Here is a 458,246-nt window from a genome sequence, read left to right on the forward strand (position 1 = left end):
TGCGGGGGCGCCGGCCGGCCACCTCCGCCGAGCTGGCCGAGCTGATCCTCGACGAGGCCGAGGTCGCCGTCGTCCCCGGTGAGGCCTTCGGCACCCCTGGTTACCTGCGCTTCTCCTACGCTCTCGGCGACGCCGACCTGGTGGAGGGCGTCACCCGCATCGCCGGCCTGGTCGACGGGGCCGCCTGACGGAAGGCCGCGGAGGGGGCGTACGAAAAAATCCGCCCACGCACCGCGAGGCGCGTGGGCGGACATCTCTCAGCGTTTCTTCTTGCGCTCCCGGTCGGAGGCGATGTCCTCGGCGTAGGTGGCGCCGCCGTCCGACTCCCTGGTGCCCGGTCGCGCCCCGCCCTCGGGCGGCCCGGCCAGCGACTGCTCACCGGCCGCGAGGTGCGGGAACTTGAGGTCGAAGGCCGGCCGCTCGGAGCGGATCCGCGGCATCGTGTCGAAGTTGCGCAGCGGCGGCGGCGTGCTGGTGGCCCATTCGAGGGAGTTGCCGTGGCCCCACGGGTCCGGGGCGGTGACCACCGTGCCCACCCGGTACGACCGCCAGACGTTGTAGATGAACGGCAGCGTCGCGGCGCCGAGGATGAACGAACCGATCGACGACAACGTGTTCAGCCCGGTGAACCCGTCGGTCGGCAGGTAGTCGGCGTACCGCCGCGGCATTCCCCGCGTGCCCAGCCAGTGCTGCACCAGGAACGTGGTGTGGAAGCCGATGAAGGTGAGCCAGAAATGCAGCTTCCCGAGGCGTTCGTCGAGCATCCGGCCGAACATCTTCGGGAACCAGAAATAGATGCCGGAGAACACCGCGAACACGATTGTCCCGAACAGCACGTAGTGGAAGTGGGCCACCACGAAATACGAGTCGGAGACGTGGAAGTCCATCGGCGGTGAGGCCAGCAGGATGCCGGTCAGGCCGCCGAACAGGAACGTGACCAGGAAGCCGACGGCCCACAGCATCGGGGTCTCGAAGCTGACCTGACCGCGCCACATGGTGCCGATCCAGGTGAAGAACTTCATGCCGGTCGGCACGCCGATCATGAAGGTGAGGAAGCTGAAGAACGGCAGCAGCACCTGGCCGGTGGCGTACATGTGGTGCGCCCAGACGCTCATCGACAGGGCGGCGATCCCGATGGTGGCCGCGACCAGGCCCTTGTAGCCGAACAGCGGCTTGCGGCTGAACACCGGGACGACCTCGGTGATGATGCCGAAGAAGGGCAGCGCGATGACGTACACCTCGGGATGGCCGAAGAACCAGAACAGGTGCTGCCAGAGCATCGGCCCGCCGGTGTCCACGTCGAAGACGTGCGCGCCGATCACCCGGTCCGCGGCCAGGGCGAACAGCGCCGCCGCCAGGAACGGGAAGATCAGGATCACCAGCAGGCTGGTGACCAGCATGTTCCAGGTCAGGATCGGCATCCGGAACATGGTCATGCCCGGTGCCCGCAGGGTCAGGATCGTGGTGATCAAGTTGACCGCGCCGAGGATCGAGCCGAGACCACCGATGGCCAGGCCGACCACCCAGGCGTTGCCGCCGATGCCCGGCGAGTGCAGCGAGTCGCTCAGCGGGGTGTAGGCGAACCAGCCGAAGTCGGCGGCGCCGCCCGGCATCACGAAGCCGCTCATCGCGATCAGCGTGCCGAACAGGTACAGCCAGTAGGCGAACGCGTTCAGCCGGGGGAACGCCACGTCCGGCGCGCCGATCTGGATCGGCACCACGTAGTTGGCGAACGCGAACACGATCGGGGTGGCGAAGAACAGCAGCATGGCCGTGCCGTGCATGGTGAACAGCTGGTTGAACTGCTCCGGCGACAGGATCTGCATCCCCGGCCGGGCCAGCTCGGCGCGCATCAGCAGGGCCATGACGCCGCCGACCACGTAGAAGATCAGCGACGTGACCATGTAGTTGATGCCGATCTGCTTGGCATCGGTGGTGCGCAGGATCCGGGCCAGCGCGGATCCTCTCACCTGCCGGCGGACCGGATGGGGCCGGACAGGGGTCGGCCTCGCGGCGACGGTGGTCATCCAGCCTCCTCGGCTGCACATACGGAGAACTATTGCTCACCCTCTGTTATAGGCTTCTAAGGCATCAATTCGCGCCAGATCAGCTATTCCTCTTTTGTCCGGCTGGGGGACCAGCTAGGGGGAGCCGTGCTGGAGGAGTCAGACCGCCGCGTCCTCGCGGACATCGAGCATCATCTGTCCGCCGGTGACCCGGCCTTCGCCCGGCGGATGCGCTCCGGTGACCCGCCCGCCTGCGCCTTCCCGACGGTGTCGGTGCTCTGCGTCGGCACCTTCCTGTCGACGCCGTTCCTGGGCCTGTTCCTCGGCCCGCGCGGCGTGCTGATCGCGATCAACGTGACCGCCGTGGTGATCCTGCTGATCCTGCTCTGCCGCACCTACCACCGAGGCCGCTTCTGACCCACGGTCCGCCCGGCTCACCGCCGGTCCGATTTCCGGTACGGCCACCCACGCCGCCGGTTACTCGGTGTCGGCCTGCCACAGGTCGGGGCCGAACATCTCGTACTGGATGTCGCGGGGCTGGACGCCGCGATCGAGCAGGCCGGCGCGGATGTTCTTGAGGAACGGGAGTGGGCCGCACAGGTAGTAGACCGCGTTCTCCGGCAGCGTGACGTCCGCGAGATCCATCATGCCGGCGTTCGTGGCGGTGGTGGCCAGGGTGCCGGTGCGGCCGTCCGCGTACCAGACGTGCAGCTCGGACTTGGGCAGGTGGGCCAGGTCGTCGACGATCTGGCGGCGGAGCGGGAAGCTGCTCTCGCTCGCGTCGGCGTGCAGCAGCATGACCGGCAGGTGGGAGCCGGCGGTCACCAGGTGGGAGATCATGCCGGCCATCGGGGTGACGCCGATGCCCGCCGAGGCGAAGACCACCGGGCGGCCGCTGTCGTCCAGGACGACGTCGCCGTAGGGCAGGCTCATGGTCAGCTCGTCGCCCGGGCCGACCCGATCGTGCAGGAAGTTCGACACCTCGCCGTCCGGCTTGCCGCCGCCGTGTACCCGTTTGACCGAGAAGTATCGGTGCTCGCCGTCGTCGGCACGGGTCAGGCTGTACTGCCGGGGCTGGCGGACGCCGTCCGGCATCGGGGCCTGGACGGTGACGTACTGGCCGGGCAGCGACGTCTTGACGATCCGGTCGTCGATCCGGCGCATCACGAAGGTGACCACGTCGTCGGTCTCCCGGACCTTCTCGGCGACCCGCCACGGCCGCCACACCCGCTCCGGGGCGACGCCGCGCGCCGAGTACAGGCCGCGCTCCTGGTTGATCAGCGCGTAGGCCATCAGCCAGTAGACCTCGTCCCAGGCCGCCGCCACCTCGGGCGTGACGGCGTCGCCCAGCACGTCGGCGATCGCCCAGAACAGGTTCTCGTGCACGATCCGGTACTGCTCGGGGCGGATGCCCAGCGACGCGTGCTTGTGCGCGACCCGGGTGAGCAGCCGCTCGGGCAGCCGTTCCGGGTGGTTGACCAGGGCGGACGCGAACACCGCCACCGAGCCGGCGAGCGATTTCGGCTGGCTGCCCTCGGCCTGGTTACCGCGGTTGAAGACGCCGTCCCTCAGCTCGGGATGGGCCGCGAACATGTGTGCGTAGAACCGGTTCGCGATCTCGTGGATGTTCTCGCCGACCACCGGAAGGGTGGCCTCGACGACGGGCCGAGCAGTCTTCGACAACATGCCCCGACCATAGCCAGCCGCCTCGGGCCACCGCCGCTGATCAGCGCAGACGTGCCTGCACCCGGCGGTAGCCGACCTGCCACAGGGCGAGCAGCAGCAGCCCGGCGACCAGCACCCAGACCGGCAGGTGCGCGCCGGTCAGGCCGAGCAGGATCGCGCCCGCGGCCGCCGGCAACGCCCAGCCGAGCGTCCACCGCAGTGCCGCGCCGGAGATCCCGAGCGGGCCGGCGACCAGAAAGTACAGCGCCGCGCCGCCGCACAGCACCCAGCGCATCGCCGGATCCGCGTGCTCCGCCTCGCCGGCCAGCCCGCCCAGCCCGGCCGCGATCGCCACGATCGCCGCGGTGGTCAGATAGTGCACCGGCATGGTCGCCCGCAGCGCCCGCGTCCAGGCACCGGAGACCGGCGCGGCGGCCGAGCCGTACTGCAGCGTCAGCCACCACAGCGCCACCAGAAGACCGAAACCGGTCAACACCAGAAACCAGATTTCGTACGACCAGAGCGTCACGTCCGCGGCCTCGTTCACCAGCTGCGCCACGGCCTCGCCGAGCACGATGATGACGAACAGCCCGAGCCGCTCACCCAGGTGCGGCCGGTCGGCGGTCACCGCATGCGGCTCGGGCAACGCCGGCGGCGCGGTGGCCCGCCCCGGCCTGCGCCGGGCCAGCACGGTGGCCCACCGGCGCTGGTGCTGCTCGTGCTCGTGGCGCTCCTCGGCGATCAGCCGGTCCGGGTGCCGGGCGGCCAGCAGCGTGTAACCCAGGTCGAAGGCGATGCCGGCCGCCCACAGCCAGTACCGGACCGGCGCCCCGAAGCCGAGCGACGCCACCCAGGGGATCAGCCCGACCGCCTGGTGCACGCCCGGCCACTCGGTCATCACCTCGGCCGACTTCTTCCACGACGCGATGGCGAGCATCCGGCAGGCGACGTACGCGATGATGAACCGCTGCGGCCGGTCGCCGTCGACCAGCGGGGTGACCGAGGCGGCCATCACGGCGATCCCGAACATCGCGCCGAGCATGGTGATCAGCCGGATCCGGCTGGCGGCGACGTTCGCGTACAGGGTGAAGCCGGTCCAGACACTCCACATCGCGTAGTAGAGGATCCCGAAGATCAGCAGCCGCTCGGCGTCCGGCTCGTGCAGGAGGTGGGCGAGCTGGGCCACCGCTGCCACGATGACGAGATCGAAGAAGAGTTCCAGCCAGGTGGCATGCCGCTCCTCGGCGGCCGGTTCCGACATGCCCGGCAACTTAGCGGGTTTCGACGGTGATCTCTTCCCCGGGTTGTCGACCCGGCCGGAGCCGGGCGTCGCGTCGGATCGGCGGGCCCGCCTGGTCGCGGAGGAAACGCATCAGGCTCAGAGACCTTCCATGTGCTTCCGGGTGAGAAAACTCCGGGCGTGGTGGATCAGCGGCCGATCCTCGGTGCCGTGGAAGACCTCCACGATCGACGCGACGACGAGCGTCGACTCGCCCACCGGCAGCAGGTGCAGGGGCGTGCCGCGCAGCGCCGCCACCGCGTCGAACAGGATCGGCTCGCCGGTCGGCAGCACGCTCCAGCCCTGCTCCGCGGTGAACCGGTCACCGCCGCTGTGCGAGAACTCCCGGGCCAGCCCGGCGTGCCCGGCCCCGAGCAGATGCACCACGAAACTCTCCGCGGCCAGCAGGAGCCGAGCGGTGCGGGTGCCCATGACCGAGAACGACAGCGCCGGCGGATCGACCGACACCGACGCGACGCTGGACGCGGTCAGGCCGACGGGACCGTCCGGGCCCAGCGCGCTGATCACGGCGACCCCGGTCGGGTAGCGGCGGAAGGCACTCTTCATCCGCTCGCCGACACCCGATTCCCGCACAGTTTCCAGATCCACGAAGCGACGCTAAAACTTGAAGCCAGCTTCATGTCAAAGCGTCGTTGATCACTCCGGCCGGCCCGATCGCGGGGTGTCGGCGGGCGGCGCGGCGCGGGAGGTGGTGTGGGGCCGTGCGTTGCTTGATCACTCCGGCCGGCCGGCCGGATCGTGGCGTGTCGGCGGGTAGCGCGGCGCCGGGAGGTGGTGTGGGGCCGCGGGTCGGGCAGTATGTGGGCATGGAGACGGGTGGACCGGGGTTCGCGCGGGATCGGGACGCGGCCGGGCGGGCGAAGAACTCCCGGCCGCGGGACGGGCTCGGACGGCCGCTGCCGCACGGCCTGACCGGGGTGCCGACCACGCCGGAGGACCTGGTCCTGCCGCCGGACGAGGCACTGCGGGAGGCGCAGCGGCTGCTCGACGCCGGTCGGCCGTTCCACGCTCACGAGGTGCTCGAGGGCGCGTGGAAGGCGTGCGACGACGAGAACCGCGAACTGTGGAAGGGGCTGGCCCAGCTCGCGGTCGGCATCACCCACCTGCGAAGGGGGAACGAGGTGGGCGCGGTCCGCTTGCTGACCCGGGCCGCGGACCGCGTCGCGGCGTACGCGGAACATCCCCCGCACGGGATCGCCGTCGCCGCGCTGACCACCTGGGCCCGCGACCTCGTCGCGCGGATCGGCACCGCCCCGATCCCCGCCGACCTGCTCGCCCCACGCCTGCTCGGCTAGCCCGTGTTTCGGAGTCCGACGCCCGGCGGGGAAGGTCAGTGCGGGCTGACGCGCACCTCCGGCGCCGGCAGGCCCTCGAACCACGCGGCCTCACGCAGCGTGTCCAGCAGCCGCTGCCGCCCGGCCGCGTCCTGCCGGTCGATGAACAGGATCCCGTCCAGGTGGTCGGTCTCGTGCTGCACGCACCGGGCCAGCAGGCCCTCGCCCACCACCTGGACCGGGTCGCCGTGCCTGGTCAGGCCGGTGGCCACCACGTTCATCCGGCGCTTGGTGTCGAGGTAGATGCCGGGGATGGAGAGGCAGCCCTCCGGGCCGTCCTGCTCCTGCTCGTCGGGGAACTCGAGCACCGGGTTGACCAGGTGGTCGAGCTTGCGATCGTTGCCCGGCAGGTCGGGGTTGATCGCGAAGACCCGCAGGCTCACCCCGATCTGCGGCGCGGCCAGCCCGGCGCCACGGGACTCGGCCAGCGTGTGGTGGAGATCCTGGACCAGCCGGTGCAGCTCGGCGTCGAACGTGGTCACCGCCTCCGCGGGCCGCCGCAGCACCGGATCGCCGATCTTGATGATGGGAACCGCCGTCACCCGAACCTCCCCGAGAGAGCCATGAGCGGAAGCAACGCTACCCGGCGGGTGTGACGAGATGGCACCACGAGCGCATCCACCGGCCATCGGGTGTGCGCCGAGTCGAACCCGGGTACCGCGCAACCGTGGACCTAGACGAGTCGCGTGTGGATCAGACCAGCGGTGTTCGTACCAAAAAGACCCCGGACCAGGGGGAGAGCACCTGGACCGTCATCGTCGCGGTGGCCGCGAACGCGGCCATCGCGATCGCGAAGATCGTGGCCGGCCTGCTCACCGGTAGCGCGTCGATGTGGGCCGAGGCCGCCCACTCGATCGCCGACACCGGCAACGAGATCCTGCTGCTGGTCGGCCTGAAACGCTCGCTGCGCGAGCCGGACGGCCGGCACCCCTTCGGGTACGGGCAGGAACGCTACTTCTGGACCTTCCTGGCGGCCCTCGGCATCTTCCTGATCGGCGGCGTCCTGTCGATCGGGGAGGGCGTGCGCAGCATGCTGATGCCGGAGCCGGTGGAGAGCCTCTGGGTCGGCGTCGGCGTGCTGGTGGTGGCCGCCGGGTTCGAGAGCTACTCCTGGTACACCGCGCACAAGCAGCTGCGCAAGGAGGCGCGGGAGCGGGACCGGTCGATGCGGCACCACCTGCGGCACGCCTCCGACCCGAGCGCCACCACCGTCTTCCTGGAGGACACCGCCGCGCTGATCGGCCTCGCCATCGCGCTCGTCGCGCTGGTCCTGCACGCCACCACCGGCTGGGCCGGCTGGGACGCGGTCGGCAGCATGTCGATCGGCGTGCTGCTGATCGTGGTGGCCTACCTGCTGGCCCGCCGTTCGAAGGGCCTGCTGCTCGACGAGTCGGCGCCGGACGACGTGCTGGACCCGATCCGGGAACGGGTCGAGGCCGAGCACTGGATCGCCGGCATCCAGGACCTGCACGCCGTCTGGGTCGGACCCTCCCAGTTGCTGATCAACATGTGGGTCACGCCCGTCGACGGGGAGCGGCTGGTCGAGCGGGTCGCCGGGCTGCGCCGGGAACTGCTGGAGAACGACACGATCGCCCAGGTCACCGTGACGTTGATACCGGCCCGGTGAATTGCCCTTGGCCGGACCGGGCGGATCGGCCAGGATCATGATCATGACAAGTGAGCAGCGCGTGGTGGGCTACGGCGGCATGTGGGCACGGCCCGAGGAGGACCCGCGGCAGGCCGGCAACCCGGTCGGCGAGCTGGCGACGATCCGCGAGTACCTGACCAACTATCGGCGGACGCTGGGCCTCAAATGCGAGGGGCTGACCCCGGAGCAGCTGGCCACCCGGTCGGTGCCGCCGTCCACGATGAGCCTGCTCGGCCTGGTCCGGCACCTGGCCAAGGTCGAGCACGTGTGGTTCCAGCTGGCGTTGCGGGGCGTCGACGAGCCGCGGCTGTTCTGGTCGGCGGACGTGCGGGACGTGGACTTCGACGGGGCGGTGGCCGACCCGGCGGTGGTCGCCGAGGCGTTCGCGGCCTGGGAGTCGCAGATCGCCGCGGCGGACGAGTGGCTTGACCGGGCCACCGACCTGGGCGCCGAGGTGACGCTCTCGTGGAACGGCGAGAAGTCAACGGTGCGCGACATCCTGATCCACATGATCGAGGAGTATGCCCGCCACTGCGGGCACGCCGACCTGCTGCGGGAGTGCATCGACGGGCGGACCGGGCAGTAGCTTCCGCCGCCGGGTCCGGATCGGCATGCGATCGCCGATTTCCGGTACGGGTGGCCGTACCGGAAATCGGCGATCAGCGGGTGAGGCGGGTCTCGCGCGGGCCCACGGTCCCGGACGCTCAGGAGGCGTAGGTCTCGAATTCCGCCACCTTCGGCGTGCCGGCGGCGGCGGTGATCCGGAAGGTGAGCTTGGTGACCGCGGTGGCCGGGAAGGTGATCACGCCGGCGCCGGTGCCCGACGTGAGGACCGCGCCGGTGCTGCCGTTGAGGACCTGGTAGGCGCCGATCACGCCGCCGGTGACCTCGCGGATGTTGATCCGGGAGACGGTGGTGGCCGCACCCCACTTGATCGAGATGTCACCGGTGGTGCCGCTCGGCGACCAGTAGGTGGCCAGGCTGCCGTCCTTGACGTTGCCGTAGCTCGTGCCGCCGCCCTTGCTGGACCCGTCGGCGCCGGCGGCCAGGCTGAGGTTGGTGCCGCTGGGCTGCTGCGTCGGGGTGGTGCTGACGCTCGGGCTCGGCGTGGGGCTGCTGCTGCTCGGCGTGGCGGCCGGGCTGCTCGTGGTGGCCGAGCAGGCGCCGTTGGAGGTACGCAGGCCGGTGTTCGCGCCGGCGGTCTGCTGCACGATCGACGGGACGCAGGACGTGCCGTCCAGGGCGAACGAGTACGGGATGCTGACGCTGGTGTTCGACACCGGGTTCGGGCCGGCCGGGTTCTCGTCCTCCGCGGCCTCCCAGGTCACGTTGTCGAAGATGTTGCCGGAGACCTGCCAGTAGCCGGGCAGATCGGTGTAGAACGTGCCGAGCGGGTTCCGCGAGTCCGTGAAGTAGTTGTTGTCGACCCGGGCCTTGCCGCCGGCGCGCGCGTTGATCCCCGACTCGTTGAGGCTGTGGTAGTAGTTGTTGTAGATGTGCGCGGTGGCGCCACGCAGCAGCGGGGTGCGCGAGTCGATGTTCTCGTACCAGTTGTGGTGGAAGGTGACCGGCCCGTTGGCCAGGTCGCTGTCGCTGGAGCCGACCAGCCCGCCGCGGCCGGAGTCGCGCAGGATGCTGTAGGACAACGTGACGTACCTGGTGTTGTCCTTCATGTCGAACAGGCCGTCGTAACCGGCCGACTCGCCGCCCGAGGCGATCAGCGTGGCGTGGTCCACCCAGACGTTGTGCACGTCGGTCTCCATGCCGATCGCGTCGCCGCCGTTGGAGGTGGGCGAGCCGGACTTCTTGACGTTCCGCACCGTCACGTTCTGGATGATGATGTTGCTGGCGTTCCTGAGGTGTATGCCCAGCTGGTCGAAGACGGCGCTGCCCACGCCGACGATCGTGACGTTGCTGACGTCCTTGAGCTCGATCTTGTCGGCCGCGGTGTTGCAGCTGGCGCCGGAGACCTTCGTGGTGTTGCCGTGGTTGATCGTGCCGCTCACCTCGATGGTGATCGGGGTGCTGCTGCTGGCCCGGCTGCACAGGGCCTGATGGATCTGGGTGCCGGTGGTCGCCCGGACGGTGGTCCCGCCGGCGCCGCCGGTGGTGCCGCCGTTGACGCTGGCGAAGCCGGTGGCGCTGCCGGTCACTGCCGCGGAGGCTTGGGGATTCGGCAGGAAGAGGGCTATCGCGCCGGCGGTGATCGCGGTGCCGGCCGCGGCCGCCAGTCGAAGTCTGGTCATCGGTTCGCGCTCCTGGGGATGAGGCATTGGGATGCGGGAAAGCGCTTTCCTCACCGAGTATGGAGCGACGTCGATTAACGCACAAGAAACTTCGGCGTTTGCATTTTGTTGCATCGGTGGAGGCGGCCGGCCAGCCGCCGTCCGGCGCGACCGCCGCCGCGGTGGGCCGGCCGTTACCGCCGCGCGGCCGCGGTTCCCGGCCGGATCAGGCTTCGCGACGCATCTCGCCGGGACCGCGGCCGGCGCCCTCCCCGACCCGGGATTCAGCCCGGAACCGCCTCGCGGCCGGGAGTGCAGCGGACACCCGGCGCTCAGCCACGGTTCGGGCGGGTGCGCCGGTGGTGTCCCCAGCCGTACCGGAACGGGTTGGCGATGATGACGAGCGGACCGGGAGTTAGCATCGGCGCATGTCCCGGACGAGGCGGGTGGCGCTGGCGCTCGGGTCGGGCGGCGCTCGTGGCTACGCGCACGTCGGCGCGGCGCAGGTGCTGGCCGAGCGGGGATTCGAGGTCGCCGCGGTGGCCGGATCGTCGATGGGTGCGCTGGTCGGCGGGGTGCTGGCGGCCGGGCGGCTGACCGAGTTCGCCGACTGGGCGTCCGGGCTGAAACAGCGCGACGTGGTGCGGCTGATCGACCCGAAGTGGGCGTCGCCCGGCGCGATGGCCGCGGATCGGCTGGTCAACCGGCTCAACGACTTCCTCACCGACGTGCAGATCGAGGACCTGCCGATTCCCTACACGGCGGTGGCGACCGACATCGCGGCGCGGCGTGAGGTGTGGTTCCAGAAGGGGCCACTGCGATCGGCGGTGCGGGCGTCGATCGCGATCCCCGGGGTGATCACCCCGGTGGTAATCAATGGCCGGCTGCTGGCCGACGGCGGCATGCTCAACCCGGTGCCGATCGAGCCGACCGCGGCGGCCGGCGCGGACCTGACCATCGCGGTGTCGTTGCAGGCCCCGCGCCCGCCGTCGGAGCCGGCGGCACCGGTGCGGGCGACTGCCGAGGCGCCTTGGCTGGAGGATTGGGCGGTCCGGTTGCGGCAGGTGTTCCGGCGCTCGCCGACCGAGCCGGCCGCGGCCGAGCCGCTCGCCGACGCGTTGCCCGCGGACCTGCGGATCGCCGACGTGCTGTCGCTGTCGCTGGACGCCATGCAGGACCTCATCGCCCGGTACCGGATGGCCGGGCTGCCACCGGACATCCAGATCGCCATCCCGGTCAGCGCCTGCCGGGTGATGGACTTCCATCGCGCGGCCGAGATGATCGAAGTCGGTCGAGAGCTGACCGGCCGCGCGCTCGACGATTGGGCCGCCGGATCGCGGGTAGGGCTCTCGCGTGGCTGAGATTACCTCCGAAGTCCTGATCGAGCGGCTGACCGCGTGGGGCGTCGACACCGTGTTCGGGCTGCCCGGCGACGGCATCAACGGGATCATGGAAGGGCTGCGCCGGCACGCCGGCAAGGTGCGGTTCGTGCTGGTGCACCACGAGGAGACCGCGGCGTTCATGGCGACCGCCTACGCCAAGGCCACCGGGCGGATCGGGGTCTGCCTGGCCACCTCCGGTCCGGGCGGCATCCACCTGGTCAACGGGCTGTACGACGCGAAGCTCGACCACGCGCCGGTCCTGGCGATCACCGGGTTGCAGGAGAGCAGCGTGCTGGGCACCGCGTACCAGCAGGAGGTGGCGCTCGACCGGCTGTTCGAGGACGTGACCGAGTACAACCAGGTGGTGATGAACCCGGCGCAGCTGCCGGCGCTCGTCGACATCGCGATCCGGACCGCGTACGCCCGCCACGGCGTCGCCCACCTGACCATCCCGAACGACGTGCAGATCGCGCCGGCCCACCAGGACCCGTACCAGACGGTCGCCCCGGTCCGGCCGCCGGCGACCACCCCGGTCTACCTGTCCCCGACGGTCCGCCCGCACGACGACGACCTGCGCCGCGCCGCCGACCTGCTGAACGCCGGGCGGAAGGTGGCGATCCTGGCCGGGATCGGCGCCCGCGGCGCCGGGCACCTGGTCGAGGAGGCCGCCCAGCGGCTCGGCGCGCCGATCGTGAAGTCGCTGCTCGGCAAGATGGTCGTCCCGGACGACTCGCCGTACGTCATCGGCGGCCTCGGCCTGCTCGGCACCAAGCCCAGCGAGGAGCTGATGGAGGAGGCCGACACGCTGCTGATGCTGGGGACGAACTTCCCGTACACCAAGTTCCTCCCGGAGCCCGGCAAGGCCAAGGTCGTGCAGGTGGAGCTGGATCCGGCCCGGGCCGGTACCCGGATCCCCACCGACCTGCCGCTGGTCGGCGACGTGGGCGCCACCCTGGCGGCGCTGCTGCCGATGCTGGACCGCAAGGACGGCGACCACCTGCGCGACTACCGGGAACGGTTCGCCGACTGGCAGCACGCGATGGCCGCCCTGGAAGCGCCGGACCGGGATCCGATCGCGCCGCAGTACCTCGCCCACCAGCTGGACGTGCTGGCGGCCGACGACGCGGTGCTGTGCTGCGACTCCGGGACCGTCGCGACCTGGGCGGCCCGGCACTGGCAGATCCGCGGGCGGCGGGAGTTCTACCTGTCCGGGACGCTGGCCACGATGGCGCCGGGCCTGCCCTACGCGCTCGCCGTGCAGCACGCCTTCCCCGGCCGGCAGGTGATCGCCTACGTCGGCGACGGCGGGTTCGCCATGCTGATGGCCGAGTTCCACACCGCGGTGCGCTACCGGCTGCCGGTCAAGGTGGTCATCAACAACAACAACTCGCTCGGCCAGATCCTCTGGGAGCAGATGGTGCTGGGCTATCCCGAGCACGGGGTCCGCTTCGGCGAGCCGTTGCCGGACTACGCCGGGTGGGCTTCCGGGTGCGGAGGATTCGGGGTACGCGTGGACAAGCCCGGTGACGTGCCCGGTGCGTTGCGGGAGGCGCTGGCGTACGACGGCCCGGCGCTGCTCGACGTCGCCGTCAACCCGGACGAGCCGCCGCTGCCCGGGAAGGTCACGTACGAGCAGGCGAAGAAGTTCGCCACCGCGTTCCTCAAGGGTCAGCCGAACCGGGCGTCGATCGCCACCACCCTGTTCAAGGACAAGATCCAGCAGCTGAGGGGCTGAACGGGCCGCGCAGCGCCGCCCACTGCAGCAGCATGATCGTCTTGGCGTCGGCGATCTCCCCGCTCGCGATCCGGTCCAGGGCGGTCGCGAACGGCATCTCGACGGCGGCGATGTCCTCGCCGTCGTCGGCGAGGCCGCCGCCCGCCCCGACCCGGGACGCCGCGCTGTACGGCGCGGCGAAACAGTGCACCCGCTCGGTCACCGAGCCGGGGCTGGTCCACACCGCGAAGACCGGCTCCAGCTCGCCGATCACCACGCCCAGCTCCTCGCTCGCCTCGCGCCGGACGGCCGCCGCCGGATCGTCGCCGTCGAGGAGGCCGGCCGCCGTCTCGACGAACATGCCGTCCGGGTGCCCGTTCACGTACACCGGGTACCGGAACTGGCGGGTGAGCAGCACCGTCCGCCGGTGCGGGTGGTAGAGCAGCACCGTCGCCCCGTCCCCGCGGTCGTAGGTCTCCCGCTGCTCCCGGCTCCAGCTCCCGTCCCGCCGCCGGTAGTCGTACGTGGTCCGGCGCAGCACGTGCCACGCGGCCGCGAGCAGCTCCACCTCGCGGACCACCACATCCGGGTTGCCGGTGAGGTCCCGGCCGGCCCGGTCCAGCCCCACCCGGCCGCGCGCGTCCGGCACGTCGATGCCCTCGATCGCCCTAGTCATGAGCGCACCGTACACTTGGAAACGCGCAACACTCGACAATAATGAGGAGAAACACGGATGCTGGCCGCCGAGCGTCGCGACGTGCTGCTGTCCCGGCTGCGGACCGCCGGCAAGGTGGTGGCCAAGGAGATCGCCGCCGAGCTGGGCGTCGCCGAGGACATGATCCGCCGGGACCTGCGCGAGCTCGCCGCCGCCGGTCTCTGCCAGCGGGTCTACGGCGGTGCGCTGCCGGTCTCCCCGGCGGTGGCCGACTACGCGACCCGGGCCACCGTCGCCACCTCCAGCAAGGAGCGGGTCGCCGCCGCGGCCGCCGCCCTGATCCGGCCCGGCGCCACCGTCCTGCTCGACGGCGGCACCACCGCCCTCGCCGTCACCGCCGCCCTGCCCGCCGACCTGGCCGCCACCATCGTCACGCACAGCCCCACGGTCGCCGCCGCGCTGGTCGGCCACCCGGCCGTCGACGTCTACGTGCTGGGCGGGCGGCTCTTCAAGCACTCGGCGGTCACCTGCGGCGCGGCGACCGCCGAGGCGGCCCGGGGCATCTCCGCCGACCTGTTCCTGATGGGCGTGACAGGGGTGCACGAGGAGGCCGGGCTGACCACCGGCGACCCGGACGAGGCCGCCATGAAACGCACCCTAGCCGGCCGGGCGGCGGACACCTACGTGCTGGCGAGCAGCGAGAAGGTCGGCACCGCGTCGCCGTTCACCGTGCTGCCACCGGCCGAGGTGACCGGGATCGTCACCGACGCCGACCCGGAGCATCCGGCGCTGCGCTCCCTGCGCGCGGGGGGTGTCAGCGTGGTCCCGGCGTTTCCGGGCGGCTCGGAGGGGAACAGAAGTGGATAGCACCCCCCCGATCAACAGGAGGCACCGGCCATGGCCCGCAAGGAACATGACGTGAACCGCAGCGCCCGCTCGGGTCGATTCGTCAAGCAGACCACCGCCGAGCGAGAACCCAAGACGACGGCCACCGAGCACGTCGGCGCCGGCGCCGGCGACCGCGAGGTGCACCGCAGCACCAGCACCGGCCGGTTCGTCACCAAGACCACCGCCGAGCTGCACCCGGCCACCACCGAGACGCAGCACGTCTGAGCGGCACGGGTCACCCGCGACCGAGCGCGGGCCGGCTGCCGGGCCGGCCCGCGCTGTGACGCGTACCCACCGCCGTTTCGTCCTCCGCCGGCCCGGGCACTGAAGCGGTGAACCCTGGTGAAGGAGTGAAGAAGCGATGGCCGCACGCAAGACGCAACGGACAACCAGCCCGAGCTACACCGTTCCGGGGATGAAGCCCGATGTCGCCGGTGACGTCATCGCGGTGCTGCAGGACCGGCTCAACGCCCTGAACGACCTGGCGCTGACCCTCAAGCATGTGCACTGGAACGTCGTCGGCCCGCACTTCATCGCGGTGCACCAGATGCTCGACCCGCAGGTCGACGCGGTCCGCGAGATGGTCGACGCCCTCGCCGAGCGGATCGCCACGCTGGGCGGTTCCCCGATCGGCACGCCGGGCGCGCTGGTCGCGCAGCGCTCCTGGGACGACTACGCGATCGGCCGGGCGGACACCAACGCGCACCTGGCCGCGCTCGACGTGGTCTACGGCGGAGTGATCGAGTCGCACCGGGCCGCCATCGAGAAGACCGACGAGCCCGACCCGGTCACCCAGGACCTGCTGATCGCGCAGGCCGGCCGGCTGGAGCAGTTCCACTGGTTCGTCCGCGCCCACCTGGAGTCGGCGGACGGCACGCTGGTCACCGCCGGCGTCAAGGACGAGAAGACCGCCGCTCGACGCGGCAAGCGCTGATCCCGCGAACGTGACAGGCCGCCGGTGCTTCCGGCGGCCTGTTTCCGGTACGCCGTTCAGAGGATCGGCTTGCCACCGGTCACCGGAACGACCGCCCCGGAGATGTAACTGCCCTCGTCGGAGGCGAGCAGCACGTAGACCGGCGCCACCTCCTTCGGCTCGCCGGCGCGTCCCAGCGGCGTGTTCTTGCCGAACTCCGCCACCTGCTCGGGTGGCATCGTCGACGGGATCAGCGGTGTCCAGATCGGCCCCGGCGCGACCGCGTTCACCCGGATCCCGCGCTCGCCCAGCATCTGCGCCAGCCCGGCGGTGAAGTTGGCGATAGCGCCCTTCGTGGTGGCGTACGGCAGCAGCGTCGGCTTGGGCATGTCGTAGTTCACCGAACTGGTGTTGATGATCGAGGCACCCGCCCCCAAGTGCGGCAGCGCGGCCTTGACCAGCCGGAACATCGCGGTGATGTTGGTGTCGAAGGTGTGCTGCCACTCCTCGTCGGTGACCTCCTCGACGGTCTCGTGGGTCATCTGGAACGCCGCGTTGTTCACCAGCACGTCGATCCCGCCGAGGTCCCGCACCGCCTGCTCGACGATCTTCGCGCTCAGCGCCGGGTCGGTCAGGTCCCCGGGCGCCAGCGCCACCTTGCGCCCGGCCGCCTCGACCAGCGCCGCGGTCTCCCGCGCGTCGTCCTGCTCCTCCGGCAGGTAGGAGATCAGCACGTCGGCGCCCTCGCGCGCGAACGCGAGCGCGACGGCCCGCCCGATCCCGCTGTCCCCACCGGTGATCACCGCCCGCTTGCCGGTCAGCCGCCCCGATCCGCGATAGCTCTCCTCGCCGTGATCCGGCTTGCGGTCCATCCGGGTGGTGTGCCCGGGCGGCTTCTGCTGCCGTTCGTCAGCCTGCCGGTCTTCCTTGGTCGTGGTCATGCCCGCGGCATTCCCCACCATTCCGCCCCGAAACACCGGGCACGGTCCCGGCCGGAAACACCGGGCACGGGCGCCGGGATGCCGGGCGCGGCATCGCCGGGAACCTCAGGGCACCGCCACACCCGGCCGGAGCGCCAGCGGGCCGCCGCCGCGGCCGGTGATCCCACCGAGCCTTCCGGGACGACTCCGGAGTACCGGCTCATCTCCCCGTGCTGCCGGTCGGCCCGGGGTCAGCGGGCCGCCAGCGGAGCGTCGGCCGTGATGACGACGGGATCCTCGATGAGGTGCGGGCGCAGGCGGTCGGCGGGAGTCAGCCACGGCTCGTGCGGGGCGCCGTCCGGGTTGGCGGTCCACCTGCGGGCGGCGCGGCGGACGCCGATCGGGTAGATGGTGAGGGTGCCGTCCGGGGTGATGTGCATGCGGAGGAACGACTTCGAGTCGATGATGCCCTGGGCGGAGAACAGCTCGTTGAGGTTGACGTCGAAGCGGGCGGCGATCAGCAGGTAGACGGCGGTGAGTTCGGTGGCGGCCAGGCCGGAGGCGACGCCGTAGACGCCGAGGGCGGCGATCAGCGACCACGGCCAGGGCCAGTCGTGCAATGGCAGCTCCCACCAGAGCCAGGTGCCGAGCGCGGCCAGGCCGAGCTGGGCGCCGCCGTGCAGCAGGCCGAGCGCGCGCCGGCGGAAGCGGCCCAGCGCCGACTCGCTGAGGTGGGCGAAGGCGTAGCAGCCGGACATCATCAGGGCGACCAGGATGACCAGTGGCACCAGCGAGAACTTCTGCAGCGGGCTACCGAAGCCGCTCGTGATGACGCCGCTGGTGGCGAGCATCAGCGCGGTGTGCGCGGCGCCGACCATGGCGATGAAGCTCGGGTTGTCCTTGGGCAGGCGGGCGACGATGCCGGCCGCGTACGCCTGGGAGAGGCGCTTGCCGGGGAACCGGGAGCGCAGCCGGTACTTCTCCCGCTCGGCCGGCGACGGCAGGCCGGCCGGCGGCACCTCGATCGTCTCCGGCAGCTGGTGGGTGGGGTAGAGGTACGCGCCACCGCCGCCGCAGGTGATCAGTTCCCGGTTCTCGTTGCCGTACCGGGCGTAGTGGTGCCAGTCGCCGGAGAGCATCAGCCGGATCCGGGCGCCGGTCGGCTCGATCACCGCGCGGACGAAGTAGTCGAGGGAGGCGTAGACCTGCGGTACGTCGTCGCCCTGCACCCAGGTCGGGCTGGCCGACGCGATGATCACCTTGGTCCGCGGGCCGAACCGGGTGGCGACCCGGCTGAAGTACGCCAGCTGCGGGTCGTCGATGTAGGTGGAGTCCTGGTCGTCCAGCGCCAGCAGCCACCAGTCGCCGGGCAGCTCGACGGCGAAGTAGGAGCGGTGCTGCGGCAGCCGCCAGCCGCCGATACCGGTCCGGCGGGTGCCGGTGAACAGGCGCAGGAACGCGGTGAGCCCGTCGTACCAGTCGTGGTTGCCGGGCAGCGCGTACATGGCCGGGCCCTGGCCGCCGGGCGGGGTGCCGGGCAGCGCCGCGTGGTACGGCCCGACCAGCTGGTTCTCGTAACGCTCCACGCTCGGCGTCGGGTAGACCTGGTCGCCGCCCAGCACCAGCGCCTGCCCGCGCGGCAGTTCCCGCTCGCCGACCGTCAGCGTCTCCTGGGCCAGCAGGTAGGCGACCGAGTAGGTGGCGTCGAACCCGTCGCCGAGGTCGGCCACGAAGTCGATCCAGCAGTCGCCGTCCGGACTCGCCTCCCGGTGCACGTCGTCCGGAAAGGACGCCTGCAGCTCCCGCTTGTCCAGGTAACCGCCCTGGATCGAGGAGAGGGCGACGCGCAGCCCGGTGCCGGCCAGCTGCACCGGGGACAGCCAGGCGACCGGCCGGGCCGGCGTGAAGCCCAGCTCCTCCGGCGTGACGTCGCGCGGCCGGCGCGCGGGATTGGGCATGGCCTGCTCGGGCCCGTGGGTCATGGTGGCGGTCCTCCCCTTCGGTGCTGGGAAAGGACTACCAGAACGTGAAGGGCTCCCATTAATCGATGCGTGACGATACGGTGTGGCGATGCGACTCGCTGCATCGATTGCCGTGATTGCCATGTTGGTGACGCCGGCGCCCGCCTCGGCATCGTCGGGAGCCCGGCCGACGTATGACTACGCGAGCGCCGTCCGGGAGCAGGTCTGGGTGCAGACCGCTGTGGACAGTGACGCGGACGGGCGGCCGGACCGGGTGGCGGTGCGGATCATCCGCCCGGCGACCAGCACCAAGGTCCCGGTGATCTTCCAGGCCAGCCCGTACTACGCCGGCCTGAACGACGTACCGAACCATGACGACGTCGACCGGAGCGGTGCCGCGAGTCTCGCCTCGTCCGCGCCCCCGGACATCGTCTTCTCCGGCTATCTGGACAACTACTTCGTGCCGCGCGGCTATGCCGTGGTCTTCGCGGACAGCCTCGGCACCGGCGGCTCGGACGGCTGCCCCACCTCCGGCGGGCGCAACGAGACACTCGGCATGAAGGCCGTCGTCGACTGGCTGAACGGGCGGGCCCGGGCCGTCGACGCGGCCGGCAAGCCGGTGCGGGCCGGCTGGACCACCGGGCGCACCGGGATGATCGGGGTCTCCTACAACGGGACGCTGCCCAACGCGGTGGCGGCCACCGGCGTCCAGGGGCTGGAGACGATCGTGCCGATCGCCGGCATCTCCAGCTGGTACGACTACTACCGCGCCAACGGCGGAGTCGTCGCGCCCGGCGGCTTCCAGGGCTGAGCTGCGCTTATAGAAATATGTCACTCGCCCCCAGAGGGCCTGTCTACCAGGCGAACTGTAGGGCGAGATTCCATCTTATCCGATCGAAGGATCGTCACTCTGCGTTACCTTCGGCCGCCTTCCGTTCGATGTAGCGGACCAGTGCATTTATTTTCGCTGCTGTAGTCGATACTGCGTTGATCTCATCCAAGGCGATTTCTTCCGCAGTACGTGAATCGATTACTGGTTCGTCAGGAACCTCAATCTGCTCAGTCCCGATAAGTTCGCCATCCTTGTACGTAAAAACATTAGTGATAGCCATGCCGCTCTCCTAGGCAATCTTCAGTGAAATCATGGGCGGCGAGCCTGCCAGCCCTGTATATGCGGTGTTGGGCCACGGATTCGGTAAGGCCGTCAGGTAGGCCGAGTTTGAAACCATGAACATGTTGTTGTTCGGGCCAGCACCCGCATCCGTGCTGTATACAGGCCGTACGCCAGTGGTAGAAAGCAGAGGAAACCCGGTGCTGGTGCTATTAGTGATGGAAGCGATGTAGTAAAGCCCTGGCAAAACAGTTACATCGATAACCGCCTGGTATAGACCAGCAGCGCCAAGCGTCACCGTGGCTTCAGCCAGAAGTGCACCCGGTACACCGTTGGATAAGGCGTTATACAAACCCATCCGAAGGTTGCCCGTTGCTGACGCACTAAGATTTACACTGATCGCATTGAAGGTGGTTGTCACTGGAACTACCAGTGTGGTCGCTAGCAAAAGATTGGTTGTACGGGCGGCAGAGGAGTACGCCCCGTACTGAACCCGCGAATCGACCCACTTCCCGGAAATCCAGGCAGCGTTTCCGTTCTGGCTGAAACCACCAGAACCGCTACCGCTCGGAGCAGCAATCCACATCGTGTTGTAATCCGTGGAATCAACCTTGGAAAGAATCTGCCCAGGGCTACCGCCAATCGGCACGCCCGGCCCGGCAGCGCCAGTACTTCCCGCATCGCCCTTCGGCCCTTGCGGAATGGTGAATTTGAGGACTGCGGCTGAACTTGACCCGGTATTTGTCACCGACGCATTCGATCCGGGCGCACCCGTAGTCACTGTGCCTACAGCGATCGTCGCGGCTGCGCCCGGATCGCCTTTCGGTCCTGGCACCACAGAATCGGCCCCAGGCGGTCCCTGCGGGCCTGGAACGGTCGAATCCTTACCGGGAGGTCCGGGAATCGTAGATGCGGGTCCAGGCGGTCCCTGCGGGCCTGGAACAGTCGATGCCGGGCCTGTGTCACCCCGTTCACCTTTCAAGGACGCGAGCCACTGAGCCTCAGTACCGACAAACCCGTTAGCTAGAGCGACTTCATACGCTGACTCTCCATCTGAGCCAGCAGGTCCAGGCACTGTTGAATCAGCCCCTGGATTTCCCGGCTGACCCGGCGCACCTCGCAGAGAGCTAAGAAAATCTGCTTCGGTTCCATGGTTGCCTCCATCGAGCCATATCGCATAGGCACTCTTCCCGGCCGAGCCCGGATCACCACGCGGGATCATGAAGTTGATTACGGCATCACGATTCGTTCCAGTGTTCTCTACAACCGCTTGACTACCAGGATCAACAGTCCACACAGAACCGATGGCCAGCGTTGCGCTAGCCCCGTCAGCACCGGGCGGGCCAGCAATGCCCTGATCGCCTTTCGGACCGGGAATTCCCTGAGGACCGGGCGGGCCGCCAGCGGGACCAGGTTCACCGGGCGGGCCGGGGGGACCAGCCGGGCCAGGCTTTCCCATCGGGCCGGTCAGATTACCCTCGATAAATGTTGTCGGGGTGAGCGTCGCTGCCTCTACGAACGTCACACCGGGGTCTAGTTCGTATACTTCGATGAAATCCATTAGAACCGCCCCGTTCCACCGATAGGCCGAATCTGCACGGGACCTTCCAACAGGCGTTTCACGTCACCAGACGCATAAACCCCGTCTATCACGTAGTACATGGATTTGTGCGGGGCGTACGTGCCGGTGACCGCGCTGGGGATGACTACGTGCCACAGTCCATCCTGGTAGTTCATGGAATATTTGTGGTTGTAGCTGTACTCAGCCGAGCGGATCTGGAAGGTCACAGAGGCCAGCTCGGTCGTGTCGTAATAATATTTCTGATCCTGCTGGTACTCACCAGGCTTGACCGCCATGCGAAACGTTGTACCCACGTCTATGACGATGGGATATCTTTCTCGGGTCTTCATGGGTGCTACTCCTACTCATCATCATATTGGGTGCTACCTATTTCGGTGGCTTTGATCCTCAATGGTTCATCGGTGAACATGAACTCTGCACTAGCCCGGAACCCCTCTGCCGTGAATGACATGGTGATCCGGGTGACCGGGGGAGCGTAGGTATCAGGGAACGGCAGAGGCATGGGAAGTTTCCAATCCCCGGTGACAATCCCGATGTCGTTCGTTTCCAGGTCCGCTCTAGCGGTCATATCAGTGGAACCGGCGTCCAGGCGTAGCACTTTGGATTTCGCTGCGCTGGTGGCCTCCACAGTGGGGTAGTAGTACGTCCCCAGGTCTTCGTCAAAGTTTGCGGGCGTGGGCAGGTCGAACGGATCGAACACCGCAATTTTCGTAGCGTTGATGAACCAGACCCCGTGTCCGCTGGCTTTCTGGTACTCGCGCACTAAATCAAGAATTGTGGAGCAGGCAGGCGGTTTCGGTTTCACCGGTGTTTTAGGGTTCGGTTTCTTCGTGCCGGGTTTGGTCGGAAGAGCTATCGGTGGGTCCAGGGTCAGCGCTACCCAGACGTTGTTGAGTTTTGGGAGAGAGGAATGCTGGACCACCCCCACGCAGAAGAAATACGTGTGTCCTTTTACTACTTTGAACCGCAAGGGGCTATCGACGATGGATCTCTGTATCACGAGGTTGTCGTTATCGGACGCGTCAATGATTTGCATCCACAGCATTTCGTCAGAGCTGTACAGGCTGGACCGCAGATCTACTTCGGCCTGACCACCGTAGGTGCATGTCCACTTCCACCAGACACTCTGTTCGTATTTCAACGCCCATGGATCTCCGTAGTCCCCGGTATCCTTAGTGGCGTACGTGATATCAGAGTTAGCAGTTACCCCGCCCGTGGTGGGGATGATCCATGCATTAGCGCGTTTGTCGTTACCAGGCGGTGCACCTTCAGTCCCGATTGTGTCGCCAGCTTTGGGGCCGTGAACGGATATCTGGTATTGCTGCCCACCCTGGACATACTGCGGATCGTTACGGAAGCCTATGGAGAAGTAGTAATCCTTGTCAGCGTCCACGTCGTAGGTCAGAGAACCTGGATTATTCTCCACTCTGGCCCGTTCGACTAGTTGGCCCAGCTCGATTCGTTGCCACATCACCAGAGAGAACGCTGTACCGGCCAGAGTTTCCGGGGTCAGGGCGAACGACGCAGTAACCTGGCCTGATTCCTTGGGTGTGTACTTCCACCAGGCCGTACGATATTGGCGATTGTAGTAGTAATCCGGGGTCGGGTCGTCCTCAGGCGTAAAGCTCTGCCCGAATCCCTCGTTCATGACAATGTCGTTGTACGTGCCGGACGCTCCGATGTTGACAGTCTTAGCGTTAGCGCGTAGATCGTTGGTCGGCATGTCGGTGTACTTCACATTGAACCGGAAATTCTGGAAATATCCGAGGTCACCAGCACCCAGCCGGTTATCTGTGCTAGACGAGCCTATTTCGATGTAATAGGTTTCGTTGGCTTCCAGGGTCACGCGTAACGCTGCATAGGTGGACAGTGATTCTCCCTCATCAGGATTGTCCGGATAGAACGGAGTACCGGAGGCATAGAACACCCAGGGCAGGCCGTTGTTTCCACCACCCCATTCATCACGGTAGTAGGTGGTGTTCGTCGGGTGTGCAGGGTCTTCCCACTTCTGGAACGCCTGCGTACCGATCCCGGTGCGCTTCCAGATCGTCATCACACAGCCCTGGTGCTGTGCCTGTAGAAAGAAATCAACGGCCTTGCCCTCACCGGTGATATTAAACAGGACATGCCATGCACCATTACGCTGAGCGGTAGGGCGGTAATAATCACCACCAGGTTCGTTGTAGACATACCAAGGAAGCCAGGAATCGTTAGGGGCCAGCTTCGGTAAGTCATAGACGAACCGGTTATTCCACGTTGCTGTCCATCCGTCACCGGAAGAAAGTTCACCGAGCGGTATCGTCTGGCCGGGGTAATAGTGCTCGACGTTGACGTTAGCTACCATCTGCCAACACCTCCACTTCAGATTCCGATTCGGTCATGACCAGATTCGTGATAGTCACGAATCTGGACAGCCGCTTGTATGCGGACTCTTTAGGCAGGTCCGGGTAACACACAACTTTGGAAGCGGCCAGGGCATATTTACCGACCATGGTGCAACTGAAGTCGTATCGCCATGTCTTAGGGCTTATCCCTTGTGTGCGGGTGACTTTGACTGTGTCCACGATGAAATATGACCCAGAGACGATATGGCTGGTCCCTGATCTATCCACGTACCGGCACCGGATTTTGTCTCCCACATTCCAGGGTGCGTACACCGAACTGTTCGTAGTAGTGGAATATCTGGTGACGCTGGACGTGGCTGTCTCCGAGCCGAACAGGAATACGTCGTTCTCATCAGGATCGACATTCGCGGTGTAGGTGAAGTTAGCCGTGGGGATTTCTTTCCATTCACCCGTGGAGATCTGACGCTCTACCCGTAGCTTGGTGAAATCATATTGTTCGATCATGTCGGGATCACCCCGCCTAGCCGCTTATACGAAGCCAATCCCTCTGCGACCTTCTGCCCGTACAGGTACGGGTTAGTGGCTGTGTCCGGGACGTTGATCGTGTTGTTGTGAACCACTGTGGTGCTGCTACCCGATACGGTTCCTGTGGCGTCCAGGGTGGCCTGTGCGCTGGGCATCGTGAACGACGTGGAGGACAAACCCTTAGCGAGCGGCGAGACGATATCTTTAGCGGTGAGCGTCCGGAAGCCTAGGGCGAAACCACGGATCGCGTTTACACCGGATTTGAACAGGCGACGTGATGGGCTGTGGATCTGAAGTATTTTCTCCAGCCAGTCAGGCAGCAGGTGAGCCAGGTCGCCTACTTTATCCTTTATCCAGTTCATGCCGGACTGAATACCGCTCCCGATGCCCTCTACGATGGACACGCCGATTTCCTGCATCTTAGCCGGCAAATCCATCAATTTTTGCCACAGTCCAGCGATATCGTCGAAAACGCCACCGATAAAATCACCGACGAATCCGAATACAGCAACGGCTGCGTCCCGGATGGACTCCCAGGCAGCGGTCACAATATTTCTAAAAGTTTCGGACTTCTTGTAGGCGATGACGAATATAGCGACCAGGGCGACGATGGCCAGGACGACCAGCCCGATCGGATTCGCGTACATGGCTGCGTTGAGTGCCCATTGTGCAGCCGTCATGACCCCCGTGGCCACTGCTCCACCGATCATTGCTGCCTTTTGAACGACCGACGCAGCCGCTGTCCGGAGGAACGCCAGAGAACTAGCATTCATGGCCAGTTCTAGGAGATCGAAGACACCGACGATACCCATGAGCGATGGGCCTAATGCCTCCATGCCGGAACCGAGAGATCCGAGCGGGCCGGGTATTTGTGCCAGGGCTCCACCTAGGTCACCGATACCACCGGCGAACTGTGCGGATTTAGAAGCACCGTTACCCATCTTTTCGCCCAGTTCATCGAACGAATGGCCCGCGTTATCCACCTTGGAAACCAGACCGCCTGTGCTGGACGAAATCTTATCGACGGAACTAGAGATGCGGCTGGATGACTGATCGAACGACGTTCCCATCCGCTCTGCGGCAGAGGATGTTTCCGCCATCGATTGAACAGCGGGGCGAGCGTTAGCGACGATCGCGATAGATATCTGATTACCCGCCATGGCTTCACTTCCTCTTCTTCGCTAGCTCTTGCGCTTTTTCGATAAATGCCTTCCGCTCCCACATGGACAGGTACCGGTATTCGCTAGGGGCAACGTTCGTCAGTAGACAGAACGAAGCCATTTCTAGAGCTTCGTCGTTACGTTCTATTCTTTTGGGTCGGCTTCATCCTCGGGCTGGAAATATCCCACCAGTTCGTACATGGGTATCTTTTCCACGACGGACCATGGTGTTGATTCCTTGCGGTTAACCAGAGCCCAATACACGCCCATGGCACGCTCGGCACCGGATAACTTCTCAAAGGGTTGACCGAACTTCTTTTGAATCCCCATGTACTCGAATCCGTTGAGATCGTTCATCGCAACAGATAGTGGTGCGTCGTACGTGGGTTCTACTTTGGGTCGTACACTCATATTCATAATCCTTGCTTCTCGATGAGCGCTGATAGTTCACGCTCTAACGTGGGTATTACCATGGGTCGTACAGCCGAATCCGCACGCTGCATGAATCGGACGGCACTGATATTTCTTTTCGGATCACCGTAGTTCTGAACCCCCGCATACGGGATGCGAGCCGATCCAGCTTTGACGTTGACCCTGTTTTTAGATTTAGAAACTTTGACAGTCTGAATCAGACGGCCGGACGAACGAGGGGAGTAGCGGGTAGCCTGCGTCTTCGCTTCATCACCAATAACAGCGAAAGCTGCCTTGAGATCATCCACGGATACGCCTAGGTTCTCCAGAGCCTTAATGGCTTTGGACAGTCCCTCTACCTGCAATCCCCCTGCCATTACGGCCTCGTCACTACAGGCTTAGCGGTACATTTCCAGGAAACCTCTGAGGTGGGACGGACTGACGGATCTGCATCCGCCTCGCCACCATAAAGATCTAGGTCCCCCTCACCCATGGAAATGATGACGTTCCCGCTCATGTACGCCTGAGTCGTGTCTAGAGCACCGTCGTCATCGGCCTGACCGATTCGGTAGGCCACTGTGGAACCAGCGTGGTCGTAGACACGTGACCAGGTGGAGTTGGTGGATAGATCCTGTAGGTAGGCGACGTCCAGGTAGTAGTCATACTTTCCACCGGCCCGAGCCTCAGCCAATGTGACCGCACCCGAATCGGCATCGGCTTTACGGATCTTCGCGCTAGTGACTTCAAAAGATACGTCCACACCGCCGAGAGTGAGGACCAGCAATCGTGAATATACGGGAGCCATTTCTAGCCCTCCCTCTGGTTAGATACGTGGATTAATATTTCAACCCAGGTTGCCGCACCCGCATTTACTTGATACGGAGCTTCCACCGTGAACCCGTGAGTCCAAGTAGAACGCAGCCTGGAAAATCTAGAAACAAAGTCGATGATCTGATTCATCGCAGCGTCGGTATCGTCGCCCGTGCACTGAAAGATCAGATCAAAGTGATAGCGGTTCACGGTGAATGTCTGGCCAGGCTCTACCCACGGACCTGTACGAGCAGGAACGATCACCAGGGCCGGAAGCACCAGCGGATCTTTATCCATCGGTCCGAAGTGGGTAGGAATCCCGAGCGGTTCCAGGTCCGTCCGTAGATCGTCGCGTGCAGCATCTATATCCATATGAACTCCTACGCGAACGGGCTAAGCCAGGGCTTGAGCATCGGACGGATAGGCTCCATAGGATCGCGGGATAGTCTTCCGGCCACCTCTGAACCCCCGAACTGGACGAACCCACCGGGGGACTTCTGCCGGGTGAAAAGTTCCTGAGCCAGAGCTAACGTAGCTTCGTTGAGAACCGACTCAGGAACATAAGCTTCACCGACATATTCTTCAATCATCGCGCGGGCAGTATCCAGCTTGGAAGCAACCGTGCCGTTGTCCCGGATATACGCTTCGGCGTCGTCTAGATTAGGCATGGCTGCCTCCCCTCATGAATCTTGATTTACGCGGTGATAGAGATGATTGAACCGGCGAACGGGATCGCGGTTGCCTGTTCGTAGTAGACGCTCATCTCAGTGGTGAGATTTGTGATGTCGTCCTGGGTGAGGCGGGTAGGAGTCGCATCCCCGAAGGTGATGAGTGCCTGTGAGTTCGCCAGCAGGCAGGTACCAGCGGCCAGGGTGGTGTCTACCTTGACCGGCAGACCCAGAACCTCAGCGGAGAGAGCACCAGCGTTGAGGCTTCCGGCTGAGAGCTGGGCAGAGCCACCGGTAGGAGTGAGCAGACGGGCTGAGCCGTCCCGTACACCCGCCATGGCCTGGAACACATCCAGGGACACGAGCAGGAACTCAGCGGGGCGACCGATCCCGCTGGACGCCATCTGAGAGACACCGTTGATGATCGCGGCTTCCCAATTAGCGATGGTGTTTCCACCACGAGCGACAGTCGTGGGAGTCAGAGCGGCCAGAGCTGCACGGGTCGCAGCGTTACTGCGGAACGTGGCCTGGTTGACCAACTCCTGGTAGGCCATGTCCACGACGTTCACCGGTAGACGACGGATCGCCTGGAAGGAGAAGGACGTGTAACCGCCGTAGGTCTTGATCGGCGCGGTGGAAGCGTCGAAGCTCAACTTACCGAAGGCCAGTACGTCACCCTGGTTGACCTGCTCCTGAATCTGGAGTGTGGACGCTGCGCCGGACAGATACTCCACACTCATGCCCTGAGCCGGCAAAGCCTGACGGGTGAAGACTTCCTGAGTCACCCGGTTGCGCTGGACGAACTCCAGGGTGGACGTGACCCATGCGGGCGGGACGACACCGGCCGGGGCGACGTTGCCCGTGGTGGTTCCGTTGTAGGCACGTGTCTCCAGGTTCTTCCACTGGTTCGCTAGCTCGATCGCTTCGTCTTCACCGTTCGCGATGGCTTTGATCCATTCACCAGCGGACCGGTACTGCGCACCTAGGACGGTGGGGCCTGAAGAGCCGGGGACGGAGAAAGTAGCCATCCGTCGTTGTAGGTCTTCGTTCATTTCTCGGAGCTGGGATACCTCTGTCTCAAGAGTTGCCAGCTTTTCATCGTTAGGCATGATATTTCCTTTCGTTGCTGGCTGCCCAGCTTTACGCATTTCGAGAATCTTCGAGTTCTCATATGCGGGGATTCCTGTCAGGGATACTTCGAACAATCGCGCAGCGGTTCGCGTGATCATTCCGTCTGGTTCTATTTGGGTCCCACCGGTTTTTGGAAGAAAGCCGACTGATAGAGCGTGATACGCTCCACTGCGGACCAATTCCAAAGCTTCATCACCCGCCTGAGTCTTCGCGACCCGAGCGGTAATACGAACGGCGTCGTCCTCATCGCGCCAATCCACGGTTCCAATCGTCCGGGCGTGTTCGTCGCGCAAGACAACGTGCTGCGATCCCTCAAATGCTCCAGGGGCGACCCGTTCGATAACGCCAGGGCCTAGCTCGGTGGGATCGTTGTACTTGAGTGCGATTCCTTCAAGGGTCCTGCCCTTAGTGGAATCTTGTTCGTCGGGATTTTCGTCGGCCACACGTAGCTGTAGGTCAGCCGTGTACCGAATCATTTCTTCAGACATTGCTGCCTCCATCTACTGATGTTTCTTGATTTATAGGCGGTAGCCCTTCCCGGTCCCGGATCTCGTCTACGAGTAGCCAGGGTTGGTTTCCGGAAGCCTGTGAATAGAAAGTGGCCCGAGCGGCTTCGTCCATCCGAAGTAATTCGTCGGTGCGGAACCGGGCGAACGTGCCGGTAGGTAGAAGTTCCCCCCACGCACCCTCAATGGGGTCTAGGTAGGAACGGAGCGTGTAATCCCGTAGAGCCTGGTGACGTTGCTGGACGTTCGCGTACGTCTGCGAGTCCCCGGACGGGGCGTCCAGGATCGCGGCCGGGATTCCGAATAGCTGAGCTATCTGGACGGTCTTAAGCTTTGTAGCCTCTGTGTAGAGAGCTTTCTGAGGATCAATCTCGATGACTTCGTATCGCAGACCCTTGCCGAGCACAGCGGTACGGTTTTCTCTCCGGGCTTTCATCCACTCGTCTGACCAGCGACGTGCCTGGTCCGGTGAAATATCCTGATCGGTGGAGAGCAGCCCCTCGGGGATTTGATTCTCGTCCCACCACATCCCGACGAACTCTTCTAGCTTGAGCGCTCCCCAGATCACGAGCGGGGCCGTCTGGATTGGTCCACGTCCACGCAGGCCAGGCAGGCGAGTCAGCTTCTCGTGAGTAATGTGGAGCCTCGGAACTTCGACCCAGCCGGCAAAAGTATTACGTCGATATTGAACGATCCCGTTGTCATCCATATAGACCTGGACATCCAGAGGGGCCAGAACGGCGACATTCGATGGAACTTCTAGAATATTTGTGCGCGGGTGGTACCAGAAGAACTCACCGTGCAGCGCCATCGACATAACCGTGTCGTAGACGAACGCCCGGCGTGAACAGTCCAGGTTAGGTTTGCGCACTAACGCAGGCTGTGTTTTCAACGGCTGACCATTGCGGACAGCGTCGATGGTGAGCGAGGAAACTAGGGTGGCTACGGTATTCACCGAGCGGTAGACCGCTGGGACCTGTAGCGCTTCCTCAATAGAAACACCCCGGTACGGGGCGGCCAATTGCCGTGGAGTTACCGGAGCGGCCATATCTGGTTGTGGTGGTGTGATAGCCCGTGTTTCTATATTTTGTGCAGGTGGTAGTTGGGGACCGTAGAATATGTCTCGGAAGAATCCCATAGTGACCACCAAAAAGTGATGAATGCATTCACTAAGGGACTATCGGCAGGAAGTTATTAATATCCACCCCACGGTGACGAGAAGTAGAGCGGTATTTCTACTTTCTGCTCGTCCTTCACCATGTTCGCGATATAGGCAGCCTCTACAGTCGCCTTCACCATGTCTACGTGACCGTTCTTCGCAGTGGCGAGACGATAGCCTCCACGCGGGAGAACTTTCATCACGGCTTTGGATACCTGTAGCTGTAGCTGACCATTACCGTCGTGGGTGGCCTTACCCTTGTCCACTGCGTTGAGCAGCCAGACAGCCGCGTTCGCGTAGGTCCCCAGAGATATTTGACGGGTCTCTATCCCCACGTTCTTCAGACGCTCGGTAACGTCTCGCCCGTCTATCGAATCCAACCCGATCACAATGTCCGGATAGAACGATCGCAGCATGGCCAGGTCTTCAGCCACCTCAGCATTTGTCGGCTCCAGGATGATCCGCAGGGTGTAGGTGTGGATCATGTTATTTGTGTCGTGACCGGCTAGGACGATCGTCGCGTAAGTATTTCCAGGGGTGAACTCGGCGACCGCCACCGTGGGACTGACGGGCAATTCCGGCCACTTACGTTTAGCCAGACGCCACCGCGACATATCCATCCAGCCGGATCTAGACTTCGCGGTCCAGTTCAATGTGTAGCGCCGGTAATCTTCCGGCATGGTCGTCTTCAGGTCTTCCAGGATTCGTTCCACCGGCACACGTCCACACGCAACGGCCGGGTTACAGGACAACACCGCCTCAGGACTGTCCCACCGCAGATCTTCCGGTGCCTGCCACATAAAGAACCCGAACCGCGACTCTGGATCGTGTTCTTCAGTCAGGGCCTTCCCCTGCGTGATCAGATTTTCCAGTAGCTCGGATTTGTCGTCGCCCGCCGTGGACAACCCGATCAACATGGATTTGTTCTGCGCACGCTGCCCGTAGACCACCGCATCCCACACATCTTGTTTCATGAGATGTAGCTCGTCGCAGATGCCGCCCGTGATCGGCTCACCCTGAAGTGCGTCTGAGTTGGACGGATAGATTCTGTACGCCGAGCCGCTCTTCGTCGTCATCATGCCCATGCCCGGTGTCCGGCCGAACTCTTTACGCAACAACGTGCTAGCCAGGATGGCGTCACGGAATCTTTTGTAAACAATCTTCGCCTGATTCTCGTTACGTCCAGCCGTCCCGATCACGTTCGCCTGCGGGACATGCATGAACAGGAAATAGAACGACAGGCACGCGGCTATCAGGCTCTTACCCTGTTGGCGAGGAATACAGAGGACAACTTGGCGATAGCGAAGCTCACCCGCGAATCGGTGACCAGGTGGATATGTTTCTAGAATCCTGTCGATCAGCCAGGCTTGCCACTCGTCCAGTTTCATGAACTTGCCCGTCTGCGGATCTTTCCAGACCGCCTCAAAAACCTTGCGGAGCTTCGGGCCAGCGCTGGTGAAATCCTCGGAAAGCGGGGAAGTGTGAAACTGTGGAAGTAGCAGCGTCATCACTCATCACCAGCCGCCGCGATAATATCAGCGAGTGACGGTTCTTTATCCAGAGATTCACCGAGAATCGCTTTCCGCAGCTTCGTATTATTGATCCCGAACTCACGGATCAGAGCAGCGCTAGGCGTACGGTCAACCAGGATGGCGGTAGTGAGAACGATGAGGTAGAGCGGCTGGTTCACCGGCTTCATGCACTCTGGATAGTCCTCACAGAATTTTCTGACACCGTCTGCGAGGGTTACCGGCAAACCCCCCTTAGCGCTCTGGTGCTGTCTCTGAGCCATTTGTATCGTCTCGCCTTCATTCAGGTACCCCTGCCCGTCAATTCGCCATGTCAACACTCCATTCGCCTCTGATTCGCTTTCACGGATTCGGGGGTGTTGCAGCGTCGTGGCTGAAAAAACCGTGGGTTTATTCTGGATTTGTTTCGGATTCCGCAGGTGGATTAGGGATATTGTTTTGTGCCCGGTCCAGTAATCTATTCAGTTTGTATTCCTGATCGCTCACTCTGGTCGCCAGGTTTCCGTACGCTTGGCGCAGTAGTTCTACTTCGTTGCGGAACTCGGTGAAGTCGTTATCATCCATGGCTTTGTTCTTTCATCTGTAGGTACAGCTCGGAGCGGTAGGGTTTGCGTGGAGGTAGCCCGTTACTTTTACTGGAGTTGCAAACCCGGCAGGCAGGCAAGTAGTTCTGTTCGTTGCAGAGTTCTTCACATGTGCCGGTTGACCAGGGGATTACATGATCTCCTGTGTCTGCTACTCGTCCACATTCATAGGCGCACAGTGTGATCCCATCCAGATATAGCGAATTGAGTCGCGTCCACGCTGAACAGTGATGTGATGTAGCCATTACCGGTGCACCCGCGTTCCGTCTATCGAGTAGTGGCACACCACGCACCAGGCTTTCCGTCCATCGCGGAACTGCACGAACTTATGCTCACCAGGGCAGGCAAGTTTTATCAGTGCGTGTAGTTTTCTCTGGGCGTGAAGGGCACGACTGTAAGCCTCCGCAATTTCATGATCTATGTCCTCTGTGGGTGTCACAGGCTCGGGACCGGTAGGGCGTTTCGGGGCTGCTCGTCTTCCTAGTGCGTGGCGTACGCTCATGACTAATTCTCCAGGGTCTCAGCGTTCTCTACGTCCATTCCCATCAGTTGCCGTGCCCGTCGCTCTGCACGTGTCTCAGGGCGTGTTTCCTCATGCGGCATTTCAGGGTCGGCAGCTTCGTTGGGCATGGACGGGGGAGTGTACGAATCCGCCTGCGGTAGTTCCTCCGGTGATTCCAGAGTTACCGGGGTTTCATCCTTTTTGGTGCGCTTAGCCATGGTGGCCTCCATCGGTTGTGTAATCCTTCATGAACTCCGCATATTCCGGAGTGTCGATCATCTGGTGAAACTGCGCGCCTAACAGATCGTGGAGCGTGCAGAATAATTTCCACATAGCCTCAGCGGAGTAGACCACCGGGCCACGCGAGCCATTGGAGAGCAAAGTGTCCACCATGAACATCTTTAGCGTGGTAACACCGTCGCTGGCCATCGCTGTCCCCGATCCTTCATGAAGCTCGATATCCACTACTATCGGGGCGTTTGACGCTAGATCATATTTCATGATTTTCCTATCGCTCGGAGAATGTGTTTACAGCATTTTGTGTACGCAAAGCCCAGACACGTACAGTGGACGGTGACCTCATACGAGACGTCCATGTTTGTTGATGAAGTAACCCTGACCGTCCTTATCGAACGCGTAGGTCTTATCTGGTTCCGTGGATGGAACTGGATTTTTACCACGATTCCCGCCTCTCCCGTGACCCTTGCCGAGTGACGTACGCGGACCGCCGAAATGCTTCCAGCGAGTGCCACGGATGATCTGTCCGATCGTGTCGCTGTGGAGTCCGTATTGAATGGCTAGTTCCTGATAGGTGACTCCACCTAGGGCGTAGCGTTCACGCATTTGTACGACAACCTCAGCGGTCAATACGCTGTTATGGCGTTCCTCGCCACGAGATATCTCATGTAGACGGGCGCGATCCTCGCCGTTCTCCTTGGCGGTACCCCACTTGAGATTTTCCGGCCACCTGTTGTTGGTTTTATCACCGTCGATGTGGCGGCATTCCCAGCGACCAGGCCCATCCGGGCGAGGACCGGCGAACGCGGTCAGGACCAGGGTGTGTACCTGCTGAGCGCGTGTTTTTCCACGAGGCCCGGCGCTGACACATGGGTACCCGTGGCTACTTAGCCAAGTATTTAGAATTACCGGTTCCTCTAGGCGTTCCTGGCTCCGGGCGTTGATGATCCAGCTACGAACGCGGCCCAGATTGGACACCTCGTACCAGGTCTGCCCGAACAGGGGTAACCAAATCTCTTCCATGCCAGACCCACCCAATGCGATGAATAAATATCGTCATTAGGGAATATCGGATCTGGAAGCTACTGAACCGCGCGTTTAGGGCCGTTATGCGGAACTTTCTTAGAAATATTTCCGAGAATCCATGGTTTATCTCCAGTTCGGATCGATGATGAATGTCGTACGGACAATGTTCGGGTACTGAACGTCTGACCAGGGGTACAGCTTCAGGAATTCGCCCAGCTCTACGTACTCGGGTTATTCGGGTAGAGCACTAAGCCCTTGGCGCGTTCCCCGTAAAGATATAGATAATGATCCGGTTCATGAATCATGAATTACCTCCATTGACGAAATTGTGAAGCCAAGCGGTGAAATCCGCGTGATCCGGTTTAGGTTCAGGATCAACCACCGCTGACGTATTTGTAGATTTCCGGTAATCCGCCCGACGCTGACGTTCCTCACCAGCCCGAGCCTTCCGAGCCGACCGGAACGCCTCAGCTACGTCTTTGAACTGGTCCAGGTCTACCACGGCCTCCGCTACCGGCTCAGCGGGAAACCGATCCAGGTCCAGACGAAAAGTTATCGATTGCGGACCAGACCCTTTGTTGTATTCCCGGCCATGATCCAGGGTGAAGATTCCAAACTTCTCCACCTTGGCGATGTGCTGACGAACAGAATTATCAGACTTCCACCCAAACGCCTTAGCCATCACTCTGAGTGACAAAGTCACCGTATCGGTATTGGAAGCCTTGGCGTAATTCATGATCGTGTAGGCAAAGGTTTTACTTCCGCGTGGCATGGAAGTAGTAGATGTGTAGTCGGCTAGGGACTGCACTTGGTACCCAATGGAGATATCTACTTCTCTTGCGCATATGCTATTGCGCATATTTCCGTGTAGACCCTCTAGATGGTTGGTGTCCGCGTAGGCCCGACCACGCATGATGGTTCGGTGGAAGTTCCGATCCTCAAAGTCACCATTCTCATGACCGGCCCACGCCAGGATGGTGAACGAACCTTCGTCGTCGATGTTCCCGGCCAGCTCCAGCGACCGTCCCCGGATCGCTAGGTCCCGTAGACAATCCCACCGGCTGTTGTAGTCGCCCGTGTCACCGTTCGCGTAATCCTGGACTTTTGCATACCAGGCCCTGGACCACGGTGATTTTAGAATTTTCCGAATTCGCTTCTCAGCGGTAGTCAGCTTGGCTTGCGCCTGATCGTACTTAGCCGCTCGCGCCCTGTTTGCGTACTGTCGGCCCTTACGGATGCGGGACGCACGTTTTTCTTCCGGTGTCTGTTCCGGATAAAACGAAATCTTCATAAAGTTATCTCAATTCTGTCGATTACCTGGGCCACCTCTGCCAGGCGGCGGGTCCAAGCTCGGACTAAACCTGGACCCGCCTATCACCGACAGATGAGTGACATATCTACTGTATCGGCTCGGGAATTAGACTCCAAATACTTCTAATTCCCGAGCGCGAGCGGTGTTTCTGGTAATTCTGGCGTTAACTAGAGTGACTGGCGGGAATTCTAGAAACTGGTTCTTGACCATTCCGGCCCGGCCCCGAACCATGGTGCCCATGACCAACACCCACGAAGCTACCGTGACCGTTCCCAGCGACATCACGCCTGCCGAGCTGCAAGGGCTAGTGGACCTTGCCGTATCTCTGCGAGACCTGCCCTATCCGGACCGGCATGACAGTTGGAAGATTGAGGAACTACTCACCAACTACGCCAAAAATGTTCTTTAAAGAAAAGCCCCGGCTACCAGATTGCGTGTGAGAGCCTGTAGTGGTCTCTCTGGTAGCCGGGGACCCTAATCCTACGTTAGGCCGTCAGAATTGATCTGAGAGGCCCAGACGCCTAATTGCGTTCATGCTCCGTGACTCCTTCAACTGCCTGCCGTACACGTTCAGCATGTGCGCCGACTTCCACCCGAACGCCACCTGCAGATCGGTGGTGCTCAAACCCTTGCTGTCCATGGCCCGGTGAGCCGCAGTGTGCCTCAGGATTTTCGCGGAAATCGGATCGATACCCGCCCGGTCACACGTGGATTTCAAAATATATGCCAGGGTGTTGTGGCCCATCGGTGCCTTACCGAGCCACAGCCACTCCGTACCGGCCCACGACATACGGTCACGGACTTTCATAAATCTTTCCAACGCAGCCCCGGTCCGGTCACCGAACACCAGCCGACGTGTACCGGTCTTGCCTGACACCGTGACCAGAGAAGCCGACCAATCAATGTCATCCATCCGCAGGTTGCAGATCTCTGAGCGTCGAGGTCCCCCTACCTCACTCATCAGCCTCAGGATCGCGTGATTACGACGTTGCCGATAACTGGTGCCCTGGGTAGCCCTGAACAATTTTCCTAGCTCCTCGTTGCTTAGGACACGCGGGGGAGTATCACCAGCGCCAGGCATGGGGATCAGCTTCATCGGGTTGCGTTCTAAATATTCTTCACGGACCGCCCATGCGAAGAACGGGGACAGACAGCACCAGTCACGGGCGACGGTCGTGTCCTTCACACTGGCCCGGCGTAGATCTAGAAATTCCTCCACGTCGGCGCGGGTGATGTCCTCTAGAGCTTCGCTACAGGTGGTCCGGAATAGTTTCCACACACGTTCGTAGAGATCGATCGTTTCCTCAGACCGACCCTTGAGCCGCATGTACCGTGCGTAACTTGCTCGGACGCGACGTTCGTCCATCCGTTCCTCCTACCACGCCAAGCACACCTCAGCCCCGGCACTGACTCTGCGTTTTGCCTGGTCAGCACGGCTCTCGCGAGCACGTCCAGGTCCGCTGGTACGACTACTACCGCGCCAACGGCGGCGTCGTCGCCCCCGGCGGCTTCCAGGGCGAGGATCTGGACGTGCTGGCCCGTGCGGTGCTGACCCGGAAGAACCCGGAGGTCTGCGCGCCGGTGATGGACGCCATCGAGAAGGCGCAGGACCGGGAGACCGGGGACTACAGCCGGTTCTGGGCGGAACGCGACTACCTGCGCGACGTCGGCCGGGTGCGGGCCAGCGTGTTCCTGGTGCACGGGCTGCACGACCTCAACGTGCGTACCGGGCAGGCCGGGCAGTGGTGGGACGCGCTGAGCAGACGGCACGTGCCCCGCAAGATCTGGCTGCACCAGGCGGCGCACACCGACCCGTTCAACGTCCGGCGGGACGTCTGGCTGGCGACGCTGCAACGCTGGTTCGACTTCTGGCTCTACCGGATCGACACCGGGATCATGCGGGAGCCGATGGCCGACGTGGAGACCGCGCCGAACCACTGGCAGACGTCCCGGACCTGGCCGCTGCCGGCCGCTACCACGTTGCGGCTGCCGGGGGCGGGGCGGCAGACGTTCGTCGACGATCCGGCGCGGACCGCCGACGACATCGTCGCCGACGGGGGCGGGCTGGCGTACCGGTTCCCGCCGTTGACCAGGGACACCCGGCTGACCGGGACGCCGGAGATCACCGTACGGGCGTCGCTGGCCGGTGACTCGCCGTACCTGACGGCGTTGCTGGTGGACTACGGCGCCGCGGACCGGTACGCCGGGCTGCGCACGCTGCCCGAGCAGGACTGCGTGGGTCCCGGCGTGGAGGGCGACCCGGGCTGCTTCAACCGGCGCGAGTACGTGACCGCGACGACCCCGTACGAGATCGTCACCCGCGGCTGGCTCGACGTACGGAACCGCTTCTCACGGTCGGTGACCACCCCGATCGTGGCCGGCCGCGAGTACACCTTCCGGTGGAACCTGCAGACGACCGACCACGTGTTCGCGGCGGGCCACCGGATCGGCGTGGTGCTGATCTCCACGGATCGGGACCACACGCTGCGCTACCCGGCCGGCACCGTGGTCACCGTCCGGCCCGGCCATTCGAAGCTGGAGGTGCGCCTGACCGGTAAGGGGTGAGGCCGGCGATCCGGTCCGTCTTCCACCTGCCGCCGCCCGGCCGGGCGGCGGCGGATAACCTCAGGCACAGCCGTGGGGGAGGACTGGCTTGGGGATCGAGGACGACCTGTTCCTGCTGCGGGCCTACGAGCCGGTGGCCCGGTTCACCGAGGGGGAGTGGTTCTTTCCGATCTCCGTCGAGCGGTATGTGAGCCGGGCCGGACTCTGGCGGACCGTGCCGGGGACCGGACCGGTGCGGGTGGCCGGGCCCGGCGAGCTGACCCTGGACACGCTGGCCGCGGCCGGCGGCGGCGCGTTGTCCGGGATCGGCGGCACCGAGAAACACCTGGCGCACATCCCGCTGCGCGAGCGTCCGCCGCACCTGCCCCGGGCCAGCCGCCTCGCCTCGGTCGGCCCGACCGCCCGGCTGGTCGACGCGCTCAACCGGTTCTCGCTGCTGTTCCGCGGCAGCCTGCCGGGTGGCAGCGCCGCACACTCCTTCCTGCTGCAGCGCGACCACCTGGAGCCGCACCGGCCCACCTACTACGGCCGGGTGCTGCGCGACGACCCGTGGATCGTCTGCCAGTACTGGTACTTCTACAGCTTCAACAACTGGCGCTCGGCGTTCGGCGGGGTCAACGAGCACGAGGGTGACTGGGAGCAGGTCACCGTCTATCTGGACGGGACCGGGGTGACCGACCGGGACGGGCTGCCGCCGGCCCGCTGGGTGGTCTTCTCCGCGCACGACGAGGTCGGCGACGACCTGCGGCGCCGCTGGGACGACCCGGATCTGACCCTGGCCGAGGACCGGCACCCGGTGGTCTTCGTCGGGGCCGGCTCGCACTCCGGGGCGTACCTGCCCGGCGACTACCTGATCACGGTGCGGCCGCCGAAGCTGCGCGGCCTGGTCACCGCGCTGCGCTGGTCGGCGCGGCTGCTGGCGCCCTGGTCCGCCGAGGACCGGCGGACGCTGGGGATCCCGTACGTCGACTACGCCCGTGGCGACGGCCGGGCGATCGGGCCGGGCCAGGGCGAGGGCTGGCACCCGGTGCTGATCGACGACGACACGCCATGGGTGCGCGACTACCGCGGGCTGTGGGGCCGGGACACCCGGGACCGGCTCGGCGGGGAACGCGGGCCGGCCGGTCCCCGCTACGCGCGGGACGGACGGGTCCGGCCGTCCTGGGCGGACCCGGTGGGCTGGGCCGGGCTGGCCAAGGTGGCACCGAACCCGGCCGCCGAACGCCGGCTGGTCGAGATCCGCGCGAAGCGGAACGAGGACCGGCTCGCGGCCCTGGACCGTGAGATCGGCGCCCTGCGCGACGACCTCGCGGAGGCGGCGGCCGGCCTGCCCGCCGCCGCGCCCGAGGTGCGTGCCCTCGCCGCCGCCGAGCAGCGGCTGCTCGGCCTGCGGCTGGAACGCACCCGGCTGGCCGACGAGCAGCAGCGGGCCACCACCGCCGGGCCGATCACCCCGGACCCGCACGCGCACCTGATGCACCGGCGGCTGCCGATGGAGTCGGCGACCGGCTTCCTCGGCCGGGCCCGGTCCTGGTGGGCGGTGCTCAGCACGCCGCTGATCCTGTGGGCGATTGGCGCGCTGGTGTCGCCGCTGCCGATCGCCGGCAAGCAGACAGCGCTGATCCTCCTCCTGCTGCTGCTCGTGGTGGAGGGCCTGGTCCGGGAGAAACTGCTCGCCGTGCTGCTGCGTCTGGTGCTGGCCGGGGCGCTGATCGCCATGCTCGCGCTGCTCTGGTTCGACGGGCGGTACGTGGTCAACTTCGCGTTCTTCTTCGCGGCCGTGCTGGTCCTCCTGATCAACATCAGGGAGGCGTGGCGCCGCTGAGACCGCTGACCGGCACACGTCCGCCGGGTCGCGCCATCCGCACAGGGCCGCGCGAGACCGTCGGAGCCGGCGAGCTTGCCGCCTCTCGAGGATCTCTTGGGCACCGTCTCGATCAGCGATTGCCACAAGAGGATGTCAGCTGGGCAGCGGGCCGCGGTCGACGAAACTGAACGTGTAGATCGGGTCGCCGTCGCCGACCTCCTGGACATAGAAGCTTTTACCATCCCACAGCAGGTAACCGCTGGAGTCGTTGTAGATGTAGTACGCCGGCCGGCCCTGGTCGTCCTTCTTCTCGGCGGGAATCAGCTCGAACTGTGTTCCCGGCCCGGTGAAACATTCGGACTGGGTCAGTTTCGCCGACTCCTCGGTGAGCCGGACACCGAGACACACCGGACGGCCGGGTGTCGACGCGGCCAGTGACTGGACCAGGAAGTCGACGCCGGCCGGGATCAGCGCGAACTCCGACTTCCGCCCGGTGCCGTCGCCGGCCTCGATCTCGGTGTAGTGCGACTCCATCGCCAGGTCCTGGTCGAGCTGCACGGAGTGAATCAGGGTCTTGCGTTTGCCGTTCCGGATGGCCTGCAGTTTCTCGAGCGGTGACAGCGACCGTGCCGACGGTCTCGGCGCCGGCCGGCTCGATGCGGCACTGCCCGAGGCGGGTTCACCGGAGGCGGTGCCGGCCAAGCCGGGCTTGGCGGCGACGGCACTGCTGGGGGACGTCGCGCCGGTGGTCGCCGGGCTGTCATCGCGCAGACCACGGATCGTCAGCCCGGCACCGGTCGCGGCGAGCACGGCGACCGCGGTGGCGATCACGGCGGCCTTACGCCCACGCTTCGCTGGGACCGGAACCGGCGCGTTCTCCGTCGCCGCGGCCGTGGCGGTGGCCGCCGCCGGACGTGACGCCTCGCCCGCCAACAGCAGATCCAGCAGCTCGCGGGCGGTCGGTCGAGCCTCCGGGTCCTTTGCCAGCGTCCATGCCACCGCGCCGCGCAGCGACTCCGGCACCCCGGTCAGATCCGGCTCACTGGTGAGGATGCGCATCGCCGTCCCGGCGGCCGAATCGGCGGCGAACGGGCTCCGGCCGGTCGCCGCGAACACCACCACGGCGCCCCAGGCGAAGATGTCAGCGGCCGGGGTGGCCGGCCGCCCATTGACCGGATCGAACCTTTCCGGCGCCATGTACGACACCGTGCCGACCATCTGATCGGTGCGGGTGTGCTGGCTGGTGGCTTCGAACGCCCGCGCGATCCCGAAGTCGATCACCTTGATGCCACCGCGAGCGAACAGTACGTTGCCCGGTTTCAGATCCCGATGGATCACCTCGGCCCCATGGATCGCGGTCAGCGCCGTGGCGATCCCGACGGCGACACCCTGCAGCGCCGCTCCGGACAGCGGCCCCCGCTCCCGCACCTCCACCGCCAGGCTCGGCCCGTCGACGTATTCCACCACCAGGTACGGCGGCTCATGATCGGGATCGGCGTCCAGCACTTCGGCGGTCGAGAACGACGGCACCTGCTTGGCCCGGTTCACCTCACTGCGGAACCGTCCCCGGAACTCGGTCTCGTGCGCAAACTCCGGCCGCACCATCTTGATCGCGACAAGCCGTCCACCGTCACTGTCCCGGCCCAGGTAGACAGTGCCCATGCCGCCTTCACCGAGCCGTCCGACCAGCTCGTAACGGCCGAGCCCGGCCGGGTCCCCGGGGCGCAGCGGCGTGCTCATTCGGATCTGTCCCCTTCCGCTTTCGCGCCCCGGGAGTCTACCCACGTGGATCGTCACGCTCCGGTGCCCGGTCCGGCCGCTCGAGGGGCAGCCGACGCCCTCCCATCGCCGGTTGAGGACGTCGCGCAGCTGCCGGGTGCCAGGTGACTACCGGTAGGACGGTTCGCCGGCGGCGCCACATGATCGCGTGTCGGCGGCTCGCAGAACGACGACCTGCCATCGGACAACGGACCCGCGCCGATAGCGTTGCGGACCTGACCTGACCTGAGCTCTGCTCGCCGCGGCCGAGATGGCGGACTCGATGTTCACCACGCCGCCGCACAGCACGATCGCGGCGCAGGTCATGGCCGATGAGCGCCGCCGCTTCGGAGCCAGCGCGCTGGACGAGGCTGGCCACACTGCACGCGGAACCCCTTCCGTACCGGCGCGTGCTGACGCCACAGGAGGGAGCAACCTGGCGCGCATCGCTGCGGCGGCGATGGGACGGGCAGGACGGCCGGTGGCATCCGATGCCGAGCTGACCCGTGACCGTTTCCCGCACCCGGGATTCAGCCCGGCGCGGCGTCGCGGCCCGCGAGCGAAGCGGACCGGGCGCCGAGCCACGGGACGGGGCTGCTGCGCCTGGTTCGTCGCCAGAGCGTAGGAAAGGGGGGTTTCTCAGAGGAGATCCACCATGACCGGCTCGCTGGTGCGGTAGCCGAACAGCCGGCGGCGGCGGACCCGCGCGGTCACCGTGATCCCGGTCCGCACCGTGCCACCGGCCGGGCTGCGCACCACCATGACGAACCGGTACGCCCCGGCCGCCGGCGTGTGCCGCCCCCGCCGGATCACCCAGGCCGGGTCGGCGCGCAGCGGACGCAACGCCTCGACCAGCAACTCCGTCCCCTGCCGCACCCGGGTCCGCTCCACCGACCCGAGCGACGCCTCCACCCCGAGCAGGCTCAGCTGCGGCCCGAACCGGAACCGGTCGGTGAGCTGGGCGGTGTCGGTGACCCGGTCCGGCGCCATCGACCAGGCGATCGCCTCGCCGGCGTCGCAGGTCAGCTCGACGCCCAGGGTGACCGACTCGAACGGCGCGTCGTCGTCCGCGATCACGGTCAGCGCGAGATGGGTGAGCCGGTAGGCGAACCCGTCCGCCCCGCCGGTCAGCGGGACCGCGAGCGGGCCGCCCAGGAACAGCCGCCCGGCCAGCTCACCCGGCGCGGGATCGCCCGGGCCACGCACGTCCAGGGGCTCGGGTACCAGGGTGATCGGTTGCTGGTCGAGGGGCGGCAGGGACAGCTCCGGCATGGTGACCTCCACTTTCACTGGCGGACGGCGCGTTTCTCACTGGCGGGCGGCGCGTTCGAACAGGTTGGCGGCCCGCAGCGGATCACCGTGCAGCCGGTGCATCTCGGCGGCCCGGGCCAGGTCCCCGGCAATCTCCAGGTCCAGCGCGTCGTCGCGCCAGGTGCGCCGCGGCGCACCGGAGTCCCGGGTGATCCGGCCCCAGCCGCGGCGCAGCGGCCGCAGCACGGCAGCGCCCTCCGCGCGGCGCGGGGCGGGACGGGCCGGTTTCTTCGGGGTGAGGCTGTCCAGCGTGGCGGTGACCGAGCCGGGCAGCTGCAGGTCGAACTCCGGCGGCTCGCCCACCCACAGCTCCCAGCTGGGCCGCCGCCGGGCCAGGTCGAAGCGGAGCACCGCGTCCGGCAGCACCACCACGGCGTGCCGGTCGTCGACCTCGAACAGCTCGGTGCGCGCCGCCGGTGGCAGCCGCGGGCTCATCCGGTGCCCGAGCGGCAGGTAGAGCAGGCCGGGCCCGGCGCAGACCAGCGGTGCGCCGACCGGCAGCCGGTCCAGCACACCGCCGGCCGCGGTCAGCAGGTGCCGGTCCCGGCCCGGCACCACGGTGGCCACCTCGGCCAGCGGGTGCCCGTCCAGCAGCAGCGGCAGGAACTCCAGATCCTGGTCGTCGAGCAGGATCGCGTCGACCCGCTGCGGGCCGGCCGTGCGGGTGGGCAGCACGTGCACCTCGGGCGCCTCGATGGCGGTGTGGTCGCCGGACAGCGGCGGGGAGACCAGCCGCGGGGCGTCGCGCAGCCGGGCCAGGCTGTCGCTGGGCGCGAACCCGGTGCCCGCCGGGGTGAGCCGCCAGCAGCCGAAGCTGGCGTCGGCGAGGACGTGCGCGTCGTCCTCGACCAGCGCGGCGAGGCGTTCGTCGGGGATCGGGGCGGCCAGGTCGTACTGGATGAGAACCTCGGCGTCGGCGCCGCCGGACCGGCATACCACGGTGAGCGGGCGGCGCATCAGCCCGGACAGGTAGGACGGTGGCAGGTGCCCGTGCGGCGCGCTCACCCGCACCTCGATCATGGCGGTCACCCCGGGAACCGCGTCGTCCGCCGGGAACAGCGGTCGCAGCGTCACCGGCCGGTGCCGCAGCTCCAATTCAAGATCAAGACCTCGGCGTACGGCGGACGCCACCTCCGCCCCGGGCATCAGCACCACTGCCTGCCGCAGCGGATGCCGGGTGGCCGGCTGCAGCCCGGCCAGGCGTACCACGGTCAGCGGCGGCACCGGCGTGAGCCCGGCCCGAGCCGGCCCGGTCCCCGGGCCGGAGTGGGCGGGCGGCGGGCCGAACCCGCGATCCCTGACGAACCGGTCACCGGTGTCCACCTGGGGCTGGCCGCCGGCCGCCAGCACCAGCTCCCGGCAGACCGCCAGGTCGACCGGTGCGGAGATCCAGAACGAGCGGCTCTCCCGGTGCGCCAGCACGGTGATCGTCTCGCGCGGGGTCAGGGCGAGCAACTCGCCGAGGAAGGCGAGCGCGCCGGCTGCCGTACCGAACCGGCCGGCGCTGCGCGGCTCCCGCGAGATCCCGGTCATCACTACCTCGTCTCCTGCTCGTAGGGCGGCAGCCCGGTGCCCAGGTGCTGCTGTGACCAGGCCGCCCAGCGGTCGGCGGCCCGGCGGCGACGCCCGCGCACCGACGCCGCGAAGATCAGCGCGGCCTGGTCGTAGCGGTGCGCGGCGGTGGCCAGGGCCACCGACCAGTCCTCGATGCGCTGGTCGGCGCGGGTCTCCCGGTTGGCGAGCGCGGCGGCGGCGGTGGCCAGCAGCGGGATCGCGGCCCGCAGGTCGCCGTCCTCGGCGACCCGGCAGCGGGCCAGCACCAGGTTGGCGGCGAGCGGGTCGGCGCCCCGCTCCCGGGCCATCTTGGCCAGCATGACCCGGGCCTGTTCCGGGTCGTTCAGCCGGTGCACGAGCAGCCAGGCGCCGTCCTCGTGCCGGCCGCCGGCCGCGTGCGCGGCGGCCGCCTCCCGCAACATGTCCAGCCGGGTGTAGAGGGCGGCCGCCTGGCGATAGGCGCCGGCCTCGTAGTAGCAGCGGGCCGCCTCGGCCGGCGCCTTCGCCGCCTCGTAGCACTGGGCGGCGTTCTCCAGCAGATCGCGCCTACTCACGCCGGCGGTCGTCCCGCTCGCGGACCGGCTCGGTCTCCCGCGGCGCCTGCTGCCGGTCGGCCGGCAGGGTCTCCGCGACGGCCGGCGCCTCCCGGGTGACCAGCGGGTTCGGGTCGACCACCCGGCCCACGTCGGCGGCGATCCGATCGTGCCGGGTGTCGTGGTCGGCGGCCCGCGGGCCACCCTCGGTCTCGTCCACGCTGAAGATCTCCACCTCACCGGTCTCGGTGCGATAGCGGAATCGGACCCGTACCCGCATGCCGTCCCCCTCAGGCGCCGATCTCGAACTGGATGTCGACGACGCCGTTCTCCTCGGTCATCACCAGGTTGGTGGCACCGCGTACCCGGGCGTACGCCATGATCGCGTCCCGGTACGCCTCGGCCAGCACGGCGTGGAACGCGGCCCGCCCGGCCGCGCCCACCTCGGTGATCAGCGCGGCGGCCTTGCGCCGCAGCTCCGCCGAGACCACCGCCCGGTCGTGGGCGAGCTTGGCGTCGGCCTCCTGCCCGGCGGCCGCCTCCAGGTCACCGCCGTGCTCGCGCTCGGCCGCCGCGTACGCCCGCAGCCGTTCCGTCTCCTCGGCCCGGTCCAGGTTCTCGGCGAGGTTCCGCCGGGCCTCCCGGCGGGCGTCGGCCGGGGTCAGCCGGCCCCACCCGTCGTCGTAGTAGACGCCCTCGCCGCTCGCCGACACCTCGGTGTCGATGGACCCGGACACCCGGGTCGCCGCCCGGCCGGTGGCCGCGATCCGGTCCCGCACCTGCGCGACGATCTCCAGCTCGCGCCGGTCCAGGTGGTACGCCACGTACCCGCCGTCCAGCTCCAGCCGGTACGTCTCCCCGTCCCGCCGCCACGCCGGGCTGCGTTCCAGCACCCGCTCCAGCGCGATCAGCGTCGGCCGGCCCAGCGACGCGCCGAGGTTCTCCGCGATCCGGGCCTCGCCGAGCACCTCCGCGCTGCGCTGGACCACCCGCTCCAGCTGCCGCTCCCACTCCTGCGCCAGGTGCCGGGTGGCGCTGACCTGGATCCGCCGTGGATTACACATTCCAGACGTCCTCTCCGGTGACCTGCTCGCGCAGCCGTTCCATGACCTCCCGCTGGGTACGCCCGATCTCGGCCAGCTCCATCGCGGCGTGCGGGTAGTGCGTCTGGGTCTCGTGCCGCAGCGCCCCCAGCCGGCGCATCACCTCGCGGTGCTCCTCGACCGACCGGACCTGCTCCAGTTGCAGCCGCAGGTGCCGCAGGTCGTACGTGATCTCCGGCAGGTCCCGCACATCGGCCGCGGTCCGGTCCAGCGGGATGCCCTGCGACTCGATGATCCGGCGGATCGACACCTCGTCCTGCGGGCTGCCCCACATGTGCACGATCGGCGCCAGGTCCTCCACGCTCGCCCGGGCCCGGCCGCCGAGCAGCGCGGAGGCGGCGATCGCCTTCTGCGACTTGACCGCCCGCCGGTCGGAGAAGTCGATGCCCTCCTCGCGGAACGCGTACAGCAGCTTGGTCAGCGGCTCCCGGACCGGGTCCAGGTCGATGCCGAGGATGGCCCGTTGCAGGGTGCGCAGCTGCTCCAGCGGGAACCGGCCGGTCGCCGCGGACGCGGCCGCCTGCTCACCGCGCCAGCCGAGCGCGAGCATGTGCTCGATGGCGTCCTCGGGCACGTAGTCGAGCCGGCAGCGGAACAGGAACCGGTCGCAGAACGCCTCCAGGACCGGGTCGTCGGGCATCTCGTTGGACGCGCCGAAGATGCTCAGCAGGTCGGTGCGGATGAAGTCGGCGCCGTTGTGGAAGACCCGCTCGTTCACGATGGTCAGCAGCGAGTTCAGGATGGCGCTGCTGCCCTGGAAGATCTCGTCGAGGAAGGCCAGCTTGGACTCCGGCAGCATGCCCGCCGTCTTCACCTGGTAGACGCCGTCCTCCTGGAACTTCTTCACGTCCACCGGGCCGAACAGCTCGGCCGGCTCGGTGAACTTGGTCAGCAGGTACTGGAAGCAGTGGGTGTCCAGCATGGCGGCGTACCGCTGCAGCAGCCCGGTCTTGGCGGTGCCGGGCGGCCCGATCAGCAGCGCGTGCTCCTGGCAGAGCGTGGCCAGCGCGACCACGTCGAGCACCTGGTCCCGGTCGGCGAACTCGTTCTTGATGTCCTCGACCCGCCGGACGAACGTCCGGGCCAGCAGCAGCAGGTCGCGGTCCAGCACGTCGGTCATGCGGGCTCCTCGGTAGACGGCGTCGCGCTCAGCACGATCATGCGGGGGCGGTGGCCGGGCCGGCGCGGCTGCGTCTGGTCCCGGTCCACGTCACGTTCCTGCGCGGCCCGCCGCTGCAGGCCGATCAGGGTGCCCAGCCGGTACGCGTCGGCCGGCACCGGCGGCTCGCCGACCAGCTCGTCGGCCCGCGCGTCCCGGAAGATCGACCGGATCTCGTCGCCGTTCATCTTCTCGGTGGCCCGGGCGATCCCGTCCAGCAGCTCGTCGCTGACCGGCACCTCGAAGTGGTCGGCGTGCACCCGGGCGATGTGCCGGCGGGCCGGCTCGTCGGGCAGGTCGATCCGGATCGGCTTGAACCGGCTGGGGCGCAGCAGCGCGTCGTCGATGATGTCGATCCGGTTGGTGGTGCCGATCACCACCACCGGCACCTCCGGGCGGAACCCGTCCATCTCGGTGAGCAGCTGCGCCACCATGGCGTTGCCGGCCCGGTTGCCGCCGTCGTCGCGGCCGCTGCGCCGGGACGCGATCGAGTCGAACTCGTCGAAGACGATCACGGCGGGGGCGTTCCGGCGGGCCTCGGCGAAGATCTCCCGGACCTTGCGCTCGCCCTCCCCGACGTACATGTCGGTGATCTCCGGGCCGGAGACGACCAGGATGGTGGCGTCGAAGGCGTTCGCTATCGCCTTGGCGAACAGCGTCTTCCCGGTGCCCGGCGGCCCGTGGAAGATGAACCCGCGGGGCACCAGGTCGTGCCGCATCCGCTCGGGCAGGTCGTCGGCGAACCGGATGATCTTCAGGGCGCGGTGCAGCTCCCGCTTGATGTCGTCGTAACCACCGATCGCGGTGAAGCTGACGTTCGGCACCTCGAAGGCACTGGAGGTGCGCGCCTTGAACGTGCGCAGCTCGGCGATCAGCACCTCGAACGTGGAGGTGGTGCCCCGGTGCTGGTGGTAGGCGTAGCGCAGGGCGTGCCGCAGCCGTACCGCGTTGAACCCGGCGATGTGCTTGTAGAGCGTCATCGGGTCGAACCCGCGGAACAGCGCCGCCTCGTCCCGGGTGACCAGGGCGGTCCCGGCCGGCACCCGGTCGCCGCTCTGGGTGCGCACCTCGCGCGGCAGGATGTCGATCGCCACCCGGACCGCGAACCGGTTGGCCAGCACCTCCGGGATCACCAGCGACGGGTCGGTGAAGGCGAGCAGCACGCAGCCACTGCGCTCGTAGAGCACGTCGGTCAGCTCCCGCGCCTCGGCGTTCAGGGTCGCGTCGCTGCCCCCGGCGAGCAGGTCGAGGTGCGGCACCACCACGACGTCGGCCGGTTTGGCGTCCCGGACCAGGGTCTGCAACCCGGCCAGCACCTGCTGCCGCCGGCTCGGTGCGATGCCCAGCACGTCGCTGGCCGGCTCGGTCGCCTCCACCGTGCGCACCCGCCGCCCGGCCCGCCCGGCGATCTCCGCGACCAGGTGCTCGACCAGCAGTTTCTCGCAGCGGATCAACACCGAGAGACCACTGTCCAGGTACGCCGCGGCCCGGGTGATCTCCAGGTCGTGGGCGATCAGCACGACCCGCCGATCGTCGAGCTCCGCCGGATGCCCGTCGTCGGCGAGCACCACGCCGGACGCCTTCGCCTCGGTGGGCTCCGCCTGCTGCGGAGCGGTAACGGTACGCCCGGCCACCTCGATCCCCGGCGGCCAGTACATCGCCCGGGCCGGGTCCGGATCCTCGATCAGCAGGTGCAGGCGGCTCACCCGGATCGTCAGGTCGGCCGGGGTGAGCGGCTCACCGACGAACGCCGGTTGCTCACGCAGCAGCTCACCGAGGGTCAGGCCGTCGTCGGCCAGCACGTGGGCGTCCTCGAAGCCGGCCCGGGCCAGCGGCACCACGACCAGTTCACGGCGGCGCGGCGTCATGTCAGGTTCCCTCCGTTCAGCGCCCGGGCCAGGGCCACGGCGCTCTGGTGGCCGTCCAGGAACGGCCGGGCGGCGAGCGGGCGGGCCGGGTCCGCGTCGATCGCGGCCAGCGGCGCCCAGTACCGGGCGGTGCTCGGGTCCGGCCGGTCGGCGCCGACCAGCCGGTCCCACTCGGCGGCGTGGCGCAACCGGGCCAGCACGTAGACGTCGATGACGAACGACCGGTGCGCGTGCCGGAACCGGTCCAGCAGTTCGCCCCGCCAGCGGCGCACCGCGGCGTCCGGGTGCGGGGCGGCCAGCACCCCGGCCAGCACCGCCGGCCCGCGCGGGCGGGACAGCAGCTCCGCCGCGGTGCCGACGGCCACGCCGTCGGTGCCGTCCGCCGGGCGGTGCAGCACCTGGGTGAGCGTGGCGGCCCGCAGCAGCGCGTCGATCAGGGCGGGTTCCAGCTGGAACGCGCTGACCGCGCCGCGACGCGGTTCGAGGACCGGCCGGAGTACGGCGTACCGGCACAACTGGTCGGTCCAGCCCCGCCCCGGCGTCTCGGCGGCCGCCTCGGCCAGCCGCAACGCCACCTTCCGATCGCCCCGGGCGCCGACCGCCGCCGCCAGCAGCAACGCGCCCAGCCCGAGCCGGCAGCCGTCGTCGCCGAGCCGCGACCGGCCCGCCCCGAGCCGGGCGCCGGTGTGCGCCGCCATGTCCCGCAGCCGCGCCAGCGTGCCGGGCTCCGGTGCGGCCAGACCCGTCGTCTCACCCATCCCGCCCAGCGGGGGCGGCCCGCTCGGCCGGCCGCACCAGACCAGCACCCGGTTCGCCGTCTCCAACGCCGTGGTCATCCGCTCACCCCGTACGGGATCAGCGCCAGCTCCCGTCCCCGGCGGGCGTAGAACCGCAGTGTCCACCCGCCGTCGTCGAGGTTGAGCAGCCCGGCCACCTGCCACGGCCGCCGGTACGTCCGCAGGTGCAGCTCCACGTCGGCGCTGGAGAGCCCGAACCGGTCGGTGGCCGGGAACAGGTGGGTGTGCCACCAGCCGAGCAGCCGGTCGCCGGGCCGCCGGGACAGCGCGTGGTTGGCCCGCAGGAAGCTCTCCGCGGTGAAGGTGAGCCGGACCGTGGAGGCGGCGGTGCGCTGCGCCGGCAGCACGTCGTCGATCAGCACCAGATGCCGCCCGGCCCGGCTGGTGTCCCGGCACAGCCGGCCGACCAGGAAGCCGCCCGACTCCACCTCGGTCGAGTGCGGCAGCTCCGCCGTCAGCTTCCGGTACGCCGCCCCGGCCAGCACCACCGCCAGGTCGTCACCGGCGTCCGGCGGCGCGCCCAGTCTCGTCCCGTCCGCCTCCGGCGCCTCCTCGTCGGGCAGCTCCTCGACCCGCGACATGGCCGGTTCCTCCGCGCCGGCCGCCGCCGCGATCAGCCGGGCGTCCGACGGCGACGGTTTCCGCGGCGCCTCCGGGATGCCGCTGATCCCGAACCCCCAGTGCGTCTCCTCCGGGGCGAGCCGGCTGAGCAGCGCCCGCAGTGGCCCGGTCATCAGCTCGCGCAGCGAGTGCAGGTGCTGGTAGAGCACCTTGCCGTCGCGGGTGATCCGGACGTGCACGTACCCGAAGGCACGTTGCAGGTTGACCACCGACGGCCGGCCGGAGGGCCGCTGATCGTCGTTGATCCGGTGGAAGGTGAGCTGGAACTCGGTGTCGTCGAGCCGCTGGCCGAGCATCCGCTCGAAGGCGGCCTGCAGCACGGCGAGCAGGTCTAGCCGGCCGACGCTGACGTAGTCGTCGGACCGGTAGATGTCCAGGCTCGGCTGCATCGGATCCCGATCAGTCCAGGGACTCGATGACATTCGGGTACTCCGGCTCGCGGACCCGCCGGGCCAGCGGCCGGCCGCCGACCGCCTCGATCGCCGCCTGGTTGCCGTGCGCCCAGGCGGCCGCCGTGGCATCGAAGAAGTTCGCCCGCACCTCGGCACCCTCCAGGGTCACGTCGCCGGTCGGCTGGAACAGGTCGTAGTTGCGGTACCCGGCGATCTCCACCAGGGTCTGGCACACCTCGCGCAGGTCCAGGCCCGGATACCAGCCCTCGGAGAGCATCCCGAGGCAGACCAGGCCCTGCGCGTTCGGCTCGGCGCGGGCCGCGTCGCTGTCATAGTTCGGGTAGACGTTCGGGTGGAAGACCGGGGACAGCCAGAACACCGTCGGCGCCTTCTCCGGGAACTCCGGGCCGAGCTGCATCAGCACCTCGTGGTGGTCGACCCGGACCGGCTCGCCGCCGGGCACCCGGGGCGGGCCGAAGCCGGGCTGCTCGAAGGCGAACTCGTACTCGGTGGGCAGGGTCGGCGAATTGGCGGCCACCACGAAACCCGGGTGGTTGCCGGCGTACCCGAGGATCTGCCGTTTCGCCCGGTACAGCGCGTCCTGCCGGTCCAGCGGGTTGACCACGCCGGCGGTGCCCTCGAACCCGATCCGGAAGCTGTCGCCGTCCCGGATCCCGGCCTCGTGCAGCGTCTGATCGGCGTCCAGCCGGTGCCGCTCGCCCTCCTCGTCGAGCCGGTCCACCACCGTCGGGCGTATCCCGGCGTCGCCCAGCGAGGTGTACTCCCGGACCACGTCACCGGCCAACCCGCCGACGGTCTGCTGGGCCGGCGCGTCGGTGACCCGGAACCGCGAGCCGTCCGGCCCCTGGAAGAACAGCTCCCGGAACAGGTAGTCCGGCTCACCCGGCGCGACCAGGATGAACGCCAGGTCGGTGGTGATCAGCCGGCGCCGGGCCGCGGCCACGTCCCCGGTGTTGATCCGGTAGGACGCCGCGGTGCCCGTCGACCACACCTCCTCCGGCCCCAGGCCCAGCGCCTCCAGCGTGCCGCGCACCCGGGCCAGGTCCTCCTCGGTACGGGCCCGGCAGATCACGTGGCACTGCCCGGGCACCGGCTTGGCCGTCGCCGGGAACGGCAGCACCGCCGCGGCCCGCGCCTTCAGTTTCGGCTCCAGCTCCGGGGCGTCCTCGCCGAACAGCCCGTACCGCTCGGCCAGCCGGACACAGAGCGCGTTCTCCCGGTACCGGCGCAGGGTGGCCACGATCAGGCTCCGGTACGGCGTCGCGATGATCCCGTTGGCCAGCTCGACGAAGATGTCCTCCCACCAGTCCTCCGGGGTGGACCCGGCCCAGTTCGGGATCCGCGCCCGCGGGAACCGGATCTGCTGGACCAGCCGCAGCGCGCTGCGCTCGTCGCTGAACACCCGGGCCAGCTCGTCGCGCAGGTCGTCCTGCTCGTCGGGGGTCAGCCGGGCCTCCGGCCCGGACATGCGGAAGCGTTCCGGCTCGCCGCTCAGCGCGCCAGGCGTACCCATGTGAAGCTCCCCTTCGGCGAACGGACGGTGACGATCTCCTCGGCCGGGACGCCGAGCTCGGCGAGCCGGGTCCGCGGTGGCCGGCCGCGCAGGTCCTGGCTGACCCGCAGCCGGACCGGGCCGCCGCAGGCCGGGCACGCGACACTGCCCGGGCCCTGACCGGCGTCCGGGATCCGCTCGGTGCCGCACCGCCGGCACCGGGTCGGTATCGCGAACGGCGCCCAGGACTGCGGCTCGGCGTCCGGCTCCCCGGTCACCGCGGTGCAGGCGGCGACCAGGTCGGCGACTGTCGACCGGGCGCTCACCGGGATCGGCTGGGCCCGGCCGAGCGGGCGGTGGTGCAGGCAGTCCGGGTCGCGGGACACCCGGACCGGGGCGGTGCCGCCGGTCAGCCCGTCGATCTCCAGGAACCGCCAGGCCGGCGGCACCCCGAAGAGGATCCGCAACGCCGCCTGGGTGAGCCAGCCGGCCACTATCGAGGTGGACACGATGGACGCCGGCCGGGCCCGCTCGCCGCGCGGGGCGTCACAGCCGATCCGGGCGTCCGGATCGGCCCGCTGCCGGGCGGTCAGCGCGCACGCGTAACAGGCGTCGGCGGCCGACAGCCGGATCCGCACCTCGCCACCCCACGGCGAGGTGCCGCCGTCGACCAGCGGCGCCTCGGCCAGCGCGCACCGGCCGAGCAGCTGCAACCGGCCCTGCCGGCTGTCCAGGCAGCCGAGCGTCACCGCGCCGGCCAGCTCGCCGAGCCCGGCGCCGCGCACCAGGTCGGCCGGGCGCTGCTCGACCTCGACGCCGGGCGCCAGCCGGGCCAGCGCCGCGGCGGCCGCCGCCACCTTGGGCCGGCCCACGTCCTCCGGGCCGAACAGCACGCAGCGGCTCAGGTTGGACGCGGCGACCACGTCCGGGTCGCAGAGGACCAGCCGGCCCACCCCGGCCAGGGCCAGGTTCTTCGCCGCCTCGTTGCCGAGCGCGCCGGCCCCGCAGATCACCACCGTCGCGGCGGCGAGGCGGTCCTGATCCCACTGCGGGACCAGGCGCTGCCGGGCGTACCGGTCCGGGGCGGTGCGGGCGGTCATCCGGCACCGAGCCGGGAGAAGGTGACCGGGCAGACCTTCAGCGCGCCGTCCGGCCGCCAGCTCTCCCAGCAGGTCAGTCCGGCCGCGGCGTCGCGGTGCACGGCCGCCGCGCAGCGCGGCGCGGCCGGCCGGCACGGGCAGATCACCACCCGCTCCTCGCGGCGCAGGGTGTGCGCGCAGAACAGGCAGCGGGCCCGGGGCATCCGGCCGCGCGGCGGCGCGAGCAGCGGGTTGCCGGCCGTCAGCGGGGTCACCGGCACGTCCGGCGCCGGGTGCCAGGCGGTCAGCAGCCCGTCGGCGAACGCCGCCGCGTCACCCTCTTTCGCCTCGCCGGCCGGCGGCTCGGCGCCCGGGCAGCCGGTGGCCGGCGCCAGGTGCGTCGGCCGGCCGCCCGCCTCGGCGAACCGCACCCGGTCACCGCGGCGGAAGGTGTGCCCGCACGCGTCGCAGAAGTTGTGGTTCCACCAGGAGGTGAGCACCGTCGTCGCCACGCCGGAGGCGGCCGTCTCGGTCGCCGGCGGCCGGAACGGCGCGCTCAGGCCGGCCACGAAGTCCGCCGGACCGGTCACCCGCACAGCATCTGCTCCGTCGGTCCGCCGCCGAGCTCGCGCAGCAGCGCCTCCAGCTCGGCCGGGCGCAGGGCGTCGCCGAGGATCCGCACACCGTCGTCGTCGCAGTCGATCCGCAGCCGGATCAGTCGCCCGTCCGGATGGTCGGCATACTCCTCGGCACTGATCAGATCGGGCAGTGACTCGACGAAGATGTTCTCGTGCACGGCAGCATCACCAACGCCCCGGAATAGACGCGCGGCAGTGGGGACACGCCCCACCGGCGAGCGTGACTGACAGTGTCTCCCACAGGCCTCGGGCTATCAATTCCCTGTCACAACCCGGACACCTGGTATTACGTCCCTCCGGGCCGAGCGCCCGTTCCACATACACGAATCGCAGACCCGCCTCGCGGCCGATCTCCCGCGCCCGGCGCAGGCTTTCCGGCGCCGTCGGATCCTGCCGCAGCATCCGGTATTCCGGCGTGAAACGCAGCAGATGCCACGGCATTGTTTGATCGATTTCGGCCAGCCGACCGGCGATCGCGCGAAGATCGGATTCCCGGTCGCTGATTCCCGGGATCAGCGGGGTGCTGATCTCCACCCACACCCCGGCCGCGCGCAGCCGCCGCACGGTGTCCAGCACCGGCCCCAGCGGCGCCCCGGTCAGGCGCCGGTGCGCCGCGTCGGTGGCCGCCTTGACGTCGATGTTCACCGCGGCCAGCACCGGCGCGACCAGATCCGCGCCGGCGGCGGTGAGGAAGCCGTTGCTCTTCCAGAGGATCGGCAGGTCGTGCGGCGCGGCCCGGTCGGCCAGCTCCAGGGTGAGCTCGACGGCCAGGCTCGGCTCCGAGTAGGACAGGCCGATCGCCGCCCGCTCCCGGTCCGCCCGGGCCACTATCGCCGCCGGCTCCGCCGCGGACCCGGTCCACGGTACGGCCGGATCCCGCCCGAACTGGGAAAGGCGGTAATTCAGGCAGTAGTTGCAGCGGAAACTGCACCCGGGACCGGCGACGGTCAGCACCTTCCGCCCCGGCCAGGCGTGGTAGAACGGCTTGCGCTCGATCGCGTCCAGATGCGCCACGGCCGGCGACCCGGCCGCCGTGCGCAGCACCCCGCCGTCGTTGCGGCGCACCGCGCACCGGCCGCTCTCGCCGGGCGCCAGCACACACTCGTGCGGGCACAGCTCGCACCGCACCCGGCCGTCCGGCAGCGCGGTGCCGAGCAGCGCCGGCTGCCAGAGCGGAAGCGGGATCACGGTCATCTCAGGCCACCGGCGCCAGCAGGACGGCGACCGCCGCGGCCAGCTCCTCGGAGCTGGGGTGCGGGCCGAGGTGGGCGTGGTACCGGCCGGCCGTGCCCCGCGGCGGCGGGTCGGCCGGCAGGTACGCGGAGAGCACCCGCAGCTGCGGCCCGGGCACCACCTGCTGGTCGCGGATCAGGTGGTGCTGGGTGAGCAGGGCGGTCACCGGCGGCCGCTGGGCGGTAGCGGTGGCCAGCGCCCGGGCCAGGTCCGGCGGGCGCAGCGTACGGGTGGTCCACAGCGCCGTGAGATCGGTGGGCTCGTCCAGGCTCACCGCGTGCTCGGGGCGGTCCAGGCAGACCAGCATCGGCGCCCGGCCGGACTCCCACAGCGTGGTCGCCACGACGTGCCCGGCGGTCCGCAGCACCGTCTCCACCGGCCCGAACGTGGCCGGCGTGGTGTCCAGGACGATCGTCACGCTGGGCAGCACCGGGTCGGCGTCGTCCTCGTGCAGCCGGTAGAGCAGCTCCTGCCGGGCGTACCGGATCGCGAACGGCTCGCGGGGCAGCGCCAGCTGGGTGGGCAGCAGGTGCGGCAGCCGGCCCCGGCGGCTGATCCCGTCCGTGGTGGGTGAGTAGACCCGCAGCCCGGCCCGCGACCGGCTGTTGCGGCGCGGGTGCCGGACCATCTCCGCGAGCAGCAGCCGCTGCCGGCGCCCCAGCTCGGGAAACGCGGACGCCCGGTGCCGCAGCCGGACCGCGAGCGTGGGGTCGGCGGCCACCGCGTTCTCGCCGAGCACCGCGAGCAGGCTGAGCAGCTGCTCGTCGACGCCGTGCGCGGCAGCGGCCAGCGCCGGGTAGGGGACCGGCGGCGCCTGGTGCGGGGCCGGCCCGGACCAGAGCGCGGCGAGCAGCGTCTCCAGCCGCTCGGCGGTGCCGCCGGCCGGCGGGACGAACGCCGGGTCGGCGGGCAGGTCGGCGAGCAGCAGCGCGGCCAGGCCGACCCGGCCCGGCGTGGACCAGTGCAGGTCACGCAGCCGGGCGAGGCCCTGCGACTCGGCGATCGGAGCCAGGGCCGGGTCGGCCACGCGGCCACCGCCGGTCAGCGTGACCAGGTCGGCGAGCAGGCTCAGCGGCGGGTTGAGGTCGTACTCGCTGAGCACCGACAGGCCCACGGCACAGGCCCGCAGGCGGACGTTCACCGGTTCCGCCTCGTCGAACTCCTGCTCGGCGGCCGGGCGCGCACCGGTCACCGCCAGTTTCCACTCCAGGACCTGGCGCGTCACGCCGCCCGCGACGACGGTCACGGTGCCGTCCGGTGCGGCGAGCGCGGCCACGGAGTACAGCGAGGAACTGCCGTCGAGCTGGACCAGGTGCTGGCCGGAGCCGGGATCCCACACCTCGCCGCCGGGGTTCTCCCCGCAGCTGATCAGCAGCGGCGTGGCGCCCACGGTGACCATGGCCAGGTCGTGGATCGGCGCGCCGTCGTTGACCGTGTGCCGGATGCCGCCGGTGCGGGCGTAGGAGATCCGGATGTCGCCGTCGATGCCGCCGCTGGCGACGACGGGCCGCCCGTCCGGCAGCACGGCCATCGCCACCGCGGAGACCGGGCCGCGGTGACCGCGGAGGTTGGCCACCAGCTCGCCGTTCTCCGCGTTGGTCACCCGGACCGCGCCGTCGGTCCCGCCGGTCGCGATCAGGTCGGCCCCGTCCGTCATGGCCTGGTAGGCGACCGTGAGGATCGGGCTGCCGTGCACCCCGGCCCGGACCCAGGTCTGCGCGAACATCGGGCCGTCGAACACCGCCAGGACGCCCCCGCGCCCCCCGACCACCAGCCGCGGCCGGTCACCGGACCCGTTCGCCAGCGTCAACGCCGTCGCCTGGGCCGGCGGCTCGTCGGCGGGATCGAAACTCCACCCGGGTGTGGGATCCGTGAGGTCGAGGGTCAGGATGCTGCCGTCCCAGTCCCCGTCCAGGGCCAGGGCGATCGCGGTGCCGCGCAACGGGGCGGCGGCGAGCATCGGCGAACTGACGACGTCCAGCTCGTGGTAGCGCGTCGGGCGGCCGCGGCGCATCGCGGCGAGCTCCCAGCCGGTCCCGTTCTGCCAGGTCGCGACGGTGACCGGATCGCCCCGCTCGTCCGGGGCCAGGGCCACCGTCTGCGGGAACAGCCGGCCCTGCGGCTCGGTCACCATGTCCCGGCCCGCGTGCACGCTCGACGCTCGGGTGGCGGCGACGGCCACGATCGGGACGCCCGCCTCGAAACCGGCCGCGCCGGTCACGACCGGTGCCGCGGCGGCCGGTGCGGGGCGGGCGGCGGCGCCGGCCAGCACCCAGGCCCGGATCTGGCCGGTCGGCGCGCCACCCACCAGCAGCACCCGCCCGTCGGCCAGGGTCGCGACGGCCAGCGCGTCCGCCGGATGCGGCCACCCCGGATCCTGGATCTTCTTGATCAGCGCGCCGGTCAGCGCGTTGTGGATCATGATGTCGTTGTCCGAGCCGGACGAGACCAGCACGGGCACCTGACCCAGCACCGTGAAGCACAGCGCGCGCACCCAGCCGACGTGCGGGCGCAGCGGAGCGATCTCCCGTCCCTCGGTGTCGACCAGCGACAGCGACCCGCTGCCGTCGCCCGAGGCGATCACCGTCCCCCGGCCGGGCAGGTCGGTGACCGCCAGCGAGGTCACCCAGGACCGGTGGTGGACCAGCACCCGGCGCTGGCGGCCGGTCTCCGGGCTCCAGGTCCGGACCGTCTGGTCGTTGCCCGCGGAGACCAGGACCTCGTGCCACTCGTCCTCGCGGTAGAACGCCAGCCCGCGCACCCCGCCGCTGTGCGCCTGCCAGCTGCGGCCGGACTCCGGGTCGATGACGAGCCCGTCCTTGACGCCGATCGCGAGCAGGCCGAAGCTGCTGCGGGCCATCGCCTGGATTCCCTCGACATGCGAGGCCAGGTCGCCGACCGCGGTCGGCCCCTGGCGTATCCCCGAGGCGACGAACTGCCATTCCAGCAGAACGCCCTCCGCGTCGGCGGAACACAACACCTCGTCGCCGGGGTCGCTGCCAGGACCGAAGACGAGCGCCCGGACCTGGGCCTTGTGCTGATCCGACAGGGTCGCCACGACGTCCCCGGTGGTCAGGTCGTGGATGCGGACCCAGCTCTCCTTGCCGCCGGAGGCGAGAATCGGCCGGCCGTCCGGCAGGGTCCCGGTGGCCAGCGCCAGTACCGAGCCCGCGTGCCGCACGAAGTCGGCGTGCACCGGTACGTTCGCCCCGTCGGAGGACGTCGTCCCCTTGGCGGCCGGGTTGCCGCTGCGGCCGACGCTGCGGGCGTGTGCGACAGTCCAGGCGCGCAGGCCGGCCCCGCCGCCACCGGTCCCGGCCGCGCTCACCCGGCGGACCCGTCGTACACCAGCAGGTCCTGCCCCAGCGAACGGCAACCGGCATCGGTCAGCACCAGCTCGCGGACCGCGACCCGAGCGGCCCCGGCCAGGGATTTCGCGTCCGGCAGCGCGGCGTACAGCTCGCGCGCGAACCGCACCGCGCACCCGTCGTCCAGCTCCAGCCGGTGCGCCACCACCTCGTCCGCGTGCCCGCGCAGCAGCTCCGCCGCCACCTCGCCGAAGCAGCAGTTCAGCACGATCCCGCGCAACCGCAGATCAAGATCTTCGCGGTACGCCGCGAGCGCCTCCGCGAGATCCGCCGCGGACACCGTCTCCGGCTTGCCGTCGCCGCCCTCGAAGACCAGCCGGCCGCCGTCCCCGTGGCAGCTCAGGTGCAGGATGTCCGGTCGCTCGACGCGCACCGCGGTCAGGTCGCCGGCGGCCGCCGCGGTCCGGTGCCGCAGCTCGAACGGCCCGCTCAGCTCCCGGATCGCCCGCAGCTCCCGGTCGGCGCGCAGCCGCCGCGTCCCGTCCGGGCTGCTGCCCACGAAGAGCACCGTCCACCGCCCGGCGCCGAGCACACCGTTGTGCGGATACACCGCGAGCGCGGCGCCGAGAATGCTGCGCCGGCCGTCCGGAATCATCCCGTCGGCGATCGCGTCGTCGACGGCGGACCAGTATTCGAACGGCGTGATACCGGCCGTGGCCGGCAGCAGCGTGCCGCTGATTCCGGCATGGCGAAGGAGTTTCGCGGTCAGCGGCCGGCCGGGCGGAAAAAGGCGGGACAATTCTTCGAGTTCGCGGTCACTGAGCCGAGTGGGCATGTTGGTTCCCCGGAGGTAATCGAGGGACACAGGCTAGCCACTGGACTACCGGCGGTGAATCCTCCGGAGGGCCTACTGATTCCGGGTATTTCGCAATGATCATCGTTAATGATCAACGGCGCCCCCGGGGTTACATTGAGGATCGTCTCGCCCTGCTCCAGCGACGAAACTCCTCTCCAGCGAAGAAGAAGGAGAACCGCATCGTGACCCCGGATCAGATGACGGTGCTGCGGCTGCTCTGCGACACCGTGGTTCCCCCGATCGACAACCCCGACGACGCCGACGGCTTCTGGGCGCGCCGCGCCACCGACCTCGGGGTCGACCAGGCGCTGCTCGTCACCCTCCCGCCGGAGCAGCTGCCGCTGATCGCCGACCTGCTCGACGACCTCGCCGCGCAGGGCTTCCTGACCGCCGCCCAGGCCGGGCGGGAGCAGATCCTGGCCGCCCTGGCCGACGCCGTCGCCCCGCTCACCGCGGCGATCCTGCTGCTGTACTACGGCCTGACCGACGCGCACGGCACCAATCCCAACTGGGCCCGCCTCGGCTATCCCGGCCCGGCCGCCCCGGTCCCGCCGGCCGAGTCACCCGCGATCACCCCGCTGCGCCCGGACGGCGACCTCGACCTGCGGGCCGACGTCGTGGTGATCGGCTCCGGCGCCGGCGGTGGCCTGATCGCCGGCCGGCTCGCCGCCACCGGCGCCCGGGTGGTGGTCCTGGAGGCCGGCCGGTACCGCACCGAGGCCGACTTCCACCAGCTCGAGCTGCTGGCGTACCGGAACTCCTACCGGCGGGGCGGACCGACCCCGACCGGCGACCTCAACGTCACCCTGATGGCCGGGGCCGGGCTCGGCGGCGGCACCGTGATCAACTGGACGAACTGCATCCGCACCACCGACCGGGTCCGCCGGCAGTGGGCCGAGCACGGTCTCACCGACCTGACCACCCCCGCCTACGACAAGCACCTCGACCTGGTCTGGCGGGAGCTGTCGGTGAACGACCGCTGCTCGGAGTTCAACGGCCCGCACGAGGCGATGCACCGCGGGGCGGAGGCGCTCGGCTGGTCGTTCGCCACCGCGTTCCGCAACTGGGACGAGAAGCGGCACGACACGCTGATCGCCGGGCACCTCGGCTTCGGTGACCCGTCCGGCGCGAAACGGTCGACGCTCAAGGTCTACCTGGAGCCGGCCGTCACCGAGCACGGCGCCCGGGTCGTCGACGGCTGCCGGGTCGACCGGATCTTCACCGAGCACGGCCGCGCGGCCGGCGTGGTCGGCCACTGGACCAGCGAGGACGGCACCGAGTCGGGCAACGTCCGGGTGATCGCGCCCACCGTCGTGCTCGCCGCCGGTTCGCTGGACTCGCCCGGCGTGCTGCTGCGCTCCGGGATCGGCGGCCCGGCGGCCGGGCGATACCTGCGGCTGCACCCGTGCACCGTCACCCTCGGCGACTACGGCACCGACATGCGGGGCTGGTCGGGTCCGCCGCAGGCGGCGCTGGTCGACGAGTTCGCGGCGGTCGAGGACGGTTACGGCTTCCTGATGGAGAGCGTGCAGTACACCACGGGGCTGGGCGCGTCGGCGCTGCCGTACACCACCGGCGCCGAGCACAAGCGGGCGATGGCCGACTACAAGAACTTCGTCTCGTTCATCGGCCTGGTCCGTGACCGAGGGCACGGCCGGGTCACCGTCGACGACTCCGGTGAGACCACCGCCTGGTACTCCGTCGACGACGAGCTGGACCGGCGCAACTCGCAGCGGGCCATCGAGGCCCAGATCCGCCTGCACCACGCCGCCGGCGCGCGGGGTGTCCGGGTGCTCGCCCGCGGCCTGGCTCCCTGGGACGCCGCGTCCGGCGAGGACCTGGCGGCCTACGTCGCCCGGGCCCGCGAGATCCCGCTGCGGGCCGGCGGCGCCGTGCTGTTCTCCGCACACCAGATGGGCAGCTGCCGGATGGGCGACGACCCGGCCACCAGCGTCGCCGACCCGCGCGGCGAGCTGCACGACACCCCGGGCGTGTGGATCGGCGACGCGTCGGCGTTCCCCACCGCCTCCGGCACCAACCCGATGATCACCATCATGGCCCTGGCCTCCCGCACCGCCGAACACATCACCAACACCTGACCCGCTCGCGGTGCGCTTCGAGTGGCCACTCGCTTCCGGGGCTGGCTTTCGAGGGCGCCGCTGGCTTCCGTGGCATCGCTTGCTTCCGTGGGCGCCGCTTGCTTCCGTGGGTGCCGCTTGCTTTCGAGGGCGCCCCAAGCTGGCTGGTGCCCACGGGCCGCGCCCGGGTCATTGCTGTCACGGCCGCTCGCGGCCATCCTCACCCGGACGGTCGAATTCATCATTTACGCAGGTCCGCTGGGGTACGGATCGCATGCTCCCGCGCGGGCCGGGCGGGCTGATCTGGCCGCTGCGCGTCCATGGCGATCAGCCCGCCCTGCACTGTCCGCGGGTGGTTCCACAAACCCGCGCCAGGCACTCGCTCGTCCGACCGCGTCAGCGGTCGAGGTCGAGGCAGGTTCGCTCGTCGGGAAGCAGTGGGCGGGCGACCACCGCGAAGATCTTGTCGTCGCTGCGCCATCGGGACCTGTCCTGGGACGTCCTTCCGAGAGGTACCGCCTCACGGGTCACCGTGCACAGGCCCTGCCGGGTGCTGGTGCCCTGGCTCAGCGGGCCCAGGGGCCAGGCGCGCACCGCCCCCGCGTCGCCGACGCCGTCGATGGCGAGCAGCGCGACCGCCGACGGCCGGTAGGCGGACGCGTCCGGCGGCGTGGCCGGCAGCGAACTGACGAACGCGTTGATCCGAGCGCGATCCCCACCGCCCGCCTCGGACGCGGTGACCCGGGTGGTCCGCGCGCCGTCCGGGGTGGCCAGCGTGATGGTCAGCTGTGCCGAGTCGGTCTGCGACTGTTCGTTGATGTCGCCGGCCCGGTCGAGGCCGGCACCGTAGGCGCGGTCCAGCAGGTCCCGGTAGTCCGCCGGGGACAGCCGGTACTCCCGGGCGGTGCGCATCGCGTCGCCGTCCCCGGCCGGGACGACGACCCGCCCGCCGCCGTAGAGCGAGAACCGCGGTACCTGCCCACGGCCCCCGGGCCGGGGGCTGCTCGGGTACTCCGCCACCCGCAGCACGAGGGTGTCCGGGTCGGCGGGGAGGTCATCCGGCGCCGCCCGGCCACCGCAGGCGGCGGTGGTGGCGACCAGGAGGACGGCGAGGGCAGCGATCCGCGCGCGGGACGCGGCAGGTCGGATGCCGGTGGGTACGTCGAGGACAGCGATCCGCACGCCGGGTGGGACGGTGGCCGGCGGCCCGGGGTTCCCCGGCGGGTATCCGTTCCGGGACACGATCACCTACGTCGCTCGGGTTCCCGCTCTACCTGCCGGTGCCGGGGTGGTGCGCGGCCCCCACGATGACGGTGAACGAGTCGGTCTCGGTCGATTCGGCGCGCTCACCTTCTCGCCGGCGATCACCGAGAACTGCACGCGAACCGGCGGTTCGGCGACCTGGCCGACCCGCGAGGCGCGTCCCGAGCCGCGTGGAACTACGGGCACACCACCGTGAGCGCCAGCCCATGGGTGTGGCCGGGCCCGGCTGGTCGTGGCGGTGGTCTCAACGCTCCTGATACCACCGTGGGTGCCAGCCAGTGGGTGTGGCTGGTCGTGGCGGTGGTCTCAACGCTTCTGACACCACCGTGGGTGCCAGCCGGTGGGTGGGGCTGGGCGCGGCTGGTCCTCACGGTGGTCTCAACGCTCCTGACACCACCGTGGGCGCCAGCCCGTGAGTGGGGCCGGCGCGGCTGGTCGTGGCGGGGGTGTCGGGGCTCCTGATACCACCGGGGGCGCCAGCCGATGGGGTGGTTCGGGCGGCTGGATACTTCGACGTATGTCGACGAGGCGATATGCTGCGGGTCCATGACGTCGAGGGCGCGGGGGTTCGCTGGTGGGCGAGGCCGACGTGCAGAGTTCGCTGGCGCAGGTCAGCAAGGCGGCCGAGCTCTACGGCGTCACCGAGGAGGACGTGCAGCGCTGGCGCGCCGGCATCGATGAGCGCCCGGCCTGGGCGCAGCGCGCGCACGTCTCCGGCATGCTCGCCCAGCGCCTGGTGATGACCGCGCTGGAGCATCGCCAGGAGTGCGACAGCACGGACTGCCGCACCTGTGCCGGGCTGCGCGAGATGCTGATGATCGCGCTGGCCGGGGTGCGTACCGTCGTCGACGACCGGCTCGACGAGCTGTACCGGCGTCCCGCCCGCTGGCCGTGGCGCCGGCGCAGCTTGTAAATCCTTTAGGAACCTTCCCGGCTGAGCTTGCATCGCATCGTGATCAAGGTATTTACTAGCGTCGCTCAAGCTTGATCCATGTTGGACGTCTACCCCGCGCAGGCCCATGCCTGTGCGGTAATTCGTCGTGCCCGCAGCGGGGTCCGCCGCGCGCGCACTCTTCGAGGGGAAGAGGGTGACACTGCCGCATGTCCATCGATAAATTCGGCTACCAGCAGCAACTGCGGCGCGAGTTGCGGATTCGCGACCTGATCGCGTACGGCCTGGTCTTCATGGTGGTGATCGCGCCGTTCGGCATCTTCGGCAGCGTGTTCCAGGCCAGCGGCGGCATGGTGGCGCTGGCCTACGTGGTCGGCGCGGCTGCCATGATCCTCACCGCCTCGTCGTACGGCGTCATGGTCCAGAAGTACCCGGTGGCCGGCTCGGTCTACGGCTACGCCGGCCGGGCCATCGCGCCCGCCGTCGGCTTCCTCACCGGCTGGGCCATCCTGCTCGACTACGTCTGCATCCCGCTACTGCTGTCACTGGTGGCCGGCGCGGCGATGAACTCGATCGTGACCAGCGTCCCGGTCTGGGCCTGGGTGATCATCTTCGTCCTGGTGAACACCGTGACGAACGTGCTCGGCATCAAGACCACCAAGCTGCTCAACTGGCTGTTCCTCGCCGCCGAGCTGGTCATCCTGGTGATCTTCCTGATCTTCGGGCTGAAGGCGATCGCGGACGGCAAGGGCCACGGCTTCAGCCTCGACCCGTTCTACAACGGCAGCACCAGCTTCACCTGGTCGCTGGTGCTCGGCGGGGTCTCCATCGGCATGCTGTCCTACCTCGGCTTCGACGCGCTCGGCCTGCTCGCCGAGGACGCCGCGGACGGCGCCCGGACCATCCGCCGCGCCATGTACCTGTCGCTGGCGGTGGTGGCCGCCCTGTTCGTGGCGCAGACCTACGTCGCCGCGCTGCTGGTGCCGGACCCGGCCGGGCTGATCGCCAACGGCGACCCGGCGGGTTCCGCCTTCTACGACGCGGCAGAGGTCGCCGGTGGCGCGTGGCTCGCCAAGCTGACGGCGCTCGCCACCGCGCTGGCCTGGGGTATCGCCAACAACATGGTCGCCCAGGTGGCCACCAGTCGCCTGCTGATGGCGATGTCCCGGGACGGGCAGCTGCCCAAGTTCCTCTCCCGGGTGTCGCTGACCCGCTCGGTGCCCACCAACGCGATCCTCACCACGGCCGTCATCTCGCTCGGCATCGGCCTGTGGATGGCCAGCCGCGACGACGGCATCACGCTGATGAGCGCCATGGTCAACTTCGGTGCCATGATCGCGTTCATCGTGTTGCACGTCTGCGTGATCTGGGAGTGGGTCAAGAACGGCCGGCAGGGCAACCCGCTGAGCAACCTGGTGGTCCCGGTGCTCGGCGCGGCGGTCCTGATCGCGGTGATCTGGAACGGCAACCTGCTGGCCCAGACCGTCGGCCTGATCTGGCTCGGCGTCGGCGCGGTGGTGCTGGTCGTGCTGCTGGCCACCGGCCGCAAGCCGACCCTGCCCGAGGTGCCCGGCGACGACGAGCCGCTCACCCCGGCCAAGGCGGTGGAGAATGTCTGAGCCGCTGCACCTGCCGGCCGACCCCGGCCAGTACGGCTACACGTTCGGCGGCCGCGAGGCGGTCGCCTCGGTCAAGCCGGGCGACACGGTCACCCTGCGCACCCTGGACTGCTTCGGCGGCAAGGTGCGCTCGGTCGACGACCTGCCCAGCCAGGTCTGCGAGTTTCCGTACCTGAACCCGGTCACCGGCCCGCTCTACGTCGAGGGCGCCCAGCCGGGGGACACCCTGGCCGTGCACGTCGTGTCGCTCACGCCGGCCTCGCCGGTCGGTATCTCGTCGACGTTCCCGCACTTCGGGGCGCTCACCTCGACCGGGTACACGCGTACCCTGCAGGCGCCGCTCGAGGAGCGGGTCTGGCTCTACGACATCGATCTCGCCGCCGGCACGGTCCGGTACCAGGCCCGCCGGAGCGACTTCACCGTCGACCTGCCGCTCGCCCCGATGCTCGGCACCGTCGGCGTCGCACCGGCCGCCAACGAGGTACGCCAGACCATCGTCCCGGACGTGCACGGCGGCAACCTGGACACCCCGCTGCTCGGTCCGGGCGCCACCCTCTACCTCGGCGTGAACGTGCCGGGCGCGCTGCTCGCGCTCGGCGACGGCCACGCCCGGCAGGGCGACGGCGAGGTGTGCGGCGTCGCGGTCGAGGTGGCCATGGACGTCACCATCCGGGTCGACGTCATCTCCGGCGTGCCGACCGGCACCCCGCGGCTGGAGACCGACAGCGAGCTGGTGTCGCTGGGCGCGGCCCGCCCGCTCGAGGACGCGTTCCGGATCAGCCAGGACGACCTGGTCCGGCACGTGGCCGAGCTGACCGGGCTGGACCTGCTCGACGCGTACCAGCTGGTCTCCCAGACGACCAGCGCCCGGGCCGGCAACGTGGTCGACCCGCAGTACGTGATGAGCGCCGGCATCGACAAGAGGTACCTTCCCGGGGTGACCGCGTACCGCGGCATCCACGAGCGACTGCGAAACGGCTGACAGACGGAGCATGTGGCGTCCCGGACTCGACCCGACCCTCGTTCGTGAGCAGTTCTACCTGCTGGCTCACGACGAAACCCGGCAGATGCGGCCTCACCTGCATCTGCCGGCCCTGTCCGCCGGCCTGGCCGGCGCGACGGTGATGGATCTCCTGATCGCACAACGGGTGACAGTCGAGTCCGGGTCGCTGCGCCCGGACTGGTACCAGCGTTCCTCCACCGGCGACCCGATCACCGACGACGTCCTGGCCCTGATCATGCAGGCCGCCCCGGGCCCGCCCCTGCCGGTCCTGATCCGCGCCGCCTCCGGCGGCCTGTACGAACGCACCACCGCCGCCCTGGTCCACAAGGGCGTGATCGTGGAGGGCCCGCCCCGCCGCTGGCGCAAGGGCCGCGAGTACGCGATCGCCCACGAGGGCATCGCGGTCCGCGCCCGCGCCCGTGTCGGTTACCGCATGGAGGGCCGGGACGGCCCGTCCCCGGAAGCCGACAGCCTGTGCACCCTGGTGTCGGCGCTGAACCTGCACGCGGTACTGGTCCGCGGCACCCGCTCCGAGGTGGAGCCGCTGCTCCAGCGCGTGATCCGGGACCTCCCGGAGAACGCGGCCGGCCACCCGATCGGCGAGGCCGCCGCGGTCGCCGCCGCCGTCCTCAAGGTCATCCAGGACATGGCCACCTCCGCCATGATGTGACCCGCCCTCCGCACGCCCGGCGAGCGTGCCGGACCCGCGACGACACCACTTGACCGCACGGTCCGCTTCGGGCGGCGACCGCCGATTTCCGGTACGCGATGAGCGCCGCTCCGGTGGCCGCGCGTGCGCCGGGCGTACCGGAATCGGGTGTTGTCAGGCTCGTTCGCCGGCTTTGCGGGCGCGGAACGCGACCATGTTCATCCGGTTGCCGCAGCGGACCGAGCAGAACCGTTTCGAGCCGTTGCGGGACAGGTCGACGAAGATGCCGGCGCAGTCGTCGGCCGCGCAGACCCGCAGCCGGTCGGTCTCGTTCATCCGGATCACGTCGATCAGGGCGAGCGCGGCCTCCACCCGGATCCGCTCGGCCAGCGGGGCGTCCGGCTCGGTGGCGTGCATGTGCCAGTCCGACCCGTCGTGCCGGGTCAGGTAGGGCAGCGCCCGCGCCTCGCGCAGCATCCGGTTGACCGCGGGGACCGCCTCGTCGCGCCCGAGCGTCCACACCTCGCGGATCTGGGCCCGGGCCTGCCGGACCTCACGTACTTCGGCCTCGTCCCGGTCGATCCGCCCGGAGAACGAGCACGTCTCCAGCAGCCGGGCCAGGTCGGCGACGGTGGCGAGTTCGTCGGCGCCGGAGCGGGAGGCGTCCGGCGCGGTGTTGGCGAGCACCGTCGCGAACTCCAGCGCCTCCTCCGTGTCAGGGGCAAACAGCAATTTGACTCCTCACTCAACCGGGCCTAGCGTCGGTACGTGGCGTCAGGGGCATAGCAAATTTAGCCCATGACTCCCTCTCGGCCGATCACGAAGGAGTCGCCGTGAAGCTCACCCCGCAATCCACCGGCCTGGTCGCCGCTGTCGTGTCGGCCGCCTCGTTCGGCACGTCCGGCGCCTTCGTCAAGCCGCTGCTGGAGGCGGGCTGGTCGCCGGCCGCCGCGGTCACCGCCCGGGCGCTCGGCGCCGGCCTCCTGCTGCTGCCGTTCGTCCTGGTCGGCCTGCACGGCCGCTGGGCGGTGGTGTGGCGGGCGCGCTGGCGGCTGCTCGGCATGGGGCTGATCGCCGTGGCGTTCACCCAGCTCGCCTACTTCGCGGCCATCCGCCGCGTGCCGGTCTCCACCGCCCTGCTGATCGAATACCTGGCGCCGCTGCTGCTGGTCCTCTGGGCCTGGGCCACCACCCGCCGCCTGCCCCGCCCGGCCGTGCTGCTCGGCTCGGTGCTCGCCATCGGCGGCCTAGTCCTGGTGATCGGCCCGGGCGCGCTGCGCGCCGTCGACGTCCTCGGCCTGGCGCTGGCCTTCGCGGCGGCGGTGGGCTGCGCCGTCTACTTCCTGGTCGCCGCCCGCCCGGCCGACGGCCTGCCGCCGGTCGCCCTGGCCGGCCTGGGTCTGCTGCTCGGCGGTGCCACGCTCGGCCTGATCGGCCTGACCGGCCTGGTCCCGATGACCGCCGACTTCGGTGACGTGACGCTGCTCGGCGCCCCGGCCCCGTGGTGGGTGCCGCTCGCCGTGGTCGTCGTCTTCGGCACCGCCATCGCCTACGCCTCGGGCATCTTCGGCTCCGGCCGCCTCGGCTCGCGGCTGGCCTCGTTCGTCGGCCTCCTGGAGGTCATCTTCGCCTCCGTCTTCGCCTGGCTGGTGCTCGGCGAGAACCTGACCGTCCTGCAGATCCTCGGCGGCGCCCTGATCCTCGCCGGCATCGCCACCATCCCCGCCGAAACGCCCCCGGTCACCATCGAGCCCACCCGCGAACCGGCGGTCCCTCCGGTCCCGGCCCGCTCCCAGCAGTAGCCGGGTCCGCTTGCCGGTCCAGGCCCGCTGTTCCACGGACAGCCGATTTCCGGTACGCCCGACGCGCCGGCCCCGCCGCGTGCGTGGGCACGGGCGGGGCGGCCCGGCGGGACGGCGTCCGTCGTACCGGAAAATGGTGTTGATCTGAAGCGGTCGGTGCGTGTCAGTAGACGTAGGGCCAGCCCGCGGCGTCCCACCCGAGCAGGTTGATCCCGAGCTTCGCCGCGCCGGACGACGTGTAGTAGTGGTAGACCAGCACGTCGGCGTCGCTGTCGGTGAACACCGCCGGATGCCCGGGGCCGTAGACACCGCCGTGCGTCGCCAGGATCTCGGTGCCGCCACCCGCCGTGGCCAGTGTGCCGGCCCGGTCCTTGTAGGGCCCGGTGATCGACGCCGACCGGGCCACCATGATGCGGTACGTGCTGGACGCGCCCCGGCAGCAGAAGTCGAAGGACATGAACAGGTAGTAGTAGCCGCCGTGCTGGAACACGAACGGCGCCTCGACCGACTTGGAGTTCACGAACCGCTCGGCGACGTTGTACATGGTGCCGTCGGCGCGCTTGCCGGTCGACGGATTGAGCTTGACCATCTTGATCCCGGACCAGAACGAGCCGAAGGTCAGCCACCACTCGCCGGAGGCGGTGACCGTCAGGTTCGGGTCGATGGCGTTCCAGTTGCTGCTCGCCGTGGACTCGATCACCTTGCCGTAATCGGTCCAGGTCCCGGCCGCACCGGTGGTGCTGGCGGCCAGGAAGATCGCCGACTTGCTGGAGCCGAAGGTCGAGGCGGCGTAGTACATCAGGTACTTACCGCCGTGGTAGGAGAGGTCCGGTGCCCAGAGGCTGGCACTGCCGCCGGTGTAGGCGTTCGCCCACGAGGTGCCGTTGGGGAACGCCTTGCCGGCGTCGGCGAACGCCGTCCGGTCCGGCGAGGTCTTCAGCGTGATGCCGTCGCCGGTGGTGGCGAGCAGGTAACCGCCGCCGGGCCGCTTGACGATGGACGGGTCGTGCGCGCCGGTCGACCCGGTCACCACGCCGGGGTTGGGATAGGTGGCGGCGGCCGCGGGCGGGGCGCCGATCGCGAGCATCGTCACGACCAGCAGCAGGGTGCGGAAGCGAGACTTCATGGGGGATTCGCCTTCCGTGGTGGGGGGTGGCGGCCCCGATCGGGGAATCGGGGCCGCCGTGGGGGGACGGGGATCAATGACCTCCCTGTGTCGCGCAGTCATCGAGTCGATTCGATTACGTTGATGTTAACGATCACATATGTGAAGTCAAGAAGCAGGTGGGCGTCATGCGCAGCGCTAACACCAAGGGTTGTTAACCGGGTACTCCGGGGCGCCGGCGGCGCGGGACCAGTGCTTTCCCCGGGGACCGGGGGCCCGCCGGCGGGTGACTCCGCCGGTCCGAGAGAGACGGGGAGGGGGCGCACCCGAGGGGAGGCTAGGTCACCGGGATGCCGTGCCGGTGCAGCAGGCCCATGAGGTTGTCCAGGAAGGCGTCCCGGTTGTTCACCAGGATCACCGGGATATCGATCGGCTTCCGGTGGTGCGGCACCAGCTGGTAATTGATCAGCTGACCCTTGCGCAGCAGCGGCTTGCACTCGGCGATCTCGGCCCAGGTGAAGGCCTGCGCCCGGTTGTTGCGCCGGTGCACGAACCCACCGGTGAAGACGTAGTACGCCTGGGCGCCCTGAATGAAGATCCGGATGCCCATCGCCAGCGAATACACCATCAGGAAGCAGAAGAACAAGCCGACCAGGCGCAGCAGCGCGTAGACCATGCCGCCGGCGTCGTGGCCCAGGCCGGCCAGGAAGAGCAGCAGCAGGCTGCCGGCCGCGACGCCCAGCCAGGTGCCGCCGGCCCGCAGCGGGCTGGGCAGCGCCCGGTCGGCCACCTGGTGACCGAGGCCGCGCGCGTAGGCGATCGAGGTGACGTCGGCGGGGGTTTCCATCACGGGGTCCCTTCGGAGTGGACGGTCGCCCCGGTGTACCGCCTCACCCGCCGCCGGGTTCACCCGTCAACGGGTCTGGCCGGCGTGCAGCATCTCGATGGTCTTGGCGACCCGCTGCTCCCGGGTGGCCGTGCGCTTGGCCTCGGTGATCCAGCGGACGAACTCCTTGCGATGGGACAAGGCCAATTTCTCGTACGCCGCCAGCGCCTCGGCGTCCCCGGCCAGCGCCGCCTGGAGATCCGGCGGGGTCTCGACGGTGCGCTCCGCGGTCTCGGCGGCGATCGTCACCGGGTAGTCCGCGCCGATCTCCACGCCGGCCTGGGCCCGCGCCGCCTTGGCCAGGCCGATCAGGTTCTCCCCGCCCATCCGGGCCAGGCGCAGCGGGAGGGTCACCCCGTTCACGGTGACCCGGACCGGGAAGGCCTTGCGCCCGTCCCCGACGGCAGCCACCTGCTCGTCGGAGAGGACGAAGGCCCCGGCCGGGCCGCGCGATTGCAGTGTCAGCGTCAGTTCCAGTGTCTCCGCCACGCTGACAGGCTAGCCCCGGTGATGATCGGTGGTGAACTGCCGCGCGATCATCGCGGCGAGACCGACGCCGACCACCGCGATGGCGACCTGCACCCCGACCACGGCCCAGTCGAAGGTCCGCCCGGACACCGTGAACATGTGGTCGCTGTGCAGGTTCCACCGGTCGGACGCCCAGGTGCCGGCAACCGCGGCCCCCATGCCGATCAGCACGGTGGCGATCAGCCCGATGTTCTGCCGGCCCGGCAACACGATGCGGGCCACCACCCCGATGATCGCCCCGAACACGATCGCCGCCAGATAGTCCTGACCGTCCACCGACACCTCCTGTGATGTGCACCCGACGATGCCCATGGTGGCGGTCGCGTCAAGTGCCGATCAGCTCCACTGGCCCGGCACGTAGTCGCCGGCCGGCTGCTGGATGATCACGTTCAGCCGGTTCCACGCGTTGATCAGGGCGATCTGCGCGACCAGGGCGGCCAACTGGTCCTCGTCGAAGTGCTTGGCCGCGTTCGCCCACACCTCGTCGGGGACGCCACCGGCCGCGTCGGCGATCCGGATACCCTGCTCGGCCAGCTCCAGCGCGGCCCGTTCCGCCTCGGTGAAGACGGTCGCCTCCCGCCAGGCCGCGACTGCCGCACATGCCTGCAGATCATCCGGGAGACCGACGCCGCCTGGCTCGACAATCCGGTGAGTGGCCAACCCAGCCAGCTCGCGTTGCTGATGACGCGTCAGCACAAGTACGCCTCCAAGCGCTCGACAGGCTGAAGGGCCAGCCGCGGTTGACCCACAACCGGACGACCAAGTGGCAACGTGAGCAGGCCCGGCTCGACACCGCCAAGGACGACCCGAACGTCTGCCCGCCGGCGATCCCAGGACAACTCACCCTGGTCCGGCCGCGGCGACACCTGACCCTTCACCATGCCCAACGCATCCATCACCGACCGGTCCGCGGCTACAACGAAGCCGTGCTGGTGATCGCCGCCCACGCAAGCCAGCATGGGCTCAGTGACTCTTGGGAAGTCGCGGTCAGCCGCATGGTCCGGCTTGCGCTGGCGATCCGCGACGCAGATGGTGACGAGTTCGCCGGCACGGACGCCGTCAGCGACCTGCCGCTGTTTCCCGCGGTCGTGCTAGAGATCCTGGATCACGCAACCTTGCTACAGCCCGGCGCGACCCTCGGCCCACATCGCAAACGCCAGCGGTCCGCAGCTCTACCGCAGGCGGTACCGCCTCGGCCGCGCAACTGCGCCTCCTGCCTCTCTTGGGATTCGAGCCGACATGCGAGTCCTGCCGAAAGTGGCGTCGGGGACACGACTCCGGCCCCCGCGCTGTTGGGCGCTGCACCCGCTGCAAGCGCAACAGGTTGCCGCTGAGCGCCGGGCTCTGCAGAGCCTGCACTGCCGACATCGCCACCCACGGGCCCGGCACGCTCGATCAGCCGTGGACCCAGCTCTGGCTCGGCGGACCGTTTACCGTGCGCACGGTCGCCCCGGCCAGCCGGGGCGTCGAGCGATCCGCGATGCCGCCTGTCAGCGCGGCACTGGTCGACCCGGCTCAAGAGGCACTGTTCGATCTGCCTCGCGACTGGACCGCCGTTGATCTCGCCCTCCTGCCGGCGCTCTCAGAACGCGCGCAGAACCTCGTCGACCAGTTCGCAGCCCTCGCCACCGACCAACGTTGGACCGACGGCCCACGATCAGAGGGCCTACGGACCCTGCGTATTCTGTTCGCCTGCCTCGGCGCCAACGCACCGATCCTCGAGACCGAGATCATGAGGCTGGTCACGACCTATCCTGGGCTCGGCGGCAAACGGGTGATCACCTTCCTCGCCGAGCGGAACCTACTTCTGCCGGACCCGGCCAATCAGATCGACTCCAACCAGCAAACGGTGGAACGAGCCCTCGACGCTATGCCGGCCGCGTTTGCCGACGACGTCCGACGCTGGGTGACGGTTCTGCGGGGCGAGGGCCGGCGCCACCACCAGCCGAAGACGTGGCACACGATCAAGAACTACATCTACTTCGTTCGGCCCGTGCTGCTCGACTGGCAACATGAAGTCGCCGGTCTGCGCGAGGTCACCCGCGATCATGTCGACCTCGCCATCAAGCAGCGCAAGGGCAACATCGCCCGCGGGATCCACGTCGGGCTACGTAGCCTGTTTCGGGCGCTGAAGCAGGAGCGGATCATCTTCCGCGACCCCACCAGGGGCATCGTCGTGTCCGCCGTGCTGATCCTGCCGAAGAACATCCCCTCCGACCGGCTCCGCGGCCTGCTCGATCAGGCCCACCGCCCCGTCACCAAGGTCGTCTTGGTCCTGGCTGCGGTCCACGGGCTGCGTCCCACCGACATCAACCGAGCGCTCTTGGAAGACCTGGACCTTTCCGCCGGCCGGCTCGTCATCCGCCGAGCGACCGGTCGCCACCTGATCCACCTCGACGAACTTACCCACGGAATCATCGCCGCGTGGCTGCGCCACCGCCGCGAACGATGGCCGGAGTCGACCAACCCACACCTGGTGGTCAGCCGCCAAACCGCGATGGACGCCCGGCGGCAGAGCACCAGTCCTTCGACGCTCCTTACTATGGTCGAGCCCTTCGGCGTGACCGTTTCCGCGCTGCGGGCCGACCGCATCCTCGACGAGGCCAGGCAGACCGCCGATCCCGTCGGCCTGATGCGGCTGTTCGGCATCTGCGACGGCACCGCGATGAAGTACATCTACGCCGCCCATCCCGAACGCCAGAGCGAGATGATCCGCTAACCCCAATTCTGACGTCCTTCAGGGGCCGATCAACGTGTGGAGTTGGGCTGTACCCCAACTAGGCAAAGAGTGACCTGCATTCACCCTGATCCTGATGCGAAATCTATGGAGGTCGCGACTTTGCCATTTCCAGTCAGCCCAAACCGTCGCAGTTGGCTAGCGCCGGCAGTATCCCCTGCCTGCTCTCGCAACTTGGCCAGGCTGGGCAACGCGCTGGTGTCACCGCGCTCGATGGCCTGCCGGTACAGCGCCTCAGCGTCGGCCCGGTCCCCTGCCTGCTCTCGCAACTTGGCCAGGCTGGGCAACGCGCTGGTGTCACCGCGCTCGATGGCCTGCCGGTACAGCGCCTCAGCGTCGGCCCGGTCCCCTGCCTGCTCTCGCAACTTGGCCAGGCTGGGCAACGCGCTGGTGTCACCGCGCTCGATGGCCTGCCGGTACAGCGCCTCAGCACCGGTTCGATTGCCTGCCCTGTTACGAAACTCAGCGAGGTCCCGCATTGCTCGGGTGTCGCCCTGGTCGACACGTTGCCGGTACACGGCCTCGGCATTCCCGGCATGGACATCAAGTCTTACGTACTGGCCCAACATCAGCGCATCGCTGATGCCTAGGGCTGCGCCCTGCCGGTATAAAGCCTCGGCGCCAGTGCGATCTCCGTACATCGCCAACCGCTGGGCAAGTATCGCAACCGCCTCGAAGTGGCCGAGGTCGGCGGCCTGCCGGTACAAGGCGTCGGCGCCAGTGCGATCCCCAAAACGATCCCGTTGTTTGGCGAGACCTAGCAACCCGCTGCTGCTACCCAGGTCTGCGGCCTGCCGGTACAGTGCCTCGGCGCGAACGTGGTTCCCGGACCTCTCTATTTCCTCGGCAAGAAACACAAGCGCGGTGGTGCTACCGAAGTCAGCAGCACGCACCACCATGGACTCTGCGCTGACGGTGTCCCCGGAGTACTCCCGTTCCAACGCCAGGTCTACAAGCGCACCGGTGTTGCCATCGTCGGCTGCCCGGAGGGCCAGAGTCTCGGCGCCCACGCGGTCGCCGGCCCTCTCCCGTCTGCGAACGATCTCCCGTAGTGCATTGGTGTCGCCATGCCGGGCGGCTTGGTTGTACAGCCAGATCGCATGCTGGTAGCGGCCCCGCTCCTCGGCCCGCCGACCGAGGTTGTGTAGCAGGTCGGGATCGGTGATGGTGGCGGCGAACGTGGCCCACAGGGTCTCCGGGGGGTACACGGCGCCGCGTTCGTCGCGGCCGAGTTGTTCGAGGTAGTCGGCGAGTCGGTAGCAGGGTTGCCCGTGGTCGCCGGCCGGGCGGCCGGGGCGGGTTCGGATGCGGGTCAGGGGCCCTCGGGCGCCCTTGCACGGCTGGGCGGTGTAGGCGAGCGCAGATTCGAGCCAGTCGTCGCCGAGGGTGTCCCAGTCGTCGTCGTCAAGGTAGCCGGGCGCGGCCTGTTCCAGCAGGGCGTGCGGCAGGGCGAGGGGGTGGCCGAGCCGGCGGGCGTCGATGGCCACCTGCAGGATCGCCCGCGCACCGGGCATCGAGTCCACCGCTGTGCGGTAGCGGCTTTCGAGCTCGGGGGCGCCGGCAAGGTACTGGGTGATCCGGCCGCCTTCGATGTGCTGCGCGGCGTAGCGCACCCGTGCATCGACGTCCGGTCCGGCAAGGCTGGCGATCTGTGCGGGGGTGAACGCGTCGGCGAGGGTGACCGCAGTGCCAGTGAGCAGTTCCCGGGCCTGCCCGAATACATCCGGGCTTGCCCCGGCAGGTCGGGTGGTCAGGATGCTCCAGTAGTCCGGCCACAGGGTCGCCAGCACCAGCACCGGCCCGCGCCCCGGATCCTGCAGCAGGCTCCGCAGGCCGGCGGCGACCTTCTCAGCCAGGCCAGGATCGGACGGCATCAGATAATCCTGAGCCTCGTTCAACCACACGATGGTGTCCGGGCCGACCTTCTGCAGACCCGCTAGCACCGACTGCGGCCGGGTCGGGTCGTACGGATGCCACAACCGCCACCGGCCCGGCTGCTTCCGGTCCAGGTACTCGGCGAGTTCCCAGCCGGCACGGGTCTTACCGGTCGACGACCCACCCACCAGGGTGATCAACTGCGACCGCCCGTCACCGAGCATCCCGTCGACGATGTCCCGCAACCGCCCGTCGTGGGCCCGCAGCACATACGCGGGCAACGCGTCGGCCGGATCGGCCACCGAAACAACTCCCGGCACCTGGATCGCCGGGTGCACCTCCAACACCAGGGGATCACAGTCATCGATCAGCAGGCCCAGCCGACGAGGTGAAAGAGCCGAGACCACGGAGAGACTGCCGCCATCGCGGTTTGCCTGCCGCTGGCGCAATGCCGTCTGGTGAAGGTTCAGCCACCACGACAGCCGACGCTGCTGATAGCCGCTGGTGCGGGGGACCTTGGGCTGGAGGTACTCGACCAGGAAACGTACGACGGCGGGATCCGTGGGCACGGCCTTGGCGCCGAACCAGTCGCTCAACCGCTGGCTGCCGATCTGCAGCGGTGGCTGCTGGGCGGCGGCCTGCCGTACGAGCGTGGCGTAGGAGACTGCGCTGGTCGCCCGTCGCAATTCCTGAAGTGCGGCGAAGAACTCTTCGCCGGCCGATGCCGGGCTCTCGGTCATCGCACGTGATCGGCCGGATCCGGGTATCCGGACCCGGACCGGACCGGACAGTTCGTCACCAGAGGTGAGCTGGACACGGTCCGACCGTAGCTGACACCGGGGTCGGCGGACACCCACCGGACGCCCGAGAACCGAAGGACATCACCCGCCCCTACCGGCCAGGGAGTCCTCATGTCCGCCGCACTCGCACTGATCCACAACGGCACCCTCACTGCAGGCATCGGCACCCTCCTGTACACGGCCACCGTCACCATCGCCGCCCTCACCGCACTGCTCGCCCCCACCCCACGACGACGCCGCGACGCCCGCACTGTCCTCACCATCCTGCTGCGAAACAGCAAGAGCAACGACACCCGGAAAAGCGACCAGTGAACAGGACTCCGAACATCCGTGCACACGACTTCGGAAGCTGACACTAATGCCTACTTCGGGAGTCATAACGAAGAGTTTGCGGCTGGTGACGCGTTTACCGGCACCCCTTAGTTCGCCCAATGGCCGACACCGTCGAACCCGCGCGCTGGTGTCGCCACAGACCGGCACACGCATGCGGGTTCCTACCCCAACGCGCACAGGAATCCGCGAACCCGCGCAGGAGCAGGTGCAGCCGGGCGTCGCTCTCGCCCTCGTGCGCCGCGTCCTTGGTGTGCATGTCGACGCAGTACCCGCAACCGTTGATCTGGCTGGCCCGGATCTCGACCAGGTGCCGGACGACGGCCGGCAACGACGAGCCGTTGATCGCCTTGCCGGCCCCGAGCAGTGCCTTCACGACGTTTCCGGCGACCGGGTTGGTGTGGGCGTTCAGCCGAGCGCTCATGGTGTCTCTCCTGTCCTGATGGCTTGGTTCACCACTAGGACACCGGGGCCCGGCGGAATGTGACAGTGATCTGGATCGCTCGCCGGGGCGTACCGCGGTACGCCCCGGCGGCCTCAGCGCACCCCGGTCGCGGCACCGGTCCGGCGGAGGACCCGCAGCAGGTAGTCCTTGCGGTCGAGCGGGTCCGGGCCGGTTCGCTCGCGGGACGGTGCCGGGCCGCGCACCGGCGCGTAGTGATCGAACGCGCTCTCCAGCACGCCCTCGCCCCGCGTCGAACCCGGCAGCCGCCGCTGCAGCTCGTGCACCCGGGCCGCCGGGATCTCGCCGGAGATGACCGCCGGCCCGGTCGACAGCGGGATCGCCCGCAGGCGCGCCAGCAGCGGGAGCACCGCCGGCACGGTGTCCGCCGGCACCTCCGCCCGGAACGCGTGGATCGGCTCCAGCACCTCGGTCCCGGCCCGCCGCAGGGCCGTCGTCAGCACCAGTGGCGTCACGTTCCGGAAATCCCCGGCGGTGCTCGACATGCTCTTGTCGAAGATCGCGTGTGAGTGCGACTGCCGCGCCGAATACCCGGAGTGCGTCATCACCACCGTGCAGTCCGGCACCGGCCAGCCCCGCAGGCCCTGCCGCAGCGTCTCGTGGACGGTCTGCTCCACCGCCGTGAAGAACGCCTGCGGCATCGACCCGGGCTCGACCTCGAGCCCGAAGCTGACCCCCGCACCGGCCGGCGCCGGCATCACCCGCAGCCCGACCGTCGCCAGGAACGGGTTCGGCTCGACCTTGTTGAACTCGACCGCCGCCCCGGTCCCGAGCACCCGCTCCACGTGGAGGGTCGTGGTCTCCCGGAAGGTCACCACGAGGCCGTACCGCTCGGCCAGGGTGGCCTCGACGACCTCCTTCTGCACCTCGCCGTAGAGCGAGACGTAGACCTCGTGTCGCTCGTCGTCCTGGCGCAGGTTGATCAGCGGGTCCTGCTCGGCGAGCTCGGTCAGCGCGGCGTGCAGGGCGCCGCGTTCCGCCGGGCCGGACGCGACCACAGCGGTCTCCAGGCTGGGCGGCGCGAACTGCGCCCGGCGAGCGGCTGGCCGGCGTACCGAAGAGGCGTCCTCGTCGCGTACCCCGAGATCGTCGCCGATCCGAGCGGACCCGAGCCCGCGCACCCGGCCGATCTGGCCCGCGGTGATCGCGCCGCGGGCGCCGGCGGTCCCGTCCGCGAACACCTCGATCCCGGTCACCCGCTCGTCCCCGACGGCGTCCCGCACGCGCAGCGTGCCGCCGAACATGCGCAGGTAGGCGAGTCTCTCGCCGGCCGGGCCGCGCTCCACCTTGAAGATCGTCCCGAGCGGCGGGCCGTCGCCGCGCGCGGGTGCGGGCGGCAGCAGCCGGGTGATCCCGCCGACCAGGTCGTCGATGCCCGCGCCGGTGATGGCCGACCCGAAGTAGACCGGATGCACCCGGTCCCGCACCCGGATCGGCGGCGGCGGCCGGTCCTCGACCAGCGCCGCGAGCACCGCATCGTCATGATCGGCCAGCCGGGTCAGGTCGAGTTCGGCGCGGACCGACGCCTCCCGGGTGCCGATCCGGTCGACCCGGCTCATCGGAATGATCGCCGGGCTGATCCGGGTACCCAGGTCGTCGAGCACACCGGCGAAACGGGCGCCGGAACGATCCACCTTGTTCACGAAGATGAGCGTCGGCATGCGCAGCCGGTGCAGCGTGCGGGCGAGCACCCGGGTCTGCGCCTGCACGCCCTCGACGGCGGAGACCACCAGCACCGCGGCATCCAGGACGGCGAGCGACCGTTCCACCTCGGCGATGAAGTCCGGGTGCCCGGGCGTGTCGATCAGGTTGACGGTGCGGCCGTCGAGGGTGAAGGAGACGACGGCGGAGGTGATGGTGATGCCGCGGCGGCGTTCCAACTCCAGGGTGTCGGTCTGCGTGCTGCCGTCGTCCACGCTGCCGATGTGGTCGATCACCCCGGCGGTGTGCAGAAGCCGCTCGGTGAGGCTGGTCTTACCGGCGTCGACGTGCGCCAGGATGCCGAGATTGAGAATGCTCAAGCGTGCTGTCCCTAACGGTGAGACGGGCTCCTTCCGGATGTGACACGCACGCGGCTCGCATCGCTCGATCTCTTCTCACTCGGGGTACCGACGGGTTCACTCCATCAGGCGGGCCGGTGACCCGGCAACCGAATTAGCCGGCCTCAAGTAGCCGGATCCGGTGCCGATGGTCGCCGCGACGGAAGTTCCCCCACCACTCCCGGATGGTTCCCCTTGACCGCTGAACCACAGATCAGCGGCTACTGGCAGCAGCCGAACCCGGCCGCTCCCGGACAGCCGCAGACATATGGCGCCGCCTATCACCCGCAGCAGACGGCCTATCCGCAGCAGTCGGGCTATCCGCAGCAGCCGGGCTACCCGCAGCAGCCGGCTTACTCGCAGCAATACGTCGCGCCGGTCCCTTACGGGGCGGCGGGATACGGGCAGGTCCCGGCTGTCTACGGCGCGCCGGCGCCCTACCTCGGCACCGTCCCGCCGGTCCAGCCCGGGATGGTGGAGCCGCCCGGCATCGGCTTGGTCGTCCTGGTCACCGCGGTCTTCGGGGCGTTCGGGGCGTTCCCCGCGGCGAAGCGGGCCAAGGAGGCCCGGGCCCTGGGCCGGTCCGGCCGCAAGTACTGGCTCGCCTTCTCCGCCACCTTCGCCGCGTCCTGGGTCGCCAGCTTCGCCATCCTCTTCATCGCCCACGCGCATGCCGCGGCCACGCCCCCGGCCCCGCGGACCGTCGTCACTGCGAGTTCGCTGGAGCAGTCGATCCTCCACGAAGGGGACTTCCGGGACACCACCGGCGCGGTGGCCAAGCCGAGTGCGGCGACCTGCGCCGCCCAGAACGTCGATCAGAACGGGGCCGGCACCTGGCGTTGCATGGTCGACTTCAAGGGCAAGAAGCGCATGTCCTTCCAGGTCACCGTCCGCGCCGACGGCGGCTGGGTCACCGGCTGATCGGCAGGACTCGCGCGACGCCCCGCCCGGACCGGATCCGGCGCGGGGCGTCGTCGTCGAGTGGGGGCGCCGCTCGTGGCGGAGCCGATGCGGAAGGCTTCGGCGGCGGTGTGGGGCGGGGTGTGGCCGGGGTGTGGGGCGCGGCGTGGATCGGGGTGTCGGGCGCGCGGTGTGGGGCGGGGTGTCAGGCGCCGCCCACCCGGAGGATCTCGCTCAGGCGCCGGCGGCGGCGCAGGGCCGCCTCCGCCGGGACCACGGCGGCGACCATGGCGGGGAAGGCGGCGGCGAGCACGGCCAAGCCGAGCCAGGGGAGGATCAGCGGCGGGGTGCCGGGCTGGGCGGTCAGCAGGCCCAGACCGAGGGGCCCCAGGGTGAGGCGGGCCAGCAGGAGACCGAGCAGGGGACCGGCGGCCGCGGCCAGCAGGGCCAGCGGGAGGAGTTCCGCGGCGGCCACCCGGCGCGCCTCGCCGGGGCGCAGGCCGAGGGTGCGCAGGCGGCTCAGGGTCTGCCAGCGGTCCGGGGCGCCGGTCGCGGCGCTCACCGCGAAGCCGAGCAGGCCCAGCGCGAGGAGGGTGCCGGCGGAGGCCCAGCCGAGGCGGAGCAGACCGGTGACCAGCGGTGCGTCCCGGCGGTCCCGTTCCAGTTCGGTGCGGATGGTGACGGTGGCGGCGGTGGCGTTGGCCCGGGCGGCCCGGGCCGCGCCGGGGCCGGTGATCCAGATCGTGTTCGGCTGGACGGTGACGCCGGCGGCGGTCATCGCGGCCGCGTCGACCAGGACGACATCGTCGGCGCCGTCGATCGGCGGCGCGGTGCCGACGGCGGTGAGCCGGATCGTGGGCGCGTCCGGCCGTGGCAGCGCGAGGGCGTCGCCGACGCGCGGGGTGTCCCCGGCGGACCGGACCAGCGCGGGCACGGCGGTGGCGCCGGTCGCGGCGGGCAGAGCGGGGAGTTGGGGGAGTGGTGTGTCGGCCAGGAGCTCGCGGAAGACGGCGGTGTCGACGATCACCAGGCGGGACGGGCGTTCCGCGTCGCCGGCGACGATCGGGGCGTTGTCGGTGACCTGGGCGATGGCCACCCGCCGTACCCCGTCCGCGGCAGCGATCCGCTGAGCCAGCCCGGGCGTGGCCGAGGCCGCGTCGTACGCCACGTCCAGCCGGGCCTCCGCGCCGGCCGTCCGCCAGGCACCGTCGGTCAGCCCGGTGCCGACCGTCGTGCCGAGCGTCAGCGCGAAGGTGGCCAGCCCCGCCGCTCCGGCCAGCGCCAGCACCGGCAGCGCGCGGTTCGACACCGCCGCCGCCCGGGCCGCGCCGAAGACCGCAAGCGGCCGGGACGACCGCAGCGCCCGCCGCAGCACCAGCCCGGTCAGCAGCGGCATCACCCGGAGCAGCAGCAACCCGCCGACCAGCACACCCAGCGCCGGCGCGGTCGCCGGCAGCAGCACGGTCCCGCCGGCCGACGGCAGCACCCCGCGCTGGTGCAGCACCACCAGCGCCACGGCCGCCGCGGCGAGCACCGCGAACTCGGCCGTCAGCCGCCGCAGCGCCACGGTCCGCCGGGCCCACCGGCGGGCGCTGCGGTTCGCCGGCACCCGCCGGTCCCGGGTCGCCCGGTACGCCGCCACGAGCCCGAACGCCGGTCCGGCCAGTACCCCGGCGAGTACCACCGGCAGCAGCCAGGCCCCGCCGACCTCGGGCACGACGAGCCGGGCGGCCAGCACACCGGCGCCCGCCGACCCGGCGGTGACCAGCACCGATTCGATCAGCAGCTCACCACCGAGGGCGAGCAGCGAGGCACCGCGCTGCCGGGCCACGGCCAGCGCCGCCGACCGGCGGGCGACCAGCAGTTCCGCGGCCAGCAGCAGGACCAGCACGGCCACCGTCGACACCGCGGTGAGCAGCACCGACGCCTGCGCGGTGGCCGCCTCGATCTGGTCCTGGACGTCGCGCAGCACCGAGTCCAGCTGTGTCTGCCAGTGCGCTGCCGTCCCGCGGTTCGCCGAGGTGCCGGAAGACGCCTTGAGCGCCACCACGGTCGCGGCGATCCGCCGGGCCGAGTCCCAGGTGAGCACGTCCGGGTCCGGGCTGAACCGGACCACCCGGGTCAGGTCGTCCCGGCCGAACGCCAGGCGCGCGTCCGGCAGCGACGCGTCGGAGAGCAGCCCGCCGAACCGGGTGGTGCCGGCGCCGTCCGTACCGGACGACGGGGTGAGCAGCCACGGGGCGAGGCGCCAGGCCGGGTCGTCCGGGTTCGTCGCCCGGTAGACGCCGCTGACCCGTACGTCCTTGGGGTTGCCCTGGTCGTCGGCGACCCGCAGCCGGTCACCGGCGTCGGCCCCGAGTGCCGCGGCGTCCGTCTCGGAGAGCCCGACCTGCACCGGCCACGGCGGACCGTTCCAGGGCACCTCGACGTCGGCCTGCCGGGGCGTCGCCGCCGGGGCCCGGCCGGAGATCCAGGTGACCGCCGGACCCGACGCGTTGTGCAGGTAGTTGAGCTGGAAGGTGCGCAGCACACTCCCGTCGGTCACCTTCAGCGTCGGGCTGGCCGTGTAGCCGACCGGTGGCCGCAGCACGTCGTGCAGCGGGCCGAGCTCGCCGAGGGCACGGTCGGCCAGGTCGGCCAGCTCGGCGGCGGCCTGCGGGTCGCGCGTCCGGCCACCGTCGACGCCGTCGTCGGCCTCCCAGCGCGCCTCCACGCGTACGTCGGACTGATCGGCGGCCGAGCGGACCGCCGCGCGCACCGCCTGGTCGGCAGTGCTGCGCAGCAGCACCGGCACCGCGCCCGCCAGCATCGAGACCACCGCGACCACCAGCGCGGACAGCAGCAGCGGCCCGGCGTCGGCCCGGGCACGCCCACGGATGCTGGCCCCGTGCAGGCCGAGCCGGATCACGAGGTCACCCGCAACTGGGCCGCACCGGCCCGGCGGGACTGGATCGTGGCCACCGTGGCGACGGCCAGCACACAGCCGCCGACCAGCAGCCCGAGGACCGAGGTCTCCGCGGCCCACGGCCAGGCCGGCGTCACCGATGGCACCGGAACCGCGCCGGTCTCCGAACGGATCAGCAGCGGCGTGACCAGCCAGGTGCCGAGCGCGCCGACCAGGGCGCCGGCCGCCAGCAGCGGCAGCAGGATCGCCGCGTGCTGCCCGAGCAGCGTGGTCCGGATCTCCCGCCGGGTCATCCCGATGCCGCGCAGCCGGGCCACCTCCACGGCGCGTTCCCGCAGGTCGTGCGTGACGTGCAGGATCACCCCGGCGAGCAGCAGCAGGGCGGCGGCCGGCACCAGCAGGCGCAGCACCGCGGGCAGGCCGGCGTTGAGCGGACCGGCGGTGAGCCGGGCGGTCTCGCCGGCCCGGGTGGTCACCACGCCCAGACGCAGCCCGGCCGCCCGATCGCGGACCGGCCGGGCGGCCCACCAGGCGTCCACCGGCGACGCCAGGTCACCGCGCACGGTCAGCACCCGGGACAGCGTGTCGAGATCCGCGAGGACCGCTGCCGCTCGCGGCGCGGAGGGCACCACCGGCACGACGCGCACGATCCTTATCGGTACGGCGGTGAACCCGACAGTCACGTCCAGCGTCGATCCCACCCGGACCCCCAGCCCCTCCGCCAGACGTTCCGAGACCACCACCGGCACCGCGGCGGGCGCCTGGAACGCGGTGGTCACCAGCGTCAACGCCGCTTCCGGCGGACCGCCGAGCCGCGCCGTCCCGCTGAACCGCAGGCTGTTCCCGGCCCCGCGCATCACCGGGTCGAGGAACTGGCCGGCCACCGGCTCCGCCGAGATCGTCGTCCAGCCCGTCACGTCGCCGGCCGGGCCGGGCAGCCCGAGCGTCACGGCCACCCGGCTGCGGATGGCCTCCAGGGAGTAGCCCGCGTCGTCGTCGACCGGCAGCGCCACCGCGACCAGCCGCATCCCGCCGACCGGCGCGCATCCGGTGATGGTGCGGCGGGTGCCGTCCAGTGGCATCGGGGCGCTGGTGCACCGTGTCCGCAGCCCCGTCGCGTCCTGCAGCAGCAGCTCCGGCGTCACGGTCAGCGGGAACGGCCCGGTCGCCGTCCCGGTCAGCGCGAACGTGCCGCCGGCCGGTACCGGCACCCCGTGCACCGGCCCGTCCGGCGCCAGCCCGCGGGTCGCCGCGGACCAGTCGACGCCGGCCGGCAGCCGCCCGCGCAGCAACTCCGCCGCGTGCGTGGTGTCCATCGCCACCAGCTGGGGCGGATCCCCGGCCGTACCCAGCCACTGCCCGATCGCCAGGGGCCGGGCCGCGACCGGACTGACCACCGGCGCTCCGGTGGCGGCCGCTATCGCCGCGCCCTGGCCGCCGACCGGCGGGGTGCTCAGGCCGATCGCCAGGTCGGTGCCGACCGCGAGGTCGGCCTGGTCGCGCTGCGAGCGTTGCCAGGTCGCGTCGAACGCCACCCCGAACGTGGCCACCGCCGCGGCCAGGCAGATCAGCAGGCCGGCCGCCGCGGCCTGCGGGCGGCGCGCCGCCTCGAACGCGGCGAGCGGCAGCGGCAGCCCGTCGGAGCGGCGGGCCAGCCGGTCCGCGACGCCCAGCGCCGGCGGCACCAGCCGCAACGCCAGCGCCGCGCCCGCGGTCAGCAGCAGCGCCGGGGCGAGGGTGTCCAGCAGGCCGGGCGTGGCCGAGCGGGCGTGCAGCTGCCACCAGCCCAGCCCGGCGAACGCGACGAGCAGCAGGTCGGCGCCGGACCGGGCGAGCGCCTCGCGGCGGCCGCCCGGCGCCTCGGTGCGGATCGCGAAGAGCACCAGCAGCACTGTCAGCCCGAGCGCCCCGGCCAGCACGGCGAGCACCTGCCCGCCGGTCACCCCAGGTCCGGTGGCCAGCCCGGCCCCGGTCATCGGCGGCAGGTGACTCAGGGCCGCGTGCAGCAGCGACGACCCGGGCACGGCGAGCGCGGCGGCCAGCAGCGCGAGCAGGCCGGCCTCGGCGGCCGCGGTCGTGGCGAGCTGCACCCGGCTGGTGCCCATCGCGGAGAGCAGCGCTGTCTCGCCGGCCCGCAGCCCGGCGGTGAGCCGGCCGGCCAGGGCGAGCGCGGTCGCGGTCAGCACGGTGCCGAGCACCGCCACCGCGAGGACCGCGGCCTGCGTCACGTCCCGCTGGTGCCGGGCCGCGCGCAGGGTGTCCGGCAGCAGCGACGCCACCCTGGTGAACCGGGCCCGCCCGGCCAGGGTGCCGGTGAGCCGCGCGTCGGCGTCCAGCACCCCGCGGGCCACGGTGCCGAGCCGGCCCGGGGTGGCGTGCGACAGGTCCGGCCGGGCGTTGATCTCCATCCGGCTCAGCGGTGACCCGCCGCCGAGCAGGTCGGCCAGGTCGACCAGGAACGGCCCGTACGCCGGAAAGGTCAGCGAGCTGCTGCCGTCGTTGTGCTCCGGGTCGAACCCGGCCCCGCCGAGCGGATCCCGGTCCCAGCCGGTGCCGGGCAGCGGCCGGGCGATCCCCACCACGGTCAGGGCGGCGGCCGGCGCCGGATCGTCGGGTGGTTTCGCGGCCAGCCGTACCCGGCTGCCGACGGTGAGCCCGAGCAGCTTCGCGGTCGGCTCCAGCAGCACCGTCTCGGCCCGCCCCGGGTTCCGGCCGGCCCGCGGCCACCGGCCGGTGACCAGCGCCGCCCGGGCCGGCAGGTCCTCGACCGCGGACAGATAGGTCCGCGCGCCGTCGGTACGCCCGGGCAGCTCGCGCATCACCGAGGAGGCCCGCACCGCCGCCGACGCCGGGAACGGGGCCAGCGCCGAGGCCAGCACGCCCCGCGTCGCGTCGACCACGGCGCGCGCGTCGCCGCCCTGGATGTCCGAGGTGTACGCGGTGACCGCCACAGTCGCCGGGTCCGCCTCGCCGGCCGCCACTCCGAGGGCCAGCGCCGCACTGCGGGTGACCAGCAGCGTGCACACCCCGAGCAGGGTGGCGCCGAGCGTCACCACCGCGAGCAGCGCGGCCAGCACCGGCCACTGGGCGCGGGCCCGCCGCCTGATCAGCCCGATCACTCGTGCAGCCGCCCGTCGCTGATCCGGATCACCCGGTCGGCCAGCGCCATCATCACCGGGTCGTGGGTGGACACCAGCGCTGTCACGCCCTCCGACTCGACCACGCCGCGCAGCAGCGCCATCACCGACCGGCCGGTCTCCGCGTCGAGCTGGCCGGTCGGCTCGTCGGCGATCAGCAGGCGCGGTGAGGCGGCCAGCGCCCGGGCGATCGCCACCCGCTGCTGCTGGCCGCCGGAGAGCTCACCGGGCCGCTGCCCGGCGTGCTCGGTCAGGCCGACCAGCTCCAGCAGCAGCCGGACGCGTTTCTCCCGGTCGGCGGCCGGGGTGCGGGTCAGCCGCAGCGGGGCGCCGACGTTCTCCGCGGCGGAGAGCACCGGGATCAGCCCGAAGGTCTGGAAGACGTACGACACCCGCTCGCGCCGCAGCCGCGACAACCCGTCCTCGTCCAGGGCGGTGACGTCGGCGCCGTCCAGCTCGACGGTGCCCGCGTCCGGACGGTCCAGGCCGCCGATCACGTTGAGCAGGGTGGTCTTGCCCGAACCGGAGCGGCCGACCAGGGCGACCATGGTGCCCGGCGCGACGTCGAAGGAGACGTCCCGGAGGGCGGGGACGGCGGTGGGCCCGGCGCCGAAGGTGCGGCTGATACCGCGTACCGAAAGAAGGGGTCTGGTCATCGGATCTCCTGATCCGGGTGGATCTGCACGTGGGTGGACTCCAGCGCGAGCCGCACCCGGCGGGTCAGCTGGAGCGCGTCGCGGTACTCGCGGGGGATCTGGACCCGCCCGGCCCGGTCCATCACCGCGTACTCCTCGGCGATCACGTGGGTGCCGCCGTCCTCGTCGGTGGCGGTACGCCGCAGCACCTCACTGCTGGTCCGCCCGTCCCGGATCGCCACGGTCCGCTCCACCTGCCCGCTGACCTCGGCGTCGTGGGTGACCACCACGACCGTCACGCCGTAGCGCCGGTTCACCTCGCGCAGCGCCCCGAACACCTCGGCCGAGGTGGCGGTGTCCAGCTCGCCGGTCGGCTCGTCGGCGAAGAGCACGTGCGGCCGGTTCGCCAGGGCCACCGCGATCGCCACCCGCTGCTGCTGCCCGCCGGACATCTGCCCGGGCCTGCGATCCGCGCAGCCGGTCACGCCGAGCGCGTCGAGCAGCTCCTCGGTGCGTTCCCGGCGCTCCCGGGCGGGTTTGCGCGCGGCGACCATCGGCAGGTCGATCACCTGCCGGGACGTCAGGTAGGGCACCAGATTGCTGGCGGTCTGCTGCCGCACGAACCCGACCGTCTCCCGCCGGTAGCGCACCCGGTCGGCGCGCGACATGGCGAGCAGGTCCCAGTCCTCGACGCGGGCCTTGCCGGCGGTCGGCGCGTCGATCCCGGCCAGAATGGACAGCAGCGTCGACTTCCCCGAACCGGAGGCGCCCACCACGGCGACCATCTCGCCCCGGTTCACCACCAGGTCGAGCCCCTGCAATGCCTGCACCTCGATCGACCCGGTCTGATAGATCCGCACCAGGCTCTCGCAGACGATCAACGCCTCGGACATCGTCCCCCCATGATCGTGGGCGTGCCTTTCTACCACGCTCTCCGCGAGCCGTCCCGCCCCGCACCCCGACCCCGGCGGTCCGCGTTCGGGCCGCTTCCCTCCTTGTCCGCCCTTTCGGTACGCCCCAAGCCCGCGTCCCGCCCCCGTCCCGCCCCGTCCCGCCCCGTCCCGCCCGGCATCGGCGCGTCCCCGGTTCCCGTCCCGTCCCGCATCGGCGCGTTCCGTTCCCGTCCCGCATCAGCCCCGTAATTTCCGTTGTGGAGTCACCGGTCCTGGTTAGCTCGCCAACCAGCCCGATGGCCGCCCTTCTCCGCCTCCCCACCCGCGCTCCAATCCCTCCCACCCCAGCTGGGTCCGTACCGTGATCGGTGTTTCCGGCTCTTCGATCAGTAGGTTTCGGCGGCCGGCCAGCGGTCACCGAAGGTGATGGCGAAGGCGTTCAGCACGGGCTTCCAGCGCATCGTCCATCGGGCGCGGCCGGTTCCTGTCGGGTCCAGGCTGCGGGTCACAAGGTACAGACACTTCAGCGCGGCTTGCTCGCTTGGGAAGTGTCCCCGAGCGCGCACGGCCCGCCGATAGCGGGCGTTCAACGACTCGATCGCATTAGTAGAACAAATCACCTTCCTGATCTCGACGTCGTAGTCGAGGAAAGGAATGAACTCGTTCCAGGCGTTACGCCACAGCCGGATCATCGCCCGATATTTGGTGCCCCATTTTTCTTCCAGGTCGTCCACGGCGGCCGCCGCCGCATCCGCGTTGACGGCGGTATAGATCGGCCGGATGTCTCGCTTGATCGCGTCCGAGTCGGCTCGGGACGTCAAGCGGAACGTATTCCTGATCAAATGAATGATGCAGGTTTGCACGATGGCCTGCGGCCAGACCGCCTCGACGCTGTCCGGCAATCCTTTCAACCCGTCGCAGACGACGAAGAACACATCGGCCACGCCACGGTTCTTCAGGTCGACCAGCACGCTGAGCCAGAACTTGGCACCCTCACCACCGGCGCCGGCCCACAGGCCCAGGACGTCCTTGCGGCCATCCACGGTGACACCGATGGCCGCGTAGATGGGCCGGTTCGCGACTTGACCGTCGCGGACCTTGATGACGATGGCGTCGATGAACACGGCCGCGTACACCCGGTCGAGGGGCCGTGATGACCATTCGGTCATCTCCGCGACGACTTTGTCGGTGATCCGCGAGACGGTCTCTTTCGACACCGACGCCCCGTAGATCTCGGCGAAATGCGCGGAGATCTCTCCGGTCGTCATCCCTTTCGCATACAACGACAGCACGATTTCGTCGACTTCGGTCAGCCGCCGCTGCCGTTTCTTGACGATCTGCGGCTCGAAGGTTCCTTCCCGATCCCGGGGAACATCAATCTGAACTTCGCCGGCGGCATCGGAGATAACCGTCTTACCGCGGCTGCCGTTGCGCACATTAGTTGATTCGCGTCCCGGCTCGGCCTGGTTCTTCTCGTGGCCGAGATGCTCGGTCATCTCCTCGTTCAGCGCGGTCTCGAGCACGTTCTTGGTGAACAGCTTCAGCAACCCGTTCGGACCGGTCAGTTCCAGCCCGCGAGCCTTGGCCTCGGCCACCATCGCCGCCGCGGCGGCCTGCTCCGGCGACAGCTGCCGCCCGTCACCCTCGGTCTTCTTCCGTGGACTCACAACGTTCGATGTCATCACTCACGGTGCCCATCCCGTCGGACCTCAGCCCGGCGTGTCGGGCCGGAAACACCGCTCCTGGCACAGTCCCCCCCAGCTCCCGTCAGCACCCGCCAGTTCCCGGCGGCTGGCCCTGATGGTGGTGTCCGCACCTGGGATGCCACCGTGGGTGCCAGCTCCGGTGTTGCGGCTGGTCGTGGTGGTGGTGTCCGGGCCCGGGATACCACCGTGGGTGCCAGCCGGGTGTTGCGGCTGGTCGTGGTGGTGGTATTCGGGCCCGGGATACCACCGTGGGTGCCAGCTCCGGTGTTGCGGCTGGTCGTGGTGGTGGTGTCCGGGTCTGGGATGCCACCGTGGGTGCCAGCCGGGTGTTGTGGCTGGTCGTGGTGGTGGTGTCGGGACGGCCGGGTGGCCGGTCAGCGGCATCTCGCCAGCGCGGTGCGGACGGCCAGAACCGTCTCGTGCGGCAGGCGGAGGACGTCGTCCGCGCCGAAGCGCAATACCGTCCAGCCGTACCGTTGCAAGGTGTGTGCCCGCGTGATGTCCCGCCGGAATTGTTCCTGTACCCGGTGGTGGTCACCTTCGTACTCGACCGCCAAGCGGGCCGCCGGCCAACCGAGGTCCACCCGCGCCACCAGTTGCCCAAGATCGTCCCGGATCTCGAATTGGGGCACCGGCCGCGGGATCCCGCCATCGTGGAGCAGGAGCCGCAGGCGGGTCTCCATCGGCGACTCGGCGCGGCCGTCGGCCAGGTTGATCACTTCTAGCAGCCGTGCTACTCCGGGCCACCAGTCGCGTTGTGCGGCCAGTTCGACCACCGCGCCCGGATCCAGCCGGCCCTGGTGAAGCATCGCATCGATCAGGATCAGGGCGGTTGCCCGGGAGGATTGCCTGCCCAGATCGAATGCGGTCCGCTCCGGCGTCGTCACCGCGATGCCCTCGAGCTCGGTGAGGTCCTCTGGGCACAGCCGGGTGTGGTGGGTCAGGATCCGCGGATGCCGGTACGTCCATTTGTCCCGCGAGGCCACCACCGACACCGGCGACTGGGGAGCGAGCAGTCCGGCGCCCCACAGATGGGCGGCGCTCGGACCGCCGATAGCCGCGTGACGAGGCAGGACCAGACCTACCGCCGCGCACCACACCTGATGATCGAGGGGGAGGGCGCGGTGAACGTAGACGTCTGGCAGCAGCCGTTGCCAGGCGCGGCCGCGCAGCATGTTTCGGCTGAGCAGCCCGTCGGTCACGGCGGATGAGCCCCGGAAAGGGGCCTTCGTCAGAGCGGCTGGTATGCGGGCAGCGGACGGCACGCCGACAGAATGGCTGATGCCCCACCCCCTCCGCTCGACCCCTGTGGACAACGGCCGGCTGGCCGTGGCGGTGGTGTCAGCGCCCGAGATACCACCGTGAGTGCCAGCCCCGGGTTGCGGCTGGTGGTGGCGGTGGTGTCGGGGCGCGGGATGCCACCGTGGGTGCCAGCCCGGCCGGCGTGGCTGGTGGTGGCGGTGGTCTCCGGGCGCGGGATGCCACCGTGAGTGCCAGCCCGGCGGACGTGGCTGGTGGTGGCGGTGGTCTCCCGGCGCGGGATACCACCGTGAGGACCAGCCCGGTGGGCGCGATTCACGGGGAGGCGGAGACCCCCTGCTGGCCGATGCGGTCTGCGTGATCCGGTGAGCTGCCGCCAGCGTTCGTTCCGGCGACCCCCGGACCAGCGACGGCTCCAGAGGGGAGCGAGCCCCCGCGGCGACCCACTATTCAGCGCGGTAGCGACCCGGGGTGGTGCCGAACAGCGCACGGAACGCCTCGATGAACGCGCTCGGACTCCGGAAGCCGCAGTCGGCCGCGACCCGGGTGACCGAGTGCCCGGCGGCGAGCAGGCGCACCGCGTGATGCAACCGCAGCTGACCCCGCCACTGCGGGAACGTCAACCCGGTCTCGGCCCGGAACAATCGGCTCAGCGTCCGTTCGGCGGCGCCCACCTCCCGGCCCAGCTCGCGCAGCGACCGCTGGTCGGCCGGATCGTCGGCGAGCAGTTCGCAGAGCCGGACCAGCCGCGGATCGGCCGGCGCCGGCAGCAACAGCGGCAACTGCCGCGCGCGACGCACCTCGTGCAGCGCCACCTGCTCCAGATGGTGACGATGATCAGTGCTCAAGGCCGCCCGGCTGTCGCGAAAAGCGACGGAGAGGCTGTCACGAGCGGCGACGGAGAGGCTGTCACGAGCGGCGACGGAGAGGCTGTCACGAGCGGCGACGGAAACGCTGCCACGACCGGCCGCGGAGTGGCCGTCGCGAGAGCCGGCGGAGAGGCCGCCACGAGTAGCGCCCGACGACCCGTCGCCCACATCGCCCGGCCGGCCGCCAAAAGCGTCATGATCATCACTAAGGGCACGGATCACCTCCCGCAGGAGCGCCGACACCACCAGCACCGTCGGCTCCTCGAACACCCCCACCTCGAAGATCAGCGATCGCATCTCGGTCGGCCCGTCCGCCTGGTGGGCGTGCGGCACGGTAGCCGGGATCCACACCCCGCGGTTCGGCGGGACCACCCAGGATCCGCGCCCCGTCGACACCCGCAGCACACCGTGCAACGGATGGATGAGCTGGTGGACGACATGGTCGTGCCAGTCGATCCGCTCCCGGTGGCCGAGTGGCCGTACCGTCGGCCCGGTCAGGATTTGGCGTTCCACCGACACAACGCGGCAGAATATCGGAAGTCCGCTCCCGCGAAAGCGGCAAACCTATTGACCATGAGCACTTCCTGGCGACGGATGCGTCTGTGGGGCACCGCGCACGCCGTCGACGACCTGTATCAGGGCCTGGTCCCGGCCACCCTGCCGTACTTCGTCCTCGACCACCGCTACAGCTATCTGGCGATCTCCGGGCTCACCCTGGCGGCCGCGCTCGGCAGCTCCATCCCGCAGCCGTTCATCGGCGTGCTGGTCGACAAGTACCGGCTCGACTGGCTGGCCGCCGCCGGGGTGGCCCTGGCCGGCCTCGGGTTCGGACTGTCCGGCCTGGTCGGCGGCTGGTACCCGGCGGTGTGGTCGTTGATCCTGCTCTCCGGGCTCGGCGTGGCGATGTTCCACCCGGCGGCCGGCCGGGCGGCCCGGATCGCGGCCGGCGACAGCGCCGGGGCGATGAGCATCTTCGCGGCCGGCGGCAGTGTCGGCTTCTTCCTGGCGCCGGTGCTGGCCACGCCGCTGCTCGTGCACTTCGGCGTGCCGTCGACGGCGCTCTTCGTGCTGCCCGCGCTGGTCGTCGCCGGCTTCCTCGGGCGCCGCCGGAGCCGCACCGGCGACACCGTTCGCCGCGACCAGGCCGGCGCTGATCAATGGCGGCCATTCGTGGCGCTCACCGGCATCGAGGTCGTGCGGTCCGCGGCGTTCTTCGCGGTCAACACCTTCATCGAGCTCTACTGGCTGCGCCACCTGCACACCGGACGCACCGCGGCCGGCGCGGCACTGGCCGTGTTCCTCGTCGGGGGAGTGGCCGGCACGCTGCTCGGGGGCCGGATAGCGGATCGGGCGGGCGCCGTGCGTACCGTGCAGTGGGGTGCCCTCGCCGGACTGCCGGCACTGGCCGGACTCGCTTTCACGAGCGGCCCGATCCTGCCGTCGATCTTTGCCGGCCTGGCCGGCGCGGCCCTCAACATCCCGTTCGCCGTGCTGGTCAAACTCGGTCAGGACTACCTGCCGTCCCGGCCGGGCACGGCCGCCGGCGTGACCCTCGGGCTGGGGGTCAGCATCGGCGGCCTGTTCGCCCCGCTGTTCGGGCTGACCGCGCAGCACCACGGCCCGGAGGGCGTGTTCGCGCTGCTCTGCCTCACGCCGATCCCGGCGTTCCTGCTCGGCCTGCTGCTGACCGATCCGGGTCGCTCAGCTCGTCAAGATGACGAGCCGCTGGGTGGCCCGGGTCATCGCGACGTACCGGTCGACAGCACCTTCGATCCCGTCCCCGAACCGGTCCGGGTCGACGACGATGACCAGGTCGAACTCGAGCCCCTTGGCGAGCGTCGGGGTCAGCGACCGGACCCGCTCCCGCTCCGCGAAGCCGGGATGCCCGATCACGCAGGCGACCCCTTCGGCGTTCGACGCGAGCCATTCCGCGAGGATCGATTCAAGATCAAAGACTGATTTGTGTACGACCGGGAGCCCGCTGCTCCGAATCGACGCCGGAACGTTGGCATCGGGCAGCGCCGCCCGGATCACCGGCTCGGCCTCGGCCATCACCTCCTCCGGCGTCCGGTAGTTGATGGTCAGCGATGCCATCGTCACCTGGTCCAGCCCGACCCGGCGCAGCCGCTCCTGCCACGTCTCGGTGAAGCCGTGCCGCGCCTGCGCCCGGTCGCCGACCACGGTGAAGCTGCGCGACGGGCAGCGCAGCAGCAGCATCTGCCACTCCGCGTCGGTCAGTTCCTGCGCCTCGTCGACCACGATGTGCGCGAACGGCCCGGCGAGCACGTCCGCCTCGGCCGAGGGCAGCGCGCTGCCCTCGGCCAGGACCTCCCGCAGGTCCTGCTGGCGCAGCATGGTCATCAGGCCCTCGCCGTCGTCGTACTCGTTCGAGGCGATCAGGTCGTCGACGACCCGGTCCATCTGCTTGCGACCGGCGGCCACCGCTGCCTTCTGCCGGCTCGCCCGCAGCGACGCCTCGGGGTCGCCGAGCCGCTGCCGGACCGCGTCCAGCAGCGGCAGGTCGGCCACGGTCCACGCCCGCGGATCGTCGCGCCGCAGCGCGCGGATCTCCTCGGTGCTCAGCCAGGGTGCGCACTTGCGCAGGTAGGCAGGCACCGACCAGAGATCGGCGACGATGTCGGCGGGGTCCAGGATCGGCCACGCCCGGTTCAGGGCCGCGCGCAGCTCCCGGCTGCGCGCCGGTGCCGTGCCCTCCCGCTCGCCGAGGATCGCCAGCAGCTCCGCCCAGATCTGGTCGCGGGCCTCGTTGTGCGGGGTGCCCGGGTCCGGCGCCTCGAACGCCGCAGCCCAGTCCCGGGCGGTGACCCGGATGTCGCCGTCCTCGGTCTCCACCGTCATCGCCTCGGCCGGCGGCTCCTCGTAGAACCGGACCGCCGCCTCCATCGCCTTCACCAGGTCGGCCGAGGACTTGAGCCGGGCCACCTCGGGATCGCTCTCCGGCCGGGCCCCGGCGCCCTCCGGGACCAGGTCGCGCAGCGTGCAGGTCAGCACGTCGTCCTCGCCGAGGTTGGGCAGCACGTCCGCGACGTAGGCCAGATACGGCTCGTGCGGGCCGACGAACAGCACCCCGCCGCGCCTCTGCCCGAGCCGGGGATCGTGGTAGAGCAGGTACGCGGTGCGGTGCAACGCCACCACGGTCTTGCCGGTGCCCGGACCGCCGTCGACGACCAGCGCGCCGCGCGACCCGGCCCGGATGATCGCGTCCTGGTCGGCCTGGATGGTGCCGAGCACGTCCCGCATCCGCGGCGACCGGCTGGTGCCCAGGCTGGCGATGAACGCCGACTGGTCGTCGAGCGCCGCGTGCTGCCGTTGCAGGCCGTCGGCGGTGAACACCTCGTCCCAGTAGTCCGTGATCCGGCCCTCGGTCCACCGGTACCGGCGCCGGCTGACCAGGCCCTTCGGGTCGGCGTGGGTGGCACCGAAGAACGGCTCGGCGGCCGGTGACCGCCAGTCGAGCAGCAGCCGCCCGCCCTCGCCGTCGGTCAGCCCGAGCCGGCCGATGTAGACCGTCTCGCCGTCCTCCTGAACCATCCGGCCGAGGCAGACGTCCAGGCTGAACCGGCGCAGCGCGCGCAGCCGGGCGGTCATCCGGCGAACCGCGTCGTCCCGGTCCACCGCCTGCCGCCCCTTGCCGGCCGGTGCTTTCCGTTCGATCTCCAGGCGCTCCGACAACTCGGCGATCGACGTGGCGAGGCTTTCCGCGATCCGTGCGAACTCTTTCTCGTCCTCGCCGATCAGGGTCGGGTCGGCTTTGGCGGCCAGGTGCTCCGGCAGTTGAAAGACGCTCACTGGCGGTGTTCCCCCATTTTCGCAGCTCACAGCGTATGACTGCACGATTGTGCGGGAGCACCCGGGTCTTGCCGCAAGACCCCTGGTCTGCTATAGCTTAGAAATGGGAAGAGGTGTGTTCTCCCTTTTCCGTTCTTTCATCAACGCCCATTGATGGCGCATTCCGTGACCTCGATCCGATGAGCCACGCGCCCAGCTCAGCCCTCAAGCGGCTGGCGCTCACGGTGGTCTCCAGCCCACCGATACCACCGTGACGGCCAGCCCCGAGCGGCCAGCTGGCGCTGGTGGTGGTGTCCGGGCTGTTGAGGCCACCGTGGTGGCCAGCCGGGTGGCGGTCATCAGCGGACGGGGACCTCCTTGAAGCCGCCGACCAGGAGGCCCTGCGGCAAGCGCTCGCGGGGCGCCGGAAGTGTCCGGCGAGCGGGGGACGGCCGCCGGGTCGGTCAGGTGCCGCGGAACGTACGACGGTCAGGTGCCGCAGAACGTGCGATAGGGGCCGAAGTCGCCGGGGGCCGGCTCCGCGTACCGGGCCAGGCCGGGACGCTCGCGGAACGGGTCGGACACCACCTCGACCAGTCGCTCGACCGGCGACAGGTCGCCGTCGGTGGCGGCCGCCAGGGCCTCCTCGACCAGATGGTTGCGCGGGATGTAGACCGGATTGACCCGATCCATCAGCGCGGCGTCCGGGGACAGCGCCGACCAGCGCGGCAACCAGGAATCAAAAGCGGACGGGTCCGGGAAGAGGGCACGCGCCGGTTCCGCTTCGCCGCCGGCCGCGCGGGACAGCGTACGGAAAAAGGTCGTGTAATCCACCCGGGCGTCCCGCAGCAGCGCCGCGAGATCGGCCAGCAGCGTGTCGTCCGGGCCGGCGTCGTCCGCGTCAGCGGACAGGCCCAGTTTCTCGCGCATGCCCGCGGTCCACGCCGCGTCGAAGAGCCCGCCGAAGCGCTCCAGCGACCGCACCGCGAGCGGAATCGCCTGCTCCTGGTCGTCGTGAAAGAGCGGCAGCAGGGCTTCCGCGAACCGCGCGAGGTTCCATTGGGCGATGGCAGGCTGATTACCGTACGCATATCGCCCACCGGTGTCGATCGAGCTGTACACGGTGGCCGGGTCGACCGCCTCCATGAACGCGCACGGCCCGTAATCGATGGTCTCGCCGGAGATGGTCATGTTGTCGGTGTTCATCACGCCGTGCACGAAACCGACGAGCATCCAGCGCGCCACAAGGGAAGCCTGCGCGGCCACCACCGAGTCGAAGAACCCCAGGTAGTCGCCCTCGTCGCCGGGGTAGTGGCGGCTGACCGCGTGGTCGGCCAGCCGGCGCAGCAGCCCGGTGTCGCCGGTCGCCCGGGCGAACTGGAAGGTGCCGACCCGCAGGTGACTCGCCGCGACCCGGGCCAGCACCGCGCCGGGCAGCGGCTGCTCACGGTGAACGGTGCGACCGGTGGCGACCACGGCGAGTGACCGGGTGGTGGGGATGCCGAGCGCGTGCATCGCCCGGCTGACGACGAACTCGCGCAGCATCGGCCCGACCGCGGCCAGCCCGTCGCCGGCTCTGGCGAACGGGGTGCGGCCGGAACCCTTCAGATGCAGGTCGCGGCCGTCGAGCTCGCCGAGCAGCAGGGCCCGGCCGTCGCCGAGGCGCGGCGAATAGCCGCCGAACTGGTGGCCGGCGTAGGCCTGCGCGACCGGCCGCGCCCCGGCCGGCGGCTCGGTGCCGGTGAGCAGGCCGGTGGTCAACTGCTCGGGGGCGAGGCCCAGCTCGGCCGCGAGCGCCTGGTCGGCGATCAGCAGGCGGGGCTCGGGACACTCCTCGGCCCGCCACGCGATGGCCAGCTCGGGCAGCTCGTCGGCGAAACGATGGGTCAGGCTCACGGCCGGAGCGGAAACGTCCACCCATCGACGGTAGCCCGCTCCCACCTGGTCTAACCTCCCGGCATGCGGGCGGTCATCCTCACACTCCGATTCGTGCTCGAACTCTGCGCGCTGGCCGCCCTGGCGTACGGTGGCTGGCGCCTGCCCGCGCCGATCGCCGTCCGGATCCTGGCGGCGGTCCTGTTGCCGCTGATCGCGGCGTTGATCTGGGGTCGTTGGGTGGCGCCGCGCGGCAGCCACCTGCTGCCCGACCCGGTGCGGCTGATCCCGGAGTGGGCGGTTTTCGGCGGGGCTACCGTGGCGCTGATCCTTACCGGTCACCCGGTGCTGGGTGGGGTGTTCGCGGTGTCGGCCGCGGTGGACCGCTGGCTGTTGCACGTGCTGAAGACGTCCACGGGCGGGGAGCCGGCCTGAGGTTTTCCACATGTCCGGGTTGTCCACAGGGCGGCCGCGGGATCTTCCCGGTCGACGGCATGCTGGATCGAGGGTCAGCCCCCTGGGCGGGCGGGGACCGGCGATGGGGCGGCTCGCGGCGGGGAGATGTCGACGGTGGGCGCTCTGAGCCGCGGGGCTGCCGGCTGCCGGGGTGACGCGCCGATGCCCGGCCGGCCGCGGGGACGCGTCGGTGCTCGACGCGGTTCGGGCGGCGGGGGAGGATAGGGACATGACGGACATGCGGGTCGGCGGTGTGGTGCCTCGGCAGGCTCGGGCCCGGGCCACGGTTCTGGGGTATGCCATGAAGGCTCTGCGGGGGTTGCCGCGGCCGGTTCGGCGGGCGGTGCTGGGTGGGGCCAGCGCGGGGGAGTTGCCCCCGGTGGCGGACTTCGTGCGGATGCTGGAGATCGCCGGGGACATGCCCGACTCCGGGCCGACTCACGCCGAGCTGGTCGGCCGGTTTCCCGAGGTGGCCGGGGTCGAGGTCGACGAACCGGAGATCGACGGGGTGCCGGCGCGGCTCTACCGGGTGCCGGGGCGAGCCGCTGAGGCGGCGCTGGTCTGGGTGCACGGGGGCGCGTTCGTCTGGGGTGGGCTCGGGATGGCCGAGGCGCACTGGACCGGGCTGATGCTGGCGGCGCGGGGAGTGCCGGTGCTGTCCCTCGACTACCGCAAGGCGCTGCGTGGGGTGCGGTTCCCGGCCGCGTCGGACGACGTGCTGGCCGGCTGGGCCTGGGCGGTGAACCATCCGGACCGGCTCGGGGTGCCGGCCGGGAAGATGCATCTGGGCGGGGCGAGCGCGGGCGGCAACCTGGCGGCCGGGGTGGCGAAACGGCTGCGGGACGGCGCGGGGCGGACGCCGGCGTCGGTGCTGCTGGCCTATCCGGCGGTGCACCCGGAGCTGACCGGCTGGGACGAGGCCGGCCTGGCCGCGATCCGGGATCAGGCGGACGCGGTGTACTTCTCGCCGGCGTGGATCCGTGATCTGAGCGTGCACTACGCGGGCGCGGCCGGGCTGACCGATCCCTATGCGTTCCCCGGGGTCGGCGACCTGGTGGGCACGCCGCCGACGCTGATCCTCAACTGTGAGCGGGACACGCTGCGGCGCTCGGGGGAGTTGTACGCGGAGCAGCTGCGGGCGGCCGGGGCGCAGGTGTCGGCGCACCTGCTGCCCGGCGCGGCGCACGGGACGCTGAACGAGCCGTTCAGCGAGGCGGGGTCGCGCACCATCGAGCTGATGAAGGAGTGGCTCGCGCCGAAGTAGCACGGGATGCGGCCGGGCGGCGGGGCGGGACCATCCGCAAGAGGGTCGTCCCCGGGGTGATGGTTGCCGATCCGAAACCTGGGTGGGGCAGCGAGACCGGTTGATCGACTAGTAACCTGACGCGCTCACAGCTTCTTTCCAGCACGAGGTGACCATGTCGCAGCCGCAGCCTTCCCCCTGGGGCGGGGCGCCCACCGATCCGGCTCAGGGCGGATATCCCGCTCCGGCCGCCTACCCGGGCCAGCCCGCCCCCGCGGGATATCCGGCGCCTGGCCAGCCCGTGCCGGCCGGCTATGCCCAGCCCACCCCGCCCGGCTACCCCCAGGCTGCCCCGAGCGGCTATGCCCAGCCGGGGCAGGCCGCTCCCGGGTACGCCGCACCGCCGGGTGCCTACCCCGCCCCGCAGGGCGCCTATCCCGCACCGCACGGCGGTTACCCGGCACCATCGGCCGGGCAGGTGCCGCAGGGCGTGCTGGCCTGCCGGTTCTGTGGCTCGGTGCCGGCCGCCCAGGCCAAGTTCCGCGGGCACCAGGGCATGCTGGTGATGATGCGGTTCCTCAGCAACGAGGGGCCGTTCTGCCGGGACTGCGGGCTCGGCGTGTTCCGGCACATGACCTCGCGCACGCTGGTGCAGGGGTGGTACGGCTACGCGTCGTTCGTCATCACGCCGTTCACCGTGCTGATGAACCTGGTCCGGCGCAACAGCGTGGCGGCCCTGCCGGCGCCGCAGCCGAACCCGTACGGCCCGAGCCAGCCGCCGATGGACCCCGGCCCCCGGCTGCTGCAGCGCCCGATGACCTGGGCCGGCCTGCTGATCCCGTTCGCCCTGGTCGCGTTGATCGCCTACGCCGCGTCCCAGAACTGAGCCGGTGGCCGCAGGGCAGAACTGAGCCGGTGGCCGCAGGGCAGAACTGAGCCGGTGGCCAGGAGAGAAGAACCGAGCCGGCGGAACGGAACAGAGGCGTGACCGAGGCGGCTCCGGAATGGAGCCGCCTCGGACCACTTCCGGCGACCGGGACGCGCGAGACGATCCGACGGGACCGTGCTCACGGCGTACCCGAATCGGTTTCACCGCTCGTGTTCTTCGATGTATTCCTTCGGGTCCTTGTTGTGGAAGTCGAGGCCCGCGCCCTGCGGATGCTCCGCGAAGAACTGGAGCCACCGGGCGCCCAGCTCCGTGCGCAGCTCGAGGCTCGCGTGCTTGCGGAAGTCGGGCAGGACCTCGTCCTCCTCCTCGGCCAGGTGCTCGCTGTTCTCGGTGCGGGCCGCCCACACCCCGGCCCACCAGCCGTCCGAGCCGGCCGGGTGCTCGGCCGCGGCCAGGATCCCGTCGCGGATCTTGTTGTGGTCGCGGATCGCGTCGTCGGTCTCCTCCGCCGCGTCCTCGCCGCCGCTGTCGGTCAGCAGGTGCGGGTAGAGGATCTTCTCCTCGGCCTCCGCGTGGATCTCCAGGTGCAGGGCGAGCGGCTCCCAGATCGCGCGGAGCTGCTCCTCGCCGTGGGCGTCGTCGAGCCGGGCGAAACCCACCCGGAACCGGTGATGATCTTCCAGGATCAGCGCGGTGATGTCGTCCATGGTCGGACCCTATGCCCATTCACCCGGTTCGAAACGCGTGATCATCTCCTTCGCCTGCGCGGTGAGGTCGGCGATCACCGAGGCGGCGCTCTTCACCGCGTCGACCAGACCGACGCCCTGACCGGCCAGCAGGGGCATCTCGTCCAGGTCGCCGGTGGTGGCGCGGATCGGCACCAGGTTGGAGAAGCGCGGGATGTCGATCTCCGGGCCGCCCAGGCTGGTCCGGCCGACCACCGGCCGGGCCACGCCGGCCGGCGGCTCCGACGGCCACTCGTCGGTGACCCGGTTGCGCAGCACTCGCATCGGGTTGAAGTCCGGGGTCTCCGGGCCGAAGACCGAGGTCCGCACGGTGTCCGTGGCACGCGCGGCGAGCAGGCGTTCCTTGTACGCCTGGTGCGCACCGGACTCGTCGGTGGCGACCAGCCGGGTGCCGATCCACGCCCCGTCCGCGCCGAGCATCAGCGCCGCGGCCAGCCCGCGCCCGTCGGCGATCCCGCCGGCGGCCAGGACCAGCGCCGGGGCGACAGCGTCCACCACGAGCGGGACCAGCGCGAACGTCGGCAGCGTCGCGAAGTTGTGCCCGCCCGCCTCGAGTCCCTGGGCGACCACCACGTCCACCCCGTCGTCGACCGCGCGTTTCGCCGCGTCGACCGAGCCGACCTGCTCGAACACCCGGGAACCGGCCGCGTGCAGCCGGTCGATCCAGTCCCTCGGCGGATGCCCCCAGTGGAACGACGCGACCGGCACGGCGGCCGCGCAGGCCGCGTCGATCTGGTCCGGCTGGGTGAACCCGGTGATGAAGTTGACGTGGAACGGGCGGTCGGTGCCGGCCCGGATCCCGGCGATCACCTGGGTGAGCGCCGGGGCCGGGAGCAGGCCGACGCCGAGCGCGCCGAGGGCGCCGGCGTTGCTGACCGCGATGGGCAGTTCCGGGGTGGACGCCACGAAGGCCATGCCGGCCTGGGCGATCGGGGTGGTCAGGCCGTAGGCCTCGGTGAACCTCGTGCGAAGCTCCATCCACCGACCATGTCAGAGGAACTCGCGGCGGTACAGGTCGATGAGTTCCCGGTAGTTGGGGCCGATGTTGGCGATGTAGACCTCGTCGAAGCCGGCCTCCTGGTAGGCCTTGAGCTGGGCGGCGTGCCCGGCGGCATCGGGTCCGCAGACGATCGACTTCTTCGTCGCCTCCGGCGTGACCAGCTCGCTGGCCTGCTCGAAGTGCCGGGGGGACGGCAGCACCTGGGACAGCTCGCCGGGAACGCCGGCGTTCGCCCACAGCCGGTGCGCGATCTCCACGCCCTCGTCCTCGGTCGGCGCCCAGCAACCCTTGAACCCGCCCTGGACCGGCTTGCCCGCCCCGCCCGCGTCGCGGAACTGCTGGACCAGGTCGCCGTCGGGCATCGTGGAGAGGTAGCCGTCGCCGATCCGGCCGGCCACGCCGAGCGCCTTCGGGCCGAACGCGGAGACGTAGACCTTGGGCGGGACCGCCGGCAGCGTATAGAGCCGGGCCTGGTCGACCCGGTAGTGCTTGCCGTGGTGGGTGACGAACTCGCCGGCCCAGAGCGCGCGCATCACCTCGACCGCCTCCTCCAGCATCTCCAGGCGCTCGTCGGCGAACGGCCAGCGCTCGCCGGTGATGTGTTCGTTGAGCGCCTCGCCGGTGCCGACGCCGAGCACGAACCGGCCGTCGTGCAGGACCGCGCTGGTGGCCGCGGCCTGGGCCACCACGGCCGGGTGGAGGCGTTGGATCGGGCAGGTGACGGCGGTGGTGACCGGGATGGTGACGACTTGGCTGAGCGCGCCGATGATCGACCAGACGAACGGGCTCTGGCCCTGGGCGTCGTTCCACGGGTGGTAGTGGTCGGAGATCCACAGACCCTGGAAGCCGGCCTCCTGGGCCAGTTTCGCCTGCTCGATCAGCTGGGCGGGGGTGTACTCCTCGCAGGACAGGAAATATCCGATTCGCATACCGGCCCGATACCCGGAACGCGGTCGGTGAATCTCGTGACGATGTCCGGGGAGGAGCTCCGACCCGGCCCGGAAGGAATCCGGCGGATCCGGGTGTGAGATCGGCGGGTGGGGGCATATCGCCGGGTAGCAGTGCGACAGGTGGCAAATCTTATGTGGTGTTTGCCAGAACCTACGGCAAGAATGACGAAATGGCAGGCATCGACTGCGCGGTGAGCCAGGTCGGCACCAGGACACTGGTCCGGCTCGATGGCGAGCTGTCCGTGGCGACCGCCCCGAAAGTCCGCACGGTTCTGCTGAAGTGCCTGGTGGAGCGGCCGGACGCGGTGATCGCCGAGCTGGCCGGCCTGCGGGTGCTGGAGCCTGTCGCGCTGACCGTCTTCGGCGTGGTGGCCCGGCAGGCCGCCCGGTGGCTGGGGACGCCGCTGTTGCTCAGCGCACCCCGGAAGGAGGTGGCCACATGGTTCTCCTCAGGGCGCTATGGACGGGTGCCGGTGCTGGCAAGCACCTCCGAAGCCATGGGCGTGGAGCCGCGTGAGCGGATGCCGGCGGTGGCCGACAGCCTGCTGCCGGTTTCCGGCGCCGCCGCCCATGCCCGGCACCTCGCCGGTGAGGCCTGCGCCCGATGGGGGCTGGACGACCTGGCCGACGCCGCCCGGATCGTGGCCGGCGAGCTGGTCACCAACGCCGTCGTGCACGCCGGCACCATGATCGACTTGCGGTTCTCGCTCGGCCGGCGACACCTCATGATCACGGTCCGGGACGGCTCCCGGGCGATGCCGCAGGTCGCCGGGGTGGCCTCCACCGATCCGCTGGCGCCGCGCGGCCTGCTGCTGGTGGAGCAGTTCGCCAAGCGCTGGGGCGCGGTCCCGGCCGAGGGTGGCAAGGTGGTCTGGGCCAGCCTCAGCGGTGTGCCGGAGCGCGGCGCACCACGGTCTGGAACAGGCTGAGCAGCCCCGCCGTCGACAGCACCCCGTGCACCACGCCGCGTGCGTTCACCACCTGGTAGGAGCGGCCGTGCGCGAGAGCCGCGGCCCGGCCCTCCAGCAGCGCCCGGATCCCGGCCGCGGCCAGGAACGGCACCCGCTCCAAGTCGACGATCACCACGGCCACGCCCGGTTGCGCTGCCGCGTTGCCGATGATCTGGGCGAGCACCTCACTGACCTCGTCGTCGATCTCACCGCGCACCGCGAGCCGGATGAAGCCCGCGCCCTCGTCGTGCTTGCTCACCGCGAACGCGCCAGTCATGTTCCCCCCGCCCGAATCAGGGTATTTCAGGGTTGTTCCACAGCTGATGATGACCCGGACCGAGTCGTCGGCGTGGACTTGTCACCCTAACCATGGCGGGGCGGATCCGCACGGGGTCGGCGTTTCGGCCGATTGTGACGGGGAACCCGAGGAGCATGCCGATCCTCAACCGTTTGGAAGAAGCCCGCGCGCTCGACGGGGTCAGCGATAAGCTGCAGTCGGTCGTGACGGCCGCGGTCCGCCCGCAGCGGCTGCGCGACGTGCTGCACGGCACCTGGCTGGGGCACCCGCTGCACCCGGTCCTGGTCCAGCTGCCGATCGGCGCGTTCCTCTCCACCGCGATCCTCGACCTGCTCCCGGGCGGCCGCAAGGCCGCGACCACCCTGGTCACCGCGGGTGTCGCGGCAGCCGTCCCGGCCATTGCCGCCGGCTGGCTGGACTGGTCGCAGCTGACCCGCGACCGGCGGCGCGTCGGCCTGGTGCACGCCGGTGCGAACGCGATCGCCGTCGGGCTCTACGCCTCGTCGCTGGTCGCCCGGCTGCGCGGCAAGACCTCGACCGGCAAGGCACTCGGCTTCGCCGGGCTGACCGTCGCCGGCGCGGGCGCCTACCTGGGCGGGCACCTGTCCTTCGCGCAGGGCGCCGCGACCAACCACGCCGCCCCCGACCTGGACCGGCTGCCGGAGGAGTGGACCGAGGTCTGCTCGCTGGCCTCGGTCCCGGAGCGCCGGACCGTGGTCCGGCTGGTCGGTGACGTGCCGGTGCTGCTCTACCGGATCGGCGACCGGGTCTCCGCGCTCGTGGAGCGCTGCGGTCACGAGACCGGGCCGCTGGGCGAGGGCGAGGTCACCGGCGAGGGCTGGAACGCCTGCGTGGTGTGCCCGTGGCACGGCAGCACGTTCCGGCTCAGCGACGGCGCCGTGATGCACGGGCCGGCCGCCAACAATCAGCCGCTGATCCCCGTCCGGGTCGATCGCGGCCGCATCGAGATCCGCCAACCCTGACACCCCCGGAGGTTGATCATGCCCGCGCGTGAGGACATGCCGTCCACGCTGAAGCGTTCCCCCAAGAAGGCGCAGGACACGTACGCCAAGACGCACGACTCCGCCGTCGAGCAGTACGGCGAGGGCGAGCGCGCGCACCGGACCGCGTTCTCCGCGGTCAAGCACTCGTTCGAGAAGGTCGGCGACCACTGGGAGCCCAAGGAGAAGAAGGGCCCGAGCGACGCCAAGGCGGCCGGCGGACGCGGCACCAAGGCGAAGACAGCGGGTGGCGTGGACGCGAACGCCAGCAAGGCGCACCTGATGGACCTCGCGAAGCGGCTCGACATCAGCGGCCGGTCCAGGATGACCAAGGACCAGCTGGTCGACGCGATCCAGAAGGCGAACAACCGGGACACCCGAAAGGCGCGTGCCTGAGCGTGGCCGGTCGCGGGCTGCGATAGCGTGGCCCGCGATGGACGAGGTCGACGGTCAGTTCGAGGCGCTCCTCACGTACGTGAAGGAGGCGCGCGGCTTCGACTTCACCGGCTACAAACGATCAAGCCTGGTCCGCCGGGTCAACCGGCGGATGTCCCAGGTCCCGGTCACCGGTTTCGCGGAGTACCTGGACTTCCTCCAGGTGCATCCGGACGAGTTCACCGCGCTGTTCAACACCATCCTGATCAACGTGACCGGCTTCTTCCGGGACCCGGAGGCGTGGGAGCGGCTGCGCACCGGCGTACTGATCCCGCTGGTCGCCGCGAAGCCGCCGGCCGACCCGATCCGGGTCTGGAGCGCCGGCTGCGCCTCCGGTCAGGAGGCCTGCACCCTCGCCATGATGCTGGCCGAGATCCTCGGGCCGGAGCAGTTCCGGGCCCGGGTCAAGATCTACGCCACCGACGTGGACGAGGAGCAGCTCGCCGAGGCCCGGTACGCCAGTTACCGCGCGCGTGACGTCACCGACGTCCCGCCCGAGCTGCTGGAACGCTACTTCGAGCCGATCGGCACCCGGTACGTGTTCCGCAAGGACCTGCGCCGCAGCGTCATCTACGGCCGCAACGACCTGGTGCAGGACGCCCCGATCTCCCGCGTCGACCTGCTGACCTGCCGCAACACGCTGATGTACTTCAACGCCGAGACCCAGGCGCGGATCCTCGGCCGGTTCCACTTCGCCCTCACCGAGGTGGGCACCCTGTTCCTCGGCAAGGCCGAGATGCTGCTCAGCCACAGCAGCCTGTTCCAGCCCATCGACCTGAAACGCCGGATCTTCCGGAAGGTCTCCCGCGGTGCGCCGGCCGGCGCACCGCCCCGCGCCGACCAGCCCCCGATCGCCCACCCGGCCGAGCCGGCCGGGCTGGACCGGGTGCGCAACGCCGCCCTGATGGCCGCACCGGCCGCGCAGATCGTGGTCACCGAGGACGGCCTGATCGCGCTCAGCAACCTGCGGGCGGAGACGCTGTTCGGCGTGTCGTCGCGCGACGTGGGCCGGCCGCTGCGCGACCTGGAGGTGTCGTACCGGCCGGTGGAGCTGCGCCGATACATCGAGCAGGCGCAGGCGGAGCGCCGCCCGGTGCGCATCACCGGTGTCGAGTACCCCTGCGGCACCGGCACCACGCTGCACCTCGACATCCAGGTGAACCCGCTGGTGGACGTGGACAGCCTGCTCGGCGTCGGCGTGGTCTTCCAGGACGTGACGGCCGCCAAGCAGCTGCGCGACGAGCTGGAGCGCGCGAACCGGGAGCTGGCGGCGGCGTACGAGGAGCTCCAGTCGACGAACGAGGAGCTGGCGACCACCAACGAGGAGCTCCAGTCGACGGTGGAGGAGCTGGAGACCACCAACGAGGAGCTCCAGTCCACCAACGAGGAGCTGGAGACGATGAACGAGGAGCTCCAGTCCACCAACGACGAGCTGCAGGGGATCAACGAGCAGCTGCGGCGCAGCACCGCCGAGCTGGACGGGGCGAACGGCTTCCTGGACGCCATCCTGGCCGGGCTGCGCGCCGGGATCGTGGTGGTCGACCAGGGACTGCGGGTCCGGGTGTGGAACCGGCAGGCCGAGGAGCTGTGGGGACTGCGGTCCACCGAGGCGGTCGGCGAGCATCTGCTCGATCTGGACATCGGGCTGCCTGTCGACCGGGTGCGCCCACTGGTCCGGCAGGCGCTCACCGGGGACGCCGAGAGCAAGCCGCTCGAGCTGGAGGCGATCAACCGGCGTGGCCGGCCGATCATCGTGCGGGTGGCGTGCAGCCCGCTGCCGGATGGCTCGGGAGGCACGAACGGTGCCATCATCGTGGTGGAAGCGGATTAGTTTGGTTCGCGTGATGGCGGGGATCCGGTCGCCATCGGAGGAAGAGGTGACCGGAGCGGCATGAGTTCGTTGAGCTGGGCCATCGAGGATCGCGACGGGTGCGTCATCGTCGCCGTCCGCGGCCGGCTCGACCTGCGCGGCGCTCCCGGCCTGCGCACCGCCCTGCTGAAATGTCTCGCCGAGCAGCCCCGCGCGTTGCTCGTCGACCTGGCCGGCATGTCGCTCGGCGACGAGACCTCGCCGGCGCTGTTCACCGCGGTGACCCGCCTGGCCACCGACTGGCCGGGCACCCCGGTGCTGCTCTGCGCGCCGCAGCCGGACGTGTCGCGGCTGCTCAGCCGTGGCCGGTTCGGCACGCTGCAGGTCCGGGCGGAGGTCGGCGAGGCGGTGCTGGAGGTGTGCGCGACCGGCGCTGTCCCGCCGGTCATCAGAGATCAACTACTGCCGGCAGCGGGCGCGGCACGGCACGCTCGGGACCTGGCCGCCGAGGCTTGCGTACGGTGGGGAGTCCCGCATCTCGTCGGCCCGGCCAGCGTGGTCGCCACCGAGCTCGTCTCGAACGCCGTCGAGCACGCCGGCACCATGATCACCCTCCAGTTCCTCCACCGGCCGCGTCACCTGCACGTCGTGGTCCGGGACGGCTCGCCGGCCATGCCGGTGCCGGCCGTGAGCGACACGAACGAGGGACGCGGCCTGCTGCTGGTGGAGAGCCTGGCCGTGCACTGGGGCGCACTGCCGGCCCGCGACGGCAAGGTGGTCTGGGCCACCCTGGCGATCTAGGCCGGAGTCGCGAGCAACTCGCGCAGGCCGGAGATGGCCAGCACCCGGGCGACGTACGGCTGCACCCCGATCAGCAGCACCCGCACACCGCGCCCCCGGGCGACCTCGTGCACCGCGTTCAGCATCCCGATCCCGGCCGCGCTCAGCAGCGGCACCCCGGTCAGGTCGACGGTCAGCCGGCGGCCCCGCCCGCAGGTGCCGGCTGCGGCCAGCAGGTCCCGGCGCACCTGGTTCGCGTTGTCCCGGTCGATCTCGCCGTGCACCGCGGCGTGCACGCCCTCCGGGCCCGCCGTGACGACCACCCGGTGGCTCGGGTCGCCGGCGCCCGACCAGGGTGGTGCGGCGTCCGACAGCATCGCCTCGCGCAGCCAGGTCAGGGTGCGGCTGAGCAGCCGGGACACGTGCATCTGCGAGATGCCCAGCTCGTCGGCGATCTCCACCTGGCTCAGGTTGCCCCAGAAGCGCAGGGCGAGCAGCCGCCGCTCCCGGGGCGGCAGCTCGCACAGCAGGGTCTCCACCGTCGCCCGGTCGTCGACCAGGTTCAGGTCGCCGTCCACGGTGCCGACCATGTCGCCCAGCTCGGCGCCGTCCGGGCTCTCGCCGATCGGCGCGTTCAGCGACTCGGTGTTGTGCGCGGCAGCCGACGTCTGCGTGCCACGCACCTCCGCCTCGTCGACGCCGAGCCGCCCGGCCAGCTCGGCGAGCGTCGGGGTGCGGGCCAGCTCGCTGGTCAGCGCGGCCCGGGCGTGCACGAACTCCAGCACCCGGTCCTGCTGCCCGCGCGGCACGTGGACGCCCCAGGTGTGGTCCCGGAAGTGCCGCTTGATCTCGCCGGTGATGGTGAGGATCGCGTACGCGGTGAACGAGCCCCGCTCCGGGTCGTACCTGTCGATGGTCTTCACCAGCCCGAGCCGCGCCACCTGTTCCAGGTCCTCGGGCGGCTCGCCCCGGCCCCGGTAACGGCGGGCCAGCCGGCCGGCGAACGGCAGGGCCTGGCGGACGAAGTCGCTGCGGAGCCGCTGCCGGGTGGGGTGGTCGGCCAGCGCGCACGCGCGCGCGTACCGGTCGGCCAGCACGTCCAGGTCTTCCAGCGGTTCCAGCCGGTCGTGGTCCGGCATCGGCACGATCCTTCGTCCAGCAGACCCCTGAACAGGTCCGAATCCCAACATCTCTGCCCAGTACAGCACCCCGGTAAACCCGCAACCGTCCCGGTTGCGTTCCGGTAGTGCGTGTCGTTTCGGCCGAAGCGACACCCCGGCACGTCCCGAAGAGTCCGGCAGCGCCGAAAGCCGGCGCCTCGTTCTGCTGGGGGGTATCGCCGCTTTGGCTCCGATGTTCGCACCGCTGCGGGAGCGCAACTACCGGCTCTGGGCCGCCGCCGACCTGGTGTCGACGGCCGGCACCTGGATGCAGGTGCTCGGGCTGAACTGGCTCATCCTGTCGGACACCGGCTCGGCCGCCACCATGGGCCTGGTCGTCATGCTGCAGGCGCTGCCGGTCCTGGTGCTCGGCACCTGGGGTGGCGCGCTCGCCGACCGGCTGCCGGCCCGCCCGCTGCTGATCGCCTCCCAGGCGGTCCGCGCGCTGCTCGCCCTGGCGCTGCTCGCCCACGGCGGCCACGCGCTGATCTTCGCGGTGGCGCTCGCCTCCGGCGTGATCAGCTCGTTCGAGGGCCCGGCGCTCGGCAAGTTCGGCTCCGCGCTGGTCAAGCCGGAGGCGCTCGGCTCCGCGCTGGCGCTCGGCTCGGTGCTCAGCTCGGCCGGCCGGATCGGCGGCATGGCCCTCGGCGGCGTCCTGGTCGGCGTCACCGGCCCGGCCGTGCTCTTCGTCATCAACGCGGTGTCCTACCTCGCGGTGATCGGCGCGCTGGCCGCGATGCGCACCGGCGAGCTGCGCGACCTGCCGGCCGCCGCGGCCGGCGAGCGCGGCGTGCTCGCCGGGCTGCGCTACATCGCCCGGCAGCCGGTGGTGCTGATCGTCCTGGCGCTCTCCTTCGTGCTCGGCTCGCTCGGCCGCAACTACCAGGTCAGCATGGCCGCCATGACGGCCGGCCCGCTGCACGCCGGCTCCGGCGGCTACGGCCTGCTCTCCACCGTCTTCGCGGTCGGCGCGGTGCTCGGCGGCCTGCTGCTGGCCGGCACCGGCCGGTCCACCCTGCGCGTCCTGCTCGGCACCGGACTGACCATCAGCGTCCTGCAGATCTGCTCCGGCCTGGCCCCGAACCTGGTGTCGTTCGCCGCCCTGATCCTGCCGATCGCGGCCGGCGCTGTCGTCTTCGACACCGTCGTCTCCACCCGCATCCAGCTGGACACCCGCGAAGACATGCGCGGCCGGGTGCTGGCGGCGGTGGGCATCGTGTCGTCGCTGTCCGGGATGTTCGGCGCCCCCGCCGTGGGGTGGCTGTGCGACACGGCCGGTGCCCGTGGTGCCCTGCTCGTCGGCGGCGTCGTGACGACGGTGGCGGCGATCGCCGGTGCCCTCGCGGTGGCCCGGGTGCAGGGTCGCAAGCTGCACGTCCCGCACCCGCACCTGCCGCACCCGCACCTGCCGAGCCTGCCGCACCTGCCGCGGCCGGAGTCGCTGGTGCCGGCCGAGCAGATGGCCTGACCCGCACTCGCCGAGGCCGGAGTCGCCCGGTCCCGGCCGAGTGGACGGCCCGATCCGCACCTGACCCCCACCCCGAGAGCCCGGCGTCCTGGTGGCGCCGGGCTCTCGCCCGCTTCTGGCCCTGGCCGGTGCCGATCCCCCGATCGTGGGGGACGACTGATCACGGTCAGATCGGGTATGCCCCGCGCCATGTCCGTGATCAACAGGCCGGCACCGCCGGTCGGCATCGAAACCGACGAGGTCACCGTGGTGGTGGCCACCCGCAACCGACCCGATCGGCTGCGCGAGACCGTGCCCCGCCACCACGCCGCGACGATCATCGTCGACAACGCGTCCGACCAGCCACTCTCCGTCCCGGGCGCGATGATGGTCCGGCTCGGCGAGAACCTCGGCGCGGCAGCCCGCAACGTCGGCGTCGAGCACGCGCGGACCCCGTTCGTGGCGTTCGCGGACGACGACTCGTACTGGGAACCTGGCTCCCTGGCCCGAGCCGCACGGATCTTCCGTGACCACCCGCGGGCCGCCCTGCTGTCCGCCAAGGTCCTGGTCGGCGCGGAGGGCCGCCTCGACCCGGTGTCGGCGTGCATGGCCGAAGCCCCGATCGGCACCCCGCCCGGCGCCCCCGGACCGTCGGTGCTGGGCTTCCTCTCCTGCGCGGTGATGGTCCGGCGAGACGCCTTCCTCGCGGCCGGCGGTTTCCAGCCCAAGCTTTTCGTGTACGGCGAGGAAGCCCTGCTCGCCATGGACCTCGCCGCCGCCGGTCACCACCTGTCCTACGTCCCGGACCTGGTCGTCCGCCACCTCCCCGAACCGGCCGGCCGCGACAACCGGGCCCGCGCCCGCCGGGAGGCCCGCAACCGCGCCCTGACCGCCCTGCTCCGCCGCCCGCCCGCGGTGATCGCCCGTACCCTCGCCGAGGTGGCCCGCACCCAGCCGGCCGCCCTCCGCGACATCGCCCGGGACCTGCCCTGGGCGCTGCGTCACCGGCGGCCGCTCCCGGCTCCGGTCGAGTCCGCCCTCCGTCACCTCGCCACCACCTGACCGCCCGCCCCGAACCACCGTCCAAGACCCGCGACACACCCCGGGCTGGTCGTGGTGGTGGTGTCCGAGCCGGGGATGGGACCGTGAGTGCCAGCCGGGTTCCGCGGCTGGTCGTGACGGTGGTGTCCGGGCCCAGGATGGGACCGCGAGCGCCAGCCGGGTTCCGCGGCTGGTCGTGACGGTGGTGTCCGAGCCGGGGATGGGACCGTGAGTGCCAGCCGGGTTCCGCGGCTGGTCCTGGCGGTGGTGTCCGAGCCGGGGATGGGACCGTGAGTGCCAGCCGGGTTCTGTGGCTGGTCGTGATGGTGGTGTCCGAGCCGGGGATGGAACCGTGAGTGCCAGCCGGGTTCCGTGGCTGGTCGTGACGGTGGTGTCCGGGCTTGGGACAGGGCGGTGGGGACCAGCCAGCCGGGAGCGGTATTGCCCCACGGGCAACCGGAACCCGGACCGTCGACCGCGCACCGCCGCCAGCAGCGGACCGTGACCAGCAGCGACCGGGTGGCGGCCGGGACGGTGACCGGTGGCGTCGGTGGGCGGCCCGTGACCAGCAGCGACGGGGGTGGCGGCCGGGACGGTGACCGGTGGCTTGGCGGGCGGGCCGTGACCGACTGCGGGCCAGGCGGCGTCCGGTCCGGCGTGGATCAGCGAATCCGGCGCGTCACTCCAGGGGCTACCAGCCCGACGGCGGTGACTGCAGGTGGACCGCCTTGGTGCAGGTCATCTCGTCGAGCAGCTCGGGGCCGTACCCGAAGCCCTGTCCGCTGAGCCCACGCGGATGCGCGGCGCCCCCCGGCGCCCCGCCGAACACCGCGTTGATCTTGACGGTGCCGACCGGGAGGGTGCGCCAGGCCTGCTGGGCGTTGCTCATCGACGGGGTCAGGACCGTGGCGGCCAGACCGTACGTCGACGCCGCCGACCGCCGCAGACCCTCCTCGAACGACGCCACCACGGCGACCGGCGCGACCGGGCCGAACGTCTCCTCGCGCATCACCGTCATCTCGTCGGTGCAGCCGGACAGCACGGTCGGCGGGTAGTGTGCGCCCGGCCCGACCGGGACGGCACCACCGCGCAGGACCGTCGCGCCGTCCTTGACCGCCTGCTGGACCTGCTCGTCCACGAGGTCACGCAGGCGGCGGTCGACCAGCGGGCCGATCCGCGACGCCCAGGTGTCCGCCTGCGCCGCCAGGGCGTCCAGGAACGGGTCGGCCACCGAGGCGTGCACATAGATCCGTTCGACGGCCACGCAGATCTGGCCGGAGTTGGCGAACGCGCCGAGCGCCGCCTGCTCGGCGGCCCACGCCGGGTCCACGCCGGCGTCGACCAGCAGCGGGTCCTTGCCGCCGTTCTCCAGCAGGGCCTTCGCGCCGGTCCGGGCGCAGGCCGCGGCGATCGAGCGGCCGGTGGCCGTGGAGCCCACGTGCGCGACCAGGTCGACGGGCGCGGCCGCCAGGTGGGCCCCGGTCGCGCCGTCGCCGTTGACCAGGTTCAGCACGCCGTCCGGGAAGTGCAGGGCGAACAGCTCGACCAGGCGGTGCCCGGTGGCCGGGGTGCGCTCGCTCGGCTTGTGCACCACGGTGTTGCCGGTGACCAGTGCCGCGCCGAGCAGGCCGCAGGCCACCGCGATCGGGTCGTTCCACGGCGTGATCACCGCGACCACCCCGCGCGGCCCGTACGCCATCAGGTCGATCGCCGCGTCGTCACCGGCCAGTGCCCGTCCCCGGTGGACCGGGCCGAGCTCGGCGTACTGCCGGAGCGTGCCGACCCCGGCCAGCACCGAGTCGCGGGCGTCGGCGACCGGCTTGCCCATCTCCGCCGAGATCAGCGCGGCCAGTTCGTCGGCGTCGGCCTCGACGGCGTTCGCCGCGGCGTGCAGGGCGGCGGCCCGCGCGGCGGGGGCGGTACGCGCCCAGCCCGGCGCGGCGGCTCGTGCGGCGCTCACCGCGGCGTCCACGTCGGCCTCGTCGGATACGGTCATCCGGGAGACCGGGGTGCCGTCGGCCGGGCTGAGCACTGTCAGGTCGCGGCCGGAGCCGCCGTGGCGCCAGGCGCCGGCGATGAGTTGCGTGACGTCCTGCATGGACGGCCGGTTGCCCGGTCTTGACCGGCACAAACGTAAAAACTTCGACCGTCGAAGTTTTTTTGGTGATCTTGGAGTAATGCGGTGATCGTCGGGTATCCGCCGCCATATGCGAGTCCTGGGAATCAACGCGATCTTCCATGATCCGGCCGCCGCGCTGATCGTGGACGGCCAGGTGGTGGCCGCCGCCGAGGAGGAGCGGTTCAGTCGCCGCAAGCACGGCAAGCGCCCGGTGCCCTTCGCCGCCTGGGAGCTGCCCGAACTGTCCGCCGCCTGGTGCCTCGCCGAGGCCGGGCTGGAACCCGGCGACCTGGACGCGGTCGCCTACTCGTTCGACCCGGGGATCAGCCGGGACGCCGCCGACCTGGGCCTGGCCGACCCATGGGATCACCTGCGGATCGACTACGCCCGGCGGGCCCCGCAGTTCCTGGCGAGCGCGCTGCCCGGCCTCGACCCGGAGCAGGTGCGGTTCGTGCCGCACCACGTGGCGCACGCGGCCTCGGCGGGACTGTCGGTGCCGGACGACAACGCCGTGCTGGTGCTGGACGGGCGCGGCGAGGTGGCCGGGCACCTGGCCGGGGCGTACCGCGACGGCGAGCTGACCGTGCTGCGCACCCAGGAGCTGCCGCACTCCCTCGGGCTGCTCTACGAGGACCTGACCCGGCACCTGGGATTCCTGCACTCCAGTGACGAATACAAGGTGATGGCGCTCGCGTCGTACGGAAAACCGAAGTTCTTGGATCTTCTGCGGGAGCTGGTCAAGCCGACCGGGGACGGCGGGTTCACGGTGGACCGGATCGACTGGAGCGCTCTGGCCAAGCCGTGCCCGCCCGGCGGGGAGCTCGGCGACGAGCACGCCGACCTGGCGTCCAGTGTGCAGAAGCGGCTCGAGGAGGTGATCCTCGACCTGGCCCGGTGGACCTTCGAGGCATCCGGCGGGCTGCCCACGCTGACCCTGGCCGGCGGCACCGCGCTGAACTGCGTGGCCAACGCGCGGGTCGCCGCCGAGGGACCGTTCCAGCGGGTCTGGGTGCAGCCGGCGGCCGGCGACTCGGGGACCGCGCTCGGGGCGGCGCTCGCGGTGCACGGGCAGAGCATCCCGTTCACCACGGCGGCGCTCGGCCGCGGCTGGAGCGACGACGAGCTGGAGGCCGAGCTGCGGCGGGCGGCGCTGCCCTACACCCGGCCGGCCTCGATCGCCGCCGAGGCCGCCGAGGTGCTGGCCCGCAACGGGATCGTGGCCTGGTACCAGGGGCGCAGCGAGTACGGGCCGCGCGCGCTCGGGCACCGCTCGCTGCTGGCCCACCCCGGCGACCCGGACACCCAGCGGCGGATGAACGACGTGAAGGGCCGCGAGCAGTTCCGGCCGATCGCGCCGATGGTCCGCGCCGAACGCTTCCACGACATCTTCGACGGGGTCTACCCGAGTGAGCACATGCTCTTCGTGCACCGCGTCAAACCCGAGTGGCGGGACCGGATCCCGGCTGTCGTGCACGTGGACGGCACCGCCCGGGTGCAGACCGTGCACCAGGAGACCGAGCCGGTGGTGGCGGCGATGCTGGCCGAGTTCGAGAAGCGGACCGGGCTGCCGGTGGTGGTGAACACCTCGCTGAACACCGCCGGGCGGCCGATGGTGGACACCCCGCGCGAGGCGATGGAGCTGTTCGGCTCGGCGCCTGTCGACCTGCTCGCCATCGGGCCGTTCGCGGTCCACCGGGCCGGAGCGTTCGGCAAGTGATCAGCGTTGTCATCCCGACCCTGGGACGGCCGAGCCTGTCCGCGCTGCTGGAGCGCATCCGCGACGACGATCTGGAGATCATCGTCGTCGACGACCGTCCCGACCGAGACGATCGGCTGGAAACCCCGGGCCGGGTCATCGCCGGCCCGGCCCGGGGCCCGGCGGCGGCCCGCAACGCCGGGTGGCGTGCCGCCCGGCACGAGTGGGTGGTGTTCCTCGACGACGACGTGCTGCCCGACCCGGACTGGCCGCGCCGGCTGAAGGCCGACCTGGCCGCGGCCGGCCCGGAGATCGGCGGCGTACAGGGCGTGCTGAGCGTCCCGCTGCCCGACGACCGCCGGCCGACCGACTGGGAACGGGTCACCGCGGGTCTCGCCGACGGCGCCTGGATCACCGCCGACATGGCGTTCCGCCGCACCGCCCTGTCCGCCGTCGGCGGCTTCGACGAGCGCCTGCCACGGGCCTTCCGGGAGGATGCCGAGCTGGCCTTCCGGGTCCGCCAGGCCGGGTGGCAGCTGCGTCGGGGTGACCGCCGGACCACCCATCCGGTACGCCCGGAGAGCCGCTGGGTCAGCCTGCGCACCCAGCGCGGCAACGCCGACGACGCGCTGCTGCGCCGCCTCTACGGCCCGCGGTGGCGCGACCTGCTGGCCATCCCGCCCGGCCGCCGCCCCCGGCACGCGGCGGTCACCGCGGCCGGCGCGCTCGCCCTGGCCACCGGGGTGACGGCGGCGATCACCAGGCGCCCGGGCTGGGCGCTGGCCGCCGCGGCCGCGACCACCGCGTGGGCGGCCGGTACCGCCGAGTTCGCCGCCACCCGGATCGCCCCCGGCCCGCGCGACCGGCACGAGGTCGCCACGATGCTGCTGACCAGCGTGGCGATCCCGCCGGTAGCCATCGCGTACTGGCTGCGCGGCTGGTGGCGCTGGCGGTCCGCCGAACCGGCCTCGGCCCCGGCCGGCACACCGGCCACCAGGGTGGTGGCCGCTTGATGTCACGGCTCTACGACGCCGTCCTGTTCGACCGGGACGGCACGCTGATCGTGGACGTGCCGTACAACGGTGACCCCGGCAGGGTCACACCGATGCCCGGCGCGCGGGCCGCCCTGGACCGGCTGCGCGCCGCCGGCCTGCGCCTGGGCGTGGTGACCAACCAGTCCGGTCTGGCTCGCGGCCATTTCACCGCCGGCGAGCTGACAGCTGTCAACCGGCGGGTCGAGGAACTGCTCGGGTCGTTCGACACCTGGCAGATCTGCCCGCACGACGACACCGCCGGCTGCGACTGCCGCAAGCCACGGCCCGGCCTGATCGAGGCGGCCGCGCGGGCGCTGGGCACCACCCCGGAGCGCTGCCTGGTGGTCGGCGACATCGGCCGGGACATGACAGCGGCGCTCGCCGCCGGGGCGGCCGGCATCCTGGTGCCGACGCCGGTCACGCTGCCGGACGAGGTGGCGGCCGGCCCCACGGTGGCCGCCGATCTGACCGCCGCCGCCGACCTGATCCTGCGGCGGGAGGCACTGGTACGGCCGGTGGCGCCCCGGACGGCGGGGACCGTGCTCGCGGTGCGGTCCGACTCCGCGGGGGACGTGCTGGTCACCGGGCCGGCGATCCGGGCACTCGCGCACCACAGCGAGCGGGTGGTGCTGCTCTGCGGGCCGCGCGGGCGGGCGGCGGCCGAGTTGCTGCCCGGTGTCGACGAGCTGATCGAGTGGCGGCTGCCGTGGATCGACCCGCAGCCCGATCCGGTCGACGCGGCCGACCTGGCGGCGCTCACCGAGCGGATCCGCGCGGCGCGGGTCGACGAGGCGGTGGTCTTCACCTCCTACCACCAGTCCGCGCTGCCGCTCGCGCTCCTGCTGCGTACCGCCGGGGTCGGGCGGATCACCGCGATCAGCGAGGACTATCCGGGGTCGCTGCTGGACGTGCGGCACCGCGTACCGGACGGGATCCCGGAACCGGAGCGGGCCCGCAGCGTGGCGGCGGCCGCCGGCTTCGGACTGCCCGACAGTGACCCGGGCGGCCTGCGGGTGCGGGACGTCCGGCGCCGAGGACCTGGTGACTACGTGGTGGTGCACCCGGGGGCCAGCGTCGAGGCGCGGTCCTGCCCGCCGGAGACCATGCGGGAGATCGTACGGACGCTGGCGGCCGGCGGGCACCGGGTGCTGGTGACGGCGGGACCGGGGGAGGAGCCGCTGGCGTCGTACGTCAAAAGCTCCGTGGCGGACCTCATCGAACCGACCTCCCTGACCGAACTGGCCCACCTGTTGGCCGGCGCGTCCTGCCTGGTCGTCGGCAATACCGGGCCGGCGCACCTGGCGGCGGCCGTCGGCACCCCGGTGGTCAGCCTCTTCGCGCCGACCGTCCCCTATGCGCAGTGGGGGCCCTACCGCGTCCCGGCGATCCGGCTCGGCCAGCCCGGTGCCGTCTGCCGCGACACCCGCGCGACGACCTGCCCGGTCGCCGGCCATCCCTGCCTGTCCACCGTCGATCCGGCCGAGGTGCTGGAGGCCGTCACCCGGCTCGGCGCGAAGGTCCGATCACCAAGAGAGGTAGCCGCGTGAACATCCTGCTCTGGCACGTCCACGGCTCCTGGACCACCTCGTTCGTCCAGGGCAAACATCGTTACCTGATCCCGGTCAACGACGCCCGCGACGAGTGGGGACGCGGCCGCGCCCGCACCTTCGACTGGCCGGACAGCGTCGAGGAACTGCCGCTCGACCAGATCCGGGACGCGGACGTGGCGATCGTCCAGCGGCCCGAGGAGATCGACCTGGTACCGCCAAGTCTTCCGGTGATCTACGTGGAGCACAACACCCCCAAGGGGGACGTCCCGGACACCCGGCATCCGCTGGCCGACCGGGACGACGTGGTGATCGCCCACGTCACCCACTTCAACGAGCTGTTCTGGGACTGCGGCTCGACCCGGACCACCGTCATCGAGCACGGCATCGTGGAGCCCAAGGCGCGCTGGACCGGCGAGCTGGAACGCCTCGCCATCGTCACGAACGAGCCGATCCGCCGCGGCCGGGTGACCGGGACCGATCTGTTCGGACGGTTCAGCCCGGTGGCGCCGCTCGACGTCTTCGGGATGGGCGTGGCCGGCCTGCGGAGCGAGCGGATCACCCCGTACGACGATCCGCCCCAGGCGGCGATGCACGAGCAGCTCGCCCAGCGCCGCGCCTACCTGCACCTGTGCCGCTGGACCTCGCTGGGCCTGAGCCTGATCGAGGCGATGCAGATGGGCATGCCGGTGATCGGCCTGGCCACCACCGAGGCGATCGCCGCGGTGCCACCGGACGCCGGCGTCCTGTCCACCCGGGTCGACACGCTGGTCGAGGCGGCCCAATGGCTGATCGACGAGCCCGAGGAGGCGCGCCGGATGGGCGAGCGCGCCCGCCGGACCGCCCTCGCCCGGTACGGCCTCGACCGTTTCCTCGCCGACTGGGATCACCTTCTGGAGGAGCACGCATGCGGATCGCGATGATCTCGGAACATGCCAGTCCGCTCGCCGCGCTCGGCGGGGTCGACGCCGGCGGCCAGAACACGCACGTCGCCGAACTGGCGGCGGCGCTCGCCGCGGAGGGCCACGAACTGCGCGTCTACACCCGGCGGGACAGCCCGGACCTGCCGACCGTGGTGCCGATGGGCGAGCGGATCGATGTGGTGCACGTGCCCGCCGGCCCGGCGTCGGTGCTGCCCAAGGACGAGCTGCTGCCGCACATGGGCGCGTTCGCCGAGTGGATGGCGGCGGACTGGCAGGACTTCGCGCCCACCGTGGCACATGCGCACTTCTGGATGAGCGGGCTGGCCGCCGTCACCGCCGCCCGGCGGTACCCGGTGCCGGTGGTGCAGACCTACCACGCGCTCGGTAGCGTCAAGAAACGCCACCAGGGCACGGCCGACACCAGCCCGCGCCACCGGGTCGGCTACGAACGGCAACTCGGCCGGGTCGTCGACCAGGTGATCGTGCAGTGCCAGGACGAGCTGCGCGAACTGGTGTTGCTCGGGGTCCCGCGGGCCCGGACGACGCTGGTCCCGTCCGGCGTGAACGTGGAACGCTTCCGCAAGGACGGTCCGGCGGCCGCCCGATCGGAGCGGCAACGGATCCTGAGCGTCGGACGGCTGGTGCCGCGCAAGGGCTTCGAGGAGCTGATCACGGCGCTGCCCGAGGTGCCCGGCGCGGAGCTGGTCATCGCCGGCGGACCGGATCCGGCCCGGCTGGCCCTCGACGACTACGCGCAGCGGTTGCTCCACCTGGCCAAACAGTGCCGGGTCGACGACCGGGTCCGGCTGCTCGGCGCGGTGCCGTCGCACGAGATGCCGGACTGGTACCGCTCCGCCGACGTGGTGGCGGCCACCCCCTGGTACGAGCCGTTCGGGCTGACCCCGCTCGAGGCGATGGCCTGCGGGGTGCCGGTGGTGGCCACCGCCGTCGGCGGGCTCACCGACACCGTCGTCGACGGGGTCACCGGCGACCTGGTGCCACCGCACGACCCGCGCGGGTTGGGCCAGGCGCTGCGGCGGCTGCTCACCGACCGGAACCGGCGGCTCAGTTACGCGGCGGCGGCGGTGGACCGGGCCGTGCACGCGTACGCCTGGCCGCAGATCGCCACCCGGATGAGCGCGGTGTACGCGAGCGTGGCCTCGATCCCGGCGGTGGTGGCGTGATGGACCCGATCGAGGCGCACCTGGCCGGGCTCGGCGCGGCGCTCGGGCCGTACCGGACGGTGGCCCCGCGACTCGCCGACTGGGGCGCCGAGCTGGCCTCGCACCTGTCCCGCGGCGGCCGGCTGCTGGTCGCCGGTAACGGCGGCAGCGCGGCCGAGGCGCAGCACCTGGCGGCCGAGCTGGTCGGGAAACTGCGCGAGGACCGGATGCCGCTGTCCGCGATAGCGCTCACCCCGGACTCGTCGGCGGTCACCGCGATCAGCAACGACTACGGGTTCGACGAGGTGTTCGCCAGGCAGGTGCGGGCGCACGGCCGGCCCGGCGACGTGCTGCTGGTGCTCTCCACCAGCGGCCGCAGCCCGAACCTGGTGGCGGCGGTACGGGCCGCCAAGGAGTGCGGGATGCGAAGCTGGGCGATGGTCGGCGCCGGCCCGAGCCCGGTCGGCGACGCCTGCGACGAGGTGCTGCACTGCCCGTCGCCGGACTCGCAGGTGGTTCAGGAGCTGCACCTGGTCTCCGTCCACCTGATGTGCGAATACCTGGACCTGGCCCTGGCGAAGCCGGACCATGCCCTCTCCACGCGCCAGGAAACGACGACGAAGGAGGCGACGACGGACGAGGAGGAGCACGTGTCGAAGCCACTGCTGGTCGTCGTCGGCGACACCCTGCTGGACCGGGACGTCGACGGCGAGGTGCACCGGATCGCGCCGGACGCCCCGGCGCCGGTCCTCGACGAGCGGGCGGTCCGGGAACGACCCGGCGGCGCCGGCCTGGCCGCCCTGCTGGCGGCCGGCTCGGCGGACTGCGACGTCGCGCTGGTCACGGCGCTGGCCGCGGACGCCGACGGGGCGGCGCTGAGCGAGATGCTCACGGCGGCCGGCGTCACGACGTACGCTCTGCCGCTGCCCGGCGCGACCCCGCAGAAGATCCGGCTCCGGGCCCGCGGCCAGGTGCTGCTGCGCCTGGACCGGGGCGGTGCCGCCCAGCCACCCGGCGACGCGCCGGACGGCCTGCTCGACGTGCTCGGCACGGCCACCGCGATCCTGGTCAGCGACTACGGCCGGGGCGTCGCGGCGCACCCGGCGGTGCGGGCCGCGCTGGAGAAGGCGTCCGCCCCGATCGTCTGGGACCCGCACCCGAACGGGCCGCCGCCGGTGCCCGGGGTCGCGCTCGTCACCCCGAACCTGGCCGAGGCCGTCAAGGTCACCGGGGACGCCGCCCACGGCACGACGCTGAGCACCGCGCAGCGGACCGGGCACCGCCTGAAGGACCGGTGGCGGGCCCGCGCGGTGGCTGTCACCTGCGGGTCCGACGGGGCGGTCCTGTGCCAGGCCGGTCCGACGCCGCTGGTCGTGCCGGCCGGCGCGGACGCGGGCGAGGCGGACACCTGCGGGGCCGGTGACCGGTTCGCGGCCGCGGCGGCGCTGTCGCTGGCCGGCGGGTCGCTGGTGTCCGAGGCGGTGCAGGACGCGGTCGCCGCGGCGACGTCCTATGTCCGCACCGGCGGGGTGACCGCGGCGCTGGCCCGGCCCGCCGCGGAGCCCGCCGTGGCGGCCCCCGGCGGGACCACCGCGGGCGAGGAGCGGATCGGCGCCGACGCGGCCGGCCGACTGGCCGCCGAGGTGCGCGAGCGCAACGGCGTGGTGGTCGCCACGGGCGGCTGCTTCGACCTGCTGCACACCGGGCACCTGGCCACCCTGCGCGCCGCCCGCCAGCTCGGCGACTGCCTGATCGTGTGCCTGAACAGCGACGACTCGGTGCGCGGGCTGAAGGGACCGGACCGGCCGCTGAACTCGCAGGCCGACCGGGCCCGGCTGCTCGCCGCGCTGGACTGCGTGGACGCCGTGGTCGTCTTCGACGAGCCGACGCCGGAGGCGGTGCTGTCCTGGCTGCGCCCGGACGTCTGGGTCAAGGGCGGCGACTACGCCGACGGCGGGCCCACGCTGCCCGAGGCGGAGCTGGTCAAACGCTGGAACGGCCAGACCGTGATCGTGCCGTACCTGGACGGCCGCTCCACCACCCAGACGATCGCCGCGGCGCGGGTCGCCGCGACCACCAACAGCGGGAGGTAACGACAGCATGGACGCAGTCATCATCACCGGGGGATCGAGCGGGCTCGGGGCCGCTGTCGCCGACAACGTGATCAAGGCGGGCGGGCGGCCGTTCGTCATCGACAGGCAGAAGCCGGCCCGCGACGACGTGCCGTGGATCGAGTGCGACCTGGCCGACACCCGGGCCGCCGAGCAGGCCACCCGCAAGGCGATCGAGATGGCCGGCGGCCGGGTCGACGGGGTGGTCACGGCGGCCGGGTTCGACGTGCCGGGCTCGCTCGGTGACGTACCGGGGGAGGTGTGGGACCGGATCGTCGCGGTGGACCTGCTGGCCACGGCGGCGGTGGTGCGGGCCGCGCTGCCGGAGCTGAGGGAGTCGCACGGCGGCGTGGTCACCATCGCGTCCACGCTGGGGATCAAGGCGGTGGCGGACGCGACGGCGTACTGCGCGGCCAAGTTCGGGGTGGTCGGCTTCACCCGGGCCCTCGCGGCCGAGCTGGCCGGGGAGGTCGGCGTCACGCTGATCATCCCGGGCGGGATGCGGACGAAGTTCTTCGACGAGCGGGAGGACCGGTACAAGCCCGGGCCGGACGCGAAGCTCAACGACCCGTGCCACGTGGCCGACGCGATCCTGTTCGCGTTGCGGCAGCCCGCCGGGTGCGCGGTGCGCGAGCTGGTCATCGCGGGGGAGACGGAGACGTCGTACCCGTGATCCTGGTCCTGCGCGCGCTCGGGGTGGGCGATCTCGCGACCGGGGTGCCGGCGCTGCGTGCCCTGCGGGCCGCGTTCCCCGGCGACGAGCTGGTGCTCGCCGCACCGACCTGGCTGACGCCGCTGATCGACCTGATCGGCGGCGTCGACCGCGTCCTGCCCACCGACGGCCTCGGTGGTCCGGCACAGGACTGGCTCGCCGGCAGCCCGCCGAAGCTGGCGGTCAACCTGCACGGCAGCGGCCCGGAATCGCATCGACTGCTGCTCGGGACCCGCCCGGCGCGCCTCTGGGCCTTCCGCAACGCCGCGGCGGGTCATCTCGACGGACCGGAGTGGTCGGACGACGAGCACGAGGTCCGCCGCTGGTGCCGGCTGCTGCGCCACTATCGGATCGACGCCGACGAGTCCGACCTGAGACTCGAAACCCGATCCGGGTACGCCCGGAGCGGCGTCACCATCGTGCACCCGGGAGCGAAGTCCCCGTCGCGCCGCTGGCCACCGGAGCGGTATGCCGAGGTGGCGCGCCGCCTGGAGGACACCGGCCACCACGTCGTGATCACCGGCAGTCCCGCCGAACGCGACCTCACCGCCAAGGTCGCCGCCGACGCCGGCCTCGGCCCGGAGGCGCTGCCCGGCACCGATCTGGCCGCGCTGGCCGGTCTGATCGCCGGCGCCCGCCTCCTGATCAGCGGCGACACCGGGGTGTCGCACCTGGCCACCGCGTTCGGGACCCCGTCGGTGACCCTCTTCGGCCCGATGTCCCCGGCCCGCTGGGGGCCGCCGCCGGACCGCCCGCGGCACCGCGTCATCTGGCACGGCACGCGCAGCGAGCGCGGCGACGACCCCGGCCCGGACGTGCACCCGGCCCTGCTCGCGGTGACGGTGGAGGAAACCCTCGCCGCCGCCGGGCAGGCGCTGGCCTCGGCGCGCTGCTGACCGGCGGCCGACCGGACCCGCGTGAACGAGTCTTTGATCGTCGCCTTTCCGGATCTTGGCCGGATTTCGATCCGGGGGCGCGGGCTGCGGCATTAGCCTTCTTGGCATGCCTGAGGATGCCGGCGCGCGGACCGGGCATGTGATCGTGTGCGGGCTCGACGACGTCGGGCTGCGGACCGTCGAGCAGCTCTACCACGCGGGCGTGCGGGTGGTCGTGGTGGAGGACGACGCCGACCCGCGGCTGGTCCGGGTGGTGCGCGGCTGGGGCGTGCCGGTCGTCGTCGGGAGTCCGCGCCTGCTGGAGACCCTCGACGAGGCGGGCCTGCCCGAGGCGGTGGCGGTGATCTGCGTGCTCGCCGACGACCTGCACACGCTCGAGGCGGCGCTGCTGATGCGCGAGCGGCGGCCCGAGGTCCGGGTGGTGGTGCAGCTGCGGAATCCGGCGGTCGGCCGGGCCCTCGGCGACCTGCAGATCAGCGTGCTGGACGTGGCCGGGCTGTCCGCGCCGTCGGTGGTCGAGGCGTGCCTGCGGACCGGGTCGCACGAGCTCGACCTGGACGGGAACAGGTTCGTCGCGGCCCAGGTCGTCATCGACTTCACCGGGACGCTGCGCTCGCACTACGGATCGCTGGCCCCGCTCGCGCTCAGCCCCGGTGACGGCGGTGAGGTGGTCATCTCGCCGGGTCGTGACCATCAGGTGCGGCCCGGCGACCAGGTGACCCTGCTCGGCACGCCGGAGGAGCTGGCCGCGGCCGGGGTGATCGGCACCGACGGTGACGCCTCGGAGGCTGGGCCGGCAGGGGTGTCGCGGTCGCTGCGGCTGGCCGGGTCGGTGCTGCGGGCGATGGACCGCCGGATCGCGTACGCCCTGATCGCCCTGCTCCTGCTGCTGAACATGTCGATCCTGGTGCTCCAGCTCGGCTACCGCGAGCCGGACGGCACCCGGATGACGCTGCTCGACGCGGTGTACTTCTCGGTCGAGTCGATCGCCACCGTCGGTTACGGCGACTTCAACTTCCGCCACCAGGAACCCTGGCTGCGGATCTTCGCGATCGGCCTGATGATCCTCGGCGCCTGCTTCGCCGCCACCTTCATCGCCCTGCTCACCAACGTGCTGGTCTCCATCAAGATCCAGGAGGCGCTCGGCAACCGCCTGCTCGACCGGCTCACCGACCACGTGGTGGTGGTCGGCATCGGCTCGGTCGGGGTACGCGTGGTGGAACGGCTGCGCGCCACCGGCACCGAGGTCGTGGTGATCGAATCCGACGAGAACAACCGCTATCTGGACGAGGTGCGCGAGAGCGGGGTCCCGGTGCTCGTCGCGGACGCCACCCTGCCTCGCACCCTGGACCGGGTGCAGCTCGCCTCGGCCCGGGCGGTCGCCGTGCTGACCAGCGACGACCTGGTCAACCTGGAGACCGGCCTGGCGGTCCGGGACCGGCTGGGCGAACGGTGGGGCCGGGTGCCGGTGGTGCTGCGGCTGTTCGACCGGACGCTGGCCACCACGGTCGAGCGCACCTTCGGTCTCGGGCTGGCACGGTCGACCGCCGCGCTGGCCGCGCCGTGGTTCGTCGGGGCGGCGCTGGGCCTCGACGTGCTGGCCACGTTCTACGTCGGGTCGCGGCTGATGCTGGTCGGGCGGCTGACCGTGGCGGCGACCGGCGGGCTGGACGGGCTGGCGATGCGTGACCTGTCGGCGCGCATCCGGGTGGTCGCGATCCGGCGCGGCGCGATCCTGGAGCACCCGCCGCGCCGGGACACCCGGTTCGCGGCGGGCGACGAGGCCTACCTGATCGGGCCCTACGAGGAGCTGTTGCAGGTGCTGCGCCGCGACGCCGCCGACCTCAGGCGTGGTGGCCCACCTGCTGGAGAACGCTGAGCCGGTCCGGCACACCCCAGTGCTCCACCATCCGGCCGTCCACGAACCGGGCCACGTCGATCACGTCGATGCTGACGGGCCGGCCGGTCGGCGGATGCCCGAACTGGCCGGTGCCGCTGTCGGTGCCCCGGGCGCGGACCCGCATCCACACCTTGTCGCCCTCCCGGGTCGCGTCCTCCACGGTGTACCGCAGGTCCGGCAGGCCGGCCCGGAGCATCCGGACGAACTGCTTGAACTGCTCCCGGGTGACGACTCGCCCCGGGCTGCCGTCCGGAGCGAACTGGTGGTCGATGATCTCGTCCGCGACCAGCCGGTCGGCGGCGTCGAGATCACCCTTGCTGAAAACCTCGTCGAAGAGCTGGGTGAACGCCTCGATGCTCATGTCGGCACCTCTCCATTTTTTGGGTAGAGCAACGCTCTACTCAACATGGTGCCTACACTCTCCCGGTGGCTGTCAAGAAGCCGTACGTGTCGGCGTACCGTCAGGAGCAGGCCCGCCGGACCCGCCGGGCGATCCTGGAGGCGGCCGCCGTCCTCTTCGTCGACCCCGGATATGCCGCCACCCCGCTGACCGCCGTCGCGGCGCGCGCCGGGGTCGCGATCCAGACGCTGTACAAGGCCTTCGGCAGCAAGCAGGCGCTGCTCTCCGCCCTGGTCGACGTCACCATCGCCGGTGACGACGAGCCGCGGGCGCTGCCCGATCGCGGGTTCGTGGCGGAGATCCGCGCGCTGTCCGGCACCCGCGCCCGGCTGGACCGGTACGCGCGGCACCTGACCGAGGTGCACGCCCGGCAGGCGCAGGTGATGCTGGCCCTGTCCGCCGCGGCCACCGCCGACCCGGAGGCGGCGGCCGTCTGGCGCAAGAACGAGGACGACCGCCGCGCCGGGATGCTGATGTTCGCCGCCGACCTGCTGGCCAGCGGTGAACTGCGCCCGGAGCACACCGTCGAGACGGTGGCCGACGTGCTGTGGCTCGCCATGGACGTGCGCAACTACGACTGGCTGGTGCGCCGGCGCGGCTGGTCACCGGCCGACTTCCGTCGCTGGTACGTGGACACGGTCGCCGCCGCGTTGCTCGGGGACAGGCCCTAGCTGTCCGGATGGGGACTCGTGCCTCGACCCACCCGGTGATCACTGAGAGTATCTAGTTTCTCACTTTCAGCTGAGACATGTATCTGCCGGCCGCCGCGCCGCCTCTTCATCTCTTACCGACCACCGGATTTGAGGTGTCCCATGACTCACCGACTCAGCTGCGTCACCCCGCCCTACATCCTCACCAAGCTCATGGAGAGCGATAACCAAGAGATCCGCGACGCCGCCATGTCCACCCTGCTCACCACGGCCCAGTTGGCCGGGGAGCGCTCGGTGCGCGGCCTGATCGCCGGCGTCCTCGCGGCGCCCGAGGACGGCCGGCGCAGCATCTACGACTGCCGGCACGGCACGTACCTGCCGCTGGCGAAACTGGTCCGCTCGGAGGGCGGCAAGGCGGTCACCGACGTCTCGGTGAACCGGGCCTACGACGGCTTCGGTGACACCCGGCAGTTCTACCAGGAGGTCTTCGAGCGGAACTCGATCGACGGCCACGGCATGCGGCTGCGCGGTTACGTGCACCGCGGCCGCCGCTACAACAACGCGTTCTGGGACGGCCAGGAGATGGTCTTCGGGGACGGCGACGGGCAGGTCTTCACCGACTTCACCGCCTCGCTCGACGTCATCGCGCACGAGTTGGCGCACGGCGTCACCGAGCACACCGCCGGCCTGGAGTACCGCAACCAGTCCGGCGCCCTCAACGAGTCGATGTCCGACGTGTTCGGCGCGATGGTCAAGCAGTGGAAGCTGCGGCAGACCGCCGACCAGGCCGACTGGCTGATCGGCGCCGAGGTCTTCACCCCGACGATCGACGCCGACGCGCTGCGGTCGATGAAGGCGCCGGGCACCGCGTTCGACAACAAGCTGTTCGGCAAGGACCCGCAGCCCGACCACATGGACCGCTACGTGAAGAAGCCGGACACCCCGGAGGGCGACAACGGCGGCGTGCACTACAACTCGGGTATCCCGAACAAGGCGTTCTATCTGGTCGCGATCGGGATCGGCGGATTCTCCTGGGAAGCGCCCGGGCACATCTGGTATGAGTCGTTGAAGGCGTCGACGCCGACCACCGACTTCCAGGGGTTCGCCGACACGACGTACCGCAAGGCCGAGGAGCTCTACGGCTCGGGCAGCGACGAGCAGCAGACGGTGAAGGGGGCATGGGCCGAGGTGGGCATCCAGGTGACCACGACTCCGACACTTGTGGGGCGCCGCTAGATGCGCGTGACCCTCACGACGCACGGCGGGCTGGCGGCCGCGATCACCTCGCGGCTGCCGGCCAAGGTCGTCGACACCACCGACCTCAAGCCGGAGGACGCGGCGGAGTTGCGCGAGCTGATCGCGGCCGCCGCCTCCGCCGCGGCGCCGGCCACGAGCCCGGCCGCCCGGGACGCGATGAGTTACACCGTGCTGGCCGAGTCGGCCGCCGGTGGCACCACGCTGACCGCCTCGGACGCCGCGATGAGCGCCGAGTTCGCCGCCCTGCTGGACTGGCTGGAGGACCACTGAAACCGATTTACGGTACGCGATAGCCGGCGATCAGGATGTCGACGGCCTCGGTGAACCGTGAGTCGAAGTCGAGCCCGGCCCGCGTGGTGATCACCTCCACGAGGTTCGGGAACTCGGCCGGATCGAGGTCGCCGGAGCGCTGATCGAGGTCGGGCTCGGAGCCCTCGTGGCCCGGCGTCCGGCCCACCTCGGCGAGCGTGTGACCGATAGTGAACGTGGCCACCACGTTCACCACGTCCATCGCCCGGCCCAGCGGCAGCCCGGCCGCGCGCATCGCCGCCAGCCAGCGCTCCGACATGCGCAGCGCGTCCGGTGAGTTCACCGGCCGGGTCGCGGCCAGCGGCAGTACCCCCGGGTGCGCCTTGAGGGCGGCTCGCATGGCGTGGGCGAAGTCGCGCACCCAGGGTTCCCAGCCCGCCGGCCCTGGCTCGCCCAGCCCGGCGAACGCTGTCTCCATCACCCGGTCGACCAGGCCGTCCAGCAGCGCGTCCTTGTTCGGCACGTGCCGGTAGAGCGACATCGCCTCCACGCCCAGCTGCGCGCCCAGCTTGCGCATCGACAGCGCGGGCAGCCCGTGCGCGTCCACGTAGTCCAGCGCGGCGTCGAGCACCCGTTCCCGGCTGAGTCCGGCCTTCATGGTTCCCCTCTTGACGAAGCTTACGGTGTAAGTCAGGCTAGCAAAGCTTACACCGTAAGCATGACGTCCGGAGGTGGATGATGTTCCCGCTCGCCCTGGCCCTGATCCTCGCCGCTGTCGCCTATCACGCGGTGATGACGCTGACCGACCTGTTCCCGTTCAACAACATCCGCGGTGCCACGCGCTCCGAGCGGCGCACCGAGGTGGCGATCAACGCGCCGGTCATGGCGCTGCCCGCGGTGCTGCTGGCGGTGGCCGCCGCGACGTCGATCCCGGTGCTCGGCTACGCCGGGGCCGTCGTGGAGTCGCTGGCCGTGCTGGGCGGCCTGCTGCTCTGGTGGTCGCCCTACCTGGCCGGGGTGACCATGCCGTGGGCCACCGCCGGTGTCGGCGCCTCCTGGTCCGAGCTGCACGCCCGCACCTACGGCCGGACCGTGATCGTGCTGCCCCGCATCGGCGACCGCCCGCGCCCCAACCTGGAGCACATGATCCTGCACGCCCTGATGCTGGCCGCGGCCGTCACCACGTTCCTGGCCAGCGCGAGCCTGTGACTCAGCGGCGGGCCGCCACCGCCTTGCGGTCCGCCCGGGGCCGGAGGGGGTGGCGGTGCTCGACCCGGTTCGGCGGGCTGGGGCGTTCCCGGAGCATCCGGGTGAGGCGGTTGCGCCCGAGCGGCGGGAGCCGGACCGGCTCGCCGGGCGGCTTCGGCGCCGACCAGTCCATCCGCCAGGCCGGGCGGAGCACCGCCACCAGATAGGCGAGCCCGCAGATCCACAGTGCCGTGTCCAGGCCGCCGGCGTTCAGCAGGGCCGCGCCGAGCAGGCCGCCGACCGGGATGCCGGCCCAGGCCCACGCGCTGATCAGGGTCTGCACCCGGCCGCGCAGGGGTGCCGGGATCAGCTCCACCTGCACCGTCTCCAGCAGCGGGTTGAACAGGCCGGAGCCGATGCCGGCCAGGGCGTACACCGCGATCACCACCTGGGGCGGCAGGCCCAGCGCGAGCACGACGATCCGGGTCGGCCCGCTGCTGAGCACCCCGATCAGGTACGTCGCCCGGCGCGGCAGCCGCGCCCCGAAACCGGCCGAGGCCAGCGCTGACGCTATCGAGGCCAGCCCGACCGTGCTCAGCGCCAGCCCGACCACGGTGGCGCCGTAGCCGCCGGCGCGTGCCCAGACCGGCAGCAGCACCGCCATCAGCGCCTGGTCGAGCAGGTTGGTCACGACGAACATCGCGGTCAGCGCGCGCAGCGGCCGGCTGCGCCGCAGGAACGCGGTTCCGGTGCGCAGCCGGTCCAGATAGGTCCGGTCGTCGCGGCCGCGATCGCGCACCGGATCCGACACGGTCAGCGTGACGATCACGGTGGCCGCGCCGAGCATCGCGGCGGCCGCCCACAGCGCGCGATCGCCGCCGAGCGTGGCGACCAGCCAGCCGGCCAGCGCGGTGCCGGCCGCGGTGGCGGTCCGTTCCACGGCGGTGGCCAGGCCGACGCCGCGGGTGGTGGACTGGCCGGCGTCGGCCGCGGCGAACGGCACCAGCATCCGCTTGGCGGCGCTGGCCGGCCCGTCGGCACAGCCGACCACCACCAGCATCAGGGTGAGCAGCCAGAGCGGCGGGGTGCCGAAGACGGCCGGGATGATCAGGACGAACGCCGAGCTCACGTCGCCGGCCATGCTGATCCGGCGCGGCCCGACCCGGTCCAGCAGGGGGCCGGCCAGCCACTGGGTGAAGGCGTACGGCAAGACCTGGCAGGCCACCACCAGCCCGGTCTGCGCGGCGCTGCCGGTCCGGTCCAGCACCAGCCAGGGCACGGCGACGGTGAGCAGCCGGTTGGCCGACAACGTGCAGGCCTGCGAGCTCAGTACACCGGTCAGTCCACGCCATCTCACCCGGCCATCACCGGCCGTGTCGTCAAGGGGTAGTGCGAGAGCGCCATCCGGCATCCTTCGGCAAAAGGCGGGGCGGTTCTCTCGCACGGTAAATGTCAGCGGGCCACGGCGGGTAGTCGACGATCGATGGGGCGATAGCCACTTAGCGTCACCTACGGGACTGCGCCACCCCCGGTGGATCGGTATTTCCCGCAGGTCAGGCCATCGAAGGTCAACTGTGCCGGGTCGCGTTTATCGGCTACTCGACTCGAAGAAATGATGTTCCCGAAGTCGCACAGTGAGTCCGTCATACGCTGCCCCGGGCCGCCGGAGGCGCCGATGACGGGGCGCCCACCGGCCGGGCCGGTGCGGCGGATCAGGCGGGTTCCGGTTCGCGCTCCGGCTCGACGGGCATCGGCTCGGCCGGCGCCGGCGGGAGCGGGTCCGGGCTGTCCGGGGACAGCTCGCCCGGGTCGTCGGGAATCGGCGCTCCGGGGTCCAGCGGCGGGTAGCGGTCCGGGTCGGACGGCAGGCGTTGGATCGGCATCTCGGCCCCCTCGCGGCGGGGCCCGCCCCGCTCCGGGGCGGGCTTCAAGATCCGCATACCCGCCCCGGTGCCGGGCAAACGACCAGCGCTTTCGCCGCGACTCACTCCCGCAGGGCGTCGGCGATCGCGGTGGCGCCGGCGTTGAACCGGATCGTGCGGTGCACGGTGCCCGGGTCGTGCAGGGCGGCCAGCACCACCGCGGCGACGTCGGCCCGGCTGACCGCGCCGGCCGTGGCGCCCTCGGCCGCGGTCTCGATCCGCCCGCTCGGCGGGTCGTCGGTGAGCCGGCTGGGTCCGAGGATCGTCCAGTTCAGGCCGGTCCGCGCGAGCTGGGTGTCGGCGGCGGCCTTCGCCTCCGCGTACGGGAAGAAGCCGCTGTCGGCGGGCACCCCGTGGTCGAGCTGCGAACCGAAGTAGGAGACCATCAGGTAGCGGCGGACGCCGGCGAGCTCCGCCGCCTCCATCGAGCGGATCGCGGCGTCCCGGTCCACCGCGTAGGTGCGCGCCGGGTTGCCGCCGCCGGCACCGGCCGACCACACGATCGCGTCGTGCCCGCCGAACAGCTCGGCCAGCTCCGCGACACCGAGCGCCTCGACGTCGGCGACCAGCGGGGTGGCACCGGAGGCCGCCACGTCCGCGCGATGCTCCGGATTGCGGAACACCGCTGTGACCTCGTGTCCGGCTTCGATCAGCAGCGGCAGGAGCAGCCGGGCCACTTTCCCGTGCCCGCCCACGACAAGAACACGCGTTTGGTCCATTCCGTCACGCTACTCGCCTGAAAGTCCGGCGGGGACCGGGGCTCGCCCGGTCTCCGCCGGTGTCACCGGTCAGGCCTTGACGATGGGCTTGAGTGCCTCGGCCACCGTGGTGACCAGCCCCGGCCGGTGGCCGTTGCGGATCAGGTTGATGGTGATCCCGTCGATCCCGGCGCCGATCACCTTCTCGTGCAGCTGCTCGGCCACCTGCTCCGCGGTACCGAGGAAGGCCCGGTTGCGCCGGTCCTCCGGGATCGACGCGGCCAGCTCCCGCACTTCCGCCTCGTCCTCGCCGATCATGCCCATGACCAGGTAGCTCGTGGCCAGGGTCGCCGGGTCGCGGCCGATCTCCGTGCACCGCTCGCGCAGCACGCCGACCTTGCGGGCCAGGTCGTCCACGTCGCAGATGATGTTCATGTGGTCGGCGAAGCGGGCCGCCAGCCGGAACGTCTTCTGCTCGCCGGAGCCGCCCAGCATGATCGGGATGCTCGGGCGCAGTCGCGGATTGTTCATCGCCCCGCGTGCCGTGTACCACTTGCCGTCGAGGCTGGCCGGCTCACCCTTGAGCATCGGCGCGATGATCGTCAGCGCCTCCTCGAGCCGCTCGAAGCGCTGCCCGAACGTGCCGAACTCGAAGCCCAGGTCGTGGTGCTCGCGCTCGAACCAGCCGGCCCCGATGCCGAGGATCGCCCGCCCCTTCGACACCACGTCGAGAGTGGTCACCGTCTTGGCCAGCAGAGCCGGATTACGGTACGTGTTGCCGGTCACCAGCGTGGACAGCTGAATCGTCGAGGTCGCCGACGCGAGCGCGCCGAGCGTGGTGTACGCCTCGAGCATGTTCTGATCCGGTGTGCCGATCCCCGGCAATTGGTAGAAATGGTCCATCACCAGCACGGTGTCGAACCCGGCGGCCTCGGCCTCCCGCGCCTGCGCGGCGACCGTGTCGAACAGGTTCTCGACCGGTACGCCGGGATAGGTGAAGTTCGGAATCTGGTACCCGAGCCGGATGCTCACGCTTGCCTCCGCCAATGTTAGAGGACTCTCACCTCAATGTAAGAGCTAACTTACACCGTCGTGGCGCCCGTCGCCGCGAGACGCGCTTTGATATTGATATATGGCACTGGGTGTCGAGGCGCTGGAGGCGACATGTCAACAGACAACGGGAGCTACCCACCGTGGGTGCAGGACCCCCCGCCCGCCGAGCCGGCTCCGGCAGCCGGACCGTGGGCGACCCTGCCGCCGCCGCCCCCGGTGCTGGTCAAGCGGGGCCCGGCGGCGGTTCCGGAGGCGCCGCCGGCCACCACCGGCCCGCCGACCCTGGACGACCTGCTCGCCGACCGGCCCGCGCCGCCGATGGGCCCGGCCAAAACCGGCTGGCGCGCCGCGGTCCGGCGCGCCTCCGGCGGACTGCTCGCGCTCGGCCCCGGGCCCGCCGAGGTGCGGCACCGGGTGGCGGTGGCGTCGGTGCAGCGCAGCCTGGACGGGCCCAAGACCGTGGTGGTCGTCAACCCCAAGGGCGGCGCCTTCAAGACCACCACCACACTGATGATCGCCCGGACGCTCGGCATCCACCGGGGCGGCTACGTGCTGGGCTGGGACAACAACGAGACGCGCGGCACGATGGGCTGGCGGGCCAACCCGGCCCGGCACACCAACACCGCCGTGGACCTGCTGCGCGACCTGGACCGGTTCGCCGACGTCCGCAGCGCCCGGGTGGGCGATCTCGACAACTACGTGCGCTCCCAGGGCGACGCGCAGTTCGACGTGCTGGCCTCCGACGAGGACGCGGAGTCCTCGGCCAGCATCGACGCCGCGGCCTTCAAGGATCTGCACCGCACCCTGAGCCGCTTCTACCGGGTGATGGTCGTCGACACCGGCAACAACATGCGGGCCAGCAACTGGGAGGCCGCCGTCGCCGAGGCCGACCAGCTGGTGATCGTCTCGACGGTGCGCGAGGACACCGCGCAGAGTGCCGCCTGGATGGCCGACGCGCTGAACACCTCCGGCCGCGGCGAGCTCGTCGCCAACGCCGTCACGGTGCTCGCCGAACCGGCGGCCGTCGCGGACAAGGCGCTGCGGGCCCGGCTGCACCGGCACTTCGGGCAGCTCACCCGGGCGGTCGTCGACGTACCGTACGATGCCGCGCTGATCGGCGGCGGACCGATCGCCTACGACGCGCTCTCCCCGGCCAGCCACGCGGCCTGGCTGGAGGCCACCGCGGCGATCGCTGAGGGGTTGTAATGTAAGAGGCAACTTACACTGGGCGGCGGGGAGGCGGCATGTCGCGCGAGCGGGCCTATCACCACGGCGACCTGCGCGCCGCCCTGATCACCGCCAGCTTCGAGCTGCTCGCCGAGGTGGGGCTGCGCCGCTTCTCGGTGGCCGCCGTGGCCCGCAAGCTGGGGGTCAGCTCGGCCGCGCCGTACCGTCACTTCCCGGACCGCGACCACCTGCTGTCGGCGGTGTCCGGCGCGGCCGCGCGCGACCTGCGGTCCGCGATCCTCGCGGCCGCCGGGGACTCCGGCCCGGATCCGGCCGACCGTCTGGCCGCTGTCGCCGGCGCCTATTTCCGGTACGTGGTGAGCACCGGCGCCGGGCTGCACGTGATCTACGCCCCGGAGCTGTACCGGGTGGGCGACGACGCTCGCCGGGAGCACACCCGAGCCCTGATGGACACCGTCCTGGAACTGGCCACGGCCACCGACGTCCCGACCTACCAGCAGGCTGTCGCCCTGGTCGAGGCGATCATCGCGGTCGGGCACGGCTACACGTCGTTGTTCGCCGAGGGCTTCTTCGCCCGCGGCTCCTCGACGGTCGACGCCATCGCCGCCCGCGCGGTCGCCGCCGCCCGCGCCCTGGTCCGCGCCGAGCACGGCGCCTGACTCGTTCCTTCCCCGGCCGTGACCCACCCCTGGTCGATCTTGCGAACGTCTATGCTCGCCACTCGTGATCATCAATCGTCGCCGGCGGCGGATCGCGCTTCTGAGCGCCGTGACACTGCTGGCCGTGGCCGCCCTGACCGCCTGCCGCGCCGGGCACACACCGGCTGCCGCCGCATCCGCCGCGGGGCCGGCCGCGCCGTCGCCCGGCGAGGTCACCCCGAGCTGGCCGCGCCCGAGCGCCGGCGCACCCCTCTTCGAATTCCAGACCTGGGTCCGGGAGGAGGTGCGGGCCGCCATGAAGGTTCAGACCGAGGGCCTGCTGACCGGGGACTTCACCAAATTCGCCATCGGGGCGCCACCGGGTGACAAGGCACTGCGCGCCGAACTGCGACGGCGGTTCCGGACGCTACGCGCACTGCACGTGACCCGCTTCGACCAGCGCGTCGACGGACAACCACGCGCGCTGCCGAAGGCGGGCACCTGGCAGGTCGTGCACGTCGTCGACCACTGTTTCGTGGAGACGGACTGCGGCACCGACGAGACCGTCTTCGACAGCGTCTGGGCGCAGGCCCCGGAGGGCCTCCGGCTGGTCGGCTTCAGGCAGAACGACGGCAGGTCGCACTGCTTCACCTGCGAATCGGTCGACTCCCGGTCGTACAACCGGCCCTGGGAGACGACCGAGCTGATCGCCCAGGTGGGCGCTCGCACGCTGGTCGCCGTACCGCCGAGATACCGCAACCGGCTCGCCGACCTGTCTCGCCGGGCGGAGAAGGCCGCCGCGGTCGCGGACCGGTACCGGATCGGCGCCGGCGAGGTGGACCGTTATCGCGTCTTCGTCGCCGACGACGCCGCCTGGCGGCGGTGGTACCACCATCGGCCTGGAGCGTGGGTCGCCGGCATGGCGGTTGCCACCGGCGAGCATCGGATCGAGGTCGAGCTGCATGCGTCCGAGCTGACCGCTGACTTCACTGACGAGTTGCTCACCCACGAGCTGGCCCACGTCGCCACGTTGCGCAACGACACTCACGACAGTCAAAAAGCCCTGTGGTTCCTCATCGAAGGCATGGCCGAGTACGTCCAGCAGCAGCGGCCCGGCGCGGGTGACTACCCGGACCGGGACGCGCTCGACCATCTGCCGCACCGGCGGACACTGCGGTCGGTCTCGGTCGATCCGCCGGCCGACGACGCCGACGACCGGGATGCCGCCGGCCGGTACGCCGTCGGCTACTACGCCGTGACCTTCCTGTTCGGCAGATACGGCAAGGAGCGGACGCTGCGCTTCTTCCAGGACGTCGTGCAGAAGGGCATCGGGCTCGACGGCCCGTCCCGGTCGGTGTTCGGCAAGCCCTGGGCGACGGTCGACAAGGAGTGCGCGGCGTACGTCAGAGGTCTTTGAATCCGATCGATCGGCGACGATACTCGGCAGGCATGGAAGACGGGCGGGCGGAGCTGGGGCGCGACCTCGCGCACGCGCTGCGGACCGGGCCGTTCTCGGCGGCGCTGCACCTGGCGATCGAGGACCGCGGGATGCGGCTCGACGAACTCCAGGAGCGACTCGCGGCGGCCGGGATCAACCTGAGCCTCACCACGCTCAGCTACTGGCGGCGCGGGCGCAGCCGGCCCGAACGCCCCGAATCGCTCAAGGCCGTCCGGCTGCTCGAACGGATCCTCGCCCTGCCCGAGGACTCCCTGATGGTCCAGCTCGGACCGCGGCGCCCGCGCGGCCGGTGGCTGACCCGGCCGCCCGGCACCATCGAGGTCGACCGGCTGTTCTCCGACGGGGTGAGCGTGGCCCGGGCGATCGGTGGCCTGGACCGCTGGATGTACCACGAACTGACCCGGCTGAGCCTGCACGACCTCTACACCGTCGGCCCGGACCGGCAGGAAGTCAGCCTGACCTGCCGGCAGGTGCTGCGGGCCAATGTCGACCGGGTCTCCCGCACCGTGGGGATCTTCTCCAGCGACGACCTGACCGCCACCACCTCGCTCACCGCCATCCGCAACTGCCGGATCGGGCGCACCCGCAACGACCCGGGATCCGGGCTGCTGGCCGCCGAGATCGTCTTCGACCGGATGCTGGCGCAGGGGGAGACGGTGGTGATCGAGCACGAGTACCGCAGCGAGTCGCGGGTGCCTACCGTCAACTACTACCGGGCGTTCACCACGCCGGTGAACGAGTATGTGCTGCAGGTGCAGTTCCACCACGACGCGGTCCCGGCGCGCTGCCACCGTTTCCAGCGGCGCGGCTTCCACGCTCCCGACCAGGGGCTCTGGGAGTCGTGGATCGGGTCGACGCACGGCGCCCACCTGGTGGCGTCGGACGTGGCGCCGGGCATCGTGGGGATGCGCTGGGAGTGGGACTGAGCGGCCCGGTCGGGCCGCTCGATCCCGCCGGGTGCAGGCGGATCAGGACGCGCTGACGGTCACGTCGTCGATCACGAAGCTGGTCTGCAGCGACCAGTCCTCCACGCCGGTGAACGTGAGGTTCACCGTCTGCCCGGCGAAGGCGGTCAGGTCAACCACCTTCTCCACATACCCGGACGTCTGGTCCAGGTTGGTCCAGGTCGCCACGGTGCTGCCGCCCGCGGTCAGGGTCAGCCTGTCGTACGCCGAGCCGTCGTACTCCGCGGTGGTGATCCGGATCCAGAAGCGCAGCGCCACGGTGCCGCAGGCCGGCAGGGTCACCTGCTGCGCGATGGTGTCGGTCTGCGCCTGGCCGCCCCCGTTGAGCCAGGCGTTGCGGGTGCCGGTCCGGGCCGGGTACTGCGACCAGGTGCCGATCACGTTGGCGGTGGCGGTCCACGGTGCGGTGCCGTTCTCGAAGCCGGGATTGCCGATCGGCTGGCCCGGCGGGCAGTCGCCGCCGGTCGTGACGGTCCAGGTGAAGGTGGTCGATCCGGTCCGGCCGGCGCTGTCGGTGACGGTCACGGTGACGTTCGACGTGCCGGCTGCGGTGGGCGTTCCGGAAATCTGTCCGCTGTCCGCACCGATCGTGAGCCCGGCGGGAAGGCCGGACGCCTTCCAGCTGTAGGGCTTGGTGCCGCCGGTGACCGTGAGTTGCAGGTCGGTCTGCTGGCCGAGCGGCGTACGCTGCGCGCCCGGATCGGCGATCGCCGGGTCGCCGGGCGTGCCGCCGCCGATGAAGCCGGTGTAGAGCAGCACGTTCGGTGACCCGCTGCCCGGACTGGTGACCTTGCCGGTGGTGCCGTTGCCGACCAGCGCGTCCCGGACCTGGGCCGGCGTCGCCGACGGGTTCGCGCCGAGATAGGCCGCGGCGGCGCCGGTCACGTGCGGTGAGGCCATCGACGTGCCGGTCATCGTCGCGCTGCCGGTGTTGCTGGAGTAGGACGCCGACACGATGCTCGTCCCCGGCGCGAAGATGTCCAGACACGATCCGTAGTTGCTGGTGCTGTTCCGGGCGTCGGCGCTGGTGCTGTTCCCGACCGTGATCGCGGCGGCGACCGCCTGCGGCGAGTAGTAGCAGGCGTCGTCGCCGGAGTTGCCTGCCGCCTGCACGAACTGCACACCCGAGCCGATCAGGCTGGACACCGCGCTGTCCATCGCCTGGCTGGTGCAGCGGCTGCCGCACCCGATGCTGTAGTTCGCGACCGCCGGCTTGCGTGCGTTGGCCCGCACCCAGTCGATCCCGGCGATCAGGTCGTCGTTGGTGCCGGTGCCCTGGCAGTCGAGGACCCGCACCGAGACGATCCGGGCTTTCTTGGCGATCCCGTAGGTGGTGCCGGCCGCGGTCCCGGCCACGTGCGTACCGTGCCCGTGGCAGTCCGCCGGGTTGCTGTCGTTGTCGACGATGTCGATGCCCTGCCCGACCCGCCCGGTGAAGTCGGTGTGGCTCGCGTTCAGCCCGGTGTCCAGCACGTAGACGGTCACTCCTTGTCCCGGGTTCGCCGGGTAGGTGAACGCCCTGTCCAGCGGCAGGTTCCGCTGGTCGATCCGGTCGTCCCCCCAGTTCGGCGGGTTGCTCTGGGTGTCCTGCACGGTGATCCGCTGCACCTGCTCGACGGCCGCGACGGCGGGATCCGCCGCGAGCTTGCCCGCCTGGCTCTCCGGCAGCGCGATCGAGAACCCGTGCTGCACCTGGTCGTAGACGTGCCGCAGCCGCCCGCCGAACCGCCTGGCCAGGGCACTCGCCTGATCGCCGACGGCCGCACGCTGCTTGAGCGTCACGATGTACCGCCCGGGCACCGCCCCCGGGCTGTCCGCGTAGAGCACCCGCCCGGCGGGTGCCGCAGCGGCCGGGCTCCCCGCGACACCCATCGTGGTCACGGTCGTGACCAAGGCCAATCCCGCTGTGGAAAGACGTCGCCACATGGGGCATCTCCTCCTTCGTAACTGCTGTGCGGCAGAACGTAGGAGCGACCAGCCCCAGCGAGACAGGTCAATGAAGAGTCGTCGAGCTTCTTCAACCTCCAAAACTGTTTATGAACCACCCAGCCCCGCCCCCAGCCCAGCCCCGGCCCGGCTCCGCCCCAGCCCCGGCCCAGCCCCCGGCCCCCGGCCCGGCCCCCCGTCCCGGCCCAGCCCCCGGCCCCGCCCAGCCCCGGCCCTGGCCCTGGCCGGCCTCGCCCCAGCCCGGGCCAGCCCCCCGGCCTGGCTCGCTCATCCCAGCGTTGCCCGGCCTGGCCGGGTTGCTGGCTTCGGGTCAAGGCGCTGGGACGGTGACTTCGACGGCTAGTACCCGGCCGGTGCGGGCGGCTGCGTTGGCGTCGATGTTTTCGAAGCCGCTCCACTCCGTGGCCAGGGCGAACAGGGTCCGCCCGTCCGGGCCGCCAAGGGCGCAGGAGAAGATCGGGCGGTCGAACTCGACGCGATCGGTGACCTCGCCACCCTCGCGCACCCTGATCAACGCGCCCCCGGGAGCGTCCGGCCCGCCGCCGAGCATCCGGATCCCCGGGGCCCCACACCACACCGCGCCCTCGGCGTCGATGCAGATCCCGTCCGGCGCGACCTGGTCGGCCCACACCCGTCTGTTTTCCAGCGAGCCGTCAGCGGCGATGTCGAACGCCGTGATCCGGCTCGTGAAGGACTCGCTAACCAACAGCGTCCCGCCGTCCGGGGTGATCACCATCCCGTTGGCGAACTGCAGGTCTCCGGCCACGATCCGGGTCGCGCCGTCCGGCGCGACATGGGCGATCACGCCCGGGTTAGGCGCGCCGCCGCCGACCAGATCGAACTCGAACCCGTTGACGTAGACGTCGCCGGTCGTGGTGGTCACGATCTCGTTCCAGCCGTGCTTGGCCACGTCGGTGAGGTGGCCATAGGTCGTCCCGTCGGCCAGCGACAGACCGGGCCCCGTGGTGAGCAGCCGGCCGTCGGGCAGCCAGTCGAACGACCACCCATAGCCGGGTGGCGCGTCGGCCACCCGCTCGGTCGTCCCATCCATGGCGATCGCCACGATCTCCGCGGACGCCCAGTGCGCCACCCACAGCCGGCCCTCGTGCCACCGGCCGGATTCGAGCATCGTGAAGCCCTCGGCCAGCAGTCGCGGTTCAGATGTCGTCATAACGCGCATCCTGCTCCGGGCGTCCGGGCAGCGCCAGTGAGGTGTCCACTGTCCATCTCGACGGTCCGGTCGGCGCCAGCGAGGTGTGAACGGTCGTGCGTGACCAGCAGGGTCGCCGTGGCCCGCTCGTGCGTCAGGCGGGTGAGCAGGTCGATGATCGCGGCACCACGGTCGTGGTCGAGGGCGCTGGTGGGCTCGTCGACGAGCAGGACGGTCGGATCGTTCATGAGGGCGCGGGCGATGTTGACCCGCTGGCGCTGGCCACCGGAGAGCTGGTGCGGACGCCGGGCGGCCTGCGCGGACAAGCCCACGGCGTCGAGCAGCTCCAGCGCGCGCCGGCGGGCCGTCGACGGCCTGTCCGCCATGACCTGAAGCTGCTCGGCGGCGGTCAGCGACGGCAACAGGTTCGGCTGCTGGAAGACGATGCCGATCCGGCGGCGCCGCAGCCGGGCCTGGTCACGGCGGCTCTGGCCGGTCACGGCGACGCCCTCGACCTCGACGGTGCCGCTGTCCGGGGTGATCAGGGTGGCGGCGACGGCGAGCAGGCTGGACTTGCCGGAGCCGGACGGCCCGACGACAGCTGTCAGGCACCCTCGGCCCACCTCCAGGGTGACGTGGTCTAGGGCGGTCAACCGGGCGTCGCCGTCGGGATAGGTCAGGGTGACGTCGGTGATCGTGAGGGTCATCGGGCACTTCCCAGCGCGGTGAGCGGGTCGACGGTGGTGATGCGGCGGATCGACAGCGCGGCGCCCAGCATGCCGAGGGCTGTCATCACCGCCGCGGGCAGCAGCAGGGTCGACGGCGTGAGCTGGAACGGGACCGTCCCGGCGACTGCCGCCCCGACGGCGGCGGCGAGCGCGGCGCCGATCAGGGTGCCGGCCAGCAGCAGGACGGCGGCCTGGCCGAGGGCGTCGCGGAGCAGTGCGGCGGTCGAGGCGCCGAGGGCTTTCAGCACCGCGATGTCGGGGCCGCGCTGGATCGTCCAGACCGTGAAGAACGCGCCGATCACCAGCGCCGCGATGGCGAACAGGAAACCGCGCATCAGCTGCAACGATCCGTTCTCGCTGCGGTAGGAGCCGATCGCGGCGTACGAAACGTCGCGCCGGACCGTGCGAGTGCCGATCGCGCGGTCGGCGGCGGCCACGTCGGCGCCGTCGGTGCGCAGGGCGAGCACGGTGGCGTCGCCGTCGAGCGTGGTCCACACGACGGGCAGGTGACTGAACGCTGCATCGCCCCGGACCGCTGCCACCCGGCGTTGCCGACCGCCGAGGGTGATCACGTCGCCGCCGGTCACGCCGAGGTCAGCGGCTGCCGGGACGGAAAGGATCACCTCATCGGGACCGACCCGGGCCAGCGTGGAGCCGGGGCGCACCCCGAACGCGGAGACCGTGACGCCGCGGGACCCGGCCGTGGCCTTCGTGGTGCTGATCCCGATCGGCTCGGCGCTGGTGACGCCGGGGACGTGGGACCAGCGATGCCATTGCTCGGCGGTGACGGTGCTGTCCGCGTACGAAAGCTGGTTGGAAAAAGTGATCCGGTCGGCCGGTAGGTCGGCGATCGCGGAGATGTTCTGCTGCCCAAGGCCGGCCGTGAGGCCGGACAGCAGGCCGACGAGCAGCGTGATCAAGACGATCACGGCACCCATCAGAGCGAAGCGGCCTTTGGCGAACCGCAGGTCGCGCCATGCGACGAACACGGTGTCTCTGCCCTCTCGTCCGGAAGCGGTGTTGCCCGTCGAGCCTCGCGGCTGGGTGTGGGTCGTCGCTTCTGCCGTTGGGCGATGGTTCTTGCTAACTTTCGATAGAGGCGAAGCGGCGATCGGAATCCCTAGGCTTGGGGGACCATGAACGTCACCGCCTTGCTCTGGTGCCTGCAGCTGATGGTCGGAGGACTGCTCGTCCTGGCCGCCAGCCGGGCCCCGCTGCCCGGCCTCGCCATCGCCTGCATGTTCGGGCTGGTCTTCATCGCGGGGCTGCTGCCGCTTGTCCGCAATTCCCGGCTGGTCGCCCGGGCGTGGCTGATCGGCGTCAGCATCATCTGGGTGTTACTGCTGGCGCTGGTGGCCGACGCGGTGTGGCTGGCCTTTCCGCTTTACTTCCTGCAGCTGCACCTGCTGGCCCGACGCACCGCGGTCGTCACCGTGGTCGGCACCGCTCTGATCGCGGCCTTCGGGTTCGCCCTGCACACCGGTGAGCTGGCGGTCGCCACCGTGATCGGGCCGCTGCTCGGCGGCGCGGTCGCGGTGGCGGTGGTGTGGGGCTATCAAGCGCTCTACCGGGAGAGCGAGCAGCGCCGGCGACTGATCGAGGAGCTCACCGCGACCCGCGCCGACCTGGCCGAGGCACAACGGGCCGCCGGGGTGCTGGCCGAGCGGGAGCGGCTGGCGCGGGAGATCCACGACACCCTCGCGCAGGGGTTGACCAGCATCCAGCTGCTGCTCAGCGCCGCCGAGCGAGCCCTGCCCGACCGAGTGGCGGTCGCCGCCGGCTACGTCGGCCAGGCCCGGCAGTCCGCCACCGACAATCTCGCCGAGGCACGCCGGTTCGTGGCCGAGCTGACCCCGCCGGCACTGGAGGCCGGGCTGATCGAGGCGCTGGACGGGCTGTGCGCCACGACAGCCGAGCGGCATCGGTTGACCGCACGTTTCCAGCACACCGGTGACCCGGTGCCGCTGCGCGCCGAGACCGAGACCGCGTTGCTGCGGATCGCGCAGTCGGCGCTGGCCAACACGGTCCGGCACGCGGGCGCCGAGACGGTGGACGTGACGTTGAGCTTCCTCGGCGATCATGTCGCGTTGGATGTGGTGGACGACGGGCGCGGCTTCGATACGGCGCGGTCGGGCGCCGGATTCGGCCTGGCCGGGATGGATGCGCGGGCCCGGGAGTTGGGTGGCGCCTTCACCATCGAGTCCACGACCGGTGGCGGGACCGCGCTGGCCGTGCAACTGCCGGTTGGAGCGTCCCCATGACGGTTCCCGGGGTGAGTGTGCCTATGACGGTTCCCGGGGTGGGTGTGCCGATCGCGATTTCCGGGCGGAGCGGGCTGATGGCGGTTCCTTGGGGAGCGGGCTGATGGCAATTCTCGGGGGTGGGGGCGATGACAACTCCCGGTGAGAGCGGGTCGGCGGCGGTTCCCGGCGGGAATGGGCCGATAGCGGGTCCCGATGGGAGCGGGGCGGGGGCGGTTCCCTCTGGGGGCGCGCCGACAGCGGTTTCCGACGGGAGTGGGCCGGCGGCGGTTTCCGGTGGGGGCGGGCCGGCGGCGGTTTCCGACGGGAGCGGGTCGGTGGCGGCTTCCGGTGGGGGCCGGCCGGTGGTCCGGGTTCTGGTGGCGGACGACCATCCCATCGTGCGGGCCGGGTTCCGTGCGGTGCTGGAGACGGAACCGGGTCTGGAGGTGGTCGCCGAGGCAGCTACGGCGGAGGAGGCGGTGAACCGGTCCGCGGCGGGTGACATCGACGTGGTGCTGATGGATCTGCGGTTCCGGGGCGGGATGACCGGGGCCGAGGCCACCGCCGCGATCACCACCCGGGCGAGGGCGCCGCGGGTGGTGATCGTGACGACCTACGGCACTGACGCGGACACGCTGCCGGCGCTCGATGCCGGTGCCACGTCGTATCTGTTGAAGGACGCCTCCGCGGACGTTCTGATCGAGGCGGTGCGCACCGCGGCGGCGGGCCGGCCGACATTGGCGCCGGCGATCGCGGACCGGCTGCTGCGGCGGGTGCGTAATCCCGCGCGGGTGCTGACCCGCCGGGAGATCGAGGTGATGGCGCTCGTTGCCGAGGGTCTGTCGAATCAGGCGATCGGTGCCCGGCTGCATCTGACCGCGGGCACGGTCAAATCGCACCTGGCACGGATCTACGCGAAACTCGACGTCGACTCCCGGACCGCCGCGATCGCCGCCGCCACCGACCTCGGACTGATCAGCCGTTAGCGGCATGGCCCCGGTCGGTTGGTGGTGGCGCGACCCGCGGTTGGTCGGTGTGGCGGCTACAACCGGCGAGCGGTGGCGCGGCCCCGGCCGGTTGGTGGTGGCGCGACCCCCGATCGGTCGGTGTGGCGCGGCTACAACCGGTTGGTGGTGGCGCGACCCCCGGCCGGTCGGTGTGGCGCGACTACAACCGGCCGGCGACGCCGAGACCGGGGCGGTCGTGATGGCTAGGGACGGGCGGTCGGCAGTGAGACTCTGCTCGGTAGTGGCGAGGCGGGGCTCGGCCGGAAGTGGGGAGGCCTGGAGAGGCGAGACCGTCAGCCGGTGGGGGCGAGGGAGCGGCCCGCCGCGAGGATCGTCTCGCTGGTGGCGCGCGGGTTCCAGCCCAGCACCCGGCGGGCCTTCTCGTTGGAGATCTGCTTCTGGTGGCCCAGCCCCTCGACGGGCGGCAGCAGCGCCGTCGGTATCCGGGACGCGGCTTCGCCGAGACCGGTGCGGAGCGTCGCCGCGATGTCCTTCAGGGGGATGGCCGGGCCGTTCGCGATCAGGAAGCGTTCGCCGTCCACGCCCGGGGTCACCATCGCTCGCACGTGCGCGTCGGCCACGTCCCGCACGTCCACGATGGGCAAAAAGATGTCCGGGATCCCCGGCATCCGGCCGGTCAGCAGCCGCTGCACGATGTGGTTGCCGCCGGAGACCTCGCTGCCCAGTGCCGGGCCCAGCACGGCCACCGGCAGCAGCGTGGTCAGCTCCATCGCGCCGCGGTCGAACTCCCACGCGGCCCGCTCGGCGAACACCTTGCTGCGCCCGTACGCGTCCATGCCCGGCCCGTCGAGCACCGACCAGTCCCGTTCCGTGAAGACGTGATCGGTGGGCGGGTGACCGAACCCGGCCGCGTGGAACGCCGAGGTCAGCACCACTCGCCGCACCCCGGCGTCCCGCGCCGCCCGGAGCACGCGCAGCGTGCCCCGCCGCGCCGGGACAATCAGATCGTCCTCGTTCTCGACGGGCCCAGGCCGCACCGGCGACGCCACGTGCAGCACGTAGTCGACGCCTTCCGCCGCCGCCGTCCACCCGGCGTCGTCCAGCAGGTCGGCCTGGACGAACTCCACCCCGTCGATCGCCGGCTTCCGCGCCCGCACCGTCGCCCGCACCCGACAGCCCCGATCGAGCAGCTCCCGGATGACATATCCGGCGATGAACCCGGCGCCGCCGGTGACAAGCACTCGCTGTTTCGTCATGCCCCCACGATCCGATCACCGGGCCGGCCGTTCCAGGCCCCGCTCAGCCAGGGGTCTCCCGGGACCCCCGTACGGTCCGGACGGGAGCCCTACCGTGGGGGCATGACCGCCTCCGAGGATCCGCGCCTGCTCGGCGCCTTCCTGCGCGCCCGCCGCGAACTCGTCACCCCCGAGGAGGCCGGCATCCCGGTCGTCGGCGTCCGCCGGGTGCCCGGCCTGCGCCGCGAGGAGGTCGCGATGCTGGCCGGCATCAGCGCCGACTACTACCTCCGCCTGGAACGCGGCCGCGACCGGCACCCGTCGGTGCAGGTCCTCGAATCGCTGGCCCGGGTGCTGCGCCTGGACGACGACGCCCGCGCCTACCTGCTCGGTCTCGCCGCCGACAAACCGCGCCGTCCCCGTCGCCCGCGCCGCGAGACGGTGCCGCCCAGCACCGGCAAGCTCGTCGCGACGCTTCCGCTGCCGGCCTTCGTCGAGGGCCGGCACATGGACGTGCTGGCCGCGAACCCGCTGGCCACCGCCCTGTCCCCGCGCCTGGTCCGGGGTGGGAACCGGCTGCGCGACGTCTTCCTCGACCCGGCCGAGCAGGCACTGTTCCCGGACTTCGAGCTGGCCGCCGGGCACCTGGTCGCCGGTTTCCGGGAGGCGGTCGGCACCGACACCGACGATCCCCGCTGCATCGAGCTGGTCGGCGAGCTGTCCCTGGCCAGCCCGTTGTTCCGCCGGCTCTGGGCGCGCCACGACGTGCGGCCCCGAGCCGGCGCGGTCGTGCGGTTCGACCATCCGCAGCTCGGCGAACTCCGGCTCAACCGGGAGAAACTCCTGATCACCGGCACCGACGGCATCCTCCTGGTGATCTACCACCCCGATCAGGGCTCCGCCGACGCCGAGAAGTTGACGCTGCTCGCGGCGTCCCTTCCGGCGCCCGGTCAGGACGAGTCGCGCAGGGACGCGAAGACGACGACGTTGTCCACGTAGTGCCCGGCGTCCCGGTCGAAGTCCCCGCCGCAGGTGACCAGGCGCAGCCCCGCATGGTCGATCGGCCCGTAGACCGCCCCGGCCGGGAAGGCACTCTTCGGATAGCGGCCGATCCGGTCCACCGCGAAGACGGCAACCGTCCCGTCCCGCCGGGTGATCCGGATCGCAGCGCCTCGCCGCAGGTGGGACAGCCGGGCGAAGGATCCGGCCGCCCCGCGATAGTCGACGTGCCCGGCCAGCACGGCGGGCCCGAGCGAGCCCGGCACCGGCGCCCTGGTGAACCAGCCGACCGTCCGGGCGTCGGTGGGCACTCGCATGGTGCCGTCCGGTTCCAGACCGAGAGCGGCCACCGGCGCGGCGACCCGCAACGCCGGGATCTCCAGCCGAGCCGGTGGCGACTCCGGCAGGAGGGGCCCGGAGATCAGCGCGGAGGCATCGCCGGCGACGATCCCGGCGGAGGCGCCGAGAGCGGGTGCGGCGGCAGAACTCGCGATGGGCGCGGTGGGGGAGCCCGCGGGGGAGGTGGTGATGAGCCGCCCGCAGACCAGAACGGCGAGGAGCCCGACGTCACGGTGATGGGAGGCGCGGCGCCGGCGATACAGCACGACCCCCACCCCGAGCACGACGAGCCCGCCGTACCCGTACCGAAAACCGGTCCGGACGCTCCCGTCACCCGCCGCGATCCCGCCCACCGGAACCGACCCGGCGGCCGCCCCCGAAACCATCCCGCACAACGCCGGATCCGTCGCCTCCTCCGGAATCCCACTCAACCCGGCCGCCGCCGCGAACGTCGACTCGCCGAGACCGTCCAGGTCGTACCTCCGGTTCTGGTTCACGTCGATGCCGTGCTCCACGATGTGCAGGTCCGGCAGGTGCTCGACGGTGCCCGGCGGCAGGTCGGCGGCCGGGATCGTCCGGTCGTAGGCGAGCGCACCCCGCGCGTCCGCCACCGGCATCCGGTCGACGGCCAGTCCGCTGGCCCGTGAGATGTCACCGCGCGTGGTCAGCGACAGGAAGATGTCGCCGTAGTCCGGCATGCCCTCCTCGGTGGTGAGGTAGCCCTCGTGGTCGCGGTCGGCGGACCGGCTCGGGCAGTGGAAGTTCATCCCGGTGGTGGAGCCGTGCAGGTGCTGGGCGTGCGCGGCGTTCGGCACCAGGTGGGTGGAGCGGATGCTGACCGCGAGGTCGCCGTTCGGCAGGGCGGTCAGCGTGGCAGTGCCGCTCGCGCCGGAGTCGTTCAGGGCGAAGAGCCGGACCTGCACCGCCGTGCCCGCGGAGGCGGCGCCCGGCGTGGCCGACGGCGGCGCGACGGCCGGGGCGGCCGACACAAGCACGGCCGGGCCGCCGACAGCAGCGCGACGGCCGCCGCAGCCGCCGCGACCGGAACCAGGATGCGCATCACTGCCTCCCCGCCCCATCCCGCCGGACCCGATCACCTCCAGCAGCCGATACCGGCCACCCACCCGATCGTCCGTCGCATCCACGGCCATCTCCGCACCCCCGACCTCCCGGTTGCCAGGCATTCGCCACCGTGGAGCGGGTGGATGGGTGGATTGTGGAAATCGTTCACCATCACATTCGAAAGATCGATGACTCGGATCGCGCTGATCACTGATCGTCGCTCCCGCCAGGGACCCTTCCGGGCCGGGCTGGCCGCTGCGCGTCCAGAACGCCCGGCCCGCAAGGGCGACGTCCGCGGGTGGTCGCGACGTGCCAACCCGACAACCCGGAGGCGGCGGCTCGCGGTCGTGCGGCCGGCCCTCGAGCTGTCGGTCAGGTGAGGTCGACCTGGGCTTGGAGAGGGGTGGTCGGGGTGGCCGAGGCGGGGGCCTTCTCGATGGTGACGCCGACGGCGGTGGCGGTGGGCAGGCCGGTGACGAGCTGGGTGGCGACCGACTGGCCCTCGCCGAGGCTGCCGGCCGAGGCGGGCACCCCGGAACGGATGGTCCACAGCTGGTAGACGCGGCCGCCGGCCGGGGGACGGGCGGCGGCCAGCTGGATCACGCCGGCGTCGCGCAGCCGGGACGTCGCCACGCGGACGGTGCCACCGCTGGTCAACGGCTGTTCGTGCCACACCACGTCCGGGGCGGTGAGCACGGAACGGACCTGCTCGGCGACGGCGGGCTGCTGCTCGTCGCGTACCGTAAGCCGTTGGCTCACATAGACGGCCGTGCCCGCGCCGACCGCCGCGACCACGGCGGCGGCCGCGGCGGTCAACCGCAAGCGGCGCGACGGCCGGGTGCGCGGCGATGACGACCGGCCCGGCGAAGCGGCCGGGAGCTGGCGGGTCTCCGCGATCCGGGCCAGCACGGTGTCCCGCATCCCGGCCGGCGGCGCCGACCACAACCCGTCGGCCAGCAGCGATGCCGTCTCCAGCAGTTCGGCGGTCTCGTCCCGGCAGGCCTCGCAGTCACGCAGGTGCCGCTCGAAGGCGGCCCGCTCCAGGTCGTCGAGCGCGTCCAGCGCGTACGCCCCGGCCAGGGCGTGGATGTCGACGTTCACGCCGCCGCCCCCGTTCCCAGGCAGTCCCGCAACCTGATCAGACCGTCCCGCATCCTGGTCTTCACGGTCGGCAGCGACACGCCGAGCAGCTTGGACACCTGCGGATACGAGTGACCCTGGTAGTACGCGAGGGTGACCGCCTGCCGCTGCAACTCGGTGAGGCCGTCCAGGCAGTGCCGCACCTGCTGGCGCTCGATCCGGCCGGTCACCTCGTCGGCGACCTCGTCATAGGGAGTGTCCAGCGCGGCGGCGCCGGCCCGCAGAGTTCGGGAGGCCGCCGCCTGCTCGGCGCGGACCCGGTCGACAGCCCGGCGGTGCGCGATCGTGAAGATCCAGGCGGTGGGCGAGCCGCGCGCCGGGTCGAACCGGGCGGCCGTGCGCCAGATCTCGACGAGCACCTCCTGCGCGACCTCCTCGGCCTGCGCCGGGTCGCCGAGGACCCGCCGGACCAGGCCGAACACGCGCGGGGCGAACAGGTCGTACAGCGGGCCGAAGGCCTTCTCGTCGCCGCCGGCGACGGCCTTGAGGAGGGCGCCGGCGTCGGGCGCGGCGGCCGGATGCGCCTGGCGGCCTTCGACGCCACTGTCTGCCATGGCTCCTCAGCGTACGGGCTGCGGGCCCATTCCGGCATGACCGGCGGCGCCGGCCGGTGGCGTACCGCGCCGGGGCGTTCGACCGCTCTGACCGTTCAGGCAGTCGATACCGGCCGGTCTGGTGATCTTGAGAAGCCGGAACGGTCGTACGGTGACAGGTCTGCCCCGCAGCCGGATGTCATTGGAGCCTGATGTTCCCCCGCGCCACCCCCGATCGGTCCCTCCTGCGCGGCGTCACCCAGCGGCGGCTCGGCCGTCGCGACGCGCTGCGGCTCGGCGGCCTCTCCGCGCTCGGCGCGGCTCTGGCCGCGTGCGGGGTGCAGGGCAAGGGCGGGGCGGCGGCCGGCGTGGACCCGGGTGCGCTGGCGAACTTCTGGCAGGGCAAGAAGCAGAACGGCAAGCTCGACTTCGCGAACTGGCCGCTGTACATGGACCCGAAGCACCCGGAGTTGGCGAAGTTCACCCAGCGGACCGGCATCCAGGTGAACTACCAGGAGGTCATCCAGGAGATGGGCCCCTGGTTCGCCAAGGTGCAGCCGCAGCTGTCGGCCAAGCAGTCGATCGGCTTCGACCTCATGGTGATCACCAACGGCATCCAGTTCGGCCAGTTCCGCTCGGCCGGGTTCCTGGCCCCGCTCGACCACGACAAGCTGCCGAACTTCACCAGGAACGCCGCCGCGAAGTACGCCACCGAGGCCTTCGACCCGGGCAACGTGTTCAGCGTGCCGTGGGCGTCCGGGATCACCGGCATCGCCTACGACCCGGCGAAGACCGGCCGCGAGATCACCAGCCTGGCCGACCTGTGGGACCCGAAGTTCAAGGGCAAGGTCGGCATGATGTCGGACGTCACCGAGCTGGGCAACTTCGGCCTGCTGGCGTCCGGGATCAAGCCGGCCGGCTCGACCGAGGACGACTGGCGCAAGGCGGCCGCCAAGCTCAAGCGGCAGAAGGACGCCGGCATCGTCCGCAAGTACTACGAGCAGGACTACGTCGACGCGCTCGGCAACGGCGAGCTGTGGATCAGCCAGGCCTGGTCCGGCGACGTCTTCCAGAAGAACCTCTCCGACGGGACGAACCTCAAGTTCGTCATCCCGGCGGAGGGCGGCACCATCTGGACCGACAACTTCGCCATCCCGATCACGGCGGCGAACCCGGTGGACGCCCTGATGCTGATCGACTTCTTCTACGAGACGGCGAACGCGGCGTCGCTGGCCGAGTACATCAACTACGTCTGCCCGGTGCCCGGCGCGCAGGCGCAGATCAAGAAGGACGCGGCGGCGCTGTCCGGATCCGACCGCACCGACATGGAGCAGGTCGCGGCCAGCCGGCTGGTCTTCCCGAGCGAGGCCGACTACGCGAAGCTGCACTACTACGTCGGCTTCAACACCGCTGAGGAGCAGCAGACCTTCTCGTCGATCTTCGAGCCGATCGTTCTCGGCTGACGCGCTACGCCGCCAGGTAGGCGGCGGCGAAGCCCGCGGTGGGAATGCCGAACAGGACGGACACCACCGCGAGCCGGGAGATCGTCGGGTGCCGGGTCAGCGCGGCGTACCCGCCGAGAAGGATCGGCACCGTCACCAGCTGCGGTACCAGTGTCGACCGGGGCACCACCACGTCGAACGCGGCGCTGAGCAGGCACACCGCCAGCGCCGCGCCCCACAGGCCCAGCCCCAGCCGGTACGCGGTACGCGCCCCGAACCGCACCGCGAACGTGGTGTCCCCGGCCCCGGTGTCGGCGGCCAGGTCGATCACCGTGGTCGGCACGTAGAGCGCCGCCGCGAACAGCACCCCGATCACCCCGATCGGCCACGGGAACTCCCACGGCGCCCGGGTGATCGCCCAGCCGGCGGCCGGTGCGACCAGGCCCACCACCAGGGCGTTGACCGTGACGTCCCAGCCCGGCCGGGTCTTCAGCCGCAGCGGCGGGACACTGTAGGCCCGGCCGAGCGCCAGCACCCCGGCGACGCCGAGCACGAACAGCGGGCCGACGAGCAGCGCCGCACCGAGCGAGGCGAGGGCCAGCACCCGGTACCAGAACCGGAGCCGTCCGTCGGACACCGCCCCGGTGACCAGGGGCGCCGTCGCCTTCCGTGGATTGGCCCGGTCGCTGGGCAGGTCGTGCAGGTCGTTCTGAGCGAGTACCGCGCCCCAGACCAGCGGTCCGAGAACGACCAGTGCGACCAGGGCCCGCCCGGTGTCCGCCGGCAGCCAGGAGTGCCCGGCCAGCACCGTCCCGAGATAGGCCGGCACCCAGGAGACCGGCCAGAACCAGGGCCGGGAGACGGCGACCAGCAGGGCCGTGGGTCGCTCCGTCAGTGCTGTCATGCCGGGCATCCTCCCCGCCGGCCGCGGTGCCGGCTCCACCGATCATCGGCGCATCACGGCGGCCGCTCCTCCCTTCGCGGAGGGAACGATCTCCCTCTGCGGAGGGATCGCTTCGGGGCGGGACGCGACGAGTGTGTGAGTCGTCCCGGCACGAAGGTCGCGCCAGGGTCATGTCATCGGGGGAGACCGTGGACGCATCGCTGGGCCGTCCCGCCCGCCGTCGCCTGTGGGCGGCGGCGTGCGGGACGTTCGTCGTGAGTGAACTGACCCTGCGCCTGTACTGGCTCGCCGGCGGCCGCTGGGGATACACCGCCTGCGATCGGACGGCACTGACCGATCCGGCCGGTGGGTGCGGCGCCGACCGGGTCGGGGTGCTGCCGTTCTGGCCGGGGTGGGGGAGCGTGATCGCCGGGGTGGCCCTGGGGGTGCTGGTCGCGGGTGCGCTCCGCGGACCCGGCCGGACCGCTGCCGCCGGGTGCTGGACCGCTGCCATGGTGCTGCTCGTCGCCGCGTTCCCGCTGCACCTGCTCTTCGAGATCCCGGCGGCCCTGGCCGGCCGGCCCTCGGACTGGCGTGATCTCGGCGCCCGGCTCGCCCTGGCCGCCGGTGGCCTGCTCTTCGCCGGCTTGGCGAGCGTGCTCGGCCCGCCGCGTGCACCGGGGCCGCCCGGCTACCGGCCGGTGCCACGGTGGACCCGGCGCTGGGCGTACGCCGCTGTCGCCCTGCCCGTCGCCGGCTGGGCCGTGCCGCACGGCCTGTGGCTGCTCGGCGTCCCGTTCGGCATCGCCGGCCCGAAGCTGGCGGAGATCCACGAAGGTCTCTCGTCGGTGGCCGGGCTGGCGATCACCGTGGTCCCGCCGGTGGCCGGCCTGCTCGTGCTCGGGCTGGTGCACCGGTGGGGCCAGGAGTTCCCGCGCTGGGTGCCGCTGCTGGGCGGCCGTCCCGTGCCCCGGCTGCTGGCCGTGGTCCCGGCCGCCGTGGTGGCGACCGCTCTGATCACCTACGGCCTGCTGAGCTGCGCCGTCCTGGCCGGCGACCTGCTGAGTGGCGCGGTCACCTGGCCGGAGGTCCGGGCCGGCTGGGCGGTGACCGGCACCCTGCTGGTCTTCACCGGCTGGGGGGTGGCGCTGGCCGTCACCACCGTCGGCTATCTCCTCGCCACCCGGCGGCATCTCCCTTCCCAGCAAGCACTCCCGCAGGCCCCCGTCACTGGTGGCCGGGAGAACGAAATACGTGGTCGCCGGGCGTCCTAACCTGAGTGCATGCCGTACGTTGCCGCCCGTGATGGCCGCCGGAATCGCAGCGCCGCACACCGGGCACCAGCCGTCCCTGACCGGATCGACGACCTGCACGGGAACAGCCTCGGCGTGCTCGAGGTCCCCCATCACATGGCCTGCGGGCATGCCAGCCGCCGGCGCTACGAGCTCGACGACCCGGCCCAGCTGAGACACGCCTACGAGCAGGTGCTCTGCGAGGCGGCCGGGTGCGGCGAGATCGAGGACCTGATCAACCCGGCGATGCTGCGCCGGGTGTGGCGGGACCTGCACCTGCCGTCGCGGGTCCGGGAGGCCTGGGAGACCAGGCATCCCAGCCTGCGCCGGACCGTCAACCGCACGAACTCGGGCCCCGGGGCGGGTGAGGCCGCCAGCCGCACCGTCGGTGCCGGGCCGGCCAACCGGGGCTTCGTGCGGCGCGGCCGGACCCAGGCTGCCCGGACCGCCACGGCCCGCACGGCGGCCGCCCGCCCCGGCGTCGCCCGTTGACCAGCGGCGCCCGGCCCGCGTTCAGCGGCTCGCACCGTCCACCGAGGTGACGGTCGCGGGCGCGGCCGTCACCTCGGCCCCGATCAGCCGCCGGTGATCGACCAGTGCCAGGCCTCCGAGGGCAGGTTGACGAAGCCGTAGTCCTTGGCATGCAGGGTCAACCACTTGTAGGCCTTCGTGGACCTGCTGATCGTCCTGCCGCCGGACGAGATGTCGATGGCCAGGCCCAGCTCGTGCAGGGAGCGGCCGGGAATCGCGGTCGGCACGCGGCAGGACGACGACGGGGCGGTCCACACGTCGGGGCAGCCGTTGATCGTACGCAACTCGATCTGTCGGTCCTTGGTGCGGAAGCCGCCGCCGGAGATCTGGACGCCGTCGGCCCGGGCGTCGTCGACCATGCGCTTGAACGCGAAGGCGATGGTGCGGTTCACCGTCACCCCGTAGACCTGAGTGGTGTCGGCGAGCTGGAAGGCCGGCCGGAACTGGTCGACGACGGTGCGGCTGAGCGTGCCGGCCTGGGTGGCCAGTGTCGCGGCGGCGGGCAGGGCGGCGATCGCCTGCCTGGTCCGGGCGGTCGCCGTGGTGTACGTGGCGACCTCGGTGTTCGCCCTGGACACCCGGGTGGTGGCGGCCGACGCGTCGACGCGGGCGGTGGTCAGCGCCGTGGCGTACCGCTGGTACTGCTGCTTGCGGGTGGCGACCGCCTTGGTCGCGGCGGTGACAGCGGCGCTGGCCCGGGTCACGGCCGACCTGCTGTGCGGCTTGCGCGCGCCGGCCGTACGCAAGGTCAGTCGCGCGGCGGTCAGGGCCTTGCGCGCCGCGGCGTGCCGCAACCGGGCGTTCTTCTCGGCGGTGGTCGCCGCCGTCAGGCGAGTCTGCGCGACGGTGGCCGCCCGGGTGGCCACGGTGACCTCGGCGGTCCACTGGCGGACCGCCTTCTGCTGGCCGGCGAGGCTGGTGCGCAGCGCGGTGAGCTGCGCGTCGTGGGTGAGGCTGCGGTACATCAGGCTGGACCAGGTCGAGGCAACCCGGGGGGCCGCGGCCTGGGCCGGCGCGGGCATACCGATCGCCGAGCCGGCGGCCGTCAGCGCGATGATCGCCGCGGCGGCGGACTTCTGGAGAGTTCGCTGTCGTGTCGTCACCCGGAGACTGTGGAAGCCGACGGGTCCGGGTTCCGGTCCCGATCGGTTCCGGATGGGTTGCCAGCCGTCAGTTCGGCGTGAACAGTCCCTGAATGCCGACCACGACGGCGATCACTCCGAAGATCGCGATCGCGAGGGCCCAGCCGGCCGGCTCGGCCGGTCCGGTCGAGCCGAGGATCCGGCGGCCGGTGAATTTCTCCCAGGTCAGCAGCAGGCCGACGGCCAGCCCGACCACCTCGAAGTGCAGGATCCGGCCGTCGAACAGGTGCACGATCAGGAAGAAGCCGGCGGCGATCAGCGCGATGATCCCGATCGGCCAGGACCAGCGGGCCGCCCGGTCGGCGAACCGCTCGAGGCCGGTGCCGACACCCGGCACCCGGCGCAGCAGCGGGATGCCGAGCAGCAGCCCGCCGAGGATGTTGGCGAAGTCGAGCAGGTAGGCCATGGCGGAGAGGGTAACGGGAGCGCTCCCAATCGGCTACACGAGATGCAGTTTCCGATCAGCGACCGAGACCCGCACGCGCTGACCCCAGGAGAGTTCCAGCGCGTCCGACTCGAGGCCGTCGGCGAACACCACCAGGCGCTCGCTCTCGCTGGTCAGCTCCAGCTCCCGGCCCGGGGCCAGGAGGCCGGCCACGTGGCGCACGCCGGTGGCCGGGGACGGCCAGGCCTCGCGGACGAACCAGCACAGCACCGCCTCACCCGGCCCCGGCAGGGGTGGCGCGCCGGCCCGCTCCCGGGCGATCGACGCGCACCACCCGGTCGCCCCGGTCCCGGTCCCGACGATCAGCCCGGACGACGACTGCCGCTCCCGGGAGCCGTCCGGCGCGGCGATCACATAGCGTGCCGACTGATGGCCTGCGTGACCGATATAGATCTCATTGAGGCCGGACAGCTCCTGCCCGTCGTCGAGCCGGGCCACCACCATGGTCCGCCCCTGCGCGCGGAATCCGCCGCGGAGCAGTCCGCCGACCGCCGCGGCGGGATGCCGGACCAGCACTCCGGCGTTGCGACCCGGCTCCGGGTCGACGCCGATCACCGGCTGGCCGTCCAGGTACTTCGCCACGTTCGCCACCAGGCCGTCCTGGCCGACGGCCACCACGATGTCCTCCGGCGCGAACAGGAAGCGGGGCAGGTCCGTGCGCTCCACGTGGCCGCGCCGCCAGTCGGCCGGCACCGCGCCACCCACCTCGACCAGCGCGGACCGCAACGCCTCGTGCCGCGCTGTCACCTCGTCCAGATCCCGCCCGCGCTGCTTGAGGAAATAACCGGCGGCGCCGCGGGTGCCGTGCCGGGCCAGCAGCTCGTCGAGCTCGCTGCGCCGCGACACGACCACCACCCGGGGGCTGAGCGAACTCATCCGATCCGGCCGATCAGCTTGGTGAGCAGGTCCGGAGTGACGGTCAGCTCCTTGATCGCCGGCAGGTGCGACGCCAGCTCGCGCAGCGCGAGCGCCTGCAGCACCTCGGCCGGCAGATCCCGGTACGCCGCGAGCCGCGCCGCCTCGGTCTCCGCCTCGGCCAGGCCGACCACCCGGGCGCCGGCCGCGCGGGCCTCGTCGCGCAGTCGCTCGGCGTCCGCCGCCGCGCTCGCCGCCAGGCGCTCCCGCTCGGCCTGGCCCTGCGCCGCGACCAGCTGCGACTCGGCGTCCAGCTCGGCGCCGCGCCGCGCGTTGGCACCGTGCTGCTCGACCAGGTGCTGCTCCTGCCGGGCCAGCTCGATCTTGCTCTGCAACTCGTTCTCGGCGATCGAGCGCTCCTGCTGCACCGCGTGCGCGCGCCGGGCATAGGTGGCCCGGTCGGCGTCCTGCTGCACCCGCTCCCGGGTCGGGGTCTGCAGCGCCCGCTCCAGCTCCGGCTCCGGACGCAGCGCCACCACCCGCGCGCTGACCACCGTCACGCCGGTCTCGGCCAGCCGCGGGTCGGTGGCCAGGGCGTCCGCGACCGTCTGCCGGACCGGGGCGATCCCGGTGGTCAGCGCCTCGGCGAGGGGGAGCCGGGCGAGCAGGTCGAGGGCCGGCTGCTGGGCCAGCTCGGCGAGCAGGGTGGCGACCTGGTCGAGCGGCTGCCCGTTCCACACACCCTTGTAGGGGTCGATCGAGAAGTCCAGCCGGGACGCGGCAGCGGCCGGATCGCTGAACCGGTACGTCACCGTGGCCTGCACCGTCACGTCGGCGAAGTCCTCGGTGCGGGCGTGGAACAGCAGCGGCAGCTCCCGGTCGTCGACCGGCACCTCGGAGAGGACCGCGGTGAGCGGCCGATACCAGAAGGCGAGCCCGGTGCCGGCGCGTCTCGCCCTGCCCTGCACGGTGTGGCTGACCCAGCTGGTCGGTGCGGAGCGCAGGTGGCGCAGGTGGAGTCGGCGTTTCACGTCGGCCATGGGAGGTCCTTCCTTTTTCGTCATGCTGACGATAATCCAGTCCGGTATTCTCGTCAACATGACGCTAAACATGGCGGCTGTCACAGTGGACCTGGTGCTGCTCACGATCCGGCAGGCCGACCTGCGGGTGCTGCTGATCCGCCGCGGCATCCCGCCGTTCGAGGGGCGGTGGGCGCTGCCCGGCGGCTTCGTCCACGACGACGAGGACCTCGACGAGGCGGCGATCCGCGAGCTGCGCGAGGAGACCGGCATCGACCCGTCGGCGGGTCACCTCGAGCAGCTCGCGACCTATGGCACCCCGGGCCGTGACCCGCGTGGCCGGGTGGTGACGGTGGCCTATCTGGCGCTCCTGCCCGACCTGCCGGCGCCGGTGGCCGGCAGCGACGCCGCGCACGCCGAGTGGCGTCCGATCGACGAGCCCGACCTGGCCTTCGACCACCACCGGATCCTGGCCGACGGCGTCGAGCGCGCCCGCGCCAAGCTGGAGTACACCCCGCTGGCCACCGCCTTCTGCCCGCCCGAGTTCACCGTGGCCGACCTGCGGCTGGTCTATGAGAAGGTCTGGCACACCACACTGGACCCGCGCAATTTCCACCGCAAGGTCACCTCGGCCGACGACTTCATCGAGCCGACCGGCCACAGCGCCACCCGCGAGCGCGGCCGTCCCGCCCAGCTGTTCCGCCGCGGGCCGGCCACCCTGTTGCATCCGCCACTGCTGCGACCGTGAACCGCGAGCCTTGATCGCCTCGTCCAAAAGTCGTAGGGGTGGCCCGGATGTCGGACCATCGGCAGATGTCGGCACCGCTCGCGGTGCGACAGGATGCGATCGACCGGGGGGAGACGAGACATGACGGTGCTGACGGAGCGCGCGACCGAGATCCGCGACGAGGTGCCGCCGCGCTGGGTCCGGCCGCCGTCGTCCCGCCGCGTCGTCGCGCGGCTGGTCCAGTTCGTCGGCGCGGCCAGCGCGGTCTTCTCCGTCCTCCCGCCGCACCACCACCGGTTCGGCCCGCTGGCCGCCATGGTGCCGACCGCCGGCCTGCTCACCGCCCGGGTCGCCTCCGGCGTGGTCGGCGTGCTCCTGGTCTATCTGGGTGCCGGGCTGCGGCGTGGCAAGCACCGCGCCTGGCAGCTGGCCCTCACGCTGTCCCTCATCGGCATGGCGTTGCACCTGGTCAAAGGCGGTCTGGTGCCGATGGTCTCGGCCGGCGCGATAGTCGCCCTGCTGGTCGCCACCCGCGACGAGTTCACCGTCGACGGCGCCCCGCGACACCGGCTGCGCGCGCTCCGCGCCTGCGCCACCTTCCTGAGCGCCGGGTTCGCCCTCGGGGTCGCCGAGATCGCCGTCCGGGTCAACCACCTCGACGGCCACCCCGGCGTGCTGAGCTGGGCCGGGCACGCCGCGCTCGGCCTGATCGGCGTCACCGGCCCGGTCCACTTCGCGTCGCCGCTCGGCGCGCTCACCGTCTCCATCACCACCGGCGCGTTCGGGTTGCTGGCCTTCGCGTCCGGCGGCCTGCTGCTGCTGCGCCCGAGCACCGGCGCCCGCTGCGACGGCGACGCCGGCCAGGCCCGGCTGCGCGAGGTGCTCGACCAGCACGGCGAGGGCGACTCGCTCGGCTACTTCGCGCTGCGCAGCGACAAACAGCTGGTCTGGGCGTCGTCCGGGAAAGCCGCCGTCGCCTACCGCGTGGTCAACGGGGTGAGCCTGGCCTCCGGCGACCCGCTCGGCCTGCCGTCCGAGTGGCCGCGGGCGATCGGTCAGTGGCTCGCCGACTGCGCCGCGCACGGCTGGACCCCGGCCGTGCTGGCCTGCGGCGCCCAGGGCGGGCGCGCCTTTCAGAAAGCCGGGCTCGACTGCATCGAGTTGGGCGACGAGGCGATCGTCGAGGTGTCCGGCTTCTCGCTGACCGGACGGGCCATGCGCGGCGTGCGGCAGGCGGTCGCCCGGATGCGGCGGGCCGGTTACACCTGCCAGGTGGTCCGCCAGCGCGATCTGCCGGCCGACACCCTCGCCGAGGCGGTGGCCTGCGCCAACGCGTTGCGCGACGGCAAGGTCGAGCGCGGCTTCTCGATGGCGTTGTCCCGGCTCGGCGACCCGGCCGACGGTGACTGCCTGCTGGTGCTGTGCCGCGACGAGGAGCAGACGCTGCGCGGCGTGCTGCACTTCGTGCCCTGGGGCCGGCGCGGGCTCTCCCTCGACCTGATGCGCGGCGACCGCACCGCGCCCAACGGGCTCACCGAGCTGATGGTCGTCTCCGCGATCGAGGCGGCGGCCGGCTTCGGCGTCGAGCGGATCTCGCTGAACTTCGCGGTGCTGCGCTCGGTCTTCGCCCGCGCCGAGGAGCTGGGCGCCGGCCCGGTCATCCGGCTCTGGTGCCGGATCCTGCGCGCCGCCTCCCGGCTGTGGCAGATCGAGTCGCTCTACCGGGCCAACGCGAAGTACCAGCCGGATTGGCAGCCCCGCTACCTGTGCTTCCCGTCCGCCCGCGACCTGCCGCGGATCGCGATCGCCGCGCTCAGCGCCGAGTCGTTCCTGCCGGCCCGCTCCGACGCCCGGTGAGGCTGACCGGCATCCCGCTGATCGCGCTGGTGGCGACCGCGGCGGTGGTCACCGTCGCGGCCACGGTGCGCGGCTGGCGGTTCCTCACCGTGCGCGTCGCCGGCCTGCTCGCCGTCGAGATCCTGGTGGTGGCCACCATCGCCCTGGTCGTCAACCGCGTCGAACTGTTCTATCCGACGTGGCAGTCGCTCGGCGGCGCGTCCCAGGTCGCCGCCGTCACGGCCACCACCGCCGGCCCGCTCGACACCCGGCTGACCGGCGCGGCGGCGGTCCCGTGGACCCCGCCGGAGACCGCGGCCTGGCACCTGGCCGCGACTCCGCTGGTGCTCGCCCCGGCCGACTACGCGCAGCTCCCGGAGCACACCTTCCCGCTGCTCGTGGTGCTCGGCGGCGACCCCGGACCCCGGCCGTCCGGCGTGCTCACCGTCTTCCTCGCGCCCACCCGGGACACCACCGCGGCATCGCTGGTCACGCTGCCCGCGGCGCTCGCCCGCGACGCCCGCGTGGCGGACGCCCTGGCGGTCGTGGCCGGCCCGGACTGGCACGCGCTGGCCGGTGCCTGGCCCGGCCACCCGCCCGTGGCGACCGGGATCGATCAGGCCGTGCGCGATCTCCCGGCGCCGCTGGCCGCCCCGCAGAGGCTGCCGTCGTGAGCATCGACGCCACCGGAACGGTGGTCACCTCGGTCCTGCTCGTCGTGGCGATCACCGTGCTGCTGGCCGCGCTCTGGCCACGCGTGCGGGTGCTGGCCCGGATCGCGCTGGTCACGGCAGTGGTCCTGAGCGTCACCGGGACGGCCCTGCTCGAACTCAACCGGCTCACCGAGACCTACCCGAGCTGGGGTGAGCTGGCCGGCTCCACGGCGCCGCCGCCACCCCGGCCGGTGCTGCCCGGTCAGGGCCGGCTGGCGACGTTCCAGGTGCCGGGGCCGGCCAGCGGGATGAACGAGCCGATGACCGTCTACCTGCCCGCCGCCTACTTCACCCCGGACGGCGCGCGGCTGCGCTTCCCGGTGATCGAGGCGCTGCACGGCTACCCGGGCACGCCCGAGTCCTGGATCCGCCGGCTGGACATCGCCGGGCACCTCGACCGGGAGATCACCGCCGGCCGGATGGCGCCCACCGTCGTGCTGCTGCCGCACCAGACCCCGCAGCGGCTGCTCGACACCGAGTGCGTCAACCTGGTCGGGGGAGCGCAGGCCGAGACGTACCTGACCCGTGACGTACCCGACTGGGCCGCCACCCACCTGCGGATCCGCACCGACGCCGCGGCCTGGGGGCTGACCGGTTACTCGGCCGGCGCGTTCTGCGCGATGAACCTCGCCCTCAAACATCCGGACCGCTACGCCGCGGCGGCCAGCCTGTCCGGTTATGCCAACCCCGGCATCAAGGTCGGCGACCACAGCGAGAAGACCACCAACAACATCGCCTGGCGCCTCGCCCACCGGCCGCAGCCGCCGATCGCCCTGTGGCTCGGCTGGGCCGCCGACGACCGCTCCGCCAACAAGGGCTCGCGCCGGGTGGCGCGGCTGGCCCGGCCGCCGCTGCGCGTGACGACAGCTGTCATCCCGCACGGCGGTCACAGTTACGCGACCTGGCGCGAGATGGAGCCGCCGGCCTTCGACTGGCTCTCCGCCCACCTCGCCCGGCCCGTGCCCCTCTGAGCGGGCGGCCACCGCGGGTCCGGACAAGACCATCCTCGCTGCCGCGATGCCGCGCTGCGGGTTCCGGATCCTTTTCCGGTACGACTCGGCGTCCCGTGGCGGTCGGCTCGCGAGGCCCGGCCCCCGCACGACCGCAGCGCGTGTCGTGCGGGTCCGCCGACCCTCACGGCCTCCCGGCGGGGCTGCCGGGGTGGTGTGAGCCGGCCGGGAGGCGCCGCACTCGGGTGGCCGGCGCGGTCTTGCTTGTCGGTATTCGTCCAGGTATCGGAGCCGCGGCGCTTGCTGGGCGGTATCGAACCGGATCGGCGTTCCCGGGTGTACGCCCTGACGAGAGAGGCCGTCAGGGGGAGAGATCAGATGAGCCAGGGGCCGCAGTACCCGTCGTGGGAAGAGCCGCAACCGGCGATGCCGGCGGCTGCGTCGTGGAATCGGCAACCATCGGCGAGGCCGGCGGCTCCGCTGTGGGACGAGCCGTCGTCGGCGGCGCCCGGGGCTCCGACGTGGGATCACCGGCCGGCGGCTCCGCTGTGGGACCCGCGGCCGGTGGTCCATCCCGAGAGCCGGCCGGGCTACTACGGGGCGCCGCAGCCGGCCGCCGGTTCCGCCATCGCGATCACCATGCGGTACGCGCCGATCGCCTTCCTGCTCGGCTTCGTGCGGCCGGTGCTCACCATCGACGACCAGCCGGTGCGGGCGGCCTGGAGACGCCGGATCGTCGTACCGGTGAGCCCCGGCCCGCACCTCCTGCGCGCCCACGTGCCGTACCTGGTTCCGCGCCGGATCGGCGGAGCCGAGCTGCCGGTCGGTGTCGCCCCCGGCCAGATGATCTCCCTGGAGTACCGCGCCCCGGTGCTCGTCTTCCTGCGCGGCACCCTCGGCAGCCCGCCGCGGAAATACCCGGGCCTGGCCGCCGCGGTCCTGCTCAGCGTCGTCCTGGCGGTGACGGCCCTGGGCACCGGGATGGCCGCCGCCCGGAGCCGGGTCCTGCCCGGCGCTGCCGGTACCCTGCCGCGGACCCCGGCGACGCCGGATCTCACCGCGCCCGCCTTCCCGGTGGATCCGACCGGCCCCGCCGTGCCCACCTTCCCCGGCGCGGGCGGGACCACGCCGGAACTGCGGCCCGACGCGCCTCGCCGCGAGGTGACCGGTGCGACGTTCGGCGCCGGGGACGAGACGGTCACCATGGCGTTCCGGGGGTGGCCGTTCGCGTTCCGTGCGCCGGACACCTGGAGCTGCCGGCCCGCCCGGACCGACCTGCCGGACGGGCAGGCCTGGCTCTGCGCCGACGAGCGGGGCGGGGGCGGCGAGCGCGCCGGCATCGTGTTGCGGGCCTGCCCCGCCACCTGCGCCGCCGCCGACAAGGCGCGGCTGGTCACGGACTGGCTCGGCAACGCCCCCGGCGTGCGCAAAGCCGGCGGCAACACCCGGTTCCGCCAGCGCACCACCAACCCGGGCGGCAAGTACGAGCTGAAGCTCAGCCACTTCTTCACCGACCCGGCGTCGGGCCGGAAGTTCCAGGTCGGCGTGGCGGCCGAGGCACCCACCGCGAAGAAGTCCGCGGCCCAGCGGGTGGTCAACGAGATCCTGTCCCAGACGACCTTCTGACCGCCGATGACGCCCAGGCCCGCGATGCCGACCAGACTCACCATGCCGACCAGGCCCGCGATGCCGACCAGACTCACCATGCCGACCAGGCCCGGGATGCCGACCAGACTCACCATGCCGACCAGGCCCGGGTTGACGACCAGACCCAGGGGCCGGCCCCGGCCGCGGCGACGGCCGGGCCGCCCGCCGCGCCCGACCCGCCGCCGGCGGTTCAGGCGGGGAGGGTGAACACGAAGCGAGCCCCGTCCCGGTACGCCGGATCCAGCTCGATCACGCCGCCATGGTGCTCGATCACCTTCTTGCACACCGCCAGCCCGATCCCGGTTCCGTCGTAGCGGTCCCGGGGATGCAACCGCTGGAAGATGACGAAGATCTTGTCGGCGTACTCGGGGTCGATCCCGATCCCGTTGTCGCTGACGGCGAACGACCAGCCGGCGCCGTCGGCGGTGGCGCTGATCTCGATGACCGGCGGCTCCTCGGGGCGGTGGAACTTGATCGCGTTGCCGAGCAGGTTCTGCCACAGCATGGTGAGCAGCGTGACGTCACCGGCCACCACCGGCAGCCGCGGCCGGACGATCCGGGCCCGCGTCTCCTCGATGCTCGCCGCGAGCGTCTCCTCCACCCGGTCCATCACCTCGTTGAGGTCGACCGGCTGCTCGTCGTCGTAGACCCGCCCGATCCGGGAGAACGTCAGCAAGTCGTTGATCAGTCGCTGCATCCGGGTGGCGCCGTCCACGGCGAAGCCGATGTACTGCTTGGCCCGGTCGTCGAGGGCCTCGGCGTAACGGCGCTCCAGCATCTGGCAGAACGACGCCACCTTGCGCAGCGGCTCCTGCAGGTCGTGCGAGGCGACGTAGGCGAACTGCTCCAGGTCGGCGTTGGACCGGCTCAGCTCGGCCTCACGCTGTTCGAGCTCGTCGCGGGCCTGCTGGGTAACGGTCAGCGCGTCGACCAGGCGGCGCCGCATGGCCTCCACGTCCCGGCCCAGCTGCGTCACCTCCGCCGGGCCGTCCGGGGTCAGCTCGTGGGTGAAGTCACCGTCGGCGACCCGCCGGGCCGCGGCGCCGAGCCGGCGCAGCGGCCGGACCACCGTGGTGCGCAGCAGTACCGTGATCACCCCGATCAGCAGCAGCAGCGCGGTGACCGCGGCGAGGAAGACGGTGTCGCGCAGCCGGCGCGCGTCGCCGAGCGCGGCCCGGCCCTCCGCCCGCGCGGTGACCAGCCGCTCGTCGAGGGTGGCGAGGCGGCCGCGGACCGGGTCGAACGCGGCGGCCGCCACGCCCCGGTCCCGGGTCCGCAGGGCGGGTTCGGCGATGCCGGCCCGCCAGCGCGCGGCCTCGTCCTCGACCGCGGCCAGCTCGGCGAGTGGTCCGGGCTCGGCGGTGAGGAAGCCCCGCAGCGTGGTGGCGGCGGCCTGCTCCGCCGCCACGCTCTCCCGGTACAGGTCGAGGAACTGCGGTGCGCCGCTGAGCAGGTAGCCGCGCAGTGCGGTGTCCTGATTGCGCAGTGCGTCGTCCAGCTGCACCACCACGGTGCGGGCCGGCGAGATCCGGTCGTTGAGCCGGTTCGACACCTGCGCGGTCCGGTTCAGCGCCCGCGCCCCGACCGCCGAGGCGCCCAGGATGAGCACCACCATCGCCACCAGGACCGCCGCGAACCACTGCTGCGTCGTCCATTGCCGGTCGCGCGCCGAATCTGTCACATCGGCACGGTAGAGGATGCCGGATCGATCGGCTCGTCCGACCGGTCACGGGCGCGTCGTCCGGCGTACCGGAAAGCGGTTTTAATGATGCCGTGGTTCCGGAACCTGGCCGAGGGTGGCGCGCTGACCTGTGGATTCTCGGCCGGTACCGGTTTCGGCGCATTGACATCGGTTAACAGCCCGTTCACAGTGGCGGCGAGAGAGCGCTTTCTCGACACCCTCCGTCCCCCGTGGCTGGAAAGGCTCGTCAATCATGCGAAAAAGTCCCCTGCTGGCCGGCGCCGTCACCGCCGCGCTGGTCACCTCCGTGCTGGTCGCCGCCACCGCGGCCAGCGCCGCCGACGGCCTGCTCTCGCAGGGCAAGCCGGTGACCGCCTCGTCCACCGAGTCGGCCGCGTTCCCGGCCGTCAACGCCGTCGACGGCAACCTCGGCACCCGCTGGTCCAGCGCCTTCAGCGACCCGCAGTGGCTGCGGATCGACCTCGGCGCCAGCGCCACGATCACCTCGGTCACCCTCGACTGGGAGGCCGCGTACGCCACGTCCTTCACCCTGCAGAGCTCGGCGACCGGCAGCTCCTGGACCACCCTCTACAGCACCACGACCGGCGCCGGCGGCCGGCAGAACCTGCCGGTCGCGGGCAGCGGCCGCTACGTCCGGCTGACCACCACGGCGCGGGCCACGCAGTGGGGCGTGTCGCTCAACGAGTTCCAGGTCTACGGCTCCGGCGGCGGCACCACGACCCCGACCATCCCGCCCGGGGCGGTCCGGGTCGCCGAGTTCCTCGCCGACTGCCCGTTCAGTCACCGGCTGCCCGACGACCCGATCGTCTTCCCGAACCTGCCCGGCGCCTCGCACCTGCACAGCTTCTTCGGCAGCGAGGTGACCAACGCGTCCACCACGGTCAACGACCTGATCAACGCGAACAGCAACTGCAACCCGTCGATCGACAAGTCGTCCTACTGGATCCCCACGCTGTACCAGGACAATGTGCCGGTCGAGCCGACCACCGGCGTCTTCTACTACCTCGGCGAGGGTGTCTCGGACGCGCTGATCGCGCAGACCCAGCCGTTCCCGGTGGGCCTGCGGGTGGTGGCCGGCAACGCGAAGGCGACCGGCCCGGCCGACAACACGATCGCCCGCTGGTCCTGCCTGCACCACGGCGAGGTCAACCCGTCGACCGATTTCGTCAACTGCCCGGCCGACTCGATGCTGGAGTCGTACCTGGACTTCCCGCACTGCTGGGACGGCAAGAACCTGGACTCGGCCGACCACAAGAGCCACATGGCGTACCCGGTCGGCAACGCCTGCCCGGCCAGCCACCCGGTGGTGGTGCCGAAGCTGCGCCAGGTCATGCGCTACCCGGTCAACGGGGACCCGGCCCGGCTGCGGCTCGCCTCCGGCCGCGGGTACACGATGCACGGCGACTTCTTCAACGCCTGGCCCGCCGACGAGATGGCGCGCCGTGTCAACGACTGCATCCGGATCATCGTGAAGTGCGGGACCGACGGCCGGCCCTGACCGCTTGAGATCGGCCCCGTTCCAGGCCGGAAGGCCCTGGGGCGGGGTCCGGCGGCGGGCTACGTTGGGCGCCATGCGAACCACCGGGCGGAGGTTCATCCCGCCACAGCACGGTGCCTGGGCGATGCTGCTCCTGCCGTACCTCATCGGGGTGCTGACCGCGGGTTTCCGCTGGCCGCACGTGCCTCTGCTGCTCGCCTGGCTGTCCGGCTACCTGCTCTCCTACTACGCCCTGCAAGCGGTGAAGACCCGGCGCCCCGGCAGATGCAGAGACCAATTGCTCGCGTACGCCCTGAGCACCACCCTCTTCGGCGCGACCGTCGTCGTCGCCTGCCCAGCGGTACTGCGGTACGCCCTGGTTTTCGTGCTGTTGCTCGGGCTGAACGCCTACTACGCCTGGCAGCGCCGGGAGCGGGCCCTGCTCAACGACCTCGTCTCGGTGGTGCAGAGCTGTCTCATGGTCTTCGTGGCCGCCACCGTCGCCGGCGTCCCGCCCGCCGAGGTGGCGATCCCGTTCACCGTCGTGTTGCTCTACTTCACCGGCACCGTGCTCTACGTCAAGACGATGATCCGCGAGCGGGGCAGCATCGCCTACCGCCGCGCGTCAGCCGGCTACCACCTGGCCGCGGCCGTCGTCGCCGGCTGGCTGAGCTGGCCGCTCGGCGTGCTGTTCGGCCTGCTCGCGCTCCGCGCCCTGGTGCTGCCCCGCCGCCGTCTCACCCCGAAGCAGGTCGGCCTGCTGGAGATCGCCGCCTGCCTGGTGCTCGGCACCCTGGTCCTGCAGTGATCGACGCCGGGGTGGTGCGGGTGGACATCCCCGGCACCCGAGCCCTCACCGAGCTGGCCGACGTCCACCGCGACGCGGCGGCCGGCAGGTTGCGCGGCACGACGATCCTGCTGCCCTGAGCAGACCTGCTGCCCTGAGCAGACCCGCAGCCCACCCGCTGCCCTGAGCAGACCTGCTCCCCTGAGCAGACCTGCTCCCCTGAGCAGCGACCGTCAGCACCCCTGTGCCGGCCGGACCGGCACAGGGGTGCGTTGTGCCGGCGATCCGTGTCCTTGCCGCCGCGGCTCCCCGCTCCAGGTCAGCTCCGGCTGGCACTCACGGTGGTCTCACCGCCCCAAACACCACCGTCACGGCCAGCCGGAACGGTGGGCTGGCACTCACGGTGGTCTCAGCGCGCGGGAGACCACCGTCATGGCCAGCCGGGAGCCGGGCTGGCACTCACGGTGGTCTCAGCGCGCGGGAGACCACCGTCATGGCCAGCCGGGGCGGGTGGGTTGGTGCTCATGGTGGTCTCGGCGTTCGGGAGACCACCGTTACGGCCAGCCGGGGCGGGTGGGTTGGTGCTCATGGTGGTCTCGGCGTTCGGGAGACCACCGTTACGGCCAGCCGGGGCGGGTGGGTTGGTGCTCATGGTGGTCTCGGCGTTCGGGAGACCACCGTTACGGCCAGCCGGGGCGGGTGGGCTGGTGCTCATGGTGGTCTCGGCGTTCGGGAGACCACCGTTACGGCCAGCCGGGGCGGGTGGGCTGGTGCTCATGGTGGTCTCAGTGCCCGGGAGACCACCGCCATGGCCAGCCGGGAGCCGGGCTGGTGCTCATGGTGGTCTCGGCGCCCCGGACACCACCGTCACGGCCAGCCCGAAGCCGGGCTGGCAATCACGGTGGTCTCAGTGCTTGGGAGACCACCGTCAGGGCCAGCCGGGGCGGGTGGGCTGGGGCTCATGGTGGTCTCGGCGCTCGGGAGACCACCGCCAGGACCAGCCGGGACGGGGCTTGGCGGGACGGGGCGGGGCTTGGCGGGACGGGGCGGGGACGGGGCGGGGACGGGACGGGGACGGGGCGGGGCGGGGCGGGGCTGTGGGCGTACCGGAAGAGTGACCGCGGTCTGGGGCGGACAGCGGACAGCGACCGGCGGGACACCCGCATCGGGCCCGGGACGGGCGGGGTCGACGCCCCCGGGGCTTCCCCCCGCCGAAGATCAGGGCAACCGCTTCAGCAAGCGGGGCGCAGCAGATCGGTACGCATGCGCGGCTCATACGCCCGGCAGGTGCCCGGCCTGGTCTTCTTGGCCCGGTACATCGCCAGGTCGGCGTTCTCCACCAGCCGTTCCGCGGTCCGGCCCGCCCCGCTGTACGCGATCCCCACGCTCGCCCGCGTCACCACGACCCGCCCGGCGATCTCGAACGGCTCGCCGATCGCGTCGATCACCCGCTGCGCGATGTCCCACGCCTGCTGCTCGGCCATGATCGGTTCGAGCAGCACCGCGAACTCGTCGCCGCCGAATCGCGCCGCCATGTCCGTCTCCCGCACCGAGGCGCGCAGCCGCTCCGCCACCCCGCGCAGCAGCTCGTCCCCGGCGGCGTGCCCGAGCGTGTCGTTGACCTGTTTGAACAGGTCCAGGTCCAGATAGAGCAGGGCGGCGCCGGTGTTCTCCGCGAGCACCTGCTCGACCCGCCGCAGGAACAGCGTCCGGTTCGGCAGCCGGGTCAGCGAGCAGTGGTGCGCCTCGTGCACCGCCGCCGCCGTGTGCGCGCCGGTCAGCGCCAGGCTGGCCTGCTCGCTGAAGGCCGCGAGCACGTCGCGCCGCTCGGCGTCACGCACCTCCGGGCACTGCCCCTTGGTCAGCACGAAGGCGCCGGCCACCCGGTCGCCGATGTGCACCGGAGCGGCGGCCAGCAGGCCCGCGGTGACCGGACGGGCGGCGGCCATCGCCCGGTCCGCCGCGTGCAGGATGTCGTCGCGGTGACGGAACGCGCCGGCCAGCGAGGCCACCGTGAGCACCGCCGGGTCGTCCACCTCGTGCAGCACCAGCGCGGCGCCGCCGTCCTCGAGCAGCGCCCGCGCGCCCGAGGTGATCGAGTCGAGCAGCTCGCCCAGCGGGGTGCCCTGGCTCGCCGCCCGCTGCACCCGCAGCAGGGTCTCCAGCATTAGCTCACGCCGCTCCAGAGCCTCCACCAGCACCAGCCGGGCCGCCGCCTCGCGCTCCTTCTCGTGCCGGAGCTGCTGCTCGGCGGCGAGCGTGCGCAGGCCGCGCAGGGCCAGCCCGAGCACCTTCGCCATGCCCTGCAGCATCTGGCGTTCCTCGGCCGCGAACGGCTCGCCGGACCGCGCCACCACCAGGCGCTCGTCGTGCCCGCCGGCCAGGGCGTGCACCGTCACGTAGGCGTCCCCGAGACCCGGGAACGGCGATGTCTCGACGCCGGAGCGGAGCCCGGTGAACAGGGCCGGGTCGGGCGACCGGCCCAGCCCGACGGAGGCGGCCAGGACGTCCCCGCAGATCACCGCGCCCAGCTCGGCGTCGGTGGCCTCGGTGGCGCGCTGCACCGCGATCCGGGTGGCGATGGGTTCGTCGCCGGCCCGCGTGATGGCACTGAAGTATTCGCTGAGCTGCAGCATGGACCAGGCGGTCATCGGGTCAGCTCACTGCGAGGGCGGCCACGGTCAGGTGGTGCATACCCTTCGCGCCGCTCTGCCGGACGATCTCACCGTTGGAGTAGAAGCCGCCGAACGGGATCGGGGCGAGCGCGTCCCGGAGCCGCTCGGTGGCCAGGTCGGTGTGCTCCCGGCCGAGGGCGATCGGGCGTACGCAACAATCGAAGACCAGCACCCCCAGCGGCGCCGCACCTTCGACGGCATCGGCGGCGGCGCGGCCGGCGGCCGCCGCCGCGTCCACCACCTCGCCGGTCTCGGCGGCCATGACCCACACCATCGCGCCCTCCGGCGTGTCGGCCAGCCCGGAGATCGACCGCTCGCCGGCGTCGCACTCGAAGATGATCCGGACGTCCTCGCCGGTGCGCCGGGCCAGCCCGAGCGGCCGGATCGGGGCGAACCGCAGGAACGCCTCCGGGTCGGTGGCCAGCTCGGCGGCTCCGCCGGTACGCCGCAGGTAGACGTCGAGCGCCGGCTCGCCGTCCAGCTCGTAGATCTTGCCGCCCTCGCTGCGGGTCACCACCATCGGCTCGCCGGTCCGGTGCCAGCCGTGCGCCAGCCCGATGCCGAACGGCGACGGCGAGCCCAGCGCCGCGCCGAGCACCGCGTTCGGCAGCAACTGGACGTCGCCGCCGTCGCTGAAGAACGCGAACGTGCCGGTCTGCGTGACGTTGTCGCCGGCGCAGCCACCGATCAGCGGGACCCGCGCGCCGCTGATCGCGTACGCGCCGCGGACCACCTCCTGCTGGTCGCCGCTGCGCCCGTCGCCGAGCATCAGCAGCACCCGGTGCTCGGCCGCGACGTCGTCGAGCGCCGAGGCCACGGTCTCCCCGGCCGCGTAGAGATCCATGCTGTCGTGCGGGACCGCCCGCACCGAGGCGGCGAACCCGCCGAGCGCGTTGACCACCACCCCGGCGCCCGGCCCGTCCGGGGTGTACTCGCCGGACGTCGAGCAGCCGATCATCAGCACGTCACCGCCGGCCGCGGCGTGCACGGCGGCGGCCATCTCGCGCGTCGCGTGCGACAGCGACGCGAAGACGATCAGCAGGCCGGCCCGGCGGCCGCCGAGCGCGGCCTGGCAGGCCTGCGTCCCGGCCTCGGCGGGATCGGTCAGCAGGCTGCGCCCCACGCCGAACCACCGCTGTTCCGGACCGCTCATGATCGCTCCCCAGTCGTGCCGCGCTTCCGGGGTTCCGAGATCGGCCGGGGCACCGGGGATCTGAGTGAAAGCCGGGTCGGCGGGCCTGGACAGCGACGGGCATGATGGCCCGATGGGGATCGACATGGATTTCGAGACCGCGGTCGGCTCGCTGTTCCAACCGGAGGGGCGCATCGATCCCTATCCGGCCTATGACGTGCTCCGTTCGCACGCGGCGGCCTTCCCCGGCATGGAGAACCAGTGGTGGGTCACGTCGCACGCGCTGGTCAGCCGGCTGCTGCGGGACCCCGGCCTGCGGGTGGCCGACAAGTCCGACTACGACCGGTCGTGGCCGGACTGGCGGCAGAACCGCGGGGTCGCCTCGGTGGTGCTGTCGATGCTGCAGACCAACCCGCCGGACCACTCCCGGGTGCGCCGCGCGGCAGCCGCCACCTTCACCGCCCGCCGGGTCGCCGCCATGCGCGAGGTGATCACCGCGCAGGTCGACGAGCTGATCGACGAGTTGCCGGCCGAGACCGATTTCGTCGGCTCGTTCGCCTATCCGTTGCCGATCGCGGTGATCTGCGCGCTGCTCGGCATCCCGGAGTCGGAGCGCCGCTGGTTCCGGCAGCGCGCCGCCGACCTGACGGTGGTTCTGGAGCCGATCAGCAGCGAGGAGGAGATGGTCCGGGCCGACAAGGCGGGGCGTGAGCTGGAGGCGTACCTCACCGGGCTGATCGCCGACCGCCGGAACACCCCACGCGAGGACCTGACCAGCGCCCTCGTCGCGGCCGCCGACGACGATCAGGTGCTCACCGGCGAGGAGCTGCTGGCCAACCTGGTGCTGCTGCTGGTGGCCGGCTTCGAGACCACCACCAACCTGCTCGGCACCGGTCTCGAGATCCTGCTGAAGCATCCCCGGGAGGCCGATCGGTTGCGGTCCGACGCGGAGTTCGCGCCGGCTGTCGTCGAGGAGATCCTCCGGTACGACTCGCCGGTCCAGCTGACGTCCCGCTTCACCACCACCCCGCTCGATCTGGGCGACGGCAGGCACCTGGACGTCGGCACCATGCTGACCATGCTGCTCGGCTCGGCGAACCGGGACCCGGACCGCTACCCCGACCCGCACCGCTTCGACCCGGACCGGCCGAACATCCAGCCGGTCTCGTTCGGCGGCGGCGCGCACTACTGCCTGGGCGCGCCGCTGGCCCGGCTGGAGGCGCAGGTGGCGTTCCCGCGGTTGTTGAGCAGGCTGCCCCGGCTCGCGCTCAGCGGCGAGCCGGTGCGCCGGGATCGTCTGGTGTTGCGTGGCTACGCCAGCCTGCCGATCACGACCGGGGCTTGATCTCCTTCTGGAAGAACTCCAGGAAGCCGTCCGGATCCGGTCCGGCATTCTGCAGGACCAGATGATCAAAACCGGCCTCGGCATAGGTCCGCAGCGCGTCCAGGTAGGGCTTCGGGTCCGGCCCGCAGACGAACTTCTCCCGTACGTCCTCCGCGCGCACCGTCTGCGAGGCGGCGTCGAAGTTGACCGGGTTGGGCAGCTCGGTCATCACCTTCCAGCCGGTCAGCGCCCACCGCGAGGTGCGGTGCGCCTCCTCGACGGCGGCCTCGACGGTCGGCGCCCAGGCCATCGGGATCTCCGCGTACTTCGGCCCGCTGCCGCCGTAGGCCTCGACGAGATCCTTGCGGGGCTCGGTGGCGAACAGCCCGCCGCCGTGGGTGCGGGCCAGCTCGGCGGCTTTCCGGCCACCGGCGGCGACCGCGATCACCGGGAGGGTGTCCGGCAGGTCCCACACCCGGGCATCGTCCAGTCGCAGGTGCTTGCCCTGGTAGGACCGGTAACCGCCCTGCCAGAGCAGGTTGATGATGTCCAGTGCCTCGACCAGCATCTCGTGCCGGACCCGGACGCTCGGCCAGGCCTGACCGGTGACGTGCTCGTTCAGCCGTTCGCCGGAACCGATGCCGAGCGTGAAACGGCCGTCCGAGATGATGGCGAGCGTGGCGGCCGCCTGCGCGATGATCGCCGGGTGGTACCGCACCGTCGGGCAGGTCACCCCGGTGGCCAGGCCGAGCCGGTCGGTGCGGGCGGCGATCGCGCTCAGCACGTTCCAGGCGAACGGCGAGTGGCCCTGCTCCTCGAGCCACGGGTGGTAGTGGTCACTGATCTCCACGAAGTCGAATCCGGCCTGCTCGGCGCGGACCGCCTGCCGGATCAGCTCCTTCGGGTCGAAGGCCTCGGCCATCAGCTTGTATCCGAATCGCATGCTGATCGCCCTTCCCGGGCAGCCGCCCGGCAAACGTGCCGGCGGTGCTTCCCTTCCCGGGCCGGGGCCCGCGGACAAGGTGCCGATGTGGTGACACCGGGGCGCCGGACGCCCGGCGACGGGTTGCGATGGGCGGGTTCGGCGCTACGCTCGATCCGAGTTCGGTCGGCCCGGGGTTCGGACCGGGCCGGGAGCGGCGAACGGCCAGGAGGACGACGATGTACTGCGCAGCGCGGCTCGGCCGCCTGCGGGGAAGCGGCCACGGAGCTGTCGGATGACCGGCTTCGATCATCCCGGCCTGCTTTACCACAACGATGACGACTACCTCGCCGGCACGGCGGCGTTCGTCCGGGCCGCGGTGGCCGGTGGCGATCCGGTACTGGTCGCGGTGCCCGATCCTAACCTGACCATGCTGCGCGACGAGCTCACCGACGTCGGCGGCGCGGTGACCTTCGCCGACATGGCCGAGGCCGGGCGCAACCCGGGGCGGATCATCCCGGGGGTCCTGCTGGCCTTCGCCGCCCGGCACCCGGGCCGCCGGGTCGCGGCGATCGGCGAACCGATCTGGCCCAGCCGCTCCGGCATCGAGTACCCGGCCTGCGCGGCACACGAGGCGCTGATCAACACGGCGTTCGCGGGGCGGGAGGCGACGGTGCTCTGCCCGTACGACGCGAGCCGGCTCGACCCGACATGGGTGGAGGACGCCTGGCACACCCACCCCGTCATGATCGACTCCGGGCAGCGCAAGCCGAGCCCGTGGTACACCGACGGGGTGACCGCGGCGGCCGCGTTCAACCAGCCGCTGCCCCCGGTCCCGGGCTCGGCCGTCACCTGGAAGTACACCGCGGCGCGCGACCTGTCCGCCGTGCGCGCCTTCGCCCGCGGGCAGGCCCGGGAGGCCGGGCTGCTCGGCGACCGGGGTGAGGACTTCGTGCTCGCCGTCAACGAACTGGCGGAGAACACGATCCGGCACGCGCCGGGTCCCGGTGTCGTCGCCGTCTGGGCCGAGCCCGGCCGCCTGGTCTGCCAGGTCGACGACAACGGCTACCTGGCCGACCCGCTCGTCGGCCGCATCCCGGCGGCCGTCAGCCGCGAGGGAGGCCGTGGCCTGCTCCTGGTCAACCAGGTCGCGGACCTGGTCCGGATCCACACCGAGCCGACCGGCACCAGCATCCGCCTGCACATGACCCTCTAGCCGTGCTCGACCGGCCGGCGGTGTTCGGCCCGGCCGGTGAGCCGGCTGCGCGGCAGCGGGGGCGGTGACCTGAGGTTTCCTGTGCGGGTGAACCGAATGGCAACCGTCGTGTAACCGGTCTGCACTCGGCGGGCCGGGGTTTCGCCCGAAGTGTGGGGTATGACCGACACGATGGTGGTTGAGCTGGGGCTGCAGGCGATGACGATCGCGGCGAAGCTGTCCGCGCCGGTGCTGCTGACCGCGCTGGCGGTCGGGTTCGCCATCTCGTTGTTCCAGTCGGTGACGCAGATCCAGGAGGCGACGCTGTCGTTCGTGCCGAAGGCTGTCGCGATCGGCGCGGTGCTGCTGCTGGCCGGCAACTGGATGCTGCACGAGATGATCACCTACACCACGCAGCTGTTCGACCGGATCCCCGACCTGCTGCGCTGACGATGTCGCACGACCTTCGCGACGGGCCGCCCGAGTGGGCGGCCCTTTTCGCGTGTCCAGGGCGTGGACGCGCCTCACCCCGTGCCGTGGCTTGCGGGAGGCGCGCCGGCATCCACGAGCAGATAATGGCCCGAGTCCGCAATCTTCCAGGGTGAGCCGGGCCCACCGGCACCACGGTGCACCGCCCTCCATCGCGGTCGCCCTGTTCACCGGGACGTGCAGCATCGCCCTGCTGTGTCTGGCCGGGGCGGCCCTCGGCGTCGGCGAGGTGTTCTTCGACACCCCTTCGATCGCGATGACCTCGGTGTCCGCGACACCATCGACGGCATCAGGTGGCCGTTCGGGCAGGCCACGCTCGGCACGCTGACGTTCGCCGTCGGCGTGCTCGGCCTGGCCGGCATCGCGCTGTTCGCCCTCATCCCGCTGATGCGGTGGGTCAGGGATCGGGACGCCTCCGTCGTCCTGGCCGAGCAGCCCGAGAAACGGGAACCGTCAGCCGGTTGATGCCGGCCACCGCCGCGCGGGTGGCGCCGGATTAATCGGTGGACCGGGCTGCGAGGATTGCGGCATGCGGAAGATTCCCACGGTGTTTCGCCGGGACCCGGACGATCGCAAGCGGGTGCTGCCCGAGGCCAACCCCGAGTGCCAGTGGGTGCTCGACGGCGAGGGGGTGGCGACGCGGAAGTACGACGGGACCTGCGTGCTTCTGGACGAGGACGGGGTCTGGTGGGCGCGACGCGAGGTGCGGCCGGGGCGGACCCGGCCGCCGGGGTACCGGGCGGTGATGACCGATGAGAACACCGGGAAGACGGTGGGCTGGGAGCCGATCGCGCAGTCGTCGTACGCCGCCTGTCACGTCGAGGCGGTGGCCCGGCCGGGGGAGTGGGCGCCGGGCACCTACGAGCTGATCGGTCCGAAGATCAACGGCAATCCGGAGCGGGTGGCGGGGCACGAGCTGGTCGCGCATGCCGCCGCGGAACGGTTCGAGACGCCGCGGGACCTGGCCGGGTTGCGGGCGTGGATCCTGGCGCACCCGCAGTACGAGGGCATCGTGTGGCACCACCCGGACGGTCGCCGCGCCAAGCTGAAGTACCGGGATTTCGCCTAGCCCGTGTTTCGGAGTCCGACCGAGTGCGAGGCGTGGCCCAGAGCGCGCCTGGCAGCGTCCGCGAAACACAGCTAGGCCGGGATCGGAACCGGTGAAGGGTGCGCCCGCCGGCTGCGGGTCTCGACGCGCTGCCCGAGGTAGGTGCCGGCCAGGACCAGGACGATGCCGGCGGCGGCGGCGACCGTCAGCTGTTCGCCGGCCAGCAGGACGCCGATCAGGACGGCCCAGACCGGCTCGGTGCCGAGCAGGAGGCTGGCCCGCGCCGCGGAGGTGCGCCGGATCGCCCACAGCTGGACGACGAAGGCGAAGACGCTGCACCCCAGCGCCAGGTAAAGCACACCCAGCCACTGGCCGGGGTGCAGGCCGGCGGCCGCCGCCGGCAGGGACGAGCCGGCCGCGGCGGTGAAGACGACGGCGCCGGTCAGCGTCTGCAACGTGGTCAGGGTGGTGGTCTGGAACGCGCGGCCACGGGTCAGGTGCGCGGAGAGCGTGACGTGCGTGGCCCGCACCACGGCGGCGGCCAGCATCAGCGCGTCGCCGAGCGACGGGGGCCGCAGGCCGGGCCCGGCCACCAGCAGGACCACGCCGGCGAACGCGACGCCCGCCGCCCCGAAGAATCCCGCGGGCAGCCAGCGGCGGGCGGCGAACCCCTCCAGGATCGGGGTGAGCAGGATCGTCAGGCTGATCAGCACGCCCGCGTTGGTGGCGCTGGTGAGCGACACCCCGTACGTCTCCAGCACCAGGACCGAAGCCTGCGTGACGCCCAGCAGGACGCCGATGCCGGTCTCGGACCGGCTCGGCCGTCGACGGACCAGCAACGGCAGCATGGCGACGGCGGAGACCAGGAAGCGCAACGCCAGCACGACCAGTACGCCACCCGCGACCACCAGGGTCTTCGCGGTCAGATAGCTGCTTCCCCAGACCACCGCGACGGCCAGCAGCAGGACGTCACCCACACGCGTTGTCGACACAGGGTGAGCCTCGGGCGGATAGATCCGGTAGACAAGACACCAACTCTTGAATCAACGATGTAGTGGAGCCTGATGGATCCGCACCACCTGCGGCTGTTGCGCGAGCTGGGGGACCGGGGGAGCGTCGCGGCGGTGGCCCGATCGCTGCACATCACGCCGTCGGCGGTGTCCCAGCAGTTGAACACCCTGCAACGGTCGGCGCCGGTGCCGCTGACCGAGCGCAGTGGCCGCCGCCTGGTGCTGACCGAGGCCGGGCGGGCGCTGGCCGCGGCGGCCGTCGAGGTGCTTACCGCGCTGGACCGCGCGGACCGGGCCGTCGGGGCCTACCTGGACGATCCGGCGGCGCCGGTCACCGTCAGCGCGTTCCACAGTGCCGCGCTGACCTGGTTCCCGCCGCTGGCCCGGCGGGTACCGGGGGTGCGCTGCGCGGACGAGGACGTGGCCCGTGCCGACTTCCCGGGCCTGGTCGGCGACTACGACCTGGTGATCGCGCACCGGCTGGCGCACAGCCCGCCGTGGCCGGCCGGGCGGGTGACCGTGGTGCCGCTGGTCTACGAGCCGCTCTACGTCGCGATGGCGGCGGACTCGCCGCTGGCCGGGAAATCCCGGCTCACCGCCGTGGACGTGGCCGGCGAGCCGTGGATCAGCGTGCACGAGGGGTTCCCGGTCGAGGGGGTGCTGACCGCGATCGGGGCGGCGGCCGGGCGGCCGCTCGACATCGTGCACCGGATCAACGAGTTCACCGTGACCGCGTCGATGGTGGCGGCCGGCGCGGCGCTGGCGCTGCTGCCCGGGTACACCACGGTGCCCGATCCGCGGCTGGTCCTGCGTCCGCTGGCCGACCTGCCGGTCGGCCGGCACATCGACGTGCTGGCCAGACCGGAGGCCCTGCACCGGGCGGCGGTACGCGTGGTCCTCGAGGCGCTGCGCGAGATCAGCCGTGCCGGTGGTGCTTCTTGACGAACGTGTACCCCGGCGGTAGTTCCTCGTCCTCGTCGATCAGGTCGTTCTCCACCGCGCGCTGGTAGGCAGAGAGCTGCTTCTCCGACGGCTGGGCGCCGGGCGGCAGCTTGCGGACGAAACCCTTGACCCAGTGCTCCCGGCGCTCGTGGTACTCCGCCGGCGAGTCCGACTCGTCCGGATGCTGCGCGGGCTCCACCAGCGGGGCGTAGAACAGCAGGTCGACCGGCTCCTCGCCGTCGACCGCCGGGTAGGACGGCTGCCCGGCCGGGTCGACGCTGCCCTCGACGCGGGTGACGTACCCCTCGCGGATCAGCTGGTCCACCGCGTTCTTCAGCAGGAACGCGCCCTTCTGGCCCCGGCCCAGCCCGGACTGCCTGGCCAGCTCGGCCTCGGGGAAGACCGCGCTGCCGTCCTCGAAGACCCGGCCGCGCTTGCGGATCGTGGTGAGCACCCGCATCCGGTTCGACGGGCGGGCCTCGTAGTCGCGGGTGACGGTCTTCGGGTCGTACTCGTGGTAGTAGTTGACGCCGTCGATGCGCATCGGGTCGGCCAGGACCTTGGTGCGCATCACCACGGCGTCCCGCCCGGACTGCCAGGAGATCGTCACGAACATGCCGGTCCGCAGGTCGTCCGGCCAGGTGATCCCGGTGAACTGCCAGGTGATGTCCTGCTCCAGCCGCGCCTCGAAGACCTCCCGGGTCGGGGTGATCCCCTTCACCCGGTGTTCCAGCACGACCAGCACCGGGTCCCGGTCGCGCAGCGCCTCGGCGAGCTCCTCCGGCGCGGTGCACACCGAGCCGTCCAGGTCGGCATGGCGCAACGTGACCCGGCGCGTCACCGTTCGCATCGTCCACCCCCATCACCGCAGGTCAGATGAGCATGGTCGCACAGTGCGCGGGGCGGTGACGGCGTACCAAAATGCCGTTTTCATCGTGATATCCGGGACTTTAGGGGCTGAAGTTGTTATTTTGCAGAGGTGCCGGCTCGTTGTGGCCGGCACCTTTTTGTCGTCACTCGAAGGTCCGGCCACCGGTCCGGGTGCGCTCGAGCTGGACGGATCCCGTGCGGGACGCGGTGGAGAACCGGCCCGAGGAACGCCACCCGATCGATGGTGATGGCCGGTGTGCTGACCCTGGCGCTCGGCGTGACCCGCCTGATCCGCCTGGCCCGCGGGCGCTGATCGCCGGACGGTCCCGATGCGGCGCCCGATCGGGACCGCGGCGGAACTCAGGCGTCGAGGATGCCGTAACGCGCCAGCACCGCGGCGCGGCGGGAGCTGTTGACGGCGCGGACCCGGCGGGCGATGAAGAAGACGTCGAGGAGGGTCCAGAGGCCCAGGCCGCCCAGCGTGAACAGCATGGCGATCGACTGGGTGGTGTCGCCGAGGTAGAAGCGGTGACCGCCGAAGACGCCGGTGACGCACCAGAGGGCGTACGCGGATCGAGGATTCTTCTTGATGGCGTCGAACTCGGACTCGGCGCGCAACAGGCGCAGGCGCTCCCACTCCGGAAGGGTGCTCTGGTCCGGCGGCGGGTTCACGAGCGCCACGATAGCGGCACCGGGCACCGAGCCGGCCGGGCGGAGCGGCGGCCCGGGCGGTGGTCGCGGTCGGTGATCACTGCAGGTGGTGAGCCGGATGCCGAGCGTGCGGGGATTTGTGAACCGGCCGGTGGCGCGGCAGTATGCACGGGTGCAGCGATACCGGATGGCGATTCTGGCTGTGGCGGCGGCCGTGGTTCTCGGCGGTGGCGGCCTGATCTATCTGGGCCTCGACGACGACGGCGCCGACGGCGCGAGCGTGCTGCCCGGCTCGCTGAGCGTGGTGGCCGGTGAGTCGCCGTCGCCGGCCGCGTCGCCGTCGCCGACCGGCCCCAGCCCCGAGGAACTGGCCAGGGCTGAGCGCGCCAAGCGGACGAAGCAGCTGGACGCCGCGCTGAAGAAGCTGTCGGCGAGCTCGCCGGAGTTCTCCGTGGCGGTGCAGGACCGCACCACCGGCGAGACCTACACCTATCGCGGCGACGAGCACTACGACACGGCGAGCATCGTCAAGGCGCAGATCCTGGCCTGCATGCTGCTCAAGGACCAGGACGCCGGTCGCGAGCCCAGCTCCAGCGAGATGACGCTGGCCAAGCCGATGATCCAGCTCAGCGACAACAACGCGACGACGTCGCTGTTCCAGCGGCTGGGCGGCAAGACCGCGATCAGCAGGTGCAACAAGCGGCTCGGCCTGAGCGACACCGTCGTCAACACCTCCTGGGGCCTGACCCGCACCACCGTCAAGGACCAGATCAGGCTGCTCGCCGAGCTGGTGGACAGCAAGGGCCCGCTGGACGCCGGCTCGCGCAAGACCGCGTTCAAGCTGATGAACACGGTGAACGAGGCGCAGGACTGGGGCGTCCCGGCGATCGCCAAGCCCGGCGAGACCTTCACCGTCAAGAACGGCTGGGACACCCGCTCCGCCGACGGCGGTCTCTGGGCCATCAACACGATCGGCCGGGTGACCTCGGGCGACGACGTGGACGCCTCGGTCGCCGTCCTCTCCCACAACAACCAGTCGATGGAGGCCGGCATCGCCCTCGTCGAGAAGGTCGCCAAGCTGACCAGGCAATACCTCGAGTACTGACTTCGGTACGCCGGCGCAGCGCCCGCTTCACGCGGTGGGGCGCAGGCCCGGGGCGAAGCGGAACGAGAAGGCCTCCGCGAGAGTCCGGTGCTTGGTGTTCTGGAACGCGGCGATGCGCCAGCGGCCGTCGGGGTCGCGCACCAGGACGTAGGTCTGCACCTTGCCGAGGCGCCGGGTCCGGCCGGCCGGCTGGACCTCGCCGCGGCTGGTCACGATCGCGGTGTCGGCGGTGGGGAAGCGGATGTCGGTGATCTCGTCGGCGAGTGTGGTCCCCTTCAGGAATTTGCGCCACAGCTCGCGGTGGCTGGCGGCGATGTCGCCCCGGCCCTGATAGCGCGTGCCCACCCAGGTCACATACGTCGCGTCCGGGGTGAACTGGTCGGCGTAGGCCTGGTCGTCGTGGGCGGCCCAGGCGGCGGTGAGCGCCTGGATGGTCTCGGTCACGGCGCTGCGGTCCGCGAGGCGATCGTTCGGCACGGGACACCTTCCTTGGGGTAATATCTGCTCTCGTGCAGATACTAACTCGGGGAAGCTAATGCGGAAAGACGCCCATCTGATCTTCCGGCGGTACCTCGACGCGGTCGGCCTCAACGGCCTGGCGCTGGCCGAGGCCGCCGGCTTGAACACGACCGACTGGCACGCGCTGAGCGTGCTGGAGCAGGCGGGGCCGCTGACCTCCGGCGCGCTCGCCGAGCAGACCGGGCTGACCACCGGAGCCACCACCCGGCTGATCGACCGGCTGGAGCGGGCCGGTCACGTGCGCCGCGTCCCGGACCCGGCGGACCGCCGGCGGGTGATGGTCGAGCATCTGGCCAACCCGGAGCTGGACGTGGACGCGATCGTCGGGCCCGCTCGGCGGCATCTCGGCGCACTGCTGGCGGAGTACTCACCGGAGCAGCTGGAACTGCTCTTCGACTTCTTCGAGAAGGCCGCCCCGGCGCTGCGCACCGCCACCGCCGAGATCCGCCGGGCTGCGCGAGACCGCTGAATTCGGCAGACTGCGCCGGTGAGCATCGGCGGAGGTCTGTTTCTGAACGAGCGCTACCGGCTGCTGGACCAGCTCGGCGCGGGCGGGATGGCGGTCGTCTGGCGGGCGCGGGATCAGGTGCTCGGGCGGGTCGTCGCGGTCAAGCTGATGGCCACGCGCCGGTTCGGCGACCGGATCCGGCAGGAGGCGCTGGCGGCCGCGGCGCTGTCGCACCCGAACATCGCGCAGGTCTACGACTACGGGGAGACCGAGCACGACGGGCGGGTCCTGCGGTACGTCGTGATGGAGCTGGTTCCCGGCAGCACCCTGGCGCAGCGGCTGATGGCCGGGCCGTTGCCGCCGCGGTTCGCCCTGCGGGTCGGCGCGGAGATCGCGGCGGCGCTGTCCGCGGCACACGGGGAAGGGCTGGTGCACCGCGACATCAAGCCCGGCAACGTGATCCTCGGGCCGACCGGGGCCAAGGTGGTGGACTTCGGGATCGCGGCGGCGGTCAGCCCGGCCGGTTCCGGGGTGACCGACACCGAGGTGCTCGGGACGCCCGCCTATCTGGCGCCGGAACGGCTGTTCGGCCTGGCTGTCACACCGGCCTCGGACGTCTACGCGCTCGGGGTGGTGCTCTATCTGTCGCTCACCGGGCAGTCGCCGTGGACGGCGGAGGACACGCGGCAGATGCTCGACGCGCACGTCTACGTCGAGCCGGCCGCCCTGCCGCCGGTGCGCGGAGTCCCCGGGCACGTGGTGCGCCTGACCGACCGGTGTCTGGTCAAGGATCCGGCGGGGCGGCCCAGTGCCCGCGAGGTGGCGGGGGTGCTCGCGGCGGCGGCCGGGTTGCGGGTGATCTCGGACGATCCGCCGGCGGCGGCCACCGGGATCGCGGCGGCGGCGGAGCCCACGTTGCTGATCCGGGCGGTGGAGCGGGCTCGGCACCTGCCGCCGGCGCCGCCGGTTCCGGCGCCCGTCGACGCGCCGCCCTCGTCTCCGGCACCCGTCGACGCGCCGGTTCCGGTCCCGGCACCCGCCGATGCGGCGCCGGGACCGGCCCGCCCGCGTGTCGACGCGGTGCTGCCGGTTCCGCTTCCCGTGCGGGTCGAGGCGCCGGTGCCGGGCGGCGCGGGTGCCGAGGCGGTGACCCCGGGCCCGATGGCGCGGCGCAGGAGGCTCGGCGTGGCGGCCGGGTCCGCGGCAACCCTGGTCGTCGCGGCCGGAGGCTGGCTGCTGCTCCACGACCGGCATTCCGGCGGCGTCGCCGGGGCGGCGGTCCGGGTGGCCTCCGAGCCGGCGGCCGCCCCGCTGCCACCGTCCGCGAAGCCGAGCCCGGCCGGCTCCACGCCCGCGGCGCGCCGGACCAGCCGCGCCGGGCAAGCCGGGCCGTCCGCCACCCCGGAGCCCAGCGCCGGTGGCAGCACCGCACCCGCCACGACCACACCCGCGACCAGGCTCACGACCGCCACGGCCACCGCACCCGCCAGCACTCCACCGACGACCGCGACGCCGGTCCGGCGCACACTCTCGATCAGCGCCGGCACCGTGGAGGCGACCTGCCCGTCACCCGGCACGGCGCGGATCCTGTCCTGGAAACCGGCCCAGTCCTACAAGGTCCAGTCGGCCGACCCCGGTCCCGGCCCGGCGCCGACGGTCACCTTCAAGCGCGGCTCGGCGCTGGCCACCGTGACCGTCACCTGCGCCGGCATGGAGCCGTCGGCCTCCGTCAGCGGGTGAGCCGCCTGCTCGGCCGCCATCGCGGCCGGTGCGACACCGCAATGATCCTATCCTCCTAGGATGCCCTAGAGGCGGTGCGGGAGGTCGCGACGGCGGGAATCCGGCTACTGACTCATCGGTGATCATCTGTTTGACTTGGTCTCATGCAGACCGCGCCGCGTTTGGCGATCGACTACGGAACCGCCTGCACCCGCGCGGTCCTGGCCTGGCCGGGACGCCCCTGGCACCCGCTGGTCATCGAGGGCACCGTGGAGCCGTCCAGCGCCGTGCACGTCGCCAGGGACGGGACGATCACGGCCGGCGCCGGGGCGTGGCGGCTGGCCGCCGACGATCCGGACGGGTTCGTCGGCGCGCCGCTCGCGGAGGGGACCGGCACGGTGCGGGTGCGCGGCCGTACCGTGCCGATCGCCGATCTCGTGGCCGCCACCCTGCGCCTGGTCGCCGGCGAGGCGATCCGGATCGCCGGCGTGCTGCCCGCCGACGTCCGGATGAGCGTGCCGGCCGGTTGGGATCCGGCCCGCCGGACCTGGCTGCGCCAGACCGCGCACCAGGCCGGGCTGGGCCGTCCGCAACTGATCGAGGCGCCACTCGCGGCGCTGCTGTCCACCAAGGCCGATCCGCCGCCCGCCTCCGGTCCGCCCGCCTCCGGATCGCCGCTTTCCGGTACGACGTTCGCGCTGGTCTGCGACGTCGGCGCGACGGCCGAGGTGAGCGTGGTCCGCGCCGATCCGCAGGGGGCTGAGGTGCTCGCCACGGTGTCGGCGCCGGATGCGGGCGGCCGGGCGATCGACGACCGGCTGGTCGCCATGCTGCTGAACACGTCCGCTCCTGATCAGACCGCCGGCGCCGGTTCCGGGGTCGAGGCGGTGCTGCGCGCGGCGTCGCCGGCGACCGTGGCGGTGTTGCGTACCGGGAAGGAGGCGGTCTCTCTGCAGCCTGCCGTGACCGTGCCGCTTCCCGCGCGTGGCGCGGCGGTCGTGCTGAGCGCGACCCTCGTCGAGCAGGCGGCCGAGCCGGTCCTGCGGCGTCTCACCGAGCTGGCCGCCGAGGCGTTGCGGGCCGCGCGGCTGGGTGCCGTGGACCTGGCCGCGGTCTACGCCGTCGGTGCCACGGCCGCGATGCCGGCGGTCTCCCGCGTGCTGGAGCGGCAGCTGAACGTGCCGGTGCGGACGGCGGCGATGCCGGCCGCCGCCGTGGTGCTCGGGGTCGCCGAGGCGGCGGGTGCGGCCGCGCCGGTCTCCGAGCCGGCCCCCAAGGTGCCGAAACTGACCGCGCTGCGGGCGCTGGGGCTGGTGGCGCCGGGCCTGGCGTCGGTGGGGCTGTTCAGTCATTTCGTGTTCACGGCGCGCGGCGCGACCGCGTCGAGCTGGGCCGAACTGGCCCTGGCCGGCGTGCTGGGGCTGGTGTTGTGCCTGGCCGCCGGCCCGTGGATCGGGGCGGCGCTGGCCCGCGACGCCGGGGCGCGTGGTCGCTGGGACGCCGCCGGGCAGATCTCCGCGGGGTTGCTGACCGCTGACGCGTTCGGGGTGACGGTGGCCGCGCTGTACGCGGTGGCGGCCGGGTTGTACCTGGTCGCGCCGTTCGGCGAGCCGTTGCAGTGGTCGCTGCTGCCGGTGCTGCCGGCGGCGTTGCTGGCGGCGGCCGTGGCGGTGCTGATCCGGCGCCGCCTGTCGCCTCCGGTGATCGTGGAGTTCCCGCTGGTGGCGACGCTGATCCTGAGCGCCGGGAGCGTGCTGTTCGCGGTGACCGCGGGGGAGACCGGCGCGGGGCCGTGGGTGGAGATGGCGAGCCGGGCCGGGGGCGCCCTGATCGGCGTCGGTGTGGCGTTCCTGCTGTTCCGGATCCGGGTGCTGCAGGCCCTGGCGGCGGTGGTGCTGGGCGTGTTCGGTTTCTTCATCGCCGATCCCCGGGCGCTCGGGGTGTTCGGGGTGGGCGTCGGCATCGCGGTGGCGGTGTGGTGGGGCCAGCGTCTGCTGGCGCTGGTCCGCACCTGAGCCGGGCGCCGGCCCGGCGCGTACCGGAAACCGGGGTCTCAGTAGCGGAAGTGGCTGACCAGGGCCTGCAAGTTGTTGGCCATCATGCTGAGTTCGGTGACGGCTTGCTGGGACTGGGCGATGCCCTCGGTGCTGACCTGGGTGGCGGTGGCCAGGCCGGTGATGTTGGCGGCGATGTCGCCGGCGCCGGAGGCGGCCAGGGTCACGTTGTGGCTCATCTGTTCGGTGGTGGCGGTCTGTTCGGCGACGGCGGAGGCGATGGTGGCCTGGTAGTCGTTGATGTGCGCGATGACCGACGTGATCTCGCCGATGGCGGTGACGGCACCGGCGGTGTCGGCCTGGATGGCCTGGACGCGGCGGGAGATGTCGTCGGTGGCGCGGGCGGTCTCCTGGGCGAGTTCCTTGACCTCCCCGGCGACGACGGCGAAGCCCTTGCCGAGTTCGCCGGCGCGGGCGGCCTCGATGGTGGCGTTGAGCGCGAGCAGGTTGGTCTGCTCGGCGATCGCGGTGATCACCTTGATCACGGTGGCGATCTCGGCGGACGATTCGCCGAGCTTGCCGACCTGGGCGGTGGTGGCGCCGGCGACGGTGACCGCCTGTTCGGCGACGCGGGCCGCCTCGGTGGCGTTGTGCGCGATGTCGCGGATGGAGGCGCCCAGCGTCTCGGTGCCCTCGGCGACGTTGGAGACGTTGAGGTTGACGCCGTCGGCGGCTTCGGCGGCGGTGCGGGCCTGGTCGGCGGCCTGTTCCGCGGAGCGTGACATGGTGCTGGCGGTGGCGGTGAGCTGCTCGGCGGCGGCCGCGACGGCCTGGGCGGAGCCGGCCACCGAGGAGACCACCCGCCGGGTGTTGGCCTGGGCCTCGTCGAGGGCGCGTGCCATCTGGCCGACCTCGTCCTGCCCGCGCACGTCGGCGGCGACGGTCAGGTCACCGCCGGCCATGGCTTGCAGGGCGCCGCGGACGCGCTGCAGCGGCCGGGTGATCGACAGTACGACGAGCCGGGCCAGCACGATGACGGCGACCGCGGCGACCGTGACGGCCAGCCAGAGGATGCGTTCGGCGGTGGCGCGGCGGTGTTCGGCGCTGGCGTTGGCCCGGGCGACGGTGTCGAGGAACAGTGCCCGCTCGTTGGCCAGCACCGCGCTGATCAGGTAGTTGTCGACGCCTACCTGTTCCCAGGCGAGCCGGGCGCCGGCCTGGTCGGCGGCCGCCGAGTCGACGAAGCGCTTGAGGGTGCTGGTGTAGTCGGCGGTCACGTCCTTGATCCGGCCGACCGCGGCGTCCAGGCCGCTGGGCAGGTCGATCGCTTCGAGGCGGGTGAGCAGGGCGTCCGCGGAGGTGATCCGGTCCTGCAGCAGGTCCGCCTGCTTGGCCGGGTCGTTGCGGACGATCGCCTGGATGCCGTTGGCCCGCAGCTCGCTGGCCTCCCGGTCGAGTTGCAGCACCAGGGCGCTGGCGGTGTTGAGGTTCTCCAGGTCGGCGGCGGTGCCGGCGGCGGCCCGGTCGTTGACGACGGTGACCCCGAGGCAGACGGCGAGCGCGACCAGGCTGGCGGCGACAAGCACGGTGAGTTTGGTGCGGACCGACAGGTCGAGGAAGCGCTGGATCATCGGATCACCCGGCCAACTGGTCGGCGGTGTAGTAGCCGCCGTCGATGAGTACCCGCCGGTAGTTGGTGCGGTCGACGTTCACCGGCTGCAGCAGGAAGGTGGGGACGACCTTGACGCCGTTGTCGTACTGTTTCTCGTCGTTGACCTCGGGGACGCCGCCGAGCAGCAGCGAGTTGGTCATCTGGACGGCGACCTTGGCGAGTTCGCGGGTGTCCTTGTAGACGGTCTCGGTCTGTTTGCCGGCCGCGATGAGCTTGGCCGACTCGAGTTCGGCGTCCTGGCCGGTGATGACGGGCAGTTTGCGGTAGCCGTCCTCCTGGAGTGCTTCCAGGGCGGCGCGGGCGATGCCGTCGTTCGGGCAGAGGACCGCGTCCACCCGTTTGCCCCGCAGCGGTCCGGCGAGCAGGCGTTTCATCCGCTTCTTGGCGACCGCGTTGTCCCAGCGCTGGGTGGCGACGGTGGCGAACGCGGTCTCGCCGCTGACCACCCGCAGCCGGCCGGATCTCAGGTACGGCCGCAGCAGGCTCATCGCCCCGTTGAAGAAGAACGTGGCGTTGTTGTCGTCGGCCGACCCGGCGAACAGCTCGATGTTGTCGCTGCCGCCGGTGCTGTCGAGCCGCAGCGCCTTGATGATCGTGGTGGCCTGCAGCACGCCGACCTTGTAGTTGTCGAAGGTGGCGTAGTACGTGATGTCCGGCGTGTCGCGGATCAACCGGTCGTAGGAGATCACCGGGATCTTCGCGGTGGCCGCGTCGGCCAGCACGTTCTTGAGCGCGGTGCCGTCGATGGCGCCGACCACCAGCGCCCGGACCTTGCCGTCGATCATGCTGGTGATCTGGTCGATCTGCCGGTTGACGTCGTCCTCGGCGTACTGCAGGTCGGTCTTGTATCCGAGCAGCTGGAACTGCCGGACGATGCTCTCCCCGTCGCCGACCCAGCGGATCGACGTGGTGGTCGGCATGGCGATCCCGATGGTGCCGCGATCCGGTTGCTCGACTGCCGGTTCCGCGGTGCCGGAGCAGCCGGTCAACAGGGCGAGCACCATCGTCGCGACCACGAACCGGCGCACGGCATACACCCCCTCGTAGCCCTGTTCGGCCGGGCGGGGCGGGAGATGAGGGTTATCCGGGAAGTGTGCCGCCGGCCCGGCGCCCGCCGGCCCGGGCCCGGGCGTTCCGGTCGCGCCGGATCACGCTGAGCGCGCCGTTCGCGTGGCGGACATACCAGTCGGAGGTGAAGGCAGTGATTTCCACACCAGCACGGTCGGCAGCACGGGTGCCGCGCCGGAGTGCGGAACCGGTGCCGATGGGTGGCAGCACGGGCGCGGCGCCCGCCGCCCGGCCGTCACCGGCTGCTGAAGGCCGCGTCGAACGCCGCCGACGGTGCGTCGAACAACCGGTCGCGGACGAACGCCAACGCCTCCGGAGCCCCGACCAGCCGGTCCATCCCGGCGTCCTCCCACTCCACCGAGATCGGCCCGTGGTAGCCGATCGCGTTCAGGGCCCGGAAGCATCGCTCCCACGGCACGTCCCCGTGCCCGGTGGACACGAAGTCCCAGCCGCGCCGCAGGTCGGCCCAGGCCAGGTGTGATCCGAGCCGCCCGTTGCGCCCGTTGCCGACGGCGAGCTTCACGTCCTTGCAGTCCACGTGGTAGATCCGGTCGGCGAACTCCAGGATGAAGTCCGCCGGGTCCAGGTCCTGCCAGATGAAGTGCGACGGGTCCCAGTTCAGCCCGAACGCCGGCCGGTGCCCGATCGCGTCCAGGGCGCGCCGCGTCGTCCAGTAGTCGTAGGCGATCTCACTGGGGTGCACCTCGTGCGCGAACCGGACCCCCACCTCGTCGAACACGTCCAGGATCGGGTTCCACCGGTCGGCGAAGTCCTGGTACCCGGCGTCGATGACGTCCTGGGACACCGGCGGGAACATCGCCACGTATTTCCAGATCGCCGAGCCGGTGAACCCGACGACAGTGTCGACGCCGAGCCGGGCGGCGGTGCGCGCGGTGTCCTTCAGCGCCTGGGCCGCGCGGTCCCGGACGCCGGCCGGGTCGCCGTCGCCCCACACCGCGGCCGGCAGGATGTCCCGGTGGCGGTGGTCGATCGGGTCGTCGCAGACCGCCTGGCCGGTCAGGTGGTTGGAGATGGCGAAGACCTTCAGGCCGTACTTGTCCAGGATCGCTTTTCGGGAGGACACGTACGAGTCGTCGGTGGCGCCCCGCGCGACGTCCAGGTGATCACCCCAGCAGGCGATCTCCAGGCCGTCATAGCCCCAGCCGGAGGCCAGTTCGCAGACCTTTTCGAAGGGCAGGTCCGCCCACTGCCCGGTGAACAGTGTGATCGGTCGGGTCATGGCAGTCCTCTCAGACGGAGACGGGTTCGACAGCGGTCCACGTGCAGGTCTCGGCGGAGCGGGAGACCGCGTCGAGGACCAGTTGCACCTGCAGGGCGTCGCGGAACGACGGCGCCGGATCCCGTCCGGCGGCGATCGCCTGGATCAGGTCGTGGGCCTGGTGGGTGAAGGTGTGCTCGTAGCCGATCAGGTGCCCGGGCGGCCACCAGGCCGACAGGTACGGATGCGACGGCTCGGTGACCAGGATGCGGGTGAAGCCCTGCTCGGTCTCCGGTATGTCCCGGCTGTAGAACTGCAGCTCGTTCATCCGCTCGAAGTCGAACACCAGCGTGCCGAGCGACCCGTTGATCTCCACGCGCAGGCCGTTCTTGCGTCCGGTCGCGAATCGGGTGGCCTCGTACGTCGCCACGATGCCCTCGCCGAGCCGGGCCAGGAACAGCGCCGCGTCGTCCACGGTGACCTCGCCGTACTCGGCGGAGCCGGTGGCGGACAGCCCGGCCGAGGCGGACGGCAGCGGACGGGACTTGACGAACGTCGACGTCAGCGCGCTGACCTCGGTGATCGACCGGCCGGTGACGTACTGGGTCAGGTCGACGAGGTGCGCGCCGAGGTCGCCGAGGGCCCCGGACCCGGCGACCTCCCGCCGCAGGCGCCAGACCAGCGGGTACGACGGGTCCACGATCCAGTCCTGCAGGTAGTGGGCGCGTACGTGCCGGATGGTGCCGAGCCGGCCCTCGGCGATCATCTGCCGCATCAGGGCGACGGCGGGCACCCGGCGGTAGTTGAAGCCGCACATCGCGCGTACCCCGGATTGTTGTGCCGCCGCCGCGGCCGCGGCCATCTTGCGGGCCTCGGCCACCGAATTGGCCAGGGGTTTCTCGCAGAGGACGTGTTTGCCCGCGGCCAGCGCGGCGATGGCGATCTCGGCGTGCGTGTCGCCCGGCGTGCAGATGTCGATCAGGTCGACGTCGTCGCGGGTGAGCAGCGTGCGCCAGTCGTCGGTGTGCCCGGCCCAGCCGAGCCGGGCGGCCGCGGCTGCCACCGACGCCTCGGTGCGGCCGCTGACCACCCGCATCTCGACCGGGGCCGGCAGGTCGTAGACGTGGTTGACAGTGCGCCACGCCTGCGAGTGCGCGGCCCCCATGAACGCGTAGCCGACCATGCCGACGCGCAGCGGTTGCGACATCAGACCCCCTAGAAGCCGAGCGGCGCGTACTTCGACGCGTTGTCCTTGGTGATCGTCTCGGAGGCGAGCGTGATCTCCTTGGGCACCTGCAGCTCCACCAGGTCGGACAGGCCCTTGCCCTGGCCGATCAGCCGGGCCAGGCTGATCGCCGAGGAGGCCATCGACGGGCTGTAGGTGACGGTTGCCTTGAGCACGGTGTCGTCCTTGGTGATGCCGTCGATGGCGGCTTTCGAGCCGGCGCCGCCGACCATGAAGAACTCGCCGCGGTTGGCCTGCTTGATCGCGGCGAGCACGCCGATGCCCTGGTCGTCGTCGTGGTTCCAGAGGGCGTCCATCTTGGGCAGCGCCTGCAGCAGGGCGGTCGCGGCGGCCTGCCCGGAGTCGGCGGTGAACTCGGCCGGGCGCCGGTTGGCGACCTTGAAGCCGTACACGGCGAGCGCGGCGTTGAACCCGGCGGTGCGTTCCTGGGTCAGTTCCAGGGAGTCGATGCCGGGGATCTCGCCGATGATCGGGTTGCTGACGCCCTTGGCCTTGAGCTGGTCACCGATGTATTTGCCGGCGGCCAGGCCCATGCCGTAGTTGTCGCCCTTGATCTGCAGCCGGTAGGCGGCCGCCGACGGGAACGCCCGGTCCAGGTTGACCACCGGGATGCCGGCCCGCATCGCCTCCAGGCCGGTGGCGTTCAGCTCCTTGCCGTCGTGCGGCAGCATCACGATGACGGTGGGTTTCTGGGCGATCAGGGTGGCCAGGGCGGCGCGCTGGGCGGCCGCGTCGGTGCCCGCCTCGACGGTGCGCAGTTCGACGTCGGCGTACTGCTTGGCCTGTGCCTTGGCGTTGTTGGTGATCGCCGCGATCCAGCCGTGGTCGGCGGCCGGGGCGGAGAATCCGATGACGACCTGCTGCCCGGCGGCGGCGTTGGCGTTGCCGCTGGTGTCGGTCTTGACCTGGGCGGTGCCGGCCGGGTCGTTGCTGGTGCAGGCGCTGAGCGCGAGGCCGGTGCCGGCCGCCGCGCTACCGAGAAGGATGTTCCGACGGCTTATCTGGATCATTTCTCCTCCTGAGGAGGTTGGTGAGCGAGCGGTACCGGAACTGCTGCAGGAGCACGGCGGCCACGATGATGCCGCCCTTGACCATGTTCTGGACCTCGGTGGCGAGGTTGTTGATCGCGAACAGGTTGGTGATGGTGGAGAAGACCAGCACCCCGAACAGGGCGCCGACGATGGTGCCGCGGCCGCCGGAGAGCAGCGTGCCGCCGATGATCGCCGCGGCGATCGCGTCGAGTTCGTAGAGGTTGGCCATCGCCGCCTGGGCGCTGGTGGCCTGCGAGGTCAGCATGATCGCGGCGATCCCGCAGCACAGCCCGGAGAGCACGTAGAGCAGCAGGGTGTGCCGTTTGACGTTGATCCCGGCCAGCCGGGCCGCCTCCGGGTTGCCGCCGACGGCTACCGTGCGCCGGCCGAAGGTGGTGCGGTTGAGCAGCACCCAGCCGGCCGCGACCACCACCGCCAGGATCCAGATCAGCAGCGGGATGCCGAGCAGTTTCGTGCTGGCGATGCCGTTGATCGTGCTGTTCGCGGAGACCTGGGTCTGCTTGCCGGAGATCTGCGCGGCCAGGCCGCGCGCCGACACCAGCATCGCGAGGGTCGCGATGAAGGGCACCAGTTTCCCGTACGCGATGAGCACCCCGTTGACCAGCCCGACGGCGATGCCGACCACCAGCGCCGTGAAGATCATCCCGGCGGCGCCGTAGCTCTGCGTCGCGAGCGTGGTGGCCCAGACGCCGGCCAGGGCGATGATCGCCCCGACCGAGAGGTCGATCCCGCCGCCGATGATCACGAAGGTCATGCCGACGGTGACCACGCCGATGGCTGACGCCTGTTGCAGGATGGTGAGGATGTTGTTCTTCACCCAGGTGGGGTCGGAGTACAGCTCCGGCCTGGTGACGATCCCGATGATCACCAGGAGGACCAGCACCCCGACCAGGCCCAGGTTGCGCAGCACCCCGTCGTCGTATCTGTGGGACTTGTTCACTTCGGGAAGCGCCGTCTCGGCGATCACGCGGCTTCTCCCTCCATCAGCGACCCCGCCATCACGAGGTCGAGCACGGCGTCCTCGTCCAGTTCGCCGGCCGCCGCCTCGCGGATCAGCCGGCCTTCGCGCATCACCAGCACCCGGTCGGCCAGGCCAAGCACCTCGGGCACCTCGCTGGAGACCAGCAGCACCCCGACCCCGTCCGCGGCCAGGCCGTGGATGACCTGGTAGAGCTCGGCGCGGGCGCCGACGTCGACGCCGCGGGTGGGCTCGTCGAGCAGCAGCAGCCGGGTGTGCCCGAGCAGCCAGCGGCCGACCACCACCTTCTGCTGGTTGCCGCCGGACAGGGTGCGGGCCGGCCGGTCCACGTCGCGCGGCCGCAACTCCAGCGCGTCGGCGGTGCGCAGGGCGGCGGCGCGCTCGTCGCCGGCGGCGGTGAACCCGGCGTGCGCGAACCCGGCGAACGACGCGAGGGTCATGTTCTTGAAGACCGGCTCGTCGAGCAGCAGGGCCTGGCTCTTGCGTTCCTCCGGGGCCATCCCCATGCCGTGCCGCACCGCCGCGCCGACCCCGGTGATCCGGTGACCGTCGAGGGTGACGGTGCCGCCGTCCGGGATCCGGGCGCCGAAGATGGTCTCCAGCAGCTCCGAGCGGCCGGAGCCGACCAGCCCGGCGATCCCGACGATCTCGCCGGGCCGCACGGTGAGGCTGACGTCGGCGAACTCGCCGGCCCGGCTGAGGCGTTCGACGCGCAGCAGCGGCTCGGCGGTGTCGTCGGCCGGCACGCGGGGCGGGAAGACGTACTCGAAAGCCCGGCCCGTCATCTTGCCGACCAGCACCTTGGTCGGGGTGTCGGCGGGCAGGCCGGCGGCGGTGGTGCGGCCGTCCTTGAGCACGGTGACCCGGTCGCCGATCTCGCGGATCTCGGCGAGCCGGTGCGAGATGTAGACGACGGCGATGCCGCGGGCGGTCAGTTTCCGGATGATCCGGAACAGGTTGGCGACCTCGTCGTGGGCCAGCACCGCGCTGGGCTCGTCCATCACGATCAGCTTGGCGTCGTGCGACAGGGCGCGGGCCATGCTGACGATCTGCTTGCCGGCCGAGGGCAGGTGCCGGACCAGGCGGCGGGGCGGGATCTCCGGATGGCCGAGCTCCGCCAGGATCGCCCGGGTGCGCTCGAAGCCGGTCCGGCGGCGGGTGAACCCGAACCGGCTGGGCTCGTGGCCGAGGAAGACGTTCTCGGCGACGCTCAGCTCGTCGACCAGGTCGAGTTCCTGGTAGATGGTGGCGATCCCGGCGCGCATCGCGGCCTGGGGGCTGGCCGGCGCGAACGGCTCGCCCTGCCAGAGGATCTCGCCGGAGTCGGCGTGGTGCACCCCGGCGAGCGTCTTGATCAGGGTGGATTTGCCGGCGCCGTTCTGGCCGAGCAGGCAGTGCACCTCGCCGGCCTCGACGTCCAGGTGCACGCCGTCGAGGGCGCGTACCCCGGGGAACGTCTTGACCACGTCGGTCAGGGCCAGCACCGGGCTCATGGGATCTGCTCGAACGCCGTGTCGCTGGCCAGCACGGCGGCGCCGGTGACGCCGGCCCGGCCGCTCAGCTCGGAGAGCACCACCGGCAGGTTGCCGGTGGCCAGCGGCAGGGACCGCCGGTAGACCACGCTGCGGATCTCGGCCAGTAGTACGTGGCCGAGCTGCGCCAACCCGCCCCCGATCACGATCATCGACGGGTTGGCGAAGCTGACCAGCGCGGCCAGGACCCCGCCGAGGCGGCGGCCGCCCTCGCGGATGAGCTGGATGCAGACCACGTCGCCCTCGGCCGCGCCGTCCGCGACGTCCTTGGCGGTCAGCCCGGTGGCTTTCGCCAGCCGCTCGGCGAGCGCGGGGGAGGCGCCGGACCGGGCCGCGGCCAGCGCGTCGCGGGCCAGTGCCGCGCCGCTGAACACCGCTTCCAGGCAGCCGGTGTTGCCGCACGAGCAGGTCGGGCCGGACGCGTCGACCTGGATGTGCCCGATGTCGCCGGCGCACCCGTCGACACCGCGGTAGACGCCGCCGGTCAGGTGGATGCCGCAGCCGATCCCGGTGCCGATCTTAACGAACAGGAAGTCGTCGACGGACCGGGCCACCCCGCCGTGGCGTTCGCCGACCGCCATGATGTTGACGTCGTTGTCCACCACGACCGGGCAGCCGTGCTCGCGGGCGAGCAGCTCACGCACCGGGTAGCGGTCCCAGCCGGGCATTATCGGCGGGGACACCGGCACCCCGTCGCGGAAGCTGACCGGGCCGGGCACGCCGATGCCCACCGCGTCGAGGCGCTCGTAGACGCCCTCGGCGCGGGCCTTGGCCAGCAGCTCGCTGACCCGGTGCAGGATCGCTTTCGGGCCCTGGCGGATGTCGGCCGGTTCCCGGTACGCGGCCAGCGGCTCGAGCCGTCCGTTGACCACCTCGATGTCGATCGAGCTGGCCCCCAGGTCGACAGCGGCGAACCGCAGCCGCGGGTGGATCGCGACAAGGGTGGACCGGCGGCCGCCGCGCGAGGCGGCCATGCCCGCCTCGGCCAGGAAGCCGGCCTTGACCAGCCGCTCCACCTCGGACGTCAGGCGCGGGCGGGTCAACCCGAGCCGGTCGCCGAGTTCGGCCCGGGAGACCGGGCCGTCGTCGCGCAGCGCACGAAGTATCGGTAACACGACGGACCCCTCACTTTGCGTGCTGTGTTCGCCGTCACCGTAGGGCTCTTCCGTCGTCTCGGTCCATGCCTTCGTTCTGTTTGGACAGAACTTTTGTCGCTCCGCGCAAAAGTTCGGCGCCGCACACCCGCTTCCGCTCCGGACGAGGATGGCGCCGGGACCCGATCGGGTCCCGGCGCCATCCTCGTCCGGGCTCAGCCGCGACGGCAGGGGCCGGTCGCGGCGTCAGCGGTCACTCGCAGCCGATGGCGTCCCGGTAGCCGCGGGGCGTCTTGCCGGCGGCGACCTGGTCGGCGACCTCCCAGAAGACCTCGGACCAGCCGCCGTCCTTCTCCATCGACTTCAGGATCTTCCACTGGTGGCTGCCGCGCATCGCGGCCTCGGCCTTGCTCCGGGCCGCGCTGTCACCGGCCTTGCCGGCCCGCTGCCACTCGGCGATCCACGCGCAGCCCACCTTGCCGGTCACGCCGGCCCCGAACTGGTACCGGTCGTTGGTGCCGAGCTTGGTCAGCACGCTCTTGTCGAACCCGGGCGGCAGCGGGATGTCGGCGAGCAACTCGGCCGCCGCGTCCGCCGCCTTGGCCGGGGTGACGATCTCCGGCGGCAGCGCGGCCAGCCAGGTGTCCACGTCCACCTGCTTGATCCCGGCGGTGACCTCGTCGAACCGGGCCCGCGTCCACGCGCCGCCGGTGCGCAACTCGGCGAACGTCGTGCCCTGCGGCCGCAGCAGCAGGGCGAAGTCGCCGGCGCTGTAGGTGTAGACCTCACCCGGCAGCGGGCCGGCCTTGCCCGGCTGCGGCTTGCTCACGTCGCGCCGGTCGTCGACATAGCCCTGATAGTCCTTGGCCGGGTACCAGTTCATGTCCAGCGTGGCGCCGCCCTTGCGGAAGGTGATCGCGCCGGAGTCCTCGGCGAAGCCGGAGACGTTGGTGACCTCCCAGCCCGCCTCGCCGATCAGCAGCCGCGGGCTGGCCTCGGCCGCCTTGACCGCGGCCAGGGTCCAGCGGGACGCCGGCGCGCTGGTGGCGGGGGACGTGCCGGCCGCGACCGGACCGGCGGGCTTGTCCGGCTGATCGCGCAGCGCCGCCGTGACGCCGACCACGCCGACGACCGCCGCTGCCGTCGCCAGCGAGACGGCCAGCCGGCGGCCGAAGACGGGCCGGTGGACCGTGGCCGGTGCGGGGGGAACGGACATGATCTCCTCCAGGAGGTCGTGCTCGGCCCCGCGGAGATCGATCAACTCGGGACGGTAGGGATCGGCGTCGCGCACCAGGCGCTCCACGCGGTCGTCGGTCATCGGCCCTCCTTCGGGGACGGTGCGGACAGGATGCTGAACACATGTCCGGGCGGTGCCGGATCGTCACCGACGAGTTCTCGCAGCCGCGCCCGGGCCCGGGACAGCCGGGTCCGTACCACCGCCGGGGACACCTCGAGCACCTCCGCCACCTCGCGCGGCTCCAGTCCCTCCCACGCGGTCAGGGTCAGCACCTCCCGATCGAGCCCGCCGAGCCGGGCCAGCGCGTCGCGCACCGCCAGCCGCTGCGGCACCTCGGCCGCCGGATCCCCGCCGATCGCGGCCAGCCGGGCCCGCAACCGGTCACCGAGCCGGTTGCGCCGCTCGTTGCCGCGATGGTGGTTGGCCAGCACCCGCCGGGCCACACCGTAGAGCCACAGCCGCGTCTCCGCCCCGCCGGGCATGTCGTCCCGCCGCCGCCAGGCGATCAGAAACGTCTCGGCGACCACATCGGCCGCGTCGGCGGGCTGCTCGACCCGCCGCACCGCATAGCCGAGCAGCGCCGAGAAGTTGGCGGCGTAGGTCTGCCGGAATTGTTCATCGGAACTCACGATCACCTCATGTCCGGCAGCACCCACATCGTGACAGCTCATCCTGCCCGGATTCGCCGAGCGAGCGGTCCAGCCGCTCGGCGCTCCCGGAAACCGATCATGTTAGGTGGGTCGCCCCGGCGGTGCCGGCCACGGGAGAATGCCGCCATGAACGAGTTCGAGGTGGTGGTCGGCGCCGGATGCCTGCGGTCCGCTCGGGAGCGGGTGGTCCGCTTCCCGCACCGGTGGACCGGGGAGGGCGTGACCGTCGAGGCGGACTTCACCGGGGCACACCTGCTGCACCTGGCCGCCGCCGGATGCGTGCTCAACGACGTCTATCGCGAAGCCGCCGCCCTGAACCTCGAGGTGGACGGCGTCCGGGTCACCGCGTCGGGCGGCTTCGACACGTCCACCTGGGCCTCGACCGGCATCGAGTACCGGGTCGAACTGGCCTCCGCCACCGCCTCCGCCGCCGACCGCGAGGCGCTGCTGGCCCGGGTCGACGAGGTCGCCGAGATCCCCCGCACCCTCCGGGCCGGCGCCCGGGTCGAGCGAGTCGCCCCCTGACGCCCGCCGGGGAGCCGACGCTGTCGTGTCGCTCGGGTGGCGGCATCGGACGATCGTCACAGATGGTCGTCGGCCGTCGCACGACCGGCAGCCTCGACCCCTCTGCCGACATCCGGACAACCTGACCAACGACGAGCGACCGGCTTTGACGGCCCTGCTCAACCGCTGTCCCGAACTCCGCGAGGCCCATCGACTCGTCCGGGATTTCGCCAAGATGATGGCCTACCGCCGCGGACAAGAACTCCCCTGCCGCCGAGCACGGTGACGCGCGGACCGTTCAGGGTCGGCGAGTGAGCCCGTGGTAGGTCCAGCGATATTTCGCGTTCGTTGTGCGGGCGACACTGTCCAGCACGGCTCCGGCGTCCAGCCAGGGCTGCACCAGCGATCCACGGACCTCACGAGCGGCGAGCGGTTCATAGCCCTTGTCCTCTTTGAGCAGGTCGAGGACGGTGAGCTGCCCTTCGTGCCGGGATGTTCCGTAGCTCCGGATCCCCTCGGCCAAGAAGGCCGAGAAGTCCCCGAGCGTGGGGAACAGCGACGACGACCATCGTGGAGCCGGGACCGCTCGACCGGTGAAGCGGTCGTTCCCCAAGGTGATCAGAAACGACTCGTCGTCTCTGCTGATGTTCGCGGGTAGATGCTCGTGCTGGGCCGAGAACCCGGCCCCGGTGAAGAGGGAGCCGAGAGCCGAGTTGGTCGTGCGCTCGGTGACGAAGACGGCAGGGCGGCCGCCTGACCTCTGATCGAGAACTCCGTAGCGCCGCGCCGCGCTGACGCTTCGGACGCCGAACAGGGAGGGGACAGGACCGGCCGTGACCTTGCTGAGCCGCAACACGCACACCGAGGCAACCGCGTCGCCGTCGACGAGTTGGGGGGTCAACCAGGCGACCGGGAGCAGGCGTTCCAGGTGGTCGGCGGGCAGCCGGTAGTTGAAGATGATGCGCTCTTCCACCAGAGCGCGAACTGAGGGCAGCTGGCTACCCGTCGCCGTCAATTCGGGGGGATCAAGTACAGGCATGGGGCACAAGTCTGCACGCCTGTGCCGCGATGACACCAGGGCCCACCGGGCTCCCGCGACGATGCCGGCGGCCGGTGTCCGCTCGTAGCGGTACGGGAGGACGACAAAGAAGGCCGGCAGCCATGCTGCCAGCATCGCTACGCCGGCGGCCTTGGCCCACACCTCAAGCCGTTCGGATGAACAGCGGAAACAAGGTTCGACCTACCCAGGCGCCGGATAACGCTGTGTCACAGTCGGTCGGCTCCGCGGCGGGACTTTACGAGTGCACGGATCTGCCGATGAGAGGGCACTCGGATTGCGCCGAGAATTGTCCACCGCCTGGTGATTCACGTCCTACCACAAGATTATGGATGAGCCGGATTTCTCGTGCGGCTGTCTACCCAGCTGGGCCGCCGGATCAGTCCGATGGCAAGCAGCGTGAGCGAAAGCAAGGGCATCGGGTGACCAATGGCGACGGCGAATGCCAAGTCCGCAAGGCCTCCGACCGCTGTTGCTACGAAGATCCAGCGGGGCCCGGTTCCGGCCGGGGCGCGATACCGGGCGCGGACCTTGCCCCACGGCTTCGCGACCGAAAGCCAGCCCTGGAACGCGATGGCGCTTGCCATGAGACCGGTCCCGATGATCTGAGCCGGTGACGGCCCGGCGGTCAGGGAGTCCGTGAGCGCGGGGGACAGCAGGAAGATGCCCAGGTAGAGCTGGACTAGGGTGATCGCGAATTTGATGAGGACCCACCAGTTTCGGAAGAACCCCCAAGGCGTGGCGGCGGCTAGCATGATGCCGGTGAAGGCTGAGGCGTCAGCCATCGGCCCCAGCAAGCGTCCGTCGAGAACGTGTGCCATGGAGGTGGCCGCACTCCGGACAGAAACGTCGTCGGCTCCATGCCCGACGGAGAGCAGCACGCACAATGCCATTGCTTGGGCCATCCAGCCCACCGACGTCAATACGTGTAGCCAAACCGTCAGGTGCCTCCACCGCTTCGTCACACAGCGATAATTCAACAAATCGTGCCTGCCGGCCATCGGGGAAAACCCGGAAACAAGCTCGGGGTGACCTGGTCGGCATATCGGTCCGATCCGGAGAACGCACATCCATGACAACGTCCTCGTCTGCCGCAGAGAACGCGCGCTGGATCCCGTCGCTGCCCGCGCTCAGCGCGGTGGCCGGCACGCACCGTAGTGCCCTCGGTGACGCAGCGGCCTCGTCCGCAGCGGCGTCGGGGTGGAGTGGAAGGTAGGGCAAGCTAAGAGAGGGAAGCAGGCTCGGACCTATGGCGCCCGGCGACGAACCAACCGTGGGCATCGTCGAGCCAACGATCGAGTCGATCAGGTCCGGTTCCCCGTTCACAGGCAGGTGCGAATACACCTCGACGGCACAACCATCCGGCGTCACCACTCCGCTGTCATCCATTCAGACGACTCTGACAGACGCCGCCTACATGCTGGAGGAGCCGAATCGATCACGAAAAGTGGGCAGAACCAGGGGTTCGGTGGCGGGGCCGGGTGTTTCGCCGGATACCGGTGCCGGCTCCGTCTCGGTCCGGTAGACGCGCAGCCCGCGCGCCCGGTAATTGGCCAGGGCGATCGGGCTGTCGAGGCTGCAGGTGTGCAGCCAGACACGCTCGGCGGCGGGCAGGGCGGGCCAGCGGGCCGGCAGCGACCAGGACTTCTCCAGGGCGGTGGTGAGCAGGAACCCGCCGAGGCGCTTGCCGATGAACGCGGGGAGCAGCCCGAAGTACACGATCTCGACCGCACCCGGCCGGGTTCCGTCGAGCTCGAAGTAGCCGGCCGGGGTGCCCCGGACGTAGCCGACCCAGGTCTCCAGGCCGGGCCGGTCCAGGTGGTCCTGCCACTGCTGCCGGGTCCAGGGCAGCCGGTCGGTCCAGGACCAGTCGCCGCCGACGGCGGTGTAGAGGAAGCGGCTCAGCTCCGGCGACGGGATCTCGGCACGCACGACGTCCACGGGCAGGCCCGGCGCCGCACCCGCCTTGATCTCGGCCGCGTCGGTCTGCTCCAGGTACCAGGTCGTGATCTCCACCCGGCCATGATCGCTCGCCGGCGCCAGCCGCGGCGTGACCGCGCCCATTCGGCCAGCCGGTGCCGGTCCGAAGGCGGGTAGCGGTGATCGTGCGGCCCGCGGGGTGGGCTTGCAACGCCCGCCGGGCCAGGGTGTCCTGGGTCACTGTCACAAAGTTCGCTGCTGGGCAGTCCTGTTACGAAGCTCGGGTGGTGACGGTTGTGGAGGTGGCGAGATGCGGATCGCGGTGGCTGGCGGGACCGGCTGGGTGGGCAGGCTGGTGGTCGCCGAGGCGGAGCGGGCCGGGCATGACGTCGTGGTGATCGCGCGGTCCCGGGGGATCGACGTGATCGGCGGGGACGGGCTGGACGCGGCGCTGCGCGGGGCCGACGTGGTGATCGACGTGACGAACCGGACCACCCTGGACGGCGCGAAGGCGACAGCGTTCTTCGAGACGGTGACCAGGAACCTGCAGGAGGCCGGGGTGCGGGCCGGGGTGAAACACCACGTGCTGCTCTCGATCATCGGGGTGGACCGGGTCGCGTGGGGTTATTACCAGGCGAAACTCCACCAGGAGAGGGTGGCGCTCGCCGGGCCGGTGGCGACCACGGTGCTGCGGGCGGCGCAGTTCCACGAGTTCGCGGTGCAGTCGCTGACCCGGTTCGGCGGGCCGGTCGCCGTGGTGCCGAGGATGCTCAGCCAGCCCGTCGCGGCCCGCGAGGTGGCCGCCGAACTGGTCCGGCTCGCCGCGGGCGCACCGGCCGGGATGGCCGCCGAGATCGCCGGTCCGGAGGTCCTGGAGATGGGCGCCCTGGTGCGCGAGGTGGCCCGCGCCCACGGGCCGCACAAGTGGGTGCTCAGTCTCCCGATGCCGGGCAGGGCCGGCAAGGCGATGGCCACCGGCGGCAACCTGCCGAGCGGCCCGGGCATCCGCGGCACCGAGACCTTCGACCAGTGGCTGCGCCGTCGGGGAGCCGATTCGCCTACCGCAGGACCGGCATCGCCTCGGTGAGCATCGCGCGCCAGTCCCGCAGCGGCGTCACGTCCGTTTCCGCCCACCGGGCGTGGCCGAGCACGCTGTAGGCCGGTCGCCTGGCCGGCCGCACGAACCGGTCGCTGGTCGTCGGACGGACCCGCGCGGGGTCCAGCCCGGCCTCCTCGAACACCGCCCGGGCCAGGCCGAACCAGGTGGTCGAGCCGGCCGCGGTGCCGTGGTAGACACCCGGCGCCGCGGCCGAGCGGGCCAGCGCCACCAGCTGCTGCGCCAGTGCGTACGACCAGGTCGGCGGCCCCTGCTGGTCGTCCACCACGTCCACCGTGTCGCGCGTGGCGGCCAGTCGGAGCATCGTCGTGACGAAGTTCGGCCCGTGCTCGCCGTACAACCAGGCGGTCCGGACCACCGACCCGCCCGCCGCCAGCACCGCTTCCTCGCCGGCCGCCTTGCTCCGGCCGTAGGCGTTGATCGGCGCCCGCGCCGTGTCCTCCGGGATCGGCGTGGTCGCCGAGCCGTCGAAGACGTAGTCGGTGGAGACGTGGATCAGCCGCTTGCCGGCCACCGAGGCGAGGTTCGCCGCACCCCGGCCGTTGATCGCGGTGGCCTGCTCCTCGGCGGTCTCCGCGCCGTCCACGTCGGTCCAGGCCGCCGCGTTGATCACGACGTCGATGCCGTCGAGCGCCCGCTGCACCGCGGACCGGTCGGTGATGTCGAGGTCGGCGCGGGTGGCCGCCACGACGTCGGCGCCGTGCAGCACCTTCAGCAGATCCCGGCCGAGCATGCCACCGGCGCCGGTGATCAGCCAGCGCATCAGAGCCCGGCCCGGGACTTGAGCGGCTCCCACCAGTCCCGGTTCTCGCGGTACCAGGTGACCGTCGCGGCCAGCCCTTCGTCGAGGGTGACCCGCGGCTCGTACCCCAATTCGGTGTTGATCTTGGTGATGTCCAGCGAGTAGCGGCGGTCGTGACCCTTGCGGTCCGGCACCGGCGTGACCATGTCCCAGTCCGCGCCGCAGGCCGCGAGCAGCTTCTCGGTGAGCGAACGGTTGGTCAGCTCGGTGCCGCCACCGATGTTGTAGACCTCGCCGGCCCGGCCCTTCTCCAGCGCGAGCTGGATGCCGCGGACGTGGTCGGTGACGTGCAGCCAGTCCCGGACGTTGCCGCCGTCGCCGTAGAGCGGCACCTTCCTGCCGTCGAGCAGGTTGGTCACGAACAGCGGGATGACCTTCTCCGGGAACTGGTGCGTGCCGTAGTTGTTGGAGCAGCGGGTGACCACCACGTCCATGCCGTGCGTCCGGTGCGCCGCGAGGGCGAGCAGATCGGAGGAGGCCTTCGAGGCGGCGTAGGGCGAGTTCGGCGCCAGCGGCCAGGTCTCGGTCCACGAGCCCTCGTCGATCGAGCCGTACACCTCGTCGGTGGAGACGTGCACGAAGCGGCCGACCCCGGCGGCGCGGGCCGCGTCCAGCAGCACCTGGGTGCCGAGCACGTTGGTGGTGACGAACGGTACCGCGCTGTTGATCGACCGGTCCACGTGCGACTCGGCGGCGAAGTGGACCACCGCGTCGTGCCCGGGCAGCAGATCACGCAGCAGGTCGGCGTCGCCGATGTCGCCGCGCACGAAGGTCAGTCGGGAATCCGTCACCGGCAGGTTGGCCAGGTTGCCCGAATAGGACAACAGGTCCAAGACGGTCACCGATGCGCCGACCGCACCTGGGAAATCATCCTTCAGTACCGCTCGCACATAGGCCGAACCGATGAAACCGGCGCCTCCGGTCACAAGAATCTGCACAGCGGGCGAGTGTACTACCGCTTCCACTGTGTTTAGTCTTCCTCAGTGCGCGGAATTCTGCTGGCCGGTGGTACCGGCTCCCGGTTGTGGCCCATCACCATGGCCATGTCGAAACAGCTCATGCCAATTTTTGACAAACCGATGGTGTACTACCCGTTGACCACACTCGTCTCCGCGGGAATTAGGGAGATCCTGGTCATCACCACCCCGGAGGATCGGCCGCATTTCCGGCGTCTGCTCGGTGACGGCGACCGATTCGGGCTGTCGCTCTCCTATGCGGAACAGCCGAAACCGGACGGGATCGCCCAGGCGTTCCGGATCGGTGCGGACTTCATCGGCGACGAGCCGGTGGCGCTGATCCTGGGCGACAACATCTTCCACGGGGTGGGCCTGGGCCGGCAGCTCGCGGCGTTCACCGAGCCGGCCGGCGGGCGGGTCTTCGCCTACCCGGTCGCCGACCCGGAGCGCTACGGCGTCGTCGAGTTCGACGCGGCCGGCAAGGCGCTGTCCATCGAGGAGAAGCCCGAGAAGCCCAAGTCCACGTACGTCGTGCCCGGCCTCTACTTCTACGACGCCGACGTCGTGCAGATCGCCGAACGCCTGGTGCCCAGCGCCCGGGGCGAGCTGGAGATCACCGCGGTGAACGAGGAGTACCTGCGCCGCGGCCGCCTCGACGTGACCGTATTGGATCGGGGTACGGTGTGGCTGGACACCGGCACGTTCCAGTCCATGGTGCAGGCCTCGGAGTACGTCCGGGTGATCGAGGAGCGGCAGGGACTGAAGATCGGCTGTGTCGAGGAGGCCGCCTGGCGGCACGGGTTCATCACCGACGATCAGTTGCGTGAGCTGGCCCAACCGTTGCTGAAGAGCGGCTACGGGACGTACCTGGAGCGGCTGCTGGAGACCGGCCCGTTCGGCGGTGCCCGATGAAGATCCGGCCGCTGACCATCGAGGGCGCCTGGGAGGTCACCCCGGTGCAGCACGGCGACGACCGGGGCACGTTCCTGGAGTGGTACCGCTTCGATCACCTGGCCGCGGCGATCGGGCACCCGCTGAACCTCGCCCAGGCCAACCTGTCCACCTCGACCCGCGGCGTGGTGCGTGGCGTCCACTTCGCCGACGTGCCGCCGGGCCAGGCGAAATACGTGACCTGTGTGGCCGGTGCGGTGCTGGACGTGGTGGTCGACATCCGGGTCGGCTCACCGACCTTCGGGCAGTGGGAGGCGGTGCCGCTGGACGACCGGGAGCGGCGGGCCGTCTATCTCGCCGAGGGACTGGGCCACGCGTTCTGCGCGCTGACCCAGGGGGCCACGGTGGCCTACCTCTGCTCGTCGACGTACCGGCCCGGGCACGAGCACGGGGTGCACCCGCTGGACCCGGCGCTGGCGATCACCTGGCCGGTCGAGGCGCCGTCGCTGTCGGCGAAGGACGCCGCCGCGCCGTCGCTGGCCGAGGCGCTGGAGGCCGGCCTGCTCCCGCGGTACGAAACATGTCGTGACTATGTCGAAACAATGCGTCATTTTGATGACAGTCAATAGTCCGGTGTGGATGATTGACTCGCGTAGATCCCTGTAGTAAGGCGGCCTGGAATTCGGACGCGTCCGAACTGGAGGCCTTGCGTGTCTTACTCTTTGGCACCTCATCCGAATAGCTATTCGCGTCGTGCGGAAAGCTGTAGCGCGCGATGGGTAGGGTTCAGCAGTCTGTCTCTTGTGTCCGGTGGGTCTGGCGTTGCGTGACCGACCGGTCACTGCTGAGTGCGGTAGGTGCCTCGGCGTCACATGGTGACCGGCATGTCCGGTTTGCCGGTAAAATTGTGTAATGGATTGACCGCAGCCAATGGGGGCAGAGGCGTGCAGACAATCGAGTCGCTGGCCACCGTCGACCTCAGCGATCGAGCTGATCAGGTCCGGCGGGGACGACGTGCCGGCGAGACCCGGGCCGGCTGGCAGAGCCGATACTCCCGGGTGCTCTACCTCATCGACTACGCCGTCGGACTGGGCGCCGCCTGCTGGGCGCTGGTCCTGCGGTTCGGCCCGGACAACCAGACCGAGCCGAACATCAAGGGCTACGTGCTGCTGACCGCGGTGCTGCCGTTCGCCTGGATCATCTGCCTGTCGGTGAACCGCGCCTACGAGCCGCGGCACCTGTTCGTCGGCACCGACGAGTACGCCCGGGTGTTCCGCTCCGGGCTGGCGCTGATGGCCGTGCTGGCGATCGTCTCGTTCGTCTTCGACCTGCGCCTGGCGCGCGGCTACGTGAGCATCGCCCTGCCACTAGCCATCGTGGTCGACCTCGGCGCCCGCTACCTGTTCCGGCAGCGGCTGCACCGCTCCTGGGCCCGCGGCGACCGGCTGCACCGGGTGCTGCTGGTCGGGCACGAGAAAGCCGTCTCCGACATGACCCGCCGGCTGCGCCGCGAGCGCTTCCACGGGCTGGGCGTGATCGGCGCCTGCCTGCCGGTCACCCCGAACCCGAAGGCGTTCACCGCCGGCATGCCGCCGGTCTACGGCACCTTCGACGCGGTCAACTCGGCGGTCACCCGGTCCGACGCGGACACCGTCATCGTGCTGGCCTGCCCGGAGATCGACGGCGCCGCGCTGCGCCGGCTCGCCTGGCAGCTGGAGCGCGACGAGATCGACCTGATCGTGGCCAGCACCCTGGTCGACGTGGCCGGCGACCGCACCACCATCCGCCCGGTCGACGGCCTGCCGATGCTGCACGTCGAGCACCCCAAGCTCAAGGGCAGCGCCCGGGTGGTCAAGGACGCCTTCGACCGGCTCGGTGCCGCGCTGCTGCTCTTCCTGCTCTCGCCGCTGCTGCTGGTCACCGCGGGTCTGGTGATGTTCGGCAGGGGCGGCCGCGGTCCGGCGATCTTCAAGCAGGAGCGGGTCGGCAAGGACGGCCGCACCTTCATGCTGTACAAGTTCCGGACCATGGTGGTCGACGCCGAGGCGCGGCTGGCCGAGTTGCAGGCGCTCAACGAGCACGACGGCGAGCTCTTCAAGATCAAGGAGGACCCGCGGATCACCCCGATCGGGCACTGGCTGCGGCGCTTCTCCATCGACGAGCTGCCGCAGCTGCTGAACGTGCTCAAGGGCGACATGTCGCTGGTCGGCCCGCGCCCGCCGCTGGCCCGCGAGGTGGCCGGCTACCCGTCCGACATGCTCCGCCGGCTCGTCGTCAAGCCCGGCCTCACCGGCTTGTGGCAGGTGTCCGGCCGCTCCGACCTGTCCTGGGAGGAGTCGATCCGCCTGGACCTCAGCTACGTGGAGAACTGGTCGCTCGCCATGGACGTCGCCATCCTGTTCCGTACCGTCAGCGCGGTCCTGCGCAGCTCGGGGGCTTACTGATGACCATCCGCCCGCGCCTGACCGTGATCGGCACCGGTTACCTCGGCGCCACCCACGCGATCTGCATGGCCGTCATGGGCTTCGAGGTGCTCGGCGTCGACGTGGACGCCGCCAAGATCGAGAAGTTGAGCTCCGGCGAGGTGCCGTTCTTCGAGCCCGGCCTGCCCGAGCTGCTCGCCAAGGCCCTGGAGTCCGGCCGCCTGCGGTTCGGCACCGACTTCGCCGAGGCCGCCGCCTTCGGCGACGTCCACTTCATCTGCGTGGGGACGCCGCAGGCCGCGGGATCCGAGGCCGCCGATCTGCGGTACGTCGACAGCGCTGTCACCACGCTCGCCCCGCACCTGCGCCGTCGCGCCCTGGTGGTCGGCAAGTCGACGGTGCCGGTCGGCACCGCGGCCCGCCTCGCCGGCCTGCTGCGCGAGCTGGCCCCGGCCGGTGACCGGGTCGAACTCGCCTGGAACCCGGAGTTCCTGCGCGAGGGCTTCGCCGTCGACGACACCATGAAACCGGACCGGATGGTCTTCGGGGTCACCTCGGACTGGGCCGAGCAGCGGCTGCGCGCCGCGTTCGAGCCGGTCCTGGCGCAGGGCGTCCCGGTCAAGGTCACCGACCTGCAGACCGCCGAGCTGGTCAAGGTCGCCGCCAACTCGTTCCTGGCCACCAAGATCTCCTACATCAACGCGATGGCCGAGATCTGCGAGGCGACCGGCGCCGACGTGCACGACCTGGCCGAGGCCCTCGCCTACGACGAGCGGATCGGCGGCAAGTTCCTGCGTCCCGGGCTCGGCTTCGGCGGCGGCTGCCTGCCCAAGGACATCCGGGCGTTCGCGCACCGGGCCGAGGAGCTCGGCGTCGGGCAGGCGGTCGGCTTCCTGCGCGAGATCGACGGGATCAACCGGCGCCGCCGCGCCCGTACCGTCGATCTGGTCGTCGAACTGTGCGGCGGTGACGTGGCCGGCAAGCGGATCGCCGCGCTCGGCGCCGCGTTCAAGCCCAACTCGGACGACATCCGGGACGCGCCGGCCCTCGACGTCGCGGCCACGCTGCGGCGGATGGGCGGCGACGTGGTCGTCTACGACCCGGCCGCGATGGACAACGCGCGGCGGGTGCACCCCGAGCTGACCTACGCCACCAGCGCGCTGGACGCCGCCCGGGACGCCGACGTGGTCGTGCTGCTCACCGAGTGGAACGAGTTCCGCGAGATCGAACCGTCGGCGATGGCCGCCGTGGTGCGCCGCGCCAAGATCGTCGACGGGCGGCATGCCCTCGTCCCCGCCAGCTGGCGCACCGCCGGCTGGGAGTACCGGGCCCTCGGCCGCCCCATCGTGCAGGGAGTGTAAGCAACAGTGAAGATTTCCGTGGTCCGCCCCGACGAGCTGGGCCCCGGTGAGCTCGCGGCGTGGCGGCAGTTCCAGAAGGACCAGCCCGAGCTGCAGAACCCGTTCCTGGCGCCCGAGTTCACCCTGGCCGTTTCTCATCAGCGGCCGTCCGCCCGGGTGGCGGTCCTGGAGGAGTCCGGCGGCATCGCCGGCTTCTTCCCGTTCGAGGTGCGCAACCGGGTGGTCGGGGTGCCCATCGGCTTCGGGATCACCGACTGCCAGGGACTGGTGCACCGGGCCGGGTTCAGCTGGGACGCGGTGGTGCTGCTCAAGGCGTGCCGGCTGCCGGTGTGGGAGTTCGACCACCTGATGGCCGGGCAGGCCCCGTTCGCCGGGTACCACACCGAGACGACCGGGTCGCCGCTGATGAACCTGCGCGACGGCTACCCGGCGTACGTCGAGGATCGCAACCGGTCCGGCGACCTGGTCAAACAGACGCTGCGCAAGCAGCGCAAGATGGGCCGGGAGGTGGGCGAGGAACGGTTCGCCTGGGACGATCGCGACCCGGGCGCGCTCGCCGCGCTGCGCGAGTGGAAGTCCGCGCAGTACCGCCGCACCCAGCAGTACGACAGGTTCGACACCCCGTGGATCGAAGGCGTCCTCGAGGAACTGCTCGCGTCCCCCTCCGACGACTGCCGCGCGGTGGTCTCCACCGTCTACGCGGGCGACCGGCCGGTCGCCGCGCACCTGGGCCTGCGCAGTCCGTCGGTGCTGGCCTACTGGTTCCCCGCCTACGACGTGGACCTGGCCAAGTACTCCGCCGGCATCCTGCTCTGCCTGCGGATGGCCGAGGCCGGGGCCGCCGACGGCCTTCAGCGGATCGATCTGGGCAAGTCCGAGGCGCTCTACAAGACCCGGCTGATGAACGACGAGACCCCGGTCGCCGCCGGCCGGGTCGGCCGCTCCTGGCCGGTCACCACCGCGCGGCGCACCCAGACCGCGCTGTCCCGCACCATCAAGCAGGGCGCGCTGGGCGAGAAACTCAAGAGCGGGCGTACCGGCAAGGTGCTCCGCGGGCTGAAGGCGAGGCTGGCCTCCCGATGACGGTGCTGGTCGCAGTGGTCACCTACAACAGCGAGCGGCTGCTCGCCGACCTGATCGACGGGCTGCGGGTGGGCCTGGACGGGGTGAAGTGGCACCTCGCGGTCGCCGACAACGCCTCCCGGGACGCCAGCGTCGCCACCGTGCGCCGGCTGGCCCCGGAGGCGACGGTCGTCGAGATGGGCCGCAACGCCGGATACGCGGCCGGGATCAACGCGGCGGTGGCCGCGTCACCGGCCCACGACGCGATCCTGGTGCTCAACCCGGACGTGCGGCTGGCGCCGGGCTGCATCTCGACACTGCTGGACGCGCTGCGCGTACCCGGGACCGGGATCGCGGTGCCGAACATCGTGGACGGCGACGGCGAGCTGATCTACACCATGCGCCGCGAGCCGAGCGTGCTGCGGACCCTGGGCGACGCGTTCCTCGGCGCCCGCCGGGCCGGGCGCTTCGGCCCGCTCGGCGAGGTGGTGGCAGACGAGCGGTTGTACTCCGAGGAGCGCTTCGCGGACTGGGCCGAGGGGTCCACGATGCTGGTCAGCGCGGAGTGCTGGGAACGCTGCGGCCCATGGGACGAGTCGTTCTTCCTCTACTCCGAGGAGACCGATTTCGCCCTGCGGGCGCGGGACGCCGGCCTGGGTACCCGCTATGTGCCGGCCGCCAGGGCCATCCACCTGGAGGGCGACTCGCGGGTGTCGCCCGGACTGTGGTCGCTGCTCACCCTCAACAAGGTCCGGCTGCACCGCAAGCGCAAGGGGCGGGCCCGGGCCGGCGCGCTGTGGGCGGCCCTGGTGCTGCGCGAGTCCAGCCGCGCGCTGCTCGGCAAGCGCCCGAGCCGGGCCGCGACCCGGGACCTGCTGACCCCGTCCCGGCTGCGGGAGCGGCCCGGACCGGCCAGCGTCGTCCGCTGGTCCTGACCAGCAGCGCTACCACCCACGGCCCGCTCGGCTCCCGGCCGGACCGGTTTTCGGTACGACCGGGAGCCCCGCCGTGGGCTCGCTCCGCGGCGGCGTCCCGGGCGGGTGCGGGACCCGGCCCCGCGAGCACGCCGGCACCGGTCACGCGCCGGTGGGCGTACCGGGAACGCGAGGCGGCCCGCGGTCCGGCGCACCCGGACCGGGGAAGCGGTCAGCGCCAGCGTTTGACGACGCCGGCGGCGGCGTTGCGCAGCCGGGGGCGCAGCTCGCGGGAACGCTGGACCGCGGCCCGGACCGACTCCGGGGTGTCGTCGCGGTAGACGCTGAAGCGCGGCTGCAACCAGCGGCCCGGTGTCGCCGGACGGCGGTCGCTGGTGAAGACGGTGGTGTAGCCCAGCCGGCGCAGCGAGGACAGCGTGGTGCGGTCGTAGCGGCCCAGCGGGCAGGCCGCGCGGGTGACCGGCCGGCCGATGATCGAGGAGATGCGGTCCCGCGCCTCGGCCAGCTCGGCCCTGGTGGTGGTGTCGTCCATGCCGCGCCAGGGGTGGTGCCACATGCCGTGGTTGGCGACCGGCATCCCGTTTTTGATCAGGGTGCGCAGGTCGTCGGCGCCGAGGCTGCCGGGCTGGTCGAGACGGCCGGCCAGGACGAAGAACTCGGCGGTGAGGCCGCGCTCCAGCAGGGCCGGCAGGGCGATCTCGACGTCCGAGGTGTTGCTGTCGTCGAAGCTGAGGTTCACGTCCGGCCAGCCGGCGACCTCGTCCAGGATCGCCGCGAAGGCGGCCTCGCTGATCCAGTACTGCTCCTCGCCCGGTTCCAGCTCGCGCCGCGGCTCGCCGATGCCGTGGAACAGGATGTTGATCTGCTCAGGCACGCGACTCCTCCTGGATCCGGGAGGACTCGTCACGGCCCCAGCCGGTGTCCGGGCGGCGCTTGGCCTGACCGGCGGCGTACAGCGTGATGCCGGCGTAGCAGACGGCGGCGGGCGCGAGCCACGGGCGGCGCAGCACCACATCCTTGAGCCAGGAGGAGCGGCCGGCCGGGCGTACGTCGGCGGTGATCTGACCGCGGGCGGCGGCCGCCCGCATCGCCGCGTTGCCCGCCCGCACCCGGATCAGCCGGCGGATCAGATCCCGCGTCCTGCGCGGGGTCGCCACCAGCGACGACACGGACGCCACCTGGGTCTTCTCGTCCACAGTGAACAGCGAGTCGACGAACAGGTCGTCGGCCACCATGTCCGGGAACCGGGTGAAGCGGGCGCGCCCGGCCTCGGACAACACGATCACGCCGCGGCCGAACAGGCCGGTCCGCAGCGCCGGCAGGTGCCGGTGGACGCTGAAGTACGCCCGGACCAGCAGCGGCCGTCCGGTGAGGTCCAGCTCGCGGCGGGCGGTGGCGGCCGGGGTCCGGTCCCGCGCCGCGGCGGCCAGCGCGCGCAGGCCGTCGGTGCTCACCATGACGTCGGCGTCCAGATAGACGCGCGGAAAACCGGACGCGACGGCGTCGGCCGCATTGAGCGCGCCGGGTTTGCCGGGCTCCGGGAGATCGAGGACGCGTACGCCACGGGCCGCCGCCACGGCGACGGTGTCGTCGGTGCAGCCGTTGGCGGCCACCGTCACGTCGAACTCGCCGGGACGCGCGTCGGCCAGCAGCGTGTCGAGGCAGCGGCCGATCACCGCTGCCTCGTTGTGCGCGGCGATGACGACGCTGGTCACGGCACGTCCGCCGGGGTGGTCTCGCCGACCGGCCGGCGCTGGCCCGGGATGGTGGCGGCCGGCACCTTCAGCAGGCGGCGCCACACCGCGACGTACTTCTCGGCCTGGTGCTCCCAGGACAGGAAGTCGCGGAACCGCTCCTTGCCCACCCGGTGCATGTGCTCGCGCAACGCCGCGTCGTCGAGCAGCGTGTTGATCGCCTCGGCGAACTCGGCCGGGTCGCCGGTCTTCACGTAGAGCCCGGCGTCGCCGACGCTGGCCCGCGTCTCGATCAGGTCGACGGCGACCACCGGCACCCCGCGGCCCAGGTACTCCACCGTCTTGGCCATGGTGGACAGCTGGTTCATCCGGGTCGGCAGGTCGGGCTGGATGGCCACGGTGGCGTCGCGCAGCAGCGCGTCCACCTCCGGACCGTTGAGCCAGCCGGTGAACTCCACCACGTCGGTCAGGCCGCGCGCGGTGGCCAGCTCGCGCAGCGCGGCGGCGGTCTCGCCGTCACCGGCCAGGACCATCCGCCAGCCGGTGCGGCCGCGCAGCCGGATCAGCTCCTCGGCGGCCAGCACGGCACCCTCGACATTGTCCTGTGGACCGAAAACGCCCAGATATACGACGCGATGCGGGCCGTCCGCCCGGGCCCCGTCGGGTCCGGCCTTGCCGGCGATCTCGGCGTGCGCGGGCCCGTTGCGCACCACGGTGACCTTGTCCGCGTCGACCCCGCGGCGCACGGCGTTCTCCTTGAACGACTCGTTGGTCGCGAACACCGCCGTCGCGGTGCGCAGCGTCAGCCACTCGAAGGCGACCAGCAGCCGGGAGACCAGCGGGTTCGGATCGCCGCCGCGGGAGATGTACACCTCGGGGGAGAGGTCGTGGTGGTCGAACACCCACGGCTTGCCCAGCGCCCGGACCAGCAGCGCGAGCGGGAAGTAGACATCCGGCGGGTTGCACACCTGCACGGCCTGCGCCCGGCCGCGGAAGATCTCGCCGAGCAGCCGGATGGTGATCCACACGAACGACCAGAGGAACTCCCCGGCGAACGAGACGAACCCGCTGCCGTAGAGCAGCACCGGGTAGGGCCGCAGCCGGGTCCGCTGGCTGCCGGGCAGGACTTTGAGACCACGGTCACCGCGCGGTGCGATCACCGTCACGTCGAAGCCGGCGGCCTCCAGGCTGAGGCATTCGCGAATGACCCGGCGGTCCTTCTCGGCGGGCAGGTTGGCCACCAAAATAGCGACGCTCGGTCGGCGCTTCGATCCCATCACGCGAACAACATTTCAGAAACGTGCTCGCGTAGACATGCCGCGTCGGTCACAGCTGAGGGGCTGAACGGACTACTTGATCAGTCCAATTTGGCGAGTTCGCCGTGGCAGCGGCGCTCGCGGCGGGTCGCCGGCGGCGGCCCAGAACGGTGTCTGTCCAGAATGCGACAGCGCAGGTCCCGAGCGTACCGAGCAGCCCGACGCCGATCAGCGAGCGCAGCGGCGAGTGGGTCAGCAGGGTCGAGCTGGGCGGGACCAGCTGGGCCACCGTGATGCGCAGGCCCCGCTTCACCCGGTACGCGTCCTGCAGCTCCTTGATCTCCTGCTCGTAGGTGCTGTGCAGGATGGCGAGCGAGCGCAGGGCACCCTGCTCGTCGGTGCCGATGTTGGTGATCGACATCGAGCCGATCACGTACCGCGGCTCCTGCCGGGTGCCGGTGTTGCGCGGCTCGAACTTGTACGTCCCGGTGACCCCCTTGGCCCGGAACATCTCCTGGCTGTCCGCGGTGTTCAACCGGTTCGCCACGGCCGCCGCGGTCACCGCTATCGACGGGTAGAGCCCGGTGACCGGGTTGGGCTGGTACTCGTTGACCGGCGGCTGGATCATCAGCACCTCGGTGGCCAGGTAACGGTCCTGGGTGTGCACCGCGGGATTGGCGGCCGCCGCGGTGATCAGGGCGCCGGCGAGGATCAGATACCAGCGCCGTTCCAGCACTCCGGCCATATCGGACAGATACATTGTTATCCCGCTTCCCGCGCGTGACCTGCTGTGGGACTCCTTAGCGCGTTGACCTCGATCTCGTCAACTTCGATTGCAGACGGATGTCCAATAGCCACCCGTGCCATCGTCGTATAACTTGGCGATCGTGTGTCGGGGGGCACCGGTCGCCCTCCGTTCTGGAACTCCGTGGCGACGAAAGACGTCCTGGCGGAAATTTGGAGAAGGCGTCCGTGGACCTCGGCGAGATCCTGCGCATCCTGCGCAACCGCTGGTACATCGTCGTGCCGATGCTGGCGCTGGCGGTGGGCCTCGGCCTGGGCACCTACGTCCTGGTGCCGAACACCTACACGACCTACACGATGGTCAGTCTGCTGGCCGCCCCGACCACGAGCAAGGCCGCCGCCGTCGACACCGGCCAGGACAACCCGTTCCTCAACTTCAACGGCTCGCTGGTGGCGACCGCCGACTTCCTCGGCCGCCGGCTGCAGTCCTCCGACACCGTGCTGCAGCTGAAGGCCGCCGGGATCACCGAGGAGTACACGGTCGCCCTGGCCGAGAACGCACAGGGCCCGTTCCTCACCATCACGCTGACCGGCGGCGCGACCAAGGAGCACGTGCTCGCCTCGGCCAACCAGCTGGTGAAGGTCGCCGACACCACGCTCACCGAGATCCAGAAGCAGAACAACGTCGCCGAGAAGGACCGGATCACTTTGATCCAGGTCATCCCGCCGCAGAAACCCGAGACGGAGAGCAAGGAGAAGCTCAAGCTGGTCATCGTGGCCGGCGGCGGCACCGCGGCGCTCGCCTTCGTGCTGACCTTCGTGGTGGAGAGCATCGCCCGGGCCCGGCGGCGCAAGCGGCTCGGCGGTGAAGAGGTGACCACGGCAGCCGGCGCGGCGGCCGCGGGCCCGGACATCGAGGGCACCATGGTGCTGCAGCTGCCACCGAAACCGAAGGCCGCCGTCGCCCCGGTGGCGCCGCCGCAGCGGCCGCTGCCGCCGAAGGACGAACCGATCGCCGACGCCGAGAAGACCCAGCGGCTGCGGCTCCCGTCCCGGCCGGTGGGCAGCCCGCCGCAGGACAACCGCAAGCAGCCGGGCCAGGGCGCGCCGCAGCAGCGCTCCGGCGGGGCGCCTCGGACCGGAGCCGCCACGACCTACCAGTCGAACGGCGGGGACCGTAGGGGTCAGGATGCCGGCCGCGTCAACGGCAGCTGAGCCGCACGCCGCGACCGAGGACCGGTCCGCCACCTACGCCACCCGCCGCCCCGGCGCTCTCTACCGCTCCCAGCAGCGTCTGCGCCGGCTCGGCCCGGACTCGCTGCTGGCCGTCTACATCGTCCTGCTGCTGGTCGTCCCGTCCCGGCTGGTGGTCGCCGGGATCGGCGCGACCGGCACCATCGCCAACCTGTTCCTGCTGGTCTCCCTGCTCTGGTACGCGATCAGCTGGCTGATGCGCCGGGTGTCCACCGCGTCGTTCACCAGGCCGGCCCGGCTGGCGCTGTTCGGTTACGCCGTGGCGGTGCTGCTGGCGTACGTCGCGGTCGGCCGCCGCGACGCCGACACGGCGGAGTACAGCGCCGCCGACCGGGCCCTGCTCCAGTTGCTGGTCTGGCTGCCACTGATCCTGCTCACCACCTCGCTGACCGAGTACCGGCAGATCGAACGGCTGCTGCGCCTGTTCGTCAGGTGCTGCTCCTGGATCGCCGTGGTGGCGATGCTCGAGTTCGTGCTCAAGCAGAGCCTCACCGCGTGGATCGTGATCCCGGGCCTGTCCTCCAGCGCGACCTCCGAGCTGGTCACCCGCGGCGACTTCGTCCGGCCCACCGCCACCGCGTCACACAGCCTGGAGCTGGCCGCGGTCATGGTGACGGCCCTGCCGTTCGCCATCCAGCAGGCCTTCCACGGCGAGGGCCGCAGCGTGCTGCGGCGCTGGACGCCGGTCGGCCTGATCGCCCTCTCCTCGATGATGACCGTCTCGCGGACGTCGGTGATCGGCCTGGCGGTGGTCCTGCTGGTGCTGCTGCCCACCTGGCCGGCGCGGCGGGTGGGCCGCACCCTGCTGGCGATGATCCCCGCCCTGGGCGCCACCCGGATCCTGGTGCCCGGCCTGGTCGGCACCCTGATCGGACTGTTCAGCGCGATGCTCGACGGCGGCGACAACAGCACCAAGTCGCGGACCGCCACCAGCGCGGACATCGGCCTCGACCTGGCCGGTCACCAGTGGTTCGGGCGCGGGCCGGGGACCTACCTGCCGACCATGTACCGCTACACCGACAATCAGTATCTGCTGGCCCTGCTGGAGGTCGGCGTGGTCGGGCTGATCGCCATCATGCTGATCTACGCCACGACGATGCACTGTGGTGCCCTCGGCCGCCGCCGGTCCATCGACCCGGCGCGCCGGGAGACCGGTCAGGGATTCGTGGCCGTCGGGTTCGTGATGCTCGTCGTAATGGCCACTTTCGACACGCTGAGCTTCCCGATGGTGGCCGGATCCACTTTCCTGATGTTGGGCCTCTCGGGTGCTTACCTGGGCGTGGCTCGCCGTGAAGAGGCGAGAATCGGAGACCTTCCACAGTGACGGACCTGAACCGACGGGTGGCCACCGCCGCCCGCTGGAGCTTGATCAACACCATCGTTCGCCGGATCGGCACCTTCGCCTCCGGCGTCGTGCTGGCCCGCCTCTTTTTCGGGCCGTACGAGTGGGGCCTCTACGCGGTCGGCCTGCTGGTGCTGGCGATGCTGCTCTCGCTCAACGAGATGGGCGTCAGCCTGGCCCTGGTGCGCTGGGAGGGCGACATCCGTCGCTTCGCGCCCACCGTGCTGACCCTCTCCACGCTCAGCAGCACCGCGTTCTATGTCGTGTTGTACTTCTCCGCGCCGACGGTGGCCCGGCTGCTCGGCTCGCCGGACGCCACCACGATGCTCCGGGTGCTGTGCCTCAGCGTGATCATCGACGGTATCGCCTGCGTCCCGCTGGGCCAGCTGAACCGGGAGTTCCAGCAGTTCCGCCGCACCGTGGTGGACATCCTCAACTTCGCCGTCAACACCGGCGCCACCATCGCGTTCGCCGCGGCCGGCGTCGGTGCGATGAGCTTCGCCTGGGGCTCGCTGGCCGGCAACCTGGTGGCGCTGGTCGGCTTCGGGCTGTGCGCGCCCGGCATGCTGCGGTTCGGCTGGAACCGCGACCAGGCCCGGCAGCTGATCCGGTACGGCCTGCCGCTGGCCTCGGCCAGCCTGCTCACCCTGGGCATCGTCAACGTGGACTCGGTGGTGGTCGGCTCGGTGCTCGGCCCGGCCGCGCTCGGCATTTACGCGATGGCCTTCAACATGTCGAGCTGGCCGGTGCGGATGGTGTCGGAGACCGCCCGGCGGGTGTCGTTCGCCGGCTTCTCCCGGCTCGCCGACTCCGCGCCGGCCGAGTTCGCGAGCGGTTTCGTCCGCGCCTTCACGCTCGTCATCGCGGCCGCGGTGCCGATCTGCGTGGTGCTCGGCGTGCTGGCCGAGCCGATCATCACGTTCGTCTACGGTGACCAGTGGGCGGCCGCCGCGCTGCCGCTGCAGTTCCTGGTCGGCCTCGGCCTGTTGCGGACCGCCGTCGAGCTGGCCTACGACTGCCTGGCCACCCGGGTCCGCAAGACCCTCATGCTGATGCAGGCCTGGTGGCTGTTCTCGCTCATCCCGGTGCTGCTGCTCTTCGCCCACCGGTGGGGCGTGCCGGGCGTCGGCGCCGGCCAGCTGGTGGTGGCCGCCCTACTGGTCGCCCCGGTCTTCCTGGTCGCGCTGGTCCGGCTCGGCATCCCGGCCGGCCAGATCCTGCTCGCCTGCGTCCGCCCGCTGCTCGGCGGCGTGGCCATGGGCGCTGTCGCCTGGGCCGCGCACCACTGGCTCGGCGGCGGGTTCGTCGGCCTGACCGTGGCCGGCCTCGCCGCCCTCGCGGCCTACGTGCCGTTCGTCCTTCCCATCGTGAAACGCCTCCGGTCCGGCATGGCCGGCACCGACGAGGTGCCCGCCGGCGAGCCCGCTCTCGCGGCCGCGGCAGCCGACCCCTCCTAGGAGTTCGAAGACAATGCGTTCGTTGAAGCGGCGACTGCGCGAGCGATACGGCTGGCTGCCCCTCGAGGAACTGCGCAACAAGGTGGTGCTCGGGCACACCGCTGTCGGCCTCGGCCGGTTCGAGCGCTCGGAGGTGCGCCGCCTGCTGCGCGGGATGCCCGGCGGGGTGCGCCCGCGGGCCCGGGTAGCCGTCGTCGTGCTGACCTACAAGCGCCCCGGCGGCCTGCTGCGGGCTGTCGAGTCGGTCCTCGCCCAGACCATGGAGGACCTGGTCCTGGTGGTGGTCGACGACGCGGGCGGCCAGCTGCCCGAGTTCCCGGCGGACCCGCGGCTGCACGTGGTGAGCCTGCGGCACAACATCAACGTGCCGGGTGTCGGGCGCAACGTCGGGATCGGCCTGACCGAGTCGTCGTACGTGGCGTTCCTCGACGACGACAACACCTGGGACAAGCACCACCTGGAGACCGCCCTGGCCCGGTTGGACGACGGGCGCGACGCGGACCGTCCGGACGCGGTCTACACCGCGATGCGGCGGCTGATGCCGGACGGGACCGTCCGCGACGTGCTGTCCGTGCCGTTCGACCGCAAGCTCGCCTGGGAGCGCTGCTATCTCGACAACAACCCGCTCGTCCTGCGCCGGCTGCCGAGCACCCGGTTCAGCCGGTTGCGCCGCACCACGTCGGTGGCGCCGAAGGAGGACTGGGAGCTGGTCTACCGGTTCAGCCGGCGGCACCGCGTCGAGCACATCCCGGAGCCGACAGTGAACTACACCATCAACCCGGACAGCTACTGGACCCCTTGGGAGCTTTCATGAGGCCCGGCCTGCGGAAACTCATCTGGCCCGCCGGCCTGGCGGTGCTGCTGGCGGCGGTGGTCGCGATAGTGGTGCTGATCCGCGGCGGCGACGACGCCGGGCCTGGCGCGCAGGCGAACGGCACCCCCGGCGCCTCCGGTCCGCAGGCCACCGGCGGCCCGCGGTCCTCCCCGGCGCCCAGCGCGGCCGGCTCGGGCGCACCCTCGGCATCCGTCTCGGCGTCGGTGCCGGCCAAGGAGCCGACCGCCGCGCCGTCCAAGCCCAAGACGCTGCCGGTGAACGCGACCGGCGGCGGGCGGTACCCGGCCCGGTTCTCGGTCGGCGCGCCCGGGGTCAAGCCGTACAAGCAGTCGGACACGTCACTGCCGGTGCCCAAGGGCTACAAGGTGGTGAAGCCGAGCAACAAGGAAAGCAAGGAGTGGGACCTCTACGACTGCAAGGGCACCGTCAACCTGGACCACAAGTACTTCCGGGGCTACCTCTACATCGGCACCGGCTGTCACGGGACGGTCAACATCACCAACTCGATCATCGCGCCGCCGGCCGACTCGGCGAACCGGGCGATCCTGGTGAACGCCGACTCCTCCGGTGACCTGCGGCTGAACCTCACCAACGTGACCATCCGGCCGGAGCCGGTGCCGAAGGGTGAGAAGGGCGCCGCCGCGAACGACCACGCCATCAACGACTGCGCGACCTGCACCATCTCGCTGAACCGGGTGGACGTGGCGAACACCGGGGGCATGTGCCTGTGCGGCGCCCGGACGACGATCCGCAACAGCTGGCTGCACGACAACTACATCGCGAACCTCGACGATCCGTCGGTCGCGCACACCGGCGGGGTCTTCCCGTACGGCGGGTCCGGCCCGGTGACCATCGAGAACAGCCGCCTGGAGCCGGGCATCGACGCGCACACCGGCAAACCGGTGCCGAATTACTGGAAGGCCATCACCGCCGTGCTGTTCACGCAGAGCGTGGACGGCTCGGTGCTGCGTGACTACTCGGTCCGCAACAGCTTCATCTCGCTCGGCGCCTATGGGCTGCGTGCCCAGAGCGGCGCCGGGTTGAAGGTCACCGACAACGTGTTCGGCCCGACGCACTGGGAGGCCGTCGAGGGCTGCGACGGGGGTTGCTCGGTGACGTACGGCGAATGGTCGAACAACGTCGTCGGCACCATCGACGGCGTACCGACCAAGAAACAGGTCGCCAAACCGTGACACATATTTCTGAGGAAAAGAGCATGGCGTGATAAATAGGCTCGCAGCAGGCGTGTTGTCAGCGCTGCTGTTCGGTGCCGTGGTCGGGCTGCCAGGGGCAGTCCTGGCGGCGGACGACCCATGCGGGGTCAATTCCAATCCGATCGTGTGCGAGAACTCCAAGCCCGGCACACCGCGCGACGACTGGTACTCGGACGCCTCGTGGGGCGACATCGAGGGCTTCACCACCAAGGTGAGCGTCCAGCCCGGTGAGACGCTGAAGATGAAGGTGAACTCGCCGACCGCGTTCACCGTCACCTTCTACCGGCTCGGCTACTACCAGGGCAACGGTGCGCGGATCATGCCGACGTCGCCGACCGCCAAGTTCCCGGCCAAGGTGCAGAACGCGTGCCAGAAGGACCCGGCCGTCGGCCTCGTCGACTGCGGCAACTGGACCACCAACGTGACCTGGACGGTGCCCTCGGACGCGGTCTCCGGTGTCTACCTGGCCGCGCTGGACCAGGGTGACGGGCTGGGCTACATGCCGTACCCGTTCGTCGTGGCCAACGACAACAGCCACTCCGACATCGTGGTGCAGACCTCCGACGAGACCTGGCAGGCGTACAACTCGTGGGGCGGGCAGAACCTGTACGAGGGCGGCGGCCCGGCACCGGACGGCCGCGCGTACAAGGTCAGCTACAACCGGCCGCTGCGGATCGCCGGTGACAACGCGATCCTGTCCAGCGAGTTCCCGATGATCCAGTGGCTGGAGCGCAACGGCTACGACGTCAGCTACGCCTCCAACCTGGACGTCTCCACCAAGCCGTCGCTGCTGCCCAAGCACAAGATCTACGTGTCGTCGGGCCACGACGAGTACTGGGACCAGGGGATCTGGGACAACGTCAAGGCGGCCCGCGCCGCCGGGGTGAACCTGGCGTTCTTCAGCGCCAACGAGGCGTTCTGGCGGACCCGCTGGGAGCCGTCGCTCGCCGCCGACGGCGGTGACCACCGCACCCTGGTCTCCTACAAGATGACCAAGATGAACCAGTCGCCGCCGAACGGCGTCGCCGACCCGAGCGGCCAGTGGACCGGCACCTGGATGGACCCGGCCGGTGCCGGCAAGGGCGGCAACTCGCCGCAGAACCAGATCACCGGCACGCTGTTCTCGGTCAACGGCTACCGGCACGACGCCATGACGGTGTCCTCGCAGTTCAAGAAGATGCGGCTGTGGCGCGACACCGAGATCGAGAGGCTCGGCGACGGCGAAGTGGCGACGTTCCCGGCCGGCACCCTCGGCTACGAGTGGGACTCCGACGTGGAGAACGCGGTGCGCCCGCCGGGCGCCGTCCGGTTCTCGGCCACCACCCTGCAGATCACCGACGGCACGCTGCTGCTGGACGAGGGCAACAACTACGGCAACGGCGTGGCCACGCACAGCGTCGTGATGTACCGCGACCCGGTCTCCAAGGCGCTGGTCTTCGGCTCCGGCACGGTGCAGTGGTCGTGGGGCCTGAGCACCCTGCACACCGGCCCGGCCAGCTCCGAGGACCCGCGGATGCAGCAGGCCACGCTGAACCTGCTGGCCGACATGGGCGCGCAGCCGAAGACCATCCAGAGCGGCATGAAGGTGCCGGTCAAGTCGGCCGACACCACCGGTCCGGTGGTGACGGTGAGCGCCCCGACGGCGGGGAGCACCGTGCCCAAGCTGTCCCCGATCACGGTGACCGGTACCGCCGCCGACGCCGGCGGGCAGCTCGGCCGGGTGGAGGTCTCCACCGACGGCGGCACCACCTGGAACGCGGCGACCGGGCTGGCCACCTGGACGTACACCTGGACGCCGGTCGCCGAGGGCGCCGCGCAGATCAAGGTGCGGGGCATCGACGACAGCCTGAACTTCGGCACCGTCACCACGATCAACCTGACCGTCGGGCCGCAGAAGTGCCCGTGCACCACGTACAAGGCCGGTGACGTGCCGGCCAACGTGGACTCGCAGGACGCCAACGCGAACGAGCTGGGCGCCAAGTTCCAGGTGTCGGTGCCGGCCCAGGTGACCGGGGTGCGGTTCTACAAGGCCGCCGCGAACACCGGCACCCACCTCGGCAAGCTCTGGACGACCGGCGGGAAACTGCTGGCCACCGGCACGTTCCAGAACGAGTCGGCCAGCGGCTGGCAGACGATGAGTTTCGCCAGCCCGGTCTCGATCGCGGCGAACACCACGTACGTCGTGTCCTACTACACCCCGACCGGGCACTACTCGTACTCCAGCGCCTACTTCACCGCCAAGGGCGCCGGGGACGGCATTGTCAAGCAGCTGCAGTCCGGGGTGTCCGGGCCGAACGGCGTCTACAAGTACGGCACCAACGGTGGCTTCCCGAACCTGAGCTGGGGCGACACCAACTACTGGGTGGACGCGGTGGTGGAGACGGCCTCGGCCGGCACCACGCCGCCGGTGGTCACGGTGCGCAGCCCGGCGAACGGTGACGCCGGCGTGGCCCGCAACACGTCGGTGACCGCGACGTTCGACCACGACGTCAACCCGGAGACGCTGGAGTTCACCCTCAAGGCGGGCGGCACCGCCGTCGGCGCCAAGGTGTCCTACGACGACACCACCCGCAAGGCGACCCTGCAGCCGGACAGCGTGCTGGCCGCGAACACCCAGTTCACCGCGTCGGTGAAGGCTGCCGACCTGTGGGGCAACGCGATGGCGTCGGCGCAGACCTGGCAGTTCACCACCGGGTCCGGGGTGCAGTGCCCCTGCTCGGTGTGGGGCTCGGCGGCCACGCCGGATGTGGAGAGCGCCGGCGAGGCCAACGCCCTGGAGCTCGGCATGCGGTTCACCTCGGCGGTCGACGGCTACGTCACCGGGGTCAAGTTCTACAAGGGTGACCGCAACACCGGCACGCACACCGGGACGCTGTGGTCGGACACCGGGCAGGAGCTGGCCACCGGCACGTTCCAGAACGAGTCGACGAGCGGCTGGCAGACCCTGAAGTTCGCGACCCCTGTGGAGATCGACGCGAACATCACGTACGTGGTGTCCTACCACACCGAGGTGGGCTTCTACGCGTACAGCCCGTCGTACTTCACGCAGGCCCGGACCTCGTACCCGCTGACCGCGGTGGCCGACTCGGCCACCGGGCACAACGGGTTGTTCAAGGCCAGCTCCACCCGGACGTTCCCGACATCCAGCTGGAACGCCGGCAACTACTGGGTCGACGTGGTGTTCACGACGGCCACACCGTGAGGTGGCGGGCTCCGCGCCACCCGGCGCGGAGCCCGCCACTGTTCGTGCTGGGTTCGTTCCTACTGGGGGGAAACAAGGTGAGCTCGGTCAGCGTCGTGATCCCGTGCTACAAGTACGGCGATTACCTGCGGGCATGCGTGGACAGCGTGCTCGACAACCCGGGCGTCGACGTGCGGGTGCTGATCATCGACGACGCGTCGCCGGACGACTCGGCCGCGAAGGCGCACGCGATCGCCGCGAGCGACCCGCGCGTCGAGGTCCGGGTGCACAAGGAGAACAAGCGGCACATCGCGACGTACAACGAGGGGCTGCTGGAGTGGGCCGACGGCGACTACGTCGCACTGCTGTCGGCCGACGACATGCTGACCCCGGGCGCGCTGACCCGGGCGGTGGCGCTGCTCGACGCGAATCCGGACATGGGCTTCGCCTACGGCCATCCGGTCCACTTCCAGCACCCGGGCCCGCCCCCGCCGGCGAACCAGGGCACCGGCGAGACCGCCGTGTATCCCGGCCACTGGTGGCTGGAACGGCGTTTCCGGGAGGGGACCGGCTGCATCACCTCACCCGAGGTGGTGGTGCGGACCAAGCTGCAGCGTGAGGTCGGCGGCTATGACCCGAACCTGCCGCACGCCGCCGACATCGAGATGTGGATGCGGCTGGCCTCGCACGCCGACGTCGGTTACGTCAAGGCCGACCAGGCGTACTACCGGCTGCACGGGCAGAACATGCACGTCGACGCCGGTGCCGTCGACGACCTGCGGGAACGCAAGGTCGCCTACGAGTCGGTGCTGGCCAAGTGCGGACACCTGCTCCCCGACGCGGACCGTCTCGACGCGATGGTGCACCGGCGGCTGGCCCGGTTCGCGCTGCGCCGCGCGTACCGCGCCTACGACCGCGGCCGTACCGCCAGCACGCCGGAGGAGGAACTGGTCGCCTTCGCCGCCGAATGCTGGCCCGACTACAGGTCCCTCCCGGAGTACCGCGGCCTGCGGGTCCGCCGCCGCGTCGGCGCCAAGACCATGCCTTACCTGCAACCCCTGGTCCTCTCCGCGGTCGCCCACAAGGGCCGCGAGTGGCTGTGGTGGCGCTCCTGGAGCCGCCGCGGCATCTGACCACCCCGGCGGGCCTGTCTGGGGGTGAGCGCTCCGTCCCGGGACCGCACAGGGCTCCCGTCCATCGGACGGCCCGGTCCCAGGCGCGGACGCCTTGTCCGCGTCCTGGGAACGGGAGGCGCTGTTCGCGACCGCCTCAGTAGCGGAACCTGCCGACGGTGGTCTTGAGGTCACCCACCACTGTCGCGATCGTGCTGGTGGTGTGTGCGGCCTCCCCGGCCGCCGCCGACGTGCTGGCCGCGCCCTCGGAGACCTGGGTGATGTTGACGGCGATCTGACCGGCCGCCTCGGCCGTCTCGGTGACGTTCCGCGACATCTCGTTGGTGGTCGCGGTCTGCTCCTCGACCGCGGAGGCGATCGTGGTGGAGAAGTCGCTGATCCTGCCGACGATGTCGGCGACCGTGGAGATGGCGCCGACCGCGGCATCGGTGCCGGCCTGGATCGCGGCGACCCGCTGAGTGATGTCGTCGGTGGCCTTGGCGGTCTCCTGTGCGAGTTCCTTGACCTCGCCGGCGACCACCGCGAACCCCTTGCCGGACTCGCCGGCCCGGGCCGCCTCGATGGTGGCGTTGAGCGCCAGCAGATTGGTCTGCTCGGCGATCGAGGTGATCAGCTTGACCACGTTGCTGATCTCAGAGCTCGCGGTGGACAACGCGGCGACGGTGTCCCGGGCCGTCGAGGCGATGCCGACGGCGGTGCCGGCCACCTGTGCGGCCTCGGACGCGTTCACCGAGATCTCCCGGATCGACGCGGTCATCTCCTCGCTGCCGGCCGACAGGGTGGACACGTTGCGGGACACATCCTCGGCGGCGCGAGTGACCGTTCCGGCCTGGGTGCTGGTCTGCTCGGCATTGGCCGACATCTGCGTGGTCATGGCACCCAGCGTCTGCACCGACCCGTCGAGGGTCTCCGCGGCGCCGGCCATCTGGGCGACCACCTGTTGCACCCGGGCGATGAACGTGTTGACCGCCCGGGCGACGTCGCCGGTCTCGTCGTTCGTCAGGTCGGGCAGCCGGGCGGTGAGATCGCCCTCGCCCTCGGCGATGTCGGTCATCCGGTCCCGCAGGCGATACAGCGCGGTGCGCACCGCGCGCACCAGTCCCCAGCCGATCCCGCCCAGCAGCAGCACTGCGACCAGCAGCGAGACGCCCACCACGACCTTCACTGACGTCGCCTTGGCATCGGCCTCCTCGGTAGCCTTGACGACCATGCCGTCCAGGTTGGCGCGGGCATCGGTCAGCACCTCCTCCGTGGCGCCGGCGCGTTTGTCGTCGTCGGCGAGCAGCCTGATGGCCGCCGCGCCCGCCGGGTCGACGGTCTTGGCGGTGGCCACCGCGTCGTCCTCCTCGCCCAGGTACTTCTCGTAGGCGGCGGCCACCGCCGTCAACTGGTTGTGCGCCGCCCCGGTCAACGCCATCGTGGCGATCGCCGCCATGTCCGCGCGGGCCGCGGTCGCCGCATTACCGAGCAGGGTGTCGGCCTGCTGACGCGCGGCGTCCGTGGTGGACAGGAGGGCTCGGTTCAAGGCGATGGTCGCGTTGCTCTCCTGCATGTCCATGTCGATCAGGCGTGCGTTCGCGTCGGACAGCATCGCCTGTTGCGTCGCCAATGTCCGGATGTCGGACACCGACAGCACTCCCAGCAGGCCCAGTGCGAGGAGCAGGCCGACCGCGATCACCACCAAGGTGGTGATTTTGGCCGCGATCGTCCACCGCAACCGGCCCGCCCAACCTGACTTGATCATGGTCTGCTGACTCATCCTGGCCCCCCGGCCGACCCGCGATGCGGCGGAACATGACTGCCGTATCTGGTGCCTGATGTCTGACTTATATCGACATACCCTTTATGACACTAGCGCGGGCAGGTGACGCTTTCGGCTGGCTCGCATCTTCCGGTTCGACCCGACTTTTCGGTACGGCGCAGGGTCCATGCCGGTCAGGAACAGAACACGGCCCTGATCGCCGTGAAGAAGGCGGGACGGGCGGGTGCTCGGGATCGTGCTTCTTGCCAATCTCCAGGTCGAAGACGCTGCCCACCAGCACGAAACTGCCGGGTCCGGTCGGTGCTGGTGACCGACAGGCTGTCGAACAGCGCCCGGTCCAACCGAGCCAGCTCGTCCAGAGTGGAGACCATGGCGCCGGCCGTCCACGCGCGGTCCGATCGCGTGGTCGTGCCGGCGGCCTGGAAGGCTGCGGTCGTGGCCGATGCCGGGACCGCGACTCAGGAGGCGGCCGGGGACCGCGACCCGGGACACCGCCCGGGCCGCGGACCGCGATCGATCAGCGGCGCAACGGCACGACCGTCGTCGTGACGATCTTCGTCTTGACCACGTGCTCGGCCGGCACGGACGCCGTCAGCACCGCGCCGGAAGCGACGGCGACATCGTCGCCGATCACCACGTCCGGTTCGATGACGATGCCGGTGCCGAAGCGGGTGCGGTTGCCGATGGTGACCTTGCCGGAGGTGTAGACCGACGGGCCGGTGGCGTTGTCGTCGCCGATCACGCTGTGGTGGTCGAACGAGTTGTAGGCCGAGAAGAAGTTGTTGTCGCCCACCTTCACCCCGGTCGCCACATGGCAGAACGCGCAGATGATGTTGCCCTGCCCGAGCTCGGTGTCGGTGGCGATCTTCGCGGTCGGGTCGATCGCGTTGGCCAGCGGGATGCCGGCCCGCTCGCAGACGCCGCGGAACTTGGCGCGAACCGCCGGCGACTTGCCGATCGCGATGATCGCCGCGTCGAAGACGCCGGCCCCGAACAGCTCGGTGAGCCGCCCGCTGCCGCCGACCACCGGCACGCCGTGCACCTCGGCGCCCCAGCGCGACGTGTCGTCGTCGACGATCGCGACGGCCTGTTGCGTCGTGCTGCCCGCCAGGATGTCCAGGACCTGCGTGGCACCGAGCGCCGCCCCGATGATCAGGATCCGCTGCCGGCCGGGTGCCCCGGTCAGCGGCGCCGGGAGGTCCGCCTCGGCGACGACCGGCGCGACCACGGCGGCTTCCACGTCCTTGACCGTGATCAGCCGGTCCAGGCCCAGCGAGGCCAGGTCGACGCCCAGTTCGGCAGCCCGCTGGACGGCCTTCACCGTGGCCCGCGGTCCGTCCGTAGCGGGCGCCGCGGCAGCGGCCGCGGCCTGCTCGATGACGTAGGCGTCGCGGGCCACGACGTCGTCGAACAGCATCGCGATCGGCTGCGTGAGCCGGATCTCGGCCCCCTTCGCGGCCTGGTGCAGCAGCACCCCGGCGACCGGCGCGACCACCTCGAGGACCGCCTTGCTCGTCTCCACCTCGGCGAGCAGCTCATCCTTCGCCACCTCGGCGCCGTCCTCGGCGAACCACATCACCAGGATGCCGTGCTCGCTGTTGACGTCGTTGGTGGGCACCAGGACGGGATTCAACGGGACTCCTTATGAGCGGCGCGCAGGGCCGCCTCGATCCGGGCACTGCCGACCAGTACGTCGGCTTCCTTGGGCTTCGACGACGGGATGATGGTGGGCTCGCTGGCCACCACGTCGACCGGCTGCCGCAGCCTGCCGAACAGCCGCCGGGAGATCACCGAGGCCGCCTCGGATCCCCAGGACCAGCCGTCGGCACCCTCCTCGATCGTCACCAGACGGCCGGTGACCGAGACCGATCGCTCGACCGGCGCCCAGTCCATCGGGGCGATCTGCGCCGGCACGATCAGCTCGGCGAAGATCTCCTCCTCGATGGCCAGCCGCTCGATCACCTGGGCGGCCAGCATCGCCTGATAGCCGTAGGCGAGGACGCTGATCGTGCAGTCCTCGGCGGGCACCGCGGAGAGCCGGATCGTCGGCAGCATGCCGGGGGAGTTGTCGCTGGTCGCGATGAGGTCACCGACCCGGCCGCCGACCGGCGGCGTGAGGTGCTGCGGGTAGAGCAGCTTGTGCTCCACGTAGAGCACCGGCTCGTCGCGGCGCAGGAAGTCGGCGAAGACCTCCCGCGGGTCGTGGTAGAGCGAGGCGGCGACCACCCTCAGGTGCGGGACGCCGAGGAAGTGCTTTTCCAGGCTCTGACTGTGGGTGGGGCCGTAACCGCGGTGCCCGCCGGTGGCCGCCCGGATGATCACCGGGCAGGTGGCCTGCTCGGCGTACATCTTCTGATATTTGGCGATGTGGTTGACGACCTGATCGAACATCAGCGTCAAAAAGTCGCCGAACATCACCTCGGCGATCGGCCGGTACCCCGCCAGGGCCAGGCCGGCCGAGATGCCGGCGATCGCGCCCTCGCTGATCGGCGTGGTCCGCACCCGTTGCGGGAAGGCAGTGGACAGGCCGCGGGTCACCTTGAAGGCGCCACCGTACGGATCGGCGATGTCCTCCCCGAGCAGCACCACCCGCTCGTCGTCGCCGAGCGCCCCGCGCAGCGTGTCGCCCAGCTCCTTCGCGAAGATCACGCGCTCGCCCTCGCCGTCGCCACGACCTCGCTCAGCGCGGTCTCCACCTCGTCCTCGATCCGCCGCCGGTCCGCCTCGTCGAGCCGCCGCCCGTGCACCACCAGCGGCTCGACCAGCCACCGCTCGGCGATCTCCCGCTCCGGCCGCTCGTCGTCGCTCTTCGAGTGGTGGCACAGCCGGTACGTGTGGATCAGCAGCACCCGCGGCCCCTCCCCGGAGCGCACCGCGGCCACCTCCGCACCGGCGATCTCGCTCAGCTCCTGCACGTCGGTGCTGTCCACCTCGCGCACCGGCACGCCGAACGCGGCGAACCGGGACGCCATGTCGCCGGCCAGGTTGGCGGCGATCGGCGTGCTCTGCGCCCACCGGTTGTCCTCGCAGACCACCAGCAGCGGCAGTTTCCACAGCGCGGCCATGTTCAGCGTCTCGTAGACCACCCCCTCGCCCAGGGTGCCGTCGCCGATGAACACCACGCTCACCGCGTCGTTGCCGGAGAGTTGATTCGCGAGGGCGATCCCGGCCGCGTTCGGCACGATGCCGCCCTGCACGCCGTTGGACTTGAAGCCGGGCGCGCAGATGTGCTGGCTGCCGCCCAGCCCGCGGCAGACGCCGGCCTCTTTGCCCATGATCTCGGCCATCAGGCCCAGGGCGTCACCGGAGTGCGCGAGGTAGTGGCCGTGGCACCGGTGGTTGCTGAAGATGTGGTCGCCGTCGGCGAGGTGCTCGGTGACCGCCACGGCGTCGGCCTCCTGGCCGATGCAGGCGTGCGTGGTCCCGTTGAGCGCACCCTCCTCGAACAGCTGCAACAGCGTCTCTTCGAATCGCCGGATGAACCGCATGCGCCGGTACCGCCGGTGGGCGAGCGGCTCGCCGGGGACCCCGGTGAGCCGCTCGTCGGTCCCGTCCCGCGCCGGCGCGAGCGCCGTCGACATCAAAATGTGCCTCCCCCTGGCCGCCCCCGAGGGGCGGATGATCCCATCGCGCCGACCCTACCGACGCCGGCGAGTCCGATGGAGACACCTTCAGCCATCGTGGAAGCGCCGGGGATCGCCTAATTAGAGCCGAACGGCCGGTGCTCCCCACCCAACGGATGGGACCGGCCCGCTTACGGCGCTGACTACAGTAGTCGAGCCGATCACAACGCACCGTGACGTAATCGGGGTTGCCGGAAAGCCGTCACTGCACTGCCGCGGACATCGACCCGGCGGTAATGTCCGTCCACTCAAGAGCCCCTTTCCCGGGAGTAGACACAACATGATTCCGCTCGTCGATCTGCAAGCCGCGCACGCCGAGGTCGCCGAGGAGGTGGACGCCGGGTTCAAGCGGGTGCTCGCCACCACCGGATTCATCGGCGGCGGCGAGGTGGCGGCGTTCGAGCGCGAGTTCGCCGACTTCTCCGGCGCCGCTCACTGCGTGGGTGTCGCCAACGGCACCGACGCCGTGGAGCTGGCCCTGCGGGCCGCCGGTGTCGGTCCCGGCGACGAGGTGGTGGTGCCGGCCAACACGTTCGTCGGCACCGTCGAGCCGGTCGCCCGGATCGGCGCCCGCGTGGTGATGGCCGACATGGACCCGGACACCTACCTGGTCGACGTCGACCAGATGCTCGCCGCGGTCGGCCCGAAGACCAAAGCCGTCGTCCCGGTGCACCTCTACGGGCAGCTGGCCGACGCGCCGCGGCTGCGCGCCGAGCTGGCCGGCAGCGGCGTCGCGGTGGTCGAGGACGCCGCGCAGTGCCAGGGCGCCCTGCGCCACGGCCGGGGCGCCGGTGCCGACGGCATCGCCGCCACCAGCTTCTACCCGGGCAAGAACCTGGGCGCCTACGGTGACGCCGGTGCGGTCCTCACCCCGGATCAGGACCAGGCGATTTTCGTACGCACCCTGGGCAGTCACGGGGGCCTGGAGAAGTACCTGCACGAACTGGTCGGGATGAACAGCCGCCTCGACGCGTTGCAGGCCGTGGTGCTGCGCGCCAAGCTGGCCCGGCTGGGCGCGTGGAACGCGTCACGCCGCGCCGCCGCCGACCGCTATCACCAGCTGCTCGCCGACCTCGACGTGGTCCGCCCGGTCACCCTGGACGGCAACGAGCACGCCTGGCACCTCTACGTCGTCCGGATCCCGGGCGGCCCGCGGCGGCGCGACGCCGTGCTGGCCAAGCTGCACGAGTCCGGTGTGGGCGCGGGCATCCACTACCCGTACCCTCTGCACCTGACCCCGGCCTTCGCCGACCCGAAGTACCCGGCCGGCAGCTTCCCGCACGCCGAGAAGGCGGCCGGCGAGATCCTGTCGCTGCCGCTCTACCCGCAGATCACCGTGGACCAGCAGGAGAAGACCGTGGCCGCCCTCGCGGCCGCGCTGGAGGGCTAGGCACAACCGTGTACATCACCATCCGGGACCGGCCCGCCGGCGCGAAGGCGGCCGGTTCCCGTGTAGCGACCACCGTCGTCCTGCTCGGGGTGGTCAGCCTGCTCACCGACATCTCGTCGGAGATGGTGACCGCTGTCCTGCCGCTCTACATGACCGCCGAGCTCGGTCTCAGCCTGCTCGCGTACGGCGTCGTCGACGGTCTGTACCAGGGTGTCAGCGCCCTGGTGCGGATCTTCGGCGGCTACCTGAACGACCGCACCAACCGGCCCAAGTGGGTGGCCGTCCTCGGCTACGGCATCTCGGCGCTGAGCCGGATCGCGCTGGTCCCGGCGCACAGCTTCGCCGCGATCACCGGGGTGGTCACCGCGGACCGGCTCGGCAAAGGTTTCCGGACCGCGCCGCGGGACGCGCTGATCGCCGACGCCTCCGATCCGGCGGCGCTGGGCCGGGCGTTCGGCGTACACCGCACCCTGGACACCATCGGCGCGGCGCTCGGCCCGCTCGTCGCGTTCGGGCTGCTGCTGCTCGTGCCGGCCGGATACAGCTCGGTGTTCGTCGCGTCGTTCGCCTTCGCCCTGCTCGGCGTCGCGATGCTGGTGCTGTTCGTGCCGGACCGGCGGACCGCCGGCAGCGGCCTGCCGGTGCGCCGGCTGGTCACCGAGCTGACCGGTCCGCGCCTGCGGAAACCGCTGCTGGCCGCCGGCCTGCTCGGGCTGTGCACGGTCAGCGACGGCTTCCTCTACCTGTCCCTGCAGCACAGCGGCGACTTCGCGGCCCGCTGGTTCCCGCTGATGTACGTCGGCACCAACCTGGTCTACCTGTCCCTGGCGATCCCGCTCGGCCGGCTCGCCGACCGGGTCGGCCGGGCCCGGGTCTTCCTCGCCGGGCACGCCGCGCTGCTGCTGACCTACCTGGTGGCCGGCGGTTCGGACGGCGGGCTGATCGCCACCCTGGTCGCGCTCGGCCTGCTCGGCGCGTACTACGCGGCCACCGACGGGGTGCTGCCCGCGCTGATCAGCCGGCGGGTGCCGGCCGAGGCGCGGGGCAGCGGCATCGCCGCCGCGCAGACGGTGGTGGTGCTCGCCCGGTTCGCGGTGTCGCTCGCCTTCGCCGCGCTCTGGGAGGCGTGGGGGCCGTCGCCGGCGCTCTTCCTCGCCGCTGGTTTTCTGACCGCCGGTATCGGAGCGGCCTCCTGGCTGCTGAAAGGTATCGACAGGTGAGTCCGCGTGCCAAGCTGGTGGCGTTCGCCGCCGTCCTCGTGCTGGCGGTGGCCGGCACCGTCCTGTTCGTCGTGCACACCCGCCAGGAGCGGGCCGCGGCAGTGGCGGCCGCGCCCCCGGTGCCGGTCGTCGACCTGGCCGGGGTGACGCCGGTACCGCACGTGGTGTTCCGCAGCACCGCCATCGGTGACTACTACGGCAAGGTGGCGATGGTGCCGCTGGGCGATCCGGCCGGGCCGCGGGCGTTCACCCGGGTCGACTGCGACCGGGTCTACGCGCACCGCGACGAGGCGGTCTGTCTCTACTCCAAGCCGAGCTTCGTGACCACGTACCAGGCCGAGGTGCTCGACGCGAACTGGGCGATCCGGCGGGAGTTGCCGCTGGCCGGGGTGCCCAGCCGGACCAGGCTCTCGCCGGACGGGGCGTGGGTGGCGACCACCACGTTCGTCTCCGGGCACGCGTACTCCTCGCCCGGCGACTTCTCCACCGAGACCCTGGTGACCTCGCTGCGGGGCGGGCCCAGCCTCAACCTCGAGGCGGACTTCCGGCTGATCGTCGACGGAAGGCGGATCACCGCCAAGGACCGCAACCTGTGGGGTGTCACGTTCGCCGCCGACGGCGACACGTTCTACGCCACCGCCGCGTCCGGGACCAGGACGTGGCTGGTCCGGGGCAGCCTGAAGACCCGTGAGCTGGTGGCGCTGCGCGAGGACGCGGAGTGCCCGTCGCTGTCGCCGGACGGTGCGCGGGTGGCCTTCAAGACCCGCAACGGGCAGCCGGCGGGGCAGTGGATGATCGCCGTCTACGACCTGGCCTCCGGCAAGTCCACGCTGCTCACCGAGAAGCACAGCGTGGACGACCAGATCGAGTGGCTCGACAACGAGCAGGTGCTCTACGGCCTGCCGCGCGCCGGCACCGGACCGTCCGCCAGCGACGTCTGGGCGGTCCCGGCGGACGGCACCGGGACGCCCCGGGTGTTCATCCCGGACGCCTGGTCGCCGGCAGTGGTCCGCTGACCGCGCCGCCACAACTCCATGAGCCGAACACCATGAAGGGAACTCTGCGGTGAGGTCTTTCCTCGCGGTCTCCGGGGCAGCCCCGCGGCCCGACATCCTCGAGTATCTGCCCGGCGACCCGGTCGTGTCCCGCACGGCCACCGGATGGGTCGCCACCGACGAGCCGGTGGACGACGCCTTCACCGTGCTGATCGGCAAGACCGCCCGGACCCGCGGCGGCGACGTCTCCACCGAGGCGCTGGGCGTGCTGCTGCGCGCCGGGGCCAAGGTCGACGGCTCGCGGCTGGCCGCGCTGGTCCCGCCGTTCGCGGCGGCGCACAGCGACGGGTCGACGGTGGTCGCGGCCACCGACTGGCTCGGCTTCCAGCAGCTGTTCTGGTGGCAGGGCGACGGCGTCGCCGCGATCTCCACCAGCGCACTCGCCCTGGCCGCCCTGGCCGGCGCCGGCCTGGACCGGCCGGCGCTCGCCGTGCAGAGCCTGGTCGGCTGGCAGGTCGGGCTGCGCACCGTCTTCGCCGGGGTGCACAAGGTGCCGGCCGGCTGCCTGGTGACCCTCGAGGACGGCCGGGTCACCCCGCACCGCTACGTCGAGGAGTCCCTCGCCGTCGACGGTCCGGCACCGGGCCTCGAGGAGGCCGCCGCCGAGCAGGCCGAGCTGATGATCGAGTTCCATGAGGCCTACCTGCGCGACCACCCGTCGTCGGTGTTGCAGCTGACCGGTGGGCAGGACACCCGGGTGCTGCTCGCCGCCATCCGCCCGGCGGCGCGTACCGGGCTCGCGGCGCTCACCCTGGACGTGCACGGCGGCACCGACTCCCGGTTCGCCCGGCGGCTCGCCGACCTCACCGGTATGAACCTGCACGTGCACTGGATGGACGACGGCCCGGCGGTCACCCCGGCCGAGGCGCACGAACTCGCCGTCCGGGCCGCCCGCGACCTCGACTGCATGGCCAGCCCGCTCGCGCTCGCCCCGCTGCTGCGCGCCGAGGCGCAGCTGGAGCAGGGGCACCGGCTCTCCGGGCTGGGCGGCGAGACCTGCCGTGGCTTCTACTATTTCGGGCAGCCCAGCGGCGCGACCACCGGACCGAAACTGATCGAGAAACTGGCCACCTGGCGGCTGTACGCCAACGAGGCGGTCGAGACCGCCGCCCTGGCGCCGGAGTTCGCCGCGTCCGCGCGGGCGTCCGCCCTGGAGCTGATCACCGAGTCGTTCGACGGTTATCCGGGGGAGTGGCTGGCCGCGACCGACCACTTCTACCTGTACCAGCGGATGCAGCGCTGGTCCGGCGCACACGGGTCGGTGGCCGCGGTGAACCGGCACTTCGTCAACCCGATGTTCGACAGGCGGTTCATCCAGCTGGCGCACGCGGTCAGGCCGGAGGAGAAACGCAACGGGCTGCTCACCGGCCGGCTGATCACCCTGCTCGACGCGGAGCTGGCCGCCGTACCGTTGGATTCTGGTCTGATCCCGAACCGGCTCGGCCGGCCGGGCCTGGCCGCGCGGACCGCCGCCTACCGGGTCACCGCGCAGAAGGCGGCCCGCAAGATCCGGCAGAAGCTGCGTGGTCAGGGCCGGCCGCAGCTCGGGGCGGCCGAGACCGCGGCGCTGGTGGTGGCGCACTGGCGCGCCGAGCCGTCGGTGGTCGCCCCGCTGCGGGCCACCGGCCTGGTCGACGACGGGTGGCTCGACGGCGTGCTGGCCGGGCGCGTCAGCCCGGAACCGGCCACGGTCGCCTTCCTGATCAACCTGCTGGTGATCGGCGGGGTCAGCTGACGAACCACGAGCCGGCCTCGATCGCGGTGTCGATGGCCGTGCCCTTGGCCGTGTCGATCACCGCTACCTTGATGTCGTAGCCGTCGATCGTGCTGACGTAGAGCCGGCTGCCGTCCGGGCTGAGGACCATCGAGGACGGCCGCGGTCCCACGACGATCGGCGTGCCGACCGGCTCGCCGGAGGCGGTGTCGTTGACCGAGACGACGTTCGACGACTCGCACGCGGTGTACAGCCGGGTGCCGTCCGCGTTGAGGGCCAGGGCCTGGGGATGGATGCCGCAGCCGGGGGTGATACTGCGGGCCACCCGCGGTGCGCTGGTGTCGCCGACGTCGATCCGGTCGGCGCCGTACGCGGCCAGGTAGACGTGCCGGCCGTCGCGGCTGACGACCAGGTCGCGGGGGCCGGATCCGACCGGGAAGGACGGGTCCTGCCGGCCGGTGCCGAGGTCGAACCGGGCGCCGGCGGCGGGCGGACCACCGGCCAGGTACAGGTACTTGCCGTCCGGGCTGGGCACTGTCAGCCGCACCGCGAAGGTGGTGGAGAAGCTGCGGATCGACGGTTTCCGGATGTCCTTGGTGAGATCGGCCGACCAGATCCGGTTGCCGCTGTCGTCGGCGACGAACAGGTGTTTGCCGTCCGGCGCGAGCGCGACACCGCGGTTCGCGGTGCCGTCCCCGGGCAGGTCGAAACCGGAGATGCCGGTCGGTTGCGCACCGAGCTTGTCGATCACCGTGACGCCGTTCTGGTACCGGGAGACGAAGTAGAGGTGCTCGCCGCCGGGGCTGATCGCCGCGTCGCCGGCGCCGGGGGTGACGTCCATGGTGCCGCCGGCCAGCCGGGTCCTGGTGTCGATCGACACCAGCCTGCCGGTCGGCCGCTTGCCGCTGCCGGAACTCTGCCGGTTGACGGTGACGTAGAGCCAGCGGCCGTCCGGGCTGATGGCGAGCCCCGGCGGGGTGAGGTCGTAGGGCAGGTAGCCACCGCTGGCGGCCGATCCGCTGTTGTCGTGGTCGCCGGCGAAGCGCATCGCCACGAGCACCGTGACCGCCACCAGGACGGCCGCCGCCGCGGCGATGACGCCCGGCCGGCGGTACCACGGCGCCGGCGATCCCTCGACAGGCGCCGGCGCCGGTGTCGTCGCCGGCAGCGGGACGGGCTCGGGTTCGGCCGATGGCGGCGCGACCGGAGCGGATTCCGCTTCCGGCGGCGCGGGCGCTGGGGGGTCGGCTTCCGGCGGCGCGGGCGCTGGGGGTTCGGCTGGTGGTGACGGAGGAGCCGCGGGCGCCGGATCGAACTCCCGCAGCCGCTCCGCGGCCGCTGCCGACACCCGCCTGCTGTCATCCCGGGTGAGCTGTTCGATCTCTTCGCGTACGCGATCCCGGACCGCCCCGTTCCCCACCCGGTACAGCCGCGCCAGCTGATCGATGACCGCCAGCCGGTCGGCCGCGATCGGACTGTCTATCGCGTGCCGCAGGTACCCCGGAAGCGCCCAGTTGACGTTCCGCGCGATGACGATCCGGCCCTCCACGTCGTCCTGCTTCTTCGGGCGCTGCTGCGGCATCTCGGCCACCACCCGGTCGTGCACGTACGCGTACAACTCGTCGAGCGTGATGTCGCCGTCCCCGTCGAGATCGGCGGTCCCGTCCCGCAGCCCCTCGACGAGATAGCGGGTGAACACCGACTGCATCGCCGACCCGTACGCCCGATCCCCCTCGAACGAGTACTGGGTGGCGTCCGAAGCGGTGAGCACCGTACGCCCCCGCCCCTGGAACCGCTCCAGCGTGTGCACCCCCTCGTCGGCCTTGGCCAGCCGCCCGGCCGGGAACGCCCCGCTGTAACAGCAGTCCAGGATCAGCACCTTGCGCCGCGACGCGCAGCCCTCCAGAGCCCGGTCGATCTGCTCGGCCGAGATCGCGCTGAACAGCAGCGTGTCCCGCCGGGTGTCGCTGGTCGCCAGGTAGAGCCGGCCGTCGTCGTCCTTGAGCCCGTGCCCGGTGAAGTAGAGCAGTGTCAGGTCGTCCCGGCGCCGGTCCCGGCAGAGCTCGCCGATCGCCGCGCCGACCCGGTGGTGCGGCTCGTTGATCAGGGTGGTCACCTCGAACCCGGCGATGGCCGGGTCGCGCAGCACGGCGGCCAGCGCCTCGGCGTCGTGCGCCGGGGCGGCCAGCCGGCGCAGTCCCTCGTCCGCGTAGTCGTACGCGGCGACGAGCAGTGCCAGCCGGCGACCCATCACTGCACCGGCTCACCCGAGTGCCGTCGCAGGTACGCGTCGACCAGCGCCTTGCGCTCCACGGCGGTGGCCCGCTCCAGGGTGATCGTGTCCCCGTCGACGGTGACCGTGATCCGGTGCCGGGCCGACTGCCGCTCCAGCCACGCCCCGAGCGTCCCGATCAGGCTGGTGAACACGCCGCCGGAGGCGCTCATTGCGACCACCAGCGCCCCGACGGTGACCGGGTCGGCGCCTTTCGCCCCGTCCGGGACGGCGCCGGCCGGTGCCGGGCGCACCGAGTCGACGTCGAGGTCGTCCACCTCGGAGCGCAGCCGCCGGACGAGCCGGTCGGCCGCCTCCGCACCGAACTCCGGATCGGGCTCGACGACCAGGAGAACCTGCATGGCGTGAGGGTAGACCCCGGGATCGGGCGCGCAGCACCTCCACTCGGTCAGAACACCGTCTCGACCAGCCGCCGGGCGGCGGGCCACCGGCCACCCGGCCGGTGGTCCCCGGAGTTCTTACGCCAGCTCGCGCAGGATGCCGACGATCAGCTTCTGGTCGTCGTCGGTGATCTTGTGGTGCAGCGGCAGGATCAGCGAGTCCCGGGTGATCCGCTCGGTGACCGGCAGCGGCGCCGGGGTGACGTCCGCGTACGCCGGCTCCAGGTGCGCCGCCATGATCCCGCGTCGCGCCGAGACACCGCGCCGGGCCAGCTCGGCCAGCACCTCGTCCCGGCCGGTGCGGAACTCAGGGTCGATCAGCACCCAGAACGACTGGTAGTTCGTCGTCCCGTGGGCCGGGTCGCGGACCGGGACCAGCCCGTCGATGCCGGACAGCAGCTCGTGGTACCGGGCGGCCAGTTCCCGGCGCTGCGACACCAGGCCGGCCAGGCGGCCGAGCTGGACCAGGCCGACAGCGGCCTGGATGTCGGTCATCCGGTAGTTGTAGGCGGTCTCCAGGTACGCCTCGAGCACCGGCTGCGAGCTCTTGTGCCGGTCCGCCGCCGACACGTTCATGCCGTGCTCGCGCAGCCGCCGCAACCGCACCGCGGTCTCGGCGTCGTCGACGGTGACCATGCCGCCCTCGCCGGTGGTCAGCACCTTGCGTGGGTGGAACGACCAGGCGGCGACGGCGGCGCCGGTACCGGCCGGCTGACCGTAGGCGGTCGAGCCGGCCGCGCAGGCGGCGTCCTCGACCAGCGCGACGCCCCAGTCCTCGGCGGCCTTGCGCAGCGCCACCGTGTCGAACGGCACGCCGCCCTGGTGCACCGCGATGATCGCCCTGGTGCGCGGGGTGCGAACCGCCTCGATCGTCTCCACGGTCAGGTTGCCGGTGGCCAGGTCGACGTCGGCGAAGACCGGGGTGGCCCCGACATAGCGGACCGCGTTCGCGGTCGCGATGAACGACAGCGAGGGCACGATCACCTCGTCGCCCGGGTCCAGCGAGAGCAGGACCAGGGCCAGGTGCAGCCCGGTGGTGCACGAGCTGACCGCGACGCCGTGCCCGGCGCCGACGGTGGCCGCGAACTCCTTCTCGAACCGCGCGACCCGCGGCCCCTGGGCGACCCAGCCGGAACGGACCGCGTCCGCGGCCGCCTGGGCCTCCTCCTCCCCGAGCATGGGGATCATCACGGGGATCACTTGGACGCCCGCCACCAGTCGACGAGCTGCTGCAGGCCCTCGTGGAGGCCGATCTCGGCGCGGAAGCCGAGCCGGTCGGCGGCGGCGTCCGTCGAGGCGAGCCGCCGGGTGACGCCGTTGACCGCGCGGGCCGGGCCGTGCTCCGGCGCCAGGTCCGACTTCATCACCGCGCTCAGCGCCGCGGCCAGCTCCTTGAGGCTGGTCTCGGTGCCGGACGCCACGTTGAACACCTCGTCGGTGACGTCCGCCCGGGCGGCCAGGATGTTGGCGCGGGCGATGTCGGCCACGTGCACGAAGTCCATGGTCTGCAGGCCGTCGCCGAGGATCAGCGGGGGAGTGCCCGACTCGATCCGCTCCATCCAGCGGATCAGCACCTCGGTGTACAGGCCGTAGATGTCCATCCGCGGGCCGTAGACGTTGAAGTACCGCAGCGCCACGTAGTCCAGGTCCTTCATGGCCTTGAAGCTGCGCAGGGTGGCCTCGTTGAACGCCTTGGCAGCGCCGTAGAACGTGTCGTTGTGGTACGGGTGGTGGCGCTCGGTGGTCGGGAACTCCTCGGCCAGCCCGTACACCGACGCCGACGACGACGCGATGACCTTCTTGACGCCGGCCTCGGCGGCCGCCTCGATCACGTTGAACGTGCCGTCCACCAGGACCTCGTTGGCCAGCCGCGGCTCCTCGGCGCACTGCGTGATCCGGATCGCGGCCAGGTGGAACACCAGGTCCTTGCCGGCCGTCACCTCGCGCACCAGGCCGACGTCGCGGATGTCGCCCTCGACCAGCTTCACCGGGCCGTTCTCCAGCGCCCAGGCCAGGTTGTCCCGCCGGCCGCGGACGAAGTTGTCCAAGACGACGATCTCGGCGGCCCCGCCGCGGACGAGTTCGTCGACCACGTGCGAGCCGATGGTGCCCGCCCCGCCGGTGACCAGGGCGCGCGCGCCCTCGATCGATACAGCCGTCACGCCATGTGCCCTTCGTTGAGCTTGATCATCGTGCCGCCCTCGGCAAGGCTACGGGAGGCCGCCTGCAGCAGCTCCAGCACCCGCAGGCCGGAGCGGCCGTCGGTGAGCGCGGGCGTCTTGGTGGTGATCGCCCGTGCGTACTCGTCGACCATGGTGCGCAGCGCCTCCCGCTCGGTCAGCGCCGGCGCCACCATGTCGCCGGACCGGTACGAGATCAGGATGTCCCGGCGCTGCTCGTCGCCGAGCTCGTCCGGGGAGGCCACGTCGACGCCCCGGTCGTAGATGGCCAGCCGCTGGCTGGGATTGAGGTCGTCCCACACCAGCGTCCGCTTCGAACCACCGAAGATCGCGGTACGGATCTTCACCGGGGACAGCCAGTTGACGTGGATGTGCGCGATGGCGCCGTTGCTCAGCTGCAGCGTGAGATAGGCCACGCAGGCCCGGCCCGCGCCGATCCCGTCCGCGCCGTGCGCCGCCACCGCCACCGGGGTCAGGCCGGCCGGCAGCACGAAGTCCAGGATCGACAGGTCGTGCGGGGCGAGGTCCCAGAGCACGTCGATGTCGCGCTGCACCAGGCCCAGGTTGATCCGGACCGAGTCGAGGAAGTGCAGCTCACCCAGCTCGCCGGCGTGCAGCAGCTCGCGGATGCGCAGCACGGCGGGGGTGTAGCAGTAGGTGTGGTCGCACATCAGCGTGAGGCCCCGCTGCTCGGCCTCCTCGACCAGCTGCAGGCCCTCCTCGTAGGTGGCCGCGAGGGGCTTCTCGACCAGCACGTGCTTGCCGGCGCGCAGCGCGGACAGGGCCACCTTCAGGTGGGTGCCGGCCGGGGTGGCGATCGCCACCGCCTGCACCCGTGGATCGGCCAGAACCTCCTCGAGGTCGGCGGTGACCTGGACGGTGGAGTATCCACCGAGGACCCGGCGGGCCCGCTCGACGTCGAGGTCACAGAGCCAGTGCAGCCGGAACTGCTGGCTGGCCTGGAAGTTGCGGACGAGGTTGGGGCCCCAGTACCCGGCCCCGATGACGGCGATGCCGATCGGCTCGGACGCGTTCAACAGACTTCCGATCTTTGTCAGGTCAGCACGGACTCACAAACCCTTGGCAAGCTATCGATCCCCTTAGGAGGTGCGCTAGATCGATGACGGATTTCCGGCGGCGCCGGAGACCAAGCCGACCCGTTCGGCCGTTCGAGGTCCGCCTTGCGGTCACTCCGCGGGCCGACCAACGGTCACTTCGGAGGAACGCGTCGTGTTGCTGACATCGCGCGGGCCCACTTCCGTCTACCCTGGCCCGGATCTTGACTCTCCGGAAAGGCTTCCGATGACCGACGTCACCGTCGCGCCCACCGCGGACCTCGACCCCCGCGCCGAGGTCGGCGCCGGCACCCGGATCTGGCACCTGGCCCAGATCCGCGAGGACGCCAGACTGGGCCGCGACTGCAATATCGGCCGTGGCGCCTACGTCGGCCCCGGCGTGGTCATCGGCGACAACGTCAAGCTGCAGAACCACGCCCTCGTCTACGAGCCGGCCCGCCTCGCCGACGGCGTCTTCATCGGCCCGGCCGCGGTGCTCACCAACGACGAGTACCCGCGCGCCGTCACCCCGGACGGCCGCCTCAAGACCGGCGACGACTGGACCGCCGTCGGCGTCACCATCGGCGAGGGCGCGGCGATCGGCGCCCGCGCGGTCTGCGTCGCCCCGGTCACCGTCGGCCGCTGGGCCCTGGTCGCCGCCGGTGCCGTCGTCACCAAGGACGTGCCGGACTTCGCCCTGGTCGTCGGCGTACCGGCCCGCCGCATCGGCTGGGTCGGCCGGGCCGGCCGCCCGCTCACCCGAAACGCCGACGGCGTCTGGATCTGCCCGGAGACCGGCGCCGAACACCACGAGACCGACGGCCTCCTGACCGAGGCCTGACCCCAGGCCCGCGTCCGCCCCGATCCCCTTCCGGTACGCCCGCAGCCCGCGCCCCGCCGTCCCCGTCCCCGTTTCCGGTACGCGGTACCCGGCGCCCCGCCGTCGTTCCCCGGCTCCGGTCTCCGCGGTCGCTCACCCCGGCGCGCCGATCGGCAGCGGACGCAGCACCATGAGCGGGCCTTCCGCTGTTACCACCATCGCGAACGGGAAGCGGTCCGTCTCCAGGCACAGCGCCACATCGTCGGCGTGCAGTCCGGGAAACCCGCGCCGCACCCCGTCCGCGAGATCGGCGGCAGCCCGTGACCCGGCGGCCCGCTCCAGGAACCCGGCCGTATCCGTACCCATTCCGGCGGCCCGCCCGGCGATGTACTGAGCGCAGGCCAGATCCTCCTCGGCCCGCCCACCCGCACCGGTCACCACGAAGGTGACCGCGTCGCCCTGGCGCCCCCGCAACACCCGCGCCGTGGCCTCCGCCACCACGAAACTCGCGCACAGCACCAGCGACGCCCCCGTGACGGCGTGCACCCCGACCGTCCCGTTCGTCGTCTTCTGCACGACGGTCCGCCCGGAAAGATCCGCCGAGGCCATCAGCCCCGGTGAGTTCACCATGTCGAAGCCGGGAGCCGGCGCGCCGTCCTTGAGCGTCACCCAGTCCGGACGCCGGGCCTTGAGCGTCAGCGCTTCCTCCAGCGAAGCCGCGAGCACCACCTTCTCCGCCCCTCGAGCGAAGGCCCACGCGGTAACCGTGAAGGCCCGCATCACATCGACCACCACAGCGACCGCCGGCACCTCAGCGATCTCGCCGATCCCGGCGAAACGAACGTCCATCCGACAAATGATCTGGCACCCACCCGAGGGGCGGGGCTCGGGACCCGGTACAGACGTGCGGGTCCAAGCGGAGCGGCCCGGCGGATCTCCGGCCGCGTGTCAGCGCCGCCGGTTGCGGGGATGCTGCTTGGCGGCCCGCTCGTTGCCGTGCTTGTAGTTTCCGGTGATCCGAGCCATCAACTCCTGTGGATCCGAGGTGTCCACGTCGACCAGGAACCGTGCCGCGGCCACGCCCCTCAGCACTGCCGCCGACCGTCCGTGATGCAGCACATCGATGTCCCCGTTCTTCCGAACCCGGTAGGTGAATCCCTCAGGCACTCCAGACATGGCCGTATCCTCCGCACCCCACCAGCCCTCCTGCCACCCATTTCTCCCACCGACCGCCGACCCATCCAGTCCGCGCCCGCCATGACCTGACCAGACCCACCACGCACCGGATCGCGACCCGTCTCCCGCCACGCTCCAAAATTCCCGGTACGCCCGCCCAGCACGCCGCCCGCCCAGCTCCGGGGTCCGTACCGTGATCGGTGTTTCCGGCTCTTCGATCAGTAGGTTTCGGCGGCCGGCCAGCGGTCACCGAAGGTGATGACGAAGGCGTTCAGCACGGGCTTCCAGCGCATCGTCCATCGGGCGCGGCCGGTTCCTGTCGGGTCCAGGCTGCGGGTCACAAGGTACAGGCACTTCAGCGCGGCTTGCTCGCTTGGGAAGTGTCCCCGAGCGCGCACGGCCCGCCGATAGCGGGCGTTCAACGACTCGATCGCATTAGTAGAACAAATCACCTTCCTGATCTCGACGTCGTAGTCGAGGAAAGGAATGAACTCGTTCCAGGCGTTACGCCACAGCCGGACCATCGCCCGATATTTGGTGCCCCATTTTTCTTCCAGGTCGTCCAGGGCGGCCGCCGCCGCATCCGCGTTGACGGCGGTGTAGATCGGCCGGATGTCTCGCTTGATCGCGTCCGAGTCGGCTCGGGACGTCAAGCGGAACGTATTCCTGATCAAGTGAATGATGCAGGTTTGCACGATGGCCTGCGGCCAGACCGCCTCGACGCTGTCCGGCAATCCTTTCAACCCGTCGCAGACGACGAAGAACACATCGGCCACGCCACGGTTCTTCAGGTCGACCAGCACGCTGAGCCAGAACTTGGCACCCTCACCACCGGCGCCGGCCCACAGGCCCAGGACGTCCTTGCGGCCATCCACGGTGACACCGATGGCCGCGTAGATGGGCCGGTTCGCGACTTGACCGTCGCGGACCTTGATGACGATGGCGTCGATGAACACGGCCGCGTACACCCGGTCGAGGGGCCGTGATGACCATTCGGTCATCTCCGCGACGACTTTGTCGGTGATCCGCGAGACGGTCTCTTTCGACACCGACGCCCCGTAGATCTCGGCGAAATGCGCGGAGATCTCTCCGGTCGTCATCCCTTTCGCATACAACGACAGCACGATTTCGTCGACTTCGGTCAGCCGCCGCTGCCGTTTCTTGACGATCTGCGGCTCGAAGGTTCCTTCCCGATCCCGGGGAACATCAATCTGAACTTCGCCGGCGGCATCGGAGATAACCGTCTTACCGCGGCTGCCGTTGCGCACATTAGTTGATTCGCGTCCCGGCTCGGCCTGGTTCTTCTCGTGGCCGAGATGCTCGGTCATCTCCTCGTTCAGCGCGGTCTCGAGCACGTTCTTGGTGAACAGCTTCAGCAACCCGTTCGGGCCGGTCAGTTCCAGCCCGCGAGCCTTGGCCTCGGCCACCATCGCCGCCGCGGCGGCCTGCTCCGGCGACAGCTGCCGCCCGTCACCCTCGGTCTTCTTCCGTGGACTCACAACGTTCGATGTCATCACTCACGGTGCCCATCCCGCCGGACCTCAGCCCGGCGTGTCGGGCCGGAAACACCGCTCCTGGCACAGTCCCCAGCTCCGCCCCGGCATACAACCGTGAGTGCCAGCCGGCGTCTTCCGGCTGGTCGTGGTGGTGCTGTCCGGGCCAGGGAGACAACCGTGAGTGCCAGCCGGCGTCTGCCGGCTGGTCGTGGTGGTGCTGTCCGGGCCCGGGAGACAACCGTGAGTGCCAGCCGGCGTCTGCCGGCTGGTCGTGGTGGTGCTGTCCGGGCCCGGGAGACAACCGTGAGTGCCAGCCGGCGTCTGCCGGCTGGTCGTGGTGGTGCTGTCCGGGCCAGGGAGACAACCGTGAGTGCCAGCCGGCGTCTGTCGGCTGGTTGTGGTGGTGCTCTCCGGGCCCGGGAGGCAACCGTGAGTGCCAGCCCGCGTCTGTCGGCTGGTCGTGGTGGTGCTGTCCGGGCCCGGGAGACAACCGTGAGCGCCAGCCGGCGTCTCGCGGCTGGTTGTGGTGGTGCTGTCCGGGGTCGGGAGGCAACCGTGAGCGCCAGCCCGCGTCTGCCGGCTGGTCGTGGTGGTGCTCTCCGGGCCCGGGAGACAACCGTGAGCGCCAGCCCGCGTCTGCCGGCTGGTTGTGGTGGTGCTCTCCGGGCTCGGGATAGGACCGTGAGTGCCAGCCGGCGTCCTCACCGGCCGGGCGATCCTCTGCGGACCGCGGTGCCAGGCGATGACGCCGGAGGAGCCGCGGTGGCACGCCGTGACGCGGCGGGGCGCGGTCACGGACCGGCCGGGCCGTCAGGCGGTGGCGCGGACGAACGCGTAGCGCCCGATGACCGGCCGCTCCCCGTGGCCGTTCTCGGTCACCGCGGTGAGGCCGGCCTCCCGCATCAGGTCCGCGATCCGGTCCGGCGTGTGACCGGCCAGCCGCGGGTGCCGATGCCGCTTCGACCCCTGGTGCGGTGTTCCGTCCGCGTCCACCACATGCACCTCGCCGCCGGGACGCAACACCCGCCCGACCTCCCGCAACGCCGCGACCTGCTGATCGGTGTCCAGATGGTGCAGCATGTACGAGGAGAGCACCCGGTCCACGCTGTCGTCCGGCAACGGGAGCCGATCGGCGTACGCCAGCTGGAATGTGATTTCGAGGCCGCGTCGCGCGGCTTTGCGGCGGGCCTTGCGCAGCGCTGCCGGATCCGGGTCGATGCCGATCAACTTGGCGTCCGGTACCCGCCGGCCGAGCTGTAACAGCACGTCACCGGGCCCGCAGCCGATCTCCAGCACGGTCTGGCCGGGCCGCACGCCGGCCCGGTCCAGCAACTCGCCGTGCACCCGGGAGAGCCGGGTGGCCCGCGCGAACGGGTCGTAGAGGAACAGCATCCAGTGGCGGCCCATGGCCGGGATGTACGGCCGGGCGGTTTCGGTCATGACGGCTCCCACTCTGGTGATCGGACGAAACTCGGTCGTACTCTCAGCGTCGTGCAGAAGGGGAGCAGCGGCATCGCCGGATCTGTGGCGGGGATGGGACATTCCTCGGATCCGCCTCCGCATGCCCGGCCGACCCGGATGAGCCGGCGGACGACCGGCGGTGTGCCGGTCGCGGTCTTCCTGCGCGCCCCCGGTAGCCCGCCGGTCGCCGTGACCCGCCTGCCCGACCAGCCGCTGATCCCGAGCACGCTGCCCGGCCCGCACACGCACACGCACGACTTCCTGGTGCTGTTCTACGCCCACCGTGCCGACGGCGCCTTCCTGCTCGACGACCGGAAGTGGTCAGTGACCGACGGCGACCTGTTCGTCATCGCGCCCGGCCAGGTGCTGTCCTTCCCGGCGCCGGCCGGGGAGATCGTCAAGGAGGGCTGGGCGATCTTCTTCCCGGCCGACGTGGTCCGGGCCGAGGCGTCCTCGTCGTGGCGGGCGCACCCGCTGCTGTTCCCGTTCGCCCGCGGCGCCGACCGGGCGCAGCGCCTGCACATCCCGCTCGCCGAGCGGCCCGGATGGCTGGCCCGGATCGCCGCGCTCGACGCCGAGCTGCGGGAACGCCGCACCGGATATCCGGAGGCGGCACTCGCCCACCTGACGTTGCTACTGGTCGAGGTCGCCCGGCAGGCAGGCGAACTGCGCTCGGCGGACGAGCCGCTGCTCGCCGCGGTCTTCGACGTGATCGAGCGGCGGTTCGCCGAGCCGATCTCGCTGGCCGACGTGGCGGCCGACCTCGCGCTCACCCCGGGGCATCTGACCACGCTGGTGCGCCGCAAGACCGGGCGCACCGTCCAGCAGTGGCTGACCGAGCGGCGCATGCAGCAGGCCCGCCTCCTGCTGACCGATACTGACCTGACGGTCGCGGCGATCGGCCACCGGGTCGGTTACCCGGACGTCAGCTATTTCATCAGGCGCTTCCGGGCCGCCCACGAGGTCACCCCGGCGCGGTGGCGTCAGAACGCCTCGCCGGTCACCCCACGGTAACCGCGCAACTGATACTTGTCGGCCAACTCGGCTATCGCCTCGACGCGGTCCAGCATCTCCGGCGGCAGGGTGAGCAGAACGTACTTCGCTCCGTCGGCCGGGTCGTCGATCACGTCCTGCTCGATCGGCTCCAGCACGTCGGCCAGGTCGGGCCAGCGCTTGAGCAGCTCGCCACGGAACGCGGTGACGTCCGGGTGCGGCTCGAGCCCGTTGGCGTACCCGTCGGACAGACTGTCGTACGTGTCCTCGGGATCGCGGACGGCGGTCTTCCAGAACGCGAAGTCACTGCTCACCGCCTCAGATTGCCACGAAGCCGGATGGTTCGCAGGACGGGCCGGCCCGGAGCCGGTGCGGGCGGTCCGAAGCGGTCATGCCGGCGTGCCCGGGTGGGACGGACGGCGGTGGCGCCGGCCGCCGCCGGGTCAGGCGGTGGCGAGCCGCGCGTCCTGTTCGATCTCCTCCGGGTCGGCCTTGAGATCGCGGGTGGTGACCTTCTCGGCCTGCAGCATGGCGTGCTCCACCTTGGTGCCCATGTCCGCGACCGCCACCACGACCAGCCCGGCCTGCCCGGCGTCCAGGTATTCGCCGAGCTCCTTGAGGTCGTGCCGGCTCATCCCACCGGCGGCGTGGCCGGCCAGCGCGCCGATCAGCGCACCACCGCCGGTGCTCGCCGCGAGCAGGCCGCCGCCCAGCCCGGCGATCGGGAACAGCGCCACCACCAGCCCGGTGGCCAGGCCGACGCTGCCGCCCAGGACACCACCGGCGCGGGTGGGCGTCTCGTGCTTCTTGACGATCTTCGTCTTGCCGCCCGCGCGCCGCTCCAGCACCGCCGCGTCGTAGGCGTCGATCAGGCCCGCGTCCCGATGCAGCGCCTTGACCGCGTCGTAGTCGCTGAGCGCCGCATCCACCGTCGGGTACACACCCACATAGACCAGAAACGTGTCGATAGCCATGTCCCGAACGCTGACGCAACGGACCGGGCCGCGCCTCATCCCGGCGGGATGGCCGCTCCCGGTCCGCTCGCTCCGGGGTCACCCCGTTTCCGGTACGCCCATCGCGTCACCCGTCAGATGGCCTGGCCGGAGATGAACGGGAGCCAGCCCGCATACCACCCGGACAGCAGCGCCAGCAGGCCGAGCACGATGATCCGATCCCGGGTGGCGGCGCGGGCCAGCAGCATCGCCGGGATCAGCAGCACCGGGAACGCCGGCATCAGGTGCCGGCCGATCATCGAGATGTGCGTGCTCGTGCCGGTCGCCAGGACCAGCATCGCGGCCGCGAAGACGGTCAGCTGCCAGGGCACCCGTGGCACCAGCAGCACGAGCAGCACCACGAAGGCGGCCAGCATGACGAGCGACAGCACCCGGATCGGCTTGGCCGCGTTGTCGTCGTCGACGCCGAACAGGATGTCGCTGACCATGCCCCAGGTGTTCTCGCCGTTGTCCCAGCGCGCGCCGAACGTGTTGTGGTGCAGGTCGGTGTATCGGGAGAAGCCGCCGAGGCGGGCGGCGGCGAAGGCGAAGTAGGCGAGCAGGCCGGCCGGGGCGAGCAGCATCGCGGCGTACGGCCGCCAGCCGCCGCGCCGGCTGATCGCGGCGACCAGCGCGGCCAGGCCGACGGTACCGATCAGCGCGGCGGCGGTGGGCCGGCTGAGACCGCTGACAGCGGCGAGTGCCCCGGCGAGCAGCCAGCGCTCGGTGAGCACGGCGTAGAGCGCCCAGGCCGCCAGGGCGGTGAAGAGCGATTCGGTGTACGCGCCGTTCTGCGTCATGGCGGCCGGCGCGATCGCCCACACCGCGGCCAGCATGACGCCGACCCGGTGACCGCCGACGTGCCGGCCGACCGCGTAGAGGCCCCAGGCCGCGGCGACGGCCGAGAGGAACGAGACGATCAGGCAGGCGGCGACCGGCGACACGAACGGCAGGAACGTCAGCGGGCGGGCCAGCCACGGGTAGAGCGGGAAGAACGCCAGCCGCAGCTCGTACGGCACGCCGTCGGCGTCGACAGCACCGACCGGCCCGCCGAGGCCGCCACCGGCGATCTTCACGTACCAGCGCCCGTCCCAGGAGACCAGCGCGTCCATGATCGAGGTGAAGCTGCGCCACTGGTTGCCGATCGACCCGTCCGGGTAGACCTGCCGCCCCGGCGCCCGCGCGTGCGCGTAGCTGGCCAGCACGTACATGACCTCGAGGCTGAGCGCCCGCAGCATCAGGTAGACCCCGATCGCGGATGCCGCGAGCCGCAGCCCCGGCAGCGTCCGCGGAGTGCCGGCGGACTCCGGGCTCTCCTTCACCGGTGTGTCACCCTCCGCCCGGACCGAGACGACCTCGGACATCGCCACACACCCCTCTGGCCCCCGCGCCGCTCACCCGCCACCGGCACACCCGATCCCGGCGACGACCCGATCCGGGCACCGCCCGTGGGAGCGCTCCCGGCAGTCGGCCGTCAATCGACTGACATCGTTGCCGGAGCGTATCGCATCCGCCGGCGCGCCATCACGGCGCGCCGCACGGTAACGCGCGGACGGCTCGCCGTTCAAGCAGCTGAGCCCGCCGGTCCGACGACGAGTCCGCCGGTCCGACGACGAGTCCGCCGGTCCGACGACGAGTCCGCCGGTCCGACGACGAGCCCGCACGCCCGGCCCGCCGTCCCCGCCGCGCCCCGGAGCCTCACCGGAAGCCGAGCAGACAGCTGGCCGCGGCCAGGGCACCGGCCCCGGTGAAAGCGGCCTAGAAGTCGTCGAGGGACGGGGACTCGCCGGCGTCGTGGGCGGCCAGCAGGGCCGCGAAGCGGTCCGACGGCATGATGCGCAGGCCCAGCTTCTCGGCCTTGGTGGCCTTCGAGCCGGCGCCGTCGCCGACCACCACCAGGTCGGTGCGCTGGGAGACGGAACCCGACGACCTGCCGCCCAGGCGCTCGACGGCCTCGTTGCCCTCGTTGCGGGTCAGGCCGGGGACCGAGCCGGTGACCACCACCGTCATCGGGGTGCCGTCCGCTCCGCACAGCGGGAGGCGCACGCCCTCGGCCGGGGCGGCGCGTTCCGCGAACGGCGTCACGCCGGGCTCGACCATGGTGATGCCGCGGTCGGTGAGCTTGGCGATCACCGGGGCCAGGTCGGCCAGCTCGGCGGCGATCGTCGCGGCGCGTTCCGGGCCGACCGCCTCGACCTCCTGCAACTGCTCGACGGTGGCCGCCTGGAGAGCCGCCATCGAGCCGAAGTGGCGGGCCAGGCGGCGGGACATCGACCGGCCGGTCATCCGGACACCGAGGCCGGTCAGCACCCGGGACAGCGGCTGCGACCTCGACCCCTGGATGTTCGCGATCAGCTTGGCCGCCGAGGTGCGGCCGAGGCGCTCCAGCCGGGAGACCGCCTCGACATCCAGGTCGTAGAGGTCGGCCGGGTCGGTGACCAGGCCGGCCGCGACCAGGGCGCGGATCACCTTGTCGCCGAGGCCCTCGATGTCCATCGAGTCGCGGGCCGCGAAATAGGCGAGCGACTCGGTGGCGCCGCACGCCCGGCCCTGCACGCAGCGCCAGCGTTTCTGCGAGCGGTCGATCGCGCCGCCGCAGCGCGGGCACACCGCCGGCGCCTGGAACGGCTCGGCGCCCTCGGGACGCTCGTCCAGCTTGGCCCCGGTGATCTCCGGGATCACCTCGCCGGCCCGGCGGACGAAGACCGTGTCGCCGACCCGCACGTCCCGGCGGACCAGGTCCTCGAAGTTGTGCAGGGTGGCCGAGGTGACCACCACACCGCCGACCTGCACCGGCTCGATCACGGCGACCGGGGTGATCAGGCCGGTCCGGCCGACCTGCACCTCGATGGCGACCAGCCGGCTGGTGCGGGTGTCGGCGGGGAATTTGTACGCGACGGCCCAGCGCGGCGCCCGGCTGGACGAGCCGGCGGCCGCCCGGTCGGCGGCGGAGTCCGCCTTGATCACCACACCGTCGATGTCGAAGCCGAGCTTGTCGCGCAGCGCGCCGAGCGAGGCGATCGCCGCGACCAGCTCGTCGACTGTCGTGCAGACCGCCATGCCGGCCGCCGAGCCGCCGGTGGTGGCGACACCGAGCCGGGCGATCGCGGCCATCGCGGCGCTGTGCGTGAGGGCGTCGCCGGCCGGGAGGTCGTGCACCGCGTACGCCAGGAAGGACAGTGGGGCGAGATAGGCCCGGTCCTGCGCGCGGAGCGTGCCGGCCGCCGCGTTGCGCGGGTTGGCGAACGGCTGGCCGCCGTGCGCGGTGCGCAACTCGTTGGCCCGCGCGAAGTCGTCGTCGGTCATGAAGACCTCGCCGCGCACCTCGACGGTCACCGGCTCGGTCAGCTCGGCGGGCAGCCCGGCTACCGACCCGGCCTGGGCGGTCACGTCCTCCCCGGCGCGGCCGTCGCCGCGGGTGGCGACCCGCACGAGCCTGCCGTCCACATACCGCGCGGCGATCGCCATGCCGTCGATCTTGGGCTCCACCGTGTAACCGGCGGCGGGCCGGCCGATCACCCGCTCCAGGCGGGCCGCCCAGGCACGCAGCTCCTCCTCGTCGAACACATTCGCCAGGCTGAGCATCGGGGTGCTGTGCTCGACGTCGCCGGTCACGCCGCCGCCGGCCGCGACGACCTGTGCGGGCGAGCCGGGCACCACCCAGCCGGGCTGCGCCTGCTCGGTGGCGGTGACCCGGGCCAGCAGCGCGTCGTAGGTCGCGTCGTCCATGGCGAGGTCGGTGCCCGCGTAATACGCCGTGGCGGCGGCCCGGACCCGCTCGATCGCCGCGTGATAGTCGGCGGCGGCGCCGAACGGCGCGGCGTGCGCCGCGTCGACGACGGGGGCGATCTCCGGCTGGGTAGGCATCTCGCACTCGTTTCGTTCGGTCCCCTGTGAGAATGACCTTGATTCAACAGGAGGGGTATGACAATTCGCGTGATGGTGGTCGACGACGAGGACGTGGTGCGGTCCGGGCTGCGGATGATCCTCGGCGCGGCGGCCGACATCGAGGTCGTCGCGGCGACCAGCGGGAGTGGCGCGGTCGACGCGGTCGTCGAGCACCGCCCCGATGTCGTGCTGCTCGACATCCGGATGCCGGACGTGGACGGCCTGACCGTGCTGGCGGAGCTGCGGAGCCTGCCCGAGCCGCCGGCCATCGCGATGCTGACCACCTTCGACGCCGACGAGTACGTGATGACCGCGCTGCGCAACGGCGCCGCCGGTTTCCTGCTCAAGGACACCGACCCGGAGGACATGGCGAATCTGGTCCGCACCCTGGCCTCCGGTGGCGTGGTGCTGTCGCCGACCGCCTACCGGACCATGTGGCGCACCCTGGACGACGACCGGTGAGCCGCCGGCGGCAGCTGATCCAGGCGGCCCTGTTCGCGGTGGCCGCCTTCGACGTCTGGTTCGGCCTCGGTCACGACAAGGCACTGGACATCAGCATCGGCGCGGTGGCCTGCCTCGCGGTCCTCTTCCGCCATCGGTTCCCGGTGGTGGCGTTCCTGCTCACGGTGCCCGCGGTGCTGACCCAGGCGGCTCTGGTCGCGCCGTTCGCCACGCTCTACAGCTACTCGGCGCAGTCCCGCAACCGGCGGCCGCTGATCTGCTGCGCGGTGGTGGCGGCACTGGCGGCCGCGGTGCCGTCGCCGCTGGCCGACGACCCGGTGTGGGACAGCGGGAACCTGGTCACCTTCGGCTACGCGCTGGGCACCGCGGTGCTGCCGATCCTGCTCGGCCAGCTCGTGCAGACCCGTTACGACCTGCGGCAACGGATCGTGGAGATCGAGCAGGCGAAGGAGAAGGAACGGGTCAGGCACGCCGAGGCGGTGCTGGCACGGGAGCGCGCGCAGCTGGCCCGGGAGATGCACGACGTGGTGTCGCACCAGGTCAGTCTGATCGCGGTGCAGGCCGGCGCGCTGCAGGTGGTGTCGGCGGATCCGGCGGTGAAGGAGGCGGCCCGCAACATCCGGCGGCTGAGCTCGGGGACCCTCGACGAGTTGCGGACCATGGTCACCCTGCTGCGCGCCTCCAGCGAGGGGCACACGCCGCTCACCCCGCAGCCCACGCTCGCCGACCTGCCCGCGCTGATCGAGGCTAGCGGGATCAAGGTGGAGTTCGAGGGCGACCTCGACACGGAGGCCGGGACTCCCGCGCAACGGGCGCTTTACCGTACGGTGCAGGAGGCGCTGACCAACGTACGCAAGCACGCCCCGGATGCCGCGGCGAGAGTCGAACTGTGGCGCGACGACGCGTACGTCGGCGTCACCGTGACCAACAGCCCGCCGTCCCGGCCGGCGCTGCCGCTCCCCGGCGGCCACCTGGGCTTGATCGGTCTGCGCGAACGCGCCGAACTGCTGCACGGGACCGTCGAGTCGGGTCCCACCGAGGAGGGCGGGTTCCGGGTGCGGATGCGGCTGCCGCTATCCGGCGACGTGGTCCAGCAGCCGTAACGCCCGGTGCACGTGGCCCTCGGTCTCGGCCAGGGCGCGCCCGGCGAGTTCCGCAGTGGTGCCGGCGATCAGCGTGACCACCGCGACCTTGGCATCGCCGCCGGAGGCCAGCAACGCCTCCCGGCAGCTGTCCCGGTCGGCGCCGGTCGCCTCGGCCAGGATCCGCAGTTGCCGGTCGCGCAGCTTGGCGTTGCTGGCCAGCATGTCGGTCATCAGGTTCGAGTAGGTCCGGCCGAGCCGCACCATGGTCGCCGTGGAGAACGCGTTGAGCACGAGTTTCTGCGCCGTCCCGGCCTTCATCCGGGTGGACCCGGTGAGCACCTCCGGCCCGGTGTCCGGAGCGACGTGCACGTCGACGCCGGCCGCGATCGGGGACGCCGGGTTCGCCGAGACCAGGACGGTCCGCGCGCCGCGCGACCGCGCTTCGCCGAGAGCGGCTTTGACGTACGGCGTCCGCCCGCTCGCTGTGACCCCGACCACCACGTCCCCGGCCACCACGTCGCCGGCCGCCGCCGTGCCGGCTGTCTCGTCGTCCTCGGCGGCCTCCGCCGGCAGGGTCAGGGCCCGTGGCCCGCCCGCGATGTGCGCCACCACCCGCCCCGGCTCCAGCCCGAACGTCGGGATCAGCTCGGCCGCGTCCAGCACCGCGATGCGTCCCGAGGTGCCCGCCCCGAAGTAGTGCACCCGGTGGCCGGCGGCCAGCGCGGCCACCGCCAGGTCGACGGCGGCGGCCAGCTCGGGCAGCACGCCGGCGACCGCTATCGGCACCTGCCGGTCCTCGGCGTTGATCAGGTGGAGCAGTTCCATGGTGGGCATCCGGTCGATCGCGGCGCTGCGTGGGTTGCGCTGCTCGGTGCGCGAGAGCGGCACCTCGTCCACGGGCCTCACCCGCGACCGCCGCGCTCGTCCGGCGCGGTGGCGCCGCGTCTGCGCTCGGTGTCGATCCGTCTGCCCCGCACCGCGGTGTAGGTGGCGTCGAGCGCCGCGCGGGTCTGCTGGTAGGTGCGCTGCGCGACGCCCACGAACACGCAGTCGATCACGGTGAGCTGGGCGAGCCGGCTGGCCATCGCGCCGGACCGGAACGTGGTCTCCCGTGCCGCGGTGGTCAGCACCAGGTCGGCGACCCGGGTGATCGGTGACTTCGGGAAGTTCGTCAGCGCGACCAGCTTGGCGCCGTGCCGGCCGGCCTCGGCGAACGCGTCGATGGTGTCGCTGGTGGTGCCGGTGTGCGAGATGCCGAACGCCACGTCCCGCTCGTCCAGCAGGGCGGCGCTGGTCAGGGCCAGGTGGGTGTCGCTCCAGGCGTAGGCGATCCGGCCGATCCGGTGCAGTTTCTGCTGGAAGTCGAGCGCCACGAAGGCGCTGGCGCCGACCCCGTAGATGTCCACCCGGCGGGCCCCGGCGACCAGGCCGACCACCTGCTCCAGGACCGCGACGTCGATCTGCGAGGCGGTCTCCTCGACGGCCCGGGCATCCGCGAAGGCGATCTTCTTGACCACCTGGGCCAGGTCGTCGGTCTCGCTGATGTCGCTGCCCACCGGCGGGTCGGTGAGTGCGCGCCCGGCCTGCCCGGCGCCGGCCTCGGCGGCCAGGGTGAGCCGCAGCTCGGAATAGCCGGCGAAGCCCATCGCCCGGCAGAACCGGATCACCGTGGTCTCGCTGGAACCGGCCCGCTCGGCCAGGTCGGTGATGGTGAGCCGGGACGCGGTGTCCGCCTCGTCGATGATCACCTGGGCGACGCGTTGCTCGGCCGGCGAGAGCGACGGCAGCAGGCCGCGGGCGCGAACCACAGTTTCGGCCGAGGGTGGGGCGGGTGGCAGGCTGCGCTTTCGGCCAGTCATGGAGAAAATCTTCCTTTGCTCGGCTCCGATGGTCAATATTCTCCACCTATGAGCGCGATGGTGATGGGAGTCGATGCGGGTGCCACGACCACGCGATGTGTGGTCGCCACCCTCGACGGCGTCGTGGTCGGCCGGGGTACGGCCGGGGGCGCGAACGCCAACAGCAGCGGCGGGGAGATGAGCGCGGCCCTCGGGTTGGCGCTGGCCGCGGCATTGGGCACGGTTGATCGTACGGCGGTGCTCGGCGGGATCCTCGGGGCGGCCGGGTCGGCGGGCGCCGGCCGGGAGAGGTTCCGGGCGGCCGCACGGCAAGCATGGCAGGACGCCGGGCTGCGTGGCGAGATGGACACGGTGACCGACCTGGAGGTGGCGTTCGCGGCCGGCTCGGCGGAGCCGGACGGCGTGTTGCTGCTCGCCGGCACCGGGGCGCTGGCGGCGCGCTTCTGGGGCGGCGTTCTGGACCGCCGCTGTGACGGGTACGGGTGGCTGCTCGGCGACGAGGGGTCGGCGGTGTGGATCGGCATCCGGGCACTCCGGGCCGGGCTGGCCGCGCTCGACGGGCGCGGCGAGGCGACCGTGCTCCGCGAGGTCCTGCCGGCCTATTTCTCGATCGAGGCCGACCGGAACGAGGACGTGGCCCAAGCGCTGCTGGCCCGGGCATTCGCGGTGCCACCCGCCGAGCTGGGCCGGCTCGCACCGCTGACCGGCGAGGCCGCCGAGCGGGGCGATCCGGTCGCCACCGCGATCTGTGCCCGGGCCGCGGAGAAGCTGCTGCACACCTACGACACCATCGGGCCGGCGAGGAACACCGTCATCGCCGGCTCCGTGCTGCTCAACCCCGGCCCGGTGAGCCGGGCGGTGCGCGCCGGACTGCTGGCACGCACCGCCACCCCGCCCCGGCCGGCGCTCGACGGCGCCGCCGGGGCTGCCGCGCTGGCCATCGGACGGCTCACCGGCGCCCCCGTGCCCCCGGTGATGCACGCCCGGCTGACCGGCTCCACTCATGACCCGAACCGGGAGTAGAGCAGATACGGCAGCCGTTGCCTGCCGAACGCGGCCAGCTCGGTGGCCCAGGCGCCGGTCACCTCGCCGGTCGTCGCGCCCGCGTCGATCATCGTGCGCAGCCGCGCCGACCCGGTGAGCAGGTCGATCCAGTACCTGGTGCCGCCGTCCACCCGCCAGGAGAACGCGGCCTCCTTGCGCGCCTCGACCAGCATCCCGACCGCGGTCCGGATCGGATCGAAGGACGCCTGGTCGGTCACCTTCACCTCGACGCCGGCGCACAGCTGGCCGGCGAACTTGTTGAACGTCGGCGTGAAGTACGCCTCCCGGAACGCCACCCCCGGCAGGTTCAGCGCCGCCACCCGGTCGCCCCAGCGGTAGTCGAAGCCCGGCCCGCCGATCAGCTCGAACGGCCGGGTGGTGCCGCGCCCCTCGGAGAGCGACGACACCCCCTCGAACATGCCGGTGCCGGGGTAGACCACAGCGGTGTCCGGGGTGGGCATGTTGGGACTGGGCAGCACCCACGGCAGGTCGGTGTCGCCGGCCCGCAGCCGCCCGGTCCACCCGGTGCAGGTGATCACCTCGAGGTCCACCGGGTCGGTCAGGAACTCGCCGTTGTAGAACCGGGCCAGCTCGCCGACGGTCATCCCGTGCTGCTGCACGATGGCGAGCCGGCCCACCCCGGAGGTGTAGCCGTCGGTCATCATCGGCCCGTACGCCCGGCCGCCGATCGGGTTGGGCCGGTCCAGCACCACGTAGCGCAGGCCGAGCCGGGCGGCGGCGGCCATCGAGTCGTACAGCGTGTAGATGTAGGTGTAGAAGCGGGCGCCGACGTCCTGGATGTCGAAGACCACGGTGCGCACCCCGGCGGCGGTGAACATCCGCACCCACTTCTCCGGCGACGCCAGGTAGGCGTCGTAGACGGTCAGGCCGGTGCGGGCGTCGATGCCGGTGCCCTCGCTGCCGCCGGCCTGGGCCGAGCCGCGGAAACCGTGCTCCGGGCCGAAGACCCCGCCGATGGTGACGCCGTCGGCGTGCATCCGGTCGACCAGGTGCCGGTATTCGCGGTCGACGGCGGTCGGGTTGGCGACCACGCCGATCCGCTCACCCCGGACGGCGGCCCAGCCGTCCGCGGCGAGGCGATCCATCCCGGTCCTGACCGGGAGGTGAGGGAAGAGGCCGGGCTTGGCGGCGCCGGACGCCAGGGCGGCGCCGCCGGCCAGGAACCCTCTGCGGTTCACGTGACGCTCCAGGTCAGGCCGTGGCCGTACGGATAGAGGCCGGGAATCTCGACCGGCAGCTTGCCGCGCGGGGCGGACCCGCCGGTGATGACCTTGGCAAGGGACCGCATGGACACCGCTGTGGTGCTGTAGGTGGCCAGATAGGTGGCGGCCTCGGGGAACCTGGTGAGGTCGTAGGGGTTGCGGACGGCCACCACGACGATCGGCCGGCCGGTCGCGATCAGGGCTTTGACCAGGGCCTGCTGGGCGGATCCCGCGCTCACGTTGTTGGTGAGCACCACCGTCAGGTCGTGGTCCCGCGCCGCCGCCACCGCCTCGTCGGTGCTGGCGGTGACCAGCGGCGTGGCGTGCAGCGCGGTGGCCAGCGAGGTGACCGCGCTCGCGCCGGTGACCAGTATCGACTTGCCGGTGGCGGGGTAGGGGAGCAGCCCCGCGTCGTTGCGGATCGCGGTGACGCTCCGATCGGTAACGGACTGAGCGATGGTCAGGTGCGCCGCCGATCCCACCGACGCCTCGGCGGCGGCCGGGTCCAGCGGGGTCCAGGTGAGCAGGCCGCGTTTCTGCTTGAGCGCCAGGATCCGGCGTACGGACTGGTCGATCCGCCCCTCGGTCAGCTCCCCGGAGGCCACCGCGTCGAGCACCGCGTGGTACGCCACGTCGAAGTTCGGCGGCATCAGCAGCATGTCCACGCCGGCCTTGAGCGCCAGCACCGGCACCCGGTCGTCGCCGTACCTCTCCCGGACCCCGGCCATCTCCAGGGAGTCGGTGACGATCACCCCGCGGTAGCCGAGCTCCTCACGCAGCAGTCCGGTGATGATCGGCTGGGACAGGGTGGCCGGATCGCCGGACGGGTCGAGTGCCGGCACCACGATGTGCGCGCTCATGATGGCGTCGACGCCGGCGGCGACGGCGGCCTTGAACGGTGGCGCGTCGATCCGCTCCCACTCGGCGCGGGTGTGGGTGATCACCGGCAGCCCGGTGTGACTGTCGGTCGCGGTGTCGCCGTGGCCGGGGAAGTGCTTGGCGGCCGCCGAGGTGTTCGCGCCCAGCTGGAGGCCGAGGATCTGGCTCGCGGTCATCGTCGCGACCAGGCCGGGGTCGCTGCCGAAGGAGCGGACACCGATCACCGGGTTGGCCGGGTTCACGTTGACGTCGGCGTCCGGCGCCCAGGCCTGGTTGATCCCGACGGCGCGCAGCTCCTGGCCGGTGACCTGGCCGGTGCGGAACGCGCCGATCGGGTCGCGGCCGGCGCCGAGCGCCATCCCGCCCGGGAACTGGGTGGCCGGAGCCGGCATCCGCGAGACCACGCCGTGCTCCTGATCGGTGGCGATGGTGAGGGGCACGCCCTCGGCGGCGGCCTGTAGTCCGTTGCTGAGGGTAGTGATCTGGCGGATGTTCTGCAGGCTGTTCGTCCAGGCGAAGTAGATGACTCCACCCAGGTGGTACTTCTTGACCACTTCGGCCGGTGTGTCGACGCCGTAGAGACGACGGTTGTCGGGGGACGCCGCGGTGGCGTCGTTTCCGTAGACGTAGGTGGTGAAAAGCTGACCGACCTTCTCCGGGAGCGTCATCCGGGCCACTATGGAATCGATCGGAGACGATGCGTTCGCCGGCGCGGCCAGGAGCGTGACGCTGAGGGCCGCGAGGGCGAGAAGAGCGACAGGACGCGTTCGCATGGTGCCCGAAGGTAGCCGGGTCACCGCTGGATGGCAATAAGCTTCGCTCCCCTTGCGACTTGTGAAGGAAACATTCATCCTCAACGGATCGATGCATGGAGAGGCGTTGATGATCAGACTAGTGCTCAGCGTGGTCGCCGGTCTCGTCACCGGCCTGCCCACGGTCACCCCGGCCGACATCCACTTCCGCCACGACGTGCTGCGCCCCGGCACCGCCGGCCAGGCCGGCCTGCTCGCCGACCAGGTCGCGGCGCTGCCCGGCATCGCCGCGTCGTACCTGGAGCCGACCCTCGACCACCCCGGGCACCCCGCCTACGCGGGGGCCACCGTGCTCGCCGCCCACCACGGCATCGTGGTGTCCCGGTTCGCTGTCGGCGACGCGGTGCGCTACGGCGCCGGCCCCACCGGGATCGTCGAGCTGCCGGCCGAGCGGCGCATCCCGGCCCGTACCGACACGCTGTGGGACCTCGCCTCGATCTCCAAGCTGTTCACCACCATCGTGGTGCTCCAGCAGGTGCAGGCCGGCCGGGTGGACCTGGACGCGCCGGTCGCCAGGTACGTTCCGGAGTTCGCGGCCGGCGGCAAGGCGGCGATCACCACCCGGCATCTGCTCACCCACACCTCCGGCCTGCCCGCCTTCCGGCCGTTCTACGCCAGCTATCCGACGCCCGAGACCCGGCTCGCCGCGGCGCTCAGCACGCCGGTCACCGCCGGGACCACACCCGGTGAGCAGTACGTCTACTCCGACATCGGGCTGATCTCGCTCGGCGTGCTGATCGAGCGGGTCACCGGCGAGAGCCTGGCCGACGCGGTGCACGACGGCGTGACCGGGCCGCTGCGGATGCGCGACACCGGCTACCGGCCGGCCCCGGAGCTGCTCGACCGGATCGCCGCCACGGAGTACGAGCCGTACGTGAACCGGGGGATGGTCCGGGGCGAGGTGCACGACGAGAACGCCTGGTCGCTCGGCGGGGTGGCCGGGCACGCCGGAGTCTTCTCCACCGTCGACGACCTGGCGATCCTCTGCCAGACGCTGCTCGACGGCGGCACCTACCGCGGGCACCGGATCCTGTCCACGCCGATGGTCCGGCAGGCGTTGGTCGACTACAACGCCGAGTTGCTGCCGCGGTACCCGGACAGCGCCCGCGGCCTCGGCTTCGAGCTGGCCAAACACTGGTACATGGACGGGATGACCTCGCCGGTCAGCTTCGGGCACACCGGCTTCACCGGCACGTCCCTGGTGATCGACCCGCTCGACCAGTCGTTCCTGATCCTGCTCAGCAACCGGGTGCACCCCGACCGCGCCTGGGGCAGCAACAACGTGGCCCGGCGCGCGCTGGCCCGGGCCTTCGCCGCCGCCCACCCGATCGCGGCGCCACCCGGCGACCGTCCGTGGCGCACCGAGACGCGCGACGGCGCCGACCTGACGCTGACCGCGCCGCTGCGGCGCGCGGCGGGCGAGCAGGCGCGAGGTTCGTTCCTGTTCTGGTACGACACGGAGCCGGCGCACGACACGGTCCGGCTGGAGTCCTCGGCGGACGGGGTGAGCTGGGCGCCCGTACCGATGACTCTGCCGGGGATCGAGCCGCTGGCGCAGATCTCCGGGTTCGGCGGCCGGCACTGGTGGCCGGCCACCATCAGCGTCCCGGCCGGCGTCACGCGACTGCGCTTCACCTATCACACCGACGCCAGCTCGCAGGGCCGCGGCGTCCTGGTCGACCGTCTCCGGGTGGTCGAACCCGGAGCGATCCTCGTCGACGGCCGGACCACCCTCGCCGCCGACGGTTGGCACCTCACAGCTGGGAGTTGAGACATGACATCTGGGATCAGCCGCCGCGGGCTGCTGCGGGGCGCGGCGGGGGTCGCCGCCGCGGGCACGATCGGCGGGTGCGCGATGGGCGGCGACGACGCCAAGGACACCGGCACCGGCGCCAAGGGCGAGGTCAGCGCGGCCAACCCGCTCGGTGTCAAGGACGACGCGCCCCTCGAAGTGGTGATCTTCAACGGCGGGTTCGGCGAGGAGTACGCCAAGGCGCACGAGGCGATGTACCGGGAGCGCTACCCGAAGGCGGAGATCAAGCACTCGGCCACCCAGCAGATCGCCGAGACCCTGCAGCCCCGCTTCGTCGCCGGGGATCCGCCGGACGTCGTGGACAACTCCGGCGGCAGCCAGATCGACTTCAACGGGCTGGTCTCGCAGGGCGCGCTGACCGACCTCGGGGCGCTGCTCGACGCGCCCAGCCTGGACGATCCGTCGACGAAGGTCCGCGACACCCTGCTGCCCGGGATCGTCGACGTCGGGTCGTACGACGGGAAGTTCCTCGCGCTGAACTACACCTACTCGGCGTACGGCATCTGGTACTCGCGCAAGCTGTTCCAGGCCAAGGGCTGGGAGTACCCGAGGACCTGGCCCGAGATGATCGCGCTGTGCAAGAAGATCAAGGCGGCCGGGATCGCGCCGTGGGCGTACACCGGCGTGCACGCCCGCTACATGAGCTGGCCGATCCTGACCGCGGCCGCCAAGCTCGGCGGCCTCGAGGTGATCAAGGCGATCGACAACCTGGAGCCGGGCGCCTGGAAGAGCGACGCGGTGCGGGCCGCCGCCGAGGCGTACTACCAGCTCGCCGTCGACGGGTTCCTGCAGCCGGGCGCCGAGGGGATGGACCACATCCAGGCGCAGACCGAGTGGGCCCGCGGGCACGCCGCGTTCATCTCCTGCGGATCGTGGCTGGAGAACGAGATGAAAGCGGTCACCCCGCCCGGCTTCGACATGGCCGTCGCGCCGACGCCGAGCCTCACCACCGGCGACAAGATGTCCTACGCGGCGTTCCGCGGCACCGGGGGTGAACCGTTCATCGTCCCGGCCAAAGGCAAGAACGTCCGGGGCGGCATGGAATACCTTCGCGTCATGCTCTCCAAGAAGGCCGCCGCCGACTTCACCACCAAGGTCAGCAGCCTCACCGCGGTCACCGGCGCCGCGCGGGGCCTGTCCCTCGGTCCCGGCCTGACCTCGGTCACCAAGCTGATCGACGACTCCCAGGGCTCGGCGTTCACCTGGCTGTACGCCACGTACTACCGCAAGCTGGAGCGCGAGCGGGTCAACGCGGCCACCCTGGAGCTGCTCACCAAGCGGATCAACGCCGCCCAGTGGTGCGACAAGGTGCAGAAGTCCGCCGACGAGTTCGCCGCCGACCCCGCGGTCAAGAAGTACAAGCGGGCCTGACGTGCGAGGCAAGCGGCTGTTCATCGCCGTCTTCCTGCTGCCGCCCCTGCTGCTGTACGGCGTCTTCGTCGTCTCGCCGTACGCGCAGGCGTTCCCGATCGCCGGTACGAACTGGAGCGGGCTGTCCCCGACGTACGAATTCGTCGGTGCGGACAACCTGAAGCGGCTGCTCGGCGACGAGTACTTCTGGACCGCGCTGCGGCACAACGGGCTGCTGCTCGTCCTGCTGCCGGTGGTGACGATCCTGCTCGGGCTCTTCTTCGCCTCGATGATCAGTGTGGGCGGCCGCGCCGACCGGGTGGGCGTGCACGGCGTCCGCGGCGCCGGCGTCTACCGCGTCGTCTACTTCTTCCCGCAGGTGCTGTCGGTGGCCATCGTCGGCGTGCTGTGGAAACAGATGTACGCCTCGAACACCGGCATGATCAACGGTTTCCTCCGGGGCATCGGGCTGGACGGTCTCGCCGTCGCCTGGCTCGGTGACCCCCGGTTCGCGTTCTGGTGCGTGCTGGCCGTGCTCGTCTGGATGAACGTCGGCTTCTACGTCGTCCTGTTCGGCGCCGCCATGCAGTCGATTCCCCGCGACCTCTACGAGGCGGCCCTGCTGGACGGCGCGAACCGGCTCACCACACTGGTCCGGATCACCGTGCCGCTGGTCTGGGACACCATCCAGGTGGCCTGGGTCTACCTGGCGATCGTCGCGATCGACGGGTTCGCCGTCGTGCAGATCATCACCGACGGCGGGCCCAGCTCGTCGTCGGACGTGGTCGGGCTGCGGCTCTACAAGACCGCGTTCGCCGACGGCCAGTTCGGTTACGCGTCGGCGATCGGCGTGGCGATGTTCTTCCTGACCCTGACGGTGGCCGTCATGTTCCTGCGGGTGACCCGCCGCGAACGGGTGGAGCTGTGACCGCCGTGCTGAGCTCTCCGCCCGCCGAAGCGGTGGCGGAGGCCCCGCCCGCGCGGAGCCGGGCCCTTCCCGTCGTCTCCCATCTCTTCCTGATCGGCTGGGCGCTGCTCACCACGCTCCCGCTGCTCTGGGCGGTGCTCAGCTCGTTCAAGAGCGACAACGAGATCCTCACCAGCCCGTGGAGCCTGCCGTCGGAGATGCGCTGGGCGAACTGGGCCCGCGCCTGGAACGAGGCGCACATCGGCCGCTACTTTTTGAACAGCGCCATCGTCGTCACCGGCGCGCTGACCCTGACCATGCTGTTCGGCGCGATGGCCGCCTACGTGCTGGCCCGCTACCGGTTCCGGGGCAGCCGGATCGTCTACTTCGCCTTCGTCGGCGGCATGATGTTCCCGGTCTTCCTGGCCCTGGTCCCGCTCTTCTTCGTGGTCCGCGACCTGGGCCTGCTCGGCACCCTGCCCGGCCTCACCCTGGTCTACGCGGCCTACTCGCTGCCGTTCACGGTCTTCTTCCTGACCTCGTTCTTCCGCACCCTGCCCACGGCTGTCGCCGAGGCCGCCATGGTGGACGGCTGCGGCCACTTCGGCCTCTTCTTCCGCGTGATGCTCCCGATGGCCCGCCCCGGCCTGGTCAGCGTCGCCGTCTTCAACTTCCTGTTCCAGTGGAACCAGTACGTCCTGCCGCTGGTCCTGATGCAGGGTGCCGGCGCGGAGCGCAGGTGGGTCCTCGCCCAGGGCCTCACCGCCCTCGCCGTCAACGAGGGATATCGAGGCGACTTCAGCGGCCTGTTCGCCGGCATGACCATCGCCATGCTGCCGGTCATCACCGCCTACCTGATCTTCCACCGCCAGTTCCAGTCCGGTCTCGCCGCCGGGCAGCTCCGCTGACCTCGTGGTCGCCCCGAGGGGTCCCGAGGCGACCGTGAGCCGACTGTCAGACCGCCAGCCATTGCTGGTCCGGCCAGTCATCTCCGAAACCGCAGGTGGTCGCCACCACCCTCGACTCGGCGTAGCCGCGGGCCGCCAGACACAATCCCGCTCCGTTCGACATCCGGAACCACGGGGTCACCGGGCCCGGCGGGCGTCCCTTGGCCCACTGCTGGTCCGGCCAGAAACCGCACGTCGTGGCGACTGCCGCCGTCTCGTGGGTACCGCGCGCGGCGACGCACAGGTGCAGCAGGGAGCTTTCCACCGGCGTCGTCTCGTCGGTCTTCAGGATCCAGTACTGATCCGGCCAGTACTCGTCGTGGTGGTTGTAGTCGCAGGTCGTCTGGATGACCGGCCGTTCACCACTGCCGGCTCGGGCGGCCATGCACAGTCCGGAATTGACGTTCACAAGGTGTCGCGGTGCCTCGATGGCCATCATCGCTGACGCGTCGGCGCCCGCGGCGCGGCCGGTGGCCGCCGTCGCCCGCGACGCCGGCACCAGCAGCGCCGCGATGGCCGCGAGCAGCACCGCGACGGCCACCCGTCCGACTCTCGTTGCTCCACGACGGCGTTCTCGGATGCCTGTCGGTGATGTCATTGCTGCCTCCCCCATGGATTGATCGCAGCGCTCGGCGGCGAGAATCGGCGCGGGCAGCCGGACGGATGGCGTCTCAGTCCCGTCACACCCGGGCCCCCGCGTCGTCAGCGCCACCGATGGCCTCGACGGTAAAACCCTCCATCGAGATCCTTCTACCCGGTGGCGATTTTCGTCAGGACCGGCATATCGGTGGATACCGGCGGCGCGCCACCAGCCCGGCGGCCGGCCGGTGCCGCGGGGCGCGCCGCGAGCGGATGTCACGGCGAGTGCCTTCCCGCCGTACCGGAAGGGGTGAGAAACGGGGGGCCGGACCCGCGTCGGCACCCCGCTCACCGCGATCCGCCGGGCCCCACCTCTCGCGTGCCCGGCGGCTCCTGGCTGCCGGGCGGCGGCGGTCGCCCGGCCGGCAGTTTTCCGGTCGCGTCGGTCGGTATTGCTCCGACCCTCTTTGGTGAGACCTTTCCGCGCATCCTCCGAACGGTCAGGCCGCCGGGAAACGGCCGACGAAGTCCGCATCCTCGCCATAAGCTCGGGTTCTCTTCACGGGCCCGGCCGGCGAACCGTACGACCATCCGTGTGGCCATTTCGATATGTCCCTCAGAATCGAGACGGTAATGGATGATCGTCAAGATATTAGGTTCGCGGTGGTGATGAACGGCGGCGTCAGTCTCGCGGTCTGGATGAGCGGCGTCGCGGTGGAACTCAATCGCATGGTCGCGGCCAGCCGCGGTGCCGCGCAAGCACCCGGTTATCGGGCTCTGCTCGACCTGCTCCAGGCCACCGCGACGGTTGACGTCATCGCCGGGACCAGCGCCGGAGGCATCAACGGCGGGTTTCTCGCGGTGGGCGTCGGCGTCGGCGGCTCGCTCGACGGGCTGGGTCGGCTGTGGGCGGACAAAGGAGGGCTGGCGCAGTTGCTCCGGGACCCGCTGGAAGCCCGGCCGGCGTCGTTGCTGCAGGGCGACAATTACTTCCTTCCGGGATTGCGAGAAGCTTTCGACGAAGTGTGGCAGGGCTGCCGGCAGAACACCGGGAATGTGCCGCCGGAGCAGAGCAGCGTAGACCTTTTTCTGACCGGGACGCTGTACGCCGGCAGGCGTACCAGATTCGCCGACGACATGGGTGCGGAAATCGACGAGGTGGACCACGATGCGATTTTCCACTTCAGCAACGACGGGGTCTGCCCGGCCGGCGATCTGCGCAACCGCGACACGATGGTCAAGCTGGCCGTGGCGTCGCGCTGCACCTCCTCCTTCCCCGGTGCCTTCGAGCCGCACTTCGTCGCCGTGCGCGACCACCGGATCGTCGACGACCGCGACGCCCGGTGGTGGGACACGGACGCCGGGCCGGCGACGTTCGACCAGAGCCAGTACGTGGTCGACGGCGGCATCCTGCTGAACAAACCGGTCCGGCCGGCGCTGGAGGCGATCTACCGCAAGTCCGCGCAACGGCAGGTCCGCCGGGTGCTGGCGTACGTGGCGCCGCTGCCCGGGCAGCGTGACGACCCCACGGACGGCGGCCGGCCACCGGTCCCGCCGGCCCACGAGGTGGTGATGAACGTGCTCACCCGGCTGCGGGCCACCGACTCGGTCAGCCGGGAACTCACCGAGATCCGCCGGACCAACGAGGCGGTCCGCAACCAGCGGGCCACCCGCGCCCGTCTGGTGGCGGCCATGACCAGGCAGGCCACGAGCCTCGCCTGCGACCCCGCCGTGTGGCAGGGATACCAGGAGGAGCGCCGCCGGATCGCCGCCCGGCTGATCGCGGATCTGATCATCGGCGGCGACGATCGGGACCGGGACCGGTGGAGCGCCCAGGAACTCACCGAGGCGATCCGCCGCCAGCCGTCCCCGGCGCTCACCTTCGTGCCGGCCGATCCGGATCCGGCGGCCGCCCTGGCCCAGGTGGACGGCCACTGGGCCTGGGGGCAGACCACTGTCGAGCGGCTCGGGACGATCGCCCTCGACGTGCTGCGGCGAGCCATGGCCGTCGCTCCGGTGTCGGACCCGGCGCTGCGCGCGGCGATCGGGAAGTACCGTGCCGCCCTCTACGAGGTGCTCGAGCAGGTCTGGGCCACCCAGCGTGAGCTGAACGCCTACTGGCGTGACGTGGGCAGCAGCTGGCCGGGCCGGGACCGGGGCACCGAGGCGCTCGACAACTGGATGTCGGACCTGCTGGCCCGGTGGAGCAGCCAGGCGCGGCGCGACACGCAGTACCGCCAGGCCCGGGACATCGTGGACGTGCTGGCCGAGGCCGGTCCGCACCTGCTGGCCGTTCCGGCCGGGGCCGACCCGGAACTCACCGCCCTGCTGGAATACCTGCTCCGCGGGCCCACCCTGTCCGGTGCGCCGGACGCCGGCGGTCTCGCCATCCTGCGCCGGGCGCTGATGCTCGACATCGTGCACCTCGCGCTGGCCGGGACGCTCGACCAGCCGGAGCAGGAGGTCGAGCTGGTCCAGGTCAGCACGGTGGACAGCAGCCTGCTCACCGCGGTGCAGGCCTATCACTTCGGCGCGTTCTACCGGCGTTCGTGGCGGGTCAACGACTGGCTGCGAGGGCGCGTCGACGGGGCCACCCGGGTGTGTCAGATCCTCCTGTCGCCGGCCCGCCTCAAGCAGCTCGGCCACACCACCGACACGGCGATGGCCGCGCTGAGGGCGGTGGTGACCGGGGAGCCGGGAACCGCGCAACACGAGTTCCTCAGCGCCCGGTGGGCCGCCGACGAGGCAGCGCTCCGCGCCGAGCTGGCCTATCTCGACACCCCGACGGCACCACTGGCCGGGCTGCCGCGCTGCGCCGCGCACGTGGCGGCGCGCGTGCAACTGGAGTTCCTCGCCACCGAGCTGGCCTGGCTCGCCGAAACCCTCCGCCACGATGAGCCCACCGCCGCCTGGCTGCGGCACTACGAGGCGAGCATCCGCGCCGGTGAGGCGCCGGCGCCGGAGACGACGATGCGGCTGCTGTCCACCGCCGAGGCGATCGGCCGCCAGCGTCTCAGCGAGCAGGTGCGGACCGACGAGTTCGTCAAGCTCACCAGCCAGATCGGCGTGGTCGCGACGAATCTGCTGGCCGGGATCCCGCGGACCGGCACCGCTCGGGCGATCCTGCGCGCCGTGCGCGGCTACGCCCTGATCCTCTGGACCTCGGTGAGCCTCGCCACCTCACCGGGCCGGTTCGGCCCGCGCGTGGTGGCGTTCGCCGTCACGGTGGGCTCGGCGGCCATCGCCCTGTCCCTGTTCGCGCCCAACGTCCCGGTCTTCATCGTGCTGCTCGGCGTGCTGCTGCTGCTGACCGGCGTGGCGACCGGGGCGCTCCTGACGCCGCGGGGCCGTCCGATCGGACGGCGGTTGATCCTGCCGACGGTCATGGTCCTGCTCGCGCTCGGGGCGCTCATCCACCATGAGCGCGACAAGATCGACACCGTTCTGCTGATGAGATCCGGTGTGGTGGTGGCTCTGATCCTGCTCGGCTCCTATGTGGGCCGGGTCCGTCCGGCGAAGGCCCGCACCGACGAAGAGGTCCCGTCATGACAAGCAACCTGGCGCGCGGCGCCCGTTACGTGCTGGCCGGCATCCGCCTGGTCAACGGAGCACTCGGGCTGGTGGCACCGCACCGCCTGATCGAACGGATCGACCCGGGAAGCGGCGCCAACCCGGCGGCGGTGTACGCCTTCCGCCTCTTCGGTGTCCGGACCGTGCTGCTCGGCGCGGAGCTGATCGTCAGCACCGGTGAACGGCGCCGGGAGGTGGTCCGCCAGGGCGTGCTCATCCACGCGAGCGACACGGTGGCCAGCGCGTTGCTGGGGATCCGGGGACTGCTGCCGCGCCGGACGGCGTTGATGCTCGTCCTGATCTCCGCGACGAACACCGCGCTGGCCCTGACCGCCCTGGAGGAGAAGCTCGCGCTGACCGCCCTGGAGGAGAGGTGACCGGGGAGCCGGAGGTCGTCGACTACGTGGTGGTCGGATCCGGGGCCGGTGGCGGCCCGCTCGCGGCCCGGCTGGCGGAGGCCGGGATGACGGTGCTGGTGCTCGAGGCCGGCGGCGACCACGAGAACGACAACTACCGGGTACCCGCCTTTCACGCCAACGCCAGCGAGGACCCGGCGTACGCGTGGGACACCTTCGTCGACCACTACACGGACCCGGCCCAGGCGAAGCGGGACAGCAAGGCGGTCGCCGGCCGCGGCGTCATGTACCCCCGGGCGTCGACGGTGGGCGGGTGCACCGCTCACCACGCGCTCATCACGGTCTACCCGGACAACGACGACTGGGCTGGCATCGCCCGGGCCACCGGGGATCCGAGCTGGTCGGCCACCGCGATGCGCCGCTACTTCGAACGCATCGAACGGTGCCGCTACCGGCCCCGGCCCAAGATGCTGCCCCGCTGGCGCTGGCTCGCCGACCTGCTGGCCGGCCTGCCGTTCCTGTCCGACCGGTACGTCAACCGGGGCCGGCACGGTTTCGACGGCTGGCTGGAGACGCATCTGGCGGATCCGCACCTGGTCATGCGCGACAGGCAGCTGGCCGCCGTCCTGCTCTCCGCGGTGTCGCGGACGCTGGCCGGCTGGCTGGGCCGGCCGCTGCACGTGTGGGAGGGGCTCGGCTCGCTGGTCGACCCCAACGACTGGCGGGTCCAGCGCCGCCGCCTGCAGGGCCTGTGGCTCATCCCCATGTCGACCGCCCAGGGCCGGCGCAGCGGCAGTCGCGAGCGCCTGGCCGAGGTGCGGCGCCGCCGCCCGGAACGGCTCATCGTGCGCAGCGAGTCGCTCGTCACCCGGCTGCTGCTGGAGGGCACGACAGCGGTCGGGGTCGAGTACATCGAGGTGCCCGGCTTTCCGGCGGCCGGCGCCACCGGTACGCCACCGGCCGCCCGGCAGGTCCGTGCCCGCCGCGAGGTGATCGTCTCGGCGGGCGCGTTCCACACCCCGAAACTGCTCAAGCTCTCCGGCATCGGGCCCGCCGCCGAGCTGCGCTCGCACGGCATCGAGGTGGTCTGCGACCGGCCCGGCGTGGGGGAGAACCTGCAGGACCGGTACGAGGTGGGCGTGGTGTCCCGGACGACGCGGAACTTCGCGCTGATCGAGGACGCGACGTTCGTTCCGCCCGCCCCGGGTGCCGAGCCCGACCCGGCGTACCGGGACTGGCTGGCCCAGCGCGGCGTCTACACCTCCAACGGCGCCGTGGTGGCGGTCACCCGCAAATCGGATCCCGCCCTGCCCGCGCCCGACCTGTTCATCTTCGGGCTGCCCGCCGACTTCCGCGGCTACGCGCCCGGTTACTCGGCCTCCCTGCAGCGCAGCCGCGACCGTTTCACCTGGGCCATCCTGAAGTCGCACACCCGCAACACCGCCGGGCGGGTGCTGTTGCGCGACACCGATCCCCGGGCGCAGCCGGCCGTGAACTTCCACTACTTCACCGACGGCAACGACACCGCGGGGGCCGACCTGGACGCGGTGGTGGCCGGCATCGAGTTCGTCCGGAGCGTCAACGAGGCAGCGGGTGGCGTTCTCGAAGAGGAGCTGTGGCCCGGCCCGGAGGTCCGTGGCCGCGACGAGATGCGCCGGTTCGTGCAGGACGAGGCGTGGGGTCATCACGCCTGCGGCACCTGCAAGATGGGGCCGGCGTCGGATCCGGCAGCGGTGGTCGACAGCCGGTTCCGGGTGCATGGCGTCAACCGCCTGCGGGTCGTGGACGCCTCGGTGTTCCCGCGCATTCCGGGCGCCTTCATCGTCCTGCCGACCTACATGATCAGCGAAAAGGCGGCCGACGTGATCCTGGCCGACGCGGGCCGCCGACCAGCGACAAGGAGCTTCCGATGACTGAGATCGAACGCCGTGACCGCCGACCGGAGCTGTCCCGGGTCGCCCGGACCCGCCGGCAACTGGCCGAGCTGTACATGGCCACCTCCGAATACCTCGACAGCCGGATCGGCTGGGATCGGCTGCCGACCGCCCTCGGGCTGAGCACCCTGCTGGGCCTGCGGCACCGGTTACGGGAGCGGAACCTGTACGACACCACCAGCCTGCCGGCGGTGAACCTGCCGCCGATCGAGCCGCCCGGCGAGCAGCATCTGATCAACCGGACGTGTGACGGCTCGTACAACGATCTCGCCTCGCCACGGATGGGCATGGCCGGCACCCGCTTCGGCCGCAACGTCCCACTGACCAGCGCGGTCCGGCCGGATGACGCGGGCGTGCTGACCCCGAACCCGCGCGAGATCAGCCGGGCGCTGCTCACCCGTACCGAGTTCGTCCCGGCCACCACGGTCAACTCACTGGTCGCGGCGTGGTTGCAGTTCATGATCCGGGACTGGTTCAGTCACGGGACCAGTCCGCAGGAGAACCCGTGGGTGGTGCCGCTGGCCCCGGACGACACCTGGCCACAGAAGTCGATGACCATCATGCGTACGCCGTCGGACGAGACCCGGCCGGCGGACTCGGCGGGAATGCCGCCGACCAGCATCAACGTCAACTCGCACTGGTGGGACGCCTCCCAGTTGTACGGCTGCAGCGCCACCGAGCAGAAGGCGGTGCGCGCCGGTGAGGGCGGCCGGCTGAACGCCGAACGGCACACCTACGCCGACACCGTGCCCGGCTTCTGGCTGGGTGTCGCGCTGATGCACCAGGTCTTCGTCGCCGAGCACAACGCCATCTGCGACATGTTGCAGGCCCGCTATCCGCACTGGGGTGACGAGGAACTGTTCCAGCGGGCCCGTCTGATCACCGCCGCACTGATCGCCAAGATCCATACGGTGGAGTGGACGCCCGCCGTGATCAGCCACCCGACCACGGTGGCCGCGCTGCGCGCCAACTGGTTCGGTGTCGCCGGCGAGCGGGTGCACAAGCTGTTCGGACGCGTCTCGCCGAGCGAGGTGATCAGCGGCATCCCGGGCGCCGCCACCGACCACTTCGGGGTGCCGTACTCGCTGACCGAGGAGTTTACTTCGGTCTACCGGATGCACCCGCTGGTCCGCGACGACTGGCACCTGCGCGCCGTGGCCGACGACAGCACGCTGCGCAAGGTCACCCTCCGCGACCTCGCCGGCCCCGCCGCCACGGCGATGATGGCCGAGCTCGACACCACCGACCTGCTCTACAGCTTCGGCACGCTGCCGCCCGGACTGGTCACTCTGCACAACTTCCCGAAGTTCCTGCAGGAGTTCGAACGGCCGGACGGCAACCTGCAGGATCTCGCCGCGACGGACCTGCTGCGCTCCAGGGAACTCGGCGTCCCGCGCTACAACGAGTTCCGCAGGCTGCTGCGTCTCAAGCCGGCCGCGACCTTCGAGGAGCTCACCGGCAATCCGGTCTGGGCCGAGGAGATCCGGGCGGCGTACGGCGGCGACATCGAGCAGGTCGACCTCACCGTCGGCGTGTTCGCGGAGCCCCTGCCACCCGGCTTCGCCTTCAGCGACACCGCGTTCCGGATCTTCATCCTGATGGCGTCCCGCCGGCTGAACAGCGACCGGTTCTTCACCGAGTACTACACGCCGGAGGTGTACACCCCGGAAGGGCTGCAGTGGATCACCGACAACACGATGGCCTCCGTCCTGCTGCGCCACCATCCGCGGCTGCGCTCCGCGATGAGCAAGGTCAGCAACGCCTTCCAGCCCTGGCGCACCGCCTCCGCGACGGAGTGAGGGATGGCTCCGCGATCACCCCGGGACGCGGTGCGGCGGACGGTCCGAGCCGCCCGTACGCCATCGGCGCGGGCACGCTCGAAGCGCACCAAGCCCGAGTCGTCGTCCCACGGCGGCGCCGGGAGCGCTTGGTCGCACGTCTCGCAGATCGTGTCGGCGCTGACCGCGACGAGCGCGCTGATCATCTCCGGGATGACCGTGAAGATCACCAGAGACGGCCAGCTCACCAGCCGGTTCGGCGCGGCGGTGGAGCAGTTGGGCAGCGATCAGCCGGTGACCAGCATGGGCGCGGTCCACGCGCTCCAGCGTCTCGCGCTGGACTCGCCCAAGGACCGGCCGGCCATCATCGACCTGCTGGCCGATTACGTGCGCTTGAAGATCGGCATCGGCAGCGCGGACCATCAGCGCTGTTACGCCATGCGTGCGCCCACCGTCGATGTCATGGCGGCATTGCGTGTCCTCGTCTACACCATCGGCCCGAAACTACGTGACCACCGGGTGGACCTCCGCGAGATCTGCCTGCGCAAGGTCGAGCTTCTGCGTGCGGACCTGACCTGCATGCTGCTGGACAATACGGTCCTCGACAGCGTGCGGCTCGCCGGAGCGCACTTCGCCGGCGCCTCGCTCGAGAACGCGGAAATGCGCGGTGATTTCCAGGGCGCCGACTTCAGCGGAGCTGTCGCGTGGAACGCCAAGTTCGGCGGCACCCCCACGCTGGACGCCTCGGTGATGAACGGCGCGACTTTTCACGGCACGGACCTCACTGGCGCCTCCCTCGTCGAAGTGGATCTCACCCGAGCCGATTTCACCAACGCGAAACTGACCAGCGCCGATTTCCACAAGAGCGTTCTCGACGGAGCGACCCTCAAGACCTACCTGAACGACGTGCCGTACCTGCCGCACGGTGCCGATCGCACCAAGGAGCTCGGCGCTCCACCAACGCCCGCGGCCGACAGCTGTCCTCACTCTTGAGGCGGAGCGCCGCGGCACGACAGATGGGAGATCGCAATGCCATCACAGAGCGACATCAAAGAGTCCGAGGAACTACGTCCGAGAGCCAAATCGCACACCATTGACGTGACGAGCGTTTCCAAGACCGAGGTGGAGTCCTCCCCTACGTCTGGCGCGGCGGATGCCGGCGCTGTAGTTGAAGCCAGGGCCTGCCGCCCCAAAGAGAAGGTACCGGAGACGGGGGATTGGCAGCCCCAATGTGGGGAGGCCAAGCGACACCTGAAGCAGGGGGCTACCTTCCCCTTCTGTTCCCGCAGGCATGACGAGAGGTGGCACCGAGCCTGATGTCGTCGTGCCGAGTGCCGTCCCGGCAGGCGGGCCCGTGCGGCCTACACCTGCCGGGCGCGCGGCCTCGGCCAAGGCGGAACGGGTCGCCGTGGGCGAGGGCCCGCCCGGCCCGCCCCCGCCGCTTCCCGGCACCCTCCGATCGATCGAAGCGCATAAGATCTTGGCGGCCGTGACCACGGGGCACGGGCCGACATCGGAGCAAGGGGGAGCCGCCGCATGGCATCGCACAACACAGGGTCACCGGGAAGTCGCCGCCATCTGATCACCGGAGCGGGCCTGGCCGCCGGCGTGGCGATCTTCGGCCCGTCCGCCCCGGCTTCGGCCGAGGAGCCCGCGACGGCCGAGCCGGCCCTGGTGGTGGTCAAGCCGAGCGGCAAGACCACCGGCGCCGACGACTCCGCGAACATCGCCGCCGCGCTGGCCCTGACGTCCGGGCTCCCCGGCGTCGAGGTGCACCTGGCGCCCGGCGATTTCTACATCAACACGCCGATCGTGCTGGGCAGCAACAAGCGGCTGTTCGGGGCCGGCGCCCAGGCCACCCGGATCAACCAGGTGGGTACCGGTCACGGCATCGTGCTGAAGCCCGAGGGCGCCCTCAACTACGTGACCGTCTCCGGGCTCTCGGTGGTCGGCAACGGGTCCGCCGGCAGCTGCGGGATCTACTTCGCCCCGTACTCGGGCGTGGCGACCAGGGCCGAGTTCGGCGGTCTCAGCAACATCACCATCGAGGACAGCGTCGCCAAGGGCTGGGGTGACTGCGGTGTCGTCCTGGTCGGGGCGATGGCGTCGAGGATCACGCGGGTGCAGGCCACCGAGAACGGCGGCAACGGTTTCTACGTCACGTTCGCCCGCTGGGACGGTGACTCCTCGGTCGTCAGCGCCGCGACCTCGCTCGCCTTCGAGGCCTGCTATGCCCGCGAGAACGGCAAGAACGGCTACGAACTGGACACCGTCAGCTACTCGACGCTGAACGCGTGTGCCGCCGACTGCGGCCGCATCGGCACCCGCGGTTACGCGCTGTTCAACTGCAACGCCGTGACGCTCACCAGCTGCGGCGCCGAGGAGTTCGTCACCGAGGGCTTCCTGTTCCAGGTCTGTACGAGCTGCGCGGTGCACGGCGCCTACACCTGGCAGGGCAAGTCGGTGGGGATCCACATCGGCACCAGGACCACGTACCAGACGATCGGCGGGGCCGTGCAGCACAGCCCCGCCGCCGGCACCACCAACTTCATCAAGAGCGAGGCCGGTACGTCAGCGGTGGTGTGGGGCGTGTCCCGCCCCGCCACCACGGGCGCCTCCACCAACACCTTCCTCGGCAAGGTGACCAACCTGGACGGCTCCGCCTGACCCGTCGATCGGCCCCGGTTCCGGCCGGGGCCGATCGACGGCGGGTCAGCCGATGTGGAACGGATCGCCGTAGACCTTGAAGTCGAGCGGCGTGTTCAGATCGAAGTTGCCCTTGTTCAGGAAGACGCGCTGGGCGGTGTCCACCCGTGACGTGTCCGAGTGCGCCTCCTCCTTTTTCATCTCGGCCACCCGCTCGTTCAGGAATGCGTTCAGCCAGGTCCGCTCGTCGCCGCCCTGAGCCGGCGGCTTCGCCTTCCGCAGCGCCCGGTTGCGAATGGCGCGCATGCCCTCGTAACCGTGCATGACAGCGGCGTCGTAATACGCGAACTGCCCGAGCGCGCGCACCCCGTCCGCCTTCCCGTCACGTACCGACGGGTTGAAATACACCCGGTCCCGTTCCGCCTCCTGCGCGGCCTGGAACACCGGGTCGGTGGCGGCCTTCCGCCAGTCCCTGGTGAAGTTCGGGTCGAGCCCGGAATGCGAGTCGGTGCCGTTCACACGCCGCAATGCGGGCAGATACTTGGCGAGCACGTTCGACGGTTTCGTGGCGGTGTAGGACTCGACCAGTTCGAGCATGTCCCCGGTGCCGGAACAGAACCCGATGATCCCGGCCGTGTAGCCACGTCCGTCGTCGATGTCCTCGATGTACGCGAATTGCGCACGCCAGTTCAGCGACGAGTTCTCGGCGGCCGAGACGATCTGCATGGCGATGTCTTTCTTCACCGGGTCGTCCAGGTTCTTCGCTGTGGTGCCGGCGCTGGCCGGCAGCAGCCCGAGGGCTACGGCCAGGCCGGAGATGACCAGGCCGATCGTGACATAGGTGGTGGTTCGGACGCGATTCATGGCGCTCTCCATCTAGGGGGACGACGAGATGGGGAGCGACGCTACGACTGTTAACTTGATTTATCAATACTAGTCGATCGGTAAGATCGAGCCCTTGACACGGATCGATGCCGGGCCCAGGATGAGCGAACTGTTAGTCAGTTTGCCTATCAATCAGGGAGAGCCCGATGACCCGTCTGGCCGGATCGTCCAAGCTGCTGCGCGCCATGAACGAGAGCGCGGCGCTCGGACACCTGCTCGACCCGGGCATGCTCACCCGGTCCGACCTGCGCGAACTGACCGCGCTGTCGATGCCGACGATCTCCGAGGTGCTGCGCCGGCTCACCGAGGCCGGCCTGGTCACCGTGGTCGGCCACAGCAGCGGCAAGCCCGGGCCGAACGCGGAGATCTACGCGGCCAACCCGGACGCGGCCTACGCCGTCGCCGTCTCGGTCCGCGACGTCGGTACCAGCGGCACCCCGTCGATCGCCGCCGCCCTCGGCGACCTGACCGGCGCCATCCGGGCCCGCTTCGAGTCCCGCGTCGACTTCCTCACCGCCGACCCGGTGACCACCCTGGCCGAGGTGGTCGCTCAGCTGGCCGAGCAGGCCGCGGTCCCGGCCGGGCGGATCCGGCACGTGCATCTGAGCGTGCCCGGCGCCTACGACCCGAAGACCGAGACCATCCGCCTCGTCGACGTCCCGGGCTTCGCCCGCCCCGGCCTGGTCCCGCGGATCGCTGCCGCGCTCGGCACCGACGTCAGCGTCGACAACGACGTCAACCTGGCCGCGGTCGCCGAACGCCGCCGCGGCGCGGCCCGCGACGCCGAGAACTTCGCCCTGCTCTGGCTCGGCCAGGACGGCCTCGGCCTGGCGATCGACATCAACGGCACGTTGCTGCGCGGCACCCGGGGCGCCGCCGGTGAGATCGGCTACCTGCCGCTCTACTCGCCCAACCGCAAGCTCGACCTGCAGGACCTGTTCGGCGGCGGCGCCATCCTGGAGCTGGCCCGTGACCACGGGATCGCCGCCGGCAACCCGGCGGCGGTGGTGGCCGCCGCGGCGGAGACGTCCGCCGAGTTCATCGCCGCCTTCGCCGACCGGGTCGTGGTCGGGCTGGCCGCCGTGGTCGCCGTGCTCGACCCGTCCCTCGTGGTGCTCGCCGGCCCGACCGCCCAGGCCGGCGGCGCCCCGCTGCTCGACGCCGTGAACGAGGCCTTCCAGCGGGCCGCCCCGCTGGAGTGCCCGGTCACGGCCACCGCCCTCGACGACGACGCGGTCCTGCTCGGCGCCCTCGACGCCGGTCTGGCCGCGGTCCGCGAAGCCCTGATCGCCGCCATCCGCGAAAGCTGACACCTCTCGACAATGCGAGGCACGAAGTGCATAGAAGGACCCTCCTTGCCCTGACCTCCGTCGCTCTGCTGACCGCCGCCTGCACACCGGCCCCGAAGGAGAACAAGATCGCCGACCCGGGGACGCAGGTCTCCGGGACCGTCGAGCTGTGGCACTTCTTCACCGAGCGCGAGGCGGCCGCCATCGATCAGGTGGTCGGCGACTTCCAGAACAGCCACCCGAACATCAAGGTGACGGTCAAGTCCGGCCAGGACGACTCCAAGGTCACCCAGGCGATCGGCGCCGGCAACGGGCCGGACGTCGGCCTCTCCTACTCCACCGACATCGTCGGCAAGTTCTGCTCCTCCGGCGCCTGGGTCGACCTCAAGCCCTACCTCGACCGGGACCGGGTGGACCTGGGCAAGCTCAATGCGACGACCAGGTCGTACACCGAATTCGACGGCAAGCGGTGCGCCATGCCGTTCCTCGCCGACGCGTACGGGATGTACTACAACAAGGACCTGTTCGCCAAGGCGGGGCTCGCCGGTCCGCCGAGGACACTCGACGAGCTCACCGCGTACGCCAAGAAATTGACCGTGAAAAATGCGGACGGGTCGCTCAAGACGGTCGGGTTCCTGCCGTTGTTCGACTTCTACGAGAACGCCGCGGCGCATCTCGCCCCGGCCACCGGCGCCAAGTGGCTCACCGAGGACGGCAAGAGCGCGGTCGGCACCGATCCGCAGTGGAAGACCCTGCTCAGCTGGCAGAAAGACCTGGTCGACTGGTATGGCTACGACAATCTGACCAAGTTCAAGGCCGGCCTCGGCGACGAGTTCAGCGCCGACAACGCCTTCCAGAAGGGCCGCGTCGCGATGAACGTCGACGCCGAGTACCGCCTCGCCTTCCTCAAAGATCAAAGTCCGAATCTGAGGTACGGCGTAGCGCCGCTCCCGACCACCGACCCGGCCCGCTACGGCGGCGGCTACGTGACCGGCAACATCGTGGGCATCTCCAAGAACGCCAAGAATCCGGAGGCGGCCTGGGAGCTGATCAAGTACCTGACCACCGACGACACCGCCGTCACCAAGCTCGCCGGCCTGCTCAAGAACGTGCCCACCACGACCCGGGCGATCGCCGACCCGGCACTCAACGCCGACCCGGACTTCAAGGCGTTCATCGACATCTTCACCAACCCGAACTCGCTGACGTCGCCCCCGTCCGCGTCCGGCCCGGCCTACCAGGAGACCTTCCAGCAGTTCCTGATCAGCTACCAGTCGGGCAAGGTGACCGATCTGAATCAGGGTCTCGCCACCGCCGACCAGCAGATCAACAGCGTCATGTCGCTGGGCGGCTGACCCGTGGACACCGTCCGCCTCCGCCGCGGCCTGACCACCCTCTCCTTCCTGGCGCCCGCGCTGATCGGCATCGGGGTGTTCTTCCTCTACCCGCTGCTCTCCGCCGTTTATTTCTCGTTCACCAAGTTCGATCTGCTCACCGTGCCGCAATGGGTGGGCCTCGACAATTATCGGCGGATGGCGGACGACCCGTTCCTGCTCCAGGCGGTGCGCAACACGCTCTGGATGGTGGTGGTCTTCGTCCCGGTCCGGATCCTCGGCGCGATCGGACTCGCCATGCTTCTCGTGCGATTCAAGAGAGGAGCAGGCGTCTTCCGTACGATCTACTACCTGCCCGCCCTCGTCCCGCCGGTCGCCGCCACCATCGCGTTCGTCTACCTGCTCAAGCCGGGCACCGGCCCGGTCGACCACGTCCTCGAGAAGCTCGGCATCGACGGCCCGCTCTGGTTCAACTCGCCGGCCTGGGCCAAACCGTCGCTGGTCCTGCTCGGTCTCTGGGCCGTCGGCGACCTGATGATCATCTTCCTGGCGGCGGTGCTCGGCGTCCCGGAGAGCCTCTACGAGGCCGCGTCGCTCGACGGCGCGAACGCCTGGCACCGATTCCGGTCGATCACGCTGCCGTCGATCCGTCCGGTGATCCTGTTCGCCGCGGTCACCGGCGTGATCTACACGCTGCAGTACTTCGACCAGGCGGCGGTGGCCGGCTCGATCGCCAGCGGGCAGGCCACCGTCGGCGCCGGCATCTCCCAGTCCTTCGGCTACCCGGAGGGGTCCACCTTCACCTACCCGCTCTGGCTCTACACCGTGGGCTTCCGGTACAGCGCCCTCGGTTACGCGAACGCCCTGGCCATCGCCCTCTTCGTGGTCGCCCTCGCGGTCACCGTCATCCTGCTGCGCCGCGCCAAGGCCTTCTCCGGGGAGGAATCGTGACCCTCGCTCTGGACCGGCCGGTCACCGCCACCGTCGAGCGTCGCCGGATCCGGCTTGCCTGGATCGCCCGGCACAGCATCGCCATCGCCTTGGCGATCATGTTCGTCACCCCCGTCGCCTATCTGGTGCTGCTCTCGCTGATGACCAGTGATCAGGCGCTGACCAGCGATTACTGGCCGAACACCTGGCATCCGGAGAACTACCTCAAGGTCTTCGAGACCACCCCGCTGCCGCACTACCTGCTCAACACCGTCCTCTATGCCGGCACCGCCACCGTGCTCACCCTGGCGTCCAGCGTCCCGGCCGCGTACGCCCTGGCCAAGCTCAAGTTCCGGGGCCGCAACGCGCTGTTCCTCGTGGTGATCTGCGTGATGATGCTGCCGCCGCAGGTCGTCACCGTCCCGCTCTACCTGATGTGGGCCCGCTACGGGCTGACCGGCTCCCTGGCGCCACTGATCATCCCGGCCCTGTTCGGCGACGCGTTCTGCATCTTCCTGCTGCGCCAGTTCCTGCTCACCATCCCGGGCGAATACCTGGACGCGGCCCGGGTCGACGGCTGCGGCGAGTGGCGCACCCTGCTGCGCGTCGTGCTGCCGATGGCGCGCCCCGGCATCGCCGCCGCCGGACTCTTCCAATTCTTCTACTGCTGGAACGACTACTACGGTCCGCTGCTCTACACCAGCGAGAACGAGAACTCCTGGACGCTGTCGCTGGGCCTGGCCTCGTTCCGCACCGTCCACCACGTCGACTGGAACCTGGTCACCGCGGCCACCGTGCTCGCCATGGCGCCACTGATCGTCATCTTCTTCTTCGCTCAGCGCGCGTTCGTGCAGGGCATCACACTCACGGGGTTCAAGGGATGAGAATCGCTGTCATCGGCGGTGGATCGACGTACACGCCGGAGCTGGTGGACGGGTTCGCCCGGCTCGGGACGACGGTCTCCGAACTGGTGCTGATCGACCCGGCCGCCGAGCGGCTCGACGTGGTCGGCGCGTTCGCGGCGCGCATCTTCGCCGCCTACGGGCACCAGGGCAAGGTCACCTGGACGACCGACCTGGACGCCGGGGTGACCGACGCGGACGCCGCGGTGATCCAGCTGCGGGTCGGCGGGCAGCGGGCCCGGATCAGCGACGAGACGTTTCCGCTGGCCTGTGGCTGTGTCGGGCAGGAGACGACCGGGGCCGGCGGGCTGGCCAAGGCGTTGCGCACGGTGCCGGTGGTCCTCGACGTCGCCGCGCGGATCCGGGAGCGGGCCAAGCCGGGGGCGTGGATCGTCGACTTCACCAATCCGGTGGGGATCGTGACCCGGGCGCTGCTGGACGCGGGGCATCGGGCGGTGGGGTTGTGCAACGTGGCGATCGGGTTCCAGCGCCGGTTCGCCGGCTATCTGGGAGTGGACCCGGGTGCGGTGGTGCTCGACCATGTCGGGCTCAACCATCTGACGTGGGAGCGGGCGGCCTTCGTCGACGGTGTCGATCAGCTGCCGCGGCTCATCGATCAGCATGTCGCCGAGATAGCGGGCGAGGTGGACGTGCCGGCCGAGATCATCAGGATGCTCGGGGCGGTGCCGTCCTATTACCTGTCCTACTTCTATCGGCACGACAAGCACGTACAGGAAAGCCTCGGGCAGCGGACCCGCGGTCAGCGGGTCGCCGAGATCGAAGCGCTCCTGCTCGACATGTATCGGGACGTCTCGCTGACCTCGAAGCCGGCGCTGCTCGGCGAACGCGGCGGCGCCTACTACTCGGAGGCCGCTGTCGGGCTGCTCGCCTCGCTGTTCGGGCTGGACGAGACGTCGGTGCACTCGGTGAACGTCCGCAACAACGGCGTGCTGCCCTTCCTGCCCGCCGAGGCGGTCATCGAAGTCTCCGCCCGGGCGGGCGGCCACGGCCCGGATCCGCTGCCGGTCGCGGCGGTCCCGCCCGACCTGGCCGGTCTCATCTCCCATGTGTACGGGTACGAGGAACTCGCCCTGGACGCCGCCCTGCGCGGTGGTCGTGATCGCGTCTACCGTGCCCTGCTGGCGCACCCGCTGATCGGCCAGCACGACGCCGCCGACGCCCTCGCCGACAAGTTGATCGCGGCGGGGCGCAGCCACCTCGCGTGGGCCCGATGAGCACCCCATCGGGGGAGTCCGACGGCGGCACTGGGGTGCGGCCGGGCGCCGTCGGCTCTGTGGTGCGGGCGGCCCGCGGTGAGCCCGTGCCGGGGCTGGCCGGTCGTGGAGCCGCATCGGGGGCGGGCGGCGGCGCTGCGTCGGCAGCAGGCGGCGGATCTATGTTGCCCGCGGGCGTCGGCGCTGAGTTGCCCGCGGGCGTCGGCGCTGAGTTGCCCGCGGGCGTCGGCGCTGAGTTGCCGGTGGGGCGCGGCTCCCTGTTCCTGGCGGTCGACGGCGGGAACTCGAAGACGGACGTGCTGCTCGGGGACGCGTCCGGCCGGGTGCTGGCCATGGTGCGAGGCGGCACCTCCTCGCCGCACAATCTCGGCCTGCCCGGCACGATCGAGGTGCTCGGCAAGCTGATCGCCGCGGCGCACGCCCGGGCCGGTCTGCTCCCGGACACACCCATCGCGGTGATCGCGGTCTACCTGGCCGGCGCCGACCTGCCGATCGAGGTGAGCCGGCTGCGTGAGGCGATCGCCGCCCAGGGCTGGGCCCGGCACACGCTGGTGGACAACGACTGCTTCGCGCTGCTCCGGGCGGGCACCTCGATGCCGGACGCGATCGCCGTGGTCTGCGGCGCCGGCAACAACTGCGTCGGCCGGGCCGCGGACGGCCGCACCGCCCGCTTCGTCGCCCTCGGCCCGATCTCCGGCGACTGGGGCGGCGGGCACGACCTGGCCGACCACACGCTGCGCGCCGCCGCCCGCGGCGAGGACGGCCGGGGCCGTCCGACGGCGCTGTCCGCCGCGGTCGCCGACCACTTCGGGCTGCCCACCGTGGAGGCGGTGAGCATCGCCTTGCACCTCGGCGATCTCCCGATGACCCGGATCCCGGAGCTGTCGCCGTTGTTGTTCGAGGTGGCCGCGACAGGTGACGACGTGGCGTCCGCCCTGATCACCCGTCAGGCCGGCGAGATCCTGGCCCAGCACCGGGTCGCCGCCACCCGCCTCGATCTCCTCGATCGTCCGCACGCGCTGGTCCTGGGCGGCGCCGTCCTCCAGGCCTGTCACCCTCAACTCCACCACCAGGTCGTCGCCGGCGCCCGAACCCAAGCCCCCCAAGTCGACATCACCGTCCTGTCCACCCCACCGGTAGCCGGCGCCGCCCTGCTGGCCCTGGACACCCTCAACGCCCCACCCGCCGCCGAACAAACTCTCCGAACCGCCGTAGCCCAGTACCCGCCGTCCCCGTTCCCCGCCTGATCCGGCCTCGCAGCCCCACCCACGTCCCGCCGCGCGCCGTCGTCGCCATGCCGGTCCTGCTGGTGGCCGGCCTCTGGCCGTTCACCAACCCGCCGCTGGCGCCCGCCGAGGCGGTCACGGACCCAGGCAGGCTCCCGCTCGTGCCGATTTCCGGCCAGGCTCGGCGCGCACTGCGAATCACGCGGGCCGGCCCTGTCGGAATAGAACCGCCAGCAGTCGGATGCGCCCGTTGCGGATCCCACTGGCTCGGTCTGTCGCGGCCGGGCCGCCGGCCGTGAGGTGGTGCCCGTTGCCGATCAGGCCGGCTGGGCCTGGCGCAACGGCACCGCCAGCCGGGAGCTGAGCTCCTCGATCGAGATCCCGAACGTCTCCCGCACCACCACCCCGTCCTCGGTGATCAGAAAGGTCGCCAGGTCGGTGTAGACCCGGCTGATGCACCGCAGGCCGGTCAGCGGATAGGTGCACTCCGGCACCAGTTTCGGCGTCCCGTCCTTGGTGAACAGCGTCATCATCACGTAGACGCTCTTCGCCCCGACCGCGAGATCCATCGCCCCGCCGACCGCCGGGATCGCGTCCGGCTCCCCGGTGTGCCAGTTCGCCAGGTCGCCGGCCGCCGACACCTGGAACGCGCCGAGCACGCACACGTCGAGGTGCCCGCCGCGCATCATCGCGAACGAGTCGGCGTGGTGGAAATACGCCGACCCGGGCAGCTCGGTCACCGGAACCTTCCCGGCGTTGGTCAGGTCGGGGTCGATCTGGTCACCGACTGCGGCCGGACCCATGTTGAGCATGCCGTTCTCGGTGTGCAGGACGATGCCCGCGTCGGCCGGCAGGTGGTCGGCGACCAGAGTCGGCTGCCCGATCCCCAGGTTCACGAACGAGCCGGGCTCGATGTCGCGGGCCACCAGCGCCGCCATCTCATGCTTGTCCAGGCTCATGCCGCCACCACCCGGTCGACGTAGATGCTCGGGGTCACGATCACTTCCGGGTCGAGCGTGCCGGTTTCGACGACCTCGTGGACCTGGGCGATCACCAGCGATCCGGCGGTCGCCATCACCGGGCCGAAGTTGCGGGCGGTCTTGCGGTAGACCAGGTTGCCCATCCGGTCCGACCGGTACGCCCCGATCAGCGCGACGTCGCCCTTGATCGGGAACTCCAGGACGTAGGTGCGCCCGTCGATGACCCGGGTCTCCTTGCCCTCGGCGAGCGGCGTGCCCACCCCGGTCGGGCAGTAGAACGCGCCGATGCCGGCCCCGGCCGCGCGCATCCGCTCGGCCAGGTTGCCCTGCGGCACCACCTCGAGCTCGATCCGCCCGGCCCGGTAGAGACCGTCGAACACCCAGGAGTCCGTCTGCCGCGGGAACGAGCAGATCATTTTGCGTACCCGGCCCTTGGCCAGCAGGGCGGCGAGCCCGGTGTCGCCGTTGCCGGCGTTGTTCGACACCACGGTGAGGTCGGTGGCGCCCTGCTCGATCAGCGCGTCGATCAGGTCAACCGGCATCCCGGCCATCCCGAACCCGCCGATCAGCACGGTCGACCCGTCCCGGATCCCGGCGACCGCCTCGGCTGTGCTGTCACAGATCTTCGCGGTCATCCCACATTCTCCAGGACCACGGCCAGGGCCTGGCCGACGCCGATGCAGATCGCCGCGACGCCCCAGCGGCCGCCGGACTCCTTGAGGCGGGCGGCCAGCGTGCCCAGGATCCGCCCGCCGGACGCGCCGAGCGGGTGACCGATGGCGATCGCCCCGCCCTTGGCGTTGACCATCTCCGGGTCGATGTTCCACGCGTCGACACAGGCGAGCGACTGCACCGCGAACGCCTCGTTCAGCTCGACGGCGGTGACGTCGTCCCAGGTGATGCCGGCCCGGGTCAGGGCCCGCTCGGCGGCCTCGACCGGCGCGTACCCGAACAGTTGCGGCTCGATGGCGGAGACGCCGCGCCCGGCGATCCGGGCGATCGGGGCGGTGCCGATCCGCTCGGCGGCCGCCTCGCTGCCCAGCAGGATCGCGGAGGCACCGTCGTTGAGCGGCGACGCGTTGCCGGCCGTGATGGTGCCGCCGGCCCGGAACGATGGCTTGAGGCCAGCGAGTTTCGCCGCCGACGAACCCGGCCGGATGCCCTCGTCGCGGGACAGGTCGCCGACCGGGACCACCAGGTCCTGGTAGAAACCGTCATCCCAGGCCTGGGCGGCGAGGTTGTGTGAGCGCGCCGCGAACTCGTCCTGCCGCTCCCGGGAGATCGAGAACTTCTCGCCGAGCAGCTCGTTGCACTCGCCGAGCGAGATCGTCCACTCCGTCGGCATGTTCTCGTTGATGAGCCGCCAGCCCAGCGTCGTCGACACCGCCGTCACGTTGCCGGCCGGGAAGGCGCGCGACGGTTTCGGCAGCACCCACGGGGCGCGGGTCATCGACTCGACACCGCCGGCCACCACCACGTCGGCGTCACCGGACTCGATGGTCCGCGATCCGATGATCGCCGCGTCCAGCGACGAGCCGCACAACCGGTTGACCGTGGTGGCCGGCACCGACACCGGCAGGCCGGCGAGCAGCACAGCCATCCGGCCGACGTTGCGGTTGTCCTCACCCGCCTGGTTGGCACAACCCCACACCACGTCACCGATGGCGGCCGGATCCAGGCTTGGCGCTGTGGCCAGCACGCCGCGCAGCGCGGTCGCGGCCAGGTCGTCCGGGCGGACCTCGGCGAGGGCGCCGCCGAAACGGCCGAACGGGGTGCGGACCGCGGCGTAGAGGTAGGCGGAAGTCATGCGTCAAACCTAGGCCCGCCGCACCGATCAAGGCCAATACTGAATCGGACTCGATTGATAACCTCGATGCATGGAACTGCGGCACCTCCGGTCGTTCGCGGCGCTGGCCGAGGAGCGGCACTTCGGCCGCGCCGCCGAGCGCCTGCACATCGCCCAACCGGCCCTCTCCCAGCAGATCAAGCAGCTGGAGCGGGAGTTCGGCGTCGAGCTGGTCAGCCGCACCACCCGCCGGGTCGAGCTGACCGAGGCCGGCCAGCGCTTCGCCGAGCACGCGCGGGCGGTGCTCGGCTCGGTCGAGCGGGCCGCCACCGACATGTCGATGGTCGCCGCCGGCCAGGCCGGCCGGGTGTCGGTCGGCTTCATCGGCACCGCCACCTACGACCTGTTGCCGCAGGCCACCCGCGAGGTCCGCCGCCTGCTCCCGGACGTCCGCCTGGAGCTGCACGGCGAGCTGCTCAGCCCGGCGCTGCTCGACGGCCTGCTCGACGGCACCTATGACCTGGTCGTCCTGCGCCCGGACGGCCTGATCCGCACGGAGATCGACGTCCGGGTGCTGCGCTCGGAGCGCCTGATCGCCGTCCTGCCCGACTGGCACGACCTCGCCGACCGCGAGCGGATCGACCTGTCCGAGCTCGCCGCCGACCCGTTCGTCATGCACTTCTCCGGCCATCGCTCATCGGTGCACGAGCACGTCCTGGCCGCCTGCGCCGCCGCCGGTTTCCGACCGGCTTCGATCATGGAGGTGGGGGAGACCGCGACGCTCGTCGTCTTCGTCGCCGCCGGCCTCGGCGTCGCCCTGGTCCCGGAGGCGGTCCGTAGCCTCGACCTGGAGGGTGTCGCCTACGTGCTGCTCACCGACGCCCCCACCATCGACCTGGCGATCGCCACCCGGTCCGGCGAGAGCTCACCCGCGGTCCGCCAGGTCGCCGACATCGTGATCCGCAGCTCCGAGTCCGGCCGCGGCTGAACAGGATCGCCGGCACGCGCGAGGCGCGCCGCACCTTCCGCCAGGCGATTTCCGGTACGCCCGAAGTCCCCGCCCGGCCAGCCCGGTGGGGCCGGCCCCCGGGTCGTCGACGGGTTCGCCGGGCAGCCGGGCCGCTGATACCCGGCGAGAATGTGGTGCCATGAGTCTCACCTTCACGCATGAGACGTTCCCGCAGCGGGTGGTGTTCGGGTCGCCCGATCGTCGCGGTGCCGACCACTCATGCCGGGTCGGAGGCCACCCCGGTGTGGGCTTGACCGAGAGCGGTCGCAAGACCACCGGCACCGGCCCGCGGGTGTTGCTACGCACGGTGATCTACGATCCCGGCCTGACCCCGTCGCTGCCCGTCCGTCGAGCGGCTGAGGCAGCTGACCCAGGCGCTGGTGCGGGAGTTCCGTGCGCAGCCGCCCGGCACACCCGCCCCGGACGGCCGCGACCTCGGCGACCGTCCGTGGAGCAGGGTGCGCTTCGACATCGTGCTGGCGCCGGCGTCGTGATCAGCGCCAGGTGTGCTCCGGTTGGTAACCGAGCAGTCGGCGCGCCTTGTCGATGGAGAGCAGGGTCTCGTGCTCGCCCAGCTCCTTCGTCACTGGAACATCCGGATAGACCTCGGCCGCGAGACTCGCCGACGATCGGCTCATCACCGTGTCGGCGTTGGCGATGATGAAGATCTCCACGCCGGTCGCCGGATAGGCGAGGGCCTTGCGGACCGCCTGCGCGCCGTCACGGGCGTCGATGTAACCCCACAGGTTCCATTTCCGCAGGTGAGGGTCGTCGTCGAAGGACGGGAACTCCGCGTAGTCCGCCGGCTCCATGACGTTCGAGAAGCGCAGCCCGATCATCTTCAGGCTCGGATCCCACCGGCAGAACTGCGCGGCCATCTCCTCCTCGAGGTGCTTCACCAGGGCGTACCGGGACTCGGGACGCGCCGGGTACTCCTCGTCCAGCGGGATGTACGGCGGCGGCGTGTCGAACGGGATGCCGAGCAGCGTCTCGCTGGACGCCCAGACCACGTTGGTGATCCGGGCGGCCTTGGCGGCGGCGAAGACGTTGTACGTGGCGGTGATGTTGTTCTGGAACGTGGCGGCGTTCGCGGTCAGGCCGGGCGCCGGAATGGCCGCGAGGTGGACGACCGCGTCGATGTGGTCGTATCGGTCGTCGATCGCGGTGAGCGCCTCGATCGTCTGCCCGTAATCGGTGAGGTCGATCCGGATGTCCGGGCGCTGCGCCGCGGCATCCAGATTGATCACCTCGTTGCCGTGTTCCCGCAGATCGGCGACTACGGCACGGCCGAGTTTGCCGGTGCCTCCGGTGACGGCGATCCGCATGCTGAGGCCTTTCGTGAGGAGACGTGCCACTGGTGAAGATCAGGCCTTGCCGAACAGGCGGCGTTCCAGGCCGACGACGAACTTCGGGTAGTAGCGGGGCAGGAAGCGGACCAGGCGGTCGGCCATTTTCGCGTCGTTGCCGACGCGGATGCGCGGCGCGCCCTTCCGTACGCCGTCGGCGATGATCCGGGCGGCCTGCTCGGCGGGCATCTTGAGCAGTTTCTCGTTGTAGGTGCGCATCCGGGCTTGCTCCGCGGCGGAGACCTCGTAGCCCTCGGTCTGCGCCATGCGCAGCGTCGCCGAGGCGATGTCGGTCCTCACGCCGCCCGGGTGCACCACGGTGACCTTGACCGGATGACCGCCGTTGATCATCTCGGTGCGGAGCACCTCGGTGAACCCGCGCACCCCGAACTTGCTCGCGCAGTACGCGCCGAGCGTGGGCTGCGCCAGGAACCCGTTGAGGCTGGAGATGTTGACGACGTGACCGTCGCCGGAGGCGATCAGGTGCGGCAGGAACGCCTTGGTGCCGTGGATGACGCCGAACAGGTTGACCGCCAGGGTCTTGTCGATGGCGGCCCAGTCGCTGTCCAGGATGGTGCGGCCGCCACCGCTGATCCCGGCGTTGTTGTAGATCTGGTGGACCACGCCGTAGTGATCGGCGACGGTGCCCGCGTAAGCCTCCACGGCCGCCCGGTCGGTGACGTCCAGGTGCGCGGTGTGCACCTCGGCCCCGAGGGCCTTCACCTGCTCGGCGGTCTCGGCCAGCCCGGCGTCGCTGACGTCGCTGAGGGCCAGCCGGGCACCGCGGCGGGCGAGTTCCAGGGCGAGGGCGCGGCCGATGCCGGAACCGGCACCGGTGATCACGGCGACTTTGCCTTTCACAGCGAATCTCCCTGAGTGAGGACGGACACACGTTCGAAGTGGAGCTCACGGTCCGTGACGTCGTCGGCGCGCAGCAACTTCACGTCGGACTGGTAGTCCATCGAGGTCAGCCACGGCATCCGGGAGCCCTGCCGGGGCAGCTGGTCGACTACCCGCTGGATGTATCCGGCGCCGAAATCCAGGAACGGACGGGTCGGCATGTCCGGGTCGGCCACCTCGGGGCGGCAGATGTCGTACCCCTGGGCTTCCATGTGCTTCAGCAGCCGGCAGAAGTGCTCGCAGAGGAGGCCGATCTTCAATGTCCACGACGAGTTGGTGTACCCGATGGCGTAGGCGAAGTTCGGCACCCCGGACAACATCATCCCCTTGTAGGAGACGGTGTCGGGGAGCGCCACCGGCCGGTCGTCGACGGTGACCGGGACCCCGCCGAACGCCTGCACGTTCAGTCCGGTGGCGGTCACCACGATGTCCGCGTCCAGGTGCTTGCCCGACTCGAGGAGCACGCCGGTCGCGGTGAAACGGGCGATCCGGTCGGTGACCACCGACGCCTGCCCGCGGCGGATCGCCTTGAACAGGTCGCCGTCCGGGACCGCGCACAGCCGCTGGTCCCACGGGTCGTAAGGAGGGTTGAAATGCTCGTCCACCGGGAAACCGGCCGGCAACTGCCGGGTGTTTACCCAGCGGATCACCTTGCGGGCCGCCTTCGGATAACGCTGGCAGAAGGACCAGATCGCCTTCTGCTGCGCGATGTTCTTGCGACGGGTCCAGGCGTAACCGCGTTCCGGCCCGAGGTACCTCTTCAGCGCGTTGGCGATCGGGTCCTTCCGGCCCACCGGCATGATGTACGTCGGGGTCCGCTGCAGCATGGTGACGTGCGCGGCGTCGCCGGCCATCGCCGGGACGATGGTGACGGCGGTGGCGCCGCTGCCGATCACCACGACTCGCTTGCCGCGGTGATCGAGGTCCGCCGGCCAGTGCTGCGGGTGCACGACGAGCCCGCCGAATTCCTCGCGGCCGGCGAAATCCGGGGTGAAGCCCTCGTCGTACCGGTAATAGCCGCTGGCCGAGAAGATCCAGCCGCAGGTCAGCGTGATCCGCTCGCCGGTGTCGGCGCGTTCCACCTCGACGGTCCAGCGAGCCCGCTCGGTCGACCAGGAGACCGCCAGCACCCTGTGGTGGAAGCGGAGATGCGCGTCCAGGCCGTTCTCGGTGATCGTCTCGCGCAGGTAAGACAGGATTCGTGGCGCGTCGGCGATCGACTGCTCGTCTCGCCACGGCTTGAATTCGTAACCGAAAGTGTGCAGGTCGGAGTCCGAGCGGATGCCGGGATAGCGGAACAGGTCCCAGGTGCCGCCGGACGCTCCGCGTGCCTCCAGGATGGCGAAGGACTTGCCCGGCAGCTCGGTCTTCAGGTATCGCCCGGCGCCGATGCCGGAGATCCCGGCGCCGACGATCAGCACATCCAGGTGTTCAACGGTGGTCACGCAGTAAAGAATCGGTGTCCAGCCGGTGTTGCGCTAGCGCGAAACGCACCATCATCATCACGAGATGGTGCAGAGTGCCGCATGGCCCGAGATCTCGCCCCGCGTCGCGGAGCTGTTCCGGCGGGGTGCCGAGACCGCCCTGGAGCCGCCCGCCGACTGGATCGAGGGCCTGCACCGGGCGTCGCTCAGCGGCGAGCGGATGCGGCCGGTCGCCGAGGACCCGGTGCTGGTGGCCGCGGTGCGCCGGGCCAACGTGGCGAACCTGCGGCAGTGGATCGCGGCGAACGTCCGCAACCCGGGCGCCCGGGTGCCGGCCAATCTCGGGCCGGAGGTGCTCGACACCGCACGCGACCTGGTCCGCCGGGGGCTGGACCAGCGGGCGCTGGATTCGTACCGGACCGGGCAGAGCGTGGCTTGGCGGCAGTGGATGGAGATCTGCTTCACGCTGGACGCCGAACCGGACGACCTGCGGGCGCTGCTCGACATCTCCAGCCTGTCGATCTCGACGTTCATCGAGGACACCATCGCCGCGGTGTCCGCCCGGATGGAGGCCGAGCGGGCCGAGCTGACCCGGGGCGCGCACGCCGAGCGGCGGGCGGCGGTGACCCTGCTGCTGGAGGGCGCGCCGATCAGCCGGACCCGGGCCGAGGCGCAGCTGGGCTACCGGCTGACCGGGCCGCACACCGCGGCGATCGTCTGGACCACCGCGACGTCCGCCCCGGACCGGCTGGAGGCGGCGGCCGAGGCGCTGATGCGCAGCAGCGGCGCGGCGCACCGGCTGACGATCGTGGCCGGCGCTGGGGTGCTGTGGCTGTGGTTGCCGGTCGGCGCGGTGATCATCCCGGACGGGGAGGACCCGGAGGTGCGGGTCGCGATCGGCCGCCCCGGCGCGGACGTCGCCGGGTTCCGGCGCAGCCACCTCGACGCGGTGGCCACCCAGCGGATGCTGATGCGGCTCACCTCGCCGCAGCGGGTCGCCCGGTACACCGAGATCCAACTGGTCGCGCTGCTCACCGCCGAGCCGGCGCAGACCGACGAGTTCCTCGCCGACACGCTCGGCGACCTGCGCCACGCCGACGTGGAGACCCGCGAGACGGTCGCCACCTACCTGCGCGAGCAGTGCAGCATGAGCCGCACCGCGGAACGGCTCTTCACCCACCGCAACACGGTGCTGCGCCGCCTGGCCCGCGCCGACAAACTGCTCCCGCAGCCGCTCGCCGACAACGTGCTGGCGGTCGGCGCGGCCCTGGAGGTGCTCCGCTGGCGGGGGTGACGGAGCCGCGCGGGTGCCGCTCCGGAGGTGCCGCGCCCGACTGAGGGGGCGTTCGGTGCCGCGGCGGGTGCTGGGCGGCGAGTGCGGTGCGGCCGGTGCCGTACGGCGGGTGCTGAGCGGCGAGTGCGGTGCGGCGGGTGCTGGGCGGCGAGTGCGGTGCGGCGAGTGGTGGGCGACGGGTACGGTGCGGCGAGTGCCGTGCGGCCGGTGCCGCGCGGCGAGTGGTGGGCGGCCGGTGCCGTGCAGCGGGTGCAGGGCGGCGAGTGGTGGGCAGCGGGTGCTGGGCGGCGGGTGCGGTGCGGCGGGTGCCGGGTGGGCGCGGCTGACAATGGGCTGTCAGCCGCGCCGGCCGGTCAGTTGCGGTATCGGTAGAGGATCCGGCCCCTGGTCAGGTCATAGGGCGAGACCTCCACCAGGACCCGATCGAAAGGAAGGATCTTGATGTAGTTCTTCCGGATCTTGCCGCTGATGTGGGCCAGCACCTGGTGGCCGTTCGGCAGGTCGACGCGGAAGGTGGCGTTGCGCAGGCACTCGACCACCGTGCCCTCCAGCTGGATGCCGCCGTTCTCCCTGGTCATCGCAGCACCAGCTCGAGGTTGCTGCCCGCCCGCCGGGCGCCGGCTCCCTCCAGGAGCGCGATCGCCGGGTGGTTGGACTGGTGGACGTCCGCCGACGCGGTCGGGATCCCGCGCTGGTGGGCCGCGCCGAGCACCTCGGCCAGCAGCGCCCGGGCGATCCCCCGGCGGCGCCGGTCGGCCCGGACCGCGATCAAGCCGATCCGTGGCTGCCGGGGGAGCGGGGCCACCCGGGCCAGTCCCACGTATCCGCCGGATTCGACGGCCACGGTGAAGCGCGCCGGGTCCAGCAGGGGGCTGCCGTCCGGCCGGGACAGCACCTCGGCCGGCATGTTGTGCCAGCCGAGTGTGGCGTCGACTTCGGCGCGGACGGCCCGGTACAGATCACCGAGCGCGCCCTCGTCGGCCGCCCCGGCCGGCAGGACGGTCACCCCGGCGAGCTGAGCCGGGCCGAGCCCGGTGAGCTGCGGATCGGTGGGGATGACGTATTCCCATTCGCGGCGCCGGGGAGCGAAGCCCAGCCGCTCCCAGCCGGACAGCAGGTCGACGTCGGCCTCGTCCACGACGGTGTACAGAGGCCTCGGCAGCCGGGCGAGCATCGCCTCGGCCAGCCGGTCGAAGACGCTGCCCTGCCAGGTGTCCACGCTGAGGAACCGGCGGCCGTCCGGCCGGTGCGAGACCTCACCCCGGCCGACCACCCGATCGTCGTCCAGAGCGTGCCAGTGCCGCTCCGAGACCTGGGTGACCGCTGTCAGATATGCGGATTCCATGATGGTGTCGCCTTTCCGGAGAACCTGGATGAGGGGCTCCGAGGCGACACCTACGTCAGGTCGCCGAACCGTGACGACGAGGGGAGCACCCACATCGAAACATCGTTCACGGTGCTCACCTCCTCCAGTCGTGCCACGGCCGACGGCAGGCTATCCACCCACCGCACCGCCCGTCCAGCCATTTATCGGCGGCGGTTGGTCATCCGTCCCGGATGAGGTGTCGTGTCGCGGCGCGGCCGGCGACGTGCCGCCGTGGAACCGGCTGGGCTACGGCAACAACACGATCGAGATCCGCTACGTCGACGTGCGCTGACGACCCGGTCGCGGTATCGCGGCCGGGACCGCGCGGGCGGCGTTCTTGTGCCGGTACATGTCCATGTCGGCGGCGTGCAGCAGGGCGTCCGGGTCGAAGTCGGCGCCGGTGCCGGTGGCCACCCCCACGCTGGCGCTCAGCGGCAGCTCGGCCGTGCCGACCCCGACCGTGCCGGACAGCGCGTCCCGTACCTGGGCGGCGAGCGTGGCCGCCGCCGTCCCGGTCAGCCCGGTGGCGAGCACGGCGAACTCGTCGCCGCCCAGCCGGGCCGCCGTGTCGCCGTCCCCGATCCGGCCGCGCAGCCGGGCGGCCACCTCGACCAGCAGGCGGTCGCCGGCGGCGTGCCCGAAGGTGTCGTTGACCGGCTTGAACCGGTCCAGGTCGATCAGCAGCACGGTGGTCGGCCGGCCCGAGTAGAGGCTGTCGGTCAGGGCCCGCAGGAAGCCGGTCCGGTTGACCAGGCCGGTCAGCCCGTCGTGGAAGGCCAGGTCGGTCAGCCGGGCGGTCAGCTCGTCGCGTTCGCGCAGCAGCTGGTTGATGTGCCCGAAGGCGAGCAGCTGCCGGCAGACGATGAGCACCGTGGTGAGCGCGGTACCGACCAGCACCGCCCAGCTGCGCCAGGTCAGACCCTGCCCGACGAGGATCACGCCGGACAGGGCCCAGGTGGCGGCCATCGCGGCGTACGGAAGACGGCTGAACGGATGTTCGGGCCGAGCCTCGGAGGCGGCGCCGGGTGTGGTCGCGGCCCGGTCCTGCAGGCGGGCGCCGATCGCGGCCAGCCCGCAGCCGATCACGCTGGCGCCGTACAGGGCGAAGTCCGGCCGGCCGGCCGGCAGGTAGAGCGTCTCCGGGACGGCCTGGGTGACCGCCTGGATGACGGCGGCGACCCCGAGGAGCAGGCCGATCCGCCGGCTGAACGGGCTGGGCCCGCCGTACGCCAGCCGCACCACGCCGAAGATCAGCAGCAGGAAGAGGATCGGCTGGGCCAGGATGGTGAGCCCGAACCCCAGCAACCGGGCGGCGCCGGAGCCGGTCGGCGGCTGCACCACCAGCATGGCGAAGGTGGCCGCGCCGGCCACCACGGTCGCGGTGTCCAGCCGTAACCGGGCCCGGCCGTGCGAGGTGCGCTCGACCCGGTTCGGGTGGCGCAGCAGGCCGGCGCTGAGCAGCACGGCGCCGAGCACGATGGTGCCCAGCAGGAAACTGGACCCCATGTACGCGGCATGGTCGAGCGGGCCGGTGACGACCTGGACCACCTGCACCACGTTGCCCAGCGCGAGGACGGCGAAGGCGAGCGCGCCGTGCCGCCAGAACCGCCGGCCGGCCGGATTCGTCTCGCCGCGGCGGGACAGCCGGACGGCGATCGCCGCGAACGCGGCCTGGAAGAGCAGCAGCATCGCCCAGTAGAGCGGCAGCAGCACGCGTGCCGGTGCGCCGCTGAGCCCGAATCCCGGCACGGCGGCGACGGTCAGCACGACCAGCAGCAGCAACACCGGATCCGGGCGGAGGGTCCGCGCGCCGATCGCCATGCCACCTCCCCAGATCCAGCCCCTCCCATCGGCCGGCCCGGGCGCGCCCTGAGCTTTCCGTCGCGGGCAGCGCTATGTACGAGCGTACGCATGTTATGTACGCTCGTACACATGCGCGAACACGCCACCGGCTCACCCCTCCCGGCCGCGGTACGAGCCGCGACCACTGCCACCTACGCCGCGTTCATCGGCTCGGGCTTCGCGTTCGCCAGCTGGGCCTCGCGCATCCCGCAGGTCCGCGACCAGCTCGGCCTGGACGCGGCGGCGCTCGGCCTGGTGCTGCTCGCGATAGCGGCCGGCTCGCTGCTGGCCCTGCCGCTGGCCGGCCCGGTGGTGACCCGGATCGGCTCGTCGCGCACGGTGATGTCGATGGCGGTGCTGCTCGGCGTCGGCCTGACCACCGCGGCGCTCGGCTCGCTCGCCGGGGTGCTGCCGGTGGTGATCGGGCTGTTCCTGCTCGGATTCGCCAACGGCGCCTGGGACGTGGCGATGAACGTGCAGGGCACCGTCGTCGAACGCCGCCTCGGCAAGTCGATCATGTCGCGGTTCCACGCCGGGTTCAGCCTCGGCACGGTCGCCGGCGCGCTGGTCGGCGCCGGCATGGTCGCCGCACACGTGTCGGTGGCCGCCCACCTGATCGGGGTGGCGCTGCTGGTGGTGGCCGGGGTGACCGGGCAGGCGCGGCGCTTCGTCGCGGACCGGGACCCGGCCGGCCCGGCCGTCGAGGGGGAGCCGCGGCGGACCGGCGCGCTGACCGCGTGGCGGGAGCCGCGCACCCTGCTGATCGGGCTGTTCGTGCTGGCGTTCGCGTTCACCGAGGGCGTCGGCAACGACTGGATCAGCGTGGCCGCCATCGACGGGTACCACGTCTCGCCGGCGCTCGGCACCCTCGCCTTCGCCGGCTTCCTGACCGCGATGACCGTCGGCCGCTGGTTCGGCCCCGGGCTGCTGGACCGCTACGGGCGTACCCCGGTGGTCCGGGTGCTGGCGCTGATCGGCATCGCCGGGGTGGCGCTGTTCGTGTTCGGCCCCGCGCCGGCCTACGCCTACCTCGGCACGCTGCTCTGGGGCCTGGGCGCCTCGCTCGGCTTCCCGGTCGGGATGAGCGCCGGCGGCGACGATCCGCGGATGGCCGCCGCCCGGGTGAGCGTGATCGCCTCGATCGGTTACTGCGCCTTCCTCGGCGGGCCGCCGACGGTCGGTTTCCTGGGTGACCGGGTCGGCGTGCTGCGTGCCCTGATCGTGGTGGCCGCGCTGCTCACCGTCGCTGTGCTGATCGCCACAGGCGTCCGTCCGCTGCCCGGGACCGGTCTGGTGCAGGATGACACGGTGACGAAGGCCGATCGAGGCGCTTGAGGTCGTACCGAAAATGACTGTGATTCTGCGAACGGACCGCTTGATCCTGCGCGGCTGGCGTGCCGACGATCTCGACCCGATGGCCGAGATCAATGGCGATCCGGAGGTGATGCGCTACATCGCGGACGGTTCGGTGCGCGATCGCGCCACCACCGCGGAGAACCTGGCGAAATGGTCCAGGAGCTGGGCGGAGCACGGTTTCGGCCTGTTCGCCGTGGAGCTCGCCGCCACCGGTGAGCTCGCCGGATTTGCCGGGATGGCGATTCCGGAGTTCCTGCCCGAGGTGCTGCCGGCCGTGGAGATCGGCTGGCGGCTGGGCCGCCGTTTCTGGGGGCACGGATTCGCTACCGAGGCCGCCACCGCGGCCCTCGACTTCGCCTTCCGCGAGTGCGAGCTCGACCGCCTGATCAGCATCCGGCATCTCGACAACCTGCGGTCCGCGCGGGTGATGGAAAAGCTCGGTCTGGCGTACGCGTTCAGCACCGTGGTCCCCGCCGTCCAGCAACCCGTCGCCGTCCACGCGCGCCGCCGGGAGCAGCACCGCCTCGCCTGAGAAATCCCGCCGCCCGGGTGCATCCACGGGGGTCGCGCGGAGCGAATCACCCGGGAGAACCTGTGCGCGGAAGGGAGGTCGATTGAGTTCCGACGACGAGCTCGCCGAGCGATGGCGCGACGGCGACGAGAAAGCCCTGCGGACCGGCTATGACCGGCACGGCGCGGCCGTGCTCTACCTGGCGCAGCGCCTGCTGGCCAACCGGTCGGACGCGGAGGACGTCACCCAGCTGACCTTTGTGGCGGCCTGGGCGGGACGGGACACGTTCGATCCGCAGCGCGGCACGCTGCTGAGCTGGCTGCTCGGCATCGCGCGGCGCAAGGCCGTCGACCGCCTGCGGTCCGTGGCGCGTGACGACCGCCTGACCGCGACGGTACGGGCGCAGCTCACCTCCTCGGACGAGCGGGAGACGCCGGAACGCGTCGTCGACCGTCTCGTGGTCGCCGACGAGCTGAGCCGGCTGCCCGACGAGCAACGCCGCACGCTGGAGCTGGCGTTCTTCGACGATCTCACGCATCCCCAGATAGCGGCGGTCACCGGGCTGCCGCTCGGTACGGTCAAGAGTCATATCCGGCGCGGTATGGCGAACCTGCGACGTCGTTGGGAGGTGGACGGTGCAGCACGTGGATCCCGATCGGCTGGTCCTTCTCGCGCTCTCTGAGGAGGAGACCGAGGCGAGCGAGGCGGAACACCTGATGGGTTGTGCCGGCTGCCGGCACGACTTCGAGGCGCTGCGGACGGTGGCCGACCTCGGCGCCGAGGCCGAGGAGCTGCGTGACCTGCCGCCCCCGCCGGAGCGGATCTGGCGGGCCATCGAGGCGGACGTCAGCGGGCCCGCGCGGCGGCCGGCACCGGTCACCGACCTGGCCGGCCGGCGTGGCCGGTTCCGGCGGAGACTGCCGGTGCTCCTGGCCGCGGCCGCCGTGGTGCTGGCGGTGGCCGGCACGGTGGTGGTCGACAGGTTCCTGTCCCGGCCGCCGGCCGAGCAGGTGACCGCCCGGGCGACGCTGAGCCCGCTGCCCGCCGTGCCGGATGTGGCCGGCGGCGACGTCCAGGTGCTGGCCGACGGGCAGCTGCGCATCGACGTGCGGAACCTGCCGCTGACCACCGGCTTCCACGAGGTGTGGCTGATCGACCCGGACGACCTGACGAAGATGGTGGCCCTCGGCAACCTGACCGATCGGGCGGACGCGCTGCTGCCGGTGCCGCCGGGCACCGATCTGCACCGCTACCGGCTGGTCGACGTCAGCGACGAGCCGCACGACGGCGACGCCGCGCACTCCGGGCACAGCCTGCTGCGGGGAACTCTCACGAACTAGCTAGTCGCATCCGCCGGCGGTCCGGTCGCCGGTGGGTGCGCGCCCACCGGCACTCCGGGAGCGGCCGCGACGTCGATCGGCGGTCGTGGAGGTGGCCTCATCGACCGATTGACGGGCCTGCCGAACGTGAGGAAAGTCGGCATCGCGGCACTGGAACAGGGCTGCTCGAACCGGTCTCGGGGCTGACGCCCGGCCGCGGAGCCCGTCGAGTGCGTCCGCGGGACCGGCTGACGCGTCGGCCGGTCCGCCGAGAGGAGTGCACCATGCCTGACGATCTCGCCGGTGAGTACATCGAACGCAAAGAAGACCGCAAGCTGGGATTCGGCTACAACAAGTTCACCGCCGGCCCCTCCGCCTCGCCGGCCGTCGTGGGCACCGTCGGCCAGCCCCGCGAGGGGCAGGGGGTGGCGTCCGGCATCGACTCGATCACCGAGGTCAGCGAGCTCCATCAGTCGTTCGGGGTCGACGTCGACGTGTCCGCCAGTTACCTGACCGCGTCGGCGAGCGCGAAGATGAAGTACACGCGGGAGTTCGACTCGTCCACCTACTCGATGTATGTCGTGATCTGGGTCCGGGTGGACGACTCGTTCCAGCAGTTCGACGAGCCGGTGTTGCACCAGGACGCCACCGAGCTGCTCAAGACGCGGAACAGCACGCGGTTCCACGAGCGGTTCGGCGACTACTGGATCTCCGGGGTCTCCTACGGCGGCGAGTTCTTCGCCACGTACCAGATCACCGCGACCAGCGAGGAGCAGCGCGAGGAGATGGCCGCCCAGGTGCACGCGGCCTTCAACGGCGTGATCACGTCGGCGGAACTGAACGTCAGCATCGATGCCAAGTCGAAGGACTCGCACAACCGGGTCGAGGTGCGACTGGTCGAGTTCCGCCAGGGGGCGGTCACCCACGCGGACCTGGATCTGGAGGCGGTGAAGGAAACCGCGAGGGCCTTCCCCCAGCTGGTGCGCGAGAAGCCCTATCCCTACCGGGTCAAGCTGGAGGCGTATGAGGCGCTGCGGCTGCCCACCGACGACTTCGACTTCTACCAGAACCAGAAGCAGTCCGACGTGCTCGCCGACCTCGCGAGGAAGCGGCTCGAGTTCCTGAAGCTGCGCGACGACATCAGATACATCCTGGCGAATCCGCAGGACTTCATGAACGTCGACGGATCCGAGGTCGGCAAGCCCGAGCTCACCAAGACCTACAACGATGTCGTCGATCAGCTGAACAGCCTGGCCACCGACGCCTCCGCCTGCTCACGGGACGCCTCGGCGTGTCGGTTCACCCAGGCCGAGGTGGCCAAGTACGTCCTGCCGGTGCCCCGGCCCAGGGACAACATCGCGGTGGTGTCGCTGGTGGGCCTCCGCGCCCACGCGATCATGGTGGCCGCGGCCGACCGGCCGCGCGACTACCCGAGCTTCCGGGCCGAGGCGCTGGCCGCCGAGGAAGGGGACTCCCGGGGCATCGTGGTCACCGAGGAGCAGTACCGGTTCCTGCACTCGGGCATCAAGGTCAAGTTCGACAAAACTCCGCCGAACCCGTCCGGATACACCGCTTACCACCAGTGGGTCATCGGCCAGAAACCGGATCGCGGCACCGTCGGGTCAGGCGCCGAGATCCTGCTGACCGTCAAGATCGGCTCGAATGTCCCGCCGGGATGACCGCCACCGCGGGCACCCTCGGCCACGTCGATGGACGTTATCGTCACGACTATGACCAAGCAGCGTCCGACCCTGGCCGACGTGGCGCGGGTGGCCGGCGTCTCGCGGGCCACCGCGTCGCGCGCGATCAACGGTGCGTACGGCATCTCGGCGGAGTCCCGGGACCGGGTCCGGGCGGTCGCCGCCCGGCGTCCGGGCCGGTTGCCGACCTCGCTCACGGTCCGCGGTTCGAGCTGACCGCCGGAGCCAGGCTTACGGTACGACGGGAGCACGGTCCCCGGCCGGCGGCGTCCGGGCGCCGCACGGCGTACCGGAAACGGGTCGACGCGCGAGCGGGCGGCGGACCGCGACCCGCTCAGGTGCGGAACAGGACCACCGCGACGACGGTGGCGAAGACGACGATCGTCCAGCGCAGGACCTCGGACGGCAGGCGACGGGCCAGGCGCGCGCCGAAGAAGCCGCCGACGACCGTGGCCGGGGCGAGGACGGCGACGACCGCCCAGTTCACCGGGCCGAAGATGCTGTAGATCAGTACCGTGGTGCCGCCGACGACGGCGGAGAAGACGTTCTTCAGGGCACTGACGCGCTGCAGCGTGTCGTCCAGGACCAGGGCCAGCCCGGCGATCAGCAGCACACCCATCGCGGCGTTGAAATAGCCGCCGTACAGGCCGCAGAGCAGCACCGCGAGGCGGAAACGGAACGCCGCCTGACGCTGTCTCGGCTGGCCGGCCAGGGCGCGCAGCCGGTTCTGGAAGGCCATCATGCCGGCGGCCGCGAGCAACAGGAACGGCACCACCACGTCGAACACCGAGCGCGGCGTGAACAGCAGCAGCGCGCTGCCGCCGAGCGTGCCGAGCACCGCCACCGGGATCAGCGCGCGGATCCGCCGGCCCTGGCCGGCCAGGTCGGGGCGGCTGCCGACGGCGCTCGCGGCGTAGCCCGGAGCCACCGACAGCGCGTTGCTGACGTTCGCCGCGACCCCGGGCAGGCCCAGCCCGACCAGCAGCGGAAAGGTGATCAGTGAGCCGCCGCCGGCGATCGCGTTGATGGCACCGGCGACCAGCCCGCCGCCGAGCAGGACGGCCACCTCCCCGGGCGTCATCCGGCGTAGCGCGGCTCGGTGAGACGGCGGCGGAACTCGGCGTGCGCGGATTGGAAGACGGCGTTGAGGCGTTCCAGCTCGGCCTCGGACGGCTCGCGCTTGAGCTCGACGTTGACTTTGAAGTCGTCGTCGACGATCGCCACGTCCAGGGCGGCGAGCAGGTCGGCCGGCAGCCGGGTCAGCACGAACTCGCGGAACGCCTCGGCGATCGTGCCGGCCATGTCGCCGCAGCCGCACGTGCGTCCCTCCCGGACCGCGCCGAGATGGCTGCGCCCGACTATCGCGTCGGGGTGGGCCGGGCCGAGCAGCGGCAGGGTCTCCTCCAGCACCGTGCGGGCCTCCGGCAGCCGCTCCTCGTGCTGCAGGAACAGCCCGAGCGCCACCCCGGCCCGGCCGACCGTCTCGTGGTCGGCGCCGCGGCGGGCCTGCGCCACCGCCTCGGTCAGCCGCTGCTCGGCCGGCCCCGGCTGGCCGGCGTCGCGCAGCGCGATGCCCCAGTTCCGCAGCACCTGGCTCTGCAGCTCGGGGCGGCCGACCCGCTCGGCCCGCGAGTACGCCGCCCGGTACGTCTCCAGCGCCCCGGCCGGGTCGCCGGCGTCGCCCTGGGCCATCGCCAGCCCGAGCGCCGCCATCACCGCCTCCTCCTGGCGGCCCTGCCGGTCGTAGGAGGCCAGCACCCGCTCGATCGCCGCCACCCGGCCGGCCTGGTCGCCCAGGTCCTGCCCCAGGTTGGCGAGCACCGACAACGCGTTCAGAGTGGCCTGGTGGTCCGGGCCGAGGCGCTCCTCGACCGCCGCGATCAGCAGCGCGACCAGATCCTTCGAGGCCGGGTCGCCGTGGTCGACGGCCTGCAGGACGACGTGCGCGATCTGCTCGACCACCTCGTCGGGCAGCTCGGCCAGGCCGACGAAGACCGGGTCGGTGGAGTCGGAGGCGTGCACCACCACGGCCCGCAGCGCCAGCGCGGAGGCGACCCGCTCGTGACCGTTGCTCCACAGGTTCCGCACGGCCTCCTCGACGACCTGCCGGGCCTCGGCGAGGTGGCCCCGGTGCAGCAGCAGGTCGGCGAGGGGCTCCAGGCCGAACGCGTACCCGGCGTGCTCCCGGCCGTAGAACGCGAGCCGCTCCCGGACGCCCTGCCGCAGCTCGTGCTCGGCCTCGTCGAGCCGGCCGGCGAAGCGCAGCGCCATGCCCAGGTTCAGCCGGTAGGTCAGCTGGTCCTTGTGCGACTCGTGGTCCACCGGCGGCGCGCCGGCGGCCTGCCGGAAGCACTCGATGGCGCGGTCCAGCTGGTCGGCGTTGAGCAGCACGTTGCCCAGATCGCACTGGGCGGACGCCCAGGCGGGGCTGCCGGCGCCGTGCCGCTCGGTGACGGTCTGCAACTCGCGGGCCATCACGTTCTCGGCGTCGACCAGGCGACCCTCGCGCAGCAGGGCGAAGGCGACATCGACCGGAGTGGGGGCGGTGGTCACGCGGGGCAGTCTACGAGGGTGGTGGGCGACGGGTCGCCCACCACCTGCCACGCCCCCGATGACCTACTCGCTCAGCCTCGTCCCGGCGCCCCGGCCGATCAACCACATTCCGTCCTGGCTAAAACACCACAGTGGACGCCAGGATGAGAGGGTGCTGCGCATCCACTTCACGGTCGCGGACGCCATGAAGGTCCGGGTGGTCGTGCTGGGCCCGCTCGCCGAGCTGCAACTCAGCCTCCATCGGTTGCAGCGGCCAGGACACCCGAGCTGGTTCGACAGCTGGCGGGCGCCGACCGTGGCCGGCGTCCGGGCGCTGTCCCCGGATGTCGCGGACCTGGCCCGCTACCTGGCGCCGGCGGCCGGCCTGGTCGACCTGTTCACCCTGGTCGGGCCGGCGGACGAACACACCGAGGCGGTCGATCGGCTGTGCCGGGCGCCGGCCGGGCCGCTGCGGCACGAGTTCGGTTTCGCTCCCGAGGTGGCCGGCGTCCCGGCCGGCTGGATCGGCGACTTCGCGCACGGCGACCGGGCCGCGCGGGAACGGCTGACCAGCGCCCTGGACGAGTATCACGCGCTGGCGATCCGGCCGTACTGGCAGCGGATCCGGGCCGTGCTCGACAACGAGCGGGCCACCCGGGTCGACGTGATGGCCACGCACGGGCTGGACGCGATGCTCGCCGGGATGGCGCCCACCCTGCACTGGCGGGCGCCGGTGCTGGAGGTGCCCGGCTATCTGGGAGTCAACCGGCAGGGCGCCGGCACCGTCACCGACGTGCACCTGCGCGGCCGCGGCCTGGTGCTGGCCCCATCGCTGTTCAGCAACGCCGATCCGGGCCTCTTCACGCCGTGGAACGACGAGCCGGCCGTGCTGCTCTACCCGGTGAGCCTCGACCCCCGGGCCGCGATGCGGCTGTGGCACCGCCCGGGCGAGACCGGCGAGCGGGCCCTGGCCGGGCTGCTCGGCGGGACCCGGGCCGCCGCGCTGCGGGTGATCGCCGGCGGCTGTACGACATCGGAGCTCGCCCAGCGGATCGGCATCTCACCCGGCGGCGCCAGCCAGCACGCGACGGTCCTGCGCGAGGCGGGCCTGGTGGTCAGCCACCGGCACCGCAACACCGTCCGGCACACCCTGACCGACCTGGGCCTCGGCCTGCTCGACGGGGCCTGATCCCGGCGCCGGTCACCGCAGGGCGCCACCCACCCGGGGAATGCCGAAGTTGCGCGAGATCAGGTCGGTGACCAGCGACGACATCGTCTGGGTGTCCCCGCCGGTGGCGGACCACAGCATGGCCGCGGCCGCGCCGTCCACCCGCACCGTCACGGCGGGCAGGATCCGTGCCTCGGCGGTCTGCGCGGGCGCGAGGTCGGCCGGGGCCGGCGCCGGCCGGGGAGCCGCCGCGGGCGGTGCGGCGACGGCCGGTTGCTGCCGGCAGGTCAGGCAGCCGCCGGTGAGCCCGGTGAGCACGTACCGGGAGACCACTTCCCGGTTCATCGGCTTCCACCACCGGTCCCCGCACCAGGAGCAGGCGACGCCGGGCACGTAGGCCGCGGCGGCGGCGTGCGCTTCGGCCGCCTCCCGCGGGTCCTCGGCGAGTTCGCCGGGACGCTGCAGGATGTCCGGGCCGCCGGAGAGCGCGAGCCAGCGGGGCCGCCCGGCCGCCGGGGTGCACGCCCAGTAGCGCTGCGCGCGGGCGTACCCGTCGGCGTCCGCCCGGGGGAGACGCCGCAGCGCCAGGGTGAGCAGTCCGCGCCCGTCGGGTCCGATGGTCAGCGTGAAGCGGTCCGCCTGTTCGGTCATGGCCCGATCATCGGCATCGCGTCGTACGGGACAAGGGAAACGGCCGGGCGCTTCCGGGCATGGCTTCCGGGCATGATGGAGGGGTGTCACCACGACGGCGGGTTCTGTTGCTCGGCGTTGCCTGCCTGGTGGTGGCCGCGGTGGTGGCCGGCCTGCTGGTCCGATGGCGCGGCGCCGGCGCCGGGACCCGCCCGGACCAGGCCCGGCCGGGCACCGTGCTGCTGGTGCCGGGTTACGGCGGCGGCCGGACCGCGCTGACCCGGCTCGCCCAGCGGATCGAGGACACCGGGCGCACCGCCCGGGTTCTGACGCTGCCCGGGGACGGCGACGGCGACCTGCTGGACCAGGCCGCGGTGCTGGACGCGGCGGTGCGCGACGCGCTGCGGGCCGGGGCGCCCTCGGTGGACGTGGTCGGCTACTCGGCGGGTGGCGTGGTGACCCGGCTGTGGGTGGACCGGCACGACGGCGCCGCGGTGGCCCGCCGGGTGGTGACGCTCGGCTCGCCGCTGCACGGCGCCCGGCTGGCCGGGCTGGGCGTGGCGCTGGCACCGGGCGCCTGCCCCCGGGCCTGCCGGCAACTCGCGCCCGGCAGCGACCTGCTGCGCGATCTCGACGAGCCGCTGCCCGACGGCCTGCCGTGGTTGTCGATCTGGACGGAGAACGACGAGACGGTGCAGCCGCCGGACTCGGCCCGCCTCGACGGTGCGATGAACCTGCCGTTGCAGCGGCTCTGCCCGTCGGCGCGGGTGGCGCACGGGGAGCTGCCCACCGATCCCGGGGTGACCGCGCTGGTGCTGGCCGCCCTCGGCCCCGATCCGCTGACCACCCCGACCACCTGCCCCACCTGACCAGCCCCGCCCGCCGGCCCCGACCCCGGCTGGCCCCCAGCGTGGTGTCCCGGGCCGGGAGACCACCGTGAGTGCCAGCCCGTGCCGGTGTGGCTGGTGTTCAGGGTGGTGTCGCGGGCTGGGAGACCACCGTCAGTGCCAGCCCGTGGTGGTGTGGCTGGTGTTGAGGGTGGTGTTGCGGGCTCGGAGACCACCGTCAGCGCCAGCCGGGGCTGGTGACTCGGGGCCGCGGCTGGGACGGGGCCATGACGGGGTGGGAGCGGGCTGCGGGCGTACCGAAATCAGGTGGTGATGTCCTTGGTGAGGAAGTTTGCCCAGGCGGCGCCGAGCAGCACCACCAGATAGACCAGCTGGATGCCGGCACCGCGCTCGATGTCGCGCCACAGCACCGGGTCGCGGAAGAAGTCGATCCAGGCCAGCCAGTAGCGGGTCGGCAGATAGGGGCGGATCGCCGCGGCCGCGTCCAGGGTGACCAGGACCTGGCTGGTGACCAGGACGGCGAGCGCGCCCATCGCGGCGCCGAGCGCGGAGTCGGTGACAGTGGACAGGAACAGGGCGATCGCGGCGACGCCGAGCATCGAGATCACGATGTAGCCGACGGTGCCGAGCAGGCGCAGCGCCAGACCGGCCGGGCTGATCGTGACACCGGACAGCGACGTCACGTCCGGTGGCAGCGTCACGCCCGCCGCGCTGGTCGACACCCCGAAGAGCAAGACCCCGCTGAGGTACGCCGTGAGCACCACCGTGAGGATCGCGAAGAGGACGAAGGTCACCAGCGCGACGAGCTTCGCGACCAGCAGGCGGGTCCGGCCGACCGGGCGGATCAGCAGGTAGCGCAGGGTGCCGGCGGACGCCTCGCCGGCCACCGCGTCGCCGGCCAGCACCGCCACCGACACCGGCAGGAAGATCGGCAGGACCAGGGCCATCGCCGCGGCCGGGTAGAGCGCGCCGTTGCTGAGCACCGCGGACAGGAACGCGCCACCCTGCCCGGGCGGCGGCGGGATCCGGGTGGTGGCCAGGAAGATCGCGACGATGAGCGGGAGCGCGCAGAGCAGGCCGGCGATCACGTACGTCCGTGGGCGCCGGAAGAGTTTCGCCAGTTCGACCCGGATCATCCGGCGACCTCCACCCGGTCGGCGCTGGTGGTGGTCGCTGCCAGGACCACCTGTTCGAGGGTGCGCCGCTCGGCGCCGATGGCGGTGACCGTGACGCCGGCCGCGACCAGCTCGGCGTTGAGCGCGCCCGGGTCGTCGTGCCGGACCGTCAGGGTCTGACCGTCGCGGTGCTCGACCCGGCCGTCGAGCAGCGCCACCACCCGTTCCGGGGACGGGGTGCCGACGGTGACCCGCCCGGTCGGGGCGCGCAGCCGGCCCAGGTCGTCCTGCAGCACCAGGCGGCCGCGGTCCATCACCCCGACCCGGGTGCAGAGCGCGTCGATCTCGGCGAGCAGATGGCTGGAGAGGAAGACCGTGGTGCCGTCCCGGTTGAGCTCGGTGAGCAGGTCGCGGATCTCCCGGATGCCGCGCGGGTCGAGGCCGTTGGTCGGCTCGTCCAGGATCAGCAGCCGGGGGCGGCGCAGCAGGGCGCCGGCCAGGCCGAGCCGCTGCCGCATGCCGAGCGAGTAGGCGCGCACCGGTCGGCGGTCGATGCCGGCCAGGCCGACCCGTTCGAGGGCCTCGGCGACCCGCCTCCCTCGGCCCCGCCGGCCGCCCGGGCCGGCCGCGTCGAACAGGGCCAGGTTGGCGCGGCCGGACAGGTGCGAGTAGGCGGCCGGGCCCTCGACCAGCGCGCCGATGTCGGGCAGCACGTCGTGTGCGCGTCGCGGGATGGGCCGGCCGAGCACCTCGATCGTGCCGCGGGTGGCGAAGACCAGGCCGAGCAGCATCCGGACCAGCGTCGTCTTGCCGGAGCCGTTCGGGCCGAGCAGGCCGTAGCGGTCGCCCTCACGCACGTCCAGTTCGACGGCGTCGACGGCGACGACCCGGCCGTAGCGTTTGGTGAGATCGTGGGTGACGATCATCGGCGGACCTCGGTGGCGACCCGTTTCAGCAGGCCCGGGCCGACCAGCCCGGCGACCAGCAGGGTGTGGTCGTCGGCGCGCACGGCGAGCAGGTTGAGCAGCCCGGTGGTGATCGTCGCGGCGTCACCGCCGGGCAGCGGCTGGCCGTACGCGCTGATCTGCCGGTAGGCGGCGGCACCGAGCCGGTCCGGCAGGACGATTGCCACGAAGGCGGTGAGGCCGGAGCCGTACCGCGCGGCCACCGGCGTGGCGTGGGTCAGGAGGTGGCCGGCGAGGGTGTCCGGCAGGGTGGCGGGGCGCCGCTGGCCGAGCGTACGGAAGAGGTCGGGGGCTTCGGTCTCGGTGTAACCGATACCCGGTCGCGGCGCGGGCGGGGTCAGCGATCGCTCGTCCGGGGTGCCGAAGTGGATTTCCAGGAAGCGGGTGACGAAGACCGGGCGGGCGCCGCCCTTCGCGGTGATCTCGGCCTGCAGCGGGAGCCCCTGCGGGTCGGCCCAGACATCGACGTGCGCGACAGTGGTGTCCGGACCGGACGGGATCAGCCGCAGACCGGCGGCCGCGATCCCGGCGACGCGCTTGGCGGGCAGCGGCTCGACGCGGTCGCCGCCCGCGGCGCCCAGGATCCGGCGGACCAGCTCGGGCGGGGTGAGGTCGGCGGCGCGGGGCAGCCGGACCGGTGGCTCGCCGGTGATCCGGGTCAGCTGGTTGTCACCGTAGTCCCAGGTGAACTCGGCCTCCGGGGTGCGGTAGAAGTCGGTCTCGGTGCCCGGGCCGAGCACGTCCACCCGCCAGCGGTCCGGTGCGGCGAACCAGGCGCGCATCTCGGTGGTGCCGCTGAGCAGATCGGTGACCTGCTGCAGCCGGGGGAGGGCGGGCAGGCCGAGCAGGCCGCTGCTCTGCACGTAACCGTGGTAGGGCCGGGCCGCGGAACCGAGGATCCGGGCCGGGTCGAGCGTGGCGGCGTGGACCGGCCAGGCGTCGCGGACCACCGGCACCGTGATCAGCCCCAGGGCGAGCGCGAGCACGAGTGTCCACCTGCGCAGGGCGTACGCGGTGACCACCGTGCGTCCGGTGTCCATAGTCAACCAACGTACCCCTGCCTCCCGGCGGTCCGGTGGAACGTCGAGGGCCAGGCTGACGTGCGGGATCCAGTCGGCGGGCGGCGGCCACGGGGTGGCGTCATGCTCGGTGATCGGCCCGTTCGGGTGGCGGCCGGGTCGCCGCGTCGTGGTCGGCGAGGGCCCGGGCCAGGGCTCGGCAGACCTGGCCGTAGCGGATGGCGTCGTCGGTGCGGAGGACCCGGACCGGGACGCGCGCCACGCTGATCCACAGTTCCTGGAGCCGGCCGTAACGACGGATGTCCTCCATCGCCTGCAGGCCCGACGAGCCGGCTGCCAGGTGCGCGATCACCCGTACCAGAAGAACCCCCGCGACCAGGAGCAGACCGCGACCGGCCCACAACCAGCGGGTGGTCAGCCAGATCGACGCCTCGACGGCCACCGCGACCAGCAGCACCACCCAGGCCAGCCGGGCCTTGGGGCCGGCCGCGCGCCGCGCCTCCCGCCAGGCCCGCTCGATGTCGGCCAGCGGATATGTCCGCCCGCCCACCCGGACGCCCGACGCGGCCACCGTGATGTCCGCGTCCCGGTAATAGATCCGCATCCCGCACCACCCATCCGACCATCAGGATGCGTCCGGACCGGTGCTCCCCGCACCGGGCGGCACCCGGGTGGGCGGGTCGGATATTCGCGGTATCTGGCAGGCCGCGTCGCCGCGCGGGCGCTCACTCGGGGCCGCCGAAGGACGCGAACATGTCGAGCAGCGACTGCGGCGCCTGGTCGTTGAAGATCACTTCGAGGTTGTCGGCCGACTCCTTGGCGACCTCGGCACTGCGGACGAAAAGCTCTTTCTCGTACGCCGTGAGCGCCGCCTCGATGTCGCCGGGGTGCGCGACGATCGCCTTGCCCAGCTCGGCACCGTCGAACATGGCCAGGTTGGCCCCCTCGCCGGCGAACGGCGACATCACGTGGGCGGCGTCGCCGAGCAGGGTCACCCCGGGGATCCGGTCCCAGCGGTGCCCGACCGGCAGCGCGTTGATGCTCCGCGGGATCAGGGCACCGTCCGCCTCGGTGATCAGGGTCTTGATCTCCGGTGCCCAGTCGGCGAACTCCGCCAGCAGCACGGCCTTGCCCTTGTCGGTGTCGGCCCAGTCGATGCCGTCGAGCCATTCCTGTGACGTCTTCAGGGCGATGTAGACGTGCAGGCTGCCGTCGGTCTCCCGGTGCGCCAGGAAGCCCCGGCCCGGGGCGAGCGCGAAGAGCATGCCGGCGCCGACGATCGAGGCCGGCACCGGGTGCCGCCTCGCCGCGTCGAGGTGGTCGGCCTCGATGAACGAGATCCCGGTGTACGCCGGTGTGGCGCCGGACAGCAGCGGCCGGATCCGTGACCACGCGCCGTCCGCGCCGATCAGCAGATCGGTGGTGACCGTCTCGCCGCCGTCGAAGGTCAGCTCGTGCCGGCCGTCGCCCAGCGCCCGGGCGGCGGTGACCTTCCGGCCCCACTCGATGGTGCCCGCGGGCAGCGAGTCGAGCAGGATCTGCCGCAACTGTCCCCGGTCGACCTCCGGCCGGTTCCCGTCGCTGTCCTCGTCGGTCTCGTCGGCGAGCACCGTGTTGTGCTTGTCGAGGATGCGCGTCGCCTGCCCGCCGGGGTGGATGATCGCCTGGAACTGCTCGAACAGGCCGGCCTCGCGCAGCGCCACCTGCCCGTTGTAGTCGTGGATGTCGAGCATCCCGCCCTGGGTCCGCGCGGCGGGCGACGCGTCCAGTTCGTAGATGGTGGCGGCGATGCCGTTGACGTGCAGGACGCGGGCCAGGATCAGGCCGCCCAGCCCGGCTCCCACGATGCTGATGGTCGGTGTGCTCATGTCTGCCTCCAGAGGTTCCGGTGTATCCGGCGAGATTCGCCGGACAGGTTGACGAACGCGATCGTAGCGAACATGTTCGTCAGTCACAACAGCGGACGCGGGCCCGGGATGCCGCGAAGACTTCGGCGTCCGCCGGAACCCCCTTTCGGCCCGGGCTGTGCCGCCGTTCGTTCCGCGGCGGGCAGCCGAACCGCCCAACTACGTCGACATGTGCATCTGCACGTGCATCAGCTCTTGAATCTGCGCGCGCAGCGGAGCAGGTTGTCTTGACAGAAGGGGAAAGGGGGCGGAAACAGTGAACAAGTGGGGGAAACGACCGAATCGCGGTCCCAGCCGGCCGATCCTCACCTTCGCCGAGGCGGACTACCGCCCCGGCGCCGGCCCGCTCCGCATGATCGTCCTGCGCGTGCGGTGGGACGCCCCGCGCCGCGAGAACGCCGAGGTCTGGTACGAGGTCGACGGCGTCGAGATGAGCCTCGACGGCCGCGAACTCGGCCGCCGCACCGCACTGGTGCGCGGCACCAAGCTGCGCCCCCTGCCGGACAACACCGGCCACTACCGCAGCCCGTGACGGCGATCCGGCGCCGTCGCTCAGGCGGCCGGCTACGGGATCGCGGGTCAGGCCCGGCGTTCGTCGAGCAGGTTGCCGCCGTCGACGACGAGCACCTGACCGGTGATGTAGCCGGCCTTCGCCGAGGCCAGGAACGCGACCGCGGCCGCCACCTCGGCCGGCCGTCCCGGCCGGCCCACCGGGGTCGCGGCGCCGGCCCGCAACTCCTCCGGCGTGCTGGACGCCGTCGCGATCCAGCCCGGCGCGACGCTGTTCACGGTCACCCCGTACGGCCCGGCCTCCAGCGCCCAGGTCCGGGTCAGGCCGTCCATGCCGGCCTTCGCCGCGGCGTACGCGGACTGACCCGGAACGCTGACCAGCGGGCCGGTCACCGAGGAGATGTTCACCACCCGGCCGTGGCCGCGCTCCATCATTCCCGGCAGCACCAGGCGGGTCACGTTGAAACAGGTGGTCAGGGTGACGGCGAGCTGCCTGTCGAACTCGCCGGGATCGAGGTCGGCCAGCTCGGCGGACCGGTCGCCGTACCCGGTCTGGGCCATGCCGGCGTTGTTGACCAGGACGGCCACCTCGCCGATCGTCGCGCGGACCTCGTCGACCAGGCGTTGCGCCTGATCGCGGTCGCGCAGGTCGGCGACCAGCCCGGCGGTTCCGTGGCCCAGCTCGGCGGCGCGGTCGTGCACCCGGGCGGTGGTGGCCGTGATCGCCACCCGGAACCCGGCCTCGATCAGCTCCCGCGCGATCGCGAAACCGATCCCGTCCGGGCTGCCGGCCCCGGTCACCAGCGCCGTCGCGGTACTGCCGTCCGATCTCATCATGATCATCCCATCATGGCGGACGGCGTGCCCTCGGTCTCGCCGAAGCCGGGACGGGTGCCGGATCCGTTCAGCTCGCGGGCCAGTGCAGGTAGAGGACGGCGGTGTCGTCGCTGTGCCGGCCGGCGTCGGCGGTCTGGATGCCGGCCATCAGCGCGTCGACGTACCGGCCGGGGTCGTCGATGGTGGCCAGGCTGGCGGCGAGGTCGATGAAGCGGTCCTCGCCCAGCCGGGTGCCGTCCTCGCAGAAGCTCTCGATGACGCCGTCGGTGTAGAGCAGCAGTCCGGCGCCGGCCGGCACGGTGACGGTGGTCTCGCGCCAGCGGGCCCGGCCGGGCGCCATGCCGAGGCCGGGACCGTAGATGACCGGGGCCGGGTAGACGCGATCCCGGGTGACGATCAGCGGGGCCGGGTGGCCGGCGCTGAGCAGCACCACCTCACCGGTGGCCGGGGTGACGCCGACGGTGCAGACGGTGGCGAACATGCCGTCGTGCGGGCGTTCGGCGACCAGTACCTGTTCGAGCAGTCGCATCCGGTCGACTTTGCGCAGGCCGGCCAGGGTGAGGGTGCGCCAGCCGAAGCGCAGGCCGACGCCCATCGCCGCCTCGTCCGGGCCGTTGCCGCAGACGTCGCCGATCATGGCGTGGATGACGCCGTCGGTGGTCTGCACGACGTCGTAGAAGTCGCCGCCGAGCAGTGAGCGCTGCTGGCCGGGCAGGTAGCGGCTGACCACGGTGACCGCGGTGTCGGCCAGCAACGGCTTGGGCAGCAGGCCACGCTGCAGCCGGGTGTTCTCGTCGGCTTGCAGCCGGCTGTCGCCGAGCCGGCGTTCCGCCGTCTGTACGCGTTTGCGCTGCACGGCGTAGCGGATGGTGCGGGCCAGCAGGGCCGCGTCGACCTGATCCTTGACCAGGTAGTCCTGGGCGCCGGCGGCGACCGCCGCGGAGCCGGTGGCGGCGTCGTTGAGGCCGGTGAGCACCAGCACCGCGGCGTGTGGCCACTGCCGCAGCACCCGGTGCAGCGCGTCGAGTCCCCGCCCGTCGGGCAGGTGCAGGTCCAGCAGGATGCACTCCGGCTCGTAGCCGATGCCGAAGCCTTGCGCGAGGGTGCCGACGTGATCGAGGCGGGCGTCGAGGTCGCTGTCGGCCAGGTGCTCCCGCACCAGCAACGCGTCACCCGGGTCGTCCTCGATCAGCAGGATGACGATGCCGGCGACCGATCGGTCGGCGTCCGGGCTGCGATGGGACGGCCCGTTCTGGCCCGGCAGCGACGTGACGGCCCTGCGTCCGTCAGCGATCACGGCACTACCTCTTTCTCACCTGCCGCCAGTCGGCGGCCGCTCGGGTGGCACAGGGCCGACGACGACGGTCTCATGATCGTGATGGCAGCCGAACTCAGTATGATGCGGCGCACAGCCGGTCGGCCGAGCCGTCACGTCCGGCTCGACAGCGGGGGACATCGGCGCCGGTCAGCGGTGCATGACGTGGTACGGGAAATGCAGCCGCACCGACGTGCGGCCGGGGACCGTGTCGAGGAGCACCGCGTCGGCCAGTTGCCGGGCCAGCCACAGCCCGCGGCCGCCGGGTACCGCCCGGTTGCCGCCCGGCCGGTGATAGCCGGCGGTGACCGGTACCGGCTGCCCGGCGTTGTCGTCGCACTGGGTGATCAGCGTGCGGCCGTGGTGCCAGGCCCGGACCCGGACCGGGGTGGCGGCGTGGCGCAGCCCGTTGGTGGCCACCTCGGTCACGGCCACCACCAGGTCGTCGGCGGGGTCGGCGGCGAATCCGTGGCGCACCGCCCACCCGCTCAGCGCGGCGCGCAGCTCCCGCAGCCCGGTGAACTCGGTGAGGGTCTGCTCGTGGTCGACGGCGGCCGGTACCGCGTGCAGCGCGGCCCGGCCATGATCGCTGAGGTAGTCGTCGGCCGGCTGGAAATCCGGGCTGCGGTGGCGGCCCTGCGGGGTGAGCAGGTAGCGATGGGTGGCGCGGACCCCGTCCAGAACGCCCGCCGAGTGCTGCCGGCTGTCCCAGACGCAGGTCACCGCCGATCCGTACGGGGCATAGGTGTCGTTGCACACCGACTCGTACGCCAGGTAGGCGCGTACCCTGCCGGGTGGTGGTTCGTCGCCGGGCCGCTCGCGGAGATCCGGTTCGGCGATCACGTAGACCCGGCGGCCCCGGCTCGCCTGCTCGGCCAGGTACTGGCGGAAGCGTTCGTAGGCGAACCCGAGCCGCTGGTAGAAGCCCGCCCGGCCGGCCCGCCGCAGCACGCCGGTCAGATCGTGCACGGCGTCGCTGAGCAGGTCCCGGGTGCGATCGCTGACGACCAGCAGCACTTCGTCGTAGGTGTCGCCGGAGCGGCGCAACTCCGCTGTCAGAGTGCTGACGAGTTCCTCGTCGGTGCCCGGGAGCAGAGCGCTGTGCGGGAAGGTCTCACCACCCTGAGGTTCACGGTGGTTAACGATCATGGCATAACCATCACAGGTGGAGCGGCCGCGCGCCAGTGGTCATGATCGGAAGATCCTTCCGGCCCGGCTGGTGAGGCACGCGTGACGGGGCTGTTCGACGGCGCGGCATGGACATGGCTGCCCGGATACCCGGGGCGCGGCCGGCTATGCGGCAGCGTCGGTGTGTGCTTCTGGAAGCGCTTCCAGCAGCTGTCATGCAGGCGCCGCAGGCACAGCCAGGTCGGCCTCGCGCCGGCCGCGGGGAGACATGGTTGCTGAGGAAACCCGCGCTTCACCGGAATCGCGAAGGCCCGTGCCATCGCACCGGACCGTCCGGTGATGCTCGGCGAGTTCGCGTCCACCGAGGACGGCGGCGACCACCGGCTGATGCGCCGTGGTGAGTCTCGGGTCGGTGTGCACCGCGACGGGCAGGTACCCGCACTTCCGGCCGGACATGGCGATGACCCCGCCGCGGTTTTCGCCGTGGCCCAGCGGCCGGAACCCGCCGACCCGGTCGCCGACCCGGGTGCGACCTGTCAGGTAAGCCGTCGAGCCGTCGTTTGACCTGGTCCGTGGCGGGTACGCCGCGATCATGGCGGAGACGAGCGACGGCGTGCTGGCGCGTCGCACACTGGTGGTTCTCGGGGTCACACTGGCCGTGCTGGCGACGCTGTTCCTGGCTCACGAGACCCGCCGGGTGCTGACCTGGATCCTGATCGCCGGGTTCTTCGCCGTGGCGCTGCATCCCGCTGTCGACTGGATGACCCGCAAGGTCACCTTCTGCCGTCGCTGGCTGGCGACCCTGCTGGTGTTCGCGGCCGCCGTCGTCCTGCTGGCCGGCCTGGTCACCCTGTTCGTCGTGCCGCTGGCACGCCAGGGCAGCCAGGTCGTCGCCGACTTCCCCAAGATCGTCGGAGACGCGCGCCACGGGCGCGGACCGGCCGGGCCGCTGCTGGAGCGCTTCCACGTGGTCGAGTACGCACAGCGCAACGCCGGCCGGTTCCGGGAGTACGCCGCCGGGCTGGGCGCTCCGACCCTGGCCTTCGTACGCTCGATCGCCACCGGCATCGCCGGCACCATGACGATCTTCGTGCTGTCGTATCTCATGGTGCTCGAGGCTCCGAAGATCGTGACGGGGTTCCTCGCCCTGTTCGAGCCGCGACGGGCCGACCACATCCGCCGGGTCGGCCACGACTGCGCCAAGACCATCACCGGCTACCTCACCGGCAACCTGCTGATCAGCGTCATCTGCGGCGCCCTGACGTTCGCCGTGCTGGCCCTCGTGCACGTGCCGTACGCCGGCCTGATCGCCCTGTTCGTCGGGCTGGCCGACCTCATCCCGCTGGTCGGCGCCACGCTCGGCGCGGTGGTCGCCACCGTCGCGGCGTTCGTCGAGTCGACCACCGCCGGGGTGGTGGTGGTCGTCTTCTTCGTGCTCTACCAGCAGTTGGAGAACCACCTGCTGCAGCCGATGATCTTCGCGCGGACGGTGCGGCTCAACCCGCTGACGGTTCTCGTCGCGATCCTGCTGGCGGTGGAACTGGCCGGCATCCTCGGCGCGCTGCTGGCCATCCCGGTGGCCGGCATCCTGCAGATCATCGCCCGCGACGTCTGGGACGTCCGCCGCGGCCGCCCGAAGCCGGAACCGACAGTCGGGCAAGACCGGGTCCCGGTGTCGGCGGTGGACGAGTCCGGCGCCGCCGGGCACCGGTCCGGAGCGGCGGACGTGCACGCCGCCTATGTCGCCGGCGTCACCGACCGGCAGCGGCCGGTGGCCGCCGAGTCGCCGGCGCGGGCATCGGACACGCCCCGCCGGTAGCCGGCGGCTGCTGTCCAGCGGCTCGGCGAGCCGATCGCGGGGCCCGCCCGAACGGGTGCCGCGGCGAGTCCGGCGGCCGTGTCCGGGTCCGTGCGATGGGTTGCCGGGGCCGCCGCCGGCCCGTGTACCGTGTGCAGCCCTGTCGACCGGGGAGCACTACCTTGCTAGCAGACGACGATCTCGGCGGCGCGCTGACCGCCGCGCGTGAGGGTGACGAGACCGCGTTCGCCGTCCTCTGGTGTGCCCTGCAACCAGCGGTTCTGCGCTATCTGCGAGTCGTGGTCGGCGACCCCGCCGAGGACGTCGCCTCGGAGACCTGGCTGCAGGTCGCCCGGGACCTGCGGCGCTTCCGCGGCGGCATCGGCGACTTCCGCGGCTGGCTGTTCCGGATCGCCCGGCACCGCGGCATCGACCATCTGCGCCGGACCGGGCGCCACCGGGAGGACCCCGTCGAGGTCGTCGACGACACGATCGTCGCCCCGGACGCCGCGGTCCAGACGGAGGAGTTGCTGAGCACCGGCTGGGCGCTGTCGGTGATCGCCACCCTCCCCAGGGATCAGGCCGAGTCCGTCATGCTGCGCGTCGTCGCCGGGCTCGACGTCGCGACCACGGCCAAGGTGCTCGGTAAACGCACCGGCGCGGTCCGCATCGCCACCATGCGGGGCCTGCGCCGCCTCGCCGCCCACCCCGAGGTCACGGCCCGCAACGAGAAGACGGCCACCGGTGTGGCCGAGGAGGTGTAACGGGATGCGACCGATCAGCGCTCTCCGTCGTGCGATGCGTGTTCGCCGGACCCATCCGATCGGCCTCGACCAGACCGAGCGGTGGGCCACCGGCGAGCAGCCGGGGCCTGACCACCAGGGCCTGGCCGACCTGCTGGCCGCCGCCAAGGCTCCCGCCACCCCGGGAGAACTGGCCGGCCGGCAGGCCGCCACCGCCGCTTTCGCCGCCGCATACCAGGGTGCCGGCGCACCGGAGGAGGAACGACGTGTCAGCACGTCACGCACGACGAGGGCACTCGTCGTGAACGTCATGGCCGGGGTTCTCCTGGTCACCGCCACCGGGACCGCCGTGGCGGCCAGGGGCGGTGTGCTGCCCGAGGGCGCTCAGCGGCGGGCGCACGAGCTGTTCTCCGGGCTGGGGGTGCCGGCGCCACACACGAGTGCGAGCACGCCGGCGCCCGTACCGTCAAGCGGGTCGTCCCGGACCGGCGCGGTGCCGTCACCGGCCCCGGCGACCTCGCCCACCGCTGTCGTTCCCGCCGGGTGGTGCCGGGCCTGGGCGGCCGCGCCGCGGCCCAGCCGCGCGCCCTGGTACCCGGAGCTGGCGCGGGCGGCCGGCTCCGAGTCGGCGATCCCGGCCTACTGCGCCGCGCAGGGCGTCACCGCGCCGGCCACCAGCGGCGCGCCGGCCACCAGCAGTGCACCGGGCAAGTCCGGGCACAGCCGCAAACCGCAGGGCAAGCCGAGCAGTCTGCCCGCACCGAGCCATCCCGGGAAGAAATAGTTGATCACCGATCCGGTCTTCGTCGATCGCAGCGGCCGGCGCCGCCGCCTCGTGCTGGCCGCCGGCGCCGCCGGTGCTCTGGTCCTGCTGCTCGCGGTCGCCACGCTGGTGGCCGGGCTCACCGGCGCCGGTCCGTCGGCGGTGCCGGGCTGGCCGGCGCCGGCCGCCACCCGGAGGACCACCACCCACCCGTCGCCGTCCCCGGCGCCGGCCACCAGCACGCGCCGGCCGACGACGCCCGGGCCGGCCCAGCCGACCACCACACCGCCCCCGGCCACCGGCGGCGCTGCCGCCTCCAGCCGGGCCACGGCCGCGACCGCCGGCTCGGCCACCCGGCCGGCCAACCGCGGGCGCAAACCCAGCAGCCATCCCTCCAGGAACAAGTGATCCATGGGAAAACGAGCTCTGCGCCGCGAACCGCGCGCGCACTGGGCGCTCCTCGTCCTCGCCATGCTGGTGCTCTTCGCCGGGCTGTGCTTCAACGGCTACGTGACCGGCGCCGGCGCGGAGGGCACGCACGTCCCGGTCGAGGGCGCGCCGGGCCCGGCCGCCGCGACCGAGGGCGCCGCCGTGCAGCGGCTGGAGCCGGACGGCACCGTGACCAGCCGGGCGCTACCGGCTCGCACCATCGCCCTGACCTTCGACGACGGCCCGGATCCGGCCTGGACGCCGGCCGTTCTCGAGGTGCTCGCCCGGTATCGGGTGCACGCCACGTTCTTCCAGGTGGGTGCCCAGATCAACCGCTACCCGGAGATCACCCGGCGGGTTGTCGACGCCGGCCACGAGGTGGGGCTGCACACCTTCACGCACGTCGCCGCCGGAACCGTGCCGGCCTGGCGGCTGGAAGCGGAGGTCAAGCTCACCGCGAACGCCCTGGCCGCGGCCGGCGGCCCGCAGGCCACCCTGCTCCGGCTGCCCTACTCGGCCACCCCGCGGGCCGAGTCGGCGGCCGAGTACGACGCCTGGCGCCGCGGCGCGCCCGGCTACCTGCAGGTGCTGGCCGACCACGACACCGAGGACTGGCGCCGCCCGGGCGTGCCGGCCATCGTCCGGGCCATCCGGCCCGGCGTCGTGATGCTGCACGACAGCGGCGGTGACCGGGCCCAGACGATCGCCGCGCTCGACCAGGCGATCCCCCGGCTGCAGGCGAAGGGCTACCGCTTCGTCACGGTCTCCGAGGCGCTCGGCCTGCCCCGGCCGCCGGCCGCCGCCGCGGCCCAGAAGTGGCGCGGCCTCGCCGTCCGGGTCGCCCAGAACACCGCCGGCTGGCTGGCCGGTGCACTGACCGTGGTGATGACCGTGGCGGCCGGGATCGGACTGCTGCGGCTGCTGATCCAGCTCGTCACCGCCCGGGTCCACTGGCGCCGGGCTCGGGCCCGGCACGAGCGGCCGTTGGCGTACCTGGGCCTGGTCAGCGTGGTCGTGCCGGCCTACAACGAGGCGGCCAACATCGAGGCGACCGTCCGGTCGCTGATCGGCAACGATTACCCGGACATCGAGGTGGTCGTCGTCGACGACGGTTCCAGCGACGACACCGCGGGCATCGTCGAACGGCTCGGGCTGCCGCGGGTCCGGGTGATCCGGCAACCCAACGCCGGTAAACCGGCCGCGCTCAACACCGGCATCCGGCACTCCCACGGTCAGATCCTGGTCCTGGTCGACGGGGACACGGTGTTCGCGCCGGACGCTGTCGGCCGGCTCATCCAGCCGTTTACCGACCCGGAGATCGGCGCGGTGTCCGGCAACACGAAGGTCGCCAACCGGACCGGCCTGCTCGGCCGCTGGCAGCACCTGGAGTACGTGATCGGCTTCAACCTGGACCGCCGGATGTTCGAGATCGCCCGGTGCATGCCGACGGTGCCGGGCGCGATCGGCGCGTTCCGCCGGGCGGCGATCCAGGACGCCGGCGGCGTCTCGGGGGAGACGCTGGCCGAGGACACCGACTTCACCATGGCGGTCCTGCGGGCCGGCTGGCACGTCGTCTACGAGCCCGCCGCGATCGCCTGGACCGAGGCGCCGGCCACCGTCCGGCAGCTGTGGCGGCAGCGCTACCGGTGGTGCTACGGCACCATGCAGGCGATGTGGAAGCACCGCGACACCGTCCTGCGGCGCGGCCCGGCCGGTCGCCTCGGCCGCCGCGGCATCGGATACCTGCTGCTGTTCCAGGTGCTGCTGCCGATCACCGCCCCGATGATCGACGTGTACGGCGTCTACGGCCTGCTCTTCCTGTCCCCGCTCAAGGTGGCCGCGGTGTGGTCGGGTTTCACCGCGGCCCAGGTGGCCACCGCGGCGATCGCCCTGCGGATGGATCGCGAGCGGTACGGGCCGCTGTGGACCCTGCCGTTGCAGCAGATCGTCTACCGCCAGCTGATGTACCTGGTGGTCATCCAGTCCACGGTGATGGCCCTGGTCGGTGGACGGTTGCGCTGGCACCGGATGGTGCGGATCGGCGCCGCGCAGCAGTATGCGGCCGGCCCGCCGACCGCCGCGGTGCCGATGGAGTCGCCCGGCCGTTGACGGGCCGGGGGGAAGCCCCGACCGGTGGCGGCCGGTCGGGGCCGTACCGTGACCCTGTGGATGGCCTCGAACGGCTGCGCCGCGCCGGACGAGCGCACCCGACGGTCGCCGATGCCCTGCTCGGCGCCGCGGTCTTCGTGATGAGCCTGCTGCCGGCGTCTCCGCCGGGCGGCCCGGCGCCGCGGCCGCTGACGGTCGGCTCGGTCGTGCTCGCCGCGGTCGGATGCGGAGCCTTGGCGCTGCGTCGCCGCCGTCCGCTACCGGTCCTCGGCGTGGTCAGCGTCGTGGCGGCGGCCTCCCTGATCACCCTTCGGCCCCGCGGGTTCCTGGTGCTCGCCGTGGGCGTCGCCGCGTACACGGTGGCGACTCGCACGCAGCGGCGGACCGCCGTGGCGGTCGGCGCGGCCAGCGCCCTGGCGCTCGGCGTCTGCGCCGTGGTGGCGCTCGGCGTCGGCTGGCTCGACCCGGCGATCGTGGTGCTGCTGCTGTGGTTCGGCCTGGCCGTCGCCGCCGGCACCGCGGTACGGACCCGGCGCGACTACATCGCCGTGCTGGAGGACCGGGCCCAGCGCGCCGAACAGAGCCGGGAGCAGGAGGCCCGCCGCCGGGTCGCCGAGGAGCGGCTGCGGATCGCCCGGGAGCTGCACGACGTGGTGGCGCACCATATAGCGGTGATCAACGTGCAGGCCGGTGTGGCCGGACATCTGATGCGCGAGCGGCCGGCCGCCGCCGAGGACGCCCTCGGCCATGTCCGCGCCGCGGCCCGCACCGCCCTGGAGGAACTGGCCACCCTGCTCGGTGTGCTGCGCCGCGACGAGGAGCCGGACGCGCCCACCGAGCCGGCCCCCAGCCTCAGCCGCCTCGACGGGCTCGTCGAGGCGTTCGCCGCCGGCCAGCCGGTGCGGTGGACGATGTCCGGGCAGCCGCGTGCCCTGCCCAGCGCCGTCGACGTGGCGGCGTACCGCATCCTGCAGGAGTCCTTGACGAATGCCTGCCGGCACGCGACCGGTGCGCCGGTCACGGTGCGGCTGACGTACGACGATGCCGCCGTCACCGTCGAGGTCCGCGACGACGGCCGGGCCGGTTCGTCCCCTCCGGCGGGGCCGGGTGCCGGTCTCGGCCTGCTGGGTATGCGGGAGCGCGCCGAGTCGGTGGGCGGTACGTTCTCCGCCGGTCCACGCCCGGCGGGCGGCTTCCGCGTGCGCGCGGTGCTCCCGGCTCCCGCCCGCGAGGCGGCGGAATGACCATCCGCGTGGTGCTCGCCGACGACCAGACCCTCATCCGCGCCGGGTTCCGGGTGCTGATCGATTCGGCGCCCGACCTCACCGTGGTCGGCGAGGCGGCAACCGGCTTCGAGGCCGTCGAGCAGGTCCGCCGCACCGGCCCCGACGTGGTGCTGATGGACATCCGGATGCCCGGGATGGACGGTCTGCACGCCACTCGCGAGATCACCGCCGACGAGCGGCTGGCCGGCACCCGGGTGCTGATCCTGACCACCTTCGAGGTCGACGAGTACGTCTTCCAGGCCCTGCGCGCCGGGGCCAGCGGTTTCCTCGGCAAGGGCGTGGAACCGGCGGAGCTGCTCGCCGCCATCCGGACCGTCGCCGCCGGAGACGCCCTGTTGTCGCCCAGAGCCCTCCGCGGACTGATCGCCCGGTTTCTGGCGGAGCCGGATCCGGAACCCCGCACCGCCCCGGCCGAGCTGGCGGTGCTCACCGACCGCGAACGCGAGGTGCTGTCGCTGGTCGCGGCCGGGCTGAGCAACGAGCAGATCGCGCAGCGGCTGGTGGTTTCCCCACTGACGGCCAAGACCCACGTGAACCGGGCCATGGCCAAGCTCGGCGCCCGCGACCGCGCCCAGCTCGTGGTGATCGCCTACCAGACCGGGCTGGTCCGGGCGGACCCGCCGGCGCGGTAGACGCCGGGCCGGCATACCGCCGTCGCGGTACGCGCAAGAGTCCGCAACCGTCGGACGCGGCGCCGGTCCTGCGCGGGCGACCGTAGTACCCATGATCGAAGTAGTCGAGCTGAGCAAGCGCTACGGCGACAAGGTGGCGGTCGACGCCCTGACGTTCCAGGTGCGGCCGGGCGTCGTCACCGGCTTCCTGGGACCCAACGGCGCCGGGAAGTCCACCACCATGCGCATGATCCTCGGTCTGGACGCGCCGACCGGCGGGCGGGTGACCGTGAACGGCCGCCGGTACGCCGATCACCGCGCGCCGATGCGGGAGGTCGGCGCCCTGCTGGAGGCGCGAGCGGTGCACGCCGGCCGGTCCGCCCGCAACCACCTGCTCGCCCTCGCCGCGACGCATGGCATCGGCGCCCGCCGGGTCGACGAGGTGATCGACCTGGTCGGGCTGCCGGAGGCCGCCGGTAAGCGGGCGGGCGGCTTCTCCCTCGGCATGGGGCAGCGGCTCGGCATCGCCGTGGCGCTGCTCGGCGATCCGGCCGTGGTGATGCTCGACGAACCGGTGAACGGCCTGGACCCCGATGGCATCCGCTGGATCCGTGGCCTGCTGACGGGTCTCGCCGCCGAGGGACGTACGGTCTTTGTCTCCTCCCACCTGATGAGCGAGATGGCCCAGACCGCCGAGCATCTGATCGTCGTCGGCCGGGGCCGGCTGATGGCCGACGTCCCGCTCGCCGAGTTCACCCGCCGGGCGTCCCGGGCGACGGTCCGGGTCCGCTCGCCGCAGTCGGGCGCGCTGCGTGATCTGCTCGCCGGGGCCGGTGTGACGGTCACCAGCGGCGAACCGGGGGTGCTCGAGGTGACCGGTCTCAGCAGCGAGCAGATCGGCGACCGGGCCGCCGCCGCCCACCTCACCCTGCACGAGCTCAGCACGAGCGAGACATCCCTGGAGGACGCCTTCATGGCCATGACGCGCGACGCCGTCGAGTACACCGGCACCCCCGTACGGACGTCGCGATGACGCCGTCCGCGGTACCCGCCGCGATTCCCGCCGACGCACGGGTCACCGTCCCGCGGGTGATCCGCGCCGAGTGGCTGAGGTTCCGATCCCTGCGATCGTCGCTGATCATGATCGCCGCCACGGCCGCGGTCTTCGCCGCTCTCGGTCTCGGCTTCGCCGCCTTCCTCGCCGACGCCACCGTCGAACCCGGCACACCCGCACCGCCCGGCGGTCCGTCGTCGCTCGATCCGCTCGGCGCCAGCCTCGGCGGTGTCAACCTGGCGCAACTGCTCATCGCCACGCTCGGCGTGCTGCTGATCACCGGGGAGTACTCGACCGGCATGATCCGGTCGTCCCTGGCGGCGGTGCCGCGACGGTGGCCGGTGCTGGCCGGCAAGGTGGTGGTGCTCGCCGGCGTCTCCCTGGCCACGTTGATCCCGACCGTCCTGCTCACCTTCATCGGTGCGCAAGCCGTCCTCGGTGACAAGGGCATCGCGCTCACCGGTGACGGAGTGCTACGGGCGGTCCTCGGCACCGCCGGTTATCTCGCCGGTGTCGGTGTGCTCGGCACGGCACTCGGATTCCTGCTGCGCAACACCGCCGCCGCGCTCACCGGCGCGGTCGCCGTCCTGCTGATCGTCCCCGGCGTCGTGGCACTGCTGCCGGCGAGCTGGCCCGACGCGATCGGGCCCTACCTGCCGTCCAACGCCGGGCAGGCGTTCATGAGCGTGACTGGCGATCCCGGCCTGCTGTCACCGGTGGCCGGCGCGGCCGTCTTCACCGGCTGGCTGGCGGTGCTCCTGGCGGCGGCCGTCACCGTGCTGCGCCGCCGCGACGCCTGAGGGCCGCTCCGGCGGAGACGGAGCGGCCGGAGCACCGTGCCGTTGACGAGCGCCCGTCCGCGCGACGCGGTCAGTCAGTGGTTCGCCGCGTCGCGCGGTGGTGGCGGCACACCCTATGCGGCCCCGAAGTCATCGGGTTCCACCAAGGACGTACGGGCCTTGGCTCGACCCCGAGTCGTCCGGTAGCGTCCCTCTCTTGCCCTGGAGACGGGGTGGGTACCGGAAGGCATCCAGGATGGAAAGCGGCGACGACAAGGTTCACGGCATCGCACGGGCGGACGTCGAGAGGTACGTACGGATTCATCAGGGTCTGGAGCGGTACGGCAGCGGCACCCGGTCCGATCAGGCGACGGCTTTCTATCTCAAACATCTGGTCAAGCCCGCGGTCGAGCAGGCACGGCTGGTCAGCGACCGGCCGCCGACCAAGGTCGATCTCCTGGTCAGCCTGAGCGGGTTCACGCCGACGCCCGCGATCCTGGCTTACGAACTGCTGGAACCCGAGCGCATGGTGGTGATCGCGTCGGAGGCGGCGCAGCGCAGCATCGATGTCATCCACTACCACGCGGTGCAGCCCGGTGGCCGGCTTCGTCCCAGCCAGTTCCGGGCCATGGACTGCGATCCCACCGACCCGATGAGCATCTATCGCATCGTCAAGGAGGAACTCGACCGCCTGGTACGGGCCTCCAGGTCGAAGCCGTACGCCATCATCGACATCACCGGCGGGCGCAAGGTGATGAGCGCCGCCGCCGCCCTCGCGGCCTGGCAGTTGAAGCTCGATCTCGCCTACATGGAGGGCGAGTTCGACCAGAACACCCGGCACCCGATCCCCGGCACCGACCGGATGATGATCCTCGACGACCCGAACATCATCTTCGGCGAGCAGGAGATGTCACGCGCCCTGGAGATGTTCCGGGCCGGCGCCTTCGAGGCCGCGCGCCACCGCTACGAGGAGATCTGCGACAGCATCGTCGTCCCGGTCCACGCCCGGTTCATGCGCGGGCTGAGCGAAATGTACCGGGCGTGGTGCGACCTCGACATGGAGGCGCTGCCCGAGGCCGTCGAGTCGGTCCGCCAGACGATCGGCAACGTCCGTCGCACCGTCGGCGCCGACTACCTCGACACGCTGGAACAGCAGGTGGCCTTCGTACGCCGCCTGGTCGCCGGCGACCGCGACGCGATGGCACTGTGCTTCTTCGTGCTGGGCCTGCACTACCAGGAGATCGGCCGGCGCGACTTCGCCGCACTGCTCTACTACCGCACCATCGAGAGCTGCCTGACGCGCCGGATCCACCACCGCTTCGGTGGCCTGGACCCCGACCGGCCCGACTGGGGGTTGCTCGGTGACGCCACAGCGGCGAAACGCCGCTACTCGGCGCTCGCCCACAAGATGGGCTGGCACAACGGCCCGCCGCCCAAGCTGATGCTGATCGCCTGCGCCGTGCTGCTCGCCGCCGAGCGCGATGCCTACGCCGAGCAGTGCGGCTTCCATAGCCTCGCGGGGCTCCGAAGACTGCAGGATCTCACCCGGGTGCGCAACCATTCCGTGCTGGCACACGGGTTCGAGGCGATCGGGAAGGAGCAGACCGAAGCCCTGCGCGACCGGGCGAAGGACATGCTGACGGCGTTCTGGACGCTGCACGGCGAGGACCGGGACCTGGACCTGATGCTGGCGGACCTGCGTTTCCTGCGAGCGGACCGGTGAGCCGAAGCGCCGGGACGCGTTTCGAGCCGTCCGAGGCCGACCTGCTGCGTTACTGCCGGACCCGATATCCGGAGGAGTTCGAGCCGACCCCGGTCGAGCAGACCGCCGTCATCCTCGGCTACTCACCGAGCCGGCCCTTCCTCGCGACCACCGATCTCGACGACGTCGCCGCCGACCTGGCGGCCGGTCTGTCGATCGCGAAGCGCACCGGCAGGACCAGTGACTACTTCGTCCTGACAGGAACGCGCTACGCCGTGCACGCCGACGCGACCGTCGGCGGCGACGGCCGGCCCGCCGCCGATGTCACCAGCATCAGACCGGTCGGCCGGATGAACCGGCGGGATGCGATACGTCCGGCGGCGGTCACGTTCGCGCCGCGGCGCCTGGCGGCGTCGTTCGATCTGGACCTGCTGGCCGACCGGGCCGCCGAGAGCGTGACGGTCGCCAGGCGACGGGCACACCTGCGCGATGAGCTGTTGTGGCGGATGCGCCACCCCGAAGCGGCGCCGCCCGCGCCGATGGCCGGGTTGCGGGAGCAGACCCAGCGCCACTTCCAGCCGTTGCGGATGTTGCTCGAGCTGCTCCGGGAGCGCAGCGACCTCAGCGGCGAGGTCAGCGCCTGGGGTCAGGTACTGGGCGCGCGCCCCGACGAACTCTATGTACGCCTGAGCGGTCTGCCGGCCGGCTTCGCCGAGCGGCGGGCGGCCCGGCTCCATCACGACGGCCGGGAGCTCGCGACGACCGTACAGAGCATCGAGGAGATCGAGGGCGACCTGGTCCTCTGCCTGGAGCCGCCGCGCGGTGCACCGGCACCGCCGCCGCGAGCACGGGTGGAGATCACGCAACGCGCGCGCTTCTCGATGACCCGGCACGGCCGGGCGCTGCGGCAGCTGCTCGACGAGGAGGTGGAGGGCAACTGGGAGAACCTGGCGATGCTGCTCTGCCGGCCGAAGGACCTGCCGGCCTTCGTCGCGACCGAGCCGGCCCGGTACTTCACCGAGGACGGGTCCCGAACCCTCAACGTCGAGCAGCGGGCCGCGGTCGCCGGCGCACTGTCCACCCCGCACGCCTACCTCATTCAGGGTCCACCCGGCACCGGGAAATCGACGGTGATCGAAGAGCTGGTGCTCCAGCTCACGGCGCGCAACGAGCGCGTGCTGGTGCTGGCCCCGATGCACGTGGCCGTCGACGAGGTGCTCGGCCGACTGGGTGACCAGCCCGGCGTGTTCGCCCTGCGCATGGCGGCCGACAGCGACAACGTCCGCTCCGGGAACCAGCGGTTCCTGCCCGACAACCTGGCGACGTCCTGCCTGGCCCAGGCCAAGACTCCGGAGCGGGCCGAGGCGGCGGCGTGGCAGGCGGAAGCGGCCGAGCTGACCGCCTCGGCGGATCGGATCGAGGAGTACGCGACGGCCGCCGAAGCGCTGGCCGGGCTCACCGCCGAACGGGCGGCGGCCGTGGTGCGGTACGAGGAACTCCGGCGGACCCTCGAAGCGGAATGGACAGCCGCGGCCCTCGACCAGGCCCGGTACGCCGAGCGCGTACAGGTCCTCGGCGAGGAGGTGCGTCGCGTTTCCGTCGAGGCCGCTGTCCTGCGGCAGCAGCTCGCCGCGGTCCCGGGCTGGACCCGGCTCGTGAGCCGGGTGCGACACCGGTTCCTCGACTCCCAGGACGAGGTCGCTGAACTCGGCACGAAGGGTGCCGCGCTCGATCGCCGATACGGGGAACTCGCCGCCGGCCTGCGGGACTGGACCGAACGGCACAACACCGTGGCGACCCGGCGAGCCGCCCTGAACGAGCGGCTGACGTCGGCCGCCGCCGCCCACGTCGCCGACGTCGCGCGGCGGGACCGGGACGTCGCCGCGGCGCGATCGCGCCTGACCGTGGCCGAGCGACGGCTGAGCGCCGCGGACGGCGACCCCGGCTCGCGGAACCTCGGCCAGTGGTGGCAGGCGGCGGCACAGGCGCGGCGGCGGTCGGAGTCGCTGCACCGGATGGCTGAGCTGGAGAAGCGCTGGTTCGAGGTGTCCGGTGCCGGCGGCCTCGGCGGACTCGTCGACGACGAGCGGCTGCGTTCGGAGCTGATGCAGGCCGTCAATGTCGTCTTCGGCACCACCGTCGGCGCCTTCGGCCGGGAGATCGACGGCGCCGACTTCGACACGCTCATCCTCGACGAGGCGAGCCGGGTCGTCGACAGCGAGTTCCTCATCGGCGCGGTCCGGGCGCGCCGCTGGATCCTCGTCGGTGACCAGCGCCAGTTGCCACCGTTCGTCGACCCGTCCGACGAGCACCACCTGCACGCCCTGACCGCCGCTCACCTCTGCGCCCGGGAGGGCGGCACGGCCGCGACGGCGATCGGCCGGCTCGCCGATCTCTGGCACGAGGAGCCTCAGCTGCACGCCTTCCGCATCAAGTCGGTGGAGGCGACGCTGGATCGGCTTGCCGGAGGCGAGCATTGGGCGACGTATCAGCGCACCTTCGCCCGGCACCTGGCCATGGGCTCGTTCGGCGCCGCGCCGGAGCAAGGCGTGCTGGCGGCCGTGCGTGACCACCTGGTGCGGAGCCTGTTCGAGCGCTGCCTGGCCGCCGAGCCCGGCAACGCGATCACGACCGCACTGCGGATGCAGCACCGGTCGATCGACGCGATCGCCTCGCTGGTCCGCGATCCGGTGTACGAGGGGGCGTACGAGACCGCGCCCGATCTCGATCAGCAGCCGGTGACGACGCCCGCCTACGGGGCACCGGTGGTCTTCCTCGACACCAGCCAGTACCCGGACCGTGCCCGCGACCAACCGGACGGCCTCGGATTTCGCAACCCCTTCGAGGTCCGGCAGGTGATCGGCCTGCTCCGCGAGCTGAATCGGGCCGCGGCGGCCGCCCCCGGCGGAACGAGCCTGACCGTCAGCATCCTGACCTTCTACCTGCACCAGGTGCGCGATCTGCGGGCTCGGATACGGCCGGCCGACTACCCGGATCTCACCATCAAGGTGATCGACGTCATCGATCGGATCCAGGGCCAGCAGAGCGACATCGTGATCATCAGTTTCTGCCGCACCTTCCTGGGCAAGGGCCGGCCGCGGAGCAATTACGCCGCCTGGTTGCAGGACGTCCGCCGTCTCAACGTAGCCGTCACCCGGGCCCGGCGCGGGCTCTACCTCGTCGGGCACGCCGACACCCTCGCCAAGGTCAACGGTGTGCCCTGGGCGGAGCTGTTCTACCGCCACATGTTCGAGCAGTTCCAGACCAATCCATCGCTGGTACGGGTGAGCGACACATGACAGCTCGTCCCACCTTCACGGTGACCCGCATCCCACGACCGGACGAGGGGACCGTCGCTCTGATCGACGATGCGGTCCTGCTGCTCGCCTACTGGCGCCGGGTACCCGTGCGCAAGCAGACGACTTCGGCGCTGAGCCGGTTGGAACTGTTCGTGCTGGAGATCGCGGCGACGCTCGGCGGGGTCCGCGAACGGGACCTGACCGCGATCACCGGGCTACCGGGACAACTGCTGGCGCCGCTGGCCCGGCGGTTGCTCCGGGCCGGCGCGCTGATCCCGGTGCCCGGTGGCTATGCCCCGGCGCCGGATCAGGCGGCCCAGGTGTTCGCGGCAGGCCGGCTCCGCGAGATACGCGAGGCCCGGGTCGATCTCGTCTACCTGCCCGAAACCGACGAGATGATCTCGGTGGGCGACGGTCTCGCGTCCATCGACAACCGCCGGCTCGACCCGACCGGGCAGGCCCCGGCAGCCGCCGAGATCGCCCGGACACCGTGGCCGGAGTTCATCGGCGACCGTATCCGGTCGCACCGGATCGCCGGGCTGTCGCCGGACATCGTGGACATCGGCCCGTCCGCTGACCACTCGCCCTTGCTGCCCGGGGACTTCTGCCCGGTCTACCGCTGCAACGCGCAGGTCCGCCGGCGGGGCCCGGCCCTCACTGTCGAGCTGACCCTGAAGGGCACTTCGCCGCGCAAGCGTCGCGGCGAGACGTCCGGGCTGCGGCAGGCGACGATCTCGCTGGGCGGAGCCGACCGCCTCGCCGCGGGCTGGTCGGCCGCAACGGTGCTGCCCCAGCAGCCCGCCGACCGCGCGGAGATCTGGACCGCCCTGCTGGGACGACCCGGCGAGGATGTTCCCGCCATCGAGCAGGTCGACGCCATCACCTGGCGGGTGCACCTGACCGAAGCCTCGGCACGGCAACTCGCCGACTCCGGGCGCGACCTGGCGCAGAGCCTCATGCTGCGCATCGCCGCGGAGGCCTGCACGGCGCACGTCGTCGTCGAACTCTTCGCCACCGATCCCGGCTCCCGCGCCCTGATCGACCGGGACCGCGTCCTGGCCCAGGCGGAGTGGACCGGCGCCGATCTCGCCGATCTGGAGAAGGCCCTGGCGCACCTGGCCGGGGAGTTGCCGTACGAGCTGTCCGGGCTGCTGGTGCCCGCCGCGGTTCGTGACCGGGCCTGGCAGCTCAAGCGCTACCACCTCGCCTATACCCTGCGCCGGCGGGAGGACTTCCGCTATGCCTGAGATCGACCTCGGCGCCTACCGCGCGGACCAGGGCTTCTACCTGGTCGGTTCGCGCACCGGGGCCCGGTTCGAGCAGGGGCCCGCCGAACCCGGCGGGTACGCGCATCGCTTCTCCTACCGCGGGTCGGCGACCACCATCGCGGACGCCGCCGTCGACCTCGTCCGTGGTGCGCGCGGCAAGATCTTTCTCGCCAGCTACCGCATCGGTGACGGGCCACTGCTGGAGGCCCTGTACGAGGCCGTCGACCGCCTGCGCGGCGGCGTGTACGTCATCACCAGCTGGGACGAGAAGGCACTGCGCAAGGACCTGCCGGACCTCGCGCCGGAGGAGACGGCGCACGAGGTCAAGGCGCAACTCAAACGCTTCGACGAGATGACCCGCCGCGGCATCACCGTGCGTGGTCACCCCTCGTGTCACGCCAAGTTCCTCGTGGTCGACGACAGGGCCGCGCTGGTTTCCAGCGCCAACCTGGAGACCAGCGCGCTGCGCGGCACCGCCGACCGGGCGGTGACCGGGGAGAGCGGGACCCTGCTCACCGACGCCGGCGAGGCGCAACTGCTCGGCCGGTTCTTCACCCGCATGTGGTTCGCGGGTTGCACCGGGGAGGCGCGGCCGGGCGACAAGTACGCCCTGAAGGATCGCGGCGTCGAACCGAGCCCGTGCGACGTTCCGGTGCCACCGGTCGGGCCACGCGCCGGAGTCATCTGGACCCACGAGGACGAGCACGGCATCCTGGAGACGATCAACGACATCGTGGACCGTTCCCGCGACGAACTCCTCCTGGCCAGTTACAGCCTCGTCGGCCTCGCCGAGCAGCCACGACGTCTGCTCGACGCCATCGCTCGCGCCTGTGCCCGCGGGGTCCGGGTGTCGCTGCTCGTCCGCGGCCGCAACCTGCCCCGCGACCTGCGCGACGCCCGGATGCTCACCGAACTCGGTGTTCGGCTCTTCCCCGACTCCCTCACCCACGCCAAGGGCGCCCTCGCGGACGGGCGGACCGGTGCCCTCTTCTCCGCGAACTTCGACTTCGACCACGGTCTGATCAACGGCGTCGAGATGGGGGTACGCCTGGACGGCACCCCGGCACTGGCCGACGCCCACCGCTACCTGCGCCACGCCATGCGGAACGCGGACATGGAATACGCCGCCCGCCCGAGTCAGCGCGAACTCGCCGCCGGATACCCGGCGCGGTGGCGCAAGGCCTGGCCGTTGCCCGCGGCGGTGCCAATCACCACGGACCCGAGTACCTGGGCGCGATTCGCCGCTGCGGCGGCACACCCGCCAGTGCTGTTCGAAGCGCAGGGCGACGAGGTAGCGCTGGTGACGGCCCGGGACCGATGGCTGCTGGAGCGGGCCGGGAACCGGTGGCGGCTCGCCGGGCAGCAATCGGCGGACGATCCCCTGTCCCTGCTGGGACGGTGGTCCCGAGCCGGTGGCCGGCGGACCGGGACCGAGGAACGGCCGACCACGCGGGGCTTCGCCGACGCGACCTTCAGCCTCGGCGACTGAACGTCGCCATGAGGTCTCGGCTGCGTCTCCGGGCTCCGGCCCGGCGCCACGGTACAGCGACGAATCCGACCGGTTCGAGTGGGGAGAGAAGCATGGCGGACCATCGCGACGAGGAAGCCGACTGGGACGAGCTCGACCGTCTCCAGGACGAAGACGACCTGGACCTGCTGCTGGAGTCCGACGACGAAGATCGACGCCGTCAGGAGGAACAGGAGGAAGAGGACGACGACGATCGGCGCCGTCAGGACGAGGACGACGAAGATCGACGCCGCCAAGAGGAAGAGGACGACGAAGAAGGGCGACGGCTCCAGGAGGAGCAATGGGGCGTCATGGACGAACGCCCTTGGCTCGCGAATTTCGATGACGATTGACGCGGACAGGCCCTACGACCCTTTTCGCTACGCACCCGTAGCGTACTTTGATGTCATGGCCGTCTCCTTCCGCCCCGCCGTCGAGCGTGCCCAGCCTCCGAAAGCGCCCTACCGGGTCGTCAACCAAGTGATGCGTTGGCTGCTCAGCAGCCCCCGCCGTGCCCAGCAAATCGGACAGCACCTGTTGCTGCTGCATCTCACCGGGCGCAGATCCGGGCGCCGGTTCGTGCTGCCGGTCGCCTACCACGACGCCGGCGACGGCCGGATCCTCGTGCTGACCAGCTCGCCGTGGCGCGCCAACCTGCGCGGCCGTGCCGAGGTCGAGGTGACCCTGCTCGGCGAGCGGCGGCCGGCGCGGGCGCAGCTCGTGGAAGACCCGGACCAGGTCGCCGCGGTGTACCTGCGACTGATCGTGGCGGCCGGCCGGCGCCGGGCCGGCCGCCGTCTGGGCATCCGGATCAACGTGGACCGGGTGCCGACACCCGGCGAGCTGGCCGAGGCGTCCCGTCGTGACGGCCTGGCTCTGATCTACCTGGATGTCACCCGATGACCGCGCCGATCCTGGTGACCGGGGCGACCGGCAACGTCGGCGGCGCCGCGGCCCAATCCCTGCTGGCCGCCGGGTTTCCGGTACGCGTGGCGGGCACCGATCCCGGCCGCCTCCGCTCCCGCTTCCCCGGCGCCGAACCGGTCCTGCTCGACCTGCGCCGCCCGGACACGTTCCCGGCGGCGGTGCGCGGGACCGGCGGCCTGCTGCTGATCCGGCCGCCCGCTGTCGCCCGCGTCGGCCCGACCCTGAACGCGCTGGTCGACGTGGCCGCCCGGGACACCGGCGGGCACGTGGTGTTCGTCTCGGTCACCGGCGCCGACACCCGGCGCGTGGTTCCGCACCACCGGGTCGAGAAGCACCTGAGCGCGTCGTCGTCGCCGTACACGATCCTGCGGCCCGGCTTCTTCGCGCAGAACCTGGCCGGCGCCTACCGTGACGACATCCGTTCCGATGACCGGATCTACCTGCCCGCCGGGCGGGGCCGGGTCGCCTTCCTCGACACGCGCGACATCGGTGACGTGGTCGCCGCCGTCTTCGCCGACGCCCCCGCCCACCGCGGCGTGGCACACACCCTCACCGGGCCGGCGGCGCTCACCTTCGACGAGGTCGCCGCCCTGCTCACCGGGACACTGGGACGGCCGATCCGCTATCGGGCAGCCAGCGTCGGGGGCTATCTGCGCCATCTGCGGCGTCAGCGTCGCCTCCCGCTCGCCCAGTGCGTGGTGCAGACGGTGCTGCACACCGGCCTGCGCCGGGGGCAGGGCGAGCGTGTCGATCCGACCATCACCGGGCTGTTGGGGCGGCCCCCGCGGACCATGGCACAGTACATCCGTGACCATCGCGAGGTGTGGCAGCGGCCATGAGCCGGCCCACTGACCCCCGGGTGCTGCGCAGCCGGGCCAGCGTGCTGACCAGCGCGCTGGCACTGCTCGCCGAGCGGGGCGTCGCCGGCACCACCATCGAGGCGGTGGCCGAGCGCTCGGGCGTCGCCAAGACCACCATCTACCGCCAGTGGGACAGCCAGACCACGCTCGTTCTGGACGCCTTCGACAGCGTCCTCGCCGCGCCGTCGGACCCGGCCACCGGCAGCCTGCGCGACGACCTGGTCCAGCTGCTCACCGGCTTCGCCGAGGCCCTCCGGGTCAGCCCGGCCACCGGACTGATGTTCGCGCTCATCGACGCCGCCGAACGCGATCCCGCCTTCGCCGCCCTGCACCGCCGGCAGGCCGAGAACCGCCACCGGCTCATCCTGCGGGTCCTCGCCCGGGGGATCGAACGGGGCGAACTGAGCGCCGACGCCGACCCGGCCGATCTGCTCGATCTGCTCGCCGGGCCGATCTTCCACCGACGTGCCGTGACGGGCCGGACGCTCGACGCCGCCTTCGCCGAGCGGGTGGTCGACCGCGTGCTCATCGCGTACCGGGTCGCCACCTGACGGCGGCGCTCCTCGACCGCCCGGCGCGTCTCAGGTCGCCGACCGGGGCAGCCCCGCCACGCCGGCCAGGCGCATCGCCACCTCCCGCAGCTCGGCGTTCGGCACCGGCCGGGACCAGGTGTAGCCCTGGCCGCGATGGCAGCCGAGCAGGCGCAGCGCGGTGGCCTGCTCGGGACTCTCGACGCCTTCGGCGACCGTACGCATCCCGATCGCCTCGGCGAGTTTGACGACTACCTCACTGAGCGCGGTGCCCGCCCCGGGACCACTGATCGGATCGACGAAGCTCTTGTCGATCTTCAGGATGGTGGCGGGGAGCTTCTGTACGTAGCTCAGCGAGCTGTAACCGGTGCCGAAGTCGTCGAGGGCGAGCTGCACGCCGCAGGCGCGGACGGCGTGCAGGGTCTCCATGGCCGCCTCCGGTTCACTGATCAGCGCGGTCTCGGTGATCTCCAGGATGAGCCGCTCCGGCGCCAGCCCGGTCTCGGCCAGCGCCGTCTGCAGGTCGGCGAGGAAGCGGGGGTGGGTCAGCTGCCGGGCCGACACGTTGACGCTGACCGAGGCGTCCGCCATGATCGGCGCCTGGTGCGGCCACCCGGCGGCGTCCCGGCACGCCTGGTGCAGCACCCAGCGTCCCAGATCGACGATGAGGCCGCTCTCCTCGGCCATCGGGATGAACCGGTCCGGTGCCTGCATGCCGTGACCCGGCCGATGCCAGCGCACCAGCGCCTCGGCCCCGACCGGCCGCCCGGTGTCCAACGCGATGATCGGCTGGTAGTGCAGCACCAGTTGCTCGTCGGTGATCGCCCGGGCCAGGGCGATCTCGTCGTCCATCCGCCGCTTCGCCGTACCGGCCATCGCCCCGTCGAAGACCACCACCTGGTCCTTGCCCCGGTTCTTGGCCTGGCGCAGCGCGGCGTCGGCGTCCCGGAGCACCGCGGCCGGGAAGTGGTCCGGATCGTCGCCGGTGACGGCTCGGATGCCGACGCTGGCCCGCAGCATCAGTTCGTGCCCGCCGATGGCCAACGGCTGGCGCAGCTCGTGCAGCAGCCGGTCGGCCAGCGGCAGGAAGGGCGACCCGGCCGGCGATGGCGTGCCCGGCATGGTGGCGACGACGACGAACTCGTCGGCGCTCAGGCGCGCCACCAGGTCCTCGGCGCCCACCGCGGCGCGGAGCCGGTCGCCGGCCAGCCGCAGGACCTGGTCGCCGAGGGCGTACCCCAGAGCGTCGTTGATCAGCCGGAACCGGTCGAGATTGATGAGCAGCAGGGCGGCCTGCCGCCCGTCGGCCTGCCGGATGCGCCGGATGTGATCGAGCAGCAGCCGCCGGTTGGCCAGATCGGTGACCGGGTCGTGCGTCGCCTGCCAGGCCAGCGCCTCGCTGGTACGTTGCCGCTCGACCACCCGGCCCAGCGCGAGGCCGATCTGCTCGAGCGCCTGGATCAGGTCGTGTTCCGGTGCCGGGCAGTCGGCCGGCAGGTAGAACCCGAGCATCCCGGTGACCTCGCCGCCGGCCAGGACCGGTACGGCCACCGCGAAGCCGATCCCGCACTCGGGCACGGCCGGGCCCATCTGTCGCAGGCCCTCCGGGCCGGAGACCCGGGCGACGGCGCCGAACGCGAGTTGCTGCTCGGTCGGCGCGCTGCCCCGCTCGGCGAGCAGACGCAGACCGCACCCGGACGCCGGGCCCGGGGTGGCATGCGGGTGATCGCCGACGTGCCAGACCACCGGCCCGCCGCCGGCCGTCCACGCCTGACCGGCCAGCCAGCCCAGCCGGGTGCACACCTGGCGCACCACCTCGGCGGCCGCCTCGATGAACGAGTTCGCGCTGTTGGCGGTCACCGCGGCATGCCTGATCAGCGCGGCGGCCTGTTCGGCGCGCCGTTTGACGGTGACGTCCCGGGCGATCGCCGTGAACCGGGGGTGGCCGTCATGCTGCCACGTCGACAGGGACAGTTCGGTCAGCAGCTCCCGGCCGTCGGCGTGCCGGGCGGCCACCTCCACGGTGCGACCGAGGAGGGAGTCGTCCCCGGCCAGCAGGCCGCCGAGCCGGGCGGCGTACGCCGCCCGCAGGCGTGGCGGGACGAGCCGGTCCAGCGGACGGCCCAGCATGTCGGCGGCCGGGTGACCGAACACCCGTTCGGCGCCGTGGTTCCAGGCGACGACGATGCCGGTGTCGTCGAGGGTGACGATGCCGTCGGCGGCGGTGCGGGTCTCGATCAGGCGCTGCTGCGCCGCCCGTTCCTCGGTGAGCGACTCGATGGTGCTCAGCAGCTGCCACGAGGTGTCGTCGCCCTGCTGGACGAGATAGCTGGAGACCAGGGCGACCAGCAGCGTGCCGTCGCGGTGCCGGTACTGCTTCTCCCGTACCACCGAGCGGCGGGTCCCGGAGATCAGCTCGCCCATCATCGCCACGTCGGAGTCGTGCTCGCCGGCCAGTGTGACCTCGCCGAAATGCCTGCCGAGCAGCTCGTCCACCCGGTAACCGAGCAGCTCGGCGAAGGCGCGGTTGACCTCCACGTACCGGCCGCTGTCGTCGACGACGGTCAGGCCGGTGGAGGCATTGTCGAACGCGGCACGCAGCCGCGCGCCCGCCTCCGCCCGGACCTCTGGCGGAGGTTGCGTCCGAGAGCTGTCTTCGATCACCAATGACTCCCCGTACGGCTGGAACGCCGGACATGCCGGTCCTGCTGATCGGCGGGGAGCGTGCCGATCTGAGCGTGGCGGCCCGGTCATCGCCACGATCGCGCTCAGTCGCCGCCGCCTCGCTGCCGACCCATCGTCACCCATCCGGGTTATATGTACTTTTTGCGGCAATCTGCTGACATGGCGACGCCGAATCCCCGGGGCAGGGCCATCACCGACGGTGGCTCGTGAGACCGAGGAGATGCCATCATGTTCGACCTCAATCGACGCCGGTCCGGACGCGCCGGCCGGCTTCGGCGCTGGGCCGTTCCGGTCACCGCCGCCGTGATCGTTCTCGCCGCCGGCGGTGGTGTCATCGCCAAGGCCGCCAGTGCCGCCGAGTCCGGAGGGCGCGGGCCGGACGACTTCGGCATGACCATGGGCAGTCACGCCGGCCACGCGTCGAGTTTCACCTACCACCACGGCTTCTACTGCGACACGCACGTTCGCGCGGAGTCGGCCACCGGCTGTGAAGCCGGCGCGGCGGCTCGGGTGGCGCCGGCCAAGCACGTCGATCCGCTGTTCATCACGGTGCCGCTGGGGTTCACCGCCACGGGCCTGGACTGCCCGGACAGGCTGACCTGCGTCGATCACCCGATGAACCTGGACATGACACGCCTGGCCACGGCGCTCGCCCCGGTCTACCGGACCACTCCGGAGAAGCTGACGCCGGCGCTGCGGAACTTCACCACGCCCGGACACGACCACTTCGTCGGCACCAGGAACGGCGGCAAGCCGGAGTGGTGGGACGTCCGGGTGGTCGGTGTGACCGACCCGGCGACCTACCGTGCGATCCAGCACCACCGGAGCTGGGCCTACCTCGACGGTCTGATCAAAGCCAAGAACGAGCACGTGGTCGGGCCGATCCCGACCAACATGTTCCTGTTCTTCGCCGCACGCTGACCCATACCCGCGTGGTGCGCCGGGGCCGAGGCCGCGGCGCACCGCCGTCACCGACGCTCAGTCGACCGTGACGCGGACGGTGTGCCAGCCGGTCGCGCCCGCCGGGAACGGGGTGGCGCGTGTCCCGGGCTGCACCGCGCCGCTCCGGTCGGTCGCGCGCACCGCGAGCGCGTGTGATCCGCTGGTCGCCGGCCAGTCGAAACGCCACTGCGTCCAGGTGTCGGCCGAGGCGGTGGGGAGCAGCTCGGCCGGCCTCCAGGGGCCGCCGTCGACACTGACCTCCACGGTCTCGATGCCGCGGCGCTGGGCCCAGGCGACACCGGCGACGGTCACCCGTCCGGCCGCCAACCGGGCGAACGGCTTCGGCTGGTCGATCCGGGACGCGGTCCGGACGGTGCCCTGCCGGTCCCACCCACGCTTGACCCAGTAGGCATCGAACTGATCAAAGGTGGTCAGCTCCAGCTCGGTGACCCATTTGCAGGCGCCCGCGTAGCCGTACAGCCCGGGGGTGAGCATCCGCACCGGGAACCCGTGCTCGAGCGGCAGCGGCGCACCGTTCATCCCGACCGCCAGCATCGTGTCGCGCCCGTCGAGCGCTGTCCCGACGGGTGTGCCGATCGTCATCCCGTCGACCGATCGGGCCACGATCTGGTCCGCGCCGCGGTGCACGCCGGCCTCCCGCAGCAGTGCGGCCAGGTGCACGCCGAGCCACCGGGCGGTGCCGATGTAGGGGCCGCCGACCTCGTTGGACACGCAGTTGAGGGTGATGTCGCGGGCGATCAGCGGCCGGCGCAGCAGATCCGCGAGAGACAACTCGATCTCCCGGTCAACCATCCCGTGTATCCGCAGGCGCCACGTCGCCGGATCGACGCGTGGCACCGTCAGCGCGGTGTCGACGCGATAGAACCTGCCGTTCGGCGTGGTGAAATCGGCGGCGACGCCGGCCGGCAGCGGCGGGGCCGGATCGGCGGCAGCCGGAAGCCGGACCGCCTCGCGGGACTTCCCGGCGGCGCTTTCCCGCTGGCCGGAAACGGTCAGAGCCGCGGCTTCGGCAGCACCGGCGCCGACCGCCAGCAGCGCCAGGCGCAGAACCAACCGACGATCAACACCGGTTTCCGGTACGGCCACGGCGACGCCCCGCCGCTCGCGCCGCAGCCACCACAGTGCCAGCGCGGCGACCACCGCGCCGAGCATGGCCGGGACCACGTCCACCACCGTCGCGGCCGGCCGGGACAGCACGGCGGCCGCCCCGGCCGCGCCCAGCAGGCCGGTGCCGGCCACGATCGCGGGCGGCCACCTCGTCGCCGCGATCCCGGTGACCGCCGCCAGGGCGGCCAGCACCACGCCGATCACGGCCAGCAGCACCGGCTTGTCGGTGGTGCCCAGCTCGCGTACGGCGAACTCCTTCACCGCGGTGGGCGTCGCGTCGATGACCGCGCCGCCCACCGCCACCAGCGGTCCGGACCCGGGCCGGGTCGCGGCCGCGAGGAGTTCCGCGGCCGCGATCCCGGAGCCCGCCGCGACGATCCCGCCGATCGCCCCGTACGGTGTCTCGCCCATCAGCTCTTCGGCATCAGCACGGCGTCGATGATGTAGACGTTCGCGTTGGCGGTCTGCACGTTGCCGCAGACCACCGACGCGGCGTCGGTGCCCGCCTTGAAGTTCTCACCGCTGCCGGTGACGGTCAGCTCCTGGCCCTGCAGCGTCTTGTGCGATCCGGCCAGGTCCGCCGGGGTCAGCTTGCCGGGCACCACGTGGTAGGTCAGGATGCTGGTCAGCGTCTTCTTGTCGGCGAGCACCTTGTCCAGGGTCGCCTTCGGGATCTTCGCGAACGCGTCGTTGGTCGGCGCGAAGACGGTGATCCCGTCGGCGGAGTTCAGCGAGTCCACCAGGCCGGCCTTCTTGACCGCGGTGACCAGCGTGGACAGCAGCGGGTTGCCGGACGCGGCGGTGGCCACCGGGACCTTGCCCATCGCCTCGAAGCTGCCCGCGTTCGCCGGGTCGGCCGGCACCGCGGCGCAGCCCGGACCGAAGTTCACCATGTCGGTGCCCATGCTCGGCGCCATGCTGGGCGCCGCCGAGGTCATCGTCGGCGCCGCGGCCGCCCCGGCACTGGTGCTGTCATCGCTGTCACTGCCGCAGGCCGCCAGCGAGATCGCGAACAGGGTCGCGGCGGTCAGGGCGGTGAGCTTCGTTGCACGCATCGGTTTGTTCCTCCTATGTCGGGACTTACACCGATGATTCGGAGCGGACCGCCCGCCGGATTGGTGGCATCTCAGATTGTTTTCACGCCGGCCACCATGTCGGTCGGCGCCGGTGATCCGCCGGGCGGCTCCACCGAGACACCGACCACGGACACCGGCTGCACGCCGTACAGGATCTTCACGGCCGTGGTCTGACCGGCGGCGAGAACGTCCTCGGACACCGCCTTGCCGCCGCGGACCGTCCACAGTTGGAAGACGCGGCCGTCCGCCGGTGGGGCATCGGCGGCCATCAGGATCACCGCCGAGTCACGCAGCCGGGAGTACGCCACGGTGACCTTGCCCCCGCTGCTCAGCGGCTGCACGCGCAGCACCACGTCGGGTGCGGCCAGGATGGTGCGTACCTCGGCCTCGCGGTCACGGGCCGCCTCGGCGGCGGTGTGCTCATCGCGTACGCGATGCTCCTGGAAGGCGAAGACCGCCGTGCCCGCGCCGGCCGCGGCGAGCACAGCGGCGGCCGCGGCGACCCACCGCGTCCGGTACGCCCGGCGCGGCCGGCGTGGCGTCTCCACCGGCACCTGCCGGGTCGTCGCGACAACGGCCAGGACGTTGTCGCGCATCCTCGGTGGTGGCACCGACCAGGCGCCGTCGGCCAGCCGGGCGGCGGCCTCCCGCAACTCGGCGGCCTCGACCCGGCAGTCGTCGCATTCGCGCAGGTGCCGATCGACGGCGGCCCGTTCGAGATCGTCGACCGCGTCCAGCGCGTACGCGCCGATCAGCGAGTGAATGTCAGCAGTCATGCCGTCGCCTCCACACCCAGGCAGTCCCGCAGCCGGATCAGGCCGTCGCGCATCCGCGTCTTCACCGTGCCCAGCGGCGTCTGCAGCAGTTCCGCGACCTGCGGATACGAGTGCCCCTGGTAGTACGCCAGGGTGACCACCTGCCGTTGCAGGCCGGTCAGTCCGTCCAGGCAGCGCCGCACCTGCTGACGCTCCAGGCGACCGGACACCTCGTCGGCCACCTGGTCGTACGGCGTGTCGATGGCCGCCGCCCCGGCCCGGACCGTGCGCTCGGCCGCCGCCTGTTCGGCCCGGACCCGGTCGACGGCCCGCCGATGGGCGATGGTGAACACCCACGACGTCGCCGAGCCGCCCGCCGGGTCGAACCGGGTCGCGGTACGCCACACCTCGACCAGCACCTCCTGAGCCACCTCCTCGGCCTGCGCGGGATCCCGCAGCACCCGCCGGACCAGCCCGTACACCCGGGGTGCCACCACGTCGTAGAGCCGGGCGAACGCCCTCTCGTCGCCGCGACCGACCGCCCGCAGCAGCTCGTTCGCGTCCACCTGTCCCGGTGATCCCGGGCCGGGCACCGGACTCAGGTGCTCCGCCCGGCGGCTCGTGCCGCGCTCCGCCATCAAAGAACCATCCTTCTTCGCTCCGACGCACTCGTGATGAGCTCCGACGCACTCGCGATGAGCTCTGACGCACTCGTGTCGAGGTCCGGCGCACTCGAGACGAGTTCCGGTGCACTCGTGAGGATTCGGAGCCGGGGCCTCGCCGGATGGGTCCGTATCCCGAAAATTCCCCCAGCGCGCGGACCCGCCGGGAGGGATTGAAAATCGGGCGGCGGGGGATTGCAGGACCTGCAGGACGACCTACTCAGGAGGCGCGCAATGAGCGTGAAAGACAATCGCGACAGCGGCGGCGACGGCTCCGACTCGGTCGCCACCACCCGGACGGGTGATGACAAACCCTACGACCTGTCCGCGCCACCACCGGACGCCGGCCCGGACAGCCCCGCCCAGCTGTCGGGCACCGGCCTGTTCGCCGCGCTCAAGCGGACCTTCAAGCAGTTCTCCCAGGACAACATCTCCGACTGGGCGGCGGCCCTGACCTATTACGGTGTGCTGTCCATCTTCCCCGGACTGCTGGTCATCGTGTCGTTGCTCGGCATGCTCAACGACAACGGCCAGAAGACGGTCCAGGACGCGGTGCACGACCTGGCGCCCAGCCCGCAACTGCGGGACCTGGTCGACACGGTGCTGACGCAGGTGCAGGACCCGGGCAAGGCGGGTCTGGCCGCGATCATCGGGATCATCGTGGCGTTCTGGTCGGCGTCCGGTTACACGGCGGCCTTCATGCGGGCGTCCAACGCCGTCTACGACGTTCCGGAAGGGCGTCCGATCTGGAAGACGCTGCCGATCCGGGTGGGCGTCACCGCTGTGGTCGGTCTGGTGCTCGTCATCTCCGCGGCGATCGTCATCTTCACCGGCGACGTCGCCCAGATCGTCGGTGACAAGCTCGGGCTCGGCTCGGCGGCCGTGACGACCTGGAACATCGCCAAGTGGCCGGTCCTGCTGGTCCTGGTGAGCCTGATGTTCGCGATCCTCTACTGGGCCTCGCCGAACGCGAAGACTGGCGGATTCCGCTGGGTCAGCCCCGGTGGCCTGTTCGCCGTCCTGGCGTGGGTCCTGGCGTCCGTCGCGTTCGCGGTCTACCTGGCGAACTTCGCCAACTACAACAAGACCTACGGCACCCTGGGCGGCGTGATCGCGTTCCTGGTCTGGATGTGGATCAGCAACATCGCGATCCTGCTGGGCGCGGAGTTGGACGCCGAGTTGCAGCGCGGCCGGGCGATCGCCGCCGGCCACGACCCCACCGACGAGCCGTTCCTCGAACTCCGCGACGACCGGAAGATCAAGCCGGGCAGCGAGCAGGGGCTGAGTACCAACTGACCGGGCCGGCGGCCACCCGGCGCCAAGCGTTCCCGGCGCCGGCTCGGCGATCCGCTTGACGGCGCGCAACCGCGGGTCCCGCTCGCGAGCGTGGTGGCCGTGCCGGCCCCGTCGCCGGCCAGGACCTCTAGGGTCCGCACCGGTCAGGCCCGCGGGGCTTCCGCCTCGTCGCGGACCTCGGCGAGCTTGCGCGGCCATCCGGCGTCGTTCGCGGAGTACCGCGCGGCGAGTTCCTCGGCGGGGACGTCCAGGCCGGCGAAACCGCTCTCCGTCACCTCCAGCCGGGTGCGGCCGGCCCGCTCGGTCAGGGTGAGCTCGACCAGTGTGGCGGCGGCGCCCGGCTCGGCGCCGGCCGGTCCGGGCGCCCAGTGGAACGTCAGGCGATGGGCCGGCTGCACCGTGCCGATCCGGGCGAGCAGCGTGCCGTGGGTGGTGTGGTGGCCGAACAGCAGCCGGCCGCCGGGGCGCAGATCGAGCTCGGCCGGCGCGCCGCCGCCGAACCACCGGCCGAGGAAGGCGGGTGCGGTGAGCGTGGCCCAGACCCGCTCGGCCGGCGCGTCGATCTCGCAGCGGTGACTCATCGTGTTGGCGACCATCGTGACAGCTCCTCCGTGGTGGAGCCCGATCGTCGCAACCCGCACGGCTGACGCGCAAACCCGGGGTCGCGCCTCCTCGTCGCGGGTTGATCAGTGGGCGTGTCCGGCGGCCGCGGTGAGGATCTCCGTGACGACGTGGTCGGCCGCGGCGGGCCTGCCCTGGTGAGCGGCCGCCTGGGCGAGGTGGTGACGGCGCTGCGGGTCGGTCAGGAGAGCCAGCACGCTGTCGCGCAGCCGGGCCGGGGTGGCCTCGTCACCGTCGAGCATGATGGCGGCGTTCTTCTCGGCGAGGTGGCGTGCCGTGATGCGCTGCTCGTCACCGGCGGCGTGCGGATAGGGGATCAGTACGCAGGCCTTGCCGAGCGCGGTGAGCTCGGCGACCGTCCCGGCGCCGCTGCGGGCCACGACGATGGTGGCGGCGGCCAGCAGGTCCGGCATCTCGTCGTGGATGAAGTCGGCGACCCGGAAGCGCTGGGCCAGCGGCGCCGGGAGGTCGTGGGCCACCTGCTGCATCTCAGCGTGGTCGAGGCTGCCGCACTGGTGGACGATCTGGCAGTGCGGCAGCAGGTCGGGCAGGGCCTCGGTCAGCATCCGGTTGACCTGTCGCGCGCCGGAGGCGCCCCCGGTGACCAGCACCAGCGGGATCGCCGGGTCCAGCCGGTACGCGGCCAGGCCGTTCGCCGGGTTGCCCTGCATCATGGCCGGCCGGACCGGGTTCCCGGTGACGACCGCGCGCGGGCGCGCCTTCGGCGGCAGGTGGTCGAGCGAGGCCTCGTGGCTGAGCAGGATCCGGGTGGCGAAGCGCGCCAGGATCCGGTTCGCCAGGCCCAGGATGAGGGTCTGCTCGTGCAGCAGGTACGGCACCCGGAACAGGCGCGCGGCCAGGCCGATCGGGACCGAGACGTAGCCGCCGGTGCTCAGCACGACAGCGGGGCGGGTGCGGGCGACGGTGAGCGCCGCCTGCACGACGCCCAGCGGGATCCGGAAGGCGTCCGCGATGTTGCTGCCCAGCTGGCGCAGGCTCGGCGACCGGCGCAGCTTGCCGGTGGTGATCGCCTTGAACGGGATGTTGTTGCGGGCGGCGACGGTGGCTTCCAGGCCGTTGGCGACGCCGACCCACAGCAGGTCCGGCACGTCACCGGTGGCGGCGAGCCGGTTCTGCAGGGTGGTGATGGTGGTCAGCGCGGGATAGGTGTGCCCGCCGGTACCACCACCGGTGACGATCATGCGGAGGGCGTGCAGGCGCTGGGTGCTGTAGAGGGACATCCTGGCCAATCCGAGATCGGGTACCGGTCGGGGGTCGAGGCAGTTTAGCGACAGCGAGGTGTCGCGTTTCGCCCGACTTTGTCAGAGCGCGGCGCGGACCCGCTCGGCGAGGGCGGGCCACAGCGGTGCGGCGGCGCCGATGGTCAGCTCGGTGGAGAAGTCCGGCCCGTGCCCGCCGAGGACCACGCCCGCCTCCCGCGCGATCAGCGCACCGGCGGCGATGTCCCACAGGTTCGTGTCCAGGGCCACCCCGCCGTCCAGGCGGCCGGCCGCCTGGTAGGCCAGGTTCAGCGCGGCCGGGACCCGGCGGATGTCGCCGGAGACCGGCAGCAGCGCCCGGATCACCCGGGCGGCGCGCTCCTTGGTGGCCGGGTTCGGCTGGAAGCTGACCCCGATCAGGGCCTGCTCCAGCGGCGGACCGGACGAGGCCGTGATCGGCTCGTCGCCGAGCCGGGCGCCACCGCCGTCGACGGCGCTGAACGTCTCCCCGGCGGCCGGGTCGTGCACCACCGCGAGGCGGGCCCGGTCCTGCTGGTAGAGCGCGATGCACACCGACCACGGACCGGTACGGCTGATGTAGTTACGGGTGCCGTCCAGTGGATCGACGACCCAGGTCCACCCGGTCGTACCGGAACCGCCGTGGCCCTCCTCGGCCTGCACCGCGTCGTCCGGCCAGGCCGCCCGGATCGCGTCCACGATGAGCCGCTCACTGGCGATGTCGACGTCCGAGACGACGTCGTTGACATGCGCCTTGGGCGCCCCGACGGTCAGGCTGTCACGCCTGTCGAGCTGCAGCTGCCCGGCCCGGACGGCCAGGGCGGCGACCAGGTCGCGGGCCGCGAGGAGATCCCGATTCATCATCGGCAAGGTTAACCGACGGCGGTGCCGGGCCGGGCGTCAGCCGACCGGCTCCGGCTCGTGCCGGACCGGGAAGTTGACCGAGTTGGCGATGAAGCACACCCGGTGCGCGCGTTCGTGCAGGTCGGCCAGCAGCCCGGCCTGGGCCGGGTCGGCCAGGGTGACCCGGGGCCGCAGCGTCACCTCGTCGAACTGGCCGCTGCCGTCGGCGGTGGTGGTCATCGTGCCCCGCGGGGTGTCCGAGTAACCGGTGACCACGACCTTCGCCGTGGTGCACAGGTGCAGGAACGACAGCATGTGGCACTGCGACAGGGCGGTGAGCAGCAGCTCCTCCGGGTTCCACCGGGCCGGGTCGCCGCGGAACGTGGGATCGGAGCTGCCGGCGATCGGCGCCTTGCCGGCAGCTGTCACGTCGTGGTCGCGGGTGTAGTCGCGGTAGGAGCTGGTGCCGGTCCCGGTGTTCCCGGTCCAGGTCACCGTCACCTCGTACCGATGGGTCTTCGACATGCCGGTCACCCTATCGGTCAGCGCCCACCACGCGGGCAGCGCCGGCTCGCCGGCGAAAGGCACTTCGAAGTGCCCTCTGTGCGGTACGCCGGCCCGCTCCTACCTTCGACCGCATGACCGAGTACCGCGTGCACACCTACACCGCCGGCGAGGCGGGCCTTGGCCTGGATGATCGGGCTGGGCGCGGACGCGGTAGCCGCCGAACTGGCCACCGGCCGGACCTGATCCGCCGCCCCGGCGGACATAGGTTGGGGGCATGAGCCTCGACGTGACCGCCCTCCGCAGCCATTTCCCCTCCCTCGACCACGGGCTCGCCTTCTTCGACGGCCCGGGCGGCACGCAGACCCCGCGCCCGGTCGCCGACGCGATAGTGGCCACCCTGACCGGGCCGCTCTCCAACCGCGGCTCGGTCAGCGTCTCCGAGCTCAACGCCGAGCGGGCCGTCACCGAGTTCCGCGCCGCCTACGCCGACCTGCTCGGCGTGCCCGCCGCCGGCATCGTGCACGGGCGCAGCGCCACCCAGCTCACCTACGACTTCGCCCGCCACCTGGCCAAGAGCTGGCAGCCCGGCGACGAGATCGTGGTCAGCCGGCTCGACCACGACAGCAATGTGCGCCCGTGGATCCAGCAGGCCGACCGGTCCGGCGTCACGGTCCGCTGGATCGAGTTCGACACCGAGAGCACCGAGCTCGATGTGGACTCGCTGCGGCGGGTGCTGTCGCCGCGTACCCGGCTGGTCGCGGTGACCGCCGCCGCCAACCTGATGGGCACGGTCCCGCCGGTGCGCCAGGTCGCCGACCTGGCCCATGCGGCGGGAGCCCTGGTGTACGTGGACGGTGTGCACTACGCGGCTCACCGCCTGGTGGACGTGGCCGAGTTGGGCGCCGACCTGTTCGTCTGCTCGCCCTACAAGTTCCTCGGCCCGCACTGCGGGGTGCTGGCCGGCGCACCGGAGCTGCTGGCGACGATCCGGCCGGACAAGCTGCTGCCCTCGCCCGACGCGGTGCCGGAGCGTTTCGAGTTCGGCACGCTGCCGTACGAGATGCTGGCCGGTGCCACCGCCGCCGTCGACTTCCTCGCCGGGATCGATCCGGGCGCCGGGGTCACCCGCCGGGAGCGGCTGACCAACTCGCTGGCCTCGGTGCACGAGCACGAGACCGCGCTGCGCCTGCGGCTGGAGGAGGGGCTGCGCGAGCTCGGTGACGCGGTCACCCTTTACTCGCGGGCCGCCGAGCGCACCCCGACGCTGCTGATGAGCTTCGCCGGCCGGGACGCCCGGGACGCGCAGGTGCACCTGGCCGGCCGGGGCGTGCTGGCGCCCGCCGGGTCGTTCTACGCCTGCGAGCCGTTCGCGGCGATGAAGCTGGAGGCGCCCGCCCTGCGGGCCGGCCTGGCCCCGTACACCACCGCCGACGAGGTGGACCGGCTGCTCGACGGCCTCGCCGCGTTTCTCTGACGGATCGGTTACTGCGTTATCGCCCGGCGGGTTGGAAGATGGGTCTGATGCTCGCGCCAATGGAGGCCGTTCGCCGGCTCATGGATCTGCGGCACCGCGGCCGGGCCGAAGACCTGCCGCAGGTGCTGGCCGCCGCCGCCCCACTGCTCGACGCCGAGCGGGCCACCGTGCTGCTCGTCGACTACGGGCAGATCGCGCTGCACCCGTTGCGCGGCACCACGGTGGACCCGGCGGTCTCGCTGTCCCTGGAGGACTCGCTCGCCGGCCTGGCGTTCACCACCGCCGAGCCGCAGTGGCTCGACGAGGCCGGCGGCGGGCTCCTCTGGCTGCCGCTGCTGCACGGGGCGGAACGGCTCGGCGTCCTGGAGTTCCGGCTCAAGGCCGAGCCGGAGGTCGCCTCCCGGCACGATCTGGAGGTGATCGCCGCCCTGGTGGCCGAGCTGATCGCCAGCCGGCGCTTCTACGGTGACGCGGTGGAGTACACCCGGCGGCGGCTGCCCATGCAGCTGGCCGCCGAGATCATCTGGAACCAGCTGCCGCCGCTGACCTTCGCCGTCGACGGCACCATGGTCACCGCGGTGCTGGAGCCCTGCTACGACGTCGGCGGGGACGCGTTCGACTACGCGGCGAACGACGACGTGCTGCACGTCGCGCTCTTCGACACGGTCGGGCACGGGATCAGCGCGAGCGCGCTCACGACGCTGGCGCTCAACACGTACCGTAATGCTCGTCGCTCCGGACTGTCGCTGACCGACACCTGCCGCTCGATCGACAAGTGGATCCGGGCGCAGTACCCGGGGGCCTTCGTCACCGCGCTGCTCGCCGAGCTGGACATCGAGACCGGCATCTACCGGCGGATCAGCGCCGGCCACCCGGCCGAGCTGTTCCTGCGCGACGGGCGGGCCCGGTCGCCGCTGCCCACGCCGAACACGTTGCCGCTGGGCCTCGGGCACATGCTGAACCGGCCGCCGCGGGTCGTCGAGCACCAGCTGGAGCCGGGGGACACCCTGGTCCTCTACACCGACGGCATCACCGAGGCGCGGGACGCCGCCGGGACGCTGTTCGGCACCGAGCGGCTCAGCGCGTTCCTGCTGGACGCGCTGAGCCAGGGCACCCGGGCGCCGGAGGTGATGCGGCGCCTGATCCAGGCGATCGTCTCCTACGAGGACGGCGAACTGCGGGACGACGCCACCGCGGCCATGCTGCAGTGGCGTCGTCACTGACCGGCCGGTCAGCGACGGCCGGTCACGGCAGGGTGGCCCGGGCCTGGTGGGCGAAGGCCCGCCGGACGGCGAAAACGCTCTGCACGGCGGGGTCGGTCCGGGGCAGCCGATGGCCGGACGCGTCGAGGATCGCGCCGGGGACCTCGAAGCCGTAGACGATCTCGTCGCTGGCCTCGTCGACAGTCACCGCCGGGGCCGTGACGACGGCGAACACCGCCCGATAGCCGGTGCGCATCTCTTCGACCAGATAGTGCAGCTGCGCGTCCATGCTGAGCAGCGCCTGCGCGCCGAGCGCGCGGCCCTGGTAGACGTGGGTGAACAGGCCGGACCGCCGGCTCGCGGCGGTCCACTGCGCGAGGCCGGCCCCGGGCAGGCGGGGACCGTGGGGCCGGGCCCGCAGCATGATCTCCTCCGGGGTGAAATCGACGACGACACCGTCGAAGTTCCTGGCCCGCATCGGGTGGTCCGCGGTGCTGCCCTCGATCCGCGACGGGATGACACCGGACTCGGCGAGCAGGTTGCCGACCACGCCGGCGGCGCCGTCAGCCGGGAATCCGTACTGGTGGACCAGCTGGCCAGTGGCGTACCGCAGCCGTTCGGTGAGGGGGACCGCGGGCCAGTCGCCGGCGGCCGGGACAGCCGCGCCGGGCGCGGGTGCGGGGATCTCCAGCACGTCGCCGGCCGGCGTCCAGGCGAGGGTGCCGCCCTCGAAGTCGGAGCTGCGGCCGTCGGCGCCGTCGGGGTATTCGTCGGTGATCGGAAACCCCCACGCCCCGGCCGGGCCGCCCTGGCTCTCGTAGTACTCGCGGAGCCGGCCGTGCACCTCGTGCATCCCGCGCTCGGGATGCGCGGTCAGCAGGGCGAACCGGTGTCGCCGCAGCTGTCCCGCGCCGACCGTCTCCACGACACCGGTCGCCGGTCCGGGATCGATCCCGGCCACGCGCATCCGGTCGGCCTTCTGGTCGAAGTCGCCGTCGGTTGCCATCTGTCACCTCGCTGGGTCGCTAGCGTCCCCAGCAGCATCTGACGAAACCTGGCCGCGAATGCCGGCATCTGCCGACCGGACGGCCATCTTGCCCGAACGGCTTACCGGCGCCGGCCGCCGGTAAGCGCCGGGCCTCCCCGGCCGCCGCGACCGGCGTGGTTCGCCCCGGTGATCCGGGGGTAACCCGCTCGCATGCGATCCGGCGTTCTCTTCGACGTCGACGGCACCCTCGTCGACACCACCTATCTGCACACCGTCGCCTGGTGGGAGGCGCTGCGCCAGGAGGGCGCCGACGTCCCGATGGCGAAGATCCACCGAGCCATCGGGATGGGTTCCGACAACCTGCTCGACCACCTGCTCGGCGAGGACCGCGACAGGGACCGGGACGAGCGGGCCTCGACCGCCCACGACGTGCTCTACGGAGCCTGGTGGGAACGGCTGCGCCCGCTTCCCGGAGCGCCCGAGCTGCTGCGCGCGGTCGCCGATCGCGGCCTCGCCGTGGTGCTCGCCTCGTCGGCCAAGGAACCGGAACTCGAGCAGCTGCGCCGGGTGATCGGCGCGGACGACGTGATCGCGGCCGCCACCTCGTCCTCCGACGCCGAGCACAGCAAACCCGCGCCGGACATCCTGCAGGCCGCCCTCGGCCAGAGCGACGTGGACCCGCACGCTGCCGTCTTCGTCGGCGACTCGGTGTGGGATGTCCGGGCCGCCGGTCGCCTGGACATCCCGTGCATCGGCGTGGCCTGCGGCGGCACCTCGGCCGACGAGCTGAGCGCGGCGGGTGCGGTGGCCGTTTACGACGACCCGGCGTCCCTGCTGGCCGCCCTCGACGAGTCCGCCATCGGCAAGCTCCGCGGATAGCCGCGGGCGGCGAGCTCCGGCGGGGGCGGGCCGGCGCTGACCAGCTCGGCCAGGGTCGGCGCGCTGGTGGCGCCGTTGTCCGGGGCCGGGTCGGCCAGGGTGGGCAGCCAGAGCCGGTAGGCGAGGGTCTCGGTGTACCAGCGGATCGGCACCGCCCGGTCGGGTCGCATCCGCTGCAGCACCGCGGTGCGGCGGGCTCCGGAGAACCAGGCGAGCACTCGCGCGGCGCACGGCACCGGCATCTCCGCGAGCACCTCGCCGACCGGCCGGGCCGGCAGCGGGGCGAGCCGGTCGGCGGCCTGCCTGTCGGTCATGCCGAGCAGCCGGGCCGCGGCCTGGTCGACGGGCATCTGCTTGATCATCGCCGCGGCCTCCGGCGCGGGCAGCTCGGTGAGCAGACCGGTGGCCGGGTCGGCCGGCAGGGCCACCAGGAGCCGTGCGGCGACCCCGGGACCGGCCGCTCGCAGCAGGGCGAGCGAGCCGTCGAAGCCGAGGCTGAACAGCAGCTCGCCGGTGACCGCCGCGGGCAGTCGCGTCCCGGTCAGCAGTGCCGCCCGCTGCTGCGCCGGCATCCCCCTCGCCGCCCGCCGCACCAGCTCGACCCCGAGGTGCGGCAGGAGCGGGCCGATCGCCGCGCCCGGCATGGCCACCAGCGCGCGCGCCGCCGTCTCCGGGTTCATCGCCGTCAGGTGGGCCACCGCGCCGGTGACCGGGGTCAGTGCCAGTAGCCGGGCGGCCGGGCCCGGCGGGATCGCGTTGAGGCACGCCACGGCGTGCTGCGGCGACAGCCCGTTGAGATGCCCCACGGCCAGCACCGGGTCCATCGTGGCGAGCAGTTTCGCCACCAGGGCCGGGTGCAGCCGCCGCAGGAACGCGACGACCGACTCCGGGGCCCGGGCGGCCAGCAGCTCGGCGGCCTTGTCGACGGCGGTGCCGCCCAGTTCCAGCAACAGCTCGTCGGCGTCGGTCCGCTGCTCACCGGTCACCGGCTCGGCGACGCGCTCGGCCCGGAGCCGTGGTGCCGCCGGGTGCGGCGCGCGGCCCCGCCGACCGGCCACCCGGTTGCGTGCCGCCGTCCACCAGGCCAGCTGGCTGTCCGGCACCCCGCAGGCCTCGGCGATCAGGTAGACCACCTCGACGCGCGGCAGCACCCGGCCGGACTCGGCGTTGCCGAGGGTGCTGTGCGGCAGTCCGGTCACCGCGGCCAGCTGCCGCAGCGTCAGCGGATTGTCGGTGGGCGCCGGCCGGGGCGCGGTCAGCCGCAGCTGCCGTAGATGTTCGGCCAGGTCGGCGACGGTCTCGGTGGCACGCGGATCCGGCGGCGTCGCCGGCGCCGGCGGGCGGGCTGCCGGTTCCATCGGCCCATCGTGTCCTACCCCGTCCGGCGTTGTCCCACGAGACACCCGATCGGGTGACCGGCGGGTGACGCACATCGGGTCCGGTCCGGCACGCTACCCATGCGAGATAGTCAACTGCCCATCCACAGTGGCCCGCCTGCCCTGCCGGTCGTGTGGATCGGTCCGGCGCGGCAGCCGCCGCGCCTCCTCGGATCGCCGGAGGTGATGCCGCTGACCGCGCGGACGTGTTCGGAATGCACGAAACGCTCATCACCCGATGGGTGATGAGCGTTCACACGGACATGTCGATCGGGAGCGGGTCCGTTGCACCGGGCCCGCTCCGCCTCCCGCTATCAGGTTCAACGAGCGGCCGACTCAAACGTTATCCCGGACGATGGACCACCTTCGGCTGCTGTTGAATCGACGCATGTCTTCGATGCGGCACCTGTGGCAGCTGTTCGAGCCGTTGCACGCGGTCACCTACTTCGCGCCCGAGGCGCGAGCCGGGTTCGAGAGCGCCGGCCTGCGCGGGTACTGGCGTGGCTATTTCGCCGGGCGGGCGGCACCGCTGGGCGCGGTGACAGCGGCGCCCGTCACCGCGCTGTTCTTCTCCTTCGCGCCCGCCATGGTGGCCCGGGCGCTGCCCGACGTCTGGCGGCGGGCCTCGCCGGACCGGGCGCTGACCGCGCGCCTCGACGGCGCGGTGGCCGCCCTGCGCGCGGTCCTGCCGGCCGAGCCGGAGCGCTGGGCGCGGGCCGCCGACCTGCTGGCGGCGGCGGCCCGCGCGGCCGGGACCGGCGGCCGGGCGCTCGCTGCGGCGAACGCCGCCCTGCCGATCCCGGACGACCCGCTGGCCCGGCTGTGGCAGGCGGCCACCGTGCTGCGCGAGCACCGGGGCGACGGGCACATCGCCGCGCTGGTCGACGCCGAACTCACCGGATGCCAGGCGCTCGTGCTGCGGGACGCGCTGTACGGCGGGCGCGAGCAGCTGCAACCGAACCGCGGCTGGACCGACGACGAGTGGGACGCCGCGGCCCGGACGCTGGCCGAGCGCGGCTGGCTCTCCGGCGACGGCCGGCCCACCGCCGCCGGCGAGGCAGCACATCGCGAGGTCGAGAGCCGTACCGATCGGCTGGCCGCCCAGCCGTGGACGGCGTTCGACGCGGCCACCCTGACCCGGCTGGCGCGCCTGCTCGAGCCGCTGGCCGATGCCGCCGCCACTGTCGTGCCGTTCCCCAATCCGATGGGCGTGCCCCGCCCGTGACGGCGGCGGCTGCCATCATCGGCCGGTGGAGCTTCGCCAATTGAGGTACTTCGTCACGGTGGCGGAGGAACTGCACTTCGCCCGGGCGGCCGAGCGACTGATGATCGTGCAGTCGGCGGTGAGCCAGCAGATCGGCCGGCTCGAACGGGAGCTGGGCGTGGCGCTGTTCGACAGGACCCCGCGCCGGGTCCGGCTCACCGAGGCCGGCGCCGCGTTCCTGCCGGCCGCGCGCCGGATCCTCGACGCCGAGCGGGACGCCCTGGCCACGGTCGCCGCCTTCGTCGCCGGCCGGGAGTCGGTGCTGCGCGTCGGCACCAGCCGGGGCCTGGGCGAACGCCTGGAACGGATCCTCGAGGAGCTGAGCCGGCTGGCCCCGGGCACCCGGGCCGAGCTGGTCTCGGCGGCCACCCGGGAACGGCTGCGGCGGGTCGCCGACCGGGAGTGGGATGCCGCGTTCGTCCGCGGCGCGATCGAGGTGCCGGACGGGCTCCGGCAGGTCCCGGTGTGGCGGGACCGGCTGGTGGTCGCCGTCTCGGCCCGGCACCGCCCGGCCGGCCAGGACCTCGCCGGGCTGGCCGGGCTGCCGCTGTACCTGACGCCGCGCCGGGCGAACCCGCCGCTCGTCGACCTGGTCCTGGGCGCCTGCCGGGACGCCGGTTTCGAGCCGGTGCCCGGGCCGCCGGCCAGCACCCTGGAGGACACCCTGGCGGCGTTCGGCGCGGGTGCCCGCGGCTGGACGGTGGTGTACGCCGCGGCCGCCCGCCAGGTGCACCATCCGCGGGTGGCGTTCCTGCCGGTCCCGCTGGCGCTGCCCACCTCGCTGGTCGTCCCGGCCGCCGGTGACCGGGCCGGGCCCCTGCTGGCGGCGTGCCGGCGGGTGGCCCGCGACGATCTCGATCCGTGATCGCTGCGTGCGCGGAGTGCTCCTGGTTCGCGGCCGCCGGCCGGAGTGGACTGGACGGCAGATCCACTCAACGGAACGGGAGAGATGACATGCCCATCGTCACGGTTCAGCAGGGCCCGCGCGACGCCGAGCTCAAGCGGGAGCTGGTCGCCCGGATCACCGACGCGTTCGTCGACGCGTACCGGATCCCGGCCGAGTCGGTCCAGGTGTGGATCCACGAGGTCGGCCCGGAGAGCTGGGGTGCGGCCGGCAAGCTGACCGCCGACCGCTGATCACCCGGCGACGGCGGCGCGGTCCGGCACCCCCGCGCCGCCGCCGCCGAGGGATCACCCGAAACGCCTCAGCTGTGCCACGTCGACCGCGCCGGCCATCGCCAGGAACCCGGCCCGGTTCGGGTGCAGGTGGTCGCCGGGCCCGCCGACGGTGCTGTTGGTGTCGAACTCGGGCCGCAGGTGCCCGGGACGCGCCGGATCCTCGGTGACCGCGGCGAAGTCGGCGACCCCGTCGAACAGCCCGCTGGTACGGATGAAGTCGTTGACCGCCCGTCGCCTGGCGTCGGTCTCCGCGGTGCCGTAGAGGCCGAACTCGGTGCCCGCCGACGGCGTCAGCGTGGCCCCGATGATCTTGATACCGCGGGCGTGCACCCGCCGGACGATCTCCCGGTAGCCGGTGATCACCTGCTCCGCGGTGGCGCCGCCACCACCGAGATCGTTGATGCCCTCCAGCAGGATGACCGCCCGGACGCCGGGCCGGTCGAGGATGTCCCGGTCCAGCCGGTCGAGCGCCGGCGGCCCGTCGCACGGGGTGCAGCCGCCGGGGGTACGCCCGATCCGGGTGACCATGTTGCCGCCGATCGCCTCGGTGGTCACCGAGATCCGCCGGTCGGCCGGGCGGGCCTGGTCCAGCCGGCGCTGCAGCACGTCGGGCCAGCGGTCGTCGCCGTTCAGCGTGGCGAAGAAGCCGTCGGTGATGGAGTCGCCGAACGCCACCACGGTGGCGCCGCGGTGCCGCACCCGCACCTGGACCTCGGAGACGAAGAACCACGAGGTGGTGGAGTACGGGAACGCCGTGTCGGCGAGGTCGGCGGTGTGGTCGCCGGTGTTCTGACCGGACAGGTACGACGTGGTGAACCCGGCCGCGTGCCAGGTCATCGGCCCGCTCGCGCCGGCGACGTGCAGGCTCACCGCGAGGTGCTGCGACAGCGCGTCGGTGACCGGGACGGACACCGGGTCGCTCAGCACGGTCCGGCCCGCCGGGACGGTGACCGACCGCCGGCCGGCGAAGGTGAGTGCCCGGTTGGTGCCGGCCGCCACGTTGCCGCCACCGGACTGCAGGCCGGCGTACGCCCGCCCGAAGGTCACCGGCCGGGTGCCGAACTCGTTGGTCAGCCGGATCCGCCAGCTCGTGCCCGCGACGCTCGGGTGCACGATCAGCCGCAGCGTCTGGTCGCGTGCCTGGTTGTCCGGGAACGCGGCGGTCAGCAGGGGAGCCGTGTTCCCGGGACCGGCCGGGCCGGGCGGGCCGGGCTGCGCCACCGAGTACCCGACCGGGTAGACCCCCTGGGCCGAGCCGGTCCACGCGTCGATCCAGGCTCCGGACGAGCCGCCGGCGCCGGTGACCGGCTCCTGCGCCACCGCCACCGCGGGTGTGAGCACCGCCCAGGCGAAGACGGCGAGGACAGCTCTGGTCAAACGTTCACGTCGCATGCCACTCCTCGTGCGTAGCGAACTCATCGATAGATATCGCTACCACGAGAGCCGGGCGGGCTCAACGGGATCAGGCGCCGGCCGCCGCCTGCTGCGCTTGCCAGATGGCGATCTGGGCGCCGACCACGAAGACCTGCAGTGGCAACGGCAGCCCCGGCAGGTCCGCCTCGATCTCCCCGGTCCAGGCGCTGGTGCGCCGCAGGTGACCGGCCGGCATGCCGCCGACCAGCAGCTCCTGCCGGCCGCCGAAGAAGGAGGCCCGGCGGAACTCGTAGGTGCGGCCGCCCGCCAGCACGCTCCAGTGCTTGCGGCCGGCCCGCTCGACCACGGCGACCTCCTGGCCGGTCTGGTCGAGCATCCGGTACCGGGTGCCCCAGCCGTTGGCCCGCACCTGGAAATGCCGCCCGTCGATGTCGAAGTCGCCGCCGGCCCGCCACCACGACGGATCCCAGACGGCGACCACCCGGCCGTCCGAGGCGATCTCGTACCGGCCGCGCCACATGCTCGTCCTCCTGGCCGTCAACATGCCCCGAGCGTATCGACGGCCGGCGAGCCGTCCACTGATGATTCACGACCCATTTTCGGTACGCCTGGAGCGGTGTCCCGGCGAGCGGCTCACCCCCGGCGCTGAGCCTCGAAATGCTCCTTCAGTGCCGGGTAGTAGTCGTCGAAGCTGGGCATCGGCGTGCCGTCCCGGGCGGCGACCAGCGCGTCCAGGTAGAACTCCCAGCCGGGGCCGATCTCGCCGAGGCCGTCGAGGCGGGTCAGGTGCTGGGTGAACCGCAGCTCGGTGATGCCGGCCCGCTCGGTCAGCACCAGATCGAGACGCCAGCGGTCGTCGGCCTCGCCGGCCGAGATCGCCAGCCGGTGCGGCGGCTCGCACGCGTCGATGGTCATGTCCATCCACGGCTGGCCCTGCTCGTGCGCCATCTGCACCTTGATGATCCGGCCCGGCCCGGCCTCGCCCTCCCAGGGGCCGAACCAGCGGGCGGTCCGCTCCGGGTCGGTCAGACTGGCCCAGACGTCGATGACCGGTGCCGGGAAGGTGCGGGTCAGCACCAGGTCGCCGCCGAGTAGCCGGCCGGTGGGTGTCGGGCTCATGCGCTCTCCTCGTGGGAATCCGCCGCCGCGACCGCGGCGGTCTGCTGCTCGGTGACCTGGCGCCGGGCCCGGCGGGTCCGGTAGACCTCGGTCGCCAGCGCGTCGAAGCGGTGCTGCCAGCCAGACGGCCGGGTCAGCCGGTCCAGCCACCCGGCCAGCTCGTCGAGCGGCGCGGTGACCAGTGCGTAGACCCGGCGCCGCCCGTCGGCGGTGTCGCGCACCAGGCCGGCCTCGCGCAGCACCCGCAGGTGCCGGCTGACGGCCGGCCGGCTGATCGCGAACCGGTCGGCGATCTGCCCGGCGGAGCGCGGCTCGTCGCGCAGCATCAGCAGGATCTCCCGCCGCACCGGATCGGCGATCGCGCCGGCCACCTCGTCCACGCCGGGAAGCGTAACTGACCGGTTACGCTTTAGCCAGGCCCGGCTGTTCGTCCGGGCTGGTGACGCCGTTAGAGTGCCGGTGTGCGGGCGGTGGTGACGGGGGCGGCGGGGTTCATCGGCAGCCACCTCGTCGAGGCGCTCCTGGCCGCCGGCCACGAGGTGCTGGCCGTCGACGTGGCCGGCCGCCGCGCCGCGGATCCGGCCTGGTGGGCACACGCCGCGGCTGATCACGCCGCGCGCGAGCGCGCCGCGGACCACCGGACCTCGCGGGAACGCGTCACGGACCACCGCGCCTCGCGCGAGCGCGGCGCCGACGACCGGGACCCGCGCGAGCGCGGCACCGACGACCGGCACCCGCGGGAGCGCGTCACGGACCACCGCGCCTCGCGCGAGCGCGGCACCGACGACCGGGACCCGCGGGAGTGCCTCACCGGCGACGGGACCGGGCCGGAGCTTGCCGCGGACCACCGGGACGAGCTGGCGCGGGCCGGGGTGACGGTGGCCGAGTGTGATCTGGCAGTGGACGACCTGGCGCCGCTCGCCGACAGCGACGTGGTGCTGCACCTCGCGGGGCGGCCCGGGGTGCGCGACTCCGGCGGGCCGCTGACCTGGCGGGACAACGTGACGACCACCGAGCGGCTGGTCGAGGCGTGCGCCGGGCGGGGCACGCGGCTCGTGCTGGCCTCCAGTTCCAGTGTCTATGGCAGTGCGGCACGGCCGTGCGACGAGGACGATGGCACGGCGCCGCTCAGCCCGTACGCGAAATCGAAGGCCGCGGCGGAGGAGATCGTGCGGCGGGGCGGGTGCGCCGGGGTGATCCTTCGGTATTTTTCGGTCTATGGCCCTCGGCAGCGGCCGGACATGGCGTTTCATCGGTTCATCGAGGCCGGGTTGGACGGGGTGCCCGCGCCGCTGTTCGGGGACGGCGGGCAGAGCCGATCGTTCACCTACGTCGGCGACGTGGTGGCGGCGACCGTCCGGGCGGCGGAGATCCCGCTGCCGCACGGCACCGTGCTGAACGTGGGGAGTCCGATGACGGTGACCGTCGGTGACGCGCTGGACCGGATCGGGCGGCTGCTCGGGACGACGCCGCCGACCGTGTCGAAGGACCCCGCACCGGGTGACGTGACCCGCACGTGGGCCGGCACCGAGCGGGCCGCCCGGCTGCTCGGCTGGACCGCGGGCACCGGGCTCGACGACGGCCTGGCGCGGCAGATCGCCTGGCACCGGGAGCGGCGGCGTGGCTGACGGGCATCGGGCGGCCTACGTCGCCTTCGACCGGTTCCCCTCCAGCAAGGGGTCCGCGGTGCACATCCGGCACATGGCGGCCGAGCTGTTCGCACGCTACGACGGCGGGCTGCTCTGCGTGCTCGGTGGCGGCGGACTGCCCGCCTACCAGCGGGAGGGCAACGTCGAGATCGTCCGGTTCGACGCCGTGGTGCCGAACCTGCTGGACCGGGCGGAGGCGTTCTCGGCGTGGGTGACCGAGCAGCTCGCGCCGCACCGGGACAGCCTCGAACTGTGTCACGTCCGGGACCCGTGGGGCGCCCTGCCCGCACTGGCCACCGGCGCCCGGCTGGTCTACGAGGCGAACGGGCTGCCGTCGATCGAGCTGCCCTACGCGTGGCCGCTCGTCGCGCCCAGCACGCTCGGGAAGATCCGCGAGCTGGAGCAGTGGTGCCTGAGCCGGGCCGCGGCGGTGGTGGTCCCGTCGTACGTCATCGAACGGGCCGTGATCGCCCGCGGCGCCGCACCGGACCGCGTGCGTCTCGTGCCGAACGGGGCGGACCCGGCACCGGCCGGCCTGCCGCGACCGGCCGCCGCCCCGGCCCGATACCTGATCTACGTCGGGGCGCTGCAACCGTGGCAGGGCGTCGACGTGCTGCTGCGCGCCTTCGCCCGGCTGGCCGACCTGACCGATCTGGCCCTGGTCATCTGCTCCTCGGTCTCGCCGAACCGGGCGCGCCCGCTGCGCCGCCTCGCCGACCGCCTGGAGATCGCCGGGCGGGTGCACTGGCAGCACCAGCTGCCGCACCCCGAGGTCGCGGCCTGGCTCGCGCACGCCGAACTGTCGGTGGCGCCGCTCACCGCCACCCCGCGCAACCTGGAGCAGGGCTGCAGCCCGATCAAGGTGTGGGAGTCGATGGCGGCCGGCACCGCCGTCGTCGCCTCCGACCTGCCGGTGATCCGTGAGGTGCTGGGCGAGCACGGCCGGCTGGTGCCGCCGGACCGGCCGGCCGAGCTGGCCCGGGCCATCCGGGTGATGCTGGAGTACCCGGACGCCTGCCGGGCCCTCGGCGAACGGGCGCGGCGGCACGTCGAAGCGGGCTTCACCTGGCAACATGCCCGGGCCCGGCTGGCCGCCGTCTACGACACCGTCGCGGGTCGCTGATACGGTCCCGGTCATGTTCTGGCGCGATCAGAAAGCCGCCATCGCCGGCTTCCACCCGCTGCACCAGGCGCTGATCGCACAGCGCGGGTTCGCCGCGACCCAGCCGGCCGGCGGATGGACGGCACTGATCGACAGCCTGCACCGGCATGCCGGGCTGGTCCGGCGGCAGAAATGGGCGCTGCCGCCGCGCACCCTCGACGTGCTGGTGCCGCTGCTCGCCGAGATCTGCTCCGACCTCGATCCGGCCGGCACCCTCGGCGTCACGGTGGACCTGCGCGGCAAGGACGCCCCCGGCAAGACCGGACCGGCCCGCGACCTGCCGGTGCGCAAGCCGATCCGGTCGGCCACCGAGGCGTGGACCGTCGACCCGTGGCTGCGGCTGCGCGCCGAGCTGCGCGACGGCAGCATCCTGGAGATCCTGGTCGTCGACCGGGAGCGCACCCGGCGGATCGCCAAGCGCAACCCGCGCGGCAAGATCAAATGGAAGCGGAAGAGCAAGCTGACCCAGACCATCCGGGTCCGCCGCCGCCTGCCCAAGGACACCGCCGGCCAGGTCCCGCCGACCCCGCCGCCGCCGTGGATCGGGGTGTTCGTCCGGGAGGGGCAGCGGCGCAGCGTGCTCGCCACCGCCAAGCTCGCCCGGCTGCCGCGCAGCGGCGAGGAGCAGGTCGATCGGATCCTGAGCGTGGCCACCGAGCCGTTCCGCTGGACCCCGCAGAGAGGTGCCGCATGACGCCGTGCACGGTCACCACCGGCTTCTTCACCCTGGGCAAGTGCGGGGTGATGGCGGTCGCCGGCTGCCCGGCGTGCGGGCGCGCGCTCTGCGCCGGCCACGTCACCGAGAGCGGGTTGTGCCCGGAGTGCGCCGCCGCGCGCAACCAGGTCGGCCACCCCGCGGCGGCGGCCGCCTACCGGCGGCGGATGCACCGGCACCGGACCGCGGGGGAGTATCAGGACGCCGGGTGGTACACCGGTTTCGACTCGTACGACCGGGCCGCCTTCGAGCCGGGCGCCGGGGCGCAGCAGGACTACCTCGACGACGGTGACGACGCCCTGGTGGACAGCTGATGCGCCTGCTCTGGATCACCGAGAACTATCCGCCCAGCCCCGGCGGCATGGCCACCTCGTGCGACCGGATCGTGCGCGGCCTGCGCGCGGCCGGCGTCGGGGTGGAGGTGGTGCACCTGGGCCGGCGCGGCGCGGTCCCGCTGAGCGAGGACCCGGAGCACGCGCTGCGCTCGCTCTGGACCACCCTCGCCCCGACCGTCGGCGACTACACCCACGTGGTCGCGTTCGGCGGGACGTACCCGCTGCTCAGCGCGCCGGTCTATGCCGCGTGGGCGGGATTGCCGCTGGTCACGCTGCTGCGCGGGAACGACTTCGACACCGGGATGTTCTCGCTGCGCCGGCAGCCGGTGGTCCTCGAAGCGCTGCGGGCCTCGGCGCACGTCTGCGTGGTGGCCAGCGGCACCGCGCCGCTGGTGTCCAGGCTCGCCCCGTCGACGCCGGTCACCTGGGTGGCCAACGGCATCGACACCGGCCAGTGGCAGATCCTGCCGTCCGAGCGGCAGAAAGCCGCCGCCTGGCGGGCCGAGCACGTCGATCCGGGCCGCCGCACGATCGGGCTGGTCGGCCAGCTGAAGAACAAGAAGGGCGTACGGCTGCTGCTGGACGCCCTGGTGGCCGGCCGGCACGCGGACCGGTTCCACGTCGTGCTCGCCGGCGACCTGGAGCCGGGCATCGGGGAGTGGCTGGCCGCGCATCCCGAGGTGGCGTTCACGGCGCTGCCCTTCCAGGACCGCTACCAGCTGCTCACCGTCTACGCGGCCTGCGACGTGATCGCCCTGCCGTCGTTCTACGACGGCCTGCCGAACGTGGCTCTGGAGGCGGCGGCGCTCGGCATCCCGCTGCTCGCCTCGGACGCCGGGGGCCTGGCCGACCTGGTCGACTCCTCGGTCGGGTTCGCCTTCCCGGCCGGTGACCCGCACGGCTGCCGGGCCGCCCTGCACCGGGCGGCGCTGTCCGATCCCGATCACCTCGCGGCGTTGGGGGAGGCGGGCGCCCGGCGGGTCCGCGAGCGGTTCTCGGTGGCGGCCGAGACCGACGGCTATCTGAAGGTGCTGGCAGCGGTGCGGTGATCGTCTGCTACGCGCGGGGCGGTGGGCTGGGGCACCTGACCCGGATCCGGGCCTATCTGCACACCGTGCACGGCGACGAGCCGGCGACGATCGTGACCGGGTCGCCGTTCGCGGCTGATCCGCGGGTGCTGGGACCGCACCGGGTGCTGCCGGTCGCGGCGCTCCCGTCGCTGCGGCCGTCGGAGCTGGTGGTGGACGCTTTCCCGGCCGGCATCGAGGGCGAGCTGTCCGACCCACCGCGGGCGGATCGAACCGTGCACCTGGCCCGGTTGCTGCGGTGGGCGGCGTATCGGCCGCTGCTGCCGCGGGAGCCGATCCGGTTCGACCAGACCTGGATCCTGGAGGACCTGGACCCGGCGCACGCGGCCCACCTGGCGCGGACCTCGGCGGCGTGCGACCGCCTGCGGCTGACCGACCCGCCGTCCGCTCCGGCCGGCCTCGCCGCCGGTGCCTGGCTGATCGCCCATTCCGGTCCGGAGACCGAGATTCACGAGCTTGTCGCGTACGCCCGGGAGTGCGCCTCGTGGGAAGGCTGCCGGCCACGGCTGATGCTCGCCGCCCCGCACCGCCCGGCCGGCCTGCCCGCCGACGTGGAGCACACGGATCGGTACCCGGTGTGGCCCCTGTTCGCGAGCGCGGAACGCGTGGTGACGGCGGCCGGGTTCAACGCGGTCCGGCAGCTGGAGCCGTGGCGCGCCAAACACCGGATGCTGCCCTTCCCGCGCCGCTGGGACGACCAGTTCACCCGGGCGGCCCGTGCCCGGCTCACCCCGCCGGCCTCGTTCACCGCTTGCTGAGGGCGGCGGTGAGCAGGGTGTGGCACCGCTGCGGGTCTTCCACGTGGGCGTTGTGGCCCAGGCCGGGGAGGGTGACGGCCGGGACGCCCAGCCGGGTGAGCTGGGCGTCGGTGTTCATCGGGTCGTGCTCGCCTCGGGCGAGGGTGACCTGGGTGGCGGACTTGGCGATCAGGGTGGGCAGGTCCGGGGCGCCGACGGCGAAGGCGCGGGGGTCCAGGGTCAGGCGCCAGCGGCCGTCCTGCTCGCGGATGCCGTGCTGGGCGGCGGGGTGGTCGTCGGGGAGCAAACCGGCCAGGCCGGACACCCGCAGGTGCCGGGCCAGCGCCTCGTCGCGGGAGTCGAACCAGGTCACCGGGCGGGCCGCCAGGGACCGGGCGCGGTCCAAATCCTCCGGCGTCCAAACGGCCTTGATGCCCAGGCCGACGACGGCGGCGAGGGGGACGCGGGCGGCCAGGGACAGGGCGACCACGCCGCCGAGTGAGTGACCGAGGGCGACGGTGCGGCCGCCGGCCGGGACGAGCGGGAGCAGGGCCTCGGCGAGAGCGTCGAATGTGTACTCCGGCAGCGGGGCCGAACCGCCGTGGCCCGGCAGGTCCGGGGCCAGCCAGCGGCCCGGCCAGTGGCGTGCCAGCGTGGGCGCCCAGCCGGACCAGACGTCACCGGTCGCGCCCAGGCCGTGCAGCAGCAACAACAGCGGCTCGCCGGCGCCGCCGCCGGTCATCCGGAGTTCCTGGCTCATGGGGGGGGAGTCTGCCACCCGCCTGCCGCCCGCGCGGGGCGGAATGGTCGGTCGGGGAGGGGCGAGCGGCGTACCGGGAATTGGCGGACCGGAGGGTGCGGCGGACCGGCGGCGGACCCGCGGACCTCCCAAGATCGATGTTTGTGGAGGCCGTGGCATACTGCCGCGCGTGAATGCCATGGGGGAGCTGCGTGTCGATTACGGCGTCTTTCGCCGGATGGAACTCAACGATCCGCGCCTGCTGATCCGGACCGTTGTGGCCCGGGTGTTCGGGCTGGTCCTGATCGGTTCCGCGGGGTGGCAGGCGGTGACCGGGCCAGTCAGCGTGCAACTGCTCTACATGTGGCTCGCCGGGCTGGCGTTCATCGGTGTCATGGAGGCGCTGATCGGGTTCGAGTGGCTGATGCTGCGGCGCCAGTACGCCGAGCCGGTCCGCTATCAGGTGACGTCGCAGGGCGCGGCCATGCACGGCGTGCGTGGCACCAAGCAGGTGGCCTGGACGGACGTCGCCCGGGTGCAGCGCGGGCGGCACGCCTGGACGATCAAGAAGGCATTCGGTGTCGAGGCGTTCGTCATCCCGCGGGCGGCGTTCTCGCCAGAGGACAGCCGGGCGATCAACGACTTCTTCCTCGCGAACCCGGAGTTCGCCGGATAGTGGCACCCATTGATCTGAATAACTTTCGCCCAAGGCGGGTAGCCGATAGTTCACCGGCGGCGCGGGGGCTGAGCTTGGCGGCCAGGCACCGCTGCCGCCGGCCCGCCGGTCAGCGCCAGTCGGCCCCGGCCAGCTCGCGGTCGCGGGCCGCCGGGCGCCGCCTCTCCACCAGGGCGCAGACGCCGGCCAGGGCCATGCCGAGAACGACACCGAACACCGCGCCGAGCAGCGGGGCATGGGCGAAGGTCTGGCCGCCCAACCGGCCCAGGGCGATCACATAGGCCGCCCAGGCGGTGCTCGCCAGCGCGCTGAACAGCCGGAACCGGCCCCGCGGCAGGGCCACCGAGCCGGCCGTCAGGGTGGTGGCGGTACGGCCGTACGGAAGGAAGCGGCCGACCAGAATGGGCAGACCACCGTGCCGGAGCAGCAGGCCGTTCGCCCGGGTCATGGCGTCGGCCAGCCGGCCGCGCCGCATCCGGCCGCGAACCGTGCGGCCGATCCGGTAGGAGATCTGGTCCCCGGCCATCCCGCCGGCGACGGCGGCGGTGGCCAGCGCGAGGAGGTCCGGCCGGCCGGTCGCGGACAGCGCGCCGGCGGCGATCACCAGCGCCTCGGACGGCATGAACGGCAGGAATCCGTCGATCGCCACGGCCGCGAAGACGACCACATACAGCCACGGTGAGGCCACCAGCGGCATCAGGTGGTCCAGCATGCTCTCGTTCCTCCCCTCGATCCGTGTTGTCGACCGTACGGATCGCGGTGGCCCCGCTCGATGGTGCCAACCAGCCGATCGCGGTAGGGATAGCACCACCGTTCCCGCCCGGGTGCGAGGATCGGCGCCATGAGCAAGGCGTGCCGGATCCACCTCCACGTCACCAGCGGCGGCACCACGCTCGGAGGGCGACGACTGGGCCGCGCCAGGGCACGATCAACGTGAACAGCTGGGCGGCGGACTCGCGGCGGTTCGCCTACGTCGACTATCAGGCGTCGCCCGCCGGCGTCACGTCCTGACCGCCGCCATGTAGTCGCGCAGCCGCCCGTCCTCGACCGCCTGCACCCACGACTGCGTCACCTGCGGGTCGAGGTCCGGCCGCCGGGCTGCCAGCCGTCGCCGTACGGTGGCCTGCAACTGTGCCTTGGTCAGCCGGAACGTGCCGGCCGGAGTCAGCGCCGCCAGCCGCCGGGCGACGGCCACGGCGTCGTCCACCAGGCTCTCCGGCGGCGTGATCCCGTCGATCCGGCCGGCGGCGAGCGCGGCGGCCGGCTCCAGGGTGTCCGCCGCCAGCACCTGACGGCGGGCCTGCGGCTCACCGTAGGCGTACCCGAGAATCTCCAGAGCGGTGGCCGGGAACGGGACGCCGACCCGCAGCTCGGTCACGCCGATCCGGCCGGCGCCACCCGCCATGATGCGGTGGTCGCAGGCGGCGGCCAGGACCGCGCCGCCGGCGATGGCGTGCCCGTTGAGCGCCGCCACCACCGGCTTGCCGGCCGCGAAGACGGCCAGGAAGGCCGCCTCCAGCGCGGGCAGGAACGCGTGCACGTAGGCCGCACCGCCGTCGATCACGCGCCACAGGTCGACCCCGGCGGAGAAGACCCGTCCGCTGCCGGTGAACACCACCGCCCGCGCCGGGCCGGTGTCCAGCGCGGCGAACGTGGCGGTGAGGCGTTCCAGCAGTTCCAGGTCGAGCGCGTTGACCTTGCCGTGCGCCAGGCGTACCACGGCGATGCCGTCGGTCTCGGTCACCTCAAGCATCGGAACCTCCCAGGTCGGTGGACGTGGCCGGCCGGCCACCGGTCGTCAAGCCGTCGTCCCGTCTCCTGGTATCCCAGCGGATCGAAGACCGGCGCTCAAGCGTCTCCGGGCGTTCTCCGGTGCGGCGCAGCTGCAGGACCGCCGTCGAGCTGAGCACCAGCGCCGCGCCGCCCAGCTGTACGCCGGTCAGGGACTCGCCCAGGATCAGCGCCGCCAGCGCGGTGGTCACCACCGGCTCGAAAGTGGACAGGATGGCCGCCGTCGACGGCCCGGTCCGGCGCAGACCGGCGAAGAACGTGAGCATCGCCAGCACGGTGGAGACCAGCGCGATGCACGCCAGCCACAGCCAGCCGGGCGCGCCGAACCCGAGCCCGGCCCCGCCGGTGACCACGGCGCGGGCGCCGAGCGTGCCGGCCGCGCCGAGCATCACCAGCATGGACAGCAGCACCGGCGGCAGCCGGCGCACCACCGTGTCGGCGACCAGGATGTACCCGGTGTAGGTGACCGCGGCGCCGAACGCGAGCACCGCGCCGGCCGGGTGGAACGCGGTGCCGCCGGCGCCGAGCAGCACCAGCAGTGTGCCGCCGCACGCCGCGAGCAGTGCCACGCCGCGCGCCGGGGTGAGCCGATCCCGTCCGAGCAGCACCGCCCCGACGGTGACCAGCACCGGATAGGTGTAGAGGATCAGCGACAGCAGCGAGGCCGCCATCAGCCGCAACGCGGCGAAGTACAGTCCCGCCTGCGCGGCGTAGCCGATCGCACCCAGCCCGAGGGCGATGGCCAGCACCTGCCGCGGCAGCGCGGCCAGCGCCCGGCGCAGCTCCGGCCGGGCCAGCACGACCGCCGCCAGCAGCACCGCGGCCAGGGTGAACCGCACCAGCAGCAGCGCGCCGGGGGAGACGCCCGCGTCGTAGGCGAGCTTGCCGAAGACGGCCATCGCGCCGAAACAGGCGGCCGAGACGAGACAGAGCAGCGGACCCATGCGCCGAGCATCGGCGGCCCGACCGGTCAGGTCCAGCGATGATTCCTGGACGTGAATCGTTAGAGTTCCTGGATGATCGACCTGGACCTGCGGCGGCTGCGGTTCCTCCGGGAGCTCGAGGAGCGCGGCACGCTCGGCGCGGTCGCGGCGGCGCTGGACTACAGCCCGTCGACGGTCTCCCAGCAGCTGGCCCTGCTGGAGCGGGAGACCGGTGCCCGGCTCCTGGAGAAGGCCGGGCGCGGGGTGCGGCTCACCGAGGCCGGCCGGGTCCTGGCGCGGCACGCGCGGGTGCTGCTGTCGGCGGCCGAGGCGGCCGTGGCGGACCTGGCCGCCCTGAGCGGCGAGATCCGGGGGACCGTGCGGGCCGGTGGCCTGCAGTCGGCGGCGCGGCGCCTGCTGATCCCGGCGGCCGCCCGGATCCAGGCCGAGCATCCGCTGGTCCGCCCGGAGATCCTGGAGGTCGAGCTGGAGGAGGCGCTGCCCAGCCTCAGCCTCGGCACCGTCGACCTGGCGATCGGCGACGAGTACGCCGGGCATCCCCGGTCACGGCCGTCCGGGCTGCGGTTCACGGTGCTGCTGGAGGAGCCGGTGCGGGTGGTCCTGCCGGCCGCCCATCCGCTCGCGGCCGGGGGCGGGCCGGTGCCGATCAGCGCGCTGCGCTCCGACGTGTGGACCGCCGCCGACGAGGGGACCAGCCACCACGCGATGGTGGTCGGCACGTGCCGGGCGCTCGGCGGTTACGACCCCGACCTGCGGCATTTCTCCAACGACGCCGACGTCCAGCTCGCACTGGTCCGGCTCACCGGCGCGGTCGCGCTGCTGCCGCCACTGGCCCTGCCGGCCGCGGACCCGGCGCTCGCGGTCCGCGACGTCGCCGAGGCGCGGCTGGGCCGCCGCCTGATCGTGGGCACCCGCGACACCCCGCCGTCGCCGGCGCTGACCGCGTTCCTGGCCGCCGTCACCGCGCAGGCCCGCGTCTTGTGACCGACCGTAGCTTCAGGGCCGGTTGTGCACGAACCAGGTGTCACCGGCAGCGACAGCAACGGCCGGTTCCGCTTCGTGACCGAGTGCGCCGTAGAAGCCCAGCGGAGGCACCGCGAGCCACGGCGACGGGGTCGGTGCCAGCAGGAGCAAGGCATCGTCCGGCCGATACCAGTATTCGGTGCTCGCGGAGAAAGAAAAGTCTTCGGCCGGCTCCGCGAACGTACTCAACTCGGCTAGATCAGGGTGTCGACGTGTCCGACCGGACTCCTGAGCGCCCCGCGGCTCATTCTGCGAGGATCTCCACCGCGGTTCCCGCGCCGGGTTGGCCGAACATCTCCGCGGCGCTGGCGCCACGGGCGAACAACTCGTAGCAGGCGCGGTGCCGGCCGTCTCCCATCGGCCAGCCGGAGCTACCGGGCGCGAAGGAAATCTGCCCGTCGGGCACCGCGAAGACGCCGTCGCTGACCACCGCGACGACCTGCCGGCCACCGATGTCGACCCGGACCCGCGCGCCGACCTCGGCCGGCGGGTCGTACCAGCTGGTCTTGAGGTTGCCGTAGCCGTCGACGTAGACGACCGATCGTGGCGGAGGCCCCGCGACGGTCACCTCCGATCCGAGCAGCGAGGCGTCGCCTCGGGCCAGGGCGGCGACGGCGCCGGGAAACACATCGCGCGAGCGGAACTGCGAACCGGCATCCGCGACCCGCACCGCGCGCAGCGGCAACCCGGCCTCGGCGAGGAAAGACATGCTGGCTCCGGCGGCGACGCCGACGACCAGGACACCCGTCGGCAGCCGGCATGCCACCAGCCGCTCCCCGGCGTTGCCGGCCCGCGGCGCATCGTTGTCCTGGCGAGGCGCTACGTTGGCGTAGAGGACCCGGTCCGCGGGTCCCTTCCCGAACGCCAGTTGAGCCACGCAGAACCCGGCGCTGACGGTGTCGAACGGGGGCACCGGAATGGCGGTCACGTCAGCCTCGGGCAGCAGTAGCGCCAGCCGCTGACGTACCTCGGCGAAGGCCAGATCACCGATGCCGTAATCGGCGACGACGGTAAGCAGCACGTGGCACCTCCGGATCAACAGACGGCATGAGAGATGCCTCCCGTCCATCCTGACGCACGCCCGGCGCCGCGGGCTGAGAACCCAGCAGTCCCGCAGGCAAGCCAGATAGGCGGGCATGTGCGGAGCCGGTCAGGCCCCGAGCCTGGCGGCGGGATACGCGGGGAGGGCGGCGGCGACGATGACCGCACCGGCGGCCGGCAAGGCGCCTGCCGGCAGGGAAATAACTGACTGTCTCGGGGCTTTGGTCTGCTCGCCGCGTTGGCCAGCAACGTGGTCACGTCGCGGATCTTGTCGTACTTCCCGTGCATGATCCACGCCGTGGATGACGATACGTACTCGGGAAGTCGGCGTCGACCGGAGCAGGAGTGGGACGCGTTGTGTGCGGCCAACGACGTTCGCGTGTGGTCGGCCAGGTGGCGGGCGGCCGGTGAACCCGACCTCGAGCGCGTGGAGTGGGGCCGATTCCAGCACTGGCGCGGCCCTGCCGACGATGTGCCCGACCTGCTGCGCTGCGCGGCCGGCCCGGATCCGGACGAGGCCCGCGAAGCGCTGTACTTGTTGTGGGACGGGTTGATCCAGGAGTCGTCCACGTCGGCTCCGGCTGCGCTCGCGGTGCCGTTCCTGCTGCGGTTGGCCATCGACCTGGCTGCGCACGGCCGCGTCGAAGCGGTGTATCTGGCGGCTTGGGCCGGGCATCGTGTGGTCTACGTCGTCGAGACCCGCGCGACCCTGTTCCGGGTGGCATGGCCGCTGGAGCAGTTCTCGGTCGGGCCGGGCGAGACGGACCGCAGCGACTGGTCCCTTCAGGCGGCGCGCGAGGCGCTCGGCGCCGATGCCGGGATTCTGATGAAACTTCTCGACGACGACGATCCGGATCTGCGGACCGCCGCCGTGTTCGCACTCGCCACGGCCCTGAATCTGCCCCCGACTGCCGATCATGCGCTGCGGGCCCGGCTGAGCGTCGAGCCTGATCCCGCCGTCCGGGCCAGCCTCGTACTGGCCATCGGGCAGCTCGGCGGCGATGCGGGCGAGGCCGAGCGATGGTGGCGCGATCCGGCCCGGCCCGACGACGTACGGTTCGCGGCCGCCCTCGTCTGGCTCTGCGCGACGCAGCTGCCCGTACCCGCTGACTTGACCGGACTGCTGGCCGAGTTCACGACACCCGAGATGGAGCAGGTGATGCTGCGCGTGCCCTGGGCCGAGTTCTCGACGCCCGGGATGATGCGGATGCTCCTGCCCTCGCCGTGGCCGGAAGACAAGCCCCGGGGGGTGCCCGGACGGTTGGCCGGATGGCTGGCCGGGCTGCTCGACGATGCGGTCGGAAGGCCGTACGGGGCACCATTCCCGCTCCATTGAGAAAGCCGACGCCTCCAGCGACGGACCGCCGCCGGCTCCGTCAGGCGCCCGGATCGCGGCATGAGAGTACGACTGCGTGATCTGGGCGGGTTGATTTTGTTTTGGTCTGCGGTTTGCATGACAACCTTCATGCGCGCGAGTCGTCGGCCAGCACGCCGGCGGTGAAAACCAATTGCGTCGTCTCTGTGGTGTGGTTGGGTCGGCGCATGTCGATCACGATGCAGCTTGCGACGCCGGACTCGTTAGGCGAGATCGTTGAGGCGGTAGCGGTCTGGCAGCACACCGGCGGGCCGGTCCAGCTTCATCCGGGCGACCTGGGGTGGCACTGGAGATGGGGCGCGCAGGAGTTAGCCGAGGCCATCCGGGTGTGGATCCGTAACGGGCGGATCCTGGCCGTTGGCCTGGTGGACGACGGGGTGATCCGCATGGGCATCGCACCGAGCGTCGACGAAGACGCCGCGTTCGCCGCCCGGATGCTGGCCGATCTGTCGGATCCGAGGCAGGGGGTACTGCCTGACGGCGCCGGGGTCGTCGAGGCCCGCTTCGGCGCTGCTCTTGGCGACCTCCTCCGTCGCAGTGGTTGGGTGGCCGACGAACCGTGGACCCCGTTGTCTCGCGAACTGATCGAGCCGGTGGAGGACTGCGGGCTCAGGGTCGAGGTCATCGAGGCGCACGACGTTCGGGATCGGATCGTTCGGGATCGGATCGCGGTGCAGCGGGCGGCGTTCGCCAACTCGACGTTCACTGTGGAGCGCTGGCGCGCGATGGCCTCTGCCCCGCCCTACCGTCGGGCCCGGTGCCTGGTTGGTTACGACGGCGACGGCGATGCGGTCGCCGCGGTGACGGTTTGGTCGGCCGGGGACGGGCGACCGGGTTTGCTCGAACCACTGGGCGTTCATCGGGATCACCGTGGCCACGGATACGGTCGCGCCATTACGGTGGCCGCGGCCGCCGCGTTGCAGGAGATGGGGTCGTCCAGCGCGACGGTGTGCACCCCGAGCAGCAATGTCGGCGGCGTGGCGACGTACGTCTCGGCTGGCTTTCAGAAGATCCCGGACGTTACCGACTTTCGCCGCACGAGTTGATTGTGCCACCGCAACCGTGAAGGTAGCGGAAGCTCCCCATGATGAGTTATCGCTCCTCGATGTGCGCACCAGCACGACGCAGTGCGGTTGGGTTCATCGGCTCCGGCGGCCGGTAAAGATCTCCAGCGCGTTGTCGCCGAGCGTGAACTGGAGGCGGCCGTGCTCACGCACCAGGTCCCGCGACTGCGCCACCAGACCCGCTGGTCCACCCGGGCCGTGACGATCCGAGCCCGGCTCCGCCGAACCGTACGCCAGTGCCGGGTCCGGCACGCCGGCGAGCAGAACACCATCGAGGTCCGGGCCACGGCTGGCAACCGGTCACCACAGACCGGACACCGCCGCGGCGACGCTCTCTCGGCCGTGCCGGTCGGCTGCGGAACCAGCGACAACCAGCCCCGGGCAGCGCGCTTCACACCGCTCGTTCCGCGAGCGTAGAACCAACCGGCCCTAACTCGATCTTTACTGATGGCATCGCGTATTGAAGTGTCGTGAGTTCGGGCACGACGGCATACGGGTTCGGTCGGTCGGTGCGTCAGGGCCAGCGGACCGTCATCCTTGGTAACTCCAGTGTTCATATGCAGGTTTGTGCCTCCTCGGCCTGACGCGCGATGGCGAGCGCGCCGGTGGACTCAGCGATCCTGCTCGCTTCCGCAGCCGCCGTCATTGCATCGTCCCGGCGGCCTTGAGCAGCGGCGATGTAGCTTAGTCCCACCAAGTTGGCCGCCACACCGGGCAGAAATTCCACCTCCCGTCGTAGCCGCGTCGATTCCTCTAGGTGCTCTCGCGCGGTATCCAACCGGCCGGCACGATGCTCGGCGATGCCGAGATGCCGAAGTGCGTAAGACAGGGTCAGCTGGTCGCCAGCCCGCTCGGCGAGCTCGCGCGATTGGTGAAGTGCTGGCATCGCAGCGTCATCGTCGTGCCGTACGAGCTGATGGAAGATCCCGATCCAGAGCAGTGCCTCAGCAGCGCCGCGGCTATCGTCCAAGGCCTCGTAGAGTTCTGCGGCGCGGTCGAACAACGCCAGTTCCTGCGGATCTTCTTGGCCGTCCCGGAGGAATCGGCCGTGCGCGAGGCGTCCACGCGCTAGCGCAAGGTCAGCTTCGACACCGTCAAGTTCGCGCTCCGCGATCTGCAGTCCACTGCTATCGCCGTCGAAAGCAATGCGTTCGTAGAGTAGCCGTGACCGCTCGATTCGGCTGTCCATGCCAAGCCCCCGATGTTGTGCCCGATCGATATTTCGTCGACCTTAACGGCCACGCGAGAGCGGGACAGCCTCGACGCGATCCGCGTGTGACAAAGCCTGGCTGTAGCGGAGGACTTCATGCCTCGGGATCGCGGCGTTGTCGCTGGTGGGAGGCGTAGCCGGCCCAGGTCGCACCGGCCAGGGTGGCGTGGTCTTCGGCGCATTCGGGGGTGTAGCCGAGGGCTTGTGCGGCGATGGCCGGCGGCATTTCGAGGACTAGGATGCGGATGGCGGCGAGGCGGGTGCCGAGCAGGTTGATCCGGGACTTGGCCAGCTGGTTCATCAGGTAGGTGGAGTGGACGTGCTGGGTTGGTCGTCTGCCGGGGAACAGCCAGGGGCTGGTGCGGTTGGCTTCGATGTTGCGGGGTCCTCGGTCGGCGGCGTGGTCGCGAAGGATCTGGCCAAACGGTTCGGGGACGGGGATCGGGCCGTGCGATCCGAGGGTGATGCGGACTTCGTCGCCGCTGAGGTCGATGTCGTTCATGGTAAGGGCAGCGATGCGGGTCAGCGGCTGAGCGAATAGGGCGAGCAGCAGGGCGGCCGCGCGGTCGCGCTGGAAGAAGGGCTTGGCGGGGTCGACCAGGTCACGCAGCAGTTGGAGGCGTTGGGCCTGGGTGATCGTCTCGTGGGCTGCGCTCTGGTGGTATGGCAGGTGCAGGTGACGCGGCATAGTGCCGTTCTTGGTGGACCAGACGACGAACGCCCGGCTGCCTTGCCGGCTGGAATTTCCGGTGGTGATCCAGTTATCGAGATCGGTTTGGGTGCATGTCTTCGGAGCGGTGCCGTGTTCGCGTAGCCAGGCCAGCAGAGCGGCGGCCTGTTGATCTCGTGGCGGGGCCGCTTGGGGAGCCCGGGGCGTAGCGGTTCGCGGGCCGCCCGTTGACGAAGCTGGCGGAGGCTGTGCCAGGTGGCAAACTGGCGAACGAGTCGCTGGTCCTCGGCAGGCTCGACGGCATCAAGCTTCCTGCGCAGCCAGTTCTCGAACAGCACCAGGTAGCGGTCGCGGTGCGGCAAGATCTGCTGCTGCATGAGCATGTCGCGCAGGTGCATCGCTGTCTGCAGCGAGGGATGGTCATCCAGGGTGGCGTGGGTGAGTGGCAGCCGTCCAGTGGCCAGGTCGGCGAGCAGCGGGGCGACATGCTGGCTGCAGACCAGCCAGACCAGGCCGGCGTTTGGGTTGGGCTGCTCGCAGATGGCCTGGTGCAAGCGAAGCAGGGCAGGCGCGACCCGGCCGCTGCCGTCGTCCAGCACCGCGGTCGCTCTCTCGACGAGGTGGCAGCGCGGGCAGATGATCCCGTCGTCGCGGTATCCCCACCAGCGATGTCGTTCGCCTCGGTGCAGGCAACGGGCGCAGGTCTGTTCGCGCATGGTCAGTCGGTGCGGCGCACCCGGGCGCGTTTGGGCCGGATGGTCTTGTTCGGGTCCACCACGACCGGGCCGGCGTTGACCGCCTTGGGCGCCGCAATGGCCTCGACTCGGAAGGTGCAGAGGTCTTCGACGGTGCACTCCAGGGCGTCGATCAACGCCCCGAGCACAGCGAGCGAGATGCGCTCCGGCCGGTCACCGACCAGGCGGTAGATCTGCGAGGCCGACAGCGTGATCCCGCGTTCGGTGAGCAGCGGGATGAGGTCGGAGATGTTGTTCAGGCCGCGAGCGGCCATGATCTCCCGCAACCGCCAGGAGTAGGTGATCGTCGTGCGGCTCACGAGTTGCTCCTGATCTGGGTGGCGACGCGGTCCAAGGCGGCGCGGACGGTGCGGGCCCGGTAGTCGGGCGAGACATGGGTGTAGATCGACGTGGTGCTCGCATGTTCGTGACCGACCTGCTGCTGCACGAACAGCTCGTCGTAGCCGGCCTCGATGAGGTGGCTGACATACGACCTTCGCAGGGAATGGAAGTCGAGGCCGTCGGCGAGGCCGAGTTCCTTGCGGCAGCGGGTGAACACCGTGCTCACCGTCCCGGCGCTGAGCTGGTCGCTGCGCTCGGACGGCCAGAGCGAGGAGTTGCCGGGCTCGGCCAGAGCGGGACGGAGCTCTTCCACCCACTGCTTCAGCGCGTCGACGGCCCAGTCGAACAGCGGGACGGTCAGCACCGACCGGCGTTTCGGTGGGGAGCCCCGCATCGCCTTGCCGTAACGGACTCGGATGATGCCGTAGCCGTCGAACTCCGGCGCCTTCGGGTTGCTGGCCAGGTCACACAGGTCCAGGTGTGTGGCCTCGTTGCGGCGCAGCCCCCAGGCGTAGGCGGTCTTGAGCAGCACCGAGTCACGAAAGGCGCTGCTCCAGCCCTTGCGGCCGGAGGACTGGGCCGCGACAGCCCGTTCGTCGGCGTGGTCGAACAGGGCCTGCAGTTCGTCATGGGTCAACGCCCGCTTGCCGGGCCGGCCCAACGCTTCCTGCACGTGGCGGCCGGTGTTCCATTCCGTGCAGACCTGGATCGGATGGGTGCCGAAACGGTTCTGGCACTCGTCGGGCCAGCCGTAGTGCGGGTCGGTGATGTAGTCACAGAACTGCCGCAGCGTGGTCTGGTAACCGAGCAGCGTGGCGTGGCTGACGTGCTTGACCGCCCGTGCTTCGGCGAAGAACGCGTCAGCGTCTGCCGCGCTCCACGCCCACGGGCCGGCGTCGGTGTAGTTGCGGAACCGCCGCACGAGACGCTCGCGCGGTTCGATGGTGCCGAAGCTGAGGTTGCGAGCCAGCTGCTGATTGCGCCAGCCGTCGAGCATGGCCTGAAACACCTGCTCTTCCGGGTGCAACAGCGACACACCCCGCACCAGGTGCAGGCCCGCAGAGCCCTCAGGAACCGCCACTTCCACCCCTCGCATGGCATGCGAAAATTTCGCGTTTTCTGCGAACAGGAGGAGACTGTACAGCTCAGCGATCTTCTTCGACATCCGGCCCATGGCCCCGTCATCGACTGCGGTGTTGGCACGGCTGACACGGCAGCCGCGAATGAAGTGCCGAAGCTCCAGGTCAGTGCCCCGATGGGGCCTCTAACGACGCATGTCCTGCAAGACCAACATCATTCAGTCGCGGGTTCGCATCTTCTGCAATTCGCGACGGTTGGAGGAGAGAGACAGGCACTGACACGATTTCGGTCGAGTTCTCAACTCGGCCCCGGTCCCCGCCGATCGAGCGGTACATGCAGCCGAAACGGGGACCGCGCCGGAGACTTCGCACCGTGGCCGGGGTCCTGTTGCTGGTCGCCGCCCCGCTGAGCGTCCTGCTGATCGGCGCGGAGGAGGACGAGAAGATTTTCGACGCCCGCCTCGCCTACGCCGTCGCCCGCGACGGCCACGCCGGCGACACACATCGGGTGTCCGAGTACGCCCATACGATGCGCCGTACCGTCGAGATGGCTCAGGCCGGCTGGTTCCGGACCGAGGGCGAGGCCGTGGCGCAGATCGAGGACGCCTACCAGCGAGCCCTTCCCGGCACGCTCTTCCGGGTGCCGGCGGAACTCAGCGCGTCGGGGCAGGAAGTGACCCTGCGACTGCCACCCAGGGACCGCGGCCCCGGACAGGACGCGGTCGCGGCCGCGCTCGATCAGTACCGGACTGCCTGCCGCACCGCACTGGACAGCGGATTCTCCCGCGTCACGACGTCGCCGCGCAAAGCCGCGGTGCTCGCCGCCGACGAGAACCGCGTGGTCGCCGCCGCGGAAGCCGTGGAGAGCGCGGGGAACCTGGCCAGCCGGCGCGAGTCCGACGAGGCGATCCGGAAGATCCGGCGGGAGCACCTGGGTATGCAGGCCGGCGCCGCCGCGGTGCTGGGCGCGAGCGCTCTGGTCGTGCTGGGCCGACGCCGGCGGGCGCCGAAACCCGCGGAGTGACAGCGGGGTCCGTGCCGCACGGCCGGGAGCACCGCCGGTGTGTCACGGCGTGACGGCATGACCCGTACCGAAAATGATCTGTGCTGGCCGCTGGAGCGAAGCGATCAGCCGGCCGCGGCGAACACTCGGCGCCGGGGTGACCTGCCGGCGCAGCCGCTCGCGAGCGGCGATCGCCAGCTCGGCCTCCCGCTCGCCGCGCCGGGCCGCGGCCTCGGCCTGCCGGAAGACCTGCCGGCGGTGCGTGGCCACGGCCCTGAGCAGCACGAGTTCCTGCTCCACCGGATGCAGCCGCGGGTCCCAGCCGGCCCGCACGGCCGTCGCGGGCAGGTCGCCGCGTTCCACCGCGGCCCGCACCGACCGGTGCAGGAACCGTTCCCGGTCGGCGTACTCGGCGGCGGTCCGCGGCGCGTCCGGCGTCGCGAACGCCGCCGCGGCCCGCGCCCGGCCCACCCGCTCCTCGGCTCGCTGCCATCCCTGCCAGGCCTCGTCGGCGTGCGCCTCGGCGTCCCGGGCCACCTCCTGCCAGTGCTGCGCCAGCCGATCGGCACGGGCCGCCTCCGCCGCCGCCCATCCGGCGGCGAGCGGTTCCGGCCGCTCCCGGCGCAGCGCGTCCAGCACCGTGCGCACCGGATCCCGCATCGCCTCCGGATCGCCGAGCAACAGCAGCGCCGGCACCGAGACCAGCACCAGCACCAGCCAGATCGCCATCGGCCGAGGGTCGGCGAGCAGCATCTGCGACATGACGTTCATCCGTGAAAGCTCCTTGACCAGGAAAGATCCATTTTCGGTACGGCGGGAAGCGCCGTTCCCGGGCAGGGCACCGGTACGGCGGGGAAGCTCGCGCCTACGCGAAGAGAACGGGCGGTGCGCGGGAGTCACCCGCGGACGCGACGACCTGGTCGGCCAGGACTCGCGTGTGATCGGCCACCACCACGGTGACCGGGGCCTCGACGTGCACACCGGACGCGTCGTCCACCGTGACGGGGACCCTGACGGCGGCCAGCAACGCGGCCAGCAACACGGGCAAGAACCGGCGCAGAACCCCGCGCTCACCGTTCTTGGCCATGGTCAACAACGTAGCGATCATGGCCGGTCCACTCCACGCGCCGCGCCCGGGACCTGCACCGAATGCACAGATCTTCACCGGTCCGGGCGGTACCTGGCCGGCTCGGGGCCGGTGGTACTCGCGACGCCCGGTCAGGCGCCGTGCTCGGCCGGAGCCTTGGCGGCGCGGCGGGCCGCCCAGGTGACCAGCACCGCGCAGACAGCCGTCAGGGCGAGGGTCGCGACGGTCACCGAGTTCTCGAAGGAGCGCGCCGCGGCGGGGGAGCCGGCCACCTCGGCGAGCGACCCGGTGAGCGCGGCGGCCACGATGGTGCCGACCACCGCCATGCCGATGCTGCCGGCCACCTCCTGGCTGGTGTCGCTGAGCGCGGCGCCGGTGGACGTCTGGTCCTCGGGCAGCCCGCGCATCACGGTGACGCCGGCGATGGTGGCGACGACCCGCATGCCGGCCGCCGTCAGCGCCAGGGCGACGGCGATCCAGACGTAGTCGTAGCGGCCGAGCAGCGCGTAGATCACCAGGCCGGCGAGGACCGCCCCGGCCCCCAGCGGCGCGGCCTTGCCGGTGCCGAGCCGGTCCACGATCTTCTCGACGAACGGGCCGATCGCCAGCATCACGATCACCTGCGGCAGGTTGCCGAGCGCGGCCTGCGCCGGCGACCAGCCCCACACGAGCTGCAGCTGGAGCGAGACGCTGAACGTGATGGCGGCCATGCCCAGGCCCATCGCGGCCTCGTAGGCCAGGGCCGCCGACACCGCCGGCCGCTTGATCAGGGCGAAGTCGAACATCGGGTGGGCGGTGGTCCGCTCCCGGACCACGAAGGCGACCGCCGAGACGACCCCGAGGCCCAGCCACGGCAGCGCGTGCCGCCAGCCGTGCTCGACGACCTGGGTGGCGCTCCACAGGGCCAGGATGATCGTGGTGGTGCCGAGCACCGCGCCGGGCAGGTCGAGCGGGGCGCTGTTGCGGTGCGCCGGGTCGTCGGCCGGGATGCCGAACCGGATGCAGAGGATCGCGAGCACGGCGATCGGCACGTTCATCACCAGCAGCGTCTCCCAAGGCAGCACCTGCAGCACCAGCCCGCCCACGGTCGGGCCGACGGCCATGCCGACCAGGCCGACCGTGGTGATCAGCGAGGTGGCCCGCATCAGCAGGTTCTCCGCGTCGAACAGGCGGAAGCAGAGCGCCATGGTGCCGGGCGCGGTCATCGCGGCGGTCACGCCGACGGCGGCCCGCACGGCGATCAGCTGGCCGGGCGTGTGCACCAGCAGGACCGCGAGGTTGGCGAGCGCGAACAGGCTCAGCCCGATCAGCATCATCCGCCGCGTACCGAACTTGTCGGCGATCGCGCCGAACGCCATCATCAGGCCGCCGAACAGCAGCGAGTAGCCCGTGGTGATCCACTGCAGGTCGGATGCCGAGGCGTTCAGGTCCTGGGAGATCCGCGGCAGCGCGACGTTCAGCACGGAGTTGTCGAGCATCTCCACCAGGAAGACGACCGACAGCCCGAGGATCGCGGGCCACACGGCCCGCAGCGAGGTGGGACGCGCCTTCTCCGGCGCCTCCAGGACTGCGGTGCTCATCACGGAACCCCCTCCAGGGAACTTCGGGGGAGCGGTCCCCCGGTAACCGGCATATCTCTGGAACGGCGTTCCAGGAGACCCAGTTTGGAACGCCGTTCCAGACATGTCAAGATGGCGTCATGGCGAGCAGGGCGCGGCACCCGGACCGGCGCGAGGACGCGCTTTCCCAGGAGCGGATCATCGAAGCCGCCGTCGAGATGCTCGACGCGGGCGGGGAGAGCGCGCTGACCTTCCGCGCGCTCAGCGCGACCCTGAAGACCGGTCCCGGCGCGATCTACTGGCACGTGGCGAACAAGGGTGAGCTGCTCACCGCCGCCGCCGACGCGGTGCTCACCGGTGCGATGCCGGCCACCGGTGCCGGCGAGGTCCCGCAGGACGTGATCCGCGCCGTCGCGCTCGGCGTCTTCGACGCGATCGAGGCGCACCCGTGGATCGGCGAGCAGATGTCCCAGCTCTCCTCGCAGTCCACCACGCTGCGCATCTTCGAACGCCTGGGCCGCCAGGTGCAGGCCCTCGGCGTTCCCGGACCGGCCCAGTTCGACGCCGCGTCGGCCCTGCTCAACTACATCCTCGGCGTGGCCGCCCAGAACGCCGCGATGGCCCGTTCGGTCCAGCGGGGCACCGACCGCGCCGAGGTGCTCGACCTGGTCGCCTCGCTGTGGACCAGCCTCGACACCGACGAGTACCCGTTCCTGCGCAACATCGCCGCCCAGCTGCGGGACCACGACGACCGGGCCCAGTTCCTGGCCGGCGTCGACCTGATCCTGGCCGGCATCGCCAGCCGGTACCCGCCGGCCTGAGGGCGCCTCAGGGCCTGATCACCAGGTCATCGCCCGGCCGCTTCCGCGCTGGTGCGGAGAAAGGGCAGATCGCGGGGGAGCAGGCGCCGGCGGCGCGCAGCACCAGGTCGAGAACCCGGGCCATGGTGGCCTCCACCGCCGTCCGGTCCTCGGCATCCCGGTCCGGGCGACGCCCCCGCGACCCGGTCAGGAGACGGTGACCAGCCAGATGGTGGCGGTCGACTCGGCCTTGTCGGACGCGGACGCGCAGCCTCGGTAGCAGTTGCTCAGCGTCACCGTCACCTCGCCCGGTGCGTCCGCCTGGTAGATGAAGTAACGGGTGCCGGCCCCGCCGCCGTCCGCCGGTCCGAACAGCCGGTCGTGTACCCGGCTGTAGGTGAACTGCTCGTCCACCGCCCGCAGCACGCCGGTGGCCGGGACCTGCGCCGTCCAGTGGTCCCCGGCCGAGGCGCCCCGATCCGGCACCGCCAGCGTCAGCCGATCCCCGGCGGCGATGGCCACGGTCAGCTCCTGCTGGTCGGCAACGGTCCCGTAGGTGGCGTGCCGATACCAGGCGTACAGCCCCCAGCCGGCCCCGGTCACCACGATCAGCACCGCCAGTCCCAGCACCAGAACCCGCCGCCCACGCCACCGCACGCCGCACACGGTAGTCGACTCATCCATGCCCGGTGATCTCGTTCCCACCGGCTGGGTCGTCGCCACCGGCCCGGCGACGGGCGGCACCACGGCATCGGTACGCTCCCCTCGATGAAACGTGGCCACCTGATCGCCGCCGGCGCCCTGATCACCGCTCTGCTCGGGGTCGGCGCGGCAGTCCTGCCGATGCCCTACGTGCTGCTCGAGCCGGGACCGACGGTCGACACGCTGGGCAGCAAGGACGGCCACGACGTGATCACGGTGACCGGCGCCGGGGTGTCCGCGTCGGCCGGCCAGCTGCGACTCACCACTGTCGCCGTGGAGACCGGCGTCGACCTGCCCGAGGCGTGGCGCGCCTGGCTCGACTCGGAGCGGGCCCTGGTGCCGCGCGAGGCGGTCTTCACCGCCGGCAAGACCGACAAGCAGGTCAACGAGCAGAACGCGACGGCGTTCCAGGAGTCCGAGTCGACGGCCGTCACCGTCGCGCTGGCCAAGCTCGGCAACCCGGCCGGGGTGAAGGTCACCGTGGACGTCAACGGGATCGGCGGCCCCAGCGCCGGGCTGATGATCAGCCTCGGCATCATCGACAAGCTCACCCCGGCCGATCTGACCGGCGGCCGGATCGTGGCCGGCACCGGCACCGTCGACGAGGCCGGCAAGGTCGGCCCGATCGGCGGCATCCCGCAGAAACTGCACGGCGCCAAGGCGTCCGGCGCGACGTATTTCCTCGTCCCGGCCGGCAACTGCGCCGAGGCCCGGCGCAACGCGGTGCCCGGCCTGCCGATGGCCAAGGTCGAGACGGTCGACGACGCGCTGGCCGCGCTCACGACCATCGCCGCCGGGGGCACCCCGGCCGGCTGCTAACCGCCGAGGTCCCAGCCGCGGACCCGGTGCACCCGGGCCGTCTTGGGATGCTCTCCGGTACGCGGACCGAGCTCCCACAGGTCGATCAGCAGGAACTGGGGGTAGCGCGGAGCCTGCGCCGAGCGATAGAGCCGCACGCCCTCGCAGCCGATGACGGTGCCCTCCGGACCCCAGATCGCCGTCCAGGTGTGCGGCCGCGCGGCGTCCACCGGGATCCGGACCTCGGTCATCTCCGGCCGGAGCCGGTCGTCGTGGTGCGCCTTGATCCCGCACCGGGCGGTGGTCAGGTCGGCCGCCTCGATCTCGAAGACGCACACCTCGCCGCTGTCCCGCGCGTCCAGGTGCTCGGTGCCGACCAGCCAGGCGGCGAGCATGCAGCCCTCGTCCACACTGGCGGTGACGGTGATGTCGACCCGGCCGGCGCGGGGCGCCCAGAGCAGCCGGGCCGGCGTCTCGGTCCGCACGACCAGGCCGTCCGGGCGGTGCCGGTGGGTGCCCCGGCCGGAGCCCAGCGGGCCGGCGAACGTACCGGTCTGGATGTTGGAAACCCGCAGTGGTGCGTCCTCGGGCCGCCAGTCCCGCTGGTCCTCGTCGATCCGCAGGCGCAGGCCGCCGCCGTCGAAGTCGTAGCGGGCCGCGGACCGGTCCGGGGTGGTCCACTGTGGCAGGTAGTGATCGATCCAGAGGTCGTCGCGCAGGCGCGGCCCGGCGAAGTCGTCGTCGAGGTCGGGACGGCGGGCGGGCGGCTCCGGGAGGCTCATGATTACATACTTACACGCTTACATTGCTCTATGGTGGTCGGCATGACGGTCGAGTACATCCGATACCGCATCCCTGGTGACACCGCCGCCTTCGAGCAGGCCATCGCCCGCGCGGCCCGATTCCTGGCCCGGGCGCCGCAGTGCGCCGACTACGAACTGAGCCACCGCACCGACCAGCCGGACAGCTACCTGCTGCGGATCACCTGGGCCGCCGGCTCCGGTGGCGAGCCGATCCCGGCCTTCCTCGCCGAGATCGAGCCCTACGCCGACGCGATCGAGGAGAGGTCCCGCTATGAGCCGGCCGAGGTGGCCGGCGCCGGCGGTTCCGTGCCGAGCATGTACGAGTGGGCCGGCGGCCTCGAGGCGCTCGAGCGGCTGACCGAGCGGTTCTACCAGCTCGTGCCGGCCGACGAGCTGGTCGGGCCGCTGTTCGCCCGGATGGACCCGGGCCATCCGCGGCACGTCGCGTTGTGGCTGGCCGAGGTGTTCGGCGGGCCGGACCGCTACACCAGGGAGCGCGGCGGATACCCGGCCATGCTCGGGCATCACCTCGGGAAGGCGATCACCGAGCCGCAGCGGCGGCGCTGGGTGAGCCTGCTGCTCGACGCGGCCGACGAGGTCGGGCTGCCGGACGATCCGGAGTTCCGGGCGGCGTTCGTGGGCTACCTCGAGTGGGGCACCCGGCTGGCGCTGGCCAACTCGCAGCTGGGAGCCACCCCACCCCGGCAGGCTCCGGTGCCGCATTGGGGGTGGGGGGTGGCGCCGCCGTACCAGGGGTGACCACGCACCGCGGCCATCCCGGGCCGTCCGGGCCGGCTTCCTGCTGACCGCCGGGATCAGCATGTGATAACTATTGGCCCCGACGGCTCGCGTTCCGCCGGGCCGTCCGCAAGGAGAGCAATGACGATGTCGAATACTGCCCGGCCCGGCCCGGGCTCGGATCTGCGGGACGCCGAGCAGGCGGCAACCGGTGTCTCGGTCACGGCCGTCACCGTGCTCGGCGTCGTGGCGGTGCTGGCGGTCGCCCTGGATCAGCTCGTCAAGGAACTGTCGACCAACGGGCTGACCGCGAACGAGCCGGTCCGTACCCTCGGTGGCCTGGTCTATCTGTGCCTGTGGCGCAACAGCGGTGCGGCGTGGAGCGTCGGAAGCGGGCACACGTGGGTGTTTCCGCTGGTGGCCATCGCGGTCGCCGGATGGATCGGCTGGGTCGCGGTGCGCCTTCGCTCGAAGCCGTGGGCGGTCGCGCTCGGTCTCGTGCTCGGCGGGACGCTGGGCAATCTCGGCGACCGGCTGTTCCGCGATCCGGGCGTGCTGCGCGGGCACGTGGTCGACATGATCAGCCTCTTCGGACCGGACGCCCAGTACTTCCCCGTCTTCAACGTCGCTGACATGTGCCTCACCATCGGTGTGACGCTGGCGGTCGCGCTCGAGCTGACCGGGCGAGCCCGTGACGGCTCACGCCGGCAGTCGGCCAGATGACGTCCGGCACGTGACCGGCGAGAGCTGATCGGCCGCCGCAACCGGAACCGCTGATCGTCGTCAGCGATCGCGTATCGTCCGCCGCCGCACGAACCCGAAGTACCCGGCAAGGAGCAGATACAAGGCGGTGAAACAAGCCGCTGCGGTATGCGTGCTCCCCGTCCTGTCACCGATCGCGAGCACCGCCGCAAGCAGTCCCGCGAGCACGACCAGCGTCAGAACGATGCCGGTGTCCGTACCCGTCCATGCGCTTGCCGAGCCTCGGTCCCGCTGCGCGTAGGAACTTGCCCGGTCCCGGCAGATCACTGCTAGGGCTCGTGCTGGAGCGGGAATGGTCAGCGGGCCGCTTCGGCGAGTCCGTGCCGCCGACCTCTGTTTTCGCCACGGCGCCGCGAGCTGCCTGCTGTCTCGCCATCGAGACGTCGCGCGGCAGGCCCGGATCGCCGGGGGATCCGATGTCGAGAACGGCCGGGTGGCTCCGTCCCCGGGGCACGAGCACGCCAGGACGGCACCTTCGAAGGAGCGACCACCATGCGACCGACCGAGATCAGTGAGATTCTCGACCGCCCGATCAGCCGGGAGCTCCTCGCCCGGGACCTGCTGCGGATGGCCTACGTCGCCAAGGACGGCACGCCGCGCAACATCCCGATCGCGTTCGACTGGAACGGCTCGGAGATCGTCGTCTGCACCACGAAGAACGCGCCGAAGCTGCCCGCTCTGCGCCGCGATCCGGAGGTCGCGCTGACCATCGACACCGAGGTGCATCCGCCGAAGATCCTGCTCATCCGGGGCCGCGCCGAGCTGGACGAGGTCGACGGCATCCCGGAGGAGTTCCTGCGGATGAACGGCACCTACCGGATGACCGCCGAGCAGCGCGTCGCGTGGGAGGCCGAGATCCGGTCGCTCTACGACGGCATGGTCCGGATCGTCATCACCCCGACCTGGGTCAAGCTCATCGACTTCGAGACCACCCTGCCCAGCGCGGTCGAGGAGCTGGTCCGGCGGCGAGCCGAGCGCCAGCGCGCCTGACGGAAAACCACTTTCCGGTACGCCGGGAGCACTCCCGCCGTACCGGAGAGCTCATTCGGTGCGCAGGGCCGTCGCCGTGCGGGTGCCGGCCGCCCAACCGGCCGGCAGCAGGGCGCCGAGGACCGCGATGACCAGGCCGCCGAGGCCGAACAGCAGCAGCTCGGACGGGGCGTAGATGTCCAGGACCGAGCTCGGCAGGTGGAAGCCGGCGGTGTGGCCCATCGAGGTCACCGTGGTGCGTTGCAGCAGCACACCGACCGGGGCACCGAGCGCGCCGCCGGCCAGGCCGGTGACCGCGACCGAGGCGATGACCATGGTGATGGTCTGCCGCGGGGACATCCCGAGGGCCTTGTGCACGCCCAGGTCGTGGACGCGTTCCCGGGTCTCCAGGACGACCGTGTTGAGCACGCCCAGGGCGGCGACGGTGACCAGCATCAGGGTCAGCAGGGCGGTCAGCGCGTTGATGATGATCACCTCGTCGGCGGTGCCCCGCTCGTCCACCATGGCGTGCGCCTCGAGCGGGCGGAGCGTGGCGTCCAGCGCCTCGGCGTACGCGGTGGCGTCGGTGCCCGCCTGGACGCTGACGTGGAACTCCTCGGGCGCGGCGTCCGGGCCGGCCGCGGTGAGGATCTGCAGGCCGTCGTTCTCGGTGTTGAAGACCTCGCCGACGATGGTGGCGGGGCTCCGCTCGCCGTCCCTGGTCAGCACCACGGTGTCGCCGACGCTGGTGTGGGTGGCGGTCAGGAACGGGGTCGCCACGACGATCTGTCCCGGCCGGGTGTACCAGTCGCCGGACACCATCCGGTACCCGTCCGCGCAGGTCGTGCCGGCCATCTCCAGCGTCTGCAGGGAGCCGCTCAACCCGGCCGCGGTCACCTCGCCGTCGGCGACCGCGCAGTAGCCGGCGGTCCCCGGCTGGGCTGTGATCGCGTCGACGACGGCCGCCGGGTCGGCCGGGGTGCCGTTCCGCTGCCGGCCGCCGCCGGTGGCCGGCGGTGGCCCCGTCCGCCCCATGCCGACCTCCACGTCACCGTGGCTGTCCGCGGCCTGGATCTGGGTGAGCGAGGCGGCCAGCCCGACCGAGAAGGTGGCCGCGGCGGCCCCGAACGCGATGGCGACGACTATCGTCGCCGACCGGACCGGGCGGGCGAACGGCTGGGCCAGCCCCAGCGTGACCGGGCGGGGCAGCGGCAGCCGGGCGGTCAGCCGGGCCGCCCACCGGCCACGGCCCGGCGACGGGGTGCTGCCGACGGCGAGGGCGTCGACGGTACGCAGCCGGCCGGCCCGGGACGCGGCGACCCAGGCCGTGACGGTCACCAGGGCGAGGACCCCGGCGAACACGGCCACGTCGAGCCACGGGGTGACGCCGCTGTCGTCCGTACCGTAAAGGTCGTTGGTCTTGGCCAGCACCGGGACGGCCAGCAGGTTGCCGGCGACAGTGCCCAGCGCGGCCCCGATCGCCGCCGGGATCAGCGCCCGGCCCAGGTACGCGCGGACCACCTGGTTCGGGGTGAAGCCGAGCGCCTTGAGGATGCCGATCCGGCGGGTACCGGAGCTGACCGCGCCGGCGATCACGTTCCCCACGATCAGTACCGCCATCACCAGGCCGAGCACGCCGAAGGCGATCAGGAAGGGTACGAACAGCGCGGCGTCGCCGGCGGCCCGCTGCCGGGTGGTCAGCCAGGAGCGGGAGGAGGTCAGAGCGTCCGTCGTGATCCCGGCCAGGACCGCGTCCACCTGGTCGGCGGTGCCGGCTTCGGTCAGCCGGTACAACATCTGATAGCCGGTCGGGACGATCTGTTCCGGGACCACCCAGCCGTCCGCGGTCTCGCTGACCGACCTCGCCAGGCCGACCACGACGAGGTCCGGGTTCCGCCACACCGCGCCGATCGCCCGCGACCGCATGCCCTCCGTCCGGCCGTCGCTGAACAGCACCACCTCGCCGGGCCTGGTGGCCCACCGGCCCTTGAGCAGCGTGACATCGTCCACCCCGCCGGTCGGCTGGGGCCGGCCGACCACGGTCATCGGGAACGGCCGGCCGTGGTCGTCGACCGGGCTGATCGACGCGGTCGGGAACGGGCCGGCGGCCGCGGACACCCCGGCGGCGTGCGCGGACGCGGCCACCTGGGCCGCGGTGGTCCGGCCGGCGTCGAACCCGGCGATCAGGTGGGCGCCGTTCTGCTGGTCGAAGGCGCGGTCGAACGGCGCGGTGGAGGCGACCAGCAGGGTCCCGCCGAGCACCGACGCGGACACCGCGATCAGCACGACCAGGGCGATCACCACGGTCTGCACGCGGCGGCGGCTCATCCCGCGCATCGGACCCGCCCGTCGATCAGCTCGACGGTCCGCGTCGCGCACGACCTGGCCAGCGCCAGGTCGTGGGTGACCAGCAGGATGGTCTGGCCCTCCCGGTGCAACTCCCGCAGCAGCCGCTGGACGTCCTCGCCGGACGCGGTGTCCAGCGCGCCGGTCGGCTCGTCGGCCAGCAGCAGCGCAGGCCGGTTGACCAGCGCCCTGGCCACCGCGACCCGCTGCCGCTCGCCGCCGGACAGCCGCCCCGGATAGGCCCCGGCGTGCCGGTCGACGCCCAGCGTGCCGAGCAGTTCCCGGGCCCGGCGCCGGGCGGCGCCCCGGGTCATCCCGGACAGCTGCGCGGGCAGCATCACGTTGTCCGCGACGGTCAGGTCGTCGAGCAGGTTGAAGAACTGGAAGACCAGGCCGATCCGGGCCCGCCGGTAGCGTGCCGAGCCGGCCTCGCCGAGCTGGTCGACCCGGACACCGTCCACGGTGACCGTGCCGCGGCTGGGCCGGTCCAGGCCGGCGATCAGGTTCAGCATCGTCGACTTGCCGCTGCCGGACGGGCCGAGGATCGCCACCGCCTCGCCGGTCGTGACGGTCAGGTCCACGTCCCGTAGGGCGGGCGGTCCGTCGCCGTAGCTTCTGGTCACTTCGCGCAGCTCAATCATGGTGCTCGACGCTAGGGCCGGGCCCGGGCCGGGCGCGTCGGCCGGGAGAGGCATCTTGACCACACCGTCGGGACGAGACGGACCGGGGTCATCCTCGAGGTGTAGTCCACTGGTGGACGCGGTGGCCCGGATCGACGGCGATAATGGTCCGGTGCTCCGAAGGTTGTTGCGTCGCGACGGCACGCTGCCCCGGCTCTCCCGGCGCGGCCAGGTGTTCGACGTGCTCGTGGCGGCGTCCCTCATGCTCGCCGCGATCTCGGCCGGTGACCAGGACGCCCCGCGGGTCGAGCGGATCCCCGGCCCGGCCCGCGAGTTGTTCGTGCCGCTCGACCACCACGAGGAGCGGTTCCTGGTGCTCGGCCTGCTGCTCGTGGTGGCGCCCCTGGCGTTCCGCCGGCGGCGGCCGCTGACCGTGCTGTGGCTGGTGCTGGCCACCCTGCCGGGGCTGGTCGACAACGACGCGGCGCTGCGGGTGTCCTTCTACGCCTGCGTGATCGCCGGCTACACCGCCGCCGTCTACAGCCCGTACCGGATCCTCGCCCTGGCCAGCCTGCCGGTCGCGATGCTGTTCTACAGCGGCGCCGAGGACGGGGCGCCGACCGTGCCACCCGGTTTCGTCCCGGTGCTGATCCTGGGCGCGATCGCCGTCGCGGCCGACGGCCTGCGCCGCTGGAAACACCGGGCCGCCGAGCTGGAACGCGACCAGGCGGCGGCCCTGCGCCGCGCCGCCGGGCAGGAGCGCGCCCGGATCGCCAGGGAGCTGCACGACGTGGTGACCCACAACGTCAGCGTGATGGTGATCCAGGCCGGCGCCGCCCGCAAGGTGCTGGACGCCTCGCCGGAGCAGGCCCGGGAGGCGCTGCTCGCGATCGAGAGCGGCGGGCGGGCCGCGATGACCGAGCTGCGGCACGTGATGGGCCTGCTCACCATGGACGACGCCGGCCCGGGTGCCGACCTCGCGCCGCAGCCCGGCCTGGACCGGCTGGACGCGCTGATCGCGCGGGTCGCCGGCAGCGGCGTGCCGGTCACGCTGACCACTGCCGGCCGGCCCCGCCCGATGCCGGCCGGTGTCGAGCTGGCCGCCTACCGAGTGGTGCAGGAGGCGCTGACCAACACGGTGAAGCACGCGGCCGGGTCCACCGCGACGGTGCACGTCGACTACCGGCCCGACCAGCTGCGGGTCCGGATCACCGACACCGGCGGCACGTCCCGGCCGGCCGCTACCGGTGGCGGGCACGGCCTGATCGGGCTGCGGGAGCGTCTCGCGGTCTACGGCGGCACCCTGGCGGCCGGTCCCCGGCTGACCGGCGGGTACCGGGTGGACGCCGCGATCCCGCTGGCGGCGTCGTGAGCCTGCGCGTGGTGGTGGCCGACGACCAGGCGCTGGTGCGGGCCGGTTTCCGGATGATCCTGACCGCCGACGGCATCGACGTGGTCGCCGAGGCCACCGACGGCGCCGAGGCGGTCGACGCCGTCCGCCGTACCCGCCCCGACGTCGTCCTGATGGACATCCGGATGCCGGAGCTGGACGGCCTGGAGGCGACCCGCCGCATCCTGACCGGCGCCGCCGACGCACCCCGCGTGATCATGCTGACCACCTTCGACCTGGACCATTACGTGTACGCGGCGCTCACCGCCGGCGCCAGCGGCTTCCTGCTCAAGGACGTCACCCCGGAGCACCTGGTCGCCGCCGTCCGGATGGTCCGCTCCGGGGACGCCCTGCTGGCCCCGGCGATCACCCGCCGCCTGGTCGAGCGATTCGCCCAGCGCGAGACCGGCCCGGCCGCCGGCCACCGCGAGCTGGGCACGCTCACCGCACGCGAGCTGGAGGTGCTGCGGCTGCTGGCCCAGGGCCTGAGCAACGCCGAACTGGCCGCACGCCTGCACCTCTCCGAGGCGACGGTGAAAACCCACGTCGCCCGGATCCTCGCCAAGCTCGGCTTGCGCGACCGGGTGCAGGCGGTCGTCCTCGCCTACCGCACCGGCCTGGTCACCGCCGCGTGAAACCGCTTCACGGTACGCTCGCCGCCCTCGCCTATGCTGGCCCGATGGCAGCGTGTCCCGAGCTGGCCGTCGCCCGCCGTTCTCGGCGGCGAGGGCTCTTCGGGGTACCCCCGAGGACGTTTGCTTGACCACCGCGGCACACCGCCGGCGCGCTATCGCGCTTCGCGCGAGCCGGCGCAGGCACGACCGGGCATCGTCGGGGCACGCTGCCGCCCGGGCGTGGTATTCGCCCCGCAAGCAGGCGCCGTCCCGGGTCGCCGGCGTGCTGGCCGACGCGCTGCTGACCACCGGCTGGCAGGCCGGCGACATGATCGCGGCGGTGCGCGCGGTGGTGCCGGGCCGCCCGGCGTGGGCGCGGCGCCTGGTCGGCACGGTGCTGCTGGCCTACCCGCGGGCGCCCGCCGACCGGCCCCGGGAGTTGCGCCGCTTCCTGTCCTCGGTGAGCCGCGTGCCCCGGGTGGCGGTGCGGCTGCGGCTGGTGGCGCCGGCCCGGGTCGTACGCATGCGGTGGGGTGTTCCGCCGATCGGCGACCTCGCCGCCCTGGCCGCGTTCCTCGGCGTGGACGGCGACGCGCTGGACTGGTTCGCCGACCGCCGGGAGATCAACCGCCAGGCCCGCGACGAGAAGCTGCGCCACTACCGGTACCGGTGGCTCCGGCACCGGCTGATCGAGGCGCCGAAGCAGCGGTTGCGCACCATGCAGCGGCAGGTGCTCGACGAGATCCTGTCGGCGGTGCCGGTCCACGACGGCGTACACGGTTTCGTGCCCGGCCGGGGAGTGCACACCTTCGCCGCGGCGCACGCCGGCCACGCCGTGCTGGTGAGCCTGGACCTGCGCGCGTTCTTCTCCAGCATCACCGCGGCCCGGATCTACGGGCTGTTCCACGGCATGGGCTATCCGGAGCCGGTCGCGCACGCGCTGACCGCGTTGACCACGACCAGCACGCCCGCCCAAGTCCTGCGCGCCGCGTCCGATGCGCACCTCGCCGCGCTGCTGCGCCGGCCGCACCTGCCGCAGGGCGCGCCGACGTCGCCGGCCCTGGCCAACCTGTGCGCGTTCCGCCTGGACCGGCGGCTGAGCGCCCTGGCCACGCGCTTCGGCCTGACCTACGCCCGCTACGCGGACGACCTGGCCTTCTCCGGCGATCGCCAGCCGGCCGCTCTGGTGCCGCTGGTCAGCCGGATCGTCGAGGACGAGGGGTTCCGGCTGCACCCGCACAAGACCCGGGTGCGCCGCCAGTCCCAGCGGCAGTCCCTGGCCGGCCTGGTGGTCAACACCCGCCCCGCCGTGTCGCGCGCGGACTACGACCGGCTGCGCGCGATCCTGCACGACGCCGCGGTCAACGGCCTCGCGGCGGCGAACCGCGACAACCATCCCGACTTCGCCGCGCACCTGGCCGGCCGCGTGGCGTGGCTGTCCCACCGCCACCCGTCCCGGGCGGCCAAGCTCCACGCGCTGCTGGACCGAGCCCGATCGGAAGGCTGACGGACCCGATCGTCACCACCGTGGTTCGACGATCGTGGCCGTGGCCGTGGCCGTGGCAACCTCTCCGGCAGCGTCTCGGTGATCCAGGCCCTGCTGCCGACGGCGCACAGCCGAATCTTCGACACCGGACGCCCGGGAGGAGCGACCTCGGGCGAGCGCGGGGGTCTTCGCCACACCACGGGTTTCCTCAGGAACGCGGTGCGGCAGCCGATGGCGACGACGTGCGGCGGGAGACGGTGTGGGGCTGGTGGATCGTGGCCGGGGTGCTGGCCACGGCCGGCTACTACCTGCTGCCCACCGGCGGGTTCGCGGCCAACCTCGTCTACAACGGGATCGGCCTGATGTCGGTGGTGGCGATCCTGGGCGGCGCCCGGCTGCACCGGCCGCGCAACCCGGCGGTCTGGTACTGGTTCGCCGCCGGGCAGGCCACCTGGGTGGCCGGCGACCTGATGTACGAGTACTACGAGTACGTCCTGCACCAGTCGCCGTACCCGTCGTTCGCCGACGTGTTGTACCTGGCCTCCTATCCGATGCTGGCGGTCGGCCTGTGGCTGCTGGTCCGCGGCCGGGGCGGCGGCGCGGCGCGGCTGGCCGACGCGGCGATCGCCGGCATCGGCGTCGGGCTGGCCCTGTGGATCTTCGTGCTGCACCCGATCGCCACCGACTCGACGGCCTCCGCGCTGGAGCGGGCGATCAGCACCGCCTATCCGGCCGCCGACGTGCTGATCCTGGCGCTGCTGGCCCGGCTGCTGGTCAACCGGGGCGGTACCGCGAGCACCCGGCTGCTCGGGGTGGCCGTCCTGCTCCTGCTGGCCGCCGACGTCGCCTACTCGGTGGTCTCGTTCTACGCCGACGGCGACGACCACCTGCTCTCGGGCGGCTGGCTGCTCTCCTACGTGCTGTGGGGCGCCGCGTCGCTGCACCCGTCGATCACGGTGCAGCCGGCGCGGGAGGAGGGCGCGGCGCGCGTCGGGTGGGTGCAGTTCGCCACGCTCACCGGCTGCGCGCTGCTGGCGCCGGTGATGCTGTTCATCCCGGGGGTCGGCGACAACACCGTCGACCGGCTCGCGATCGGCGCCGGGTCGGTGGTGCTGTTCCTGCTCTCGGTGACCCGGGTGCTCGGCCTGTCCCGGACCGTGCAGGGCCAGACCGCCGAGCTGGCGCGCATCGCCCTGCACGACGACCTGACCGGCCTGCCGAACCGGCGGCACTTCGAGCAGGCGCTCGGCGAGAGCGTCCCGGGTGGCGGCTCGCTGCACGTGGTCTTCCTCGGCCTGAGCGGCCTCAAGAACATCAACGACGAACTCGGCCGGCCGGTCGGCGACCAGGTTGTCGCGGTCTCCGCGGCCCGGATCTTCGCGTCCGCGCCGGAGGCCACCCGGGTGGCGCGGATCGGCGGCGACGAGTTCGCCGTGGCGCTGCCGGACGCCGCCACCGCCGAGCGGGTCGCCCAGCGGCTCGTGGCGGTGCTGCGCGAGCCGGTCCGGGCCGGCGGGCACGAGCTGCTGGCCGGTGCCAGCATCGGCGTCGCCGAGGCCGGTGGTGTGGCGGAGGTGCTCCGCCGGGCCGAGGCCGCGATGCACGCCGCCAAACGGACCGGCGACCCGTACCGCTTCTGGTCGGCGGCGCTCGACGAGCGGGCCGGCGAGCACGCCCGGCTCGGCGCCGAGCTGCGCGCCGCGCTCGACGCCGGGCAGTTCCAGGTGGTCTACCAGCCGATCGTCCGGATGCCGGAGGCCCGGGTCACCGCTGTCGAGGCGCTGGTCCGCTGGCAGCACCCGCAGCGCGGCCAGGTCAGCCCGGCCGCGTTCATCCCGGTTGCCGAGCAGAACGGCCTGATCGTCGAGCTCGGCGCCTGGATCCTGCACACCGCCTGCGAGCGGATGGCGCGCTGGCGGGCCGAGCTGGGCCCGGCGGCCCCGGACCGGGTCAGCGTGAACGTGTCCGCCCGGCAGCTGGCCCGGGCCGACTTCCCGGCGACCGTCGCGGCGGCGCTGGCCGACACCGGGCTGCCGCCGCAGTGCCTGACCGTCGAGGTCACCGAGACCGCGGTGTTCGGCGGGGGACAGGCGCTGACCGCGCTGCACGAGCTGCGCGCCCTCGGCGTACGGATCGCGCTGGACGACTTCGGCACCGGGCACTCCTCGCTGGGCCTGCTGCAGACCGTCCCAGTCGACGTGCTCAAGGTCGACAAGTCGTTCGTCGACAACATCACCGAGGCCGGCCGGCACACCGTCATCGCCCGGGCATTGATCCAGGTGAGCGACGGTCTCGGGCTGACCGCGGTGGCCGAGGGCGTGGAGACCGCGGAGCAGGCGGCCGCCCTCTATGATCTTGGTTACCGGTTGTTGCAGGGTTACTACTTCGGCAAGCCGTCGGCTGAGCCGCAATTCCTGCTGGAACCGGCCGCTGCGGCTAATGTCTGAGGAATGTTCACCGTCAACGCGATCGCCGCCCCGTCGGCGACCGAACCGCTCGTCCGCACCACCATCGACCGGCGTGACCTGGGGCCGCGCGATGTGCTCATCGAGATCCGCTACGCCGGGATCTGCCACTCCGACATCCACACCGTCCGCGGTGAGTGGGGCAAGGTGCCCTACCCGCTGACCGTCGGCCACGAGATCGTCGGCCGGGTCGCGGAGGTCGGCACCGAGGTCACCAAGTTCGCCGTCGAGGACCGGGTCGGCGTCGGCTGCATGGTCAACTCCTGCCGCGAGTGCGGCAACTGCCGGGCCGGGCAGGAGCAGTACTGCGAGAACGGCAACGTCGGGACCTACGCGAGCACCGACCGGGACGGCACGATCACCCAGGGCGGCTACTCCACGCACATCGTGGTCGACCAGGACTTCGTGCTGCGGGTGCCGGAGAGTCTGCCGTACGAGAAGGTCGCGCCCCTGCTCTGCGCCGGGATCACCACCTACTCGCCGCTGTCGCACTGGAAGGCCGGGCCCGGCAAGAAGGTCGCCGTGGTCGGCATGGGCGGCCTCGGCCACATGGCCGTGAAGATCGCCGCGGCGATGGGCGCCGAGGTGACGGTGCTCTCCCAGACCCTCGGCAAGAAGGACGACGGCCTGCGGTTCGGCGCCGAGCACTACTACGCCACCAAGGACCCGGCCACCTTCGAGGTCCTCAAGAACTCCTTCGACCTGATCATCAACACGGTCAGCGCGCCCATCGACATGGCGGCCTACCTGCGGCTGCTGCGCCTCGACGGCACGCTGGTCAGCGTCGGCGCCCCGCCGGAGCCGCTGCCGGTCCCGGTGTTCGCGCTGTTCGGCAACCGCCGCTCGTTCGCCGGCTCCAGCATCGGCGGGATCGCCGAGACCCAGGAGATGCTGGACTTCTGCGCCGAGCGGGGGATCGCCCCGGAGGTCGAGCTGATCGACGCGGACGCTGTCAACGAGGCGTATGAGCGGGTGCTCGCCTCGGACGTCCGCTACCGGTTCGTGATCGACGTGGACTCGCTGCGCTCGTAACCGAGACCGCTGCGGAAACCGGCCGTGATGATGCCCGCGGGCATCATCACGGCCACTTCCTTTCGGTACGCGACGAGCACGCCAGCCGCCGCGGCTCTCCGGCGCCACGTCAGCCGTCGCGGGACCCGGCCGTCGACGCACCCGCCACCCCCGCCCGCCGCTTCGGATGCGGCGACCGCGGCCGGGTCGCCGCCGACCGGCGCGCGAATCGGCTCGGGTTGCGGTTCGGTAGCACGAGCCGCCGGCGCCAGAAGTGCGGCTTCCCGATGCCGATGAGGCCAGCATGACCCGCCGGATGCTCCAGCTTTACGTCGCCCTGGCCGCAGCCGCCGCCACGGCGGCGGGTGTGACGTCCGGAGGACCGTTCGGTGACCTGGTCTACTTCGGCGCCTACCTGCCCATGACGGGGTTGCTCTGCTGGTCCGCGGCCCGGCGCCGGCGCAGTTCCGACTACCTGCCCTGGCTGTGCCTGGCGCTGGGACAGGTGGCCTGGCTGACCGGCGACGCCGTCTATCCGGTGAGCACCTACCTGCACCGCGCCGTCGACGGGACGGCGTCCGCCGTGCTCTGGACCGCGGGCTATCTGGCGTACGGCGCGGCCCTGGTCGCGATGGCCCGGCGCCGGGCCGGCCGATGGTTGCGGCCCGCGGTGCTGGACATGCTGACCATGGTGGTCGCCGCCTCGATCGTCATCTGGGTCGCGTTCGTCTCGCCGTTCCTGACCGAGCTGGCCGCCGACCCGCTCGGCGCCTACCTGTACCTGATGGGCCCGATGGGCGACCTCGGGATCTTCGCCGGGGTGCTGCTGCTGGTGTTCTCGCCGGGCCGGCGCGGCGGCGCGACCCGGCTGCTGGTGTCGTCAGCGGTCCTGCGCATCGCCTCCGACCTGGGTTCGAACTTCATCCCCTCGCTCGACCAGTCCGCGGCGGTCGCCACCGCGGTGATCCTGCTGAGCAACGGCCTGCTGATCGCGGCGGCGCTGCACGAGCAGAGCGGTGAGCTGACCGTCGCCGCGCGCCGATCCCCGACGCTGCACGCGGCCCGGATCTGGTTCCTCGGCGTCGGCCTGCTGACCGCGCCCGCCGCGCTCTTCGCCCGCCGCGACTACGCCGAGGGCGAGCGGCTCCTGCTGTTCAGCGCCACGGTGGTCACCGCCGCGCTCATCCTGGCCCGGTTCGCCAGCGCGCTGCGGTCGCTGGAGCGGGCGGAACGGACCCTCGACCACCGCAGCCGGCACGACCCGCTGACCGGACTGCTCAACCGGGCCGCGCTCGGCGACGAGCTGGAGGCCTGCCCGCCCGGCTCCACGGTGCTCTACCTGGACCTGGACGGCTTCAAGGCGGTCAACGACGGCTTCGGGCACGCCGCCGGCGACGCGATCCTGCGGACCGTGGCGCAGCGCCTGACCGCGGCGGTCCGGGACTGCGACACGGTGGCCCGGCTGGGCGGGGACGAATTCGCGGTGGTGCTGACCGGGCTGAGCAGTACGGACGCCGTCCCGGTCGCCGAGCGCATCCTGCGCGACGTGGCGGTTCCGGTCGAGCACGAGGGCGCCTGGCACACCGTCGGTGCGAGCATCGGCATCGCGGGCATCGACGCCCCCGGGTCGACGGCGGAGTGGCGGCCCGCGGCGTTGCTGCGCGCCGCCGACACCGCGATGTACCAGGCGAAGCGTCTCGGGCGAGGCCGGTGGGTGCTGGCGGAGGCGGCCGCCTGACAAAGCGGCGGTGAGCTTGTCGTTCAACCTCCAGGTCCAGGGTTGCGCCGCTCGCAAGGCCTGTTTCGCTTGGACCTCCACCCTGCCCAGGGCACGGCGGAGGTTTAGAAATTCCGGCGCGACGAGGTGCCTGACCAGCGCGTGTACGTAAACGTCGCCGCTCCGACCCACGAAGCCGGGAGGAGCGCTGGGCTCCTCCATCATCAAGCAGCCTCGATGTCGAGTAGCTCCGGCGATGGGAGTTCTTCCGGGTCCGTCTCCTCGACGCCGACCCACTCGATGCCGCCGAGGACTTCACCGCGCTGCGGATCCTCGATCGTGTAGAGGAACAGACCGTTATGGGACCCTCGAACGCCCGCATTGGCTCGTGTGGTGATCCCGGGCCCGCGGCCACGCTGGAAGTCGATGGACGGGCACCCGCAGCCGCATGTGTCGACGACGACTATTTCCATCGCCTGGCACCGCAGAGTTGCAACGTCAGGGAAGTCAACCGCCAGAAGCGCGTCAAGCACAGCTCGCTCTCGCTGTGTCAGCGGTCTTGCATCCATGCTGTGATCATCCCACCGGCGTCAGACGGTCAGCATCCATCGGTGATGCACTCGTAGAACTGCCGCAGTGTGCTCTGGTAGCCGAGCAGCGTGGCGTGACTGACGTGCTTTGACCGCCCGCGCTTCGGCGAAGAACGCGTCAGCGTCTGCCGCGCTCCACGCCCATGGGCCGGCGTCGGTGTATGTCACGGAACCGCCGTACGAGACGCTCGCCGGGTTCGATGGAGATCCGGACGTCGGCTGCGAGCGTCAGGGCATGCAGGCGCGGCATGGAGGCGGGAATCTGGTTCCGGGCCGGGATCCGCATCGCACTACCCGGGCTCGTGCGTGGCTGCCGAGTACGGTGATTGATTCAGCGTCTCTGGTGATCACTGCAAGACGTCGTCCCAGTCCCATGCCGGAGCGGGGGTGCCGTCTGCCTCTCGGCCGAACCGATAGAGCTGCTCGTTGCCGGGCTGCTCGCGGAATAGGAGGAACTGTCCCGCTTCGGGCAGCCGCTGTGCGTACATCTCAGCCTGGTCGTTCGCTCCGGCCTTGCGCAGCGCCGCCAGCACAAGGGCCGCGGCCTGTTTGTCGATGCCGATCGTCACCCGCATCCCCAGATCGCGGCTGAGCAGGACGGCGACCTCGTCCTGTGCGTCAGCCTCGACCAAGGTGTCGAGTATCCCGGCGACGGCCCTCTGATCGCTCAGTTGGATACGTCCCACCACGCGACCGGCTAGCAGCCTGACCTGCTTCGGCTGCGCGGCATGCCAAAGCCCGTGCAGCAGCGACTGAACGAGACCGGGCTGATGCAGCACGTCGTCCTGGATACCGGCGGTGATCCGGCGGGCCAACCGGGTGACCTGCTCGTGGGCACCCGCCTCGTGCAGCTCTATGAGGAGATCCGGCAGCCCGTACGGGCGGTCGAGTCTGATTTGTTCGGCCGGATCACGAGACACCAGCACGGCGACCGCATCGCCTGCCCCGGCCGCCCGCGCCTCTCTCACGAACTGCGACACCGCATACGGATTGTCCACACCAACGACGGGGCTGGCCCTGACCGCTAGCTGGTGGGCCTGGTCGAGTTCGCCCTCCTCGCGTAGTTCGTGAAGCACGACGGAAACGGCAATCGGGTCATCAAGACGGACGGTGGTCGCGTCGAGGCCGGCAGGAGGACTATTCGCGTGCTCTTCGGCGAACCAGCGCTGCGCCTCGACGATCGCCGCCGGCGGGTCGACGCCTGACCAGGGGTTATCGAGGCTGGCAAGGTCACTGCCACGCTCTGCCAACCGCCGGACCAATTCGTCTTCGCCGAGTTCCCGTAGCCCGGTGACCAGACTCGCGACACCAGACGGGTCATCGAGACGAACACCCGCGACCACGCGTCCGGCCAACTCCCGTGCCTCGGCGTCCGCGCCCACCCGACGCAGCGCCAGTAGAAGGCTCGCCGCCGTCCCGGAATCATCAACGGGTGCGCTTTCGGCCACCCACCGAGCTGCACACAAGTCGCCGGGGTGCGCCCTGTCCCAGCACCCGACCAGGAGGATGGCCGCCCACGTGTCACCGGCCAGCACGGCGCGCGCATACAACCGAGCGGCTTCGCGAAGCAGACCCCGTTCCTCGAAGCCCGACCGGATCTCGTTCAGGTGGACCACAGATGCCTAGCCTATTGCCCGCCCAGACCGCCCACCGCAGGAAACCACCCGGCCCACGTACATCCGGCGGAACGCCGCGCACGGTCGGCGGCAGAACCGTACATGCTGGGATTGTTCCGTCGAGGCGCTCAAGGCAGGCCCGGCACGTGTGGTCCCCAGTGGGACCACACTGCCGTCGCCAGACGCCAGTAAGGAACTGCGACTCCCGGGAGCTGCCGCCACGTTAGAACTGGTTGAACGACAAGCCAACCGCTCGACAAGGCGGCCACGGCCGCCCGATGAAGCGAATGCGGCCACCCGGCCGGAACCGGCCCGGCGACGGCTCGCCACTGTGGCGGTGGTTATATTTACGACCGGTCGGTCTTTTTGTAGTGTCGGGGCCATGGCGCAGGACGGCAGATTGCTCCGCGGCGAGCGGACCCGGACCGCGGTGCTCGACCAGGCGATGCTGCTGGCCACCGTCTCCGGGCTCGACGGGCTGTCGCTGAGCCAGGTCGCCGAGGCGCTCGGGGTGAGCAAGTCCGGCCTGTTCGCGCACTGGCGATCCAAGCAGGAGCTGCAGCTCGCCGTGATCGACCACGCCCGGGCGCAGTGGACCGAGCGGGTGATCCGCCCGGCCGTCGCCGAGCCGGCCGGGCTACGGCGGCTGTCTGCGGTGCACGACCGGCGGCTGGCGTTCTACGAGGCCGGGGTGCTGCCCGGGGGCTGCTTCTTCGCCAACGCGCACTTCGAGTTCAACGCGCGGCCCGGCGTGATCAAGGATCGGCTCGCCACCGAGCAGCGCGACTGGATGGCCTTCCTCACCCGGGTCGCCGCCGACGCCGTCGGCCTCGGCGAGCTGCGGCCCGGCGTCGATCCGGAGCAGCTGGCCTATCTGGTCGAGTCGCTCGGCGTCTGCGCCGTCATGCAGGCCAGCGCCCCGGCCTACCGGCACGCCCGCCGGGCGTTGCACGAGCACCTGCGAGCGATCGCCACCGACCCGTCGATTCTGGGGGAATTGTCATGACCACCGTTGTGGAGAGCGGCGCCGTGGTGCGCATGCCGGTGCACTTCGACGATCTGGACGCGATGGGCGTCCTGCACAACTCGCGCTACGCGGTGCTCGTCGAGCGGGCCGTGGCCCTCTGGTGGACCGAGCGCGGCGTCTCGTTCGCCGGTGGCCACCCCACCACGCCTGACGCGTTCAACGTCGTCCGGGAGTACGCGATCACCTTCCACCGCCCGGTGACCGGCACCGGGGAGATCGCCGTGCGCTTCTGGCTCGACCGGCTCGGCACCTCCAGCGCGGAGTACGGCTTCCGGGTCGCCTCGCTCGACGGCGGGACGGTGTTCGCCGAGGGCCGCCGGGTGAACATCCGGGTCGACCCGGCGTCGATGCGCCCCGCGCCGTGGACCGAGCACGGCCGGGCCGTCGCCGCCACCCTGGTGCGCTGATTCATCCCTGGCGAGGGGTGTCCGGCCGGCCGCGGCGACCGAGAGTGGGGCGATGAGTGACGCCTACGCGTACCGGCCGGCCACCGGAGTCGCCGCCCGGGACCGCGGCCGCACCCTGTTCGCCCAGACGATGGGCTATGTCGCGGCCACCACCGCCCTGTTCGCGCTCGGCGCCTACCTGGGCCGGGACCTGCCGGCGTTCGCCGCGTTCGTCGCCTACCTGGCGTCGTTCGCGGCGCTGATCGCCATGCAGTTCACCGTCCGCCGGTCCCGGCCGGCGACGGTGGCGCTGCTCACCGGGTTCGGCCTGCTGATGGGCGTGGCGGTCGCCCCGACGCTGGTCTACTACGCCAGCACCGACCCGCAGGCGCTGTGGCAGGCCGGCGCCGCGACGGCGCTGTTCGTGGCCGGCTTCGGCGCGGCCGGTTACGCCACCCGCCGTGACCTGACCTTCCTGGTCCGGATCTGTTTCTGGGCCCTGCTCGCCCTGATCGTCTTCGGCATCGTGCTGATCTTCGTGAACATCCCGGGCGGCGCCCTGATCTACTCGGTGCTCGGCCTGGTGATCTTCGCCGGCTTCATCATGTTCGACTTCCAGCGCCTGCGTCGCTCCACCGACGTCGACGCGGCCCCGCTGCTGGCCGCCTCGATCTTCCTGGACATCCTCAACGTGTTCCTGTTCTTCCTCCGCATCTTCCGCGGCGGCAACCGCTGACTCGCGGCTTAAAGATCGAAAACCGCTTACGGTACGACCGGAGCCGTCCCGCCCGGCCTCCACCCCAGTCGTCCCATCCGAGCCTCTGCCGAGTCGTTCCGCTTGGTCTCCGCCCGAGTCGTCCCGCCCGGCCTCTGCCGAGTCGTTCCGCCCGGTCTCAGCCCGAGCAGTCGACGCTGCCGGCGTTGAACGGTGTGCGGTGTTGCCGGTGGTGACCATTGGCGGTGAGCGGCCTGCGGTGCTGCTGGCTTGAGTGGCCTGTCCTGCTGGCATGGTGACCCGCGGTGCTGCTGGCGTGGTGGCCTGCGGTGCTGCTGGCGTGGTGACCCGCGGTGCTGCTGGCGTGGTGGCCTGCGGTGCTGCTGGTGGTGCTGGTTGTGCGGTGTTGCCGGCGGCGCGCATCGTGCGGTGCCGCCGGCGTCCGGCCGCCGGGCGCGTCCCCGAGGTCACCGGCACCCGGTGCGTGCCCGAGTCAGGCCGCGGCCCCGGCGGGTTCCCGCTGAGCCCGGAACTCGGTGCCGGAGATCAGCTCGGAGACGAAGCCGTCTGGGCCGACCGGGCGTTCCCCGATCAGAGTGACGCGGTGCAGGGTGCGCCGCACGTCCAGGTGGTCGAGATCCTCCGGCGCCAGGTGGGCGGTGGCCCGATTGTCCCAGAAGGCGATGTCGCCCGGACGCCAGCGGAATCGCACGGTGTACGCCGGGCGGGCGATCTGGGCGAACAGCAGGTCCAGGATCTGCCGGCTCTCGGCCACCGACAGGCCCAGGATCTTGGTGGTGAAGCCCGGGTTGACGAACAGGGCGCGCTCGCCGGTCTCCGGGTGCACGCGCACCACCGGGTGCACCGCGACCAGCAGGTTCTTGTTGATCCGGTCCTGGTATCCGGGCAAGCCGCTGGCATCGACGCCGGCCAGGAAGCGGTGCTCGGCGCGTAGGCCGTCGACGAACTCGCGCAGCGGCTCGGACAGGCCCTCGTACGCGGCGACCAGGTTGCTCCAGGTGGTGTCGCCACCGAAGGCGGGCACCACCTCGGCGCGCAGGATCGAGGCGGCCGGCGGGTTGACCGCGGCGGTGACGTCGGTGTGCCAGCCGGCGTAGTAGCTGTACTGGCGGCGGCTCTGCTGCTTGCGGTCGATCCCGTACTGCTCCTCGTACCGGCGCGGATCGATGGTGAGGATCTCCGGCGCGTCCTCCGGGGCGGCGTCCTCGTGCGGGTGGGCGTGGGTGAGGTCGCCGAACTGCTGGGCGAACGCTATCTGCTGGGCGTGGTCGAGGTGCTGCTCCCGGAAGAAGACGACCTTGTGGATGTGCAGGGCGTCGCGGATCGCGGCGACGTCGTCCGCGTCGAGCGGGCTGGACAAGTCGACGCGAGAGATCTCGGCGCCGATCCGCCCGGCCACCCGGTCGATCTTGATGCTGCTCATGAGCGTTTCCCTTCGTCTGGCGTGCCTCCGATCAAATACCCGCTTTTCCTATATGTCAACTAGGATATTGGGGCCTGTAACCATCTGTCACGAGTCCGTAACGCGTGACCCGGGGATGTCTGGTCCGGAGCCGGCCGCGGGCTGGTGCCGTGGCGACCAAGGTGCACAGGTCGGATGACACGCCGTCCGGTCGACGGGTGTTGTATGTGGGTGTTTCGCGGACGCCGCCAGGCGCGCTCTGGGCCTCGCCTCGCACTCGGCCGGACTCCGAAACACAGCTAGGCGGACAGCCCGCGGTCCAGGAAGCCGATCATCCACGCGAAGCTCTCGTCGAGCTCGGTGTCCAGCTGGAACCCCCCGGCGGCCTCGAGCACCGCGAAACCGTGGAACAGGCTGCGCAGCATCCGCAGGGCGTGCACGGTGTCGGCCGGCGGCAGCCGGTATCCCGTCAGCACCGCGGCCAGCGAGTCCAGCACCCGGCCGCCCGCCGCGACCACCGGATCGTCCGGTGCGTCGGTGTCGAAGCGGATCGTCGTCGCGTACCGCCCCGGATGCCGCACCACGTAACGCCGGATCGTGCGGGCCGCCGCGGCGAGCGCGTCCCGCCCGGACCGGCCCTGGAGCGCGTCGCGCAGGGCGTCGCCCATCTCGGTGAGTGCCAGGGCCGCGATCCGCCGGTTCAGGTCGGCCTGGCTGCTGATGTGCTTGTAGAGCGACGGCGCCCGGATGCCGAGCCGCTCGGCGAGCAGGCCCATCGTCACGTTCGCCAGGCCGACCTCGTCGGCCAGGTCGGCGGCGGCGGTCACCACCGCGGCCGGGTCGAGGCCCGCCCTAGGCACCGGCGTGCGCCTTGAGGAACGGCAGCAGCAGCTCCACGGTCTCCTCCGGGAACTGGGTGTGCGGGTAGTGCCCGGCGCCCTCGATCACCTCGACCGTGCCGATCCCGGCCGGCATCGCCGCCACGATCGCCTCGCCCTCGGCGCGCGGGTCGGCCCAGTCCGGGTCGAGCGAGCCCTCGATGATCAGCGCGGGCACCCGCACGTCGCCCAGCCGCGCCCCCGCGTCGGCCGGGGTGGACTTGCCCATCGCCCGCATCGCACCCATCCGGTCCGGGTCGGCGAGCATGCCGGCCATGCCCCGCAGCTGCTCGTCCCAGTCGGCCGGCCGGCGACCGGGAACCGCGATGTCCAGGTAACGGTGCCACCAGCTCACACTGCCCAGGATGCCGGTCAGCAGCAGCCGGGTCATGCCGATCCGGAACCGCTTCACCCGCAGGTCGCCGAGCGCTATCGACTGCTTGCGGGTGAACGGCGCCAGCTCCACGATCCCGCTGATCAGCTCGGGCGCCCGGGCCGCCGCGATGGTGGCCGCGCCGCCGGAGATCGAGTGCCCGACCAGCACCGCCGGCCCGCCGAGGTGCCGGATCAGGGCGATCAGGTCACCGGCGATGTCGGCGCGGGTGTAGGACGGCCACCGCGCGCTCGACTCGCCGGTCCCGCGGATGTCTGTCGCGACGACCCGGTAACCCGCCGCGACCAGCCGCGGCACGACGAACCGGTAGGCCGCGCGGGTGTCACCCATCCCCTGCGCCAGCACCACCAGCGGCCCGGAGCCGCTGATCTCGTAGGCGATCGTGCCGCCGTCGACGGTGAGCATCTCGGTCATGACAACTCCTGGGGTTTGGCTAATGTCGTTAGCCATAAGCTAATGCTATTAGCTTTAGCCGTCAACCCTCGATGTCCGCGCGCGGTCCGCGCCCGGTTGCGGCCGCCATTTCCCGGTACGGCCACAGCTCCCGGCCGGCGGAGGACGTGTGCGCGGGCGACGGCCGCGGCGGGAGCGGCATGAGCGGCGGTCGGGCCGGGAGCGGCTCGGGGCGGCGGCCGCGGCGGTGTGGCGACGGCGGTGACGGCGACGGCGGTGACGGCGGAGGTGGCGACGTGGTGACGGCGGAGGTGGTGACGGCGGAGGTGGTGACGGCGGCGGCCGAGGTGGGACCGGCTCGGGCGACGGCCTCGGCGGGACCGCTCCGGGCGTACCCCAATCGGGGTGAGAGTGACCGGCGGCGGACCGCGACCGGTCAGCGGGGGAGAGGCGATGCCGGAGGCGAGCCGGTCACCCGTCCGAGATCGCGCCGGTGCCGGCCGGGCGACGCTTGTGGCAGTGTGGCGCGATGGCGCGGCAGGTGCTCGGTGACCGATATGAATTACGTTCGCTGTTGGGCCGGGGCGGGATGGCCGAGGTGTGGCACGGTGTCGACCGGCGGCTGGGGCGGGCGGTCGCGGTCAAGGTGATGCGGGCCTCCGGGCGGCCTGACTCGTCGCTGCCGGCCCGGTTCGATCGGGAGGCGCGGACGGTGGCCGGGCTGTCGCACCCGAACATCGTCCCGGTGCACGACGTCGGTGCCCACCACGGCGTGCCCTACCTGGTGATGGAGCTGGTCGACGGGCGCACCCTGGCCGACCTGCTGGACGACGGGCCGCTGCCGGTGGCCGAGGCGGTCCGGATCGCGATCGAGGTGTGCGCGGCGCTGGAGGCGGCGGCCGAGGCGGGCGTGGTGCACCGCGACCTGAAACCGGCCAACATCCTGATCACCGGCGACGGACGGGTGAAGGTGTGCGACTTCGGGCTGGCCCGGCGGGCCGGTGCCGCACACGCCGAGCTGACCGGAACCGCACAGATGATCGGTACCTGCGGCTACATGGCGCCGGAGCAGGTGACGGGCAGTTCCGTCGACGCCCGCACCGACCTGTACGGCCTCGGCTGCGTGCTCTACACGATGCTGACCGGGCAGCCGCCGTTCGTCGGCGACAGCGCCATGGAGGTCGCCTGGAAACATGTGGAGAGCACCGCGGAGCCGGTCTCGCTGCGCCGGCCGGACCTGCCGGTGGAACTGGACCGGCTCCTGCGGGCGCTGCTGGCGAAGTATCCGGCGGATCGGCCGGCCGGCCCGGGCGAGGTGCTGGCCGTGCTGCGCGGGCTGGCCGGCGCCCCGCCGATCCCGGCGGCCGCGCGATCGGCGCGGCGCTGGTTCCGGCCGGCCGCGCTGGGCGTCGCCGCGGTGGTCGCGATCGGCTGTCTCGTCGCCCTGACGCCACCGGACCGGCCCGGGCGCTCCGAGTCGCCGCCGGTGCCGCGGGCCAGCGGCCCGAGTCCGGCGGTGAGCCAGGCGGCGCCGGCCGTCACCCGGACCGGAGCGGCCCGGATCGAGCCGACCAGAGCCGGCATCGGGCGCTGCGTGACCCCGGGGCGGGGACGGCCGCCGGGCAACCGGCGCGGCGGCTGCCCGGGAGCCAGGCGTTGATCGCCCGGATCCGGGTAGCCGGAGATCATGGGGGATGAGATCAACGAGTACCTGGCCCGGCACACCGGCGACCTGGCCGGCTGGGTGGGTATCCCGTCGGTGGCCGGGGTGCCCGAGCACGCCCGGGACGTGATCCCGCCGACCGGCGCCCGACGACCTCCCCGCGCTGGCTGTGCTCGCCGAGGCCACGGAGGCCGGTTTCGGCGTTCCGCCGGGCCGGATGGGCAACGCCGGCAGCGGTCCGGCGGCCCTGCTGGCCGAGCGGCTCGGCGCGCCGCTGCTGTTCTTCGGCACCGGGTTGCCGGAGGACCGCTGGCACGACAGCGACGAGCGAGCCGGCGTGTCGATGCTGGTGCGCGGTGCCGCCACGCTCGCGCCCTTCTGGCAGCGCCTGGCCGCCTCCGCCCAGCGCTGACCGCTCACCGTGAGCACGCCCGGCAAGGCGTCCTGGCTGGGCCTTCCGCGGACTTGAGCACATGGCGCGCCATCTCGTCGGCGGGCCAGGGGCCTGTCGGTCACCGTCGCGGCCGCCACCCGCGGTCCGTGCGTCGGGTAGCCGCGGCCGGAGATGAGCCGCAGCCGCATGAGCACCAGCCCGGTTTCTGGCTGGCTGTGGTGGTGGTCTCCGGGGTGCTGAGACCACCGTGGGCACCAGCCCGGTTTCTGGCTGGTCGTGGTGGTGGTCTCCGGGGTGCTGAGACCACCGTGGGCACCAGCCCGGTAGCCCGGGCGGTCAGCACGCCGGCGCGCTGACCGGGTCAGCGGGACAGGTGGCGGCGGGCGGTGATCGCGCCGGCCAGGGCCAGGCCGGCGACCGCGGCGCCGGTGGGCGCGGCCCACGGGCGCTTGCGGCCGCCGCGCACCGCCTCGGCGGCGGGAGGGGTCGGCGCGAAGACGTTTCCCTCGTGCGGCTCGACCGGCTCCCGGGACAGCCCGGCGACGCGCATCAGCGGGCCGACCAGCACGTCGTAGAGAGCGGGCGTCGCCACGAAGCCGAACTGGATGAGCCGGTTGGCGAGACCGACCGTCATGGTCGCCCGCGGGCGGCGGGCGCACCGCACGATCGCCGCGGCCACCTTCTCCGGCGTGTCGATCGGGGGCGGTGGGCGCCCGATCCGGCCGGCGAAGTTCGCCGCGTTGCGGTAGATCGGGGTGTCCACGGCGCCCGGCGACACCAGGCAGACCTGGATGCCGGGAGCGTCCCGGGTCTCCAGCCGCAGCGCCCGGACCAGCGCGCGCAGCCCCCACTTGCTGGTCACATAGGAACTCGTGTACGGCGTGACCACCGTCCCGAGCAGTGACCCGCCGAAGATCAGGGTCCCGGCCCGCTGACGGCGGAAGTGGGCCAGCGCGACCCGGGCCACGTTCGCCGCGCCGAGCAGGTCGGTGGTCACCACCTGGTCGAACACCTCGGCGGGTACGTCCTCGAACCGCCCGTACGCCATCACCGCCGCGGTGTGCACCCAGACGTCGACCCGGCCGAACGCGTCCACCACCGGGGCGAGTGACTCCGCTCGGGTCACGTCCGCGGGCACCACCCGAACCGGCGCGCCGAACGCCCGGCACTCGGCGGCGACCTCCCGCAGGGCGGGCTCCGACCGGGACACCAGCACCAGGCTCGCCCCGGCCCGCGCGAAGGCGAGCGCACTGGCGCGCCCCACGCCGCTCGACGCCCCGGTGACCACCACGACTTCCACGGCGACGATGTACCCGCCGGCGGGGCGGCCAATCCGGGTGCACGGCGGCGGCCGCGCGCCCGGGCGGGACGCGCGGCCGTACCGTGCTCGGGTCTAACTGGCGAGGAACGAGCGGACCTGGGCCAGGGTGACCGTGTCGGTCAGGTAGCCGATGTGCGTCTGGCAGGCCACGTAGTTGTTGGTGGCGCCGCTCAGGACGGTGCTGGTGTACGGGATGATGATCCCGTCGCACGGCGAGTACCACGTGCCGTACCTGGTGCTGCCCGGCGTCTCGTCGCCCGCGCTGAGCGTGTTGATGAACGACGAGCCGGGATACATCTGCTGGCAGGTGACGTAGGCCAGGCAGGCGCCGGCGTACGTGGTGCCGTGGTTGGCGCCGGCGATCGAGGCCAGGTGCCGGACGTACTGGGCGCCGCCGAGCTGCTTGAGGTACCAGAGGCTGACCAGGCCGCCCATCGAGTGGTTGACGATGTCGACCTGCGCGGCGCCGGTGCGGGCCCGGACCTGGTTGACGTAGGTCGCCAGCCCCTGCGCGTTGGTGATGTTGTTGCCGTACGAGTTGTACTCGTACGCGAACAGCTCGCTGCTGGAATAGCCGCCGGCGCGGAACACCGCCATCGCGGTGGTCCAGTTCGAGGCGCTACCGGTGTAACCGTGCACGAAGATCACCGGGGTCCCGGGCGCGGCGGCCGCGGGGAGGGCGGGGCTGAGCGCGAGCGCGGCCAGCAGCGCGGTGATCAGGACGACGAGACGACGCATGAGACCTCCAGGGAAGTTCGGGGTTTCTGCATCCTCAGTGCAAACTTCTGCCCGCACATCGGTGAAATCGCCGGCTTCGTGCCCGGGACCGCCCTGCTGCGCCGAACCGCCGAACATGCGGAAGGTGCGACTCCGGGATATCGGTTTTTTCGCAATATTTCCGGTAATGGACCGATGGGTACGGCGAGACGTCCGCGGAGGTGATGGTCCGGATGGTTCCGGAACAGGTCGGCGACTGGGTGCTCCACGAACTCCCCCGGCTCAACGAGGCGATCCTGCAAGATCACGCGCCACCCGAGCTGCTGGTCACCGAGTTGCACGAACACGTCCTCGACCACCTGCCGGAGGTCGCCCAGCTGACCCCGGCCCAGGCCCAGCGGCTGGTGGTGCATCTGGGTTTCGTCGGCGCCTCGGTGGCCCGGCACTACCAGGAGCACACCCCCGGCGGCACCGAGCATCCGGAGCGGGCCTTCGAGCCGCTCACCGTCGACGACCGGATTCCGTTCCGTACCTACTTCGCGACCCTCGCCGCGCACACCGGGACCGGCCACTACGACCGGGACAGCTACGCGTCGCTGGTGCGATGGAACGTCGGCACCGTCAAGGTCCGGATGCGCGACGAGGTGGTCGCCGAACTGCCCGGCGTCTTCGACGACGGCCGGATCCGCAGCTACACCGGCACGCCGGGGGAGGAGCGCTTCTTCGTCCTGGTCAAGCAGGGCGAGGCGATCGAACTCGCCGTCAACTGCTTCCTGGAGCCGCTCACCCGCGAGCACGCCGACCTGATCGGCGAGTGCGCCCGGCACCGCGTCCGCGAGGCCACCGCCCTGCTGGGCGCCCTGCGCCGGCTGTTCGTCGAGTTCGCCTCGCTGCCGCCCGAGCAGACCATGGACGCCGAGATGTTCATGGACGTGTTCCGGCAGTTCGCCGCGCACTGGACGCCGGACGACATCCCGCCCAGCGGCGCGCTGGACCCGGAGGCGCTGAAGCGGGACTTCTTGCTCGGCATCGCCGAACCCGGCTACGAGCAGCAGGCCCGCCGCCTGTTCCCGGCGTTGCTCGACCGGGAACGCGCCGAGATCGACGAGCTGATGTGCCAGCCCACCCTGCCGCAGCGGCTGCTCGCCGAGATCGGCGTGGAGGAGTCCACCCTGCGCCTGTCCGACGACGGCGATCTGCGCCGGCTCGTCGCCCACCACCCGGCGCTGGTCGACTGGTACCGGCTGCTCGCCATGCACGCCCGGGTCTCCGGGGCGCACCTGATGCTGAGCAAGAAGTTCCTGTTCAAGCCGCAGCGGCAGCGCGACGCGGCGGGGCTCGGCGACCAGCATCTGGTGTCGAACCGGGCCGGCACCACCGGGATGACCGAGACGTTCCTGGAACGCATCACCCGGGCCCGGCAGAACCACGCCCTAGCGCCGCTGCGCACGGTACTGATCGCGGAAAACCCGGCGACGACCGCCGATCCGGAGGTACGTTCCGGACGGGAAGCGGCCTCGCCGGTGGTGCTGGAACTGACCGGATGAGCGGAACTGACGACGGAGCCGGGGGCGCGGTGACGACACACCGGGGTGTCCGCCACCCGATGCCCGAACTGGGCCGCGACCAGTTGATGGCGCTGATCGACTACACCTCGGCGGTCATCTACATGCGTGACTCCGACGGGCGCTACCTGCTGGTCAACCGGGAGTACGAGCGCCTGTTCGGGCTGCGCCGCGAGGACATCGTCGGGCTCACCGACCACGACCTGTTCCCGCTGGAGGTGGCCGACGCGTTCCGGGAGAACGACCGGCAGGCGCTGGCCGGCGGGGTACCGGTGCAGATGGAGGAGCAGGCGCCCGGCGACGACGGGGTGCGCAACTACCTGACCATCAAGTTCCCGCTGATCGACGAGCGGGGCGTCGCGTACGCGGTGGCCGGCATCTCCACCGACATCACCGAGCGCAGCCGCGCCGAGGCCGCCCTGCGCGACAGCGAGGAACGGTTCCGGCTGCTCGCCGAGCACGCCCAGGACATCATCTTCCGCTACCGGCTGCGTCCCGACCCGGCGATGGAGTATCTGAGCCGGGCGGTCGAACCGACCACCGGTTTCGCCGCCGAGGACTTCTACGCCGATCCCGGGCTGATCCTGAGCCGGATCGAGCCCGAGGACCGCCCGACCTTCGAGAAGTCCTGGCGGGCCTCGCGGTCCAAGACGATCACGTTTCGCCTGCGCCGGCGCGACGGCGAGGTGGTCTGGATCGAGCAGCGGGCCAGCGCGGTCCCCGGCGACGACGGCGAGCCGGTCGCCGTCGAGGGCATCCTGCGCGACGTCACCGAGCGGGTGGCCGCCGAGCGGGAACGCGCCGAACTCGAACACCAGCTGCGTCAGTCGGAACGGCTCGACTCCCTGGGGCAGCTGGCCGGCGGCATCGCCCACGACTTCAACAACATCCTCGCGGTGATCTCCGGATACGCCGACATGCTCGTCGACGAACTCGGCGACGACCACCCCAGCACGCCCGACGCGACGGGCATCAAACAGGCCGCGGCGCGCGGCGCCGCGCTGACCCGCCAGCTGCTGCTGTTCAGCCGGTCGGAACCGTCGCAGGCCGAGCTGCTCGACCTCAACGCCGTCGCCTCGGACATGATGCGGCTGCTCGCCCGCACCCTGGGCGAGGACATCGAACTCGGCACCGCGCTGACCCCCGGCCTGCCGCCGGTCGTCATGGACCGCAGCAAACTGGAGCAGGTGGTGATGAACGCCGTGCTCAACGCCCGGGCCGCGATGCCCTCGGGCGGCCGGCTGACGATCAGTACCGGTCGAGAGCACGGCGGCAGCGGCGACGACCAGGTCTGCCTCGCGGTGACCGACACCGGCTCCGGGATGACCCCGGAGGTGCTGGCCCGGGCGTTCGAGCCGTTCTTCACCACCAAGGGCCGGGGCAGCGGCACCGGGCTGGGGCTGGCCACCGCGTACGGCGTGGTGACCGATGCGGGCGGCACGATCAGCCTGGAGTCGGAACCGGGCCGGGGCACCACGCTGCGGGTCCGGCTGCCGGCCGGCGCCGAGGGCGCGTCCGGGGTCGGCCCGGCCGCGCCGGCGGCTGCCCCCTCGACCGGCGACGGCCGGCGGATCCTGGTCGTCGAGGACGAGGAACAGGTCCGCGACATCGTCTGCCGGCTGCTGCGCAAGGCCGGTTACCGGGTGTTCGCGGCGCCGCACCCGGCCGAGGCGCTGCGCATGAGCCGCGACGACGGGCTCGCCTTCGACGTGCTCCTCACTGACGTGATCATGCCCGGCATGTCCGGCACCCAGCTCGCCGCGGAGCTGCGCCGCGACCGCCCCGAACTGCCGGTGCTCTTCATGTCCGGCTACACCAGCGGTCCGGCGCCCGGCGGTCAGGAGCTGCCCGCCGACGCGCCGCTGATCCGCAAGCCCTTCGAGGCGCAGACCCTGCTCAACGAGGTGCACCGGGTGGTCGCGGAGCGCGTCTGACCCCGCTCCCGGCCGCGGCCTTCCGGCACGGTTCGCTTTTCCCCACCGGGATCTGGCTTTCGGTACGGCTGGAGCGCACCATGCGGTGATGACGGAGACGCACGTGGACGTGCTCATCATCGGTGCCGGCATCTCGGGGATCGACGTCGCCTACCGGGTTCGCGAACGCTGCCCCGAGCTGAGCATCCGGATCGTCGAGGCGCGTGACCGGCTGGGCGGCACGTGGGACCTGTTCCGCTACCCGGGAGTCCGATCAGACTCGGACATCTACACGCTGGCGTTTCCGTTCCGGCCGTGGCGCGGGGAACGCTCCATCGTCGACGGCGACGAGTTGCTCGGGTACATCGAGGACACCGCCCGGGCCACCGGGATCGACCGGCTCATCGCGTACGAAACCAAGGTCTTCGAGGTCGACTGGTCCAGCCGGGACGCCCGCTGGACGGTGCGGGCCCGGCGCGGGAGCGAGGACGTCGAGTACGTCGCGCGCTTCGTGGTCTGCTGCGCGGGCTACTACGACTACGACAATCCGCACGACCCGGGGTTCGCGGCCCCGGCCGACCTCGGGCCGACCGGGCCGTTCATGGACATGCGCTCCGGCTACCTGGCCCGCGCCGCGGCGATCATGCCGCGCGCCGGGCGACGATATCCGTGGGCGTTCCGGCAGAACGTCATGCGCGACGTGTGGGCCACCAACCGGGCCCGCCTCGACGAGGACCTGCACTGGTCCCGGGTCCGCGAGGAGGCCGGCGCGTGAGGGCCGTCGTGGTCCGGGACGGCATCCTGGAGGTGACCGAGATGCCGCTGCCGGTGCCCGGCCCCGGGCAGATCCGGCTGCGGGTGACCCGGGCCGGCATCTGCGGCTCCGACCTGCATGTCCGCCACGACGCGGACGCCAGCGCCGACGTCGCGGCCGAGGTCGGCTACCCCGCCTTCATGCGGCGCGGGGAGAGCGTGGTGATGGGGCACGAGTTCACCGGCACCGTCGACGAGTACGGCCCGGGATGCCGGCGCCGGTGGCGGCCCGGACAGGCGGTGGTGTCGCTGCCCCTGATCCGGCACGGCGACGAGATCCACATGACCGGGCTGTCGGCGAAGGCGCCCGGGGCGTACGCCGAATATGTCCTGGTCGCCGAGGACGTGACGATGCCGGTCCCGGACGGCGTCGAACCCGGCCTCGCGGCGCTCACCGAGCCACTGGCCGTGGCGCATCACGCGGTCCGGCGAGGCCAGGTGGCGAGGAACGACATCGCGGTGGTCATCGGGTGCGGGCCGATCGGGCTCGCGGTGATCCTGATGCTCAAGGCGGCCGGCGTACGCAAGGTGGTCGCCAGCGACCTCACCGGACGCCGCCGGGAGCTGGCCCGCGCCTGCGGCGCCGACGTGGTGGTCGACCCGGCCACCGGGTCACCCTGGGCCGGGCTCGGGCTGGTCACCTCGGCACCGGAGCTCTTCGGCACCGGCCTGACCGCCCTGCACGCTCTCCGCAGGGTGCGCGGCCTGCCCTGGTGGACGGTGCTGCGGACGGCCCAGCGCCTGGGCGCCGGCCCGCGCGGCGCCGTGGTGTTCGAGTGCGTCGGCGTCCCCGGCGTGATCGAGGACATCGTCACGCACGCCCCGTTCCGCTCGCGGGTCGTGGTCGTCGGCGTCTGCATGCGGCCCGACACGTTCCGCCCGACGATGGCCAGCAACAAGGAGATCGACCTGCGGTTCTCGTTCTGCTACGACCCGGCCGAGTTCCGCGACACCCTGCACATGATCGCGAGACGCCGCATCGACCCGCGGCCGCTGCTGACCGGCGTGGTCGGGCTCTCCGGCGTGGCCGAGGCCTTCGACCAGCTGGCCGGGGCCGGCCACCACGCCAAGATCCTGGTCGACCCGATCGGTTCGTCGCTGTCGGCCGACCCGACCGGCCCGTCTCAGTCGGCCGACCCGAGTGGCCCGTCTCAGTCGGCCGGCCCGAGTGGCGACTCCCTGTCGGCCGACCCGACCGGATCGTCGCCGGGCTCCTCCTGAAGTCGCAGGCGGGAAGCCCTACCTGCGGCCGACGCGCCCCGGCCCGCGGATTTCTACCGTGGACGGATGAGGTCAGGGGAGGGGCGATGAGGGCCGATGGGCGTGCCTGGAGCGGGACGGTGGTCAAGAAGTCACGCGGGCTGCTGGACGGGGCGAACCTGTACCGGCGGCTCGAGGTCCGGCTCGACGACGGGGAAGAGCTGGAGGTGCGCGTCCCACGCGGCGTGTGGGACGAGGTGCGGGTGGGGGATCGGCTGGTGAAGCCGGCGGGCGGGAGCGCGCGTCGCGGCTGACGAAAAACTGTCGGTGGGGGATGTCAAGGTGGGCCGGCCGGCTCCGACCACCTGTCGACGAGCGGACAGCAGTGCCGAGGGAGCAACGATGCGCAAGATCATTTACTGGGTGCACACGTCGGTCGACGGCTTCATCGACGGGCCGGACGGGGAGTTCGACTGGCCGGTCATGGGGCCCGAGCTGTCGGCGTATTCGGAGGCGCTCAACGAGCGGGTCGACACGCTGCTGTACGGGCGGCCGGTGTGGCAGATGATGGTGGGGTTCTGGCCGGCCGCCGAGTCGCTCTCCCCGGACCCGCACACGCGCGCCTTCGCCCCGTTCTGGCGGGCCACCCCGAAAATCGTCTTCTCCCGCGATTTTCCGGGCGACGACTGGACGAGCCGCGTCATCCGGGACGACCTGGCCGGTGAGGTCGCCGCGCTGAAGGCCGCGCCCGGCAAGGACCTGCTGCTCACCGGCGGGGCGAGCCTGGCCGCCGCGCTGACCGCGCACGGTCTCGTCGACGAGTACCACGTGGCGGTGCATCCGGTGGTCCTGGGCGGCGGGCGCCAGCTGTTCGCCACCCCGAAACAGCGCCTCAACCTGCGCACCGCTCAGTCCCGCCTGGTCGACGGCAACGTCGTCGTGACCACCTACCGGCCGGCGGCCTGAGGGGCCTCGCTCTGAACCGACAGCGGGTCGTACCGGAATGGTGGCCTGGACCGGCGGCGGGTCATGCCGGAACGGCGGTCTGGACCGGCGGCGGGTCGTACCGGGAAATGGCGGTCTGGATCGGGTGCGGGCCGTGCCGGAAAGGGCGATCCGGAGCCCGGCCGGGCGTCAGGCTCGGGTCGTGGAGCGGAAGCTGCGCGGGGCGTCGCCGAACTGGGGGGCGTAATTGTCGGCCAGGTGCTGGCGCAGGGCGTCCGCGAAACCCTCGTCGTCGCCGGTGCGGAGGCGTTCGACGAGGTTTTCGTGTTCGGCGAGGATCTCGGCGGAGCGGGACAGGATGAAGTCGCCCTTGCTGAACAGCACGAAGCGCTGACGGTCGGCCAGGCGGTCGTTGAGTTCGAGCAGGATGTCGTTGCCGGCGGCCTCGACGAAAGCGCGGTGGAAGGCGATCGTCAACTCGATGAAGCGGCGCACGTCCCGGGCCTGGAACGCGGTGCGCTGCGCGGCGATCGAGGCGCGCAGGCGGTCGGCCAGCGCCTCCCGGGCCTCCGGGGTGGCGCGGCTCGCGCCGCTGGACTCCAGGACCAGGCGGGCGTCGGCGAGGTCGGCGACCGCCTGGGAACCGAGGCCGCGGACGAGCGCGCCGCGCTTGGGATAGATGGCGATCCAGCCCTCGTCCTGCAGACGGGAGAGGGCGGTCCGGACCGGGGTGCGGCTGACACCGATCTCGGCGGCGAGTGACTCCTCGCCGAGCATGGCCCCGGCCGGATGGACGCCGTTGAGGATGCCGTCGCGGATCGTCTGGTACGCCCGCTCGGCCGCACTCGCACTGCCCGTCAACGACACTCCCCACCCGGATGACTCTGCCTCCGCAGGGTATCCGCTCGGCGCCGGAAAGGCCCTCGTGACTCGGCCGCCGCACGGTATCCGCTCGGGCCGGGGAAAGCCCTCGAGAGCCGCCGGACCGCCCGTAAATCGCCTTCCGGTCGTGGGATACATGATGTATACAAGACGCCATGACTCAAACGCGTGAGGCGCTGCAGCAACGGACGCTCGGCGTCGTCATGGCATCGCAGGTGTTCAGCGGGGCCGGGTTGGCGGCCGGCGTCACCGTCGGCGCGCTGCTCGCGGAGCAGATGCTCGGCGCCAGCTCGCTCTCCGGCCTGCCCGGTGCGCTGTACACGGCCGGTTCCGCGGCGACGGCCCTGCTCGTCGGGCGGCTGTCCCAGCGGCTCGGCCGGCGGGCCGGGCTGGTCGCCGGATACGCGGCCGGTGCGCTCGGCGGTTTCGGCGTCGTGGTGGCCGCCGCCGTGGACAGCGTCGTGCTGCTGATGCTGTCGCTGCTCGTCTACGGCGCCGGCACCGCCACCAACCTGCAGGCTCGCTACGCCGGCGCCGACCTGGCCGACGCCGGCCGCCGCGGCCGCGCGGTCAGCTCGGTGCTGGTCGCGACGACCGTCGGTGCGATCGTCGGCCCCAACCTGGTCGCGGCCACCGGGCGGGTCGCCGAGCGGTTCGGCATCCCGGCGCTGGCCGGGCCGTTCGCGCTGGCCGGTCTCGCCTACGCGATCGCCGGGCTGATCCTGTTCGCGCTGCTGCGCCCCGATCCGCTGCGGGTCTCCCGCACCCTGGAGCCGCCGGCCACCGAGGCGGTCCCGGCGCGGCGGTTCTCCGGTGGCGTGATCGCCGGCGCGGCCACGATGATCCTCACGCAGCTGGTGATGGTCGCGGTCATGACGATGACCCCGGTCCACATGCGCGCGCACGGGCACGACCTGGCCGCCACCGGGCTGGTCATCGCGGCGCACATCGCCGCGATGTATCTGCCGTCGCCGATCACCGGGATCCTCGTCGACCGGGTCGGGCGGATGCCGGTGGCGGTCGGCGCCGGGGTGACCCTGCTGGCCGCCGGTCTGGTCGCGGCGGCCGCGCCGGAGGACTCGGTGCTGCTGGTCGCGCTGGCCCTGGGCCTGCTCGGCCTCGGCTGGAATCTCGGGCTGGTCGCCGGCACCGCTCTGATCACCGATGCGGTGCCGCTGGCGAGCCGGGCCCGGACCCAGGGAGCCGTCGACCTGTGCGTCGCGCTCGCCGGGGCCGGCGGCGGGCTCGCCAGTGGGCTGGTGATGGCGGCCACCAGCTATGCGGCTTTGTCGATGCTGGGCGGGGTGCTGGGCCTGGCGGTCATCCCGTTCGTGGTGACCCGGGGCCGCCGGCCGGTTCCGGCCTGAGGGCGCGTCGCCGCCGGCGAGCGCGGACCCGGCCGCGGCTTCCGGCACGCTCGCGGTCACTGTCACCACGATTTCCGGTACGGCCGGGGCGCGCGCTCCAGCCGTACCGAAATCGTGGTCAACCGTGATCTGAAACGGACCGTGGACTAACCGGCGATCGTCGCCTCGGTCCGGCGGCGGTCCATGTCGCCGTGGCCGGGCCACCAGGCGGCGTGCCCGATCAGCGCGGTCAGCGACGGCACCAGGAACATCGACATGACGAACGCGGCCAGCAGGATGCCGGTCGCCACCGAGAAGCCGATCTGCCGCAGGAACGACACCGGGGCGAGGGCCAGCACCGCGAACGTGCCGGCCAGGATCACGCCGGCGGCGGCCACCGACGGGCCGGCGTGCTGGACCGCCAGCGCGGCGGCGGCGCGGGGCTCGTTGCCGGCGCGGGCCTCCTCGCGGAGCCGGGCGATCATCAGGATGTTGTAGTCGGTGCCGATCGCCAGGACGAACAGGTAGAGCACGATCGGCAGCTGGAACGTCACGCCGGGATGGCCGGCCACGCCCTGGAACAGGTAGACGGCGGCGCCCAGGGTGGCGGCGAAGTTCAGCAGCACCGCGAAGACCAGGTAGAGCGGCGCCACGACGCTGCGCAGCAGCAGACCCAGGATGACCGCGATCAGCACGGCCGCCACCGGCAGGATGACCGACAGGTCCCGGTTGTTCGCCGAGTTGATGTCGGCGAACAGCGCCGTGGTGCCGCCGACCACGACCTTGGTGCCGGGCGGCGCGATGCCGTGCAGGTCACCGCGGAGATGGTCGTGGACCAGGGTGATCGCGTCGTTGGACGCCGGATTCACGCTGAGCAGCAGGCTGAACCGGGCGACAGTGCCGTCGGTGCCCGTCACCGGTGGCTGCACGCCGCCGACGCCGGTCACCTTGGCGGCCGCCGCGGCGAACCCCGCGAGCTGCGCGTCGGTCAGTTCACCGCCGTCGGTGGTGGTCAGGTACGCCTCGGTCGGGTCGAGCGCGCCCTGCGGGAAGCCGCGTTCCAGGTCGGCGGCCGCCTTCGCGGACTCGGTGGTGCTCGGGAACCCGGCCGCGAAGTCGTAGTCCGCCTTGAACAGCAGCACCCCGCTGGCCAGCGCGATCAGCACCAGGCCGGAGGCGGCCGCGGCCACCGCCGGACGCCGGCCCAGCGCCGCGCCGATCCGGGCGAACCGGGTGCCCTTCGGCTCCCGCCGCCACGCCTTCGACGGCCAGAACGTCGCCGGTCCGATCAGGCTGACCAGGGCCGGGATCAGGGTCAGGCCGGTGACCAGCATGACGAAGACGGCGATCGCCAGCGCCGGGCCGAGCGACCCGAACCCGCCGAAAGTGGCCAGCAGCAGCACCAGGAAGGCGACGATGACGGCGGCCGCGGCCGAGGTGATCACCTCGCCGACCCGGGCGACGGCCTCGGCCATCGCTGTCTTCTTGTCCACCCCGGCGCGCAGCCGCTCGCGGTAGCGGAACAGCAGGAAGAGCAGGTAGTCGGTGCCGATGCCGTAGAGCACGATCAGCAGCAGGGTCTGCAGGCTCTGGTCGACGTTGAAGTCGAACAGCCGGCCGGCCGCCGCGATCAGGTTCGACGAGACCTGCATGACCACGCTGATCACCACGATCGGCAGCAGCGCCGCGATCGGACTCCGGAAGATGATCAGGATCAGCACGATGATGAGGACGAACGTGGCCGTCCCGACCACGGTGAACGCCGTGGTGAACGTGTCGTTGTTGTCCACCACCTGGGCCACCTGGCCGGCCACCCCGGCACTCAGCGCGGACCCGGCCAGCTGCGTCTTGATCACCTCGCGGGTCCGCTCGACCGCCGCCAGCTGGGCCTGCGCGTCGGTGGCGGCCGCTGTCACCGGAATGGAGATCAGCTGGACCAGCCTGTTCGGCGCGACCGCCCGCGGACCGGTCAGCGGCTGCCCGACGCCGGCGATGTGGGCGTTGCCGATCGCGGTGGCCAGGGCTTGTGACTTCGCCTGGTCGTCAGCGGTGAGCGGGCCGCCGTCGGAGCGTTTCACCACCACGATCGCGGTGGACGTGGCCTGCTCCGGGAAGGCCTTCTTGGCCAGGTCGATGGCCTGCACCGACTCGTAGCTGCCGGGCAGGAAGCTGCCCTGGTCACCGCTGGTGATCTCGGAGAGGCTGGGCAGCAGTCCGATGATCAGGACCGCGCCGACCAGCCAGCCCCCGATCACCCACCACGCCCGCCGGACCACGAACCTGCCCCACTTGTCAAACATCACCGCTCCCGGTTGAACAGTTGTTTCGACCAGAGGTATCCGCCGAGTGCCATGGCAGCACATCGAGCCAACGCGATCCGTCCGTCGATCGCCGCCTGCCCGAACCGGTCCAGCAGCCGGGTGGCACGTCGCCGGCCGCCGGCCCGGGTGGTGGTCTTGCCCGCGCTGTTCGCGTCGAGCAGGGCGAAGACGGTTCCGCCGGGCGCGGTTGGGTCGAGGCCGTCGAGCACGACCTGGTCGCCTAACGACTTGCGGAGACCGGAGACGGTGATCGCCGTGGTCATGGGGGTCCCTTCGAGGGCTCAGGAGCGGCGGATGACGATGTCGCCGTACGAGGTCCGGCCGCGTACCTCGACGGTGGTGTCGGTCGACGCGGGCTGCGCGGCGGTGTCCAGCTCGTTGTGCACCCGGCCGTACCCGGTGGTCAGCTCCAGGTAGGCGGCGGTGCCGGTGGCGATGCCGATCTCCATGTCGCCGGTCGCGGTGCCGACCTGGATCTGGCCGCGGACCACCTCGCCCAGCCGGATGGCGCCGTTCGAGGTCTTCGCGTCGATGCCGGCGCCGGCCCGGTCGATGGCGATGGCGCCGTTCGCGTTGCGCACCCGGACGTCGCCGCCGGCGACGTCGATGGTGGTGTCGCCGTTGGAGTTCTTCACCTCGACGGCGCCGTCGACGGTGCCGACCTGGACCGTGCCGGTGCCGGTGGAGATCTCGGCGTCGCCGCCGATCCGGCCGGCGGTGATGTGCCCGGCCCCGGTGTGCAGGCGCAGCGGGCCGGTCCGCTCCAGCCGGACGTTGCCGGTGGTCTTGAAACGGCACGCGCCGAGCCGGCCGCTGGTCCGCACGTCGCCCATCCACATGTGCGCGTTGATCCGGGAGTCGGCGGGCAGCTCCAGGAGCACGTCGACGGCACGGGTCTTGCGGGAGAAGTCGAAGATCCGCTTCGGGCCGGTGATCGTCAGCTGGCCGTCGGCGTAGTCGACCCGGACCTGCTCGGCGGCCTGCACGTCGGACTCGTCGGTCCGGTCGGCCGGCTCGACCCGGACGACGGTGTCGACCCGGTCGCTCGCGACGACCGCGACGTTGCCCACCCCCAGCTCGATGGTGACATCGATCGACAGTGGTGTATCGAATTCGGGCATGGTGGTCCCCTCGGGCTAGTGAGCTGAGCGTTACCGGACCCAGCCGGTGAAGGTCTGCTTGCCGGGTTTGCCGCCGTGCGGCCCGGCCGGTTGCTCCCGGCCGGCGTGCTGCACGGCGGTGGCGGCCGCCCGCACCAGCCAGGCGTTGACCGAGCGGCCCTCCTTGGCGGCGGCCTCCTCGATGGCGGCCTTGAGCTGCTCGGGCATCCGCACGTTGATGCGGGCGGCCGGGCCGTCCTCGGGGAATGTCAGGTCGCTGCCGGCCGCCGCGGTGCCGGCTGCGGTCGTGTCCGGCTCGCGCGTGTCGGCCGCCGGCGGGGTCACCACGAAGTCGGGATCCCGGCCGCGCAGCCGCAGCTCCACCGACCCGGGCGCCAGTTCCCGGGTGATGTCGTCGGCCGCCGCCGAGAGCACGTCCAGCAGGGTCATCCGGATCGCCGCGTCGAGCGAGCCGGTCAGCCGCTCGACCAGAGCGCGCGACTCCTCGCCGCCGGCCTCGGCCAGCGTGGCGAACTCCCGTCCGAGGTTGCTCACATACGACGTCAGGTCCATGGCACCACTATGGCACCAACATGGCACACATACAAGGCGCGTGGCACATCTGCGGTGCCATTCTTGGCGTCAATGGCAAAAGCGCAGGTCGGGCCGATCATTGCTTGTAGGGTCGAAGCTGTGTCGGTGAAGCAGTCGACCCTGACCTGGGGTACCGCGGTGCTGATCGCCGTACTGGCGCTCCTGCTCGGCTACACCGTGGTGGCCCTCGGTGACGCGGTCGACGACGAGCGCGCGGCGCACCAGCGACAGGCCCAGTTCAAACAGCTCGCGCTCGACCTCGGCGACGCCTCCGACCTGCTGACGGCCGAGGCGCGGATGTTCGCCATCACCGGGGCGAGCAGCCATCTGGACGCGTACTGGAAAGAGATCAACCAGACCAAGACCAGGGACCGGGTGATCGAGCAGCTCAAGGCGCTCGGCGCACCCGGTGAGCTGTTCGATCTGCTGGCCGAGGCGAAGGCCAAATCCGACGCCCTGGTCAACACCGAGACCCGGGCGATGCGTCTGGTGCTGGAGGCCAAGAACACGCCGGTGTCGGCCATGCCCGGCCCGGTGGGCGAGTTCACCCTCTCCGCCGCCGACGCGGCCCTGAGCCCCCGGGCCAAGATGGCCCGGGCCGGGCTGATCATGTCCGATGATCAGTACGCCGCGGACAAGGCGCTGATCACCACTCCGCTCGCCAAGTTCCAGCAGAAACTCGAAGCTGCCGCGCAGACCCAGGTGAAGGACGCGACAGACACCACCGGCCGGCTGCTGGCCACCCTGCTGGCGCTCACCATCACGCTCGCCGTCGGGATGGCCGCGGTGCTGGTCCTGATCCACCTGAAGACCGGCCGCACGGTGGTGCGCTACGCCGCCGCGCTGCGCCACCGCGACCCCCGGAACCTGGACTTCGCCCTGCCGCCCGAGGGCACGACCGAGCTGCGCGAACTGGCGGCCGGCTTCAACAGCCAGTTCGAGCAGGTCCGCGAGCTGGTGATGGCGGTACGCGGCAGCGCGGACGAGGTGCGGGCCTCCGCACACCAGCTCACCGGGCTCAGCGCCGACCTGCTCACCTCCAGCACCAGCGCCACCACCGGCACGGCCGGCGTCTCCGCGGCGGCCGACGAGGTGTCGCACAACGTGGCCGCGGTCTCGGCCGGTGTCGAGCAGATGACCGCCTCGATCGGCGAGATCTCGCAGAACGCCAGCCGGGCGGCCGAGGTGGCCTCGTCGGCGGTCGGCGTCGCGGAGACCGCCCAGCAGACGGCGAACCGCCTCGGCGAGAGCTCCGCCGAGATCAACAGCGTGGTCACCCTGATCAACGGCATCGCCGAGCAGACCAACCTGCTGGCCCTGAACGCGACGATCGAGGCGGCCCGCGCCGGTGAGGCGGGCAAGGGCTTCGCCGTCGTGGCCAGCGAGGTGAAGGATCTCGCCCAGGAGACCGGGCGGGCCACTGGCGACATCACCTCCCGGATGGACGCCATCCAGGCCGACACCGCGGCGGTCATCGCTGCCATCGCCGAGATCAGCGGCATCATCGAACGGATCAGCGACTCGCAGAACACCATCGCCTCAGCGGTGGAGGAGCAGACCGCCACCACCTCGGAGATCAGCCGCAGCCTCGGCGAGGCGGCCGGCGGCTCACAGATGATCGCGGGCAACACCGCCGACGTACGTCAGGCGAGCGAGCAGGCGCGGTCCGCCGCCAATGTCACGCAGCGCGCGTGCGACGAGCTCTCCGCCAAGGCGGCGCAGCTGCACGAGTTGGTCCGCGACTACCACGTGTGATCGCGGAGCCGGTGCACCTACCAAAGTAGGGGAGCGGGCGGAACCTCCGGCCGGTGTGCGGCCGGGCAGCGATCGGCGATCGTCAGGCCACTGACCGCGACACGTGGGGGTGGCACATGAACGAGACGATCGCCGGGGTGCTGCGGCGTTCGGCGGCGACGCGCGGACGCCGGATCCTGCTGGTGGCGACGGCCGGGATCGGGGCGCTCGCCGCCGTGGCACTGCCGGCCGGACTGCCGCCGGCGCAGCGCACCTTCGCCGAGTTCGCCCCGCAGGTGCAGTTGCTGATCTCCGTCCCGCTGCCGTTCGTCGGTGTCCTGCTGGGCAACGATCTGCGCGGGACGACCGGTGCGCGGGTGCTGCCGACGCTGGGCGGAGCGACGCTGATCGCCGTCGTCGCGGGGCTGGCCGGCGACGTGTTCGCCGCCGCCGCCACTGCCGCCTCCGCGTCCACCGCGCCGGATCCCTGGGCGCACGCCGGCGGGACGGCGCTGGCGGGTGTGCTGGTGCAGGTGCTCGCCCAGCTCATCGGGACCGGGCTGGGGCTGCTGATCGCCGGGCCGGTGTGGGGGTGCCTGGCGACGATGGTGCTCCCGCTCGGCGCGTACGCCCTGCTCGCCCCGGTGGGTGCGGCCCGGGGGTGGCTCACCCCGTACGGGGCGGCGCGGCAGGTGCTCACCGGAACGGCGGGGGCGGCACAGTGGACCGGCTGGCTGGTCGTGGCACTGCTGTGGGGTGTGGCGCTCAACGCGGCCGGCGCCGCCCGGCTCGCGAGGACGCCGGCCGGCCGCCGGTAGGACGAATGTCCCGCCACCTCGCGATGATTCGTCTCTGCCGCCGCCCGGGCCGGTCTTCCTACCGTGAACGCATGACGAAGACAGCACCCGCGGTGGCGGCGCGGGGATTGACCAAGGCCTACGGGCCGGTCCGCGCGGTCGACGGCGTCGCGTTCACCGTCGAGCGGGGCGCGGCGATCGCCGTGCTCGGACCGAACGGCGCCGGCAAGTCCACCATCATCCACCTGATCCTGGGCCTGCTCACCCCGGACCGGGGAACGGTCACCGTGCTGGGCCGGACGCCGGAGCGGGCGATGCGGGCCGGGCTGCTCGGCGCGATGCCGCAGGAGGGCGACCTCGTCGCGCGGCTCTCGGTCCGCGAGCTGATCGGGTTCGTCCGGCGCACCTATCCCGCGCCGATGCCGCTCGACGAGGTGCTGCGGATCGCCGGCCTGACCGGCGTGGCCGGCCGCCGGGCGAACCGGCTCTCCGGCGGCCAGGCACAGCGGGTCCGGTTCGCGCTCGCCCTGGCCGGCGACCCCGACCTGGTGGTGCTCGACGAGCCGACCGCCGCCCTCGACGTCGAGTCGCGCCGCGAGCTGTGGACCGCGATCCGGGCGTACGTCAGCCGTGGCAAGTCGGTGATCTTCTCCACCCACTATCTGCAGGAGGCGGACGAGAACGCCGACCGGGTGCTCGTCATCGCCGGCGGGCGGGTGGTCGCCGACGACTCGGCCGAGGAGATCAAGCGGCTGGCCGTCGGCCGGACCGTCAGCGTCGACATCGGGAACGGGCTGGCCGAGGCCGTCACCGCGCTGCCCGGCGTCATCGCGGCCCAGCGCCGCGGCGACCGTGTCCATCTGCGCAGCCGGGACGCCGACGCCACGGTGCTCGCCCTGGCCCGGCTCGGCGCCGTCCGCAACCTGGAGGTCACCTCGGGTGGTCTGGAGGAGGCGTTCCTGGCCCTGACCCACCCGGAGAAGGGAGTCGCCGGATGAGCGCGTACCTCCGTGTCGAGCTGACCCGGATGTTTCGCGACGGTGGCTACCTGATGCTGAGCCTGGTCCTGCCGGTCGCCGTCTACCTGCTGCTGCACCGGACCGCCGGGACCGGCGGCGATCACGCCGGGGCGGTGGCGCGGGTGGTCTCCGCCGCGGCGTTCGGCGCGCTGGGTGTGGCGGTCAACAGCTGCACGAGCATCGCCGAGGACCGGGCCCGGGGGTGGCTGCGGCAACTGCGCCTGACGCCGCTGTCCCCGGTCCAGGTGGTGCTCGGTCGCGCCGGGTGCACGCTGGCCGTGGTCATCCTGCCGGTCGTCGCGGTGGGCGTCGCCGGCGCCACGGCCGGCGGGGTGACCCTGGCGCCCGGCGCCTGGCTCGGGACCGCCCTGGTGCTGTGGTTCGCGGTCACCCCCATCGCGTTGCTCGGGCTGGCGCTCGGCTACCTGGTCCGCCCCGCCGTCGCGCAGATCCTCGGCACGGTCTGCTACCTGGTGCTGACCGGACTGGGCGGCCTGTTCGTCCCGCTGACCGAGGTACCCGGGTGGGTGGCCGCGATCGGGCGGTCGAGTCCCACGTATCGCTACTCGCAGGTGGCCGCGGACGCCGCGCTCGGCACCGCTCCACAGTGGTCGGCGATCGCGGTGCTGCTCGGCTGGACCGTGGTCGGCGCCGGGCTCGCTGCCCTTGCCTACCGGGGCACCGGACGTAAGCTGTGAGGCGATGAGCGCGGCCCGGTCCGGTGTCCGGCTCCGGCCGATCCTGTTCTATCCCTGGCTGCTGCTGCTCCTCGGTCCCGCGATCGCGGTCGTCCAGGGCGGGACGCACCCGGCCTGGGTGGCCGGTGCCGGTCTGCTGCTGCTCGCCGCCGCCTTCCTGTGCGCGGTGCACCTGGCCCTGGGCGGGGGCGGGCTGCGTCCGGCGGCCCTCGGTGCGCTCGCGGTGCTCGCCGTGCTGACCGTGACGCTGACATTCACCGGCGGCCAGCCGATGATCAGGGCGTTCTACCTGGTGGCGATGGCGGCGGGGGTGGTCCTGGCACCCGGCCCGGAACGCCTCGGACCGCTCGCGTCCCTGGTGGTGGCGACCGCCGCCGCGTCCACCGCGTGGCTCACGCACGCCGGCGACGTGTTCGGCGCCTGGTATGTGACGTTGCTGTCGGGTCTGCTGGCCGGCGGCTTCGTGAAACTGGTGGCCACCGTGAACGAGCTGGGCGCGGCCCGCGACGAGCTCGCCCGGGCCGCTGTCGCCGAGGAGCGCCTGCGGTTCGCCCGCGACCTGCACGACCTGCTCGGCCACACGCTGTCGGTGATCGTGGTGAAGGCCGAGGCCGTCCGGCGGCTGCACGAGCGGGCCCCGGAGGTGGCGCGGCAACAGGCCGTCGACATCGAGACGATCGGCCGTCAGGCGCTGACCGAGATCCGCGAGGCGGTCACCGGGTACCGGGTCACCACGCTGCGCGACGAGCTGGCCGGCGCCCGGGCGGCCCTCGCCGGCGCCGGGATCGAGGTCACCGTGCGGCACCCCGGGCCGCCACCGCCACCGCCGGTGGAGGCGCTGCTCGCCTGGTCGGTGCGCGAGGGGACCACCAACGTGCTGCGCCACAGCGGCGCCGGTCACTGCGACATCCGGATCGCCACCACCGGCGGCGCGGTCACCCTGGAGATCGTCGACGACGGGGCCGGCTGCGCCGGGGCGGCGGCCGGGAACGGCCTGCGCGGGCTGGCGGAACGCCTCGACGCGGTGCGCGGGACGGTCGAGCTGGTGCCCGCGGCCGGCGGCGGAAGCCGGCTCGCGGTCCGCCTGCCGTGCGCCGCCGAGCCGGCCGAGGAAGGGGAGACGCGATGATCCGGGTGGTGCTGGCCGAGGACCAGGGCATGATGCGCAGTGCCCTGGCGCTGCTGCTCGCCCTGGAGGAGGACATCGAGGTCGTCGGTCAGTCCGGCGACGGCGGCGCGGTCCTGGACCTGGCGATCGAGCTGTCTCCCGACGTGGTGGTGCTCGACATCGAGATGCCCGGGCGCAGCGGCCTGGACGTCGCGGCCGACCTGCGCGGCCGCATGCCCGCCTGCGCGGTGCTGATGGTCACCACGTTCGCCCGGCCGGGATACCTGCGGCGGGCGCTGGAGGCGGGCGCCCGTGGCTTCCTGGCCAAGGACGGCCCGGTCGAGGACCTCGCCGCGGCGATCCGCGCGGTCCACGCGGGCGAGGAGGTGATCGACCCGGGCCTGGCCGTCGCGGCGCTGGCGGCCGGCCCGAACCCGCTCACCGACCGGGAACGCGACGTGCTGCGCTGCGCCGCGGACGGCGCGACGATCGGCGCCATCGCCGGTCGGCTCTTCCTGTCCCCGAGCACGGTACGCAACTACCTGTCCACGGCGATCGGCAAGACCGGTACCCGCAACCGCATGGCGGCCTACCGCGCCGCCCAGCACAACGGCTGGCTCTGACCGGGAGCACCGCCTACCCGGAGCCGGCCAGCCGCCGGCACAGCTCCAGCAGTCGCTCGTCGTCGCCGATCGTCCCGGCCAGCACGCCGTGCGTGCTGAGGTTGTGCCGGAGCGCGGTGGTCAGCTCGGCCCGCGCGTGCCGGGCCGCGTGCCGGCTGTCGCCGGTCTCCACCCAGAGGCGGGCGATCCGCGGCCGGATCAGGGGCTGTGACTCCCAGACGCGGCCCAGCCGCTGGGCCGCGTCCCGCTTGCCGGCGATCCACCAGAGCGCGTCGGCGGCGGCCGCGGCGACCGCGCCGTCGATCCGGCTGCCGCCCAGCGCGGACAGCCGGCGGGTGCGGCTCTTGACCCGGATGCCCAGCTCCTTGAGTCCGTCGATGGCCGCGACCGCGTGCTCCGGCTTGGCCGCGCGGTCGTCGAAGTAGCGGTCGTAGACGCCGGTGGCCGCCTCGGCGTCGCCGGCGACGAGCCAGATCGCGCGTGCCGCAGCCAGCTCCAGCGCCGGGTCTCCGCAGGTCAGCGTGGTGCGGATGGCCGGGATCCGGCCGGCGGCGGCCCGGCCGGCGCGGGCCAGCAGGCCGAGCGTCGCCACGTCGATCGACTTGTCCGCGAGGTGTTCGGCGGCCTCGGCGGGCGCGACGGCGGTCAGCGCCCGCAGCAGGTTCGCCCGGTGCGTCTCGAAACGCCACGGCTCGGCGAACGTCTCCGGCCGCAGCGCCCGCAGGTGCCGCCGCAGGGTGCGGCTCGTCCCGCGGGCCCGCACCCCGAATCCGGCGATGCCGCGGTGCAGGCCGGCCGCGTCCGGGACCTCGTCGAGCAGGCGTTCCAGCACCGGCAGCACCCGTTCGTCGCGCAGCCCGGCGAGCAGCCGTACCGCCGGTCCCAGTTCCGGCCCCTGCGCGCCGGGGACGACCCAGGCGAACGCGCCGTCCCCGGCGCTCGGCCGGATCCGGTCGGTGGCCGGGGGCAGGACCGCCCACACCGCGTCGGCGGCCGGCCGGGCCAGCTCGTCGGCGCCGTGCAGCAACCGCAGCGCCGCAGCCCGTACCTGTGGCTCCCCGTCCGACAGCAGCCCGGCGGCCCGCGACACCAGCGGTGCGTAGGGCCCGCGCAGCCGCTGCACCAGGGTCCGTGCCGCATGCAGCGCGTCCTGCTGGGCGTCCCACGCGTCCAGGGCCAGCATCCGGTCGAGCAGGTCCAGGTGCGCAGCGGCGTCGTTGCGGTAGGTCGCCCGGATCGCGCTGAGCACCTGGTTGTAGCCGGGCGTCCACTGCCGGGCCGCCATCCGCCGCCCGGCCAGCAGCGGCGCCACCTCGTCGTCGAGCGGTTCCGGCTCGCGGTTCAGCCCCGCCCGGTAGGCGTCCAGCAGCGTGTCGCGGGCCGTCTCCACGTCGAACGGCGGCGGGTTGAGCAGCGCCATCAGCTCGGTCAGCGCGGTGATCCGCACCCGCAGGTCCGCGTCGCTGCCGGCCACCCAGGCCAGCCGCCGCTTGGTCGGTTCGTAGCCGGTGCCCACCGCGCCCGCGAGCACGCAGCTGCGGACCAGGGTGACGCGTACCGCCGGGTCGGGCTCCTCGACGTAGCGGTCCCAGAGCAGCCCCGGCGCCAGCCGCGTTACGGCCCGCAACGTGTAGGCGGCCGCGTCCCTGACCTGTGGATCACTGTCGGTCAGCAGATCGGTGAGCCCGGCGTGCCCGGCCAGCAGTTGCTTGGCCCGCAGCGTCTCGCCGGCCATCTGCCAGGTCCGGTCCGCCCCGGCCAGGTCGCCGATCAGGCACAGGATCGGCCCGCGATCGGCCTGTTCCGGGTCGGCGACCAGGTCCAGCAGGATCGGCAGGACCGTCACCACCCAGGGCCGGACGTCCTCCCCGTCCGGCGCCATCCGGCGCAGATCCCGTAACGCCCGGGTCCGGGCCGTCTGTTCACTTCCGGTCAGAGCCAGGAGCTTCTCCCGTACGACGAAGCCCCGCTCCACCGTCGCCCAGTCGATGTCACGCAGCGCGCGGGTCTCCGTCATGCGCTAGATCATGGTGGTCCGTGGTGGTTCGCGCCAGCGGGGTTCACCTTCCCGTGGCGCGCAGGGCGTCGGCGAGCAGGGCGAGCCTCCGGGCCGCGCGGCCCGGGTCGCCGCCGCGGGGTCCGCCTGGACACCGGCCCAGACCGGGCTCGCCTGGCTGCTGCACCGCGCGCCGGACGTGCTGCTCATCCCGGGCACCGCCACCCTCGCCTCCCTGACGGCGAACATGGCGGTGGCCAACGTCCCGCGCGAGGTCACCGCCGCCCTCGGCTGAGCGACGGCGAGGGCGCCGTCACCGGCTCGAGCCGGTGACGACGCCCTCATGCGGTGCCGATCAGCGGCGGGCGACCAGGAAGCGGGCCGCGACACCGGTCAGCGCGATCGTGCTGCCGGCGACGAGCAGCCAGAGCACCGCCGGGCCGGTGGTGGGCAGCGCCGGCGTCGAGCTGGCCGTCTTCTTCGGCGCCGCCTTGACGTCGAGACGCCGGATCAGCGGGTTGCCGTTCACGTCGACGCCGGAGGCGACGATCGAGTGGTCACCGAACGGCACCCCGGTCGGGATGGTGACCGTCACGCTGATCTTGCCCTCGGCGTCAGCGGTGGCGGTGCCCAGGTCGAGCGGGTCCGAGTAGAGGGTGACGGTGACCGTGGAGAACGGCGCGTACCCGCTGCCGGTGATGGTGACGGTGCCACCGGGCGCCACCGTGTTGTCGGTGCCGGGCGGCGTCTCGAGCGTCTTGTCGGTCTCCGGCACGGTGGCCGGTACCACCGGAACGTCCGGCGTGACCTGGTCCGGCGCCGCTGTCGCCGCCGACTCCCCGCCCTTGCCGAGCGCGGTGACGGTCACCGTGTACGAGGTGCCCGCAGCCGCGCCGATCACGCAGCTGGTGCCGCTGGTGGTGCAGCTGCCCGGTCCCGGGTCGGCGACCGCCCGATAGCCGGTGATGCCGGTGGTGTCGGCGGGCGGGCTCCAGGACACGATGATCGACGACGTGCCGGCCCGGACGGTGACGCCGCTCGGGGAGCCCGGCGGTGCGACAGTCGGTTCCGGGGTCGGGGTGTTCACCGCCGGCGACGGAATGGTCTCCGACGTCGACGGCACCGCGTTGCTGGACGACGGCGTCGGCGTCGCGCTGGTGGCCGACGGTTCCGGCGAGGCGCTGGTGGCCGACGGGGCCGGCGAGGCGGAGCCGGCCGACGGGGACGGTGACGCCGTGGTCGGGGTCGCCGACGGCGCCGCCGTGGTCGGCATGGCGGTCGGGGACGGCGTGACGGGCACCGGCGACGGGGTGACGGGCACCGGCGACGGCGACGGCGTGATCGGTTCCGGCGTGACCGGTACCGGCGTCGGCGTGGGCGTCGCGGTGGTGGGTGCCGGGGTCGGTGATTCGCCGGGTGTCACCACTGGCGACGGCGACTCCGACGGTGATGCCGACGGCGAGGGCGACTCGGACGGCGACTCCGACGCGGAGGGCGACTCGGACGGCGACTCGGACGGCGACGGCGACTCGGACGGTGATTCCGACGGCGACGGCGACTCGGTCGGCGAGGGCCAGGCCGCCGCGGCGTTCGGCGTCACCGTGACGGTTGCCGGATCGCCGGCGCCGACCGAGTTGCGGGCGCGCAGCAGCACCGTCGCCTCGACGTCGTTGGGCAGCCCGGACACGATGCCGATCAGGTCCTCCACGCCGTCCTCGGTCAGCACGTCCACCGTCGTCCAGCTCTCGCCACCGTCGACACTCACCTCGTACGAGGTGACGGCGTCCCCGCCGTCGTCGTCCGGCGGCCAGAACAGCAGCTTCGCCTTCTCGTCGCCCGGCTCGGCGTTCAGCTGCGCGGGCGGGCCCGGCCGCCACTTCATCGCCAGCGTCCGCGAGTCGCTCGGGTCGCCGTCACCGGCCTCGTTCTTCGCGCGGACCCGTACGGTGTAGGTCTCGCCCTTGGTGAGCCAGTCGACGGTCGCCTCCACCGTCGTCGCGTCCCCGCCGGTCGGGGTGGTGGTCAGCTGGGTCCAGTTGTCCCCGTCGTCGGTCGACACGTCGTAACCGGTGATCTCGCTGCCGCCGGTGTCCGTCGGCGGCTCGAAGACCAGGGTCGCGGCGGTGTCGCCGAGAGTCACCGACAGGGCGGTGGGCGCCGCCGGTGTCCCGATCGGCGTGGCCGCTGCCGCCTCCGAGGCCGGCCCCGGGCCTCCCGCGTTCACCGCGCGCACCCGCATCGGGTAGGAGACATGCGCGATCATGTCGTTGACCTGTCCCTCGATGGTGGTCGCGCCGTCCCCGGTGGGGTAGTACCCGATCAGGTCCTGCCAGGTGCCACCGTCGTCGGTGGAGTACTGGTAGGAGATGATGTCCCCGGCCGGCGGCTCGAAGACGAGGTGGAGGCCGCGTATGGTCGGCGTCGCGACCAGGGCGGTCGGCGCGTCCGGCAGGTCCACCGGCGTCACCGTCTCGGTGACCTCGTCGCTGGGTCCCCGGCCGTTCACGGCGCGCAGGTGCAGGGTGTAGGCGACCCCGTTGGTCAGGTCGGCCACGTCGAACTGCAGCCGGCCGGTGTCCCCGACCGCGGTGGTCTGCACCGGAGCCGGCTCGGCGTCGTCGATGCCCACCTCGTAGTGGTCGATGGCGTCACCGCCGTCGCTTTCCGGCGGCGTGAACTCCACGTGCGCTCCGCTGTCACGCGCGGCGACGGTCAGCCCGGTCGGCGCGCCCGGGACGGTGGCCGGCGTCACCTCGGCGGTGACCTCCTCACCGGGCCCGGTGCTGTTCACGGCCCGCAGGTGCACCGTGTACGCGGTCCCGTTCACCAGCCCGGACAGGTCGGCCTGCATGGTGCCGTCGTCCTGGTCGGTCTGGATGCCGCTCAGAGTGCCCCAGCCGCCGTCGCCGGTCAGCACCTGGTAGTCGGTGATCGTCGATCCGCCGTCGTCGTCGGGCGCGGAGAACACCAGGTGAGCGCCCTGGTCCAGCGGGGTGACGGCGAGCGAGGCGGGGGCGCCCGGCGCATCCGGCACCGGTGTCACGGTGACCGTCGCGGGGTCACCCGGGCCGATGTCGTTGACCGCGTGCACCTGCACGGTCGCGAGTTCGTTGTTCGTCAGGCCGGCGACCGTCGCGGTCAGGACGCCCTCGGACTCCGTGGTGACCAGCGGCGCCCAATCGCCGCCGTTGACGGAGACCTCCCACCCGGTGATCGGGCTGGCGCCGTCGTCGCCGGGGGTGATCGTCAGCAGCGCCTGCCCGTTGCCGGCCGTGGCCGTCACCGTCGGCGCGGCGGGGGCGGTCGCCACGTGCGGCGTGACCGTCTCCGACGCGACGCTGGGCGCGGACCGGCCGACGTCGTTGGCCCCGGTGTTCGACGCGGTGACCGTGACCGTGTACGCCTGGCTGTTGGTCAGCCCGGTGATGGTGCAGTGCAGATCCGTCGTGGAGCACGTCTGGCCGGACCCGCTGGCGCTCGCCGTGTACCGGGTGATCGCGTGGGATCCGTTGGCGCTGCCGGCCTCCCAGCTCACCTCGAGGCCGGCGTCCCGGGCCACCGCGGTGACCGCCGTCGGCGGCAGCGGCACGGTCCGGTTCGTGACGGCGACCGGCGGGGTGAGCCCGGTGATGGTGTCCGTCTCCAGTTCCTCGCTGCCGCTGATCCGGCTGACCGTGCCCGCTCCCGGGTCGGTGGCCCACAGGTTCTGGTGCTCGTCGACGGCGAGGCCGCCCACGCCGCCGTCGACCGGCGCCGCCGTGTCGGCCCCGTCCGCGTCCACCTTCACGTACTCGCCCTTGTCGGGCGCGGCGAGGTACACGTTGTGGTCGTCGTCGACGTCGATGGCCGTGATGACGCCCAGGTCCAGCGGGCTGCCGACGGACGAGGCCACGCCGTCGGTCACCCGGTACAGCCTGGTCAGATGGTCGTTGCCGGTGTCGTAGTCGGCGACGAAGACGTCACCGTCCGAGGCGACCGCGACGCCCCGCGGGCTCACCAGGCCGTCGATGGCGACGGTGCTCCGGGTGCCGGTGTTGTCGAACTTGTAGAGCTGAGCGTCGCTGGAGTCGGTGACGTACAGGTCGCCGGAGCCGATGTCGAGGCTGGACGGCGCGGTCAGGTCGGCACCCCACACGTCCGGGGTGCCGTCCGGCGCGAACCGGACGATCTTGGGGGGCACGGAGACGGCCGCGTAGACGTATCCGTCGTCGCCGACCGCGACATCCACCGCCACCCCGTTGTCACCGGGGTCGGACAGCTTGGTGAGGGTGCCGTCCGGCCCGATCCGCCAGACCGCGCCGTCACCGTCGACGGTGTAGGTGAGCAGGCCGGCGATCGCCTGCACCTCGCCCACTGCCGCTGCCCGGGTGATCCCGATCAGGACACACAGTCCGGTGACCAGGAGAACCATGATTCCCGCCGCGCGACGCCGCAGCTTCTCCACCGACATGCCGTTTTCACTCCCCGTTGCCAGGCGTGCGACGCCGCCCATCCGCATGCCCTGCGGGGTGGGCGGCGACAGTCCGCCCTCACTATCTCCGGAGGAGCAGGTCCGCCGCTTAAAACCCGGAAAATCGGCCAGAAGTAGTAAGAGTCAGTCTATTTACCGTGGTGACCGGCCCGGGACGGCCGACGCGCGGTGGTGATCAGGGGCGAGGCGGATTCGCGGGCGGCAGCCGGTGCCGAGGGGATAGGTTCGTCCGATGAGCGACTGGAATGCCAAAATCATCGATGAGTTCCGCGCCAACGAGGGCCGGGTCGGCGGCCCCTTCGAGGGTGCCCCGATGGTGCTGGTGCACAACCGTGGCCGCAAGACGGGGCGCGAGCTGGTCATCCCGCTGATGTACCTGCCGCACGAGACCGACGCCGACGTGATCTACATCTTCGCCTCGAAGGCCGGCGCCCCGGAGCACCCCGACTGGTACCACAACCTGATCTCGGCCGGCAAGGGCGCCGTGGAGGTCGGCACCGAGACCTACGACGTCACCGTCCGCGAGATCACCGGCGACGAGCGTGACCGCATCTACGCCGAGCAGGCCCGGCGTTACCCCGGCTTCGCCGAGTACGAGCAGAAGACCGCCGGCATCCGCACCATCCCGGTCCTGGAACTGACCCGCGCCTGAGACGACCCCCGGCACGCGCGAGGCGCGCTTCGGCTTCCGGCCGCCGATTTCCGGTACGCCCGGAGCGCGCCCGCCGTCCGTCACGCTCCGGGATCACGTAACGAGGTGGCGGAGAGCAGCCGCCCGTCGACGGCCGCCGGTGCGCGACGGGCGATGCCGGCCAGCAGATCGGCGACCTGAACCCGTGGGTCGTCCCGCGAATCGACCATCACCAGGCCGGCCAGCGGGGACCCGCCGTCGCCGGCCAGCGCCTGTTGGAGGCGGGTCAGCCGGTCCGCGGTCAGGGCGCTCTGCTCGTCGTGGAAGACCAACACCCGCCGCCGGCCCCGGCTCCAGAACAGCACCGTCTCGGCCAGCGCCGGCAGCAGCGGCTCCAGCGGCGGCGGCATCGACCGGTCGTCGGCGTCCAGCCGGGACCGCACCGCCCGCACCGCTGCCGGCCGCAGCGCGGTGAGCACCGGGTCGGTCCCGAGCCCGCTGTCCCGCAACCGGTCCCGGGCCCGCAGGAACCGCTCGGCGGCCCGCGGATCCGGCTGCCGCCGCCTCCGGACCAGGTCGGCGAAGGCCGCCAGGAAATCGTCCCACGCGGCGCCGGCCGTGCGCCCGGCCCGGTACAGGGCGAGCGCCGCCGCCCGGTGATGGGCCGCCAGGCTGGTGCCGGCCGTGTAGGACGGCTCGCTGAGCATCAGGTCCACCACCCTGGTGACCAGGAAGAACTCCTTGTCGATCAGGTGCACCAGGGCGCGTCCGGCGAGCGCGGCGAGGAACCGGTCGCGGGCCGCGCCCGGCTGGCGCAGGAACCGGCCGGACTTCAGCTCGTGCGGCGAGAACCGGAACCCGGATCGCAGCGTGCCGATCAGCTCGGTCGCCTCGGCCACGCTGAGGTCGACGCTCGCGTGCGCGATCACCGGGGTGCCGGAGTGCAGCAGGTTGGTGCCGGAGAAACCGGACTCGTCGCACGCGATCTCCACCACGGCGCCGGTCACCGCCCCGGTGGGCGGCAGGCCACCCTGCAGCGGCGATCTCATCCCGACATACTTGGCCCGCCGCGCGGCGGTGACAACCTATTTGCGCTCCGGGAAGAGCCCGGACATCCGCTCGGCCAGCAGCTCCGGACCGGCCAGCCCGGCGAACAGGTTCGGCAGCAGCGCCACCAGGCCGGTCCACCCGGTCTGGTGCGCCGCGCCCAGCCCGGCGCCGTCGTCGCCGTGGAAGTACTCGGAGAACGTGATCAGATCCCGCCAGTGCTCGGTGGCGAAGATGTCCTGCCCGCCATGACAGGGCCGGTGCCCGTTCCCGTCCGGCAGGAAGATCCCGGTCAGCCGGGTGGCGAGTTCCCGGGCCACCTCGAAGAGGTTCATCCGCTGCCCGGAACCGGTCGGGCACTCGACGGTGAACTCGTCGCCGTACCCGACGTAGAGGTTGAGCAGCGCCCGGATGATCAGCATGTTGACCGGGAACCAGACCGGCCCCCGCCAGTTCGAGTTACCGCCGAACAGGCCGCTGTCCGACTCGGCGGGCAGATAGGACACCCGGTAGACCTGGTCGCCGACCGGGAAGGTGAACGGCTCGGTCAGATGCGAGCGGGAGAGCGACCTGATCCCGTACGGACTGAGGAACTCGTTCTCGTCGAGCATCCGCACCAGGACGCGCCGCAGCCGGTCCTCGTCGAAGAACGCCAGCAGATGCTCGCCGTCCTCGGTACCGGACCGCCCCCGGGTCAGCACCGAGCTGACGCTGGGGTGCCGGGCGACGAAGTCCCACGCGTCGTCGAGCAGCCGCGGGAACCGGGCGACCAGCGCCGGGTCGTACACCGTGGCGGCCACCAGCGGCAGCAGCCCGACCATCGAGCGGATCCGCAGCGGCCGGGTCTCGCCGCCGGGCAGCCGCAGCAGGTCGTAGAAGAAGCCGTCCTCGTCGTCCCAGAGCGTCGCCGTGCTCGACTTGCGGTTCACCGCCACCGCGATCCACGCGAAATGCTCGAAGTACGCCTGTGCCTGCTCGACGTAGACCGGGTCGCGCACCGACAGCTCCAGGGCGATCTGCAGCATGCTCTGGCAGTACAGCGCCATCCACGCGGTCCCGTCGGCCTGGTCGAGCGTGCCGCCGGTGGGCAGCGGCGCGCTGCGGTCGAACACCCCGATGTTGTCCAGGCCGAGGAAGCCACCCTGGAACACGTTGTTGCCGTCGGCGTCCTTGCGGTTCACCCACCAGCTGAAATTGCGGGCCAGCTGATGGAACACGCTTTCCAGCCAGTCGTGGTCGCCCTCACCGGTGCGTGCCTTCGCCAATTCGTGGACCAGGTGCGCCGCCCACGCGTGCACCGGCGGATTGACGTCACCGAAGTTCCATTCGTACGCCGGAATCTGCCCGTTGGGATGCAGGTATCGCCGGCTCAGCAGCAGGCTCAGCTGGCTCTTCGCGAGCTCCAGGTCGACCATACTTAGGGCGACTGCCTGGAAGCCCAAGTCCCAGGCGGCGAACCAGGGGTACTCCCACTTGTCCGGCATCGAGATCACGTCGTGGCAGATCATGTGGAACCACTCGCCGTTGCGCGTCGCGCCCGCCTCCAGCGGGTCCTTGCCGTGCCCGGTCAGCCACCGCTCGACGTCGTACCCGAAATATTGTTTGCTCCACAGCAGGCCGGCCAGCGCCTGCCGGGCCACCTGCCGTTGCGGCTCGCCCAGCTGCGGGGCGAGCACCCGCAGGTAGAACTCGTCGGCCTCGGCCCGCCGCGAGGCCACCAGATTGTCGAACGCGATCTCCGAGGTGTCGGCGGCCGTCTCGCTCAGCCGGACCCGGACCACTGCCGAACCGCCGGCCGGCACGTGCAGGGTGTAGTCGGCGGCGACCTTCGTGCCGGTGGCCGCCGGGTTGACCGCCTCCCGCTCCCCGTGTACCACGTAGCGGTCGATGGCGTCCTTGACGAACGGGCTGCCGTTCGGCCGGTGGAACACCCGATCGGTGTTCGTCTCGTTCTCGGTGAACAGCAGGTCGGGCGCGCCCAGGCAGGTCAGCCGGCGGGTGCCGAGCCGCTCGTGCACCGCCTCGACGACCGGCGCGGCGCCGTTGCCGGGGGCCGCGTGCAGCTCGGGCTTGGGCTCGGGCCGGTCCCAGGACCAGATGTTGCGGAACCAGAGCGTCGGCAGGACCCGCAGGGTGGCCGCCTCGGGACCCCGGTTGTGCACGGTGATCCGCGCCAGGATGTCCTCGGGGGAGGCCTTCGCGTACTCGATCTCGACGTCGAAGTACCGATCCTCGGCGAAGATGCCGGTGTCGAGCAGCTCGTACTCGTACTGACTCCGGTCACGACCACGGTTGGTCAGGACGAGATCCTCGTACGGAAAAGCGTTCTGCGGATACTTGTAGATCATCTTTTGGTACGAGTGCGTCGGCGTCCCGTCGACGTGGAAATAGTATTCCTTGACGTCCTCGCCGTGATTGCCCTCCCGGTTGGTCAGGCCGAAGAACCGCTCCTTGAGGATCGGGTCGCGCCCGTTCCACAGCGCGACGGCCAGGCACAGCCATTGCTGGTCGTCGCAGAAGCCGGCGATCCCGTCCTCACCCCAGCGGTACGCCCGGGACCGCGCCATGTCGTGGCTCAGATAGTCCCAGGCGTCCCCGCCCGGGCTGTAGTCCTCGCGAACCGTACCCCACTGCCGGTCGCTGACATAGGGTCCCCACCGCCGCCACGGCACGTCGGCGGTGTCGGCATCCCGGAGGCGTCGCTGCTCGGCGCCGAAGCTCTCAGCCATGCCCTCAGCGTGCGCCGTCCGGGAGATCAGTGGGGCGTCCTCAGCTGTCCGATGCGATACTGCCGGGTGCCGCGCCGAGAGGTATCTGCGACATATCTCTCGGCGCGGCCGGCGTGCTCAGTAACCGCCGAAGGTGTCGTGGGTGATGTAGGTGCCGGTCGGCGGGGTGATCGTGGTCCGGTTCTGCTGGAAGCCCTTCTCCCAGCGGGCGACGCTGCCGTTCGGGTTCTTCACGATGTACTGGTACTCGACGTAGGTGTTGGGCGGCAGCGCGGCGCCACCGGTCCAGGCCGGGAACGTCGAGCTGGTGGTGGTGAGCGGGACGGCCTTCGTGGTGTCCCAGCCGCCCAGCGCCGGGACGTTGCCCACCACGTAGACGTTCTGGCCCCAGCTGGTGAAGTCCGCTGTGACGTTGAAGGTGGCGGCGATCGGCGCGACCTCGGTGGCGCCGGCGGTCACCGGCGCCGCGGCGACGGCGGCCGGGGCGGCCAGGGCCGGACCGGTGATCCCGAGGACGGCGGCGACGAGCCCGGCGGCGACCAGGCCGGCGCGGGCGGCGGTGCGATTCTGCATGGGTTCTCCTGACAGGAAGCCTGCCGAATCCTGCAAGTTATGGAAGACCTTGCGGATTGCGACCCGGTGTCGCAGGCAGCTGTCCTCCACAGTGGTCGCGTGCGTACCGTCGGTCAAGGCGTGAGGAAAACCTGTGAGCTGCGTCTAGACGTCACCGCCGTGTCATAGTCTCTTGCTAACGGCGTACGAAAAAAGACTGCTGTTATTGCAACTCTTTGCAACCCTATCGGTTGCACCGTCACCGGAAAACCGGTCCGCAAGATCGTGCCGGTCCGCCGGCGTATCCGCGGCCGGGACGGGCATACGGCGGCAGATCCAGGTGGCGGGGGCCGGCGAGGGGAAACGGGCCATGGGGCACATCGGGGGCGACGACCTGGCCGTCGCGCTGAGCGAGCTGGCCCGGTCGTTGCAGAGTGAACAGGACGAACGGCACACCCTGGACGCGATCACCGCGGCCGCGGTGGACACCGTGCCCGGCACCCAGTACGCCGGCCTCATGGTTGTCGGACACCATCGCGAGGCCGACACCCGCGCCGCGACCGACGACCTGGTCCGGCAGGTGGATCAGGCCCAGTACGACACCGGGGAGGGCCCCTGCCTGGAGGCGGTCCACCGGGCGGAGATCGTGCGTCTCCCCGACCTGACCCGCGAGGGCCGCTGGCCCGCCTTCGCCCGCCGCGCCGCGGATCTCGGCATCCGCAGCATGCTGTCGTTCCAGCTCTACGTCGAGGCCGGCAGCCTCGGCGCGCTGAACCTGTACTCCCGGGCCCCGGAGGCCTTCACCGACGAGTCGGAACACGTCGGCCACCTGTTCGCCGCGCACGCCGCGGTCGCCCTGTCCGGGGCCAGGCGGCAGGAGCGGTGCGGGCACACCATCGAGACGCGCGACCTCATCGGCCAGGCCAAGGGGATCCTGATGGAGCGCTACTCGGCCACCGCCGACCAGGCGTTCCGCCTGCTGATCGAGGTGAGCCGGCGCACCGGCACCAGGCTCATCGACGTGGCCCGGCACCTCACCGACACCGGCCAGTTGCGACCGGACGCCCTGACCTCACCTGTTCTCGCGGACGCCCAGCCGGGGGCTCACTAGCCGGTCCGCGGCGTGTCAGCGGCCCGCGCGGGCCACGAGCGTGGCGTTGGCGATCCTGGTCGCGATCGGTCGCGCCACGGTAGATCGTTTCGTCGAGTACTGGTTGAGTATCGCGGTATGAGGATCGGACCCCGGTACGGCAGTGACCCGCTGATCGTTCTCGACGGTGACCCGGCGGCCGTCGTGGCGCCTCTCCTCGGCCAGCGCCGCCGGTTGGCCGACACCCTCGCCGGCTTCGACGAGGCGGCCTGGTCGGCGCAGAGCCGGTGCACGGCGTGGAGCAACCGGGACGTGGTGGTGCACCTGACCATCACGAACCGTTTCTGGACGCACTCGATCGTCCAGGCACGGCTGGGCCGGCCCACCAGGATGCTGGCCGATTTCGATCCGGTGCAGGACCCGGATGCCCTCGTGCGGGCTGTTCCACCGGAGCCGGTGGCGGACACCCTCGCCGCGTTCCGGTCCACCACCGAGGCGCTGGCCGACTGCCTGGCGGAGCTGAGCCCGCAGGAGTGGACGTGGCCAGCGGAGAGTCCGCTGGGTCACGTACCGGTGACCGTCCTGGCCCATCATGCCCTCTGGGACGGTTGGGTACATGAACGCGACATCGCCGCCGGGGTCGACGCACGCTGCGTCACGGTCGACGATGAGGTGCGCCCCGCGTTGCGGTTCGTCGCCGCGTTCGCGGCCGCCCTCGACCTGGTCGGCGCCACCGGGGCGGCCCGGCCGTCCCGCCGGGCCGCTGTGGTGACCGTTGATCCTGACGTCGCCTTCACCGTCGAGGTGAACGACCAGGTGCGTGTCACCGACGGTGTTGCACCCGGCGTCCCCGTCGCTCTGCGGGGCCGGACCACCGACGTCCTGGAAGGGCTCAGCGTGCGCGCGCCCCTGCCCGTCGACGCTGAGTACCGGTGGTTGACCGACGGCCTCCAGCGAACCTTCGAAGCGGCCGCGGATCCCCGAGCTTGACCTGTCCGGCATCGGATGACGACGCTCCGGCGCGGGGCACGGGTTCGGCAGCGAATGTAGTCCCCATATCCGTGGCGCGTCTGGCGTCGGCCCACAGACGCGACATCGCCGACTCCCCGAACACCCCCGCTGACGTCATTGGAGCTCGACGCGAACCTGCCTTTTTGGCCGCCAACGCCCCGCCTCGGCAGGTCAGCACCTCAGCCGCGGCACGCAGGGCGACCACCAAGGGTGACGGGCTGTCGCGAGCCGGTGTGCACGATCAGCGGCATAGACACCAGGCCGCTTCGTCGTGCATTCCGGCGGCTACCGCGGGAGAGGCTGTCGCGATGGTCGTCGAACGTCTTCCGCCTGGCGCCGATGTCGTTTTCGTCGGCCGGCGGGACGAACTCGTTTTCCGTGAAGCGCGGGGCTCGCGGTAAGAGGCCGGACAGTAGCGTCCTCACCATGTGCGCGGTCGGCGGCAGACAGTGCGCCTACCCCGCCCTCACCGGCGAGGGCGCCGTGCGAGCCGCTGCGAGCGTCACCCCAAGCCACGCTGCCTGGCGAGGAGCTCGACGGCGTCCTTGGCCTCTTTGAGGCCGGCACCCGTCGCCTCCCGGTACTCCTTGATCGCCTGGATCTTCCGGCCCGCAAGCAGTTCCTGCAGGACCATCCCGGGAACGTCAGGCTCGGGTTCGTGGATACCCAGGTGTGCCATGATCAGGTCCAACTTGCGTTCGATTGCCGCCAGCCGGTGCACCCGATGATCCACGGCGCTGCGGCGGCCGATGGCGACTACCAAAACCACCAGCATCAAGGGCAGCAGCGCGGCGAACGGCACGATCCACTCCATGCCCGCCATTCAACACCGGCCATGCCAGCGGTTCAGGCTCAGGCTCATCGCTGTCGGCCGCGACGCCAGCACAAGCGAACACGTTCGGCGGCAGCGTTCGGCGTCGGCTCACCGGGCCATCCACATCTGGACATCGGTGCGGTTTTGCGCGATCTTCGCCGGAGTGTCGTTCCTCGGGCAGGTGTGGACGCTGCAGGCTCAAGCCGAGCGGGCCCTGTCGGACCGACTCTACGGGGAGCTCGAGCTTCAGGAACTGCGCGACTTGCTGAAAAGCCGGCAATCCATACTCGCCGAGATCGAGACACTCGCCAACGAGTGACGTCGCTCAACCTGCTGGACGCAACGCGGCACCGGCCGTCAAGATTCTGCTAAGCAATGCGCACTTACGCGACATTGGCATGTCTCGCCTGAGCTGACGGTGAAATTCATTCAAGACCGAGAATGTTCTTCAAAAGGTCGTATGCGGCATTGCCACATATGCCGAGAGTCATCTGGCCGACTATAAAAAGCGACCAGCGGATGATGCCTGCAATGTGATCGATCGGTTCTCGGTGGACTCCGCGGTGCGCCCTTCTTTGGAGGAAGGTCTTGGTTTTGCTGCATCTCCGATGCCGGCCTTTGCGCCCTAATTTTGGGTGCGCTGACCTAAACTCACGTATTACAACGCGTGTACGGGATCACCCTTTTAATGGGAACCGCTCCGAGTTGGCATGGTCAGAACGTAATCGACCAGTGCCGAGAGCGCCGTACTTCGGCCCGTGCTTCACCCTTAGGGCGACTGCCTTTGTCGTGGCTGAACTTCGATCATGGCCAGGGCGGCTTCGCTGACGCGTACCCGTCTCGGCTACTTGTTTCATTGCCCAAGGACCGCGGCCCGGCCAGATCAAGATGTCGACATGGGTGAGCCACAGAGCACGACGCCTCGGTGCCGGCCGGCCAGGCAGTGGCTGGGGGCGCGTCTTCGCCCCACCAAGCAGGCGTCGAGTGGACGCTCGTCATGGCAGGCGACCAGGTTCGTCGGCGGCGCGGGCGGTGCCGTATCAGCGGTCGGTGTTCCGTGTTCAGGCCGGCGGTGCGGGGGCCGGGCGGAGGGATTGCCGCAGATGAAGACCGGTGCGGTACAACTCGACGAGCAGGGGGCGTAATTGTTGTCCAGCCGGGGTCAGCGAATAGGTGACGCGGCTCGGGAATCCGGTGACGGCCCGCCTCTCGACAAGATTCTGCGTGCGGAGCCGGCGGAGCCGTTCGTCCAAGACCTTGTCACTGAGTTGCGGGAGCGTTTCGCTGAGCTCGCTGAACGATAGTGGACGGTGCATGAGTTCGCGCAACACGAGGGTGGTCCAGCGTCCGCCGATCGCGGCCAGGGCGATTTCCACGGGGCATTCCGTGTCGGGCCGGTCGGTACGTCCGGCGTCGTCGGGCACCAGTTCGGCGTCCCATCGACTCACCGTTTGGTGAGCCATGGCGCTCTCCGCTTGGCTGTGGTCATGGCTGGACATGAGTTCATGATGACGCGGACCACTGAGGCGGCCCGACACCCCGCGGTGTTCGCCGCGGCGTTCGGCACCGGGCGGGTAGCGGCGGTTGAGGCGATGTACGAACCCGACGCGCTTCTCGTGCCGGAACCCGGCAACCCGGTGAGTGGTCCTGCCCGGGCCGCCGCGAGCGAGCGGTTCCTGGCGCTGGGACTACCGATCGAGGTACGGCCGAAGCACGTCTACACGGCCGGCGATATCGCGCTGCTGATCGTCGACTGGACCATCGAGGGAACCGGGCCGGACGGCGCACCCGTGCACATCGAGGGTACGGCGACCGACGTCGCTCGCCGCGGGGAGGACGGCACCTGGCGATATGTGATCGACAACCCGTTCGGCGTGGCAGAGACGGCGCCGTAGTAACAGGCCGGCAGAGCCGAAAGGTTCGTCCATGGCAGCACGAACCTTCGTTCAGCCGAGCGACGGCACCGCCGGCTCGCTCACGCATGGCGGCAAAGGAGTGCGGTGCCCTTCGGCCACAAGTCACGCTGCACTGGTGACCGCGACCGATCGAAACGGCATGCCACCGGTCACCGCGCACGCTCGGCAGCTGACGAGGGTGCCGCGACAATTGATGTGTTCGTCGGGGTTCGGAAGCCTATCGTCTCCTCGTGCACGTGATCCGGAGGGGAACGACGACCAGTCTCGGCCCGTAGCCGGCGAGGAAGTGCGGGAGCGAGGTCCGGTGTCCAGCGAGCAAGCGTTGATCGCCGAGTTGAAGGCGGCCGAGAAGGCCCTGGTCGGCCGCCGAATCGCCGAGGTGGTCTACTACGGCCTCGGCCCAGGCTCCGGTGAGTGGGATTTCGGTAGTTGGCATCGCCCGGTCATGGGCGTCGAACTGGTCCTTGACGACGGCTCGTCGTACTCGGTGGTCTGGGATTGTGGCTTCGGCAACTGCAGCCTGCACCTGTATGCGTCGCCAATGAGTGAACACCTGCACCTGGAGGGCGAAGGGTCCGGTAGCCGCTGGACCGTGCAGGACCACGATCGATGGAAACAGCTGCTCACCGCACCAGTCATCGAGAGCCGACTGATCTGGCACACCGACCTCACGGATTGGGGGCAGACCGCACCGGCGGCGCTACGTCTGGGCTTCCCCGCAGGTGATGTCTGGATAATCGCCGCGATGCAGTCGCAGAACGACTCCTGGTGGATCGGCGCTGACGAGGTGATCGTTGCCTTCACTCGCGACATGGTCACGCAGATCGGGGTTCAGGACCCGACGTGATGCGACCTGAAGCGAAATGGCGTTCGACTTTGCCGGGGCGAGCAGGTGTTCGCTCATCGGCTGAGCGATGCCCACAGGTGAGCGGTGCTGTCACGTGAGTGCATCGCTTCACGGCGTGGGTGCGGCTGGAGGCTGGTTACCGAACCGGGAAATTGGCTCGGAAGACGTGGTGCGGATCGTGGTCCTGCTTGATATCGCGAAGGCGGGCCAGCACCTCTTCGGTGAAGGCGTCAGCCACGGTCTCGGTGGGATTGAGGAACGTGAAGGGCTTGCGCCCGCTGGTGGGCAGAGTGGCGGCGAGACCGCGTTGCCGGTTCGCCACGGCTTCGGCCGTGGCGGGGTCGGTGGGCAGGCCGAACAGATAGAGTGCGTACGGCTCGGTCAGCGAGCCGTGCGGGCTGTCAGACGGCCGGGTGAACGCGCCGCCAAGGTGGCGGAGCTGCACGCTGAGCAGTGGCGCGATGGGATCGGCAAGCAGCGTCTTGACTGCGGCATCATCCCATGCGGTCAGTAGCTCTCCGCGTGCCAAGCCCGCGCCCGGGTCGGTGGGCTCGGCGGTGATGGGTCCGAGTTCGGTGACCGATCGGACGCGCCGGTTGTCCGACAGCGGTGGTGGCAGGTGGTCAACCGGGACGAGCAGGTCGCGGGCCTCGTCCTCGTGCCCGAGGTAGGTGGTGTCGAGGGCGACCATCGGGTCGGCGCCGGGGAAGTGCAGCAGATCCAGCCAGACGGTGAGTTCGTCCGGTGCGGTCGCGGTGATCTGCCGGTACGCGTCCATGACCGCGGGCGCGTGCTCGGCTGTCCATAATGTGCGGCCGCCGTACAGGTGGGGTGCGGGATGCAGCTGGAGGTGGAGGCTGGTGACGATGGCGAAGTCGCCGCCGGCGCCACGCAGGGCCCAGAACAGGTCCGGGTCGGTGCCAGCGCTGACCGTCCGCTGATCGCCGTTCGCGTCGACGATGTCGAACGCGGTGACGCTGTCGGCGACCCAGCCGTGGGCGCGGCCGAACCAGCTCAACCCTCCGCCGAGGGCGACGCCGGTGACGCTGACGACCGGGGAGCTGCCGGGCAGGCCGGTCAGGGAGTGTGATGCGGCGGCGGCCTGCAGGCGACCCGAGGAAACGCCCGCGCCGAGCCGGGCGCGGCGGGCTGCCGGATCGAGGCTCACGCCGTCCAGCCGCCGGGTGCGCAGCAGGATTGCGCCGTCGGTGCGGCCGGTCGCTCCGTGCCCGTTCGGCTGGGTGGTGATGGCCAGTCCGGCGGAGCGGGCATGCCGGACGAGCGTGCTGATGTCGTCGGCGTCGGCGGCCTCAACCACGGCCCTGACCGGTTGCTCGATCGCCAGGTTCCAGGGCCGTCGGGCGGCATGGAAGCCGGGGTCGCCGGGCAGCCATACCCGGCCGCGAACGATACTGGGCAAAGCGTTTACGGGGTTCACCGATTCTCCTTCTCAGACAGTTGTCGCGGCGTCGGCAGGGACCGTGTCGCGTTGGGCAGGGGTGAAGCCGAGGACGGTCAGGGCGGTGAGCGCGTCGTTCGCCGTCGTACCGGACAGGGCTTGCTCGTCAGTGCCGTACATGTCGGCTTCCTCGCAGGTCGGAGTGCGTGTGGAGCGCCTTCACTCTCGGCTGTGGCAAGGAGCGGATCAACGAGATCGTGTGTAAGGATCGTCAAGCCAGGGTTAACGATCGGAGAGGCTGGACGTGCTGGAGCGACACGAGCTGGAGGCGTTCCTGACCCTTGCCGAGGAGTTGCACTTCGGCCGCACCGCCGAGCGCCTGCGGGTGTCGACCGCCCGGATCAGCCAGACCATCGCCCGGCTGGAGCGGCGCGTCGGGGTTCCACTGTTCAACCGCACCAGCCGCCGCGTGGAGCTGACCACGGTGGGCCGGCAACTGTACGACCAGCTGCGACCTGCCTGGGATCACATCGCCGCCGCACTGGAGCAGGCCATCGTCGCCGGACGCGGCATCACGGGCACCCTGCGGACAGGTTTCGTCGGCGCCGCCGGCGGCCAGCTTCTCATCGGCGCCGTCGAACTGTTCCGGAAGCGCCATCCCGACTGCGAGGTGCAACTCCGCGAGGCCCAGATGACCGACCTGATGCCTTGGCTGCGCGACGGACAGATCGACATCGCCCTGGGCACCTTCCCGATCGACGAGCCGGGCATCAGCACCGGACCGGTCCTCGTGTCGGAGGCACGCATGCTCGCGGTGCCCGCCGAGCACGTCTTCGCCCGCCGCAAGTCCGTCGGTCTGGAAGACCTGGCCGGGGTCCGAGTGCTCCAGCTTCCCGACACCCTGCCAGAGTCCTTGCGCGAAGACCGCACGCCACGTCACACCCCGTCCGGCAGGCCGATCGAGCCCGGCCCCGCCGCGGCCACCTTCAACGAGATGCTCACCCTCGTCGGGGCCGGCCACGGCGTCTTTCCGGTCGGCGCACAGGCCAGGCGCTACTACGCCCGCCCCAGCGTCGCTTACATCCCGTTCCGCGACGCCGCACCCCTGCGATGGGGCCTGCTATGGCGAACCGACAGTGCCACCGCCCGCGTACAGGCCTTCGTCGGAGCTGCTCGCGACTTCACCGGACGAGGAACCGCCGATCGACAGCTATGACCATGCGAGTCGGTTGACGATCAGCAGGACGATGCCGGCCTTGGCGGACGCGTGCGCCGGGCCGAGCCGGCAGGGTCGCCGTGAGTAACGGCGGTCACGATGGGTCCTTCTCCACCGTGATCGTCACCCTCGCGCTGGTGTGCTGGGAACTGGTGCACGTGTATCGGCCCGGTTCGTCCAGAGCGAGTAGCTGCGTCTCGCCCTCGGCGAGCCGGGAGTTGGCGCCGTTGTCGTTCTTGTCGCACACCATGGTCTGGGCCGTGCCGGACCGGTTCGTCACGGCGAAGTTCTCCGTCGCGGCCACCGTGACCCTCGCCGGTTCGAAGGCGTAGCCGCCGGACGGCGCGGAGACGATGGTCAGCGCGTGCGCCGGAGCTGCGCACCCGCTGTCGCCGGAGACGGTCAGCCGAAGCACGGCACCGGCGCTCTCCACCCGGAAGGTGCCCTCGTGCGGGAACTGAACGACCTGGCGCTCGCCACGATCGACGACGCTGGTGACGATGCCCGCGTCCGGACTGGCCGACAGCGTGCGCGCGGTGTCGGACCGGTTGACGACCGCGAGCGCGGCCCCGCGTTCGATGGTGAGGCTTGCCGGCTTGAACGCCGTCCGGGTGATCACGACTTTGGTGGCCGTCGTGCACCTCGGGTCGGTGGCACCGACCGTCCTGGACCCGGTCGCGGCGTTTCCGCCGGTTGCCGCCACGCCCGGGCCTGTCGTACTTGGCGAGCCGCCAGCCGAGGCCGGCGCGCAGGCTACGAGGGTCAGGAGGGCCGCAGCCGCGGCGTAAAGGGTCGACCACGGACGGCTTACCAGCATGACTCGGCGCACCAGGCCTCTCTCGTCAGGATCAAGTGTTCGCCGGGTAGTACGCACCAGCGGCATCAGCGGATGACCGGCCGGAGACTCATTGGCAGAGGGGGCGCGCCGGCGCCGGGCAGTTGGCCGCCGGTCGGCTTCACCAGGAGCGGGCGACCCGCAACGGCTGTTGATCGGCGACTGTACCGTCCCGGACATGGGCAGTAAGCAGGCAATGTTCTTGGGTTGGGCGGCCGCGCTCGTCACGGCCGGCGTGGCATTGGCCGGCTGCGGAACCATCTCCCTCGAGGGCGAGAACCCGGCGAGCGAAGCTGAGCAGGCAGCGAAGCGGCTGAACGACGACCTCGGTTACCGCGACCGTCTTCGGGAGGCCGAGTACATCGCCGCGACCGAGGTGCCCACCGCGGCGCAGGGCAGCGACAGCGAGGTCAGCGCGACACCCCTGGCCTGGTCCGGGCGGGTCTTCGCGGACGAGAAGGCCACCATCGACGTCCGCTTCGCCGTACGAACCCGCGACTCGGAGCCCACCGACGGCACGACCTGGTGCTACCGCTACACGCTCGAGTTGTACCGCTACACCAGTTACGACGAAATCGACTGCCCGGCGGTCGCCTCGCCACCCGCGCCCTCGGCCTCGCCGCCGCTGAAACTGCCGGACGACGCCCCGGCCCGACTTGCCGCCGCGCTACGTGACGCCACGCCCGAGACGCTCGCCGACCGCGTCCGAACCGCCTTCCCGCAGGACGGCATCGGGGTGGACACCGTCACCGACAAGGGCACCCTGGTCGCCGCGGTGGGCGTGGCCGCCGAGCGAGACTGCCTCGTGATGATCCGCAAGCCGGACGGGAAGACGATGCCGGTCGCCTTCCGTCCCGTGCAACTCGAGCCCGGCGAGACGGGCTGCCGGACCAGCCTGTACACACATCCGGCGCAATAGTCCCGGCACCGGCTCAGGTCGGCCGGTGCCGGTGTCCGGAGCGTCGATGGTGGTTGTGCGGGCGCGGTCGAGGATGTCGGAATCCAGCACGTGGGAGCGGCCGGCCGGTCGCGGGTCAGTGCGGGCAGGAACCGTGGTGCCCGTCCCGGTAGCGCAACTGGGTGGTCAGCACCTCTCCCGCCACACCCCGGCCGATCGCCTGCCCGGCCCGGTCGCTGAAGCGGAAGTGCTGCCCGCCATAGATCCGGGACGACCCGGCCTCGGTGGCCGCCGCCGAGAAGCCCGGATAGCTCCGCGCCACCCCGCCCGGCGCCGAGTCCGTGGCGTGCGTGAACGCGATCCGGTCGGTGCAGAAGAACCCGGCCAGCACGGCAGCCGCGGCGCCACTGTACGAACTGTGCCCCGACACGTACTCCGGCGAGCCGCCCACGCTGCCCGCCCGCGGCGTCCACGCCGGATCCGGCTCGGTCGCCGGGTTGCCGTCGGTGTCCGCCTCCCGGATCGCTGTGGTCGGCCGCCAGTGCCGGTACGTGTACTTCGTCGCCACCGTGGCCACCGTGGTGTCGGCCAGCGCCATGGTCAGCAGCGCGGTCAGCCGGGTCTGCTCGCCCAGCGGCAGGTCCCGGTCACCGGACACGGTCAGCGCGATCCGCAGCCACTCGCCCGGCGGCTGCGCCGACCCGGCCGGCAACGACCAGAACTGGAACGTCGCGAGCAGGTCCGGTGCCGGGATCGCGGCGTTGCCCAGCGCCTTGACCTCGGTGAACGCCTGCGCGTAGGTGTCGCTGGTCAGCGCCGGCGGTGGGCCGGGCACATACCGTGCCGGGTCGGCCACCGCGAACGGCAGCACGTCGCGGTACTGCGTGCCGGACCACTCGGCCCGGAACACCCCGGGCCCGGCGCCCGCGGGCTGACTCCGCACCGGCCGGTAACCGTCGCCGGCCCGCGCGGTGCTCACCGCCGCGCCGACCCGCTCGCCCCACGCCGCGCCACGAGTGACCGGCGTGCCCGGCCCGAGCCGGGCCAGATCCGCGGCGAGCTGCGCGTCATAGGTGGCGGTGCGGTCGGCGTCGGCCCGCACCAGCACCGCGTGCGCCGCCGACGCCGCCGCGGCCTGCGGGTCGGCGCCGTGCGGTCCGCTCTCCCCGACCAGCGCCGGCGTGCGGCGGGCGGGCCCGGTCCGCAGCCCGTTGACCGCGTCGTACATGGCCACGTCGAGCATCGCGTAGAGGCGCGCCGCGTCCGCGTCGGTCGCCCGGGTGGTCCGCACCGCGGTGAGCGCGAGTTCGTTCCACACCCGGACGCCGTCGATGTCCGGTCGCTTGCCGTGAGCGACCGCCGGTGTACCGGCCCCGACGCCGGCCAGGAGCACTGCGACGACGAACAACAGCTTCTTCATCCGCACACGGTCCCGCACCGGGCGGAACGCGGGCATCGATGTGTAGCCAACCGGACGGTTCGCCGCGGCTCACGATCGCCACGATTTCCGGTACGCGCGGCGAGCGCGCTCCGGGCGTACCGAAAGCGTCTGGTGACGGTGACCCGCGGCGTGCCGTGAGCGGCGGGCGGTCGCAACCGATCCGCAACCGGATGGAACTCGTCGGTGGCCGGGAACTGCCGATCGGCAGGAGTCCGCTTGATGACGACCGGGGGGAGCGGCATGGCTGGGCGACGTCTTCCGCTCTGGATCGGGCCGCTGCTGCTGGCGCCGGTGCTGACCACCGCCTACTACGTGGCCGGGCACTTCGCCGGCGGCTTCGCGGCGGTCACCCAGTTGCTGTATTCGAGCGCCTCGCTCACCGCGGTGGCCGGTCTGGTCCGCGGGGCGCTGCGGTACCGGCCGCGCGGCGCCCGCCGCCCGTGGCTGCTGCTCGCCGCCGGGCAGGGCAGCATGCTGATCGGGGACCTGGTCTACTTCGTGCTCGGCCGCTCGGGCGAGGTGCCCTACCCGAGCGTCGCCGACCTGTGGTATCTCGGCGGCTCCCTCGGCTTCACGCTGGGCCTGCTGTCGCTGGTGCGCCGCCGCACGCCGGAGTGGGACCTGCCCAGCCTGCTCGACGCCACAGTGGTGGCGGTGGCGGTCAGCCTGCTCGGCTGGGTCTACCTCATCCACCCGCTGTCGGCGGGTGCGACCGGCCCGGCCCAGGCGGCCACCGTCGCCTTCCCGGTGATGGACCTCATGCTGCTCAGCGTGGGCGTCCGGCTCATGATCGGCGCCGGCACCCGGCCGCGGGCGTTCTGGCTGGTCATGCTCTGGCTGGTCGGCGTGCTGATCGGCGACACCACCTACGCCGTGCAGGCGTTGCTGGGCACCTATGACGGCGTGTTCGTCGACGGGGTGTGGATGTGCGCGGTGCTCTGCCTGGCCGCCGCCGGACTGCACCCGTCGATGGCCACCGTCGACGAGCCGTCGCCGGCCGCCGCGCCGGACGCCACCCGGACCCGGCTGGCGATCCTGGCGGTCGCCTCGGTGGTGGCGCCGGTGACGCTGGGCGTGCAGTACCTGCGCGGCGCCGCGCTGCACGTGCCGGAGGTGACGGTCGCCTGCGTCGTGCTGTTCCTGCTGGTCCTGGCACGGATGGCGGGTCTGGTCGGGGTGCAGCGGACGATGGCGATCACCGACGGGCTGACCGGGCTGCGGACCCGGCGCTACCTGGAGGAGGCGTTGCGGACCGAGGCGGACAGGTGCCGGCGTACCGGTGCCTCGCTCGCGTTCGTGCTGGTCGACGTCGACCACTTCAAGCGGGTCAACGACACCTACGGTCACCAGGCCGGCGACCGGGTGCTGGTCGAGGTGGCCCGCCGGATGCGGCAGGTGGTCCGTACCGGTGACGTGGTGGCCCGCTACGGCGGCGAGGAGTTCGCGGTGCTGCTGCCCGGCGCCGACCCGAGGTCGGTCGCGGCGATCGCCGGAAGCATCCACCGCGGGGTGTCGACGGCGCCGTTCGCGGTCGGCGACGACCAACTGCTGTCGGTCACCATCTCGGTCGGCGTCGCCTGCCTGCCGGACGACACCCACGAGGTGGCCGAGCTGACCCGGATCGCCGACCAGGCGCTGTACGCGGCCAAGGCGTCCGGCCGCAACCGGGTCGTGCTGGCCGGCACCGACCCGCTGCCCGCGGCGGCGTGATCAGCGGGACGGATCCCAGTAGGGCGTGGGCGGGCCGGCACGCCGGCCCGGGCGGTGAACAGCCGTCCCGAGTCCGGATGGCGCGCCAGCTCGGCGGGAGTCAGCCCGGCCCGCGCCGTCGTGATCACGAGGAGATCCAGGTCCGGCCCGGCGAAGGCGACGCTCGTCACGTGCGGCGCGTCGACGGCCACGGTCGCCACGACAACACCCTTGGGGGTACGGCACTCCACCCGCCCGCCGCCCCACACGGCGATCCACAGGTTCGATGGCGCGAGCGCTAGCATCCGGGGCATGCAGCCACGCCGCAGTGCGCAGTGGTATGCCGGGGATGATCGGAACAGCTACATCCACCGGGCCTGGATGCGCCGTGGACTGCCCGCCGACGCGTTCGCCGGGCGGCCGCACGTCGCGATCGCCAACACGGCCTCCGATCTGACGCCGTGCAACGCCCACCTGAACGAGGTGGCGCGCAGTGTGTCCGACGGGATCCTTCAGGCCGGTGGGATCCCGTTGAACCTGCCGGTGGTGTCGCTGGGCGAGACGCAGGTGCGGCCCACGGCGATGCTCTGGCGCAACATGGCGGCGATGGCGATCGAGGAGATGTTGCGGGCCAACCCGATCGACGGGGTGGTCCTGCTCGGCGGCTGCGACAAGACCATCCCGGCGCTGCTGATGGGTGCCGCCTCGGTGAACCTGCCCGCCGTCGTGGTGCCCGGCGGGCCGATGCTCACCGGCACGTTCCGCGGGGTCCCGCTGGGCTGCGGCACCGACGTGTGGAAGCTGTCCGAGGAGGTCCGGGCCGGGACGCTGCCGGCCGCCGAGTTCCAGCGCTCCGAGTCCTCGATGATCCGCAGCCGGGGGCACTGCAACACGATGGGCACCGCGTCGACGATGGGGCTGCTCGCCGAGGTGCTCGGGATGACGCTGCCGGGGATCGCCGGCATCCCGGCCCCGGACAGCCGGCTGCTGGAAGCCGCGCACGCCACCGGGGTGCTGGCCGTCGAGATGATCGACGCCGGTCGGCGGCCCGGTGACGTGCTCACCCACGGCTCGTTCCGCAACGCGATAGTCGCGCTGGCCGCGCTCGGCGGTTCGACGAACGCGGTGGTGCACCTGCTCGCCATCGCCGGCCGGCTCGGGGTGCCGCTCACCCAGGACGACTTCGACCGGGTCGGCGCGGACGTGCCGCTGCTGGTGGACCTGCTGCCGGCCGGCCGGTTCCTGATGGACGACCTGTACCGGGCCGGTGGGCTGCACGCCGTGCTCGCCGAGATCCGCGACCTGCTCGACCCGGCGGCGATCACAGTGACCGGCCGGCCGCTGGTCGAGCACCTCGCCGGGGCTGTCACGTACGACCGGGAGGTGATCCGCGCCCGGTCGCAGCCGTTGCGGCCGCACGCCGGGATCGCGGTGCTCTACGGCAACCTGGCCCCGGACGGCGCTGTCGTCAAACCCGCCGCCGCGTCCCCGCGCCTGCTGCGGCACCGGGGTCCCGCCGTCGTCTTCGACTCCGTCGAGGACCTGCACGCCCGGCTCGACGACCCGGATCTGCCGGTCACCGCCGACTCGGTGCTGGTCCTGCGCGGCTGCGGCCCGAAGGGCTACCCGGGCATGCCCGAGGTCGCGAACATGCCGTTGCCGGCGAAGCTGCTCGCGCGGGGCGTCCGCGACATGGTCCGGATCTGCGACGGGCGGATGAGCGGTACGGCGTACGGGACCGTCGTGCTGCACGTGTCCCCGGAGGCCGCCGCCGGTGGCCCGCTCGCCCGGGTCCGCACCGGCGACCCGATCGTGCTGGATGTGGCCGCCCGGCGCCTGGACGTCGACGTGCCGGCGGAGGAGTGGGCGGCCCGCGAACCGTCCGCCGAGGCCGCGACGGCCTACGCGGCACCCCGGCGCGGCTGGGAGCGCCTCTACGTCGACACCGTCGGACAGGCGAACACCGGTGCCGACCTGGACTTCCTGCTCGGATCGAGCGGCGATCACGTCGCCCGCGGCTCGCACTGACCAGCAGTACCGCCACCCGCCGATCACGTCGCGCGCAGCGCGTACCGGCCACCAGCCCAGCCCCCGGCCGGCGACTCCCCGGACACCGGTACCGACTTCACCGCCTGGCAGGGCGCAACCGGCTGTCCCGGTTCACCCTGACCGCGGACTGGAAGCTCAGCGTCGAGAAGGTCGTGCTCGACGTGCCCGCCTCCCGCGGCATCTGCTGCCACGTCGGCGGCGACATCGACTTCGACACGGCGATCACCAGCCCGCCGGCCGGCACCACCACGCTGTACCTCACGTTCGCCGGCGGGGCGGGAGCGCTCTTCGACGTGGACGCGTTCACCTTCACCCCCGGCGGCACCGGCCCGGTGGTCGGCTTCGCGGGCAAGTGTGCCTGGACGTCAACGGTGGTGGCAGCGCGCCCACCCGGTTTGTTTGATCCATTGACATTCGTACCTGTCCGATGACAGCTTGGTTACCAAGAGATCTCATCGCCATCGATGGGGGAGTCGCAGTTGCGCGATCTTGTCCGACGGAGGGTCGCCGCGGCGACCGCCGTGACCCTGGTGACGGGCGGCCTGGCGCTGATCCCGTCCACGTCCGCCCAGGCCGCCACCAAGCAGCCGAGAAGCGTCATCGCCGGTGACGCCCGCTTCCAGGTCCTCTCGCCGACGCTGATCAGAACCGAGTACGCCGCCGGCGGCCGGTTCACCGACGCCGGCACCTTCACCGTGATCGGCCGCGACGACTTCGCGCCGGTCCGCTTCACCCAGCGCGTCTCCCGCGGCTGGCTGACCATCGACACGGGCGCCGCCACCCTGCGCTACCGGGTCGGTTCCGGTCCGTTCACCAAGGACAATCTTTCGGTACGGCTGAAAGCCGGCCGCCAGACGGTGACCGCCACGCCGTGGGCGGGCCGGGGCGCCCCCGACTGCCCGCCCGGCGCCCTGTGCGAGGCCGAGGACCTGGCCCTCGACGGCCTCGGCCCGGCCACCGACCACCGTGACTACACCGGCCGGGGATTCGCGGCCGGGTTCGAGGGCACCGGCGCCTCGCTCGCCTTCGCCGTCACCCCGGCCGGCGCGGGCGCTCAGCAGCTGACCGTCCGCTATGCCAACAGCACCGGCGGGGACGGGCAGAACGTCACCCGTACCCTGACCGTCACCGTCGACGGTGTCGCGGCCGGGACGCTGAGCCTGCCGCCGACCGGCAACTGGGACACCTGGGCGCTCGCCTCCGCGCCGCTGAGCCTGACCGCCGGCCGGCACGAGATCCGCCTGGTGCGCACGGCGAGCGACTCCGGCAACGTGAACGTGGACAGCCTGGCGGTCCTCGCGCCGGGCGCCGGCTACCCCGCACCCGTCCCGGCCGGGCCGCAGCCGTGCGCGTTCGGCACGGTGTGCGAGGCCGACACCGGCGCGGCCGCCGGTGGTGCCCGGCTCGCCGACGACCACAACGGGTACTCCGGGGCGGGCTTCCTGGCCGGCCTGGAACGTGCCGGGTCCGGGACCGCGCTGACCGTGACCGGGGTACCGGCTGACGGGACCTACCAGGTGCAGCTGCGCTACGCCAACGGCCAGGCCGGCAGCCAGCCGGTGCGGGCCAGGACGATGACGGTGACGGCGGACGACGGGACTCCGGTCACCGCCACGCTGCCGCCCACCAGCGGGTGGGACTACTGGCGTACCGAAAAGGTCCTGGTGTCCTTGACGGCCGGCACCAACACGGTGACGCTGGGCTGTCCGACCGATCAGAGCTGCAACGTCAACGTGGACACCGTCGCGGTGACCGCGCGCCGGGCGCCGCTGCTGGCCCCGCACGCGCCGCTGGGCGGATACCGCCGCGGCCTGGACGGCGTCAACGGCGGTGCCCGGACCTTCGCCGGGCTGCTCTACCAGGACGGCTGGTCGCTGCTCGACGACTCCGGCGCGGGACAGGACGGGTACGTCTTCGCCTACGGTCAGGACTACCGGCGGGCGCTGCGCGAGCTGGCCACCCTGACCGGGCCGACGAAGCTGCTGCCGAAGTGGGCCTACGGGGTCTGGTACTCGGAGTACTACGACCGGACGGCAGCCGGGTTCCAGGACATCGTCACGCGGTTCCGGAGCGAGGGCGTGCCGCTGGACGCGCTGGTCGTGGACACCGACTTCAAGGCGCCGGACCGGTGGAACGGCTGGTCGATCGACCCGTCCCGGTTCCCGGACTGGACGGCGTTCGCGACCTGGCTGCGGGAGCGCGGGGTGCACACCGGGCTGAACATCCACCCGAGCATCCTCGGATCGGATCCGCACTTCGCGCGGGCCCAGGAGATCGCCAAGGGGAAGCTGCGGCGAACCGGGTGCAACGGCGGCGCGGACTGCTACGTGTTCGACTTCGGTGATCCGGACCAGCTGGCGGCGTACTTCTGGCTGCACGACCAGATGGGCGCGACGGGTGTCGACTTCTGGTGGCTGGACTGGTGCTGCGACGCGTCGCGGGGCCGGGACGCGGTGATCAACCAGCGGTACGCGGAGAAGACCGGGTTCGCGTTCTCCCGGGCGTACGGGTCGCTGCAGGCCGGTGGCTACGGCAACCCGGGGCCGGTCGCGAGCGGGCCGTGGGCCGACAAGCGGAGCACGCTGCACTTCACCGGGGACACCACCTCGAACTGGGAGACGCTGCGGTTCGAGGTCGGCTACACGCCGGGGGAGTCGGCGGCGACCGGGCTGGCCGCGATCAGCCACGACATCGGCGGGCACACCGGTGGACTGCAGGAACCGGGGAGTGAGCCGGGCAGCACCAAACTTCCCGACGACCTGTACGCGCGGTGGGTGCAGATGGGCACGTTCCAGCCGATCGACCGGCTGCACTCCAACCACAGCGACCGGTTGCCGTGGCAGTACGGCCCGGCGGCGAACGCCTCCGCCAAGAAGTTCCTGAACCTGCGGAGGAAATTGCAGGGGTACACGTACGCCGCGGCGGCCGAGGCGACGCGTACCGGGACACCCATCGTCCGGGCGATGTACCTGGCCTATCCGGGTGAGCAGGAGGCGTACGCGAGCGCCGGCAGCCAGTATCTGTACGGGCCGGATCTGTTGGTCGCTCCGGTGACCACGCCGGGCGCGACCGCGACGACCACCGTCTGGTTCCCGCCGGGCAGCACGTGGACGGACTACTTCACCGGGAAGCGGTATGCGGGCGGCACCAGTGCCGCCGTCACCACCACGCTGGAGACGATGCCGGTCTTCGTCCGCTCCGGGGCGAAGATCCGATGAACCCGGGCGGCGGGGGCGCGGTCGTGACCACGCCTCCGCCGCCGGGGTCATCGTCTGACTGCCGCCTCTGCCGCCTCGGCTCCTCCGGCTGGGCCGTCGCCTCGCACCGGCCATTCCGGTCCGTCGCTTCCCTCCGCCGTGACAAGGACCTCATTGGACGGTGGGAGCGTTCCCAAGAGGGTCGTGCGGCCGCCAGGATGGCCGGGTGAAGACTTCCTCCTTCTCGACCCCGCTACGGCTCCTCGTGGCGCTGGCCATGGCAGTCCTCGCGGTGGCCGCCGCACCCGCCCCGGCGTCCGCCGGTCGGACGCCCACCCGTCTGATCATCGATACCGACTTCGGCCAGTGGTGGGACGACGTCGCCGCCGTCGCCGCCGCGCACACCGCTGCCGACCAGGGCAGAACCCGAATCCTCGGCATGATGACCGACGTCCGGAACGACTGGAACGCGCCCGCGCTGGACGCGCTCAACACCTGGTACGGCCGGCCCGGCATCCCGATCGGCGTCACCGCCGGCGCCGCCCCGGTCGATCAGAACTACAGCCGGCTGCTCGCCGAGAACTACCCGCACGCCGGGCGGACCGAGGACTCGGTGGCGCTGTACCGCCGGCTGCTGCGGTCGCAGCCCGACCACAGCGTGACGATCCTGTCGATCGGTTCGCTCACCGGCCTGTCCCGGCTGCTGAAGACCGACCGCGCCCTGGTCGCCCGCAAGGTCGCCCGTGCCGTCGTCATGGGCGGCGAGTACCCGGCCGCCACCGCGCCGGAGTGGAACTTCGGTCTCGACCTCGACGCCACCCGGCACGTGGTGGCCGGCTGGCCCACCCCAATCGTGTTCGACGGCTTCGAGACCGGCCTGCCCGTGCTCGTCGGCAACAACGTCTGCGCCACCCACCCGGCCGGCAGCCCGGTCCGCGCCGCCTTCGACGTGCTGTACGGCTGCGGCACCACCCAGCACGACGGCACCTGGGATCCGACCGCGCTGTACTACGCCATCTACGGCCCCGACGGCGTCTTCCGCCTGTCCGGCTCCGGCGGCCACAACGTCGTCACCCCGGACGGCCTCAACACCTGGACCGTCGGCGGCCACCGTCAGCAGTACCTCGTCCTCACCGACCCGGCCGCCCTCACCTCGAAACTCGACGCCCTGATCGACGCCGTTTAGTCCCGGAGCGCTCGCGCGCCCGGCCCCGGTCGCGTCCGCCGACACCCCGCAGGTCGTGGCCGCCTGACGGGATGCCGATTCCCGGAAGGCCATCAGCCGTCCGCGGCACCACGCCTCTGATCGCGGCGTGCGCGCGACGCCGTCGTCCCATCCGTGAATGCATGCCGCGACCCGGGCTGGTCGCTGTGGTGGTGTCGCGGGCCGGGATGGGGTCGTGGGTGCCAGCCGGGCCCGTGGGGCTGGTCGCTGTGGTGGTGTCGCGGGCCGGGATGGGGTCGTGGGTGCCAGCCGGGCGCGTGGGGCTGGTCGCTGTGGTGGTGTCGCGGGCCGGGATGGGGTCGTGGGTGCCAGCCGGGCGCGTGGGGCTGGTCGCTGTGGTGGTGTCGCGGGCCGGGATGGGGTCGTGGGTGCCAGCCGGGCGCGTGGGGCTGGTCGCTGTGGTGGTGTCGCGGGCCGGGATGGGGTCGTGGGTGCCAGCCGGGCGCGTGGGGCTGGTCGCTGTGGTGGTGTCGCGGGCCGGGATGGGGTCGTGGGTGCCAGCCGGGCGCGTGGGGCTGGTCGCTGTGGTGGTGTCGCGGGCCGGGATGGGGTCGTGGGTGCCAGCCGGGCTCGTGGGGCTGGTCGCTGTGGTGGTGTCCCGGGCCGGGACAGGACCGTGAGCGCCAGCCGGGACTGCGGAACAGCGAGCGGATCGGGTCGGTATCACGGCTGACCGACCAGCGGGGCCGGGAATGCCAACGCCTCCCAGGGGGCACCGGGAGGCGTTGGTGATCGGGGCGGCGCCGCGTGACTCCACCGGCGTACCGGAAAGGGGTCAGGGTTTGGTGTTGGCCAGAGACGCGTCGCCGTTGTAGTGGCTGAGGACCCGGGGGTCCATGATCCGGTGCCACAGTGGTGGGATCAGGGCGAGCACCAGCATCGTGGCGTAACCCGCCGGCAGTTGCGGGGAGACGTCGAAGGTGCGCAGCGTCTGGTAACGGCGCAGCGGGTTGGCGTGGTGGTCGCTGTGGCGCTGCAGCTGGAACAGGAAGACGTTGGTGGTCAGGCGGTCGCTGTTCCAGCTGTGCCGCGGGTCGACCTTCTCGTAGCGGCCGGTGGCGGTGCGCTGCCGCAGCAGCCCATAGTGTTCCAGATAGTTGACCGCCTCCAGCACCGAGAAGCCGACCACCGCCTGCAACGCCAGGAAGATCAGCACGCCGGGGCCGAAGGCGACCGTGAGGGCCGTGAAGAGCAGCGCCGTCATCGCCCAGGCGTTCAGGATGTCGTTGCGGAAAGACCACGGGCTGCGCCCGCGGAGCCGGTGCCGGCTGGTCTCCAGCCGCCAGGCCGACAACAGACTTCCCTTTACGGTACGCGGCCAGAACCTCCAGAACGACTCCCCGAGCCGGGAACTCGCCGGGTCCTCGGGGGTCGCCACCCGGACGTGGTGGCCGCGGTTGTGTTCGACGAAGAAGTGGCCGTAACCGGTCGGCGCCAGCGCGATCTTGGACAGCCAGCGTTCCAGTGACTCGCGCTTGTGGCCGAGCTCGTGGGCGGTGTTGATGGCGATGCCGTTGACCAGCCCGGCGGTGAGCACCAGCCCGGCGGCACCGGCGACTCCCGGGCCGCGGGTCCAGATCGCGCAGGTCATCACCAGGGCGGCGTACTGCGCGGGCAGGAACAGGTAGGTGATCCAGCGGTAGTAGGGGGAGGCCTGCAACGCCGGCACCACCTCCTCGGGCGGGTTGGCGCGGTCGTCGCCGACCAGCAGATCGATCACCGGGATGACGCCGAGGATGAAGACCGGGGTCAGCCACCAGGCCCAGGCGGACCCGGCGGTGGCGTCGAGCAGCAGGGCGGCGAAGGGCAGCACGGGCACGACGAGGGCGAGCGGCCAGAGGGGGCGTTTGGTGTCCCGCCAGGGGACGACGGCGGCGGTCATGCATCGATGCTTTACAAACGAAGCCGTCGTGTCAATAGAGTGGACAGCAACGTGGCTTTTGTCGGCATGATGGGTCCTGCGGGCCGCAGCGGCACGCCGGAAGCCGCGGAGCCGAGAAGGCGGGGGCCGCAGCGGCACGCCGGAAGCCGTGGGGCCCAGAAAGCGGGGCCGGGAAGGCGAGGCCGGGAAGGCGGGTGGGGGAGGCGAGGCCGGGGAAGGCAAGGCCGGGAA

At 71.5% G+C, this 458,246-nt stretch carries 422 protein-coding genes and 5 pseudogenes (1 of these 427 running past the window's edge); 207 read left to right on the forward strand and 220 right to left on the reverse strand.

Annotated features, from left to right (window positions below):
* Positions 1-188, forward strand: the 3' end of a protein-coding gene (locus tag Actob_RS15080; protein ID WP_284920804.1) for a pyridoxal phosphate-dependent aminotransferase. 946 nt of this gene lie to the left of the window's left edge; the window shows 188 of its 1,134 coding nt (coding positions 947-1,134); the start codon falls outside the window, past its left edge; its stop codon occupies positions 186-188.
* A 69-nt stretch (positions 189-257) separates the two neighbouring features.
* Here the strand turns inward: Actob_RS15080 and ctaD are convergent, their stop codons facing one another.
* Positions 258-2,027, reverse strand: coding sequence for an aa3-type cytochrome oxidase subunit I (gene ctaD, locus Actob_RS15085; RefSeq protein ID WP_284920805.1), 1,770 nt, complete (start codon positions 2,025-2,027; stop codon positions 258-260).
* Positions 2,028-2,153: 126 nt separating this feature from the next.
* Here ctaD and Actob_RS15090 point away from each other — a divergent pair, with 126 nt between their 5' ends.
* Positions 2,154-2,423 carry a DUF3040 domain-containing protein gene (locus tag Actob_RS15090; protein ID WP_284920806.1) on the forward strand — a complete coding sequence of 90 codons (270 nt, stop codon included), beginning with the start codon at positions 2,154-2,156 and terminating at the stop codon, positions 2,421-2,423.
* Positions 2,424-2,483: 60 nt separating this feature from the next.
* Here Actob_RS15090 and Actob_RS15095 read toward each other — a convergent pair whose 3' ends face one another.
* The 3 genes from Actob_RS15095 to Actob_RS15105 all read right to left on the reverse strand — a co-directional run bounded on the left by Actob_RS15095 (position 2,484) and on the right by Actob_RS15105 (position 5,559).
* On the reverse strand, positions 2,484-3,692 hold the full coding sequence (locus tag Actob_RS15095) for a globin domain-containing protein (protein WP_284920807.1): 1,209 nt from the start codon (positions 3,690-3,692) through the stop codon (positions 2,484-2,486).
* Positions 3,693-3,732: 40 nt separating this feature from the next.
* Positions 3,733-4,932, reverse strand: a complete 1,200-nt coding sequence (locus Actob_RS15100; protein ID WP_284920808.1) for a low temperature requirement protein A — start codon at positions 4,930-4,932, stop codon at positions 3,733-3,735.
* 117 nt (positions 4,933-5,049) lie between these two features.
* Positions 5,050-5,559 (reverse strand): flavin reductase family protein, encoded by a 510-nt coding sequence (locus Actob_RS15105; RefSeq protein WP_284920809.1) that lies wholly within the window; start codon positions 5,557-5,559, stop codon positions 5,050-5,052.
* A 218-nt stretch (positions 5,560-5,777) separates the two neighbouring features.
* On the opposite strand from Actob_RS15105, the gene Actob_RS15110 reads away from it, so the two are divergent.
* Positions 5,778-6,266, forward strand: coding sequence for a DUF309 domain-containing protein (locus tag Actob_RS15110; protein ID WP_284920810.1), 489 nt, complete (start codon positions 5,778-5,780; stop codon positions 6,264-6,266).
* A gap of 35 nt (positions 6,267-6,301) precedes the next feature.
* On the opposite strand, the gene def is transcribed toward Actob_RS15110, so the two are convergent.
* Complete coding sequence (gene def / locus Actob_RS15115; RefSeq protein ID WP_284920811.1) at positions 6,302-6,847, reverse strand: peptide deformylase; 546 nt, start codon at positions 6,845-6,847, stop codon at positions 6,302-6,304.
* Between the two features lie 146 nt (positions 6,848-6,993).
* Between def and Actob_RS15120 the strand changes: the two genes are divergently transcribed.
* Together Actob_RS15120 and Actob_RS15125 are read left to right on the forward strand one after the other, a co-directional pair.
* Complete coding sequence (locus Actob_RS15120) at positions 6,994-7,932, forward strand: cation diffusion facilitator family transporter (protein WP_284920812.1); 939 nt, start codon at positions 6,994-6,996, stop codon at positions 7,930-7,932.
* A gap of 43 nt (positions 7,933-7,975) precedes the next feature.
* A complete protein-coding gene (locus tag Actob_RS15125) occupies positions 7,976-8,539 on the forward strand; it encodes a DinB family protein (protein WP_284920813.1) in 564 nt (187 codons plus the stop codon).
* Between the two features lie 118 nt (positions 8,540-8,657).
* On the opposite strand, the gene Actob_RS15130 is transcribed toward Actob_RS15125, so the two are convergent.
* Complete coding sequence (locus Actob_RS15130) at positions 8,658-10,199, reverse strand: pectate lyase family protein (RefSeq protein ID WP_284920814.1); 1,542 nt, start codon at positions 10,197-10,199, stop codon at positions 8,658-8,660.
* Positions 10,200-10,606: 407 nt separating this feature from the next.
* On the opposite strand from Actob_RS15130, the gene Actob_RS15135 reads away from it, so the two are divergent.
* Together Actob_RS15135 and Actob_RS15140 are read left to right on the forward strand one after the other, a co-directional pair.
* A complete protein-coding gene (locus Actob_RS15135; RefSeq protein ID WP_284920815.1) occupies positions 10,607-11,539 on the forward strand; it encodes a patatin-like phospholipase family protein in 933 nt (310 codons plus the stop codon).
* On the forward strand, positions 11,532-13,295 hold the full coding sequence (locus tag Actob_RS15140) for a thiamine pyrophosphate-dependent enzyme (protein WP_284920816.1): 1,764 nt from the start codon (positions 11,532-11,534) through the stop codon (positions 13,293-13,295). Before Actob_RS15135 ends, Actob_RS15140 begins: the two co-directional genes overlap by 8 nt.
* On the opposite strand, the gene Actob_RS15145 is transcribed toward Actob_RS15140, so the two are convergent.
* Positions 13,264-13,950 (reverse strand): NUDIX domain-containing protein, encoded by a 687-nt coding sequence (locus Actob_RS15145; RefSeq protein ID WP_284920817.1) that lies wholly within the window; start codon positions 13,948-13,950, stop codon positions 13,264-13,266. The genes Actob_RS15140 and Actob_RS15145 overlap by 32 nt on opposite strands.
* Positions 13,951-14,007: 57 nt before the next feature.
* On the opposite strand from Actob_RS15145, the gene Actob_RS15150 reads away from it, so the two are divergent.
* The 3 genes from Actob_RS15150 (at position 14,008) to Actob_RS15160 (ending at position 15,751) form a co-directional block, all read left to right on the forward strand.
* Positions 14,008-14,796 carry a DeoR/GlpR family DNA-binding transcription regulator gene (locus Actob_RS15150; RefSeq protein ID WP_284920818.1) on the forward strand — a complete coding sequence of 263 codons (789 nt, stop codon included), beginning with the start codon at positions 14,008-14,010 and terminating at the stop codon, positions 14,794-14,796.
* A 30-nt stretch (positions 14,797-14,826) separates the two neighbouring features.
* On the forward strand, positions 14,827-15,042 hold the full coding sequence (locus Actob_RS15155; RefSeq protein WP_284920819.1) for a hypothetical protein: 216 nt from the start codon (positions 14,827-14,829) through the stop codon (positions 15,040-15,042).
* 190 nt (positions 15,043-15,232) lie between these two features.
* Entirely contained in the window at positions 15,233-15,751 is a 519-nt protein-coding gene (locus tag Actob_RS15160) for a Dps family protein (RefSeq protein ID WP_284920820.1), read from the forward strand.
* 56 nt (positions 15,752-15,807) lie between these two features.
* On the opposite strand, the gene Actob_RS15165 is transcribed toward Actob_RS15160, so the two are convergent.
* Both Actob_RS15165 and Actob_RS15170 read right to left on the reverse strand, forming a co-directional pair.
* Entirely contained in the window at positions 15,808-16,671 is an 864-nt protein-coding gene (locus Actob_RS15165; RefSeq protein ID WP_284920821.1) for an SDR family oxidoreductase, read from the reverse strand.
* A gap of 230 nt (positions 16,672-16,901) precedes the next feature.
* Positions 16,902-18,632 carry a metallophosphoesterase gene (locus Actob_RS15170; RefSeq protein WP_284920822.1) on the reverse strand — a complete coding sequence of 577 codons (1,731 nt, stop codon included), beginning with the start codon at positions 18,630-18,632 and terminating at the stop codon, positions 16,902-16,904.
* Positions 18,633-18,753: 121 nt separating this feature from the next.
* Here Actob_RS15170 and Actob_RS15175 point away from each other — a divergent pair.
* A pseudogene (locus tag Actob_RS15175) lies at positions 18,754-19,419 on the forward strand (CocE/NonD family hydrolase); the annotation flags it as partial.
* A 97-nt stretch (positions 19,420-19,516) separates the two neighbouring features.
* Here the strand turns inward: Actob_RS15175 and Actob_RS15180 are convergent.
* The 20 genes from Actob_RS15180 to Actob_RS15270 all read right to left on the reverse strand — a co-directional run bounded on the left by Actob_RS15180 (position 19,517) and on the right by Actob_RS15270 (position 35,188).
* Positions 19,517-19,723, reverse strand: a complete 207-nt coding sequence (locus Actob_RS15180) for a hypothetical protein (RefSeq protein WP_284920823.1) — start codon at positions 19,721-19,723, stop codon at positions 19,517-19,519.
* 9 nt (positions 19,724-19,732) lie between these two features.
* On the reverse strand, positions 19,733-20,470 hold the full coding sequence (locus Actob_RS15185; protein WP_284920824.1) for a hypothetical protein: 738 nt from the start codon (positions 20,468-20,470) through the stop codon (positions 19,733-19,735).
* A gap of 275 nt (positions 20,471-20,745) precedes the next feature.
* Positions 20,746-20,874: a hypothetical protein gene (locus Actob_RS15190; RefSeq protein ID WP_284920825.1), complete on the reverse strand. Its 129-nt coding sequence runs from the start codon at positions 20,872-20,874 to the stop codon at positions 20,746-20,748.
* Positions 20,875-21,282: 408 nt separating this feature from the next.
* On the reverse strand, positions 21,283-21,633 hold the full coding sequence (locus Actob_RS15195; protein ID WP_284920826.1) for a hypothetical protein: 351 nt from the start codon (positions 21,631-21,633) through the stop codon (positions 21,283-21,285).
* A gap of 11 nt (positions 21,634-21,644) precedes the next feature.
* Positions 21,645-23,648, reverse strand: coding sequence for a hypothetical protein (locus Actob_RS15200; protein ID WP_284920827.1), 2,004 nt, complete (start codon positions 23,646-23,648; stop codon positions 21,645-21,647).
* Entirely contained in the window at positions 23,638-24,153 is a 516-nt protein-coding gene (locus Actob_RS15205) for a hypothetical protein (RefSeq protein ID WP_284920828.1), read from the reverse strand. The genes Actob_RS15200 and Actob_RS15205 overlap by 11 nt, the downstream gene beginning before the upstream one ends.
* The gene (locus tag Actob_RS15210; protein ID WP_284920829.1) at positions 24,150-25,334 is read right to left on the reverse strand and encodes a phage tail tape measure protein; all 1,185 of its coding nucleotides are present in this window, start codon (positions 25,332-25,334) and stop codon (positions 24,150-24,152) included. The genes Actob_RS15205 and Actob_RS15210 overlap by 4 nt, the downstream gene beginning before the upstream one ends.
* Before the next feature lie 144 nt (positions 25,335-25,478).
* Positions 25,479-25,691, reverse strand: coding sequence for a hypothetical protein (locus Actob_RS15215; RefSeq protein WP_284920830.1), 213 nt, complete (start codon positions 25,689-25,691; stop codon positions 25,479-25,481).
* 56 nt (positions 25,692-25,747) lie between these two features.
* Positions 25,748-26,053 carry a hypothetical protein gene (locus tag Actob_RS15220; protein WP_284920831.1) on the reverse strand — a complete coding sequence of 102 codons (306 nt, stop codon included), beginning with the start codon at positions 26,051-26,053 and terminating at the stop codon, positions 25,748-25,750.
* Positions 26,054-26,552: 499 nt separating this feature from the next.
* Positions 26,553-26,927: a hypothetical protein gene (locus Actob_RS15225; protein WP_284920832.1), complete on the reverse strand. Its 375-nt coding sequence runs from the start codon at positions 26,925-26,927 to the stop codon at positions 26,553-26,555.
* An 8-nt stretch (positions 26,928-26,935) separates the two neighbouring features.
* Positions 26,936-27,223, reverse strand: a complete 288-nt coding sequence (locus Actob_RS15230) for a hypothetical protein (RefSeq protein WP_284920833.1) — start codon at positions 27,221-27,223, stop codon at positions 26,936-26,938.
* A 26-nt stretch (positions 27,224-27,249) separates the two neighbouring features.
* Complete coding sequence (locus tag Actob_RS15235; protein ID WP_284920834.1) at positions 27,250-28,842, reverse strand: HK97 family phage prohead protease; 1,593 nt, start codon at positions 28,840-28,842, stop codon at positions 27,250-27,252.
* On the reverse strand, positions 28,835-29,908 hold the full coding sequence (locus Actob_RS15240) for a phage portal protein (protein ID WP_284920835.1): 1,074 nt from the start codon (positions 29,906-29,908) through the stop codon (positions 28,835-28,837). Before Actob_RS15240 ends, Actob_RS15235 begins: the two co-directional genes overlap by 8 nt.
* Positions 29,909-30,054: 146 nt before the next feature.
* Positions 30,055-31,527 carry a terminase large subunit domain-containing protein gene (locus Actob_RS15245; RefSeq protein ID WP_284920836.1) on the reverse strand — a complete coding sequence of 491 codons (1,473 nt, stop codon included), beginning with the start codon at positions 31,525-31,527 and terminating at the stop codon, positions 30,055-30,057.
* The gene (locus Actob_RS15250) at positions 31,527-31,718 is read right to left on the reverse strand and encodes a hypothetical protein (RefSeq protein ID WP_284920837.1); all 192 of its coding nucleotides are present in this window, start codon (positions 31,716-31,718) and stop codon (positions 31,527-31,529) included. The genes Actob_RS15245 and Actob_RS15250 overlap by 1 nt, the downstream gene beginning before the upstream one ends.
* Before the next feature lie 220 nt (positions 31,719-31,938).
* A complete protein-coding gene (locus tag Actob_RS15255; RefSeq protein WP_284920838.1) occupies positions 31,939-32,112 on the reverse strand; it encodes a hypothetical protein in 174 nt (57 codons plus the stop codon).
* Positions 32,105-32,377 (reverse strand): HNH endonuclease, encoded by a 273-nt coding sequence (locus Actob_RS44020; RefSeq protein WP_407653650.1) that lies wholly within the window; start codon positions 32,375-32,377, stop codon positions 32,105-32,107. Before Actob_RS44020 ends, Actob_RS15255 begins: the two co-directional genes overlap by 8 nt.
* 467 nt (positions 32,378-32,844) lie before the next feature.
* Positions 32,845-33,063, reverse strand: coding sequence for a hypothetical protein (locus tag Actob_RS15260; RefSeq protein WP_284920839.1), 219 nt, complete (start codon positions 33,061-33,063; stop codon positions 32,845-32,847).
* A 150-nt stretch (positions 33,064-33,213) separates the two neighbouring features.
* The gene (locus tag Actob_RS15265) at positions 33,214-33,894 is read right to left on the reverse strand and encodes an NUMOD4 motif-containing HNH endonuclease (protein ID WP_284920840.1); all 681 of its coding nucleotides are present in this window, start codon (positions 33,892-33,894) and stop codon (positions 33,214-33,216) included.
* 304 nt (positions 33,895-34,198) lie between these two features.
* Positions 34,199-35,188 carry a hypothetical protein gene (locus Actob_RS15270; RefSeq protein ID WP_284920841.1) on the reverse strand — a complete coding sequence of 330 codons (990 nt, stop codon included), beginning with the start codon at positions 35,186-35,188 and terminating at the stop codon, positions 34,199-34,201.
* Between the two features lie 259 nt (positions 35,189-35,447).
* Here Actob_RS15270 and Actob_RS15275 point away from each other — a divergent pair, with 259 nt between their 5' ends.
* Positions 35,448-35,618 carry a hypothetical protein gene (locus Actob_RS15275; RefSeq protein WP_284920842.1) on the forward strand — a complete coding sequence of 57 codons (171 nt, stop codon included), beginning with the start codon at positions 35,448-35,450 and terminating at the stop codon, positions 35,616-35,618.
* An 84-nt stretch (positions 35,619-35,702) separates the two neighbouring features.
* Here the strand turns inward: Actob_RS15275 and Actob_RS15280 are convergent, their stop codons facing one another.
* Positions 35,703-36,575 (reverse strand): tyrosine-type recombinase/integrase, encoded by an 873-nt coding sequence (locus Actob_RS15280; protein WP_284920843.1) that lies wholly within the window; start codon positions 36,573-36,575, stop codon positions 35,703-35,705.
* Positions 36,576-36,628: 53 nt separating this feature from the next.
* Between Actob_RS15280 and Actob_RS15285 the strand changes: the two genes are divergently transcribed.
* Positions 36,629-37,774 carry a CocE/NonD family hydrolase C-terminal non-catalytic domain-containing protein gene (locus tag Actob_RS15285; RefSeq protein WP_284920844.1) on the forward strand — a complete coding sequence of 382 codons (1,146 nt, stop codon included), beginning with the start codon at positions 36,629-36,631 and terminating at the stop codon, positions 37,772-37,774.
* 88 nt (positions 37,775-37,862) lie between these two features.
* Positions 37,863-39,599: a hypothetical protein gene (locus Actob_RS15290; RefSeq protein WP_284920845.1), complete on the forward strand. Its 1,737-nt coding sequence runs from the start codon at positions 37,863-37,865 to the stop codon at positions 39,597-39,599.
* A gap of 135 nt (positions 39,600-39,734) precedes the next feature.
* On the opposite strand, the gene Actob_RS15295 is transcribed toward Actob_RS15290, so the two are convergent.
* The 17 genes from Actob_RS15295 to Actob_RS15375 all read right to left on the reverse strand — a co-directional run bounded on the left by Actob_RS15295 (position 39,735) and on the right by Actob_RS15375 (position 59,283).
* A complete protein-coding gene (locus Actob_RS15295; protein WP_284920846.1) occupies positions 39,735-41,321 on the reverse strand; it encodes a serine/threonine protein kinase in 1,587 nt (528 codons plus the stop codon).
* A 657-nt stretch (positions 41,322-41,978) separates the two neighbouring features.
* Positions 41,979-42,611, reverse strand: a complete 633-nt coding sequence (locus tag Actob_RS15300) for a hypothetical protein (protein ID WP_284920847.1) — start codon at positions 42,609-42,611, stop codon at positions 41,979-41,981.
* Positions 42,612-42,647: 36 nt separating this feature from the next.
* Positions 42,648-44,183, reverse strand: a complete 1,536-nt coding sequence (locus tag Actob_RS15305) for a hypothetical protein (RefSeq protein ID WP_284920848.1) — start codon at positions 44,181-44,183, stop codon at positions 42,648-42,650.
* 2 nt (positions 44,184-44,185) lie between these two features.
* On the reverse strand, positions 44,186-44,758 hold the full coding sequence (locus Actob_RS15310; RefSeq protein ID WP_284920849.1) for a hypothetical protein: 573 nt from the start codon (positions 44,756-44,758) through the stop codon (positions 44,186-44,188).
* Positions 44,751-45,017, reverse strand: a complete 267-nt coding sequence (locus Actob_RS15315; protein ID WP_284920850.1) for a hypothetical protein — start codon at positions 45,015-45,017, stop codon at positions 44,751-44,753. The genes Actob_RS15310 and Actob_RS15315 overlap by 8 nt, the downstream gene beginning before the upstream one ends.
* A 10-nt stretch (positions 45,018-45,027) precedes the next feature.
* On the reverse strand, positions 45,028-45,801 hold the full coding sequence (locus tag Actob_RS15320; RefSeq protein ID WP_284920851.1) for a molecular chaperone DnaJ: 774 nt from the start codon (positions 45,799-45,801) through the stop codon (positions 45,028-45,030).
* Positions 45,794-46,960: an AAA family ATPase gene (locus Actob_RS15325; protein WP_284920852.1), complete on the reverse strand. Its 1,167-nt coding sequence runs from the start codon at positions 46,958-46,960 to the stop codon at positions 45,794-45,796. The genes Actob_RS15320 and Actob_RS15325 overlap by 8 nt, the downstream gene beginning before the upstream one ends.
* On the reverse strand, positions 46,957-48,867 hold the full coding sequence (locus tag Actob_RS15330; RefSeq protein WP_284920853.1) for an ATP-binding protein: 1,911 nt from the start codon (positions 48,865-48,867) through the stop codon (positions 46,957-46,959). Before Actob_RS15330 ends, Actob_RS15325 begins: the two co-directional genes overlap by 4 nt.
* Positions 48,864-49,703: a hypothetical protein gene (locus tag Actob_RS15335; RefSeq protein WP_284920854.1), complete on the reverse strand. Its 840-nt coding sequence runs from the start codon at positions 49,701-49,703 to the stop codon at positions 48,864-48,866. The genes Actob_RS15330 and Actob_RS15335 overlap by 4 nt, the downstream gene beginning before the upstream one ends.
* Entirely contained in the window at positions 49,700-50,674 is a 975-nt protein-coding gene (locus Actob_RS15340; RefSeq protein WP_284920855.1) for a JAB N-terminal domain-containing protein, read from the reverse strand. Before Actob_RS15340 ends, Actob_RS15335 begins: the two co-directional genes overlap by 4 nt.
* Positions 50,675-50,684: 10 nt before the next feature.
* A complete protein-coding gene (locus tag Actob_RS15345) occupies positions 50,685-52,211 on the reverse strand; it encodes an effector-associated domain EAD1-containing protein (protein ID WP_284920856.1) in 1,527 nt (508 codons plus the stop codon).
* Positions 52,190-53,290, reverse strand: coding sequence for a HesA/MoeB/ThiF family protein (locus Actob_RS15350; RefSeq protein ID WP_284920857.1), 1,101 nt, complete (start codon positions 53,288-53,290; stop codon positions 52,190-52,192). The genes Actob_RS15345 and Actob_RS15350 overlap by 22 nt, the downstream gene beginning before the upstream one ends.
* Positions 53,287-53,859: a hypothetical protein gene (locus Actob_RS15355; protein WP_284920858.1), complete on the reverse strand. Its 573-nt coding sequence runs from the start codon at positions 53,857-53,859 to the stop codon at positions 53,287-53,289. The genes Actob_RS15350 and Actob_RS15355 overlap by 4 nt, the downstream gene beginning before the upstream one ends.
* On the reverse strand, positions 53,856-54,065 hold the full coding sequence (locus tag Actob_RS15360) for a radical SAM-modified peptide, FtsH ternary system-associated (protein ID WP_284920859.1): 210 nt from the start codon (positions 54,063-54,065) through the stop codon (positions 53,856-53,858). The genes Actob_RS15355 and Actob_RS15360 overlap by 4 nt, the downstream gene beginning before the upstream one ends.
* Before the next feature lie 7 nt (positions 54,066-54,072).
* Entirely contained in the window at positions 54,073-55,101 is a 1,029-nt protein-coding gene (locus Actob_RS15365; protein ID WP_284920860.1) for a radical SAM protein, read from the reverse strand.
* A 1-nt stretch (position 55,102) separates the two neighbouring features.
* Positions 55,103-58,468, reverse strand: a complete 3,366-nt coding sequence (locus tag Actob_RS15370; protein WP_284920861.1) for a WD40 repeat domain-containing protein — start codon at positions 58,466-58,468, stop codon at positions 55,103-55,105.
* A complete protein-coding gene (locus tag Actob_RS15375) occupies positions 58,465-59,283 on the reverse strand; it encodes a CHAT domain-containing protein (RefSeq protein ID WP_284920862.1) in 819 nt (272 codons plus the stop codon). The genes Actob_RS15370 and Actob_RS15375 overlap by 4 nt, the downstream gene beginning before the upstream one ends.
* 203 nt (positions 59,284-59,486) lie before the next feature.
* Here Actob_RS15375 and Actob_RS15380 point away from each other — a divergent pair, with 203 nt between their 5' ends.
* Positions 59,487-61,403, forward strand: coding sequence for a GMC family oxidoreductase N-terminal domain-containing protein (locus tag Actob_RS15380; RefSeq protein ID WP_284920863.1), 1,917 nt, complete (start codon positions 59,487-59,489; stop codon positions 61,401-61,403).
* Positions 61,404-61,778: 375 nt separating this feature from the next.
* Here Actob_RS15380 and Actob_RS15385 read toward each other — a convergent pair whose 3' ends face one another.
* Positions 61,779-62,564 carry a hypothetical protein gene (locus Actob_RS15385; protein WP_284920864.1) on the reverse strand — a complete coding sequence of 262 codons (786 nt, stop codon included), beginning with the start codon at positions 62,562-62,564 and terminating at the stop codon, positions 61,779-61,781.
* A gap of 655 nt (positions 62,565-63,219) precedes the next feature.
* Between Actob_RS15385 and Actob_RS15390 the strand changes: the two genes are divergently transcribed.
* The 4 genes from Actob_RS15390 to Actob_RS15405 all read left to right on the forward strand — a co-directional run bounded on the left by Actob_RS15390 (position 63,220) and on the right by Actob_RS15405 (position 66,829).
* Positions 63,220-63,558, forward strand: coding sequence for a hypothetical protein (locus Actob_RS15390; protein WP_284920865.1), 339 nt, complete (start codon positions 63,220-63,222; stop codon positions 63,556-63,558).
* Positions 63,559-63,746: 188 nt separating this feature from the next.
* A complete protein-coding gene (locus Actob_RS15395) occupies positions 63,747-65,156 on the forward strand; it encodes an APC family permease (protein ID WP_284920866.1) in 1,410 nt (469 codons plus the stop codon).
* Positions 65,149-66,138 (forward strand): acetamidase/formamidase family protein, encoded by a 990-nt coding sequence (locus Actob_RS15400; protein ID WP_284920867.1) that lies wholly within the window; start codon positions 65,149-65,151, stop codon positions 66,136-66,138. Before Actob_RS15395 ends, Actob_RS15400 begins: the two co-directional genes overlap by 8 nt.
* Before the next feature lie 10 nt (positions 66,139-66,148).
* On the forward strand, positions 66,149-66,829 hold the full coding sequence (locus Actob_RS15405; protein ID WP_284920868.1) for a GOLPH3/VPS74 family protein: 681 nt from the start codon (positions 66,149-66,151) through the stop codon (positions 66,827-66,829).
* 153 nt (positions 66,830-66,982) lie between these two features.
* Here Actob_RS15405 and Actob_RS15410 read toward each other — a convergent pair whose 3' ends face one another.
* Positions 66,983-67,540 (reverse strand): CGNR zinc finger domain-containing protein, encoded by a 558-nt coding sequence (locus Actob_RS15410; RefSeq protein WP_284920869.1) that lies wholly within the window; start codon positions 67,538-67,540, stop codon positions 66,983-66,985.
* A gap of 101 nt (positions 67,541-67,641) precedes the next feature.
* Between Actob_RS15410 and Actob_RS15415 the strand changes: the two genes are divergently transcribed.
* On the forward strand, positions 67,642-68,610 hold the full coding sequence (locus Actob_RS15415; RefSeq protein ID WP_284920870.1) for an EamA family transporter: 969 nt from the start codon (positions 67,642-67,644) through the stop codon (positions 68,608-68,610).
* 163 nt (positions 68,611-68,773) lie between these two features.
* Here the strand turns inward: Actob_RS15415 and Actob_RS15420 are convergent, their stop codons facing one another.
* The 5 genes and pseudogenes from Actob_RS15420 to Actob_RS15440 all read right to left on the reverse strand — a co-directional run.
* A complete protein-coding gene (locus Actob_RS15420) occupies positions 68,774-69,736 on the reverse strand; it encodes an arabinan endo-1,5-alpha-L-arabinosidase (RefSeq protein WP_284920871.1) in 963 nt (320 codons plus the stop codon).
* Between the two features lie 316 nt (positions 69,737-70,052).
* Complete coding sequence (locus Actob_RS15425; protein WP_284920872.1) at positions 70,053-70,562, reverse strand: hypothetical protein; 510 nt, start codon at positions 70,560-70,562, stop codon at positions 70,053-70,055.
* 66 nt (positions 70,563-70,628) lie between these two features.
* Positions 70,629-71,090: a YdeI/OmpD-associated family protein gene (locus Actob_RS15430; protein ID WP_284920873.1), complete on the reverse strand. Its 462-nt coding sequence runs from the start codon at positions 71,088-71,090 to the stop codon at positions 70,629-70,631.
* Positions 71,091-71,099: 9 nt separating this feature from the next.
* Positions 71,100-71,405, reverse strand: a complete 306-nt coding sequence (locus Actob_RS15435) for a GlsB/YeaQ/YmgE family stress response membrane protein (RefSeq protein ID WP_284920874.1) — start codon at positions 71,403-71,405, stop codon at positions 71,100-71,102.
* Positions 71,406-71,465: 60 nt separating this feature from the next.
* Positions 71,466-71,720 (reverse strand): annotated as a pseudogene (locus Actob_RS15440) (carboxymuconolactone decarboxylase family protein); the annotation flags it as partial.
* A 149-nt stretch (positions 71,721-71,869) separates the two neighbouring features.
* On the opposite strand from Actob_RS15440, the gene Actob_RS15445 reads away from it, so the two are divergent.
* Positions 71,870-72,463 carry a hypothetical protein gene (locus Actob_RS15445; protein ID WP_284920875.1) on the forward strand — a complete coding sequence of 198 codons (594 nt, stop codon included), beginning with the start codon at positions 71,870-71,872 and terminating at the stop codon, positions 72,461-72,463.
* Positions 72,454-73,848: a site-specific integrase gene (locus tag Actob_RS15450; protein ID WP_284920876.1), complete on the forward strand. Its 1,395-nt coding sequence runs from the start codon at positions 72,454-72,456 to the stop codon at positions 73,846-73,848. The genes Actob_RS15445 and Actob_RS15450 overlap by 10 nt, the downstream gene beginning before the upstream one ends.
* 80 nt (positions 73,849-73,928) lie before the next feature.
* On the opposite strand, the gene Actob_RS15455 is transcribed toward Actob_RS15450, so the two are convergent.
* Complete coding sequence (locus Actob_RS15455; protein WP_284920877.1) at positions 73,929-76,481, reverse strand: tetratricopeptide repeat protein; 2,553 nt, start codon at positions 76,479-76,481, stop codon at positions 73,929-73,931.
* Between the two features lie 171 nt (positions 76,482-76,652).
* Between Actob_RS15455 and Actob_RS15460 the strand changes: the two genes are divergently transcribed.
* Positions 76,653-76,853 (forward strand): hypothetical protein, encoded by a 201-nt coding sequence (locus Actob_RS15460; RefSeq protein ID WP_284920878.1) that lies wholly within the window; start codon positions 76,653-76,655, stop codon positions 76,851-76,853.
* 94 nt (positions 76,854-76,947) lie between these two features.
* Here Actob_RS15460 and Actob_RS15465 read toward each other — a convergent pair whose 3' ends face one another.
* Both Actob_RS15465 and Actob_RS15470 read right to left on the reverse strand, forming a co-directional pair.
* Positions 76,948-77,295 (reverse strand): carboxymuconolactone decarboxylase family protein, encoded by a 348-nt coding sequence (locus Actob_RS15465; RefSeq protein ID WP_284920879.1) that lies wholly within the window; start codon positions 77,293-77,295, stop codon positions 76,948-76,950.
* Between the two features lie 113 nt (positions 77,296-77,408).
* On the reverse strand, positions 77,409-79,355 hold the full coding sequence (locus Actob_RS15470) for an elongation factor G (protein WP_284920880.1): 1,947 nt from the start codon (positions 79,353-79,355) through the stop codon (positions 77,409-77,411).
* 213 nt (positions 79,356-79,568) lie between these two features.
* Here Actob_RS15470 and Actob_RS15475 point away from each other — a divergent pair, with 213 nt between their 5' ends.
* Positions 79,569-80,294 (forward strand): hypothetical protein, encoded by a 726-nt coding sequence (locus tag Actob_RS15475; RefSeq protein WP_284920881.1) that lies wholly within the window; start codon positions 79,569-79,571, stop codon positions 80,292-80,294.
* A 184-nt stretch (positions 80,295-80,478) separates the two neighbouring features.
* On the opposite strand, the gene Actob_RS15480 is transcribed toward Actob_RS15475, so the two are convergent.
* The 7 genes from Actob_RS15480 to Actob_RS15510 form a co-directional block, all read right to left on the reverse strand.
* Positions 80,479-83,181, reverse strand: a complete 2,703-nt coding sequence (locus Actob_RS15480; RefSeq protein ID WP_284920882.1) for an FtsX-like permease family protein — start codon at positions 83,179-83,181, stop codon at positions 80,479-80,481.
* Positions 83,178-86,297, reverse strand: coding sequence for an FtsX-like permease family protein (locus Actob_RS15485; RefSeq protein ID WP_284920883.1), 3,120 nt, complete (start codon positions 86,295-86,297; stop codon positions 83,178-83,180). The genes Actob_RS15480 and Actob_RS15485 overlap by 4 nt, the downstream gene beginning before the upstream one ends.
* A complete protein-coding gene (locus tag Actob_RS15490) occupies positions 86,294-86,971 on the reverse strand; it encodes an ABC transporter ATP-binding protein (RefSeq protein ID WP_284920884.1) in 678 nt (225 codons plus the stop codon). Before Actob_RS15490 ends, Actob_RS15485 begins: the two co-directional genes overlap by 4 nt.
* Complete coding sequence (locus Actob_RS15495) at positions 86,968-87,843, reverse strand: ABC transporter ATP-binding protein (protein WP_284920885.1); 876 nt, start codon at positions 87,841-87,843, stop codon at positions 86,968-86,970. Before Actob_RS15495 ends, Actob_RS15490 begins: the two co-directional genes overlap by 4 nt.
* Positions 87,844-88,229: 386 nt before the next feature.
* A complete protein-coding gene (locus Actob_RS15500; RefSeq protein WP_284920886.1) occupies positions 88,230-89,525 on the reverse strand; it encodes an IS256 family transposase in 1,296 nt (431 codons plus the stop codon).
* Between the two features lie 398 nt (positions 89,526-89,923).
* Positions 89,924-90,751: a DUF559 domain-containing protein gene (locus Actob_RS15505; protein WP_284920887.1), complete on the reverse strand. Its 828-nt coding sequence runs from the start codon at positions 90,749-90,751 to the stop codon at positions 89,924-89,926.
* 504 nt (positions 90,752-91,255) lie between these two features.
* On the reverse strand, positions 91,256-92,191 hold the full coding sequence (locus Actob_RS15510) for an AraC family transcriptional regulator (RefSeq protein WP_284920888.1): 936 nt from the start codon (positions 92,189-92,191) through the stop codon (positions 91,256-91,258).
* Positions 92,192-92,272: 81 nt separating this feature from the next.
* On the opposite strand from Actob_RS15510, the pseudogene Actob_RS15515 reads away from it, so the two are divergent.
* A pseudogene (locus Actob_RS15515) lies at positions 92,273-93,343 on the forward strand (MFS transporter); the annotation flags it as partial.
* A 36-nt stretch (positions 93,344-93,379) separates the two neighbouring features.
* Here the strand turns inward: Actob_RS15515 and helR are convergent.
* Both helR and Actob_RS15525 read right to left on the reverse strand, forming a co-directional pair.
* Positions 93,380-95,488 (reverse strand): RNA polymerase recycling motor ATPase HelR, encoded by a 2,109-nt coding sequence (helR, locus tag Actob_RS15520; RefSeq protein WP_284920889.1) that lies wholly within the window; start codon positions 95,486-95,488, stop codon positions 93,380-93,382.
* A 468-nt stretch (positions 95,489-95,956) separates the two neighbouring features.
* Positions 95,957-97,384: a protein adenylyltransferase SelO gene (locus tag Actob_RS15525; RefSeq protein WP_284920890.1), complete on the reverse strand. Its 1,428-nt coding sequence runs from the start codon at positions 97,382-97,384 to the stop codon at positions 95,957-95,959.
* A gap of 42 nt (positions 97,385-97,426) precedes the next feature.
* Between Actob_RS15525 and Actob_RS15530 the strand changes: the two genes are divergently transcribed.
* The 3 genes from Actob_RS15530 (at position 97,427) to Actob_RS15540 (ending at position 99,927) form a co-directional block, all read left to right on the forward strand.
* Positions 97,427-97,777, forward strand: coding sequence for a YrdB family protein (locus tag Actob_RS15530; RefSeq protein WP_284920891.1), 351 nt, complete (start codon positions 97,427-97,429; stop codon positions 97,775-97,777).
* A 250-nt stretch (positions 97,778-98,027) separates the two neighbouring features.
* Complete coding sequence (locus Actob_RS15535; protein WP_284920892.1) at positions 98,028-99,062, forward strand: alpha/beta hydrolase fold domain-containing protein; 1,035 nt, start codon at positions 98,028-98,030, stop codon at positions 99,060-99,062.
* Between the two features lie 154 nt (positions 99,063-99,216).
* Positions 99,217-99,927, forward strand: a complete 711-nt coding sequence (locus Actob_RS15540) for a hypothetical protein (RefSeq protein WP_284920893.1) — start codon at positions 99,217-99,219, stop codon at positions 99,925-99,927.
* A 203-nt stretch (positions 99,928-100,130) separates the two neighbouring features.
* Here the strand turns inward: Actob_RS15540 and Actob_RS15545 are convergent, their stop codons facing one another.
* Genes Actob_RS15545 through Actob_RS15555 form a run of 3 tightly spaced genes read right to left on the reverse strand, consistent with a single transcriptional unit; the run spans position 100,131 to position 102,605 of the window.
* Positions 100,131-100,637, reverse strand: a complete 507-nt coding sequence (locus Actob_RS15545) for a hemerythrin domain-containing protein (RefSeq protein ID WP_284920894.1) — start codon at positions 100,635-100,637, stop codon at positions 100,131-100,133.
* Between the two features lie 9 nt (positions 100,638-100,646).
* Positions 100,647-101,654: an NAD(P)H-dependent flavin oxidoreductase gene (locus Actob_RS15550; RefSeq protein ID WP_284920895.1), complete on the reverse strand. Its 1,008-nt coding sequence runs from the start codon at positions 101,652-101,654 to the stop codon at positions 100,647-100,649.
* Between the two features lie 12 nt (positions 101,655-101,666).
* Complete coding sequence (locus Actob_RS15555) at positions 101,667-102,605, reverse strand: TIGR03557 family F420-dependent LLM class oxidoreductase (protein WP_284920896.1); 939 nt, start codon at positions 102,603-102,605, stop codon at positions 101,667-101,669.
* A gap of 191 nt (positions 102,606-102,796) precedes the next feature.
* On the opposite strand from Actob_RS15555, the gene Actob_RS15560 reads away from it, so the two are divergent.
* Entirely contained in the window at positions 102,797-103,555 is a 759-nt protein-coding gene (locus Actob_RS15560) for an ATP-binding protein (RefSeq protein ID WP_284920897.1), read from the forward strand.
* On the opposite strand, the gene Actob_RS15565 is transcribed toward Actob_RS15560, so the two are convergent.
* A complete protein-coding gene (locus Actob_RS15565) occupies positions 103,509-103,853 on the reverse strand; it encodes an STAS domain-containing protein (RefSeq protein ID WP_284920898.1) in 345 nt (114 codons plus the stop codon). The two genes, Actob_RS15560 and Actob_RS15565, sit on opposite strands and share 47 nt — an antisense overlap.
* 155 nt (positions 103,854-104,008) lie before the next feature.
* Between Actob_RS15565 and Actob_RS15570 the strand changes: the two genes are divergently transcribed.
* Genes Actob_RS15570 through Actob_RS15585 form a run of 4 tightly spaced genes read left to right on the forward strand, consistent with a single transcriptional unit; the run spans position 104,009 to position 107,921 of the window.
* A complete protein-coding gene (locus Actob_RS15570; protein ID WP_284920899.1) occupies positions 104,009-104,857 on the forward strand; it encodes a Rieske (2Fe-2S) protein in 849 nt (282 codons plus the stop codon).
* An 18-nt stretch (positions 104,858-104,875) separates the two neighbouring features.
* Positions 104,876-105,271 carry a ChaB family protein gene (locus Actob_RS15575; RefSeq protein ID WP_284920900.1) on the forward strand — a complete coding sequence of 132 codons (396 nt, stop codon included), beginning with the start codon at positions 104,876-104,878 and terminating at the stop codon, positions 105,269-105,271.
* A 37-nt stretch (positions 105,272-105,308) separates the two neighbouring features.
* A complete protein-coding gene (locus tag Actob_RS15580) occupies positions 105,309-107,141 on the forward strand; it encodes a CheR family methyltransferase (protein WP_284920901.1) in 1,833 nt (610 codons plus the stop codon).
* A 60-nt stretch (positions 107,142-107,201) separates the two neighbouring features.
* The gene (locus Actob_RS15585; RefSeq protein ID WP_284920902.1) at positions 107,202-107,921 is read left to right on the forward strand and encodes an ATP-binding protein; all 720 of its coding nucleotides are present in this window, start codon (positions 107,202-107,204) and stop codon (positions 107,919-107,921) included.
* On the opposite strand, the gene Actob_RS15590 is transcribed toward Actob_RS15585, so the two are convergent.
* Positions 107,918-109,039, reverse strand: coding sequence for a sigma-70 family RNA polymerase sigma factor (locus tag Actob_RS15590; RefSeq protein ID WP_284920903.1), 1,122 nt, complete (start codon positions 109,037-109,039; stop codon positions 107,918-107,920). The genes Actob_RS15585 and Actob_RS15590 overlap by 4 nt on opposite strands.
* 214 nt (positions 109,040-109,253) lie before the next feature.
* Here Actob_RS15590 and Actob_RS15595 point away from each other — a divergent pair, with 214 nt between their 5' ends.
* Positions 109,254-110,528, forward strand: coding sequence for an MFS transporter (locus Actob_RS15595; protein WP_284920904.1), 1,275 nt, complete (start codon positions 109,254-109,256; stop codon positions 110,526-110,528).
* A 189-nt stretch (positions 110,529-110,717) separates the two neighbouring features.
* Positions 110,718-111,569 (forward strand): glycosyltransferase family 2 protein, encoded by an 852-nt coding sequence (locus Actob_RS15600; protein WP_284920905.1) that lies wholly within the window; start codon positions 110,718-110,720, stop codon positions 111,567-111,569.
* A gap of 670 nt (positions 111,570-112,239) precedes the next feature.
* On the opposite strand, the gene Actob_RS15605 is transcribed toward Actob_RS15600, so the two are convergent.
* Positions 112,240-113,646, reverse strand: a complete 1,407-nt coding sequence (locus tag Actob_RS15605; protein ID WP_284920906.1) for an aldehyde dehydrogenase family protein — start codon at positions 113,644-113,646, stop codon at positions 112,240-112,242.
* 109 nt (positions 113,647-113,755) lie between these two features.
* Between Actob_RS15605 and Actob_RS15610 the strand changes: the two genes are divergently transcribed.
* The 9 genes from Actob_RS15610 to Actob_RS15655 all read left to right on the forward strand — a co-directional run bounded on the left by Actob_RS15610 (position 113,756) and on the right by Actob_RS15655 (position 125,628).
* Positions 113,756-115,384: a carbamoyltransferase family protein gene (locus Actob_RS15610; protein WP_284920907.1), complete on the forward strand. Its 1,629-nt coding sequence runs from the start codon at positions 113,756-113,758 to the stop codon at positions 115,382-115,384.
* On the forward strand, positions 115,381-116,376 hold the full coding sequence (locus tag Actob_RS15615; RefSeq protein ID WP_284920908.1) for a glycosyltransferase family 2 protein: 996 nt from the start codon (positions 115,381-115,383) through the stop codon (positions 116,374-116,376). Before Actob_RS15610 ends, Actob_RS15615 begins: the two co-directional genes overlap by 4 nt.
* Entirely contained in the window at positions 116,376-117,944 is a 1,569-nt protein-coding gene (locus Actob_RS15620) for an HAD-IIIA family hydrolase (protein WP_284920909.1), read from the forward strand. Before Actob_RS15615 ends, Actob_RS15620 begins: the two co-directional genes overlap by 1 nt.
* The gene (locus tag Actob_RS15625; RefSeq protein ID WP_284920910.1) at positions 117,941-118,867 is read left to right on the forward strand and encodes a glycosyltransferase; all 927 of its coding nucleotides are present in this window, start codon (positions 117,941-117,943) and stop codon (positions 118,865-118,867) included. The genes Actob_RS15620 and Actob_RS15625 overlap by 4 nt, the downstream gene beginning before the upstream one ends.
* The gene (locus tag Actob_RS15630; protein ID WP_284920911.1) at positions 118,852-120,051 is read left to right on the forward strand and encodes a glycosyltransferase; all 1,200 of its coding nucleotides are present in this window, start codon (positions 118,852-118,854) and stop codon (positions 120,049-120,051) included. The genes Actob_RS15625 and Actob_RS15630 overlap by 16 nt, the downstream gene beginning before the upstream one ends.
* Positions 120,051-122,123, forward strand: a complete 2,073-nt coding sequence (locus Actob_RS15640; RefSeq protein WP_407653652.1) for a PfkB family carbohydrate kinase — start codon at positions 120,051-120,053, stop codon at positions 122,121-122,123. Before Actob_RS15630 ends, Actob_RS15640 begins: the two co-directional genes overlap by 1 nt.
* Before the next feature lie 7 nt (positions 122,124-122,130).
* Positions 122,131-122,814: an SDR family oxidoreductase gene (locus Actob_RS15645; RefSeq protein WP_284920912.1), complete on the forward strand. Its 684-nt coding sequence runs from the start codon at positions 122,131-122,133 to the stop codon at positions 122,812-122,814.
* The gene (locus Actob_RS15650; RefSeq protein ID WP_284920913.1) at positions 122,811-123,749 is read left to right on the forward strand and encodes a glycosyltransferase family 9 protein; all 939 of its coding nucleotides are present in this window, start codon (positions 122,811-122,813) and stop codon (positions 123,747-123,749) included. Before Actob_RS15645 ends, Actob_RS15650 begins: the two co-directional genes overlap by 4 nt.
* Before the next feature lie 106 nt (positions 123,750-123,855).
* Complete coding sequence (locus Actob_RS15655; RefSeq protein WP_284920914.1) at positions 123,856-125,628, forward strand: NAD-binding protein; 1,773 nt, start codon at positions 123,856-123,858, stop codon at positions 125,626-125,628.
* Here Actob_RS15655 and Actob_RS15660 read toward each other — a convergent pair.
* Positions 125,594-126,010, reverse strand: a complete 417-nt coding sequence (locus Actob_RS15660; RefSeq protein WP_284920915.1) for an ester cyclase — start codon at positions 126,008-126,010, stop codon at positions 125,594-125,596. The genes Actob_RS15655 and Actob_RS15660 overlap by 35 nt on opposite strands.
* Before the next feature lie 65 nt (positions 126,011-126,075).
* On the opposite strand from Actob_RS15660, the gene Actob_RS15665 reads away from it, so the two are divergent.
* The 3 genes from Actob_RS15665 to Actob_RS15675 all read left to right on the forward strand — a co-directional run bounded on the left by Actob_RS15665 (position 126,076) and on the right by Actob_RS15675 (position 128,226).
* Positions 126,076-126,720: a TetR/AcrR family transcriptional regulator gene (locus Actob_RS15665; RefSeq protein ID WP_284920916.1), complete on the forward strand. Its 645-nt coding sequence runs from the start codon at positions 126,076-126,078 to the stop codon at positions 126,718-126,720.
* Between the two features lie 141 nt (positions 126,721-126,861).
* Complete coding sequence (locus tag Actob_RS15670) at positions 126,862-127,935, forward strand: M4 family metallopeptidase (protein ID WP_284920917.1); 1,074 nt, start codon at positions 126,862-126,864, stop codon at positions 127,933-127,935.
* Positions 127,936-128,226 carry a protealysin inhibitor emfourin gene (locus Actob_RS15675; protein ID WP_284920918.1) on the forward strand — a complete coding sequence of 97 codons (291 nt, stop codon included), beginning with the start codon at positions 127,936-127,938 and terminating at the stop codon, positions 128,224-128,226.
* A 7-nt stretch (positions 128,227-128,233) separates the two neighbouring features.
* Here Actob_RS15675 and Actob_RS15680 read toward each other — a convergent pair whose 3' ends face one another.
* Complete coding sequence (locus Actob_RS15680) at positions 128,234-128,863, reverse strand: TetR/AcrR family transcriptional regulator C-terminal domain-containing protein (RefSeq protein WP_284920919.1); 630 nt, start codon at positions 128,861-128,863, stop codon at positions 128,234-128,236.
* An 80-nt stretch (positions 128,864-128,943) separates the two neighbouring features.
* Between Actob_RS15680 and Actob_RS15685 the strand changes: the two genes are divergently transcribed.
* Positions 128,944-129,414: a hypothetical protein gene (locus tag Actob_RS15685; protein ID WP_284920920.1), complete on the forward strand. Its 471-nt coding sequence runs from the start codon at positions 128,944-128,946 to the stop codon at positions 129,412-129,414.
* Position 129,415: 1 nt separating this feature from the next.
* Here the strand turns inward: Actob_RS15685 and Actob_RS15690 are convergent, their stop codons facing one another.
* The 4 genes from Actob_RS15690 to Actob_RS15705 form a co-directional block, all read right to left on the reverse strand.
* Positions 129,416-130,750, reverse strand: coding sequence for an MFS transporter (locus tag Actob_RS15690; RefSeq protein WP_284920921.1), 1,335 nt, complete (start codon positions 130,748-130,750; stop codon positions 129,416-129,418).
* Between the two features lie 355 nt (positions 130,751-131,105).
* Positions 131,106-131,276, reverse strand: a complete 171-nt coding sequence (locus Actob_RS15695; RefSeq protein ID WP_284920922.1) for a hypothetical protein — start codon at positions 131,274-131,276, stop codon at positions 131,106-131,108.
* A gap of 101 nt (positions 131,277-131,377) precedes the next feature.
* Positions 131,378-132,034 carry an SDR family oxidoreductase gene (locus Actob_RS15700; protein WP_284920923.1) on the reverse strand — a complete coding sequence of 219 codons (657 nt, stop codon included), beginning with the start codon at positions 132,032-132,034 and terminating at the stop codon, positions 131,378-131,380.
* A 69-nt stretch (positions 132,035-132,103) separates the two neighbouring features.
* Positions 132,104-133,045, reverse strand: coding sequence for an LLM class F420-dependent oxidoreductase (locus Actob_RS15705; protein ID WP_284920924.1), 942 nt, complete (start codon positions 133,043-133,045; stop codon positions 132,104-132,106).
* A 132-nt stretch (positions 133,046-133,177) separates the two neighbouring features.
* Between Actob_RS15705 and Actob_RS15710 the strand changes: the two genes are divergently transcribed.
* The 4 genes from Actob_RS15710 to Actob_RS15725 all read left to right on the forward strand — a co-directional run bounded on the left by Actob_RS15710 (position 133,178) and on the right by Actob_RS15725 (position 137,277).
* On the forward strand, positions 133,178-134,272 hold the full coding sequence (locus Actob_RS15710) for a MinD/ParA family ATP-binding protein (protein ID WP_284920925.1): 1,095 nt from the start codon (positions 133,178-133,180) through the stop codon (positions 134,270-134,272).
* A gap of 38 nt (positions 134,273-134,310) precedes the next feature.
* The gene (locus Actob_RS15715) at positions 134,311-134,913 is read left to right on the forward strand and encodes a TetR/AcrR family transcriptional regulator (RefSeq protein WP_284920926.1); all 603 of its coding nucleotides are present in this window, start codon (positions 134,311-134,313) and stop codon (positions 134,911-134,913) included.
* Between the two features lie 64 nt (positions 134,914-134,977).
* Complete coding sequence (locus tag Actob_RS15720) at positions 134,978-136,309, forward strand: hypothetical protein (RefSeq protein ID WP_284920928.1); 1,332 nt, start codon at positions 134,978-134,980, stop codon at positions 136,307-136,309.
* Positions 136,310-136,341: 32 nt separating this feature from the next.
* Positions 136,342-137,277 (forward strand): hypothetical protein, encoded by a 936-nt coding sequence (locus Actob_RS15725; RefSeq protein ID WP_284920929.1) that lies wholly within the window; start codon positions 136,342-136,344, stop codon positions 137,275-137,277.
* A gap of 42 nt (positions 137,278-137,319) precedes the next feature.
* Here the strand turns inward: Actob_RS15725 and Actob_RS15730 are convergent, their stop codons facing one another.
* The 4 genes from Actob_RS15730 to Actob_RS15745 all read right to left on the reverse strand — a co-directional run bounded on the left by Actob_RS15730 (position 137,320) and on the right by Actob_RS15745 (position 142,079).
* Positions 137,320-139,188, reverse strand: coding sequence for a S8 family serine peptidase (locus Actob_RS15730; RefSeq protein WP_284920930.1), 1,869 nt, complete (start codon positions 139,186-139,188; stop codon positions 137,320-137,322).
* Positions 139,189-139,573: 385 nt separating this feature from the next.
* Positions 139,574-140,434: an SMP-30/gluconolactonase/LRE family protein gene (locus tag Actob_RS15735; RefSeq protein WP_284920931.1), complete on the reverse strand. Its 861-nt coding sequence runs from the start codon at positions 140,432-140,434 to the stop codon at positions 139,574-139,576.
* Positions 140,431-141,120, reverse strand: a complete 690-nt coding sequence (locus Actob_RS15740) for an ABC transporter ATP-binding protein (RefSeq protein WP_284920932.1) — start codon at positions 141,118-141,120, stop codon at positions 140,431-140,433. Before Actob_RS15740 ends, Actob_RS15735 begins: the two co-directional genes overlap by 4 nt.
* Positions 141,117-142,079 (reverse strand): ABC transporter permease, encoded by a 963-nt coding sequence (locus Actob_RS15745; RefSeq protein ID WP_284922327.1) that lies wholly within the window; start codon positions 142,077-142,079, stop codon positions 141,117-141,119. The genes Actob_RS15740 and Actob_RS15745 overlap by 4 nt, the downstream gene beginning before the upstream one ends.
* Positions 142,080-142,277: 198 nt before the next feature.
* Here Actob_RS15745 and Actob_RS15750 point away from each other — a divergent pair, with 198 nt between their 5' ends.
* Together Actob_RS15750 and Actob_RS15755 are read left to right on the forward strand one after the other, a co-directional pair.
* The gene (locus Actob_RS15750; protein ID WP_284920933.1) at positions 142,278-143,402 is read left to right on the forward strand and encodes a sensor histidine kinase; all 1,125 of its coding nucleotides are present in this window, start codon (positions 142,278-142,280) and stop codon (positions 143,400-143,402) included.
* Positions 143,403-143,746: 344 nt separating this feature from the next.
* Positions 143,747-144,370, forward strand: a complete 624-nt coding sequence (locus Actob_RS15755; RefSeq protein ID WP_284922328.1) for a response regulator transcription factor — start codon at positions 143,747-143,749, stop codon at positions 144,368-144,370.
* A 314-nt stretch (positions 144,371-144,684) separates the two neighbouring features.
* Here Actob_RS15755 and Actob_RS15760 read toward each other — a convergent pair whose 3' ends face one another.
* The gene (locus tag Actob_RS15760) at positions 144,685-145,608 is read right to left on the reverse strand and encodes an NAD-dependent epimerase/dehydratase family protein (protein ID WP_284920934.1); all 924 of its coding nucleotides are present in this window, start codon (positions 145,606-145,608) and stop codon (positions 144,685-144,687) included.
* Between the two features lie 102 nt (positions 145,609-145,710).
* Here Actob_RS15760 and Actob_RS15765 point away from each other — a divergent pair, with 102 nt between their 5' ends.
* On the forward strand, positions 145,711-146,586 hold the full coding sequence (locus Actob_RS15765) for a helix-turn-helix transcriptional regulator (protein WP_284920935.1): 876 nt from the start codon (positions 145,711-145,713) through the stop codon (positions 146,584-146,586).
* Here the strand turns inward: Actob_RS15765 and Actob_RS15770 are convergent.
* From Actob_RS15770 to sigK (Actob_RS15780), 3 genes are all read right to left on the reverse strand, one after another.
* Positions 146,538-147,920, reverse strand: a complete 1,383-nt coding sequence (locus tag Actob_RS15770) for a class F sortase (RefSeq protein WP_284920936.1) — start codon at positions 147,918-147,920, stop codon at positions 146,538-146,540. The genes Actob_RS15765 and Actob_RS15770 overlap by 49 nt on opposite strands.
* A 439-nt stretch (positions 147,921-148,359) precedes the next feature.
* On the reverse strand, positions 148,360-149,088 hold the full coding sequence (locus Actob_RS15775; RefSeq protein ID WP_284920937.1) for an anti-sigma factor: 729 nt from the start codon (positions 149,086-149,088) through the stop codon (positions 148,360-148,362).
* A complete protein-coding gene (sigK, locus tag Actob_RS15780) occupies positions 149,085-149,681 on the reverse strand; it encodes an ECF RNA polymerase sigma factor SigK (RefSeq protein WP_284920938.1) in 597 nt (198 codons plus the stop codon). Before sigK (Actob_RS15780) ends, Actob_RS15775 begins: the two co-directional genes overlap by 4 nt.
* Before the next feature lie 191 nt (positions 149,682-149,872).
* Here sigK (Actob_RS15780) and Actob_RS15785 point away from each other — a divergent pair, with 191 nt between their 5' ends.
* The gene (locus tag Actob_RS15785) at positions 149,873-151,123 is read left to right on the forward strand and encodes a polyamine ABC transporter substrate-binding protein (protein WP_284920939.1); all 1,251 of its coding nucleotides are present in this window, start codon (positions 149,873-149,875) and stop codon (positions 151,121-151,123) included.
* Between the two features lie 4 nt (positions 151,124-151,127).
* Here the strand turns inward: Actob_RS15785 and Actob_RS15790 are convergent, their stop codons facing one another.
* Positions 151,128-152,006: a UbiA prenyltransferase family protein gene (locus Actob_RS15790; protein WP_284920940.1), complete on the reverse strand. Its 879-nt coding sequence runs from the start codon at positions 152,004-152,006 to the stop codon at positions 151,128-151,130.
* 170 nt (positions 152,007-152,176) lie between these two features.
* Between Actob_RS15790 and Actob_RS15795 the strand changes: the two genes are divergently transcribed.
* Together Actob_RS15795 and Actob_RS15800 are read left to right on the forward strand one after the other, a co-directional pair.
* Positions 152,177-153,259 (forward strand): hypothetical protein, encoded by a 1,083-nt coding sequence (locus Actob_RS15795; protein ID WP_284920941.1) that lies wholly within the window; start codon positions 152,177-152,179, stop codon positions 153,257-153,259.
* Positions 153,260-153,268: 9 nt separating this feature from the next.
* The gene (locus Actob_RS15800) at positions 153,269-153,769 is read left to right on the forward strand and encodes a hypothetical protein (protein WP_284920942.1); all 501 of its coding nucleotides are present in this window, start codon (positions 153,269-153,271) and stop codon (positions 153,767-153,769) included.
* A gap of 83 nt (positions 153,770-153,852) precedes the next feature.
* On the opposite strand, the gene Actob_RS15805 is transcribed toward Actob_RS15800, so the two are convergent.
* The 4 genes from Actob_RS15805 to Actob_RS15820 form a co-directional block, all read right to left on the reverse strand.
* Positions 153,853-154,911, reverse strand: a complete 1,059-nt coding sequence (locus tag Actob_RS15805; RefSeq protein WP_284920943.1) for a M15 family metallopeptidase — start codon at positions 154,909-154,911, stop codon at positions 153,853-153,855.
* 67 nt (positions 154,912-154,978) lie between these two features.
* A complete protein-coding gene (locus Actob_RS15810) occupies positions 154,979-155,356 on the reverse strand; it encodes a hypothetical protein (protein ID WP_284920944.1) in 378 nt (125 codons plus the stop codon).
* Positions 155,357-155,389: 33 nt separating this feature from the next.
* A complete protein-coding gene (locus tag Actob_RS15815) occupies positions 155,390-156,271 on the reverse strand; it encodes an NAD(+)/NADH kinase (protein WP_284920945.1) in 882 nt (293 codons plus the stop codon).
* Positions 156,268-157,290, reverse strand: a complete 1,023-nt coding sequence (locus Actob_RS15820) for an SPFH domain-containing protein (RefSeq protein WP_284920946.1) — start codon at positions 157,288-157,290, stop codon at positions 156,268-156,270. The genes Actob_RS15815 and Actob_RS15820 overlap by 4 nt, the downstream gene beginning before the upstream one ends.
* A gap of 58 nt (positions 157,291-157,348) precedes the next feature.
* On the opposite strand from Actob_RS15820, the gene Actob_RS15825 reads away from it, so the two are divergent.
* From Actob_RS15825 to Actob_RS15845, 5 genes are all read left to right on the forward strand, one after another.
* Complete coding sequence (locus tag Actob_RS15825) at positions 157,349-158,017, forward strand: NUDIX hydrolase (protein ID WP_284920947.1); 669 nt, start codon at positions 157,349-157,351, stop codon at positions 158,015-158,017.
* A 120-nt stretch (positions 158,018-158,137) separates the two neighbouring features.
* Positions 158,138-159,853, forward strand: coding sequence for a phosphatidylglycerol lysyltransferase domain-containing protein (locus Actob_RS15830; RefSeq protein WP_284920948.1), 1,716 nt, complete (start codon positions 158,138-158,140; stop codon positions 159,851-159,853).
* A complete protein-coding gene (locus Actob_RS15835) occupies positions 159,850-160,506 on the forward strand; it encodes a hypothetical protein (protein WP_284920949.1) in 657 nt (218 codons plus the stop codon). The genes Actob_RS15830 and Actob_RS15835 overlap by 4 nt, the downstream gene beginning before the upstream one ends.
* On the forward strand, positions 160,503-161,516 hold the full coding sequence (locus tag Actob_RS15840) for an alpha/beta hydrolase (protein WP_284920950.1): 1,014 nt from the start codon (positions 160,503-160,505) through the stop codon (positions 161,514-161,516). The genes Actob_RS15835 and Actob_RS15840 overlap by 4 nt, the downstream gene beginning before the upstream one ends.
* Before the next feature lie 543 nt (positions 161,517-162,059).
* Positions 162,060-163,121, forward strand: coding sequence for a hypothetical protein (locus tag Actob_RS15845; RefSeq protein WP_284920951.1), 1,062 nt, complete (start codon positions 162,060-162,062; stop codon positions 163,119-163,121).
* Positions 163,122-163,332: 211 nt separating this feature from the next.
* On the opposite strand, the gene Actob_RS15850 is transcribed toward Actob_RS15845, so the two are convergent.
* On the reverse strand, positions 163,333-164,823 hold the full coding sequence (locus Actob_RS15850) for a sensor histidine kinase (protein WP_284920952.1): 1,491 nt from the start codon (positions 164,821-164,823) through the stop codon (positions 163,333-163,335).
* 253 nt (positions 164,824-165,076) lie between these two features.
* On the opposite strand from Actob_RS15850, the gene Actob_RS15855 reads away from it, so the two are divergent.
* From Actob_RS15855 to Actob_RS15865, 3 genes are all read left to right on the forward strand, one after another.
* Positions 165,077-166,342 (forward strand): DUF1996 domain-containing protein, encoded by a 1,266-nt coding sequence (locus Actob_RS15855; RefSeq protein WP_284920953.1) that lies wholly within the window; start codon positions 165,077-165,079, stop codon positions 166,340-166,342.
* Between the two features lie 73 nt (positions 166,343-166,415).
* Entirely contained in the window at positions 166,416-167,129 is a 714-nt protein-coding gene (locus Actob_RS15860; RefSeq protein WP_284920954.1) for a YwiC-like family protein, read from the forward strand.
* A complete protein-coding gene (locus Actob_RS15865; protein ID WP_284920955.1) occupies positions 167,126-167,248 on the forward strand; it encodes a hypothetical protein in 123 nt (40 codons plus the stop codon). The genes Actob_RS15860 and Actob_RS15865 overlap by 4 nt, the downstream gene beginning before the upstream one ends.
* Positions 167,249-168,340: 1,092 nt before the next feature.
* On the opposite strand, the gene Actob_RS15870 is transcribed toward Actob_RS15865, so the two are convergent.
* Together Actob_RS15870 and Actob_RS15875 are read right to left on the reverse strand one after the other, a co-directional pair.
* A complete protein-coding gene (locus tag Actob_RS15870; protein WP_284920956.1) occupies positions 168,341-169,759 on the reverse strand; it encodes a GGDEF domain-containing protein in 1,419 nt (472 codons plus the stop codon).
* Between the two features lie 4 nt (positions 169,760-169,763).
* Entirely contained in the window at positions 169,764-170,936 is a 1,173-nt protein-coding gene (locus tag Actob_RS15875) for an FIST signal transduction protein (protein ID WP_284920957.1), read from the reverse strand.
* Between the two features lie 124 nt (positions 170,937-171,060).
* On the opposite strand from Actob_RS15875, the gene Actob_RS15880 reads away from it, so the two are divergent.
* The gene (locus Actob_RS15880; RefSeq protein WP_284922329.1) at positions 171,061-172,260 is read left to right on the forward strand and encodes a cytochrome P450; all 1,200 of its coding nucleotides are present in this window, start codon (positions 171,061-171,063) and stop codon (positions 172,258-172,260) included.
* Here Actob_RS15880 and Actob_RS15885 read toward each other — a convergent pair.
* Positions 172,244-173,182 (reverse strand): TIGR03557 family F420-dependent LLM class oxidoreductase, encoded by a 939-nt coding sequence (locus tag Actob_RS15885; protein ID WP_284920958.1) that lies wholly within the window; start codon positions 173,180-173,182, stop codon positions 172,244-172,246. The two genes, Actob_RS15880 and Actob_RS15885, sit on opposite strands and share 17 nt — an antisense overlap.
* Positions 173,183-173,456: 274 nt before the next feature.
* Between Actob_RS15885 and Actob_RS15890 the strand changes: the two genes are divergently transcribed.
* From Actob_RS15890 to Actob_RS15905, 4 genes are all read left to right on the forward strand, one after another.
* Complete coding sequence (locus tag Actob_RS15890; RefSeq protein ID WP_284920959.1) at positions 173,457-174,377, forward strand: anti-sigma factor RsbA family regulatory protein; 921 nt, start codon at positions 173,457-173,459, stop codon at positions 174,375-174,377.
* Between the two features lie 159 nt (positions 174,378-174,536).
* Positions 174,537-174,806 carry a flagellar biosynthesis protein FliQ gene (fliQ, locus tag Actob_RS15895; protein WP_284918049.1) on the forward strand — a complete coding sequence of 90 codons (270 nt, stop codon included), beginning with the start codon at positions 174,537-174,539 and terminating at the stop codon, positions 174,804-174,806.
* A gap of 234 nt (positions 174,807-175,040) precedes the next feature.
* Positions 175,041-175,310, forward strand: coding sequence for a hypothetical protein (locus Actob_RS15900; RefSeq protein ID WP_284920960.1), 270 nt, complete (start codon positions 175,041-175,043; stop codon positions 175,308-175,310).
* A 64-nt stretch (positions 175,311-175,374) separates the two neighbouring features.
* Positions 175,375-175,914 (forward strand): hypothetical protein, encoded by a 540-nt coding sequence (locus Actob_RS15905; protein ID WP_284920961.1) that lies wholly within the window; start codon positions 175,375-175,377, stop codon positions 175,912-175,914.
* Between the two features lie 71 nt (positions 175,915-175,985).
* Here the strand turns inward: Actob_RS15905 and Actob_RS15910 are convergent, their stop codons facing one another.
* On the reverse strand, positions 175,986-176,885 hold the full coding sequence (locus tag Actob_RS15910; protein WP_284920962.1) for a DMT family transporter: 900 nt from the start codon (positions 176,883-176,885) through the stop codon (positions 175,986-175,988).
* Between the two features lie 72 nt (positions 176,886-176,957).
* On the opposite strand from Actob_RS15910, the gene Actob_RS15915 reads away from it, so the two are divergent.
* On the forward strand, positions 176,958-177,845 hold the full coding sequence (locus Actob_RS15915; RefSeq protein WP_284920963.1) for a LysR family transcriptional regulator: 888 nt from the start codon (positions 176,958-176,960) through the stop codon (positions 177,843-177,845).
* Here Actob_RS15915 and Actob_RS15920 read toward each other — a convergent pair.
* Positions 177,820-178,695 (reverse strand): hypothetical protein, encoded by an 876-nt coding sequence (locus Actob_RS15920; protein WP_284920964.1) that lies wholly within the window; start codon positions 178,693-178,695, stop codon positions 177,820-177,822. The two genes, Actob_RS15915 and Actob_RS15920, sit on opposite strands and share 26 nt — an antisense overlap.
* Before the next feature lie 380 nt (positions 178,696-179,075).
* Positions 179,076-179,387 (reverse strand): TM2 domain-containing protein, encoded by a 312-nt coding sequence (locus tag Actob_RS15925; RefSeq protein WP_284920965.1) that lies wholly within the window; start codon positions 179,385-179,387, stop codon positions 179,076-179,078.
* A 166-nt stretch (positions 179,388-179,553) separates the two neighbouring features.
* Here Actob_RS15925 and Actob_RS15930 point away from each other — a divergent pair, with 166 nt between their 5' ends.
* Positions 179,554-180,471 carry a serine hydrolase gene (locus tag Actob_RS15930; protein WP_284920966.1) on the forward strand — a complete coding sequence of 306 codons (918 nt, stop codon included), beginning with the start codon at positions 179,554-179,556 and terminating at the stop codon, positions 180,469-180,471.
* A gap of 27 nt (positions 180,472-180,498) precedes the next feature.
* On the opposite strand, the gene Actob_RS15935 is transcribed toward Actob_RS15930, so the two are convergent.
* Positions 180,499-180,948: an SgcJ/EcaC family oxidoreductase gene (locus tag Actob_RS15935; protein WP_284920967.1), complete on the reverse strand. Its 450-nt coding sequence runs from the start codon at positions 180,946-180,948 to the stop codon at positions 180,499-180,501.
* 58 nt (positions 180,949-181,006) lie between these two features.
* On the opposite strand from Actob_RS15935, the gene Actob_RS15940 reads away from it, so the two are divergent.
* From Actob_RS15940 to Actob_RS15950, 3 genes are all read left to right on the forward strand, one after another.
* On the forward strand, positions 181,007-181,459 hold the full coding sequence (locus Actob_RS15940) for a MarR family winged helix-turn-helix transcriptional regulator (protein WP_284920968.1): 453 nt from the start codon (positions 181,007-181,009) through the stop codon (positions 181,457-181,459).
* 18 nt (positions 181,460-181,477) lie between these two features.
* Positions 181,478-183,178: a serine/threonine-protein kinase gene (locus Actob_RS15945; protein ID WP_284920969.1), complete on the forward strand. Its 1,701-nt coding sequence runs from the start codon at positions 181,478-181,480 to the stop codon at positions 183,176-183,178.
* A gap of 143 nt (positions 183,179-183,321) precedes the next feature.
* The gene (locus Actob_RS15950; RefSeq protein WP_284920970.1) at positions 183,322-185,172 is read left to right on the forward strand and encodes an Hsp70 family protein; all 1,851 of its coding nucleotides are present in this window, start codon (positions 183,322-183,324) and stop codon (positions 185,170-185,172) included.
* 38 nt (positions 185,173-185,210) lie between these two features.
* On the opposite strand, the gene Actob_RS15955 is transcribed toward Actob_RS15950, so the two are convergent.
* From Actob_RS15955 to Actob_RS16005, 11 genes are all read right to left on the reverse strand, one after another.
* A complete protein-coding gene (locus Actob_RS15955) occupies positions 185,211-186,782 on the reverse strand; it encodes a methyl-accepting chemotaxis protein (protein WP_284920971.1) in 1,572 nt (523 codons plus the stop codon).
* A 4-nt stretch (positions 186,783-186,786) separates the two neighbouring features.
* Positions 186,787-187,851, reverse strand: coding sequence for a multiple monosaccharide ABC transporter substrate-binding protein (gene chvE, locus Actob_RS15960; RefSeq protein ID WP_284920972.1), 1,065 nt, complete (start codon positions 187,849-187,851; stop codon positions 186,787-186,789).
* Positions 187,852-187,903: 52 nt separating this feature from the next.
* Positions 187,904-188,035 carry a hypothetical protein gene (locus tag Actob_RS15965; protein WP_284920973.1) on the reverse strand — a complete coding sequence of 44 codons (132 nt, stop codon included), beginning with the start codon at positions 188,033-188,035 and terminating at the stop codon, positions 187,904-187,906.
* A 91-nt stretch (positions 188,036-188,126) separates the two neighbouring features.
* Positions 188,127-189,131 (reverse strand): sugar phosphate isomerase/epimerase family protein, encoded by a 1,005-nt coding sequence (locus tag Actob_RS15970; RefSeq protein ID WP_284920974.1) that lies wholly within the window; start codon positions 189,129-189,131, stop codon positions 188,127-188,129.
* A gap of 10 nt (positions 189,132-189,141) precedes the next feature.
* The gene (locus tag Actob_RS15975) at positions 189,142-190,317 is read right to left on the reverse strand and encodes a Gfo/Idh/MocA family protein (protein ID WP_284920975.1); all 1,176 of its coding nucleotides are present in this window, start codon (positions 190,315-190,317) and stop codon (positions 189,142-189,144) included.
* A gap of 8 nt (positions 190,318-190,325) precedes the next feature.
* Complete coding sequence (locus tag Actob_RS15980) at positions 190,326-191,366, reverse strand: substrate-binding domain-containing protein (RefSeq protein WP_284920976.1); 1,041 nt, start codon at positions 191,364-191,366, stop codon at positions 190,326-190,328.
* Positions 191,329-192,375: an ABC transporter permease gene (locus Actob_RS15985; protein WP_284920977.1), complete on the reverse strand. Its 1,047-nt coding sequence runs from the start codon at positions 192,373-192,375 to the stop codon at positions 191,329-191,331. Before Actob_RS15985 ends, Actob_RS15980 begins: the two co-directional genes overlap by 38 nt.
* A complete protein-coding gene (locus Actob_RS15990) occupies positions 192,372-193,880 on the reverse strand; it encodes a sugar ABC transporter ATP-binding protein (RefSeq protein ID WP_284920978.1) in 1,509 nt (502 codons plus the stop codon). The genes Actob_RS15985 and Actob_RS15990 overlap by 4 nt, the downstream gene beginning before the upstream one ends.
* Positions 193,877-195,034, reverse strand: coding sequence for an ROK family transcriptional regulator (locus Actob_RS15995; RefSeq protein ID WP_284920979.1), 1,158 nt, complete (start codon positions 195,032-195,034; stop codon positions 193,877-193,879). Before Actob_RS15995 ends, Actob_RS15990 begins: the two co-directional genes overlap by 4 nt.
* Before the next feature lie 232 nt (positions 195,035-195,266).
* The gene (locus Actob_RS16000) at positions 195,267-196,331 is read right to left on the reverse strand and encodes a hypothetical protein (RefSeq protein WP_284920980.1); all 1,065 of its coding nucleotides are present in this window, start codon (positions 196,329-196,331) and stop codon (positions 195,267-195,269) included.
* Positions 196,328-196,879, reverse strand: coding sequence for an RNA polymerase sigma factor (locus tag Actob_RS16005; protein ID WP_284920981.1), 552 nt, complete (start codon positions 196,877-196,879; stop codon positions 196,328-196,330). The genes Actob_RS16000 and Actob_RS16005 overlap by 4 nt, the downstream gene beginning before the upstream one ends.
* Positions 196,880-197,026: 147 nt before the next feature.
* On the opposite strand from Actob_RS16005, the gene Actob_RS16010 reads away from it, so the two are divergent.
* Positions 197,027-197,425 (forward strand): OsmC family protein, encoded by a 399-nt coding sequence (locus tag Actob_RS16010; protein WP_284920982.1) that lies wholly within the window; start codon positions 197,027-197,029, stop codon positions 197,423-197,425.
* A 277-nt stretch (positions 197,426-197,702) separates the two neighbouring features.
* Here Actob_RS16010 and Actob_RS16015 read toward each other — a convergent pair whose 3' ends face one another.
* The 3 genes from Actob_RS16015 to Actob_RS16025 all read right to left on the reverse strand — a co-directional run bounded on the left by Actob_RS16015 (position 197,703) and on the right by Actob_RS16025 (position 200,477).
* Positions 197,703-198,443 carry a DUF2071 domain-containing protein gene (locus Actob_RS16015; protein WP_284920983.1) on the reverse strand — a complete coding sequence of 247 codons (741 nt, stop codon included), beginning with the start codon at positions 198,441-198,443 and terminating at the stop codon, positions 197,703-197,705.
* Positions 198,444-198,787: 344 nt separating this feature from the next.
* Complete coding sequence (locus tag Actob_RS16020; protein WP_284920984.1) at positions 198,788-199,342, reverse strand: hypothetical protein; 555 nt, start codon at positions 199,340-199,342, stop codon at positions 198,788-198,790.
* 532 nt (positions 199,343-199,874) lie between these two features.
* Positions 199,875-200,477, reverse strand: a complete 603-nt coding sequence (locus tag Actob_RS16025) for a GNAT family N-acetyltransferase (RefSeq protein WP_284920985.1) — start codon at positions 200,475-200,477, stop codon at positions 199,875-199,877.
* A gap of 214 nt (positions 200,478-200,691) precedes the next feature.
* Between Actob_RS16025 and Actob_RS16030 the strand changes: the two genes are divergently transcribed.
* Positions 200,692-201,468, forward strand: coding sequence for an SDR family oxidoreductase (locus Actob_RS16030; RefSeq protein ID WP_284920986.1), 777 nt, complete (start codon positions 200,692-200,694; stop codon positions 201,466-201,468).
* Here Actob_RS16030 and rfbD read toward each other — a convergent pair.
* Positions 201,440-202,261: a dTDP-4-dehydrorhamnose reductase gene (gene rfbD, locus Actob_RS16035; RefSeq protein WP_284920987.1), complete on the reverse strand. Its 822-nt coding sequence runs from the start codon at positions 202,259-202,261 to the stop codon at positions 201,440-201,442. The two genes, Actob_RS16030 and rfbD, sit on opposite strands and share 29 nt — an antisense overlap.
* The gene (gene rfbB / locus Actob_RS16040; RefSeq protein WP_284920988.1) at positions 202,261-203,238 is read right to left on the reverse strand and encodes a dTDP-glucose 4,6-dehydratase; all 978 of its coding nucleotides are present in this window, start codon (positions 203,236-203,238) and stop codon (positions 202,261-202,263) included. Before rfbB ends, rfbD begins: the two co-directional genes overlap by 1 nt.
* 45 nt (positions 203,239-203,283) lie before the next feature.
* On the opposite strand from rfbB, the gene rfbA reads away from it, so the two are divergent.
* The 6 genes from rfbA (at position 203,284) to Actob_RS16070 (ending at position 209,928) form a co-directional block, all read left to right on the forward strand.
* Positions 203,284-204,168, forward strand: a complete 885-nt coding sequence (gene rfbA / locus Actob_RS16045; protein WP_284920989.1) for a glucose-1-phosphate thymidylyltransferase RfbA — start codon at positions 203,284-203,286, stop codon at positions 204,166-204,168.
* The gene (locus Actob_RS16050) at positions 204,165-204,776 is read left to right on the forward strand and encodes a dTDP-4-dehydrorhamnose 3,5-epimerase family protein (RefSeq protein WP_284920990.1); all 612 of its coding nucleotides are present in this window, start codon (positions 204,165-204,167) and stop codon (positions 204,774-204,776) included. Before rfbA ends, Actob_RS16050 begins: the two co-directional genes overlap by 4 nt.
* Positions 204,777-205,091: 315 nt before the next feature.
* Entirely contained in the window at positions 205,092-206,591 is a 1,500-nt protein-coding gene (locus Actob_RS16055) for a sugar transferase (protein WP_284920991.1), read from the forward strand.
* Entirely contained in the window at positions 206,591-207,931 is a 1,341-nt protein-coding gene (locus Actob_RS16060) for a UDP-glucose dehydrogenase family protein (RefSeq protein WP_284920992.1), read from the forward strand. The genes Actob_RS16055 and Actob_RS16060 overlap by 1 nt, the downstream gene beginning before the upstream one ends.
* 6 nt (positions 207,932-207,937) lie before the next feature.
* The gene (locus Actob_RS16065) at positions 207,938-209,014 is read left to right on the forward strand and encodes a GNAT family N-acetyltransferase (RefSeq protein ID WP_284920993.1); all 1,077 of its coding nucleotides are present in this window, start codon (positions 207,938-207,940) and stop codon (positions 209,012-209,014) included.
* Complete coding sequence (locus Actob_RS16070; protein WP_284920994.1) at positions 209,011-209,928, forward strand: glycosyltransferase; 918 nt, start codon at positions 209,011-209,013, stop codon at positions 209,926-209,928. Before Actob_RS16065 ends, Actob_RS16070 begins: the two co-directional genes overlap by 4 nt.
* A gap of 211 nt (positions 209,929-210,139) precedes the next feature.
* Here Actob_RS16070 and Actob_RS16075 read toward each other — a convergent pair whose 3' ends face one another.
* The 4 genes from Actob_RS16075 to Actob_RS16090 form a co-directional block, all read right to left on the reverse strand.
* Positions 210,140-210,802 carry a polysaccharide deacetylase family protein gene (locus Actob_RS16075; protein WP_284920995.1) on the reverse strand — a complete coding sequence of 221 codons (663 nt, stop codon included), beginning with the start codon at positions 210,800-210,802 and terminating at the stop codon, positions 210,140-210,142.
* Positions 210,795-211,643, reverse strand: coding sequence for a glycosyltransferase (locus Actob_RS16080; RefSeq protein WP_284920996.1), 849 nt, complete (start codon positions 211,641-211,643; stop codon positions 210,795-210,797). Before Actob_RS16080 ends, Actob_RS16075 begins: the two co-directional genes overlap by 8 nt.
* Positions 211,640-212,863 carry a glycosyltransferase family 4 protein gene (locus Actob_RS16085; protein ID WP_284920997.1) on the reverse strand — a complete coding sequence of 408 codons (1,224 nt, stop codon included), beginning with the start codon at positions 212,861-212,863 and terminating at the stop codon, positions 211,640-211,642. Before Actob_RS16085 ends, Actob_RS16080 begins: the two co-directional genes overlap by 4 nt.
* An 85-nt stretch (positions 212,864-212,948) precedes the next feature.
* Positions 212,949-213,638 (reverse strand): hypothetical protein, encoded by a 690-nt coding sequence (locus Actob_RS16090; RefSeq protein WP_284920998.1) that lies wholly within the window; start codon positions 213,636-213,638, stop codon positions 212,949-212,951.
* A gap of 212 nt (positions 213,639-213,850) precedes the next feature.
* On the opposite strand from Actob_RS16090, the gene Actob_RS16095 reads away from it, so the two are divergent.
* From Actob_RS16095 to Actob_RS16125, 7 genes are all read left to right on the forward strand, one after another.
* The gene (locus tag Actob_RS16095) at positions 213,851-214,837 is read left to right on the forward strand and encodes a YveK family protein (protein WP_284920999.1); all 987 of its coding nucleotides are present in this window, start codon (positions 213,851-213,853) and stop codon (positions 214,835-214,837) included.
* On the forward strand, positions 214,812-216,200 hold the full coding sequence (locus tag Actob_RS16100; RefSeq protein ID WP_284921000.1) for an O-antigen ligase family protein: 1,389 nt from the start codon (positions 214,812-214,814) through the stop codon (positions 216,198-216,200). The genes Actob_RS16095 and Actob_RS16100 overlap by 26 nt, the downstream gene beginning before the upstream one ends.
* Positions 216,197-217,675 (forward strand): oligosaccharide flippase family protein, encoded by a 1,479-nt coding sequence (locus tag Actob_RS16105; RefSeq protein WP_284921001.1) that lies wholly within the window; start codon positions 216,197-216,199, stop codon positions 217,673-217,675. Before Actob_RS16100 ends, Actob_RS16105 begins: the two co-directional genes overlap by 4 nt.
* Positions 217,676-217,688: 13 nt before the next feature.
* On the forward strand, positions 217,689-218,489 hold the full coding sequence (locus tag Actob_RS16110) for a glycosyltransferase family 2 protein (RefSeq protein WP_284921002.1): 801 nt from the start codon (positions 217,689-217,691) through the stop codon (positions 218,487-218,489).
* The gene (locus Actob_RS16115; RefSeq protein WP_284921003.1) at positions 218,486-219,703 is read left to right on the forward strand and encodes a hypothetical protein; all 1,218 of its coding nucleotides are present in this window, start codon (positions 218,486-218,488) and stop codon (positions 219,701-219,703) included. Before Actob_RS16110 ends, Actob_RS16115 begins: the two co-directional genes overlap by 4 nt.
* Before the next feature lie 145 nt (positions 219,704-219,848).
* Positions 219,849-222,926 (forward strand): DUF4082 domain-containing protein, encoded by a 3,078-nt coding sequence (locus Actob_RS16120; protein WP_284921004.1) that lies wholly within the window; start codon positions 219,849-219,851, stop codon positions 222,924-222,926.
* Between the two features lie 77 nt (positions 222,927-223,003).
* Complete coding sequence (locus Actob_RS16125) at positions 223,004-224,038, forward strand: glycosyltransferase family 2 protein (RefSeq protein ID WP_284921005.1); 1,035 nt, start codon at positions 223,004-223,006, stop codon at positions 224,036-224,038.
* A gap of 136 nt (positions 224,039-224,174) precedes the next feature.
* Here Actob_RS16125 and Actob_RS16130 read toward each other — a convergent pair whose 3' ends face one another.
* From Actob_RS16130 to Actob_RS16145, 4 genes are all read right to left on the reverse strand, one after another.
* Positions 224,175-225,797 carry a methyl-accepting chemotaxis protein gene (locus tag Actob_RS16130; RefSeq protein WP_284921006.1) on the reverse strand — a complete coding sequence of 541 codons (1,623 nt, stop codon included), beginning with the start codon at positions 225,795-225,797 and terminating at the stop codon, positions 224,175-224,177.
* A 520-nt stretch (positions 225,798-226,317) separates the two neighbouring features.
* Positions 226,318-227,433 carry a biotin/lipoyl-containing protein gene (locus tag Actob_RS16135; RefSeq protein ID WP_284921007.1) on the reverse strand — a complete coding sequence of 372 codons (1,116 nt, stop codon included), beginning with the start codon at positions 227,431-227,433 and terminating at the stop codon, positions 226,318-226,320.
* A complete protein-coding gene (locus Actob_RS16140) occupies positions 227,430-228,449 on the reverse strand; it encodes an alpha-ketoacid dehydrogenase subunit beta (protein ID WP_284921008.1) in 1,020 nt (339 codons plus the stop codon). Before Actob_RS16140 ends, Actob_RS16135 begins: the two co-directional genes overlap by 4 nt.
* Positions 228,446-229,381, reverse strand: coding sequence for a thiamine pyrophosphate-dependent dehydrogenase E1 component subunit alpha (locus tag Actob_RS16145; protein WP_284921009.1), 936 nt, complete (start codon positions 229,379-229,381; stop codon positions 228,446-228,448). Before Actob_RS16145 ends, Actob_RS16140 begins: the two co-directional genes overlap by 4 nt.
* 322 nt (positions 229,382-229,703) lie before the next feature.
* Between Actob_RS16145 and Actob_RS16150 the strand changes: the two genes are divergently transcribed.
* Genes Actob_RS16150 through Actob_RS16165 form a run of 4 tightly spaced genes read left to right on the forward strand, consistent with a single transcriptional unit; the run spans position 229,704 to position 234,823 of the window.
* Positions 229,704-230,813 (forward strand): DegT/DnrJ/EryC1/StrS family aminotransferase, encoded by a 1,110-nt coding sequence (locus Actob_RS16150; protein ID WP_284921010.1) that lies wholly within the window; start codon positions 229,704-229,706, stop codon positions 230,811-230,813.
* 8 nt (positions 230,814-230,821) lie between these two features.
* Positions 230,822-232,033 (forward strand): MFS transporter, encoded by a 1,212-nt coding sequence (locus tag Actob_RS16155; protein ID WP_284921011.1) that lies wholly within the window; start codon positions 230,822-230,824, stop codon positions 232,031-232,033.
* The gene (locus tag Actob_RS16160) at positions 232,030-233,049 is read left to right on the forward strand and encodes a TolB family protein (RefSeq protein ID WP_284921012.1); all 1,020 of its coding nucleotides are present in this window, start codon (positions 232,030-232,032) and stop codon (positions 233,047-233,049) included. Before Actob_RS16155 ends, Actob_RS16160 begins: the two co-directional genes overlap by 4 nt.
* Positions 233,050-233,098: 49 nt before the next feature.
* A complete protein-coding gene (locus tag Actob_RS16165; protein WP_284921013.1) occupies positions 233,099-234,823 on the forward strand; it encodes a hypothetical protein in 1,725 nt (574 codons plus the stop codon).
* On the opposite strand, the gene Actob_RS16170 is transcribed toward Actob_RS16165, so the two are convergent.
* The 5 genes from Actob_RS16170 to Actob_RS16190 form a co-directional block, all read right to left on the reverse strand.
* The gene (locus tag Actob_RS16170; RefSeq protein WP_284921014.1) at positions 234,816-237,053 is read right to left on the reverse strand and encodes a caspase, EACC1-associated type; all 2,238 of its coding nucleotides are present in this window, start codon (positions 237,051-237,053) and stop codon (positions 234,816-234,818) included. The two genes, Actob_RS16165 and Actob_RS16170, sit on opposite strands and share 8 nt — an antisense overlap.
* Positions 237,053-237,436: an effector-associated constant component EACC1 gene (locus tag Actob_RS16175; protein ID WP_284921015.1), complete on the reverse strand. Its 384-nt coding sequence runs from the start codon at positions 237,434-237,436 to the stop codon at positions 237,053-237,055. The genes Actob_RS16170 and Actob_RS16175 overlap by 1 nt, the downstream gene beginning before the upstream one ends.
* Positions 237,437-237,553: 117 nt before the next feature.
* The gene (locus Actob_RS16180) at positions 237,554-238,663 is read right to left on the reverse strand and encodes a DegT/DnrJ/EryC1/StrS family aminotransferase (RefSeq protein ID WP_284921016.1); all 1,110 of its coding nucleotides are present in this window, start codon (positions 238,661-238,663) and stop codon (positions 237,554-237,556) included.
* A gap of 8 nt (positions 238,664-238,671) precedes the next feature.
* Entirely contained in the window at positions 238,672-239,637 is a 966-nt protein-coding gene (locus Actob_RS16185; RefSeq protein ID WP_284921017.1) for an NAD-dependent epimerase/dehydratase family protein, read from the reverse strand.
* A complete protein-coding gene (locus Actob_RS16190) occupies positions 239,634-240,692 on the reverse strand; it encodes a Gfo/Idh/MocA family protein (protein WP_284921018.1) in 1,059 nt (352 codons plus the stop codon). The genes Actob_RS16185 and Actob_RS16190 overlap by 4 nt, the downstream gene beginning before the upstream one ends.
* A 265-nt stretch (positions 240,693-240,957) precedes the next feature.
* Between Actob_RS16190 and Actob_RS16195 the strand changes: the two genes are divergently transcribed.
* Complete coding sequence (locus tag Actob_RS16195) at positions 240,958-241,551, forward strand: acyltransferase (protein ID WP_284921019.1); 594 nt, start codon at positions 240,958-240,960, stop codon at positions 241,549-241,551.
* A gap of 132 nt (positions 241,552-241,683) precedes the next feature.
* On the opposite strand, the gene Actob_RS16200 is transcribed toward Actob_RS16195, so the two are convergent.
* From Actob_RS16200 to Actob_RS16215, 4 genes are all read right to left on the reverse strand, one after another.
* A complete protein-coding gene (locus tag Actob_RS16200; RefSeq protein ID WP_284921020.1) occupies positions 241,684-242,379 on the reverse strand; it encodes a 2-phosphosulfolactate phosphatase in 696 nt (231 codons plus the stop codon).
* Positions 242,380-242,478: 99 nt separating this feature from the next.
* Complete coding sequence (locus Actob_RS16205; protein ID WP_284921021.1) at positions 242,479-242,706, reverse strand: hypothetical protein; 228 nt, start codon at positions 242,704-242,706, stop codon at positions 242,479-242,481.
* Between the two features lie 218 nt (positions 242,707-242,924).
* The gene (locus tag Actob_RS16210) at positions 242,925-244,220 is read right to left on the reverse strand and encodes an IS256 family transposase (RefSeq protein WP_284921022.1); all 1,296 of its coding nucleotides are present in this window, start codon (positions 244,218-244,220) and stop codon (positions 242,925-242,927) included.
* Positions 244,221-245,012: 792 nt separating this feature from the next.
* Positions 245,013-245,642, reverse strand: coding sequence for a class I SAM-dependent methyltransferase (locus tag Actob_RS16215; RefSeq protein ID WP_284921023.1), 630 nt, complete (start codon positions 245,640-245,642; stop codon positions 245,013-245,015).
* A 162-nt stretch (positions 245,643-245,804) separates the two neighbouring features.
* Between Actob_RS16215 and Actob_RS16220 the strand changes: the two genes are divergently transcribed.
* Positions 245,805-246,677, forward strand: a complete 873-nt coding sequence (locus Actob_RS16220; RefSeq protein WP_407653705.1) for an AraC family transcriptional regulator — start codon at positions 245,805-245,807, stop codon at positions 246,675-246,677.
* Here the strand turns inward: Actob_RS16220 and Actob_RS16225 are convergent.
* The 4 genes from Actob_RS16225 to ligA form a co-directional block, all read right to left on the reverse strand.
* Entirely contained in the window at positions 246,647-246,970 is a 324-nt protein-coding gene (locus tag Actob_RS16225) for a hypothetical protein (RefSeq protein ID WP_284921024.1), read from the reverse strand. The two genes, Actob_RS16220 and Actob_RS16225, sit on opposite strands and share 31 nt — an antisense overlap.
* Positions 246,971-247,099: 129 nt before the next feature.
* On the reverse strand, positions 247,100-247,630 hold the full coding sequence (locus tag Actob_RS16230; RefSeq protein WP_284921025.1) for a DUF1269 domain-containing protein: 531 nt from the start codon (positions 247,628-247,630) through the stop codon (positions 247,100-247,102).
* Between the two features lie 113 nt (positions 247,631-247,743).
* Positions 247,744-249,012 (reverse strand): glycosyltransferase family protein, encoded by a 1,269-nt coding sequence (locus Actob_RS16235; protein WP_284921026.1) that lies wholly within the window; start codon positions 249,010-249,012, stop codon positions 247,744-247,746.
* Positions 249,013-249,406: 394 nt separating this feature from the next.
* Positions 249,407-251,515, reverse strand: coding sequence for an NAD-dependent DNA ligase LigA (ligA, locus tag Actob_RS16240; protein WP_284921027.1), 2,109 nt, complete (start codon positions 251,513-251,515; stop codon positions 249,407-249,409).
* Between the two features lie 57 nt (positions 251,516-251,572).
* Between ligA and Actob_RS16245 the strand changes: the two genes are divergently transcribed.
* Positions 251,573-251,998 carry a response regulator gene (locus Actob_RS16245; protein ID WP_284921028.1) on the forward strand — a complete coding sequence of 142 codons (426 nt, stop codon included), beginning with the start codon at positions 251,573-251,575 and terminating at the stop codon, positions 251,996-251,998.
* Positions 251,995-253,101, forward strand: coding sequence for a sensor histidine kinase (locus Actob_RS16250; protein ID WP_284921029.1), 1,107 nt, complete (start codon positions 251,995-251,997; stop codon positions 253,099-253,101). Before Actob_RS16245 ends, Actob_RS16250 begins: the two co-directional genes overlap by 4 nt.
* On the opposite strand, the gene murQ is transcribed toward Actob_RS16250, so the two are convergent.
* Complete coding sequence (murQ, locus tag Actob_RS16255; RefSeq protein WP_328518431.1) at positions 253,072-253,980, reverse strand: N-acetylmuramic acid 6-phosphate etherase; 909 nt, start codon at positions 253,978-253,980, stop codon at positions 253,072-253,074. The genes Actob_RS16250 and murQ overlap by 30 nt on opposite strands.
* 5 nt (positions 253,981-253,985) lie before the next feature.
* Positions 253,986-254,942, reverse strand: coding sequence for a MurR/RpiR family transcriptional regulator (locus Actob_RS16260; RefSeq protein ID WP_284921031.1), 957 nt, complete (start codon positions 254,940-254,942; stop codon positions 253,986-253,988).
* A gap of 48 nt (positions 254,943-254,990) precedes the next feature.
* On the opposite strand from Actob_RS16260, the gene Actob_RS16265 reads away from it, so the two are divergent.
* Positions 254,991-255,965, forward strand: a complete 975-nt coding sequence (locus Actob_RS16265) for an N-acetylglucosamine kinase (RefSeq protein WP_284921032.1) — start codon at positions 254,991-254,993, stop codon at positions 255,963-255,965.
* Here the strand turns inward: Actob_RS16265 and Actob_RS16270 are convergent.
* Both Actob_RS16270 and Actob_RS16275 read right to left on the reverse strand, forming a co-directional pair.
* Entirely contained in the window at positions 255,944-257,185 is a 1,242-nt protein-coding gene (locus tag Actob_RS16270) for an exo-beta-N-acetylmuramidase NamZ family protein (protein WP_284921033.1), read from the reverse strand. The two genes, Actob_RS16265 and Actob_RS16270, sit on opposite strands and share 22 nt — an antisense overlap.
* Positions 257,182-258,861 (reverse strand): glycoside hydrolase family 3 protein, encoded by a 1,680-nt coding sequence (locus tag Actob_RS16275; protein WP_284921034.1) that lies wholly within the window; start codon positions 258,859-258,861, stop codon positions 257,182-257,184. Before Actob_RS16275 ends, Actob_RS16270 begins: the two co-directional genes overlap by 4 nt.
* Positions 258,862-258,970: 109 nt before the next feature.
* Between Actob_RS16275 and Actob_RS16280 the strand changes: the two genes are divergently transcribed.
* From Actob_RS16280 to Actob_RS16295, 4 genes are read left to right on the forward strand one after another with little or no spacing between them, the layout of a single operon-like run.
* Positions 258,971-260,671: a serine hydrolase domain-containing protein gene (locus tag Actob_RS16280; RefSeq protein ID WP_284921035.1), complete on the forward strand. Its 1,701-nt coding sequence runs from the start codon at positions 258,971-258,973 to the stop codon at positions 260,669-260,671.
* A gap of 3 nt (positions 260,672-260,674) precedes the next feature.
* The gene (gene ngcE, locus Actob_RS16285; RefSeq protein ID WP_284921036.1) at positions 260,675-262,084 is read left to right on the forward strand and encodes an N-acetylglucosamine/diacetylchitobiose ABC transporter substrate-binding protein; all 1,410 of its coding nucleotides are present in this window, start codon (positions 260,675-260,677) and stop codon (positions 262,082-262,084) included.
* Position 262,085: 1 nt separating this feature from the next.
* Complete coding sequence (locus tag Actob_RS16290; protein WP_284921037.1) at positions 262,086-262,991, forward strand: carbohydrate ABC transporter permease; 906 nt, start codon at positions 262,086-262,088, stop codon at positions 262,989-262,991.
* The gene (locus Actob_RS16295) at positions 262,988-263,878 is read left to right on the forward strand and encodes a carbohydrate ABC transporter permease (protein ID WP_407653659.1); all 891 of its coding nucleotides are present in this window, start codon (positions 262,988-262,990) and stop codon (positions 263,876-263,878) included. Before Actob_RS16290 ends, Actob_RS16295 begins: the two co-directional genes overlap by 4 nt.
* Positions 263,879-263,924: 46 nt before the next feature.
* Here Actob_RS16295 and Actob_RS16300 read toward each other — a convergent pair whose 3' ends face one another.
* Positions 263,925-264,458: a ricin-type beta-trefoil lectin domain protein gene (locus Actob_RS16300; RefSeq protein ID WP_284921038.1), complete on the reverse strand. Its 534-nt coding sequence runs from the start codon at positions 264,456-264,458 to the stop codon at positions 263,925-263,927.
* A 671-nt stretch (positions 264,459-265,129) separates the two neighbouring features.
* Between Actob_RS16300 and Actob_RS16305 the strand changes: the two genes are divergently transcribed.
* The 6 genes from Actob_RS16305 to Actob_RS16330 all read left to right on the forward strand — a co-directional run bounded on the left by Actob_RS16305 (position 265,130) and on the right by Actob_RS16330 (position 274,801).
* Positions 265,130-268,045, forward strand: a complete 2,916-nt coding sequence (locus tag Actob_RS16305; RefSeq protein ID WP_284921039.1) for a patatin-like protein — start codon at positions 265,130-265,132, stop codon at positions 268,043-268,045.
* Complete coding sequence (locus Actob_RS16310) at positions 268,042-268,443, forward strand: hypothetical protein (protein WP_284921040.1); 402 nt, start codon at positions 268,042-268,044, stop codon at positions 268,441-268,443. The genes Actob_RS16305 and Actob_RS16310 overlap by 4 nt, the downstream gene beginning before the upstream one ends.
* Positions 268,440-270,335, forward strand: coding sequence for a GMC family oxidoreductase (locus Actob_RS16315; protein WP_284921041.1), 1,896 nt, complete (start codon positions 268,440-268,442; stop codon positions 270,333-270,335). Before Actob_RS16310 ends, Actob_RS16315 begins: the two co-directional genes overlap by 4 nt.
* Positions 270,332-272,155, forward strand: a complete 1,824-nt coding sequence (locus Actob_RS16320) for a peroxidase family protein (RefSeq protein WP_284921042.1) — start codon at positions 270,332-270,334, stop codon at positions 272,153-272,155. Before Actob_RS16315 ends, Actob_RS16320 begins: the two co-directional genes overlap by 4 nt.
* 192 nt (positions 272,156-272,347) lie before the next feature.
* Complete coding sequence (locus Actob_RS16325; protein WP_284921043.1) at positions 272,348-273,127, forward strand: pentapeptide repeat-containing protein; 780 nt, start codon at positions 272,348-272,350, stop codon at positions 273,125-273,127.
* 543 nt (positions 273,128-273,670) lie between these two features.
* Positions 273,671-274,801, forward strand: a complete 1,131-nt coding sequence (locus Actob_RS16330) for a right-handed parallel beta-helix repeat-containing protein (RefSeq protein WP_284921044.1) — start codon at positions 273,671-273,673, stop codon at positions 274,799-274,801.
* Positions 274,802-274,846: 45 nt separating this feature from the next.
* Here Actob_RS16330 and Actob_RS16335 read toward each other — a convergent pair whose 3' ends face one another.
* Positions 274,847-275,644: a chitosanase gene (locus Actob_RS16335; protein ID WP_284921045.1), complete on the reverse strand. Its 798-nt coding sequence runs from the start codon at positions 275,642-275,644 to the stop codon at positions 274,847-274,849.
* 167 nt (positions 275,645-275,811) lie between these two features.
* Between Actob_RS16335 and Actob_RS16340 the strand changes: the two genes are divergently transcribed.
* The 6 genes from Actob_RS16340 to Actob_RS16365 all read left to right on the forward strand — a co-directional run bounded on the left by Actob_RS16340 (position 275,812) and on the right by Actob_RS16365 (position 282,602).
* Positions 275,812-276,975: an ROK family transcriptional regulator gene (locus Actob_RS16340; protein ID WP_284921046.1), complete on the forward strand. Its 1,164-nt coding sequence runs from the start codon at positions 275,812-275,814 to the stop codon at positions 276,973-276,975.
* 26 nt (positions 276,976-277,001) lie between these two features.
* On the forward strand, positions 277,002-278,309 hold the full coding sequence (locus tag Actob_RS16345; RefSeq protein WP_284921047.1) for an ABC transporter substrate-binding protein: 1,308 nt from the start codon (positions 277,002-277,004) through the stop codon (positions 278,307-278,309).
* 3 nt (positions 278,310-278,312) lie between these two features.
* Positions 278,313-279,239 (forward strand): carbohydrate ABC transporter permease, encoded by a 927-nt coding sequence (locus Actob_RS16350; RefSeq protein ID WP_284921048.1) that lies wholly within the window; start codon positions 278,313-278,315, stop codon positions 279,237-279,239.
* Positions 279,236-280,102 carry a carbohydrate ABC transporter permease gene (locus Actob_RS16355; protein ID WP_284921049.1) on the forward strand — a complete coding sequence of 289 codons (867 nt, stop codon included), beginning with the start codon at positions 279,236-279,238 and terminating at the stop codon, positions 280,100-280,102. Before Actob_RS16350 ends, Actob_RS16355 begins: the two co-directional genes overlap by 4 nt.
* Positions 280,099-281,355 carry a family 4 glycosyl hydrolase gene (locus Actob_RS16360; protein ID WP_284921050.1) on the forward strand — a complete coding sequence of 419 codons (1,257 nt, stop codon included), beginning with the start codon at positions 280,099-280,101 and terminating at the stop codon, positions 281,353-281,355. The genes Actob_RS16355 and Actob_RS16360 overlap by 4 nt, the downstream gene beginning before the upstream one ends.
* A gap of 242 nt (positions 281,356-281,597) precedes the next feature.
* On the forward strand, positions 281,598-282,602 hold the full coding sequence (locus tag Actob_RS16365) for an N-acetylglucosamine kinase (RefSeq protein WP_284921051.1): 1,005 nt from the start codon (positions 281,598-281,600) through the stop codon (positions 282,600-282,602).
* A 296-nt stretch (positions 282,603-282,898) separates the two neighbouring features.
* On the opposite strand, the gene Actob_RS16370 is transcribed toward Actob_RS16365, so the two are convergent.
* Genes Actob_RS16370 through Actob_RS16380 form a run of 3 tightly spaced genes read right to left on the reverse strand, consistent with a single transcriptional unit; the run spans position 282,899 to position 285,368 of the window.
* Positions 282,899-283,540, reverse strand: coding sequence for a 3-oxoacid CoA-transferase subunit B (locus Actob_RS16370; RefSeq protein WP_284921052.1), 642 nt, complete (start codon positions 283,538-283,540; stop codon positions 282,899-282,901).
* Positions 283,537-284,196 (reverse strand): 3-oxoacid CoA-transferase subunit A, encoded by a 660-nt coding sequence (locus Actob_RS16375; protein WP_284921053.1) that lies wholly within the window; start codon positions 284,194-284,196, stop codon positions 283,537-283,539. Before Actob_RS16375 ends, Actob_RS16370 begins: the two co-directional genes overlap by 4 nt.
* Positions 284,193-285,368 carry a thiolase family protein gene (locus Actob_RS16380; RefSeq protein ID WP_284921054.1) on the reverse strand — a complete coding sequence of 392 codons (1,176 nt, stop codon included), beginning with the start codon at positions 285,366-285,368 and terminating at the stop codon, positions 284,193-284,195. The genes Actob_RS16375 and Actob_RS16380 overlap by 4 nt, the downstream gene beginning before the upstream one ends.
* A 70-nt stretch (positions 285,369-285,438) precedes the next feature.
* Here Actob_RS16380 and Actob_RS16385 point away from each other — a divergent pair, with 70 nt between their 5' ends.
* Complete coding sequence (locus tag Actob_RS16385; RefSeq protein ID WP_284921055.1) at positions 285,439-286,335, forward strand: LysR substrate-binding domain-containing protein; 897 nt, start codon at positions 285,439-285,441, stop codon at positions 286,333-286,335.
* Positions 286,336-286,850: 515 nt separating this feature from the next.
* On the opposite strand, the gene Actob_RS16390 is transcribed toward Actob_RS16385, so the two are convergent.
* Genes Actob_RS16390 through Actob_RS16400 form a run of 3 tightly spaced genes read right to left on the reverse strand, consistent with a single transcriptional unit; the run spans position 286,851 to position 290,047 of the window.
* Positions 286,851-287,681 carry an NAD-dependent epimerase/dehydratase family protein gene (locus Actob_RS16390; protein WP_284921056.1) on the reverse strand — a complete coding sequence of 277 codons (831 nt, stop codon included), beginning with the start codon at positions 287,679-287,681 and terminating at the stop codon, positions 286,851-286,853.
* Positions 287,682-287,720: 39 nt separating this feature from the next.
* Entirely contained in the window at positions 287,721-288,563 is an 843-nt protein-coding gene (locus tag Actob_RS16395; protein ID WP_284921057.1) for an SDR family NAD(P)-dependent oxidoreductase, read from the reverse strand.
* On the reverse strand, positions 288,560-290,047 hold the full coding sequence (locus Actob_RS16400; protein WP_284921058.1) for a flavin-containing monooxygenase: 1,488 nt from the start codon (positions 290,045-290,047) through the stop codon (positions 288,560-288,562). Before Actob_RS16400 ends, Actob_RS16395 begins: the two co-directional genes overlap by 4 nt.
* Before the next feature lie 64 nt (positions 290,048-290,111).
* Here Actob_RS16400 and Actob_RS16405 point away from each other — a divergent pair, with 64 nt between their 5' ends.
* Positions 290,112-291,320, forward strand: a complete 1,209-nt coding sequence (locus Actob_RS16405) for a PucR family transcriptional regulator (protein ID WP_284921059.1) — start codon at positions 290,112-290,114, stop codon at positions 291,318-291,320.
* Between the two features lie 353 nt (positions 291,321-291,673).
* Here the strand turns inward: Actob_RS16405 and infA are convergent, their stop codons facing one another.
* From infA to Actob_RS16420, 3 genes are all read right to left on the reverse strand, one after another.
* Positions 291,674-291,898, reverse strand: a complete 225-nt coding sequence (gene infA, locus Actob_RS16410) for a translation initiation factor IF-1 (protein ID WP_185042009.1) — start codon at positions 291,896-291,898, stop codon at positions 291,674-291,676.
* The gene (locus Actob_RS16415) at positions 291,895-292,665 is read right to left on the reverse strand and encodes a GNAT family N-acetyltransferase (RefSeq protein ID WP_284921060.1); all 771 of its coding nucleotides are present in this window, start codon (positions 292,663-292,665) and stop codon (positions 291,895-291,897) included. The genes infA and Actob_RS16415 overlap by 4 nt, the downstream gene beginning before the upstream one ends.
* A 294-nt stretch (positions 292,666-292,959) precedes the next feature.
* Positions 292,960-294,507, reverse strand: coding sequence for a GGDEF domain-containing protein (locus Actob_RS16420; protein ID WP_284921061.1), 1,548 nt, complete (start codon positions 294,505-294,507; stop codon positions 292,960-292,962).
* Between the two features lie 111 nt (positions 294,508-294,618).
* Here Actob_RS16420 and Actob_RS16425 point away from each other — a divergent pair, with 111 nt between their 5' ends.
* From Actob_RS16425 to Actob_RS16450, 6 genes are all read left to right on the forward strand, one after another.
* On the forward strand, positions 294,619-295,863 hold the full coding sequence (locus Actob_RS16425) for an MFS transporter (RefSeq protein WP_284921062.1): 1,245 nt from the start codon (positions 294,619-294,621) through the stop codon (positions 295,861-295,863).
* A 19-nt stretch (positions 295,864-295,882) separates the two neighbouring features.
* Positions 295,883-296,416: a GNAT family N-acetyltransferase gene (locus tag Actob_RS16430; RefSeq protein ID WP_284921063.1), complete on the forward strand. Its 534-nt coding sequence runs from the start codon at positions 295,883-295,885 to the stop codon at positions 296,414-296,416.
* An 82-nt stretch (positions 296,417-296,498) separates the two neighbouring features.
* A complete protein-coding gene (locus tag Actob_RS16435) occupies positions 296,499-297,077 on the forward strand; it encodes an RNA polymerase sigma factor (RefSeq protein WP_284921064.1) in 579 nt (192 codons plus the stop codon).
* Positions 297,040-297,735, forward strand: coding sequence for an anti-sigma factor (locus Actob_RS16440; RefSeq protein WP_284921065.1), 696 nt, complete (start codon positions 297,040-297,042; stop codon positions 297,733-297,735). The genes Actob_RS16435 and Actob_RS16440 overlap by 38 nt, the downstream gene beginning before the upstream one ends.
* A gap of 263 nt (positions 297,736-297,998) precedes the next feature.
* On the forward strand, positions 297,999-299,393 hold the full coding sequence (locus Actob_RS16445; protein ID WP_284921066.1) for a hypothetical protein: 1,395 nt from the start codon (positions 297,999-298,001) through the stop codon (positions 299,391-299,393).
* Between the two features lie 51 nt (positions 299,394-299,444).
* A complete protein-coding gene (locus tag Actob_RS16450) occupies positions 299,445-299,630 on the forward strand; it encodes a LacI family DNA-binding transcriptional regulator (RefSeq protein WP_284921067.1) in 186 nt (61 codons plus the stop codon).
* A 118-nt stretch (positions 299,631-299,748) separates the two neighbouring features.
* Here Actob_RS16450 and Actob_RS16455 read toward each other — a convergent pair whose 3' ends face one another.
* Both Actob_RS16455 and Actob_RS16460 read right to left on the reverse strand, forming a co-directional pair.
* The gene (locus Actob_RS16455; protein WP_284921068.1) at positions 299,749-300,495 is read right to left on the reverse strand and encodes a sulfite exporter TauE/SafE family protein; all 747 of its coding nucleotides are present in this window, start codon (positions 300,493-300,495) and stop codon (positions 299,749-299,751) included.
* Positions 300,492-301,967, reverse strand: coding sequence for a tetratricopeptide repeat protein (locus Actob_RS16460; RefSeq protein ID WP_284921069.1), 1,476 nt, complete (start codon positions 301,965-301,967; stop codon positions 300,492-300,494). Before Actob_RS16460 ends, Actob_RS16455 begins: the two co-directional genes overlap by 4 nt.
* A 151-nt stretch (positions 301,968-302,118) precedes the next feature.
* Here Actob_RS16460 and Actob_RS16465 point away from each other — a divergent pair, with 151 nt between their 5' ends.
* On the forward strand, positions 302,119-303,135 hold the full coding sequence (locus Actob_RS16465) for an ArsR/SmtB family transcription factor (RefSeq protein WP_284921070.1): 1,017 nt from the start codon (positions 302,119-302,121) through the stop codon (positions 303,133-303,135).
* Positions 303,136-303,147: 12 nt separating this feature from the next.
* Here the strand turns inward: Actob_RS16465 and Actob_RS16470 are convergent, their stop codons facing one another.
* A complete protein-coding gene (locus Actob_RS16470) occupies positions 303,148-303,765 on the reverse strand; it encodes a hypothetical protein (RefSeq protein ID WP_284921071.1) in 618 nt (205 codons plus the stop codon).
* Between the two features lie 83 nt (positions 303,766-303,848).
* On the opposite strand from Actob_RS16470, the gene Actob_RS16475 reads away from it, so the two are divergent.
* Positions 303,849-304,613, forward strand: coding sequence for a lipase family alpha/beta hydrolase (locus tag Actob_RS16475; RefSeq protein WP_284921072.1), 765 nt, complete (start codon positions 303,849-303,851; stop codon positions 304,611-304,613).
* A 281-nt stretch (positions 304,614-304,894) separates the two neighbouring features.
* Here Actob_RS16475 and Actob_RS16480 read toward each other — a convergent pair whose 3' ends face one another.
* The 5 genes from Actob_RS16480 to Actob_RS16500 form a co-directional block, all read right to left on the reverse strand.
* The gene (locus Actob_RS16480; RefSeq protein WP_284921073.1) at positions 304,895-305,728 is read right to left on the reverse strand and encodes an ABC transporter permease; all 834 of its coding nucleotides are present in this window, start codon (positions 305,726-305,728) and stop codon (positions 304,895-304,897) included.
* Positions 305,725-306,633, reverse strand: a complete 909-nt coding sequence (locus tag Actob_RS16485; protein WP_284921074.1) for an ABC transporter ATP-binding protein — start codon at positions 306,631-306,633, stop codon at positions 305,725-305,727. Before Actob_RS16485 ends, Actob_RS16480 begins: the two co-directional genes overlap by 4 nt.
* Complete coding sequence (locus tag Actob_RS16490) at positions 306,630-307,712, reverse strand: LolA family protein (protein WP_284921075.1); 1,083 nt, start codon at positions 307,710-307,712, stop codon at positions 306,630-306,632. Before Actob_RS16490 ends, Actob_RS16485 begins: the two co-directional genes overlap by 4 nt.
* A gap of 100 nt (positions 307,713-307,812) precedes the next feature.
* A complete protein-coding gene (locus tag Actob_RS16495; RefSeq protein ID WP_284921076.1) occupies positions 307,813-308,295 on the reverse strand; it encodes a DUF6232 family protein in 483 nt (160 codons plus the stop codon).
* Positions 308,296-308,416: 121 nt separating this feature from the next.
* Positions 308,417-309,559 (reverse strand): FAD-dependent oxidoreductase, encoded by a 1,143-nt coding sequence (locus Actob_RS16500; RefSeq protein WP_284921077.1) that lies wholly within the window; start codon positions 309,557-309,559, stop codon positions 308,417-308,419.
* A 295-nt stretch (positions 309,560-309,854) separates the two neighbouring features.
* Between Actob_RS16500 and Actob_RS16505 the strand changes: the two genes are divergently transcribed.
* The gene (locus Actob_RS16505) at positions 309,855-310,130 is read left to right on the forward strand and encodes a hypothetical protein (protein ID WP_284921078.1); all 276 of its coding nucleotides are present in this window, start codon (positions 309,855-309,857) and stop codon (positions 310,128-310,130) included.
* A gap of 47 nt (positions 310,131-310,177) precedes the next feature.
* On the opposite strand, the gene Actob_RS16510 is transcribed toward Actob_RS16505, so the two are convergent.
* The 4 genes from Actob_RS16510 to Actob_RS16525 all read right to left on the reverse strand — a co-directional run bounded on the left by Actob_RS16510 (position 310,178) and on the right by Actob_RS16525 (position 313,982).
* Positions 310,178-310,945, reverse strand: coding sequence for an SDR family NAD(P)-dependent oxidoreductase (locus tag Actob_RS16510; RefSeq protein WP_284921079.1), 768 nt, complete (start codon positions 310,943-310,945; stop codon positions 310,178-310,180).
* 67 nt (positions 310,946-311,012) lie between these two features.
* The gene (locus Actob_RS16515; RefSeq protein WP_284921080.1) at positions 311,013-312,242 is read right to left on the reverse strand and encodes a PP2C family protein-serine/threonine phosphatase; all 1,230 of its coding nucleotides are present in this window, start codon (positions 312,240-312,242) and stop codon (positions 311,013-311,015) included.
* Positions 312,243-312,410: 168 nt separating this feature from the next.
* Entirely contained in the window at positions 312,411-313,409 is a 999-nt protein-coding gene (locus Actob_RS16520; RefSeq protein ID WP_284921081.1) for an ATP-binding protein, read from the reverse strand.
* A gap of 192 nt (positions 313,410-313,601) precedes the next feature.
* A complete protein-coding gene (locus Actob_RS16525; protein ID WP_284921082.1) occupies positions 313,602-313,982 on the reverse strand; it encodes a hypothetical protein in 381 nt (126 codons plus the stop codon).
* Here Actob_RS16525 and Actob_RS16530 point away from each other — a divergent pair.
* From Actob_RS16530 to Actob_RS16610, 17 genes are all read left to right on the forward strand, one after another.
* On the forward strand, positions 313,981-315,207 hold the full coding sequence (locus tag Actob_RS16530; RefSeq protein WP_284921083.1) for an AI-2E family transporter: 1,227 nt from the start codon (positions 313,981-313,983) through the stop codon (positions 315,205-315,207). The genes Actob_RS16525 and Actob_RS16530 overlap by 2 nt on opposite strands.
* A gap of 161 nt (positions 315,208-315,368) precedes the next feature.
* Positions 315,369-315,950 carry an RNA polymerase sigma factor gene (locus Actob_RS16535; protein WP_284921084.1) on the forward strand — a complete coding sequence of 194 codons (582 nt, stop codon included), beginning with the start codon at positions 315,369-315,371 and terminating at the stop codon, positions 315,948-315,950.
* A 34-nt stretch (positions 315,951-315,984) separates the two neighbouring features.
* Positions 315,985-316,713, forward strand: a complete 729-nt coding sequence (locus tag Actob_RS16540; RefSeq protein WP_284921085.1) for a hypothetical protein — start codon at positions 315,985-315,987, stop codon at positions 316,711-316,713.
* On the forward strand, positions 316,714-317,100 hold the full coding sequence (locus tag Actob_RS16545; protein ID WP_284921086.1) for a hypothetical protein: 387 nt from the start codon (positions 316,714-316,716) through the stop codon (positions 317,098-317,100). It begins immediately after the preceding gene.
* Positions 317,101-317,103: 3 nt separating this feature from the next.
* Positions 317,104-319,230, forward strand: a complete 2,127-nt coding sequence (locus Actob_RS16550; RefSeq protein WP_284921087.1) for a bifunctional polysaccharide deacetylase/glycosyltransferase family 2 protein — start codon at positions 317,104-317,106, stop codon at positions 319,228-319,230.
* Positions 319,231-319,286: 56 nt separating this feature from the next.
* Positions 319,287-320,474, forward strand: a complete 1,188-nt coding sequence (locus Actob_RS16555) for a sensor histidine kinase (protein WP_284921088.1) — start codon at positions 319,287-319,289, stop codon at positions 320,472-320,474.
* Positions 320,471-321,148 carry a response regulator gene (locus Actob_RS16560; RefSeq protein ID WP_284921089.1) on the forward strand — a complete coding sequence of 226 codons (678 nt, stop codon included), beginning with the start codon at positions 320,471-320,473 and terminating at the stop codon, positions 321,146-321,148. Before Actob_RS16555 ends, Actob_RS16560 begins: the two co-directional genes overlap by 4 nt.
* Positions 321,149-321,239: 91 nt before the next feature.
* On the forward strand, positions 321,240-322,160 hold the full coding sequence (locus Actob_RS16565) for an ABC transporter ATP-binding protein (RefSeq protein WP_284921090.1): 921 nt from the start codon (positions 321,240-321,242) through the stop codon (positions 322,158-322,160).
* Positions 322,157-322,981: an ABC transporter permease subunit gene (locus Actob_RS16570; protein ID WP_284921091.1), complete on the forward strand. Its 825-nt coding sequence runs from the start codon at positions 322,157-322,159 to the stop codon at positions 322,979-322,981. The genes Actob_RS16565 and Actob_RS16570 overlap by 4 nt, the downstream gene beginning before the upstream one ends.
* 235 nt (positions 322,982-323,216) lie before the next feature.
* A complete protein-coding gene (locus tag Actob_RS16575) occupies positions 323,217-324,683 on the forward strand; it encodes a hypothetical protein (protein ID WP_284921092.1) in 1,467 nt (488 codons plus the stop codon).
* On the forward strand, positions 324,680-327,961 hold the full coding sequence (locus Actob_RS16580) for an AAA domain-containing protein (protein WP_284921093.1): 3,282 nt from the start codon (positions 324,680-324,682) through the stop codon (positions 327,959-327,961). The genes Actob_RS16575 and Actob_RS16580 overlap by 4 nt, the downstream gene beginning before the upstream one ends.
* Positions 327,958-329,208: a hypothetical protein gene (locus tag Actob_RS16585; protein WP_284921094.1), complete on the forward strand. Its 1,251-nt coding sequence runs from the start codon at positions 327,958-327,960 to the stop codon at positions 329,206-329,208. Before Actob_RS16580 ends, Actob_RS16585 begins: the two co-directional genes overlap by 4 nt.
* Positions 329,201-330,718: a phospholipase D-like domain-containing protein gene (locus Actob_RS16590; RefSeq protein ID WP_284921095.1), complete on the forward strand. Its 1,518-nt coding sequence runs from the start codon at positions 329,201-329,203 to the stop codon at positions 330,716-330,718. Before Actob_RS16585 ends, Actob_RS16590 begins: the two co-directional genes overlap by 8 nt.
* 92 nt (positions 330,719-330,810) lie before the next feature.
* Positions 330,811-331,089 (forward strand): hypothetical protein, encoded by a 279-nt coding sequence (locus tag Actob_RS16595; RefSeq protein WP_284921096.1) that lies wholly within the window; start codon positions 330,811-330,813, stop codon positions 331,087-331,089.
* A gap of 55 nt (positions 331,090-331,144) precedes the next feature.
* Complete coding sequence (locus Actob_RS16600) at positions 331,145-331,639, forward strand: nitroreductase/quinone reductase family protein (protein ID WP_284921097.1); 495 nt, start codon at positions 331,145-331,147, stop codon at positions 331,637-331,639.
* Positions 331,636-332,502: an NmrA family NAD(P)-binding protein gene (locus tag Actob_RS16605; protein ID WP_284921098.1), complete on the forward strand. Its 867-nt coding sequence runs from the start codon at positions 331,636-331,638 to the stop codon at positions 332,500-332,502. The genes Actob_RS16600 and Actob_RS16605 overlap by 4 nt, the downstream gene beginning before the upstream one ends.
* Complete coding sequence (locus Actob_RS16610) at positions 332,499-333,074, forward strand: TetR/AcrR family transcriptional regulator (RefSeq protein WP_284921099.1); 576 nt, start codon at positions 332,499-332,501, stop codon at positions 333,072-333,074. Before Actob_RS16605 ends, Actob_RS16610 begins: the two co-directional genes overlap by 4 nt.
* A gap of 30 nt (positions 333,075-333,104) precedes the next feature.
* Here Actob_RS16610 and Actob_RS16615 read toward each other — a convergent pair whose 3' ends face one another.
* Positions 333,105-335,717 (reverse strand): sensor domain-containing protein, encoded by a 2,613-nt coding sequence (locus tag Actob_RS16615; RefSeq protein WP_284921100.1) that lies wholly within the window; start codon positions 335,715-335,717, stop codon positions 333,105-333,107.
* Positions 335,718-335,966: 249 nt separating this feature from the next.
* Between Actob_RS16615 and Actob_RS16620 the strand changes: the two genes are divergently transcribed.
* On the forward strand, positions 335,967-336,659 hold the full coding sequence (locus Actob_RS16620; protein ID WP_284921101.1) for a hypothetical protein: 693 nt from the start codon (positions 335,967-335,969) through the stop codon (positions 336,657-336,659).
* Between the two features lie 57 nt (positions 336,660-336,716).
* On the opposite strand, the gene Actob_RS16625 is transcribed toward Actob_RS16620, so the two are convergent.
* From Actob_RS16625 to sigK (Actob_RS16640), 4 genes are all read right to left on the reverse strand, one after another.
* Positions 336,717-338,219 (reverse strand): molybdopterin-dependent oxidoreductase, encoded by a 1,503-nt coding sequence (locus tag Actob_RS16625; RefSeq protein ID WP_284921103.1) that lies wholly within the window; start codon positions 338,217-338,219, stop codon positions 336,717-336,719.
* The gene (locus Actob_RS16630; RefSeq protein WP_284921104.1) at positions 338,219-338,863 is read right to left on the reverse strand and encodes a fasciclin domain-containing protein; all 645 of its coding nucleotides are present in this window, start codon (positions 338,861-338,863) and stop codon (positions 338,219-338,221) included. The genes Actob_RS16625 and Actob_RS16630 overlap by 1 nt, the downstream gene beginning before the upstream one ends.
* 71 nt (positions 338,864-338,934) lie before the next feature.
* Complete coding sequence (locus tag Actob_RS16635) at positions 338,935-339,660, reverse strand: anti-sigma factor (protein WP_284921105.1); 726 nt, start codon at positions 339,658-339,660, stop codon at positions 338,935-338,937.
* On the reverse strand, positions 339,657-340,277 hold the full coding sequence (gene sigK / locus Actob_RS16640) for an ECF RNA polymerase sigma factor SigK (protein WP_284921106.1): 621 nt from the start codon (positions 340,275-340,277) through the stop codon (positions 339,657-339,659). The genes Actob_RS16635 and sigK (Actob_RS16640) overlap by 4 nt, the downstream gene beginning before the upstream one ends.
* A gap of 258 nt (positions 340,278-340,535) precedes the next feature.
* Here sigK (Actob_RS16640) and Actob_RS16645 point away from each other — a divergent pair, with 258 nt between their 5' ends.
* Entirely contained in the window at positions 340,536-341,597 is a 1,062-nt protein-coding gene (locus Actob_RS16645; RefSeq protein WP_284921107.1) for a YihY/virulence factor BrkB family protein, read from the forward strand.
* Positions 341,598-341,740: 143 nt separating this feature from the next.
* On the opposite strand, the gene Actob_RS16650 is transcribed toward Actob_RS16645, so the two are convergent.
* The 4 genes from Actob_RS16650 to Actob_RS16665 form a co-directional block, all read right to left on the reverse strand.
* Positions 341,741-342,193, reverse strand: a complete 453-nt coding sequence (locus tag Actob_RS16650) for an SRPBCC domain-containing protein (protein ID WP_284921108.1) — start codon at positions 342,191-342,193, stop codon at positions 341,741-341,743.
* A 90-nt stretch (positions 342,194-342,283) separates the two neighbouring features.
* Positions 342,284-343,459, reverse strand: coding sequence for a UDP-N-acetylglucosamine--N-acetylmuramyl-(pentapeptide) pyrophosphoryl-undecaprenol N-acetylglucosamine transferase (locus tag Actob_RS16655; RefSeq protein ID WP_284921109.1), 1,176 nt, complete (start codon positions 343,457-343,459; stop codon positions 342,284-342,286).
* Positions 343,460-343,540: 81 nt separating this feature from the next.
* Positions 343,541-344,317: an inositol monophosphatase family protein gene (locus Actob_RS16660; protein ID WP_284921110.1), complete on the reverse strand. Its 777-nt coding sequence runs from the start codon at positions 344,315-344,317 to the stop codon at positions 343,541-343,543.
* Positions 344,318-344,356: 39 nt separating this feature from the next.
* Positions 344,357-344,824 (reverse strand): OsmC family protein, encoded by a 468-nt coding sequence (locus Actob_RS16665; protein ID WP_284921111.1) that lies wholly within the window; start codon positions 344,822-344,824, stop codon positions 344,357-344,359.
* Between the two features lie 256 nt (positions 344,825-345,080).
* On the opposite strand from Actob_RS16665, the gene Actob_RS16670 reads away from it, so the two are divergent.
* Both Actob_RS16670 and Actob_RS16675 read left to right on the forward strand, forming a co-directional pair.
* Positions 345,081-346,280, forward strand: a complete 1,200-nt coding sequence (locus tag Actob_RS16670) for a cysteine desulfurase-like protein (RefSeq protein WP_284921112.1) — start codon at positions 345,081-345,083, stop codon at positions 346,278-346,280.
* Positions 346,281-346,339: 59 nt separating this feature from the next.
* Positions 346,340-347,503 carry a PP2C family protein-serine/threonine phosphatase gene (locus Actob_RS16675; protein WP_284921113.1) on the forward strand — a complete coding sequence of 388 codons (1,164 nt, stop codon included), beginning with the start codon at positions 346,340-346,342 and terminating at the stop codon, positions 347,501-347,503.
* A 22-nt stretch (positions 347,504-347,525) separates the two neighbouring features.
* Here the strand turns inward: Actob_RS16675 and Actob_RS16680 are convergent, their stop codons facing one another.
* The gene (locus tag Actob_RS16680) at positions 347,526-348,488 is read right to left on the reverse strand and encodes a phage tail tip lysozyme (protein WP_284921114.1); all 963 of its coding nucleotides are present in this window, start codon (positions 348,486-348,488) and stop codon (positions 347,526-347,528) included.
* Positions 348,489-348,680: 192 nt separating this feature from the next.
* Between Actob_RS16680 and Actob_RS16685 the strand changes: the two genes are divergently transcribed.
* Positions 348,681-349,349 (forward strand): HAD family hydrolase, encoded by a 669-nt coding sequence (locus Actob_RS16685; RefSeq protein WP_284921115.1) that lies wholly within the window; start codon positions 348,681-348,683, stop codon positions 349,347-349,349.
* Here Actob_RS16685 and Actob_RS16690 read toward each other — a convergent pair.
* A complete protein-coding gene (locus Actob_RS16690) occupies positions 349,283-350,707 on the reverse strand; it encodes a helix-turn-helix domain-containing protein (RefSeq protein ID WP_284921116.1) in 1,425 nt (474 codons plus the stop codon). The two genes, Actob_RS16685 and Actob_RS16690, sit on opposite strands and share 67 nt — an antisense overlap.
* Positions 350,708-351,113: 406 nt before the next feature.
* On the opposite strand from Actob_RS16690, the gene Actob_RS16695 reads away from it, so the two are divergent.
* From Actob_RS16695 to dmpI, 3 genes are all read left to right on the forward strand, one after another.
* The gene (locus Actob_RS16695) at positions 351,114-351,950 is read left to right on the forward strand and encodes an SCO6745 family protein (protein ID WP_284921117.1); all 837 of its coding nucleotides are present in this window, start codon (positions 351,114-351,116) and stop codon (positions 351,948-351,950) included.
* A gap of 25 nt (positions 351,951-351,975) precedes the next feature.
* On the forward strand, positions 351,976-352,854 hold the full coding sequence (locus tag Actob_RS16700; RefSeq protein WP_284921118.1) for a LysR family transcriptional regulator: 879 nt from the start codon (positions 351,976-351,978) through the stop codon (positions 352,852-352,854).
* 89 nt (positions 352,855-352,943) lie between these two features.
* Positions 352,944-353,126 carry a 4-oxalocrotonate tautomerase DmpI gene (gene dmpI / locus Actob_RS16705; RefSeq protein ID WP_284921119.1) on the forward strand — a complete coding sequence of 61 codons (183 nt, stop codon included), beginning with the start codon at positions 352,944-352,946 and terminating at the stop codon, positions 353,124-353,126.
* 54 nt (positions 353,127-353,180) lie between these two features.
* Here the strand turns inward: dmpI and Actob_RS16710 are convergent, their stop codons facing one another.
* From Actob_RS16710 to Actob_RS16725, 4 genes are all read right to left on the reverse strand, one after another.
* Entirely contained in the window at positions 353,181-354,560 is a 1,380-nt protein-coding gene (locus Actob_RS16710; protein WP_284921120.1) for an SGNH/GDSL hydrolase family protein, read from the reverse strand.
* Positions 354,561-354,630: 70 nt separating this feature from the next.
* Positions 354,631-355,086: a hypothetical protein gene (locus Actob_RS16715; protein ID WP_284921121.1), complete on the reverse strand. Its 456-nt coding sequence runs from the start codon at positions 355,084-355,086 to the stop codon at positions 354,631-354,633.
* An 89-nt stretch (positions 355,087-355,175) separates the two neighbouring features.
* Positions 355,176-355,661, reverse strand: a complete 486-nt coding sequence (locus Actob_RS16720; protein WP_284921122.1) for an SRPBCC family protein — start codon at positions 355,659-355,661, stop codon at positions 355,176-355,178.
* Complete coding sequence (locus tag Actob_RS16725; RefSeq protein WP_284921123.1) at positions 355,658-356,041, reverse strand: metalloregulator ArsR/SmtB family transcription factor; 384 nt, start codon at positions 356,039-356,041, stop codon at positions 355,658-355,660. Before Actob_RS16725 ends, Actob_RS16720 begins: the two co-directional genes overlap by 4 nt.
* A gap of 81 nt (positions 356,042-356,122) precedes the next feature.
* On the opposite strand from Actob_RS16725, the gene Actob_RS16730 reads away from it, so the two are divergent.
* From Actob_RS16730 to Actob_RS16755, 6 genes are read left to right on the forward strand one after another with little or no spacing between them, the layout of a single operon-like run.
* Positions 356,123-357,289, forward strand: a complete 1,167-nt coding sequence (locus Actob_RS16730; protein ID WP_284921124.1) for an NAD-dependent epimerase/dehydratase family protein — start codon at positions 356,123-356,125, stop codon at positions 357,287-357,289.
* Positions 357,282-358,433 (forward strand): glycosyltransferase family 4 protein, encoded by a 1,152-nt coding sequence (locus tag Actob_RS16735; protein WP_284921125.1) that lies wholly within the window; start codon positions 357,282-357,284, stop codon positions 358,431-358,433. Before Actob_RS16730 ends, Actob_RS16735 begins: the two co-directional genes overlap by 8 nt.
* 13 nt (positions 358,434-358,446) lie before the next feature.
* On the forward strand, positions 358,447-359,166 hold the full coding sequence (locus tag Actob_RS16740) for a hypothetical protein (protein WP_284921126.1): 720 nt from the start codon (positions 358,447-358,449) through the stop codon (positions 359,164-359,166).
* A complete protein-coding gene (locus Actob_RS16745; protein WP_284921127.1) occupies positions 359,163-359,501 on the forward strand; it encodes a hypothetical protein in 339 nt (112 codons plus the stop codon). Before Actob_RS16740 ends, Actob_RS16745 begins: the two co-directional genes overlap by 4 nt.
* Entirely contained in the window at positions 359,501-360,571 is a 1,071-nt protein-coding gene (locus Actob_RS16750) for a glycosyltransferase family 4 protein (RefSeq protein ID WP_284921128.1), read from the forward strand. Before Actob_RS16745 ends, Actob_RS16750 begins: the two co-directional genes overlap by 1 nt.
* Positions 360,568-361,368 carry a hypothetical protein gene (locus tag Actob_RS16755; protein WP_284921129.1) on the forward strand — a complete coding sequence of 267 codons (801 nt, stop codon included), beginning with the start codon at positions 360,568-360,570 and terminating at the stop codon, positions 361,366-361,368. Before Actob_RS16750 ends, Actob_RS16755 begins: the two co-directional genes overlap by 4 nt.
* On the opposite strand, the gene Actob_RS16760 is transcribed toward Actob_RS16755, so the two are convergent.
* Complete coding sequence (locus Actob_RS16760; protein WP_284921130.1) at positions 361,355-362,107, reverse strand: alpha/beta fold hydrolase; 753 nt, start codon at positions 362,105-362,107, stop codon at positions 361,355-361,357. The genes Actob_RS16755 and Actob_RS16760 overlap by 14 nt on opposite strands.
* Positions 362,108-362,276: 169 nt before the next feature.
* Between Actob_RS16760 and Actob_RS16765 the strand changes: the two genes are divergently transcribed.
* A complete protein-coding gene (locus Actob_RS16765) occupies positions 362,277-362,762 on the forward strand; it encodes a YcxB family protein (RefSeq protein WP_284921131.1) in 486 nt (161 codons plus the stop codon).
* 109 nt (positions 362,763-362,871) lie between these two features.
* Here the strand turns inward: Actob_RS16765 and Actob_RS16770 are convergent, their stop codons facing one another.
* From Actob_RS16770 to Actob_RS16780, 3 genes are all read right to left on the reverse strand, one after another.
* A complete protein-coding gene (locus Actob_RS16770) occupies positions 362,872-363,474 on the reverse strand; it encodes a DedA family protein (protein WP_284921132.1) in 603 nt (200 codons plus the stop codon).
* A 288-nt stretch (positions 363,475-363,762) separates the two neighbouring features.
* The gene (locus tag Actob_RS16775; protein WP_284921133.1) at positions 363,763-364,515 is read right to left on the reverse strand and encodes an enoyl-CoA hydratase/isomerase family protein; all 753 of its coding nucleotides are present in this window, start codon (positions 364,513-364,515) and stop codon (positions 363,763-363,765) included.
* Positions 364,508-365,497, reverse strand: a complete 990-nt coding sequence (locus Actob_RS16780) for a DMT family transporter (protein WP_284921134.1) — start codon at positions 365,495-365,497, stop codon at positions 364,508-364,510. Before Actob_RS16780 ends, Actob_RS16775 begins: the two co-directional genes overlap by 8 nt.
* A 72-nt stretch (positions 365,498-365,569) precedes the next feature.
* On the opposite strand from Actob_RS16780, the gene Actob_RS16785 reads away from it, so the two are divergent.
* A complete protein-coding gene (locus Actob_RS16785; protein WP_284921135.1) occupies positions 365,570-366,481 on the forward strand; it encodes a LysR family transcriptional regulator in 912 nt (303 codons plus the stop codon).
* Positions 366,482-366,493: 12 nt separating this feature from the next.
* On the opposite strand, the gene Actob_RS16790 is transcribed toward Actob_RS16785, so the two are convergent.
* Positions 366,494-366,709, reverse strand: coding sequence for a hypothetical protein (locus Actob_RS16790; protein WP_284921136.1), 216 nt, complete (start codon positions 366,707-366,709; stop codon positions 366,494-366,496).
* 55 nt (positions 366,710-366,764) lie between these two features.
* Entirely contained in the window at positions 366,765-367,658 is an 894-nt protein-coding gene (locus Actob_RS16795) for an SAM hydrolase/SAM-dependent halogenase family protein (protein ID WP_284921137.1), read from the reverse strand.
* A 141-nt stretch (positions 367,659-367,799) separates the two neighbouring features.
* On the opposite strand from Actob_RS16795, the gene Actob_RS16800 reads away from it, so the two are divergent.
* Both Actob_RS16800 and Actob_RS16805 read left to right on the forward strand, forming a co-directional pair.
* Complete coding sequence (locus Actob_RS16800; protein ID WP_284921138.1) at positions 367,800-368,897, forward strand: HEAT repeat domain-containing protein; 1,098 nt, start codon at positions 367,800-367,802, stop codon at positions 368,895-368,897.
* 113 nt (positions 368,898-369,010) lie between these two features.
* Entirely contained in the window at positions 369,011-369,982 is a 972-nt protein-coding gene (locus Actob_RS16805) for a GNAT family N-acetyltransferase (RefSeq protein WP_284921139.1), read from the forward strand.
* A gap of 571 nt (positions 369,983-370,553) precedes the next feature.
* On the opposite strand, the gene Actob_RS16810 is transcribed toward Actob_RS16805, so the two are convergent.
* From Actob_RS16810 to Actob_RS16825, 4 genes are all read right to left on the reverse strand, one after another.
* Complete coding sequence (locus Actob_RS16810) at positions 370,554-371,189, reverse strand: tetratricopeptide repeat protein (protein WP_284921140.1); 636 nt, start codon at positions 371,187-371,189, stop codon at positions 370,554-370,556.
* 115 nt (positions 371,190-371,304) lie between these two features.
* Positions 371,305-371,898 (reverse strand): hypothetical protein, encoded by a 594-nt coding sequence (locus Actob_RS16815; RefSeq protein ID WP_284921141.1) that lies wholly within the window; start codon positions 371,896-371,898, stop codon positions 371,305-371,307.
* 700 nt (positions 371,899-372,598) lie between these two features.
* Positions 372,599-372,934, reverse strand: a complete 336-nt coding sequence (locus Actob_RS16820; RefSeq protein WP_284921142.1) for a helix-turn-helix domain-containing protein — start codon at positions 372,932-372,934, stop codon at positions 372,599-372,601.
* Positions 372,931-374,121, reverse strand: a complete 1,191-nt coding sequence (locus Actob_RS16825) for a tyrosine-type recombinase/integrase (protein ID WP_284921143.1) — start codon at positions 374,119-374,121, stop codon at positions 372,931-372,933. Before Actob_RS16825 ends, Actob_RS16820 begins: the two co-directional genes overlap by 4 nt.
* 287 nt (positions 374,122-374,408) lie before the next feature.
* On the opposite strand from Actob_RS16825, the gene Actob_RS16830 reads away from it, so the two are divergent.
* Positions 374,409-375,059, forward strand: a complete 651-nt coding sequence (locus Actob_RS16830; protein WP_284921144.1) for a hypothetical protein — start codon at positions 374,409-374,411, stop codon at positions 375,057-375,059.
* 42 nt (positions 375,060-375,101) lie between these two features.
* Here Actob_RS16830 and Actob_RS16835 read toward each other — a convergent pair whose 3' ends face one another.
* The 3 genes from Actob_RS16835 to Actob_RS16845 all read right to left on the reverse strand — a co-directional run bounded on the left by Actob_RS16835 (position 375,102) and on the right by Actob_RS16845 (position 377,705).
* The gene (locus tag Actob_RS16835; protein ID WP_284921145.1) at positions 375,102-375,809 is read right to left on the reverse strand and encodes a hypothetical protein; all 708 of its coding nucleotides are present in this window, start codon (positions 375,807-375,809) and stop codon (positions 375,102-375,104) included.
* 94 nt (positions 375,810-375,903) lie between these two features.
* Positions 375,904-376,125 (reverse strand): hypothetical protein, encoded by a 222-nt coding sequence (locus Actob_RS16840; protein ID WP_284921146.1) that lies wholly within the window; start codon positions 376,123-376,125, stop codon positions 375,904-375,906.
* A gap of 131 nt (positions 376,126-376,256) precedes the next feature.
* Positions 376,257-377,705 (reverse strand): MFS transporter, encoded by a 1,449-nt coding sequence (locus tag Actob_RS16845; RefSeq protein ID WP_284921147.1) that lies wholly within the window; start codon positions 377,703-377,705, stop codon positions 376,257-376,259.
* A gap of 119 nt (positions 377,706-377,824) precedes the next feature.
* On the opposite strand from Actob_RS16845, the gene Actob_RS16850 reads away from it, so the two are divergent.
* Positions 377,825-378,505 carry a TetR/AcrR family transcriptional regulator C-terminal domain-containing protein gene (locus Actob_RS16850; RefSeq protein WP_284921148.1) on the forward strand — a complete coding sequence of 227 codons (681 nt, stop codon included), beginning with the start codon at positions 377,825-377,827 and terminating at the stop codon, positions 378,503-378,505.
* A gap of 186 nt (positions 378,506-378,691) precedes the next feature.
* Here the strand turns inward: Actob_RS16850 and Actob_RS16855 are convergent, their stop codons facing one another.
* Positions 378,692-379,141, reverse strand: coding sequence for a protease inhibitor I42 family protein (locus Actob_RS16855; RefSeq protein WP_284921149.1), 450 nt, complete (start codon positions 379,139-379,141; stop codon positions 378,692-378,694).
* A gap of 111 nt (positions 379,142-379,252) precedes the next feature.
* On the opposite strand from Actob_RS16855, the gene Actob_RS16860 reads away from it, so the two are divergent.
* On the forward strand, positions 379,253-380,005 hold the full coding sequence (locus tag Actob_RS16860) for a YlbL family protein (RefSeq protein ID WP_284921150.1): 753 nt from the start codon (positions 379,253-379,255) through the stop codon (positions 380,003-380,005).
* On the opposite strand, the gene Actob_RS16865 is transcribed toward Actob_RS16860, so the two are convergent.
* The gene (locus tag Actob_RS16865; protein WP_284921151.1) at positions 380,002-380,766 is read right to left on the reverse strand and encodes a LamG domain-containing protein; all 765 of its coding nucleotides are present in this window, start codon (positions 380,764-380,766) and stop codon (positions 380,002-380,004) included. The genes Actob_RS16860 and Actob_RS16865 overlap by 4 nt on opposite strands.
* 42 nt (positions 380,767-380,808) lie before the next feature.
* Here Actob_RS16865 and Actob_RS16870 point away from each other — a divergent pair, with 42 nt between their 5' ends.
* The 3 genes from Actob_RS16870 (at position 380,809) to Actob_RS16880 (ending at position 383,277) form a co-directional block, all read left to right on the forward strand.
* Entirely contained in the window at positions 380,809-381,546 is a 738-nt protein-coding gene (locus Actob_RS16870; RefSeq protein WP_284921152.1) for a group II truncated hemoglobin, read from the forward strand.
* 66 nt (positions 381,547-381,612) lie between these two features.
* Positions 381,613-382,248: a signal peptidase II gene (gene lspA / locus Actob_RS16875; RefSeq protein WP_407653706.1), complete on the forward strand. Its 636-nt coding sequence runs from the start codon at positions 381,613-381,615 to the stop codon at positions 382,246-382,248.
* Positions 382,249-382,779: 531 nt separating this feature from the next.
* The gene (locus tag Actob_RS16880) at positions 382,780-383,277 is read left to right on the forward strand and encodes a pyridoxamine 5'-phosphate oxidase family protein (protein ID WP_284921154.1); all 498 of its coding nucleotides are present in this window, start codon (positions 382,780-382,782) and stop codon (positions 383,275-383,277) included.
* 51 nt (positions 383,278-383,328) lie between these two features.
* Here the strand turns inward: Actob_RS16880 and Actob_RS16885 are convergent, their stop codons facing one another.
* Both Actob_RS16885 and Actob_RS16890 read right to left on the reverse strand, forming a co-directional pair.
* On the reverse strand, positions 383,329-385,584 hold the full coding sequence (locus Actob_RS16885; RefSeq protein WP_284921155.1) for an ABC transporter permease: 2,256 nt from the start codon (positions 385,582-385,584) through the stop codon (positions 383,329-383,331).
* Positions 385,581-386,243 carry an ABC transporter ATP-binding protein gene (locus tag Actob_RS16890; RefSeq protein WP_284921156.1) on the reverse strand — a complete coding sequence of 221 codons (663 nt, stop codon included), beginning with the start codon at positions 386,241-386,243 and terminating at the stop codon, positions 385,581-385,583. The genes Actob_RS16885 and Actob_RS16890 overlap by 4 nt, the downstream gene beginning before the upstream one ends.
* A 151-nt stretch (positions 386,244-386,394) precedes the next feature.
* Here Actob_RS16890 and Actob_RS16895 point away from each other — a divergent pair, with 151 nt between their 5' ends.
* The 6 genes from Actob_RS16895 (at position 386,395) to Actob_RS16920 (ending at position 394,926) form a co-directional block, all read left to right on the forward strand.
* Positions 386,395-387,594, forward strand: coding sequence for a sensor histidine kinase (locus tag Actob_RS16895; protein WP_284921157.1), 1,200 nt, complete (start codon positions 386,395-386,397; stop codon positions 387,592-387,594).
* Between the two features lie 53 nt (positions 387,595-387,647).
* The gene (locus Actob_RS16900) at positions 387,648-388,247 is read left to right on the forward strand and encodes a response regulator (protein WP_284922332.1); all 600 of its coding nucleotides are present in this window, start codon (positions 387,648-387,650) and stop codon (positions 388,245-388,247) included.
* Positions 388,248-388,371: 124 nt separating this feature from the next.
* Entirely contained in the window at positions 388,372-389,733 is a 1,362-nt protein-coding gene (locus Actob_RS16905) for a reverse transcriptase family protein (protein ID WP_284921158.1), read from the forward strand.
* A gap of 221 nt (positions 389,734-389,954) precedes the next feature.
* A complete protein-coding gene (locus Actob_RS16910) occupies positions 389,955-392,159 on the forward strand; it encodes a putative bifunctional diguanylate cyclase/phosphodiesterase (protein ID WP_284921159.1) in 2,205 nt (734 codons plus the stop codon).
* A 3-nt stretch (positions 392,160-392,162) separates the two neighbouring features.
* Positions 392,163-393,209 carry an NAD(P)-dependent alcohol dehydrogenase gene (locus tag Actob_RS16915; RefSeq protein ID WP_284921160.1) on the forward strand — a complete coding sequence of 349 codons (1,047 nt, stop codon included), beginning with the start codon at positions 392,163-392,165 and terminating at the stop codon, positions 393,207-393,209.
* Between the two features lie 283 nt (positions 393,210-393,492).
* The gene (locus Actob_RS16920) at positions 393,493-394,926 is read left to right on the forward strand and encodes a GGDEF domain-containing protein (RefSeq protein ID WP_284921161.1); all 1,434 of its coding nucleotides are present in this window, start codon (positions 393,493-393,495) and stop codon (positions 394,924-394,926) included.
* A gap of 203 nt (positions 394,927-395,129) precedes the next feature.
* On the opposite strand, the gene Actob_RS16925 is transcribed toward Actob_RS16920, so the two are convergent.
* Positions 395,130-395,474 carry a hypothetical protein gene (locus Actob_RS16925; protein ID WP_284921162.1) on the reverse strand — a complete coding sequence of 115 codons (345 nt, stop codon included), beginning with the start codon at positions 395,472-395,474 and terminating at the stop codon, positions 395,130-395,132.
* 368 nt (positions 395,475-395,842) lie between these two features.
* Positions 395,843-397,111 carry a hypothetical protein gene (locus tag Actob_RS16930; protein WP_284921163.1) on the reverse strand — a complete coding sequence of 423 codons (1,269 nt, stop codon included), beginning with the start codon at positions 397,109-397,111 and terminating at the stop codon, positions 395,843-395,845.
* Between the two features lie 382 nt (positions 397,112-397,493).
* Between Actob_RS16930 and Actob_RS16935 the strand changes: the two genes are divergently transcribed.
* Genes Actob_RS16935 through Actob_RS16945 form a run of 3 tightly spaced genes read left to right on the forward strand, consistent with a single transcriptional unit; the run spans position 397,494 to position 399,260 of the window.
* Complete coding sequence (locus Actob_RS16935) at positions 397,494-398,117, forward strand: TetR/AcrR family transcriptional regulator (RefSeq protein WP_284921164.1); 624 nt, start codon at positions 397,494-397,496, stop codon at positions 398,115-398,117.
* On the forward strand, positions 398,114-398,545 hold the full coding sequence (locus tag Actob_RS16940; RefSeq protein WP_284921165.1) for an acyl-CoA thioesterase: 432 nt from the start codon (positions 398,114-398,116) through the stop codon (positions 398,543-398,545). The genes Actob_RS16935 and Actob_RS16940 overlap by 4 nt, the downstream gene beginning before the upstream one ends.
* Positions 398,546-398,597: 52 nt before the next feature.
* Complete coding sequence (locus Actob_RS16945; protein ID WP_284921166.1) at positions 398,598-399,260, forward strand: Bax inhibitor-1/YccA family protein; 663 nt, start codon at positions 398,598-398,600, stop codon at positions 399,258-399,260.
* Positions 399,261-399,732: 472 nt separating this feature from the next.
* On the opposite strand, the gene Actob_RS16950 is transcribed toward Actob_RS16945, so the two are convergent.
* From Actob_RS16950 to Actob_RS16960, 3 genes are all read right to left on the reverse strand, one after another.
* Positions 399,733-400,683, reverse strand: a complete 951-nt coding sequence (locus Actob_RS16950; RefSeq protein WP_284921167.1) for a TauD/TfdA dioxygenase family protein — start codon at positions 400,681-400,683, stop codon at positions 399,733-399,735.
* A gap of 278 nt (positions 400,684-400,961) precedes the next feature.
* On the reverse strand, positions 400,962-401,522 hold the full coding sequence (locus tag Actob_RS16955) for a TetR/AcrR family transcriptional regulator (protein ID WP_284921168.1): 561 nt from the start codon (positions 401,520-401,522) through the stop codon (positions 400,962-400,964).
* Positions 401,515-402,348 (reverse strand): alpha/beta fold hydrolase, encoded by an 834-nt coding sequence (locus Actob_RS16960; protein ID WP_284921169.1) that lies wholly within the window; start codon positions 402,346-402,348, stop codon positions 401,515-401,517. The genes Actob_RS16955 and Actob_RS16960 overlap by 8 nt, the downstream gene beginning before the upstream one ends.
* Positions 402,349-402,856: 508 nt before the next feature.
* On the opposite strand from Actob_RS16960, the gene Actob_RS16965 reads away from it, so the two are divergent.
* On the forward strand, positions 402,857-403,987 hold the full coding sequence (locus tag Actob_RS16965; protein WP_284921170.1) for a protein kinase domain-containing protein: 1,131 nt from the start codon (positions 402,857-402,859) through the stop codon (positions 403,985-403,987).
* 172 nt (positions 403,988-404,159) lie between these two features.
* The gene (locus Actob_RS16970; protein ID WP_284921171.1) at positions 404,160-404,402 is read left to right on the forward strand and encodes a hypothetical protein; all 243 of its coding nucleotides are present in this window, start codon (positions 404,160-404,162) and stop codon (positions 404,400-404,402) included.
* 343 nt (positions 404,403-404,745) lie between these two features.
* Here the strand turns inward: Actob_RS16970 and Actob_RS16975 are convergent, their stop codons facing one another.
* Positions 404,746-405,684, reverse strand: coding sequence for an SDR family NAD(P)-dependent oxidoreductase (locus Actob_RS16975; RefSeq protein ID WP_284921172.1), 939 nt, complete (start codon positions 405,682-405,684; stop codon positions 404,746-404,748).
* Between the two features lie 93 nt (positions 405,685-405,777).
* Positions 405,778-406,443 carry an esterase/lipase family protein gene (locus Actob_RS16980; protein ID WP_284921173.1) on the reverse strand — a complete coding sequence of 222 codons (666 nt, stop codon included), beginning with the start codon at positions 406,441-406,443 and terminating at the stop codon, positions 405,778-405,780.
* Positions 406,444-406,655: 212 nt separating this feature from the next.
* Here Actob_RS16980 and Actob_RS16985 point away from each other — a divergent pair, with 212 nt between their 5' ends.
* The 6 genes from Actob_RS16985 (at position 406,656) to Actob_RS17010 (ending at position 412,879) form a co-directional block, all read left to right on the forward strand.
* Complete coding sequence (locus Actob_RS16985) at positions 406,656-407,969, forward strand: hypothetical protein (RefSeq protein ID WP_284921174.1); 1,314 nt, start codon at positions 406,656-406,658, stop codon at positions 407,967-407,969.
* A 59-nt stretch (positions 407,970-408,028) separates the two neighbouring features.
* The gene (locus Actob_RS16990; protein ID WP_284921175.1) at positions 408,029-409,921 is read left to right on the forward strand and encodes a hybrid sensor histidine kinase/response regulator; all 1,893 of its coding nucleotides are present in this window, start codon (positions 408,029-408,031) and stop codon (positions 409,919-409,921) included.
* Between the two features lie 88 nt (positions 409,922-410,009).
* A complete protein-coding gene (locus Actob_RS16995) occupies positions 410,010-410,675 on the forward strand; it encodes an NAD(P)-binding protein (RefSeq protein ID WP_284921176.1) in 666 nt (221 codons plus the stop codon).
* Entirely contained in the window at positions 410,672-411,934 is a 1,263-nt protein-coding gene (locus Actob_RS17000; RefSeq protein ID WP_284921177.1) for a zinc-binding dehydrogenase, read from the forward strand. Before Actob_RS16995 ends, Actob_RS17000 begins: the two co-directional genes overlap by 4 nt.
* 86 nt (positions 411,935-412,020) lie before the next feature.
* Positions 412,021-412,227, forward strand: coding sequence for a DUF7489 domain-containing protein (locus Actob_RS17005; RefSeq protein ID WP_284921178.1), 207 nt, complete (start codon positions 412,021-412,023; stop codon positions 412,225-412,227).
* 88 nt (positions 412,228-412,315) lie between these two features.
* Positions 412,316-412,879 (forward strand): dihydrofolate reductase family protein, encoded by a 564-nt coding sequence (locus Actob_RS17010; RefSeq protein WP_284921179.1) that lies wholly within the window; start codon positions 412,316-412,318, stop codon positions 412,877-412,879.
* Positions 412,880-413,047: 168 nt separating this feature from the next.
* Here the strand turns inward: Actob_RS17010 and Actob_RS17015 are convergent, their stop codons facing one another.
* The gene (locus Actob_RS17015; protein ID WP_284921180.1) at positions 413,048-413,719 is read right to left on the reverse strand and encodes a GntR family transcriptional regulator; all 672 of its coding nucleotides are present in this window, start codon (positions 413,717-413,719) and stop codon (positions 413,048-413,050) included.
* A gap of 176 nt (positions 413,720-413,895) precedes the next feature.
* On the opposite strand from Actob_RS17015, the gene Actob_RS17020 reads away from it, so the two are divergent.
* A complete protein-coding gene (locus tag Actob_RS17020; RefSeq protein ID WP_284921181.1) occupies positions 413,896-415,107 on the forward strand; it encodes an MFS transporter in 1,212 nt (403 codons plus the stop codon).
* A 146-nt stretch (positions 415,108-415,253) separates the two neighbouring features.
* Here the strand turns inward: Actob_RS17020 and Actob_RS17025 are convergent, their stop codons facing one another.
* From Actob_RS17025 to Actob_RS17040, 4 genes are read right to left on the reverse strand one after another with little or no spacing between them, the layout of a single operon-like run.
* Positions 415,254-417,386 carry an MMPL family transporter gene (locus Actob_RS17025; RefSeq protein ID WP_284921182.1) on the reverse strand — a complete coding sequence of 711 codons (2,133 nt, stop codon included), beginning with the start codon at positions 417,384-417,386 and terminating at the stop codon, positions 415,254-415,256.
* Positions 417,386-417,670, reverse strand: coding sequence for a hypothetical protein (locus Actob_RS44025; RefSeq protein ID WP_407653664.1), 285 nt, complete (start codon positions 417,668-417,670; stop codon positions 417,386-417,388). The genes Actob_RS17025 and Actob_RS44025 overlap by 1 nt, the downstream gene beginning before the upstream one ends.
* An 18-nt stretch (positions 417,671-417,688) precedes the next feature.
* On the reverse strand, positions 417,689-418,528 hold the full coding sequence (locus Actob_RS17035; RefSeq protein ID WP_284921183.1) for a DUF4097 family beta strand repeat-containing protein: 840 nt from the start codon (positions 418,526-418,528) through the stop codon (positions 417,689-417,691).
* Between the two features lie 30 nt (positions 418,529-418,558).
* Entirely contained in the window at positions 418,559-419,080 is a 522-nt protein-coding gene (locus Actob_RS17040; protein ID WP_284921184.1) for a toxin-antitoxin system HicB family antitoxin, read from the reverse strand.
* 126 nt (positions 419,081-419,206) lie between these two features.
* Between Actob_RS17040 and Actob_RS17045 the strand changes: the two genes are divergently transcribed.
* The 6 genes from Actob_RS17045 to Actob_RS17070 all read left to right on the forward strand — a co-directional run bounded on the left by Actob_RS17045 (position 419,207) and on the right by Actob_RS17070 (position 425,080).
* On the forward strand, positions 419,207-420,856 hold the full coding sequence (locus Actob_RS17045; protein WP_284921185.1) for a methyl-accepting chemotaxis protein: 1,650 nt from the start codon (positions 419,207-419,209) through the stop codon (positions 420,854-420,856).
* 116 nt (positions 420,857-420,972) lie between these two features.
* Complete coding sequence (locus Actob_RS17050; RefSeq protein ID WP_284921186.1) at positions 420,973-421,653, forward strand: hypothetical protein; 681 nt, start codon at positions 420,973-420,975, stop codon at positions 421,651-421,653.
* A 71-nt stretch (positions 421,654-421,724) separates the two neighbouring features.
* A complete protein-coding gene (locus Actob_RS17055; RefSeq protein ID WP_284921187.1) occupies positions 421,725-422,630 on the forward strand; it encodes an ABC transporter ATP-binding protein in 906 nt (301 codons plus the stop codon).
* Entirely contained in the window at positions 422,627-423,349 is a 723-nt protein-coding gene (locus Actob_RS17060; protein ID WP_284921188.1) for an ABC transporter permease, read from the forward strand. The genes Actob_RS17055 and Actob_RS17060 overlap by 4 nt, the downstream gene beginning before the upstream one ends.
* 4 nt (positions 423,350-423,353) lie before the next feature.
* Positions 423,354-424,478 carry a sensor histidine kinase gene (locus Actob_RS17065; RefSeq protein ID WP_284921189.1) on the forward strand — a complete coding sequence of 375 codons (1,125 nt, stop codon included), beginning with the start codon at positions 423,354-423,356 and terminating at the stop codon, positions 424,476-424,478.
* Entirely contained in the window at positions 424,475-425,080 is a 606-nt protein-coding gene (locus tag Actob_RS17070) for a response regulator transcription factor (protein WP_284921190.1), read from the forward strand. Before Actob_RS17065 ends, Actob_RS17070 begins: the two co-directional genes overlap by 4 nt.
* 13 nt (positions 425,081-425,093) lie before the next feature.
* On the opposite strand, the gene Actob_RS17075 is transcribed toward Actob_RS17070, so the two are convergent.
* A complete protein-coding gene (locus Actob_RS17075; protein ID WP_284921191.1) occupies positions 425,094-427,097 on the reverse strand; it encodes a hypothetical protein in 2,004 nt (667 codons plus the stop codon).
* Positions 427,098-427,107: 10 nt separating this feature from the next.
* Here Actob_RS17075 and Actob_RS17080 point away from each other — a divergent pair, with 10 nt between their 5' ends.
* The gene (locus tag Actob_RS17080) at positions 427,108-427,371 is read left to right on the forward strand and encodes a hypothetical protein (RefSeq protein WP_284921192.1); all 264 of its coding nucleotides are present in this window, start codon (positions 427,108-427,110) and stop codon (positions 427,369-427,371) included.
* A gap of 60 nt (positions 427,372-427,431) precedes the next feature.
* Here the strand turns inward: Actob_RS17080 and Actob_RS17085 are convergent, their stop codons facing one another.
* A complete protein-coding gene (locus Actob_RS17085; protein WP_284921193.1) occupies positions 427,432-431,526 on the reverse strand; it encodes a fibronectin type III domain-containing protein in 4,095 nt (1,364 codons plus the stop codon).
* 253 nt (positions 431,527-431,779) lie between these two features.
* Here Actob_RS17085 and Actob_RS17090 point away from each other — a divergent pair, with 253 nt between their 5' ends.
* Positions 431,780-432,199: a nitroreductase/quinone reductase family protein gene (locus tag Actob_RS17090; protein WP_284921194.1), complete on the forward strand. Its 420-nt coding sequence runs from the start codon at positions 431,780-431,782 to the stop codon at positions 432,197-432,199.
* Between the two features lie 80 nt (positions 432,200-432,279).
* Here the strand turns inward: Actob_RS17090 and Actob_RS17095 are convergent, their stop codons facing one another.
* The 3 genes from Actob_RS17095 to Actob_RS17105 form a co-directional block, all read right to left on the reverse strand.
* Positions 432,280-433,227, reverse strand: a complete 948-nt coding sequence (locus tag Actob_RS17095) for a hypothetical protein (protein WP_284921195.1) — start codon at positions 433,225-433,227, stop codon at positions 432,280-432,282.
* 36 nt (positions 433,228-433,263) lie between these two features.
* Positions 433,264-435,954, reverse strand: a complete 2,691-nt coding sequence (locus tag Actob_RS17100; RefSeq protein WP_284921196.1) for an MGH1-like glycoside hydrolase domain-containing protein — start codon at positions 435,952-435,954, stop codon at positions 433,264-433,266.
* 117 nt (positions 435,955-436,071) lie between these two features.
* On the reverse strand, positions 436,072-436,527 hold the full coding sequence (locus Actob_RS17105; RefSeq protein WP_284921197.1) for a carbohydrate-binding module family 20 domain-containing protein: 456 nt from the start codon (positions 436,525-436,527) through the stop codon (positions 436,072-436,074).
* 349 nt (positions 436,528-436,876) lie between these two features.
* Between Actob_RS17105 and Actob_RS17110 the strand changes: the two genes are divergently transcribed.
* A complete protein-coding gene (locus Actob_RS17110; protein ID WP_284921198.1) occupies positions 436,877-437,617 on the forward strand; it encodes a GAF and ANTAR domain-containing protein in 741 nt (246 codons plus the stop codon).
* A gap of 117 nt (positions 437,618-437,734) precedes the next feature.
* The gene (locus Actob_RS17115) at positions 437,735-438,586 is read left to right on the forward strand and encodes a maleylpyruvate isomerase N-terminal domain-containing protein (protein WP_284921199.1); all 852 of its coding nucleotides are present in this window, start codon (positions 437,735-437,737) and stop codon (positions 438,584-438,586) included.
* Positions 438,587-439,109: 523 nt separating this feature from the next.
* Here Actob_RS17115 and Actob_RS17120 read toward each other — a convergent pair.
* Positions 439,110-439,421 (reverse strand): ribosomal protein L7/L12, encoded by a 312-nt coding sequence (locus Actob_RS17120; RefSeq protein WP_284921200.1) that lies wholly within the window; start codon positions 439,419-439,421, stop codon positions 439,110-439,112.
* Here Actob_RS17120 and Actob_RS17125 point away from each other — a divergent pair.
* Positions 439,420-439,740 carry a hypothetical protein gene (locus tag Actob_RS17125; protein WP_284921201.1) on the forward strand — a complete coding sequence of 107 codons (321 nt, stop codon included), beginning with the start codon at positions 439,420-439,422 and terminating at the stop codon, positions 439,738-439,740. The genes Actob_RS17120 and Actob_RS17125 overlap by 2 nt on opposite strands.
* 742 nt (positions 439,741-440,482) lie before the next feature.
* On the opposite strand, the gene Actob_RS17130 is transcribed toward Actob_RS17125, so the two are convergent.
* Positions 440,483-440,920: a winged helix-turn-helix transcriptional regulator gene (locus tag Actob_RS17130; protein WP_284921202.1), complete on the reverse strand. Its 438-nt coding sequence runs from the start codon at positions 440,918-440,920 to the stop codon at positions 440,483-440,485.
* Here Actob_RS17130 and Actob_RS17135 point away from each other — a divergent pair.
* Positions 440,909-441,316 (forward strand): YybH family protein, encoded by a 408-nt coding sequence (locus tag Actob_RS17135; protein WP_328518432.1) that lies wholly within the window; start codon positions 440,909-440,911, stop codon positions 441,314-441,316. The two genes, Actob_RS17130 and Actob_RS17135, sit on opposite strands and share 12 nt — an antisense overlap.
* Before the next feature lie 325 nt (positions 441,317-441,641).
* Positions 441,642-442,184 (forward strand): hypothetical protein, encoded by a 543-nt coding sequence (locus tag Actob_RS17140; RefSeq protein ID WP_284921204.1) that lies wholly within the window; start codon positions 441,642-441,644, stop codon positions 442,182-442,184.
* A gap of 136 nt (positions 442,185-442,320) precedes the next feature.
* Here Actob_RS17140 and Actob_RS17145 read toward each other — a convergent pair whose 3' ends face one another.
* Complete coding sequence (locus tag Actob_RS17145; protein ID WP_284921205.1) at positions 442,321-443,604, reverse strand: FAD-binding oxidoreductase; 1,284 nt, start codon at positions 443,602-443,604, stop codon at positions 442,321-442,323.
* Positions 443,605-443,634: 30 nt separating this feature from the next.
* On the reverse strand, positions 443,635-443,763 hold the full coding sequence (locus Actob_RS17150) for a hypothetical protein (protein WP_284921206.1): 129 nt from the start codon (positions 443,761-443,763) through the stop codon (positions 443,635-443,637).
* 124 nt (positions 443,764-443,887) lie between these two features.
* Here Actob_RS17150 and Actob_RS17155 point away from each other — a divergent pair, with 124 nt between their 5' ends.
* A complete protein-coding gene (locus tag Actob_RS17155) occupies positions 443,888-444,799 on the forward strand; it encodes a LysR family transcriptional regulator (protein WP_284921207.1) in 912 nt (303 codons plus the stop codon).
* Positions 444,800-444,893: 94 nt separating this feature from the next.
* On the opposite strand, the gene Actob_RS17160 is transcribed toward Actob_RS17155, so the two are convergent.
* Entirely contained in the window at positions 444,894-445,418 is a 525-nt protein-coding gene (locus Actob_RS17160) for a cupredoxin domain-containing protein (RefSeq protein ID WP_284921208.1), read from the reverse strand.
* A 394-nt stretch (positions 445,419-445,812) separates the two neighbouring features.
* On the opposite strand from Actob_RS17160, the gene Actob_RS17165 reads away from it, so the two are divergent.
* Entirely contained in the window at positions 445,813-446,553 is a 741-nt protein-coding gene (locus Actob_RS17165; RefSeq protein WP_284921209.1) for a hypothetical protein, read from the forward strand.
* A 115-nt stretch (positions 446,554-446,668) separates the two neighbouring features.
* Here the strand turns inward: Actob_RS17165 and Actob_RS17170 are convergent, their stop codons facing one another.
* Entirely contained in the window at positions 446,669-447,952 is a 1,284-nt protein-coding gene (locus Actob_RS17170) for a vanadium-dependent haloperoxidase (RefSeq protein WP_284921210.1), read from the reverse strand.
* 261 nt (positions 447,953-448,213) lie between these two features.
* On the opposite strand from Actob_RS17170, the gene Actob_RS17175 reads away from it, so the two are divergent.
* Positions 448,214-449,683 (forward strand): GGDEF domain-containing protein, encoded by a 1,470-nt coding sequence (locus Actob_RS17175; protein ID WP_284921211.1) that lies wholly within the window; start codon positions 448,214-448,216, stop codon positions 449,681-449,683.
* 170 nt (positions 449,684-449,853) lie between these two features.
* Here the strand turns inward: Actob_RS17175 and Actob_RS17180 are convergent.
* Positions 449,854-449,976 (reverse strand): annotated as a pseudogene (locus tag Actob_RS17180) (SMP-30/gluconolactonase/LRE family protein); the annotation flags it as partial.
* Between Actob_RS17180 and Actob_RS17185 the strand changes: the two are divergent.
* From Actob_RS17185 to Actob_RS17205, 5 genes and pseudogenes are all read left to right on the forward strand, one after another.
* Positions 449,975-451,690 (forward strand): IlvD/Edd family dehydratase, encoded by a 1,716-nt coding sequence (locus Actob_RS17185; RefSeq protein WP_284921212.1) that lies wholly within the window; start codon positions 449,975-449,977, stop codon positions 451,688-451,690. The pseudogene Actob_RS17180 and the gene Actob_RS17185 sit on opposite strands and share 2 nt — an antisense overlap.
* A 42-nt stretch (positions 451,691-451,732) precedes the next feature.
* A pseudogene (locus Actob_RS44030) lies at positions 451,733-451,932 on the forward strand (hypothetical protein); the annotation flags it as partial.
* Positions 451,933-452,232: 300 nt separating this feature from the next.
* Positions 452,233-454,929: a TIM-barrel domain-containing protein gene (locus Actob_RS17195; RefSeq protein WP_284921213.1), complete on the forward strand. Its 2,697-nt coding sequence runs from the start codon at positions 452,233-452,235 to the stop codon at positions 454,927-454,929.
* Positions 454,930-455,134: 205 nt separating this feature from the next.
* Positions 455,135-456,094, forward strand: coding sequence for a nucleoside hydrolase (locus tag Actob_RS17200; protein WP_284921214.1), 960 nt, complete (start codon positions 455,135-455,137; stop codon positions 456,092-456,094).
* Positions 456,095-456,255: 161 nt separating this feature from the next.
* A complete protein-coding gene (locus Actob_RS17205) occupies positions 456,256-456,753 on the forward strand; it encodes a hypothetical protein (protein ID WP_284921215.1) in 498 nt (165 codons plus the stop codon).
* 155 nt (positions 456,754-456,908) lie between these two features.
* Here Actob_RS17205 and Actob_RS17210 read toward each other — a convergent pair whose 3' ends face one another.
* Positions 456,909-458,015 (reverse strand): alkane 1-monooxygenase, encoded by a 1,107-nt coding sequence (locus tag Actob_RS17210; protein WP_284921216.1) that lies wholly within the window; start codon positions 458,013-458,015, stop codon positions 456,909-456,911.
* Positions 458,016-458,246 lie beyond the last annotated feature (231 nt).

Origin of the sequence: Actinoplanes oblitus (genome assembly GCF_030252345.1) — a bacterium.
Lineage (GTDB): Bacteria > Actinomycetota > Actinomycetes > Mycobacteriales > Micromonosporaceae > Actinoplanes > Actinoplanes oblitus.

Coding starts and splice junctions, on each gene's coding strand:
- Actob_RS15830 (WP_284920948.1), top strand. CDS start 158,138: ATGACGGTGCTGACGGAGCGCGCGACCGAGATCCGCGACGAGGTGCCG.
- Actob_RS15100 (WP_284920808.1), bottom strand. CDS start 4,932: ATGTCGGAACCGGCCGCCGAGGAGCGGCATGCCACCTGGCTGGAACTC.
- Actob_RS15325 (WP_284920852.1), bottom strand. CDS start 46,960: ATGACCGACGTGCTGGACCGCGACCTGCTGCTGCTGGCCCGGACGTTC.
- Actob_RS15950 (WP_284920970.1), top strand. CDS start 183,322: ATGCAGACCGCGCCGCGTTTGGCGATCGACTACGGAACCGCCTGCACC.
- Actob_RS15300 (WP_284920847.1), bottom strand. CDS start 42,611: ATGCCGGAGCTGTCCCTGCCGCCCCTCGACCAGCAACCGATCACCCTG.
- Actob_RS15305 (WP_284920848.1), bottom strand. CDS start 44,183: ATGACCGGGATCTCGCGGGAGCCGCGCAGCGCCGGCCGGTTCGGTACG.
- Actob_RS15735 (WP_284920931.1), bottom strand. CDS start 140,434: ATGACGACATCTGAACCGCGACTGCTGGCCGAGGGCTTCACGATGCTC.
- rfbD (WP_284920987.1), bottom strand. CDS start 202,261: ATGCGCTGGCTGATCACCGGCGCCGGTGGCATGCTCGGCCGGGATCTG.
- Actob_RS16965 (WP_284921170.1), top strand. CDS start 402,857: ATGGCGCGGCAGGTGCTCGGTGACCGATATGAATTACGTTCGCTGTTG.
- Actob_RS15280 (WP_284920843.1), bottom strand. CDS start 36,575: ATGGACGAACGTCGCGTCCGAGCAAGTTACGCACGGTACATGCGGCTC.
- Actob_RS15645 (WP_284920912.1), top strand. CDS start 122,131: ATGGACGCAGTCATCATCACCGGGGGATCGAGCGGGCTCGGGGCCGCT.
- Actob_RS16050 (WP_284920990.1), top strand. CDS start 204,165: ATGAAGATCCGGCCGCTGACCATCGAGGGCGCCTGGGAGGTCACCCCG.
- Actob_RS16925 (WP_284921162.1), bottom strand. CDS start 395,474: ATGGATGCAAGACCGCTGACACAGCGAGAGCGAGCTGTGCTTGACGCG.
- Actob_RS15880 (WP_284922329.1), top strand. CDS start 171,061: ATGGATTTCGAGACCGCGGTCGGCTCGCTGTTCCAACCGGAGGGGCGC.
- Actob_RS16960 (WP_284921169.1), bottom strand. CDS start 402,348: ATGACCGAGATGCTCACCGTCGACGGCGGCACGATCGCCTACGAGATC.
- Actob_RS15490 (WP_284920884.1), bottom strand. CDS start 86,971: ATGACCAGACCCCTTCTTTCGGTACGCGGTATCAGCCGCACCTTCGGC.
- Actob_RS16935 (WP_284921164.1), top strand. CDS start 397,494: ATGGCGCAGGACGGCAGATTGCTCCGCGGCGAGCGGACCCGGACCGCG.
- Actob_RS15295 (WP_284920846.1), bottom strand. CDS start 41,321: ATGAGCACGCCGCTGCGCCCCGGGGACCCGGCCGGGCTCGGCCGTTAC.
- Actob_RS16680 (WP_284921114.1), bottom strand. CDS start 348,488: ATGGCAACCGACGGCGACTTCGACCAGAAGGCCGACCGGATGCGCGTG.
- Actob_RS15940 (WP_284920968.1), top strand. CDS start 181,007: ATGCGGAAAGACGCCCATCTGATCTTCCGGCGGTACCTCGACGCGGTC.
- Actob_RS15205 (WP_284920828.1), bottom strand. CDS start 24,153: ATGATCGAACAATATGATTTCACCAAGCTACGGGTAGAGCGTCAGATC.
- Actob_RS16265 (WP_284921032.1), top strand. CDS start 254,991: ATGAGCGCGATGGTGATGGGAGTCGATGCGGGTGCCACGACCACGCGA.
- Actob_RS15420 (WP_284920871.1), bottom strand. CDS start 69,736: ATGAAGTCTCGCTTCCGCACCCTGCTGCTGGTCGTGACGATGCTCGCG.
- Actob_RS16070 (WP_284920994.1), top strand. CDS start 209,011: ATGACGGTGCTGGTCGCAGTGGTCACCTACAACAGCGAGCGGCTGCTC.
- Actob_RS16495 (WP_284921076.1), bottom strand. CDS start 308,295: ATGCGGATCTATTACCGGGACGCGGACATCACGGTGGCCGCGTCGGGC.
- Actob_RS16635 (WP_284921105.1), bottom strand. CDS start 339,660: ATGACTGCTGACATTCACTCGCTGATCGGCGCGTACGCGCTGGACGCG.
- Actob_RS15920 (WP_284920964.1), bottom strand. CDS start 178,695: ATGCGAACGGTGACGCGCCGGGTCACGTTGCGCCATGCCGACCTGGAC.
- Actob_RS17095 (WP_284921195.1), bottom strand. CDS start 433,227: ATGAGATCGCCGCTGCAGGGTGGCCTGCCGCCCACCGGGGCGGTGACC.
- Actob_RS17120 (WP_284921200.1), bottom strand. CDS start 439,421: ATGGAGTGGATCGTGCCGTTCGCCGCGCTGCTGCCCTTGATGCTGGTG.
- Actob_RS17125 (WP_284921201.1), top strand. CDS start 439,420: ATGCCCGCCATTCAACACCGGCCATGCCAGCGGTTCAGGCTCAGGCTC.
- Actob_RS16150 (WP_284921010.1), top strand. CDS start 229,704: ATGATTCCGCTCGTCGATCTGCAAGCCGCGCACGCCGAGGTCGCCGAG.
- Actob_RS17185 (WP_284921212.1), top strand. CDS start 449,975: ATGCAGCCACGCCGCAGTGCGCAGTGGTATGCCGGGGATGATCGGAAC.
- Actob_RS16670 (WP_284921112.1), top strand. CDS start 345,081: ATGAGCCTCGACGTGACCGCCCTCCGCAGCCATTTCCCCTCCCTCGAC.
- Actob_RS16575 (WP_284921092.1), top strand. CDS start 323,217: ATGGAAAGCGGCGACGACAAGGTTCACGGCATCGCACGGGCGGACGTC.
- Actob_RS16360 (WP_284921050.1), top strand. CDS start 280,099: ATGAGAATCGCTGTCATCGGCGGTGGATCGACGTACACGCCGGAGCTG.
- Actob_RS17115 (WP_284921199.1), top strand. CDS start 437,735: ATGAGGATCGGACCCCGGTACGGCAGTGACCCGCTGATCGTTCTCGAC.
- Actob_RS15335 (WP_284920854.1), bottom strand. CDS start 49,703: ATGACCACGGCGTTGGAGACGGCGAACCGGGTGCTGGTCTGGTGCGGC.
- Actob_RS15195 (WP_284920826.1), bottom strand. CDS start 21,633: ATGAAGACCCGAGAAAGATATCCCATCGTCATAGACGTGGGTACAACG.
- Actob_RS15455 (WP_284920877.1), bottom strand. CDS start 76,481: ATGACCGAGAGCCCGGCATCGGCCGGCGAAGAGTTCTTCGCCGCACTT.
- Actob_RS15590 (WP_284920903.1), bottom strand. CDS start 109,039: ATGCCGGACCACGACCGGCTGGAACCGCTGGAAGACCTGGACGTGCTG.
- Actob_RS16685 (WP_284921115.1), top strand. CDS start 348,681: ATGCGATCCGGCGTTCTCTTCGACGTCGACGGCACCCTCGTCGACACC.
- Actob_RS16985 (WP_284921174.1), top strand. CDS start 406,656: ATGGTTCCGGAACAGGTCGGCGACTGGGTGCTCCACGAACTCCCCCGG.
- Actob_RS15165 (WP_284920821.1), bottom strand. CDS start 16,671: ATGACCACGACCAAGGAAGACCGGCAGGCTGACGAACGGCAGCAGAAG.
- Actob_RS15255 (WP_284920838.1), bottom strand. CDS start 32,112: ATGGATGATAACGACTTCACCGAGTTCCGCAACGAAGTAGAACTACTG.
- Actob_RS15170 (WP_284920822.1), bottom strand. CDS start 18,632: ATGACCCACGGGCCCGAGCAGGCCATGCCCAATCCCGCGCGCCGGCCG.
- Actob_RS15585 (WP_284920902.1), top strand. CDS start 107,202: ATGAGTTCGTTGAGCTGGGCCATCGAGGATCGCGACGGGTGCGTCATC.
- Actob_RS15970 (WP_284920974.1), bottom strand. CDS start 189,131: ATGACCCGACCGATCACACTGTTCACCGGGCAGTGGGCGGACCTGCCC.
- Actob_RS16940 (WP_284921165.1), top strand. CDS start 398,114: ATGACCACCGTTGTGGAGAGCGGCGCCGTGGTGCGCATGCCGGTGCAC.
- Actob_RS15210 (WP_284920829.1), bottom strand. CDS start 25,334: ATGGCGGGTAATCAGATATCTATCGCGATCGTCGCTAACGCTCGCCCC.
- Actob_RS16695 (WP_284921117.1), top strand. CDS start 351,114: ATGTCTTCGATGCGGCACCTGTGGCAGCTGTTCGAGCCGTTGCACGCG.
- Actob_RS16385 (WP_284921055.1), top strand. CDS start 285,439: ATGGAACTGCGGCACCTCCGGTCGTTCGCGGCGCTGGCCGAGGAGCGG.
- Actob_RS15095 (WP_284920807.1), bottom strand. CDS start 3,692: ATGTTGTCGAAGACTGCTCGGCCCGTCGTCGAGGCCACCCTTCCGGTG.
- Actob_RS16595 (WP_284921096.1), top strand. CDS start 330,811: ATGGCGGACCATCGCGACGAGGAAGCCGACTGGGACGAGCTCGACCGT.
- Actob_RS16325 (WP_284921043.1), top strand. CDS start 272,348: ATGACCGTGAAGATCACCAGAGACGGCCAGCTCACCAGCCGGTTCGGC.
- Actob_RS16210 (WP_284921022.1), bottom strand. CDS start 244,220: ATGACATCGAACGTTGTGAGTCCACGGAAGAAGACCGAGGGTGACGGG.
- Actob_RS16720 (WP_284921122.1), bottom strand. CDS start 355,661: ATGAGCCCGACACCCACCGGCCGGCTACTCGGCGGCGACCTGGTGCTG.
- Actob_RS16570 (WP_284921091.1), top strand. CDS start 322,157: ATGACGCCGTCCGCGGTACCCGCCGCGATTCCCGCCGACGCACGGGTC.
- Actob_RS16715 (WP_284921121.1), bottom strand. CDS start 355,086: ATGTTGACGGCCAGGAGGACGAGCATGTGGCGCGGCCGGTACGAGATC.
- Actob_RS16565 (WP_284921090.1), top strand. CDS start 321,240: ATGATCGAAGTAGTCGAGCTGAGCAAGCGCTACGGCGACAAGGTGGCG.
- Actob_RS15890 (WP_284920959.1), top strand. CDS start 173,457: ATGACCGGCTTCGATCATCCCGGCCTGCTTTACCACAACGATGACGAC.
- Actob_RS17130 (WP_284921202.1), bottom strand. CDS start 440,920: ATGTCCAGCCATGACCACAGCCAAGCGGAGAGCGCCATGGCTCACCAA.
- Actob_RS16390 (WP_284921056.1), bottom strand. CDS start 287,681: ATGCGGATCGCCGTCACCGGAGGCACCGGCAAACTCGGCCGTGCCGTA.
- Actob_RS15145 (WP_284920817.1), bottom strand. CDS start 13,950: ATGACTAGGGCGATCGAGGGCATCGACGTGCCGGACGCGCGCGGCCGG.
- Actob_RS16245 (WP_284921028.1), top strand. CDS start 251,573: ATGACAATTCGCGTGATGGTGGTCGACGACGAGGACGTGGTGCGGTCC.
- Actob_RS15670 (WP_284920917.1), top strand. CDS start 126,862: ATGACTCACCGACTCAGCTGCGTCACCCCGCCCTACATCCTCACCAAG.
- Actob_RS15980 (WP_284920976.1), bottom strand. CDS start 191,366: ATGATCCAGATAAGCCGTCGGAACATCCTTCTCGGTAGCGCGGCGGCC.
- Actob_RS15230 (WP_284920833.1), bottom strand. CDS start 27,223: ATGCCTAATCTAGACGACGCCGAAGCGTATATCCGGGACAACGGCACG.
- Actob_RS15265 (WP_284920840.1), bottom strand. CDS start 33,894: ATGGAAGAGATTTGGTTACCCCTGTTCGGGCAGACCTGGTACGAGGTG.
- Actob_RS17025 (WP_284921182.1), bottom strand. CDS start 417,386: ATGTTTGACAAGTGGGGCAGGTTCGTGGTCCGGCGGGCGTGGTGGGTG.
- Actob_RS17205 (WP_284921215.1), top strand. CDS start 456,256: ATGCCGCGACCCGGGCTGGTCGCTGTGGTGGTGTCGCGGGCCGGGATG.
- Actob_RS15565 (WP_284920898.1), bottom strand. CDS start 103,853: ATGACTGGCGCGTTCGCGGTGAGCAAGCACGACGAGGGCGCGGGCTTC.
- Actob_RS16115 (WP_284921003.1), top strand. CDS start 218,486: ATGAGGCCCGGCCTGCGGAAACTCATCTGGCCCGCCGGCCTGGCGGTG.
- fliQ (WP_284918049.1), top strand. CDS start 174,537: ATGACCGACACGATGGTGGTTGAGCTGGGGCTGCAGGCGATGACGATC.
- Actob_RS16605 (WP_284921098.1), top strand. CDS start 331,636: ATGACCGCGCCGATCCTGGTGACCGGGGCGACCGGCAACGTCGGCGGC.
- Actob_RS16870 (WP_284921152.1), top strand. CDS start 380,809: ATGACGGTCGAGTACATCCGATACCGCATCCCTGGTGACACCGCCGCC.
- Actob_RS16785 (WP_284921135.1), top strand. CDS start 365,570: ATGATCGACCTGGACCTGCGGCGGCTGCGGTTCCTCCGGGAGCTCGAG.
- Actob_RS15870 (WP_284920956.1), bottom strand. CDS start 169,759: ATGACCGCCTGGTCCATGCTGCAGCTCAGCGAATACTTCAGTGCCATC.
- Actob_RS16740 (WP_284921126.1), top strand. CDS start 358,447: ATGTTCTGGCGCGATCAGAAAGCCGCCATCGCCGGCTTCCACCCGCTG.
- Actob_RS15595 (WP_284920904.1), top strand. CDS start 109,254: ATGTTCGCACCGCTGCGGGAGCGCAACTACCGGCTCTGGGCCGCCGCC.
- Actob_RS16980 (WP_284921173.1), bottom strand. CDS start 406,443: ATGCGTCGTCTCGTCGTCCTGATCACCGCGCTGCTGGCCGCGCTCGCG.
- Actob_RS17010 (WP_284921179.1), top strand. CDS start 412,316: ATGCGCAAGATCATTTACTGGGTGCACACGTCGGTCGACGGCTTCATC.
- Actob_RS16655 (WP_284921109.1), bottom strand. CDS start 343,459: ATGTCCCTCTACAGCACCCAGCGCCTGCACGCCCTCCGCATGATCGTC.
- Actob_RS16130 (WP_284921006.1), bottom strand. CDS start 225,797: ATGAGTCAGCAGACCATGATCAAGTCAGGTTGGGCGGGCCGGTTGCGG.
- Actob_RS16625 (WP_284921103.1), bottom strand. CDS start 338,219: ATGGGCGAGACACCGTACGGGGCGATCGGCGGGATCGTCGCGGCGGGC.
- Actob_RS15570 (WP_284920899.1), top strand. CDS start 104,009: ATGCCGATCCTCAACCGTTTGGAAGAAGCCCGCGCGCTCGACGGGGTC.
- Actob_RS16375 (WP_284921053.1), bottom strand. CDS start 284,196: ATGACCGCGAAGATCTGTGACAGCACAGCCGAGGCGGTCGCCGGGATC.
- Actob_RS15930 (WP_284920966.1), top strand. CDS start 179,554: ATGGCGATTCTGGCTGTGGCGGCGGCCGTGGTTCTCGGCGGTGGCGGC.
- Actob_RS15630 (WP_284920911.1), top strand. CDS start 118,852: ATGCGGATCGCGATGATCTCGGAACATGCCAGTCCGCTCGCCGCGCTC.
- Actob_RS16610 (WP_284921099.1), top strand. CDS start 332,499: ATGAGCCGGCCCACTGACCCCCGGGTGCTGCGCAGCCGGGCCAGCGTG.
- Actob_RS15125 (WP_284920813.1), top strand. CDS start 7,976: ATGACAAGTGAGCAGCGCGTGGTGGGCTACGGCGGCATGTGGGCACGG.
- Actob_RS15560 (WP_284920897.1), top strand. CDS start 102,797: ATGGCAGGCATCGACTGCGCGGTGAGCCAGGTCGGCACCAGGACACTG.
- Actob_RS15200 (WP_284920827.1), bottom strand. CDS start 23,648: ATGGTAGCTAACGTCAACGTCGAGCACTATTACCCCGGCCAGACGATA.
- Actob_RS17065 (WP_284921189.1), top strand. CDS start 423,354: ATGAGCGCGGCCCGGTCCGGTGTCCGGCTCCGGCCGATCCTGTTCTAT.
- Actob_RS15235 (WP_284920834.1), bottom strand. CDS start 28,842: ATGTCTGAAGAAATGATTCGGTACACGGCTGACCTACAGCTACGTGTG.
- Actob_RS16415 (WP_284921060.1), bottom strand. CDS start 292,665: ATGGAATCCGCATATCTGACAGCGGTCACCCAGGTCTCGGAGCGGCAC.
- Actob_RS15700 (WP_284920923.1), bottom strand. CDS start 132,034: ATGGACCAAACGCGTGTTCTTGTCGTGGGCGGGCACGGGAAAGTGGCC.
- Actob_RS15750 (WP_284920933.1), top strand. CDS start 142,278: ATGAACGTCACCGCCTTGCTCTGGTGCCTGCAGCTGATGGTCGGAGGA.
- Actob_RS16845 (WP_284921147.1), bottom strand. CDS start 377,705: ATGAGCACCGCAGTCCTGGAGGCGCCGGAGAAGGCGCGTCCCACCTCG.
- Actob_RS16890 (WP_284921156.1), bottom strand. CDS start 386,243: ATGATTGAGCTGCGCGAAGTGACCAGAAGCTACGGCGACGGACCGCCC.
- Actob_RS15760 (WP_284920934.1), bottom strand. CDS start 145,608: ATGACGAAACAGCGAGTGCTTGTCACCGGCGGCGCCGGGTTCATCGCC.
- Actob_RS15725 (WP_284920929.1), top strand. CDS start 136,342: ATGGAAGACGGGCGGGCGGAGCTGGGGCGCGACCTCGCGCACGCGCTG.
- Actob_RS17210 (WP_284921216.1), bottom strand. CDS start 458,015: ATGACCGCCGCCGTCGTCCCCTGGCGGGACACCAAACGCCCCCTCTGG.
- Actob_RS16950 (WP_284921167.1), bottom strand. CDS start 400,683: ATGAGCAGCATCAAGATCGACCGGGTGGCCGGGCGGATCGGCGCCGAG.
- Actob_RS15815 (WP_284920945.1), bottom strand. CDS start 156,271: ATGAGTTCGCTCAGCCCCCGGGTGGTGGTCGTGTCGCGGCGCAGCGAG.
- Actob_RS44025 (WP_407653664.1), bottom strand. CDS start 417,670: ATGACCACGGCGATCACCGTCTCCGGTCTCCGCAAGTCGTTAGGCGAC.
- Actob_RS16665 (WP_284921111.1), bottom strand. CDS start 344,824: ATGTCGAAGACCCATCGGTACGAGGTGACGGTGACCTGGACCGGGAAC.
- Actob_RS16420 (WP_284921061.1), bottom strand. CDS start 294,507: ATGGCGATCGGCGCGCGGACCCTCCGCCCGGATCCGGTGTTGCTGCTG.
- Actob_RS15800 (WP_284920942.1), top strand. CDS start 153,269: ATGCCGTACGTTGCCGCCCGTGATGGCCGCCGGAATCGCAGCGCCGCA.
- Actob_RS15135 (WP_284920815.1), top strand. CDS start 10,607: ATGTCCCGGACGAGGCGGGTGGCGCTGGCGCTCGGGTCGGGCGGCGCT.
- Actob_RS16865 (WP_284921151.1), bottom strand. CDS start 380,766: ATGAGCCTCCCGGAGCCGCCCGCCCGCCGTCCCGACCTCGACGACGAC.
- Actob_RS17110 (WP_284921198.1), top strand. CDS start 436,877: ATGGGGCACATCGGGGGCGACGACCTGGCCGTCGCGCTGAGCGAGCTG.
- Actob_RS15855 (WP_284920953.1), top strand. CDS start 165,077: ATGCGAAAAAGTCCCCTGCTGGCCGGCGCCGTCACCGCCGCGCTGGTC.
- Actob_RS15260 (WP_284920839.1), bottom strand. CDS start 33,063: ATGGCCAGCGACGGTGTTACCACGCTAAAGATGTTCATGGTGGACACT.
- Actob_RS17005 (WP_284921178.1), top strand. CDS start 412,021: ATGAGGGCCGATGGGCGTGCCTGGAGCGGGACGGTGGTCAAGAAGTCA.
- Actob_RS15710 (WP_284920925.1), top strand. CDS start 133,178: ATGTCAACAGACAACGGGAGCTACCCACCGTGGGTGCAGGACCCCCCG.
- Actob_RS16195 (WP_284921019.1), top strand. CDS start 240,958: ATGACCGACGTCACCGTCGCGCCCACCGCGGACCTCGACCCCCGCGCC.
- Actob_RS15825 (WP_284920947.1), top strand. CDS start 157,349: ATGACGCTAAACATGGCGGCTGTCACAGTGGACCTGGTGCTGCTCACG.
- Actob_RS16780 (WP_284921134.1), bottom strand. CDS start 365,497: ATGGGTCCGCTGCTCTGTCTCGTCTCGGCCGCCTGTTTCGGCGCGATG.
- Actob_RS16620 (WP_284921101.1), top strand. CDS start 335,967: ATGTTCGACCTCAATCGACGCCGGTCCGGACGCGCCGGCCGGCTTCGG.
- Actob_RS16945 (WP_284921166.1), top strand. CDS start 398,598: ATGAGTGACGCCTACGCGTACCGGCCGGCCACCGGAGTCGCCGCCCGG.
- Actob_RS15550 (WP_284920895.1), bottom strand. CDS start 101,654: ATGGAGCTTCGCACGAGGTTCACCGAGGCCTACGGCCTGACCACCCCG.
- Actob_RS15250 (WP_284920837.1), bottom strand. CDS start 31,718: ATGAAGCCGGTGAACCAGCCGCTCTACCTCATCGTTCTCACTACCGCC.
- Actob_RS16060 (WP_284920992.1), top strand. CDS start 206,591: ATGACCATCCGCCCGCGCCTGACCGTGATCGGCACCGGTTACCTCGGC.
- Actob_RS16690 (WP_284921116.1), bottom strand. CDS start 350,707: ATGGAACCGGCAGCCCGCCCGCCGGCGCCGGCGACGCCGCCGGATCCG.
- Actob_RS17080 (WP_284921192.1), top strand. CDS start 427,108: ATGGTGGTCCGTGGTGGTTCGCGCCAGCGGGGTTCACCTTCCCGTGGC.
- Actob_RS15715 (WP_284920926.1), top strand. CDS start 134,311: ATGTCGCGCGAGCGGGCCTATCACCACGGCGACCTGCGCGCCGCCCTG.
- Actob_RS16340 (WP_284921046.1), top strand. CDS start 275,812: ATGACCCGTCTGGCCGGATCGTCCAAGCTGCTGCGCGCCATGAACGAG.
- Actob_RS16235 (WP_284921026.1), bottom strand. CDS start 249,012: ATGTCCGAGGTCGTCTCGGTCCGGGCGGAGGGTGACACACCGGTGAAG.
- Actob_RS15540 (WP_284920893.1), top strand. CDS start 99,217: ATGTCGCAGCCGCAGCCTTCCCCCTGGGGCGGGGCGCCCACCGATCCG.
- Actob_RS15555 (WP_284920896.1), bottom strand. CDS start 102,605: ATGCGAATCGGATATTTCCTGTCCTGCGAGGAGTACACCCCCGCCCAG.
- Actob_RS15885 (WP_284920958.1), bottom strand. CDS start 173,182: ATGCGATTCGGATACAAGCTGATGGCCGAGGCCTTCGACCCGAAGGAG.
- Actob_RS16370 (WP_284921052.1), bottom strand. CDS start 283,540: ATGAGCCTGGACAAGCATGAGATGGCGGCGCTGGTGGCCCGCGACATC.
- Actob_RS15320 (WP_284920851.1), bottom strand. CDS start 45,801: ATGTGTAATCCACGGCGGATCCAGGTCAGCGCCACCCGGCACCTGGCG.
- Actob_RS16920 (WP_284921161.1), top strand. CDS start 393,493: ATGACCCGCCGGATGCTCCAGCTTTACGTCGCCCTGGCCGCAGCCGCC.
- Actob_RS15785 (WP_284920939.1), top strand. CDS start 149,873: ATGTTCCCCCGCGCCACCCCCGATCGGTCCCTCCTGCGCGGCGTCACC.
- Actob_RS16540 (WP_284921085.1), top strand. CDS start 315,985: ATGCGTGTTCGCCGGACCCATCCGATCGGCCTCGACCAGACCGAGCGG.
- Actob_RS16815 (WP_284921141.1), bottom strand. CDS start 371,898: ATGCCGCGTCACCTGCACCTGCCATACCACCAGAGCGCAGCCCACGAG.
- Actob_RS15915 (WP_284920963.1), top strand. CDS start 176,958: ATGGATCCGCACCACCTGCGGCTGTTGCGCGAGCTGGGGGACCGGGGG.
- Actob_RS15150 (WP_284920818.1), top strand. CDS start 14,008: ATGCTGGCCGCCGAGCGTCGCGACGTGCTGCTGTCCCGGCTGCGGACC.
- Actob_RS15465 (WP_284920879.1), bottom strand. CDS start 77,295: ATGAGCGCTCGGCTGAACGCCCACACCAACCCGGTCGCCGGAAACGTC.
- Actob_RS17060 (WP_284921188.1), top strand. CDS start 422,627: ATGAGCGCGTACCTCCGTGTCGAGCTGACCCGGATGTTTCGCGACGGT.
- Actob_RS16850 (WP_284921148.1), top strand. CDS start 377,825: ATGGCGAGCAGGGCGCGGCACCCGGACCGGCGCGAGGACGCGCTTTCC.
- Actob_RS15745 (WP_284922327.1), bottom strand. CDS start 142,079: ATGGGTGCCGTGATCGTCTTGATCACGCTGCTCGTCGGCCTGCTGTCC.
- Actob_RS16630 (WP_284921104.1), bottom strand. CDS start 338,863: ATGCGTGCAACGAAGCTCACCGCCCTGACCGCCGCGACCCTGTTCGCG.
- Actob_RS16860 (WP_284921150.1), top strand. CDS start 379,253: ATGAAACGTGGCCACCTGATCGCCGCCGGCGCCCTGATCACCGCTCTG.
- Actob_RS15190 (WP_284920825.1), bottom strand. CDS start 20,874: ATGGAACCGAAGCAGATTTTCTTAGCTCTCTGCGAGGTGCGCCGGGTC.
- Actob_RS16260 (WP_284921031.1), bottom strand. CDS start 254,942: ATGACTGGCCGAAAGCGCAGCCTGCCACCCGCCCCACCCTCGGCCGAA.
- Actob_RS16175 (WP_284921015.1), bottom strand. CDS start 237,436: ATGCAGGTTCTCCTGGTCGTCGAGCCCGATCCGGAGTTCGGTGCGGAG.
- Actob_RS16885 (WP_284921155.1), bottom strand. CDS start 385,584: ATGAGCCGCCGCCGCGTGCAGACCGTGGTGATCGCCCTGGTCGTGCTG.
- Actob_RS17055 (WP_284921187.1), top strand. CDS start 421,725: ATGACGAAGACAGCACCCGCGGTGGCGGCGCGGGGATTGACCAAGGCC.
- Actob_RS17135 (WP_328518432.1), top strand. CDS start 440,909: ATGGCTGGACATGAGTTCATGATGACGCGGACCACTGAGGCGGCCCGA.
- Actob_RS15675 (WP_284920918.1), top strand. CDS start 127,936: ATGCGCGTGACCCTCACGACGCACGGCGGGCTGGCGGCCGCGATCACC.
- Actob_RS16485 (WP_284921074.1), bottom strand. CDS start 306,633: ATGATCGTCACCCACGATCTCACCAAACGCTACGGCCGGGTCGTCGCC.
- Actob_RS15500 (WP_284920886.1), bottom strand. CDS start 89,525: ATGACATCGAACGTTGTGAGTCCACGGAAGAAGACCGAGGGTGACGGG.
- Actob_RS16660 (WP_284921110.1), bottom strand. CDS start 344,317: ATGAATCGGGATCTCCTCGCGGCCCGCGACCTGGTCGCCGCCCTGGCC.
- Actob_RS15810 (WP_284920944.1), bottom strand. CDS start 155,356: ATGGCCTACCTGCTCGACTTCGCCAACATCCTCGGCGGGCTGCTGCTC.
- Actob_RS15765 (WP_284920935.1), top strand. CDS start 145,711: ATGACCGCCTCCGAGGATCCGCGCCTGCTCGGCGCCTTCCTGCGCGCC.
- Actob_RS16110 (WP_284921002.1), top strand. CDS start 217,689: ATGCGTTCGTTGAAGCGGCGACTGCGCGAGCGATACGGCTGGCTGCCC.
- Actob_RS16915 (WP_284921160.1), top strand. CDS start 392,163: ATGTTCACCGTCAACGCGATCGCCGCCCCGTCGGCGACCGAACCGCTC.
- Actob_RS15790 (WP_284920940.1), bottom strand. CDS start 152,006: ATGACAGCACTGACGGAGCGACCCACGGCCCTGCTGGTCGCCGTCTCC.
- Actob_RS16900 (WP_284922332.1), top strand. CDS start 387,648: ATGATCCTGACCGCCGACGGCATCGACGTGGTCGCCGAGGCCACCGAC.
- Actob_RS15225 (WP_284920832.1), bottom strand. CDS start 26,927: ATGGATATAGATGCTGCACGCGACGATCTACGGACGGACCTGGAACCG.
- Actob_RS15875 (WP_284920957.1), bottom strand. CDS start 170,936: ATGAGCGGTCCGGAACAGCGGTGGTTCGGCGTGGGGCGCAGCCTGCTG.
- Actob_RS16305 (WP_284921039.1), top strand. CDS start 265,130: ATGGATGATCGTCAAGATATTAGGTTCGCGGTGGTGATGAACGGCGGC.
- Actob_RS16010 (WP_284920982.1), top strand. CDS start 197,027: ATGAACGAGTTCGAGGTGGTGGTCGGCGCCGGATGCCTGCGGTCCGCT.
- ctaD (WP_284920805.1), bottom strand. CDS start 2,027: ATGACCACCGTCGCCGCGAGGCCGACCCCTGTCCGGCCCCATCCGGTC.
- Actob_RS15640 (WP_407653652.1), top strand. CDS start 120,051: ATGGACCCGATCGAGGCGCACCTGGCCGGGCTCGGCGCGGCGCTCGGG.
- Actob_RS16200 (WP_284921020.1), bottom strand. CDS start 242,379: ATGGACGTTCGTTTCGCCGGGATCGGCGAGATCGCTGAGGTGCCGGCG.
- Actob_RS15660 (WP_284920915.1), bottom strand. CDS start 126,010: ATGAGCATCGAGGCGTTCACCCAGCTCTTCGACGAGGTTTTCAGCAAG.
- Actob_RS17050 (WP_284921186.1), top strand. CDS start 420,973: ATGAACGAGACGATCGCCGGGGTGCTGCGGCGTTCGGCGGCGACGCGC.
- Actob_RS15535 (WP_284920892.1), top strand. CDS start 98,028: ATGACGGACATGCGGGTCGGCGGTGTGGTGCCTCGGCAGGCTCGGGCC.
- Actob_RS15425 (WP_284920872.1), bottom strand. CDS start 70,562: ATGGAAACCCCCGCCGACGTCACCTCGATCGCCTACGCGCGCGGCCTC.
- Actob_RS16675 (WP_284921113.1), top strand. CDS start 346,340: ATGGAGGCCGTTCGCCGGCTCATGGATCTGCGGCACCGCGGCCGGGCC.
- sigK (WP_284920938.1), bottom strand. CDS start 149,681: ATGGCAGACAGTGGCGTCGAAGGCCGCCAGGCGCATCCGGCCGCCGCG.
- Actob_RS16825 (WP_284921143.1), bottom strand. CDS start 374,121: ATGTCGAAGAAGATCGCTGAGCTGTACAGTCTCCTCCTGTTCGCAGAA.
- Actob_RS16795 (WP_284921137.1), bottom strand. CDS start 367,658: ATGCCCGCCTATCTGGCTTGCCTGCGGGACTGCTGGGTTCTCAGCCCG.
- Actob_RS16445 (WP_284921066.1), top strand. CDS start 297,999: ATGCCTGACGATCTCGCCGGTGAGTACATCGAACGCAAAGAAGACCGC.
- Actob_RS15340 (WP_284920855.1), bottom strand. CDS start 50,674: ATGCAGCCGAGCCTGGACATCTACCGGTCCGACGACTACGTCAGCGTC.
- Actob_RS16525 (WP_284921082.1), bottom strand. CDS start 313,982: ATGATCGCGGCGTACCCGCCACGGACCAGGTCAAACGACGGCTCGACG.
- Actob_RS16840 (WP_284921146.1), bottom strand. CDS start 376,125: ATGGCCAAGAACGGTGAGCGCGGGGTTCTGCGCCGGTTCTTGCCCGTG.
- Actob_RS17040 (WP_284921184.1), bottom strand. CDS start 419,080: ATGGACCTGACGTCGTATGTGAGCAACCTCGGACGGGAGTTCGCCACG.
- Actob_RS16590 (WP_284921095.1), top strand. CDS start 329,201: ATGCCTGAGATCGACCTCGGCGCCTACCGCGCGGACCAGGGCTTCTAC.
- Actob_RS16230 (WP_284921025.1), bottom strand. CDS start 247,630: ATGGCTATCGACACGTTTCTGGTCTATGTGGGTGTGTACCCGACGGTG.
- Actob_RS16745 (WP_284921127.1), top strand. CDS start 359,163: ATGACGCCGTGCACGGTCACCACCGGCTTCTTCACCCTGGGCAAGTGC.
- Actob_RS16090 (WP_284920998.1), bottom strand. CDS start 213,638: ATGTATCTGTCCGATATGGCCGGAGTGCTGGAACGGCGCTGGTATCTG.
- Actob_RS16015 (WP_284920983.1), bottom strand. CDS start 198,443: ATGCCTGTACTTGATCCCCCCGAATTGACGGCGACGGGTAGCCAGCTG.
- Actob_RS16170 (WP_284921014.1), bottom strand. CDS start 237,053: ATGGGTCGCCGGCTGGCACTGCTCGTCGCCGCGTACGACTACGCGGAC.
- Actob_RS15180 (WP_284920823.1), bottom strand. CDS start 19,723: ATGGCTATCACTAATGTTTTTACGTACAAGGATGGCGAACTTATCGGG.
- infA (WP_185042009.1), bottom strand. CDS start 291,898: ATGACCAGGGAGAACGGCGGCATCCAGCTGGAGGGCACGGTGGTCGAG.
- Actob_RS15400 (WP_284920867.1), top strand. CDS start 65,149: ATGTCTGAGCCGCTGCACCTGCCGGCCGACCCCGGCCAGTACGGCTAC.
- Actob_RS17100 (WP_284921196.1), bottom strand. CDS start 435,954: ATGGCTGAGAGCTTCGGCGCCGAGCAGCGACGCCTCCGGGATGCCGAC.
- Actob_RS15740 (WP_284920932.1), bottom strand. CDS start 141,120: ATGACCCTCACGATCACCGACGTCACCCTGACCTATCCCGACGGCGAC.
- Actob_RS15240 (WP_284920835.1), bottom strand. CDS start 29,908: ATGGCCGCTCCGGTAACTCCACGGCAATTGGCCGCCCCGTACCGGGGT.
- Actob_RS15685 (WP_284920920.1), top strand. CDS start 128,944: ATGTTCCCGCTCGCCCTGGCCCTGATCCTCGCCGCTGTCGCCTATCAC.
- Actob_RS15975 (WP_284920975.1), bottom strand. CDS start 190,317: ATGTCGCAACCGCTGCGCGTCGGCATGGTCGGCTACGCGTTCATGGGG.
- Actob_RS16775 (WP_284921133.1), bottom strand. CDS start 364,515: ATGCTTGAGGTGACCGAGACCGACGGCATCGCCGTGGTACGCCTGGCG.
- Actob_RS15345 (WP_284920856.1), bottom strand. CDS start 52,211: ATGGGTACGCCTGGCGCGCTGAGCGGCGAGCCGGAACGCTTCCGCATG.
- Actob_RS16450 (WP_284921067.1), top strand. CDS start 299,445: ATGACCAAGCAGCGTCCGACCCTGGCCGACGTGGCGCGGGTGGCCGGC.
- Actob_RS15730 (WP_284920930.1), bottom strand. CDS start 139,188: ATGGGTGTCGCGGGGAGCCCGGCCGCTGCGGCACCCGCCGGGCGGGTG.
- Actob_RS15795 (WP_284920941.1), top strand. CDS start 152,177: ATGTCATCGGGGGAGACCGTGGACGCATCGCTGGGCCGTCCCGCCCGC.
- Actob_RS15605 (WP_284920906.1), bottom strand. CDS start 113,646: ATGCAGGACGTCACGCAACTCATCGCCGGCGCCTGGCGCCACGGCGGC.
- Actob_RS16205 (WP_284921021.1), bottom strand. CDS start 242,706: ATGTCTGGAGTGCCTGAGGGATTCACCTACCGGGTTCGGAAGAACGGG.
- Actob_RS15275 (WP_284920842.1), top strand. CDS start 35,448: ATGACCAACACCCACGAAGCTACCGTGACCGTTCCCAGCGACATCACG.
- Actob_RS15680 (WP_284920919.1), bottom strand. CDS start 128,863: ATGAAGGCCGGACTCAGCCGGGAACGGGTGCTCGACGCCGCGCTGGAC.
- Actob_RS17165 (WP_284921209.1), top strand. CDS start 445,813: ATGGGCAGTAAGCAGGCAATGTTCTTGGGTTGGGCGGCCGCGCTCGTC.
- Actob_RS16310 (WP_284921040.1), top strand. CDS start 268,042: ATGACAAGCAACCTGGCGCGCGGCGCCCGTTACGTGCTGGCCGGCATC.
- Actob_RS17035 (WP_284921183.1), bottom strand. CDS start 418,528: ATGCCCGAATTCGATACACCACTGTCGATCGATGTCACCATCGAGCTG.
- Actob_RS15330 (WP_284920853.1), bottom strand. CDS start 48,867: ATGACGCCGCGCCGCCGTGAACTGGTCGTGGTGCCGCTGGCCCGGGCC.
- Actob_RS16280 (WP_284921035.1), top strand. CDS start 258,971: ATGATCAGACTAGTGCTCAGCGTGGTCGCCGGTCTCGTCACCGGCCTG.
- Actob_RS15350 (WP_284920857.1), bottom strand. CDS start 53,290: ATGACCGCCCGCACCGCCCCGGACCGGTACGCCCGGCAGCGCCTGGTC.
- Actob_RS15405 (WP_284920868.1), top strand. CDS start 66,149: ATGTGGCGTCCCGGACTCGACCCGACCCTCGTTCGTGAGCAGTTCTAC.
- Actob_RS16770 (WP_284921132.1), bottom strand. CDS start 363,474: ATGCTGGACCACCTGATGCCGCTGGTGGCCTCACCGTGGCTGTATGTG.
- Actob_RS17075 (WP_284921191.1), bottom strand. CDS start 427,097: ATGACGGAGACCCGCGCGCTGCGTGACATCGACTGGGCGACGGTGGAG.
- Actob_RS16425 (WP_284921062.1), top strand. CDS start 294,619: ATGCGCGAACACGCCACCGGCTCACCCCTCCCGGCCGCGGTACGAGCC.
- Actob_RS16500 (WP_284921077.1), bottom strand. CDS start 309,559: ATGAGCACACCGACCATCAGCATCGTGGGAGCCGGGCTGGGCGGCCTG.
- Actob_RS16520 (WP_284921081.1), bottom strand. CDS start 313,409: ATGATCGTTAACCACCGTGAACCTCAGGGTGGTGAGACCTTCCCGCAC.
- Actob_RS15270 (WP_284920841.1), bottom strand. CDS start 35,188: ATGAAGATTTCGTTTTATCCGGAACAGACACCGGAAGAAAAACGTGCG.
- Actob_RS17085 (WP_284921193.1), bottom strand. CDS start 431,526: ATGTCGGTGGAGAAGCTGCGGCGTCGCGCGGCGGGAATCATGGTTCTC.
- Actob_RS15610 (WP_284920907.1), top strand. CDS start 113,756: ATGCGAGTCCTGGGAATCAACGCGATCTTCCATGATCCGGCCGCCGCG.
- Actob_RS17150 (WP_284921206.1), bottom strand. CDS start 443,763: ATGTACGGCACTGACGAGCAAGCCCTGTCCGGTACGACGGCGAACGAC.
- Actob_RS16760 (WP_284921130.1), bottom strand. CDS start 362,107: ATGAGCCAGGAACTCCGGATGACCGGCGGCGGCGCCGGCGAGCCGCTG.
- Actob_RS16455 (WP_284921068.1), bottom strand. CDS start 300,495: ATGACGCCCGGGGAGGTGGCCGTCCTGCTCGGCGGCGGGCTGGTCGCC.
- Actob_RS16180 (WP_284921016.1), bottom strand. CDS start 238,663: ATGATCCCCATGCTCGGGGAGGAGGAGGCCCAGGCGGCCGCGGACGCG.
- Actob_RS15130 (WP_284920814.1), bottom strand. CDS start 10,199: ATGACCAGACTTCGACTGGCGGCCGCGGCCGGCACCGCGATCACCGCC.
- Actob_RS15365 (WP_284920860.1), bottom strand. CDS start 55,101: ATGACCGTGATCCCGCTTCCGCTCTGGCAGCCGGCGCTGCTCGGCACC.
- Actob_RS15215 (WP_284920830.1), bottom strand. CDS start 25,691: ATGAACGATCTCAACGGATTCGAGTACATGGGGATTCAAAAGAAGTTC.
- Actob_RS44020 (WP_407653650.1), bottom strand. CDS start 32,377: ATGGCTACATCACATCACTGTTCAGCGTGGACGCGACTCAATTCGCTA.
- Actob_RS16510 (WP_284921079.1), bottom strand. CDS start 310,945: ATGATGAGATCGGACGGCAGTACCGCGACGGCGCTGGTGACCGGGGCC.
- dmpI (WP_284921119.1), top strand. CDS start 352,944: ATGCCCATCGTCACGGTTCAGCAGGGCCCGCGCGACGCCGAGCTCAAG.
- Actob_RS16750 (WP_284921128.1), top strand. CDS start 359,501: ATGCGCCTGCTCTGGATCACCGAGAACTATCCGCCCAGCCCCGGCGGC.
- Actob_RS16550 (WP_284921087.1), top strand. CDS start 317,104: ATGGGAAAACGAGCTCTGCGCCGCGAACCGCGCGCGCACTGGGCGCTC.
- Actob_RS16560 (WP_284921089.1), top strand. CDS start 320,471: ATGACCATCCGCGTGGTGCTCGCCGACGACCAGACCCTCATCCGCGCC.
- Actob_RS16335 (WP_284921045.1), bottom strand. CDS start 275,644: ATGAATCGCGTCCGAACCACCACCTATGTCACGATCGGCCTGGTCATC.
- Actob_RS16585 (WP_284921094.1), top strand. CDS start 327,958: ATGACAGCTCGTCCCACCTTCACGGTGACCCGCATCCCACGACCGGAC.
- Actob_RS17105 (WP_284921197.1), bottom strand. CDS start 436,527: ATGCAGAATCGCACCGCCGCCCGCGCCGGCCTGGTCGCCGCCGGGCTC.
- ligA (WP_284921027.1), bottom strand. CDS start 251,515: ATGCCTACCCAGCCGGAGATCGCCCCCGTCGTCGACGCGGCGCACGCC.
- Actob_RS16530 (WP_284921083.1), top strand. CDS start 313,981: ATGGCGGAGACGAGCGACGGCGTGCTGGCGCGTCGCACACTGGTGGTT.
- Actob_RS15905 (WP_284920961.1), top strand. CDS start 175,375: ATGCGGAAGATTCCCACGGTGTTTCGCCGGGACCCGGACGATCGCAAG.
- Actob_RS15575 (WP_284920900.1), top strand. CDS start 104,876: ATGCCCGCGCGTGAGGACATGCCGTCCACGCTGAAGCGTTCCCCCAAG.
- Actob_RS15245 (WP_284920836.1), bottom strand. CDS start 31,527: ATGACGCTGCTACTTCCACAGTTTCACACTTCCCCGCTTTCCGAGGAT.
- Actob_RS16215 (WP_284921023.1), bottom strand. CDS start 245,642: ATGACCGAAACCGCCCGGCCGTACATCCCGGCCATGGGCCGCCACTGG.
- Actob_RS17090 (WP_284921194.1), top strand. CDS start 431,780: ATGAGCGACTGGAATGCCAAAATCATCGATGAGTTCCGCGCCAACGAG.
- Actob_RS15160 (WP_284920820.1), top strand. CDS start 15,233: ATGAAGCCCGATGTCGCCGGTGACGTCATCGCGGTGCTGCAGGACCGG.
- Actob_RS16275 (WP_284921034.1), bottom strand. CDS start 258,861: ATGCGAACGCGTCCTGTCGCTCTTCTCGCCCTCGCGGCCCTCAGCGTC.
- Actob_RS15860 (WP_284920954.1), top strand. CDS start 166,416: ATGCGAACCACCGGGCGGAGGTTCATCCCGCCACAGCACGGTGCCTGG.
- sigK (WP_284921106.1), bottom strand. CDS start 340,277: ATGGCGGAGCGCGGCACGAGCCGCCGGGCGGAGCACCTGAGTCCGGTG.
- Actob_RS16000 (WP_284920980.1), bottom strand. CDS start 196,331: ATGACCGACGACCGCGTGGAGCGCCTGGTGCGCGACGCCGATCCCTAC.
- Actob_RS17170 (WP_284921210.1), bottom strand. CDS start 447,952: ATGAAGAAGCTGTTGTTCGTCGTCGCAGTGCTCCTGGCCGGCGTCGGG.
- Actob_RS15620 (WP_284920909.1), top strand. CDS start 116,376: ATGTCACGGCTCTACGACGCCGTCCTGTTCGACCGGGACGGCACGCTG.
- Actob_RS16480 (WP_284921073.1), bottom strand. CDS start 305,728: ATGATCCGGGTCGAACTGGCGAAACTCTTCCGGCGCCCACGGACGTAC.
- Actob_RS16330 (WP_284921044.1), top strand. CDS start 273,671: ATGGCATCGCACAACACAGGGTCACCGGGAAGTCGCCGCCATCTGATC.
- Actob_RS15460 (WP_284920878.1), top strand. CDS start 76,653: ATGTCCGCCGCACTCGCACTGATCCACAACGGCACCCTCACTGCAGGC.
- Actob_RS16710 (WP_284921120.1), bottom strand. CDS start 354,560: ATGCGACGTGAACGTTTGACCAGAGCTGTCCTCGCCGTCTTCGCCTGG.
- Actob_RS15375 (WP_284920862.1), bottom strand. CDS start 59,283: ATGCCCACTCGGCTCAGTGACCGCGAACTCGAAGAATTGTCCCGCCTT.
- Actob_RS16645 (WP_284921107.1), top strand. CDS start 340,536: ATGAGCGTGAAAGACAATCGCGACAGCGGCGGCGACGGCTCCGACTCG.
- Actob_RS15110 (WP_284920810.1), top strand. CDS start 5,778: ATGGAGACGGGTGGACCGGGGTTCGCGCGGGATCGGGACGCGGCCGGG.
- ngcE (WP_284921036.1), top strand. CDS start 260,675: ATGACATCTGGGATCAGCCGCCGCGGGCTGCTGCGGGGCGCGGCGGGG.
- Actob_RS16100 (WP_284921000.1), top strand. CDS start 214,812: ATGCCGGCCGCGTCAACGGCAGCTGAGCCGCACGCCGCGACCGAGGAC.
- Actob_RS15580 (WP_284920901.1), top strand. CDS start 105,309: ATGGACGAGGTCGACGGTCAGTTCGAGGCGCTCCTCACGTACGTGAAG.
- Actob_RS15395 (WP_284920866.1), top strand. CDS start 63,747: ATGTCCATCGATAAATTCGGCTACCAGCAGCAACTGCGGCGCGAGTTG.
- Actob_RS15695 (WP_284920922.1), bottom strand. CDS start 131,276: ATGCCGATCCAACGCCTGCCGTCCGACCCGGACCGCTACCCGCCGCTG.
- Actob_RS16810 (WP_284921140.1), bottom strand. CDS start 371,189: ATGGACAGCCGAATCGAGCGGTCACGGCTACTCTACGAACGCATTGCT.
- Actob_RS16320 (WP_284921042.1), top strand. CDS start 270,332: ATGACTGAGATCGAACGCCGTGACCGCCGACCGGAGCTGTCCCGGGTC.
- Actob_RS15315 (WP_284920850.1), bottom strand. CDS start 45,017: ATGCGGGTACGGGTCCGATTCCGCTATCGCACCGAGACCGGTGAGGTG.
- Actob_RS16650 (WP_284921108.1), bottom strand. CDS start 342,193: ATGGTCGCCAACACGATGAGTCACCGCTGCGAGATCGACGCGCCGGCC.
- Actob_RS17175 (WP_284921211.1), top strand. CDS start 448,214: ATGGCTGGGCGACGTCTTCCGCTCTGGATCGGGCCGCTGCTGCTGGCG.
- Actob_RS15495 (WP_284920885.1), bottom strand. CDS start 87,843: ATGTCCGAGGCGTTGATCGTCTGCGAGAGCCTGGTGCGGATCTATCAG.
- Actob_RS15530 (WP_284920891.1), top strand. CDS start 97,427: ATGCGGGCGGTCATCCTCACACTCCGATTCGTGCTCGAACTCTGCGCG.
- Actob_RS15655 (WP_284920914.1), top strand. CDS start 123,856: ATGCCTGAGGATGCCGGCGCGCGGACCGGGCATGTGATCGTGTGCGGG.
- Actob_RS16405 (WP_284921059.1), top strand. CDS start 290,112: ATGGTGCAGAGTGCCGCATGGCCCGAGATCTCGCCCCGCGTCGCGGAG.
- Actob_RS16380 (WP_284921054.1), bottom strand. CDS start 285,368: ATGACTTCCGCCTACCTCTACGCCGCGGTCCGCACCCCGTTCGGCCGT.
- Actob_RS16990 (WP_284921175.1), top strand. CDS start 408,029: ATGCCCGAACTGGGCCGCGACCAGTTGATGGCGCTGATCGACTACACC.
- Actob_RS15955 (WP_284920971.1), bottom strand. CDS start 186,782: ATGATCCAGCGCTTCCTCGACCTGTCGGTCCGCACCAAACTCACCGTG.
- Actob_RS16880 (WP_284921154.1), top strand. CDS start 382,780: ATGCGACCGACCGAGATCAGTGAGATTCTCGACCGCCCGATCAGCCGG.
- Actob_RS15820 (WP_284920946.1), bottom strand. CDS start 157,290: ATGGCCGACGTGAAACGCCGACTCCACCTGCGCCACCTGCGCTCCGCA.
- Actob_RS15545 (WP_284920894.1), bottom strand. CDS start 100,637: ATGGACGACATCACCGCGCTGATCCTGGAAGATCATCACCGGTTCCGG.
- Actob_RS16470 (WP_284921071.1), bottom strand. CDS start 303,765: ATGACCGAACAGGCGGACCGCTTCACGCTGACCATCGGACCCGACGGG.
- Actob_RS16030 (WP_284920986.1), top strand. CDS start 200,692: ATGCGGATCGCGGTGGCTGGCGGGACCGGCTGGGTGGGCAGGCTGGTG.
- Actob_RS15990 (WP_284920978.1), bottom strand. CDS start 193,880: ATGAGCCCGGTGCTGGCCCTGACCGACGTGGTCAAGACGTTCCCCGGG.
- Actob_RS16600 (WP_284921097.1), top strand. CDS start 331,145: ATGGCCGTCTCCTTCCGCCCCGCCGTCGAGCGTGCCCAGCCTCCGAAA.
- Actob_RS16490 (WP_284921075.1), bottom strand. CDS start 307,712: ATGGACACCGGACGCACGGTGGTCACCGCGTACGCCCTGCGCAGGTGG.
- Actob_RS17070 (WP_284921190.1), top strand. CDS start 424,475: ATGATCCGGGTGGTGCTGGCCGAGGACCAGGGCATGATGCGCAGTGCC.
- Actob_RS16145 (WP_284921009.1), bottom strand. CDS start 229,381: ATGTCGACGGCGCTCGCGCCGGCGCGGGACGGGACCGACGAGCGGCTC.
- Actob_RS17020 (WP_284921181.1), top strand. CDS start 413,896: ATGACTCAAACGCGTGAGGCGCTGCAGCAACGGACGCTCGGCGTCGTC.
- Actob_RS15600 (WP_284920905.1), top strand. CDS start 110,718: ATGTCCGTGATCAACAGGCCGGCACCGCCGGTCGGCATCGAAACCGAC.
- Actob_RS16835 (WP_284921145.1), bottom strand. CDS start 375,809: ATGAACGTCATGTCGCAGATGCTGCTCGCCGACCCTCGGCCGATGGCG.
- Actob_RS15155 (WP_284920819.1), top strand. CDS start 14,827: ATGGCCCGCAAGGAACATGACGTGAACCGCAGCGCCCGCTCGGGTCGA.
- Actob_RS16995 (WP_284921176.1), top strand. CDS start 410,010: ATGACGGAGACGCACGTGGACGTGCTCATCATCGGTGCCGGCATCTCG.